411 protein-coding genes, 7 tRNA genes, 2 pseudogenes and 1 riboswitch (2 of these 421 cut by a window edge) are annotated in these 453573 nt (G+C 66.4%); of the genes and pseudogenes, 174 read left to right on the top strand and 246 right to left on the bottom strand.

All coding sequences use genetic code 11. The features are described 5' to 3' along the window. The 3 genes from F9K07_RS22230 to F9K07_RS22240 all read right to left on the bottom strand — a co-directional run. Window positions 1-464, bottom strand: partial view of a Bug family tripartite tricarboxylate transporter substrate binding protein gene (locus tag F9K07_RS22230; protein ID WP_159595493.1) — the start only. The gene continues 529 nt to the left of window position 1, outside the view; 464 of the gene's 993 nt are visible here — the first part of the coding sequence; it begins with the start codon at window positions 462-464; its stop codon lies off the left edge, out of view. 185 nt (window positions 465-649) lie between these two features. Beyond that, entirely contained in the window at window positions 650-1639 is a 990-nt protein-coding gene (locus tag F9K07_RS22235; protein WP_236581439.1) for a Bug family tripartite tricarboxylate transporter substrate binding protein, read from the bottom strand. A gap of 27 nt (window positions 1640-1666) precedes the next feature. Further along, a complete protein-coding gene (locus F9K07_RS22240; RefSeq protein WP_159595494.1) occupies window positions 1667-2761 on the bottom strand; it encodes a porin in 1095 nt (364 codons plus the stop codon). Window positions 2762-2908: 147 nt separating this feature from the next. On the opposite strand from F9K07_RS22240, the gene F9K07_RS22245 reads away from it, so the two are divergent. Further along, window positions 2909-3232, top strand: coding sequence for a hypothetical protein (locus F9K07_RS22245; RefSeq protein ID WP_159595495.1), 324 nt, complete (start codon window positions 2909-2911; stop codon window positions 3230-3232). 664 nt (window positions 3233-3896) lie between these two features. Here F9K07_RS22245 and F9K07_RS22250 read toward each other — a convergent pair. From F9K07_RS22250 to F9K07_RS22295, 10 genes are read right to left on the bottom strand one after another with little or no spacing between them, the layout of a single operon-like run. Beyond that, a complete protein-coding gene (locus tag F9K07_RS22250) occupies window positions 3897-4691 on the bottom strand; it encodes an SDR family oxidoreductase (protein WP_159595496.1) in 795 nt (264 codons plus the stop codon). Window positions 4692-4727: 36 nt separating this feature from the next. Then, window positions 4728-6524: an acyl-CoA dehydrogenase gene (locus F9K07_RS22255; RefSeq protein ID WP_159595497.1), complete on the bottom strand. Its 1797-nt coding sequence runs from the start codon at window positions 6522-6524 to the stop codon at window positions 4728-4730. Continuing rightward, window positions 6524-7735, bottom strand: a complete 1212-nt coding sequence (locus F9K07_RS22260) for an acetyl-CoA C-acyltransferase (protein WP_159595498.1) — start codon at window positions 7733-7735, stop codon at window positions 6524-6526. The genes F9K07_RS22255 and F9K07_RS22260 overlap by 1 nt, the downstream gene beginning before the upstream one ends. A gap of 32 nt (window positions 7736-7767) precedes the next feature. Further along, on the bottom strand, window positions 7768-9861 hold the full coding sequence (locus tag F9K07_RS22265; RefSeq protein WP_159595499.1) for a 3-hydroxyacyl-CoA dehydrogenase NAD-binding domain-containing protein: 2094 nt from the start codon (window positions 9859-9861) through the stop codon (window positions 7768-7770). A gap of 29 nt (window positions 9862-9890) precedes the next feature. After that, entirely contained in the window at window positions 9891-11327 is a 1437-nt protein-coding gene (locus F9K07_RS22270) for an NAD(P)(+) transhydrogenase (Re/Si-specific) subunit beta (protein WP_159595500.1), read from the bottom strand. Continuing rightward, entirely contained in the window at window positions 11324-11647 is a 324-nt protein-coding gene (locus F9K07_RS22275) for an NAD(P) transhydrogenase subunit alpha (protein WP_159595501.1), read from the bottom strand. The genes F9K07_RS22270 and F9K07_RS22275 overlap by 4 nt, the downstream gene beginning before the upstream one ends. Window positions 11648-11695: 48 nt before the next feature. Further along, window positions 11696-12832 carry a Re/Si-specific NAD(P)(+) transhydrogenase subunit alpha gene (locus F9K07_RS22280; protein ID WP_159595502.1) on the bottom strand — a complete coding sequence of 379 codons (1137 nt, stop codon included), beginning with the start codon at window positions 12830-12832 and terminating at the stop codon, window positions 11696-11698. Between the two features lie 11 nt (window positions 12833-12843). Then, window positions 12844-13848: an NADPH:quinone reductase gene (locus F9K07_RS22285; protein ID WP_159595503.1), complete on the bottom strand. Its 1005-nt coding sequence runs from the start codon at window positions 13846-13848 to the stop codon at window positions 12844-12846. A gap of 4 nt (window positions 13849-13852) precedes the next feature. Beyond that, window positions 13853-14863, bottom strand: coding sequence for an NADP-dependent oxidoreductase (locus tag F9K07_RS22290; protein WP_159595504.1), 1011 nt, complete (start codon window positions 14861-14863; stop codon window positions 13853-13855). Beyond that, window positions 14860-15795, bottom strand: a complete 936-nt coding sequence (locus tag F9K07_RS22295) for an amidohydrolase family protein (protein WP_159595505.1) — start codon at window positions 15793-15795, stop codon at window positions 14860-14862. Before F9K07_RS22295 ends, F9K07_RS22290 begins: the two co-directional genes overlap by 4 nt. A gap of 139 nt (window positions 15796-15934) precedes the next feature. Between F9K07_RS22295 and F9K07_RS22300 the strand changes: the two genes are divergently transcribed. Beyond that, a complete protein-coding gene (locus F9K07_RS22300) occupies window positions 15935-16714 on the top strand; it encodes an SDR family NAD(P)-dependent oxidoreductase (RefSeq protein ID WP_159595506.1) in 780 nt (259 codons plus the stop codon). 174 nt (window positions 16715-16888) lie between these two features. On the opposite strand, the gene F9K07_RS22305 is transcribed toward F9K07_RS22300, so the two are convergent. Continuing rightward, complete coding sequence (locus F9K07_RS22305) at window positions 16889-17692, bottom strand: TauD/TfdA dioxygenase family protein (protein WP_159595507.1); 804 nt, start codon at window positions 17690-17692, stop codon at window positions 16889-16891. A gap of 118 nt (window positions 17693-17810) precedes the next feature. Here F9K07_RS22305 and F9K07_RS22310 point away from each other — a divergent pair, with 118 nt between their 5' ends. After that, complete coding sequence (locus tag F9K07_RS22310) at window positions 17811-18638, top strand: GntR family transcriptional regulator (protein WP_159595508.1); 828 nt, start codon at window positions 17811-17813, stop codon at window positions 18636-18638. Here the strand turns inward: F9K07_RS22310 and F9K07_RS22315 are convergent. From F9K07_RS22315 to F9K07_RS22325, 3 genes are read right to left on the bottom strand one after another with little or no spacing between them, the layout of a single operon-like run. After that, on the bottom strand, window positions 18635-19333 hold the full coding sequence (locus tag F9K07_RS22315; protein WP_159595509.1) for a histidine phosphatase family protein: 699 nt from the start codon (window positions 19331-19333) through the stop codon (window positions 18635-18637). The two genes, F9K07_RS22310 and F9K07_RS22315, sit on opposite strands and share 4 nt — an antisense overlap. Before the next feature lie 27 nt (window positions 19334-19360). Then, entirely contained in the window at window positions 19361-20464 is a 1104-nt protein-coding gene (locus F9K07_RS22320; RefSeq protein ID WP_159595510.1) for a phosphotransferase, read from the bottom strand. After that, entirely contained in the window at window positions 20464-21306 is an 843-nt protein-coding gene (locus F9K07_RS22325) for a TauD/TfdA dioxygenase family protein (protein WP_159595511.1), read from the bottom strand. Before F9K07_RS22325 ends, F9K07_RS22320 begins: the two co-directional genes overlap by 1 nt. A gap of 113 nt (window positions 21307-21419) precedes the next feature. Between F9K07_RS22325 and F9K07_RS22330 the strand changes: the two genes are divergently transcribed. The 6 genes from F9K07_RS22330 (at window position 21420) to F9K07_RS22355 (ending at window position 26804) form a co-directional block, all read left to right on the top strand. Continuing rightward, a complete protein-coding gene (locus tag F9K07_RS22330; RefSeq protein ID WP_159595512.1) occupies window positions 21420-22217 on the top strand; it encodes a GntR family transcriptional regulator in 798 nt (265 codons plus the stop codon). A 73-nt stretch (window positions 22218-22290) separates the two neighbouring features. Further along, window positions 22291-23310: a zinc-binding dehydrogenase gene (locus tag F9K07_RS22335; protein WP_159595513.1), complete on the top strand. Its 1020-nt coding sequence runs from the start codon at window positions 22291-22293 to the stop codon at window positions 23308-23310. Between the two features lies 1 nt (window position 23311). Continuing rightward, window positions 23312-23767, top strand: coding sequence for a hypothetical protein (locus tag F9K07_RS22340; RefSeq protein ID WP_159595514.1), 456 nt, complete (start codon window positions 23312-23314; stop codon window positions 23765-23767). Beyond that, the gene (locus F9K07_RS22345) at window positions 23764-24141 is read left to right on the top strand and encodes a hypothetical protein (protein WP_159595515.1); all 378 of its coding nucleotides are present in this window, start codon (window positions 23764-23766) and stop codon (window positions 24139-24141) included. Before F9K07_RS22340 ends, F9K07_RS22345 begins: the two co-directional genes overlap by 4 nt. A 10-nt stretch (window positions 24142-24151) precedes the next feature. Then, complete coding sequence (locus F9K07_RS22350; protein WP_159595516.1) at window positions 24152-25780, top strand: 3-(methylthio)propionyl-CoA ligase; 1629 nt, start codon at window positions 24152-24154, stop codon at window positions 25778-25780. Between the two features lie 10 nt (window positions 25781-25790). Continuing rightward, window positions 25791-26804, top strand: a complete 1014-nt coding sequence (locus tag F9K07_RS22355) for a YeiH family protein (RefSeq protein ID WP_159595517.1) — start codon at window positions 25791-25793, stop codon at window positions 26802-26804. On the opposite strand, the gene F9K07_RS22360 is transcribed toward F9K07_RS22355, so the two are convergent. The 3 genes and pseudogenes from F9K07_RS22360 to F9K07_RS22370 all read right to left on the bottom strand — a co-directional run bounded on the left by F9K07_RS22360 (window position 26725) and on the right by F9K07_RS22370 (window position 29217). Beyond that, entirely contained in the window at window positions 26725-27711 is a 987-nt protein-coding gene (locus F9K07_RS22360) for a GntR family transcriptional regulator (protein WP_328793995.1), read from the bottom strand. The two genes, F9K07_RS22355 and F9K07_RS22360, sit on opposite strands and share 80 nt — an antisense overlap. A gap of 34 nt (window positions 27712-27745) precedes the next feature. Continuing rightward, a pseudogene (locus tag F9K07_RS22365) lies at window positions 27746-27943 on the bottom strand (hypothetical protein); the annotation flags it as partial. Window positions 27944-27957: 14 nt separating this feature from the next. Continuing rightward, window positions 27958-29217 carry an acyl-CoA dehydrogenase family protein gene (locus F9K07_RS22370; RefSeq protein ID WP_159595519.1) on the bottom strand — a complete coding sequence of 420 codons (1260 nt, stop codon included), beginning with the start codon at window positions 29215-29217 and terminating at the stop codon, window positions 27958-27960. A gap of 357 nt (window positions 29218-29574) precedes the next feature. On the opposite strand from F9K07_RS22370, the pseudogene F9K07_RS22375 reads away from it, so the two are divergent. Continuing rightward, window positions 29575-29661 (top strand): annotated as a pseudogene (locus F9K07_RS22375) (integrase core domain-containing protein); the annotation flags it as partial. A 126-nt stretch (window positions 29662-29787) separates the two neighbouring features. Here the strand turns inward: F9K07_RS22375 and F9K07_RS22380 are convergent. From F9K07_RS22380 to folC, 9 genes are all read right to left on the bottom strand, one after another. Next, window positions 29788-29864 (bottom strand) — tRNA-Asp (locus F9K07_RS22380). A gap of 69 nt (window positions 29865-29933) precedes the next feature. Next, a tRNA-Glu gene (locus F9K07_RS22385) sits at window positions 29934-30009 on the bottom strand. A gap of 96 nt (window positions 30010-30105) precedes the next feature. Then, a tRNA-Ala gene (locus tag F9K07_RS22390) sits at window positions 30106-30181 on the bottom strand. A 75-nt stretch (window positions 30182-30256) separates the two neighbouring features. Continuing rightward, window positions 30257-31645: a glutamate--tRNA ligase gene (gltX, locus tag F9K07_RS22395; protein ID WP_159595520.1), complete on the bottom strand. Its 1389-nt coding sequence runs from the start codon at window positions 31643-31645 to the stop codon at window positions 30257-30259. A 1-nt stretch (window position 31646) separates the two neighbouring features. After that, window positions 31647-32855 (bottom strand): O-succinylhomoserine sulfhydrylase, encoded by a 1209-nt coding sequence (locus tag F9K07_RS22400; RefSeq protein ID WP_159595521.1) that lies wholly within the window; start codon window positions 32853-32855, stop codon window positions 31647-31649. 13 nt (window positions 32856-32868) lie between these two features. Beyond that, window positions 32869-34374 (bottom strand): amidophosphoribosyltransferase, encoded by a 1506-nt coding sequence (gene purF / locus F9K07_RS22405; RefSeq protein ID WP_159595522.1) that lies wholly within the window; start codon window positions 34372-34374, stop codon window positions 32869-32871. 18 nt (window positions 34375-34392) lie between these two features. Beyond that, window positions 34393-34878: a CvpA family protein gene (locus F9K07_RS22410; protein WP_159595523.1), complete on the bottom strand. Its 486-nt coding sequence runs from the start codon at window positions 34876-34878 to the stop codon at window positions 34393-34395. Between the two features lie 22 nt (window positions 34879-34900). Next, entirely contained in the window at window positions 34901-35644 is a 744-nt protein-coding gene (locus F9K07_RS22415; protein WP_159595524.1) for an SPOR domain-containing protein, read from the bottom strand. Between the two features lie 59 nt (window positions 35645-35703). Beyond that, window positions 35704-37068: a bifunctional tetrahydrofolate synthase/dihydrofolate synthase gene (gene folC, locus F9K07_RS22420; protein WP_159595525.1), complete on the bottom strand. Its 1365-nt coding sequence runs from the start codon at window positions 37066-37068 to the stop codon at window positions 35704-35706. A gap of 34 nt (window positions 37069-37102) precedes the next feature. Here folC and F9K07_RS22425 point away from each other — a divergent pair, with 34 nt between their 5' ends. From F9K07_RS22425 to argG, 3 genes are all read left to right on the top strand, one after another. Further along, window positions 37103-37447, top strand: a complete 345-nt coding sequence (locus F9K07_RS22425) for an ArsC family reductase (RefSeq protein ID WP_159595526.1) — start codon at window positions 37103-37105, stop codon at window positions 37445-37447. A gap of 64 nt (window positions 37448-37511) precedes the next feature. Further along, complete coding sequence (gene ppnP, locus F9K07_RS22430; protein WP_159595527.1) at window positions 37512-37829, top strand: pyrimidine/purine nucleoside phosphorylase; 318 nt, start codon at window positions 37512-37514, stop codon at window positions 37827-37829. A gap of 34 nt (window positions 37830-37863) precedes the next feature. Further along, window positions 37864-39195: an argininosuccinate synthase gene (gene argG, locus F9K07_RS22435; RefSeq protein ID WP_159595528.1), complete on the top strand. Its 1332-nt coding sequence runs from the start codon at window positions 37864-37866 to the stop codon at window positions 39193-39195. 241 nt (window positions 39196-39436) lie between these two features. On the opposite strand, the gene F9K07_RS22440 is transcribed toward argG, so the two are convergent. The 3 genes from F9K07_RS22440 to F9K07_RS22450 all read right to left on the bottom strand — a co-directional run bounded on the left by F9K07_RS22440 (window position 39437) and on the right by F9K07_RS22450 (window position 42583). Then, entirely contained in the window at window positions 39437-40423 is a 987-nt protein-coding gene (locus tag F9K07_RS22440; RefSeq protein WP_159595529.1) for a transposase, read from the bottom strand. A 312-nt stretch (window positions 40424-40735) separates the two neighbouring features. Further along, entirely contained in the window at window positions 40736-41476 is a 741-nt protein-coding gene (locus F9K07_RS22445; protein WP_159595530.1) for a LytR/AlgR family response regulator transcription factor, read from the bottom strand. A gap of 45 nt (window positions 41477-41521) precedes the next feature. Then, on the bottom strand, window positions 41522-42583 hold the full coding sequence (locus F9K07_RS22450) for a sensor histidine kinase (protein ID WP_159595531.1): 1062 nt from the start codon (window positions 42581-42583) through the stop codon (window positions 41522-41524). Window positions 42584-42725: 142 nt separating this feature from the next. Between F9K07_RS22450 and argH the strand changes: the two genes are divergently transcribed. Beyond that, window positions 42726-44177, top strand: coding sequence for an argininosuccinate lyase (gene argH, locus F9K07_RS22455; RefSeq protein ID WP_159595532.1), 1452 nt, complete (start codon window positions 42726-42728; stop codon window positions 44175-44177). 67 nt (window positions 44178-44244) lie between these two features. Here argH and F9K07_RS22460 read toward each other — a convergent pair whose 3' ends face one another. Further along, window positions 44245-44568 (bottom strand): DUF4124 domain-containing protein, encoded by a 324-nt coding sequence (locus F9K07_RS22460; protein WP_159595533.1) that lies wholly within the window; start codon window positions 44566-44568, stop codon window positions 44245-44247. Window positions 44569-44647: 79 nt separating this feature from the next. On the opposite strand from F9K07_RS22460, the gene F9K07_RS22465 reads away from it, so the two are divergent. The 7 genes from F9K07_RS22465 (at window position 44648) to F9K07_RS22495 (ending at window position 62627) form a co-directional block, all read left to right on the top strand. Next, window positions 44648-50593 carry an alpha-2-macroglobulin family protein gene (locus F9K07_RS22465; protein WP_159595534.1) on the top strand — a complete coding sequence of 1982 codons (5946 nt, stop codon included), beginning with the start codon at window positions 44648-44650 and terminating at the stop codon, window positions 50591-50593. 2 nt (window positions 50594-50595) lie between these two features. Next, a complete protein-coding gene (gene pbpC, locus F9K07_RS22470; protein ID WP_159597050.1) occupies window positions 50596-52740 on the top strand; it encodes a penicillin-binding protein 1C in 2145 nt (714 codons plus the stop codon). A gap of 133 nt (window positions 52741-52873) precedes the next feature. Continuing rightward, window positions 52874-54010 carry an alpha-hydroxy acid oxidase gene (locus tag F9K07_RS22475; protein WP_159595535.1) on the top strand — a complete coding sequence of 379 codons (1137 nt, stop codon included), beginning with the start codon at window positions 52874-52876 and terminating at the stop codon, window positions 54008-54010. Window positions 54011-54433: 423 nt separating this feature from the next. After that, on the top strand, window positions 54434-56653 hold the full coding sequence (locus tag F9K07_RS22480) for a filamentous hemagglutinin N-terminal domain-containing protein (protein WP_159595536.1): 2220 nt from the start codon (window positions 54434-54436) through the stop codon (window positions 56651-56653). Between the two features lie 128 nt (window positions 56654-56781). Beyond that, a complete protein-coding gene (locus tag F9K07_RS22485; protein ID WP_159590777.1) occupies window positions 56782-57951 on the top strand; it encodes an IS4 family transposase in 1170 nt (389 codons plus the stop codon). A 42-nt stretch (window positions 57952-57993) separates the two neighbouring features. After that, complete coding sequence (locus F9K07_RS22490; protein WP_159595537.1) at window positions 57994-62181, top strand: hemagglutinin repeat-containing protein; 4188 nt, start codon at window positions 57994-57996, stop codon at window positions 62179-62181. A 71-nt stretch (window positions 62182-62252) separates the two neighbouring features. Beyond that, the gene (locus F9K07_RS22495) at window positions 62253-62627 is read left to right on the top strand and encodes a hypothetical protein (protein ID WP_159595538.1); all 375 of its coding nucleotides are present in this window, start codon (window positions 62253-62255) and stop codon (window positions 62625-62627) included. Window positions 62628-62733: 106 nt separating this feature from the next. Here F9K07_RS22495 and F9K07_RS22500 read toward each other — a convergent pair whose 3' ends face one another. Then, window positions 62734-63057, bottom strand: a complete 324-nt coding sequence (locus F9K07_RS22500; RefSeq protein WP_159595539.1) for a hypothetical protein — start codon at window positions 63055-63057, stop codon at window positions 62734-62736. A gap of 4 nt (window positions 63058-63061) precedes the next feature. Between F9K07_RS22500 and F9K07_RS22505 the strand changes: the two genes are divergently transcribed. Further along, window positions 63062-63652: a pre-toxin TG domain-containing protein gene (locus F9K07_RS22505; protein ID WP_159595540.1), complete on the top strand. Its 591-nt coding sequence runs from the start codon at window positions 63062-63064 to the stop codon at window positions 63650-63652. A gap of 555 nt (window positions 63653-64207) precedes the next feature. Here F9K07_RS22505 and lolD read toward each other — a convergent pair. Both lolD and F9K07_RS22515 read right to left on the bottom strand, forming a co-directional pair. Next, window positions 64208-64882 carry a lipoprotein-releasing ABC transporter ATP-binding protein LolD gene (gene lolD, locus F9K07_RS22510; RefSeq protein ID WP_159595541.1) on the bottom strand — a complete coding sequence of 225 codons (675 nt, stop codon included), beginning with the start codon at window positions 64880-64882 and terminating at the stop codon, window positions 64208-64210. Further along, on the bottom strand, window positions 64875-66131 hold the full coding sequence (locus tag F9K07_RS22515; RefSeq protein ID WP_159595542.1) for a lipoprotein-releasing ABC transporter permease subunit: 1257 nt from the start codon (window positions 66129-66131) through the stop codon (window positions 64875-64877). Before F9K07_RS22515 ends, lolD begins: the two co-directional genes overlap by 8 nt. A gap of 45 nt (window positions 66132-66176) precedes the next feature. On the opposite strand from F9K07_RS22515, the gene F9K07_RS22520 reads away from it, so the two are divergent. Together F9K07_RS22520 and recJ are read left to right on the top strand one after the other, a co-directional pair. Continuing rightward, on the top strand, window positions 66177-67175 hold the full coding sequence (locus F9K07_RS22520; protein WP_159595543.1) for a phosphoglycerate mutase: 999 nt from the start codon (window positions 66177-66179) through the stop codon (window positions 67173-67175). Continuing rightward, window positions 67172-68896: a single-stranded-DNA-specific exonuclease RecJ gene (recJ, locus tag F9K07_RS22525; RefSeq protein WP_159595544.1), complete on the top strand. Its 1725-nt coding sequence runs from the start codon at window positions 67172-67174 to the stop codon at window positions 68894-68896. The genes F9K07_RS22520 and recJ overlap by 4 nt, the downstream gene beginning before the upstream one ends. Window positions 68897-69150: 254 nt before the next feature. Here the strand turns inward: recJ and murB are convergent, their stop codons facing one another. Then, window positions 69151-70203: a UDP-N-acetylmuramate dehydrogenase gene (gene murB, locus F9K07_RS22530; RefSeq protein ID WP_159595545.1), complete on the bottom strand. Its 1053-nt coding sequence runs from the start codon at window positions 70201-70203 to the stop codon at window positions 69151-69153. Between the two features lie 38 nt (window positions 70204-70241). On the opposite strand from murB, the gene F9K07_RS22535 reads away from it, so the two are divergent. After that, the gene (locus F9K07_RS22535; protein WP_159595546.1) at window positions 70242-70733 is read left to right on the top strand and encodes a YajQ family cyclic di-GMP-binding protein; all 492 of its coding nucleotides are present in this window, start codon (window positions 70242-70244) and stop codon (window positions 70731-70733) included. A gap of 48 nt (window positions 70734-70781) precedes the next feature. After that, window positions 70782-71417, top strand: coding sequence for a retropepsin-like aspartic protease family protein (locus F9K07_RS22540; protein ID WP_442907449.1), 636 nt, complete (start codon window positions 70782-70784; stop codon window positions 71415-71417). On the opposite strand, the gene F9K07_RS22545 is transcribed toward F9K07_RS22540, so the two are convergent. From F9K07_RS22545 to F9K07_RS22560, 4 genes are read right to left on the bottom strand one after another with little or no spacing between them, the layout of a single operon-like run. After that, window positions 71418-71780 (bottom strand): RidA family protein, encoded by a 363-nt coding sequence (locus tag F9K07_RS22545; RefSeq protein WP_236581443.1) that lies wholly within the window; start codon window positions 71778-71780, stop codon window positions 71418-71420. Next, window positions 71777-72400 (bottom strand): glycerol-3-phosphate 1-O-acyltransferase PlsY, encoded by a 624-nt coding sequence (plsY, locus tag F9K07_RS22550; RefSeq protein ID WP_159595547.1) that lies wholly within the window; start codon window positions 72398-72400, stop codon window positions 71777-71779. The genes F9K07_RS22545 and plsY overlap by 4 nt, the downstream gene beginning before the upstream one ends. A 55-nt stretch (window positions 72401-72455) precedes the next feature. Continuing rightward, complete coding sequence (locus F9K07_RS22555; RefSeq protein WP_159595548.1) at window positions 72456-72947, bottom strand: aminoacyl-tRNA deacylase; 492 nt, start codon at window positions 72945-72947, stop codon at window positions 72456-72458. Between the two features lie 8 nt (window positions 72948-72955). Beyond that, window positions 72956-73999, bottom strand: coding sequence for an aldo/keto reductase (locus F9K07_RS22560; protein ID WP_159595549.1), 1044 nt, complete (start codon window positions 73997-73999; stop codon window positions 72956-72958). Between the two features lie 176 nt (window positions 74000-74175). On the opposite strand from F9K07_RS22560, the gene F9K07_RS22565 reads away from it, so the two are divergent. The 7 genes from F9K07_RS22565 to F9K07_RS22595 all read left to right on the top strand — a co-directional run bounded on the left by F9K07_RS22565 (window position 74176) and on the right by F9K07_RS22595 (window position 81568). Then, entirely contained in the window at window positions 74176-74850 is a 675-nt protein-coding gene (locus F9K07_RS22565; RefSeq protein ID WP_159595550.1) for an OmpA family protein, read from the top strand. A gap of 127 nt (window positions 74851-74977) precedes the next feature. Continuing rightward, on the top strand, window positions 74978-75895 hold the full coding sequence (locus tag F9K07_RS22570) for an alpha/beta fold hydrolase (RefSeq protein WP_159595551.1): 918 nt from the start codon (window positions 74978-74980) through the stop codon (window positions 75893-75895). Between the two features lie 85 nt (window positions 75896-75980). After that, window positions 75981-76514, top strand: a complete 534-nt coding sequence (locus F9K07_RS22575; protein ID WP_159595552.1) for a hypothetical protein — start codon at window positions 75981-75983, stop codon at window positions 76512-76514. A 75-nt stretch (window positions 76515-76589) separates the two neighbouring features. Further along, a protein-coding gene (gene prfB / locus F9K07_RS22580) for a peptide chain release factor 2 (RefSeq protein WP_159595553.1) occupies window positions 76590-77694 on the top strand; the annotation gives its coding sequence in 2 pieces (ribosomal slippage) (window positions 76590-76670 and window positions 76672-77694; 1104 coding nt in all). A 3-nt stretch (window positions 77695-77697) separates the two neighbouring features. After that, window positions 77698-80397: an aminopeptidase N gene (gene pepN, locus F9K07_RS22585; protein ID WP_201451467.1), complete on the top strand. Its 2700-nt coding sequence runs from the start codon at window positions 77698-77700 to the stop codon at window positions 80395-80397. Between the two features lie 59 nt (window positions 80398-80456). Beyond that, window positions 80457-81464 carry a class 1 fructose-bisphosphatase gene (locus F9K07_RS22590; protein ID WP_159595554.1) on the top strand — a complete coding sequence of 336 codons (1008 nt, stop codon included), beginning with the start codon at window positions 80457-80459 and terminating at the stop codon, window positions 81462-81464. A 28-nt stretch (window positions 81465-81492) separates the two neighbouring features. After that, a tRNA-Thr gene (locus tag F9K07_RS22595) sits at window positions 81493-81568 on the top strand. 82 nt (window positions 81569-81650) lie between these two features. On the opposite strand, the gene F9K07_RS22600 is transcribed toward F9K07_RS22595, so the two are convergent. Together F9K07_RS22600 and F9K07_RS22605 are read right to left on the bottom strand one after the other, a co-directional pair. After that, a complete protein-coding gene (locus F9K07_RS22600; protein ID WP_159595555.1) occupies window positions 81651-83129 on the bottom strand; it encodes an FAD-dependent oxidoreductase in 1479 nt (492 codons plus the stop codon). A gap of 26 nt (window positions 83130-83155) precedes the next feature. Next, window positions 83156-83740, bottom strand: coding sequence for a cysteine hydrolase family protein (locus F9K07_RS22605; RefSeq protein ID WP_159595556.1), 585 nt, complete (start codon window positions 83738-83740; stop codon window positions 83156-83158). A gap of 98 nt (window positions 83741-83838) precedes the next feature. Here F9K07_RS22605 and F9K07_RS22610 point away from each other — a divergent pair, with 98 nt between their 5' ends. After that, on the top strand, window positions 83839-84726 hold the full coding sequence (locus tag F9K07_RS22610) for a LysR family transcriptional regulator (RefSeq protein WP_268894727.1): 888 nt from the start codon (window positions 83839-83841) through the stop codon (window positions 84724-84726). 3 nt (window positions 84727-84729) lie between these two features. Here F9K07_RS22610 and F9K07_RS22615 read toward each other — a convergent pair whose 3' ends face one another. From F9K07_RS22615 to F9K07_RS22665, 11 genes are all read right to left on the bottom strand, one after another. Then, window positions 84730-86385: a 3-(methylthio)propionyl-CoA ligase gene (locus tag F9K07_RS22615; protein ID WP_159597054.1), complete on the bottom strand. Its 1656-nt coding sequence runs from the start codon at window positions 86383-86385 to the stop codon at window positions 84730-84732. Window positions 86386-86404: 19 nt separating this feature from the next. After that, entirely contained in the window at window positions 86405-87841 is a 1437-nt protein-coding gene (locus F9K07_RS22620; RefSeq protein WP_159595558.1) for an MmgE/PrpD family protein, read from the bottom strand. A 35-nt stretch (window positions 87842-87876) separates the two neighbouring features. Further along, a complete protein-coding gene (gene leuD / locus F9K07_RS22625) occupies window positions 87877-88506 on the bottom strand; it encodes a 3-isopropylmalate dehydratase small subunit (protein WP_159597055.1) in 630 nt (209 codons plus the stop codon). Window positions 88507-88508: 2 nt separating this feature from the next. Beyond that, window positions 88509-89924, bottom strand: coding sequence for a 3-isopropylmalate dehydratase large subunit (gene leuC, locus F9K07_RS22630; RefSeq protein ID WP_159595559.1), 1416 nt, complete (start codon window positions 89922-89924; stop codon window positions 88509-88511). 8 nt (window positions 89925-89932) lie between these two features. After that, window positions 89933-90802: an isocitrate lyase/PEP mutase family protein gene (locus F9K07_RS22635; RefSeq protein WP_159595560.1), complete on the bottom strand. Its 870-nt coding sequence runs from the start codon at window positions 90800-90802 to the stop codon at window positions 89933-89935. A 47-nt stretch (window positions 90803-90849) separates the two neighbouring features. After that, window positions 90850-91644 carry an SDR family NAD(P)-dependent oxidoreductase gene (locus F9K07_RS22640; protein ID WP_159595561.1) on the bottom strand — a complete coding sequence of 265 codons (795 nt, stop codon included), beginning with the start codon at window positions 91642-91644 and terminating at the stop codon, window positions 90850-90852. A gap of 118 nt (window positions 91645-91762) precedes the next feature. Next, window positions 91763-92752 carry a Bug family tripartite tricarboxylate transporter substrate binding protein gene (locus F9K07_RS22645; RefSeq protein ID WP_159595562.1) on the bottom strand — a complete coding sequence of 330 codons (990 nt, stop codon included), beginning with the start codon at window positions 92750-92752 and terminating at the stop codon, window positions 91763-91765. Window positions 92753-92975: 223 nt separating this feature from the next. Continuing rightward, window positions 92976-93173: a hypothetical protein gene (locus F9K07_RS22650; protein ID WP_159595563.1), complete on the bottom strand. Its 198-nt coding sequence runs from the start codon at window positions 93171-93173 to the stop codon at window positions 92976-92978. Between the two features lie 52 nt (window positions 93174-93225). Beyond that, on the bottom strand, window positions 93226-94188 hold the full coding sequence (locus tag F9K07_RS22655; RefSeq protein ID WP_159595564.1) for a tripartite tricarboxylate transporter substrate-binding protein: 963 nt from the start codon (window positions 94186-94188) through the stop codon (window positions 93226-93228). Window positions 94189-94209: 21 nt separating this feature from the next. Continuing rightward, window positions 94210-95109, bottom strand: a complete 900-nt coding sequence (locus tag F9K07_RS22660; protein WP_159595565.1) for an ABC transporter substrate-binding protein — start codon at window positions 95107-95109, stop codon at window positions 94210-94212. Then, on the bottom strand, window positions 95109-95987 hold the full coding sequence (locus tag F9K07_RS22665; RefSeq protein ID WP_159595566.1) for an amidohydrolase family protein: 879 nt from the start codon (window positions 95985-95987) through the stop codon (window positions 95109-95111). The genes F9K07_RS22660 and F9K07_RS22665 overlap by 1 nt, the downstream gene beginning before the upstream one ends. Window positions 95988-96124: 137 nt before the next feature. Here F9K07_RS22665 and F9K07_RS22670 point away from each other — a divergent pair, with 137 nt between their 5' ends. Then, on the top strand, window positions 96125-97165 hold the full coding sequence (locus tag F9K07_RS22670; protein ID WP_159595567.1) for a LysR substrate-binding domain-containing protein: 1041 nt from the start codon (window positions 96125-96127) through the stop codon (window positions 97163-97165). Here the strand turns inward: F9K07_RS22670 and F9K07_RS22675 are convergent. Continuing rightward, window positions 97077-98324 (bottom strand): NAD(P)/FAD-dependent oxidoreductase, encoded by a 1248-nt coding sequence (locus F9K07_RS22675; RefSeq protein WP_159595568.1) that lies wholly within the window; start codon window positions 98322-98324, stop codon window positions 97077-97079. The genes F9K07_RS22670 and F9K07_RS22675 overlap by 89 nt on opposite strands. A gap of 242 nt (window positions 98325-98566) precedes the next feature. On the opposite strand from F9K07_RS22675, the gene F9K07_RS22680 reads away from it, so the two are divergent. Further along, window positions 98567-99553: a porin gene (locus F9K07_RS22680; protein WP_159595569.1), complete on the top strand. Its 987-nt coding sequence runs from the start codon at window positions 98567-98569 to the stop codon at window positions 99551-99553. 126 nt (window positions 99554-99679) lie between these two features. Here the strand turns inward: F9K07_RS22680 and soxB are convergent, their stop codons facing one another. From soxB to norR, 9 genes are all read right to left on the bottom strand, one after another. Further along, entirely contained in the window at window positions 99680-101401 is a 1722-nt protein-coding gene (gene soxB, locus F9K07_RS22685; RefSeq protein ID WP_159595570.1) for a thiosulfohydrolase SoxB, read from the bottom strand. A 103-nt stretch (window positions 101402-101504) separates the two neighbouring features. Beyond that, window positions 101505-102155: a sulfur oxidation c-type cytochrome SoxX gene (gene soxX, locus F9K07_RS22690; protein ID WP_159595571.1), complete on the bottom strand. Its 651-nt coding sequence runs from the start codon at window positions 102153-102155 to the stop codon at window positions 101505-101507. Between the two features lie 16 nt (window positions 102156-102171). After that, window positions 102172-102975 carry a sulfur oxidation c-type cytochrome SoxA gene (soxA, locus tag F9K07_RS22695; RefSeq protein ID WP_159595572.1) on the bottom strand — a complete coding sequence of 268 codons (804 nt, stop codon included), beginning with the start codon at window positions 102973-102975 and terminating at the stop codon, window positions 102172-102174. 150 nt (window positions 102976-103125) lie between these two features. Next, the gene (gene soxZ, locus F9K07_RS22700) at window positions 103126-103437 is read right to left on the bottom strand and encodes a thiosulfate oxidation carrier complex protein SoxZ (protein ID WP_201451468.1); all 312 of its coding nucleotides are present in this window, start codon (window positions 103435-103437) and stop codon (window positions 103126-103128) included. Between the two features lie 58 nt (window positions 103438-103495). After that, window positions 103496-103951, bottom strand: coding sequence for a thiosulfate oxidation carrier protein SoxY (gene soxY, locus F9K07_RS22705; RefSeq protein ID WP_159595573.1), 456 nt, complete (start codon window positions 103949-103951; stop codon window positions 103496-103498). A gap of 55 nt (window positions 103952-104006) precedes the next feature. Continuing rightward, on the bottom strand, window positions 104007-104339 hold the full coding sequence (locus F9K07_RS22710; RefSeq protein ID WP_159595574.1) for a c-type cytochrome: 333 nt from the start codon (window positions 104337-104339) through the stop codon (window positions 104007-104009). Between the two features lie 132 nt (window positions 104340-104471). Next, a complete protein-coding gene (locus tag F9K07_RS22715; protein WP_159595575.1) occupies window positions 104472-105533 on the bottom strand; it encodes a c-type cytochrome in 1062 nt (353 codons plus the stop codon). 8 nt (window positions 105534-105541) lie between these two features. Beyond that, window positions 105542-106885, bottom strand: a complete 1344-nt coding sequence (gene soxC / locus F9K07_RS22720; protein ID WP_236581444.1) for a sulfite dehydrogenase — start codon at window positions 106883-106885, stop codon at window positions 105542-105544. Between the two features lie 123 nt (window positions 106886-107008). Continuing rightward, window positions 107009-108514 (bottom strand): nitric oxide reductase transcriptional regulator NorR, encoded by a 1506-nt coding sequence (norR, locus tag F9K07_RS22725; RefSeq protein WP_159595576.1) that lies wholly within the window; start codon window positions 108512-108514, stop codon window positions 107009-107011. A gap of 153 nt (window positions 108515-108667) precedes the next feature. Between norR and hmpA the strand changes: the two genes are divergently transcribed. Beyond that, a complete protein-coding gene (hmpA, locus tag F9K07_RS22730) occupies window positions 108668-109861 on the top strand; it encodes an NO-inducible flavohemoprotein (RefSeq protein WP_159595577.1) in 1194 nt (397 codons plus the stop codon). Here hmpA and pgaD read toward each other — a convergent pair. From pgaD to F9K07_RS22755, 5 genes are all read right to left on the bottom strand, one after another. After that, window positions 109816-110283 carry a poly-beta-1,6-N-acetyl-D-glucosamine biosynthesis protein PgaD gene (gene pgaD, locus F9K07_RS22735; protein WP_159595578.1) on the bottom strand — a complete coding sequence of 156 codons (468 nt, stop codon included), beginning with the start codon at window positions 110281-110283 and terminating at the stop codon, window positions 109816-109818. The two genes, hmpA and pgaD, sit on opposite strands and share 46 nt — an antisense overlap. Beyond that, complete coding sequence (gene pgaC, locus F9K07_RS22740) at window positions 110280-111620, bottom strand: poly-beta-1,6-N-acetyl-D-glucosamine synthase (RefSeq protein ID WP_159595579.1); 1341 nt, start codon at window positions 111618-111620, stop codon at window positions 110280-110282. Before pgaC ends, pgaD begins: the two co-directional genes overlap by 4 nt. Continuing rightward, the gene (pgaB, locus tag F9K07_RS22745; RefSeq protein ID WP_442907450.1) at window positions 111613-113586 is read right to left on the bottom strand and encodes a poly-beta-1,6-N-acetyl-D-glucosamine N-deacetylase PgaB; all 1974 of its coding nucleotides are present in this window, start codon (window positions 113584-113586) and stop codon (window positions 111613-111615) included. The genes pgaC and pgaB overlap by 8 nt, the downstream gene beginning before the upstream one ends. Window positions 113587-113652: 66 nt before the next feature. Continuing rightward, window positions 113653-116115, bottom strand: coding sequence for a poly-beta-1,6 N-acetyl-D-glucosamine export porin PgaA (gene pgaA / locus F9K07_RS22750; protein ID WP_236581446.1), 2463 nt, complete (start codon window positions 116113-116115; stop codon window positions 113653-113655). Between the two features lie 297 nt (window positions 116116-116412). Continuing rightward, window positions 116413-117693 (bottom strand): MFS transporter, encoded by a 1281-nt coding sequence (locus F9K07_RS22755; RefSeq protein ID WP_159595582.1) that lies wholly within the window; start codon window positions 117691-117693, stop codon window positions 116413-116415. 215 nt (window positions 117694-117908) lie between these two features. Here F9K07_RS22755 and F9K07_RS22760 point away from each other — a divergent pair, with 215 nt between their 5' ends. The 3 genes from F9K07_RS22760 to F9K07_RS22770 all read left to right on the top strand — a co-directional run bounded on the left by F9K07_RS22760 (window position 117909) and on the right by F9K07_RS22770 (window position 120286). Continuing rightward, window positions 117909-118214 (top strand): c-type cytochrome, encoded by a 306-nt coding sequence (locus F9K07_RS22760; protein WP_159595583.1) that lies wholly within the window; start codon window positions 117909-117911, stop codon window positions 118212-118214. Between the two features lie 17 nt (window positions 118215-118231). After that, on the top strand, window positions 118232-119512 hold the full coding sequence (locus tag F9K07_RS22765; RefSeq protein ID WP_159597058.1) for an NAD(P)/FAD-dependent oxidoreductase: 1281 nt from the start codon (window positions 118232-118234) through the stop codon (window positions 119510-119512). A gap of 219 nt (window positions 119513-119731) precedes the next feature. Further along, a complete protein-coding gene (locus F9K07_RS22770; RefSeq protein WP_159595584.1) occupies window positions 119732-120286 on the top strand; it encodes a DUF6622 family protein in 555 nt (184 codons plus the stop codon). 14 nt (window positions 120287-120300) lie between these two features. On the opposite strand, the gene F9K07_RS22775 is transcribed toward F9K07_RS22770, so the two are convergent. Genes F9K07_RS22775 through F9K07_RS22785 form a run of 3 tightly spaced genes read right to left on the bottom strand, consistent with a single transcriptional unit; the run spans window position 120301 to window position 123368 of the window. Next, complete coding sequence (locus F9K07_RS22775; RefSeq protein WP_159595585.1) at window positions 120301-121104, bottom strand: enoyl-CoA hydratase-related protein; 804 nt, start codon at window positions 121102-121104, stop codon at window positions 120301-120303. Window positions 121105-121117: 13 nt separating this feature from the next. Continuing rightward, window positions 121118-122101, bottom strand: a complete 984-nt coding sequence (locus tag F9K07_RS22780; RefSeq protein WP_159595586.1) for a Bug family tripartite tricarboxylate transporter substrate binding protein — start codon at window positions 122099-122101, stop codon at window positions 121118-121120. Between the two features lie 46 nt (window positions 122102-122147). Next, complete coding sequence (locus F9K07_RS22785; protein ID WP_159595587.1) at window positions 122148-123368, bottom strand: CaiB/BaiF CoA transferase family protein; 1221 nt, start codon at window positions 123366-123368, stop codon at window positions 122148-122150. An 85-nt stretch (window positions 123369-123453) separates the two neighbouring features. On the opposite strand from F9K07_RS22785, the gene F9K07_RS22790 reads away from it, so the two are divergent. Further along, entirely contained in the window at window positions 123454-124266 is an 813-nt protein-coding gene (locus tag F9K07_RS22790; RefSeq protein ID WP_159595588.1) for an IclR family transcriptional regulator, read from the top strand. A 39-nt stretch (window positions 124267-124305) separates the two neighbouring features. On the opposite strand, the gene F9K07_RS22795 is transcribed toward F9K07_RS22790, so the two are convergent. The 4 genes from F9K07_RS22795 to F9K07_RS22810 all read right to left on the bottom strand — a co-directional run bounded on the left by F9K07_RS22795 (window position 124306) and on the right by F9K07_RS22810 (window position 128684). Next, window positions 124306-125280: a Bug family tripartite tricarboxylate transporter substrate binding protein gene (locus F9K07_RS22795; protein ID WP_159595589.1), complete on the bottom strand. Its 975-nt coding sequence runs from the start codon at window positions 125278-125280 to the stop codon at window positions 124306-124308. Window positions 125281-125303: 23 nt separating this feature from the next. Continuing rightward, on the bottom strand, window positions 125304-127118 hold the full coding sequence (locus F9K07_RS22800; RefSeq protein WP_159595590.1) for an acyclic terpene utilization AtuA family protein: 1815 nt from the start codon (window positions 127116-127118) through the stop codon (window positions 125304-125306). Between the two features lie 35 nt (window positions 127119-127153). After that, on the bottom strand, window positions 127154-127912 hold the full coding sequence (locus F9K07_RS22805; RefSeq protein WP_159595591.1) for an enoyl-CoA hydratase-related protein: 759 nt from the start codon (window positions 127910-127912) through the stop codon (window positions 127154-127156). A gap of 310 nt (window positions 127913-128222) precedes the next feature. Further along, the gene (locus F9K07_RS22810; RefSeq protein WP_159595592.1) at window positions 128223-128684 is read right to left on the bottom strand and encodes a YybH family protein; all 462 of its coding nucleotides are present in this window, start codon (window positions 128682-128684) and stop codon (window positions 128223-128225) included. Window positions 128685-129095: 411 nt separating this feature from the next. Here F9K07_RS22810 and F9K07_RS22815 point away from each other — a divergent pair, with 411 nt between their 5' ends. After that, window positions 129096-130466 (top strand): Fic family protein, encoded by a 1371-nt coding sequence (locus F9K07_RS22815; RefSeq protein ID WP_236581449.1) that lies wholly within the window; start codon window positions 129096-129098, stop codon window positions 130464-130466. A gap of 30 nt (window positions 130467-130496) precedes the next feature. Here the strand turns inward: F9K07_RS22815 and F9K07_RS22820 are convergent, their stop codons facing one another. The 10 genes from F9K07_RS22820 to F9K07_RS22865 form a co-directional block, all read right to left on the bottom strand. Further along, window positions 130497-131084, bottom strand: a complete 588-nt coding sequence (locus F9K07_RS22820; RefSeq protein ID WP_159595594.1) for a c-type cytochrome — start codon at window positions 131082-131084, stop codon at window positions 130497-130499. Continuing rightward, a complete protein-coding gene (soxC, locus tag F9K07_RS22825; RefSeq protein ID WP_159595595.1) occupies window positions 131071-132345 on the bottom strand; it encodes a sulfite dehydrogenase in 1275 nt (424 codons plus the stop codon). The genes F9K07_RS22820 and soxC (F9K07_RS22825) overlap by 14 nt, the downstream gene beginning before the upstream one ends. 108 nt (window positions 132346-132453) lie before the next feature. Beyond that, window positions 132454-134574, bottom strand: coding sequence for an acetate--CoA ligase family protein (locus F9K07_RS22830; protein WP_159595596.1), 2121 nt, complete (start codon window positions 134572-134574; stop codon window positions 132454-132456). A 21-nt stretch (window positions 134575-134595) separates the two neighbouring features. After that, window positions 134596-135792, bottom strand: a complete 1197-nt coding sequence (locus F9K07_RS22835) for an acyl-CoA dehydrogenase family protein (protein ID WP_159595597.1) — start codon at window positions 135790-135792, stop codon at window positions 134596-134598. Continuing rightward, window positions 135789-136946, bottom strand: a complete 1158-nt coding sequence (locus tag F9K07_RS22840; RefSeq protein ID WP_159595598.1) for an acyl-CoA dehydrogenase family protein — start codon at window positions 136944-136946, stop codon at window positions 135789-135791. The genes F9K07_RS22835 and F9K07_RS22840 overlap by 4 nt, the downstream gene beginning before the upstream one ends. 6 nt (window positions 136947-136952) lie before the next feature. Next, complete coding sequence (locus tag F9K07_RS22845) at window positions 136953-137804, bottom strand: enoyl-CoA hydratase (protein WP_159595599.1); 852 nt, start codon at window positions 137802-137804, stop codon at window positions 136953-136955. A gap of 3 nt (window positions 137805-137807) precedes the next feature. After that, on the bottom strand, window positions 137808-138770 hold the full coding sequence (locus F9K07_RS22850; protein WP_159595600.1) for a Bug family tripartite tricarboxylate transporter substrate binding protein: 963 nt from the start codon (window positions 138768-138770) through the stop codon (window positions 137808-137810). A gap of 18 nt (window positions 138771-138788) precedes the next feature. Continuing rightward, on the bottom strand, window positions 138789-139655 hold the full coding sequence (locus F9K07_RS22855) for an enoyl-CoA hydratase/isomerase family protein (RefSeq protein WP_159595601.1): 867 nt from the start codon (window positions 139653-139655) through the stop codon (window positions 138789-138791). A 129-nt stretch (window positions 139656-139784) separates the two neighbouring features. Then, a complete protein-coding gene (locus F9K07_RS22860; protein WP_159595602.1) occupies window positions 139785-142403 on the bottom strand; it encodes a LuxR C-terminal-related transcriptional regulator in 2619 nt (872 codons plus the stop codon). 111 nt (window positions 142404-142514) lie between these two features. Continuing rightward, the gene (locus F9K07_RS22865) at window positions 142515-143486 is read right to left on the bottom strand and encodes a Bug family tripartite tricarboxylate transporter substrate binding protein (protein ID WP_159595603.1); all 972 of its coding nucleotides are present in this window, start codon (window positions 143484-143486) and stop codon (window positions 142515-142517) included. A gap of 206 nt (window positions 143487-143692) precedes the next feature. Here F9K07_RS22865 and F9K07_RS22870 point away from each other — a divergent pair, with 206 nt between their 5' ends. Next, window positions 143693-144625 carry a LysR family transcriptional regulator gene (locus F9K07_RS22870; protein ID WP_159595604.1) on the top strand — a complete coding sequence of 311 codons (933 nt, stop codon included), beginning with the start codon at window positions 143693-143695 and terminating at the stop codon, window positions 144623-144625. A 56-nt stretch (window positions 144626-144681) separates the two neighbouring features. Here F9K07_RS22870 and F9K07_RS22875 read toward each other — a convergent pair whose 3' ends face one another. The 10 genes from F9K07_RS22875 to F9K07_RS22920 form a co-directional block, all read right to left on the bottom strand. Beyond that, window positions 144682-145650, bottom strand: coding sequence for a PDR/VanB family oxidoreductase (locus tag F9K07_RS22875; RefSeq protein ID WP_159595605.1), 969 nt, complete (start codon window positions 145648-145650; stop codon window positions 144682-144684). A 5-nt stretch (window positions 145651-145655) separates the two neighbouring features. Beyond that, entirely contained in the window at window positions 145656-146354 is a 699-nt protein-coding gene (locus tag F9K07_RS22880; protein WP_159595606.1) for a fumarylacetoacetate hydrolase family protein, read from the bottom strand. Continuing rightward, entirely contained in the window at window positions 146354-147133 is a 780-nt protein-coding gene (locus F9K07_RS22885) for an SDR family oxidoreductase (protein WP_159595607.1), read from the bottom strand. The genes F9K07_RS22880 and F9K07_RS22885 overlap by 1 nt, the downstream gene beginning before the upstream one ends. A gap of 27 nt (window positions 147134-147160) precedes the next feature. Further along, on the bottom strand, window positions 147161-148024 hold the full coding sequence (locus tag F9K07_RS22890) for an HpcH/HpaI aldolase family protein (protein ID WP_159595608.1): 864 nt from the start codon (window positions 148022-148024) through the stop codon (window positions 147161-147163). Then, window positions 148021-149070: an amidohydrolase family protein gene (locus tag F9K07_RS22895; protein ID WP_159595609.1), complete on the bottom strand. Its 1050-nt coding sequence runs from the start codon at window positions 149068-149070 to the stop codon at window positions 148021-148023. The genes F9K07_RS22890 and F9K07_RS22895 overlap by 4 nt, the downstream gene beginning before the upstream one ends. Before the next feature lie 24 nt (window positions 149071-149094). Next, window positions 149095-149496, bottom strand: a complete 402-nt coding sequence (locus F9K07_RS22900; RefSeq protein ID WP_236581450.1) for a RidA family protein — start codon at window positions 149494-149496, stop codon at window positions 149095-149097. Between the two features lie 31 nt (window positions 149497-149527). Next, entirely contained in the window at window positions 149528-150535 is a 1008-nt protein-coding gene (locus F9K07_RS22905) for an extradiol ring-cleavage dioxygenase (protein WP_159595610.1), read from the bottom strand. A gap of 36 nt (window positions 150536-150571) precedes the next feature. Continuing rightward, on the bottom strand, window positions 150572-151858 hold the full coding sequence (locus tag F9K07_RS22910) for a Rieske 2Fe-2S domain-containing protein (protein WP_159595611.1): 1287 nt from the start codon (window positions 151856-151858) through the stop codon (window positions 150572-150574). A gap of 120 nt (window positions 151859-151978) precedes the next feature. Beyond that, entirely contained in the window at window positions 151979-152896 is a 918-nt protein-coding gene (locus F9K07_RS22915) for a LysR family transcriptional regulator (RefSeq protein ID WP_159595612.1), read from the bottom strand. A gap of 85 nt (window positions 152897-152981) precedes the next feature. Next, on the bottom strand, window positions 152982-154901 hold the full coding sequence (locus tag F9K07_RS22920; RefSeq protein ID WP_159595613.1) for an FAD-binding monooxygenase: 1920 nt from the start codon (window positions 154899-154901) through the stop codon (window positions 152982-152984). A 112-nt stretch (window positions 154902-155013) separates the two neighbouring features. On the opposite strand from F9K07_RS22920, the gene F9K07_RS22925 reads away from it, so the two are divergent. Continuing rightward, window positions 155014-155937, top strand: coding sequence for a LysR family transcriptional regulator (locus F9K07_RS22925; RefSeq protein WP_159595614.1), 924 nt, complete (start codon window positions 155014-155016; stop codon window positions 155935-155937). Between the two features lie 49 nt (window positions 155938-155986). Then, window positions 155987-156087: riboswitch (TPP riboswitch) on the top strand. 69 nt (window positions 156088-156156) lie between these two features. Then, window positions 156157-157464 (top strand): purine-cytosine permease family protein, encoded by a 1308-nt coding sequence (locus tag F9K07_RS22930; RefSeq protein ID WP_159595615.1) that lies wholly within the window; start codon window positions 156157-156159, stop codon window positions 157462-157464. Window positions 157465-157478: 14 nt separating this feature from the next. Here the strand turns inward: F9K07_RS22930 and thiD (F9K07_RS22935) are convergent, their stop codons facing one another. Continuing rightward, a complete protein-coding gene (gene thiD / locus F9K07_RS22935; RefSeq protein ID WP_159595616.1) occupies window positions 157479-158318 on the bottom strand; it encodes a bifunctional hydroxymethylpyrimidine kinase/phosphomethylpyrimidine kinase in 840 nt (279 codons plus the stop codon). A 65-nt stretch (window positions 158319-158383) separates the two neighbouring features. Here thiD (F9K07_RS22935) and F9K07_RS22940 point away from each other — a divergent pair, with 65 nt between their 5' ends. Genes F9K07_RS22940 through F9K07_RS22955 form a run of 4 tightly spaced genes read left to right on the top strand, consistent with a single transcriptional unit; the run spans window position 158384 to window position 161453 of the window. Then, window positions 158384-159451, top strand: a complete 1068-nt coding sequence (locus F9K07_RS22940) for an FAD-dependent oxidoreductase (RefSeq protein ID WP_159595617.1) — start codon at window positions 158384-158386, stop codon at window positions 159449-159451. Window positions 159452-159469: 18 nt separating this feature from the next. Next, window positions 159470-159667: a sulfur carrier protein ThiS gene (thiS, locus tag F9K07_RS22945; RefSeq protein WP_159595618.1), complete on the top strand. Its 198-nt coding sequence runs from the start codon at window positions 159470-159472 to the stop codon at window positions 159665-159667. 12 nt (window positions 159668-159679) lie between these two features. Beyond that, complete coding sequence (locus F9K07_RS22950) at window positions 159680-160486, top strand: thiazole synthase (protein ID WP_159597060.1); 807 nt, start codon at window positions 159680-159682, stop codon at window positions 160484-160486. Window positions 160487-160532: 46 nt separating this feature from the next. Then, complete coding sequence (locus F9K07_RS22955; RefSeq protein ID WP_159595619.1) at window positions 160533-161453, top strand: thiamine phosphate synthase; 921 nt, start codon at window positions 160533-160535, stop codon at window positions 161451-161453. Window positions 161454-161475: 22 nt separating this feature from the next. Here the strand turns inward: F9K07_RS22955 and F9K07_RS22960 are convergent, their stop codons facing one another. From F9K07_RS22960 to F9K07_RS22980, 5 genes are all read right to left on the bottom strand, one after another. Then, a complete protein-coding gene (locus tag F9K07_RS22960; RefSeq protein ID WP_159595620.1) occupies window positions 161476-162918 on the bottom strand; it encodes an MmgE/PrpD family protein in 1443 nt (480 codons plus the stop codon). 63 nt (window positions 162919-162981) lie between these two features. Next, window positions 162982-164331: an FAD-dependent oxidoreductase gene (locus tag F9K07_RS22965; protein WP_159595621.1), complete on the bottom strand. Its 1350-nt coding sequence runs from the start codon at window positions 164329-164331 to the stop codon at window positions 162982-162984. Between the two features lie 22 nt (window positions 164332-164353). After that, entirely contained in the window at window positions 164354-165955 is a 1602-nt protein-coding gene (locus F9K07_RS22970; RefSeq protein WP_159595622.1) for a class I adenylate-forming enzyme family protein, read from the bottom strand. Between the two features lie 28 nt (window positions 165956-165983). Next, complete coding sequence (locus F9K07_RS22975; protein WP_159595623.1) at window positions 165984-166892, bottom strand: SMP-30/gluconolactonase/LRE family protein; 909 nt, start codon at window positions 166890-166892, stop codon at window positions 165984-165986. A gap of 42 nt (window positions 166893-166934) precedes the next feature. Continuing rightward, window positions 166935-168305 (bottom strand): MmgE/PrpD family protein, encoded by a 1371-nt coding sequence (locus F9K07_RS22980; RefSeq protein ID WP_159595624.1) that lies wholly within the window; start codon window positions 168303-168305, stop codon window positions 166935-166937. Between the two features lie 197 nt (window positions 168306-168502). Between F9K07_RS22980 and F9K07_RS22985 the strand changes: the two genes are divergently transcribed. Continuing rightward, complete coding sequence (locus F9K07_RS22985) at window positions 168503-169279, top strand: IclR family transcriptional regulator (protein ID WP_159595625.1); 777 nt, start codon at window positions 168503-168505, stop codon at window positions 169277-169279. Between the two features lie 22 nt (window positions 169280-169301). Here the strand turns inward: F9K07_RS22985 and F9K07_RS22990 are convergent, their stop codons facing one another. The 13 genes from F9K07_RS22990 to F9K07_RS23050 form a co-directional block, all read right to left on the bottom strand. Continuing rightward, a complete protein-coding gene (locus F9K07_RS22990; RefSeq protein ID WP_159595626.1) occupies window positions 169302-170456 on the bottom strand; it encodes an acetyl-CoA acetyltransferase in 1155 nt (384 codons plus the stop codon). Next, on the bottom strand, window positions 170453-170839 hold the full coding sequence (locus tag F9K07_RS22995; protein ID WP_236581451.1) for a Zn-ribbon domain-containing OB-fold protein: 387 nt from the start codon (window positions 170837-170839) through the stop codon (window positions 170453-170455). Before F9K07_RS22995 ends, F9K07_RS22990 begins: the two co-directional genes overlap by 4 nt. 8 nt (window positions 170840-170847) lie before the next feature. After that, window positions 170848-171843: a Bug family tripartite tricarboxylate transporter substrate binding protein gene (locus F9K07_RS23000; protein ID WP_159595628.1), complete on the bottom strand. Its 996-nt coding sequence runs from the start codon at window positions 171841-171843 to the stop codon at window positions 170848-170850. A gap of 171 nt (window positions 171844-172014) precedes the next feature. After that, a complete protein-coding gene (locus F9K07_RS23005; protein ID WP_236582049.1) occupies window positions 172015-172776 on the bottom strand; it encodes an IclR family transcriptional regulator in 762 nt (253 codons plus the stop codon). Further along, entirely contained in the window at window positions 172760-173929 is a 1170-nt protein-coding gene (locus tag F9K07_RS23010) for an IS4 family transposase (RefSeq protein ID WP_159590777.1), read from the bottom strand. The genes F9K07_RS23005 and F9K07_RS23010 overlap by 17 nt, the downstream gene beginning before the upstream one ends. A gap of 351 nt (window positions 173930-174280) precedes the next feature. Beyond that, window positions 174281-175606 (bottom strand): MmgE/PrpD family protein, encoded by a 1326-nt coding sequence (locus tag F9K07_RS23015; protein ID WP_159595630.1) that lies wholly within the window; start codon window positions 175604-175606, stop codon window positions 174281-174283. 50 nt (window positions 175607-175656) lie between these two features. Further along, window positions 175657-177753, bottom strand: coding sequence for an acetate--CoA ligase family protein (locus tag F9K07_RS23020; RefSeq protein ID WP_159595631.1), 2097 nt, complete (start codon window positions 177751-177753; stop codon window positions 175657-175659). A gap of 5 nt (window positions 177754-177758) precedes the next feature. Continuing rightward, window positions 177759-178550: an enoyl-CoA hydratase/isomerase family protein gene (locus F9K07_RS23025; protein WP_159595632.1), complete on the bottom strand. Its 792-nt coding sequence runs from the start codon at window positions 178548-178550 to the stop codon at window positions 177759-177761. Window positions 178551-178564: 14 nt separating this feature from the next. After that, window positions 178565-179545 (bottom strand): tripartite tricarboxylate transporter substrate binding protein, encoded by a 981-nt coding sequence (locus tag F9K07_RS23030; RefSeq protein ID WP_159595633.1) that lies wholly within the window; start codon window positions 179543-179545, stop codon window positions 178565-178567. Window positions 179546-179754: 209 nt separating this feature from the next. Beyond that, window positions 179755-180534 (bottom strand): FadR/GntR family transcriptional regulator, encoded by a 780-nt coding sequence (locus F9K07_RS23035; RefSeq protein ID WP_159595634.1) that lies wholly within the window; start codon window positions 180532-180534, stop codon window positions 179755-179757. Further along, complete coding sequence (locus F9K07_RS23040) at window positions 180509-182149, bottom strand: acyl-CoA synthetase (protein WP_201451469.1); 1641 nt, start codon at window positions 182147-182149, stop codon at window positions 180509-180511. The genes F9K07_RS23035 and F9K07_RS23040 overlap by 26 nt, the downstream gene beginning before the upstream one ends. A 25-nt stretch (window positions 182150-182174) precedes the next feature. Further along, a complete protein-coding gene (locus tag F9K07_RS23045) occupies window positions 182175-183392 on the bottom strand; it encodes a CaiB/BaiF CoA transferase family protein (RefSeq protein WP_159595635.1) in 1218 nt (405 codons plus the stop codon). Continuing rightward, window positions 183389-184300, bottom strand: a complete 912-nt coding sequence (locus F9K07_RS23050; protein ID WP_159595636.1) for a TRAP transporter substrate-binding protein — start codon at window positions 184298-184300, stop codon at window positions 183389-183391. The genes F9K07_RS23045 and F9K07_RS23050 overlap by 4 nt, the downstream gene beginning before the upstream one ends. Window positions 184301-184466: 166 nt before the next feature. Here F9K07_RS23050 and F9K07_RS23055 point away from each other — a divergent pair, with 166 nt between their 5' ends. From F9K07_RS23055 to F9K07_RS23090, 7 genes are all read left to right on the top strand, one after another. Then, window positions 184467-185459 (top strand): Bug family tripartite tricarboxylate transporter substrate binding protein, encoded by a 993-nt coding sequence (locus tag F9K07_RS23055; protein ID WP_159595637.1) that lies wholly within the window; start codon window positions 184467-184469, stop codon window positions 185457-185459. A 447-nt stretch (window positions 185460-185906) separates the two neighbouring features. Then, window positions 185907-186512 (top strand): glycine zipper 2TM domain-containing protein, encoded by a 606-nt coding sequence (locus F9K07_RS32200; RefSeq protein WP_328793997.1) that lies wholly within the window; start codon window positions 185907-185909, stop codon window positions 186510-186512. A gap of 77 nt (window positions 186513-186589) precedes the next feature. Beyond that, window positions 186590-186826 carry a SlyX family protein gene (locus F9K07_RS23070; RefSeq protein WP_442907343.1) on the top strand — a complete coding sequence of 79 codons (237 nt, stop codon included), beginning with the start codon at window positions 186590-186592 and terminating at the stop codon, window positions 186824-186826. 48 nt (window positions 186827-186874) lie between these two features. Beyond that, window positions 186875-187852, top strand: a complete 978-nt coding sequence (locus F9K07_RS23075; RefSeq protein ID WP_159595638.1) for a diacylglycerol/lipid kinase family protein — start codon at window positions 186875-186877, stop codon at window positions 187850-187852. Window positions 187853-187878: 26 nt separating this feature from the next. Continuing rightward, window positions 187879-188673 carry a metallophosphoesterase family protein gene (locus F9K07_RS23080; protein WP_159597065.1) on the top strand — a complete coding sequence of 265 codons (795 nt, stop codon included), beginning with the start codon at window positions 187879-187881 and terminating at the stop codon, window positions 188671-188673. Window positions 188674-188767: 94 nt separating this feature from the next. Next, a complete protein-coding gene (locus F9K07_RS23085; RefSeq protein WP_159595639.1) occupies window positions 188768-191830 on the top strand; it encodes a transglycosylase domain-containing protein in 3063 nt (1020 codons plus the stop codon). 93 nt (window positions 191831-191923) lie between these two features. Beyond that, a complete protein-coding gene (locus F9K07_RS23090; RefSeq protein WP_159595640.1) occupies window positions 191924-192937 on the top strand; it encodes a bestrophin family protein in 1014 nt (337 codons plus the stop codon). A gap of 29 nt (window positions 192938-192966) precedes the next feature. Here the strand turns inward: F9K07_RS23090 and F9K07_RS23095 are convergent, their stop codons facing one another. The 7 genes from F9K07_RS23095 to F9K07_RS23125 all read right to left on the bottom strand — a co-directional run bounded on the left by F9K07_RS23095 (window position 192967) and on the right by F9K07_RS23125 (window position 197818). Beyond that, window positions 192967-193428: a carboxymuconolactone decarboxylase family protein gene (locus tag F9K07_RS23095; protein ID WP_159595641.1), complete on the bottom strand. Its 462-nt coding sequence runs from the start codon at window positions 193426-193428 to the stop codon at window positions 192967-192969. An 83-nt stretch (window positions 193429-193511) separates the two neighbouring features. Beyond that, the gene (locus F9K07_RS23100) at window positions 193512-194423 is read right to left on the bottom strand and encodes an RNA polymerase sigma-70 factor (protein WP_236581452.1); all 912 of its coding nucleotides are present in this window, start codon (window positions 194421-194423) and stop codon (window positions 193512-193514) included. A gap of 88 nt (window positions 194424-194511) precedes the next feature. Next, a complete protein-coding gene (locus F9K07_RS23105) occupies window positions 194512-194856 on the bottom strand; it encodes a hypothetical protein (RefSeq protein WP_159595642.1) in 345 nt (114 codons plus the stop codon). Between the two features lie 64 nt (window positions 194857-194920). Continuing rightward, window positions 194921-195862: an NAD(P)/FAD-dependent oxidoreductase gene (locus F9K07_RS23110; protein WP_159595643.1), complete on the bottom strand. Its 942-nt coding sequence runs from the start codon at window positions 195860-195862 to the stop codon at window positions 194921-194923. Then, a complete protein-coding gene (locus F9K07_RS23115) occupies window positions 195837-196313 on the bottom strand; it encodes an Rrf2 family transcriptional regulator (protein WP_159595644.1) in 477 nt (158 codons plus the stop codon). The genes F9K07_RS23110 and F9K07_RS23115 overlap by 26 nt, the downstream gene beginning before the upstream one ends. 109 nt (window positions 196314-196422) lie before the next feature. Beyond that, a complete protein-coding gene (locus F9K07_RS23120) occupies window positions 196423-196944 on the bottom strand; it encodes an Mpo1 family 2-hydroxy fatty acid dioxygenase (protein ID WP_159595645.1) in 522 nt (173 codons plus the stop codon). A 79-nt stretch (window positions 196945-197023) separates the two neighbouring features. Next, window positions 197024-197818: a hypothetical protein gene (locus F9K07_RS23125; RefSeq protein ID WP_159595646.1), complete on the bottom strand. Its 795-nt coding sequence runs from the start codon at window positions 197816-197818 to the stop codon at window positions 197024-197026. Window positions 197819-197851: 33 nt separating this feature from the next. Here F9K07_RS23125 and F9K07_RS23130 point away from each other — a divergent pair, with 33 nt between their 5' ends. Further along, the gene (locus F9K07_RS23130) at window positions 197852-200134 is read left to right on the top strand and encodes an ATP-dependent DNA helicase (protein ID WP_159595647.1); all 2283 of its coding nucleotides are present in this window, start codon (window positions 197852-197854) and stop codon (window positions 200132-200134) included. A 413-nt stretch (window positions 200135-200547) separates the two neighbouring features. Here the strand turns inward: F9K07_RS23130 and F9K07_RS23135 are convergent, their stop codons facing one another. Next, window positions 200548-201870 (bottom strand): hemolysin family protein, encoded by a 1323-nt coding sequence (locus F9K07_RS23135; RefSeq protein ID WP_159595648.1) that lies wholly within the window; start codon window positions 201868-201870, stop codon window positions 200548-200550. A 9-nt stretch (window positions 201871-201879) separates the two neighbouring features. On the opposite strand from F9K07_RS23135, the gene F9K07_RS23140 reads away from it, so the two are divergent. Then, the gene (locus tag F9K07_RS23140) at window positions 201880-202716 is read left to right on the top strand and encodes a symmetrical bis(5'-nucleosyl)-tetraphosphatase (RefSeq protein WP_159595649.1); all 837 of its coding nucleotides are present in this window, start codon (window positions 201880-201882) and stop codon (window positions 202714-202716) included. Window positions 202717-202774: 58 nt separating this feature from the next. Here the strand turns inward: F9K07_RS23140 and F9K07_RS23145 are convergent, their stop codons facing one another. The 3 genes from F9K07_RS23145 to dcd all read right to left on the bottom strand — a co-directional run bounded on the left by F9K07_RS23145 (window position 202775) and on the right by dcd (window position 206035). Next, window positions 202775-204250, bottom strand: a complete 1476-nt coding sequence (locus tag F9K07_RS23145) for a DEAD/DEAH box helicase (protein ID WP_159595650.1) — start codon at window positions 204248-204250, stop codon at window positions 202775-202777. Window positions 204251-204497: 247 nt separating this feature from the next. Then, window positions 204498-205403, bottom strand: coding sequence for a KPN_02809 family neutral zinc metallopeptidase (gene ypfJ / locus F9K07_RS23150; RefSeq protein ID WP_159595651.1), 906 nt, complete (start codon window positions 205401-205403; stop codon window positions 204498-204500). Between the two features lie 59 nt (window positions 205404-205462). After that, window positions 205463-206035 (bottom strand): dCTP deaminase, encoded by a 573-nt coding sequence (gene dcd / locus F9K07_RS23155; RefSeq protein WP_159595652.1) that lies wholly within the window; start codon window positions 206033-206035, stop codon window positions 205463-205465. 115 nt (window positions 206036-206150) lie between these two features. Here dcd and F9K07_RS23160 point away from each other — a divergent pair, with 115 nt between their 5' ends. The 3 genes from F9K07_RS23160 to F9K07_RS23170 are packed head-to-tail and all read left to right on the top strand — an operon-like array spanning window position 206151 to window position 209146. Continuing rightward, window positions 206151-206768: a GbsR/MarR family transcriptional regulator gene (locus F9K07_RS23160; RefSeq protein ID WP_159595653.1), complete on the top strand. Its 618-nt coding sequence runs from the start codon at window positions 206151-206153 to the stop codon at window positions 206766-206768. A 15-nt stretch (window positions 206769-206783) separates the two neighbouring features. Continuing rightward, a complete protein-coding gene (locus tag F9K07_RS23165) occupies window positions 206784-208145 on the top strand; it encodes a cytochrome ubiquinol oxidase subunit I (protein WP_159595654.1) in 1362 nt (453 codons plus the stop codon). A gap of 2 nt (window positions 208146-208147) precedes the next feature. Then, entirely contained in the window at window positions 208148-209146 is a 999-nt protein-coding gene (locus F9K07_RS23170; RefSeq protein ID WP_159595655.1) for a cytochrome d ubiquinol oxidase subunit II, read from the top strand. Between the two features lie 115 nt (window positions 209147-209261). Here the strand turns inward: F9K07_RS23170 and F9K07_RS23175 are convergent, their stop codons facing one another. The 4 genes from F9K07_RS23175 to F9K07_RS23190 form a co-directional block, all read right to left on the bottom strand. Beyond that, the gene (locus tag F9K07_RS23175) at window positions 209262-209954 is read right to left on the bottom strand and encodes an N-acyl amino acid synthase FeeM domain-containing protein (protein WP_159595656.1); all 693 of its coding nucleotides are present in this window, start codon (window positions 209952-209954) and stop codon (window positions 209262-209264) included. 120 nt (window positions 209955-210074) lie between these two features. After that, window positions 210075-210638, bottom strand: a complete 564-nt coding sequence (locus tag F9K07_RS23180; protein WP_236581453.1) for an N-acyl amino acid synthase FeeM domain-containing protein — start codon at window positions 210636-210638, stop codon at window positions 210075-210077. Between the two features lie 260 nt (window positions 210639-210898). After that, a complete protein-coding gene (guaD, locus tag F9K07_RS23185; RefSeq protein WP_159595658.1) occupies window positions 210899-212188 on the bottom strand; it encodes a guanine deaminase in 1290 nt (429 codons plus the stop codon). Window positions 212189-212265: 77 nt separating this feature from the next. Continuing rightward, the gene (locus F9K07_RS23190) at window positions 212266-213348 is read right to left on the bottom strand and encodes a BMP family ABC transporter substrate-binding protein (RefSeq protein ID WP_159595659.1); all 1083 of its coding nucleotides are present in this window, start codon (window positions 213346-213348) and stop codon (window positions 212266-212268) included. 264 nt (window positions 213349-213612) lie between these two features. On the opposite strand from F9K07_RS23190, the gene F9K07_RS23195 reads away from it, so the two are divergent. After that, complete coding sequence (locus tag F9K07_RS23195; protein ID WP_159595660.1) at window positions 213613-214089, top strand: CesT family type III secretion system chaperone; 477 nt, start codon at window positions 213613-213615, stop codon at window positions 214087-214089. Between the two features lie 7 nt (window positions 214090-214096). Continuing rightward, entirely contained in the window at window positions 214097-216439 is a 2343-nt protein-coding gene (locus F9K07_RS23200) for a hypothetical protein (protein ID WP_159595661.1), read from the top strand. 65 nt (window positions 216440-216504) lie between these two features. On the opposite strand, the gene F9K07_RS23205 is transcribed toward F9K07_RS23200, so the two are convergent. The 7 genes from F9K07_RS23205 to F9K07_RS23235 form a co-directional block, all read right to left on the bottom strand. Next, window positions 216505-217536: an adenosine deaminase gene (locus F9K07_RS23205; RefSeq protein ID WP_159595662.1), complete on the bottom strand. Its 1032-nt coding sequence runs from the start codon at window positions 217534-217536 to the stop codon at window positions 216505-216507. 14 nt (window positions 217537-217550) lie between these two features. Continuing rightward, a complete protein-coding gene (locus tag F9K07_RS23210) occupies window positions 217551-218576 on the bottom strand; it encodes an aromatic ring-hydroxylating oxygenase subunit alpha (RefSeq protein WP_159595663.1) in 1026 nt (341 codons plus the stop codon). 133 nt (window positions 218577-218709) lie between these two features. Continuing rightward, the gene (locus F9K07_RS23215; RefSeq protein ID WP_159595664.1) at window positions 218710-219855 is read right to left on the bottom strand and encodes a BMP family ABC transporter substrate-binding protein; all 1146 of its coding nucleotides are present in this window, start codon (window positions 219853-219855) and stop codon (window positions 218710-218712) included. Between the two features lie 52 nt (window positions 219856-219907). After that, window positions 219908-220828, bottom strand: coding sequence for an ABC transporter permease (locus F9K07_RS23220; protein ID WP_159595665.1), 921 nt, complete (start codon window positions 220826-220828; stop codon window positions 219908-219910). Further along, window positions 220828-221997 carry an ABC transporter permease gene (locus F9K07_RS23225; protein ID WP_159595666.1) on the bottom strand — a complete coding sequence of 390 codons (1170 nt, stop codon included), beginning with the start codon at window positions 221995-221997 and terminating at the stop codon, window positions 220828-220830. The genes F9K07_RS23220 and F9K07_RS23225 overlap by 1 nt, the downstream gene beginning before the upstream one ends. Next, complete coding sequence (locus F9K07_RS23230; protein WP_159595667.1) at window positions 221984-223528, bottom strand: ABC transporter ATP-binding protein; 1545 nt, start codon at window positions 223526-223528, stop codon at window positions 221984-221986. The genes F9K07_RS23225 and F9K07_RS23230 overlap by 14 nt, the downstream gene beginning before the upstream one ends. 27 nt (window positions 223529-223555) lie before the next feature. Further along, a complete protein-coding gene (locus F9K07_RS23235) occupies window positions 223556-224500 on the bottom strand; it encodes a LysR family transcriptional regulator (RefSeq protein ID WP_159595668.1) in 945 nt (314 codons plus the stop codon). Between the two features lie 94 nt (window positions 224501-224594). On the opposite strand from F9K07_RS23235, the gene xdhA reads away from it, so the two are divergent. From xdhA to F9K07_RS23285, 10 genes are all read left to right on the top strand, one after another. Beyond that, window positions 224595-226196 carry a xanthine dehydrogenase small subunit gene (xdhA, locus tag F9K07_RS23240; protein ID WP_159595669.1) on the top strand — a complete coding sequence of 534 codons (1602 nt, stop codon included), beginning with the start codon at window positions 224595-224597 and terminating at the stop codon, window positions 226194-226196. Further along, on the top strand, window positions 226193-228664 hold the full coding sequence (gene xdhB, locus F9K07_RS23245) for a xanthine dehydrogenase molybdopterin binding subunit (protein ID WP_236581454.1): 2472 nt from the start codon (window positions 226193-226195) through the stop codon (window positions 228662-228664). The genes xdhA and xdhB overlap by 4 nt, the downstream gene beginning before the upstream one ends. 187 nt (window positions 228665-228851) lie before the next feature. After that, entirely contained in the window at window positions 228852-229529 is a 678-nt protein-coding gene (locus F9K07_RS23250) for a hypothetical protein (RefSeq protein WP_159595670.1), read from the top strand. A gap of 77 nt (window positions 229530-229606) precedes the next feature. Further along, window positions 229607-230164, top strand: a complete 558-nt coding sequence (locus F9K07_RS23255; protein WP_159595671.1) for a hypothetical protein — start codon at window positions 229607-229609, stop codon at window positions 230162-230164. 140 nt (window positions 230165-230304) lie between these two features. Next, window positions 230305-230856 carry a tetratricopeptide repeat protein gene (locus F9K07_RS23260; RefSeq protein WP_159595672.1) on the top strand — a complete coding sequence of 184 codons (552 nt, stop codon included), beginning with the start codon at window positions 230305-230307 and terminating at the stop codon, window positions 230854-230856. Beyond that, entirely contained in the window at window positions 230846-231337 is a 492-nt protein-coding gene (locus F9K07_RS23265; RefSeq protein WP_159595673.1) for a hypothetical protein, read from the top strand. The genes F9K07_RS23260 and F9K07_RS23265 overlap by 11 nt, the downstream gene beginning before the upstream one ends. A gap of 166 nt (window positions 231338-231503) precedes the next feature. Continuing rightward, window positions 231504-231971: a tetratricopeptide repeat protein gene (locus tag F9K07_RS23270; RefSeq protein WP_159595674.1), complete on the top strand. Its 468-nt coding sequence runs from the start codon at window positions 231504-231506 to the stop codon at window positions 231969-231971. Window positions 231972-231993: 22 nt separating this feature from the next. Next, on the top strand, window positions 231994-232311 hold the full coding sequence (locus F9K07_RS23275) for a hypothetical protein (protein ID WP_159595675.1): 318 nt from the start codon (window positions 231994-231996) through the stop codon (window positions 232309-232311). 149 nt (window positions 232312-232460) lie between these two features. Beyond that, entirely contained in the window at window positions 232461-233408 is a 948-nt protein-coding gene (locus tag F9K07_RS23280; RefSeq protein WP_159595676.1) for a hypothetical protein, read from the top strand. A 14-nt stretch (window positions 233409-233422) separates the two neighbouring features. Beyond that, entirely contained in the window at window positions 233423-233764 is a 342-nt protein-coding gene (locus F9K07_RS23285; RefSeq protein ID WP_159595677.1) for a Pepco domain-containing protein, read from the top strand. 17 nt (window positions 233765-233781) lie between these two features. Here F9K07_RS23285 and prpR read toward each other — a convergent pair whose 3' ends face one another. Next, a complete protein-coding gene (gene prpR / locus F9K07_RS23290) occupies window positions 233782-235695 on the bottom strand; it encodes a propionate catabolism operon regulatory protein PrpR (RefSeq protein WP_159595678.1) in 1914 nt (637 codons plus the stop codon). A 130-nt stretch (window positions 235696-235825) separates the two neighbouring features. Between prpR and F9K07_RS23295 the strand changes: the two genes are divergently transcribed. The 3 genes from F9K07_RS23295 to F9K07_RS23305 are packed head-to-tail and all read left to right on the top strand — an operon-like array spanning window position 235826 to window position 239058. Continuing rightward, window positions 235826-237025 (top strand): CaiB/BaiF CoA transferase family protein, encoded by a 1200-nt coding sequence (locus tag F9K07_RS23295; RefSeq protein WP_159595679.1) that lies wholly within the window; start codon window positions 235826-235828, stop codon window positions 237023-237025. Between the two features lie 39 nt (window positions 237026-237064). Further along, entirely contained in the window at window positions 237065-238033 is a 969-nt protein-coding gene (locus F9K07_RS23300) for a TAXI family TRAP transporter solute-binding subunit (RefSeq protein WP_159595680.1), read from the top strand. Between the two features lie 32 nt (window positions 238034-238065). Next, a complete protein-coding gene (locus F9K07_RS23305; protein ID WP_159595681.1) occupies window positions 238066-239058 on the top strand; it encodes a Bug family tripartite tricarboxylate transporter substrate binding protein in 993 nt (330 codons plus the stop codon). Window positions 239059-239074: 16 nt separating this feature from the next. On the opposite strand, the gene F9K07_RS23310 is transcribed toward F9K07_RS23305, so the two are convergent. The 4 genes from F9K07_RS23310 to F9K07_RS23325 all read right to left on the bottom strand — a co-directional run bounded on the left by F9K07_RS23310 (window position 239075) and on the right by F9K07_RS23325 (window position 243925). After that, entirely contained in the window at window positions 239075-240235 is a 1161-nt protein-coding gene (locus F9K07_RS23310; protein ID WP_159595682.1) for a beta-propeller fold lactonase family protein, read from the bottom strand. Between the two features lie 61 nt (window positions 240236-240296). Next, window positions 240297-241484 (bottom strand): YncE family protein, encoded by a 1188-nt coding sequence (locus tag F9K07_RS23315; RefSeq protein WP_159595683.1) that lies wholly within the window; start codon window positions 241482-241484, stop codon window positions 240297-240299. Window positions 241485-241536: 52 nt separating this feature from the next. After that, the gene (locus F9K07_RS23320) at window positions 241537-242601 is read right to left on the bottom strand and encodes a hypothetical protein (RefSeq protein ID WP_159595684.1); all 1065 of its coding nucleotides are present in this window, start codon (window positions 242599-242601) and stop codon (window positions 241537-241539) included. 250 nt (window positions 242602-242851) lie between these two features. Then, complete coding sequence (locus tag F9K07_RS23325; protein ID WP_159595685.1) at window positions 242852-243925, bottom strand: substrate-binding domain-containing protein; 1074 nt, start codon at window positions 243923-243925, stop codon at window positions 242852-242854. A gap of 149 nt (window positions 243926-244074) precedes the next feature. Here F9K07_RS23325 and F9K07_RS23330 point away from each other — a divergent pair, with 149 nt between their 5' ends. From F9K07_RS23330 to F9K07_RS23365, 8 genes are all read left to right on the top strand, one after another. After that, window positions 244075-246366 (top strand): FdhF/YdeP family oxidoreductase, encoded by a 2292-nt coding sequence (locus tag F9K07_RS23330; protein WP_159595686.1) that lies wholly within the window; start codon window positions 244075-244077, stop codon window positions 246364-246366. Window positions 246367-246425: 59 nt separating this feature from the next. After that, window positions 246426-247469 carry a formate dehydrogenase accessory sulfurtransferase FdhD gene (fdhD, locus tag F9K07_RS23335; RefSeq protein ID WP_236581455.1) on the top strand — a complete coding sequence of 348 codons (1044 nt, stop codon included), beginning with the start codon at window positions 246426-246428 and terminating at the stop codon, window positions 247467-247469. A 242-nt stretch (window positions 247470-247711) separates the two neighbouring features. Next, complete coding sequence (locus F9K07_RS23340; protein ID WP_159597069.1) at window positions 247712-248842, top strand: ROK family protein; 1131 nt, start codon at window positions 247712-247714, stop codon at window positions 248840-248842. Then, the gene (locus F9K07_RS23345) at window positions 248842-250377 is read left to right on the top strand and encodes a sugar ABC transporter ATP-binding protein (RefSeq protein ID WP_236581456.1); all 1536 of its coding nucleotides are present in this window, start codon (window positions 248842-248844) and stop codon (window positions 250375-250377) included. The genes F9K07_RS23340 and F9K07_RS23345 overlap by 1 nt, the downstream gene beginning before the upstream one ends. After that, window positions 250358-251359: an ABC transporter permease gene (locus F9K07_RS23350; protein ID WP_159595687.1), complete on the top strand. Its 1002-nt coding sequence runs from the start codon at window positions 250358-250360 to the stop codon at window positions 251357-251359. Before F9K07_RS23345 ends, F9K07_RS23350 begins: the two co-directional genes overlap by 20 nt. Window positions 251360-251411: 52 nt before the next feature. Then, window positions 251412-252374: a substrate-binding domain-containing protein gene (locus F9K07_RS23355; RefSeq protein WP_159595688.1), complete on the top strand. Its 963-nt coding sequence runs from the start codon at window positions 251412-251414 to the stop codon at window positions 252372-252374. Between the two features lie 26 nt (window positions 252375-252400). Next, window positions 252401-253459: a sugar phosphate isomerase/epimerase family protein gene (locus F9K07_RS23360; RefSeq protein ID WP_159595689.1), complete on the top strand. Its 1059-nt coding sequence runs from the start codon at window positions 252401-252403 to the stop codon at window positions 253457-253459. Further along, a complete protein-coding gene (locus tag F9K07_RS23365; RefSeq protein ID WP_159595690.1) occupies window positions 253456-254601 on the top strand; it encodes a Gfo/Idh/MocA family protein in 1146 nt (381 codons plus the stop codon). The genes F9K07_RS23360 and F9K07_RS23365 overlap by 4 nt, the downstream gene beginning before the upstream one ends. Window positions 254602-254750: 149 nt before the next feature. On the opposite strand, the gene F9K07_RS23370 is transcribed toward F9K07_RS23365, so the two are convergent. The 4 genes from F9K07_RS23370 to F9K07_RS23385 form a co-directional block, all read right to left on the bottom strand. Further along, the gene (locus F9K07_RS23370) at window positions 254751-255575 is read right to left on the bottom strand and encodes a DUF72 domain-containing protein (RefSeq protein ID WP_159595691.1); all 825 of its coding nucleotides are present in this window, start codon (window positions 255573-255575) and stop codon (window positions 254751-254753) included. A 101-nt stretch (window positions 255576-255676) separates the two neighbouring features. Then, window positions 255677-257101: an FAD-binding oxidoreductase gene (locus tag F9K07_RS23375; protein WP_159595692.1), complete on the bottom strand. Its 1425-nt coding sequence runs from the start codon at window positions 257099-257101 to the stop codon at window positions 255677-255679. 19 nt (window positions 257102-257120) lie between these two features. Next, on the bottom strand, window positions 257121-258095 hold the full coding sequence (locus F9K07_RS23380) for a Bug family tripartite tricarboxylate transporter substrate binding protein (RefSeq protein WP_201451470.1): 975 nt from the start codon (window positions 258093-258095) through the stop codon (window positions 257121-257123). 43 nt (window positions 258096-258138) lie between these two features. Then, window positions 258139-259593 (bottom strand): sulfatase-like hydrolase/transferase, encoded by a 1455-nt coding sequence (locus F9K07_RS23385; protein WP_159595693.1) that lies wholly within the window; start codon window positions 259591-259593, stop codon window positions 258139-258141. A gap of 151 nt (window positions 259594-259744) precedes the next feature. Between F9K07_RS23385 and F9K07_RS23390 the strand changes: the two genes are divergently transcribed. After that, window positions 259745-260665 (top strand): LysR substrate-binding domain-containing protein, encoded by a 921-nt coding sequence (locus tag F9K07_RS23390; protein WP_159595694.1) that lies wholly within the window; start codon window positions 259745-259747, stop codon window positions 260663-260665. 19 nt (window positions 260666-260684) lie between these two features. Here the strand turns inward: F9K07_RS23390 and F9K07_RS23395 are convergent, their stop codons facing one another. Both F9K07_RS23395 and F9K07_RS23400 read right to left on the bottom strand, forming a co-directional pair. Further along, the gene (locus F9K07_RS23395) at window positions 260685-261524 is read right to left on the bottom strand and encodes an SAM-dependent methyltransferase (RefSeq protein WP_159595695.1); all 840 of its coding nucleotides are present in this window, start codon (window positions 261522-261524) and stop codon (window positions 260685-260687) included. Then, the gene (locus F9K07_RS23400) at window positions 261521-262921 is read right to left on the bottom strand and encodes an APC family permease (protein WP_159595696.1); all 1401 of its coding nucleotides are present in this window, start codon (window positions 262919-262921) and stop codon (window positions 261521-261523) included. The genes F9K07_RS23395 and F9K07_RS23400 overlap by 4 nt, the downstream gene beginning before the upstream one ends. 217 nt (window positions 262922-263138) lie before the next feature. Here F9K07_RS23400 and F9K07_RS23405 point away from each other — a divergent pair, with 217 nt between their 5' ends. Beyond that, window positions 263139-263714, top strand: a complete 576-nt coding sequence (locus F9K07_RS23405) for a mechanosensitive ion channel family protein (RefSeq protein WP_159595697.1) — start codon at window positions 263139-263141, stop codon at window positions 263712-263714. A gap of 6 nt (window positions 263715-263720) precedes the next feature. Here F9K07_RS23405 and F9K07_RS23410 read toward each other — a convergent pair whose 3' ends face one another. Then, complete coding sequence (locus tag F9K07_RS23410) at window positions 263721-264848, bottom strand: MBL fold metallo-hydrolase (protein ID WP_159595698.1); 1128 nt, start codon at window positions 264846-264848, stop codon at window positions 263721-263723. Between the two features lie 110 nt (window positions 264849-264958). Here F9K07_RS23410 and F9K07_RS23415 point away from each other — a divergent pair, with 110 nt between their 5' ends. After that, window positions 264959-265258 carry a hypothetical protein gene (locus tag F9K07_RS23415; protein WP_159595699.1) on the top strand — a complete coding sequence of 100 codons (300 nt, stop codon included), beginning with the start codon at window positions 264959-264961 and terminating at the stop codon, window positions 265256-265258. A gap of 10 nt (window positions 265259-265268) precedes the next feature. On the opposite strand, the gene F9K07_RS23420 is transcribed toward F9K07_RS23415, so the two are convergent. The 4 genes from F9K07_RS23420 to F9K07_RS23435 form a co-directional block, all read right to left on the bottom strand. Then, on the bottom strand, window positions 265269-265817 hold the full coding sequence (locus F9K07_RS23420; RefSeq protein ID WP_159595700.1) for a glycine zipper 2TM domain-containing protein: 549 nt from the start codon (window positions 265815-265817) through the stop codon (window positions 265269-265271). Window positions 265818-266017: 200 nt separating this feature from the next. Beyond that, complete coding sequence (locus tag F9K07_RS23425; protein WP_159595701.1) at window positions 266018-267004, bottom strand: IS110 family transposase; 987 nt, start codon at window positions 267002-267004, stop codon at window positions 266018-266020. Between the two features lie 381 nt (window positions 267005-267385). After that, entirely contained in the window at window positions 267386-267949 is a 564-nt protein-coding gene (locus F9K07_RS23430; RefSeq protein WP_159595702.1) for a DNA-deoxyinosine glycosylase, read from the bottom strand. Continuing rightward, window positions 267946-268788: a TatD family hydrolase gene (locus F9K07_RS23435; protein WP_159595703.1), complete on the bottom strand. Its 843-nt coding sequence runs from the start codon at window positions 268786-268788 to the stop codon at window positions 267946-267948. The genes F9K07_RS23430 and F9K07_RS23435 overlap by 4 nt, the downstream gene beginning before the upstream one ends. A gap of 94 nt (window positions 268789-268882) precedes the next feature. Between F9K07_RS23435 and F9K07_RS23440 the strand changes: the two genes are divergently transcribed. The 5 genes from F9K07_RS23440 to F9K07_RS23460 all read left to right on the top strand — a co-directional run bounded on the left by F9K07_RS23440 (window position 268883) and on the right by F9K07_RS23460 (window position 274243). Further along, on the top strand, window positions 268883-269308 hold the full coding sequence (locus F9K07_RS23440) for an META domain-containing protein (RefSeq protein ID WP_159595704.1): 426 nt from the start codon (window positions 268883-268885) through the stop codon (window positions 269306-269308). A gap of 12 nt (window positions 269309-269320) precedes the next feature. Further along, entirely contained in the window at window positions 269321-271501 is a 2181-nt protein-coding gene (locus F9K07_RS23445; RefSeq protein ID WP_159595705.1) for a hypothetical protein, read from the top strand. A 68-nt stretch (window positions 271502-271569) separates the two neighbouring features. Then, entirely contained in the window at window positions 271570-272754 is a 1185-nt protein-coding gene (locus F9K07_RS23450; RefSeq protein ID WP_159597072.1) for a Y-family DNA polymerase, read from the top strand. 95 nt (window positions 272755-272849) lie between these two features. Next, window positions 272850-273122 carry a hypothetical protein gene (locus F9K07_RS23455; protein ID WP_159595706.1) on the top strand — a complete coding sequence of 91 codons (273 nt, stop codon included), beginning with the start codon at window positions 272850-272852 and terminating at the stop codon, window positions 273120-273122. Between the two features lie 278 nt (window positions 273123-273400). After that, the gene (locus F9K07_RS23460) at window positions 273401-274243 is read left to right on the top strand and encodes an enoyl-CoA hydratase-related protein (RefSeq protein ID WP_159595707.1); all 843 of its coding nucleotides are present in this window, start codon (window positions 273401-273403) and stop codon (window positions 274241-274243) included. 4 nt (window positions 274244-274247) lie between these two features. Here the strand turns inward: F9K07_RS23460 and F9K07_RS23465 are convergent, their stop codons facing one another. After that, on the bottom strand, window positions 274248-274673 hold the full coding sequence (locus F9K07_RS23465; RefSeq protein ID WP_159595708.1) for an Lrp/AsnC family transcriptional regulator: 426 nt from the start codon (window positions 274671-274673) through the stop codon (window positions 274248-274250). Window positions 274674-274794: 121 nt separating this feature from the next. Here F9K07_RS23465 and F9K07_RS23470 point away from each other — a divergent pair, with 121 nt between their 5' ends. Further along, window positions 274795-275859 carry an ornithine cyclodeaminase gene (locus F9K07_RS23470; RefSeq protein WP_159595709.1) on the top strand — a complete coding sequence of 355 codons (1065 nt, stop codon included), beginning with the start codon at window positions 274795-274797 and terminating at the stop codon, window positions 275857-275859. Between the two features lie 24 nt (window positions 275860-275883). On the opposite strand, the gene ltaE is transcribed toward F9K07_RS23470, so the two are convergent. From ltaE to F9K07_RS23490, 4 genes are all read right to left on the bottom strand, one after another. Further along, window positions 275884-276930, bottom strand: coding sequence for a low-specificity L-threonine aldolase (gene ltaE / locus F9K07_RS23475; protein WP_159595710.1), 1047 nt, complete (start codon window positions 276928-276930; stop codon window positions 275884-275886). After that, window positions 276927-278129, bottom strand: coding sequence for a M20 aminoacylase family protein (locus F9K07_RS23480; protein ID WP_159595711.1), 1203 nt, complete (start codon window positions 278127-278129; stop codon window positions 276927-276929). The genes ltaE and F9K07_RS23480 overlap by 4 nt, the downstream gene beginning before the upstream one ends. Before the next feature lie 10 nt (window positions 278130-278139). Then, the gene (locus F9K07_RS23485; protein ID WP_159595712.1) at window positions 278140-279120 is read right to left on the bottom strand and encodes a tripartite tricarboxylate transporter substrate binding protein; all 981 of its coding nucleotides are present in this window, start codon (window positions 279118-279120) and stop codon (window positions 278140-278142) included. A 122-nt stretch (window positions 279121-279242) separates the two neighbouring features. Continuing rightward, window positions 279243-280187 carry a LysR family transcriptional regulator gene (locus F9K07_RS23490; protein WP_159595713.1) on the bottom strand — a complete coding sequence of 315 codons (945 nt, stop codon included), beginning with the start codon at window positions 280185-280187 and terminating at the stop codon, window positions 279243-279245. 124 nt (window positions 280188-280311) lie between these two features. Here F9K07_RS23490 and F9K07_RS23495 point away from each other — a divergent pair, with 124 nt between their 5' ends. The 3 genes from F9K07_RS23495 to F9K07_RS23505 all read left to right on the top strand — a co-directional run bounded on the left by F9K07_RS23495 (window position 280312) and on the right by F9K07_RS23505 (window position 282895). Further along, window positions 280312-281337, top strand: a complete 1026-nt coding sequence (locus F9K07_RS23495; protein ID WP_159595714.1) for a porin — start codon at window positions 280312-280314, stop codon at window positions 281335-281337. Between the two features lie 192 nt (window positions 281338-281529). Beyond that, window positions 281530-282102 (top strand): RNA polymerase sigma factor, encoded by a 573-nt coding sequence (locus tag F9K07_RS23500; RefSeq protein WP_159595715.1) that lies wholly within the window; start codon window positions 281530-281532, stop codon window positions 282100-282102. A gap of 13 nt (window positions 282103-282115) precedes the next feature. Next, window positions 282116-282895 (top strand): anti-sigma factor, encoded by a 780-nt coding sequence (locus F9K07_RS23505; RefSeq protein WP_159595716.1) that lies wholly within the window; start codon window positions 282116-282118, stop codon window positions 282893-282895. Window positions 282896-282921: 26 nt separating this feature from the next. On the opposite strand, the gene queF is transcribed toward F9K07_RS23505, so the two are convergent. Genes queF through yaaA form a run of 3 tightly spaced genes read right to left on the bottom strand, consistent with a single transcriptional unit; the run spans window position 282922 to window position 285442 of the window. Beyond that, window positions 282922-283773 (bottom strand): NADPH-dependent 7-cyano-7-deazaguanine reductase QueF, encoded by an 852-nt coding sequence (queF, locus tag F9K07_RS23510; RefSeq protein ID WP_159595717.1) that lies wholly within the window; start codon window positions 283771-283773, stop codon window positions 282922-282924. Further along, window positions 283773-284657 (bottom strand): 2OG-Fe(II) oxygenase, encoded by an 885-nt coding sequence (locus F9K07_RS23515; RefSeq protein ID WP_159595718.1) that lies wholly within the window; start codon window positions 284655-284657, stop codon window positions 283773-283775. Before F9K07_RS23515 ends, queF begins: the two co-directional genes overlap by 1 nt. Next, window positions 284654-285442, bottom strand: coding sequence for a peroxide stress protein YaaA (gene yaaA, locus F9K07_RS23520; RefSeq protein ID WP_159595719.1), 789 nt, complete (start codon window positions 285440-285442; stop codon window positions 284654-284656). The genes F9K07_RS23515 and yaaA overlap by 4 nt, the downstream gene beginning before the upstream one ends. Before the next feature lie 208 nt (window positions 285443-285650). On the opposite strand from yaaA, the gene F9K07_RS23525 reads away from it, so the two are divergent. The 4 genes from F9K07_RS23525 (at window position 285651) to F9K07_RS23540 (ending at window position 291412) form a co-directional block, all read left to right on the top strand. Continuing rightward, complete coding sequence (locus F9K07_RS23525; protein WP_159595720.1) at window positions 285651-286259, top strand: VOC family protein; 609 nt, start codon at window positions 285651-285653, stop codon at window positions 286257-286259. Between the two features lie 270 nt (window positions 286260-286529). Next, a complete protein-coding gene (locus F9K07_RS23530) occupies window positions 286530-288260 on the top strand; it encodes an FAD-dependent oxidoreductase (RefSeq protein ID WP_159595721.1) in 1731 nt (576 codons plus the stop codon). After that, window positions 288257-288445 (top strand): DUF2783 domain-containing protein, encoded by a 189-nt coding sequence (locus F9K07_RS23535; protein WP_159595722.1) that lies wholly within the window; start codon window positions 288257-288259, stop codon window positions 288443-288445. Before F9K07_RS23530 ends, F9K07_RS23535 begins: the two co-directional genes overlap by 4 nt. Window positions 288446-288511: 66 nt before the next feature. Next, on the top strand, window positions 288512-291412 hold the full coding sequence (locus F9K07_RS23540; RefSeq protein WP_159595723.1) for a valine--tRNA ligase: 2901 nt from the start codon (window positions 288512-288514) through the stop codon (window positions 291410-291412). A gap of 136 nt (window positions 291413-291548) precedes the next feature. Here the strand turns inward: F9K07_RS23540 and F9K07_RS23545 are convergent, their stop codons facing one another. The 4 genes from F9K07_RS23545 to cysM all read right to left on the bottom strand — a co-directional run bounded on the left by F9K07_RS23545 (window position 291549) and on the right by cysM (window position 294384). Further along, window positions 291549-292592 (bottom strand): NAD(P)-dependent oxidoreductase, encoded by a 1044-nt coding sequence (locus tag F9K07_RS23545; RefSeq protein WP_159595724.1) that lies wholly within the window; start codon window positions 292590-292592, stop codon window positions 291549-291551. 49 nt (window positions 292593-292641) lie between these two features. Beyond that, on the bottom strand, window positions 292642-292869 hold the full coding sequence (locus F9K07_RS23550; RefSeq protein ID WP_159595725.1) for a sulfurtransferase TusA family protein: 228 nt from the start codon (window positions 292867-292869) through the stop codon (window positions 292642-292644). A gap of 65 nt (window positions 292870-292934) precedes the next feature. Beyond that, window positions 292935-293462 carry an NUDIX domain-containing protein gene (locus F9K07_RS23555; protein ID WP_159595726.1) on the bottom strand — a complete coding sequence of 176 codons (528 nt, stop codon included), beginning with the start codon at window positions 293460-293462 and terminating at the stop codon, window positions 292935-292937. A gap of 19 nt (window positions 293463-293481) precedes the next feature. Then, the gene (gene cysM, locus F9K07_RS23560) at window positions 293482-294384 is read right to left on the bottom strand and encodes a cysteine synthase CysM (RefSeq protein ID WP_159595727.1); all 903 of its coding nucleotides are present in this window, start codon (window positions 294382-294384) and stop codon (window positions 293482-293484) included. Between the two features lie 39 nt (window positions 294385-294423). Between cysM and F9K07_RS23565 the strand changes: the two genes are divergently transcribed. The 3 genes from F9K07_RS23565 to F9K07_RS23575 all read left to right on the top strand — a co-directional run bounded on the left by F9K07_RS23565 (window position 294424) and on the right by F9K07_RS23575 (window position 296658). After that, a tRNA-Leu gene (locus F9K07_RS23565) sits at window positions 294424-294508 on the top strand. Between the two features lie 255 nt (window positions 294509-294763). Next, window positions 294764-295687 (top strand): 3-keto-5-aminohexanoate cleavage protein, encoded by a 924-nt coding sequence (locus F9K07_RS23570; protein WP_159595728.1) that lies wholly within the window; start codon window positions 294764-294766, stop codon window positions 295685-295687. Then, window positions 295684-296658 carry a Bug family tripartite tricarboxylate transporter substrate binding protein gene (locus F9K07_RS23575; RefSeq protein WP_159595729.1) on the top strand — a complete coding sequence of 325 codons (975 nt, stop codon included), beginning with the start codon at window positions 295684-295686 and terminating at the stop codon, window positions 296656-296658. Before F9K07_RS23570 ends, F9K07_RS23575 begins: the two co-directional genes overlap by 4 nt. Before the next feature lie 179 nt (window positions 296659-296837). Here the strand turns inward: F9K07_RS23575 and F9K07_RS23580 are convergent, their stop codons facing one another. The 5 genes from F9K07_RS23580 to F9K07_RS23600 form a co-directional block, all read right to left on the bottom strand. Beyond that, window positions 296838-297791: an IS110 family transposase gene (locus F9K07_RS23580; protein ID WP_159593437.1), complete on the bottom strand. Its 954-nt coding sequence runs from the start codon at window positions 297789-297791 to the stop codon at window positions 296838-296840. A gap of 265 nt (window positions 297792-298056) precedes the next feature. Next, window positions 298057-299055, bottom strand: a complete 999-nt coding sequence (locus F9K07_RS23585) for a Bug family tripartite tricarboxylate transporter substrate binding protein (protein WP_159595730.1) — start codon at window positions 299053-299055, stop codon at window positions 298057-298059. 197 nt (window positions 299056-299252) lie between these two features. Further along, window positions 299253-300113, bottom strand: coding sequence for a 3-keto-5-aminohexanoate cleavage protein (locus tag F9K07_RS23590; RefSeq protein ID WP_159595731.1), 861 nt, complete (start codon window positions 300111-300113; stop codon window positions 299253-299255). A gap of 25 nt (window positions 300114-300138) precedes the next feature. Then, a complete protein-coding gene (locus F9K07_RS23595; RefSeq protein WP_159595732.1) occupies window positions 300139-300282 on the bottom strand; it encodes a hypothetical protein in 144 nt (47 codons plus the stop codon). Window positions 300283-300357: 75 nt separating this feature from the next. Further along, window positions 300358-301290: an SDR family oxidoreductase gene (locus F9K07_RS23600; RefSeq protein WP_159595733.1), complete on the bottom strand. Its 933-nt coding sequence runs from the start codon at window positions 301288-301290 to the stop codon at window positions 300358-300360. Window positions 301291-301372: 82 nt separating this feature from the next. Between F9K07_RS23600 and F9K07_RS23605 the strand changes: the two genes are divergently transcribed. Together F9K07_RS23605 and F9K07_RS23610 are read left to right on the top strand one after the other, a co-directional pair. Next, window positions 301373-302407 carry a CDP-6-deoxy-delta-3,4-glucoseen reductase gene (locus F9K07_RS23605; protein WP_159595734.1) on the top strand — a complete coding sequence of 345 codons (1035 nt, stop codon included), beginning with the start codon at window positions 301373-301375 and terminating at the stop codon, window positions 302405-302407. A gap of 123 nt (window positions 302408-302530) precedes the next feature. After that, entirely contained in the window at window positions 302531-303511 is a 981-nt protein-coding gene (locus F9K07_RS23610) for a Bug family tripartite tricarboxylate transporter substrate binding protein (RefSeq protein WP_159595735.1), read from the top strand. A 73-nt stretch (window positions 303512-303584) separates the two neighbouring features. On the opposite strand, the gene F9K07_RS23615 is transcribed toward F9K07_RS23610, so the two are convergent. From F9K07_RS23615 to F9K07_RS23650, 8 genes are all read right to left on the bottom strand, one after another. Further along, window positions 303585-305066 (bottom strand): Do family serine endopeptidase, encoded by a 1482-nt coding sequence (locus F9K07_RS23615; RefSeq protein ID WP_159595736.1) that lies wholly within the window; start codon window positions 305064-305066, stop codon window positions 303585-303587. A 67-nt stretch (window positions 305067-305133) separates the two neighbouring features. Continuing rightward, a complete protein-coding gene (locus F9K07_RS23620) occupies window positions 305134-306489 on the bottom strand; it encodes an ATP-binding protein (RefSeq protein ID WP_159595737.1) in 1356 nt (451 codons plus the stop codon). Beyond that, the gene (locus tag F9K07_RS23625) at window positions 306486-307145 is read right to left on the bottom strand and encodes a response regulator transcription factor (protein ID WP_159595738.1); all 660 of its coding nucleotides are present in this window, start codon (window positions 307143-307145) and stop codon (window positions 306486-306488) included. Before F9K07_RS23625 ends, F9K07_RS23620 begins: the two co-directional genes overlap by 4 nt. Window positions 307146-307604: 459 nt before the next feature. After that, entirely contained in the window at window positions 307605-308201 is a 597-nt protein-coding gene (locus F9K07_RS23630) for an SCO family protein (RefSeq protein ID WP_236581458.1), read from the bottom strand. A 7-nt stretch (window positions 308202-308208) separates the two neighbouring features. Further along, window positions 308209-309114 carry a heme o synthase gene (gene cyoE / locus F9K07_RS23635; protein ID WP_159595740.1) on the bottom strand — a complete coding sequence of 302 codons (906 nt, stop codon included), beginning with the start codon at window positions 309112-309114 and terminating at the stop codon, window positions 308209-308211. After that, window positions 309111-310274 (bottom strand): COX15/CtaA family protein, encoded by a 1164-nt coding sequence (locus F9K07_RS23640; RefSeq protein WP_159595741.1) that lies wholly within the window; start codon window positions 310272-310274, stop codon window positions 309111-309113. Before F9K07_RS23640 ends, cyoE begins: the two co-directional genes overlap by 4 nt. Window position 310275: 1 nt before the next feature. Then, window positions 310276-310956: an SCO family protein gene (locus F9K07_RS23645; RefSeq protein ID WP_159595742.1), complete on the bottom strand. Its 681-nt coding sequence runs from the start codon at window positions 310954-310956 to the stop codon at window positions 310276-310278. Beyond that, window positions 310937-311728, bottom strand: a complete 792-nt coding sequence (locus tag F9K07_RS23650; RefSeq protein ID WP_159595743.1) for an SURF1 family protein — start codon at window positions 311726-311728, stop codon at window positions 310937-310939. Before F9K07_RS23650 ends, F9K07_RS23645 begins: the two co-directional genes overlap by 20 nt. A 42-nt stretch (window positions 311729-311770) precedes the next feature. Between F9K07_RS23650 and F9K07_RS23655 the strand changes: the two genes are divergently transcribed. Continuing rightward, entirely contained in the window at window positions 311771-312004 is a 234-nt protein-coding gene (locus tag F9K07_RS23655; RefSeq protein WP_159595744.1) for a twin transmembrane helix small protein, read from the top strand. Window positions 312005-312092: 88 nt separating this feature from the next. Here F9K07_RS23655 and F9K07_RS23660 read toward each other — a convergent pair whose 3' ends face one another. The 7 genes from F9K07_RS23660 to F9K07_RS23685 form a co-directional block, all read right to left on the bottom strand. Next, window positions 312093-312974, bottom strand: coding sequence for a cytochrome c oxidase subunit 3 (locus F9K07_RS23660; protein ID WP_159595745.1), 882 nt, complete (start codon window positions 312972-312974; stop codon window positions 312093-312095). A gap of 70 nt (window positions 312975-313044) precedes the next feature. Next, window positions 313045-313257, bottom strand: a complete 213-nt coding sequence (locus F9K07_RS23665) for a DUF2970 domain-containing protein (RefSeq protein WP_159595746.1) — start codon at window positions 313255-313257, stop codon at window positions 313045-313047. Then, window positions 313254-313865, bottom strand: a complete 612-nt coding sequence (locus F9K07_RS23670; RefSeq protein ID WP_159595747.1) for a cytochrome c oxidase assembly protein — start codon at window positions 313863-313865, stop codon at window positions 313254-313256. Before F9K07_RS23670 ends, F9K07_RS23665 begins: the two co-directional genes overlap by 4 nt. A gap of 32 nt (window positions 313866-313897) precedes the next feature. After that, window positions 313898-314011, bottom strand: coding sequence for a cytochrome oxidase small assembly protein (locus F9K07_RS31955; RefSeq protein WP_236581459.1), 114 nt, complete (start codon window positions 314009-314011; stop codon window positions 313898-313900). A 28-nt stretch (window positions 314012-314039) separates the two neighbouring features. Next, window positions 314040-315674: a cytochrome c oxidase subunit I gene (gene ctaD / locus F9K07_RS23675; RefSeq protein WP_159595748.1), complete on the bottom strand. Its 1635-nt coding sequence runs from the start codon at window positions 315672-315674 to the stop codon at window positions 314040-314042. A gap of 40 nt (window positions 315675-315714) precedes the next feature. Beyond that, window positions 315715-316869 (bottom strand): cytochrome c oxidase subunit II, encoded by a 1155-nt coding sequence (gene coxB / locus F9K07_RS23680; RefSeq protein ID WP_159597073.1) that lies wholly within the window; start codon window positions 316867-316869, stop codon window positions 315715-315717. Between the two features lie 424 nt (window positions 316870-317293). After that, complete coding sequence (locus tag F9K07_RS23685; protein ID WP_159597074.1) at window positions 317294-318163, bottom strand: biotin synthase; 870 nt, start codon at window positions 318161-318163, stop codon at window positions 317294-317296. 91 nt (window positions 318164-318254) lie between these two features. Between F9K07_RS23685 and F9K07_RS23690 the strand changes: the two genes are divergently transcribed. From F9K07_RS23690 to F9K07_RS23700, 3 genes are all read left to right on the top strand, one after another. Further along, window positions 318255-318983, top strand: coding sequence for a ComF family protein (locus F9K07_RS23690; RefSeq protein ID WP_159595749.1), 729 nt, complete (start codon window positions 318255-318257; stop codon window positions 318981-318983). Between the two features lie 29 nt (window positions 318984-319012). Continuing rightward, a complete protein-coding gene (trmL, locus tag F9K07_RS23695) occupies window positions 319013-319486 on the top strand; it encodes a tRNA (uridine(34)/cytosine(34)/5-carboxymethylaminomethyluridine(34)-2'-O)-methyltransferase TrmL (protein ID WP_159595750.1) in 474 nt (157 codons plus the stop codon). Between the two features lie 107 nt (window positions 319487-319593). Continuing rightward, window positions 319594-319917, top strand: a complete 324-nt coding sequence (locus F9K07_RS23700; RefSeq protein WP_159595751.1) for a hypothetical protein — start codon at window positions 319594-319596, stop codon at window positions 319915-319917. An 8-nt stretch (window positions 319918-319925) separates the two neighbouring features. Here F9K07_RS23700 and F9K07_RS23705 read toward each other — a convergent pair whose 3' ends face one another. Both F9K07_RS23705 and F9K07_RS23710 read right to left on the bottom strand, forming a co-directional pair. Then, window positions 319926-320381 (bottom strand): MaoC family dehydratase, encoded by a 456-nt coding sequence (locus F9K07_RS23705; RefSeq protein ID WP_159595752.1) that lies wholly within the window; start codon window positions 320379-320381, stop codon window positions 319926-319928. 63 nt (window positions 320382-320444) lie between these two features. Next, complete coding sequence (locus tag F9K07_RS23710; protein WP_159595753.1) at window positions 320445-321062, bottom strand: ParA family protein; 618 nt, start codon at window positions 321060-321062, stop codon at window positions 320445-320447. A gap of 135 nt (window positions 321063-321197) precedes the next feature. Between F9K07_RS23710 and F9K07_RS23715 the strand changes: the two genes are divergently transcribed. Together F9K07_RS23715 and F9K07_RS23720 are read left to right on the top strand one after the other, a co-directional pair. Next, the gene (locus F9K07_RS23715; RefSeq protein WP_159595754.1) at window positions 321198-321836 is read left to right on the top strand and encodes a trimeric intracellular cation channel family protein; all 639 of its coding nucleotides are present in this window, start codon (window positions 321198-321200) and stop codon (window positions 321834-321836) included. A 37-nt stretch (window positions 321837-321873) separates the two neighbouring features. Further along, window positions 321874-322308 (top strand): DUF1841 family protein, encoded by a 435-nt coding sequence (locus tag F9K07_RS23720; protein WP_159595755.1) that lies wholly within the window; start codon window positions 321874-321876, stop codon window positions 322306-322308. A 241-nt stretch (window positions 322309-322549) separates the two neighbouring features. Here the strand turns inward: F9K07_RS23720 and F9K07_RS23725 are convergent, their stop codons facing one another. After that, window positions 322550-323218, bottom strand: a complete 669-nt coding sequence (locus F9K07_RS23725) for a c-type cytochrome (RefSeq protein ID WP_159595756.1) — start codon at window positions 323216-323218, stop codon at window positions 322550-322552. A gap of 163 nt (window positions 323219-323381) precedes the next feature. Between F9K07_RS23725 and F9K07_RS23730 the strand changes: the two genes are divergently transcribed. From F9K07_RS23730 to F9K07_RS23770, 9 genes are all read left to right on the top strand, one after another. After that, the gene (locus tag F9K07_RS23730) at window positions 323382-324224 is read left to right on the top strand and encodes an AAA family ATPase (RefSeq protein WP_159595757.1); all 843 of its coding nucleotides are present in this window, start codon (window positions 323382-323384) and stop codon (window positions 324222-324224) included. A 7-nt stretch (window positions 324225-324231) separates the two neighbouring features. Next, the gene (locus F9K07_RS23735; RefSeq protein WP_159595758.1) at window positions 324232-324462 is read left to right on the top strand and encodes a hypothetical protein; all 231 of its coding nucleotides are present in this window, start codon (window positions 324232-324234) and stop codon (window positions 324460-324462) included. A 14-nt stretch (window positions 324463-324476) separates the two neighbouring features. Continuing rightward, on the top strand, window positions 324477-325070 hold the full coding sequence (locus F9K07_RS23740; protein ID WP_159597075.1) for a GNAT family N-acetyltransferase: 594 nt from the start codon (window positions 324477-324479) through the stop codon (window positions 325068-325070). Window positions 325071-325079: 9 nt separating this feature from the next. Further along, window positions 325080-326267, top strand: a complete 1188-nt coding sequence (locus F9K07_RS23745) for a vWA domain-containing protein (RefSeq protein WP_159595759.1) — start codon at window positions 325080-325082, stop codon at window positions 326265-326267. A gap of 7 nt (window positions 326268-326274) precedes the next feature. Further along, a complete protein-coding gene (locus F9K07_RS23750) occupies window positions 326275-328314 on the top strand; it encodes an autotransporter assembly complex protein TamA (RefSeq protein ID WP_159595760.1) in 2040 nt (679 codons plus the stop codon). Window positions 328315-328327: 13 nt separating this feature from the next. Next, window positions 328328-332464 carry a translocation/assembly module TamB domain-containing protein gene (locus tag F9K07_RS23755; RefSeq protein WP_159595761.1) on the top strand — a complete coding sequence of 1379 codons (4137 nt, stop codon included), beginning with the start codon at window positions 328328-328330 and terminating at the stop codon, window positions 332462-332464. Window positions 332465-332491: 27 nt separating this feature from the next. After that, complete coding sequence (locus tag F9K07_RS23760; protein ID WP_159595762.1) at window positions 332492-332866, top strand: hypothetical protein; 375 nt, start codon at window positions 332492-332494, stop codon at window positions 332864-332866. 110 nt (window positions 332867-332976) lie between these two features. Beyond that, complete coding sequence (locus tag F9K07_RS23765; protein ID WP_159595763.1) at window positions 332977-333402, top strand: disulfide bond formation protein B; 426 nt, start codon at window positions 332977-332979, stop codon at window positions 333400-333402. After that, entirely contained in the window at window positions 333399-334061 is a 663-nt protein-coding gene (locus F9K07_RS23770) for a DsbA family protein (RefSeq protein ID WP_159595764.1), read from the top strand. The genes F9K07_RS23765 and F9K07_RS23770 overlap by 4 nt, the downstream gene beginning before the upstream one ends. Before the next feature lie 15 nt (window positions 334062-334076). Here the strand turns inward: F9K07_RS23770 and F9K07_RS23775 are convergent, their stop codons facing one another. Next, window positions 334077-334721 (bottom strand): FMN-dependent NADH-azoreductase, encoded by a 645-nt coding sequence (locus F9K07_RS23775; RefSeq protein ID WP_159595765.1) that lies wholly within the window; start codon window positions 334719-334721, stop codon window positions 334077-334079. Window positions 334722-334850: 129 nt separating this feature from the next. On the opposite strand from F9K07_RS23775, the gene F9K07_RS23780 reads away from it, so the two are divergent. The 14 genes from F9K07_RS23780 to F9K07_RS23845 all read left to right on the top strand — a co-directional run bounded on the left by F9K07_RS23780 (window position 334851) and on the right by F9K07_RS23845 (window position 351598). Beyond that, a complete protein-coding gene (locus F9K07_RS23780; protein WP_159595766.1) occupies window positions 334851-335813 on the top strand; it encodes a LysR family transcriptional regulator in 963 nt (320 codons plus the stop codon). Between the two features lie 144 nt (window positions 335814-335957). After that, a tRNA-Arg gene (locus tag F9K07_RS23785) sits at window positions 335958-336032 on the top strand. Between the two features lie 318 nt (window positions 336033-336350). Beyond that, window positions 336351-337784, top strand: coding sequence for a YncE family protein (locus F9K07_RS23790; RefSeq protein WP_159595767.1), 1434 nt, complete (start codon window positions 336351-336353; stop codon window positions 337782-337784). 86 nt (window positions 337785-337870) lie between these two features. Continuing rightward, window positions 337871-338863 carry a heme/hemin ABC transporter substrate-binding protein gene (locus F9K07_RS23795; protein WP_159595768.1) on the top strand — a complete coding sequence of 331 codons (993 nt, stop codon included), beginning with the start codon at window positions 337871-337873 and terminating at the stop codon, window positions 338861-338863. After that, a complete protein-coding gene (locus F9K07_RS23800) occupies window positions 338860-339927 on the top strand; it encodes a FecCD family ABC transporter permease (RefSeq protein WP_201451472.1) in 1068 nt (355 codons plus the stop codon). The genes F9K07_RS23795 and F9K07_RS23800 overlap by 4 nt, the downstream gene beginning before the upstream one ends. Then, window positions 339924-340697: a heme ABC transporter ATP-binding protein gene (locus F9K07_RS23805; protein ID WP_159595769.1), complete on the top strand. Its 774-nt coding sequence runs from the start codon at window positions 339924-339926 to the stop codon at window positions 340695-340697. The genes F9K07_RS23800 and F9K07_RS23805 overlap by 4 nt, the downstream gene beginning before the upstream one ends. Next, complete coding sequence (locus F9K07_RS23810; RefSeq protein WP_159595770.1) at window positions 340694-341749, top strand: alpha/beta hydrolase; 1056 nt, start codon at window positions 340694-340696, stop codon at window positions 341747-341749. Before F9K07_RS23805 ends, F9K07_RS23810 begins: the two co-directional genes overlap by 4 nt. Continuing rightward, on the top strand, window positions 341746-342990 hold the full coding sequence (locus F9K07_RS23815; protein ID WP_159595771.1) for an MFS transporter: 1245 nt from the start codon (window positions 341746-341748) through the stop codon (window positions 342988-342990). Before F9K07_RS23810 ends, F9K07_RS23815 begins: the two co-directional genes overlap by 4 nt. A gap of 4 nt (window positions 342991-342994) precedes the next feature. After that, complete coding sequence (locus F9K07_RS23820) at window positions 342995-344233, top strand: isochorismate synthase (RefSeq protein ID WP_159595772.1); 1239 nt, start codon at window positions 342995-342997, stop codon at window positions 344231-344233. Between the two features lie 29 nt (window positions 344234-344262). Beyond that, window positions 344263-344907, top strand: coding sequence for an isochorismatase family protein (locus F9K07_RS23825; RefSeq protein WP_159595773.1), 645 nt, complete (start codon window positions 344263-344265; stop codon window positions 344905-344907). Further along, window positions 344904-345695, top strand: coding sequence for a 2,3-dihydro-2,3-dihydroxybenzoate dehydrogenase (locus F9K07_RS23830; protein ID WP_159595774.1), 792 nt, complete (start codon window positions 344904-344906; stop codon window positions 345693-345695). The genes F9K07_RS23825 and F9K07_RS23830 overlap by 4 nt, the downstream gene beginning before the upstream one ends. 20 nt (window positions 345696-345715) lie before the next feature. Beyond that, the gene (locus F9K07_RS23835; RefSeq protein ID WP_159595775.1) at window positions 345716-347380 is read left to right on the top strand and encodes a (2,3-dihydroxybenzoyl)adenylate synthase; all 1665 of its coding nucleotides are present in this window, start codon (window positions 345716-345718) and stop codon (window positions 347378-347380) included. Continuing rightward, window positions 347377-347631, top strand: a complete 255-nt coding sequence (locus F9K07_RS23840) for a phosphopantetheine-binding protein (RefSeq protein WP_159595776.1) — start codon at window positions 347377-347379, stop codon at window positions 347629-347631. The genes F9K07_RS23835 and F9K07_RS23840 overlap by 4 nt, the downstream gene beginning before the upstream one ends. 4 nt (window positions 347632-347635) lie before the next feature. After that, window positions 347636-351598 carry a non-ribosomal peptide synthetase gene (locus F9K07_RS23845; RefSeq protein WP_201451473.1) on the top strand — a complete coding sequence of 1321 codons (3963 nt, stop codon included), beginning with the start codon at window positions 347636-347638 and terminating at the stop codon, window positions 351596-351598. Window positions 351599-351610: 12 nt separating this feature from the next. Here F9K07_RS23845 and F9K07_RS23850 read toward each other — a convergent pair whose 3' ends face one another. Further along, the gene (locus tag F9K07_RS23850; RefSeq protein ID WP_159595777.1) at window positions 351611-352801 is read right to left on the bottom strand and encodes a M20 aminoacylase family protein; all 1191 of its coding nucleotides are present in this window, start codon (window positions 352799-352801) and stop codon (window positions 351611-351613) included. A 106-nt stretch (window positions 352802-352907) separates the two neighbouring features. Here F9K07_RS23850 and F9K07_RS23855 point away from each other — a divergent pair, with 106 nt between their 5' ends. Beyond that, window positions 352908-353432, top strand: coding sequence for a DUF2271 domain-containing protein (locus F9K07_RS23855; RefSeq protein ID WP_159595778.1), 525 nt, complete (start codon window positions 352908-352910; stop codon window positions 353430-353432). A gap of 3 nt (window positions 353433-353435) precedes the next feature. On the opposite strand, the gene F9K07_RS23860 is transcribed toward F9K07_RS23855, so the two are convergent. Beyond that, window positions 353436-354689, bottom strand: coding sequence for a nucleoside recognition domain-containing protein (locus F9K07_RS23860; protein ID WP_159595779.1), 1254 nt, complete (start codon window positions 354687-354689; stop codon window positions 353436-353438). A gap of 137 nt (window positions 354690-354826) precedes the next feature. Here F9K07_RS23860 and F9K07_RS23865 point away from each other — a divergent pair, with 137 nt between their 5' ends. Next, window positions 354827-355258: a VOC family protein gene (locus tag F9K07_RS23865; RefSeq protein WP_159595780.1), complete on the top strand. Its 432-nt coding sequence runs from the start codon at window positions 354827-354829 to the stop codon at window positions 355256-355258. Here F9K07_RS23865 and F9K07_RS23870 read toward each other — a convergent pair. Next, window positions 355255-355716, bottom strand: a complete 462-nt coding sequence (locus tag F9K07_RS23870; protein ID WP_159595781.1) for a hypothetical protein — start codon at window positions 355714-355716, stop codon at window positions 355255-355257. The two genes, F9K07_RS23865 and F9K07_RS23870, sit on opposite strands and share 4 nt — an antisense overlap. 60 nt (window positions 355717-355776) lie before the next feature. Further along, window positions 355777-357384 carry an ABC transporter permease gene (locus tag F9K07_RS23875; protein ID WP_159595782.1) on the bottom strand — a complete coding sequence of 536 codons (1608 nt, stop codon included), beginning with the start codon at window positions 357382-357384 and terminating at the stop codon, window positions 355777-355779. A gap of 96 nt (window positions 357385-357480) precedes the next feature. Between F9K07_RS23875 and F9K07_RS23880 the strand changes: the two genes are divergently transcribed. After that, on the top strand, window positions 357481-358599 hold the full coding sequence (locus tag F9K07_RS23880; protein ID WP_159595783.1) for an ABC transporter ATP-binding protein: 1119 nt from the start codon (window positions 357481-357483) through the stop codon (window positions 358597-358599). A gap of 289 nt (window positions 358600-358888) precedes the next feature. Here F9K07_RS23880 and F9K07_RS23885 read toward each other — a convergent pair whose 3' ends face one another. From F9K07_RS23885 to F9K07_RS23895, 3 genes are all read right to left on the bottom strand, one after another. Next, window positions 358889-360301 carry a PepSY-associated TM helix domain-containing protein gene (locus F9K07_RS23885; protein WP_159595784.1) on the bottom strand — a complete coding sequence of 471 codons (1413 nt, stop codon included), beginning with the start codon at window positions 360299-360301 and terminating at the stop codon, window positions 358889-358891. Window positions 360302-360308: 7 nt separating this feature from the next. Next, on the bottom strand, window positions 360309-360803 hold the full coding sequence (locus F9K07_RS23890; RefSeq protein ID WP_159595785.1) for a copper chaperone PCu(A)C: 495 nt from the start codon (window positions 360801-360803) through the stop codon (window positions 360309-360311). 109 nt (window positions 360804-360912) lie between these two features. After that, entirely contained in the window at window positions 360913-361314 is a 402-nt protein-coding gene (locus F9K07_RS23895; RefSeq protein ID WP_159595786.1) for a DUF2946 family protein, read from the bottom strand. 100 nt (window positions 361315-361414) lie between these two features. On the opposite strand from F9K07_RS23895, the gene F9K07_RS23900 reads away from it, so the two are divergent. Next, a complete protein-coding gene (locus F9K07_RS23900; RefSeq protein WP_159595787.1) occupies window positions 361415-362059 on the top strand; it encodes a glutathione S-transferase in 645 nt (214 codons plus the stop codon). Window positions 362060-362067: 8 nt separating this feature from the next. On the opposite strand, the gene F9K07_RS23905 is transcribed toward F9K07_RS23900, so the two are convergent. Both F9K07_RS23905 and F9K07_RS23910 read right to left on the bottom strand, forming a co-directional pair. Continuing rightward, window positions 362068-364164 (bottom strand): TonB-dependent receptor family protein, encoded by a 2097-nt coding sequence (locus tag F9K07_RS23905; protein ID WP_236581475.1) that lies wholly within the window; start codon window positions 364162-364164, stop codon window positions 362068-362070. A 31-nt stretch (window positions 364165-364195) separates the two neighbouring features. After that, window positions 364196-366328 carry a PQQ-dependent dehydrogenase, methanol/ethanol family gene (locus F9K07_RS23910; RefSeq protein WP_159595789.1) on the bottom strand — a complete coding sequence of 711 codons (2133 nt, stop codon included), beginning with the start codon at window positions 366326-366328 and terminating at the stop codon, window positions 364196-364198. 266 nt (window positions 366329-366594) lie between these two features. On the opposite strand from F9K07_RS23910, the gene F9K07_RS23915 reads away from it, so the two are divergent. Then, on the top strand, window positions 366595-367815 hold the full coding sequence (locus F9K07_RS23915) for a helix-turn-helix domain-containing protein (RefSeq protein ID WP_159595790.1): 1221 nt from the start codon (window positions 366595-366597) through the stop codon (window positions 367813-367815). A gap of 7 nt (window positions 367816-367822) precedes the next feature. Here F9K07_RS23915 and F9K07_RS23920 read toward each other — a convergent pair whose 3' ends face one another. From F9K07_RS23920 to F9K07_RS23950, 7 genes are read right to left on the bottom strand one after another with little or no spacing between them, the layout of a single operon-like run. After that, on the bottom strand, window positions 367823-368569 hold the full coding sequence (locus tag F9K07_RS23920; RefSeq protein ID WP_159595791.1) for a lysophospholipid acyltransferase family protein: 747 nt from the start codon (window positions 368567-368569) through the stop codon (window positions 367823-367825). Further along, window positions 368566-369894, bottom strand: a complete 1329-nt coding sequence (locus F9K07_RS23925; RefSeq protein WP_159595792.1) for a dihydroorotase — start codon at window positions 369892-369894, stop codon at window positions 368566-368568. The genes F9K07_RS23920 and F9K07_RS23925 overlap by 4 nt, the downstream gene beginning before the upstream one ends. Then, on the bottom strand, window positions 369891-370994 hold the full coding sequence (hisC, locus tag F9K07_RS23930; RefSeq protein ID WP_159595793.1) for a histidinol-phosphate transaminase: 1104 nt from the start codon (window positions 370992-370994) through the stop codon (window positions 369891-369893). Before hisC ends, F9K07_RS23925 begins: the two co-directional genes overlap by 4 nt. Beyond that, window positions 370991-371950, bottom strand: a complete 960-nt coding sequence (locus F9K07_RS23935; protein ID WP_159595794.1) for an aspartate carbamoyltransferase catalytic subunit — start codon at window positions 371948-371950, stop codon at window positions 370991-370993. The genes hisC and F9K07_RS23935 overlap by 4 nt, the downstream gene beginning before the upstream one ends. 2 nt (window positions 371951-371952) lie before the next feature. Continuing rightward, window positions 371953-372477, bottom strand: coding sequence for a bifunctional pyr operon transcriptional regulator/uracil phosphoribosyltransferase PyrR (gene pyrR, locus F9K07_RS23940; RefSeq protein WP_442907344.1), 525 nt, complete (start codon window positions 372475-372477; stop codon window positions 371953-371955). Further along, a complete protein-coding gene (gene ruvX, locus F9K07_RS23945) occupies window positions 372474-372902 on the bottom strand; it encodes a Holliday junction resolvase RuvX (RefSeq protein WP_159595795.1) in 429 nt (142 codons plus the stop codon). The genes pyrR and ruvX overlap by 4 nt, the downstream gene beginning before the upstream one ends. Continuing rightward, complete coding sequence (locus F9K07_RS23950) at window positions 372899-373489, bottom strand: YqgE/AlgH family protein (RefSeq protein WP_159595796.1); 591 nt, start codon at window positions 373487-373489, stop codon at window positions 372899-372901. Before F9K07_RS23950 ends, ruvX begins: the two co-directional genes overlap by 4 nt. Before the next feature lie 67 nt (window positions 373490-373556). On the opposite strand from F9K07_RS23950, the gene F9K07_RS23955 reads away from it, so the two are divergent. After that, the gene (locus tag F9K07_RS23955; RefSeq protein WP_159595797.1) at window positions 373557-375050 is read left to right on the top strand and encodes a cryptochrome/photolyase family protein; all 1494 of its coding nucleotides are present in this window, start codon (window positions 373557-373559) and stop codon (window positions 375048-375050) included. Between the two features lie 50 nt (window positions 375051-375100). Here the strand turns inward: F9K07_RS23955 and F9K07_RS23960 are convergent, their stop codons facing one another. The 6 genes from F9K07_RS23960 to F9K07_RS23985 all read right to left on the bottom strand — a co-directional run bounded on the left by F9K07_RS23960 (window position 375101) and on the right by F9K07_RS23985 (window position 384897). After that, a complete protein-coding gene (locus F9K07_RS23960) occupies window positions 375101-380920 on the bottom strand; it encodes a hybrid sensor histidine kinase/response regulator (RefSeq protein ID WP_159595798.1) in 5820 nt (1939 codons plus the stop codon). A 44-nt stretch (window positions 380921-380964) separates the two neighbouring features. Further along, window positions 380965-383217, bottom strand: coding sequence for a methyl-accepting chemotaxis protein (locus tag F9K07_RS23965; RefSeq protein ID WP_159595799.1), 2253 nt, complete (start codon window positions 383215-383217; stop codon window positions 380965-380967). A 78-nt stretch (window positions 383218-383295) separates the two neighbouring features. Next, complete coding sequence (locus tag F9K07_RS23970; RefSeq protein WP_159595800.1) at window positions 383296-383829, bottom strand: chemotaxis protein CheW; 534 nt, start codon at window positions 383827-383829, stop codon at window positions 383296-383298. A gap of 29 nt (window positions 383830-383858) precedes the next feature. Beyond that, window positions 383859-384224, bottom strand: coding sequence for a response regulator (locus F9K07_RS23975; protein WP_159595801.1), 366 nt, complete (start codon window positions 384222-384224; stop codon window positions 383859-383861). Then, window positions 384224-384619: a response regulator gene (locus F9K07_RS23980; protein ID WP_442907345.1), complete on the bottom strand. Its 396-nt coding sequence runs from the start codon at window positions 384617-384619 to the stop codon at window positions 384224-384226. The genes F9K07_RS23975 and F9K07_RS23980 overlap by 1 nt, the downstream gene beginning before the upstream one ends. Before the next feature lie 104 nt (window positions 384620-384723). Further along, the gene (locus tag F9K07_RS23985) at window positions 384724-384897 is read right to left on the bottom strand and encodes a rubredoxin (protein WP_159595802.1); all 174 of its coding nucleotides are present in this window, start codon (window positions 384895-384897) and stop codon (window positions 384724-384726) included. Window positions 384898-385060: 163 nt separating this feature from the next. Between F9K07_RS23985 and thiD (F9K07_RS23990) the strand changes: the two genes are divergently transcribed. Beyond that, a complete protein-coding gene (gene thiD / locus F9K07_RS23990; RefSeq protein WP_159595803.1) occupies window positions 385061-386005 on the top strand; it encodes a bifunctional hydroxymethylpyrimidine kinase/phosphomethylpyrimidine kinase in 945 nt (314 codons plus the stop codon). Between the two features lie 17 nt (window positions 386006-386022). Further along, on the top strand, window positions 386023-387324 hold the full coding sequence (hemL, locus tag F9K07_RS23995; protein WP_159595804.1) for a glutamate-1-semialdehyde 2,1-aminomutase: 1302 nt from the start codon (window positions 386023-386025) through the stop codon (window positions 387322-387324). 162 nt (window positions 387325-387486) lie between these two features. Here hemL and purH read toward each other — a convergent pair whose 3' ends face one another. The 3 genes from purH to dusB form a co-directional block, all read right to left on the bottom strand. Continuing rightward, window positions 387487-389073 carry a bifunctional phosphoribosylaminoimidazolecarboxamide formyltransferase/IMP cyclohydrolase gene (purH, locus tag F9K07_RS24000; protein WP_159595805.1) on the bottom strand — a complete coding sequence of 529 codons (1587 nt, stop codon included), beginning with the start codon at window positions 389071-389073 and terminating at the stop codon, window positions 387487-387489. A gap of 68 nt (window positions 389074-389141) precedes the next feature. Next, on the bottom strand, window positions 389142-389378 hold the full coding sequence (locus F9K07_RS24005) for a helix-turn-helix domain-containing protein (protein WP_159595806.1): 237 nt from the start codon (window positions 389376-389378) through the stop codon (window positions 389142-389144). Further along, complete coding sequence (gene dusB / locus F9K07_RS24010; protein WP_159595807.1) at window positions 389375-390412, bottom strand: tRNA dihydrouridine synthase DusB; 1038 nt, start codon at window positions 390410-390412, stop codon at window positions 389375-389377. The genes F9K07_RS24005 and dusB overlap by 4 nt, the downstream gene beginning before the upstream one ends. Window positions 390413-390587: 175 nt before the next feature. Between dusB and F9K07_RS24015 the strand changes: the two genes are divergently transcribed. Further along, window positions 390588-391070 (top strand): YqaA family protein, encoded by a 483-nt coding sequence (locus F9K07_RS24015; RefSeq protein ID WP_159595808.1) that lies wholly within the window; start codon window positions 390588-390590, stop codon window positions 391068-391070. After that, on the top strand, window positions 391067-392245 hold the full coding sequence (locus F9K07_RS24020) for an MFS transporter (protein ID WP_328794001.1): 1179 nt from the start codon (window positions 391067-391069) through the stop codon (window positions 392243-392245). Before F9K07_RS24015 ends, F9K07_RS24020 begins: the two co-directional genes overlap by 4 nt. On the opposite strand, the gene F9K07_RS24025 is transcribed toward F9K07_RS24020, so the two are convergent. After that, a complete protein-coding gene (locus F9K07_RS24025) occupies window positions 392218-392991 on the bottom strand; it encodes an RNA pseudouridine synthase (RefSeq protein ID WP_159595809.1) in 774 nt (257 codons plus the stop codon). The two genes, F9K07_RS24020 and F9K07_RS24025, sit on opposite strands and share 28 nt — an antisense overlap. 10 nt (window positions 392992-393001) lie before the next feature. Then, window positions 393002-394093, bottom strand: coding sequence for a redox-regulated ATPase YchF (ychF, locus tag F9K07_RS24030; protein ID WP_159595810.1), 1092 nt, complete (start codon window positions 394091-394093; stop codon window positions 393002-393004). Window positions 394094-394168: 75 nt separating this feature from the next. On the opposite strand from ychF, the gene F9K07_RS24035 reads away from it, so the two are divergent. Continuing rightward, window positions 394169-394441, top strand: a complete 273-nt coding sequence (locus tag F9K07_RS24035) for a hypothetical protein (protein WP_159595811.1) — start codon at window positions 394169-394171, stop codon at window positions 394439-394441. A gap of 160 nt (window positions 394442-394601) precedes the next feature. Here the strand turns inward: F9K07_RS24035 and F9K07_RS24040 are convergent, their stop codons facing one another. The 5 genes from F9K07_RS24040 to F9K07_RS24060 form a co-directional block, all read right to left on the bottom strand. Continuing rightward, a complete protein-coding gene (locus F9K07_RS24040; RefSeq protein WP_159595812.1) occupies window positions 394602-394952 on the bottom strand; it encodes an RNA recognition motif domain-containing protein in 351 nt (116 codons plus the stop codon). A 111-nt stretch (window positions 394953-395063) separates the two neighbouring features. Further along, complete coding sequence (locus tag F9K07_RS32325) at window positions 395064-395273, bottom strand: hypothetical protein (protein WP_159595813.1); 210 nt, start codon at window positions 395271-395273, stop codon at window positions 395064-395066. 231 nt (window positions 395274-395504) lie between these two features. Further along, on the bottom strand, window positions 395505-395798 hold the full coding sequence (locus F9K07_RS24050) for an RNA recognition motif domain-containing protein (protein ID WP_159595814.1): 294 nt from the start codon (window positions 395796-395798) through the stop codon (window positions 395505-395507). A gap of 354 nt (window positions 395799-396152) precedes the next feature. Beyond that, window positions 396153-396893, bottom strand: a complete 741-nt coding sequence (locus F9K07_RS24055) for an aspartate/glutamate racemase family protein (protein ID WP_159597081.1) — start codon at window positions 396891-396893, stop codon at window positions 396153-396155. 5 nt (window positions 396894-396898) lie between these two features. Continuing rightward, the gene (locus F9K07_RS24060) at window positions 396899-398392 is read right to left on the bottom strand and encodes a M81 family metallopeptidase (RefSeq protein ID WP_159595815.1); all 1494 of its coding nucleotides are present in this window, start codon (window positions 398390-398392) and stop codon (window positions 396899-396901) included. A 184-nt stretch (window positions 398393-398576) separates the two neighbouring features. Here F9K07_RS24060 and F9K07_RS24065 point away from each other — a divergent pair, with 184 nt between their 5' ends. Next, on the top strand, window positions 398577-399506 hold the full coding sequence (locus F9K07_RS24065) for a LysR family transcriptional regulator (protein ID WP_159595816.1): 930 nt from the start codon (window positions 398577-398579) through the stop codon (window positions 399504-399506). 13 nt (window positions 399507-399519) lie between these two features. Here F9K07_RS24065 and F9K07_RS24070 read toward each other — a convergent pair whose 3' ends face one another. After that, on the bottom strand, window positions 399520-400425 hold the full coding sequence (locus F9K07_RS24070; protein WP_236581477.1) for an MOSC domain-containing protein: 906 nt from the start codon (window positions 400423-400425) through the stop codon (window positions 399520-399522). Between the two features lie 81 nt (window positions 400426-400506). Between F9K07_RS24070 and F9K07_RS24075 the strand changes: the two genes are divergently transcribed. The 3 genes from F9K07_RS24075 to F9K07_RS24085 are packed head-to-tail and all read left to right on the top strand — an operon-like array spanning window position 400507 to window position 404252. Then, on the top strand, window positions 400507-401676 hold the full coding sequence (locus F9K07_RS24075; protein ID WP_159595818.1) for an FAD-dependent monooxygenase: 1170 nt from the start codon (window positions 400507-400509) through the stop codon (window positions 401674-401676). 36 nt (window positions 401677-401712) lie between these two features. Continuing rightward, window positions 401713-402426 (top strand): DsbC family protein, encoded by a 714-nt coding sequence (locus F9K07_RS24080; protein WP_159595819.1) that lies wholly within the window; start codon window positions 401713-401715, stop codon window positions 402424-402426. Beyond that, window positions 402423-404252 carry a M61 family metallopeptidase gene (locus tag F9K07_RS24085; protein ID WP_442907346.1) on the top strand — a complete coding sequence of 610 codons (1830 nt, stop codon included), beginning with the start codon at window positions 402423-402425 and terminating at the stop codon, window positions 404250-404252. The genes F9K07_RS24080 and F9K07_RS24085 overlap by 4 nt, the downstream gene beginning before the upstream one ends. Window positions 404253-404259: 7 nt before the next feature. On the opposite strand, the gene paaK is transcribed toward F9K07_RS24085, so the two are convergent. From paaK to F9K07_RS24100, 3 genes are read right to left on the bottom strand one after another with little or no spacing between them, the layout of a single operon-like run. Continuing rightward, entirely contained in the window at window positions 404260-405549 is a 1290-nt protein-coding gene (paaK, locus tag F9K07_RS24090) for a phenylacetate--CoA ligase PaaK (RefSeq protein WP_159595820.1), read from the bottom strand. Further along, on the bottom strand, window positions 405546-405986 hold the full coding sequence (paaI, locus tag F9K07_RS24095; protein WP_159595821.1) for a hydroxyphenylacetyl-CoA thioesterase PaaI: 441 nt from the start codon (window positions 405984-405986) through the stop codon (window positions 405546-405548). Before paaI ends, paaK begins: the two co-directional genes overlap by 4 nt. After that, window positions 405986-406780 (bottom strand): enoyl-CoA hydratase-related protein, encoded by a 795-nt coding sequence (locus tag F9K07_RS24100; protein ID WP_159595822.1) that lies wholly within the window; start codon window positions 406778-406780, stop codon window positions 405986-405988. Before F9K07_RS24100 ends, paaI begins: the two co-directional genes overlap by 1 nt. Window positions 406781-406926: 146 nt before the next feature. Here F9K07_RS24100 and F9K07_RS24105 point away from each other — a divergent pair, with 146 nt between their 5' ends. From F9K07_RS24105 to F9K07_RS24160, 12 genes are all read left to right on the top strand, one after another. After that, complete coding sequence (locus F9K07_RS24105) at window positions 406927-407715, top strand: enoyl-CoA hydratase (protein ID WP_159595823.1); 789 nt, start codon at window positions 406927-406929, stop codon at window positions 407713-407715. A gap of 37 nt (window positions 407716-407752) precedes the next feature. Next, window positions 407753-407829 (top strand) — tRNA-Met (locus F9K07_RS24110). Between the two features lie 56 nt (window positions 407830-407885). After that, window positions 407886-408446, top strand: a complete 561-nt coding sequence (locus F9K07_RS24115; RefSeq protein ID WP_159595824.1) for a YaeQ family protein — start codon at window positions 407886-407888, stop codon at window positions 408444-408446. Between the two features lie 22 nt (window positions 408447-408468). Beyond that, window positions 408469-409107, top strand: coding sequence for a class I SAM-dependent methyltransferase (locus tag F9K07_RS24120; protein ID WP_159595825.1), 639 nt, complete (start codon window positions 408469-408471; stop codon window positions 409105-409107). 64 nt (window positions 409108-409171) lie between these two features. Further along, window positions 409172-409588, top strand: a complete 417-nt coding sequence (locus F9K07_RS24125) for a hypothetical protein (RefSeq protein WP_201451475.1) — start codon at window positions 409172-409174, stop codon at window positions 409586-409588. A gap of 98 nt (window positions 409589-409686) precedes the next feature. Further along, the gene (gene miaB / locus F9K07_RS24130) at window positions 409687-411045 is read left to right on the top strand and encodes a tRNA (N6-isopentenyl adenosine(37)-C2)-methylthiotransferase MiaB (RefSeq protein ID WP_159595826.1); all 1359 of its coding nucleotides are present in this window, start codon (window positions 409687-409689) and stop codon (window positions 411043-411045) included. After that, window positions 411042-412460 carry a sensor histidine kinase gene (locus F9K07_RS24135; RefSeq protein WP_159595827.1) on the top strand — a complete coding sequence of 473 codons (1419 nt, stop codon included), beginning with the start codon at window positions 411042-411044 and terminating at the stop codon, window positions 412458-412460. The genes miaB and F9K07_RS24135 overlap by 4 nt, the downstream gene beginning before the upstream one ends. After that, window positions 412450-413136, top strand: a complete 687-nt coding sequence (locus tag F9K07_RS24140; RefSeq protein WP_159595828.1) for a hypothetical protein — start codon at window positions 412450-412452, stop codon at window positions 413134-413136. The genes F9K07_RS24135 and F9K07_RS24140 overlap by 11 nt, the downstream gene beginning before the upstream one ends. Then, window positions 413133-414512 (top strand): sigma 54-interacting transcriptional regulator, encoded by a 1380-nt coding sequence (locus tag F9K07_RS24145; RefSeq protein WP_159595829.1) that lies wholly within the window; start codon window positions 413133-413135, stop codon window positions 414510-414512. The genes F9K07_RS24140 and F9K07_RS24145 overlap by 4 nt, the downstream gene beginning before the upstream one ends. Before the next feature lie 189 nt (window positions 414513-414701). Beyond that, window positions 414702-416273, top strand: coding sequence for a glucan biosynthesis protein G (locus F9K07_RS24150; protein WP_159595830.1), 1572 nt, complete (start codon window positions 414702-414704; stop codon window positions 416271-416273). Continuing rightward, window positions 416270-418279, top strand: coding sequence for a glucans biosynthesis glucosyltransferase MdoH (gene mdoH, locus F9K07_RS24155; RefSeq protein WP_442907451.1), 2010 nt, complete (start codon window positions 416270-416272; stop codon window positions 418277-418279). The genes F9K07_RS24150 and mdoH overlap by 4 nt, the downstream gene beginning before the upstream one ends. Window positions 418280-418444: 165 nt before the next feature. Further along, window positions 418445-419047 carry a hypothetical protein gene (locus F9K07_RS24160; RefSeq protein ID WP_159595832.1) on the top strand — a complete coding sequence of 201 codons (603 nt, stop codon included), beginning with the start codon at window positions 418445-418447 and terminating at the stop codon, window positions 419045-419047. 13 nt (window positions 419048-419060) lie between these two features. Here F9K07_RS24160 and F9K07_RS24165 read toward each other — a convergent pair whose 3' ends face one another. The 8 genes from F9K07_RS24165 to F9K07_RS24200 all read right to left on the bottom strand — a co-directional run bounded on the left by F9K07_RS24165 (window position 419061) and on the right by F9K07_RS24200 (window position 427339). Next, window positions 419061-419390 (bottom strand): hypothetical protein, encoded by a 330-nt coding sequence (locus F9K07_RS24165; protein ID WP_159595833.1) that lies wholly within the window; start codon window positions 419388-419390, stop codon window positions 419061-419063. Between the two features lie 127 nt (window positions 419391-419517). After that, complete coding sequence (locus tag F9K07_RS24170) at window positions 419518-421263, bottom strand: ATP-binding response regulator (RefSeq protein ID WP_159595834.1); 1746 nt, start codon at window positions 421261-421263, stop codon at window positions 419518-419520. An 11-nt stretch (window positions 421264-421274) separates the two neighbouring features. Then, window positions 421275-421898 carry a response regulator transcription factor gene (locus F9K07_RS24175; RefSeq protein ID WP_159595835.1) on the bottom strand — a complete coding sequence of 208 codons (624 nt, stop codon included), beginning with the start codon at window positions 421896-421898 and terminating at the stop codon, window positions 421275-421277. A 443-nt stretch (window positions 421899-422341) separates the two neighbouring features. After that, window positions 422342-423250, bottom strand: coding sequence for an EamA family transporter (locus tag F9K07_RS24180; RefSeq protein ID WP_159595836.1), 909 nt, complete (start codon window positions 423248-423250; stop codon window positions 422342-422344). After that, entirely contained in the window at window positions 423247-424263 is a 1017-nt protein-coding gene (locus F9K07_RS24185; RefSeq protein ID WP_159595837.1) for an SDR family oxidoreductase, read from the bottom strand. Before F9K07_RS24185 ends, F9K07_RS24180 begins: the two co-directional genes overlap by 4 nt. Further along, window positions 424260-425195 carry a bile acid:sodium symporter family protein gene (locus F9K07_RS24190; RefSeq protein ID WP_159595838.1) on the bottom strand — a complete coding sequence of 312 codons (936 nt, stop codon included), beginning with the start codon at window positions 425193-425195 and terminating at the stop codon, window positions 424260-424262. The genes F9K07_RS24185 and F9K07_RS24190 overlap by 4 nt, the downstream gene beginning before the upstream one ends. A gap of 12 nt (window positions 425196-425207) precedes the next feature. Further along, window positions 425208-426521: a flavin-containing monooxygenase gene (locus tag F9K07_RS24195; protein ID WP_159595839.1), complete on the bottom strand. Its 1314-nt coding sequence runs from the start codon at window positions 426519-426521 to the stop codon at window positions 425208-425210. Continuing rightward, a complete protein-coding gene (locus F9K07_RS24200; RefSeq protein ID WP_159595840.1) occupies window positions 426518-427339 on the bottom strand; it encodes an SDR family oxidoreductase in 822 nt (273 codons plus the stop codon). Before F9K07_RS24200 ends, F9K07_RS24195 begins: the two co-directional genes overlap by 4 nt. Window positions 427340-427429: 90 nt before the next feature. On the opposite strand from F9K07_RS24200, the gene F9K07_RS24205 reads away from it, so the two are divergent. After that, window positions 427430-428191, top strand: a complete 762-nt coding sequence (locus tag F9K07_RS24205; RefSeq protein ID WP_159595841.1) for an IclR family transcriptional regulator — start codon at window positions 427430-427432, stop codon at window positions 428189-428191. Between the two features lie 15 nt (window positions 428192-428206). Here the strand turns inward: F9K07_RS24205 and F9K07_RS24210 are convergent, their stop codons facing one another. From F9K07_RS24210 to F9K07_RS24220, 3 genes are all read right to left on the bottom strand, one after another. Beyond that, window positions 428207-429007 carry an amidohydrolase family protein gene (locus F9K07_RS24210; RefSeq protein ID WP_236581479.1) on the bottom strand — a complete coding sequence of 267 codons (801 nt, stop codon included), beginning with the start codon at window positions 429005-429007 and terminating at the stop codon, window positions 428207-428209. 28 nt (window positions 429008-429035) lie between these two features. After that, window positions 429036-430025, bottom strand: a complete 990-nt coding sequence (locus F9K07_RS24215) for a Bug family tripartite tricarboxylate transporter substrate binding protein (RefSeq protein WP_159595842.1) — start codon at window positions 430023-430025, stop codon at window positions 429036-429038. A 108-nt stretch (window positions 430026-430133) separates the two neighbouring features. Further along, window positions 430134-431039 carry a LysR family transcriptional regulator gene (locus F9K07_RS24220; protein ID WP_159595843.1) on the bottom strand — a complete coding sequence of 302 codons (906 nt, stop codon included), beginning with the start codon at window positions 431037-431039 and terminating at the stop codon, window positions 430134-430136. 111 nt (window positions 431040-431150) lie between these two features. On the opposite strand from F9K07_RS24220, the gene F9K07_RS24225 reads away from it, so the two are divergent. Both F9K07_RS24225 and F9K07_RS24230 read left to right on the top strand, forming a co-directional pair. After that, entirely contained in the window at window positions 431151-432137 is a 987-nt protein-coding gene (locus F9K07_RS24225) for a Bug family tripartite tricarboxylate transporter substrate binding protein (RefSeq protein WP_236581480.1), read from the top strand. Further along, a complete protein-coding gene (locus F9K07_RS24230; RefSeq protein ID WP_236581481.1) occupies window positions 432137-433033 on the top strand; it encodes an amidohydrolase family protein in 897 nt (298 codons plus the stop codon). Before F9K07_RS24225 ends, F9K07_RS24230 begins: the two co-directional genes overlap by 1 nt. 7 nt (window positions 433034-433040) lie before the next feature. Here F9K07_RS24230 and F9K07_RS24235 read toward each other — a convergent pair whose 3' ends face one another. Together F9K07_RS24235 and ffh are read right to left on the bottom strand one after the other, a co-directional pair. Further along, a complete protein-coding gene (locus F9K07_RS24235; RefSeq protein ID WP_159595844.1) occupies window positions 433041-433679 on the bottom strand; it encodes a pyridoxamine 5'-phosphate oxidase family protein in 639 nt (212 codons plus the stop codon). Window positions 433680-433683: 4 nt separating this feature from the next. Next, entirely contained in the window at window positions 433684-435060 is a 1377-nt protein-coding gene (gene ffh, locus F9K07_RS24240; RefSeq protein ID WP_159595845.1) for a signal recognition particle protein, read from the bottom strand. Between the two features lie 192 nt (window positions 435061-435252). Between ffh and F9K07_RS24245 the strand changes: the two genes are divergently transcribed. From F9K07_RS24245 to F9K07_RS24280, 8 genes are all read left to right on the top strand, one after another. Beyond that, window positions 435253-436056 carry a cytochrome C assembly family protein gene (locus F9K07_RS24245; RefSeq protein WP_159595846.1) on the top strand — a complete coding sequence of 268 codons (804 nt, stop codon included), beginning with the start codon at window positions 435253-435255 and terminating at the stop codon, window positions 436054-436056. A 6-nt stretch (window positions 436057-436062) separates the two neighbouring features. Continuing rightward, entirely contained in the window at window positions 436063-436299 is a 237-nt protein-coding gene (locus tag F9K07_RS24250; RefSeq protein ID WP_159595847.1) for a PP0621 family protein, read from the top strand. A gap of 1 nt (window position 436300) precedes the next feature. Next, window positions 436301-438103, top strand: a complete 1803-nt coding sequence (locus tag F9K07_RS24255; protein ID WP_159595848.1) for a sensor histidine kinase — start codon at window positions 436301-436303, stop codon at window positions 438101-438103. Window positions 438104-438115: 12 nt separating this feature from the next. Further along, a complete protein-coding gene (locus F9K07_RS24260; RefSeq protein ID WP_159595849.1) occupies window positions 438116-439651 on the top strand; it encodes a sigma-54-dependent transcriptional regulator in 1536 nt (511 codons plus the stop codon). Continuing rightward, a complete protein-coding gene (ampD, locus tag F9K07_RS24265; protein WP_159595850.1) occupies window positions 439635-440255 on the top strand; it encodes a 1,6-anhydro-N-acetylmuramyl-L-alanine amidase AmpD in 621 nt (206 codons plus the stop codon). The genes F9K07_RS24260 and ampD overlap by 17 nt, the downstream gene beginning before the upstream one ends. A gap of 433 nt (window positions 440256-440688) precedes the next feature. Beyond that, window positions 440689-443586, top strand: coding sequence for a ribonucleoside-diphosphate reductase subunit alpha (locus tag F9K07_RS24270; RefSeq protein ID WP_159595851.1), 2898 nt, complete (start codon window positions 440689-440691; stop codon window positions 443584-443586). 141 nt (window positions 443587-443727) lie between these two features. Continuing rightward, entirely contained in the window at window positions 443728-444924 is a 1197-nt protein-coding gene (locus tag F9K07_RS24275; RefSeq protein WP_159595852.1) for a ribonucleotide-diphosphate reductase subunit beta, read from the top strand. Between the two features lie 237 nt (window positions 444925-445161). Beyond that, complete coding sequence (locus tag F9K07_RS24280; protein WP_159595853.1) at window positions 445162-445713, top strand: histone H1-like DNA-binding protein; 552 nt, start codon at window positions 445162-445164, stop codon at window positions 445711-445713. A 54-nt stretch (window positions 445714-445767) separates the two neighbouring features. Here the strand turns inward: F9K07_RS24280 and F9K07_RS24285 are convergent, their stop codons facing one another. The 8 genes from F9K07_RS24285 to F9K07_RS24320 form a co-directional block, all read right to left on the bottom strand. Then, window positions 445768-446661 (bottom strand): carbohydrate kinase family protein, encoded by an 894-nt coding sequence (locus F9K07_RS24285; protein ID WP_159595854.1) that lies wholly within the window; start codon window positions 446659-446661, stop codon window positions 445768-445770. Window positions 446662-446676: 15 nt separating this feature from the next. After that, window positions 446677-447804: a DUF3426 domain-containing protein gene (locus F9K07_RS24290; RefSeq protein WP_159597086.1), complete on the bottom strand. Its 1128-nt coding sequence runs from the start codon at window positions 447802-447804 to the stop codon at window positions 446677-446679. Between the two features lie 36 nt (window positions 447805-447840). After that, the gene (gene prmA / locus F9K07_RS24295; protein WP_236581484.1) at window positions 447841-448770 is read right to left on the bottom strand and encodes a 50S ribosomal protein L11 methyltransferase; all 930 of its coding nucleotides are present in this window, start codon (window positions 448768-448770) and stop codon (window positions 447841-447843) included. Then, window positions 448760-450109, bottom strand: a complete 1350-nt coding sequence (accC, locus tag F9K07_RS24300) for an acetyl-CoA carboxylase biotin carboxylase subunit (RefSeq protein WP_159595856.1) — start codon at window positions 450107-450109, stop codon at window positions 448760-448762. Before accC ends, prmA begins: the two co-directional genes overlap by 11 nt. Before the next feature lie 19 nt (window positions 450110-450128). After that, on the bottom strand, window positions 450129-450584 hold the full coding sequence (gene accB / locus F9K07_RS24305) for an acetyl-CoA carboxylase biotin carboxyl carrier protein (RefSeq protein WP_159595857.1): 456 nt from the start codon (window positions 450582-450584) through the stop codon (window positions 450129-450131). Between the two features lie 240 nt (window positions 450585-450824). Continuing rightward, complete coding sequence (locus F9K07_RS24310) at window positions 450825-451352, bottom strand: TlpA family protein disulfide reductase (RefSeq protein WP_159595858.1); 528 nt, start codon at window positions 451350-451352, stop codon at window positions 450825-450827. Continuing rightward, on the bottom strand, window positions 451349-451957 hold the full coding sequence (locus F9K07_RS24315) for a hypothetical protein (protein ID WP_159595859.1): 609 nt from the start codon (window positions 451955-451957) through the stop codon (window positions 451349-451351). Before F9K07_RS24315 ends, F9K07_RS24310 begins: the two co-directional genes overlap by 4 nt. Before the next feature lie 64 nt (window positions 451958-452021). Further along, on the bottom strand, window positions 452022-452954 hold the full coding sequence (locus tag F9K07_RS24320; protein ID WP_159595860.1) for a LysR substrate-binding domain-containing protein: 933 nt from the start codon (window positions 452952-452954) through the stop codon (window positions 452022-452024). A 97-nt stretch (window positions 452955-453051) separates the two neighbouring features. Between F9K07_RS24320 and F9K07_RS24325 the strand changes: the two genes are divergently transcribed. After that, on the top strand, window positions 453052-453573 hold the beginning of the coding sequence (locus tag F9K07_RS24325; protein WP_159595861.1) for a zinc-dependent alcohol dehydrogenase. Its footprint extends 534 nt past the window's final position; only the first 522 of its 1056 coding nucleotides appear in the window; it begins with the start codon at window positions 453052-453054; the stop codon falls past the right edge of the window.

Raw genomic sequence — 453573 nt, forward strand, 5'->3', positions numbered from 1 at the left:
TCGCGCCGAATCAACTCCACCAGTTCGGGCAAGGTCTTGGCGGGGACCGAGGAATGCACCGCCAGAAGAACCCCGCCCGTCGCCGTCAGCGCGACGGGCGCGAGGTCGCGCAAGGTCTTGACGGGCAGGTCCGGGTTGAGGGCTTCGTTCATCACGCTGGCAGACGCCGACGTATGGACGATGGTGTAGCCGTCGGGGGCCGCATTCTTGACCGCCGTCAATCCGAGCAAGCCGTTCGCACCGGGACGGTTGTCGATGACGAACGGCTGACCGAAGACTTTCTGCAGCCGGTCGTACAACTGGCGGGCCAGCACATCGACCACGCCACCCGCGCCGCTGGGCACGATGACCTTGACCGGGCGAGTGGGCCAGCCCGCGCCAGCCTGGGCCCAGGACGCGCCGGGGAGCACAAGAGAAGCAGCGCTACCCAACATGAGGTGCCTGCGTGTGAGCGTTGCTTTCATGATTTCATTCCTTGATCAGATGGAGGTGCCCCCTTGATGTCTCCGATGGGGCACACCGTTATTTTATTTAATGTCGACATAAGTAACAAGAAAAAAAGGCCGATCCTGACCAGCGGTCAGATCGGCAAGGGAGAGAGGGTGAGCGCGCTGCAAGAGGACTTCCTCTCGCAGGCGCCAATGTGCTTCTAGTTCTCGAGCGTGATGCCGGTTTCGGTCACGATCTTCTTCCAGACCGCTGTGTCTTCCACGACCAGGGACCGGAATTGCTCCGGTGTCTTGTTGGGCGGCACGGCAATGTTCATCGACTTGACCCGCGTGCTCATCTCCGGCAGCGCCTGGATCTTGAGGATTTCGTCGTTCAACCGCTGCACGATGGCCTTGGGCGTTGCGGCGGGCGCGAACACGCCGAACCAGCCCACCGTGTCGAATGCATGGCCCTGCTCGCCCATCGTTGGCACGTTCGGCGTGCGCGACAGGCGCGTCTTGCCGGTGACCGCGATCGCGCGCATCTTGCCGGTCTCGACGAAGGGGATCGGGGCGGCCGGATCGGCCCATCCGATCTTGATGTTGCCCGCCATCAAGTCCGTCAGCAGTTGGGGCGTGGTCTTGTACCCCACATGCGTCATGTCCAGGCCGGTTTGCCGCTTGAGCCACTCCATCGTCAGGTGGCCCGATGAGCCCACGGCCCAGCTGCCATAGGTGAACTTGCCCGGCTGGGCCTTCACCACCTGGATCAGTTCCTGGAGATTCCTGGCCGGGAAATCGTTGCTCACAAGCAGCATGACGCCGCCCTCCGCGGTCTGCGCCACCGGCGCCAGGTCGCGCACGACGTCATAGGGCAAGGTCTTGACCAGCGCCGGCGCCATCACGCTGTTCGTGCCGTTGGTATAGAGGATGGTGTAGCCGTCGGGCGCCGCGCGCACCACCGTGTTGGTGCCCAACGACCCACTCGCCCCTGGCTTGTTGTCCACGACGACGGCTTGCTTGAGCGCTGTGGCGAGCCGGGTGGCCAACTCACGGGCCATCAGGTCGGTGCCGGAACCCGCGCCCGCGGGCACGACCATGGTGATCGGGCGGCTGGGCCAGACGTCCGTGTGTTGCGCGGATGCCGTTGCGAAAGTCGCCAGGGCCGCGAGGCCCACGGCTGTGCGCTGGATTGCTTTGCGTCTGTTCACGATGAATGCTCCGCGTGGTGGATGGAATCAGAAGGCATGGCGGATGCCGATGTCAATACCGGACGAGGTGCCGCCGCGGATGGGGATCGGGCCGGCGTCGGCGCCCGAGTTCACGGGCAACTGCAAGCTGCCGTTGTTCTTGATGCGTGCGTACGTGGTGTAGACGGCCGTGCGCTTGGACAGGTTGTGCACGTAGCCCACCGCGAACTTGCTGGCACTGCTGCCCAGGGCATCGTTGCGCGTCATGCGCGTGAAGGCCACCGGGATGTAGCCGGCCCCGACCGGGACCCAGGCACTGACCTGCCAGAACGGCGCCTTGTTCCCGCCACCGAGGGCCGCGACGGGCAGACCCGTCTTGTGCTGGCCCCACAGCAACATCACCTTGGCCACATCGAAGTTGTACGAACCCCCGACGCTTGTTTGCGTGTAGCCGTCCGCCGCTGCGTTTTTTGTCACGCCGTGCGAGACCGCGACGTCCCATTTCCCACCACCGTAGCCCAAACGCCCGCCGACATAACGTCCATCTTTGGAGTTCGCGGCGCCGGGCGCGTTTTCGCCCAGGGCGTAGGCGACCTGGCCGAAGAAACCCGGGCATACGAAGGCGGAACAACCCGGCGTGAAATAGCCCATGCTGTTGGACGCACGGAACACCGTGGAGGTACTGCCCTGCGTCGTGATCCCACCCAGGCCGACGCCGGTGCGGAACGCGTCGTACGCGAACAGGTTCCAGAAGCCCGGCGTGTAGTCGCGCCCCAGGCGAAGCTCGCCCAGGCGCTTGCTGCCCAGCGCGACGAACGACTTGCGGGCAAAGCTGAAGCCGCCGGCGGATGCGCCCGAAGGCTGGTTGTTGGTGTTGGTGGCCAGGGTGGTGCCCGTGTCGTTGAACAGGCCCGCTTCGAGTTCGAAGCTGGCGTACGCGCCATCGCCCAGGTCTTCACGACCCCGAAAACCCAGCCGGCTGCTCTGGTTGCCACCCGCGAGCACTTGCGTGCGGCTGGGCGCGCCCGTGGCGTGGTAGCTGCTGACCGAGGCGTCGACCACGCCGTAGAGCGTGACGGAGGATTGCGCGCTCGCGGCGCTGGCCGCGGCGAGTGCCGACAGGAAGAGGATGGAATGTCTCATGGGCAACCTTCTGGGTGAATGAACGGATGGATGTGGGCCGCGCCCGAAGGAAAACCCCCTGGACGACGTTGCGATTATTGGATAATATAATTTTTGTCGACATTAGGACAACTACCAATCCAGCCCACCGTCTGTCAGAGGACCGCCATGCAGATCTCACTCTTGCTCGACCGCTTCCAAGTGCAGCTGACCGCTCGCGCGCAACTGCATCCGCTCGACGACTTCAGTGCCTGGATCGAGACCACCCACGCCGCGGCCATCACGGCAGCGGGGGCCATCGAGGCGCTGGCTTCTCTGGACGGGGATGTGCAGCACCTGCCCGTCAAGCGGTCCGTGGCCGCGTTGGAAGTGCTGCGCGCCACCTGCACCCGGCCCGACCTGCTGCCACACGTCGCCGTCAGGCATTGCGAAGACGCCTTCGACGACGTTCACACGGAGCTGCGCGCGAGCTGCGATCACGCTTTAAGGTGAGGTAGAAAGCACCCCCCTGCGCCGCTGACGCGGCTTGCAACAACGCCCCCTCAGCCCACTGGCTGTGAATTGTCAATTCGCGGGATTCCTGAAGACACACACATCCGCCACTGGCCGAGGGCTTGGGGCACTGGGCCGAGGGCGCCTATGCGCAGGCGAGGAGCGCAGCACGCACAGGTTGCCGCGCGCAGCGCGGTCAAGTTCGCGTGTTAGGGCCTGTTCAGCCCATTTTTCCAAATGCGAATGGGTTGAAAACAGCGCCCATCTAGGCGCGCGACGACGGCCAGGCTGGACGCCTGGCCTAGGAGTGCAACGACGAGGGGCGCTGTTTTCAACCCATTCCCTTCGGGTTGCGGCCCAAAAGGCCATGCGCTGCGTTGCGAAGCCTCGCCGGGCCACAGGCCCGTCTGCGTTTCGCGCCTTGCGCATGGCCTTTTGGTTCCGCAACGCACCTTGGAAAAATAGGCTGAACAGGCCCTAGCGCAGCGAGTTTGCGAACTTGCCTGTGTGTGCGAGCACCGCAGCGAACCCCGAAGGGGCTGCGCATCGGCGCCCTCGGCCCAGTGCCCCAAACCCTTGGCGCGCCGACCAGGCAGGCTTGAAGTGAGAAGGTTGGCGCGCCTGCCCCCATCCCAGCCATCCCCCAGCGGGGGAAGGAGCCAAGTCAACCTCCGACGACGCAGCTCACGCCACCGTCCACGGCCAACACCTGACCGGTGATGTGCCGCCCCGCCGCCGTCGCGAACAGCAGCGTCGCGCCCTTGAGGTCTTCGTCATTGCCCAGACGGCCCAGGGGTGCGGCCTTGGTGACGTTCTCCTCACCCCAGGCCGCCAGCAGACCCACGGTCATTTTGGTGGGGAAGAAGCCGGGCGCAAGCGCATTCACGTTGATGCCGTACTTGCCCCACTCCGCCGCCAGCGCGCGCGTGAAGTTGATCGCCGCCGCCTTGCTGGTGTTGTAGGCGATGGTGGTCATCTCCGTCGGGTTGCCGCCGAGCCCGGCGACCGAAGCCACGTTGATGATGCGGCCCCTGCGGTTGGGGATCATGCTGGCGCGCGCCGCTGCCTGGCTGAAGGTGAAAAGACTGCGGGCGTTGAGGTTCATCACCTTGTCCCACGCATCCAGCGGGTGGTCTTCGGCCGGCGCGCCCCAGGTGGCACCCGCGTTGTTCACGAGGATGTCGATGCGCTTGAAGTGCTTCATCGTCGCATCCACCACCTTCTGTGCCGCACCGTCTTCGCTCGCATCGGCTGCCACGGTCTGGGCCTCGATGCCGCGCGAGCGCAATTCGCCCGCTGCATCTTCCAGGTCAACGGCCTTGCGCGACGTGAGCATGATCTTCGCGCCCGCTTCGCCGAGCGCGATCGCGATCTGCAGCCCAAGGCCACGCGATCCACCCGTGACGAGGGCCACTTGACCTTCGAGGTTGAAGAGTTTGGAAAGGGCGTCGTTGTTCATGAGGGTCCTCGTTGTGACAGGAAAAATCGATCGGCGTCAAAAGCAGTCGGCGCTCACCTGCAGGCAGGTCGGGTCGTTCGACGCCACCACGGAAAACCAGGCGTCGACCTTGGGCAACTCGTGCGCGAAGAAATAGCGCATGGCGAATTGTTTGCCTCGGGCGAGCGCATCGGTGCGGCCGTCGAGCCGCACGGCGATGTCGAGCCACAGCCAGGCCAGCACCACGTGGCCGAAGCCCTGCAGGTAAGGCACGGCGTTGGACAGCGCGGCCTCCGGTGGTGAGCAGGCCGCGCAGGCTTGCGTGGCCTGCTCCAGCCGCGCCACGGCGGCGGCAAGACGGGTCGCAGGTTCGCGCAACGCTTCTTGCGTGCACGCCTTCTCGACCGTGTCCTCGATGCGGGCCAGCAGCAGGCGCAGCGCGGCACCGCCCTCCATTGGCACCTTGCGGCCCAGCAGATCCAACGCCTGCACGCCGTGCGTGCCTTCGTGGATCATGTTGAGCCGGTTGTCGCGCCAGTGCTGCTCCACCGCGAAGTCGCGCGTGTAGCCGTAGCCGCCGTGCACCTGGATCGCCAGGCTGTTCGCTTCCAAGCACCATTCGCTCGGCCAACTCTTGGCAATGGGTGTGAGCAGTTCCAGCAAGCGTTCCGCGTCCTTCGCGGCAGCAGAATCGCCGGTGTGTTGCTCGTCGACCAAGCGCGCGCTGTAGAGCGCCAGCGCCAGGGCACCTTCACCGTAGGCCTTCTGCGCCAGCAGCATGCGGCGCACGTCCGCGTGCCCGACGATGGCGATCGGCGGTGCGCCCGCGTCCTTGCCCGAGGTGCCCACGCGGCGCCCCTGGCTGCGGGTGTTGGCGTACTCCACGCTCGCCTCATAGCCGGCCATGCCCAACGCCGTCGCGCCCAAGCCGATGCGGATGCGTGCCTCGTTCATCATGTGGAACATGCAGCGCAGCCCTTCACCGGGCGCACCCACGCGGTAGCCGATGGCGCCACCGTGTTCGCCAAAATTCAGCAGGCAATTGGTGGTACCCCGGTTGCCCAGCTTGTGGTTCAGGCCCGCGAGCGTCACGTCGTTGCGCTCACCGGTCAGCGCACCCTCGGCGTCCACGCGCATCTTCGGCACGATGAACAGCGAAATGCCGCGCGTGCCGGGCACCAGCTTGCCATCGGGCCCCGGGATCTTCGCCAACACGAGGTGCACGATGTTCTCGGTGATCTCGTGGTCGCCGCCGGAGATCCACATCTTGTTGCCGCTGAGGCGGTAGCGGGGCCCCAACGCGTCGTCCTCGAAGCCGCCGCCATCGGGCACCGCACGCGTGGCGATGTCGGACAGCGACGAGCCCGCCTGCGGCTCCGACAGGCACATGGTGCCGAACCAGCGGCCCGACAACTGCGGGGCCGCGAACACCTGCTTCTGCCGCTCGGTACCGTGCACCATCAGCAGGTTCGCGTTCGCGGTGGTCAGCACCGCGTAGCTCGAAATGCCGATGCTCGCCTTGTAGAAAAACGCACTGGCCGCCATCTCGACGACAAAGGGAAGTTGCATGCCACCCATGTCTTCGTCCTGCGTCGCGGCGAGCATGCCGGATTCCGCGTACTTCGCCAGCGCCTCGTGCGTCTCGCGCGGCAGGTTCACGCGTTCGCCGTCGAAATGCGGCTCCTGGGTGTCCACCAGGCGGTTCAGCGGAGCGAACTCGGTGGCCGCTAGGCGTTCGCTCATGTCGAGCACGGAGGCAAAGGTTTCCGAAGAGTGGTCGGCAAAGCGCGGGCGCCGCGTCAGCGCGGCCACGTCCAGCCATTCGTTGAGAAGGAAGTCCAGCGTGGCTCTCATCACGACGCCTTCGTTTTCTTCGCAGAAGCCGACGACGGAAACACCTCGAAGACGCCGGCCGCGCCCATGCCGCCGCCCACGCACATGGTCACGCACACGTGCTTCACGCCGCGTCGGCGGCCTTCGATCAAGGCGTGTCCGGTCAGCCGCTGGCCACTCACGCCGTAGGGATGGCCCACCGCGATCGCGCCGCCATTGACGTTGAGGCGCTCCATCGGAATGCCCAGGCGGTCGACGCAATAGAGCACCTGCACCGCAAAGGCTTCGTTGAGCTCCCACAGGCCGATGTCGTCGACCGTGAGGCCCAGCCGCTTGAGCAGCTTGGGGATGGCGAACACCGGCCCGATGCCCATTTCGTCGGGCTCGCAGCCGGCCACCGAGAAGCCGAGAAAGCGGCCCAGCGGTTCCAGGTTCTTCTGTTGTGCGTAGCGGTCGCTGGTGACCACGCAAGCGCCAGCGCCGTCGCTGAACTGGCTCGCATTGCCTGCGGTGATGAGGCCACCGGGAATTGCAGAGCGCAGACCCTTGATGCCGTCGTAGGTGGTGCCGGCGCGTGGGCCTTCGTCGGCGCTCACGGTCACTTCGCGGGTGCGAATGCCCAGCGCAGGGTCGGTGTAAGCCATGGTCGTGGTGACGCTGATCATCTCCTCGTCGAACAGGCCGGCGGCCTGCGCCGCACAGGCCTTCTGCTGGCTCGCCGCACCGTATTCGTCCATGCGCTCGCGCGAGATGCCATAACGGCTGGCCACCATCTCCGCGGTCCTGAGCATGGGCCAGTAGATCTCGGGCTTGTTCTCGTTGAGCCAGCCGTCGGTGAACATGTGCATGTTCATCTCGTTCTGCACGCACGAGATGCTCTCGACGCCACCGGCCACGAAGACATCGGCCTCGCCGGTCATCACGCGCTGCGAGGCCAGCGCAATGGTCTGCAGACCGCTCGAACAGAAGCGGTTGACGGTGGTGCCGGCTACGCTCACCGGCAGGCCGGCGCGCAGGCCGATCTGCCGCGCCACGTTCCAGCCGGTGGCGCCTTCGGGGTTGGAACAGCCCATGAGCACGTCGTCGACGGCACTGGGTTCGACACCGGCGCGCTCGACCGCGGCCTTGACCGCCAGCCCGCCCAGCGTGGCGCCATGGGTCATGTTGAAAGCGCCCTTCCAGCTCTTGGTGAGCGGCGTGCGGGCGGTGGAGACGATCACGGCATCGGTCATGGGATTCTTTCTGTGAAGGGCTGAAGTGCGGTTCAACTGAAGGACCGGCCTTCGGCGGCCAGGCGGGCGAGAAGCGGCGCGGGCTGCCAGAAAGCCCCGTCGTCGTTAGGGTTGCGGGCGAAGCGGCTCATCGTCTGCACCACGTTGAACAGGCCCTGGGATGCGGCGTAGTGCATCGGGCCACCGCGCAGCGCGGGAAAGCCGTAGCCACTGAGGTAGACCATGTCGACATCGCTGGCGCGGCTGGCGATGCCTTCGTCCACGATCTTCGCGCCCTCGTTCACCAGCGCGTACACGAGGCGTTGCACGATCTCTTCGTCACCGACGCGGCGCTTCTCGATGCCCAGCACCTGGCGGTGCGCATCGATCATCGCGTTCACGTCCGCGCTGGGGATGGCATCGCGCTTGCCGCTCGCGTAGTCGTACCAGCCCGCGCCGGTCTTCTGGCCGAAGCGGCCTTGCTCACACAGCAGGTCCGCGGTCTTGCTGTAGCGCATGTCGGGCTGCTCGACATACCGGCGCTTGCGGATCGCCCAACCGATGTCGTTGCCCGCGAGGTCGCTCATGCGAAACGGCCCCATCGCGAAACCGAAGCGCTCGACCGCCTTGTCCACCTGCTCCGGCGTGCAGCCCTCTTCCAGCAGAAAGCCGGCCTGGCGGAAGTACTGCTCCACCATGCGGTTGCCGATGAAGCCGTCGCACACGCCCGACACCACCGCCGTCTTGCGGATCTTCTTCGCCAACGCCATCACAGTCGCCAGCACGTCGGCCGAGGTCTTCGCGCCGCGCACCACTTCCAGCAGCTTCATCACGTTGGCGGGGCTGAAGAAGTGCATGCCCACCACGTCTTGCGGACGCTGCGTGAACGAGGCGATCTGGTCGAGGTTCAGCGTCGAGGTGTTCGACGCGAGGATCGCGCCTTGCTTCATGACCTGGTCAAGCCGGCCGAACACCTGCTGCTTCACACCCGTGTCTTCGAACACCGCTTCGATCACGAGGTCGGCGTCGCCGATGTCGTCGTAGGACAGCGTGCTGCCCAACAAGGCCATGCGCTGTTCGAGCGCACTCTGGCTGAGCTTGCGCTTGGCCACCTGGGCTTCGTAGTTCTTGCGGATGGTGGCGAGGCCGCGGTCGAGCGCGTCCTGCTTCGTTTCGAGCAGCGTCACTGGCATGCCGGCGTTCAGGAAGTTCATGGCAATGCCACCACCCATGGTGCCTGCGCCAATCACAGCCACCGTCTCGATGCGGCGCGTCGGCGTGTCGGCCGGCACATCGGGGATGCGGGCCGCCGCGCGTTCGGCGAAGAAGGCGTGGCGCAAGGCCTTGCCCTCCGGGGTCGCCATCAGGCCATTGAACAGCGCGTGCTCGCGCGCCAGGCCGTCGTCGAAGCGCGGTGTCAACGCGGCCGCGACCGCGTCCACGCATGCCAAGGGCGCGGGCTGGCCCTTCGCCGCCGCCTTCACCGCCGTGCGGGCGAACGCCAGGTAACCGTCGGGGTTGGCGTGCGTGACCTTGAGATCGCGCAGGCGCGGCAATGGCCGTTGGGCCGCGACCTTCTGCGCGAAGCCCACGGCTTTGTCCAGCAAGTCGCCTTCGGTCAGCAGGTCGATGAGCCCCTGCCCCGGCAATGCCGCGAGCGTTTCGCTGACCACCGGCTGGCCACTCACGACCATGTTCAAGGCCGCTTCCAGGCCGATGGCGCGCGGCAGGCGCTGCGTGCCACCGCCGCCGGGCAACAGACCGATCTTCACCTCGGGCAAGCCCATTCTCGCCCCCGCGGTCGCCACGCGGTAGTGGCAGCCCAGCGCCAGCTCCAGACCGCCGCCCAGGCACACGCCGTGGATCGCGGCGATCACCGGCTTGGATGCGTTCTCCAGCGTGCGGATCAATGTGAGCAGGTTGGGCTCGGCCAGGTCATCGGGCGTGCCGAACTCACGGATGTCGGCGCCACCGGAGAAGCCTTTGCCTTCGCCGGTCAATACGATCGCGGCGATGGCCGGATCGGCCAGGGCCTGGTCGAACGCCCGGGCCAGATCGCGCCGCGCCTGCAGGCCGAGGCTGTTGACGGGTGGGTTTTTCAAGGTCAGCACAGCGATGCTGCTGCGCGTGTCGAGGTGCACGGTCATGGGGGTTCGCTTGAAAGGTGGAAAGGGATTTACTCGATGGCCTTGGTCATGTCCTCGACGACCTTCTTCGCATCGCCGAAGACCATCATTGTCTTGTCCATGTAGAACAGCTCGTTGTCCAGGCCCGCATAACCCGCGGCCATCGAGCGCTTGTTCACGATCACCGTCTTGGCTTTGTAGGCCTCCAGGATCGGCATGCCGAAGATCGGGCTGCCCTTTTGCAGCGCGGCCGGGTTCACCACGTCGTTGGCCCCCAGAATGATCGCCACGTCGGCCTGCCCGAACTCGCCGTTGATGTCTTCCATCTCGAACACCTGGTCGTACGGCACCTCGGCCTCGGCCAGCAACACGTTCATGTGCCCCGGCATGCGCCCGGCCACCGGGTGGATCGCGTACTTCACCGTGATGCCCTTCTCAGTGAGCTTGTGCGCCAGTTCCTTCACCGCGTGCTGCGCGCGCGCCACCGCCAGGCCGTAGCCCGGCACGATCACCACCGTCTCGGCGTTGCCGAGCACGAAGGCCGCGTCGTCCGCGCTGCCGCTCTTGACCGGGCGCGCCTCGGCCTTGGCACCGCCCGCAGCAGCGGTGTCGCCGCCGAAGCCGCCCAGGATCACGTTGAAGAACGAGCGGTTCATGGCCTTGCACATGATGTAGCTCAGGATCGCGCCCGAGGAGCCCACCAGCGAGCCGGCAATGATCAGCATGCTGTTGTTCAGGCTGAAGCCGATGCCCGCTGCCGCCCAGCCCGAGTAGCTGTTGAGCATGGAGACCACCACCGGCATGTCCGCGCCACCGATCGGGATGATGATGAGCACGCCCAGGATGAAGCCCAGCGCGATCACCAGCACGATGTCGATCCAGCTCTGCGAGTGCCAGAAGCCGAAGCAGAAGAACACCACCGCCAGGCCCAGCAGCAGGTTGAGCTTGTGCTGGCCGGGGAAGGTCACCGGTGCGCCCTGGAACAGGCGGAACTTGTACTTGCCCGAGAGCTTGCCGAAAGCGATGACCGAGCCCGAGAAGGTGACCGCGCCGATGAAGGCGCCCAAGGCGAGTTCGATGCGGTTGCCACCGGGAATCGGCGCACCTTCGGCAACGATGCCAAAGGCCCAGGGTTCGGCCACCACGGCCACCGCGATGCAGACAGCGGCCAGGCCGATCATGCTGTGCATGAAGGCGACCAGCTCAGGCATCTTGGTCATCTCCACCCGCTTGGCCATGACGGCGCCCACACCGCCACCGACCACCAGGCCACCGAGCACCCAGGAGAGGCCTTGCGCGGCGTTGACCTGCATCTGCTCGGCCAGGGTGAAGATCAGGCCGCCCGTGGTGAGCACGGCAATCGCCATGCCGGTCATTCCGAAGACGTTGCCCCGGATCGAGGTGGTGGGGTGCGACAGGCCCTTCAAGGCCTGGATGAAGCAGACGCTGGCGATGAGGTACAGCAGCGTGACGAGGTTCATGCTCATTTCGCAGCCCCTTCAGCGGCCGGTGCCTTGCGTTCTTTCTTCTTGAACATCTCCAGCATGCGCCGGGTGACGAGGAAGCCACCGAAGACGTTGACGGCAGCCAGCGCCACGGCGAGCACGCCCATGGTCTTGCCCAGGTTCGTTTCGGTGAGCGCAGCGGCCAGCATGGCGCCCACGATCACGATGGCGGAGATGGCGTTGGTCACCGCCATCAGCGGCGTGTGCAGCGCGGGCGTGACGTTCCACACCACGTGGTAACCCACGTAGATCGCCAGCACGAAGATGATGAGGTTGAGGATGGTGGGGGATACGGCTTCCATGGGGTCCTTGATCGGTTGGGGACAGAGCTGAAGATCTGTCCCGCAAATTCATTGGCTTCTTTTCACTTCGCCGTTTTGGGTCATCAGGCAGGCGGCGACGATGTCGTCGTCCATCGGCACCTGCACCGCCGTCGCATCTTTGGGCAGCACGAGCTTGAGGAAATCGAGCACGTTGCGCGCATACAGCGCCGACGCATCGGCACCCACCATCGCCGCCAGGTTGGTCTCGCCCACGATGGTCACGCCGTGTTTCACCACGGTCCTGTCGGCCTCGCTCAGCGGGCAGTTGCCGCCCACACCGTCGGCACCCTTGCCCGCTGCGATGTCCACGATCACGCTGCCCGGCTTCATGGACTTGACCATGTCTTCGGTGATCAGCACCGGCGCGGCGCGCCCAGGGATCAGCGCGGTGGAGATCACCACGTCGGCCTGCGCCACGCGCTTGGCCACTTCCACCTTCTGGCGCTCCAGCCAGCTCGGCGGCATCGGGCGCGCGTAGCCACCCACGCCTTCGGCCGCTTCCTTCTCTTCGGCGGTCTCGTACGGCACGTCGATGAACTTGCCGCCCAAGGACTCAACCTGCTCCTTCACGCTGGGGCGCACGTCGGAGGCTTCGATCACCGCGCCCAGGCGCTTGGCCGTGGCAATCGCTTGAAGACCGGCCACGCCCACGCCGAGGATGACCACGCGCGCGGCCTTGACCGTGCCCGCCGCCGTCATGAGCATGGGAAAGAAGCGCTGGTAGTGGTGCGCGGCCAGCATCACGGCCTTGTAGCCGGCGATGTTGGCTTGCGAGGAGAGCACGTCCATGCTTTGTGCGCGCGTGGTGCGCGGCGCGGCCTCGAGTGCGAAGGCGGTGAGGCCCGCGCTGGCCAGGCGTTGCAGGCCGGCGGCATCGAAGGGGTTGAGCATGCCGACCACGGTCGCGCCCGGCTTCATCAAAGCCAGCTCGCCATCGCTGGGCGCGCGCACCTTGAGCACCAGGTCACAACCCAGCGCGCCGGCCGCATCGGTGATCTCGGCACCGGCGGCCACAAAGGCCTCGTCGGTCACGCTGGCGGCCACGCCCGCGCCCGTTTGCACGCGCACGCTGTGGCCTTGCGCCACGACTTTCTTCACCGTCTCCGGGGTCACGGCCACCCGGGTCTCGCCCGCTGCCGTTTCGGCGGGAACGCCAATCTTCATACAAGCCTCGTTCAGTTCGGGTTGGCGGACGCGTCGCAGAGCACCACCACGGTGCCCATCTTTTTCTTCGCTTCGACAGCGAGGTGGGCCTGTGCCGTTTCCTGCAACGGGAAACGCTGGTCCACGCTGTGGATCGCGCCGGGTGTTTCCTGCGCCCAGCGCTGGACCCCGAGCTGCGCCTCGCGACGCACGGGCGCTGACAGGCCGGACAGGTACAAACCGCGCAAGCGCAGGTTCTTGCGGATGACGCTGGACAGGGGCAAGGCCGTCACGGCCTTCGGTCCGATCGCGTACGACACCCAGGTCGCGCCGTCACTGGCGACGTTCATCACCAGATCGCTGTTGGCCACCGCGTCGACATCGACGATGCGCTGAACCCCTTGCGGACCGGCCGCGTCCCGCACCTGCTGCAGGGCATCGGCGTCCGTGTAGAGCACCACGGCATCGGCCCCGGCGAGGCGCGCGTGTGCGGCTTTCTCGGCGCCGCTCACGGTGGCGATGACCTTGGCGCCACCCCACTTGGCCAGTTGCACCGCGTAGTGGCCCACCGCGCCCGCACCACCGGTGACCAGCACCACGCGGCCTTGGATAGGGCTCTCGTCAAACAGGGCGAGGTAGGCTGTCATGCCGGGGATGCCCAGGCAGGCGCCCTCCTCGTCGCTCAGGTGGTCCGGCAATGTGCACGCCAGCTCTTCGGGCAGGCAGATGTATTGCGCGGCCGTGCCAAAGGCCCGGCCGCGTTGACCGAAGTAGACCCACACACGCTCGCCGATACGTTGCGCATCCACGCCCTCGCCGACCGCGTCGATCACGCCGGCACCATCGCTGTTGGGAATGATCTGCGCAAACTCCATCCCATGAAGGCGGCCAGCACGCCGGTTCGCATCCGCCGGATTGACGGCCGATGCGCGCAAGCGCACACGGACTTCACCCCGCCCGGGTGTGGGCGTGGGGATCTCGCCGTAAACGAGAACCTCGGGCGCCGAACCCTGCTTTTCGTACCAGACCGCCTTCATGTGCTTACCCCACCTTGACGAGTTGCTTGCCGAAGTTCTTGCCCGTCAGCATCCGGATGAATGCGTCCGGCGCGTTGAGCAGGTCCTCGGCGACGTCTTCCTTGAACTTGATCTTTCCTTCTTTCAGCCAGACCGACAGGTCGGCCAGGGCCTTGGGCCAGTACTCGCGGTGGTCCGCGATCACGAAGGCGTAAGCCGTCACACGGTGCATCAGCAAGTGGCGCAGGCCCTTGACGCCATAGGGTTCCTTGGCGTTGTACTGGCTGACGTTACCGCACAGGGCGATGCGCGCATGGTCGGCAATGCGGTTCAGCACCGCATCGAGAATCGGACCGCCGACGTTTTCGAACAGCACGTCCACGTAGTTCGGCGTGGCGGCGGCCAGTTGTTCTTCGAAGTCGGGTGCACGGTAGTCCACGCACACGTCAAAGCCCAGCTCCTCGACCACGTAGCGGCACTTCTCGGCGCCGCCGGCAATGCCGACGACACGGCAACCCTTGAGCTTGGCGATCTGTCCGACCACACCACCCACGGCGCCCGAGGCGGCGGTCACCACGACGGTTTCGCCGGCTTTCGGCTTGGCCAGTTCCAGCAGGCCGTAGTGCGCCGTCACACCGGTCATGCCCAGCACGCCGAGCGCGGCCGAGGGCACGCCCATGGCGGGATCGAGCACGCGCGCTGTCGTCTTGTTGATGACGCCATAGGTTTGCCAGCCCAGGCCGGCGGCCACCAGCGTGCCCTTGGGCAGCAAAGGGTCGCGGCTGTCGATCACCTCGCCCACCGTGCCCCCCGGCATCAGTTCACCGGGCTTGAGCGGCTCGGCATACGAGCGGATCGGGTCCATGCGGGGGCGCATGTACGGGTCCAGCGAGAGGTATTGGTTGCGCACCAGCGCCTCGCCATCCTTGAGTTCGGGCAAGTCGGACTTCGTGATCTCGAAGTCCTCGGGCGTCACCATTCCCTTGGGGTGGCGCTTCATGCGGATCTGGGTGTTCTGGGCGGTCTGGGTGCTCATGCCAATGCTCCTGGGACTTTGCGAAGAATTTCCTCTGCGTTGCGGTACATGTAGTCGTCCAGGGCCGAGTCCTTGATGGGCAGGTTCAGCGTGTCGCGCACGGAGTCGTCCACACCGAAGAAGGAATACGCCGAGGCGTAGATGAAGCGCTTGGGCAACCAGTTGATGCCGTCCACATAGGCCTGGCCACCGGGGGCGAAGGCGTACACGTCTGGCGAGACGAACACGTTCATCAAACCGGTCACGTCGCTCTTGAACGCCAGCGCCACCGCCTCGTTCACATACGGGTAGCAGCCGTGGCCCAGGATCACCGGCATGGTGGAGTAGCGCCGCGCCACGCGGTCAAAGCGCACCGGGTCGGTGTGGCTGATGTCGGGGCCTGCCAGCGGACCGGTCATGAACAGCAGCGGCACATTCAACTCGGCCACGCGCTCGTACAACGGGAACAGTTTCTCGTCATCGGCGTACATCGGCGTGCGCGCCAGCCCTGGTTCCAGGCAGATGCCCACCAGGCCCATCTCTTTCACCGCCACGTCGATACCGGCCAGGATGTCCGCCATCGGCTTGTCGAAGTCGATGCCGGCCAGGCCCAGCAAGCGCCGGTTGGTGCGCTCGGTCAACGCCTGCAGGTCGGTGTCCTCGATGTGCACCGGCACGGGGCGGTTGACGTTGTGGCGTCCGTTCATGAGCCCCAAGCGCACGCCCACGGAGTCCATCTCGGAGACCAGCGCGGCCAGGGCGCGGTCTTCCGAATGCGGCCAGGGTTCGGTGGAGATGGCGTACGAACGGGGCACGGCGTGACCCATGATGCGGTTGACGTTGCCCACCACGTTGGGGGTGAAGAAGGTGCGGTACGGACCGGTGGGGGGGCGCAGGCGGAAGTCGATGATCTTGCCGGCCAGGCGGTCGAAGCGGGCTTGGAAGTCGCTCATGGGTTTGTCTCCTGAAGAGCTGGGTTGGGGAGGTGGAAAACGTGCGGTGTGAAGTCACTATACACGATTAATGTCGACATGCAACATGTCGCGTGATAAATTGAGACTTCGTCAACACTCCAGAAAGAAGCGCTCTCCCATGACCTCATCCCCCATCGCGAATCCCTTCTCCCTTGAAGGCCGGACCGTGCTCGTCACCGGTGCGGGCCGTGGCATCGGCGGCAGTTGCGCCCGCACGCTGGCGCGTGCCGGTGCGGAGGTGTGGCTGATGGCGCGCAGCGCGGCCGAGATCGAAGAAGTCGCCGACCGGATCCGTGCCGAGGGTGGTCGCGCCCACGCCGCGCCCTGTGATGTGACGGACACGGCGGCGGTGCGTGCCGTGATCGCCCGCATCCCCACGCTCGACGTGCTGGTGAACAACGCGGGCACCAACACCCCGGAACCCTTTCTCGACGTGAGAGAGGAACGGCTGGACTTTCTGCTCAACCTGAATGTGCGGGCGATGTTCCTGGCGGCGCAGGCGGCCGCGCGCAAGATGCTCGAGCACCCGGAGCGTGCCGCGCGCGGTGGCGCAATCGTCAACATGACGTCACAGATGGGCCATGTGGGGCAGAGCTTGCGCAGCGTCTACGTCATGGCCAAGCACGCGCTGGAAGGGCTGACCAAGGCCACCGCGCTGGAACTGGCACCGCAAGGGATTCGTGTGGTCTCGATCGCACCCACGATGATCGAGACACCCATGATCGCCGAGCGCATGGCCAGCCCCGACTTCGCCGAGCGTGTTGTCGCGCGCATCCCCATCGGCCGTGTCGGACAGCCCGACGAGGTCGCCAACGCCGTGCTGTTCGCGGCCTCCCCGGCCGCATCGCTGGTGACCGGCAGCACCATCTTCGTCGATGGCGGCTGGACGGCGCAGTGAGTGTCCGCGTGGCAAGAACTACCGTGTCAAACCACGCCACGCAGATGAGGGGGAGCTAATGCAGGGATGCCGAGGGTCCGGCTCCGCCGGCCCAAGGCATCGTCCCACCTCGAAGCGCCGAAGGCGCGCAACAGAGGGGGGAAGCCGCGTCAGCGGCGCAGGAGGGAGTGCCGGTTACACCGGCACTTCGCCTTTGAGCGTGACGCGGTTGAGCACGCGCTCCTGTTCGCCGTAGTCATGCACCGCGTAGTGCATGGTGCAGCGGTTGTCCCACATCACCACATCGCCCACGCGCCACATGTGGCGGTAGATGTTGTCCGGCTGGGTGCAGTGCGCGTACAGGTAGTCCAGCAAGGGCCTGGTTTCCTCCGGCGTCATGCCATCGAAGCTCTCGATGTTGTCGCTTTGCGCGATGTAGAGCACCTTGCCGCCGGTTTCGGGGTGGGTGCGCACCAGCGGGTGGACGGCGCAGGCGATGTCCTTGTCCGCAATGCCCTGCATGCGCGCCAGCCGCACGCCACGAAAGCGCACCCGCACGCCCGCGAGCATGCGCTTCATGCCTTCGGAGAGGCGGTCGTACGCGACGTACTGGTTGGTCCACATCGTGTCGCCCCCGTTGGGCACCACCTGCGCCGAAAGGATCGAGAGCTTGGGCGGTACGGCCGTGAACGGGCTGTCGTAGTGCCACGCTTCGGTGGACGACGTGGCCTTCGGGATCTTCGTGATCTGCACCACTTCCGGGGTCGCGGCCAACTGGAGCTTGCTGAGCCCTGCCGTGACCACCGGCTCGCCCCACTGGCGCGCGAAGGCGATCTGCGCTTCAGGGCCGACGAACTGGTCCCGAAACACCAGCGTGCAGTACCTCAGGAACGCGGCGTTCAATTCGCGGAACACCTCGGGCGCCATGGGTTCGTTGAGGTTGATGCCTTCGACCGAGGCACCGACGTTTCCCGTGAGGGGCGTGATACGCAAGCTCATGTTTGTCTCCTTCGTTGTAGCGAAGAATACCATCCAATTTTATTTTTGTCGCCATTAATACATTTTGCAGCCAAGTGCGCAACCGGGAACAACATGGCGCGGCGATAATGTTTCACCCATGCCCGCCAAAACCCCTTCCTCGTCCATCGCCAAACCGCAACCCGATGACACGGCCGAGGGCCGTTCGCATGCGCTGTCGGCTTTGCTGATGCCCAAAAACGGTCTGATGATGGCCGTCGAACAGGCCCTTCTGCGGGGCGATGGCGCACATGCCTCTCCGCCGATTGCCGAGCAGATCGCCGCGCGCCTGGCCGGCTTGATCGCGCTGGATCTGCTCCAGCCGGGCCAGCGCCTGTTCGAAACCGACATCAGCGAGATCTTGCACGTCAGCCGCAGCCCGGTGCGCGAGGCGATCCGCATCCTTGAGCGCGACCGTCTGGTGGAAATGAGCGCCCGCCGAGGTGCCACGGTGACCGCACCTGAAGAGCGCGGCCTCCAGGACATCTTCGAGGTGCGAACCGCCCTGTATGCGATTCTTCTGGAACAGGTGATCGCAGAACGGCCCAAAGACCTCGACACGGTGTTCGAGCAGTTCCTGCCACGTCTCGTGCAGGCCTCGTCCGAAACGCCCGAGGCTTATGCCGTGCAGAGCTTTCTGTTCAACCTGGCCATCGCCGATCTGTGCAGCAACCACCTGGTCGTCGATCAGCTCAAGGCCATCTCGCTGCGCACCTTGCGCTATGTCCGCCTGGGTCTGGTGAGCTCACCCGAGCTGGTGCCGCGTTCGGTCAAGAGCTGGCGCGCGCTTCACGCCGCGGTATTGAAACGGGACGTGCCGCTCAGCATCGAAAGGTCCACCCAGCGCATCGGTGCGGTCCTCGATCTCACGGTCAGGGCGATCCGGCAGTCGCAGCCCGCGGCCAACAAGGGCCGCGCACGCGCTTAAGCCGGTTCGCGCGTCCGCGCGTACTGCGCGAAGAGGCGCTCCATCGAGGTGTGGCGCTCGTCGGCATACACCCATTGCGTGGGTGCGAGGTTGGTGGCCCGCACGATCATGTCCTGGGTGCCCACATCCACGATGTTGATGCAGGCCGGTGATTGCTCCAGACGGCCGAAGAAGGCCCGCCCCCCGGCCAGCGCGCGCGATAACAGGGCGCGGTTCACGCCGCCGTGCAGCACCAGCAGCATGCAGTCCCAACCCTCGCGGGCCAGCAGCGCGTCGAAAGCGGGCAACACGCGGTCCAGCATTTCACCGACCGACTCGCCGCCCAGAAAACGCTGGGCCTCCACATCGCGGGTCACCGTGAAGGGATGGGTGAACGCCGCCCTGAGCTGATCGTCCAGGAGAGCGGCCAGCGAGCCACCCCGGATTTCCGCCAGCGCGGGCGCCACCTCCAGTGCCAGGTGGCTCTGCTGGGCTGCGGCCAGCACGCGCTGCGCCGTTTCCTCGGTGCGCGGCAGTCCGCTGACCACGACGCGGTCGAACACCACGCCCTCTTTCGCGAACAGGGCACCGGCCGCATCGGCCTGCAGGCGGCCCTGTGCATTGAGCGGCACGCCATGGCTCTCCACCGGCGTGCCATCGGGCTTGAAGTAGTCCACGGCGCCGTGGCGCATCAGAACAATCCGGCGTCGCATCATGGCTGTTTCCTTGTTTGTGGGTTCATTTCAAGCTCCGATGGGTAGAGCGGGCGGGTGGTGCCGCGCCGCGAATGTCCAGGCCAGCTCGGCCAGCGGCCGCGCCAGCGCGCCGGCTTCGCGCGCCTGCGCGTTCGCAGCCACGCCATCCTCGGCCCGGCGGGCCACACCCTGCAGGATCGCGGCCAGGCGGAACAGGTTGTAGGCCAGGTAGAAATTCCAGTCGGCGGCGACGGCCTGCACATCGGTGCGGCCGGTGCGTTCGCCATAGCGTCGCAGGTAGTCGGCTTCGTCGGGTATGCCCAGCGCCGCCAGGTCCAGCCCGCCGATGCCACGCTCGGTCCGGTGCGGAATGTGCCAGTACATGCACAGGTAGCTGAAGTCGGCGAGGGGATGCCCCAGCGTGGACAGCTCCCAGTCGAGCACCGCCAGAACGCGCGGCTCGGTGGGGTGGAACATCAGGTTGTCGAGGCGGTAGTCGCCATGCACGATCGCGGGCCGCGTGTGTTCGCGCGCGCTGGGCGGAATGTTCTTCGGCAGCCAGGCGATCAACGCGTCCATCTCGCGGATCGGCGCCATCGCGCTGGTCTGGTATTGGCGTGTCCAGCGCGCGATCTGGCGCTCGAAGTAGTTGCCCGGGCGACCGTAGTCGGCCAGGCCAATCGCGGCCGGATCGACACGGTGCAGCGCAGCGATCACCCGATGCATCTCATCGTAGATGGCGCTGCGTTCCTCGGGTGCCATGCCCGCCAGCGACTGGTCCCACAGCACCCGGCCTTCGACAAAGGCCATGACGTAAAACGCACGGCCGATCACCGACTCGTCTTCGCACAGCAGGTGCACAGCGGCCACGGGCACATCGGTGCCGGCCAGCGCCTCCATGACCCGGTACTCGCGCTCGATCGCGTGCGCGGACGGCAGCAACATCGCGGCGGGCGCTGGCTTGGTCCGCATGACGTAGCGGGCGCCGTCGGTCACCAGCAGGTAGGTGGGATTGGATTGGCCGCCGCTGAAACGCTCCACGCGCAGCGGTCCCTGAAACCCCACGATCCGGTCGCTCAGATAGCGTTCGAGAGCGGCGGCATCAATGTCTTGCTGGACCGCGGCAGGACGGGTTTGCGTGGACGCATCCATCAGTACGGCACGTCGCCCACGATGCCGGCCCGCTCCATTTTGCGCGGCTGCGGCCAGTAGTCCATGACGGCGTAGTGGTGCGTGGCGCGGTTGTCCCAGATCGCCACGCTGTTCGGGCGCCACCGGAAACGCACCTGGTATTCCGGGATCGTCGCCTGGCTGTGCAGGTACTGCAGCAACTGGCCCGCGCCGGGGTTCTTGTCGATGCCGTAACGCACGTTCTCCGGCGTATGGAAGTTGACGAAGTGCGTCGTGAAGCTGCCCACGTACAGGATCTTCTCGCCGGTCTCGGGGTGCGTGCGCACGACCGGGTGTTCAACGGGCGGGTTCTCCCGGCCGAGTTTTTGGCGCGCCTGCACGTCCATCACGGAGCCAAACGAGTGCTCGATGCTCGAGATCGCACGCAGGTTCGCGATCTTCTTCTTCACGTCTTCGGGCAGCATGGCGTAAGCCTGGACCATGTTCACCCAGATCGTGTCGCCACCCACCGGCGGGCACTCGATACAGCGCAGCACCGCGCCCATCGGCGGGTTCGGCCGCCACAGGCCGTCGGTGTGCCAGTTGTTCTCGTAGGGGTTCTTTTCTTCGCTGCGGTAGACCTGCACGAGGCCGGGATGGTCGGGGTCGCTGCCGGCCACGGGATGGTCTTCCAGATCGCCGAAGCGGCGCGCGAACGCCACGTGTTCGGCGCGCGTGATGTCCTGGTCCCGAAGAAACAGAACGCGGTGCTTCAGCAGCAACGCTCTCATTTCGGCAAACAGGCCGTCGTCGCGCGACACATCGCCCAGGTTCACGCCAGAAACTTCGGCCCCGATACAGGCCGTCAGTTGTTCGACTTTCATGTCATGTCTCCTTCTCGCCCCAGAAAAGGGGCAGGTGTCGGTTGCAGTTGGTGCGAGAATATCAGAACATTTTATTTTTGTCGACATGAGAAACAATTGAAAAGTGGATGCACATGATCGCTGAAAAGCTTCGGGAGCCAGACCCAAAGATGAACAGGTTCCACCTCGCCGATGTCCGCGCGCTGATCGCCCCGGGTGAACCCATGGTGATGGCGGTCGAACAGACGCTCGCGCACGGCCACGGATGGTCGCGCTCGGCCGCGCCGGTGGCCGAGCGGATCGCGATTTCCATCGCCGGCGCCATCGTCTGCGACCATCTGTCGCCCGGGCAACGCCTGCCCGAGAAGGAACTCTCGGCCGCCCTGGGGGTGAGCCGCGCGCCGACCCGCGAGGCGATGCGCATTCTGGAGCGCGAGCGCCTGGTCGACTTCCAGGCGCGCCGCGGCTGCGTCGTCGCCGAGTTGGACGAAAAGGAGGTGATGGAACTCTTTGCGGTGCGCAGCACCCTGCACGAGATCCTGTTCGCGCAGCTGATGGCCGAGCAACGACCCGCCCTGGCCAGCTTGATCGCGCAGCGGCTCGCACGGCTCGATGCGTTGCAGCATGGCCCGACGGACCACTACGCGGTGGGCAGCTACTTGCTGAACCTGTCGATCGTCCACCTGTGCGGCAACCGGCTCGTGGCCGACCTGCTCACCTCGATCGCGCTGCGCACGCTGCGGCACCTGCGGCGCGGCCATGCCACCTTCCCGGCGTCGGTGGCGCGCTCCCTCCACAGCTGGCGCGCGATCCACCGCGCCGTGATGCTGGGCGACACGGCGCGTGTGCTGACCCTGATTCAGGAACGCACGGACGACGCCCGGACCGCATCGCTCAACGCGGTGCGGGCGAAGGACCAGAAAAATCACTAAACACAATTAATGTCGACATACCACATGTCGAGTGATACACTGTAAAACACCCCATTCAACAGAGGAGCACACCATGAAAGCAATGCGAATCGTCCCCGGCCCACAAGGCGGCCACCTGGAATATCTGGAAGTTCCCATGCCCACGGCGGGCCCCGGCCAGGTGGTCGTGCGCGTGATGGCATCGGGCCTGAACCGCGGCGAGATCAAGATGGTTCGCGAAGCCAAGGCCGGTGCACACCGCGCGGCGGGCGTGGAATTCGCCGGGGTGGTCCACAGCGTCGGCCCCGACGTCACCCAGGTGCGCGTGGGCGACCACGTCGCGGGCCACGGCGGTGGTGGCCAGGCCGAATACGTGCTGGCCGCCGCGCGCGCGCTGATGCCGGTGCCACGCACGCTGGGATGGGCCGAAGCTGCCGCCTTCCCCAACGTGTTCATCACGGCCCACGATGCGCTCATCGTGAACGGCGAATTGCGCAAGGGCGAAACCGTGCTGGTCAACGCCGCGGCGAGTGGCGTGGGCCTGGCCGTGATCCAGCTCGCCGCCCTGATGGGCGCGAGCAAGATCTTCGCGACCTCGCGCTCGGCCGAGAAAGCGGCGCGCCTGAAGGCCTATGGGGTGACGCACCCCATCGATGTTTCGACGCAGGACCAGACCGCGGCGGTGATGGCCGCCACCGATGGCCGTGGCGTGGACATCGTCATCGACATGGTGGGCGCCCCGGTGTTCGAAGCCAACATCCAGTCGCTCGCCGTGAAGGGCCGGCTCGTCAACCTCGCCCGCATGGGTGGCAACGTAGCGACCTTCGACATGACCGAGCTGTGGATGAAAAGGCTCAAGCTGATCGGCGCCACCTTCCGCACGCGCAGCGAGGAAGAGCGCCTGCGCTGCATCGAAGACTGCGCGCGCGACACGCTCCCCTTGCTCGAAGCGGGCCGCCTCCAGTTGCCCGTGGACCGGGTCTACCGGCTCGAAGACATGGCCGAGGCCCACGCCTACATGGAGACCGACCAGCACGTCGGAAAGATCGTGCTGGCCGTGGACCCGAGCGTCGCGGCCGATGCGCCCCTGGCTGCGTCGGTAGCGGGAGGCTGACATGCAGATCGCCTCCCACGTGGACAAGGTGCGCCGCCTCACCGCCCTGCGCGCCCGCTTCGACCCGCTGCGCGACTTCGAACTCTGGTACTGGAGCGGTCTGACGGCGGGCACCAACATGTGGAACGCCACGCTCCACGCCGCCGGCATTACCAGCGAAGAGCGCGTGTTCTCCACCATCCCGGGCGTGCACGTCGTGCCGCAGCCCGACGGCAGCTTCCGGCGCGAACTGCGCGGCCCCGGCGACGTGAGCCACGTTGGCTGGCCGGCGATTCCGGGCGTGATGCCCGAGCACATCCAGCAGCTCGAGGCCGCGCTGCACGCCCTGGAAGAGCACCGCGACCCCTGCCTGCGCGGCGACCGCCAGCCGACGCAAGCCATCGTCGACGAATGCGAACAGGCCTTCTCGAAAGCCGCATCCATCTTCGCCCAAGCCATTTCCCTGAGGACGCCATGAAAGCCGAAGACCACCGCCTCAAGGCCGAGCGCATCGAGCGCTCGGCGGCCTTGCTGACAGACGACGACTGGGAGATGAAGCTCGAAGCCGCGATGCTCGCCGGCACCCACTGGGCTAACTACGCCCTGCACCGCCAGGGGGTGAGCCGCGAGAATGAGGACATCGTCCACACGTCGATGTGCGTCGTGAACACGCTGCGCAAATACGCCCTGGTCGAAAAGGAACTGCTCGCGCAACTCGACGACATCGAAGAGCTTCGCCCGATCCATGTGCGCGGCGACGCCGAAGGCGGGCGCGAAGCCGGTGCGCGCGCGCTCGTGCTGCTGGCCGCCATTGGCGATCGCGCCCGCAGCATCCTTCCGCACAACGCCTGAGGAGCCCGCGATGCAAGGACTCATGATGGACCAGCCGCTGCTGGTCTCTTCGCTGCTCCGGCACGCGGAGCGCCACCACGGCAGCCAGGAAATCGTGTCGCGCCGGGTCGAGGGTGACATCCACCGATACGCATACCGCGACATGGCGGCGCGCAGCCGCTGCCTGGCCAACGCGCTGGGCTCGCTGAACGTCGCGCCCGGCACGGTGGTGGGCACGCTGGCCTGGAACGGCTACCGGCATCTGGAGCTCTACTTCGCGGTCTCCGGCACCGGCGCGGTGCTGCACACGCTCAATCCCCGGCTGCACCCGGACCAGCTCGCGTGGATCGCGAACCACGCCGAAGACCAGGTGCTGTTCTTCGACCTCACGTTCCTGCCCATCCTGGAGTCGATCGCACCGCGACTGAAGACGGTCACCACCTTCGTGGCCATGACGGACCGCGCGCACATGCCCGCGTCCACCACCCTGCCGAATGTCGTCTGCTACGAGGACCTGGTCGACGCCCATGACGACCGCTACGAGTGGCCTGTGTTCGACGAGAACACCGCGTCATCGCTGTGCTACACGAGCGGCACCACGGGCGACCCCAAGGGCGTGCTCTACAGCCACCGGTCGACCCTCCTCCACACCTACGGCGCGGCGCTGCCCGACTTCCACAACCTCAGCGCGCGCGACGTGGTGCTGCCGGTCGTGCCGATGTTCCACGTCAACGCCTGGGGCCTGCCCTACACCGCCAGCATGGTCGGTGCCAAGCTGGTGTTTCCGGGCGCCGCGCTCGACGGCAAGTCGCTCTACGAACTCTTCGAAGCCGAGCGCGCGACGTTCACCTGTGGCGTGCCCACCGTCTGGCAGGCGCTGCTGGCGCATGTCGAGCAACACGGCTTGAAGTTCCACCACCTCAAGCGCGTAGGCATTGGTGGCTCGGCGTGTCCACCCGCCATGCTCGCGTCGTTCGAGCGGGGTCACGGCATTGACGTGATGCACGGTTGGGGAATGACGGAGACCAGCCCGCTGTGCTCGGCCTCCACGCTCAAGTTGCAGCACGACGGCATGGACCTCGACCAGCAGTTGCATGTCAAGGCCAAGCAGGGCCGCGTGCTGTTTGGCGTCGACATGAAGATCACGGACGACGCCGGTGCCGATCTGCCCTGGGATGGCCAGACCTCCGGCAACCTGGTCGTGCGCGGCCCCTGGGTGCTGAACCGTTACTTCAAGAACACCGAAAACTCGCCGCTGCAGGACGGCTGGTTCCCCACCGGCGACGTGGCGTCGATCGACCCCGAGGGCTACATGCAGATCACCGACCGCAGCAAGGACGTGATCAAGTCGGGCGGCGAATGGATCGGCTCGATCGACCTGGAGAACGTGGCGATGTCCCATCCCGCGGTCGACATGGCCGCGTGCATCGGTGTGCCGCACCCCAAGTGGGACGAGCGCCCGCTGCTGGTGGTGCAGTGCAAACCCGGCAAGGCCGTGAGCCGCGACGAGTTGCTGGCGTTCTACGCCGGCAAGATCGCCAAGTGGTGGACGCCGGACGACGTGGTCTTCGTCGAGCGCATCCCACTCGGCACGACCGGAAAGATGCTCAAGTCTCAACTGCGCGATCAGTTCCGCAGCCACCGCCTGCCCACCGTTTGAAGGTGTTGCCATGATCACACTCTCCCCCGCCGCTCCCTGGGCCCGCGCTCAGGCCCTCTTCCCCGGCGTGATCGCGTGTTGCGTGATCGCCTCGGCCGCCGCTTTTCTGGCGGGGCAATACCACGCCCCCATGATGCTGTTCGCGTTGCTGCTCGGTGTGGCCATGAACTTCCTGGCCACCGAAAACAGCTGCGCGGCCGGCGTCGCCTTCACGGCCCGCACGGTGCTGCGCTGGGGCGTGGCGCTGCTCGGCCTGCGCATCACCTTCGGCGACATCTCCGCGCTGGGCTGGCAGCCGGTGGCGGGCGTGGTGGTCTCGGTGGCGCTCACCATCGTGATCTCGATCGGCGTGGCGCGCCTGGTGGGCTTTCGCACCACCTTCGGCCTGCTCTCGGGCGGCGCCACCGCGATCTGCGGCGCCTCGGCGGCGCTCGCGCTGGCCGCGGCGATGCCGCCGCACCCCCAGCGCGAGAAAGCGCTGAGCTTCACCGTGATCGGTGTGAGCGCGCTGTCCACGCTGGCCATGGTGGTCTACCCGATCATCGCGCGCTGGCTCCACCTGGATCCCTTGCAAGCCGGCATCTTCCTCGGTGGCACGATCCACGACGTGGCGCAGGTGGTCGGTGCGGGCTACAGCATGTCCAAAGAAACCGGCGACACCGCCACCGTGGTCAAGCTCATGCGCGTGGCGATGTTGCTCCCGGTCATCACCTTGACCGTGGCGCTGATGCGGGCGCGCACCGGCACGGTAGAGGGTGGCCAGAAGCCGCCGTTGCTGCCCTGGTTCGCGGCGGTGTTCGCGCTGCTGGTGGTCGTCAACAGCCTGGGCTGGATTCCGAAACCGGTGGCCACCGCGGGTGCCTCGCTCTCGGGCTGGTTCCTGGTGGCCTCCATCGCCGCCATCGGCGTGAAGACGCAGATCCGGCAACTGATGAGCGTGGGCCTCAAGCCCGTGGCGCTGATGTTTTTCGAGACGGTTTTGATGGCTGCAATCGTGCTGGGGCTGATGCACTTTTACGGCTGACGGGCGCGGGCGGCGGGGTCTCGATGGCACGAACTGCTGCATCGCGCGATGCATCGATCCGCTTGACAGCGGTCAGCAGCACCTCGTCGATATTGCGCTTGGCCACCGAGCGTTGCAGCGCGCGCCAGGACTTGATCGCCGTGTCGATACGGTCCGGGTCTGCGGCCAGACCCAGGCGCACGTAGCGCAGCGTGCGCAAGGAAATCGACGCGAGCAGGTCCGAGATGAGCCGGTTCTCGGACAGATCCAGCAGCGCGATATTCAACAGGAAGCTCTCGAGCGCGTACACGTCGACGGACCGTTCCTCGGCGGCCTTGGCGATGCGCGGCATGTGCTTTTCGAACACCGCGTCGATGTCGGCCGGACGGTGCTCCATCAACTGGCGCAAGAAAATCGTGTAGAGCGCGCTGCGCACCACGTAGATGTCTTTCAGGTCCTTGGCATCGGGGGCGGTGACGATGGCACCGCGCCGCGCCTGGAACTCGACCAGGCGTTCGCGTTCGAGAATGCGCAGCGCCTCGCGCACGGGTGCTCGGCTCACGTGCAGGACCTCGCTGATGTCCTTCTCCAGCAAGCGTTGCCCGGCGTGGATGAGGTCCATCGTGATCACGCCGGCCAGCCGCACGGCAATCTGCTCGGCGACCGGCGCGGCCGCGTGGGACCATTCGTGCCCGCGCAGGATGGCGTGCTCGACGGCCACCATGATCGGGGTTTGCGGTGTGAGCAGTGCGCTCAGGTCAGGGGTGTTGGTGGTTTTTTGCCTGGCCATTGAGAGTGTGTCTTCCTGCACGCGGCATGGCGCGCTTGATCGGTTGCGGGGATATTCGCCTCGGTCGCGATTTTCGCCCAATCTTCGGCATGTCCATGCACATATGGCGACATTAACAAACGAAAGGTTGGCCGGCATGCCGGCGAATGGAGTCCTCCGAGTTCGTCGGCATTCAGTCCCAGCCTTCCAGCACCCCCTTGCCGCGCACCGTACCCGGCTCGATCAGCGCGTGGGCGCGCTGGAGGTTGGCGGCGTTGACCGGGCAGAACTTCCCCTGCGGCGCGATGGCCTCGACGATCTGATCGAAGTGCGCATCGGTCCGCGTCAGGCCCGCGACGAGGTCCACACTCGAAATGCCGATGCGCCGGAGCAAATGGCCTGGGATCAGCTGCCACGCGTAACCGGCATCTCGACGTCGTTCTTCACCAGCATGTGCTTGGCCAGCTCCAGCTTGGCGATGGCCACGCGGTGCACCTCGTCGGGGCCATCGGCAAAGCGCAGCGTGCGCTGCATCGCGTAGGCATAGGCCAACGGGAAATCGTCGCTCACGCCGCCACCGCCGTGCGCCTGGATGGCCATGTCGATGATGTCGCAGGCCATGTTGGGCGCGATCACCTTGATCATCGCGATCTCGGCCTTGGCCACCTTGTTGCCCACCGTGTCCATCATGTAGGCGGCCTTGAGCGTGAGCAGGCGCGCCATCTCGATGCGGCAGCGCGCGTCGGCAATGCGTTCGTGCCACACCGATTGCGCCGAGATCGGTTTGCCGAAGGCGACGCGGCTGTTGAGCCGCTTGCACATCAGCTCCAGCGCGCGCTCGGCGATGCCGATGGAGCGCATGCAGTGGTGGATGCGGCCCGGGCCCAGGCGGCCTTGCGCGATCTCGAAACCGCGGCCTTCGCCCAGCAGGATGTTGCCCACCGGCACGCGCACGTTCTTGAGCACCACTTCCATGTGGCCATGCGGGGCATCGTCGTAGCCGAACACCGAGAGCGCCCGCACCACGGTGATGCCCTGGCTGTTGGCGGGCACGATCACCATCGACTGCTGCGAGTGCCGCGGCGCGTCGGGGTTGGTCTTGCCCATGAGGATGTAGACCGCGCAGCGCGGGTCACCCGCGCCGGAGGACCACCATTTGCGGCCGTTGATCACGTAGTGGTCACCATCGCGCTCGATGGTGCACTGGATGTTGGTGGCGTCGCTGGAGGCCACGTCCGGCTCGGTCATCAGGAAGGTGGAGCGGATCTCGCCGCGCAGCAGCGGCTCCAGCCATTGGTCTTTGAGCTCTTCGCTGGCGTAGCGCTCGAAGGTTTCCATGTTGCCGGTGTCGGGCGCGGAGCAGTTGAACACCTCGGCGGCGAAGGGCACGCGCCCCATGATCTCGCACAGCGTGGCGTACTCCAGGTTGGACAGGCCCTGGGGCGCGCGCGGGCTGCGCGGCAGGAAGAGGTTCCACAGGCCGGCCTCGCGTGCCTTGGGTTTGAGCTCCTCGACGATGCGTGTGGGAATCCAGGCGTTGCCCTGGGCGCGGTTGGCCGCGATCTCCTCGAAGAAACGCGCTTCGTTGGGGTAGATGTGCTCGTCCATGAACGCGAGCAGTTGCTCGCGCATGGCCTTGACCTTGTCGGTGTAGTCGAAGTTCATCGTGTCTCCAGTGGGGAATACGGGTCTAGCGGGAAAGGAGGGGGAGCCGCAGGGCTCCTGGTCGGTGGGGTTGAAAGGCCAAAACCTGCTGCAGCGACACCGCCACGTTCAGGCGTCGACGATGCACATGAGCGCATCGTCTCCTTCCATTGTCAGAATCGGTGCGCCCACGAGCTGTCTTTTGAGCGACATTATTATATTATTGTCGACATTGAAGCCAGACAATCACCTAGAACTAGATGAATCAGGTTGGTGGACAGGGTGTACTTCTTCGCCGCATCGCGCCGGTCGATGGCACCGCTGCGAAGGGTCAGAGATCCGTGAAATTCAACACAGCGGGCTCAGAGCAAGGGCATTGCCCTCCATCACATTCAGCCCGGCAAGCCCACGCCGAACGCCTATGTCGAGCGATTCAACAAGACCTACCGCACCGAGGTGCTCGACTGCGCCCCTCTGCTTCTGACTGGCTCAGGAAATCGAGGGGACTTCCTTCATATTCCAAAAACAATTCCAAACTCCAAAAAGCAAACGGGGCAATCACTGTTAAGCGATTGCCCCGTTTGGGATTTTTGGCGGAGTGGACGGGACTCGAACCCGCGACCCCCGGCGTGACAGGCCGGTATTCTAACCAACTGAACTACCACTCCTGGTAGATGGCGTTCGTTCTTTCGAACCAAGTGCCAACCACTTGTTGCCTACTTGCCTTGCGGCTTGTTTGGCGACCCTACGGGGATTCGAACCCCGGTACTCACCGTGAAAGGGTGATGTCCTAGGCCTCTAGACGATAGGGTCATAACCTGGACTCAAAGAGCCTCACATTGTAGCAGCAGAAGAACTTGTTTTTTTCTTCCGTTGCCGCGCTGAGCGACTCATTGCGACTTCAATCCGTGGTGGAGGTAAGCGGGATCGAACCGCTGACCTCTTGCATGCCATGCAAGCGCTCTCCCAGCTGAGCTATACCCCCACAGGGCTTGTTGATCTGCGCCTTTGACTTCGTCGCCAGTGCATTTCAGCAAGCCTCAAATTATAGCGGTTTTTTTCAGGTGTTCCGCAATCGGCTCAAGACCGTCTCGCGATTCTGCAGTTCGAGCACCGCATCGAGCGAAGGCGTCTGGGCCGTGCCCATCACCAGCACGCGCACAGGCATGGCAAGTTGCGGCATCTTCAGGCCGTGCGCGCCCAACACTTCCTTGATGGCCGCAGAGATGGCCGGCTTCTCCCAGACACAGGCCGACAGCTTGTCCGCCAGGGCCGCGAGCGCCGGGCGCACGGCATCCGTCACGTGCTGCGCGCGCTCTTCCATGTTGGGGGTGATATCGACGTAGAAGGCCTTGGCCCAGTTGGCCAATGCCACCGTCGTGTCGCAGCGGTCCTTGAACAGGCCACAGATGCGCGAAAGACGCGCGTCGGCGGCAATGCCCTCGGCTTCAAGATGCCCGGCCACCAAGGGCGCCAGCGCATCGTCGGCCATCGCCTTGAGGTGTTGCGCATTGACCCAGCGCAGCTTGGTTTCGTCGAACTGCGCGGCGCTGCGGCCCAGGTGGTCGAGGTTGAACCACTCCAGGAACTGCGCGCGGCTGAAGATCTCGTCGTCGCCGTGGCTCCAGCCCAGGCGCGCGAGGTAGTTCACCATCGCATCGGGCAGGTAGCCTTCGTCGCGGTACTGCGTGACGGGCTTGGCGCCGTTGCGCTTGCTCATCTTCTCGCCCTGCTCGTTGAGCACGGTGGGCAGGTGCGCGTACACCGGCGGCTCCTTGCCGAGTGCGCGGAAGATGTTGATCTGGCGTGGCGTGTTGTTCACGTGGTCATCGCCACGGATCACGTGGGTGATGGCCATGTCGATGTCGTCCACCACGACGCAGAAATTGTAGGTGGGGGTGCCGTCCGGGCGCGCAATCACCAAATCGTCGAGTTCGTCGTTGGCGATCTCGATGCGGCCCTTGACCTTGTCGTCCCACGCGACCACGCCGCCTTGCGGGTTCTTGAAACGCAGCACGGGCTTCACGCCTTCGGGCACGGGCGGCAGCGTCTTGCCGGTCTCAGGACGCCAGGTGCCGTCGTAGCGCGGCTTCTCTTTCGCGGCCATCTGCTTCTCGCGCAGCGCATCGAGTTCGGCCACGCTCATGTAGCAGGGGTACACCAGGCCTTTGTCGACCATCTCGGCGAGCACGGCCTTGTAGCGGTCCATGCGCTGCATTTGGTAGAACGGCCCTTCGTCGTGGTCGAGGCCGAGCCATTTCATGCCTTCGATGATCACGTCCACCGCGGCCTGGGAAGAACGCTCCAGGTCGGTGTCTTCGATGCGCAGGATGAACGCGCCGCCGGTGGAGCGGGCGAAAGCCCAGGGATACAGAGCGGAGCGGATGTTGCCCAGATGGATGAAGCCGGTGGGCGACGGGGCGAAGCGGGTGCGGATGGGTGTGGTCATGTCAGAAGGAAGAAAGGCCACGGTCGAGGTCGGCCTGGATGTCGCCCAGATGTTCGAGCCCCACCGCCACGCGGATCAGGCCTTGCACCACGCCCGCGGACTGGCGCTGTTCTTCGGTGAGGCGGCCGTGCGAAGTGCTGGCGGGATGGGCGACCAGGGTCTTGGTGTCGCCCAGGTTGGTCGACAAGGACAAGACCTGCAGCGAATCGAGCACGTGGAAGGCGCGCGAGCGAGCCTCTTCGGGGTTGGCGCCCTTCACCGCGAACGACAGCACCGCTCCACCGCAGCCATTGAGCTGCGCCATGGCCAGCGCGTGTTGCGGATGGCTTTGCAGGCCCGGGTAGAACACGCGCGCCACGGAAGCATGACTTTCCAGCCACTGCGCCAGGGCCAGCGCACGCGCCGACTGCGCCTGCATGCGAATGTCCAGCGTTTCCAGGCCCTTCAACACGATCCAGGCGTTGAACGGCGCCAGCGTCATGCCCGCGCTCTTGAGCACCGGCAGGAACGACTTGGTCACCATCTCCTGGCTGGCGCACAGCGCGCCGGCCATCACGCGGCCCTGTCCGTCGAGAAACTTGGTGCCCGAGTGCATGACGATGTCGGCACCCAAGGCGAGCGGGCGCTGCAACGCGGGTGTGGCGAAGCAGTTGTCCACGCAGAGCAGTGCGCCGGCGTTGTGCGCAAGATCGGCGAGCGCGCGGATGTCGCACACCTCGGTCAGCGGGTTGGTCGGCGTTTCAGCGAACAACAGCTTGGTGTTGGGCCTGATCGCCGCCTTCCAGGCCGCGATGTCGGTCTGCGGCACGAAGCTGGATTCGACGCCGAACTTGGCCATGTCGGTGCCAATCAGCTTGATGGTCGAGCCGAACATGGACTGCGAGCAGATCACGTGGTCACCGGCCTTGAGCAGGCCCATGCACATCATGAGGATGGCGGACATGCCCGAGGCGGTGGACATGCAGGCCTCGGCGCCTTCGAGCGCGGCCAGGCGCTTCTCGAAGCTGGCCACGGTCGGGTTGCCGTAGCGGCCATAGGTGAAGCCGTCTTCCTCGCCCGCGAAGCGACGCGCACCGGACTCGGCGTTCGGTTGTATGTAGCCGCTGGTGAGGTACAGGGCCTCGGAGTTTTCGCCGTACTGGCTGCGCTCGACGGCTTCGCGCACGGCGAGGGTGTCGCGGTGCAGATCGGTGGATGTCTTCTGTGTCATAAGCGGGTGTTGCTCAGGCCACCTGGGCGTTGGGCAAGGCCAGGCGCGAGGTGTCTTCTTCGCCTTCTTCGCCTTGGTCACGGCCGGCGTTGAGGCGCGCAATTTCTTCTGCCGTGATGTCGCCGGTGACGTACACACCATCGAAGCACGAGGCGTCGAAGCCGTTCAGGCTGGGGTTGAGCGACCCGATGGTTAGCTTCATCGCATCCACGTCCTGGTAGATCAACGCGTCGCAGCCGATGATCTCGCGCACCTCTTCCACGGTGCGGTCGTGGGCCACGAGTTCGCCCGGCGTGGGCATGTCGATGCCATACACGTTGGGATAGCGCACGGGCGGCGCGGCGCTGGCCAGGTACACCTTGCGCGCGCCGGCATCGCGCGCCATCTGCACGATTTCGCGGCTGGTGGTGCCGCGCACGATGGAGTCGTCCACCAGCAGCACGTTGCGGCCCTTGAATTCGCTGCCGATCACGTTGAGCTTCTGGCGCACCGACTTCTTGCGCACGCCCTGCCCGGGCATGATGAAGGTGCGGCCCACATAGCGGTTCTTCACGAAGCCTTCGCGGTACGGCAGCCCGAGCAGTTGCGCGAGCTCCATGGCACTGGGGCGCGAAGACTCGGGGATCGGAATGACGACGTCGATCTCATTGGGCGGCACGGTGGAAATGACGCGCTTGGCCAGCGTCACGCCCAGGTTCAGGCGCGCCTGGTACACCGAGATGCCGTCCATGACCGAGTCGGGACGCGCCAGGTACACGTATTCGAAGATGCAGGGGTTGTGGCTGAACGTCTCGGCGCACTGCTCGAACTGCATCTGCCCGTCGAGGTCGACGAACACCGCTTCGCCGGGCACGAGGTCGCGGTCAAGTTCGAAGCCCGTGCCTTCCAGGGCCACGGACTCGCTGGCGACCATGACGCCACCATCCTTTTTACGCCCGATGCACAACGGCCGAATGCCATGCGGGTCGCGAAACGCCAGCAGACCGTGCCCGGCGATCAGCGCCACCACGGCGTAGGAGCCTTTGACACGCTGGTGCACGCCACGCACGGCCGCGAACACGTCGGCCGGCTTCAGGGTGACGCCGCGCGTGACCTTCTCCAGCTCGTGCGCGAGCACGTTGAGCAGCACCTCGGAATCGCTCTCGGTGTTGACGTGGCGGTGGTCGGTCTGGAACAGCTCCTGCGCCAGCACCTTGGCGTTGGTCAGGTTGCCGTTGTGCACCAGCACGAGGCCGAAGGGTGCGTTCACGTAGAAGGGCTGCGCCTCTTCCTCGCTATAGGCGTTGCCCGCCGTGGGGTAGCGCACCTGACCCAGGCCACACATGCCGGGCAGCGCGCGCATGTTGCGGGTGCGGAAGATGTCGCGCACCATGCCCTTGGCCTTGTGCATGAAGAACTTGCGGCCTTGCTGGGTGACGATGCCTGCCGCGTCCTGCCCGCGGTGCTGCAGCAACAGCAACGCGTCGTAGATGAGCTGATTGACCGGCGCCTTGCTGACCACGCCCACGATTCCACACATGATTGAATCCTCAAAAAACTAACGGATATATCGGGCCACCGGCTCGGGCAACAAGGGCCTCACTTCGTGCAGCGTGGCGGACGACACCTGAGCCACTTTGGACTCGGCCCACCAGGCAGCGTTCTGCGTCTGGGTCATGCCCACCACCAGCGCCAGCGCCAGCAGGATCACCACCCCGCGCAACAGGCCAAATGCACCGCCCAGAACGCGGTCCACGGGCCTCAGCCCCACCGACGCCACCAGCTTCTGCACCAGCCAGGCCCCCAGCCCGGCCACGAACGCCACTGCCACGAACACCACGACGAAACCCAGCGCCACGCGCAGCGGCGCCGACAAACCACCGATGGGCAGCCAGGCCCCCACCTCGTCCGCAAAGGCCTGGGCCAGCACAAAGGCGGCGATCCAACCCAGCACGGACAGTACTTCGTAGACCAGCCCGCGCCACAGTCCGAGCAACACAGACAACAGCAGGCCCAGCAGCAGCACCCAATCGGTCAGGAGCATCGGCGCAACGTCCGTCCTCGGTTCACAGCGTCAAAACCGCCGCGGACAGGCCCAGTGCTTTCACGCGGGCGGCGGCCTTGTCGGCGTCGGCACGGCTGTCGAACGGTCCGACCCGCACCCGGATGCGCGTGCCGTCGGCGGTCTTGGCCACCTGGGTATACGTTTTGAGCCCGGCGCTTTCGAGTTTCTGGCGCACGGTACGCGCGCCCGCCTCTTCGGAGAACGCGCCCACCTGCACGACCAGGCGTTCGGCAGCGGCGATCGGGGTACTCGGCGCAGTGGGAGCGGGCTTGCCTTCGAGCAAGGCGCGCGCCCGCGCGGCATCGGGGGCCGCCGTGGCGGGCGCCGCGGGCTTGGCCGGCGCGGGCGCAGGAGCGGCCGCCGGTGCAGGGCTTGGCGCAGCCGCCACCGCAGGTGCGGGCTTGGGTGTGGGCTCCACCACTTCTTCGCGGGCGCTCAAGCCATCGCGGTGCGACACCGGCTCGGACGCGGGTTTTGCCGCCGGCGTGGCAGCGGGTGCCGCCGCTGCAGCGGTGGCTGGCTTGGCCGCAGCCGCGGGCGAGGTCTTGGCGGGAATCTCGATCGGAATGTCGACCGCGATCGGGCGCGGTTGCGTATCGAACAGCAGGGGAAAACCGATCACACCGACCAGCACCAGCACGCTGGCGCCGATCAAGCGGTGGCGTGCGCGCCGGCGCACGGCCTCGATGCTCTGTGGCGGGGGGGTCGAGGCGTTGCCCTGGGAGCCTGAACGGGATTTGAACATTCGGGATAGGAGCGCGGCGCCGCAAAAAAGTTTGGCCGGAAGAACGCTCGGTGTGAAGGCTAGGCGGACAGGTGTTTCGCCGACATTCGGGGTACGCCGTCCTGCAAAACGCCACCCACGGTGTAGAACGATCCGAAGACCACGATTCTATCAGCGGGGTCTGCGGCGGACACCGCAGCGCGCAAGGCATCCATCGGTGTTGCGTGGACACCGGCCACCCGGCTCTTGCCCCCGGGCGCGGTGGCCGGGTGGCTGTCCAGCAGGGCTCGCAGCGCCTCGGCCTTGCTCGCGCGCGGCAAGGGCAGATCGGTGAGGTGCCAGTGGTCGATCAGGGGCGCAATGCGCTCGAGCATGGTGCCCAAGTCCTTGTCGGCCATGGCACCGAACACCGCGTGCGTGCCGGGGTAGAACCCCATGGCGTCCAGGTTCTCCGCGAGTGCCGCCACCGAATGGGGGTTGTGCGCTACGTCGAGCACCAGTGTGGGCGTGCCGGGCACGATCTGGAAGCGCCCAGGCAACTCCACCAGCGCCAGGCCGTTGCGCACCGCCTGCGCCGTCACGGGCAACCGCCCGCGCAGGGCCTCTACCGCCGCCAGCACGCCCGCGGCGTTGACCAACTGGTTAGCGCCGCGCAGCGCCGGGTACGCCAGCCCGGCGTAGCGCCGCCCGCCGTGCGAAGGGTGCATGGCCCAGCCCCACTGCTGCTGATCGCCCGCGAAATGGAAGTCCTTGCCCAAGCGCCAGAGGTCGGCACCGATTTCCAGCGCACGGTCGAGGATGCTCTGCGGCGGCACCGGGTCGCTCACCACCACCGGGCGCCCGGTGCGCATGATGCCGGCCTTCTCGAAGCCAATGGCTTCGCGGTGATTGCCCAGCAAGGCCATGTGGTCCAGCGCGATGCTGGTGATGACCGCGCAGTCGGTGTCGATGATGTTCACCGCGTCCAGCCGCCCTCCCAGGCCCACTTCCAGGATCGCCACGTCCAGCCCGCTGCGCGCGAGCGTGCGCAAAATGGCCAGGGTGGTGAATTCAAAATAGCTCAGGCTGATCTCGCCGCCATCGTCGCCAGGCTGCCCTTTGCGCGCCACTTCGACCTCGGCAAAGGTCGGCGCGAGGTCGTTGGCCGCCACGGACTCGCCTGCAATGCGGCAACGCTCTTCGAAATGCACCAGGTGCGGCGAGGTGTAGACGCCGGTGCGGTAGCCCGACTGGGTGTAGATGGCTTCCAGCATGGCGCAGGTGGAGCCCTTGCCATTGGTGCCGGCCACCGTGATCACGGGGCAATCGAGCTTCAGACCCATGCGCTGCGCCACGCGCTGCACACGGTCCAGCCCCATATCGATGGTGACTGGATGCAGGCGCTCGGCATGGTCCAGCCAGTCGGCCAGCGTGGTGGGGTGGGAGGGCACGGGAATATCAAGCATGGGCGCGATTGTCCCATCGCGGACAATGCGGTCCATGATCACCCTCTATGGCATCCCCAATTGCGACACCGTGAAGAAGGCGCGCGCCTGGCTCACCGAGCATGGCGTCGACGTCACCTTTCACGACTTCAAGAAACAAGGCGTGCCCGAGGCGGCGCTGGACCGCTGGTTGGCCGCGGCGGGCTGGGAAACCGTGCTCAACCGCAAAGGCACCACTTGGCGCCAGCTCGACGAGGCGACGCGCTCGGCCGTGGCCGATGCCGCCAGCGCCCGCGCGGTGGCACTGGCCAACCCCAGCGTGATCAAGCGCCCGGTGGTCGAGTGGGCCGACGGCATTACCGTGGGCTTCAACGCCGCGGACTGGCAGCGCCGCATCTGAGCCCCGGACCGCGACCTAAAATCGCAGCTTCGCCTTTCGTTTCCGCATCACATCTCCCATCACCATGAGCACCACCCAATTCGACGGCGTGACCGTCAACACCCAGGCCAGCGTGTACTTCGACGGCAAATGCGTCAGCCACGGCATCACCTTTGCCGATGGCACGAAAAAGTCGGTCGGTGTGGTGCTGCCCGCCACGCTCACCTTCAACACCGGCGCGCCCGAAATCATGGAATGCGTGGCTGGCGGCTGCGAATACCAACTGGCCGGCACCAGCGAGTGGAAGAAGTCCGGCCCCGGCGAGAAGTTCAGCGTGCCCGGCAACAGCAGCTTCCAGATCCGCGTGACCGAGCCCTACCACTACATCTGCCACTTCGGCTGATCGATCCGCCGCCATCGACACCGAAAGACACCCCATGGCCACCATTCTTCAGAACCTCCCCCTGCAACAGAAAGTCGGCATCGCCTTCTCCGGCGGGCTGGACACGTCCGCCGCGCTGCTGTGGATGAAGCAAAAAGGCGCGATCCCCTACGCCTACACCGCCAACCTGGGCCAGCCCGACGAGCCGGACTACGACGAGATCCCGCGCAAGGCCATGGCCTACGGTGCCGAGAAGGCGCGCCTGATCGACTGCCGCACGCAACTGGCCCACGAAGGCATTGCCGCCCTGCAAAGCGGCGCCTTCCACATCAGCACCGCCGGCATCACCTATTTCAACACCACGCCGCTGGGCCGCGCCGTCACCGGCACCATGCTGGTGGCCGCGATGAAGGAAGACGACGTCCACATCTGGGGCGACGGCTCGACCTTCAAGGGCAACGACATCGAGCGCTTCTACCGCTACGGCCTGTTGACCAACCCCAGCCTGAAGATCTACAAGCCCTGGCTCGACCAGAAGTTCATCGACGAACTGGGCGGCCGTGCCGAGATGAGCGCCTTCATGACGGCCAACGGCTTTGGCTACAAGATGAGCGCCGAGAAGGCCTACAGCACCGACAGCAACATGCTCGGCGCCACGCACGAGGCGAAAGACCTGGAGCACCTGAACAGCGGCATCCGCATCGTCAACCCGATCATGGGCGTGCCGTTCTGGCGCGAGGATTGCGCGGTCAAGGCCGAAGAGGTCACCGTGCGTTTCGAGGAAGGCCAGCCGGTGGCCCTCAACGGCCAGACCTTCGCCAACCCGGTCGACCTGTTCCTCAAGGCCAACGAGATCGGCGGGCGCCACGGTCTGGGCATGAGCGACCAGATCGAGAACCGCATCATCGAAGCCAAGAGCCGCGGCATCTACGAAGCCCCGGGGCTGGCGCTGCTGTTCATTGCTTACGAGCGCCTGGTGACGGGCATTCACAACGAGGACACGATCGAGCAGTACCGCATCAACGGCCTGCGCCTGGGCCGGCTGCTGTACCAGGGCCGCTGGTTCGATCCGCAGGCCATCATGCTGCGCGAAACCGCGCAGCGCTGGGTGGCGCGCGCGATCACGGGCGAGGTCACGGTGGAGCTGCGCCGTGGCAACGACTACTCCATCCTCAACACCGAGAGCGCCAACCTCACCTACGCGCCCGAGCGCCTGAGCATGGAGAAGGTGGAAGACGCGCCGTTCTCGCCGCTGGACCGCATTGGCCAGCTGACCATGCGCAACCTCGACATCACCGACACACGGGCGAAGCTGAGCACGTACGCCAAGTCCGGCCTGCTGTCGTTGGGCGAGGGTTCGCAGATGTTGAAGCTCGAAGGCGAGTGATCGTTTTTTCCGTAGCGTCTTCACGCTGAGACCTCGCGGGCTTGGGCGCACAGGGCGCTCTGCTCCGCGGGTGTCCCCCGCCGCCGGGAGGGCGGCTCCTCCTTTACCCCGCTGCGCAGAACGCCCTGCACGCCCAAGCCATAAGCGATAAGCGATACACGCGCGACCACGCTTCGCACGCAGGGAGGTCGCCGGTGGCTGGGGTGATCGCCGCAGCGGGGTAAAGACACCGTTGTGCCTGTCAAGTGTTTGCATCGCAGAAACGAGTGGCATCGAAAGGTGTTCTGGATTTGAGCACGCCATAAACGATGGCCAACAGCTTGTGCATACATGCCACGACGATCACTTTGCCCGGTTTGTTCTGAGCCTTCAAACGTTGCCAGAACGCGGCCACAGCCGGGTTGTGCCGGCCCGCGACCATGGCCGGGAAGTACAGCGCATGCTTGAGCTGACGGTGGCCCTGCGCGTGCGTGCCGCCCCGCTTGTTCAGCGATGTGCCGGACTGACGGATCGCGGGCGACAGACTCGCGTAGGCAATCAACGCCTTGACGCTCTTGAACCGTTCGGGTCGGCCAATGTAGGCCAGCAACTGAGGGATGGTCCGATCGCCCAGTCCGGGGATGCTGTGCAACAGCTGGGCACGTCCTCGCAGATGCGGATCGTCATCAATGGTTTGGCGGATTTGCGCCTTGACCTGGGCGATCGTCTTGTCCAGGGTCGCCAGCATCTCGTGCAGCGAGGCTTGCACAACGCCATGGGCCACCTCCAGGCGGTTGGCCTCGCACTGGCGCATTTCCTGCAGGGCATCCAGTCTGGCGACCAAGGCCTGCAGCGCACGCACACCAGGCGCTGGCGCCTCCCACAGCTCGGGCGAGGCCATGCGGCAGAACCGCGCCAGGCTCTTCGAATCCCCCTGGTCGGTCTTGTTGCGCGTGCCCTCGAGTTCGATGAACCGCTTGACCCTCAAGGGGTTGACCACCGAGACCCGCACACCCAGGTCGTGCAGGTGCAGTGCCAGCGGTTCGTGGTACGAGCCTGTGGCTTCCATGCAAACATGCAGCGCAGCGAGCTCCTGGCCTTGCGGCAGGTGGGTCTGCAGCCATTGATGCAAGGCTGCGAAGCCCATGCCTGAATTGGCAAACACCTTGCAGCGGTACTTGCCTTCGTCGTTGAGCAAGGCCACATCGAGCTTGGCCTTGCTGACATCCACGCCCAGCGATGAAGTCATGCCGTTCTCCTGTCAACAACAGCGCCATATCCGACTTGCGCATCCTGATATGCGAGGTCGCCGCTGGCCACAGACCGGCGGCGCCCCAAGACACCGTTCGAGCTACAGCGTCGAATCCGAGAGCGTGCCCCACTCTTTACCGCGGGAGGCAATTCCAAAGGAGGAGATCGGGGTCACACTACGGGCTCTCTTCGGCGCGAGGAGAGCAGTTTGAACAATATCAGGAGGAGACCAGGGCGAAGCCCTGGGCGGGGGACACCCGCGGAGGCGATCACCCCAGCCACCGACGACCGGAGCAACGCCAAAGAAACCTCAACTCATCAAAGCTTCGCGCACCGCCGCCAATTGGCGCCGAGAAACCGCAAGGCGTTCGTCCACGCCATCCAGGCGCACCGTCCAGCCCTCGCCATCGACCGGGTCGTTGTACTTCTCCACCGCTCGAACCGCCCTGCGCGAGACCAGCGCGTTGCGGTGCACACGCACGAACAGGTGCGAATAGCGCTGCTCCAGATCGCTCAGCGCGCCATCGAAGATGTGCTCCTTGTCCGCCGTGCGCACGGTGATGTACTTCAGTTCGGCCTTGAGGTAGATCACGTCCGACAACGCCACCCGTTCGCTGCGACCCCGCTCCTGGATGATCAGGCTCTCGGGCAAACCGTTGTCCTGCACTGTATCGGCGGCGCTGCGCATGCGCACCACCTTTTGCAAAGCCTGTTGCAGCCGCTCACGCCGCACCGGCTTGGTGAGGTAGTCCACCGCTTCGAGTTCGAAGGCGTGCACCGCGTGTTCGGCGTACGCGGTCACGAACACAATGGCCGGCGGCGCAGGCATGCCCCGAAGCGTGGAAGCCAGGGCCATGCCGTCCACGCCGGGCATGTGGATGTCGAGCATGACCAGATCGCAACCGGTGCGCTGGATCTGGTCCATGGCCTGAACCGCATTGGAGCCCTCGCCCACCACGTCGACCCTGGGATCCGTGCATTCGCCCAGCAGCGTGCGCATGCGGGAGCGCGCCAGCGCTTCGTCGTCAACGATCAATACCTTCAGTGTCATGTCACGCTCCGTTGCCTGGGCCGGTCGTTGGGTTCATACCCCCGCTTATACCGGTATTTCGAGCCTCACCTGAAACACCCCATTCACCAATGCAGCCTGGAAGTGGCTCTGCATGTCGTGCAACAGCGTCAGCCGCTGCCGCACGTTGTCCAGCGCCAGCCCATTGCCGCGCCGCCCGCTGCCCGCCGGTACCGTGTTGGTGACCTTGATCACCACCACGCTACCCCGGCGCTGGGTGCTGATGCGCACCACCGCGCCAGTAGCACTCGGTTCCACGCCGTGTTTCACCGCATTCTCCACCAGTGGCTGCAGGATGAGGGGCGGCAACTTGGCCTTGGACGCCGTGTCGTCCACGCTCCACTCCACCCGCAGGCGTTCACCGAAACGCACCTGCTCGATCGCCAGGTAGTGCTCGGCCAGCGCCAGTTCCTGGCGCAAAGGAACCGCTTCCTTGCTGTCGGCCAGAGCGTGGCGAAACAGCTCGCTCAAGTCTTCCAGCAGGCTTTCGGCCTTGGCCGGCTCCTCGCGCACCAGGGCAATGGCGCTGTTGAGCGTGTTGAACAGAAAATGCGGGCGGATGCGGGCCTGCAGCTCGGCCAGGCGCGCCGTGGCGCCCGCCGGACCACGCGCCCGCGCGCGCCACATGAGCGCGGCCACCATTACCGCTGCCACCAAGGCCCCCGCTGCGCCGCTGGCCAACCACGGCGCTTCCTCGGCCAGGGCCATCCACACCAGCAAGCCACAACCGTACAAACCCGACAACGCCCCCAACCCCACGGACGCAGCCCACTGCCCGCCCACGGGCAACAGCCCGAGTTGCCGCTTGAGCCCGCAGACGGTGAGCAGCCAGGCCAGCACGGCCGGCAGCGCCGCACCGGTGAAGATCGCCATCTGCGTGATCCAGCCCAGCAGGCTCGGCGCCACGAACAAGGCCGCCACCGCCACGATGGCCTCCACGAACAGCACCGCGCGCAGCACCGTGCCGACCTGGCAGGTGTCGAACACCTGGATGCGAGCACGCACGTGCTCGGGCATCTCCGCGATCGGGCGCGCACCGGCCGCATGGGCCAAGTCCTGGAAGGTCGATAAAATTCTGGAGTCTTTCATGGGGTGCTCGTCCGTCTTCGGGTCAGTCCCCTGAGGGTCTGTGCAGATCTTGCGCCAAAAACCGGCCCGGGCCCCGTTGGCCCCAGCCCCATCCCGCGCGGTCCTCCGCTCCTTTCATTTCCCATCCGCCGCTGGCAACACCATGTCTACCAACCAACTCGACAAGAAATCCGAAGCCTGGTCTGCCCTATTCTCAGAGCCGATGAGCGAGTTGGTCAAGCGCTACACCGCCAGCGTCTTTTTCGACAAACGCCTCTGGCAGGCCGACATCGCCGGCAGCCTCGCCCACGCCGAAATGCTCGCGCACCAGTCCATCATCGCCACAGCCGACTTGGAGGCCATCCAGCGCGGCATGGCGCAGATCACGGCCGAGATCGAACGCGGCGAGTTCGAGTGGAAGCTCGACCTGGAAGACGTGCACCTCAACATCGAAGCGCGCCTGACCCAGCTCGTGGGCGATGCGGGCAAACGCCTGCACACCGGGCGCAGCCGCAACGACCAGGTCGCCACCGACGTGCGCCTGTGGCTGCGCGGCGAGATCGACCTCATCACCTCCCTGCTCGGCGAGCTGCAGACCGCGCTGGTGGAGGTGGCCGAGAAGAACGTGGACGTGATCCTGCCCGGCTTCACCCACCTGCAGGTCGCGCAACCGGTGAGCTTCGCGCACCACCTGCTGGCCTATGTGGAGATGTTCTCGCGCGACGCCGAGCGCCTGGGCGATGTGCGCCGCCGCACCAACCGCCTGCCCCTGGGCAGCGCCGCGCTGGCCGGCACCACCTACCCACTGGACCGTGAACGCGTGGCCCGCACCCTGGGCATGGTGAACGAGCGTGGCGAGCCGCAGGTGTGCATGAACAGCCTGGACGGCGTGAGCGACCGCGACTTCGCGATCGAATTCACCGCCGCCGCCTCGTTGTGCATGGTGCACATCAGCCGCTTCAGCGAAGAACTCATTCTGTGGATGAGCCAGAACTTCGGCTTCGTGAAGATCGCCGACCGCTTCACCACCGGCTCGTCGATCATGCCGCAGAAGAAAAACCCGGACGTGCCCGAACTCGCGCGCGGCAAGACCGGCCGCGTGGTGGGCCACCTCATGGGCCTGATCACGCTCATGAAAGGCCAGCCCCTGGCCTACAACAAGGACAACCAGGAAGACAAGGAGCCGCTGTTCGATACGGTCGACACGCTCAAGGACACGCTGCGCATCTTCAGCGAAATGGTGGGCGGGCAGGTGAACCCGGCCTCCGGCCAGAAGGAAGGCGGCATCACGGTGAACGCATTGGCGATGGAAGAAGCGGCCAAGAAGGGCTACGCCACCGCCACCGACCTGGCCGACTACCTGGTGAAGAAGGGCCTGCCGTTTCGCGACGCCCACGAAACCGTCGCGCACGCGGTCAAGGCGGCTGTGTCGCACAACTGCGACCTCTCCGAACTGCCGCTGGCAGTGCTGCAGGGTTTCCACGCGTCGATCGAGAAGGACGTGTACGAATGCCTGAGCCTGCGGGGCAGCCTGGAAGCGCGCAACACCTTGGGCGGCACGGCGCCGGCACAGGTGCGCGCGCAGATTGCGCGGCACCGCAAGCGCCTGGGCTAAGGCTGCCGCGCAGGCGACGCGTCGATGGTCGACTGCGCGTTGACCGTTGACGGGCTCGGTTTCCTCCTCAGGTACAAGGATCAGGCCGCGGCACCTCGGTGCAATACTGGTAGGCCTCGGGCTTGAGGCCACCGCCGACCACGCGGTACTGGTCGAAGCAGGCAGCGCTGGCCAGGTAGCGGTGCCATTTCGCCTCGCAGGCGCTGGTGCCGCGCGGCAGGGGCGCGTTGGCGGGCACAGCGTTGGCCCGGTAGCGCTCGGGAACCCAGGTGCCATACACCACCTGGCCATATTCGTCCGTCCACCGGAACACCTCGGCCGGCTGCGCCCAACCCGGCATGGCCAGCATCAGGGCGAGCGCGAGAACGGGAGCAAGGAACGGGCGGCTCATGGGGATTGGGATGGTGCCACGGTCTCACGGTTCCCGCCATTCGTCCACCCGTCTTTTCAAGCTACGCTTGGCGCTTGTCATGGAGGAAGCCTTGAACAAGATCCTGTCTCGTTTTGTCGCCATCGCCCTGCTCGCCGCTGCCCTGCCGGCGTCCGCGTTGCAGATCGTCAGCACCTCTCCCAAGGGCGAGGTCTCCCGGGTCCGCCAGGTCGTCGTGAAGTTCGACGAGGCCGCCGTCACGTTCGGCGACCCGAAAGCCCCCGCACCCGTCTCGCTCAGCTGCAGCGACGCACAGGCCACGCAAGGCAACGGCCGCTGGGTCAACGAACGCGAATGGGCCTTTGAATTCGAGAACGACCTGCCTCCAGGCGTGCGCTGCACGGTGCAGGTCAGGAGCGGCTTCAAGTCGCCCAAGGGCGCAGAGCTGGCGGTGTCGCGCTTCGCCTTCAACACCGGCGGGCCTTTCGTGCAGCAGGTGCGCCCCGGTGCTTCCTCGCGCATCGACGAGGAACAGTACTTCGTATTGCGGCTCAACGGCGCGGCGACACCGGCCAGCGTGCAATCGAACGTCTGGTGCGCAGTGGAAGGACTGGGCGAGCGCGTGCCGGTGCGGCTCATCGACGGCGACGAGCGCGCCGCGCTGCTCAAGGCCAACGGCTGGGACAAGGCCGCCACCCAGGAGCCGCAACGCCACCTGACGCTGGCGTGCAACCGACGCCTCACGCCGGACACCAAGATGTCCCTCGTGTTCGGCAAGGGCGTGGCCACACCCTCGGGCGTCGCGAATTCGGTCGAAAGGCGCTTCAACTTCCAGGTGCGCGAAGCCTTCACCGTGGGCTTCAACTGCGAGCGTGAAAATGCGCAGGCCGCGTGCCTGCCGATCCGGCCGATGTCGCTGAACTTCAACGCGCCGGTGCCGCGCAAGCTGGCAGAGGGCATCCGACTGAAGTCGCAGCGGCAGACGCACAAGCCGGCGTTCGAGGACGACAACGCCGACGGCGACAGCGTGGTCTCTTCGGTGTCTTTCAAGCCGCCGTTCGGCGAGAGCGCCGCGTTCACCGTGGAACTGCAGAAAGACTTCCAGGACGCCGCCGGGCGCAACGCGGTCAACGCCGACAGCTTCCCACTGGCCGTGTCCACCGGCCCCATGCCGCCCCTGGCCAAGTTCGCCGCCGCACCCTTCGGCATTGTCGAGCGCTTCGCCGAGCCCGGCGGCACGCCCCTGCTGCCGGTGACCCTGCGCAAAGTGGAAGCCGCGCTGAAGGTGCAAGGGCTCGCGCCGGGCCAGGTGAACGCGCTGCAGCCCAGGAGCGACGCGGAGATCATCGCCTGGTTCCGCAAGCTGCGGCGCTACGACCAGTTCAACGTCACGCGCGAACAGGCGCGCGCCGACACCGTCGGCCCGCTGCCCAAGGCACTGGAAGAGCGGGACGAACGCTGGGTGGAGTCGCGCGCGGTCTCGCTGCTCAAAGGCAAGCCCGGCGTCAAGGCGATGGACCTGCCCCAACCCGCCAGCAACGATCCGCGCCCCTTCGAGGTGGTGGGCATTCCGCTCACGCCCGGCTTCCATGTGGTGGAGATCGCTTCGCCCGCGCTCGGCGGCTCGCTGCTGGATCCGCGCTATGGCGCGCAACGCACGATGTATGTGCGCACCTCGGCCCTGGTGACCAACCTGGGCGTGCACTTCAAGCTCGGCCGCGAGAACGCGCTGGCCTGGGTGACCACGCTGGACAAGGGCAAGCCCGCAGCGGGTGCGCTCGTGCGCGTGTCTGACTGCACCGGCAAGGAGATCGCCACCGGCACCACCAACGCGCAAGGCGTGGTGGACTTGAAGGGCGTGCCTCCGCAGGCGCCCTACTGCGACAGCGAGGACGGCGCGAGCACCCAGGCCTATTTCGTGAGCGCGCGCCTGAAAGACGGCGCGGTGGACGACATGGCCTTCACCTGGAGCGACTGGTACCGCGGCATCGAACCCTGGCGCTTCAACCACCCCACCAGCCGCGAAGCCCGCCCCGACGAGCGCGCCCACACGGTGTTCGACCGCACGCTGCTGCGCGCCGGCGAGACGGTGTCGATGAAGCACCTCATCCGCACCGAAACCAGCCAGGGCTTCGGCCTGCCGCAAACCTTGCCCGATACCCTGATGGTCACGCACACCGGCAGTGGTCAGCAATACACGCAGGCCGTGGCCTGGCGCAAGACGGCCACCGGCGGCCAGAGCGCGGACAGCACGTTTGCCGTGCCCGCCAGCGCCAAGCTGGGCCGCTACGAGGTGATGCTCAAGAGCCAGGACGACAACGAACGCCAGTACGGCACGGGGGAATTCCGCGTCGAAGAGTTCCGCCTGCCGGTGTTAGAAGGCCGCATCGCGCCTGAAGAAAAACAGGCGCTGGTCAATGTGAAGGCGGTGCCGACGCAGTTGCAGGTCAACTACGTCTCGGGCGGCGGCGCGGCCAACCTGCCGGTGCGCGTGTCGGCCCTGGTGCGCAACAAGTTCCTGAGCTTCAACGACTTCGAAGGTTTCAGCTTCCAGCCGCCCCGCGCCGACGGCAGCGCGGGCGATGAGGAAGGTGAAGAAGAGGCCAGCGCTTCGCAGGACCAGCGCGTGATCGCGGACAAGCTGCCCCTCACGCTGGACCGCAATGGCGCGGGCAAGCTCACCATCGACCAGGTGCCCACCGCGCCGCAACCGCAGGAGCTGCTGCTCGAAGCCACTTACGCCGACCCCAATGGCGAGGTGCAGACGCTGCGCAGCGTCTCCACCGTGTGGCCCGCTCAAGTGGTGGCGGGCATCAAGACCGAGGGTTGGGTGTCGGCCAGCCAGAAGATCCAGTTCCAGGCCCTGGCGCTGGACCTCGCGGGCAAGCCCGCGGCCGGCGTGGCGCTGGACGTGAAGGCGCTGGCGCACATCACCACCACCAGCCGCAAGCGCATGGTGGGCGGCTTCTACACCTACGACAACAAGACCGAAACCAAGGACCTCGGCTCGGTCTGCAGCGGCAAGAGCGATGCGCGCGGCCTGCTGTTGTGCGAGACCCGGCTGGGCGAACCGGGCGAGGTGGAACTGATCGTGACCGCCAAGGACGCCTCGGGCCGCAGCATCCAGGCCGCCAGTGCCGTCTACGTGACGCGCCAGGGCGAGCTCTGGTTCGGCGGCGAGAACCACGACCGAATCGACCTGCTGCCCGAGAAGAAAACCTACCAACCCGGCGAGACCGCGAAGTTCCAGGTGCGCATGCCGTTCCGCTTCGCCACCGCGCTGCTCACGGTGGAGCGCGAAGGCATCATCGAATCGCAGGTAGTGCAACTCAACGGGCAGGACCCGACCGTGCAGCTCAAGATCCAGGAGAGCTGGGGACCGAACGTGTACGTGAGCGTGCTGGCCCTGCGCGGCCGGCTGCGCGAGGTGCCGTGGTACTCGTTCTTCACCTGGGGCTACAAGGCGCCGCGCGAATGGTGGACTGCGTTCTGGCATGAAGGCCGCGAATACGTGGCGCCGACCACCCTGGTCGACCTGAGCAAACCCGCTTTCCGCCTCGGCGTGGCCGAGATCCGCGTGGGCACCCAGGCGCACCAACTCGCCGTGAGCGTGAAGGCCGACCAGGAAAGTTACCCCGTGCGCGGGCAAGCAAAGGTCACCATCAGCGCGAAGCTGCCCAATGGCCAGCCCGCCGCGCACGCGGAGGTGGCGCTGGCCGCCGTGGACCAGGCCCTGCTCGAACTCATGCCCAACCGCAGCTGGAACCTGCTGGATGCGATGCTGCAGCAACGCGCCTGGGGCGTGGAGACGTCGACCGCGCAAATGGAAATCATCGGCCGGCGGCACTACGGCCGCAAAGCCGTGCCCGCGGGCGGCGGTGGCGGCAAGAGCGGCACGCGCGAACTGCTCGACACCTTGCTGCTCTGGAACCCCAAGGTGGCGCTGGACGCGAAGGGCCAGGCGGTCGTGACGGTGCCGCTCAACGACGCGCTCACCACCTTCCAGATCGTCGCCGTGGTGGACATGGGCACGGGCCTCTTCGGCACCGGCCAGACCAGCGTGCGCGCCACGCAGGACCTGCAAATCATCAGCGGCCTGCCGCCGCTGGTGCGCGAAGACGACCAGTTCCGCGCGCAACTCACCTTGCGCAACACGACGCAGAAGGCCATGAAGGTCGAGGTGTCGCCACGCGCCACCTTGCTCACGCTGGCACCGCAGACGCTGGACATTCCCGCGGGCGAAGCCCGTGAAGTGGCCTGGAACGTGACCGCCCCCGCGCAGTTGGCGCTCGCGCGGGCCGAAGCCATCCTGTGGGAAATCGAAGCCAAGGACACCCTGGGCGGTGCCAGGGACGCGCTCAAGGCGAGCCAGCGCATCGTGCCGGCCGTGCCGCTCTCGGTGCAGCAGGCCACGCTGGTGCAGGTCGATGGCGCGTTCCAGCTCGGCGCCAGTGCGCCGGCAGGCGCACTGGCCGGCCGGGGCGGCTTGAAGCTCGCGCTGCAGCCCAAGCTGGGGGAAGGCCTGCCCGGCGTGCGCGACTGGTTCGCCAACTACCCCTTCGTCTGCCTGGAGCAAAAAACCAGCAAGGCCATCGGCCTGCGCGATGCCCAACTGTGGCAAGGCGTGGTGACGCAACTGCCCAGCTACCTGGATGCCGACGGCCTGGCCACCTACTTCCCGCCGCGCGAAGGCGATGGCAGCCGGGGCAGCGACATCCTGACCGCCTACCTGCTCGCGGCCACGCACGAGGCCTCGGCCATCGACCCGGCCTTCGGCCTGCCCGACGACGCCCGCGCGCCGATGGAGCGCGGCCTGATCGCCTTCGTCGAAGGCCGCATCACGCGCGAGTTCTGGAGCCCGCGCAAGGACCTGGACGTGCGCAAACTGGCGGCCCTCGAAGCGCTGTCGCGGTACGGCAAGGCGCAGGGCCGCATGGCCGGCAGCATCACGATCGCGCCCAACCAATGGCCCACCAGCGCGGTGATCGACTGGATCAACATCTTGAAGCGCGTGGCCGACGTGCCCCAGCGCGAACAGCGCCTGGGCGAGGCCATGCAGGTGCTGCGCGCGCGCCTGAGCCACCAGGGCACCAAGCTCGTGTTCAGCACCGAGCGCGACGACTACTGGTGGTGGCTCATGGCCAACGGCGACGTGAACACCGCGCGCCTGCTGCTCACCGTGATGGACGACCCGGCCTGGCAGGACGACATGGGCCGCCTGGCCAGCGGCTTCATCGGCCGCCAGCAGAACGGCGCCTGGCACACCACCACCGCCAACCTGTGGGGTGGCTTGGCGCTGGAGAAGTTCTCCGCCAAGTTCGAGGCCACGCCGGTGGCCGGCGTGACGCGCGCCACCCTGGGCACCTCGTCAGCGAACATCGACTGGGCCAAGGTCGAGCGGGTGAAGAGCAGCGACGCCAGCGGCGCTGCGCACCAGACCACCGGGTTCGGCGCGCCGGCCAGTCCTGGCCAACTGAGGAACAACACCGGCTTCCTGCCCTGGAAGGCCGATGGCGGTGCCGACACGCTGCAGGTGGTGCACCAGGGCGCGGGCAAGCCCTGGCTCACGCTGCAGTCGCTCGCCGCCGTGCCGCTCAAGGCGCCGTTCAGCGCGGGCTACACGATCAAGAAGAGCATCACGCCGGTGGAGCAGGCGGTCAGCGGCCAGTACACGCGCGGCGACGTGCTGCGCGTGTCGCTGGAAGTCAATGCCTCGGCCGACATGACCTGGGTCGCGGTGACCGACCCGATCCCCGGCGGCGCGACCATTCTGGGCGGCGGCCTGGGGCGCGATTCGCAGATCGCCACCTCGGGCGAAAAACGGGCGTCGGGCAACGCCTGGCCGGCCTTCGAAGAACGCAGCTTCGAGGCCTACCGCGGCTACTACGAGTACGTGCCCAAGGGCGTGTTGAAGATGGAATACACCGTGCGCCTGAACAACGTGGGCGACTTCGCGCTGCCGCCCAGCCGCGTGGAAGCGCTGTACGCGCCCGAGATGTTCGGCGAGGCCCCGAACGCGCGCGTGAAAGTGGAGGCCGCACGGTGAAACTGCGCCGAGCGCTCGCGGCCCTGGCCCTGGGCCTGTGCGTGGCGCTGCCCGCGCAAGCCCTGCCCAGCTACGCCGAGGTGCATGCCGATTGGCGCTCGTCCGAAGCGCTGGTGCTCGACCGCCACGGCGAGCTGCTGCAGCGCGTGCGGGTCGACCCCCAGGTGCGGCGGGGCGCGTGGATGGCCTTGGGCGATGTGTCGCCCGCCTTGCGCACGGCCCTGGTGCTCAGCGAAGACAAACGCTTCCACGAGCACAGCGGCGTGGACTGGCGCGCGGTCTCGGCTGCGGCCTGGGCCAACCTCTGGAACACCCGCACGCGCGGGGCCTCCACCATCACCATGCAGCTCGCCGCCCTGCTCGACGAGCCCGATGGCGACTTGCAACGCGGCGCGGGCGGGCGCCGCCTGACGCAGAAGCTCGGCCAGGCGCTCGCCGCGCAACGGCTGGAGCGGCAATGGCGCAAGGACCAGATCCTGGAGGCCTACTTGAACCTCGTGCCGTTCCGCGGCGAGCTCGTCGGCATCGACGCGCTCTCGCGCACCCTGTTCAGCAAAGCCCCGCACGGCCTGGACGAGCGCGAAGCCGCGGTGGCCGCGGCGCTGGTGCGCGCGCCCAACGCCCGACCCCGCCAGGTGGGCCAACGCGCCTGCGGCGTGCTGCGGCTCATGCAGCCGGGCCACCCCGTCGATTGCGAAGCGGTGCAGATCACCACCGCACTGGCCTTGCAGAGCCGCGACTTCGCCGCCAGCGAAGGCATCGCGCCGCACCACGCGCGGCGTCTGCTGGCCGAGGCCGGCCCCGACGCGCGCAGCGTGCGCTCCACCGTGTCCGCGCCGCTGCAACGCTTCGCGCTGCAAACCTTGCAACGCCACCTGCGCGAACTGCGCGGGCGCAATGTGCAGGACGGCGCACTGGTGGTGCTGGACAACGCCAGCGGCGAGGTGCTGGCCTGGGTGGGCTCGTCCGGCCCGCTCAGCGCAGCCTCGCAAGTCGACGGCGTGCTGGCGCTTCGCCAACCGGGCTCCACGCTCAAGCCCTTCCTGTATGCGCAAGCCATCGCCGAGCGGCGCATGACGGCCGCGTCGCTGCTGGACGATTCGCCGGCCGCCATCCCCACCGCCAGCGGCCTCTACATCCCGCAGAACTACGACCGCCGCTTCAAGGGCTGGGTGTCCGCGCGCACCGCGCTGGCGGCCTCGCTCAACGTGCCGGCCGTGCGCACGCTGGTGATGGTCTCGCCCGAAGCCTTCCACCGCCAGCTGGGCCGGGTCGGCCTGCCGCTGCGCGAGAGCGCGGGCTTCTACGGCTACAGCCTGGCCCTGGGCAGCGCCGAGGTGCCGCTGCTCGCGCTCACCAACGCCTTCCGCAGCCTGGCCAATGGTGGACGCCATGGGCCGGTGGGCTCACCGCCGCAGGGCGCGCCCGCGATCGACCCGCGCGCGGCCTTCATCGTCGGCGACATCCTGAGCGACAGCAACGCGCGCGCGCGCACCTTCGGCACCGACAGCCTGTTGGCCACACGTTTCTGGTCCGCCGTGAAGACCGGCACCAGCAAGGACATGCGCGACAACTGGGCCGTGGGCTGGTCCGAGCGCTACACCGTTGGTGTGTGGGTGGGCAATGCCAGTGGCGCGCCCATGTGGGACGTGAGCGGCACCAGCGGCGCGGCGCCGGTCTGGGCCACGGTCATGCAACACCTGCACGCCCACACGCCGAGCCGCGCGCCCCAGCCACCTCCCGGCCTGGTGCAAGCCAGCGCCACCTTCGAAGGCCCCGAGAGCGATCGGCCCCTGGAGGCGGCGCGCAGCGAATGGTTTCTGAAGGGCACCGAGCAGACCCGCTTCGCGATGGAGCGTGCGTCCCCGGCAGAACGGAGCCGCGCTCCGCTGCACATCCGCTCGCCGGCGCCGGGCACCATCGTCGCTCTGGACCCGGACATTCCGCCCCGGCACCAGCGCCTGACCTTCACCGCCTCGGGCGCGGGCGGACGCTGGCGCCTGGACGGCAAACCGGTGGCACAGGGCGCACAATTCCAATGGCTGCCCTGGCCCGGCCGGCACGTGATGCAGCTCACCGACGCGCGCGGCACGGTGCTGGACGAAGTGCGTTTCGAAGTGCGTGGCGCCGGGGTGAAGGCACGCTGAGCCAGCCTCCCCTCAAAAATTTCAAACCGCGCCGGCGCGCTTTCACGCGGCTTTTCCGGGCCCGCCGCTAACATGCGTGCCAACCAGCGCTTGCGGCCGCAGGCCGGACCCACCCCCCAACGGAGACCCTCGCATGACCGTGATCACCACCGTGGAAGACCTGCGCGTCCTGGCCCAGCGCCGCGTGCCGCGCATGTTCTACGACTACGCCGATTCCGGCTCCTGGACCGAGAGCACCTACCGGGCCAACAGCGAAGACTTCCAGAAAATCAAACTGCGCCAGCGCGTGGCGGTGAACTTGGAGAACCGCAGCACGCGCAGCACCATGATCGGGCAGGACGTGGCCATGCCCGTGGCCATCGCGCCCACCGGCCTCACCGGCATGCAGCACGCCGACGGGGAGATCCTCGCGGCGCGCGCCGCGCGCAAGTTCGGCATTCCGTTCACGCTCTCCACCATGAGCATCTGCTCGATCGAAGACGTGGCGCAGCACGCCGGCGAAGGCTTCTGGTTCCAGCTGTACGTGATGCGCGACCGGTCCTTCATCGAACGCCTGATCGACCGCGCCAAGGCCGCGCGCTGCAGCGCCCTGGTGCTCACGCTGGACCTGCAGATCCTCGGCCAGCGCCACAAGGACCTGAAGAACGGCCTGACCGCGCCGCCCAAGATGACGCTGGCCAACATCCTCAACATCGCCAGCAAGCCGCGCTGGGCGCTGGGCATGCTGGGCACGCCGCGCCGCCAGTTCGGCAACATCGTGGGCCACGTGCAGGGCGTGACCGACATGGCCAACCTCGGCGCCTGGACCGCGCAGCAGTTCGACCCCAAACTCAACTGGGGCGACGTGGAATGGATCAAGCAGCGCTGGGGCGGCCCGCTGATCCTCAAAGGCATCCAGGACGTGGAAGACGCGAAGCTGGCCGTGGCCTCGGGTGCGGACGCGCTGATCGTGAGCAACCACGGTGGGCGCCAGCTCGATGGCGCGCAAAGCAGCATCGAAGCGCTGCCGACGATCGTGGACGCCGTGGGGCGCCAGATCGAAGTGCACATGGACGGCGGCATCCGCAGCGGGCAGGACGTGCTCAAGGCGCGAGCGCTGGGCGCGCGCGGTGTCTACATCGGCCGGTCCATGCTCTATGGGCTGGGCGCGATGGGCGAGGAAGGCGTGAGCAAGTGCCTGGACATCATCCACCGCGAACTCGACCTCACCATGGCCTTCTGCGGCCATACGCAGATCGAGACCGTGGACAAGGGCATTCTGCTGAAGTGAAGAACACCCCCCTGCGCCGGAGCATTCGTAGCTCCCCCCTGCGCCGCTGACGCGGCTTCCCCCCTCTCTGGCGCGCCTTCGGCGCTTGGAGGGGGGGGACGGCATCTTGGGCCGGCGAAGCCGTCCCTCGATGCCTCTGGAAGAGACACTGCTCTCCGAAGACCGTGCCTCAACTCCCTCGCCCCTCTGGGGAGAGGGCTGGGGTGAGGGGCACGCGTGAAGTAGCCCCTGCGCCACTCCGCGGATTCAAAACCCCACCCGGTACACGATGCAAGAACGCGTGCCAGGTGGAAAGGTCTGGCGGGTCTGGGTCTGGTCCGAGATGGACCGGCCATCAACCAGCCTTTTGAGCGATGTCCTTTGGGTTGAAGCTTTGATGTGATCTGCGCCGATCACAACCAGTTTCATCTCAGGGAGTCCTCCATGAACAAGCACCACCGGCGCGTGGCCGTTGCCACGGCCACGGGTTTTTGCGGCCTGCTGGTCATCGTCTGTACCCATGTCGAGGTGCGTGCCCAGATCGTGGCAGACCCCAACGCCCCGGGCCGCCAGCGCCCCACGGTGTTGAGCGCCCCCAACGGCGTGCCCTTGGTCAACATCCAGACCCCGAGCGCCGCCGGCGTCTCGCGCAACACCTACCGCCAGTTCGACGTGAACGGCCCAGGCGCCATCCTCAACAACAGCCGCACCGCCACACCCACCCAACTCGGCGGCCATGTTCCTGGCAACCCCTGGCTGGCCACGGGGTCCGCGCGGGTCATCCTCAACGAAGTCAACAGCACGAACCCCTCGTACCTCAAAGGCCCGATCGAAGTCGCTGGCCAGCGCGCCGAAGTGATTGTTGCCAACCCCGCGGGCATTCAAGTGAACGGCGCCAGCTTCATCAACGCCTCGGGCATCACCATCACCACCGGCGCCCCGGTGATGAACGAAGGCTCGCTGGAGAGCTACCGTGTGCGTGGCGGTCAGGTGCAGATCAACGGCCTGGGCCTGGACACCCGGGGCGCGGACTACGCCGCCATCATGGCGCGCGCCATCGAAGTCAACGCCGCCATCTGGGCCAACTACCTCACCGCCGTGGCCGGTGCGGCAGAAACCCAGGCCCGCCACAACGCCGACGGCAGCCCCATCACCACACCCATCGCACCCGACCTCAACGCGCCCCCACCACCCAAGCCCACCGTGCGCCTGGACGTGGCCGCCATCGGCGGCATGTACGCCGGCCACATCTTCCTGGTGGGCACCGAAGACGGCCTGGGCGTCAAAAACAACGGCACCATCGCCAGCCAGGGCCAGCTCACCCTGCTGCCCAACGGCCAGCTCATCAACAGCGGCCGGGTCTATGGGCAGAACATCCAGATTCAAAGCGCCAGCGAGGTGCGCAACCAGGACGGCGGTGTCATCGCCGCGCGCGAGAGCCTGAACATCGAGGCCGCTCAGATCCACAACACCGAAGGCGCCGAGCTCCTGAGCCTGGGCAAGATGGCGCTCACCGCCACCGAGCGCATCGAGAACCGCTCAGCGCGCATCGAAGCACAAGGTGATCTGGCCATCACCACCCCCACCCTGCTCAACGCCAACGACCACTTCCAGACCGAACTCGTGGCCCAGCCCGGCCAGCGCTACCTGCGCCTGCGCCACCAGGGGGTGGACTACAAGGCCGAAGAACTGGGGATGAACTTCGATCGGCTGGACCGGTACGAGGACAAGGCCGAATGGCAGGTGCTGCTGCCCTCGGGCGATTACCCCTTCAGCCAATACCCGGCACTGGCCGCGCAGTGGGCCGTGCCCCTGGGGGGCTGGAGCGGCAGCTTCCAGCTCGAAGCCAGCCGCACCGAAGAGCCCTGCCCGGGCTCGGACTGCAACCCGACCACTCGGGACACCTACGCGCCCGAGCACCCGATCTGGCAACGCCTGGGTGTTGCGCCCTTCGGTTCGCCGCCCGAGCCACCACCTCAGGGCGGCTCCGAAGACCCGGCCTGGCAGCAGCAGATGGCGCAGTACAACGCGCACAAGCGCGCGCAGCAAGACGCGCTGGACCAGAAGATCGGCGCCTACAACGCCAGCGTGGCCGCGCGCACGCTTGAAGACTGGGTGGTGATCGATGCCACGGCCACGGCGTACAACCCCAAGGTCCTGAGCAGCGCGCCGGGGCAGATCGTCTCGGGTGGGGACATGGCGATCAACGCGCGGGACCAGCTGCTCAACCACAACAGCGAGATCGTCGCCGGCGGGGCATTGAAGGTGCAGGGCGCCAGTTTGGAGAACCGGGGCAGCGAGGTACTCGCGCGCACCGAGCTCAGCGGGCAGGCGGTCTACAGCTGGCGGCGCGAAGAAGGCCTGTTCAAGAACGACGACCGGCTCTACGAACACAGCCCGTACCAGGCGGTGCAGGAGCGGGGAGCGCCCATCAACGTGGCGCGCAGCCAGGGCGGACAGGCCATCCCGCCGGTGATGCACAGCGGCTTGTTCAAGGCCAACCCCGATTCCCAAGGCAACACCCTGATCGAGACCGATCCACGCTTCACCGATCAACGCCAGTGGCTCGGCTCGGACTACCTGCTCAAGGCGCTCTCCAGCGACCCCGACAGCGTCCAGAAACGCCTCGGTGATGGCTTCTACGAACCACTACTGTCCGGTTAAATGGTCCGCGCCGAGCCTGAGATCAAGCATTGGCGCGGGTTGCAGACCGATTTCGTTTGGTGCCGATTTGAACTTCGCTCTTCCAAAACCGCGTACTTTCCCGGGCTTGACTGTCTCTGGGGAAGCGCGTGCACATCGGCAAGACCTTGTTTTCTCAGATCATGGAGTTCGTCCCATGGACCAGCTTCGCGCGCATCGTGCAGCGCCATGGAGGCAACTCGGGTGTGCGAGCGCTGTCGTGCGCCGAGCAGTTCCGGGCGATGGCCTTCGCGCAGCTGACTTGGCGAGAGAGTCTGCGCGACATCGAGGCCAGCTTGTCGGCCAATGCCGGCAAGCTGTATGCGATGGGGTTTCGCTCGGCGGTCAAGCGCTCCACGCTGGCCGACGCCAACGAATCGCGCGACTGGCGCATCTGGTCGGACCTGGCTGCCTTGCTGATCCGGCGCGCACGCAAGCTGTACGCGAACGATGCGCTCGGCGTCGACTTGGACAACACGGTCTATGCGCTGGACTCCAGCACCATCGATCTGTGCTTGAGCCTGTTCGACTGGGCACCGTTTCGATCGACCAAGGCGGCCATCAAGCTGCACACGCTGCTGGATCTGCGCGGCGCTATCCCGGCCTTCATCCACATCAGCGATGGCAAGCTGCACGACGTGAACGTGCTGGACATGCTGAGTTTCGAGGCCGGTGCGTTCTACGTGATGGATCGCGGCTATGTGGACTTCGCACGGCTGTATGCGCTGCACCAGGCTGGCGCCTTCTTCGTTACGCGCGCGAAGTCGCCGATGGATGCCAGACGTGTCTACTCGGCACCCACCGACCGCAGCACTGGCGTCATCAGCGACCAGCAGGTCATGCTCAACGGTCACTACTCGGCCAAGAAGTATCCCGAGCATTTGCGGCGTGTGCGATTCAAGGATCCCGAGTCCGGCAAAACACTGATCTTCCTGACCAACAACACGGCGCTGCCGGCGCTGACGATCGCCGCGCTGTACAAGAGCCGCTGGCGAGTCGAGCTGTTCTTCAAATGGATCAAGCAGCATCTGCGCATCAAGAAGTTTCTCGGCAACAGCGAGAACGCCGTGAAGACGCAGGTGTGGTGTGCCGTGGCCACCTACGTGCTCATTGCCATCGTCAAGAAGGAGCTTCAACTCGATGTCTCGCTTTACACATGTCTACAGATCTTGTCGGTGTCGGTCTTCGAGAAAACCGAGATTTCATGCGCCTTGCAGGCCGACGCGTCCCAGACCGATATGCCCGACGCCGTTAACCAATTGAATTTGTTCGACTTTTAACCGGACAGTAGTGTCTACGAACAAAGGCTCATCCGCGAGCAGGTGGGCCAGCTCACCGGGCAACGCTTCCTGGGCGACCACCGGGACGACGAAGCCCAATTCCTCGCGCTCATGAACGCGGGGCTGACCTTTGCGCAGGAGCACCAACTGCGCCCGGGCATCACGCTCTCAGCCGAACAAATGGCTGCGCTCACCAGCGACATCGTCTGGCTGGTGGCCGAGGACGTGACCTTGTCCGACGGACGCAAAGAGAAAGCGCTCGTGCCCCGGGTCTACCTGGCACCTCGCTCGGGTGATCTGAGCCCCAGTGGTGCGCTGATCGCGGGCAACACGGTGAAGATTCACATGAGCGGCGATGTGCTCAACAGCGGCACCGTGGCGGGTCGGCAACTCGTGCAAGTCAGCGCGGGCCGCGACATCAGGCACAGCGGACAGATTGCCGGTGACGTTGTGGCGCTCAACGCAGAGCGCGACATTCACATCCGGGGTGGCGAAGTCAGAGCCAAGGATGCAATCGTGCTCGATGCCGGGCGCGATCTGACCGTCGCCAGCACCACCCGCACGACCACCACGCAGGCCGGGAACAACACCTTCGAGCGCACCGGCATCGACCGGCAAGCGCGCCTGTACGTGAGCGACGAAGCCGCCGTGCTGCTCGCCCAGGCCGGGCGCGACGTGACCCTCACCGGTGCCGACATCCGCAACGATGGCAACGGTGCCACCCTCATCAGCGCCGGGCGCGATCTGAACCTCGACACCGCCCGCACCAGTGCCAGCGACGATCTGCACTGGGGCCCCGACCACCGCCAGCGCACCACGCGCACCCAGGAGCTGGGCACGCGCATAGAAGCCGCAGGCGATGTGGAGCTGAGCGCCGGGCACGACCTGCACGCCCGCGCGGCCAACGTGCAAGCCCAGGGCGATCTGAGCGCCCAGGCCGCGCGCGACGTGAAAATCGAAGCCGGCACCCAGACCCTGGACTACGCCGACGCGCACCACAAGAAGAGCAGCGACTTCCTCGCCAGTGGCAGCCTCACCACGCGCAGCACCGTGAACACGAGCGAGGCCGTCTCCAGCCAGATCGGCGGGCGCACGGTAGACATCCAGGCCGGGCACGACCTGGCCGTGGTCGGCTCCAGCGTTATCAGCGACCAGGGCACGGCGCTGCGGGCCGGGCGCGACGTGAGCATCACGGCCGCGCAGACCCGTTCGGACAGCACCCATTACCGCGAAGAGAAACACAGCGGCCTGATCGACAGTGGGGGTGGCCCCATGCTGGGCAGCCAGGCCCAGAGCCGGGACGAACAGCGCACATCCACAGGCGCTGCCGCCTCGACCATCGGCGCCATCGCAGGCGACGTGAACATCGTCGCCGGGCGGCACTACCGGCAAGTCGGCTCCGACGTAATCGCTGCGGGCTCTCGCACGCCTCCTACGCCTCCTACGCCACCCCCGCTCGTTGAAACACCGCCGGTGGAAACCCTCACCACCCAACCCTCGGTTCTTGGACCCCGAGGCGGCGACATCACCATCACCGCGCAGGACCTCCAGATCGTTGAAGCGCGCACCGGCGAACACCGCCGCGTGGAAGAGAGGTTCCGCCAAAGCGGCCTGAGCGTGGGCGCGGGTGGCAGCCTGGTCGAAGCCACGCAGAACATCGGCAACACCCTGGAGGCCACCGAGAAGACCGAAGACCGCCGCATGCAAGCCCTGGGGGCGGCAGCAGCGGGCTTGCAGGCGTACAACGCCGCATCCAGTGCGGCCACCAGTGCCGCAGCCGATCCTCAGTCCGGCGTGGGCATCACCTTCACCCTGGGATCGAGCAGCAGCCAAAGCCTGCACGAGCAAAGCTCCGATGAAGCCCGCGGCTCCCGCGTGCGCGCCGCTGGTGACGTGCGCCTGATCGCCCGTGGGGCTGGCCAGGACTCCGACATCCTCGTGCGTGGCAGCCAGATCCAGGCCGGAGAGAGCGCCGCGCTCAGCGCACAAGGCGACATCCACCTGCACGCCGCCCAGAACACCGCGGCAGAACACAGCCGCACGCAAAGCAGCAGCGCCAGCGTGAGCGCCACCTACAACGGCAGCTGGTCCTTCAGCGCCAGCGCCAGTTCAGGTCAAGGATCGGGCGACGGTGAAGAACGCCTGCACAGCAACACCCGCATCGAAGCTGGGCGGCAGGTCACGCTCCAGTCCGGGGGCGACACCGAACTTCAGGGTGCAGTGATCGCGGCCAACACCGTGCAGGCCCAGGTGAGCAAAGACCTGCGCATCCACAGCCCGCAAGACAGCAGCGTGTGGCGGGAACAAAGCTCCACGAAGGGCGGCTCGGCCAGCAGCGCGGGGGGCGCCAGTGCCAGCGCGAGCCGAACCCAGATCAACGCCGACTTCGCCTCGGTGGGCGAACAAAGCGCCATCCGCGCAGGCGATGGTGGCTTCCAGGTGGAGGTGCAAGGCAAGACCACCCTCATCGGCGGAGCCATCACCAGCACGCAGGCGGCGCTGGAGCAGGAACGCAACCGATTCGAGGGCCAAGGCGGCATTGAACTCAGCGACGTGCACAACCGCGCCCGCTTCGAGGCCAGCAGCGTGGGCGGGAGCGTGGGGGTGGGTAGCCAACTGGGCAACAGCGGGGCGGGCGTCGGATCGGCCTCGGGCTCGGCCAGCAGCACCACCACGGCAGCCATCTCCGGCATCGCGGGCGACAAGGGAGCGCGCACGGGCGACGCCCAGAGCGGCCTTGTGCCCATCTTCGAAAAGGACAAGGCCCGAGACGACGTCGAAGCCCAGGTGGTCATCACCAAGGCGTTTGCGCAGCAAGCCGCCAAAGCCATCGGCAGTTACGCCAATGGGCAATTGGCCCAAGCGCAGCGCTTGAAAGAAGCTGCCGCCTCCGAAGTCGACTCCGTGAAGCGCCAAGCCATGATGGACGAGGCCAACGCGTTGGAGGACACCTGGAAGGAAGGAGGTGCTGCCCGTGTGGCCCTGCACGCGCTGGCAGGCTTGGCCGGCGGTGGTGTGGCCGGCGCGGCCGGTGCTGGTGTGAGCCAGATCGCCGTGCCCGCCTTGGGCGAGCATATTGCCGCGTTGGACCTGCCGGTGGAGATCAAGCAAGCCTTGGTGCAGGCGGCAGGCGCCACGGTGGGTGCAGCGGTCGGAGGCAGCGCCGGTATGGCCAGCGGCCTGACGGCCACCGCCCAGAACTACCTCAGCGCGGCCGATCTGCGCAGCAAGCACCAGAAACTGAGCGCCTGCCGCAGCGCAGGCGACGCGGCCTGCGAGATCCGCGTGCTCAAGGAATACGAGCTCAAGAACGCCAGGAACAGCGGGACCATCGACTACGCCAGTGTGCTCAGCGAGAGCGCGCTGCAGGCCGAGAAAACCCAACTGGAGCAGTTGTTGCGCGATCCGGCGCTCAGCGAGGCGGCCAAGGCCGAAGCGCGGCGCAGCATCCAGGAACTCGACCTCGCCATCGGCGCGATCCAGCGCGCGCCGGCCATGCGCGATGTGGCCGAGCTGGGCTTGATCGCGATGGACGTAGCGCTGCTGGGCAAGCTCGCCGTGGCCAAGGCGCTGACGACGACCGTGGTGCGCCAGATGGTTCTGGCCCGCACGGGCAAGGAGATTGGCGAGATCGAGGCCGCGAGAATCGTCAACGGGATCTACCGAGACGGCTCGCTGGCCGACCCGGCGCGGGCGATGTCACCCATGGGAGGCTGGAAGTCGGCGGTGGAGATCACGGGGGCCGAGGCCGATGTGTTGATCGGGCAGCGCTTGCCGCAGGGGGCGAAGGTGGTATCTGTGGATGAAGCAAACGCCATCAACCTTGCAGTCACCAAATCGAACCCGGGTTTCGTGGCCCCCTTTGTGTCGGACACTCGAGTGGTCACGCTTCAAACGGACCAGACCGAGCAATTCGTTCGCGTGTACGTGGTTGAGGCGAACAAGTCCGACATGGCGGGTTCGTGGATGATGCGAGCCGATGACATCAAAGGCCTGACCCCCGAGCAGATCGCGAGCAAGTACGCTTTACCTCAGGTGCCGACGCATGTGGCCGACGTGACGGTCCCGGCCGGCAATACCATGCGGGTGTCGGTGGCCAACGACGTGCAGATCAAGCAAGGTCTTGGCGGCAATGGCGGGGGTGGTGGGGTGCAGTTTGAGGTGACTTCGCGCCCTGCGATCGATGCGGATTTTGAGCGCTGGTTCACCAATCCAAGGAGTCTGAAATGAGAGGTGAGGTATTGAGTGCTTTGGGTTCACAAGTGTCGTACGAAGTTGCCTTGGGTCGTGGGCAGAGGCTCGTGTCGATCAATCCGATCGAGCCACGCTGGAGCGATATCGAACTAGCCAATCACAACGTCTTTCGTCTAAACGCAAAGAACGAGGTGGTCTGGCAGGTGCGCAGGGTTGAGAACCCCGGAAGTCCAAGTTGGCCTGACAAGCACGCGATGGCTAGGCAATGGCACCAGCAAGGTTTGATCGATGGTGCATATACGGAAGACGGCTATCTCGACCCGTTCACCCGCTTGGCCATGGACGAACGCGCCGCGACTGATGCTGAGCCCCAAGGCATCTGGCGCCCTGGCTGTGTGGTCTACCTGCTCACGCGTTGGTGGAGTTACGTGCTCGACCCGCAGACCGGCATTGCAACCTGCACTGGCGATCAAATGAAGTAGGAAATGGCCGATGCGAGGGTCCCGGCGGGCAACACCGTGCGCGCGTCTGTTGCCAACGATGTGCAGATCTCGAGACCTCCCATCGACGGTGACTTCAAAAGTTGGTTTACGAATCCGAGGAGGCTGAGACACCAAGGCCATGGAGCTGCGCCGCCAAGGCAACGAGGCCGAAGCGCGCAAGTGGGACGAAGGCGGCGAATACCGCGTGGCGATGCACACCGCCATTGGCCTGCTCGGTGGTGGGGTAGGCGGTGCCGTGGGCGCAGCAGCCGGCGCCACGCTGGTGCCTGTGCTGGGCGAGGAGATCGCCGGCCTGAACCTGTCCGAGCCGGTGCGCCAAGGGCTCACGCAGGTGGTGGGGGCGGTGGTCGGTGGTGCGGCGGGGGGGCGCGGCGGGCGCGAGCACCTCGTTCAACCAGGCTGCGCACAACTACGTGAGCCACAGCCCGTTCGCCAATGTGCGGCGCACGGTGAGCCAGGAGAACGCGCGCTTGGTCAACGTGTGCGGTGCGAACTGCACGGCAGAAGACCTGCAGCGCATCGACCGGCAGATGGTGGCCTTGGAGCAGGCGGGCAACTTGGCCGAGATCGCACAGCGCGGGGTGATGACATCGCAGCAGGCGCAGCAGATGGCGCAATTGGTGTTCGAGCTCTACCCGGGTTACGGCAACGCCGAATCGTTCGCCCAGCTCATCACGGGGCAGAGCAGCCTCACGGGGGAAGCGGTCAGCCGCTTCTGGGCTGCGGTCGGGGTGATTCCCATAGCCGGGGGCGTCTTGAAGAAGGTGGGCGAGCCTTCGGTGGAGGCGTTGAATGCCTTGCTGAAAAAGGGCGAGGCTGCTCATAGTGCGGGCAGTGTCTTAAAGGATTTCAATCAAGCCCACAATGCGGCAGTTCAGTGGCTGGAAGTTCGTGGATTCAAGGCTGAGCAGGCTACCGTAGGGAAATTCGGCGACAACGCCGGTATGCCGATTGGTATGAAGTCCGCAGACGGGGAAATCAGGCTTTCGTGTGGAATTCGATGAAAGGCATGGCGCTCACATCAATGTATGGTCTGAAAAGGAAAAAGACACTTTTAGCTTTGACGGCAACCAGTCCCTGATCAATCAGGTCGTAAAGCAGTACATCAAGGAAAGACCATGAGCACATATGAGGATGACGTTCGATCGACGCTAAAAGCACTGTTCGACGTCGGAGAGCTTCTTGATGCTGGAGACGCGGTCGTATGTCGGTGACGGTGCGACCGACTTTGCATTAACGGGTGCCGTAGACGTGATTCGTAGGGTGTTGCCTGTTCTGTTGGAGGTTTCACAACACCACTACTTTTTGGGGCCAGAGTGCTCTTGGTGCATGTGTCTCACGATGGAGGGAGACATTGGATTCGGACGCAGTGAAAACACCAGTCGCCTTTCGTGCCCTTGAACGCTGGTTGGCCAACAATCCGGATGCGTCGAACTATCACGAGCTGGTTTTTGAAAGCGTGTTCTTCAAGCAAATGCCATCACAAGATTGGTTCACACAAAGAAATCCAACCTTGTAAAGCAGTTCGACTCGCCACCAAAAGTGCACACAGTTGACGCTCAGCCCAACACCCCCGCCGTCAACCGCAACACCCGCGCACAACGCGCCGCCAAGGTCTCGTCGTGCGTCACCACGACAAACGCCGTTCCCTGGTCGCGCGCCAATTCCATCATGAGCTCGAACACGCTGTCGGCGGTGCAGCGGTCCAGATTGCCCGTGGGTTCATCGGCCAGCACGCAGGCCGGTTGCGCGACCAGCGCGCGCGCGATCGCCACGCGCTGGCGTTCACCACCCGAGAGCTCGGCGGGACGGTGGTGCAGGCGCTCCGACAAGCCCACGCGTGCCAGGATCTTTTCGGCTTGCGCGGCCGCCTCGGCGCGCGGCAAACGGCGGATCCACAGGGGCATGGCCACGTTGTCGCGCGCGCTGAACTCGGGCAGCAGGTGGTGGAACTGGTAAACAAAGCCCAGGTGGCGGTTGCGCAAATCGCCTTGCTGCGAAGGACTCAGGCCCGAGAGCCCCTGCCCCATCAGTTGCACGCTGCCGCTGCTGGGAGCGTCCAATCCACCGAGCAGGTGGAGCAAGGTGCTCTTGCCGGAACCAGAGGCACCGACGATGGCCACCGTTTCGCCCGCGCGCACGGCAAGGTTCACGCCTTGCAGCACCGTAACGTCGAGCCGGCCTTCTTGAAAGCGCTTGGTCAGGCCCTGGGCCTGCAGAACGGTCTCACTCATAGCGCAGCGCCTCGGCAGGGTTCACGCGGCTGGCGCGCCAACTGGGATAAATGGTGGCCAGAAAGGCCAGCACCAGGGAGATCACCGCCACCGGCACGATGTCGGTCTGCTGTGGGTCGCTGGGCATGCGGCTGATGAGGTACACGTCCTGCGGCAGGAAGCTCGCGCCCAGCAGGCGTTCGAGCGCGGGCACCAGGGTGTCGATGTTGAAGGCCACGCCCAGGCCGAGCAGCAGGCCCAGGCCGGTACCGATCACGCCCACCATCGCGCCCTGCACCATGAACACGCCCATGATGCTGCGCGGGCTCGCGCCCAAGGTTCGCAGGATGGCAATGTCGGCGCGCTTGTCGGTCACGGTCATCACCAGTGTGGACACGAGGTTGAACGCCGCCACCGCCACGATCAACGTGAGGATGATGAACATCATGCGTTTCTCCAGCTGCACGGCGGCGAACCAGGTGCGGTTCTGCCGCGTCCAGTCGCGCACCAGCAGGCCCGGGTCGAGGCTGGCGGCAATGGAGATGGCCACCTCGCGCGCTTCATGCAGATTCTTGATCTTCACGCGCACGCCGGTCGGGCCTTCCACGCGGAAGATGCGCGCGGCATCGTCCTGGTGCAGCAGCGCCAGCGCCGAGTCGTATTCGAAGTGGCCGGAATCGAAGGTGCCCACCACGGTCATCTGGCGGATGCGCGGCACCACGCCGGCGGGCGTCACCTGCCCGCTGGGCGCGATCAGCGTGACCGTGTCCCCGGCGATCACGCCCAGGCTGCGCGCCAGCTCGCCGCCCAGAATGACACCGAACTGGCCCGGCACCAGGCGCGGCAGCAGCGTGTCGGACAGGTCGGCCACGAGATCGGTCACCTTGGGTTCGAGCGCCGGGTCGATGCCGCGCACCAACGCGCCCTTCATGTCCTCGCCGCGCGCGATCAGGGCCTGCGCGCCCACGTACGGCGCGGCACCCACCACCTCCGGGTGGCGCTCGATGCGCGCCAGCGTGTCGGCCAGGTTGGGAATCGCCTGGCCGTTGGGCTCGAACACCTCGATGTGCGAGAGCACGCCGAGCATGCGGTCGCGCACCTCTTTCTGGAATCCGTTCATGACCGAGAGCACGATGATGAGCGCGGCCACCCCGAGCGCGATGCCCAGCATGGACACGCCCGAGATGAAGGAGATGAAGCCGTTGCGCCGGGTGGCGCGGCCGGCACGCGTGTAGCGCCAGCCGAGAATGAGTTCGTAGGGTGTTTGCATGCGGTGGTATCCAGCGGGCATTGTGGCATCACCGACAATCGCGTCATGCCCGCCCCTTCCCCGGCTTCCGAGCCTTCTTCGCACCTGCTGGTTCCCTTTGCCAGCGCCAGCGACCCCGGCGCACGCGCGGCACTGCCCCAGTTGCACCTGCCCCAGCTGACCGCGCTGCTGGCGGAATGGAACCTCGTGTACACCGACACTGGCGACGACCACACGCTGAGCCCACCCCATGAGCGCGCGCTGGCGCAGGCCAGCGGTGTGGTGCGCGGCGACGGCTGCCCGTTCGACGACGGCCAGATCCCCTGGGCTGCGGCAGAGAGCACCAGGCCCACCGAACCGCAGGCCTGGTTCACGCCCTGCCATTTCCAGGTCGGCATGGAGCAGGTCACGCTGCTGCCCGGCGAGCAACTGGACCTGTCGGAGGCACATTCGCGCGCGCTGTTCGAAGCCCTGGCGCCGTATTGCGCGGAAGACGGCATCACCCTCACCTTCGTCTCGCCCACGCGCTGGCACGCCCAGGGCGAACCGCTGCGGGGCCTGGCCTGCGCCAGTCTGGACCGCGTGGCCGGCCGCTCGGTGGAGGCCTGGATGGCCGAGAGCACGGCCAACCCCGCGGGCGCCCAGTTGCTCAAGCGGCTGCAGAGCGAAGCGCAAATGCTGTTCTACACACACCCGGTGCACGATGCGCGCGAAGCCGCGCGCCTGCTGCCGGTGAATGGCTTCTGGGTCAGCGGCGCGGGCGCGTTCCTGAAGGCACCCGCGCTGCCAGCCGCTCCCACCGTGTCCGACGCGCTGCGCCGCCCCGCCCTGCAGGCCGACTGGGCCGCGTGGTCGCTGGCCTGGACCACACTCGACCAACACGACATCGCGGCATGGCGCGCGCGCGCCAAGCGCGGCGAACCGCTCACGCTCACGCTCTGCGGCGAACGCACGGCCCAGCGCTGGACCAACACCCACGCGGGCAGCGCGCTGGCGCGTCTGGGCCGCCGCATCTCACACCTGCTGGGCACGCCGCCGGCCTGGAAAACACTGGAAACTCTATGAAGATCATCGTTCGAGACGTGCCCCCACGCGCTGCCTGGGCACTTGAGCAGAGCGGCATGCACCCGCTGCTCGCACGCCTGTTCGCCGCGCGCGGCATCACCACCCCCGACGAGCTGGACGACGCGCTGGCGCGCCTGCTGCCACCCTCCACCATGCTCGGCGCGCAAGAAGCGGCGCGCGCTCTGGCCGATGCCCGGGCGGCCGGCAAATCCATCTGCATCGTGGCCGACTACGACTGCGACGGCGCCACGGCCTGCGCGGTCGGCCTGCGTGGCCTGCGGTTGCTGGGTTTCGAACGGGTGAACTACCTCGTGCCCGACCGCGTGACCGACGGTTACGGCCTCACGCCCTCGATCGCAAAACGTGTGAAGGCGCAGGGCGCGGACGTGCTGGTGACGGTGGACAACGGCATCGCCAGCGTCGAGGGCGTGCGCGCCGCGCGCGAGCTGGGCCTGGACGTGATCGTGACCGACCACCACCTGCCCGCCTTGAAGAACGGCGAGGTCACGCTCCCGCAGGACTGCATCATCGTCAACCCCAACCAGCCCGGCTGCGGCTTCGAGAGCAAGTCGATCGCCGGCGTGGGCGTGATGTTCTATGTGCTGCTGGCGCTGCGCGCTGAGTTGCGCGAGCGCGGCGTGTACACGGCACAGACCCAGCCCAAGATCGACACCTTGCTGCCGCTCGTGGCCATGGGCACCGTGGCCGACGTGGTCCGCCTGGACGCCAACAACCGCCGCCTCGTGTCACAAGGCTTGAAGCGCGTGCGCATGGGCGCGATGCCCGCCGGCATGACGGCGCTGTTCAACGCCGCCGCGCGCAAGCCGGCGGCGGCCACCGGGTTCGACTTCGGTTTTGCCCTCGGCCCGCGCCTGAACGCAGCCGGCCGCCTGGCCGACATGACGTTGGGCATCGAATGCCTTACCACCGACGATGGGTTGCGCGCCGACGAACTCGCGCGCACGCTCGATGGCATCAACCGCGAGCGCAAGGCGATCGAGGGCGACATGCGCGAGCAGGCCTTGATGATGGCCGAGGAGATGTTCGACGAGTCCGAAGAGCCGCCGCCCGCGCTGGTGGTGTTCGACCCGGACTTCCACGAAGGCGTGGTCGGCATCGTGGCCTCGCGTCTGAAGGACAAACTGCACCGGCCCACTTTCGTGTTCGCCGCCAGCGGTGCCGAAGGCAAGGAGCACGAACTCAAGGGCTCGGGGCGCTCGATCGCGGGCTTCCATCTGCGCGACGCGCTCGATCTTGTGGCCAAGCGCCACCCGGGCGTGTTGCTGCGCTTTGGCGGCCACGCCATGGCCGCAGGCTGCACGGTGGACGAGGAACACCTGGAAACTTTCGAAGCCGCTCTGCAGCAGGTGGCGCACGAATGGCTGGACGCCGCCACGTTGCAGCGCCGCCTGGAGGCCGATGGCCCGCTCGACCCGAAGTACCGCCGCACCGACGTGGTGGACACTTTGCACAAGGAGGTGTGGGGCCAGGGCTTCGCGCCGCCGGTGTTCAGCGAAGAAGTGCAGGTGGTGTCGCAGCGTCTGGTGGGGGAGAAGCACCTGGCACTCAAGCTCAAGCACCAGGGCGAGCCGGTCGACGGCATCTGGTTCGGCCATACCGACCCCTTGCCCTCGCGCGTGAAGATCGCGTTTCGGCTGGATGCGGATGAGTGGCAGGGGCAGCGGCGGGTGCGGTTTCTGGTGGAGGCTGCGGAGGTTTGATTCTTGCGCTCTTCGCTCCTGGACCTCGCGGAATCGGGGCGCCCCGGCGCTCTGCTCCGCGGGTGTCCCCCGCCGCCGGGAGGGCGGCTCCTCCTTTACCCCGCTGCGCAGAACGCCGGGTCGCCCCGATCCAGAAGGGCACAGGCGCACACATGGCTGCGTCTACTATGTGCGCGGCACGCCGATGCCGGGTGGCCTTGAGGTAACGCTGGCGCGAAACCGAAGTGAGAAGAAACGCCACGAGCGCAGAACGCTCAGACCACCACAGGCTCAGGCTCCAGCAAGATCCCGAAGCGCTCGTACACACTGGTCTGGATGGCCTTGGCCAAGGTCATCACCTCGCCACCGGTGGCCCCGCCGCGGTTCACCAGCACCAGGGCCTGCTTTTCATAGACCCCCGCATTGCCCACGCCCCGCCCCTTCCAGCCGCAGGCGTCGATCAACCACCCCGCCGCCAGCTTGATGCTGCCATCGGCCATCGGGTAGTGCACCACCTTCGGGTCGCGCGCGATGATGTCGGCGCACTGATCCTCGCTCACGGTGGGGTTCTTGAAGAAGCTGCCGGCATTGCCGATCACCGCCGGGTCGGGCAGCTTGGCGCTGCGGATCGCGCAGATCCAGTCGAAGATCTGTCGCGCGTCCGGCCGTGCGATGCCGGTCTCGGCGATCTTGCGCTCCAAGTCCGCGTAGCCCAGCACCGGCTTCCAGGGCTTGGGCAGCCAGAAGCGCACGCGCGTGATGGCGGCGCGCCCGGCGAGGCCAAAACCCTTGTCGCCCGCCGGCGTGTGCTTGAACACCGAGTCGCGGTACCCGAACCCGCACTGCGCGGCGTTCAGCGTGAACGGTTGACCGGTCTGCAGATCCACCGCGTCGAGTTCGTGAAAGCGGTCCTGCAGTTCGACGCCGTACGCGCCGATGTTCTGCACCGGAGACGCGCCCACGCAACCCGGAATCAGCGCCAGGTTCTCCAGGCCCGGCCAGCCCTGCTCCAGCGTCCAGCGCACGGTGTCGTGCCAGCTCTCACCGGCGCCCGCCTCCACCAGCCAGCCCTTGGCGGTTTCGTCCACCAGGCGCCGCCCGCGGATCTCCATCTTGAGCACCAGCGGCTTCACATCGCCCGTGATCACCAGGTTGCTGCCACCACCGAGCACGAAGGGCGCGGCCTCGCGCGTGAGTGCCGGCCAATCGGCGCTGGCCATGAGTTCAAGAAGATCGGCCTGCTGGCGCACACGCACCAGCCGCTGCGCGCGCGCAACGATGCCAAAACTGTTGTATGGCTGGAGTGCCACGTTGTTCTCGACTACCATCCCCGGATTGTCTCACCCACCCCCAGGATCCATTCGCCATGCCTTCTTTTGATACCGTCCTCGAAGCCGATTTCGTCGAAGTGAAAAACGCGGTCGACCAGGTCACGCGCGAGATCGGCACCCGCTTCGATTTCAAAGGCACCAGCGCGGCCATCGAACTCAAGGAAAAGGAGAAGGAAATCATCCTGCACGGCGATGCCGACTTCCAGCTGCAGCAGATCGACGACGTGCTGCGCGGCAAACTCACCAAGCGCGGCGTGGACGCGCGTTTTCTCGACGTCGGCAAGGTGGAGAAAGCCGGCGGCGACAAGGTCAAGCAAGTGGTCAAGGTGCGCAACGGCATCAGCACCGAAGACGGCAAGAAGATCCAGCAGGTCATCAAGGGCAGCAAGCTGAAGGTGCAAGGCGCGATCCAGGGCGATGCGGTGCGCGTGACCGGCGCCAAGCGCGACGACCTGCAGGCCGCCATGGCGCTGATCCGCAGCGAGCTCAAGGACCTGCCGCTGTCGTTCAACAACTTCAGGGATTGAGTGGACAGTATTCCTGGAGCAGGCCACCTCGCTCGTTGCGCCTTGGCGTTGACCGCGCTGGGCCTGGCCGCCCAGCTCGCCCTCGCCCAGCAGGTCGCGCTCTCCGGCATGGCCGGTGGCAAGGCGCTGGTGAACATCGATGGCGCGTCGCCACGCTTCATGGCGCCCGGGCAGTCGCACCAGGGCGTCAAGCTGCTGAGCCTGCAAGGCGAGGCGGCCGTGTTCGACATCAACGGCCAGCGCCAGACGCTGCGCGTGGGCGACGCGCCGGTGAGTGTGGGCAGCCGAGGCACGCCGGGCACCGACACGGGAGGCCGACAGCGCATCGTGCTCACGGCCGATTCGCGCGGCCATTTTTTTCCGTCCGGCCAGATCAATGGCCGAGCGGTGCAGTTTCTGGTGGACACAGGGGCGTCCTCGGTCATCCTGAGCGAGTCCGACGCCAAACGCATCAACCTCGACTACACGAAGGGGCGCCGCGTGATAGTGAACACGGCCAATGGCAACGTCTCGGGGCACCAGGTGAGACTGGACTCCGTGCGTGTCGGCGACGCACAGGTCTATGGCGTGGACGCCATCGTGCTGCCCCAGCCGATGCTCTTCGTGCTGCTGGGCAACACCTTCCTCACGCGCTTCCAGATGCAGCGCCACAACGACCAGCTGGTGCTGGAAAAGCGGTTCTGATCAAGCCGCCCTGACGGCGGCTGTCACCACGATCTCGATGCGCCAGGCCGGATTGGCCAAGGCCGCCTGCACCGTGGCGCGCGGCGGCGCGGTGCCAGGCACCACCCAGGCGTCCCACACCGCGTTCATGGCGCCAATGTCCGCGATGTCGGCCAGAAAGATCTGCGTGCGCAGGATGCGCGACTTGTCGCTGCCCGCTTCCTCCAGGCGCTGCTGCACCTGTTGCAGCACGTCCTCGGTCTGGCCGGTGATGTCGGTGTCGCCGCGCTCGGGGACCATGCCGGCGAGGTAGACCACGCCGTTGAACACGGCGGCTTCGCTGTAGCGCGCGGCCATGCCAACGCGTTGGATATCGGTGCTCACTTCTTCTTGGCTCCCAGTTTGCTTTCTTTGCCAGCGATCAGGCGGTTGATGTTTTCCGAATGGCGCCAGATCAAGAGCAAGGCCATCACGGCGAGCGCCAGCACCATCACGCCCGGGGCGTCCCAGACCACGCGGTTGCCCAGCAGGAAAAACGCCGGCGCGAACACCGCCGTGACGATGGAGGCGAGCGACGAATAGCGGAAGAACACGGCGATGATCACCCAGGTGGCCAGCGCCGCCAGCCCCAGCCAGGGCTCGAATCCGATGATGACGCCGGCCGCCGTGGCCACGCCCTTGCCGCCCTGGAAGCGGAAGAACACTGGGTAGAGATGGCCCAGGAAGGCCGCCAACCCGACCAGCGCCACCGTGCCGTCGCCCAGGCCGTAGGGCTCGCCCCACCACTTCACCGCCACCACCGGCAGCCAGCCTTTGAGCGCGTCGAGCAGCAGCGTGATGACGGCCGCCGCCTTGTTGCCCGAGCGCAGCACGTTGGTGGCGCCAGGGTTCTTGCTGCCATAGGTGCGCGGGTCGTTCAGGCCCATGAGGCGGCTCACCAACACGGCGAACGACAAGGAGCCGATCAGGTAGGCGGCCACCGTGGCCAGCAGGGAATAGGTCATACAGGAATCTCCTCGATCTCGTCGAAAGCCGCGTCTGTGCGCGGTCAGGGGTGGGCTATTCTGCCAGCGCGCAGTTCACCGCCCGCGCACCCAAGGGAGCGGACAACACCGCCGGGTCGAGCCCCACGAGAAAACCGCGCCGCCCGCCATTGATCCAGATCCTGGGCAGCGCGAGCACCGTCTCTTCCACCCACACGGGCATGTCCCGCTTGAGGCCGAAGGGCGAGGTGCCGCCCACCAGAAACCCACTGTGCCGGTTCGCCACCTCGGGCTTGCACGGCTCGACCGACTTGGCACCGATCTGGCGCGCGAGGTTCTTGGTCGACACGGTGCGGTTGCCGTGCATGAGCACCGCCAGAGGCCTGGCCGCCTCGTCCTGCATGATCAGCGTCTTGACCACCGCGAAAGGGTCGAAGCCCAGCACCTGCGCACTGTGCTGAGCGCCACCGTGTTCGAGGTATTCATAGGGGTGTTCGGTGTACACCACGCCATGCGCCTTCAGCCAGGCCGTGGCGGGCGTTTCGCTCACATGGGTCTTTTTGGCCATGCGTCCGTTTATTGAGCGGGATCCCTATGCGCCCAACGAATCTCGTCGATCGCGGCGCAAACCTCCTTGGACAACGCCGTGCCCCAGGCGTCCAGGCATTCGTCCAGCTGGGCCTCGGTGGTCACCCCGATGATCGTGCTGGCCACGCGCCAGTTGGTGTAGCAAAAGCCCAAGGCCATCTGCGTGGGCGTCAGGCCGTGTTCGCGTGCCAGTGCGTTGTAGCGCCGCGCGGCCTGCAGGGCTTCGGGCCGGCCCCAGCGCTGCTTGCGCACCGACTCGTAGAGGGCTATGCGGCCATGGTCGCCCACGAAGCCCGATGCGTCGTACTTGCCGCTCAAGAGCCCGAAGCCCAAGGGCGAATAGGCCAGCAGCGACACACCCAGGTGGTGGCAGGTTTCGTCCAGGCCGTTCTCGTAGCTGCGGTTGATCAGGCAGTACGGGTTCTGCACCGTGGCCACGCGCGGCAGGCCATGCTGCTCGGCCAGGCGCACGAACTCGTGCGTGCCATAAGGGGTTTCGTTGGACAAACCCACCGCCCTGACCTTGCCCGCCTGGACCAGCTCGGCCAGGGCCTCGAGCTGCTCCAGCACGGAAGGCGCGGGCTTGTCCTTGGCCGGGTCGAAATAGATCGAGCCGAATGCCGGCACGTTGCGCGCGGGCCAGTGGATCTGGTAGAGATCGATCACATCGGTCTTCAGGCGGCGCAGGCTGCCTTCGCACGCCTCGATGATGCCGGCCTTCGACATCTCCGGGCGCATCCACGGCATGCCGCGCGCCGGTCCCGCGACCTTGGTGGCCAGTACCAGCTTCGCGCGCGCGCCTGGCCTCTGCGCAAACCAGTTGCCGATGATGGTCTCGGTCGCGCCACTGGTTTCGGCGCGCGCCGGCACGGCATACATCTCCGCCGTGTCGAGGAAGTTGATACCGCGCTCCACGGCACGGTCCAGGATGCGGTGGGCCGTGGCTTCGCTCACCTGCTCGCCAAATGTCATCGTGCCCAGACAGATGGGCGTTACCTTCAGCGCGCTTGCGCCCAATGAAACCAATTTCATGCAAGTATTTGTAAATGGGAAAAAGGGAAATTGCCTGATGCACGACGCAGGGTATAAGTTTAGAGTGCATCGGTGAAACACATGGCACGGCCGGCGAGATGCCCAGGCTCTGCCTCGGTTTCATGGCACGACAACTTGTCCCAACCCATCCCATCAATAACGCAGTGGAGAAACACATGACACAACTCAAGACCTCATTGACCCGCGGCCTCACCGTGACCACCCTGGCCGCCGCGCTCGCGCTTGCCGGCTGCGCCAACATGACGGAGACACAAAGTGGCACGGCCAAGGGCGCCGGGATCGGCGCCGTGGCGGGCGCGTTGCTGGGCGCGGCCACCGGCGGTTCCAAGGGCGCGGCCACCGGCGCGGTGCTGGGTGCCGGCGCGGGCGCGGTGGGGGGTTATGTGTGGTCCAACAAGATGCAGGAACAGAAGAAGCAAATGGAAGCCGCCACGGCCGGCACCGGCATCGGCGTCAGCCAGACCACCGACAACCGCCTGAAGCTGGACGTGCCGGCCGATGCCGGCTTCGCCACTGGCCGCTCCACGGTGAGCCCGACGCTGCAGCGCGTGCTGGGCCAGTTCGCCGGCACGCTCAACGCCAACCCGGTGACGGCCGTGGCCATCGTGGGCCACACCGACAGCACCGGCAGCGATGCGGTGAACAACCCGCTGTCGTTCGACCGCGCCAATGCCACGCGCGACTACCTGGTGGGCCGCGGCGTCGCGGCCACCCGCATCGCCACCGATGGGCGTGGTTCGAGCCAGCCTGTAGCCGACAACGCCACGGCCCAAGGACGCGCTGCCAACCGCCGCGTCGAGATCTACGTGGCCGAGCCCAGCGCGCGCTGATCCACGCGCGCGCTCTCAACACCAACCCGGCGACGCCGGGTTTTTTCATGCCGCTGCAACGTGGACTTGTCGCAGGTTTGACCGCACCGCGCAACCGGAGGCAACCCCGTTCTCTATGATCGGGCGGATGTACCAAGAGCAGAAACCCTCGCGCACCGAATTCGTCCCGGTGCGCCACCTCTCCTACCACGTGCGCCAATGGGGCCAGCCCGATGCCGCGCAGCCGCCCCTGGTGCTGGTGCACGGCTGGATGGACGTCTCTGCCTCCTGGCAGTTCGTGGTCGACGCCTCGCGCAACGACCGCTGGATCATCGCACCCGACTGGCGCGGCTTCGGCCACACGCGCGCGCCCGGCCCGGCACCGGACAACTACTGGTTTCCCGACTACCTCGCCGACCTCGACCTTCTGCTGGACCACTACGTCGGCGAACGCGCGATCGATCTGGTGGGCCACAGCATGGGAGGCCACATTTCCATGCTCTACAGCGGCGTGCGGCCCGAGCGCATCCGCCGGCTCGTCAACCTCGAGGGCTTCGGCATGGCCGAAACCCAGCCATCGCAGGCGCCCAGGCGTCTCGCGCAATGGATCGACCAGCTCAAGTCGTTGCACCGGGGCGAGATGGCGCTCAAGGCCTACGACACGGTCGACGGCGTGGCCCAACGTCTGATGAAAACCAACCCCCGGCTGCAGCAGGACAAGGCCGACTGGCTGGCCCGCCACTGGGCGGCGCCCAACGCGCAAGGCCAATGGGAGATCCTGGGCGACCCTGGCCACAAGATCATCAACGCCCAATTGTTCAAGCTGGACGAAACGCTGGAGGTGTACCGCTGCATCCGTGCGCCCGTGCTGTCGGTGACCGCCGCCGAAGACAGCCTGGGCGGGTGGTGGAAGGGCTCGTACACGCTGGCGCAATTCCAGGAACGCCTGAAGGCCGTGCCCAACGCGCGCAGTACCGAGGTGCTGGATGCCGGGCACATGATGCACCACGATCAACCGCGGGAAGTCGCGCGGCTGATCGAAGACTTTCTGGACACGCGGAACTGAACCGCCGTCACAGCGTCGGACCAGGGGCAGGCGCAAGCGCCGCTTGTCCTACACGCCACTGGGCCCCATCGTCTTACGCTTGTTCATGTTCCGAGTTTTCTCCCCGCGCGCGCTGAGCGCGCTTGCCCTGCTGGCCACACTGTCATCGCCCACACTCGCTGCCGACTGGTCGCTGTGCCCCGGCCTGAACGAGCCAGGGGCCCCGGATTCCACCACGCCGCGCTACGAGGCGTTCTTCTCCCCCTATACCCACCACTGGCAGCACGACGACGAGCACCGGCCGGTGTTCGCCGCCAGCATGAGCCGCTTGCTGCCGAACGACCGCAGCTGCGGCGTCAGCCTGTTCAGGAACTCGTTCGGCCAACCGTCCGCCTACGCCTTCGTGGGCAAAACGTGGCCCGGCTTCATGCCCCGCTACCCCAAGGTCTACGCCTCGGTGACGGCGGGCATCCTCTATGGCTATGTGGGCCGGTACAAGAACAAGGTGCCGCTCAACATGGGTGGTTTCTCCCCGGCCATCATTCCCGCCGTCGGGTACCAGCTGACGCCCCGCAACCGCCTGGAAGTCCAGATCATCGGCACCGCCGCGATCATGCTGGGCACGTCCTGGCGGTTCTGACGCCCGACCACGGCCAAGCAACCCGGCCCATGAGAAAATCCCCGTCTTTGAACACAAGACCGCAGGAAACGTCCCATGGAAGCCGAACGCAGCAACGCCATCCGAAGCCAGCTTGAAGACCTGACCACCCGCGTGGTCGAGCTCCGGAGGTATCTTTGACTACGATGCCAAGGCATCGAAGCTGAAGGAAGTCGAGTCCGCTCTCGAAGACCCGACGGTCTGGAACGACCCCAAGCGCGCCCAGGACCTGGGCCGTGAAAAAAAATCGCTCGAAGACGTGGTGATCGTGCTCGACCGCCTGAGCTCCGAACTCGCCGACAACACCGAGCTCTTCGAGATGTCGAGCGAGGACGGCGACACCGCCGGGCTCATCACCATCGAAGGCGAGGCCGCCAAGGTCGCGGCCGAGGTCGAGAAGCTCGAGTTCCGCCGCATGTTCAACAACCCGGCCGATCCGCTGAACTGCTTCGTGGACATCCAGGCCGGCGCGGGCGGCACGGAGGCTTGCGACTGGGCCAGCATGCTGCTGCGCCAGTACCTGAAATACGCCGAGCGCAAGGGTTTCAAGACCACGGTGGAAGACGAAACCGAAGGCGACACCGCCGGCATCAAGAGCGCGACCATCAAGGTCGAGGGCGAATACGCCTTTGGCCTGTTCCGCACCGAAACCGGCGTACACCGACTGGTGCGCAAGAGCCCGTTCGATTCGTCGGGTGGTCGCCACACCTCGTTCGCGTCCATCTTCGTCTACCCCGAAGTGGACGACTCGATCGAGATCGACATCAACCCCGCCGACGTGCGCACCGACACCTACCGCGCCTCGGGCGCGGGCGGCCAGCACATCAACAAGACCGACTCGGCCGTGCGCCTCACGCACATTCCCACCGGCATCGTGGTGCAGTGCCAGGACGGCCGCAGCCAGCACAGCAACCGCGACGTGGCGTGGAAGCGCCTGCGCTCGCGCCTGTACGACCACGAACTGCGCAAGCGCCAGGAAGAACAGCAGAAACTCGAAGACACCAAGACCGACGTGGGCTGGGGCCACCAGATCCGCTCATACGTGCTGGACAACAGCCGCATCAAGGACCTGCGCACCAACGTCGAAATCTCCGCCACGCAAAAGGTGCTGGACGGCGATCTCGATCCCTTCATCGAAGCGTCACTCAAACAGGGAGTGTGATCCATGACTTCATTGCGTGAAGGCCCCACCACCGTGGTGCGCCGCGAAGACTACGCCGCCCCTGCGTTCTGGATCGACACCGTCGACCTCAGCTTCGACCTGGACCCGGCCAAGACCCGCGTGCTCAACAAGATGCGCCTGCGCCGCAACCCCGAGGTGCCGGCCCAGGCGCTGCGCCTGGACGGTGAGGACCTGAACCTCGCGCGCGTGCTGGTCAACGGCGCGGGCTGCTCGTTCAAGATCGACGGCAACCAGCTCGTGCTCGAATCCCTCCCCGAGGGTCACGAGCCGTTCGACCTGGAGATCTTCACGATCTGCGTGCCCGAGAAGAACACGCAGCTCATGGGCCTCTACGTGAGCCAGGGCACCTTCTTCACGCAATGCGAGGCCGAGGGCTTTCGCCGCATCACCTACTTCCTCGACCGCCCCGACGTGATGGCCAGCTACTCGGTGACGCTGCGCGCCGACAAGGCGAAGTACCCGGTGCTGCTGTCCAACGGCAACCTGGTGGAAGAAGGCGCCTTGCCCGATGGCCGCCACTTCGCCCGGTGGGTCGACCCGCACAAGAAGCCCTGCTATCTGTTCGCGCTGGTGGCGGGCCAACTGGTGGCACGCGAGCAGCACATCACCTCGCGCAGCGGCCACCCGCACCTGCTGCAGGTCTACGTGCGCCCCGGCGACATGGACAAGACCGAGCACGCCATGAACTCGCTGATCCACAGCGTGGTGTGGGACGAAGCGCGCTTTGGCCTGCCGCTCGATCTGGAGCGCTTCATGATCGTCGCCACCAGCGACTTCAACATGGGCGCGATGGAGAACAAGGGCCTGAACATCTTCAACACCAAGTACGTGCTGGCCAACGCAGCCACCGCGACCGACACCGACTTCGCCAACATCGAATCGGTCGTGGGCCACGAGTACTTCCACAACTGGACCGGCAACCGCGTCACCTGCCGCGACTGGTTCCAGCTGAGCCTGAAGGAAGGCCTCACCGTCTTCCGCGACCAGGAGTTCAGCATGGACCTGTGCGCCGAGCCTTCGGCGCGCGCGGTCAAGCGCATCGAAGACGTGCGCGTGCTGCGCACCGCCCAGTTCCCCGAAGACGCCGGCCCCATGGCGCACCCGGTGCGGCCCGACAGCTACGCCGAGATCAACAACTTCTACACCGTCACGGTCTACGAAAAAGGCGCCGAAGTCGTGCGCATGATGCAGACCCTGGTCGGGCGCGACGGCTTTGCCAAGGGCATGAAGCTCTACTTCGAGCGCCACGACGGCCAGGCCGTCACCTGCGACGATTTCGCCCAGGCCATCGCCGACGCCAACCCCGAGAGCGACCTCGCCCGCCTGCTGCCGCAGTTCAAACGCTGGTACAGCCAGGCCGGCACGCCGCACGTGCAGGCCGAGGGCGTGTACGACGAGACCGCGCACACCTACACCCTCACGCTGTCGCAAAGCTGCCTGCCCACGCCGGGCCAGGCCGCCAAGGAACCGTTCGTGATTCCGGTCTCGCTCGGTCTGCTGAGCGCCGACGGCCAGCCACTGCCCCTGCAACTGGCGCACTGGACGCAGGCCGAAACCGGCAGCCGCACCTTCGTGCTGACCCAGGCCAGCGAGACCCTTACCTTCGTGGGCCTGGACAGCGCGCCCGTGCCCTCGCTGCTGCGCGGCTTCTCCGCGCCGGTGGTGCTCGAATGCCACTACACCGACGCGCAATTGCTCACGCTGCTGGCGTCCGACCCCGACCCGTTCAACCGCTGGGAAGCCGGTCAGCGCCTGGCCCTGCGCCGCGCGCTCAAGGCCATCCTGGACGAAGGCGCGGTGCCCGCGGCGCCACTGGACGGCGCCTTCCTCGGGGCCATGCGCGAGGTGCTGCGCCACCACCAGTTGGATGCTGCATTCAAGGAACTCGTGCTCACGCTGCCGAGCGAAACCTACATCGCCGAGCAATTGGCCGAAGTCGACCCGCAGCGCGTGCACGCGGTGCGCGAAGCCATGCGCCTGCAACTCGCCACCGCCTTGCAGGACGAATGGGCCTGGGCCTTCGAGCACCACAAGGACAACGGTTCCTACCGGCCCGACCCGCTGAGCGCGGGCCGCCGCGCGCTCGCGGGCCTGTCGCTGTCCATGCTGTGCCTGGCCTCGCGCCACACCGGTGACAGCGTGTGGCCCGGCAAGGCCTACCAGCATTTCAAGGACGCGGGCAACATGACCGACCGCTTCAACGCGCTCTCGGCCCTGGTGGTCAGCGGACATGCGCTGGCGCGCGACGCCCTCGCCCGCTTCCACGCCCTCTTCCGCGACGAAGCCCTGGTGCTGGACAAATGGTTCGCCCTGCAGGCCAGCGCACCCGACCGCCATGGCGACGTGCTGCCCGCGGTCAAGTCGCTCATGAAGCACCCGGACTTCAACCTCAAGAACCCCAACCGCGCGCGCAGCGTCATCTTCAGCTACTGCAACGCCAACCCGGGCGCCTTCCACCGTGCCGACGCGGCGGGCTATCTGTTCTGGAGCGAACGCGTGGTCGAACTCGATGCGTTCAACCCGCAGGTGGCCGCGCGCCTGGCGCGCGCGCTGGACCGCTGGAAAAAGCTGGCGCAGCCGTACCGCGACGCCGCGCGCGAAGCCATCGCCCGCGTGGCCGCCCGCCCCAACCTCAGCAACGACGTGCGCGAAGTGATCACGCGCGCCCTGGCGGAAGACTGAGCCAACCACCACACACCGTTCGGGCTGAGCCTGTCGAAGCCCTCTCCCATCTGCTCAACATGACCCAACGCATCTCCCTCACCCGCTACCTCGTCGAGCAGCAACGCGTCGACGGCCACATCCCCTCCCAACTGCGCCTGTTGCTCGAAGTGGTGGCACGCGCCTGCAAGAGCATCAGCCAGGCCGTCAACAAGGGCGACCTGGGCGGCGTGCTCGGTGCCGCCACCTCGGAAAACGTGCAGGGCGAGATGCAGAAGAAGCTCGACATCATCGCCAACGAGGTGCTGATCGAGGCCAACGAATGGGGCGGCCACCTCGCGGCCATGGCCAGCGAAGAGATGGACAGCATCTACGTCGTGCCCAACCGCTACCCGCAGGGCGAATACCTGCTGCTGTTCGACCCGCTCGATGGCTCCAGCAACATCGACGTGAACGTGAGCATCGGCACCATCTTCAGCGTGCTCAAGAAGCCCGAAGGCAGCGCCGGCGTGAGCGAGCAGGACTTCCTGCAGCCCGGCTCGCACCAGGTGGCCGCGGGCTACTGCGTGTACGGCCCGCAGACCACGCTGGTGCTCACCGTGGGCGACGGCGTGGCCATGTTCACGCTCGACCGCGAACAGGGCTCCTTCGTGCTGACCCAGGAACACGTGAAGATCCCGGCCGACACCAAGGAATTCGCCATCAACATGAGCAACATGCGTCACTGGGACGCGCCGGTGAAGCGCTATGTGGACGAATGTCTGGCCGGCAAGGAGGGCGTGCGCGAGAAGGACTTCAACATGCGCTGGATCGCCAGCATGGTGGCCGACGTGCACCGCATCCTCACGCGCGGCGGTATCTTCATGTACCCCTGGGACAAACGCGAGCCGAACAAGCCCGGCAAGTTGCGCCTGATGTACGAAGCCAATCCGATGGGCTGGCTGGTGGAGCAGGCTGGCGGTGCGGCCACCAACGGCCACCAGCGCATCCTCGACATCCAGCCGACCAAGCTGCACGAACGCGTGAGCGTGATTCTGGGTTCGAAGAACGAAGTGGAGCGGGTCACCCGTTACCACCAGGCGACCTGATTTCCACCGCGCTATAATCGCGGGCGTTGCCGGTGTAGCTCAGTCGGTAGAGCAGCTCATTCGTAATGAGAAGGTCGGGTGTTCGATTCATCTCTCCGGCACCAACAAACGCTAAAAAGCCCGCCATGAAATTCATGGCGGGCTTTTTGTTGGGCGTTGCTTGCAGGGCTTCTGGCTGATGAAAGCCTACAGGCCCGCGTGGATCTTGGCAGCGGCAGCGATCCCCGCAATTCGGCCGAAGGTGGCACCGCGCATGACGGAGGTGCCGCCAACGTACTTGCGGTAATAGATCCCTACCATGGCGCCTGCGGCAAAGAGCCCCGGAATGCGGTCGCCTTCCGTATTCAAGACATGGGCGCCAGCGTCTGTCTTGATGCCTCCGTAAGTGATGATGCCGGACGGCACCACTGGATAGCAATAGAACGGACCTTGATCGATGGGCCTTGCCCAGTGCGACTTTGGTGGCAATACGCCTGTTGTCGAGAGATGGTCCCCTTTTCGCGGATCAAATTCTCCCTGACCACAGCCGGCGTTAAAACCATTCACGGTGTTGACCAAGGTCTCCACCGGTACGTCAATTCTTCGGGCGAGCTCTTCCAGGGTAGACGCTTCGATCGGTTGCTTGTCTGTGTAGACCAGCTTCTTCCAATCCGGCACATCCTGGATCTTCGAGTCCACCACCACGTACGCTGTGCCGTCGCGTTGCGCCTGGATGCCGTAGCACAACCGGTCGTAGTTGTCATAGGTGGCTGTCGACGCTTCGTCAATGAAACGCGTGCCCTGCTTGTTGAGCACAATGCCATACGGAAAGATAAGGATCTTGGCTTCGAAGCGACCCGATCGTTCATCGACGGGCGTGGCGTGGTACGCGTTGTAGTCGCCGCTCGGCGTGGCGCCGACGTCGAGCGCCATCCGAATGCCGTCGCCGCGGTTGAAGTGGCACCCCAGTGCCACCGGGCGGATGTTGGTCGAGCCCAGACCGACATACCGCGCCAACATTTCCGCGCTGCCCTCAAAACCGCCACTGGCCAGCACAACAGCGCGAGCGCTGAAATCCACGCGCCGGTTTCCCTTGGACATGGCGCTCACGCCCACGATGGAGCCCGACGCATCCTCCAACAACTTTCGGGCGGCAGTCTCGTAGAAGAACGCCACACCGCCCGCCTGCGCTTTGGCCATCAACGCGTCCATCATCGCCATGCCGCCTCCACTGGGTGCGATGAGTGCTGTTTCACCGCGCGTGGACAACTGTGGTGTCACGGCCGGGATGAAACGCACCCCCATGTCGCGAAGCCAATGCACGGCAGGGACAGCTTCCCTGGCGAAGGTCGCCAAAAACTCCGGGTCGTGGACCGGCGCGGTGCGCACGATGGCCGACCATTGATCGGGGGCCGCGTCGAGTGCCCTCACGATGTTCTGGTCCAGGTTGCCGCTGGCGCAGTCGGCCAGTTGAGCTTCAAAGTCGTCCGACACCGCATCCTCGCTCTTCATGCGCAGGAAGGCTTCTGTGTACCGCGTGCATCCGCCGCTCTCGTCTTGCGGTGCTCGTTCGAGCACCGCCACTTTTGCGCCGCCTTCCATGGCAGCCACGGCTGCACAGAGGCCGGCAATGCCGTGGCCGACAACCACCACATCGAATTCATTTTTCATGGGATCAACGTTCATACCTTCGTCTCCTTTTGTTGGGGGGTTCAATTCGCGCCGAACTGCACCTCGTCGCTGGAGGTCACCCGGCAAAAACGCGCAATGCTTCCCATGGAGTTCGCATGTTCCTCCGCCGAATGGGCGGCGCAGCAATCGTCCAGGACTGTGACCTCGTAGTCCCTATCGTGTGCTTCGCGCACGGTAGCCTGCACCACCGCTTGCGTCGTCACGCCGCAGCAATAGATGTGGTTGATGCCTGCGGTCCTGAGCTGCAAGTCGAGGTTCGTTTGATGAAACGGACTCACACGGTGCTTCACCACTTGAAGGTCCCCGGCCTGTGGCGCCAGATCCGGATGGACTTCCGAACCCCATTCGCCCAGCTTCAGAATGCCTGCCTTCGGCAAACCTCCGAACACAGGCGAACCCGGTGGGCATTCGCGGTAATCCGGAGAAAACCCGACGCGCACGTACCCAATGCGAACGCCAGCAGCGCGGGCCTTTTGAATCGCTTTTGCCGTGTTCGCGAGCACCTTTCGCGCGACCACCTGTGCGCCGAGCGGCGACTTGCCGCTGGGTCCATCGGCGTGGACAAAATCGTTCTGCATGTCCAGAACCAGAAGTACTTTTTTCATCAATTCATTGCTCCAAGTGAAGGTTCAATGAATGTAGAACGATGCACTGAAGCCAGTAAGATGGGCGCCGTGAAGTCAATCTTTCCCTGCGCGCAACAATGAACTTGCTCGAATGCGCACGAAGCTTTGTGACGGTGTCCGAGTTGGGCTCGTTCGCGCGCGCCGCAGACCGGCTTGATCTATCCGCCGCCGCCGTATCGCGCCACATCCAATACCTCGAAGAGTCCCTGGGCGAAAGGTTGCTACAGCGCACGACGCGCAGGGTGCACCTGACCGAGACTGGGCGGCTTTGCCTCGAACGCTATCAGAGGGTCTTTGACGAGCTCGATGAGCTCACGCAAATGGTGCAAGGTCGCCGCGCGGAGCCACAAGGGCTTCTTCGCGTGGCATCGACAACCTTGTTCTGGATGAAGCAGGTGGCACCGGTGCTGCCCGATTTTCTGAAGCGCTATCCCAAGATGAGCATTCAGGTCAATCTCACGGAAGACGTGGTCGATCTCATCGGCAACGGTTACGACCTGTCCCTGCATTTCCAGCGCCCCACCGGACAGACGCTGGTTGCGCGCTCTTTGCGGGTCTTGCGCCGTGTGCTCTACGCGTCCCCCGACTACCTGCGTGACCACGGAACACCTCGGTCCCTCAATGATCTGGCGGACCACAACTGCCTGGTCTACGCGCACTCGGGCGAACAAGTCGAATGGCAGTTCTGGGACAAGGACGGCTCCGACCTGAGGGTGCCCGTCAAGGGTAGCCTCAGGTCGAACGACGCGAGCACCTTGCGCCTGGCCGCGCTCGCGGGTTTGGGTATCGGCTGGGGCCCTCGTTTCATCCTGACGGAAGACCTGGATGAGGGGCGTCTCGTCGAACTTCTCCCCCAGTACCGGTGCGACGCGCGCGACCTTTGGATGGTCTATCCAAGCCGGCGCCAGTTGGCGCCCAAGGTGCGCTTCTTCATCGACTTCCTGGAAGAGCGCTGCCAGGACTGATGCTCATCGTGGCGTCTGCAAGCCCGGAATGCGGTAGTCCTTGAGCTGTTCGCGGATGCTTGCTTTGAGCATCTTCCCGGTTGCGCCGATGGGAATGGTCTCCACAAAAAGCACATCATCCGGGGTCTGCCAGTTGGCAATCTTCCCTTCGTAAAACTTCAGCAACTCGTCTCGGCTGACCGCAGCGCCTGGTTTCTTCACCGCGACGAGGATGGGCCGCTCGTCCCACTTGGGATGAAAGACACCGATGCAAGCCGCCATCGCGATGCCGGGATGGGCGATCGCGATGTTCTCGATCTCGATCGAACTGATCCATTCGCCTCCGGACTTGATCACGTCCTTGCTGCGATCGGTGATTTGCAAATAGCCGTCGGCATCGATGGTGGCCACATCGCCGGTGGGGAACCAGGCATTGCCGGCGGCATCCCTCACCAACAGATCGCCACCCTGCGCCTTGAAGTACTCGCGGATGACCCAAGGTCCCCTGACGAAAAGGTCGCCTGCGGCTATGCCATCCCAGGGCAATTCGCTCTCGTCGCCACCAACGATCTTCATGTCTACGCCAAAGAGAGCCCGCCCCTGCTTCGTTCGAACGGACATCCGCGCTTCATCGTCCAGGGCATCGTGGCGGTTCTTGAGCGCGCACACAGTGCCCAGCGGGCTGATCTCCGTCATGCCCCATGCGTGCAACACCTCGACGCCGTACTGCTCCTGAAACGCGCGGATCATGGCTGGCGGGCAGGCGGAGCCTCCGATGACGGTGCGCGTGAGTGTCTTGAACCGCAACCCGTTCGACTGCATGTGACCCAGCAACATCTGCCATACCGTCGGCACGCCCGCAGCAAACGTCACGCCCTCGGCTTCGATCAGTCCGTGCACCGACTTCCCATCGAGCGCGGGGCCGGGCAGCACCAACTTGCAGCCGGCCAACGCCGCCGAATAGGGAATGCCCCAGGCGTTCACATGGAACATGGGCACCACCGGCAGCACAGCGTCACGGGCCGACAGCCCCATCGCATCGGGCAACGCGGCCGCATAGGCATGCAACACCGTGGAACGGTGGCTGTACAACGCGGCCTTGGGATGACCCGTGGTGCCGCTCGTGTAGCACATGCTAGACGCAGCGTTTTCGTCGAACACGGGCCAGGCATAAACGTCGGCATGGCCTGCGATCCATTCCTCGTAGCTCACCAACCCCGGAATGCCGCAGTCGGCAGGCAACGCATCCGAGTCGCACAGAGCGATCCATTTTTTGACCTTGGTGCAGCTCGCATGCACCGCCTGGACCAGCGGGAGGAAGCTGAGATCGAAGCACAGGATCTGGTCTTCCGCGTGGTTGGCGATCCAGGCAATCTGATCCGCGTGCAACCGGGGATTGATGGTGTGCAGGACTCGGCCTGAAGCGGAGACGCCGTAATACAGCTCCAGGTGGCGGTACCCATTCCAGGCGAGTGTGGCCACACGGTCGGAAAACTCCAGGCCCTCGGCGTCCAATGCGTTGCCGACGCGGCGCGAACGCCTGGCGCATTGGGACCAGGTATATCGGTGAATGTCGCCCTCCACGCGCCGTGAAACGATCTCGGTGGTGCCGTGGTGGCGGTCGGCGAACTGAATCAATTGAGAGATGAGCAGAGGATGGTCCTGCATCAAGCCGTTCATGCTATTGACCAATCGCATGTCATTCGAACGCAGTGCCCACGGGCGGCGCGAGCAGGGCCAGCAGCTCGCGCACGTCGTCCAGTGCCTCGATGTCGAGCACCATCTCCTGGATCTTCCGCTGCCGCTCGGGATCAATGAGACCATCGGTGAGGCTGCAGTATTTCTCGGCCACCTCCTCGATGCTCTGGCGGGCCTCGATCGTGCGCGAGGTATGGCGTTCCACCTCAATGCGCTCACCATCTGTGAAGGTGACGGCCACGCGGCTGCGAAAGCGCATCTCAGCGCCGCCTTCGTCAAACTCGGGATCGTTGCGCACCTCGACCTTGGGTATCAGATTCCACACATCTTCGGCTTCGATGCGCGCAGGCGTGAACTGCCGGACCACCGCTTCACCGTCGAGGATGGCAACCGCCATGCAGTAGCCAATGTTCATCTGCGCACCGATCGAGGTGAGCGGGCGAACCGGTGGCCACCAGCCGTGGTGGTAGATGGGGTGCGACACATCTACTTCTACCCTGGCGATCTCGTTCGCCTTCAGCGCGCGCTGCCGGCCGATGTCGAACAAGGCGTCCAGCGGCGAATGAATGCCGCCCATCGCGGCATAGGGTTTGATCACGATGTGCTCGACCTCCCACAAGCTGCCCAGGTCCTTGCAGACCTGAGAAGGGTCGGGGTTGTGGCCTTCGCCGAAGACCGCAAGAAAGCCACCGTATTCGCGTTCGAACACGCGCTTGATGCCCGTGTAGCCACCCTGCGCGAGTACGGCCGAATAGAGCCCATTGCGCGACGAGAACCCGTGGTGCATGCGCTTGCACATTGCTTCGTACTGTGCCGCCATCAGGCCGGCGGACTGCGTGCCCGCCAGTCCCAGTGCGTCTTCAAAGCGCGCCGCGTCCAGCTGCATCAGTTTGCCCACGGCCGCCGCTGCGGCAAATGTGCCGAACACGGCACCAGAGTGCCAGCCGCGCGACAGCATCGCAATGCCACCCAGTGCCTTGCCCACGCGCGGCCCCACTTCGTAACCTGCGATCGCGGCCTCGAGGAACTGACGGCCGCTCACCTTCTCGGCGCCCTCCGACGCAGCCCACAGCGCCGGCAGCACCAGCGACGCGCTATGCAGCGGAGCCTTCGCATGGAAGTCGTCCAGCTCGAAGCCCTGAATGAAGGTGCCGTTCAAGAGCGCTGCCCCCGGTGCGCTCGTGCGGGCGCCCCAGCCGACGATGGTGCGGTCTCCCGCGCCTTCGAACTTCTGCACGATCTCGGCCGCCGTGTTCGACCAGGGCAGTTTCGCACCCACGATGGCGCAACCAATGCCGTCCAGCGTAAGTGCCTTGGCGCGGTCTCGAGCTTGTTGCGGCGCTTGCTGCAGGCTGAACGCGGCTAGCCAGTTGCACAGCACGCCGGTGGGGCCCTGTGGATCGGTGGCGGCGGTTGAAGTCGATGTCGTCGGTTGCATGTTGGAACTCAATGAAGGACTCAGGTTGAAAAAATTCATTGCGGCGGAACTGCGCCAGCGGTGGACCAGACCCACGGCCGCCGCTGGCGGTCGGTCCGCTGCCAGGCACAAATCGACGCGTCGTGGCGCAAGGTCAGGCCCACGTCGTCGAGACCGTGTAGCAGGCCATCGCGGCGCATCGGGTCGACCTCGAACGCAATGGCTTGTCCGCTCGGCGCCAACAGGTCGCAGCGGTGCAGGTCGACCGACAAAGGGGCGCCTTGCGCGCACGCCCTCGCGAGCATCTGCACCGTTTCTGCTGCGAGTCGAATGGGCAACACGCCGTTCTGGAAACAATTGCTGAAGAAGATGTCGCCAAAGCTCGGGGCGATCACGCAGCGCAGCGAGATGCCCTGCAATGCCCACACGGCAGCTTCTCTCGATGAGCCGCAACCAAAGTTGTCGCCCGCCAACAGGATCGGGGCGTTCCGAAACACCGGTTGGTTCAGGATGAAGTCGGGGTTTTCGGCGCCGTCTGGCACATACCGAAGTGTTTCGAAGGCGCAGGGGCCCAGCTCATGCCGTGGCAACGCGGCCAGGCGCTCGATGCGGATGATGATGTCCGTGTCCAGGTTGTCCTGGGGCAGATACGGGGCGGCGCCGGTGACGACCGTGAAAGGTTGCAGCTTCATGCGTTCACCTCGGGCAGATCGGCCACGTCAATGATGACCCCCGCCACAGCCGCCGCAGCGGCCATGGCTGGGCTGGCCAAGTGGGTCCGTGCGCCGGGGCCTTGACGGCCCACGAAGTTGCGGTTCGATGTCGAGACCGAGCGCCGCCCGCTTTGCACCTGCTCGCCGTTGGCCGCCACGCACATGCTGCAGCCCGGTTCACGCCACGAAAAACCAGCGTCTGCAAACACGGTGTGCAGCCCCTCGGCTTCGGCCGCGCGTTTGACCAGTTCGGAGCCCGGCACGACCCAGGCGGTCACATGCGCGGCCACCTTGCGACCCCGCACGACGTCAGCGGCGGCGCGCAGATCGGAGATGCGCGCATTGGCGCAGGAGCCAATGAACACGTAGTCCACCGGTGTTCCAGCAAGCGGCTTTCCGGCGGTCAGCCCCATGTACGCGATGGCAGCCGAATAAGCGGCCTTTTGCGAAGCGTCGGTAATGCTGTTGGGATCGGGCACCAGGCCATCGACCGCAACCGCGTGCTCCGGGCTGGTTCCCCACGTCAAGGTTGGCCGCACCGCAGACGCGTCGATGCATTCCTCGTGATCGAACACCGCGCCTTCGTCGCTGAACAGCGTGCGCCAATGGGCAATGGCGGCCTCCAGCGCCGCTCCCTGAGGCGCAAAGGGCCTGCCTTTGACGTACGCGAAAGTGCGCTCATCGGGCGCCACGAGGCCACAGCGGGCACCGAGTTCCACAGACAGGTTGCACAACGTGAGGCGGGCTTCCACGTCCAGGGTCTCGACCGCCGGCCCGCAGAATTCGATCACCGAGCCCACCCCAGCGGCGGTCCCCAGCTGGCCGATGATATGCAGCACCAGGTCCTTGGCGGTGACGCCTGACCGGAGCGCGCCTTCGCAGCGAATCCGCATTTGTCTCGGCTTCTGCATCCGCAAGGTCTGGGTGGCGAGCGCGTGTGAGCTCTCCGAGGAACCAACGCCGAAAGCGAGCGCACCCAGACCGCCATTGGTGCACGTATGGCTGTCGCCGCAAATCACTGTCGTGCCCGGCAATACGAGACCCAGCTCGGGCCCCATCACATGAACGATCCCTTGTCCGGGTTCACCCAGATCGAACATGCGCACCCCCATGCGGGCACTGGCCTGCTGGAGAGCGGCATGCAATCGTCCGCCGAGTGCAAACGTGGTTGCGATGCGCCCGGGTTGGCTGGACACGGCGTGATCAGGCGTCGAAAACACCAGGCCAGGATCGTGCAACGGGAGCCCGCGTTCTTCGACATCGGCCAACGCCGGAGGCCCGGACAGCTCGTGGAGAAAATGCCGGTCAATGTGCAGCAGCGCCCAGCCATTGCCCAAGTCGCTGATCACGTGGGCATCCCACAGTTTGTCGATCACGGTTCTTGCTTCCATGGGGTGGCCTATGCAGACTCGCGGTTCGGTTCGATGAACTGGTGGCGCAGGGCATCCCAGCGGTCGGCATCGAAGCGCCTGAACAAGTCGCCAATGCTCATGCGGGCGGGCGCCAGGCACATCGAAGCCTGCAGCGACGCAAGCGCCGCGTCGGCCGCGTCGATCGTTGTCATCAGCATGAAGCCGGGCAGGATCGCCAGCTTGTAGCCCATCGATTCCGCATCGTGCAGATCCGACACCGGCGTCTTGCCGCCAGGCACGATGTTGATCAGGCAAGGCCCATGCACTTTCCCAGGGACGCGGGCGGCCTCTTCTACCGACTGCGGTGCTTCCACAAAGGCCATGTCAGCACCCGCGTCGAGCGCGGCGTTCGCGCGCCACACCGCCTCATCGAAGCCGAGCACCGCACGGGCATCCGTACGCGCAATCAACAAGAAGTCGGCGCTGCGCCGAGCCGCCACAGCGGCGCGGATCTTGGCGATGAACTCCTGCCGAGAAACCACCTCCTTGCCCTCGGTATGGCCGCATCGCTTGGGCATGACCTGGTCTTCCAGGTGGATCGCGGCGACCCCGCGCTCTTCGTACTCTCTCACCGTGCGCGTCACGTTGAGCTCGTTTCCAAAGCCTGTGTCGGCGTCGGCGATCAGCGGCACCGAGGCCGAACGCACCATGCCCGCTGCGTTTTCCACCATCTCGCTCATGGTCAGAAGACCGAGGTCGGGATACCCCCGTGCAAGCGAGGTGCCTGCGCCGGTCATGTACGCCGCAGAGAAGCCCGCCTGTTCGATCAGGCGCACACCAATCGCGTCATAGGCGCCGGGCACCACCAGAAGGCCGGGGGCAGTGATCAGCTGTTTCAATACACCTTGTAGGTTCACGTCTTGGGTCCTCAGGTTGCGAGCTGTCGGATGGGTCACGCTCGGCCTCACCTGCGCGAACGCTGCACCGTGGCCAAGTCCACGCCGGGGATCAAGGCCGCCATGGAAAACCCTCCATCGACAGGCAGCGTCACGCCACTGATGAACTTCCCTTGGCTGCTCGCGAGAAACATGACGGCATCGGACACGTTTTCAGGCGTGCCGATCACAGCCATGGGCGTGCGCCGCCTCCGCTCTTCCCACCCGGATGCGTCCATCGTCCGCCTCGACATCTCGGAGGGGATCGCACTGGGCGCGATGGAATTAACGCGGATACCATCGCTGCCCAATTCAGAGGCCAGCGCACGGGTGAGCGCGTCGGTACCACCCTTGAGCGCGGCATAGGCACTGCTGTAGGCCACGCCCGCCAGACTCACCACGGACGAGAGGTTGAGGATCACGCCATGCTTGCGGCGGCGCATGCCCGGAACCACTGCCTGGCACATGAGCAGAATGCCCTTGAGACCTACCGCGAGCATGCGGTCGACCACTTCGGCCTCGATCTCTTCGATCGGTCCGTAACGCGCAAACATCGCGTTGTTGACCAGCACCGAGACGAAGCCGAACTCTTCGGAAGCTGCCGCCACGGAGGCATTGACGCTATCGGCGTTGGCCACATCCAAGGACAGCGCAAGTGCGCGGCCACCGCCCCGCTGGATGTCGGCAACTACTTTTCGCGCGCCCTCCTCGTTGATGTCGGCAACGACGACCGCCGCACCGGCCCGCGCGCAGGCTATCGCCATGGCTTCACCGAGGCCTTGTGCAGCACCGGTGATCAAGATGACTTCTTCACTGAGATTCATGGCAAAGCTTTCCCCTGGACGCCGCACTGCCGCGGGCGCCTCAAGAACAGGATGAATGGTTGGAACCGCGCGCAGAACGCACGCAGCGTGAAAGGCGCGAAGGCCTGTGCGCCGTGGGCTATTCCGTCGGAACTTTCGCCGACTTGATCAACCCGCCCCAGCGCTGCACCTCGTCCTCCATGAACTTCTGGAACTGCGATGGCGTCATGGCGGGATGGGGAAACAATCCAAGCTGGAGCAGCGCCTCGCCAAAGCTTGGTTTCTGCAGGAGCGCCACGATCTCCACCGAGAGCCTCTGCACGATCTCGGGAGAAGTTTTCGCTGGCACGCCGACGCCGATCCAGTTGACCACGTTGACGTTGTAACCCTGTTCGTTGAGCGTGGGCACATCCGCGATGAAGCTCACACGTTCCTTGGTCGTCACGCCGAGCACCTTCACCTTACCTTCCTTGCGCAAAATCTCGGCGCGGATCGCGGGCAACACCATCAGGTCCACGTGCCCACCCATGAGCGCGGACACCGCAGGCGCCTCACCTTGAAAGGGTACGTGCAGCACGTCGATACCAGCCTGTGACTTGATGACCTCCAACGCCAGATGCGACGTACTGCCCACGCCCCAGCTCGCCGCCGTCAACTTGCCCGGTGCTGCTTTCGCGGCGGCGACGAGCTCACGCATGTTGGCGGCGTTGATGTTTGCCCGGGCCACCACGGCGAATGGGTTGATCGCATAGGGCGCGACCATCGCGAAGTCGCGAACCGGGTTGTAAGGCAACGTCGAATACAGCGCCGGGTTGATGGCATGCGTCTCCGCACCGGCCAGTACCAGTGTGTAGCCATCCGCCGGCGCTTTGGCGGCCAGGTCCGCACCGAGACGGCCATTGGCGCCGGGCCGGTTGTCCACAACGATGGTCTGGTGCAGCCGCTCGCCGAGCTGCTGCGCCAGGATGCGACCCGCGGCGTCCGCCGAGCCACCGGCGGTCCACGGAACGATGTACTTGATCGGACGGTCGGGGTAGCTCTGGCCGAAGGCGGGAGCGCACGCCCATGCCGCCACCGCCACACATACACCGACGACCACACTGAATGCTGCTGGCGTTTTGAACTGCATGATGTCTCCTAATATCCTTCGGATGGTTGCTGGTTTTGTGAAGGCGATTCTTATATCGTGGGCTGCCGCGCGCAACGCTGCGCCCGTCAACTGACTATTGCGCACCACGAGATAATGCCGCGCGCGTGGGCCGTCACAGATCATTTGCCGTCAATGGCCCGTTCCGGACCACAAAACTTCTGGGTCTCTGACAACCCCACCACCCAGCTCGCGGTGGCGAACCTCACGAAAGACCACGATGGGCAAATGTGTGAGTCACAAAAATCGTCCGCACGATACCGACCAACACCACGAATTTGGTCTGGAGCGCCAGCAAGGCGACACCGAGCAGGAACATCCACACGCTGGTGATGTAGAACCCGCGTCGTGGCACAGCGCGACACCGCGCACAACCATGCAAAAAGCCCGCCATGCAGTTCATGGCGGGCTTTTTGTTGGGCTCTATCGGCAACGCCGAGGCCCGGGCGACACCTTCACTCCGCTTTCATCCCCGAACTCTTCACGACACGGGCCATCAACTCGCGATCGGCAATGAAGACCTTGCCGAACTCGGCCGTGGACATCGCATCGGTCTGCACGCCTTGTGTGGCCAGGCGCTGCTTGACCACGTCCAGCGCCAGCACCTTGTTCACCGCCGCGTTGATCTTCTCCACCTCGGCCTTGGGCGTCTTGGCCGGCGCGAGCAGACCGAACCACGATTCGAAGGCGTAGGACGGCAGGCCGGCTTCGGCGATCGTGGGCACGTTGGGCAGCAGCGGCGCGCGCTTGGTCGCGGTCACGCCGATGATGCGCAGTTTCGGGTCCTGTACGTAGGGGCCAATGCCGGCATTGGGCACGATCACCGCCTGGATCCGACCGGCACTGACCTCGTTGGCGGCTTCCTGGGTCGACTTGAACGGCACGTGCACCACGTCCACGCCAGCCACGTTGGTCAGATAAGCCATCGCCAGGTGGGTGGAGCTGCCGATGCCGGCCGAGCCGTAGTTGAATTCGCCCGGCTTGGATTTGGCCAGCGCCACGAATTCCTTGAGGTTCTTCGCCGGCAAGGCCGCGCTGATCATGAGCACGTAGCTCTGCGTGCCGATGTTGGCCACCGGCACGAAGTCCTGCACCGGCTCGTAGGCGGGTTTGGCGGCAATCTGCGCGGTCACGAAATGGCTGGAGGCAGCCATGAGCAGCGTGCGGCCATCGGGCTCGGCGCGCGCCACGTAGGTGGTGCCAATCGCACCGCCCGCGCCGCCCTTGCTCTCCACGATGAAGGTGCGCCCGAGTTCGGTGCCCAGCTCGGTGTAGAAGGTGCGTGCCAGGGTCTCGCGCGCGCCGCCGGCCGCGAACGGCACGACGATGCGCGAGACGTTGGCCTGCGCGATAGCGGCGCTGGACAGGACGCTGGCCGCGACGGCCAGCGAGAGGGTGATGAAGTTGCGCTTGTTCATGTGCGTGTCTCCTGGGTTCGTTTACAAGGCCGCGGCTTCGAGCGCGCGGGTGGTGTCGTCAAAGAGGTCGTCGACCGACAGCGGTCGGGCGAGCAGGTTCTGCTGTTGCGCGTACTTCAACAGCATGGCGAGCGAGGCGCGGTTGGCTTCGAGCCCGAAGGGCGTGAGATCGAAACCATCGACACGCGGTTCGGCCGCGATGCGCTTGCCTTCGCACAGCAGGCGCCAGACTTCGCGCACCACGTCGGGCCGCTCGCGTGCGAGGTCCGCATCCAGCGCGACCATGTGGTTGATGGACACCGCGCCATGCCGGCGCGACCACTCGCGCGCGGCCTGCAGCGGCTGCGGTATCACGGGCTGCAGGCGCGGATCGTCGGGCAGGCCGGTGCCGATGATGGCCGCGTCCAGTTCGCCGTCGTACAGGCGGTCCAGCAAGGGCTTGTCGCCCTGCGCGCGTTCCACCCCCGGCGGGTCGGTGAAGCCGTTGAGGTGTGCGTTCTCGAAGCTCACCCAGCGCACGCTCTCCAGGTCCACGCCATGGTCGTTCTGCAGGATGCCGCGCACCCAGGCCACGGTGGTCTGGCCGATGGAGCGGATGCCCACGCGCTTGCCCGCCAGGCTCTGCGGCGTGATCGGGCCGCTGCGTTCGGCGTTGTAGACCAGGCACTGGTGCTGGTGCCGCCCGGCGCCGATGACGGCGGGCATGAGCACCAGCGGACGGCCGGCCGCGCGCGCCTGGAAGAAGGTGATCAGCGCGAGTTCGGCGACCGCGAACTCGCGCGTGTTGACCACGCGTGGGAACACGCGGTTGGAGACCTTGGCGTCGCAGATGTCGAGCTCGAACAAGGGCGAGGTCACCAACTGGCTGCGCACCGCGCGCGTGCCTGGGTAGTCGCCCAGAAGGGTGGGAAGGCGGAGCATCACGACACGCTTTCCGCGGCCCCGGTGCGCGCGAGCGAGGTGTACAGGCGCTGCGCCGTGCCGCCGAAGATCGCCGCCTGCTCGGCCGGCGCGAGTTGCGCCGCAGCCTGGCGCGCGTCACGGAGCAGGGAAGGCAGGGAACCCGCGGAGGCCGGGAAGTTGGAGCCCCAGGCAATGCGCTCGGCACCGAAGGCGTCCACCGCGCGGCGCAGAAAAGCCTGCGGCGTGGAAGCACCGGCGGCCGACTCGCGCACGTTGTGCGTCGTGTATTTGAAGAACAGGTTCGAAAAGCGCGCCAGGTCGAACAGCGCCTGGGCCTTCGCGTACGGCGCGCCATCGTCCAGTTCGGGGCGCGCGAAATGGTCCAGCACCACGCGGGCCTGGGGGAAGCGCTCCAGCAGGGCCACCAGCTGCGGCAAGCCGTGGGCGCGCAGTTGCACCGCCACCGGCAAGCCGCGCGAAACGGCGTATTCCCAGGCGGGGAAGGCACGCGGGTCGTCCAGGCGCGCGCCGTCGTGGCTGGTGGTGTGGCCGGCAATGAACACGCGCAAACCTTCCAGGCCGGCGTCCACCCAGCGCGCGATGTTCTGCGCCGCGTCGGGCGCGAGCATGTCCACCGAGAACACGCCGCGAAAGCGGTCGGGGTGCGCGGCCACGGCTTCGGCCACGTAGCGGTTGTCGTGGCCGTAGCAGGTGGATGCCTGCACCAGCACGGCGCGTGCAATGCCCGCTTCGTCCATGGCACGCAGCAGTTGTGGATAGGTCGCGGGGCGTTCGCGCGACCAGGTGGACTGCTCGCCCGTGAGCGGTGCGAGCGGGTGGCGCGCGGGATCGTCGCTGATCACGTGCGGGTGGATGTCGGTGATGTCCTGTGCCATGGGGGCGCGTCCTTGTCTCCGTGAAAGGGTGGATCGGTGTGAATCCGTGCCGCCATCATGCGATGGACACCATAAGCAAACAAGACAGAAAATTCGCCCTTAACATCAGCATATCCTTATGACAACGGGGGCGCTCCATGTCCGAAATCGACCGCTTCTTCCGCGCGCAACTCAAGCCGCGCCACCTGCAACTGCTGGTGGCGCTGGACGAGATGCGCAACCTCGGCAAGGTGGCCTTGAGCCTGCACGTCTCGCAACCCGCGGTGTCGCTCACGCTGGGCGAGCTGGAGCGCGGCCTGGGCGTGCGCCTGTTCGAGCGCACCGCGCGCGGCGTGCACCCCACGGTCTATGGCGAATGCATGATCCGCCAGGCGCGCAGCATGCTCAGCGGACTGGCGCAGACGCGCGACGAAATGCGTGCACTCATCTCCGGTGCATCGGGCCGTTGCAGCGTGGGCGCGTTACCGGCCATGACACCGGCGCTGGTCCCGCAAGCGCTGAACCTGCTCAAGCAGCAGGCGCCCACCACCACGGTGGCCCTGCACGAAGGGCCGATGGACGTGCTGCTGCCCGCGCTGCGGCGCGGCGGCCTGGACTTCATCGTCGGCCGCCTGCGCAGCGAAGCCCTGGTCGACGACGGCTTGTCGGAAAAGCCCCTGTTCGACGGCGCCAGCGCGCTCGTGGTGCGCCCTGGTCATCCGCTGGCGCGCAAGCGGCGCCTGGACTGGTCCACGCTGGCGGACTTCGCCTGGATCCTGCCCCCGGTCGGCTCACTGCCGCGCGAACCGCTGGAGGTTGCGTTCCACCAGCACGGCGTGGGCATGCCGAGCAACACGGTGGAGACGCTGTCGACCCATGTGATCCTGGCTTACCTGCAATCGACCGACGCCATCGGCCTGCTCTCGCGCATCGCCGCCCTGCACTACCGCGAACTCGGTTTGCTGAGCGTGCTGCCCCTCGAACTGCCCCACCTGCTGCGGCCCATTGGCCTCACCTGGCGGCGCGGGGCCGCGCTGTCCCCGGCGGCACAGCAGTTCATGCGCGCCATCGAAGAGGTGAGCGCACGTCTGGTGCAAGGCAGCCGGCGGGCTACGCCGCAAACCGCGCCGGCGAAAAGGGCTGCACATCCACCCGGGGTGGTGCGCCCGCCACCATCGCCGCCAGCAGCTCGCCGGTGATGGGGCCGAGCGTGAAGCCCTGGTGGCCATGGCCGAAGGCGCACCACATGCCCGGCACACCGGGCACCGCCCCGAACACCGGCTTCATGTCGGGCATGCAGGGGCGCGTGCCCATCCAGGGCTCCCGCTCCACACGCTGCCCCAGCGGATAGACGCGCCGGGCGATCTTCTCGGCCGCCTCGATCTGCCCGGGTGTGCGCGGGGCGTCGGGCATGGCGAGTTCGGCGCCGGTGGTCAAGCGCAGGCCGTCTTTCATGGGGGCCACCACGAAGCCATGGTCGCCATCGATCACGGTGCTGTTGAGCGGCTTGAGCGGCTGCGGCGCGTAGTGCACGTGGTAGCCGCGCTTGGGGATCATGGGCACGGTGTAGCCGTAGCGCTGGGTCAGGTCGGTGGTCCAGGGGCCGAGCGCCACCACCACTTGCGGCGCTTGCAGCACATCGTCCGCCGCGTCCACCTGCCAATGGCCTGCATCCGTCTGGCGCAACGCGATCGCGTCGCCCAGGTGCAGCGTGCCGCGCCGCTGCGCGAACAGGCGCGCATACGCCTGCACCAGATCGCCGGGGCTGCGGATGGCCAGGGGATCGGTCCAGCGCACCGCGCCCGCGAACCTGCCCACGAGCGAGGGCTCGGCCTGCGCCACATCGACACCACTGAGCTTGACGTGGTTCACACCCTGGCGCGCGCGTTCATCGGCCACCTTGAACAGCTCGTGCAGATCGCGCTCGGAGCGGTAGAGCGTGAGATAGCCGCGCCTGGCCACGAGGTGACGGGCGTTAGCGTCGTGCATGAGTTGCTCATGGGTTTCGAGCGAGCACGCAATGAGGGTCTCGTACTCGGCGGCAATCTTCTGGTACGCCTCGGGCGCGGAGTTCTGGTAGTAGGACCACAGCGGGCCCAGGAGCCGGGCGGCATCGCCCAGGTGGTAGCGCACGTCGGTGCGCCGGTTGGTCATGCCCGAGAGCAGGAAGCCCAGGTCGCGGTCCAGGGCGTAGGGCGCAATGGCTTCGCGCTGGATGATGCCGGCGTTGCCGTACGAGGTTTCCATGCCGGGCGCACGCCGGTCCACCAACGCCACCGACAAGCCTCTGGCCTGCAGGTGCAACGCGCAACAGACGCCGACCATGCCGGCGCCGAGAACGATCGCATCGTGTTTCATGGTGTGGCGTTTCTTCGTTGTGCGCTGCTGGCACTGTATCTGACACAGACTTTCGTGGCACGGTGATGACAGACCTTGCGGGCAGCTGCGCCATGTGTTGTATCTCGGTGATAACCCCATTGCATCGGCTGTGTGTCACAGACTTGTCGCCGTGGTTCGATGAAATCAACCGGACTTCCTGCATGGTGCAAGAAGCACTGGACTCACCACAAGTCCTAAGACCATTTCATCGGAGCATTCACATGAAGAAGAGCCTCATCGCTCTCGCCGTTCTGGCATCCACCGGCGCCGCGATGGCCCAGTCCAACGTCACGCTGTATGGCCGCATCGATACCTCGATCGGCTCCAACAAGGTCAACGGCGTGAGCAACACGCAGATGTTCAGCGGCAACCTGTCCTCCACCCGCTGGGGCTTGCGTGGCAGCGAAGACCTGGGTGGTGGCCTCAAGGCCAACTTCAACCTGGAACAAGGCTTTGACAGCAGCGACGGCACCCAGAACGCCGGCAGCGCGTTCGATCGCCAGTCTTGGGTGGGTCTGAGCGGCGGTTTCGGCGCGGTCAAGATCGGCCGTTCTGACACCTCGTTCGACGACATCCGTGACCTCGCGGTGAGCAGCAACCTGTGGGACTCGGAATTCACGCCCACGAAGATCGCGTACACCGCCGGCGTACCCGACTACTCCAGCCGCGCCAGCAACCAGATCCGCTACGAGTCGCCCTCCTTCGCCGGCTTCAGCTTCGGCGTGGGCTACGGCCTGGACGAACAGGCTTCGCCGATCAAGCGCGACGTGCTGTCCTACAACCTGCGCTACCGCGCCGGCAACCTGGACGTGGGCGTGGGCCGCCAGGAGCAGAAGCACGAGTCCGCTCCAGCCACCGACCGCGAATACACCGCGATCTCAGGCGCCTACAACTTCGGCGTGGCCCGCGTCTCGGCCGGCTTCAACCGCGCCGAGAACGGCGCCAACCTGCGCGACAACGAACTGTCGGTGGGTGTGAACGTGCCGCTGGGCGCGTTCGAGGTGTCGGTGGGCTATGCGCGCAGCAAGTCCGAAGCCGCTGGCGTGACCACGGCCAAGGGCTCGGCCTTCGGCCTGGGCGCAACCTACGCCCTGTCCAAGCGCACCCGCCTGTACGGTGCGTACCTGGATGGCGACGTGGAGAACGGCGCTGGCGTGACGATCACCGATCGCCGCATGTACTCCTTCGGCGTGCGCCACGACTTCTGATCTTTGGATCCGGCGACCGTTCTGACACACGGTCGCCGTTATCTCGCGTTTGTTACTTCCTGACCTTCTCCAAGGTTTTTGTGCCCCATCGGTCTTCGCGGCCGGTGGGGCTTTTTGCCATGGGCATCAGGCCATGCCGGGGTTGCCTTCCATGCCCACGATGCGCGGCGTGTTGATCTTCACGCCCTTGATCACCTTCTTCTCACGCAGGTAACCCGAGACCACATCCCAGATCGGCTCACCCGTGGCACCTTCCTGCACCGAGGCCCAGCCCGCGACCTTGTAGGTCTTGCCGGCTTCGATCGGCTTGCCTTTAAGCGTCATGTTGTTGATGCGCTGGCCCATGGCCGCCTTGGGCGCCACGGTGTACTGCATGCCCCCCACGCGCACCATGTCGCCGCCCTGCTGGTAGTAGGGGTCGGGGTTGAAGATGTTGTCGGCCACGTCTTCCAGAATGGTCTTGATCTGCTCGCCGGTGAAGGTGTTGAGCGTGGTGGCCGGGTAGGTCATGGCCATCTGGTCCATCATGCGTTCGTAGGTGATGGTGTCGCCCGGCAGCAGCGAGGTGCCCCAGCGCACGCCGGGCGAGAACGCCATGTCGGCCCCCTTGTTCTGCATCAGCGCGTCGCAGATGAGCTGGTCCCACGAGCCGTTGAAGTTGCCCCGGCGGTACAGCAGGTCTTCGGTGATGGCGAGTTTTTCTTCCAGCTTGTCCTTGTAGGGCGCGCGCACCTTGTCGATGTGCGCCTGCATCGCTGCGTCGGCCGCCAGCAGGTTGGAGAAGATGGGCAGCAGCTTGTAGCGAAAGTCCTGCACCTTGCCGCCGCGCACGTCGAAATCGAGCACGCCGAGGAACTTGCTGTTGGAGCCGGCGTTGGTCACCAGCGTCTGGCCGCCACCGTTCTTCACGATGGTGGGCGCGGGCATGCCGTCGTGCGTGTGGCCGCCCAGGATGGCGTCGATGCCGCGCACGCGCGAGGCCATCTTGATGTCCACGTCCATGCCGTTGTGCGAGAGCACCACCACGACCTGCGCGCCCTTGCCGCGCGCTTCGTCGACCATCTTCTGCATGTGCTCGTCCTGGATGCCGAAGGTCCAGTCGGGCACCATGTAGCGCGGGTTGGCGATGGGGGTGTAGGGGAAGGCCTGGCCGATCACCGCAACCTGCACGCCATTCATCTCGCGCAGCGCGTAGGGCTTGAACACCAGGTCCTCGAAGTCCGTGGTCTTGACGTTCTGCGCCAGGAATTCGATATGGCCGTTGAGATCCTTCTCCACGATCTCCTTCACGCGCTGGGCGCCGAAGGTGAACTCCCAGTGCGGCGTCATCATGTTCACGCCGAGCAGCTTGCAGGCGTCCACCATGTCCTGCGCGTTGGTCCACAACGAGGTGGCCGAACCCTGCCAGGTGTCGCCGCCATCGAGCAGCAGCGCGTGCGGACGGCTGGCCTTGAGCTGCTGGATCAGCGTGGCCATGTGCGCGAAGCCGCCGACTTTGCCGTAGGTCTTCGCGGCCTGGCTGAAGTTGAGGGACGAGAACGCGTGCGCCTGCGCGGTGCCGGGTTTGATGCCGAAGTGCCGCAGCAGCTTCTCGCCCACGATGTGTGGTGGCTTGCCCACGGCATCGGCCACGCCCAGGTTCACGCTGGGCTCGCGGAAGTAAATCGGCTGCAGCTGCGCGTGGCAATCGGTGAAGTGCAGGAAGCTCACGTTGCCGAACTTGGGCACGTCGTACAGGCGCTCGCCCGCACCGGGCGCGGCGGCCAACACGTCGCGGTGGTTCAAGGCCATGCCGGTGGCGCTCGCCACGGCCAGCACCTGCATGAATTCACGGCGGCTGAAGCTCATGTCTCGTCCCTGTCTTTCAATAATTGATCGCTGATATTTGCGCGAAATTTTTTTGAACAAAAGCCCCGGCCGCCGCATTGGCGAAAACCGGGGCTCGGTGCTGTTATTTATTGACCGGAGAAGCCGGGTCGAGCAACAGCGCCATCACGTCCTTGAGCTGCTTCTCGTTGAGGATGGCGTGTTGGCCCACGCGCGGCATCTGCGAGCACGCGTTGTAGGCGCGCGAGTTCCACAGCTTGCCCCAGGTGTACTCCACGATGGCCTTGCCCGCCGGGCTGTTGGGGTCGGTCACGCCGCGCAGCTTGCCGTAGTTGTAGAGGCTGGGGCCGAGTGTGCCGAAGGAGATCTCTTCCTTGCTGATCTGGTGGCAGTTGTAGCAGTTGCCGCCGTTGACCGTGGTCGCGGTGTCGGTCCAGGTCATGCCACGGCCGCTTTGCGCGATGGCCTCGCCGGCTTTCCAGTCGCCGATGAACTTGCCGTCGCTCGGCCACTTCACGGTCTTCATGTTGGCCGCTTCGATGGCCTTGGCCACGGCCGGGTCGATGGGTTTGCCGGCCACGTCGGCGGCCGCGCATTCGCGGTTGGCATCGTCCTGCACAAGGCGGTCCACCTTGGCGATGCCGCGGTCCTGGAAGGAATTCTTGAGGATGTCGGCCGTGGCCTTGTCGTAGTCGGCGGACGATGGCGACACGGTGCAGGCGGAGAGCGCAAGCGCTGCCACGGGCAGCAGGACGAAGGTGATGTTCTTGTTCATGTTCGTGGTCTCCGGTTCAGCGCTTGATGGCGGGCACGATGGACTCGGCGGTCTTGGCGTTCACGCCCATGTAGACGCCGAGTGCAATGGTGGCGTCGCTGCCGAACTTGGGTTCGGGAAAGCGCTGCTGGCGGAAACAGTCGTTCAGGCGCAGTTGCATGCCCCACATCTGCGCGTTGGACACGCGGTAGGCGGGCCACGCGGCAAAGCCGATGCCGTCGCCCGGGTTCTTGGTGAGGTTGGGCAGGTCTTGCAGTCGGATGCGCTTGTCGCTCTCGCCGTGGCACGAGGCGCACGAGAAGTCGTGCGTGCCGCCGCGCGTGAAGAAGATGCGCTTGCCGGCTTCGTACATCAGTTTTTCCTGCGCATGCGATTGCGGCAGGTTGAAGCGCATGCCTTTGGAGGCCGTGGCCACGTAGGTTGCCAGCGCCGTCACGTTGGCCATTTCGCCACGGCCAAACGGCGTCTTGGCGATCTCGGCGGCGTTGAAGCCTTGCAGCGTTTCCATGCAGGTGATGAGACGCGTCTCCAGATCCTGCACGCGGCCGGTGTCCTTGAAGAAGCGCGGCATTTCCACGAAGACGCCTTTGATCACGCCCGGGCCCTTGCCGAGGTCGCACTGTTCGAGCGACACGTTCTTGGGGCCGCGTTTCTGTTTCCAGAGCTCTTCCCCCTTCATCTCGAACAGCTCGGCGGGGTTGCCGTCCTGCAGCATCTCGCGGTACTTGGCGATGCCTTCGGCGGTGGCGTCCTGCGCATGGGCCGTGCCCAGCGCCAAGGCCGTGAACGCCAGCGCGGCGACGGAGGGGAAAAGTTTCATGGGGGAGCTCCTCTTGTTATCAAAAAAACCGAATCACCACGGCACCGTCGCCGCGACACACCTCAAATCCAGGCCGCCGCGGAACCGGCTTCGCCGGGCCGCCAGCGACGCCCCCCTGGAGGGGGTCGCGCGCAGCGCGGCGGGGGTGGGTCAAGCTATTACAGCCTCATCCGTACGCGTGTCGTTCTTCGTGTCGGTCCACTTCACGACCACTTTGTCGCCCTTGGCGGCGCCCTTGAACTTGAACGACAGAAAGGGGTTCTGCGCCACAGAGCCGGTGAACAGCGCGCTCAGCACGACCTTGCCGTTGTGCGTGGCTTGCACGTCCTTGATGAAGTGGGCGGGAATGAGCGCGCCTGCAGCGTCGCGGCGCGTGCCGGGCTCCATGACGTGGGACATGAGAATGCGGACGGTGGTTTCGTCACCGGCGAGGGCGGCGCGGATGCGCATCGGATCGGCCATGTTGGACTCCTGAAATTCTGTGAGCGTTGGGCGTGGAAGGGCGTTGGACTCGGGGCGATCAGCCGCCGCAACCGCCCAGCGTGACCTTGGTTTCCTTGGTGGCCGAGTACAGCTTGCCATCGGCCTTGGCGATGGCGATCACGTTGCTGCTCTGACCCATCTTCAGGCGCGTCTGCACCTCCGGCGCGGTGCCCGCGGGAATGATGAAACCGCAGGACAAGGGCATCGGGTTTTTCTCGACGATCAGGTAGATCTCGGTGGTGTTGGGCAGCTTGCTGGAAGCGCCCACCGGCACCACGGCACCGTTCTCGGCGATGTCCGGCGCGACCACGGTCACCTGGTCGCTGTTGGCGGGCGTACCGCCCACGGCCTTGAGCGCGTCGGCCAGCGTCTTCACTTCGAAGCCGGCGCGGTCCACGGCGGCCTGTGCCTGGCTTTGGGTGATGATGCCCAGCGACACCAGCGTGGCGAACGCTCCAGTGGTCTTGAGGGTGGCTCGGCGGGTGTGGTTCATGGGGAACTCCTGAGGGATATGAATCAAAACGGTGCGAAGTTTACTGGGCGTGCGCTCACTTGTCGGGCGCACCGGCGAGGACCCAGCTTGCGAGCAGGGTGAGTTCGTCGTCTTTCAGCGTGGGCTGCGGCGGCATGGGCACGGGACCGTAGGTGCCCGAACCGCCGGACTTGATGCGCGCGGCCACCGCCGCCAGCGCACCCGCCTGGCCCTTGTGCTTGGCGGCCACGTCCTTGAATGCGGGGCCGACCAATTTCTTGTCCACCGCGTGGCAGGCCATGCAGGCGCTCTTGGCGGCCAGGGCTTTGGCGGCAGCGGCATCCTGGGCGTGGGCGCCTGCGCTCAGCAGCGCTCCAGCAGCGGCCAGGCACAACAGGATCGGTTTCATGGGCATAGGGTACGGTCTCCTTTTTTGAGGGGAAATGGGGTTTACGAGTAAATGCGCATATTTAAAAACATTGTGGCTTGAGGCGCCGATGCGCCTCGGGCCACTGCGGCATGCGCGCCACAGTCTTCCGTGTTACTTCGCGCCACTGGCAATCCAGCGGGCGATGGAGCGGGCGTCCGCGTCGCTGAGCTGGGGTTGCGGCGGCATCGGCACCGCGCCGTACACGCCCGATCCGCCTTCGCGGATACGGCCCAGCAGGTACGCCTCAAGATCGGCCTTGCCCTTGTGCTTGGCGGCGATCTCATTGAACCCGGGGCCGACGATCTTGTTCGTCATGCCGTGGCAGGCGGTGCAGCTGTTGGCGGCCAGCAGGGCCTTGGTGTCGGGCGCGCCGGCAGCGGGCTTGGCCGCCGCGACAACCACCGTGGGCGGCGGCGCGCTGCCCACGGGTGCAGTCGGTGGCGGCTTGGTGGTGTCGGCCCCGCGCACCGGGCCGATGACGCGGTTCTGCTCCTGGATGTTGCCGTGCGCATCGCGCGCGAAATCGGGCAGCGAGGAGCGGATGGTCGACTCCACCGGGCAGTCTTTCATGCAGGCCACGTTCTTCACGTCGCCCTTGCCGTCCACCTTCCACAGCGGCTCGTGGAACACCATGCCGTTGCGGTTGGGCATGCGCTTTTGCACCTCGGCGATGTTCTGGTCGCTCAGCGTGAAGTCCGCCGGCACCACATCGGCCAGGCTCAGGATGTAAGCGGTCACGCTGTAGACCTCGTCGGCCGTGAGCGACTTGGGCGCGTTCCAGGGCATGGCGCGGTTGATGTAGTCCCACAGCGTGGAGAGCGTGGCCACCTTCATCATGGTGGTCTTCTGCGGGAAGGTGCTGCCTGGCTCCAGGTTCTTCACACGGCCGCGTTCGATGTCGGCCTTGGTGGTGCCGCCGACGATGGGCGTGAACACCTCGTTCGATTCGCCGAAGCTGCCGTGGCAGGACGCGCACTGCGCCTCCCACACGGTCTCGCCCCGCGACACCGTGCCCGAGCCCTTGGGCAGGCCTTTGAAGTCGGGACGCACGTCGATGTCCCAGGCTTTGACTTCGGCCTTGGTCGCGTCGCGACCAATCTCGTGCCAGGGCTGGGTTTGTGCAAAGGCCGGAGCGGTGACGAAGGCAGCGGCCAACAGGATCAGGGTTCTCATGGGGCGCTTCAATAGACTTGCACGTTGGAGACTTCGCCGTTTTCAGCGACCCGCCACGACTGGATGGCGTTCTGGTGGTAGATCGAGCGCGTGCCACGCACGGCGCGCAGCTGGTTGATCTTGGGTTGCACGTAACCCGTGCTGTCGATGGCGCGACTCTGCAGCACGGCGGGCTTGCCGTCCCACACCCAGTCGATGTTGAAGCGCGTGAGCGCCTTGGGCAGCACCGGGCCTTCGAGGCGCGCCGTGCGCCAGCTGCGCCCGCCGTCCACGCTCACGTCCACCCGCTTGATGGCGCCACGACCCGACCACGCCAGGCCGGTGACGTTGTAGTAACCCTTGTCCAGCAGCGTCTGGCTGCCCGAGGGCGTGGTGATCACGCTCTTGCATTCCTGGATGCCGGTGTACTGGCGGTGCGTTCCATCGGGCATGTGGTCGATGTAGTGGACCGACTCGTCCTTGGTGGCCCACTTCTGGTCGCCCACTTCCAGTCGGCGCAGGTATTTGACCCAGCTCACGCCCTGCACGCCGGGCACCACCAGGCGCAACGGGTAGCCGTTCTCCGGGCGCAGCATTTCGCCGTTCATGGCCCAGGCAACGATGCAGTCGTCCATGGCGCGCTCAATGTCGATGGTGCGCGTCATCGAAGAGCCGTCCGCGCCTTCGGCCAGCACGTATTTGCCATTCTTCTTGTCGTACCCGCACATCTCCAGCAGCGTGGAGAGCAGCACGCCGGTGTATTCGCAGCAGCTCAGCATGCCGTGCGTGTACTGCACCGAAGGCAGCGCCACGTTGCCCCACTCCGGCGCGGAGTTGGCGCCGCATTCGATGAAGTGGATGCGCGAGACACTGGGCAGGCGCATCAGGTCGTCCATGGTGAACACGCGCTCGCGTTTCACCAGGCCGTTGACCATCAAACGGTGTTGGGAGGGATCGATGTCCCACCAGCCCTGGTGGTGGCGCTCGAAATGCAGGCCGTTGGGCGTGATGATGCCGAACAGGCCCTGCAGCGGCGCGAAGCTGACGGAGGCCTGCGGCACGCGTGTGAGCCCCGGGCTCTGGCGGCGCTGCAGATTGCCTTCCCACTTGCTGGGCGCGCCGTAGCCCAACGTCGCCACGGGCTGGCCCAAGCCGGTGGTGTGGGCAGGGAGTTTCAGAATGGCGTCTTCGCCTTCGGCCGCCAGTGCACGGGTGCTGGCCGTAGCACCGGTCACGGCACCCGCGCCCATGGCCAGGGCCTTGCCCATGAAGCTGCGCCGTGCCTTGCGGGCCTGCTCCAGTTTGTCGGTGTTCAGGTGGTTTTCGGGGGCGGGCAGAACGCGCCCGATGACGTCGCTCAAATCTTTGGACACAGGGGCTTCCTTCGCGGGTACAGAACGCTTTTGGCGTTGTTTCCGGGCAATATATTAGTTATTGCTGATATTCGGATTGGTAGAAACCCGTAACACACCCAATCCCCTTTCCTTTCTTCTTCTCTACTTGGAGGTCAGCCCCAGACGCCGCGCCAGGCGGTGGAAGTTGCTGCGGTCCATGCCGGCCTCCTCGGCCGCGCGCACCAGAGAGCCTTCGTGGCGCGCGATCGCCGCCTCCACCCAGCGGCGCTGGAACGCCTCGGTGGCCGCGCGCAGACCACCGGGCGCGCTGATCAAACCCTCCGCCACCGTGCGCGGCTCGGCCGATGCCCCCACGACCTGCAACGCCAGATGCCGTGGCTCGATCCCGATCCAGCGCCCGCCACGCCCCTGTTCCGACAAGGCCCGCAGCGCCGCGCGGCTCAGCAGGTGCTCCAGTTCGCGCACGTTGCCCGGCCAACCGTGCGCGAGCAGCGCGGCGTTGGCTTCGGGCGTCAGGCGCAGGTTGCGCGCCCCCAGCCGGTGCTGGTTTTCTTCCAGGAAACTGCCCGCCAGCGTGAGCACATCGCGGCCCCGTTCGCGCAGCGGCGGCACCTGCAGCGGATAGACCGAGAGGCGGTGGTACAGGTCGGCGCGGAAACGCCCGGACGCCACTTCGCCGCGCAGGTCGCGGTTGGTGGCCGCGAGCACCCGCACGTCCACGCGCAACTGCCTGTCGCTGCCGGGACGCTGTAGCTCACCGCTTTGCAACACGCGCAACAGCTTGGCCTGCACCGGGAGCGAGAGCTCACCCACCTCGTCCAGGAACAGCGTGCCGCCATCGGCCAGTTCGAACTTGCCCACGCGGTCCTGCACCGCACTGGTGAACGCGCCCTTCTTGTGCCCGAACAGTTCGCTGTCTGCCAGGCCCTCGGGCAGCGCGGCGCAGTTGATCTGCACCAACGCTTGTTCGGCGCGAGCGGAACGCAGGTGAAGGCGCTGCGCCACCAGTTCCTTGCCCACACCGGTCTCGCCCAGGATCAGCACCGTGAGGTCGGAAGCGGCCACGGTATCAATCTCGCGCTTGAGCTGCTGCATCGCGGCGCTCTTGCCCAGCAACTCGCGCGGTGCCGCCACGCCAGCGCGGCGCTCGCGCGCCAGCGCCTGCTCGCGCTCGGCACGGGCATGGGCCGCGTGCAAGGCCTCGCTGGCTTCGATGCCGGCTTCCAGCAGCGCCACCACCGCCTGCATCCGAGCCGGGGGCACCGCGTCAAACGTGTGCGGGTTCAGCGCATCCAGCGTCACCAGGCCCCAAAGCTGTCCGGCGTGGCGCAGCGGTGCGCCCATGCAGTCGTGCACCGCCAGCAGTTCGCGCTGCCCGGCCACCAGGCCGTCGTAGGGATCGGGCAAGCCGCAGTCCGCGGCGAAGCGCAGGCTCTGCGAACTGCCCAGCAACTGCGCCAGGCGCGGATGGGCGCCAACCGGGAAGCGGCGGCCCATGGCTTCCTCGATGAGGCCATCCACCGCGACGGGCACCAGGGCACCGTCACGCAGCCGCAACAGCACGGCGGCATCGCACGCCACCATGCCGCGCACGGCAGCGAGCAAGGATTTGAAGTGCCGGTCGTCGGTGGCGGCCGTCGTAGTCATACAGACAACATGTGGTCAAAAATACACGCATGAAACGTTGTCATCTTAACCACAACTAAAAAATCATCTTTGTGAATCAAGCACTTGCGAGTGGCACCGTCTTGGCACGCTTATTGATTGAAGAGAGGCATCTTCACTCCCCAGGGATTTTTCATGCCTTCGTTCTCACCCCAGACCATCGCCCTCGTCAAAGCCACCGTGCCCCTGCTCAAGGAACAGGGCGAGGCGATCACCCAGCATTTCTACCAACGGATGTTTCGCGACCACCCCGAGGTCAAGGCCTTCTTCAACGAAGCCCATCAGGCCCGGGGCAGCCAGGCGCGCGCACTGGCGGGCGCGGTGCTGGCGTATGCCACGCACATCGACAACCTGGAGGCCATCGCGCCCGCATTGCCGCGCATCGTGCAGAAGCACGCGGCTCTGGGCGTGCTGCCCGAGCACTACCCCATCGTGGGTGCCTGCCTGCTGAAAGCCATTCGCGAGGTGTTGGGCGAGGTCGCAAGCGATGAGATCCTGGCCGCCTGGGGCGAGGCCTACGGCGCGCTCGCACAACTGCTGATCGACGCCGAGGAGCAGGTGTACGCCGCCAACGCGGCGCGCGAAGGCGGCTGGCGTGGCGCGCGCACGCTGCGCCTGGCGCGCAAGGTGGTCGAAAGCGAACTCATCACCTCGTTCTACCTGGAGCCCGTCGATGGCCAGCCGCTGCTGTCGTTTACGCCAGGGCAGTACCTCACGCTCGTGCTGGAGATCGAAGGCCAGACCGTGCGGCGCAACTACTCGCTGTCGGACGCGCCGGGCAAGCCGTGGTACCGCATCAGCGTCAAGCGTGAGGCGGGTGGTCACGCGTCCAACTGGTTGCACGACAACCTGCAGGTGGGCATGGAGGTACAGGCCCAGGCGCCGTGCGGTGACTTCCTGTTGGACACGCAAGCGCGCCGGCCGCTGGTGCTGGTGACGGGGGGCGTGGGCATCACGCCGGCCATGAGCATGCTGGAAGCGAGCGCCGCGAGCGGCCGCCCCATCCAGTTCATCCACGCGGCACGGCACAGTGGCGTTCATGCCTTCCGTGAGCGTGTCGAGCGCCTCGCGGCGGCGCACAGCAACGTGCAGCCGTTCTATGTGTACGACGAACCGCGCGACACCGACCAGCCGCATGCGCAGGGTTTCGTGACCGAAGAGCTGCTGGCCGAACAGCTGCCCGCCGACCGCGATGTGGACCTGTACTTCCTGGGCCCCAAGCCCTTCATGCAATCGGTCTATGCCAGCGGGCGCAAGCTGGGGATTCCCGACGCGCAGTTGCGCTACGAGTTCTTCGGGCCGCTGGAGTCGCTGAGCGCGGCGGCTTGATCCGGATGGATGTCGATGCCCCGGATGTGCCCGTCCTTGCAATGGTGGATCGTCATCGATCGGGCTCCCGCGGCGCTCAGCCGCCGCTTCAGCGACAGGCCGAAACGGTCCGCCAGCTGTGCATCGTTCAGCGGCAGTGACGCTTGGCGGCGGTCCACGCCCCGGAAACGGTAGGCGTTGTAACGGGCCCAGGTCAGCAGGATGGCGGCGTTGATCAACGCCACGACGACGTAGATGCTGAGCGTGCCCATGGTCGGCAGCAGGCGCGTGAGGGCCGTCATGTCGGGCCCACCCTCGCGCTGGCCGCTCAGGACGTTGAGCAGGCTCGCGCCAAAGAGATAGCTGAAGGCGATCCACGCGATCGCGGTGAGCACGGCATCGATGAAGGAAGCGAGACGGGAACGGCTGGTCTTGATGATCATGACGAAGAACTCCGGGACTTGATGCCACGATCGGGGCTGGTCCAGCGCGCGCGCTTGCGGCGGACCTTGATCATGACTTTGGGGTAGCTCACGAGCGTGGTGGCCAGGCTGAGCATCCAGTAGATGACGGGGTACCAGATGACCCAGTACAACGCGCGCCACAGGCCCGGCTCGTAGCGCCGCTCGATCAGGATGCTCACGCCGAACTGCATCAGGCACATGAAGGCCAGCACCAGGCCGGTGAAGTCGGGCGGCGCCAGGTTGTCCACCCGGATGTGCGGCGGCAGGTCCACCACATGGCCCAGGGCCCACAGCAGGATGGACACGGCGAACGCGAACGCCCAGATGGTGGAGAGACAGAACTCCGCCACCATCGGCCACAGGCGGCGGTGGCGCCAGCTCCAGATGCTGAAGATGTTCTTCAGGAACACCTCCGCCCCACCCTGCGCCCAGCGCAGGCGTTGCTTCCAGAGTCCGCGCAGGGTCTCGGGCATGAGGATCCAGCACAGAGCGCGCGGCTCGTAGAAGACCGACCAGTGGTCGCGCTGCAGTTTCCAGCTGATGTCGATGTCCTCGGTGATCATGTCCAGGCTCCAGTAGCCCACGCGGTCCAGCGCGCTGCGCCGGAACGCCGAGATCACGCCGGAGACGGTGAACACCTGTCCGTAGACGCGCTGCGTGCGCTTGATCAGACCCACGATCGAGGAGAACTCGCCGACCTGGATGTGCCCCACCTGCGTGGAGCGCGTGCGCACCCGGGGGTTGCCGGTCACCGCGCCCACGCGCGGATGCTCGACCAGGGGCGCCACCATGTAAGCGGCGGCGTCGCGGTCCAGCAGGGCGTCACCATCGATGCACACCAGGTATTCGCTGCGCGCGGCCATCGCGCCCATGCGCAACACCATGGCCTTGCCCTGGTTGTGCGCGAGGTGGATCACGCGCAGCTTCTCGTGCTGCTGCACCAGGCGATCGAGCATGGCGCCCGTGCCATCGGTCGAGCCGTCGTTGATCGCGATCACTTCGATGTTGCCGTAGCGCTGGTTCAGGGCGGCCAGGATGGTGGACTCGCCATGCGCCACTTCGTTGAAGCACGGGATCAGAATGCTGATCAGGGGCTGGCCCTTCAGTTCGGGAGGCGGCACGTCTTCGCCCACGGGCCAGCGGCGCTCGCGCACCAGCCAGAAATACACGCCGCCCGTGATCCACAGTGCCGACATGAACAGCGGCCAGAAGAACACGAAGGCCAGGATGAATTCGCCCGAGACGACCACGGCCGCGGCGAAGGGTGCGCCCAACACCAGGCACAGCAGGAGGAAGGCAAGCAGTCGGTCAATCATGGTGCGGGTACCAGGCACTGGAGAGCGCGGGGCGGATCACGTCCAGCCGGGGCTCATTGCGGATGAAGTCGTCCGGGTAATGGCCGAAGTTGCGCGCGCCGCGCAATTGCAGGCGCTGCATCCAGCCGGCCAAGGTCTCGCCGGGCACGGCCGGCGCGCCGGGCTGACGCCAGTCTTTGGCCTGCAGCTCGAACACGGTGCGCTCCAGTGCGCCCGGACGGCGGGCCACGGCGTCGACAAGGGCATCGAGCCAGGCGTTGGCCCGTGCGGGTTCCACGCCTTCCATCCAGGGCATGGCCATGGGCGCGGTCCAGTCGTAGGCGGTGAGGAAATCGTCCAGGTTCTGCGCGAACCAGGCCTCGCTCTCGGGTTGCAGGATGGGCAGCGCGAAGAGGTTGCGCGCCGTCGCCACCTGCGGGCCGCGCACCGCGCGCACGCGCTCGGTGAGCTCATGCGTGAAGTCGATCAGCGCGCGGCTCTTGAAGCGGGTCCACCGCTGCAGGGTCTGCGGGTCCGCGCGCAACGCGGCGATGGAGCCCGGCAGGCCCGCCGCCTGGTAGGCCGCCAGCGCTTGCGGGCCGGCGTCCTCGAAGTCGCTCAGCACCGCATCGTCGTGGAACAGGATGCCCTGGAACGCGCTGTGCCGCGCGAGGTCTTCGTACAGATCACCGATGCGCTGGCGCACGCGGGGATCGAAAGGCGACAGGCGCCGGTAGGCTTTGGAGTCGACGTGGCTCTCGCCGCCAGCCTCGGCCGCGCGCGTGACGCGCGGCAGCTCTGCCGCCAGCTCGAAGCTGAGCACCGGCATCCAGGCATAGATCTCCACATCCGTTCGCGTGCGCAGCTGCCATGCCGCGCGGTTGAACAGATCGGCGCGCATGGGCAGCCAGCGGTTGGGGAAGTACACCTCACGGACCAGACCATCGCCATCGGGGTCCGCGAAGGCCTGCAGGAACACGGTGGTGATGCCAAGGTCCGCGATGCGCTGCACCAGCTGGCCCAGGTTGCGGTCCATCTGCGCCGGGTCCGCGTCGTACACATGGTCCAGGTCCACGTGGGCCACCCGCATGGTCTTGCGCGCCTCGGTGCCGACGACCGAAGCGGCAAAGTTGCGCGTCTGCGGGTCGGCAGAGAGCAGGAGACGCGGCGCGGACATCAGCCGGTCGACCGTGGCGAGGCCGTCTTCCAGCGTCAACGCCAGCGCGTACCCGTGCTCCTGCACGATCTTCAAGGCCGGTCCGCTGGCCGCGCCGTAAGGCCACACCCACACGCGCGGCGACTTGCCCGAAGCCTGGCTCACCTTGTCGGTGATGGCCTTGACGTCGGCGCGCAGCCGCGCCTCGAACACAGGGCCGGATTCGTACGCGCCCGATGCGGCGTCGTACCGGTGCGTCGCAGCCGCGGGTTGCTCGTTGCCCTGCGGGTTGGCGCGCAGGCCGTAGTGCAGGTTGTCCGTGTGCGCACCCACCTCCACCAGCGGCGAGCGGGCCATCTCGCGCACCTCGTCCCAGTGCAGGAAGCGGTCGCGCGCGGTCATCTTTCCGCCGAAGTCGACCTGCTGGTCCGCCGGCGTGTCCAGCCAGACGCCCACCGGCGCGAACACGAAAGGCCAGTGGTAGGCCTTGAGGATCGGAAACACGCGCGTGTAGAAGCTGCGGTAGCCGTCATCGAAACTCAGCAGCACCGCGCGCTTGGGCAAAGGCGCGCCACCGCTGCGGGCGGCGAGCACCTGATCGACGGAGACCGCCTGGTAGCCGTTCAAGCGCAGCCAGTTGAGTTGCTCCACCAGGTGGTCGGTGCGCACGCTGAGGTAGGACTGGTCGGGGTCGCGGTCCTCGACATCGTGGTAGGCCAGGGTCAACAGGCCGTCGGCCCAGGGCTTCTCGACCGTGGCCACCGTGCGCGCCGAAGGCGGCGCGAACACCGGAATGTCTTTCGCGCAGCCACCGATCACGGCGCAGGCCATGACCAGCCAGACACAGGCCAGGCGGCCTCGCGAACGCAATGCATGGAAGAAGGTTTTCATACGGACTCAGAAGCGGTAGGTCAGGTCGAAGGCGATGCGCAGATCGCGCTCGCGCTGGCCGTCGTAAGGGCGCGAGAGGCCGCCGATGCTGGCTCCCACTTCGAACACGTCGTGGGTGCGCCAGCGATGGCCGTATTCCCACTGGACCACGCCGCCACCGCCAAAGCCGCGCTGCGTGTAGCGTCCCGCGCCCACGGTCAGGTGGTGTTCCCAGACCGTCTCGTAGCGGCGGTACAGGATGTGGGTGAGCCGCAGCGCGGGCAGCAAGCTGGCGTCGGCACTGGGGTTGAAGTACGGCGCGCCGGCGCGGCTGTTGTGCGAAGCGCTCACGTCCACGAGCGCATCGAGCCAGTAGCGCGGCTGGGTGTAGAGGCGCTCACGGCCTTGCAGCAACAGCTCCTGGCGCTGGTTGCCATCGGAAAAGCGCGATGGGCTGTACCCCAGGCGCCACTCGCGGCGTTCGTCGGCGCGCCAGCGCACGTAGGTGTCCACGCGGTTCGCATGGATGCCGCTCTGCAGCGCCTGCAGCGGCGTTTCGCGCGAGCGGTGGGCCAGGCCCACGCCGATCTGCCAGTGGTCGTTCAGGTCGTAGTCCACCGTGAGCCCGGCGCCCGACCGGGTGCCCGAGCCGTAGCGGTTGGCCGACACTTCGCCCTGCACCGTCAGGTCGCGGCCGCGCCACTGCACGCCGCCGCGCAGCCAGCGGTAACGCACCGCCCCGTCCTCGAAACGGCTGGACGCCTGCCCTACGCCTGCAAAGGCGCGCCAGTGGTCGGCCATGGGCCGCGAATACAGCACGGCTTCCAGGCCCCGATCCCGGCTGCCGGTCACCGGGTTGTTCGATTTCAGGCCCTGGTAGCCGTTGACCTGGAGCTCGGCCTTGAGGTGCACCTGCCATTCGCGGTCGAGCCGCAGCACGCCGAGGTCTTCGGGGAAGCGCTGCACCATGTCGTCGCGCAGCAGTTGCGCCTGGCGCCACTCCTGCAACTCCAGCGCGGTGAAGCCCTGGCCCGTCATCACCGAGCGGTCGCGCGGCTCCAGCGTTTCCGCCATCTTGAGCACACGCTCGGATGCGCGCGGCAGTTCGCGCGCCCGCAGAACCTGCGCTTGCGCGCTCAGCAGGCCGGTGTTGTTCGGTGCCTTGGCCACCATGCCATCGAAGGCGGCCTGGGCCGTGCGCGTGTCGTTGGCGTACAGGCGCTCCAGGGCGGCCAGGCGCTCTACCGTGAGCCGGCGGTCGCTCGGCGTGCGCGTCTGCACGCCCTCGGCGTAATACCAGATCGGTTGCCGCTCGAGCGCCTCGCCGCTCACACGCGATGCCTCGCCGAAGACCTCGGACTCCATCAGCGCGTAAGTCAGGCCGACCTCATCCTCGGCCCGCGCATCCTCATCGCCGCCCGCAGCGTTCGCCTGCAGCGACTGCGCGTAGAGCTCGCGCGCCCGCTCGGGCTCACGCAGGTAGAGATAGGCGGCGGCCACATCGCTGAGCGCATAGGTAGGCACCGGGCCTTCGGCCGCCAAGGCGGTGTATTCCTCGACCACCTCGCGCATGCGGACACGCGCGTGCAGCGCGGCCAGGCGGTCGGTGCGCGCACGCCGGATGTCCGCATCGGGGCGTGGGACCTGGGCGCGCCACGCAGCCAGCAGCTGCTCGTAGCGTTCAAGCGCACGGTCGGCCACCGCGAAGCGCTCGGCCTCGCCCCGGCTGGGCAGATCGGCCATGCGCGCCATTTCCGCCGCCGCCTGGTTTTCCAGGCGGCGCATCAGCGCAGCGTCCACCGCCTGCGCATGTTGCCGGGCCACGCGCAGCGCGGGCTCGGCCATGCGCGCCTGCGACAGCGCGTCAACGTAGGCCAGCACCACGTCCTTGCGCGAAGGAGCCCGTTGGAAAGCGCGGTCCGCCTCGGCCAGTGCCGCAAAGGGCTGGCCCCGGCGTTCGTGCACGTAGGCCAGGGCCAGGTAGGCGTCTGGCTCATCGGCGCGCTGCCGAATGCGCTCGCGCGCGCGCCGCTCGGCTTCGTCCAGCCGCGAGGCATCGGCCAAGGTCGTCACGGCGCCACGCGAAAACGCGCCGTCGCCGGGAAACCGCCGCGCGCCGTCCTCGAACAAGGCCAGCGCCGCGTCCCAACGCCCCGCATCGCGGTACGCGCGCGCCACCTCGATCAGCGCGTAGTCCCGCAGGAGCGGCGTCGGCGCCTGTTCTTCGTAGACGCGCAACAACGCCGCCTGCCGACCGGCCCAGCCCGCCACCGCCAGGTAATCGTTGAGCTCGCGTTCACCGCGCGCCGCCTGGGACACGGCTGCCAGAAACGGGCCGTGATCGCCGGCACGTGCGCGCTGCAGGAGTCCTTCGTAATCGGACGCCGGGTTGGCTTTCGCCATCGACGCCACGAGGATGAGCGCGCACAACGGCAGTTGCCTCAAGGGCCCTGCAATGGCGCTCACGCCGCCTGAAATGAACTCGGACACGCTTCCCACTCCTTCGTCTTGCAACTTGCGAATGCCAACGTACTGGCCTCGCATGCCCCCAACGACCACCGCTAGGAGCATTTGGTTACAACCGAACTTTAAAAGGAGATTCGGGCGTCGAACGAAAAGTGGCTTCGAATTACGCCAAAAAAGTCATGGGCAGTATGGCATTGAGATATGCCATTTCTTCACATAATTCAAAACATCGTTGTTTTTAATGAATTTTTAACACGCACATACAATAACCATTTGCTATCAATGCTCTTAAATTAAGAGCTATTACATTAATTTTTGTATTTAATCGGATTTTTCAAGCGCCGCTGCCTTCGACCAATCGGCATACAGACTCTTGCGACGCGCCAGTTCCGGAAAGAACTTCGGCCAGGCCGCTGCGATCAGGCAGGTGGCCGAGCCACCCACCACCACCGCCGCCACCGGCCCGATGAGGGACGCGACCGAGCCCGACTGGAACTCGCCGAGCTGGTTGCTCGCGCCGATGAACACCGAGTTCACCGCGCTCACCCGCCCGCGCATCTCGTCCGGCGTTTCCAGCTGCACCAGGGTCTGGCGGATCACCACGCTGACCATGTCGGCCGCGCCGTTGACGAACAAGGCCAGCATGGACAGCCAGAAGCTCTTGGACAGGCCGAAGGTGATGGTGGCCAGGCCGAACACCGCCACCGACAGCAGCAGCTTGAAGCCCACACGCGTCGACGGCGGATGGCTCATCAAATAGAGCGACATGGCCAGCGCGCCCATGGCGGGCGCCGCCCTCAGCCAGCCGAGCATGCTCGGTCCACCCTCCAGGATCTCGCTCGCGAAGATGGGCAGCAGCGCGATGGCGCCGCCAAAGAGCACGGCGAACAGGTCGAGCATGACCGCGCCCAGGACGACCGGACGCCGCGCCACAAAGCGAAGGCCGGCAAACAGGTCCTGGGCCGAAGCTCCGCGGGCGGCCGTGTTGTGGCGGGCGATGCGCAGCCGGCTGGCCAGCGCCATGGCGATCACGAGCAGCGCGGTGGCCACCGCGTAGAGCACGTCGTTGCCCAGGATGAGCAGCATGCCGCCTGCCGCAGGGCCGGCGATCACGCTGCCTTGCGTAGCGGTGGACGACGCGGCCATGGCCCGGCTCAACAGGTTCGGCGGCACGGTGTTCGGGGTGGTGGCCTGCACCGCCGGCATCTGAAAAGCACGCGCCGCGCCGAGCAGCACCGAGGCGAACAGCAAGTGTTCGCGCGTCACCGCTCCACGCCATGAGTCCCAGGCCAGAACAGCGGCGACCACCGCTTGCAAGACCAGACACACCACCATGATGCGCGGGCGACTCCAATGGTCGGCCGCATGGCCGGCCGGCAAGGTGAAGATCAGCACCGGCACGAACTGGTAGAGCCCGACGAGCGCCAACGCCCAGGGGTCGCGCGTGATCTCGTACATCTGCCAGCCGATGGCCACCAGCACCATCTGGATGCCCAGCGTCCAGGCCACGCGCGCGGTCAGCAGTTGTCGAAAGGGGACGGTGCGAAAGAGTGCGGCGAGGTCGGAGGGCGCGCGGGCCGCCGCGGGAGCAGGAGATGTCATGGCCGGGCGATTGTGCCCGCAGCCCCGCAGACACACGGTTGCACGCCGTTTAGCCATGCCACCGCCCTAGGGTTTTCACGCACCGGTGGGCGCGGGGTGCTGGCTAGGATGCACGAAGCCGGCACCCGCATCGGCGATGACTCAGAGCCCACAGAGACCATCTGCTACATTTTTTGCAGACTTCGTCCCACAACACCCCCACAGGAGAGACCACGATGGTGACAACAACGAACAAATGGCTGGCCGCCGGTGTGCTGTGCCTGGCAGCGGCCGGGGCACAAGCCCAGGTGAACCAGATCAAGGTATGGGCCGCAGCCTGCGCCAACTGCCACGGCACCGACGGCCGGGCCGCGGCCGGCGCCGTCTCCCTGGCCGGCCAGAGCAAGAACGACCTGGTGCAAAAGCTGCAGGACTTCAAGACCGGCAAGCGGCCCGCGACCATCATGCACCAGCTCGCCAAGGGCTACACCGACGAGCAACTGGCCGACATTGCCGGCTATTTCGCCGCCCAGAAAAAATAAGAGGAGCCCACACCATGTTGCAACGTCGTCAATTCGTTCAAACGCTGGGCGCCGGCTCGGCTGTCGCCGGCCTGGGTCTCATGAGTGGCTGCGCCACCTCCGCCGGCCGAGGTGCCAAAGTCGTGGTCGTCGGTGGCGGCTACGGTGGCGCCACCGCCGCCAAGTACGTGCGCCTTTTTTCTGACCACAACATCGAGGTCACCCTCGTCGAGCCCAATGCGGCCTTCGTGTCCTGCCCCATCTCCAACATGGTCCTGGGCGGGCACAAGACCATGGCCGACATCACCGTGCCGTACGACAACCTGAGCAAGCGCCATGGCGTCAAAGTGGTACGCGACACGGTCGCCAGCATCGACGCGACCAAGCGCACCGTGAAGCTGGCCAGCGGCGGCGAACTGCCCTACGACCGCCTCATCCTCTCGCCCGGCATCGACTTCATGTGGGACACGCTGCCCGGCATGGCCAAGGCCGGCGCGGCCGACAAGGTGCTGCACGCCTGGAAAGCCGGCCCGCAGACCGTGGCACTGCGCCGCCAGCTCGAAGCGCTGCCCGACGGCGGCGTGTACGCCCTGTCCATTCCCCTCGCCCCGTACCGCTGCCCGCCCGGCCCCTACGAGCGCGCCTGCATGGTGGCCAGCTACTTCAAGAAGGCCAAGCCCAAGAGCAAGGTGGTGATCTTCGATGCGAACGACGACATCACCTCGAAGAAGGGCCTGTTCATGAAGGCCTGGGACGAGCATTACAAGGGCCTCATCGAGTACCGCCCCAAGCACAAGGTGGTGGACGTGGACGCCGCCACCAACACCTTGAAGTTCGAATTCAACGACGACTTCAAAGCCGGCGTGCTCAACGTCATCCCCACGCAACGCGCGGGCGAGATTGCGGTGAAGACCGGCCTGGCCACCGCCAACGCGCGCTGGTGCGAGGTGGACTTCCTCACCTTCGAGGCCAAGGCAGCGAAGAACATCCATGTGCTGGGCGACGCGATCCAGATCGCGCCGGCCATGCCCAAGTCGGGCCACATGGCCAACCAGCACGGCAAGACCTGTGCGGCCGCCGTGGTCTCGCTGCTGCAGGGCAAGGAGCCGCCTTCGTTGCCGCTGTATGCCAACACCTGCTACAGCTTCGTGACCGCCACCGACGTGGTGCACGTGGCCAGCGTGCACAAGTACGACGCGGCCCAGAAGACCATGTTGGCCGTGCCGGGCTCGGGGGGGTTGTCCAGCGCGGCGAGCGCGCTGGAGGGTGAGTACGCGATGGCCTGGGCGCGCAATATCTGGGCGGACTCGCTGGCCTGATTCGGCGCGCTGCTTAGCGACAGAAGCCCCGCATGCGGGGCTTTTTTTCGCCTGGCTGCGATCAGCAACTCGACGAGCGCCTCCAATCACCCTCGCCAAATCGCATTTCACGGCACGTCCGCCAGGTTTCGTCGCAATCCGGTCGCCATTCGCACGCGCGCCCCGCACAGTGCGTTCCCGGCCTTCCTGCCTCAAACCTTTTATCTTCGCGGAGCTACCATGTTGCTGCCACTGCTCGCCCACCACCCCGAAGCCATCGTGCCCGTGTTGCGCAACACGCCAACCTGGGTATGGGGACTGCTCGCTGCGCTCATGGTGCTGGGTCTGAGCCAGGTGCGGGACCGCACGGCCAGCCTGGCGCGCGTGTCGCTGATGCCACTGGCCATGACCGTCTTCTCCGTATCAGGCACCTACACCGCCTTGGCTGCAACCCTTCATCAGGCGCTGGCCTTGGGCGCCTGGCTCCTCACCGCAGCGCTCGCATTTGCTCTCGTCGCACGCGGCTGCGCCGATGCGCAATACGACCCGTCGCGGCGCCTGTACCGGTTGCCGGGCAGCACCGTGCCGCTGTTGTTGATGTTGGGCATCTTCCTGACCAAGTACGTCGTGGGCGTGGATCTCACCATGTCACCGCAGTTGGTCCAGGACGCGGCCTACGTGACATGCATCGCGACGCTCTACGGCGCATTCACCGGCGTCTTTATCGGCCGGGCCTCGCAGCTGTGGCGCTTGCCACTGCGTGCGGCCCGGCAACGCGAGATCAGGCCGGTTTGAGTTCGGCACAGTCCTCAACGTGTCCAGGTGGGCTCGCGCCGTTCGGCGAACGCGCGAAAGCCCTCTTGCGCATCCTTGCTGGCGGCCAGCAGGGGCAGTAGCGCTTGCGTCTGGTTCAATGCATCGCTCAGCGACAGGTCGGCGACGGTGTTGATGGAGCGCCGACCGAAAGCGAGAGCGGTGGGGGAATTTTTCGCCAGTTTTTTGAGCACATCCTGGATAGCCGCATCGAGTTCGTTCGCGGGCACCACGCGGTTCAACAAGCCCAAGGCCTTGGCCTCGCTCGCGGGGAACCGCTCCGCATACAGGCACATCTCCACGAGTTGCCGGTGAGGGACGACGCGCATCAACAAGGGCAGGATCATCAGCGGAAACACGCCGACCCGGGCCTCGGTGGTGCCGTAGGAAGCACCGTCCACGCCGATGGCAATGTCGCACGCCGCCACGAGCCCTACGCCGCCACCATAGGCGCTGCCATTGATGCGTCCGATGATCGGCACGTTGCAACGATCCATCGCGCGAAACAGAAGTGCCACCGGGTTGTCGAACTGTTCAGGGTTCAGGCTGAAAGGATTGCCGTCTTTGCTACTGGTCAGCTGCCCGCCTGCACAGAAAGTCTTGCTCCCCTTTCCTGACAACACCACGGCACGCGCCGCGCTTCCCCGTCCGATGGCGTCGAATGCGGCCGCCAGGTCGAGCAACATCTCTGCCGTCATGGTGTTGTGGTGGTCGGGCCGGTTCAGCCAGATGTGGGCCACGCCGTCCAGGTGATGGACCAGCACTCGCGCTTCTTCGCCACTCGAAGTTGTAGACGTCATGTTCAATCCCCACTCATTCGGCAACGATGCCGGCTTCGCGGATCTTCTTTCCCCACACGCCGTATTGCTCGCCCAGGAAGGTCTTGAAATCCGCCGCCTTGCCTGGCGTGGGCTCCATGTTGCCGCGCAGCAGGCGAACGCGCACGTCGGGCTTGTTCAGGATTCTGATCAAGGCATCGCTGAGCTTCTGCGTGATCGTTGGTGGCATGCCGGCGGGTCCGAACATACCGGTCCAGGCTCGCAGGTCATAGCCTTGCAGGCCCAGTGTCTCCACGATGGTGGGCAACTCGGGTGCCAAGGCACTTCGCGTTGATGTGGTCACGGCAATGGCCCGCAATCTGCCGGAACCCACGAAGGCCTGGCTGGAGGCGAGGTCGACCACCATCCAAGGCACGAGACCGGCTGCCACATCGGCGATGGCGGGCGGACTGCTCTTGTAAGGCACGGCGACGGCGTCAAGGTTCGTGAGTTTGACCAGGGACGCGCCCGCCACCTGCCCTGGCGTGTTGCCATAGGCATAGCTCGACGTGTCTGCGTTGGCACGCATGTGCTGCACCAGCTCATGCGGCGTGCGCACGGGCAATTGGGGATTGACCACAAGGACGAACGGGAAGTCGGCCAACCGTCCGATGGGCGTGAAGTCCTTGTTGGGGTCGTAGCGCAAAGTCTTGTAGATGTGTGGGTTGACCGAGTGCGACGAGTTTGAAGTGATGAAGAGCGTGTATCCGTCGGGCGCTGCGTTGGCAACGGCTTCGGCCGCGATGGCCGCCGTGGCACCGGGACGGTTGACGACGAGGAAGGGCTGGCCCAGTTCAGCGCGCAGCTCCTCGGCCACGATGCGAGCCAGAATATCGGTTCCGCTGCCAGGTCCGAAACCGACCATCACGCTCACGGGACGATTGGGATAGTCGGCAACCTGTGCCGGAGCGGGTTGAATGACGAAAGCCGATATGGCCATCGCGGTGAACCATGTGGCGATGCCTTTGAATCTTGTCATGGTGGTGTCTCCTCGTTGGTGGTTGAGCGAAGGCAGGGCGGCTACTTCAAGCGGCGGTGTGCTGGGTCACCACGCCCCGCGCGATGAGGTCGGCGATCTCCTCAGGACCAAAGCCATAGCTTCGGAGCACGGCCTGCGTGTGTTCGCCCAACAGCGGAGGCGCGCATGCGGGTTGCTGAACATCCACGGACGCCATGCGAATGGGAATAGCCATGTGCGGCACTTGCCCGATGACCGGGTGGTGCGCGTGGCGCACCAGTTGGCAGTGCTGGACCTGGGCATCCTCGAACACCTGCCTGACGTCGTTGATCACGCCTGCCGGAATGCCCGCATTCACAAAGCGCCTCACCCACTCGGCGCGCGGTCGCTGTCGCATCCGCTCCTCCAGAACCCGATGCAAGCGATCGCGGTGCCGCACACGGTCCACGTTGGTGGCGTAGTCCGGGTCGTCGCACAGGGCATCGAGATCCAGTTCGTGACACAAGCTGTGCCACATGGCCTCGGTCGCGGGTGCAAGATTGATCGGGCCGTCGGCCGTTTCAAAGGTACCGTAGGGTGCAATCACAGGGTTGGCATTGCCAGTGCGTTTCGGAACGTCCCCCACGCTTAGATACCGCTGTCCCTGCACTCCCAGCATGCTGACCATGCTGGCCAGCAGCGAGGTCTCGACCCGCTCGCCCACGCCCGTTGCCTCGGCCTGGCGAAGCGCAGCCACGATACCCAACGCCGTCCAAAGGCCGGCCGTCATATCCGCAATGGCCACGCCCACGCGCGTCGGCGTTTCAGCACCGGTCAACGCCATCAGGCCACCATGTCCTTGCGCGATCTGGTCGAACCCCGGGGCATCGCGTGCCGGTCCTTCGCTGCCAAAGCCGGAGATGCTGGCGTAGATCAGACGCGGGTTCAATTGGCGCAGCACATCAACACCCAATCCCATCGCTTCAGCCACGCCGGGCTTGAAGTTTTCAATGACGACATCGCTATCGAGCGCAAGACGGCGCAACAAGGGCATCGCGTCGGCATGCCGAAAGTCGAGCGACAGGCTCTGCTTGCTTCGGTTGGCGCTGAGGTAATACACGCTCTGGCCGCCGGAGAACGGCCCCCAGAGGCGCGTCATATCGCCGTTTTCGGAAGGCTCCACCTTGATGACGGTCGCGCCCAGATCGCCCAGCGTCATCGTGCAAAAGGGGCCCGAAAGTGCGCGGGACAAGTCAAGAATCCGGATGCCCGTCAACGGACGCGAGGTTTGCGTTTCTTCAATGGACATGAGAGTCTTCCCGTAAGATCCGTGAGCACATTTCTCCTTGCGAGAGATGCTTGATGTCAGATGATCGGCTCATCGCCGTTGAACCATGCCACCCAGAAATCCGGAAAGCACCACTCGCAGCTTCACCCCTCCACGTGCCATCGCGCGTGTTCTTCAAGTCGTACGAGTCCTCGCGCTTGGCGGCCGTTCCATGGGCCTGGCAGAGCTTGTCGCCGAATTCGGCATGCCGCGCACCAGCCTCTTCGCCATCATGAAAGGGCTGGAGCGCGAGGGTTATGTGGTGTTCGAGAACGAGCGCTATTCCCTGGGCCCCGAGTCGGTCAAGCTCGGTCATGCGATTCTTCAAGCTCGCAGATTTCCAGATTCGGTCAAACCTGCCCTTGAGAAACTGGGGGGTATCAGTGGTGAGACCGTGATCCTCTCGGCACTTACAGACGACCGCCAGCATGTCGTCTACATCGACGTTCTGGAGGCGCAGAGCTCGCTGCGGTTCACGGTGAAGGTGGGTACACAGACGCCGCTCAACGCGTCTGCAACGGGGCAGGCCACGTTGGCGTTCATGCCCAAGTCGGAGCGGGATGCCTATCTCAAAGCTGGGAATTTCACACGCTTCACACCCCACACCGTGGCGACCACGGCAGACCTGCGAAAAGCCTTGGTCCAGGCGCGCGAGGCATGTTGCGCCGTGACCGTCGATGGCACCGTGCTGGCCGCCGTCGGCATTGCGGCCCCCTACTTCAATCAGCAGGGCCAAGTCATGGGAGCGGTGAATGTCGCCGGCCCCACAGCGCGGCTCGTTGAGCACATTCCTCGCTTGAAACAGGCCGTGATCGAATGTGGGGAAGCCGTCTCTCATATATTGGGGTACACCGGTGCGTACCCTCCACGGGACGTTTAGCAGCCGTTCGCAGCAGGAGAGCCTGGTCATTCGGATGTGTCACTCGAATTTGATGTTCGATGTGCGAATCAGATCCGAGTAGCCCTTGGTCTCACGCACCCAGCGCGACTTGAATTCCGACGCACCCAGGTCGGTTGTGACGGTGGCCGACTTGGCCAGCAATTCCACAAACGACGGCTCGTTCATCACCTTTCGAACATCGGCATTGATCTTCTGAATGAGACCGACGGGTGTGCCGTGGCGTACGAAGACACCCAGGCCAACCGGATACTCGAAGCCCGCGAAGCCAGACTCGGCGATCGTGGGCGCTCCCGGGAACTGAGCGAGGCGTTCCCCGCTGGTGACAGCCAACACGCGCACACGGCCGGCCTGCACGTTGGGCAAGGCGAGTTGCGTGGTCGCGATCATCGCGTCGATCCGTCCTGCGGTGAGATCGGTCAAAGCCGCCGCCGCGCCCTTGTATGGCACGTGTGTGATCTGCGTCTTCGACAACAACTTGAGTTGCTCAAGGGCCAGATGGAAGGAACTGCCCTGACCCTGACTTCCGAAATTCAGAGTGCCAGGTTGCTGGGCAGCGTGCTCCATGAAGGCCTTGAAGCTGCCATGCGGTGAGTTCGCAGGCACGATCAACACCGTGGTGCTCAACGCCACCAGCGCCACCGGCTCCAAGTCTGCCGCCGGGTCGAAGCCCACCTTCACGCCGGAGGCCTTGGTGATCGACAAGGCCTCTGGAATGGTGAACAGCAACGTGTAGCCATCGGCCGGCGCGTTGATCACCGCCTGCGCCGCGAGATTGCCAGCGGCTCCCGGCTTGGTGTCCACGACGACGGACTGCCCCCATACCGTGGACAGACGTTGGGCCAGTTGCCGGGCCGTCGAGTCCGCCAGTCCTCCGGGTGGATAGGGATTGACCAGCGTGACGGGTTTTCGGGGAAAGTCGCTTTGCGCCAGAGCGGACATGGACAGCATGGACATCGCAGCCCATGACAGCAGGATTCTTCGAATTCGGTTCATCTTTGTCTCCTTCGTGGTTCCGGTTATTGACGTTGTACCGACCAACTGGCAGGCACATGGAGGGGAAACTCCAACAGCATCTGAGCGTGCGATTTGCCCTGAGGGTCGAAGCGAAGGGATGCCACACCGCCACCGCCCAATGCCTCTTCCATGAGGAAGTTGAATCCGTGCAGGCCGGGCCAATCGAAGCGCTGCACACGACCTTGAACCACGTGTGCCAAATGAGATGCCACGGCTTCAGCAGTGAGTTGTGCGGCGAGCACAGGCAGGTACTTTGGATCGCGGGCGATCACGGCAATGTTGGACGTGTCACCCTTGTCTCCACTGCGCGCATAGGCCAGGTCGATGAGGCGAACGGGTTGTGTGCCTCCGGAGGCGTTGGTGGGTTCATCGCCTCGGACATGCGAAGGGCAGTGGTCGGTGGTTGCGGTCGATACCACATCGATCGTTGCGGGCTGTTCCAGCGGGATTACCCGACCCTCGAATTCCACCTGTTGCTGGACGCGCCGCTTGTCGAGCAGGAAGGAGTAGAGACGCATGACGGGTTGAATCTTGGGTCGACCACCAAAGATGCCGCCAATGCCTTGCGCCATCGCCGTAGCAGCCGGAAAAATCTCGCGGCTGAAATATTCCAATGCTTCCTTGCGCGTGTGCCGCACCGCGATCTTGAGGACAACTTCTCGCCACTCGCGCTGCGTTGCGGCTGCTCCGTATCCCTCTTCAGAGCCGAGGACCTCGATGGAGGTGTGCGTGTAGTCTTCCACGCCCTCTTCCTTCATCAACCTCCGTGTGCGTACCAGGATCGCCTCGCCCATCGCACGCGCCTTGACAGAAGCTTCCATGCCGCGCACGAACAGGGTTGCCAGACTGCGGAAGCCATCGGGCACCGTGGCAGAGACCTTGTATGTGGGGGTTGCGGGCTTGCCGCGCACCTGGCTCACCCGAACCGCGTCGGGGCCGATCTCTTCTACGCGTACCTGAGACAGGTCGCAGACCACGTCTGGCAGGATGTACGCGGTGGGGTCTCCAGTTTCGTAGGTGACCTGCTCTGCCACTGTTCCGAAGTTCACCATGCCACCTGTCCCGGGTGGTTTGGTGATCGTGAAAGAACCATCGGCCTCGCAGACCGCGATCGGGAAACCCATGTCAGCCCAGTCCTTGGCCACCAACTTCCAATCGGTGGCGTAGCCGCCGGTGGCCTGCACACCGCATTCGATGACATGCCCCGCGAGCGAGCCGGCCGCTAGACGGTCCCAGTCGTCGGGTTTCCAGCCAAACGTGTGTATCAGCGGCCCGAGCGCCAGCGCGCTGTCCGCACACCGGCCAGTCACCACGATGTCCGCGCCTTCGTCGAGGGCGCGGGCAATGCTGAACGCACCGGTGTAGGCATTCGCGGTGAGCACGTCGTCGGGCAAAGGCTCGCCAGTCCAGATCTCTCGCGTGCTGCCTTCGGCACGCAAAGCCTCCATGAGGTGCGACACATCGTCGCCGATCACAGCAGCCACACGCAGCTTGACACCGCGTCGGGCCAGTTCCTTTTGCAGCGCTTCGCAGCATGCACTCGGGTTACAGCCACCCGCGTTGGCGATCACCTTGATGCCCTTTCGCGCCAGTTCACTGGCCAACGGCCCTACCACGGTGGAGACAAAATCCGTGGCATAGCCGAGACCGGGTTTCTGCGCTTTGGCTCGCGCCAGAATGGACATGGTGATTTCCGCGAGGTAGTCGAGGACCAAGTAGTCGATATCACCGTGCCGCACGAGTTGTAGCGGGCCCGCGGGGGAGTCTCCCCAAAAGCCGGAACCGCCTCCAATGCGAACAGATTGCTTGGGTTTCATAGAAGTCCTTGTGGTAAGTGCATGGCCAATAGCCCTCAACGGCCATTCCAGCTAGGTGCTCGCTTTTCACGAAATGCGCGGACGCCTTCTTCCGCGTCTTCGCTGAGGTAGACGTGTTCAAACATGGTCTCCACGGCAGACCGAGATTGCGGCTCGTTGTCAGGGTCTCCAGCCATGCGAACCATCTTTCGGCATGCGCGCACCGAGAGCGGCGCGTTTGCCGCGATGGCTAGGGCCATGGACGTGGCGGCGTCCATCAGATCGGAGCCATTTGTCACCGCGTTGACGAACCCCAGCTCGCGCAGACGACTCGAACTCATGGGACGCCCGGTCAACAGCAACTCCGTGACCGCACGCGGGGGCAACATCTTCAGCAAGGGCGCTGCCCACGCTGCGCCTCGTCCCAGTCGCGCCTCGGGGATCGAGAAGATCGCATGCTCGGCTGCGACGATCAGGTCACACATTTGCGCCAACAGAAAGCCGCCGCCCAATGCGAGGCCGTTGACGGCGGCAATGACGGGCTTCGTCACCGTGACGCTCACGTCCAGGATCGGCAGGGATTCCAGCGTGAAGGGGCCTTCGGCTGGTTCATTCAGATCACGACCCACGCAGAACGACTTGTTGCCTGCGCCCGTCAGGATAGCCACCTGCGCAGCGGGATCTCCCTCAAATCGCTTCCACGCGTCAAACAGCGCCTCCACGGTTGCCCTGCTCAGTGCGTTGAGCTTTTCCGGGCGATTGAGTGTGATGGTGACAACGGCACCTTGTTGTGAATATAGAAGTGGCGAACTCATGCTTTTTTTGCTTCAAATTCCGTATTCGGATTGTCATTCCGATTTTTTGAAATGTCAAACTCGGCTTATGAAGGCCGTCTCAAGCTATGAGGGGAGTGGATTGATCGGAGACGCAGGCGGCGAAAGACGAGTTAGGTGGCTACGCGTCGAAGACGCATCGGTACCCACCTTGTCATGGCACCGCAGTTGCTCCAAGAAGCGCGCTACGCGGTCAGCCTCGCGGCGCTCTACGGCGCGTTCATCGGCATTTCATCGCAGTGCCCGCGTATATGGCACCTGCTACTGGGTGCGACCCCGGCGCCACGCGAGATCACGCCGGCTTGAGTTCGGTGAGCGCCTTGCCAGACCCATCCATCGCCATCGGCACCGAGTTGTGCATGTGGGTGATGCGCCAACCATCCTCACGGCGGGACAGGATGAAGGTCGCCCGGTACCACATGGACAGATCGCCGTCGTTCTTCTTGCGCCCATGCAGACGCTGCAGCCCATGGACTACCGCCAGACTGCCCATGACCATCACCTTGGCCGAACCGATTTCGGTGCTGATAGGGCCCACCCATGTCTCGAACCATTCTTCGAGGGCGCTGGGGTCGCTCAACGAATTGAAGTGGTTCTCCAGCGGCGGGGCGAAATCGAAGGTGACGGCTTCTTCCGCGAACATGCGGATCGCGGCGTCCGGGTCCTTTCGCTCGATCGCTTCCAGGTAGGTGCGCAGGGCGTCGAGCACGGCTTCGCGGTCGGCGGCGGCGGCGGATGGTGAGGTCGGTGTCATGCGGTCCTCCAATCGGTTTCCATGTTGGGCAACAAGCCGCCCGCCGCGTGTAGGACGACGGCTCTTTTGTCCGCAATGATCGTGCAGACACCACGGCCGTGATGCAGGCGCAGACCCTCGTTGACCAGGCGCAAGCACGATAGCCAAAATACTGTTTAAATATCCAGTATGATGACATCCAATCGCGCGGCACCATAGGTTTGGTCCCGATCGGTTGCCATTGTTTTCCTTGTCCATCAAGGGTCATTGCCCGCTCGCTTACCGGTGAGCGGGCATTTTTTTGTCGCAAAAATCCACTTTGCGCCAGTTTATTTGGCGCATAAAATGCTTTGCGCCACTTTATTTGGCGCAATCTTGCAACCTTCTCCACCACGGGCCGCATCCATGCCACGCACAACCTCACAACGGGAGTTGGACCGACTCGTCGACGAGGTCGGGGCTGAATCTCTGGGCATGGGCATCGAGGCCATCGCAAAACAACTCGGCGACCGCTATTCCCGACGAACGCTGCAGCGACGGCTGGCCTTGCTCGTGGCCCAGCAACGCATCGAGATGATCGGCGAGCGGCGCACGGCCCGCTACCGCCGTCGGCCCGAAGCGGCCGGCCACTACAAGATCGCTGAACCAGCCCCGCAGCCTGCCCCCCGGCAAGACGACATACCCGTCTCTGCAGAGGGCGCAGAGATCCGCGCCTATGTCTCGCAGCCACGGCACCTGCGCAAGCCGGTGGGTTATCAAACGGCCTTTCTGGAGCAATACCACCCCAACCACACGCCGTACCTGCCACCGGCCTTGCGCGATCAGTTGCATGCCATGGGCCGCTCGCCCGCCGCGCAGACGCCAGCCGGCACCTTCGCCAAAGACATCCTCAACCGGTTGCTGATCGACTTGTCGTGGGCGTCGTCCCACTTGGAGGGCAATACCTACAGCCGCCTGGACACCGAGCGGCTGATCGAGCACGGGCAGGCAGCGGAAGGCAAGAATGCGCTGGAAACGCAGATGATCCTGAACCACAAGCAGGCGATCGAGTATCTGGTGCTCGCCCCGGACCAGGCGCGCGTGCAAACCGACGCTCTGATCGCACTGCATGCGCTCCTGTCGGACGGCTTGATGGCAGACCCCGCAGCCGTTGGCCGCATCCGCCGCCGCGCTGTGGAAATCGGCGGCAGCGTCTATCTACCCCTTGCCTTTCCTCAGCGGCTGGAGGAACTGTTTGGCATCGTGGTGCAGATGGCATCGGAGATCACGGACCCGTTCGAACAGGCGTTCTTCCTGATGGTCCACCTGCCCTACCTGCAGCCGTTCGAGGACGTCAACAAGCGCGTGTCGCGGCTGGCCGCCAACATTCCGTTCATACGCCACAACCTCTGCCCGCTGTCCTTCATCGACGTGCCGCAGAAGGCCTATGTGGACGCCTTGTTGGGCGTGTACGAACTGAACCGCGTGGCGCTTTTGCGCGATGTGTTCGTGCGGGCCTACGAACGCTCATGCCAGCAATACGTCGCGGTCCAGCAGAACCTGGTGCTCCCCGACATGTTTCGCCTGCGCCACCGGCAGGCATTGGCGCTGGTGATCGCAGCGATCGTGAAACAAGGCGAAGCGGCCACGGCACAGGCGGTGCAAAGCCGCATGCCTCCTTCGGTACCGCTGGCCGAGCAGGCGCACTTCACCGCCTTGGTGTTGGGCGAGTTTTCGACGCTGCATGCGGGCAATGCGGTGCGGTTCGGCATCCGACCGCTGGAATTTTCAGCCTGGCAGGGCCGCCATCGAGATGAACGGTAACCCTGCCAGTCGGCGCGTTCGGAAGGCTTCTCAACAGTCCCGCATGCAGCGGTTCCCGCTCAGTCTCGCTCGGTCGTCCGACGGCTTGAAGCCCGCACGGTTCGGCATGCGCACGGCCGCCAAGGACTTTGCGTCGAGCACGGCGTTGTCGGGCACCACCTTGTCGCGGCTCAGCAGGTAGGCGGTCACGCCGTACACCTCATCCGAGGTGAGCGACATGGGCTTGTCCCACGGCATGGCGCGGTAGATGTAGTCATACACCGTGGTGGCGTAAGGCCAGAAGCTGCCGATGGTGCGCACCGGTTTGCCACTGCCCAGCGAACCGACGCCGCCCGCCAGCGCGGGCGCCGTCGCGCCTTTGCCATCCGCACCGTGGCATGCCGCGCATTTGGCGTCGTACACCGTTTTGCCCAACGCGACGCTGCCCGACCCTGCCGGCAAACCAGTGCCGTCGGGCCTGACGTCGATGTTCCAGCCGCGCATTTCCTGCGCCGTGGGGGCGCGTCCGATGCCCAGCGGCTGGCCGCTGTTGGCCTCCACGCCGGGTGCCCGCACGGCGCACCCCGCGGCCAACGTTGCAGCGGCGCAAGCGATCCACAGAACGTTAAGCGTGCGCATTGGACACCTCCCCGGAAGCCGCAACCCGCCAGCTTTGAATGGCGTTGTAGTGGTAGACGTAGCTCGATCCACGGGCCGCGACCAGCGCCTTGCGCGTCGGCTGCACATACCCGCTCTCGTCCATGGCGCGGCTTTGCAGCACGACGGGCGAACCGTCCCAGCGCCACGGCAACCTGAAGCGCGTCAGCGCCTTGCTGAGCACCGGGCCTTCCAACGCGGCCTCCTGCCATGTGCGCCCGCCGTCCACCGACACATCCACTGCCTTGATGCGCCCTCGCCCGGACCAGGCGATGCCGCTGATTTCGTGGAAGGTTCCTTTTTGAACGCGCTGCGTGCCCGACGGCGACAGGATGACGGACTTGGCATCCATGAGAAAGCTGAACTCCAGCGCGCTGCCGTCCGGCAAAAGATCGGTGTACTTCGACGTTTCTTCGCGTGTGTAGAACGGTTGATCGCCGACCTTCAAGCGGCGCAGCCACTTGATGCTCATGTTGCCTTCGATACCCGGCAGAAAGAGGCGCAGCGGATAGCCCTGCTCCGGCCGCAACTTCTCGCCGTTCTGCGCGTAGACCAGCATGCCCTCGGCCATGGCCAGTTCCATGGGAATGGAGCGCGTCATCGCGGCCGCGTCTGCGCCCTCGGCGAGGATCCACTTGCCTTGCGGCTTCACGCCAGCCTCGGCCAGCACGGTGGCCAGCCGCACGCCCGTCCACTGCGCGCAGCTCACCAGACCATGGATCTCCTGCGCGGTGCGTCCCGACGGACCAACATACTGCGACGAGCTGTTGCCCGAACACTCCAGGAAGTGGATGCGCGTGACGGAAGGAAAGCGAACCAGATCGTTCATGTCGAGCAGCAGCGGCCGGTCGACCAGCCCATGCACCATCAGGCGGTGCTGATCCGGATCGATGGCCGGCACCCCCGCGTGGTGGCGCTCGAAGAACAGGCCATTGGGCGTGATGGTGCCATGCAGTTTTTCCAGGGGCGTACGGGTCCCCGTGGGAAACGGGTTGGGGGCGCTGGGGAGCACGCGGACCACGCCCTTTTCAAAGGGAGAGGGTTGGCCATACGGTGGATTGAGGAACGGACCCCCGGGCCGCGTGGTCCATTCCGCATTGTTCGGCGGCAGATTGCCCGTTGTCCCCTGCGCGTTCACCTGCGACGCAAACCCGCCTGTGGCGGCCGTGAGCGCCGCGGATCGCCAGAGGACACTGCGTCTCGAAAGACGTTCGACCTGTTTAGCGGAACCGTCGTGAGCCATGAAAAACCTCCTGGCGTTGAGAACCGAAAAATGGGCAGTATCGCGAGGGTCGCTGGCGAGCGCTTCGCCATCACATGCGGCCCACTATAGACGGCATGGACCCGATGATCAACCAGGTTGATGATCTGGCAGAAGGCGCACCAAAGCGTCCACCGCCACCACCCCGCCAGGCGCTGGCAGCACCATGACCGGATTCAGCTCCACCTCGGCAAGCGCGTCCCCATGGATCTCCAGGAAATCCGACAACGAGACCATCAGTTCAACGAGCGCTTGCTCGTCCACCTTCGGCGCGCCCCGAAAGCCATCCAGCAGCGGATGGCAACGCAGTTCGCGCAACATGGCGCGGGCCATGGACGCGTCCACGGGAAGAATGCGATGCGACACGTCGCGGTAGATCTCGGTCAACACGCCACCCAGGCCCGCCGTCAGCATCCAGCCAAACACTGGGTCGCGCGTCGCGCCCAACAACACCGCCTGGCCGCCGGTGACCATGGGTTGCACCACCACACCTTCAACCCGTGCCTGCGGACACCGCTGGCGCGCGTTGGCCATCACCGTCTCGAACGCCGCCCGTGCGGCATCGGCATCTTTCACTTGCAGCACCACACCGCCAACGTCCGACTTGTGCGGGATGTCCGGACTCAACACCTTCACAGCGACAGGCCCTGCGAAGTCGGCCTGCGCCTGAGCAGCCTCTTGCGGCGTGCGCGCCATGCGCTCGCTCACCACGGGCAGGCCTGCGGCCGCCAACAGCTGCTTGCTCTCGGCTTCGTCCAGCAGCGCTCGTGCGTCAGCCCTGGCCCTCAGGATCACCGGGTGGTCCGGCGTTTCGCCGCCCTCGCGCCACCGAGGTGTCCAGGCATCGCCAGCGTCCAGAACACACCACCGCAAGAAGGCTGCGGTGGACGCGACCGCACGGCTCAAGTCACCGAACACCGCAATGCCCGCAGCGCGCAGGTCCTGCTCGCACGCCGCCGGCGCGGTGTTCACGACGATCAGCAGCTTGCGCGTGCGCTGCGCCAGCGCGACCAGTTGGGCGGCCATCTGGTCCAGGTAGTGGCCCATCACGTAGAACACCACGGCGTCGACATCGTCATACGACACCAGGGCATCGAGCACACGCCCCAGGTTGTGGGTGTCGTTGGTCACCTGCCCGGTCAAGTCCACCGGGTTCGACACCATGCCGTAGGCAGGAATGACCGCACGCATCTCGCGTTGTGCTTCGAGTCCGAACGAGGGAATGGAGACACCTTCCATGGCGAAGGCATCGGCCATCAAGGCGCACACCGCGCCCGACAGCGACACCACGCAAACCCTGGACCGCGAGGGTCGCCGGCCCAGCTTCCACAAAGACGCCAGGTCCACCAGACGGGCGGGATCCGATGACACGCCGATGCCGAGTTGTTGGAAGGCCGCTGCATACGCCGCCGCACTGCCTGCCATAGCGGCGGTGTGGGACGCTGTGGCTTCAGCGCCCTTCTCGGAGGAGCCGGCCTTGATCAGGAACAAGGCCTTGCCGAGCTCTCGCAACCGCCGCGCCGCCCGGGCGAAGCGCGGCCAGTCACGAACCTGCTCCACATAACCCAGGACCAGCTCGGTCGCCGGGTCTTCGGCGAAGTACTCAAGGTACTCCGCCAGGCCGGTGCTGGCCTCGTTGCCGGTGTTCACCATGTAAGACATGCCCAAGCCGGCCTGGTGCACCGAGCGCATGAGCACCGCCGCCATGTTTCCGCTCTGCGTGACGATCGCCACGGGCCCCGGTTGGTACGCATCGAGCTTGCGCAGGAAGCTGGGGAAGACGCGGCTCTTGAAATTGGCGTGGCCCAGGCAGTTGGGACCTTCCAGGCGCATGCCGGAGTCGCGCGCAAACTGTTCGATGCGGCGCTGGCGTTCTTCTGCCTGCGGCGTGCGCTCCTCGGCAAAACCCGAGGCAAAGATCACCGCGGCGGGAATGCCCCGCTGATGGCACTGCTGCAAGGTCGGCAGCACCTCTTCGGCACGAATGGCCAGGACGGCGAGGTCCGGCGCCACGGGGAGTTCGGCCACAGAGGGATAGCAGCGTATGCCGCCAATGTCCGAATGCTTGGGATTCACGAGGAAGAAGGGAATGGCCGGGTTGCCGCCCGAGAGGTAAGTCTCGACGGGAATACCGCCCGTGCGTGTCATCACCGGGCTTGCGCCCACGAGCACGACGGATCGCGGCGCCAGGAGGAGGTCAATGGAGTGCATGGTGCGAGCAAAGGTCGGCGTTCAAGCACCACACACCGCGCGGGCGATGATCTCGTGCTGGATTTCCGCGGATCCGCCAAAGATCGTGTACGCGCGGGTGTTGAGGTATCTGGAGACCAGCGGAACCACTGCCAGGTTCGTCGCCGGTTCGTGGTCCAGCGGGTGCAGCGGTCGCTGGGCCTCCCATGGCAAGGCGTCGTCGCCCAACACCATGACGCCGATCCTTGCCACCTGCTGGTGCAGCTGGCTCACGCGCAGCTTGAGCAAGGACGACATCGGCCCCGGATTCTGGCCCGCCTGAAGCGCCGTCATGAGGCGCAACTCCGTCATGTTCAGCGCCTCGATGTCGATCGACGCCTCCGTGATGGCCGCGGCGATGGCAGGGTCCTGCAGGGCCTCGCCACCGTGCGCTTCTCGCGCCTCGCGCACGATCTGGCGCAGCGCATAAAGGATCTTGCTTGCGGCCGGTCCGCCACCGCGTTCGAACTCCAGCAGGTACTTCCCCGTTCGCCAGCCCTCGCCTTCGGCGCCCACCCGATGGGACTGTGGCACCCGGACATCGTCGAAGAACACCTGGTTGACCTCGTGGTCCCCGCCAATCGTCTGGATCGGGCGCACCGTGATCCCGGGCGTGTCCATGTCGATCAGCAGAAAGCTGATGCCCTCCTGCTTGCGTCCCGCGTCATCGGTTCTAACCAGGGCGAACATCCGGTTGGCCTTGTGCGCCAACGTGGTCCATATCTTGGTGCCATTCACGATGTAGTGGTCGCCCGAGCGCACCGCCCGCGTCTTGAGCGAGGCCAGGTCCGAACCTGCACCGGGCTCCGAATAGCCTTGGCACCACGTGTCCTCGCCAGACAGGATGCGGGGCAGGTAGAAGCGCTTCTGTTCCTCGGATCCGAAGCCCATCAGCACGGGCCCCACCATCTTCAGCCCTGAGGGTGAGAGCACGGGCGCGCCGGCAATGGCACTTTCGTTCTCGAAGATGTAGCGTTGGGTGGGCGTCCAGCCCGTGCCGCCATATTCCCTCGGCCACGCAGGTGCCACCCATCCCTGGCGAAACAGGATGCGGTGCCAAGGCAGGTTCACCTCGGGCTCGGTGATCACGGTCGTCGTGGTGCGTTGACCGGCCCGCATGTCCTCGGTGAGGTGGGCGTCCAGAAATGCGCGCACCTCGTCCCGGAAGGCCAACTCGTCAGCAGAATATTCGAGGTTCATGCGGCGGCTCCTTGAAGAGCCCAATCGCTCAGACGCGCGTGGCGCTGGGCATGGTAGGAGAGCGTCCCATGCTGCGACTCGTAGGCCAGCAAGCGCTTGAGCCAGGCGCCCACCGTCACCTCGTCAGTCACACCCATGGCACCGTGAAGTTGCACCGCCTGCTCGGCGACAAAGCGTGCGCAGCGCACCACCTTGTGCATCGCGGCCGACACCGCGCGAGCGCGGTCGGGTGGCGAAGCCGCTGCCATCAGCAAGGCGTGCAGCAGCATCGAGCGCGCTTCCTCACAGGCAACGGACATGTCCGCCATGCGATGGCGAAGCACCTGGTACGACGCCAACGGCTGGCCAAACTGCACGCGCGTGCGGGTGTACGCCACGGTCGCGGCCAACAACGCGTCCATGCAGCCGACGGCATCGGCCGTGCAGACGATGCGGGCCTGGTCGCAACACGTGTCGATGGCCATCCCGGCGTCACTCGCACCGCGCAGACGGGCGTTGTCGTCCACGACAACGCCTTCCAGGCTCAGGTGGCAAGCGCGGCGCCCTTCGACCGTGATGAAGGCTTTCTCCACCAGCCCCTGCTGCGGTCTCGGCACCACAAACACGCCGATGCCCTGGGCATCGTCCGCAGCTCCGTCGATCCGCGCGGACACCAGCAGCGCATGGGCTGCCATGGCATCCAGGACGGTCTTCTTGGCACCGTGCAGGCGCCATCCGCCATCGACCCGCGTCGCACGGGCTTCCACGCAATGCATCTGGTGCCGGGTGTTCGGTTCCGCGTGTGCGAACGCCAGCCGGAGTTCACCGCCCGCGATCCGAGGCAACCATGTCCGACGCTGCGTCGGATCACCGAGGGTTGCCAGCAGACCACCCCCCAGGATCACGGTCGACACGTACGGCTCCAACACCAGCGTGCGGCCGAACTGCTCGGTCAAGACCGCGACATCGACCAGGCTTCCACCGAGCCCGCCCTCCTCTGCCGGCAGTGGCAGCGCGAGCCAGCCGAAGTCGGCGAAGTCCGTCCAGACCTCCTGGCTCCAGCCGCTCGGCGAGGCTTCGATCTGTCGTCTGCGATCGAAGGTATAGCGTGTGTCCACATACCGCCGAACGCTGTCCTGCAGCAGCCGCTGCTCCTCATCCAGTGCGAAGTCCATGCTGCCTCAGTACACGCTTTTCTTGATGGCCGAAGGCATGCCGCTGGGATCGATGATCGAGCCGAACTTCAGCATGTTGTTGGCGTGACCCAGTTGGTGCAGCACGAACGCCTGGTCGATGGCCTGCTGCTGCCCCATCTGGTCCACGGCGCTATTGACCGCCTGCTTGGTGATCTGCAGTGAGAAAGCCGGCTTGCGCGCGATCTGCTGCGCCAGCGCCAGCACATGGTCTTGCAGCTCGGCGCGCGGCACCACGCGGTTGACCATGCCCAGACGGTGAGCCTCCTCGGCGGTCCAGCTGTCGGCCGTGAACAGGAATTCCTTGGCCTTGCGCGGTCCGAGTTCCCATGGATGGGCGAACCATTCGACGCCGCACACCCCCATGGCGACCGTCGGGTCGGAGAACACGGCATCGTCGCTGGCCACGATCAGATCGCAGATCCACGCCAGCATCAGGCCACCGGCGATGCACTTGCCCTGAACGGCCGCGATGGTCGGCTTCGAAAGGTTGCGCCAACGGCGGGTGTTCTGCAGAAAGATCTCCTGCTCACGCGCATAGCGGCCTTCTACACCGGGCTTCTTGAACCCGCCCCAGGTGCCGATCGCGGGCTGCGTCTCGCCCAGGCGAACGGCACCGTCGCCGCTCAGGTCGTGCCCTGCGGAGAAGTGCGGGTCGCTCGCGGCCAGAACGATGACTTTCACCTCATCGTCCTGCACCGCACGGTCGAATGCCTCGCTGAGTTCGTACGACATCTGCACGTTCTGCGCATTGCGGTGGCTGGGCCGGTCCATCACCACGCGGGCGACACCTGGCGCCGCGAGTTCGTAACGGAGCGTGGAAAAGTTTTCGGTGCTCATGGTTCAGGGCAACTTGATGTTGCGGGCCTTCACGATGTCGGCATAGCGCTTGCGGTCGGCTTCGATGGTGGCGGCAAAGACCTCGGCCGGCTCGGCGTCCGACTGAACGCCCAACTCCACGAGCCGCTTGGCGACAGCAGGGTCGCGGATCGCCTTGGCCAGGTCGGCATGCAGGCGATCCACCACGGCCTTGGGCACCTTCTTCGACACGAAGATGCCGCCCCAGCCTTGCACGTCCACGCCGGGATATTTCGTCGCGATGGGGAACGCATCGGGGACCTCGGCTGCGGGCATCTTTTGCGTGACACCAAGGGCACGCAAGTCTCCTGAGCGCACATAGTTCGTGAGCGACAGCGGAGGCTCGATGCTGCAGTCGATACGTCCGGTGCGCAAGTCGGGGTAGGCCAGCGCGAAGCCTCGGTAGGGCACGTGCACGATATCGATGTTCGCCTCTTTCAACAGCAACTCCAATGCAAGGTGCGGTGCCGAGCCGACTCCGATGGTGGAGCAGTTGAGCTTGCCCGGACGGCTCTTCGCATACGCCACGAACTCATCGAAATTCTTGGCCGGGAAGTTCGACGCGACCACGATGGCGTAGGGTGAACTGCCCGTGCGGATCACCGGGACCAGTTCCTCCGGGTCGAAGGGCAACTTCGTCAACGACGGCAGGATCGCCATGGTGGTGGTTTGGTACACAGCGGCGTAGCCATCGGGCGGTGAAGCGAGCAGCGCCTGAGTGGCCACGGAGCCTGCCGCGCCGCCGGTGCGGTTTTCGATCACGATGGGCTGTCCCAGGAACTGCTGCGCTTTTTCAGCAATCGCGCGGATGACCAGGTCGGCCCCGCCACCGGCGGCCGTGGCGACATAGATGCGCAGCGGCCGCTCGGGATACTCCGCGTGCGCCAGCGATGCAGCCATTGCCACAGCGGCGCCGGCAATGGCCATCTTGAATTTCAAAGCTCTCATGGTTGTCTCCTCAGACGTTCAGCGATCTACAGACTTCTCGACACCGGCTCCCCAGTCCTTCTTGTAGCGTTCGTAGTTCTCCGCGTGGTCCGACTTGTGCACGGCCGCGGCGAAGCATTCGTGGGCGAAGTGCATGGCGAAGTCGTCGGTCATCAGGCGCTTCCACGGACGGCGCACGATCTCCACCGTCATGCGGCGCACGATGCGGTCCTGCTGCAGGATGAGATGCGCCAACTCCCATGCACGGGGCAACAGCTTCTCGCGCGGATGGACCTCGTTGATCAGGCCCCACTCCAGCGCTTCATTGGCGGGAATGCCCTGGTAACGCGTGTACATCGCATGCGCGGCGCGCTTGGTCCCAAGCAGCTGCTGGTACACCAGAAACTGTCCATCGCCAGGCGCCATGCCTCCACAGTAGTGCCGTTCCCAGAACAGCGTATCGTCGGCGGCGATCGTGAGGTCGCACAGCAGGCCGAATTCGGTGTGGAATCCCGGCCCGTTGATCACGGAGATGATGGGGAAGTTGCGCCCCCAAAGCACGTTCTCGACCAGGCGGGTGCCGTCGACATACCAGAGGTCGTAGATCGAGTTGACCCGTGTCTCCGGATCGTCCTCGACGGCTTTGAAGCTGGCGCCATCGCCCGTCTTGATCCAGTGGTCGCCGGTCCCCGTTAGGATCATGCATTCGTTCTCCGGGTCCTGGCCTACGTACTGGAACATCTGAGGCAGGGCACGGTGCAGTTCGAAACCCCAGAGCGCCTCCTTGCCCAGGGTATGGAAGCGGACTTCCAGGATGCCGTTCTCGCGGCGCATCACAAAGTGCTCTTTCAACCTCTCGCTGTATTCCTCCAAAGGAATGTGAGGAACAAAACTCGTCAATGACATGGCCGGAACTCCTGGATGGACGTTGCGGCGTCTGGGTTCGCGCCGCATCACGGCCCGAAATATAGGTAGAGGGCGCCGGGCCCGCCCCTCCCATGGCGGGAGGGGTGAGGGAGGGCACGCGGGGTTCGCTTACTCGATCAACCCCAGCCGCCTGGCGCGCCCCACCGCCGTGCGGCGATCGCCCGCCTCCAGTTTGGTGAACAGGTTCTTGACGTGCCATTTCACCGTCCCGTCCCCCAGCTCAAGGCAATTCGCAATCTCCTTGTTGCTCATGCCCTTTGCCAGGAGCGTGAGGACCTCCTGCTCACGTTGCGTCAGCAGCGTGGCGGCCTGCCTGGGGAGCGCTTGCGCCATCGGTGTCTGGGCCGACGCAGCAGGTGCTGGTGAGGTCTGAGCGGACAGGAATGGCTCCAGCACCGGGTCCACCTCCAGCAACAACCGCTGCAGTTTCAAGGACACCGCAGAGCTGGCCGCGTCGGCGAGATCGGCCTCGACCGTGCCCGATTCGTGCCAGGCGATCGCCGCCCGCACAAGGCGCGCCTCCAGTTCGACACGGCGCCTGCCCATGTGCTGGGCGCGTTCCGTGGCCTGCTGCGCCGAGCGGTGCGCGGACTTCCAATGCCTACGCAGCATCGCCCCGCGCGCTTGCGCAAGGTGCAACTGCAACACGACATCGCCCTCGCACAGACCACGCGCCGCCGGCCGTTCGCTCACCTGCAGCAACTCGTTCAACAGGGCTTCGACGGTGGTGGAACGCCCTGCAACCGCGTGCAACCGGATCAGTTCACCCAGGGCCACGGCTTCGTTGCGCGTGAGCGCTCGGGCCGCGGCACGCTTGCGAAAGGTTTCCAGGATGCTGAGTGCGCGATGTTCCTGTCCATCGACCCGCGCCAGGGTGGCGGCAGCGACCGTGGCCAACGCGCAGCCCCCCGGCAGCAGCCCGGGATCGATCAGGTCATGCCGGTCGGCCAGGAGCAAGCGGGCGCGCGCGGCATCGCCGAGTTCGCACGCGGCGAACGCCATCGTCCCGCCCAGCAGCACCGCCGGGCCGCTTCGGCGACCCAGCAGTTCCTCCACCCATGCGAGCACCGGCGACAACAGTTCCAGCGCGAGAACGGGCTGTCCCTCGTTCAGGTAGCCCACCGCCTTGAGTTGGTGCGCCAAGGCCTCGGTCAAGGCGGCCTCGCCCGTCCCGGTGAAGGACACAGGCCACGTGGCAGCACTGCCCAGCGGCCCATGACGGCCGGAGGTCTCGTCCAGCCAGTGGCGCATGCTGAAGAACGGCAGGCGCCAGGCCACGTCGTCGGTGGGTGGCTCCAGAGGCCACGGCGCGATGCAGTGCTGCGCCGCATCGGGATCGTCGGCATGGACAGCGGCACTGCCACAGACGAGCGCGGCCTTGTACCGGATCGATTCGCAGCCATGCGACAACAGGTCCGCCACCAGGCACCTGGCCCGCTCGCCGCCCCCCGCCACGGCCCAACTGCGGGCGACCGACAAGCGCAGGTCGACCGATTGCATCACCTCGGATTCGGGAAGCCGTTCCAGCCAGTCGGAGACAAGCTCCAACTTGCCTGCGCGGTGGGTGGCAAGAATGCCGTTCTTCACGCACTCGATCGCCAGTGCCTGGTCGGGGGCCGCGAACGCGTGATGGGCTGCCGCATCCCAGTACCCGCGGTCGGCGAACCACCGCGCCGCCCTCGCGTGCCAGTGGCGCAACCGGACGGCCGGCAGTCCATGCGCCTCCTTGCGCAGCGGCTCCAACGCCAACTGGTGCAGCCGGAACCACTCACTTCCCTCACCCTCTATCAGGAGGCCGGAGCCCGCGCGCAATTCGTCGATCACGGTCGCCACGTCGGGTTGATCGTCGATGGCCGCGCACAGGGAAACGCAGAAGTGATCCAGCAAGGACACCTCCAGCAGAAACTGCCGCGCACGTGGAGACAGATTGGCCGTGGCCTTCTTGAGGAGAAACGCACTGGCACCTTGTGCCTGCGTCTGCGCATCCATCAGGGCGGCCTCGTGCGGTGGGGCCACCTTCAGACGCGCGGCCGCGATCTCCAATCCGACGGGCCAGCCTTCCGTGAGCCGGTGAAGCCGGGCGAACAGATTGGAGTCGACATATTGCGGGCACTGGGCGCAAAGGAATTCGAAGGATTCCTCCAGCGTGAAGGCAAGGTCCTTCTGCGTGAGCTGAGCCAGATGGCCATAGGACTGCAGGTCTGCCACCCAATCGCGTTCCTGCAGAGGGCGGGTGCCGACCAGCAACCTGCAATGGTCTGGGAGTTGCCGGACCAACTGGAGCAAGACCGCCTGGGCGCGCGCGTCTGTGACGCGCTCGAAGTCGTCCAGCACGAGCAAGGGAGGATTCGCGAGAGCCGCCCACTCGGCCGCGAGGTGGGACACAGCGCCATCGGCATGCTCGAGGGCTTCGCTCGAGGCCAGCGCGTCAAACGCAAAACGGTGGCGCCCCGTCGCCTGTTGGATGGCCAGGGCAATGGCCTCGACCACATCCAGGGCGGTGTCCCGTTCGGCCAGCGTCACCCAAGCGACCGGCGCACCTGCGGCCATGGCCGCGCGCCGCCATTGCGCCAACAACACGGTCTTGCCAAACCCGGCAGGGGCTTCCACGAGCAGCACCCGGGTCTCGTCGTGAAGCCTAAAGAACTTCTCCAACCGCAAGCGAAAGACGAACCCTCTTCGGATCTTGGGTGCAATGACCTTCAGCGCGAGAGACGGCTTGTGCACACACGCTCCTTGATTCGACACGCCTCGCTGAGCGCCGGAGCATTCTAGTTCCCGTGGTGCTTCATGGCCTCAAGATGGTTCGCCATGCCCTCCCGCGTTCAGCCAGCCCCCTCACGGAGCTTCGATCTTGGCCTCTTTGATGATCTTGGCGAAGGTCTCGGTGTCCTTCTTGATCAGGGCGGCAAACTCGGCCGGGCTGCTGATCAGGGGCTCGGCTTCGATGGCTTCGAAGCGCTTCTTCACATCGGGCGTTTTCAGGATCTCCTGGATCGCCGTGCTGAGCTTGTCGATGATCGGGCGGGGGGTGCCGGCAGGCGCCATCAGGCCGTACCAGCTCTGCACGTTGAAGTCGGCCATGCCGGCTTCGGCGAAGGTGGGCACGTCGGGCAGGGAGGCCAGACGCTGCGGGCCGGTGACGGCCAGCGCGCGCACCTTGCCCGCCTTGATGTGCGGGATGTACACGGCCGGAATCTCAATCGCGTACTTCACCTGGCCACCCATCAGGTCCGTGGCGAGCTGGCTCGTGCCCTTGTAGGGGATGTTGACCGGACGCACGCCGATCTTGGCGTTGAACATTTCACTGGCCAGCCGGCCGATGCCGGCCGCGCCCACGGTCGGATACGGGTAGTCGTCCGGCTTGGCCTTGATCGTCTGGATCAGCTCCGCCAGATTGCGCGCGGGCATGCTGGGGTGCGCCAGCATCACGAAGTTGTTGACCAGCAGCGTGGCCACGGGTGTGAAGTCGCGCGTGGAGTCGTAGGGCAGCTTGGGCATGAGCCCCGGGTTGATGGCGAAGCTGCTGTTGGCGAAGAACAGCGTGTACCCATCGGCCGGCGACTTCGCCACGTGGTCCGCACCGATCACGGTGTTGCCACCGGGGCGGTTGTCGATGACCACCGGTTGGCCCCAACGCTCGGTGAGCTTCTCGCCGATCAGCCGCGCGGCGTTGCTCGTGCCGCCCCCCGTCGCAAATGGCACGACGATGCGGATGGGTTTGTTGGGGTAGTCGTTCGCGGCTGCCGCGCTCGACAACATCAGTCCTGCGGCCGCCAGTGACAGCGCGCCCAGCATCGTTTTCTTCATGAGGTTCATCTCCAGGTTTGGTTATGTCTTCGAGGTGTGGATACCGACGAGAAGTGGTGGGATCCACACCTCCATGCCGGCAGTTTAGGAAGCTCGTTATTTCACGACAAGCAACGTTTTTCTATCGATTGATATAGTTTTGGTGTAAAAACAGTCCGCGGTCCAAATTTGGCCATCACGCTCCATTACGCTTTCAAACTGTGTAAATGCAAGTCAACTTCAAACATCTCCGCGCATTTGTCACGATTGCAAACCTGGGCAGCTTTGTCGAAGCGTCGAAGGCGCTCCATGTGACACAGGCAGCGCTGAGCAACGCGATGCGCGAGCTGGAGTCCATCGTCGATTTGCGCTTGCTGGACCGCACGACACGCAAGGTCACGCTTTCGGCGGCCGGGGCGCAATACATCCGATACGCGGAAAAAGTCCTCCTTGCGCTGCAGGAAGCCGAGCGCTGCACCCGCGAACTGCGCAACCACAGGGCGGGCGTGGTGCGCATCGCCACGTCGCGCCTGGTGGGCTGGTCTTTGATGGCACCGGTGTTCGCTCAGTTTCACCGCCTGCACCCGGACATCCGCGTGTTGCCGGTCGATGCCCTGATCCAGGACATCCGCGCGACGGTCGAGACAGGCCAGGCCGACATGGCGATCTCCACCTTCGCGGACTCGGTGAAGCACGACCAGATCGAGACCACGCCGCTTTTCAAATCGCGGGTGCACGCCGTCTGCCATTGCGAACACCCCTTGGCCGAACGTCGCAGCGTGACCTGGTCCGATCTGGAACGCGAGCCGCTGATCTTTGTCGGGAGCTACCCGCTGTTGCGCCTGCGGCTGGAACTGGGCAAACCCTTCGAGCCGGCCAACATCTATGAAGTGGGTGACATGACCGCCGCCTTGGGCATGGTGGCGGCGGGCATCGGCCTGTCGATCTGCCCGGGGCTGGTGCGCTCGGCCACTGGCGTTCACCAGTTGCGCATGATCGAGTGCGAGTCGCCGTCCATCGTCCGTCAATACAACCTCTTCACCAACCGCATGCGCACCGCCTTGCCCGTGGCCGACGTGCTCAAGAATTTTCTGATCGACTATTTCGCCAAGACCGGCGGCTTGTGCGTGGAAGATCCGTCGCTGGGCATGGTGGCCTGAGCACGGCAAACGCGTGTACGCCCTGTCGCGGGTCTTCAGGAATCGCAAGACTGGCCTCACAGGTCCAGCACCAGGCGCGCCGAGCAAGAACGCGAGCAGCAGGGCGTGAACTGGTCGTTCTTCGCGCGCTCGTCATCGGTGAAATACATGTCCCGGTGTTCCGGCGTGCCTTCGAGCACCCGCACGACGCAAGTGCCGCACACCCCTTGCTCGCACGAGGTGCCCACTTCGATGCCGTGCCGGGCGAGGGCCATGGTCACGGGCTCGTCGGCGGGCACGGGAACGACCTCACCGGTAGACGCAATCTGGACCTCGAAGGCGCCGTCGCCACCCGTGTCGATGACCGCTCCTGCGAAGTACTCGCGGTGCAGGCGGTCCTCGCTCCAGCCCGCCGAGCGTCCGGCGGTCAGCACCCAGTCCATGAAGCCGCCCGGTCCGCATACGTACAGGTGCGCATCCCTGGCCCTCGGCGACTGGAGCAGGGCTGCGGCATCGAGCTTTTGGGACGGCTCGCCATCGTCGTGGTGCCAGGCCACGCGCTGCGCAAACGCACTCGCTGCAATGCGCTCTGCAAACGCGGTGGCGGCGCGCAAGCGCGTGCAGTAGTGCAATTCGAACGAAGCGCCCTGCTCGGCCAACGTGTGCGCCATCGCCAGGATGGGCGTGATACCGATGCCGCCGGCCAATAGCACGTGGTGCGGCACGCCTTCGGCCAAGGGAAAGTGGTTGCGCGGTGCGCTGATGGAGAGCTCCTCGCCCTCCTCCAACGCGTGCATGCCCGTGGAGCCACCCCGCGATTGCGCGTCTCGCAGCACGGCAATTTCGTAGCGTTGCGTCTCGCCTGGCGGGTTGCACAACGAATACTGCCGCACCAACCCGCAGGGCAAATGCACGTCGATGTGCGCCCCCGCCTTGAAGGCTGGAAGGCTTGCGCCGTCGAGCGAACGCAGCTCGAAGAGCGCAATGTCGGGCGTCTCGGCATGTTTGCGCGCCAAGCGCACCCGCAGGGTGTTCGCCGTGTTCATGGCCGTCAGATGACTTTGACGCGCAGCTCGCCCACGCCTTCGACGCCACCGGTCATGAGGTCGCCCTTCACCACCGGGCCGACACCTTCGGGCGTGCCGGTCATGATGAGGTCGCCGGGTTGCAGCTCCCAGGCGGCGGAGATGTGCTCGATGACCTCGGCCATGTTCCAGATCAGCGAAGCCACCGTGCTCTTCTGCCGTACCTGGTCGTTCACCCGAAGCCAGATCGGGGCCGTTTCGATACCAGGCACCTGCGCTGCCGGGGTGATGGGGCTGATCGGCGCGGAGTGGTCGAAGCCCTTGCCGATGTCCCACGGGCGGCCGATGTCGCGTTGCGCCAGTTGCAGGTCGCGGCGGGTCATGTCCAGGCCGACGGCGTAGCCATAGATGTGCGCCATGGCATCGGCGGCGGCAATGTTCTTGCCGCCCTTGCCGATGGCCGCCACGAGTTCGATTTCGTGGTGCAGGTTCTGCGTGAGCGGTGGGTACGGCATCTCGCCGGTGGCGCCGGTGGGCACGACCACGATCGCATCGGCCGGCTTGAGAAAGAAGAACGGCGGCTCGCGGCCGGTGAAGCCCATTTCCTTGGCGTGTTCGGCGTAGTTGCGGCCCACGCAGTACACGCGGCGTGCCGGAAAGAGCGCCGACTGGCCCACGACGGGGATGCCGACGGGCGCGGGCGCAGCGAAGGTGAACGTGCCCATCACATCAGTCCGCCGAAAGAGCCACCGTCGACTTGCAGGTTCTGGCCCGAAATGAAGCTGGCCTGCACCGAGCACAGGAACGCGCAGGCACTGGCCAACTCTTCCGGTTTTCCAAAGCGCTTGGCCGCGATGCTGTCGGCAAAGACCTTGCGCGCCTCCTCCATCGTGATGCCCTTTTGCTTCATCAGCCGCTCGGCCATGAAACGCTGGCGCGGCGTGTCGATGCGCTCGGGGAGCACGTTGTTGATGGTCACGTTGTCCACCGCCACTTCGCGCGAGAGGGCCTTGGAGAAGGCGGTCAACGCGGTGCGCGCAGCGGCCGAGAGCGACTGGTGGGCGCGCGGTTCTTTCACCATCGCCGAGGTGATGTTGACGATGCGGCCGAACTGGCGCGCGCGCATGCCGGGCACGTAGTGGCGAATGAACAGCGCGTGCGGGATCATGTTCTTCTCGAACGCACCCACCCACGCGCCGTGGTCCCACTCATCGAGGCTGCCGGGCTTGGGGCCTTCGTTGTTGGTCACCAGGATGTCCACGTCCTTCACCTTGGACAGGATGGTCTGGCGGCCTGCGTCGGTCGTGACGTCGGCGCTGACGGTGTAGACATTGCCCTTGGCGGTCTTGCGCAGTTCGGCGGCAGCGGCTTCCAGGCGTGTGCTCTCGCGCGCGTTGAGCCAGACGTTCACGCCCTCTTCGGCCAGCACCTTGGCGCAGGCCAGGCCCAGGCCGCTCGACGAGGCCATGACGAGCGCGGTGCGCCCGGTGATTCCCAGATCCATAGTGACTCCTTGTATTCGTGTGTGACGTTATTTGCCGCGGCCGGCCAGTTGGCGGGCTTTGTCCAGCGTGGGGTAGGTCTTGCTCGCGCCGCAGACGAGGATGCGGTAGCCCTCCTCGTAAGCGCGTTCGACGTTGTCCATGCCCACGTGCGGGTGCGCCACCGGCACGTTGAACTCGTTGCCGATCGAGCGGATTTGCGCCATGGCGTCGAGCAGGTCGGGGTGGTTGTACTGGCGTGGCACGCCGAGTTCCTGCGACAGGTCGCCCTCTCCGATCATGATGGCGCCGATGCCCTGGACCTCGCGCAGCATCTCGCGCAGGTTGCCGATGCCTTCGACGTCTTCGATCATCAGGATGGCGAGGATTTCCCCATCCGGATTGAGCGGCCACACATCGGCCTTCTTGTAGTACTCGTCGCGCGACAGGCCCCAGTAACGCGAAGCGGCCATGCCACCATCGCCGCGCTGACCGAAAGGTTCGTGCAGCGGATGGCTCTTGAGCGTGGGGTAGCGGCAAGCGGAAATGGCGGCGTAGGCCTGCTCCACCGTGCTCACGTGCGGCCACACGATGCCGTAGGCGCCCAGGTCCAGCGCCTGCTTGGCCATCCACTGGTTCATCTCCGCGCCGTTGGCCGGAATGCGCACGATCGGCGTGACCGCGGGTGCGATCGAGCCCGAGTTCGCGATCTGCTTGCGGTTGAGCAGGTACTGGAAGGTGTCGCGCAGCGCGAGCGCGTCCCAGGGGTTGTGCTCGCACTCGATCATGATGCCGTCGTAAGCTGTGGTGCTGAAACCGATGGCGCTCTCTACCGTGGGCGGACAGAACGACATGGTCGCCACTTCGCCGCGTTCGAGACAGCGGATCAGGCCGTTGAGGCGTGTCTTGCTCATGCTGCGACGGCCTCCAGATGCTTTTCACGGCGTTCCAACGCGGCCTTCAGGCGCGGGAACACCTTGAGCGCGTTGGTCTCGTAGATCTTCTTGCGCGATGCTTCGCTGAGCGCCTTCGCTTCATCCACATAGCGGCGCGTGTCGTCGAAGTAGTAGCCGGTGTTGGGGTCGATGCCTTTCACCGCGCCGACCATTTCGGAGGCGAACAACAGGTTGTCGTGAGGGATCACGTCGGTCAACAGGTCGATGCCGCGCTGGTCGTACACGCAGGTGTCGAAGAACACGTTCTGGAACAGGTGCTCTTCCAGCGACGCGCGCTTGAGGTTGAGAGCGAGGCCCCGGTAGCGGCCGAAGTGGTAGGGCACCGCGCCGCCGCCGTGCGGAACGATCACGCGCAGGTTCGGGAAGTCCTTGAACAGATCGCCCTGGATCAGCTGCATCACGGCCGTGGTGTCGGCGTTGATGTAGTGCGCGCCGGTGGCGTGGAAGCAGGCGTTGCACGAGGAAGACACGTGCACCATCATCGGCACGTCCAGCTCCACCAGCTTCTCGTACAGCGGGTACCAGTGGCGGTCGGTCAGCGGTGGGTCTTTCCACCAGCCCCCTGACGGATCGGGGTTGACGTTGACCCCGACAAAGCCGAGTTCGTTGACGCAACGCTCCAGCTCCGGGATGCAGTTCCTGGGCGAGACGCCCGGCTCTTGCGGCAACTGGCAGGTGGCGGCGAAGTTGGCCGGGTACAGCTGCGTGAGGCGGTAGATCAGGTCGTTGCAGACCTGTGCCCACTGGGCCGAAACGCGCTCGTCGCCATAGTGGTGCTGCATGCCGGCCGCTTTGGGCGAGAAGATGGTGAGGTCGGTGCCGCGTTCGCGCTGGAACTTCAGCTGGGCTTTCTCGACCGACTCGCGCAGCATCTCGTCGGTGATGCCGAGATCCTCCACCTTGGGCCGCAGGGCCGGGTCGATCATGCCCGCGAGTTGGCGGGCGCGAAAATTCTCCAGCGCCTTGGGCGCGGTGGTGTAGTGACCGTGGCAGTCAATGATCATGGGAGCTCCAACTCAAGAAAAAAATCAACCGTTGTCGGGAACGGCTGCAATAGCCATCAGTTGCAACAAGGCACCGCCCCGCAGGGCTTGCACGGTGGTGTGCCGCGCGGGGCGGTCGTGTGGATCGGGGAAGTGGCGCAGCCACTCGGCATTGACCGCGTCGCGCAAGGACTCGTCCACGGTCAGCACCGTGACCTGCCCCACGTCGGCCATCGTGGCGCCACCGTTTTCCAGCAGCTGGCGCAGGTTCTCGAAGGCGTGAAAGGCCTGTGCGGTTGCGCCTTCGGCCAGCTTGCCGGTCCTCGGGTCCTTGCCGGCAATGCCCGACGTGAAGATCATGTTGCCCACGCGGGCGCCCATGGGGATGGGGGCGGATCCGTGGCCCAGGCCTTCGACGTCGAGGGAACGGGGGCGGCGCATGCTCATGTGTGGGTCTCCTTGTTGCGTATGACAGCCATCAATTCGAAAGGGGTTCGGCGGCCCAATAGCAGAAGCCGGCCCCCACGCCCGTGCCCGCTTCGCTGCGGTAGAGCGGTTGGTACTCGGCCATCTGCAACGGCAAGTGGTCGACCGCACCGGCGGTGAGGATCCAGTTCAGGATTTCCGAAGAGCCCGAGCGCAGCGCCTCGCGCGGCACCGAGCGCAACCCCTGCTCGTTGCCCTCGCGCAAGGCGTCGATGACGCGCAGATCGAGCTGTTCGTCCACCACGAAGTGCGACAGGCCACCCGAGGCCACGACCGCCACTTTCAGGTCCGACGGCATGGCCTCGATCGCCGCGCGCAGCTTGCGACCCACGTCGTAGCAGCGGCTGGCGCTGGGCACGTTGGGCGCGAAATAGGTGTTGAGCATCACCGGCACCACCGGCATGCTGCGGCGGAACAGGCGCTTGACGATGAAGCCGTAGGCGTGGCCGAAACCAGCCTTGCTCGGGTCTTTCACGCCGCCCACGGAGGCCACGTCGACCTCCATGTCGATCAGGCGTTCGATCAACTCCCAACCAAACTTACCGGCGGCGGGCAGGCGGTAGATGTCGTCCATCAGGAAACCCTTGCCGACCTGTTGCATCCAGTCGGGCGAGCTCTTGGTGTACTTGCCGGTGGTGGTGACGATCTCATCGCCGTGGTAGATCGCGAACGCGGGCTGGTTGTCGGATGAGAACAGCTCGGCTTGGTCATCGCCCACGATCACCACCACGTCGGGTGCGGCGCGCTCCAGCACATCACCCAGGCGATCCAGCGCCGCGTGGGCGGCTTTCTCGCGTTGTTCCATCAGGCCGATCTCGACCTGATCGCGGAACTTCGGGCCGCGCTCGGCCAGCAGCTCGGGGTAGTTGACCGTGCGGCCATCGGACAGCGTGAGCTTCGGGTTTTTGAAGTCGACCTCGGCGCGGTGTTGCCACTGGCTCGCCGACAGGTTGAGCATGGGGCTGTGGCTCGTGCCAATGCCCAGGGTGATCTGTGCCATGGTGTTCTGAAGGTGGGTGGGCGGAGGTGCGCGTGCTTACTCGGGCAGGATGCCCAGCGTCTGCCACTCGGCGCCCTTGGGGATCACGCCCTCGAACGAGCGGATGCGGCGGTGCGGCGTACGGGGCTCGACCGTGCCGATCGGGGGTTCACCACGGGCGAATGCTTTGACGGCTTCGACCATCACGCGGCGGAACTGCGCCACGGCCGCGTCGCTGGTGCCCAGGCGCTCTTTGCTGCGGTCGCTGATGGCGCCCATGCTCACCCACATCATGCTGTCCTGGTTGGCGATGCCGCGCACACCCGTGAAGCTGCCGTTGCGCATGGCAGTGCGGTCCTGCAGGAAGCGGTTGGCCGGCGTGCGCAGAGGCCAGTAGTCCTCGTCCACATCCACACCGACGGTGGCGCCCATGCGCGCACGCCACACGTCCTGCGCCACACCCTCGCCCTCGGTCTGGTCATCGGTCCAGCCCACAAAGTAGAAGCTGGTGCTGACGTCGTCCCGCGGGACGACGAACTGGATGGTGCTGTAGGTGCCGTTCGGTGGCGAGAGCACGATGCAAGGCGCAATAAAGGTTGCGATGCGGGCGTACTCTTCCGTCTCCGGGTTGGTGATGGGCGTGCGCAGCGCGACGTAACGCATGCCGTATTCGGTGCGGTGCACGTGCAGGCGCGGCGCCTTGTCCACCGAAGGACGCGTCAGCGTGTGCGTTTCGGCCAGGCCGGCGCGTGTGGTATTGCCCGTGGGGCGGATCTCGCTGGAGTGCAGCAGGGATGCGTGCGCCGAGTCGATGCCGCCTTCCACGATCTGCGCCCAGTTGCAAGGCAGGTTGATCTTCGCGATGCTGATGCGCGGGTTGGTGCCATTGGCGAAGGCCGGTGGCTCGAACTCGGGCATGGTGGCTTCGTCGCCCATATAGATCCAAACGAAGCCATGGCTCTCGCGCACCGGATAAGCCTTGTGCTGGATCTTCTTGGGCTCGGCGCCCTCACGGCGAACCTCGGCCGGCGTCTCCACGACCTGGCCTTTGACGTTCATCTTCCAACCGTGGTACAGGCAGCGCAGGCCACCTTCTTCGTTGCGGCCGTAGTAGAGCGAAGCGCGGCGGTGCGGGCACAGCTCGTCCATGACGCCCACGCGGCCCTCGGTGTCGCGGAAGGCGACGAGGTTTTCGCCCAGCACGCGCACCTTGATCGGGTCGCCGTCGGGCTCGGGCAGCTCCTGCGACATGCATGCCGGCAGCCAGTATTGGCGCATCAGCTTGCCCAGGGGGGCATCGTTTTCGACTTGGGTGAGAAGGTCGTTGTCCGCTTTGGTCAGCATCGGGTTACCGCTCCATGGCTCTGTGGTTGAGAGCTAGTGTGGGTTTGCCGACCTCCTCGGTTATCAAGAATTTTTTTGATTGATATCAAAAAATTCTTGATAGGAACTGCACGATTTCGGTCACATCGCCGACTGCTCGCTTTCGGTCTTGGCCAGCTTCATGAGCATGTGAACGATGGGCGAGAGATGGGCCTCTCGCCACACAAAGTAATAGTCCGAGTCCCCGATCACGGGGAGTCCGGGTACCTCGACCAAGACCCCGGAAGCCAGACGCTCCTTGATCAACACGTGCTGCGCATAGCCCAGGCCGCTGCTGTTCTGGATCATGTCGCCCAACACGCGGGAATCGTCGCAGGTGTTGACGTTGCGCATATGGCCGCCATGCTCGCGCAGGATGTCGCTCTGTTCGGTGTACAGGCGCGACGTCAGCGGTGGGGTCCATACCGGACCGCAATTGATGAGATCGTCCAGACGGGGCGGCTCGGTTGAGCGCGGGTAGGGCGCGTAGCGCTCCCACCGATCGGGTGTGGTCACCCAGATGCCCATGGAACGGCGTCCCAGACGCTCGGTGTGCAGGCCGGGGTAGTCGATCTTGCCGGCGGTGACGGCGATGTCCAGCTTGTCCTGATCGAGCAAAGGAATGAGCACGGTGGAGATGCCGATGGAGATGTGAAACCGCAGCTGTGTGTTGGCCGACTGCATGCGACCGATGACCTTGCCCAGCCAGGCCGACATGGCGATCTGCCCGCAGCCCACGCGGATGCTGGCGGGAACAGGCGCCTCGCGCTCGTTCAGGATCTCCTGCAGACGAAAGAACAAGGGCTCGACCTGCTCCAGAAGTTGGCGGCCCTTGGTGGTGAGCTCCATGCGCTGCCCACGGCGCGTGAACAGCCGATAGCCCAGCACCGCTTCGAGCTCGCGCACGCGGGCCGAAATGGCCGGCTGGGTGGCGTCCAGCTTGCGCGCAGCGCCACTGAAGGAGCCGATATGGGCCACGGAAAGCGCGGTTTCCAGATGCAGCAAAGTGGGTCGTGACACGTGGGCGGATTCCGTCAAGGAGGGAGAGGGCGATGCCCTCGGCAGGCACCGAGTTTAGAACCCCGATCGGCCATCCCGATCGCCGTCAGCGCATGAAGCGCGCGAAGAAGCCCGCAAGCTCCTCGTGGGCCTCCAACGGCAACACATGCGCGATGTACTGGTCCGGCCTCACCACGACCAGTGCCCCCTGCGTCCGGTGAATCCCGCGCAGCGCGAAGATGTCCCGGCCCGCGCGCGGGTCGGCGCAGAACAGCTTCTCGTGGTCCCGCAACCCGTAGCGGCCCTTGGGCGGGCAGAGCAGCATCGGCACGGCCTCCAGGTTCATCTCGGTATGGCGGCACGGGAAGATGGCGCGCAGATCGAACACGGCGTCCACGTCCTGCCCGGCGGGCGTGAAGCGGCGCAACGGTGAATCGTCGGCCATTTCCAGAAAGCGGCACAGCGCGCCGACGCCACCGTCTGCCACGCCCGGCCGCTCCGATGCGGCGGCGAAGGCGTACAGGCGCCAACGCCCATCGGCCTTGGCCACGTGTCCCAGCTCCAGCGGCCGCGCATCGAAGGCGCGCAGCACCGGCGCGGAATGAAAGCGCGTGCCCACCACGAAGCCGGTCGCCAGGGGCTGGTGGGTGGCCTCGCCGCAGATGAGAGACGGCCGGTAGTGCGTGCCCATGCCGGCGGTGAAACGGCCGTGCTGCTCGAAGTAGGTCTGGAATTCCTTGGGGTCCACGCCGCGGGATTGTCCGTTGGCGTCCTGTTGCAGGCGGTCGCTGAACATGGCGGCCCACTCGCGGTCGAAGTCGATCAGCTGCTGGGCCACGACCTGGCGTTCCTGTGTGTAGGTGCGCAGCAGTTCCGGGCCGCTCTGCCCCGCCAGCACGGCGGCCAGCTTCCAGCCCAGGTTGAAGGTGTCCTGCATGGAGAAGTTCATGCCCTGCCCGGCTTTGGGACTGTGCGTGTGGCACGCGTCGCCCGCAATGAACACGCGCGGATGCGCCCGGGGATCGTCCACGTCGTCCACGTTGTCGTACTGGTCGCAGATGCGCTGGCCGATTTCGTAGACCGACCACCAGGGCACTTCCTTCACGTCGAGCTTGTACGGATGAAGAATGCGCTGCGCGGCGGCGATGAGCTGTTCGAGCGAGATGCCCCGGCTGGCCACGCGTTCTTCTTCGCCCAGCTTGTCCATCTCCACGTAGAAGCGCACCAGGTAGCCGCCTTCGCGCGGGATGATGAGCAGGTTGCCTTGCGCCGACTGCACGGCCACCTTGTGGCGGATGTCGGGGAAGTCGGTCACGCAGAGCATGTCCATCACGCCCCAGGCGTGGTTGGCCGAATCGCCCACGAGCTGGCGGCCGATGGCCTTGCGCACTGCACTGCGCGCGCCATCGCAGCCGACCACATAACGCGCCTTGAGGGTTTCGATCTGGCCGGCGTGGGCTGCATCGGTGCGCTCCAGGCGCACGGTGACCGGGAAGTCCTGCGCCCGGTCGTCGATCGTCAGGCCCGCGAAGCTGCGCGCGTAGTGGGGCTGCAGGCGCGTGGGCGAATGGCGCATGAAGTCCAGATAGAAGTCGTGCACGCGCGCCTGGTTGAGCACCACGTGCGGGAACTCCGACAAGCCGTCTTCTGTGTCCTGCACCCGCCCGTGGCGCACGATACGCGCGGGGTGCTGTTCATCGGGCTTCCAGAACGTCACCTCGTTGATCCAGCAGGCTTCCTTGAGCACGCGCTCGCTGAAGTTGAAGGCCTCGAACATTTCCATGGTGCGGCAGGCGATGCCGTCTGCCTGGCCCATCTGCAAGGGGCCGTCCTTCTGGTCCACGATGCAGGTGCGGATGTGCGGAAATACCGAGAGCTGCGCGGCCAGGGTCAGGCCGGCCGGGCCGCAGCCGACGATGAGCACGTCTACCTCGGGTGGCACTGAATCGGTGTGGGCCAGGGCCAAGGGCGAGGCATCGGCCACTTCGGGGCTGCCGGGTGTGAAACCGTTGAGATGGAATTGCATGGCGCGCATTTTTCGTTCGACGCTCTATCTCGGCAACCATGTAAGCCGATAATACGTATTCGATTTTTAGATATTGGTGCAACGACGAAGCGCAAAGGCGGAGAAAAAGACCATGGCCAAACTCGACCTCGAATGGTTGACCGTGTTCGATGAGATCTACCGCACGGCGAGCGTGTCCAAGGCGGCGGAGCGGCTGGGCATTTCGCAAGCGGCGGCCAGCACCGCGCTGATCAAGCTGCGCGCGCACTACGGCGACACCCTGTTCAGCCGCACGGCGCGCGGCATGCAGCCCACGCCTTACGCGCAGGCCATACAGCCCTCGCTGCGCGCGGTACTCGACCACCTGGAGCAAACGCACCGCAGCCGCGGCGGCTTCGAGCCGAGCGAGGCGCGGCGCACGTTTCGCATTGGCATGACCGACATCAGCGAGATCGTGATCCTGCCCACCCTGCTCAACCACCTGCGCCAGATGGCGCCGGGCGTACAGGTCGACATCGAAAAGATCTCCACCGACAGCGTGCGCCGACTGCAGGATGGCGAGGTGGACCTGGCCGTGGGCTTCATGCCGCAGCTGGACGCGGGCTTCTACCAGCAAGTGCTGTTCGCGCAGAACTTCGTGTGCCTGGTGGCGGTGGGGCATCCGCGCATTGCCGCTCGCCTGAGCAAGGCGGCGTTCAGCCGCGAGGGACATGTGCTGGTCAGCTCATCGGGGACGGGGCACGCCATCGTCGACAAGGTGCTGGAGCGGGCTGGCGTTGAGCGCTCCGTGGTGTTGCGTGTGCCGAGCTTTCTGGGGGTGGCGCGGATTGTGGCGGAGACCGAACTCATCGCTACGGTGCCGCAGCGCTATGGGGAAGTGATGGCGACGCGCGAGCGGATCCGCTTGCTGCCGGTGCCGCATGCCTTGCCACAGTACGACGTGAAGCAGCATTGGCATGAGCGGTTTCATACCGATCCGGGGAATGCGTGGCTGAGGCGGACGATTTTTGATTTGCTGGGGGATACCGGCAACGAGGTAAGGGCAAGCTTGAAATAGGGGCGCACGCGCCAACACCAAACGTATACTCCCAACCCGTGCCGCAAGGCATATCCGCTAGGGGTGTTGCGACTGACAAGCCGCGACTGAGAAAGTCCCTTTGAACCTGACTGAGGTAATCCTCGCGCAGGGAAGCAGGCCGATACCGCTCCTCGCCAAACACCACACGCGGGGGCTTTGGCCCAGCCCACCTGCCTCAACTTTGCACGGAGCAAATTGATGGCATCCGCCCATTCCCCATCGTCCCCGGCCAACCAGGCCCTCACTCCCGTGCCGCAAGGCAACAGGGTCTTCCATTTCCACGAACACGCCGCGCTCTGGTTCAGCCTGGGCACGGGCTTGCTGGTCATGCAGATCGGCGCTTACCTCGTGCCCGCGGTGGGCACGCGCGATGCGGTCATCGCGATCCTGCTGGGCTCGCTCATCGGTGCCGGCCTGCTGGCCTGGACCGCGCGCCTGGGTTGCCAGACGGGCCTGTCCAGCGCGGGCCTGATGCACGCCACCTATGGCAGCGCGTTCGCGCGGTTGCCGGTGCTGCTCAACATCGCCCAGTTGCTGGGTTGGACCACGTTCGAGCTGGTGATCATGCAAGAGGGCACTGTCGCCATCGCCACGCAGACGCTGGGGCTGGAGGTGGGCGGATTCACCGGCAAGCTGCTGGCCACGCTGCTGTGGGGGGCCGTGCTCACCGCGCTCATGGCCGGCTCCATGCTGACGCTGGTGCGCCGCTTCGTGAGCCGCTTCGCGCTGCCCCTGGTGATCGCCTCGCTGGCCTGGCTCACCTGGCAGTTCGGCATGCGCCTGCATGCGCAGGGCTTCGATGCGTTCTGGAATCGCCCGGGCGCGGGCGGCATGGGCCTGTTCTCCGCGATGGACCTGGTGATCGCCATGCCCGTGTCCTGGCTGCCGCTGGTGGCCGACTACGCGCGCCACGGCAAACGCGCCGCGTCCACGTTCGGTGGCACCTGGCTGGGCTACGCGCTGGCCAATATCTGGTGCTATGCGTTGGGTGTACTGGTGGTGAGCACGGTGGAGCCGGGCACGAACCTGGTGGGCGCCCTGTTGCTCGCCCAAGGTGGCTTGATCGCCCTGGGCCTGATCCTGCTCGACGAGATGGACAACGCTTATGGCGACGCGCACTCGGGCGCGGTCTCGCTGCACAGCCTGCGCCCGCGCTGGAGCATCCGCGCCGCGGGCCTGGGCTTCGCCGTGGTGTGCACGGCGCTCGCGCTGGTGCTGCCCATCCACACGCTCGAGCCGTTCCTGCTGCTGCTGAGCTCCGTGTTCGTGCCGCTCTACGGCGTGATCCTGGGCCGCCTGGGCACGGGGGCGCAGGTGGTCGGCGCGCAACGCGCGGTGGACTGGAGTGCCGCCGGCCTGTGGGTGCTGGGCATCGCCTTCTACCACCTGCTCAAGGCCTACGCGCCCGATTGGGGTTCGGCGCTGCCGACCCTGGCGCTCACCTTTGTGCTGGCTGCGCTATCGCGGCCACGCGGTGCCGCCGGGCTCACACCGGCGCAGGCCTGATGCGCAAAGCCATCTCAGCCTCGCGTGACCTTGGCCGTGGCCACGGGCGCGTGCCCATGGTTGAGCGGGCCGTGCCCGGCACCGGTGTACACGTCGGCCCCCTGGGCGATGGCCTGCAGGATGTAGGCGCGCGCCTGTGCCACGGCCTGCTCGAGCGGCTGGCCCAGCGCCAGGTAGGACGCGATCGCCGAAGACAAGGTGCAGCCCGTGCCGTGCGTGTTGCGGCTCGCGATGCGCGGCGAACTCAGGCGCCGGGGTTCGCCCGAGCGGCTGAGCAGCAGGTCGGTCACCGTGTCGCCCGGCAGATGGCCACCCTTGAGCAGCACGGCCTGCGTGCCCATGGCGAGCAGATCGCGCGCGGCGGCTTCGAGCTCGTGTGCACCGCCAATAGGCCGGCCGAGCAGGAGCGCGGCCTCGTCCAGGTTGGGGGTGACCACGGTGGCCAGCGGGAACAATTCCGCCACCAGCACCTGCACCGTGTCGGCCGCAATGAGCCGGTCGCCGCTGGTGGCCACCATCACCGGGTCGAGCACGACCTGTTTCACGCCATAGTGTTTCAAGGCCCAGGCCACCGTGCGCACAATGTCCGGTGCGTGCAGCATGCCGATCTTCACCGCGTCCACGCCGATGTCGTCGAGCACCGCGCTCAGCTGGGCTTTCAGCATCTCGGGTGGCACGCCGTGGATGCCGCTCACGCCCAGCGTGTTCTGCGCCGTCAAGGCGGTGATGGCCGTCATGCCGTAGCAGCCCAGGGCCGCAAAGGTTTTCAGATCGGCCTGGATGCCGGCGCCGCCGCCGCTGTCGGAACCGGCGATGGACAGCACGCGGATGTAGCGTTGGGGTTCGTTGCTCATGGCGCGATTCTAGAGAGGCTCCCCCCGCGCGGCTTCGCCGCTCCCAGACCTCAAAATAAACCGACATGACCGTCACCACCACCATCCTCGGCGCAGGCCTCATGGGCCGCCTGCTCGCCTGCGCCCTCGCGCAACGCGGCCACACCGTGGAGGTCTACGACGCCGGTGGCCCCGAGGCGAAACACGCCGCCGCCCACGTGGCCGCCGCCATGCTCGCGCCGCTGGCCGAATCGGCCGTGACCGAACTCAACGTGGTGCGCATGGGCCAGCACGCGCTCACGCGCTGGCCGCAAATGCTGGCCCAGTTGGACCAGCCCGTGTTCTTCCAGCAGCAAGGCACGCTGGTGCTGTGGCACCGGCAGGACGCGGCCGAGGCCGAGCGCTTCGCGGGCCAGCTCGCGCGCACCAGCGCCGCCCTGCCCTCGCTGCCGCAGGCGCAACGCCTGGACGGTGCGGCCCTCACCGCCCTCGAACCCGCCCTCGCCCACCGCTTCGCGCAAGGCCTGTACCTGCCCGACGAAGGCCAGCTCGACAACCGCGAACTGCTCGCCGCGCTCGCGCACCAGATGCAGGTGCTGGGCGTCCAGGTGCACTGGCACACACCGCGCACCCCCGAGGACATCGACCCGGGTCCCGACGCCTGGCTGTTCGACTGCCGTGGCCTGGGCGCGCAGCCGCAATGGCCCGCGCTGCGCGGCGTGCGCGGCGAGGTGGCGCGTGTGCTCGCGCCCGACGTAAGCCTCTCGCGCCCCACGCGCCTGGTGCACCCGCGCTACCCGCTCTACATCGCACCCAAGCAGAGCGGGCTCTTCGTGATCGGCGCCACCGAGATCGAGTCCGACGACCTCTCGCCCGCCAGCGTGCGCTCCACACTCGAACTGCTGAGCGCCGCTTACACCGTGCACCCGGGGTTTGGCGAGGCGCGCATCGTCGAGCTGGGCGTGCAGCTGCGCCCCACCCTGCCCGACAATCTCCCTGCCCTGCGCCTCACCGCGCCGCGCAGAATGTCGATCAACGGCCTGTACCGCCACGGCTTCATGATCGCGCCCGCCGTGCTCGACGCGGCGCTCGAACTCATGGAACAGGACCACTCGCCCCTGGCCGAATCGCTCGGCCTGGCAGTGCTCCGCTGAAGAAAATTGGAACCCTGCATGAACGTGCTCATCAACCAGGAACCCCGCGAATTGCCCGACCACGCCACGCTGGCCGACGCCCTGAAGGTGTGGGAACCACCGGCGGTGTTCGCCGCAGCGGTCAACCTGCAGTTCGTGCCGCGCACCGCGTATGCGCAGCACCGCCTGAACGACGGCGATCGCATCGAGATCATCGCCCCCATCACCGGAGGTTGAAACGACATGGACATGACCACTCCCGCCACCCACGAAGACCCCTTGCTGCTGTACGGCGAAAGCTTCGCCAGCCGGCTGCTGCTGGGCACCTCGCGCTACCCCTCGCCGGCCACGCTCGAAGCGGCGGTGCGGCGCGCGCAACCCGCCATGCTGACCGCCTCGCTGCGGCGCCAGGGCGCCGCGCAACCCGAGGCCGGCAACGCCTTCTGGAAGCTGCTGCAAGACCTGGCCGTGCCGGTGCTGCCCAACACCGCCGGCTGCCACACGGCACAAGAGGTGATCACCACCGCGCAGATGGCGCGCGAGGTGTTCAACACGCCGTGGATCAAACTCGAACTCATCGGCGACGACTACAGCCTGCAACCTGACACGCTCAACCTGGTCGACTGCGCGCGCCAGCTCATCAACGACGGTTTCAAGGTGCTGCCCTACTGCACCGAAGACCTGGTGCTGTGCCAGCGGCTGGTGGACGTGGGCTGCCAGGCCGTGATGCCCTGGGCCGCGCCCATCGGCACCGGCCGTGGCCCCGTCAACCCGTATGCGATGCGCCTGCTGCGCGAGCGCCTGAACGTGCCGCTGATCGTCGATGCCGGCCTGGGCCTGCCGTCCCACGCCTGCACCGTGATGGAGTGGGGCTTTGATGCCGTCCTGCTCAACACCGCGGTGGCGCTGGCGCAGTCGCCTGTAGACATGGCCGGTGCGTTTGCCGACGCCGTGCGCGCCGGCCGCGCCGCCTTTCGCTCGGGCGCGATGCAGCCGCAGGACAGCGCCCAGCCCAGCACGCCGGTGATGGGCACGCCGTTCTGGCACCACAACTGAACGCCGTCGCCAATCCCCGCCGTTCGCAGAAGCACAGAGGCCCTTGATGAGCACCACGATCACTTCCACCGAGGCGATGGCGCAGGCCATCGTGGACGCGCACCGCGCCACGCTGGCACTGCCGCTGAAGCCCAACGCGGTCGCGCCCGCACCCGCGTCCGACGACCCGGTGTTCATCGCCGCCTTGCAGGCCTGCCACGCGCTGGGCTTCATCGACGCCGATGCGCTTTGCGTGGCGCGCGCGTGGTCCCACCGTTCGCGGCGCACCGGCCACTTCGACCCGCTGCAATGGCCCGACGAACCGGCCGACTTCGACATCGCACCGCACCCGCGCGGCAACGCGTATGCGCGCGTGCCCCAGCCCATCGGCCTCTACGCGGTCATGCCCGATGCGGCCTGGACCATCCGCATGGCACGCGCGGGTGTGCCCACGGTGCAGTTGCGCTTCAAGTCGGGCGACGCGCAGGCCATTCGCCACGAAGTGCGCGCGGCGGTCGAAGGCGTGAAAGGCACAGACGCTTGCCTGTACATCAACGACCACTGGCAGGAAGCGATTGACGCCGGGGCCCACGGCGTGCACCTGGGCCAGGAAGACCTGGAAGCCATGCCTGCCGAAGGCCTGGCCGCGATCCGCCAGGCCGGCCTGCGCCTGGGGCTGAGCACGCACGGCTATGCGGAAATGCTCATCGCCGAGCGCCACAGCCCGAGCTACATCGCCATGGGCGCGGTGTTCCCGACCACGCTCAAGCAGATGGCCACCGCGCCGCAAGGCACGGGCCGCTTGCGCGTGTACGCGCCGCTGCTGCGCGACGTGGAGCACATGGCGATTGGCGGCATCGACTTGAACAATGTCGCCTCAGTGGTCGCCACCGGCGTGCGCAATGTGGGGGTGGTGCGGGCCTTGATGGCGGCCGACGATCTGGACGCGGCCGTGGCCGAGTGGAAGGCCGCGCTCGGCTCCCGCTGAACCACCGGGCCGAGACGCAGCCTCACTGGGCGGCGGCCAGCTCGGCTGCCTTGCCCGCGTCCCGGCTCGCAGGCGCGGCCACCAGGAGATCGGCGATCTCCTTGATGTCGGCGCAGGTCTCCAGCGACTGCAGCAACGCACAGGCGGCCTCGGCCTTGGCCACCGGGAAATGCGCGAACCGCGCGCAGTCCATGAACTTGGCGTGCAGTTCGTCCCAACCCAATGGCCGGGCCGGGTGCCCGGGTGCAACGCTGAGCCGACAGGTTTCGACGGCGCCAGACGCAAGCGTCACGCTCACCTGCACGAACCCCTTGGCGCCTTCCAGCGCGCCGCCGATGGCCTGCGGGTCGGTGGTGCCACACACGTCCATTTCACAAGCCTCGATCTTCTTCAACAGTGCCTGAATCGCCGGCCGGTTCACCGCCTCATCGGTAAATGTCTGCAGTGAATAGGCGCCATCGAGCACACCGGCAGCCAGGACGTATTGCAAGCTGAATTTGCCTTCGAAGCCGGTCGTGGGACGGGGATAGATCGCGCCCTGCATGCCACCCGGATGCATCCAGCACGACAGGTGTTGCAGCGACGCCGGGGTGAGATCAACGCGGCTCTTCAGATCGAGCACGGCGTGCATCGGGCGTTGCAGCGCGTTGTAGCAGGCGAAGTTGCGCAAGCCGACGCCGGGCGAGCGGATCGCCCACGGTTCACCCCACGCGCGCAGCACCGCCTCGGTGTCGGAGGCAGCGTCGCCATAGGTTTCGAAGTAGCCCGCGTTCGCCTCCAGCGCTGTGGTGCAAGCCGTGACGCCGCTTTGCGCCAGGTTGACGGCATGGACCGACCACTGCGCCGCCCACCCCGTGTGCAAGGCCTTGGTCATGGTGCCGAAGTTGCAACGCAATCCGCTGGACATGGAACTCGCCATGCCAAGCGCGGCGGCAATGGTCTGCTCGTCGAGCCTGCGCAAGCAGGCCAGCACGGCGACACCGACAAAAACACCTAACGCACAGGTGCCGTGAAAGCCTCGGTCGTAGTAGCCCTTGGTGAGGCCCACGCCCAGTTTGGAACTCACTTCCAGGCCCACGATGTGCGCTTCGATCAGGTCTCGCCCGCTGATGGTTCGAAGATCCAGCTCGGCGGCCACCACCGCCATCACGATCGCGCTGGGGTGTCCGGGCATGGTGGACACCACATCGTCGAAGTCCAGTGCAGCGCCGAAGGTGCCGTTCACCAGAGCCGAAAGTTCGGGGGGCAGCCGCCAGTCCGTTCCCAACACGCGCGACGGGCCCTTCTGCGGCGACATGCCGAGGTAGTTCAATATGGGCTCGCGCAATTCGGACATGGCGCCGCCGACCATCACGGCGAGCGTGTCCATCACCACCTTGGCCGATTGCTCGCGCTCCCATTCGCTGAAGTGCTCGATCCGAGCGGTGTGGATGCGCCGCGCGAGGCCCTGGGTCAATGAGGTCATGGATGAAAGTGTCCGTTTGAGAAGAGGCAAAAAAGGGCAGGCACGGGCCGCGTGTGGCTGCGCTCAGCGCAGGCCAGCCGCGTCGCGCCCAGCCACACGGCCCATCGACAGGCAGTTGGAGAGCGAGCCACCGCCCAGGTAGTCGTGGTGGAACAGGCAGCCCGCCATCTCGCCGACGGCGTACAACCCGGGAATAGCTTGACCCGACCCAGCCAGCACCCTGGCCTTTTCATCGATCACCAGCCCGCCGAACGTGAGCGTGATCGCGGGGCGGCACGGATAGAGCGCATGGAACGGCGGCACTTGCAGAGGCGTGGCCCACGCCGTTTTGGCGGGTTGTGCGGCCATGGCCTTGCCATCTTCGATCGACGCATTGAAGGCGGCGACTGTTTCTTCCAGCCGCTCGGGTGGGACCTGTATCGCGGCCGCCAAGGTGGCCAGGTCGGGTGCCTCCAGCACGGTAAGCCCCATGTTCCTGTAGGTGGTCATGGCGGTCTGCACGCCCGGCATCGACCGGATCTGCGCATCGAACACGATGGCCACGGTCTGTCCGGGCTGCTTCAGCGCGGCCTTGCCGTTGGCCACGTAGCCTCTGGACTCGTCCACGTAACGCTCGCCGTCGGCGTTGATGGCAATGCTGTACGGAATAGCACGCGACGGGTTTCCGCCTTTTGGGTTGGACGGATCGACCGCGGCCACGTGCAGCGACTCGATGCCTTCCATGTTGCCGACCTGCGCGCCCACCCGCTGCGCCATCTCGATGCCTTCCCCCATCAACCAGTCGACCCCGCGCAGCGAAAGCCCCGCCGCCTCGGGTCCGACGAACTTCATCAACGTTTCCTTGTTGCCCGAGTAGCCCCCGGTGGCCAGCACGACTGCGTCGGCCTCAAACGCCACCTCCGCGCCGCCGCGCGTGGCCTTCACGCCCGACACAGCGCCCGTGGACGACAGCATCAGATCCGTGACGCGCGCGCCGTAGTGCACCTGCACACCCTGCGCATCGAGCGCCTCGTAGAGCGAGCGCATCAAGCGCGGCGTTCCGACGAACTGGCCAGGCTCCAACGGGTGCACGCTGCACCGGTGGGGCGGCGCGCAGGCATAAGCGGGCAGGAAGTCTGCGCCGCGTTGGGACAGCCACTGCAGGTCGCCCAGGACCCGGTCTGCGATGGCGCGAAACAGCACGCGGTTGCCGCGACCCAGCGTGCTGGCGTCCAGCGATTCCACGAATGCCTGGCGGGCCGCTTCGGTGTCGGCGCTGGGGGCGAGAAACGCACCGCCCGACACGGCGGTATTGCCGCCACGGCGCTCTTCGGTCTGCATTTCCAGCATCAACACCTCAGCACCTTGTGCACGCGCTTCCAACGCGGCGCAAATGCCCGCGAGGCCCGATCCGACAACAACAATTCTTTTCATGGGAGTCCGTGGTGACGTGCTGCTATGCGGGGTTGAAGTCGTGCGCGCGGCGCTGGAGCGACACGGCGGAATCCTTGAGGACCTGCTTGGCGACCTTGTGGGTCGGCGTGTGCGGCAGGTCGTCCACGAACAGGATGAAGCGCGGCACTTTGATGGCCGTCATGCGCTGCTGGCACCAGCGGTGCAGCTCGGCCTCGCTCAAGCTGTGGTCGGGCCGTTTGACCACACAGGCCAGCACCTCGTCTTCGCCCAGCTCGGAGGGCACCGGCACGGTCGCCACCTCGACAATGGCCGGGTGCTCCGCGAGCAGGCGGTCCAGCTCGGCGCCCGAGATGTTCTCGCCACGGCGGCGGATGATGTCCTTCTTGCGCGTGACGAACCAGTACACGCCATCGGCGTCCCGGCGCACCAGGTCCCCGGTCTTGAACCAGCCATCGTGGAACGCGTCGGCCGTTTGCGCCGGGTCGCCCAGATAGCCTTGCATGATGATCGGGTGGCGCACCCAGAACTCGCCGGTCTGCCCGTCGGGCAGGTCGACACCGTTGTCGTCGACGATGCGCGCCTGCGCCCACTGCCGGTCGGGATCGGGGTGCTGCCCGAGCTTGCCCATGCTCCCGCTCAACGCGGGCCCGCCGAACGGCACGCAGCAAACACCGGGAATTTCCGTCATGCCAAACCCGCTGATGAGGTAGCGGATGTGGAACTCGTCGCGGAAACAGTCCTGGATATCGGCACGCGCGCCGTACACGCTTTCGATGCGGTGATCGGGCCGGAACTCGCTGCGGGGCCGCGCCTTCAGGATGCGGCCGATGGCTTCGATGAAATTCACGGTGGTCGCGCCGGTGTCGACCGCGGTGTTCCAGAACGTGGAGGCCGAGAACCGCTCCAGAAGGATCATGCAGGCACCGGCCGCACACGAGCCGGCGAGCGAGTAGAACAGCGCATTGGTGTGAAAGAGCGGCATCACCGTCAACACACGGTCTTCAGGTTGCAACCACAGGCGCGACACATTGGCCTCGCCGCCCACCACGAAGTTCTTCTGGCTGTGCATCACACCCTTGGGGAATCCCGTGGTGCCCGAGGTGAAGATCACGAGACAGGTGGCTTCGGCATCCGGTTGGGGCAAAGGCGCGTCGATCGCCTGCGCCATCAGTTCGGCCAGCGAGGTGAGGCCGGACAGTTCGCGCGTGATGTCCAGCAGACGGGGTTGATCGGCAAGTCCGTCGATGGCTTCGCGTGTCACGGCCAGCGTTGCAGGCGATACCGCCACGGCGCTCACCTGGGACTTCTCCAGCACGTACCGCATTTCGGCGGCGGTGGCGGCTGGGTTGAGCGGCACCATGGCCGCGTTCAGATGCGCCAGCGCAAACAGCAGCAGCACATGCGCTTCGTGGTTCGTGGCGGTAATGGCCACGCGGCTGCCCGGGGACACGCCCCACGCGGCCAGGCCGGTGGCCAACTGGCGCGAGGCAGTCAGGAACTGTTGTCTCGTCCAGGTCTTTCCGGCAAACAGCAGGAACGGGGCCTCAGGGTTCTGCTGTTCGCGCGAGGCCAGCAGGCCAGGCAAGGTGGCACCATGGTCCGGGTACAGACGGGTGACTTCGAGGGGAGTGCGTCGTTGCATATCGATCTTCAAGACAGGAGAACCCGGATCACGGATACATCGCCCAGCCCTTGCGGTGGGTCTTGACCTGGAAGAAATGGCCCTGGAGCGACGTCACGAACAAGGTCGTCATGTCCGGCCCGCCGAAGCACAGGTTGGTGGGCATGGGCGCCGGCACCGGATGGGACTCCAGCGGGCGCCCGTGGGGGGAGATCACCTGGATCAAGGGACCCGGACCAGACACTTCCCAGCCGGTGCACGCCAGGATGTTGCCTTCCACGTCGAGGCACATGCCGTCAATGCCGCGGTGCACGCCCCGGTGGTCGCAGCCCCAGGTGGTGAGCGTGATGAACGGCCCCAGGGATCCATCGGCCAGGATCGGATACGCCCGCAGTTCGCGCACCTTGTCGCGCTCGAAGCCGCTTTCGGCCACGTACAGCGTGCGCTGGTCTTGCGAGAGCAGGACGCCATTGGGCTTGACCGTGTCGAACGTGACGCGGTGCACGGTGTAGCTGCCATCGGCTTGCGGATCGGCGCGCAGGATGGACCGGTGCCCCAGCTCTTCCTGCGCACCGGCTGGGAGGTTGCCGTCGGCGTTCCAGGGGTCTGAAAACCAGATGCGCCCCTGGCGGTCGATCGCCAGATCGTTGGGCGTGTTCAACCGCTTTCCATCCAGATGGCTGACCACCGTGGTCTGCGCCGATCCATCGGCTTCAAAGCGCACGATCGATCGACCACCGGAGCAGCAACCGAAGAGCACACCTTGTGCGTCGTAGGCCATGCCGTTGGTGTTCTGCGTGCCGCTGCGCCATTGCGTCAACGATCCACTCTTGGGGTCGTAGCGGTAGATCAGGCTCGCACGGATGTGGGTGAAGAGCACCACCTCACCATTCCACACCGGGCCTTCGGTGAGCGGGATGCCGCACGGTCTGCGAATCAGTTCAAAGTCCCAGCGCATGTCATTCGTCTCCAGAGATTGCGGAATGGCCTGTGGCCCGTTTCAAGCGCCGGACCGGACCACCAGGGCGTCCATCAGCGGGTCCAGCGTGGCCGCTTCGTCCAGCGACCGAAGCGCCTGCAGCACCTGCTCGGCTTGCGCAGGTTGGAAAACGCGTTGCGCCAGGATGCGGAACTTGTCGTTCACCTCGTCGCCGGACAACGGCGCCATGGTGTGGCCCTTGGGATACCTCGCCTCTTCCGAGAACGTCGCGCCGCTGTTCGTGGTGACCTCGATGCGGCACGGCGACATCTCGGGTGGCTCGGCGGCAAATGCAGGGTCCACGTCCATCGCGAGGCGGTCGAGGATGGCGTGAATGCGCGTGTCCTGAAGCCTCTCTGGGTCAAACAGCGCGTCGCTGAACACGCCATCGAGCAACACGCCCGCCACGATGTACGGGATGCTGTGGTCGGCCGTCTCGCGCGTGGTTGGCCGCCACTTCGCCGGGGTGTTCTCGATCATCCCTTTGACTTCGTAGACAAACACCTTCACGCTGGCAATGGACTCGCCGTTCAGCCGCGCGTGGAGCCGCAGCGCGAGCTCGATGGCGGTTTGCGCGTGGTAGTAGCACAGGAAGCATTTGAGGTGCGACTGACTCACGGCGAACGGGTGGTCGCGGTCGCCGAGTGCCGGAAACTTCAGGTCGCCGAACCGCTCCGCCAGGCCCGACTTGCCACGGACCGGTTGCTCCGGTCCCTCGATGCCTTCGGCCGCCAGCAGCGCACACATCACGCCGTCCCTCGCCGCGTACGGTGCCGCGCAACCCTTCCACATCGACAGATTGCCTTGGCGCGAGACCAGCAGCGCGTGGTTGGCCGTCATGGCAATGGCCAGGGCATGGGCGGTTTGTGCCTCGGACAGGCGCAGCAGTTTTGCAGCACCAGCGCTGGCGGCCACCGCCGTGTAGAAAGAATGGTCCCAACCCTTCTCGCGCACCAGCGTGCCGCGAAAGATCCAGTGGTAGGCCTCGTACGCCGCGACGACCGCCGTGAGCACCTCGGCACCGCTGCGTCGCAGCGCGTCGCCCATGGCCATGACGGCTGGAATCAGGTCGCTTGGGTGGCCACCGCCGCTCAGGTAGGTGTCGTTGCCATCGAGGTAGCGCACCATGAAGCCGTTGGCCAAGGCAGCGTACTCGGGCAACACACGGAGCTCGGTTCCGAGCACACGCGCACCATCGGGCACCTGAGCCCGGGCGGCCATGCGCCGGCCCACTTCGCCCGGCATGGACGGGAATCCGGCGATGCCGCAGCCGATGGCGTCCACGATCCGGTCTATGGCGTCGCGCCTGACCGACAGGGGAGTATCGCTTTCGACAAGACCCACCACATAAGAGGCCAGGCGCTGCAAGTCGGCGTCGGCGGCTGTTTTCATAGGGCTCCTTTGCACAATGAAAAAATTGTAGGCAGCGAATGCGGCTGTGATGGTCCATATGGTGGACGCGCATCCTCAGGCTGGTTCGATCATGCAAGGGGGCAACAGAGTCCACTTTATGGACGCATAATTTCTGCCGCTCTCACACAATGGCACCACCACCCGCCGTCCTGGGGGTCGGTGCAGCAAGGAGACTTATGGAAAACGCAAGCGGAGGCACCCAGAGCATCCAGCGCGCCGCGATGATCCTGCGCCACATTGGCAATGGGCACGACGAAGGTGTCAGGCTGGTGGACCTGTCCAACGAGCTCTACCTCGAGCGGCCCACGGTGCACCGCATCGTGAAGTCGTTGATGGCTGAGAACCTGGTCACCCAGGACGTCACCACCCGGCGCTACCACCTCGGCCAGGGCATCGTGGCCTTGAGCCTGATCGTCAACCGCAAGCTCAATTTCCAGCAGCTCGCACAGCCCCTGCTGGAAGACATGGCCCGCCAGACGGGCGACACCTTCTACCTCAACCAGCGCATCGGCAACGAAGCGCTTTGCCTGATCCGAACGGATGGGCATTGCCCGATCAAGATCTATTCCGTGGGGGTCGGCGACCGTCGGCCGCTGGGCGTGGGCGCTGGCGGTCTGGCCATGCTGAGCGAGATGCCGGTTGCCGAACGCAATGCCTGTATCGCGGCCAATGAGCAGGCGCTCTCGAAATACAAGGGTTTGAACAAGCGCGCGCTGCTCCGGCTGATCGAGAAGACGAAGACACTGGGATACGCCCACCTGGATGTGTACGGGCTCGCGGGCGTTCATGCGGTGGGCGTCCCGATCATGAGTCCACAGGGAGCCCCGGTCGCCGCTCTCAGCATCGCATCGATCTCCAACCGCCTGGGCACGAAGCGGGTCGAGGAATTGGTCGTGCTTCTGCGAAAGAACGCCCGCCAGCTGGAGCAGTTGATCAGCGACTACCACTGGTGATCGCCGCCCCATTTGCTTTCCGTCAGAGGGTGTCGGCGTCGCCCAGGATCACGGTCACGCCGGCGGAATACACCATGCCGTTGGCATGCACCAACCCCAGCTTGTGGTTGCGGGCCTGTGCGTCCCCGCGCTCGCCGCGGATTTGCCGCACGGCCTCGATCAACAGGAAGATGCCGTACATGCCCGGGTGGCAATAGGACAGACCACCACCGTTCGTGTTGACGCTGAGAGCGCCGCCGGGCGCGATCCTGCCGCCTTCGACAAACGCACCGCCCTCCCCTTTCTTGCAGTAGCCCAGGTCCTCCAGGAACATGATCGGGTTCAGCGTGAACGCGTCGTACAGCTGCAGGACATCGATGTCCTTGGGGGCCAACCCTGCCATGCGGAATGCCGCAGGACCGGAAAAGGCGGCCGGCGATACGGTCAGATCGGGCATGGCGGAGATGCTGGCGTGGCTCATGTGTTCGCCCACGCCCAACACATACGCCGGGGTCTTGCGCATGCTCCTGGCGCGAGTGGCGGAGGTGACGACGATGGCGCCCCCTCCGTCCGACAGCAGACAGATGTCGCGCACGGAAAACGGGTGGCTCACCATCCTGGCGTTGAGCACATCGTCGATCGACAGGCTCTCCTTTTCCCAGGCCAGCGGATTGAGCAAGGCCCATTGGCGCGCCGCAACCGCGACCTCCGCGAGTTGCCTGCGCGTGGTGCCGAACTGGTGCATGTGCCGCGATGCTGACAGCGCGTAGGCAGACGATGGCAGGAACGGCCGGTAAGGCGTTTCGTAGGGATTGAACTCGCGCTGGTTCACCTTGCTGCGGCCCATGAGCCGCTGCGTGCTGCCGTAAGCGATCAACGCCACCTCGCACAAGCCCGCCTGGATGGCCGCTTGCGCATGCCCGAGATGCGATTCGAACGAACAGCCTCCGATGTTCGTTCCGTCCTGGTACTTCGGCGTCACCCCCAGGTAGTCGCACAACTGCAGGGTCGGGTTTCGCAGCTGGCTGGTGGCGGCAAAGATGCCATCCACATCCTTCAAGGAAAGTCCACAGTCGTCCAGCGCTCGAATGCTGGCCTGTGCCATCAGGTCCACCGGGGTGGTGCCGGCCGCGACCGCGCCCAGATCGGATTCGGCCACGCCCACCACGGCGGCGCTGCCGCGTTCAAGTCCTGTCATGCCGCCTCGCCCAAAGGAACAAACACGGGATACGGCGGCTGACCATCGCCGCTCGGCGCAAAGCGGACCTGCACCCGCAGCCCAATGGCCACGTCGAGCGGCGGCACGCCCTCCACACGGCTCATCATTCGGTAGCCCTCATCAAGGTCCACCAGGCACACGTTGTGCGAAGGCTGGCCCTTCTCAAACACCACGGTGGTGGCGTGCACGGTGCCCCGACCACCGCTGATCTTCCAGTCCAGGCCCGTGCTGCCCGAGCCGGGCGCGACCACCCTTGGATGGAAGATGGCCTTGCCGGTATCGACCTCCACCTGGTAGGCCAGCAAGCCCTTTTCGCAATGCTCGGCGTAGATCTGGTGCGGGGACTTTTGCAGGGCGGGCATGGGCAGCATTACTGGATCTTGATGTTCAGGTCTTTCACGAACCGGGTCCATTTCGTGGTTTCGTCTCTGACAAACTTTTCGGACTCGGCCTGCGTGTGCGACTGCACCGTCACCCCGATGTTGGCGAACGCAGTGGCAACGGCGGGGTCTTTCGTGATATCGCTGGTGGTCTTGTGCAGGATGTCGACGATGCGGCGGTCGGTGGCCGAGGGCACCAGGAAGGCGTACCACGTGCCGACCGTGTTGGCCTTCAAGCCCGCCTCGGCGAGCGTGGGCACATCGGGCAGCGCGGGATCGCGCTTGGCCGTCGTGACCGCCAAGGCCTTGAACTTGCCGTTGCGCAGGTACGGCAGAACGCCTGAAGGGCTCGGGCAGTAGAGCTGCACCAGACCGGCCAGCATGTCGGTGACCGGTTGCGCCGTGCCTTTGTAGGGCACATGCACCATGGATATCTTCGCGGCCGCCATGATGCTTTCCACAGCGAGGTGCCCAGGCGCGCCATTGCCGGACGATGCGAATGTGAAGTTCTTCGGGTTCTTCTTCACGGCCTCGATGAACGACTTCAGATCGTTGATGCCGAGCGTGGCGGGCACCACGCACACGATCGGTGCTTCGGCAAATACCGAGACCGTGGTGAAGTCCTTGACGGAGTCGTACGGCAACTTGCCCACCAACCCGGGGTTGATGGCGTGAACGATGCCGCCCATGAGAATGGTCTCGCCATTGGGTTCCGAGCGCGCCACCAGCTCGGTGCCGATGACCTGGCCCGCGCCGGGCCGGTTCTCGACGACGAACGCTTGCTTCAACCGCTCCGACAACTCCTTGGCCATCAGGCGGCCAATGGTGTCGTTCGCGCCGCCCGCCGCGTAAGGGACGATGATGCGCACCGGCCTGGAGGGGTACGGGTCTTGTGCCTGTACCGCTTGTGGAATGCCTGCAATGCCTGCGACCACGAGGGTGGCAGCGCATGCGCCGAGAAGCGTTTTTGTGATGCGGGTGTTCATGTGTCGTCTCCTGCAAAAGATTCGGGGTTTTGTGATCTGCACAGCAAGATCACATGCACCGATTCTTTTGCCGAACGAGCGTCTTGTGAGTCCATATTGCGGAACAGTCAACCCAGTGCCGCGGCAGTCTTCTGCGGGTCGGCCAATGGACAAACCATGCCGCGGTACCGCTCAGGGCTCGGGGATCCGCGCCAGCGAAGAACGGATGCCGCTGGCCAGCGCAATGAGCGGAGGACCCAGCAAGCGCTCCACGCGGGATATCGGCTCTTCGGTAGACACGCTGACATTCAAGACGTAGACCCCTTCGGAAGTGGTGAGGGGAGTTGCCAGTGCCACCACCTCTGGCTGCCAGGAAGCCGCGCAATAGCCATGCGCTCGCACCTGTCGGATCGCTGCATTGATCTCAAGCGAAACCGCGCGCCAGTTCGCACCAGATCGCCGCTCGAACGACGCCTGTAGCAACCGTCGCTTTGGAATCGCCAGGGTGGACAGGTATGCCCGTCCCAGTGAGGTCAATTCCATTGGGACACGCTGCCCCGACACCACTTTGCGCAAGGCGACACGGCGGTTGTAGCGGATGGACTCGAGATACACCATCTCATCCTTGTCTGGCGCGGCGAGCCCGACATTGATGCGTTCACGTTCTGCCAGCTCGCGCATCAGGGGCGCAGCGATGCCCAGCACGGTCGACCCCGTCCTCATGGAGTGCGCGAAGCTCAACACCGGCGGAGCGAGACAATAGGCCCGGCGCTGCTGTTCGTACTGAAGCATGCCGGTCAAGACCAGTGTCTGCGTCAGACGGCTCACGGTGGAAGGAGAAAGACCCGTGCGTTCCGCGAGTTCGCCATTGCCCAGCCAGTTCGAGCCGGGCCGGAAGGCTCTGAGGATTTCAATGCCTCTGACCACTACTGTCCGGTTAAAAGTCGAACAAATTCAATTGGTTAACGGCGTCGGGCATATCGGTCTGGGACGCGTCGGCCTGCAAGGCGCATGAAATCTCGGTTTTCTCGAAGACCGACACCGACAAGATCTGTAGACATGTGTAAAGCGAGACATCGAGTTGAAGCTCCTTCTTGACGATGGCAATGAGCACGTAGGTGGCCACGGCACACCACACCTGCGTCTTCACGGCGTTCTCGCTGTTGCCGAGAAACTTCTTGATGCGCAGATGCTGCTTGATCCATTTGAAGAACAGCTCGACTCGCCAGCGGCTCTTGTACAGCGCGGCGATCGTCAGCGCCGGCAGCGCCGTGTTGTTGGTCAGGAAGATCAGTGTTTTGCCGGACTCGGGATCCTTGAATCGCACACGCCGCAAATGCTCGGGATACTTCTTGGCCGAGTAGTGACCGTTGAGCATGACCTGCTGGTCGCTGATGACGCCAGTGCTGCGGTCGGTGGGTGCCGAGTAGACACGTCTGGCATCCATCGGCGACTTCGCGCGCGTAACGAAGAAGGCGCCAGCCTGGTGCAGCGCATACAGCCGTGCGAAGTCCACATAGCCGCGATCCATCACGTAGAACGCACCGGCCTCGAAACTCAGCATGTCCAGCACGTTCACGTCGTGCAGCTTGCCATCGCTGATGTGGATGAAGGCCGGGATAGCGCCGCGCAGATCCAGCAGCGTGTGCAGCTTGATGGCCGCCTTGGTCGATCGAAACGGTGCCCAGTCGAACAGGCTCAAGCACAGATCGATGGTGCTGGAGTCCAGCGCATAGACCGTGTTGTCCAAGTCGACGCCGAGCGCATCGTTCGCGTACAGCTTGCGTGCGCGCCGGATCAGCAAGGCAGCCAGGTCCGACCAGATGCGCCAGTCGCGCGATTCGTTGGCGTCGGCCAGCGTGGAGCGCTTGACCGCCGAGCGAAACCCCATCGCATACAGCTTGCCGGCATTGGCCGACAAGCTGGCCTCGATGTCGCGCAGACTCTCTCGCCAAGTCAGCTGCGCGAAGGCCATCGCCCGGAACTGCTCGGCGCACGACAGCGCTCGCACACCCGAGTTGCCTCCATGGCGCTGCACGATGCGCGCGAAGCTGGTCCATGGGACGAACTCCATGATCTGAGAAAACAAGGTCTTGCCGATGTGCACGCGCTTCCCCAGAGACAGTCAAGCCCGGGAAAGTACGCGGTTTTGGAAGAGCGAAGTTCAAATCGGCACCAAACGAAATCGGTCTGCAACCCGCGCCAATGCTTGATCTCAGGCTCGGCGCGGACCATTTAACCGGACAGTAGTGGCCTCTGACCAACGATCGATTGGTCGGTGAGCGCCCCAGCCGATCACCCATCTCCTCATCTTTGACGATCTGCATGAAGACAATCCTTGAAAGATCGGACGCTATGTTCGACATTTCCATTCTATGGAATGGCGCTTCAACGACTGAGCAACGGTGCCGTGACCATCTTGAGCTGGCTGAAACCCAGGCGAAGGCTACGGTCTCGCTCAAGTTGGGTTGACGCTCCTGTCCAAGCGCCAGATGCGCGCGAGCAGCGCGGTGGATTCGGCGTCCCCGATCACAGGTGAGGCCAGTTCCAGCAACTTGCCCTCCAAGTCCTTGTCGGACAAGGGCAACTCGGGGTCGCCCTTGCGGTCGGTCTGCAAGTGCGAGAGGCGCCGGCCATCGCGCAACGCGATCTCCACGCGCGCACCACGGCGACCGGGGAAGGCGGCATCCACCTCCGGGTCCAGGGCCTTGTGAATGCGTTGCATCAGCGCGCGTGTGGCCGGATCTTGCAGACGCGCAGGCTCGAAGGCCGACAGCCGCACGCTGCCATGCACCAGGGCGCTGGCCACCATGTAGTGCAGGCTGAAACGGGCCTGGTCTGCGTTCTGCGGATCGACGTGCGGCGCGATGTCCAGCGTCGACTGGTACACGCCCAGCGCCACACGTTCGATGTCTTCGTGGGTGAAACCATGCAACTGCTGCAGCTCGAGCGCGCCATCGATGGCGGGAAAGGTGTGGCCGCAACCGATGTGGTTCTTGAAGGTGAGCCGCGTGATGTGGAAATCGCTGCCCAGCGTGGCCCCCACGGTGGACCAGTCCGGCCCGGTGCTCATCGCCTGGCCCAGACCCGCCTCGCCCTCCAGCACATCGAGCGAGCTGCGCATGCCGCCCGCCGCCAGTTGTGCCGCCAACACCCCGGCCTCCGCGGCTCGGCCCGCATGCAAGGGCTTGGCCATGGCTTCCAGGCGGAAGGCCTGCTGCAGGCCTGCGGTGAAAGTGGCGGCGATGGCCAGGGCGTGCGCGAACGCATCCTCGTCCAGTTGGAGCAGGCTCGCCGCTGCCGCAGCGGCACCGAAGCTGCCGATGGTGCCGGTGTTGTGCCAGTACTTGTAATGCGGGCGGCCCATCACCACGCCGATGCGGGTGGAGACTTCGTAACCCAGCACCACCGCGCGCAGCAGGTCCGGGCCCGAGGCCTTCACTGCCTGGGCCACCGCCAACGCGGCGGCAATGGTGGCCGCACCCGGGTGGAGCATCGCGTCGCGGAAACTGTCGTCCACCTCGGCGGCGTGTGCGGCCGTTCCCTGGATCAGTGCGGCGGCACGCGCCGTGGCCCTGCGCCCTCCCACGAGTTGCGATGTCCCGCGGTCCAGATCGTCCGCCAGGGTGCGCGTGAGGACTTGCACGGCAGGTGTGTCCAGCCCAGGGTAATAAGACGCGTACCAGTCGACGACCGCGCGCTTGGCGTGGTGGACCACCTCGGGTGGCAGCGGTGTGGTGGCGAAGTCGGCCGCAAAGCGGGCAAATACTTGAGAGGCGTACATCGTTCCGTTCTCCATGACCGAGCAGTGTTCGGCGTTGTCGCAAGGCACCCTCAGGCGAGCACCACGACACCGTCGGCGGCACGCACGCCCTCGCCCCTTGCCCGCACAAACACCGGGTTGATCTCGGCCTCGACCAGTCGATCACCCAACTGCGCCGCCATGCGCGAGAAGGCGACGATGGCATCCACCAGCGCGTCCACGTCCGCCATGGGACGGCCACGGAAACCGTCCAGCAGCGGCCAGGTCTTGAGATCCTTCGCCATGGCCAGCGCATCGGCGCGGCTCAGGCCGGTGAGGCCGTTCGCATCTTCGGGCAGCAGGCGCAAGGTCGTGTCCTTGAGCAGTTCGGCGGTCACGCCACCCATACCCAGCAAAACGGCCGTTCCCAACGCATCTCTGTGCATGCCCAGGATCAGCTCGGTCCCGCCGCCCACCATTTCCTGCACGAGGAAACGTTCCGGGCGCACCCCCGCCTTGTTGTGCACATCGGTCGTCATGGCTGTCAATCGCGCACCCACGGTATCGGGGGTGAGGCCGATCGCCACGCCACCCACGTCACTCTTGTGCGTGATCTGCGAAGACAGGATCTTGAGCACCACGCGTCCACCGAGCTCGCGCGAAGCCGCTTCTGCTTCTGCGGGCGTGGTCACGGTGCGTTCGGCCGCACAGGGAACGCCAAAGCGCGCGAACAGTTGCTTGGCCTGCGCTTCATCGAGCGAACCTGAAGGCAGATCGCCAACCGTGACCGCTGCGCACACCGAAGGCGCGTCGACCGGTGCCACAAATGCACGCACCGAGTGCATCGCGTCCAGGGCCGCCGTGCAGCTTTCGGCCGCGGAGAAGGCGGGGACGCCGTGCCGCGTCAGCAAGGCACCCACTTCGGGTGCATGCGGGCTGACGTAGGCCATGATGGGTTTGTCGGAATCCGGCAGGCAATCGCGGATGGCACCGGCCATCAACTCGGGCATGGCCAGGCTGGACGAGCCCACGATGATCACCAGGGCGTCATAGCTCGGGCTGGCCAGCAGCGCACGAATGGCGCCGCGCAGCAGGTCCGGCCTCAGGCCAGCCAGCGTCACGTCGATGGGATTGCGGTCCAGCACGGCTTCGCTGCCGGTCTGCAATGCACGCAGTGCCTCGGCTGTGGCGGCGTCGGGCGCGGGCGTCTCGAAGCCGGCCACACCGAGATCGTCGGACACCAGCGTACCCGCGCCACCCGTGCTGGTAAGGATGGCCACGCGCTTGCCACGCAAGATGCGGCCAGTGGCCAGGCCCACGGGAATGTCCAGCAGATCGTTGAAGCTTTTGGCGCGGATCACACCGACCTGCTTGAACAGCGCGTCGTACATGCGATCGGCGCCGGCCATGGCACCGGTGTGCGACACGGCGGCTTGCGCGCCGGCTTCGGAGCGACCGATCTTGAACGCGACCACCGGCTTGCCCGCGCGCGCCGCCTTGAGGCAGGCGGCGCGAAACTTCGCGGGATTGCGCACGGTCTCCACGTACAGCGCAATCACCTTGGTGGCCGGATCGTCCGCCAGGTGGTCGATGAAGTCGGCCAGCTCCAGGTCCACCTCGTTGCTGGTGGAAATGAGCTTGCTCAGGCCAATGCCGCGTGCAGCGGCGCGCGAGAGCAGCGAGCCCAGAATGCCGCCACTTTGCGACACGACACCGATGCCACCCACCGGAAACTCGTCCATCTCCAACGCACCCGTGGCCGAGAGCACGATCCTGTCGGTCAGGTTGACCAGACCGATCGTGTTCGGGCCGAGGATGCGCATCGGGCCGGCCGCATCGAGCAGTTGCTTCTGACGGCGTGCGCCGTCTTCACCCGTTTCCGTGTAGCCGCTGGCCAGCACCACGGCGGCTGCGCAACCGCGCGCAGACAGCTCTTTCACCGCAAGGTGGGCACGCTCCGCGCCCAGCAGCACGATGGCGACATCGGGCGTTTCTGGCAGCGACGCGATGTCGGCATAGCAGGGCAGATCGCCAATGCGATCGGCCTTGGGGTTCACCGGCATGATGCGACCGGAGAAGCCGTGCTTCTGGAGATAGGCCACCGGGCGACCTGCGGTTTTCGACGGATCCGCCGAGGCGCCGATGATGGCCACGCTGCGAGGGGCGAGGAGTCTGGAAATGGCGTTCATCGGATTCACTCTTTGCCGGTGGTCTTTGCCAGGAAGGCTTCCACCGACGCGCGGTGTTCGCTGCTGGTGTAGCAAATGCCCTGGGCCTGGCTGCCTTGTGCAAACACGTCGTGCGAGCTGAGTTCGAAGCTCTGGTTGAGAATGGTTTTGGTCAAGGCCAGCGCAGTGCCCGATGCCTGGCTCAACTCGGAGGCCCAGGCCTGTGCATCGGCCAGCAGCATGTCGGCGCTGGTCTTGCGGTCCACGATGCCCAGCGATACGGCTTCGTCGATCTTGACCTGGCGGCCGGTGAAGATGAGTTCCTTGGCCTTGGCCAGGCCCACGCGGCGCGGCAGGAAATACATGCCACCGCCATCCGGGACGATGCCGCGCAGCACATACGACCAGGTGAAGCTGGCCCACTCGCTGGCGATGACGAAGTCGCACGCCAATGCAGTGTCGGCACCCAGGCCGGAAGCTGCACCGTTCACGGCTGCGATCACCGGCTTGGGGCAGGTGTGCAGCAGGGCTTGTGTGTGGTGCACGCGCTGCTGGCGGTGCCAGCCATTGAAGCCCACTTCGCCGCCTGGCGCGTTCATGCGTTTCTGCATGCCGGCGATGTCGCCACCGGCACAAAAGCCCTTGCCCGCACCCGTGAGCACCAGTGCGCGGATGGCCTGGTCGGCTGCAACGGATTCCAACGCGTCGATGAATTCCGAACGCATCGCATCGCTCATGGCGTTGCGCTTGTCAGGACGGTTGAGCGTGAGCGTCGCCACGCGGTCGCTCACTTGCAGTTCGATCAGGGTGTAGTCCATGGTGTGGTACCGATTCAGTCCGACTTGATGTTGTTTTCCTTGACGACCTTGCGCCAGCGCGCCTCTTCGGCCTTCACATAGCGGTCAAACTCGGCCGGCTCGGAAGCGGAAACCACCAACCCTTCCTGCTCGACCTTCTGCACGAACTCCGGCGTGTGCGCGGCCTTCTTGACGGCGGCGTTGAGCTTTGCGATCACCGGCGCAGGGGTGCCGGCAGGCACGAAGAAGCCATACCAGCTTTCCACCGAGTAGCCGGGCACGGTGGCGGCAATGGTCGGCACGCCCTTGAACGCGGGCGATGGTTCCGGCGAGGTCACCGCGATCGCGCGCAGCGTGCCTTGGGACACGAACGAGGAGACGGCCGCAGCGGTGCCGAAGAACATGTCGACCTGGCCACCGCGCAGATCGGTCATGGCGGGACCGGCACCGCGGTAAGGAATGTGCAGCAACTCCACCTTGCTCAGGTTCGTGAACAGTTCGCCCGCGAGATGGGCCGAAGTGCCATTGCCTTGCGACGCGTAGGTCAGGCGCTTGCCGGCTTTCGCCGCGTCCAGAATGTCCTTCACCGTCTTGTAGGGGCTGTCCGGGCGCACCACGAGCACATTGGGGCCGCGACCGATCAGGCTCACGGCCGCGAAAGCCGTGTCGTTCGAGTAGGGCAGCTTGTTCAGAAGGCTGGGGTTGACCGCGTGAGCCAACGTGGCGATCACCATGGTGTAGCCATCCGGCGGGCTCTTGGCCGCCTGATCCGTCCCGATCACCGTGCCGCCACCCGGCTTGTTGTCGATGATCACCGACTGGCCCAACTCCTTGGCCATGCCTTGGCCCAGGGTTCGCGCGATCAAATCGGTGCCGCCACCCGGTGCGAAGGGCACGATGATGCGAACGGGTCGATCGGGGAACTGTGCCTGTGCATGCGCGTTGCCAACAAGGCCCGCCAGGCTGAGGACAACGCCGCTGGCGAGCGCACGAATGGGGGATAAAGCGAGTTTCATTGAATGTCTCCGTGAATGGAATGTGCGGTCGGCAGACGTCGGTGAGCGCTTGGTTCGTCCCGACTTCAGCTCCGAGGCGCAAGCTTAGGACGCAAGGCGCTGCTTGGCACCTGTCCTATTCCACTCTTTGGAATTGCCAAGGCGTCCACGGCGAACGCAGGTGGCTGGAGCGCGGCGCGCTCCGGGCAATGAAACTGTCTCGGAAGACCCTATTCGTTCCAGGTCGCCGAACGCTCCGAAATCGCGTTGCTCTGGAAGTCCAGCGAGGCCAGTTCGAAGCCGACGCGGAAATCCTTGATGTGCTTCTCCATCCACTGGGCGGCTTCTTCGGAGCGTCCGGCGCGCAGCGCGGTGAAGATGGCCTGGTGCGCCTTGTACAGCCGAGGACCCGCTTCGCCCACGCGTGACAGCACCGCTTCGAACGCCGGGTAGAACATGCGCGCCATCGGCTCGCGGCTCATGAGCAGCACGCGGTTGTGCACGCCGCGCGCCACCAGGTTGTGGAAGTCCACGTCCAGCGCGGCCAGCGTCTCGGGGTCGTCCAGGCTCTGCGCGGTCTTCTCCAGGTTGAGCTCCAGCGCTTCCAGGTCCTGGGCGTTCAACTGGTGCGCGGCCAGGGCGGCCATCTTGGGTTCGAGCACCATGGCGGTTTCCCACAGCTCGAAGAAGGTCACTTCGTGCAGGCGCATCGCGCGCTCGAGCTGCTGCGCCATCTCGCTGGTGCTGGGCCGGCTGATCACCAGGCGCTTGGCGTTGACCCGCCGCAGCATGCCGGTTTCTTCCAGCAGGCGCACGCCCTCGCGCACCGTGGAACGGTTGACGCCGAACTGCTCGCACAAGGCGGCCTCGGTCGGCAAGGCGTCGCCCGGCTTCAAATGCCCGCGCAGGATCTGGTCGATGATGCTTTGCGACAGCACCTTGTAGGTGGGCGCCGCCCCGGCTTTCTGCGTTTTCGTGTCCTGGCTATCCGCCACTGATGTGTCCTTCATGTTGCCGGCGATTTTGCGCTTCGCCGTCGCGCAACACCCGACGCAGCAGTTTGCCCGCGGCGCTTTTCGGCAAGCTGTCGCAGAAAGCGATCTCGCGCGGGTATTTGTACGGGGCGGTCACGCGCTTCACATGGTCCTGCAGCGCTTGTACCAAGGTCGCGCTGGCGGTCTCGCCCGCCCGCAGCACCACGAAGGCTTTGACGATGGCACCACGCTCTGCGTCGGGCACGCCGATCACGGCGGTTTCGACCACCGCCGGGTGTTCCATGAGGGCATTTTCCACTTCCATGGGGCCGATGCGGTAGCCCGAAGACTTGATGATGTCGTCGTCGCGGCCGCTGTAGAAGTAGTAGCCCTCTTCGTCGCGGTAACCCAGATCCCCGGTGATCCAATAAGACCCGTGCGGCGTCTGGGCAATGCCCTCCTGGGTGCGAACCGGGTCGCTCCAGTAGCCGAGCATGAACTGCGGATTGGGCAGTTGCATCGCGATGCGCCCCACCACGCCGGCGCCGGCAGGCTCCCCCTGTTCGTCCAATACATCGAAAGACGTGCCCGGAATGGGCTTGCCCATGGAGCCCGGCTTGACCGGCAGGCAGCCGTAGTTCAGGACGGTCATCAGGGTCTCGGTCTGCCCATAGCCGTCAAGCAGGGCGACGCCGGTACCGGCTTTCCAGCGTTGCACCACCTCCGGGTTGACCGACTCGCCAGCCGACACGCACAAGCGCAGGCGCGAGAGGTCGTAGGCCGAGAGATCGCATTGCAGGAAGTGGCGGAATTCGGTGGCTGCGGCGCAGAACACGGTAACCCCTAACTCGGCCATGCGTTGCAAGCGCTGCGCCGGGTCGAAGGGCCCGTCGTGGACGACGACCGTCGCACCCTGACCCCAGGGGGCGTAGAGCACGCCCGTGCCAGACTTGGCCCAGCCGGTGTCGGCGGTACACCAGTGGATATCGCCCGGCCCCACCTGCTGCCAGTAGGCGGCCGACAGACGCCAGGCGTACAAGCCGCGCGCCGCATGGGTCACGCCCTTGGGCATGCCGCTGGAGCCGGACGTGTAGTAGATGATGGCCGGCGCTTCGATGGGCGTGTCGTGGCAGGCGAAATCGGTCGCTTCGCGCGCCATTTCCGCGCCCATGTCCAGCCAGCCCGGCGCCGCCCCCGTGCAAAGGCGCAAGCGCAAGCCGTCGCAGCCCGCGTACTTGTGCACGTTGCCGGGCGTCGTCACCACAGCCACGGCACCGCTGTGCTGGATGCGGTAGGCCACGTCCTTGTCGGTCAGCATCTCCACGCAGGGCACGGGCACGGCGCCGAGCTTGGCGCATGCGGTCATCACCATGTGCCACTGGGCAATGCGGGGCAACTGCACCAGCACGCGATCACCCACGCCCACACCCTGGCGTTGCAGGAGCGCCGCGATCTGCGAACTTGCGCGCGCGATGTCGGAGAAACGGTACCGGGTCGACGAGCCGTCGGCGCGTGACGCAATCAGCGCCCATCGGTCGTCGCCAGCAGCAAAGCGGTCCACCACGTCGCGCCCGAAATTGAAATGGGTGGGCAATTCCCAGCGGAATTGCGCCACCGTGCGGTCGTAGTCGTGCATGGGCGGGATCTGCATGGTGTGTCCTGTGTGAAAAACGGATTCAGACGGCGCCGTCGCGCTCCAGCGTGGCGATCGCTTCGGCGCCATAGCCCAGCGAAGACAACACGTCGTGGGTGTGCTGACCCAGAAGCGGCGGCGGCATGCGGTGTTCGGCCGGTGTGCCCGAAAATTTCACGGGGAAGCCCAGCTGCGGAATGCGGCCTTCCACTGGGTGTTCACACGCGTACAACAAGTCGCGCGCGCGCGATTGGGGATGGTCGAAGGCTTCGGCGATGCCGTTGACGGGCGCGGCGGGAATGTCGGCGGCCAGCAGACGCTCGACCCAATGGGCCAAGGGCTGCGTGGCGAACAGCGCCGACAGCTCGCGGAACTGGACAGCGGCCGCCGCGCCCTGCGGCCATTGGTTGGCCTTCCACGCGGGCTGCTCCACCAGGTCGCACAGACGTTCCCAGAAGTGCGCCTCGATGATGCCCAGCGAGAGATGGCGTCCGTCGCCACAGCGGTAGACGTTGTAGCAGGGCGCCGAACCGATGAAGGCGCGTTCGCCGCCACGCGGCTCGACACCCGCGAACAGCGTGTCCGCGCCGTGATAGGCCAGCCAGGTGACCAGGCCATCGAACATCGACACATCGATGTACTGGCCTTCACCGGTGCGCTGGCGTGCCAGCAGCGCCGCGAGGATGCCGTAGACCGCCATCAGCGATCCCCCACCGACATCGGCGATGGACAGCCCCGGCACGATCGGTCCGGTCTCGGGCGTGCCAAAGAGTTGCAGCGCGCCGGCCAAGGCCATGTAGTTCAGGTCATGCCCCGAAGCCTCGCGCAGCGGCCCGGTCTGCCCGAAGCCCGAGATGGCGCACACCACCAGCGCGGGATTGGCCTCGCGCAGCGTGTCGTAGTCCAGACCCAGACGGTCCATGACGCCAGGGCGAAACCCCTCCACCACCACGTCGGCCTCGCGCACCAGGCGCAGGAACACGTCGCGACCCGCAGGCGATTTGAGGTTGAGCGTCATGCTGCGCTTGTTGCGGTTCAACAGCAGGAAAGAGCCCGATTCCTGGCGTGCGATGGGTTCGAAGCTGCGGTTGTAATCGCCCACGCCCGGCTGCTCGATCTTGAGTACGTCGGCCCCCAGGTCGCCCAGGAGCATGGTGCAAGTCGCACCCGGCAACAAGCGCGTGAGATCGAGCACGCGAAGGCCCTGCAGCGCATGGGTCTTGGCAGCGGCAGGCGCACCCCGGCGTTCGGGAGCCGTCATGCCGCAGGTCCTCCATGGGCGATGGCCTCCAACTGCGCATGCGCTTGCGGATGGCGCGCCTTCAGCGCCTCCCGCAACGCGTGCGTGCGTTCGCGCCAGGGCCCTGTGTCGTCGATCGTGCGCACCTCGGCACCGTGCTCCTGGGCTGTGGCCAGAGCACGTGCGTCGTCGTCCCGCATCTGCCCCCAGGCTTCGGTGACCGCCTGACGCGCTTCGCGTTCCAGACCCGCGCGCACTGGCGCGGGCAGCGCCGCCAGCCCATCGGCACGGCACACCAGAAAGTAGGTGATGAACATCAAACCGGGCACCCGGGTGGCAAAGCGCGCCTGATCGCCCAATTGCGTCTGCCAGCCGCCGGGCGAGGTGAACACCTGATCGAGCCGGGCTTCGGTGAAAGCCCTGGGGATGTCCGGAATCGGCATCACGACGGGCTCGGCCCCCAGTTGCCGCATCAGGGCCTGGTACGTGCCCGACCCGGCGACCCGCACGCGCTGATCCTGCAACTGCGCCAGATCGGCCAGTGTTGCCCGGGCCGAGGCGAAAAGCTGGTCGGCGCCGCGCATCACGGCCAGGGTTCGAAGACCTGCGCACGCCGTATGGCCGTCGACCCATTCCACCAAGGCCTGCGCCCGCCCTGGAACTTGCCACTGGGCGTCACCGGGCCCGAAAGGCTGGTGCAACACCGACAGCGGCGCCGCCAGCATCTCCAGGTGAGAGGCATTGACCCACACGCCGTCGACCTCGCCACGTTGCAGTGCGGCCATGCTGCGCTCGCCCGCAAAACGATCGCCGTCCAGCAGCAACTCGCAGGCGATGCCCGCCTCGGTCAAGCGGCGCGCCAGATGGCGAAAGTGAACCACCCGGGGATGCGCAGGCGGTATGTCCGCCGCCAGGGAAAGGGACGCCATGGTTTTCCTTTTAATGTCTGACATTAATTTCAGTTTACAGCATTCTTCGTGACGATGCAGCTTCTCATGACGCTCGAAATCCGGAGAATTACAGGGTAATTACCTATTTGACATCGCGGTCGAGGCCGATTTCATAATGTCGGACATTTTTTAAAAAGGAATCAACATGCGCATCCTGGCGTTGGGCAAGTGGGTGGTATCGCTGGCCGCCGCGTTGGTCGGACTTCAAGGCCACGCAAACGAGGCCGCGTGGCCGACCAAACCGGTGCGTCTGGTCGTGCCCTACAGCGCAGGCAGCACGGCCGACATGGTCGGCCGCATCCTCGTCGACCGGCTCGGCGCGCGGTTCAAGCAGCCGTTCGTGATCGACAACCGGCCGGGCGGTGGTGGCGAGGTTGGCACGCAGCACGTGGCGCGTTCCGCGCCCGATGGGTACACCTTGCTGCTCACGACGGGCGGGCCGCTGGTCATCAGTCCTTCGCTCAAGAAGGACCTGGGCTACGACCTCGTCAAGGACTTCACCCCGATCGCCGATCTGGCCTGGATCCCGGTCATCCTGGTGAGCCACCCGTCGTTTCCCGCCCGCACGCTGCCGGAATTGATTGCGGAGTTGCGCAAGCGTCCAGGTCATTACGCCTATGCGTCCAGCGGCGTGGGCAGCTATGCGCACATCGCCATGGAGATGTTCAAGCAGGCCTTGGGGGTGTCGGTGAACCATGTGCCCTATCGAGGGCCGAGCCAGGCGGAAAGCGATCTGGTGGGCGGTCAGGTGTCGTTGATGCTGACCGGTATCTCCACCGCCAGCGTCTTTCTGCAGAACAACCGGCTGCGCGCCTATGGGGTGAGCTCTCGCGAACGTTCACGCTTCGTGCCCGACGTCCCCACACTCATGGAGCAAGGCGTAAAGGAACTGGTGGACTACGAGGTGACGTCGCGCACCGTGCTGCTGGCGCCGGCCGGTACGCCGAAGAACATCGTGGCCGACATCAATGCGGAGATCAACCGCGCGCTGGCCTCGCCGGAGTTCCAGGAACAACTGCACACGAAGAATTTGCTGTCGCATGCGTCCACACAACCCGCCAAGGTGAGCGAGACGCTGGTGAACGAGCGCACGACCTGGGCCAAGGTCATCAAGGCGGCGGGCATTCAGATGGAGTGACGCGGCAGTGCCGTGCGCGCCGCTCCACTAGGGCTTTGGCGATGGCGGCACGTAGAACGCGGGCAACATTTCCTTCACGTTTTCCCCGTCCTCGGCCCACGCCTTGCACCGGTTCAGGAAGAAAGGCCGTTTGGGTGCCGCAGTGGCATCCGCTCTGGCCTCGCGCAAGGCGCGGTGCCCTCCGCTGATGGTCTGCATGGCGACGGTGGCGATGGGCCCCAGCAGTTCCTTGAGGTGGGTGCAGCTCTTGTTGCCGCCCAGTTTCTCGTTCCGCGTCCACGGTCAAGCGCAACTCCATGTCATGGATCGGCGTGCCGGGTGGCAGGTTGCCGCGCTTCATGTGGCGAAATTCGATCGACCTCATGGGTGCAGCAACGCACAGACTCGCCGCGGCAGGAAGCGCAGATTGGTGGCCCGGTTGTTGTCACACGACCTCAAGGAGCGACCATGAAAACCCCTAACACCCCCTTCATCGTCCGGCACCGCACCGCGCTGCTGACGGCCCTCGCCTCCGCGGCTCTCCTCGGTTGCGGCACCCCAGAGTCGCAGCGCTACCCGCCCCCACCCTCATCGACCGTCTACCAGTCCCCCCCGGTCTACCAGACGGCGCCCCCAGCCCCGCGCGACTACCGCCGCCGCGACAACGAGCCCCTGTACGAAGTGCCGGTCACCTCGTCACGCGCCATGTATGGAGCGACGGGGCAGCGCTGCTGGATGGAACGCGAAGAAGTGGAGCGCCGCCGCAGCGTGCCGGGCGCCATCGTCGGCGGCGTGATCGGCGGCATCCTGGGCCACCAGATCGGTGGAGGGACCGGCCGTGACATCGCCACCGTGGGCGGTGCCGTCGCGGGTGCTGCGGTCGGCTCCAACGTCGGCCGCAACAACCAGCCGCAGACGCGGGAGGTGCAGCGCTGCACCACCGTCAGCGACAACACCATGCCCGAGTACTGGGACGTCACCTACACCTTCAGAGGCGTTCAGCACGCGGTGCAGATGACATCACCACCGGGGCGCACCATCCTGGTCAACGGCAACGGCGAGCCGCGCATCTGAGCGTCGGTTCGAGCGTCGGTGTCGTCGGTGCGCAGGCGCGCGTGGGAGCCGCGCGCAAGATGTCGTCCAATAGCACCATGACACCGATGCCCCACACCCACGGCGAGGACACCGAGCAGCGCCTCGTGGACCTCGAAATCAAGGCCAGCTACGCCGAAGACCTTCTGGACAGTCTGAACCAGCTGGTGGCGCGCCAGCAGGAACAGATCGACCTGCTCCTGCGCGAGGTGCGCCACCTGCGTCAGCGCGGCGAACCCGAAGCCGCGCCCGGCGTGGCTCGCGACCCACGCGACGAGCTGCCGCCGCACTATTGAGAAGGTGTGAATGCACCCGCCATGGCTGCTCATCCCGCCCAAGCGCCCATGCACACGAACACGACCACGTCGCTGGCGTACGACGCCACCGCCCCCCTGCACTTCATCGTCAACGACGCCTCGGGTAACCAGGAACTGGACGGCCTGGCCGACAGCATCGCCTGCGCCCTGCGCGCGGCGGGCCGCCATGGCGAGGTGCACGTCTGCCCTCCAGCGCAGTTGGCGCGCATGAGTGCCGAGCGCGCGCAGCAAGCCAGGGCCACGCGCTCGGCCATCGTGGCCGTGGGTGGCGACGGCACCCTCAACACCGTCGCACAAGCGGCCCACGCCGCGGGCTGCGCCATGGGCGTGGTCCCGCGCGGCACCTTCAACTACTTCGCCCGCACGCACGGCATCGCCAGCGAACTGCCACAAGCCCTGGCCCAGTTGCTGGCGGCGCAACCCGCGCCGGTGCAGATCGCGGCCGTCAACCAGCAGGTGTTCCTTGTGAATGCCAGCGTGGGCCTGTACCCCGACCTGCTAGAAGACCGCGAAGCCTGGAAAGCACGCTTTGGGCGCAGCCGCCCCGTGGCGCTGTGGGCCGCGGCCGCCACCTTGCTGCGCGCGCAGCGCCGCCTGCGCTTGGAGATCGCGCTGGACGGACAGGTGCGCCGCGTGCGCACCCTCACGCTGTTCGTGGGCAACAACCGGCTGCAACTCGAGCAGCTGGGCGCACAGGTGAATCCGCTCACTGGTGCTGAGAACGGCCACATCACCGCGGTGATGCTCAAGCCCATCGGCATCCTTGGAATGCTGCGCCTGATGGCGCGCGGCGCCATGGGCTCGCTCGGCGATGACGACAGCGTCGAGCGGTTCGAATTCCAGGACATGGCGATCAAGCCCGCCCGCCTGCTGCGCAAACGGACCATGAAGGTGGCGTTCGACGGCGAGGTCACGCGCATGGCACCACCGCTGAATTTCCGTGTGCTGCCACAGCCTCTTTTTCTGCTCAAACCCGCGGCCGGCAACACCGCAGCGGCGGCATGAGCGTCAGTCACCAGAAGGGCAGCCCCGTGAACTGCATCCTGCACCTGTCGGATCCGCACTTCGGTACCGAAGTGACGGAAGTGGCACAGGCCGTCACGCGCCTGGCCCACCAGTTGCGGCCCGATCTGGTCGTGCTCTCCGGCGACATCACCCAACGTGCACGCACGGCGCAGTTTGCCGCCGCGCGCGCCTTCATGGACGGCCTTGAAGCGCCGCGACTGGTGGTACCGGGCAACCACGACATTGCGCTGTTCAACCTGTGGGGCCGGTGGAGGCGGCCCTACGCGGGTCACCGCGCTGCGTTCGGCGACGAGCTCGAGCCGGTGTTCCGCAGCCCCGCGCTGCTGGTGTTGGGCGTGAACACCACACGCGCGCACCGGCACAAGAACGGCGAGGTTTCCACCGATCAGATTCACCGTGTGGCCCAGCAACTCCACACCGCCACACCGCAACAGCTGCGCGTGGTGGTGGTGCACCAGCCGATCGAGGTGATGCACGAACAGGACGCGCCCGACCGGTTGATCGGACACGCGCAAGCCCAGGCCCGATGGGCCGAGGCAGGCGCCGACATGGTGTTGGGCGGGCACATCCACCTCCCCTACGTCATGCCCTTGCCCGGGCTGGCACGCCCAATGTGGGTCGTTCAGGCAGGCACCGCGGTTTCCAGGCGTGTGCGCCCCGAGGCGCCGAACTCGGTCAACCTGGTGCGCTGGCACGCCGCCGACGGCACCTGCGTGGTGGAGCAGTGGGACTACGACGCCACTCGGCACCTGTTCGAGCCGGTGCGCGTCACGAATATCACGCCGCAGCGACCTCGCTAACGAGAGAGGTGGGGCTCACACCACAACGCACACACATCCTGCGTGACATCCCCGCCCGACAAGACGAAGATCGCTGTCACAAGGGGGTTTTTGAATGTCCGAAGCACGCGTCGGGAACGAACTGCACACGCCACACGCCGGCGATCCGCCGGGTGTCGAGCGCCCGCGCCGCCAGCGTCGGCGTTGGTGGCTCTGGGCCTTGCTGGCCCTGCTGCTGCTGGGAGCGGTGGCGGCCCTGCTGTTGCGGCGCGAACTGCACACATCCCATTGGCAGGCGCGCGAAATCCACCGCTACGCCGCGACCTTGCGCCACCATGTGGCCCCCGGCGCGGCCGAGGCCATCCAGTTTCCGCTGCACGGGCCGTTCGACGAGCGTCTGGGCTATACCGAGATTCCCGGTTTCCTCACCCGTCTGCGGGAACGCGGCTTCGAAGTCACGGCGCAATCGCGCCAGAGCGAGGCCCTGCGCGAGCACATGGAGCGCGGCTGGTTTGCACCCTACGCGGAAAAGACCCGCGCCGGCCTGACCGTGCTCGACTGCAACCGCGAGCCCATGCACGCGTTTCGCTACCCCTTCCGGCACTTTGAGGATTTCGAGAGCGTGCCACCGGTGCTCGTGCAGACCTTGCTCTTCATCGAAAACCGCGACCTGCTCGACCCCACGCGCCCCGAGATGAACCCGGCGGTGGACTGGTTGCGCTTCACCCGTGCCGTGATCGCGCAGGTGGGCAGCCGCATCAACCCCGACATCGACGCGCACGGCAGCAGCACCCTGGCCACGCAGATCGAGAAATACCGCCACTCGCCCGACGGCATCACCCACGATGTGCGCGAGAAACTGCGCCAGATGGCCTCGGCCTCGGTGCGCGCCTACCAGCAGGGCACCGACACCCTGCCGCCGCGACGCCAGCTGGTGCTGGACTACCTGAACACCGTGCCGCTGTCGGCCGCGCCGCGCCATGGCGAAGTGCATGGCCTGGGCGATGGCTTGTGGGTGTGGTTCGGCACCGATTTCGAGCGCGCCCGCGCGGCTCTCTCGTCCACCGACGACAGCCCGGCCCTTGCGACCGAACGCGCTGTGGTGCTGCGCCAGGCGGTGGCCTTGATGATCGCCCACCGCCGGCCTTCGTGGTACCTGGCACAGGGCCGCGCCGAGCTCGACAGCGCCACCGACGCCCACCTGCGCCTGCTGGCCGACGCCGGCCTCATCGATTCCCAGTGGCGCGACGACGCGCTGCGCCAGCGGCTGGTGTTCCGCGACATGGTGCGCGACCCGCCCCTGCTGCCCACCACCGCCAGCAAAGGCACCAGCGCCGTGCGCACGCGGCTCGCCAGCCTGCTGGGCAGCTCGCTCTACAGCCTGGACCGGCTCGACGCCGACGCCGGCGCCACCCTCGACGGCAAACTGCAGGAAGCCGTGAGCACCTACCTCGGCCGCCTGGACGACCCGGCCTTCGCGCGCTCGCAAGGGCTGATGGGCGAGCGCCTGCTGCAACCCGGCAACCTGGGCGAGGTGCACTACAGCTTCACGCTGCTGGAGCGCACCCCACAAGGCAACCTGTTGCGGACACAGACCGACACCACCCAGCAGCCGCTGGACATCAACGAAGGCAGCAAGCTCGAACTCGGCTCCACCGCCAAGCTGCGCGTGCTCGCCACCTACCTCGAACGGGTGGCCGAACTGCATGCCCGTCTTGCCCCGCTCCCCCCCGAACAGCTGCGCGCCACCGAAACCCACCCGCAAGACAGCCTGTCGCGCTGGGCCGTGCAGCACCTGCTGGCCGCCAACGACCGCAGCCTGGACGCAATGCTTGACGCCGCGATGGAGCGGCGCTTCTCCGCCAGTCCGAACCAGGCCTTCTTCACCGGCGGCGGCCTGCACACCTTCCACAACTTCAACCGCAGCGACGATGCGCGCTCGCCCAGCCTGCGCGAGGCCATGCAGGCCTCCATCAACCTGCCTTTCGTGCGCCTGCTGCGCGAGATCGTGCAGCACACCCTGCACCAGGACCCCGACGGCACCGCGCGGCTGCTGAGCGACCGCCTCGACCCGCGCCGCGAAGCCTACCTGGCACGCTTTGCCGACCGGGAAGGCAAGGTTTTCCTGCGCCGCTTCTGGCGCAAGACCGACCAGCGCAGCCCCGACGAACTGCGCGCCCTGCTGTTCGATGGCTTGCGCCCCGGCGCCGAGCGCCTCGCGGCCGTGTTCCGCTACCTCGACCCCGAGGCGTCCCCCGAAGCACTGGCCAGCTTTCTGGCGCTGCGGCTGGGCGAACAAGCACCCGACGCGGCCCGCGTCGCCCTCTTGCACCAGCGCTACGCGCCCGAGGCCATGGACCTGCCCGACCGGGGCTACGTGGCGCGCGTACACCCGCTCGAACTCTGGCTCGTGGCCTACCGCCTGCGCCATCCCGAGGCCACGCTCGAGCAGGCCAACGCCGCCAGTGCTGCTGAGCGCCAGGCGGTCTACCGCTGGCTCTTTCGCACCCGTGCCAAGGACGCGCAGGACAACCGCATCTACACCATGCTGGAAGTCGAGGCCTTCCTCGACATCCACCGCCGCTGGGCGCGCCTGGGCTATCCCTTCGGGCACCTGGTGCCCTCGCTGGCCACGGCGCTGGGCAGTTCGGGCGACCGGCCAGCCGCGCTGGCCGAACTCATGGGCATCATCGTCAACGGCGGCGTGCGCCTGCCCACGCACCGCATCGCCGACCTGCGCCTGGCATCGGGCACCCCCTGGGAAACCGCGCTGCGCCCCCAGGGTCCGACGGGCGAGCAGGTGATGGCGCCCGAGGTTGCAAGGGCGCTGCGCAAGGCCCTGTCCGAGGTCGTCGAAGCCGGCACCGCAAGGCGTTTGGCGGGCAGCTTTCGCACGCGTTCTGGCGAGGACCTGTCACCCGGCGGCAAGACCGGCACCGGTGACAACCGCGTGGTGGTGGGGGGGCGCGGTGGCACGGCGCTCAACCGCACCGCCACCTTCGTGTTCTTCCTCGGGCCGCGGCACTTCGGCACCATCACGGCCTATGTGGTCGGGCCGCATGCGGCCGATCATCGCTTTACCTCTGGCCTGCCCGTGCAGATCCTGCGTTCGATGGGGCCGGTGCTGCTGGCCCATCTGGATGGCGGTCCGGGCAGCGGCTGCCGGCGCGAGCCTTGACGAATCGCCCATTCACCGCGTCCTGCTGTCACAAAGCCGTGTGCCCATCCGTCTTGAAGGCGTTCCTCCCGCCAACCACAAGACGCCACACGCATGAAGATCACGCGCTCCTACACCCTCGCCGAATTCCTCGACTGGACGCGGCGCAAGACCTACATCCTCCTGGTTCTGGCCGCTATACCCGCCACGCTGTACCAGGTCTTCGGTCTCACATGGATCGCCGCGCCCTGGTCGGTCGCTGTGCTCTTGGGTACAGCCACCTCGTTCATCGTCGGTTTCAAGAATTCGCAAACCTACCAGCGCACGGTTGAAGCCCAGCAGGTGTGGTCGTCGATCGTGGGCACCAGTCGGTACTGGGGGCTCATCTGCCGCATGTTCCCCACCCAAACCGCCCTGTCTGCCACGCTCATCCACCGCCATCTCGCCTGGTTGGCGGTATTGCGCCACCAGTTGCGCCAGCCGCGCATTTGGGAATCCGCGAACAGCCGCGCCAATGCCGAATACCGCCGGAAGAACTTCACCGTGCACGAGCACAGCATGTCGCTCGAAGACGAGTTGCAAAGCCTGCTGAACGAGTCGGAATTGCACCAGGTTCTGGGCACGCAGAACAAGGCCAGCCTGTTGCTCGCATTGCAGAGCGAGGACCTGCGCGCGCTGTACGCCCGGCAAGAGCTCGCCGTGCTGCACCACACCGAACTGCAGAAGACCATCAAGGAACTTCTGGACCAGCACAGCCGGGTGGAACGCATCAAGAACTTTCCCTATCCGCGTCAGTACGCGACCATCAATACCCTCTTCGTCTGGTGCTTCGCCCTGCTGCTGCCGTTCTGTCTGGTGCGCGAATTCGACCGCCTCAACGACAGCGTGACGGGCCTGATGGCAGGCCATATGGTGTGGCTCTCCATCCCATTCAGCGTGTTGATTGCATGGATGTACTTGTCGCTCGACCAGGTGGGCGAGAGCACCGAGAACCCGTTCGAAGGTGGTGCCAATGACGTGCCCATCACCCACCTGAGCCGCGTGATCGAGCACGAACTGAAGGAGATGTTGGGGGAAGACGCGGGTTTGGCGCCCGCGCCTGCACCGCATCAGAAAATCCTGCTCTGATGCGGGTGACGTTCAAGGACGAAGCGACATCATGCGATCTCCTTTTCCACCACCGGTGCGCACATGCCGATGGCCATGCGGTTCCAGGCGTTGATCTGGGCAATGACCCAGTTGAGTTCGACGATTTCCTGATCGCTGAACTGGTCCTTGAGTGCCTCGAACTCGGCATCGCGCGCGCCATGGTGTTCCACCAGGCGCGTGAGGGTCTCGGCCCAGCCGAAAGCGGCGCGTTCGCGCGCGCTGTACAGACCGGTTTCACGCCAGGTGCACAGGCTGTTGATGCGCTGCCAGGTCTCGCCGTGCTTGCGCAGGTCGCGCACGTGCATGTCGACGCAGAAGGCGCAGCCGTTGAGCTGCGACACGCGCGTCTTCACGAGCTCCATGAGGGCCGTGCCGAGTGAGGAATTGGCGGTGGTGGCGCCCACGGCAGCCATGGCCTGGTAGGCCTTGGGAGAAATCTGGGTCCAGGGAAGTCGGGGAGCATGGTGCATGGTGTCGTCTCGATGAGAGTGGTTGGGAATACACACCCAAGACGACCCAGCGTCGCGGTTTGTGACAGCGCCCAGGATTTTTTTCAAGGAGGCGGCACTGCGCCCGTGTCGCGGCCCAGCGCGGCGGCAATGCGCGCCAGCTTGTCCGGGTTGCGCTGCACGTGCAGCGTGAGGATGTGCTGGCCATCGGTCTCGAACGATTGCGCCGATTCCAGCGTATTCCCGATGAAGCGCAGCAACCCCCACTGCCCATTGAGCACCACCACTTCGAAGCGCACCGCATCGCCAAAGCGCCGGTGCGTGGCGTAGAAGAGTTGCGCGATGCGCCGGTTGCCCACGATCGGCACGCCGAAACTGGGCACCTTGCCGCCGCCATCGCCGATGAGTTGTGCATCTTGCGCCAACAAGTCGGTGAGCGCGGCGAACCGGCCGCTGGCGGCCGCGTCGGCAAAGCCGCGCAGCAGGCGCAATTGCGCGTCGCGCGGCACGGCGTAGCGAGGCCGTGCGTCCTGCAGTTGCGCCTTGGCGCGGTGCACGATCTGGCGGCATGCGCTCTCGCTCTTGCCCAAGGCCTCGGCCACTTCGCCGTAGTCCGCGTCGAACACTTCGCGCATCAGGTACGCGGCGCGCGCCTCGGGCGAGAGGCGCTCCAGCAGGGTGAGAAAGGCCACCGACACATCGTCGGCGCGTTCCAGCATCTGCTCGGGCGAAGGCGACGATGTCTCGGCCATCAACGGCTCGGGCAGCCAGGTGCCCACGTAATGTTCGCGCTGCACCTTGGCGCTGCGTAAGCGGTCGATGGCCAGCCGCGTGGTGATGGTGACCAACCAGGCCTCGGCGCTCTCCAGGCCGTCGTGCGCACTCTCGTGCCAGCGCAGCCAGGCGTCCTGCACGACTTCTTCGGCCTCGGCCGACGAACCCAGCATGCGGTAAGCAATGCCCTGCAAGCGCGGGCGCAGACGGTGAAACGTGTTCAGGGTGGTGTTCTTCATCATGGGTAGACGCAGCGCGCCGCGGTGTTGTGACACCGCGGCGCAAAGAACACACTCTACGCCCACCCACCGGTGGGCGGGTCACCACACTCTAGCGGTGCATGGCGGTTTCGGCTTCGTTGACCGCGTGGGTCTTGTCGTGGATGGCTGTGTGAAGCATGTTCACCAGATCCTTCACCGGCTGGATTTTCTTGCGTGAGATGCTGCTACCTGCTTGCTGGAGCCCCAGCAGTTCCTGGCACACCGCGTCCAGCTCGGCTTTCATCGCGTGGATTTCACACACGGCCTGGGCGATCGCTTGCTCGTCGGCCTTGATCTTCTGCGCCTCTACCACCAGGCGCACGAGTTCCTGGCCCGTCTCACCTGGACCGTTGGGTCTGGAGACGCGCGATGGTCTGGGATGGAACAGGGGAGCGTTGTGGATATCCAGGGCCATGACTTCCTCCTTTGCGAGCGCAGCGCTTGTGTGTAAACGGCTCGCGGTGCACCGGGAGCCAATCCTACGTAACGCCCAAATTTCGTTGGTTCCTGCCCGTACGGGGCCCATCGAACATGAGCGAACGGTGCGCCGACGCGCCGGCCATGGCACCCGCGCCCACGGAGATGGCCACGTTGCCGGCCGCGCGCGCGGCATCGCCGCACGCAAACACACCGGGCACACTCGTGGCCTGCAGGGCATCGGTGCGGATGAAAGCACCGGTCGGCCCCTCGTCCAACGCACAACCCAACTGCTGCGCCACGGTGCCTCCCAGATGGGTGCGGGTCACCGTGAACAGACCGTCCATCTCGAAGCGCCGGCCGTCGTGCAGCACCACGGTGGCCGCATCTGCCAAGCGCGCAATGGCACCGGCCACCACGGCGGCACCGCGCGCAGCCAGGGCCGCGCGCTGCGCCTCGTCCGGTTCGAAAGCGTCGTTGAGAAAGAAGGTGGTCGCTCCCCAATCCGGCAGCATCAAGGCGTGGTGCATGGACAGCGCACTCGACGCGAGCACGCCGATGCGCCCTTCGTCGAGTTCGTAGCCGTGGCAGTAAGGACAATGGAACACGCTCGTGCCCCACCGCTGCGCCAGGCCGTCGATGGCGGGCAACTCGTCCACCACGCCGGTGGCGATCACCAGCTTGCGCGCCTGCACGGGCGCGCCATCGGCCATGGCGACGCGAAATCCCCCGTCGAAAGATTCGGCATGGACCGCGCTGCCATCGCGCCAGACCACGTTGGGATAGGCCAGCAACTGCGCCCTGGCCTCGGCAGCGATGGTGCCGGGGTCGCGACCATCCTGGCCGATGAAGCCGTGCGATGCACGTGCGAATCGGTTGCGGCGCATGCCCTCGTCGATCACCATCACTCGCCGGCGGGCGCGCGCCAATTGCATCGCGGCCGAGAGTCCGGCATAGCTGCCACCGATCACGATGGCGTCATTCAGGTCGGTGGTGGTCTGCATTCGTGTGACTCCTGTCATGGGGGCGCTTGGCAAAGCGCTGGTTGAAATCGACCGACAGCGCGGCCAGCGTGACGCTGCCCAGGCGTTTGACCAACAGGTCTTCGGCCTCGCGCAGGGCGCTGTCGAGCGCGGCGTTCACAGCCTGCTCGACCAGACACTGCGGGTTGTCGGAGCGGTGGCCCATGGCAAATACCGCGGGCGCTCCAACGGCGTCGTACACGTCGCGCAGCGTCACATGGCGCAGATCGCAGGCCAGCATCCAGCCACCGCCGTGGCCCCGCTCGGCACCCACGAAGCCGGCTTCGCGCAGACCTGCGAGTGTGCGGCGCACGACCACCGGGTGGCTGCCCGGCATGCAGGCCGCCAGTGCGTCGGAGGTCATGGGCCGCTCGCTGTGCGCCATGTGCAGCAGCAAGTGAAGAACGGAAGAAAGTTTGCTGTCTATTTTCATGTAACTTCAATAGTTACATGAAATGAAAGGATCGACACCAGGCGGCCATTCAACCCTCGACGCCGGAGGGGTTTTCGCCCAGTTCAGATCACCGGCGGTGCGCCACGCATCACTTCGCCAGCGCGCGGCCCGAATGCACCGGCCCCGCGCGCGACTCGACCACGGCCTCCACTTCGCGGCGCAGGCCCATCAGAAAGGCCAGTTCGGCCACCACGAACAGCGGGCCGATGATCAGGCCCATGACGTCGTCGACGAAGGCTGGCTTGCGGCCTTCGAAGATGTGGCCCACGAACTGGATCACCCAACCCACCACGAACAGGCCGATGCCGAACGTGGCCCAGGCCCAGGTCGACAGGCTGGCGGTGGCATGGGCCACCGCGAGGCACAGTGCGAGCAACACGCCCATCACCGCGCCAAAACGCAGATCGAGCCGCAGGTAGTAGAGCGTGGCCGCGATCACGGCCAAAGTGGCGGCGGACACTGCCAGGCCTCCCACGTCGAACACCGGGCGCGCCAGCAACACCACGACCGCGAGCACGATCATGGGAATGCCGACGAAATGGGTCAGGATGTTGCGGCGATCGCGGTGGTAGGCCGCGTACTGGCTCAAGTGGTCGTTGAGGGTTTTCATCGGGGTCTCCTGTCGGACGCAGAGAAAAACATCATCGCCATTGAGGCGCCCGTGCGCCAGTGGGATTTCTCGCACGCGGTCACAACAGCGACTGCGCGTCGTCGTCCGGCCGCACCGCCGGCCCGCTGCGCGCCAGCGCCATCCACACGTGGAACGGCAGCTGCGCCACCGCACGGCGCGGTGCTTCGCGCGCGACCACCAGCCGCTCCCCCTCCAGTTGCATCACACCGCACGCGGGCGGCACTTCGTGCGGGGCGGCGATCGGCCGGCCCTTGGCATCCTGCCCGAGCACATACCAGCACGCGCCCGCCATGGCCAGATAGGCGGCCCGCTTGGCCGGCCGCTTGAGGTCGCCCAGCAGGTCGGCGCGGCTGACCTTGATCTCGTGCACCACGGGCTGCAGATAGGCCTCGACCGAGGTATGGCGCACCGAGAACACATCGGGGCAAGCCGTGCACCAGCCGTGCCCTGGCGCCAATGCCGCGGCTTCGCTTTCGAAAGCATCCAACTGCACCACCGGTGCGCCCACCTCGGGCTCGCCGCCAAGCAGGTCGCGCGGCAAGGGCACGCGCAACGCCAGGCCGCGCCAGGCAATGCGCCCGGCCTGTGCCAGCGCAATGGCCACGCGTTCCACCAGCGCCTCGTGCGGCGTGCGTGCGGCCTTGTTGCTCGCGAACACCTCGGCCAGTCGGCGCACACCCGCATCGGTCACGCGCAAGGTCTCGAAGCCGTCGGCCGAAAAGCGCCGTTCCAGCAGGCCGGCAGCCAGCAATTCCACCTCCAGCATGTCGTGGCAGGGCCAACCGGCCGAGCGGTAGATCTCGCGCAAACGCTGGTGGTGGCGGCGCGTCAGCGAAGGGGCACCCGGATGCATTTACTGACTATATATCCAGTACCATGCCGGTTGATGCGCACCGCCCCCCTGTCTGACGAATTGACGGCCACGGCCACCGCCACGGTGGCCGTGCGCGTGTTGTGCGCGTTCGCGGCCAAGACGGGCGATCTGGACCTGCGCTTCACACCCTCGCCAAGCGCGCAGGACGGCATCGCCGGCCATGCCACGGTCACATCGCGGCGCGCGCCGGGCTACCAGCGCGAGGTCTCGCTGAGCGCGCAGCACGATGGGCTGCGCGTGCAAGGCCGTGCCGACGGCTTCGACCCAGCCACGCCACGGCTCGAAGAGATCAAGACCCATCGGGGCGACGCGGCGCTGATTCCCGAAAACCACCGCGCGCTGCACTGGGCGCAGGCGCGGGTGTATGGCTGGATGTTGTGCCAGCAACTGGGGTTGGAGCGCATCGAACTCGCGCTCGTCTACTTCAACATCGACACCGGGCAGGAAACCGCGTTGCCGGTGTGGCACAGCGCCATCGAGCTCAAGGCCTTTTTCGAGTCGCTGTGCACGCGTTACGCCAGTTGGGCACGCGCCGAGCAGGCGCACCGGGCCGCGCGCAATGCCGCGCTGCAGACGCTTGCTTTTCCCTTCGACGGCTTTCGCCCCGGGCAACGCGAACTGGCCGCCGCGGTGTACCGCGCTCACGGTGCGGGCCGCCATCTGCTGGCCCAGGCGCCCACGGGCATCGGCAAGACCATGGCCACACTGTTCGCCGCCTTGCGCGCGGCACCGGCGCAAGGCACCGACAAGCTGCTGTACCTCACCGCCAAGACACCGGGTCGCCAGCTCGCACTGCAGGCCTTGCAGCGCATGCAGACACGGCCCCTGCGCGTGCTCGAACTCGTTGCGCGCGAGAAGGCCTGCGAGCACCCCGACAAGGCCTGCCACGGCGATTCGTGTCCTCTGGCGCGTGGCTTCTACGACCGCTTGCCACCCGCGCGCGAAGCCGCGGTGCAAGCGGCCTGGCTCGACAAGGCCGCCTTGCGCAATATCGCATCGCAGCACGAGGTCTGCCCCTACTACCTCAGCCAGGAGCTGCTGCGCTGGTCCGATGTGGTCGTGGGCGACTTCAACCATTTCTTCGACGTCAGCGCGCAAGCCTGGTCGCTCGCCGTCAACGACGACCTGCGCGTGGGTCTGTTGGTGGACGAGGCCCACAACCTCATCGAGCGCGCGCGGCTGATGTACAGCGCCGATCTGAACCCCGCCGCCTTCCACGCCGCGCGCCGCGGCGCGACGGGCACCTTGAAGAAGGCCATGGACCGGCTACACCGCCAGTGGAGCGCCCTGGCCCGCATCCACGTGCAACCCCACCAGTTGCTGCCCGAATTGCCGCAGGGCTTCATCGACGCCTTGCAGCAGCACAGCGCCGCGTTGTCCGAGCACCTGGCGCTCGAACCCAGCGCCGCACAAAACGAACTGCCGAACTGGCTTTTCGAGGTGCTGCACTTCGTGCGCATCGCCGAGTTGTTCGACACGCATTCGCTCGCGGACCTCACGCACCCAGCGCGTCCAGTGGGCCGCTCGCGCCACCCGGTACTCACCATCCGCAACCTGGACCCGGGCCCCCTGCTCCAACCGCGCTGGCAGAGCGCGCACAGCGCCACGCTGTTCTCGGCCACGCTCAGCCCCATGGACTACGCACACGACCTGCTCGGCCTGCCCGACAACACGCTGCGGCTGGATGTGCCTTCGCCGTTCCAGTCCACTCAACTGAGCGCGCGCATCACGCCACAGATCTCCACGCGCTACGCCGACCGCGCCGCTTCGCTGGACGACGTGGTCGCCGTGATGGCCCAGCAGTACGCCCTGCGCCCCGGCAACTACCTCGCTTTCTTCAGCAGCTTCGACTATCTGCAACAGGCGCTGCAACGCTTGCAGGCACTGCACCCCGAGCTGCCCGTGTGGGCGCAGTCGCGCGGCATGGGTGAAGCCGAGCGCGATGCGTTCGTGGCGCGTTTCACCGACGATGGCCAGGGTATTGGCTTTGCCGTGCTGGGCGGCGCGTTCGGCGAAGGCATCGACCTGCCGGGGCGCCGTCTCATCGGCGCCTTCATCGCCACGCTGGGCCTGCCCCAGGTCAACCCGGTGAACGAGCAATTGCGCGCGCGGCTGCAGACGCGTTTTGGCCAGGGCTATAACTACGCCTACCTGTTCCCCGGTGTGCAGAAGGTCGTGCAAGCCGCGGGGCGCGTGATCCGCGGGCCGCAGGACGAAGGGGTGCTGGTGCTGATGGACGAGCGCTTCGGCCGTGCCGAGGTGCGCCGCCTGCTGCCCACTTGGTGGTGTGTTTAGGGGCTCCCCCCTGCGCCGCTTACGCGGCTTCCCCCCTCTCTAGCGCGCCTTCGGCGCTTGGAGGGGGGACAACACCTTGGGCCGGCGGAGCCGGACCCTCGGTGTTTCTGGAATGAGGCACTTCGCGCCGGAAGGGGTGTCCGCTCCCGCTCCCGTTTTCCGCCGTTGGGCCGGGCTGAGCAGCGCAGGGGTGCGGGGAAAAAGAAGTTCGCGTGTTTGAGCGAAGCGAGTTTGCGAACTTCTCCCCGCACACCGAGCAGCGCAAGGAACCCCGAAGGGGCCCGGTCTTCGGCTCGCCTTTCTTTTGCTTACTTTTCTTTGGCGAAGCAAAGAAAAGTAAGTCGGCCGCCGGGCCGAGACCCGGCCAGCCACGAAAGGAAAGGCGGTACTTCAAGAAAAAGGGAGCAGAGACGTTAGCCGCCGGCGTCAGCCGCAACGCCATCGTCGACGACCTCGTCGGCCAGGCGCGAAATCACCACCTGATCGATGCGACGACCTTCGAGCACCAGTACCTCGAAACGCCAGCCCGCGCAATCCACGCTGTCGCCTTGCGCGAGCAGATCGCCCGCGACCGTCTGCATCAGACCCGCCACGGTGTTGTAGCGGCCCTTGTCCTCATCGGGCAGATCGTCGATGGACAGGCGCGACTTGAGCTCGGCCACCGGCATGGCCCCGTCGACCAGCCAGGTGCCGTCTTCGCGCTGCGTGGCCCAGGCGTCCACGGCCTTGCGCGGCGAGAGCTCGCCGGTGATGGCTTCGAGCATGTCCAGCGGCGTGAGCAGGCCCTGCACCACGCCGTATTCATCGACCACGAACACCATGCGCGTGGCGCGCTCGCGGAATTGTTCGAGCAGCTCCATGCCGCTGAGCGTTTCCGGCACGAACACGGCCGGTTGCACGTGGCGCAGCAGCGGCTCGTTGTTGCCCTCGGCCTGCAGCGCGAGTATGCGCGAGACCTGGATGACGCCCACCACGTCCTCCAACCCGCCCCGGCACACCGGGTACCAGGAGTGACCGGCAGTCCAGGCCTTCTGCACTGCGGCATCGATAGCGTCGTCCGCTTCGAGCCACTTGATCTCCGAGTGCGGCACCATGATCGAGGTGAGCTGGCGATCGTCGAGCAGGAACACGTTGCGCACCATCTGATGCTCGTGCTCCTCGATGATGCCGGCGTCCACACCCTCCTCCAGGCTGGCGTTGATTTCCTCTTCGGTCACGTGCTGTGCGGCATTGCTGTCGATGCGCAGCAGCTTGAGCACCCATTGCGTGGTGTGGGTGAGCAGCCACACGAAAGGTTTGGCCGCCTTGGCCACGAATGCCATGGGCCGCGAGACCCAGCGCGACACCGCTTCCGGGTATAGCTGACCGATGCGCTTGGGCACCAATTCGCCGAAGACGATGGTGATGAAGGTGATGACCGCCACGACCAGCGCGGTGGAAAGGACGCTGGCTGTGCCTTGCGCCAGGCCCTTGGATTCCAGCCAGAGCCCCAGATCGCCACTGAAGGCCGCCTCGCCCACGATGCCGTTGAGCATGCCGATGGAGGTGATGCCGACCTGCACCGACGAGAGAAATTGCGTCGGATTCTCCAACAGCTTCAGCGCCATGACCGAACCCTTGTCCCCGGCCTCTGCCATGGCCGCCAGGCGCGCCTTGCGGCTGGACGCCAGCGCCAGCTCCGACATGGCAAAAGCGCCATTGAGCAGGGTGAGGAAAACGATGAGGAGGGTGTCCATAATCCGTGGATGTCAATTTACATGATCGGTGATGTGCAGGGCTGCGATGCCGCCCTGGGCCGGCTGCTCGAGCACATCGATTTCTCGCCCAGCCGAGACACGCTGTACCTGCTGGGCGACCTCGTCAACCGCGGGCCGGCGTCGCTGGCGGTGCTGCGCCGGCTCATTGCGCTCGAAGGGGCCGCACACGCGCTGCTGGGCAACCACGACCTGCACCTGCTGGCTGCCGCGAATGGCGTGCGCAAATCGCACCGCCACGACACCGTCCACGACATCCTCGACGCGCGCGACCGCGATGCCCTGCTCGACTGGCTGCGCACGCGGCCCATGGCTGTATACGCGCACGGCTGGCTGATGGTGCACGCAGGTGTTCTGCCACAGTGGGACGTGGCCGATACGATGGCCCGCGCGGGCGAACTCGAGGCAGTGTTGCGCGGAGCTCACTGGAAGGCATTTCTGAAGACCATGTATGGCAACGATCCCGTGCAGTGGAACGACGCGCTACGCGGCACGGACCGCCTGCGCGTGATCGTCAATGCTTTCACGCGTCTGCGTTTCTGCAGCGCGCAGGGCGAGATGGAGTTCGAAAGCAAGGACAGCGCCAACGACGCGCCCAAGGGCTTCATGCCCTGGTACGAAGTGCCCGGGCGGCGCACCGAAGGCGTGCCAGTGGCCTTTGGCCATTGGTCCACGCTGGGCGCCCTGAACCGCAAGGACCTGCAAGCGCTGGACACCGGCTGCGTATGGGGCGGTTGCCTCACGGCGGCGCGCATCACCGGCACGCCCGGGCAGGTGGAGCGTCTGATGGTGCGCTGCGAACAAGCGCGCCAGCCCGGCAAGGATTGAAGAGGGGCGGTGGCGGCCAAGTGCCGCCTGGAAGACTCAGGGTCGGGCAACTTTGCCCTCAGCTTTCCTGAACCGGTGCGGGCGCGCTCTTGAACAGCGCGGGCACCTTGTTGCGGCGCGACTTGATGTTGGGCGAGACCGGGCTGCGCGCCGCGGGGCGCTGCGAAGCCTCCCACGAAGGCGGCGTGTCAGCCGGGGTGCTCGGCTCGTAGGGCTTGTCGAACAAGGGGTCGGCCGGTACACGCGGCGCGCGGGGAACGGGCCGATGATCGCCCCGACCGTCGCGAGATAGCCGGCTGTCGCGGCTCTCGCGGATCGCGCGCCGCTCGCCATCTTCGGGCTGCTGCCAGGCCCGCTGCCCGTCGTTAAAGCGGCCGGCCGGGCGGCGGTCGGCCTCGAATTCCAGCGCTTCGAGTTCGAGCTTCTTGCCCAGCAGTTTTTCCAGATCCCCCATCAGGCGCGTGTCGCGCCCGCTCACGAACGACACCGCCAAGCCCGACGCGCCCGCGCGGCCGGTACGCCCGATGCGGTGCACGTAGTCTTCGGCATTGAACGGAATGTCGAAGTTGAACACCGCAGGCACGTCCTTGATGTCCAGGCCGCGTGCGGCCACGTCGGTGCAGACCAGCAGATCCACTTCGCCAGCCTTGAAGGCGGCGAGTGCCTTCAGGCGCTCGTCCTGGCTCTTGTCGCCGTGCAGCGCGGCCGTGTTCAGGCCCTCGCGCTCCAGCGAGCGCGCCAGGCGCGCGCAACCGAGCTTGCTGTTGACGAACACGAAGGCTTGCTTGAGGCCACGCTCGCGCAGGACCTGCTTGAGAATGCCACGCTTGTCGTCGTCTTCCACGCGGTAGAAATGCTGTTCGACGGTGGAGGCCGTGGCGTTGGAGCGCGCCACCTCGATCGTCACCGGGTCCTGCAGGTAGCTGTTGGCCAAGCGCTTGATTTCGGGCGAGAACGTGGCCGAGAACAGCAGCGTGGTGCGCTGTTTGGGCAGGTAGGAGAGGATGCGCTGGAGGTCGGGAAGGAAACCGATGTCGAGCATGCGGTCGGCTTCGTCGAGCACCACGTACTCCACCTGGTTGAGCACGCAGTTCTTGGCCTCGATGTGGTCCAGCAGACGGCCGGGCGTCGCCACCAGCACCTCGACGCCCTTCTTGAGCTCGAGCGTCTGCGGCTTCATGTCGATCCCGCCGAACACCACCGTGCTGCGCAGGTTGGTGTACTTCGCGTACAGCTTGACCTGCTCGGCCACTTGGTCGGCCAGTTCGCGCGTGGGCAGCAGCACCAGGGCGCGCACCGGGTGGCGCGCGGGCGAGGTGGAGGCGTTTTCGTGCTTGAGCATGCGCTGCAGCAGCGGCAGCGTGAAGGCTGCGGTCTTGCCGGTGCCGGTCTGGGCTGCGCCCATCACGTCACGGCCTTGCAGCACCACCGGAATCGCCTGCGCCTGGATCGGCGTCATGGTCGCGTAGCCCATTTCGGCCACGGCCCGCTCGATGGCGGGCGAAAGAGAAAGTTCGGAGAAAGATTGGGTCATTGCGGTACGGGTGAGGGCCCTCGACTCGCTGGGCCAGGCGCCCCTCAGCAGGGGAGCAGCCGGCCCCGGGAACGCCCGACGAACGGCTAGAAAGCCTCGTATTGTCTCACTTCGACCTTATTGGGCTCAAAAAGCCGCCCGGGAGCGCCAAGTGCGTCGATCCAGGAGTGCCGAGGATCCGGCTCCGCCGGTCCCAGGCACTGCCCCCTGGGGGTGACGACGCAGGCGGCGCGGGGGGTGGGGCCGTTCAAAGCGTACCCGCTTTGAACGTGTCGCAACTCTGGACATTTCCGCTCTGCAAACCGGCATTGAACCAGCGCTGGCGCTGCGCGCTGGTGCCATGGGTGAAGCTGTCCGGCACCACCTGGCCCTGGCTCTTTCGCTGCAAGGCGTCGTCGCCGATGGCGGCAGCGGCGTTGAGCGCCTCTTCCACGTCACCCGGCTCCAGGATGGCTTTGTTCTTGTGGTTGTGGTGTGCCCAGATGCCGGCGAAACAATCGGCCTGCAGCTCCAGCTTCACCGACATGGCGTTGTACTCCCGCTCGCTCACGCGGCCGCGCGCCTTCTCCATCTGCTCGGTCAGGCCCAGCAGGTTCTGCACGTGGTGGCCGACCTCGTGCGCGATCACGTAGGCCTGGGCGAAATCGCCCGGGGCGCCGAGCTGGCGGCGCAAGGTGTCGTAGAAGCTCAGGTCGATGTAGACCTTCTGATCGCCCGGGCAGTAGAACGGCCCCATGGCCGCCTGTCCCGTGCCGCAAGCGGTGGGCGTGGCGCCCCGGAACAGCACCAGGCGCGGCTTCTGGTATTGCGCGCCCGCCTGCTGGAACACCTGGCCCCACACGTCTTCGGTGCCACCGAGCACGGCGGCCACGAAGCGGCCCATGTCGTCGGTCGGCGCCTGCGTCGGGCCTTGCGTGGTTTCCACCTGCGCGGTGGGGGACGAGCCATCGCCCACGCCACCGAGCACGCCCAGGATGGTCATGGGGTTGATGCCGAAGATCCAGCCCGCCACCAAGGCGATGGCGATGGTGCCCAGGCCAAGGCCTTTGCCACCGACGCGCCTGCCGCCCCCCAGGCCGCCAAAACCGCCACCACTGGGGTCAGAGCGGCGGTCTTCGACCTGGTCGGACTGGCGGTTGTTTTCCCATTTCATGGCATGCCTCCTGCGCAACGCAAGCCGTTGCAGGCGCCATTATCCGGCGCGACGCGAAGTCAGGCCTTCGGCAGCGTCACGCCAGTTTGACCTTGGTATTTGCCACCGCGGTCCTTGTAGCTGACCTCGCACACGTCGTCCTTGTCGCTTTCGAAGAACAGCACCTGGGCGCAGCCCTCGCCCGCGTAGATCTTGGCCGGCAGCGGCGTGGTGTTGCTGAACTCCAGCGTCACATAGCCTTCCCACTCCGGCTCGAAGGGCGTGACGTTGACGATGATGCCGCAGCGGGCATAAGTGCTCTTGCCCAGGCAGATGGTGAGCACGTTGCGCGGGATGCGGAAGTACTCCAGCGTGCGCGCCAGCGCGAAGCTGTTGGGCGGGATCACGCAGACGTCCTTGTTCACATCGACAAAGGAGTTCTCATCGAAGTTCTTCGGGTCCACCACCGTGCTGTGGATGTTGGTGAACACCTTGAATTCCGGCGCGCAGCGGATGTCGTAGCCGTAGCTCGAGGTACCGTAGCTGATCACCTTCTTGCCGTCCACCTGCCGCACCTGGCCCGGTTCGAACGGCTCGATCAGGCCGTGTTGTTCGGCCATGCGGCGGATCCATTTGTCGCTTTTGATGCTCATGGGCCGCGATTGTAGGTGCCGTCTCCAAACCTGCCGCTTCGTCAATCCCCTCATCAACTTACCGTAATTTCAGTAATTACTGAAAATTCAATCCAAAGCAGTTACAGTCCATGCCATGCCGCTGCAAGATCACCTTCCGCCGCTCAACCGCGAGTTCGTCGCCCATTTCGGTGAAATGGGCAGCCGTTGGGGCATCAACCGCACCGTGGGGCAGATCTATGCCCTGCTGTTCATTTCACCGAACGCGCTCAACGCAGACGACATCGCCGAAACCCTGGAGTTCTCCCGTTCGAACGTGAGCATGGGGCTGAAGGAATTGCAGGCTTGGCGCCTGGTGCGCCTGCGCCACCAGCCGGGCGATCGGCGCGAGTATTTCGAGGCTCCGGCCGATGTGTGGGAGATCTTCCGCGTGCTGGCCGAGGAGCGCCGCCGCCGCGAAGTCGAGCCCACGCTCTCCATGCTGCGCACCGCCTTGCTCGAAACCCCCAAGACCGAGGCCGAGCGCCACGCCCAGACCCGCATGCGCGAGATGCACGACCTGATCGACCGGCTCATGACCTGGTTCGACGACGTGCAGAAGCTCGCGCCCGAAACCGCCTTGCAACTAATGGGCATGGGCGCTACCGTCACGCGTGTGCTCGAACTCAAGGACCGGCTCACCGGCAAGGCCCCCGCCGCACGCGCCAGCAAACCCCACAAGACAGACCACAAGACCGACCGCAAGGCCACCTGATCCCGGGAGACCGCCATGGACCTCGACACACTGCTGCTCTCGCGCATCCAGTTCGCCACGAACATCAGCTTCCACATCCTCTTTCCCACGATCACCATCGGCCTGGGCTGGTTTCTGGTTTTCTTTCGCGTGCGCTACCTGCAGACGCGCGAGCACGCCTGGGAAGAGGCTTACTACTTCTGGACCAAGGTGTTCGCGCTGAGCTTCGCGCTGGGGGTGGTCTCGGGCATCACCATGAGCTTTCAGTTCGGCACCAATTGGCCGGGCTTCATGGAAAAGACGGGCAACATCTCCGGACCGCTGCTGGGCTACGAGGTGCTCACCGCCTTCTTCCTGGAGGCCGGCTTCCTCGGCATCATGCTCTTCGGCCGTGGCCGAGTGAGCGAGCGCGTGCACCTCATCGCCACCTTGCTCGTGGCCAGCGGCACCACCCTCTCGGCCTTCTGGATCCTCAGCCTGAACTCCTGGCTGCAGACCCCCGCAGGCTACGAGATCGTCAACGGAGAGTTCTTCGCCGCCGACTGGTTCGCCATCGTCTTCAACCCCTCATTCCCGTACCGCCTCGCGCACAAGCTGCTGGCGGCCACGCTGACCGCGTCCTTCCTGGTCGCAGGCCTGAGCGCCTGGCAGTTGCTCAAGGGCTGTGCCACGGATGGCACGCACAAGGCCCTGCGCGCCGCCGTGTTCGCCGCGGCCATTGCGATCCCGCTGCAGTTCTTCGTGGGCGACCTGCATGGCCTGAACACGCTGAAGCACCAGCCCGCCAAGATCGCCGCCATGGAAGCCGTGTGGGAGACCGAGAAAGGCGCCGCGCTCACCCTGTTCGGCATTCCCGACGAGAAGACGGGCACCACGCACTATGCGGTGAAAGTACCCAAGCTGGGCAGCCTGATCCTCACGCACGAATGGGACGGCGAACTCCAGGGCATCGCCGAATTCCCCAACGCGCACCCGCCGGTGGCACCGGTGTTCTTTGCCTTCCGGGTCATGGTGGGCGTGGCCTCGCTCATGCTGCTGGTGGCGCTGTGGGGCGTCTGGAAGCTGTGGCCGCAGCGCCGCAACGCCCAGCTGGCACTGCCGCGCCCGCTGCTGTGGGCGCTCGCGGGCATGACCTTCTCGGGCTGGCTGGCCACGCTGGCGGGCTGGTACGTCACCGAAATCGGCCGCCAGCCCTTCATGGTCTATGGCCTGCTGCGCACGGCCGACCTGGCCACCACGGTCGCACCGCCCTATGTGGCGCTCACCCTCGCGGCCTACCTCATGGTCTACGGCCTGCTGCTCGTCACCTATGTGGGCGTGCTCAAGTACATGGCCGAACACCCGGTGCATCCCGCGCCGGAAGCACCGCACGGTGAACTCGGCAAGGCAGGAGTCTGAACATGAGCTGGTCCGAATTCCTCCCCCTGTTCTTCATGGCCGTGATGGGCCTGACCCTGCTGGCTTACGTGGTGCTCGACGGCTACGACCTCGGCGTGGGCCTGCTGTTGCCGCTGGGCACCGACGAGCAGAAGGACACCATGATCGCCAGCATCGGCCCGTTCTGGGACGCCAACGAAACCTGGCTGGTGCTGGGCGTGGGTGTGCTGCTGATCGCCTTCCCCAAGGCGCATGGCCTGGTGCTGCAGGCCCTGTACCTGCCCGCGGCCCTCATGCTCATCGGCCTGATCCTGCGCGGCGTCGCCTTCGACTTCCGCGCCAAGGCCCCGGCCCCCTACAAGCCGTTCTGGAACCGCGCCTTCTTCACCGGCTCGCTGATGGCCAGCGCGGCCCAGGGCTGGATGCTGGGCAGCTACATCACCGGCTTCGACCACGGCGGCCTGGGCTGGCTGTTCAGCATGGGCATCGCCATCACGCTGCCGGCCTCCTACTTGCTGCTGGGCGCGGGCTGGCTGATCATGAAGGCCGAAGGCGATCTGCAACAGCGGGCGGTGCGCTGGGCGCGGCGCGGGCTGTGGCCCATGGGCGTGGCCCTGCTCGCGATCTCGGCGGCCACGCCGCTGGTGAACGCCTCCGTATTCGACAAGTGGTTCGGCATGCCGCAGCTCTTCGCGCTGTTGCCGGTGCCGCTGGTGTGCGCCGCGGCCTTCTTCGCGGTGCGCTGGGTGGTCATGCGGCCCGCGCTGATCGGCGCGGGCTACGGCTGGCTGGTGTTCGGGAACACGGTGCTCATCTTCGTGCTGGCCTTCTTCGGTCTGGCCTACAGCATCTTCCCGCACATCGTCATCGGCAAGCTCACGCTCTGGGAGGCCGCGGCCGCGACCCACTCGCTCACGGTGAATTTCATCGGCGTGGCGATCACGCTGCCGGTGATCATCGGCTACACGGTCTTCATGTACCGGGTGTTCTGGGGCAAGGCGCACCCGCTCACGTACAACTGACCCCCCCCCCCGCCGCACTGCGCGCGTCCCCCTCAAGGCGGCACACCCTCGGACCGGCAAAGCCGGATCCTCGGGTGCTCTGGCTCGCGGTACGTCGCGCCGGACCAGGGCCTGGTTACGCTGTGACCATCTCGCTCCTGCGACGAACGCGCTGCGCCGGCGCGAAGCCGAGCACGCGCGCCATATCGGCCACCAGCGCGTGGATCAGGACATGCTGCATGCCAGACCCGCTCTGGAAGACTTTGTCGGTCACGAAGCCGAAACACCGGTACAGCCTGGCCAGCAGCGGTGAGCAGGAGGCGTGCAGGTACTGCACATCGTTCGTCTTGAGCAACTCCTGCACGGAGAGCGCCACGCAGGCCTGCAGCGTGGCCATGCTGCGGTGCTCGGGTGCCACGATCAGCCGGCCCACTTCCCAACTGCTCGCGCCGAACGCGGCCTTCGACCGGGTCTCACCGGCCCAGGCCTTCTCCGCCAGGGTGACGCCGTGGCCACAGGGAATGAAGCGGATCGTGGCGATCAATGTCTCGTCTCGCCAGATGGCCATGACCATGCCCAAGCGGTCCTTCTGACGTTCCAGCGCCTGGGCGCCGGGATCCAGGTCGTGTTCCGCGTCGATCGGGGCGTGCTCGCGCAAGCCCATGATGAGCGGGCCTTCCCGGTCCATGTCGAGCACACGGACGGACAAGCGGGGCTCGGTGGGCGGCGCGGCGGCGCGCGCGCGATGGCCCTCTCGAAGGCCGGCGGCGGACCGCCCATGGAATGCGCGGTGTGCGCGGGCATGCGGTGTGCGTGCGATGGTTTGCATGAGATTTCCTCTGGGATGGACCCAACGACGCGCCGGATCGGCGCAGAGGAATGGTGGGGCGCGTTCATGGCACGGGAAACACCCGCCCCCGTACTTTCTGCAAACCAGAGGCCAGGGACGTCAGGCCGTGGCGGGCTGGGCCAGCGCAAGGCCGAGCGCGCGCGCCACGTCGTCCACCGGCGCATGGATCAGGACATGGGGCGCGCCGGTCTCGCCGCACACCGTGCTCTCGGTGGCAAAGCCAAACCAGCGGTACAGCCGGGCCAGCAAGGGCGAGCAGGAGGCGTGCAGGTAGCGCGCATCGGTGTGCTGCAGCAAGGTCTGCAGCGACAGCGCCAGACAGGTCCGCAGCAGGTCCATGCTGCGGTGCTCCGGCGCCACGATCAGGCGACCCACCTCCCAGCTGCGCACGCCAAACGCGCGCCTCGCCCGCGTCACATCGGCCCAGCGCTTTTCGGCCAGGGTGACGCCGTGGCCAGACGGCATCAGGCGGATGGTGGCGATCAAGGCATCGCCGTGCCAGAACGCCATCACCATGCCCAGGCGGTCCTTCACGCCCTCCAGCGCATCCGCGCCGGGGTCCAGATCGCGCTCGGCCTCCATGGGCGCGTGGGCGCGCAAGCCCGCGACGAGCGAGCGCTCCCTGGTCATGTCCAACACGCGGACGCGCAGCCCGGACGCCACGGGCTCATGGGGTGAGGCACAACGAAACCTCGCCTGGGAAGCGCGGCAGGAAACACGGTGAAAAGCCGGTGCGGCTGTAGGCATGAGAATCCTCCTTGGGTTGAATCAACAAGGCGCCTTTCGAGCGCGAAGGAATACTGGACAAGTTCAAACCGAACGCCAGATTCCCACCGTCAATTCATGCAAAAGGATTCGTTCTCAAAGAAAACCATCTAAGAAAACCATCTGATGCCCGGCCTTCGCCAGACCAGGCATCGGCGCTACCGGAGCGCGCCGCCCGCCGCCACCGTGCGCGCCACCACCCGGTCATCGCCCAGCACGATCAGCGCGAACAGCAGCTCGTCCAGGCTGTCGGCCTGCTGGGTCTTGCGCGCGAGCAAGGGCGTGGCCCGCGGATCGAGCACGATGAAATCGGCCTCGTTTCCTGGCTGCAGGTTGCCCACCACCCCATCGAGCCCCAGCGCGCGCGCCGCACCCGACGTGTGCTGCCACCACAGCTGGCCGGGCGTGAGGCTCAGGCCCGACTTGGTCTGGCCTTCGCGGCCCACGCAGTAGGCCGCGAGCATGGTGCGAAACGGCGAGAAGCTGGTGCCGCCGCCCACGTCGCTCGCCAGGCCATAACCCATGCCGGCCGCGTCGGCCGCGAGGTAGTCGAAGAAGCCGCTGCCCAGGAACTGGTTGCTGGTCGGGCTCACGGCAGCCGTGGTGCCGGTGCGTGCCATGAGCTCGCGGTCGGCCGTGTCGAGGTGGATGCAGTGCGCGTACACCGCGCGCTGGCGCAACAAGCCGAAGTCGCCGTACACACCCAGGTAGCTGCGCGAATCGGGAAAGAGCTCGGTGGCCCAGCGCACCTCGTCCCGGTTTTCCGCCACGTGCGACTGGATCCACACGTCGCCGTACTTCGCGGCCAATGCGCCCGCGCCGCGCAACTGCTCGGGCGTGCTGGTGGGCGCGAAACGCGGCGTGATGGCGTAGCCCAGCCGGTCCACGCCGTGCCAGCGCTGGATCAGGGCTTCGGTGTCGATCAGGCTCTGCTCGGTCTCGTCGCGCACGCCGTCGGGGCTGTGGCGGTCCTGCAGCACCTTGCCGGTGATGAAGCGCAGGCCGCGCTCGCGCGCTTCCTCGAACGCCGCGTCCACCGAGGCGGGGTGCGAGGTGGCGAAGGTGAGGGCCGTGGTGACACCGTTGCGCGCGAGCTCGTCGAAGAAAAACGCGGCCACTTCGCGGGCGTGCTCGCGCTCGTGGAAGCGCGATTCGTGCGGAAAGGTGTAGTTCTCCAGCCAGGGCAACAGCCCCGCCGCGGGCGCGCCGATCACGTCGGTCTGCGGGTAGTGGATGTGCATGTCGATGAAACCCGGCGCGATCAGCTTGCCGCTCAGGTCTTCCACCGCCACGCCCGGGTAATGGCCGATCAGCGATGCGTGGTCGCCCACGGCGCGCACCACGCGCCGGCCCTGCGCATCGGGCCCGACCACCAGAAGCCCATCGGCATCGAACACGGGAGACTGGTCGTCGGCAAAACGAAGGAGCGAGGCACGGTAGGCTTTCATGGCGCGCAGCTTAACGTTTTGCGCGTGCCGGCTCATACGGCACGGCCGATAGATGCCATGGCGGCACCGTATGCCGTTCAGCGCTCCAGCGAACCTTGAACGCCTTCGGCCAGCCACTTCATGTTGAGGATGTCGGCATCGGTGAGCGACTGGCCTGCCTTCAGCACGGTGCGCCCGGTGTTGTCGCGCAGGTCGGCGTGAGCGCTGAACACCCGGAGCTTGCCCTTGGCCATGTCGGACTGGCGCGCCTGCACTTCCTTGCGCACCTTCTCAGGCACTTTGCTGCCGAAGCTGTCGACGCGGATCATGCCCTCCTTCACACCGCCCCAGAGGCTTTCGCTCTTCCAGGTGCCGTCGATCACGGCCTGCACACGCCGCGTGTAGTAGTCGCCCCAGAGGTGGGTGACGGCGGCGATCTGCGCGTCGGGCGCGACCGAGCGCATGTCGGAGTGGTAGGCCACCGCGAGCTTGCCGCGCTCCTGCGCGGCGACCATCACGGCAGTGGAACCGGTGTGAAAAGCGAGGACCTCGGCGCCCTGGTTCATGAGCGTCATCGCGGCGTCGCGCTCGCGTGGCGGGTTGAACCACTCGCCGAGCCACACCACCTTCACCGTGGCGCGCGGATTCACCGAGCGCATGCCCAGCGTGAAGGCGTTGACGCCCTGCACCACCTCGGGAATGGGGAAACCCGCGATGTAGCCGGCCTGCGTGGCCATGCGTCCTGCGGCCACGCCCGCGAGGTAACGGCCTTCGTAATAACGCGCGTTGGCGGTGGCCACGTTGGGCGCGGTCTTGTAGCCGGTGATGGACTCGAACTTCACGTCTGGAAACTCGCGCGCCACCTTGAGCGTGGGCTCCATGTAACCGAAGCTGGGCGTGAAGATGATGCGGTGGCCTTGCCGCGCCAGATCGCGGATCACGCGCTCGGCGTCCGCACCCTCGGGCACGTTCTCGACGAAATGCGTCTCGACCTTGTGGCCCAGCGCGGCCTGCACGGCCTGGCGGCCCAGTTCGTGCTGGCGCACCCAGCCCGCAGGCGTGAGCGGCGTGACATAGACGAACGCGGCCTTGAGCGGTGCTTGCGCCTGGGTGGACGGGGGGAATAAAAAGCTGGCGGCCGCCAGTGCGCAGGCGCACTGGGCCACGAGGTTTTTGTACATGGTGTTCCTCTACATGGCCCCAAGGAAGAGAAGACACACCGGCCCGGGGGCACGGGACAGCGTGGCGCGGCAACGGCAGACGCCACCGCACGGCAAGCCCGGGATTGTCACCGATGGGACGCTCGGTCGCGCTCAGAGCACCTGTGCGCCCCGGCGCGTGCCACCGATCTGTCACAAAACTTCGGGGAACCCGACATTTTTTCCGGTTACGGATCGCGAACGTGCTGCAACGTTGGCGCGCATCGTTTTTCGACAAGGAGCGTCATGCCCGAATATTCCAGCCACGAACTTTTTTTTCGACTGATGAGCGATCTGGGTCATGAACTGGGCCGCGACGACATCGCCACCGTCGAACCCAGCCGGTTCGACCCGACCGTCATCGAGTTCGAGGTCGAATCCGTTGCCTTTCTGCTCGTTCATGCGCCCGACGACCGCCCGGATCGGTTGACGCTGATCTGCCGCTTTGGAACGCTGCCCGGGCACGAACGGGTCACCATCCTCGAACGCCTGCTTCAGGTGAACTTTTTGCTGGCGGGCTCCGAGATTCATCTGGCAATGGACCCGATGAACGAGGAAGTGGTGCTTATCAGTGGCCACCCCCTGATCGGCGTCACTGCGCACTCCCTGACCAACGCGATGACCATGCTCTCGCAACTGGCCCAACGCTGGCGCCAGGACTTCATGCTGGACACCACGCAACTCTCGACACCGGTCGCCGCGGGGCTGGCCCAACACGTGTGAGAAACATATGAAATCCCTCAGCGACTCACTGACAAGTTTCTTCCAACCCGCTCTGCCCCACGGGCAGACCGCCCCTGGCGGTCAGACTGGCGCGAGTTCCACCGACCCCGACACGAAAACCGGTGGCTTTTTCACCTGGGTCGACGGCGCCAGCGCGAGCGTCACGGGCTTTGCCAATGGCATCTTGGCCGCCGTCACCACGTTCGTCGAAGCGCCGGTGAAAAGCACCACGACCATCCTCTCCAACGGCGACGTCGCCGACGAGGACTCCGTTTCGGTCTCAGAAGAGGAGGTGGTGGTGGTGGCGGAGGAAAAGGGGAAGGGAAATGCAGACCATCCTGGCACCCCAGGGCGCCCGGCGCTCGGCAACGCGCCAGAGAAAGGCACCACGACCACCGTCCCGAACTTCGACTTCGAGGAGAGCGCTTCGGCATCCGGAGACGAGGAGGTGGAGGAAGCGCATGAAAGCGCACCGCCCAAGACCCCGCGTCCATCCCACAGTCCCCTGAGGCACAGCCAACTGCTCGCGGATGTCTACACACCGGACGCCATCGACACCCTGCTGGCGAACTCCAGGGCCCGGAGGAAGGAAGCCGAGCAACGGGAAGCCACCCAGCGTCGTATCGATGCGATCGTCCGTTGGTGGAAGCACGACACATCCCCGCCGCAGGAGATGTTGAAGCGCCTTGAAATAGAGATGGTCGACTTGCGATCGGTCGCCGTGTTGCTCAAGAAGCTGTGCGGTGAAGGATTCATGAGCCCGACCTACGAACCAGCCGTGGCGCTGGTGATCGCAGCCACGAACAGGGAAGATCGATCGCTGCACAGCCTCATCAACGACCACACGCAGGCGTCGCGACAAAACGCGACCAAGGGGGATCTCGAGTCAGACTTGAGACACGTCAGAGCAATGCTGGACGCCTGCGTTCCCAAGTTGAACTTCCAGAACTGGACGGTCCAGGAAGCGTTCAGCGCCATGCGTGTGGCCTGCCCGTGCCCACCCTCCCGGTTGCGCTCTGCGCTGGCTGTCCTGCAGAACGCGAGCACCGGACCCGCCGAGCGGACGCGGCTGGCCAGGGAGTTTCTGGCCGAGATTCGCTACTCGAATCGCGATACCCATGGATCGCCGCAACCCATGACCTTGGCCCAGTACCTGCTGTCCGGCATGAGGAGCACAGCCAATGGGCTGCGCGAGGGCAAGTGCCATTACGCCGCACGCATCGTGGTACAGGGTGGCGCCCTGTATCTGCTGTCGGGCGCCAGTCTCCCGTTGAGGATCGGGTTTGCAGTGCTCGGCACAGGTCTGCCGCAGCTCTATGCGTGCTGGCGCCTCTACGACGTCGAAAGCAGCGAATACAAGGCGGACCCATCCAAGGCCTTCACTTTGGCAAAAATCGTTTCCGTCGCCGGCCCCTTGCTCTTCACGCTCGGGCCTATTGCCGCGGGTGGCGCCATAGGCAGCCCTGCCTTGATGAGTGCGGGCCTCAGCCTCGGCGAGGGGTCCAGCATCAATGCCATCGGTCGGGTGCTTCGACAGGCCGTGCAGTCATGGAGCATGTCCTCCTGGACCGCAGGCATCAGCCTCGTTCATACCGATGGCATCGGGCTGAGCGCCGATGAACAAAGGAGCCTCAATTGCGTGCGAGATGCGTTGTACACCGCCACCAGCATCTTGCTGCTGGTCGTCGGCCCGACCGTTACGCAGGAATGGCTGAAACAGAGCATCGCCGCTTTGAAGGGAACGAACCTGGCACAGAACGCGTTCCTGGATGCCGTGCAGCGCAGCCTGTACGGCGGCTTGAACGAAATGTGCGACGGCTGGAACCCTGACGTGGCGAAGGTGGCTTGCAAGCTGCTTTGGGGAAGGGAATACATCATCCAACCCGGCACGCAACGCAACCCGGGCAAAGATCCTCAGCATTTCTTCAACCAGACCGCTTCGCGCCAGATCACGACCGCGCCCTCGGACATCCTCTCGGCAGCCGCTCATCTCGCCGATGAGTTTGGCGCGCCGCCAGCAGTCGGTATCGCGCTGCGATCGACATCCGCTTTGTTCACCGGCCTGTGGGGAAGCCTGCGGGGCAGGGTGGTCGGCATCGTCAACACCACGGTACCGATCGATCAGGAAGGCTCGCGCAATCCCAGCGGGCTCCTGTCAACGGCCACCAAGACCGTGCAGTCCCTATGGCGCCGTTCCCCGGCGGAGAATCGATCGTGGATGTACAAACGCCCCGCCCCGCCCCCCACACAAAGCGCCCCGCAGGCAACAGGCGAAGACGAAAGCGCCCGTGAGAACAGATTCGACATCTCGGACAGCGCTGACAACGACAACGATGCAGACAACCGGTAGACGCTGCCATCGGGTGGCGGATCGGCATGGCCAACGCCGACCCCAACGCAATTTCGAGGCGGGGATCACAGACCTTTCTGTGCGAAAGCCTCGACCGTCTGTTCAAGCTGTTCGATCCATCGGGCCTTGTCGGCCGCGTCGGCGAAACTGGCCTCCACGCTGTTGCGCGCCAGCGCGATGACGTCCTCACGTGTCAGGTTCAAGGCCTCGACGGTCTGCACGAAGTTGGCGTTCATGTAGCCGCCGAAGTAGGCCGGATCGTCGGAGTTGACGGTGGCGCACAGGCCTGCGTCGAGCAGGCGCTTCATCGGGTGGTCCTTCAGGTCGCGCACCACGCAAAGCTTGAGGTTGGAGAGCGGACACACGGTGAGCGGCACGCGCCTGCGCGCGAGTTCGGCCACCAGTGCCGGGTCTTCGAGCGAGCGCACGCCATGGTCGATGCGCTCGGCCTTCAGGTCGTTCAGGGCTTCCCAGATGTATGCCGGCGGCCCCTCTTCGCCCGCGTGCGCGACGATGCGCAGGTCCAGCTCGCGGCAGCGTGCGAACACACGCGAGAACTTCGAGGGTGGGTGGCCGACTTCGCTCGAATCGAGCCCCACACCAATGAAACGTGGGCGGTAGGGCAGCGCCGCTTCCAAGGTGGCGAAGGCGTTTTCTTCGCTCAGATGGCGCAGGAAGCACAGGATCAACGCGCTGCCGATGCCCAGCTCGGTTCGCGCGCGGTCGCAGGCGCTGGCCAGCCCGTTGACCACCGTGGCAATCGGCACGCCACGCGCGGTATGGGTCTGCGGGTCGAAGAAGATTTCGGCGTGCACCACGTTGTCGGCCTTGGCGCGCAGGAAATAGGCCCAGGCCATGTCGTGGAAGTCGGCCTCGTGCAGCAGCACGCTGGCGCCGGCGTAATAGATGTCCAGAAAGCTCTGCAGGTCGGTGAAGGCATAGGCCGCGCGCAAGGCCTCCACGCTCGGGTACGGCAGGCTCAGGCCGTTGCGCTGGGCCAGCGCGAAGATCAGTTCGGGTTCGAGCGAGCCTTCGATGTGGATGTGCAGCTCGGCCTTGGGAATGGCCGCCGCGAGTTGGGCAGGGGTGGTGCTCATGTCATGTCTTTCGATCAGCAGGTGCCCAGCGCAATGCCGAGACGGTTGAGATAACGGCGGTACGCGCTCGACACCCGGTCGGCCGGCCCGTGCACCTCGGTGATGGGGGCCGTGCGGCCCACAGGCAGCGCACGCGGCAATTGCGATTCGACCACGGGGCGGTCCTGCGCGAACACCGCGTCCTGGAATTCGATCAGCTCCTGGTCGGTCACGGGGTCGCCTTGCGTGGCCATCGCGAACCACGCCGTGCACAGCTCGTGGCCATCGGGCCGAATGAAGAGCGCGATCGCGTTGCTCACCGGGTCGCCGTGCGTGGCGTCCTTGCGCAGGATGGCGGCGAACGGGTGCGGCACGTCGTAGCGGTAGGCGATCCAGGCGCCCTCTTCCACGCCGGCATAGGCGCGCGGCTGCCAGGCGCGTGCCTCGCGCACCACCAGGCCGGCCAGGCCCGTGCCCTCGTCCACCGCGCCGGTCTGCACCTGCGCGTGGCTGCGTTCGCCCAGCCAGCCTTCGTGCACGAAGCCGAAGTGGCTCAGATCCAGAAAGTTTTCCACCAGACGCGGCGCGCTGGTGTTGAGTTCGTACGGGCCACAGAGCACGGTGCGCCAGGTGGTGTCCTCGCTCTGGGCGAACGCGGGCGGATCGGCGAACTCGGCGCTCAGGGCATGCGAGGGGGCTTGCAGACGCACCCAGATCAGACCGTGCTGTTCGCGTGCTTCGAACACGGTGGTTCGGTGCGCGGGCGGCGGCACGAAATCGGGCGCGGCGGGAATGTGCTGGCATCGGCCATCGCCCGCCCCGAACTGCCAGCCGTGGTACGGACATTCGAGGCGCGCGCCGTGCACGCCGATCAACACGCGGCCCAAGGAGAGCCGCGCACCGCGGTGCGGGCAGCGGTCGGCCCAGGCGTGCACACGCGCGCCGTCGTGCGTGTGCTCGCGCCAGAGCACCAGCGGCTGGCCCAGCAGGGAACAGGCCACGGGCTCGTGACGCACCTGGTGGGACGCGGTCACGGGGTGCCAGAGTTGCTGTTCGATCATGGCATTCACCTCGCCCAAACAAGAAAAGCCGCCCGGAGGCGGCTTTTCTTTCCAGTGGCACCGCGGAACCGGCTCCGCCGGGCCGCTGGTGCCGCCCCCTTGAGGGGGTCGCGCGAAGCGCGGCAGGGGTGGGTCAATTCGGGACCTTGCCCTCGACACCCTTGACGTAGAACTTGATGCCACCCAGGAACTTGTCGTCCGCGACCGTGTCCTTGGCCAGCACTTCCTTGCCGTCCGAACCCATGATGGGGCCCTTCCAGATCGAGAAGCTGCCGTCCTTCAAACCGGCGCGCACGGTGTCGACCTTGGCCTTCACCTCGGCCGGCACGTCTTCGGCCACGGAGACCATGTCGATTGCGCCTTCCTTCACGCCCCACCACACACCGCCGGTGGACCAGGTGCCTTCCAGCACATCCTTGGTGGCCCTGATGTAGTACGGCGCCCAGTTGATCACGGCCGAACCCAGGTGGGCCTTCGGGCCGTAGGCGGTCATGTCCGAGTCCCAGCCGAAGGCGCGCTTGCCCATCTTCTCGGCGGTCTGCAGCACGGCCGAGGAGTCGGTGTTCTGGAACAGGATGTCGGCACCGCCGTTGATCAGCGACGTGGCGGCTTCGGTTTCCTTCGGCGGGTCGAACCAGCCGTTGACCCACACCACCTTGGTCTTGACCTTGGGGTTGACCGACTGCGCGCCCAGCGTGAAGCTGTTGATGTTGCGGATCACTTCAGGGATTGGGATGGAAGCGACCACACCCAGCGTGTTGGACTTGGTCATGCTGCCAGCGATCACGCCTGCCATGTACGCACCTTCGTAGGTGCGGCTGTCGTAGGTGCGCAGGTTCTCGGCGGTCTTGTAGCCGGTGGCGTGCTCGAACTTCACGTCCTTGAAGTCGGGCGCGATCTTGAGCATGGGCTCCATGTAACCGAAGGTGGTACCGAAGACCAGCTTGTTGCCCTGACCGGCCAGATCGCGGATCACGCGCTCGGCATCGGCGCTCTCGGGCACGTTCTCGACGAAGCTGGTGACGATCTTGTCACCGAACTCTTTCTCCAGCGCCTTGCGGCCGTTGTCGTGCGCGAAAGTCCAGCCGCCGTCGCCCACCGGGCCGACATAGGCAAACGCAATCTTCAATGGTTCGGCCTTGGGCGCCTCGGCGGCGGCCGGCGCCGGCGCAGCGGGTGCGGCAGCCTCTTCCTTCTTGCCGCAGCCGATCAGCACGGCGCTGGTCAGCGCGGTGACCGCAGCGACCTTCATCAGAGAACGTTTGCTCAAATCTGTCATGGATAACCTCTTGGTTGGGGGGTGCAGAAACGCTAGCGAAAACCAAAAATCATTATGCCCCTGGGTAGAAGGGTTTTCCGATCGACGACGGCATGTTGATGCGGATCCACGTCGGGTTGCGCGAGATCAGCACCAGCACGACGATGGTGGCCACGTAGGGCATCATGGTCAGGAACTGGCTGGGCACATTGACGCCGACGCCTTGCAGGTGGAACTGCAGCATGGTCACGCCACCGAACAGGTACGCACCAAGCAACACGCGTGCCGGCCGCCAAGTGGCGAAGGTGGTGAGGGCGAGCGCGATCCAGCCCTTGCCGGCGATCATGCCCTCGACCCACAGGGGCGTGTAGACGGTGGACACATAGGCACCGGCCAGACCGCAGAGCGCGCCACCGGCCATGACCGCGACAAGCCGGATGCGGCGCACCGGGTAGCCCAGCGCATGCGAGGACTCGGGGCTCTCGCCCACGCTGCGCAGCACCAGGCCGGCGCGCGTGCGGTAGAGGAACCAGATCAGGAAGACCACCAGCGCCACGCACACGTAGACCATCGGATGGTGGCGGAACAGCGCCGGGCCGATCAGGGGAATGTCGCCCAGCAGCGGGACCACGTGGCGCGTCTGCTCGGGCAGTTTTTCCTGCACATAGCTGGTGCCGGCGAACGCCGAGAAGCCTGCGCCGAACAGGCTGAGGGCCAGGCCCGTGGCGTACTGGTTGGTGTTGAGCCAGATCACCAACCCACCGAAGATGGCCGCGAGCAAAGCCCCCGCCGCCATGCCGGCCGCGAAACCCAGCACTGTGCTGCCGGTGTGCACCACGGTGGCGAAGCCCGCGAGCGCGGCGCACAGCATCATGCCCTCGGCACCGAGGTTGACGATACCGGCCTTCTCGTTGATGAGCAGGCCGAGCGAAGCAATGGCGAGCACCGTGCCCGCGTTGAGCGAGGAGGCGATCAGGAGTGCAATCGATTCCATCAGTGGTCTCCGTTGGCGGTGCGGGATGTTGGAGCGGTTGCGTCCAGAGGCACCGCAGAACCGGCTCCGCCGCGCTGCAGGTGCGGCCCCCTTGAGGGGGTCGCGCGAAGCGCGGCGGGGATGAATCTCAACCTATATGCAATCAGGGTGTCGCAGGCCAGCAGCGCAAACAGCAGCAGCCCCTGGAACACACCGGTGATCGACTTGGGCAGCCCCAGGCGCGACTGCGCCAGTTCGCCGCCGATGTAGAACATGCTCATGAGGATGGCCGAGAACACGATGCCCACCGGATGCAGCCGCCCGACGAAGGCGACGATGATGGCGGCGAAGCCGTAACCCGCCGGCACATACGGCGTGAGCTGCCCGATCGGGCCCGCCACTTCCAGGCCACCGGCCAAGCCGGCCGCGCCGCCGGAGATGAGCAACGCGGTCCACAGCGCCTTGCGCGAGGAGAAACCCGCATAGCGCGCCGCGGCCGGCGCAAGGCCGCCCACGAGCTGCGCGTAGCCCGAGTAGGTGCGAAAGAGGAAGATCCACACCGCCACCACGCCGCCCAAGGCCAGCAACAGGCCGATGTTCACGCGCGAACCCTGCATGAGACGCGGGATCTGCGTGACCGCCTCGAAGGTCTTGGTCTGCGGGAAGTTGTAGCCACCCGGGTCTTTCCACGGGCCGTAGACCAGGAAGTTCAGCACCTGCACGGCCACGTAGACCAGCATCAGGCTCACCAGGATTTCGTTGGCGTTGAAGCGGTCGCGCAGCAACGCGGTGATGCCCGCCCACAACATGCCGCCCAGCACACCCGCCGCGAGCACGGCGGGCACGATCCAGGGGCCGGTGGTCTTGTCGGCGGTGAGTGCCACGCCAGCGGCGAAGATCGCGCCGATGATGTACTGGCCCTCCGCGCCGATGTTCCACACGTTGGAGCGAAAACACACCGCCAGGCCCAGCGCGATGATGAGCAGCGGGGTGGCTTTCACCATCAGTTCGGACAAGGCATAGGTGCTCTTGATCGGCTCCCAGAAAAACACCTGCAGGCCGCGCACCGGGTCCTTGCCCAGCACAGCGAACAGGATGACGCCGATCACCACCGTGATCAACAAGGCCAGCAAAGGCGAGGCATAGCCCCAGCGCGCCGAGGGCTGGGGACGGACTTCAAGCCGCAACATGGGCACTCTCCTTCTTGTGGTGGTTGTGCGGTGCCGTGTCCCACAGGCCGGACATCCACACGCCAATGCGTTCGATGCTCGCGTCCGCCCGGTCCAGGCTGGGCGACAGGCGGCCCTTGGCGATCACGTGCAGGCGGTCGCTGATTTCGAACAATTCGTCCAGCTCTTCGCTCACCACCAGCACCGCGCAACCCGCGTCGCGCAGTTTCAGGATCTCGCCACGGATCTGCGCGGCCGCGCCCACGTCCACGCCCCAGGTGGGCTGGCTCACGATGAGCAACTTCGGCCTGGCCTCGATCTCGCGGCCGACGATGAACTTCTGCAGGTTGCCGCCCGAGAGCGACTTGGCCGCCGCGTCCGGCCCGTTGGCCTTGACCTTGTAGCGCGCGATGATGTCGGCCGCCTGCGTCTTGAGCGCGCCCACGCGGATCCAGCCACCCGCACCCAGCGCGTCCTTGCGCGAGAGCAGCAGGTTGTGCGCCAGCGACAGCGTGGGCACGGCACCCCGGCCCAGGCGCTCCTCGGGCACGAAATGCAGGCCAAGCGCGCGCCGCCGCGCGGGGCCCTGGCGCGAGGCGTCCTGCCCGCCCATGCGGATGCTGCCGGCCGGTGCGCGCTTGTCTTCGCCCGAGAGGCTGTAGAGCAGTTCACTCTGCCCGTTGCCCGAGACGCCGGCAATGCCCACCACCTCGCCCGCGCGCACCGTGAGCGCAATGTCGCTCAGGTGGGTACCGAAAGGGTCGTCGCTCTGCAGGCTGAGGCCGCTGACCTCCAGCACGGGCGCACCGGCGTGCAGTTCGCGCACCTCCAGCGCCGGCGGCTCGGCGCCGATCATCAGACGCGAGAGCGAGGCATTGCTTTCCTGGCGCGGGTCGCACACGCCCGTCACCTGCCCGCCGCGCAGCACCGTGCAGGCGGTGCACAGCTCGCGGATCTCGTGCAGCTTGTGGCTGATGTAGAGGATGCTGCAGCCTTCCGAGGCCAGCTTGCGCAGCACCACGAACAGTTTCTCCACCGCCTGCGGCGTGAGCACCGAGGTCGGCTCGTCAAGGATGAGCAGTTGCGGGTTGGTCAGCAGCGCGCGGATGATCTCCACACGCTGCATCTCGCCCACCGAGAGGGTGTGCACCGGGCGCGAGGGGTCGACGTCCAGCCCGTACTCCGTCGCCTTGGCTGTGATGCTCGCGCTCACCTGCGGCAGCGTGAGCGACTTGTCCAGGCCCAGCCACACGTTCTCGGCCACGGTGAGCGTGTCGAACAGGCTGAAGTGCTGGAACACCATGCTGATGCCCAGCGCGCGCGCCTCCTGCGGGTTGCGGATGTGCACCGGCTTGCCGTTGAACATCACCGAGCCCTCGTCGGGTTTGACCGATCCGTAGATGATCTTCATCAGCGTGGACTTGCCCGCGCCGTTCTCGCCCAGCACCGCGTGCACCTCGCCGGGCAATACGGTGAGCGAGACACCGCTGTTGGCCACCACGCCCGGATAGCGCTTGGTGATGCCGCTGAGTTGCAACCGTGTCGTGGTCATGTGTCTCCTTCTCGTGGTTCTTGAGGTTCAGTTGTCTGCATCGGGCCGCTTGAGCGAAGCGGCCACGCTCTTGATCTGTTCGCGCAGCCAACGCCCGGCCTTGGAGGCGTGGGTGCGCTCGTGCCACAGCTGGTAGTACATCATTCGCGGAAACGCCACCGGACAGGGCAGCACCTGCACGGGCAAGACGCTGGTGAAGCGGTCGCAGTACTGGCGGCCGGTGGTCAGCACCAGCAGGCTGCCGGCCACCATGGCCGGGATCAACCCGAAATGAGGGCAGCGCGCGGTGATGTTGCGCACCATGTCCAGCGTGGCCAGGTGCTCGTCGATGAAGCCGCGTGCACCCGGGTGGGTCGGCATGGGCGCGATGTGCTCGGCGCCCAGCCAGGCTTCCACGTCCCAGCCCCGGCGCACCGCCGGGTGCTGGTTCGACACCAGGCACACCACCTCGTCGCCGAACAGGCGGCCCAGGTGCAGGTCTTCGGGTGGCTGCGACCAGTTGCCGATCACCACGTCCACGTCGCCCTGCGCCAGGTGGTTGCGGTAGTCGGAATCGCGCGACAGCGGGTGGATGTCGATCGGGCAGTTGGGCGCCTGGCTCTTGATCTGGCTCACCAGCTGCGGCAGGAACAACGGGTCCATGTAGTCGCTGGCGGCCAGGCTGAAGCTGTGGTGGGCGGTGGCGGGCTCGAAGCTGCGCGCGTCGGAGAACAGCACCTCGGCGCTGCGCAGGATGTCGGCCGCCGGCTCGATCATGCGCAGGCCGGCCACCGTGGGCACCATGCCGGCGCCCGAGCGCACCAGAAGGGGGTCGCCGGCCAGTTCGCGCAGGCGTTTGAGCGCCGCGCTGACCGCGGGCTGGTACATACCCAGCCGCAGCGCCGCGCGCGAGACACTGCGCTCGGTGAGCACGGTGTGCAGCACGCGGATCAGGTGCAGGTCAATCTTGTCGAACATGGAGACGTATTTCATACCCAGCCTGTATGCGTCTGAATGGTGATTTGGGCATTCTGGACATATGGTCGAGCATATGTTGTGCCACGAGGCCGACGCTATGCTGGCACGCATGAGCACCGAAATATCCGCACAAACCCTGACCTTCCTGCGCCGCGGCGAGGCCGTGACCCTGCACCACGTGGCGCCCGACCGCACCCTGCTGGAGGTGCTGCGCGAAGACCTGCACTGCAGCGGCACCAAGGAGGGCTGCGGCGAAGGCGACTGCGGTGCCTGTACCGTGGTGCTGGGCGAGGCGGTGGACGGGAAACTCGAATACAAGGCGATCAACAGCTGCATCCGGCTGGCGCATTCGGTGCAGGGCCTGGCGGTGTGGACCGTCGAGGACATCAGTGCATCGGAGCACCTCGGCGCGGGACACGATCCCGCCGCCGGGCCGCCCCAAGGCGGGATCAGCCCCCTTGGGGGGCAGCGACCCGCGTCAGCGGCGCAGCGTGGGGGCCATCTCCACCCGGCGCAAGAAGCCATGGTCCAGTGCCACGGCAGCCAGTGCGGCTTCTGCACCCCGGGCTTCGTCATGAGCCTCTTCGGCATGTACCAGAACACGGGTGGCGGCAAAGGCATTGACCGCGCGCAGGCACAGGCCGACCTGTCAGGCAACCTGTGCCGCTGCACCGGCTACCGCCCCATCCTGGACGCGGCCCAGCAGATGGGCTCGCTGCCCCTGCCCACGGGCTGCGCGGTGAACGAAGCCGAGACGGTAGCGGCGCTGGAGAACCTGAACCAGAAGCATCCTGCGGCCGATGCGACCTACCTGCGCCCGGCCACGCTGGCCGAGCTGCTGCAGCAACGCGCCGCCCACCCCAAGGCCCAGGTTGTGGCCGGCTGCACCGACGTCGGCCTGTGGGTGACCAAGATGCACAAGCGTTTTGCCACCGTTCTGGACGTGACGGCCGCGCGCGAGTTGAGACGGGTGGAACGCTACCCCAACCACATCGCCATCGGCGCGGGCGTGAGCTTGACCGAGGCCTACGCCGCGCTGGTGCAGGACCGGCCCCAGCTCAAGACCTTCTCCCAGCGCTTCGCGGGCCTGCCCGTGCGCAACTCGGGCACGCTGGGCGGCAACGTGGCCAACGGCTCGCCGATTGGCGACTCGATGCCGCTGTTGATCGCGCTCGGCGCCAGCGTGGTGCTGATGCGCTGGGATCCGAAGAAGGGCCAGATCGCTCACCGCGAGTTGCGGCTGGAGGACCTGTACACCGGCTACCGCACGAACGTGATGAAGGCCGACGAGTTGCTGTGCTGGATCAAGGTGCCCTTGCCGACCACGCCGCCCGGGTTCATGCGCGTCTACAAGATCAGCAAGCGCTTCGACGACGACATCTCTGCCGTCTGCCTGGCCCTGGACATCACCGTGCGCAATGGCGTGGTGCGGCATGCCTCCATCGGCGCCGGTGGCGTGGCCGCCACCCCGGTGCGCGCGCGCCGCACCGAGGCCGCGCTGGTCGGCCAGGACTGGAACCCGGACACCGTGAAGCGGGCCACCGAGGCCCTGCGCGCCGAGTTCCAACCCATCTCCGACATGCGCGCCAGCGCCGCCTACCGGCACACCGTGCTCGGCAACCTGCTGCAACGCTTCTGGCTGGAGAGCCAGGGGCTGCAGCGCATCAACCTGGAAACCCTCGACGCGGCAACGCTGGAGGCACTGGCATGAACGCGCGCGACAAAAACAACCCCACCGAGGCGCCCATGGTGATTTCATCCCGTGCCGACGCGGTCGCGGAACCAGCCGACGAAGCCCTGGCGCGATCCCATCCTTCCGTTCGCCCTGAGCCAGTCGAAGGGCTCACCCAGACCTTGGCGAAGGTTTCGACAGGCTCAGCCCGAACGGAGGTGGTCCGCACGCGTCAAGCGAATCCCGCCGCCGGTGTCTCCCGCTTCCACGAAAGCGCCCGCGCCCAGGTGGCCGGCGCGGCCACCTACATCGACGACATCCCCGAAGTGCGCGGCACGCTGCACGCCGCACCCGTGTGCTCCCACGTGCCGCACGGCACGCTGCGCGGCTTCGACGCCTCAGCCGCTTTGGCGGTGCCCGGCGTGCGTGGCGTCTTCGGCGCAAACGACATCCCGGGCGATCCCACGCTGGCCGCGTTCGCGCACGACGAACCGGTGTTCGCCCACGAGACCGTGCAGTTCACCGGCCAGGTGGTGGCCCTCGTCGTCGCCGACGACGTGATGACCGCGCGCCGCGCGGCACGCCTCGTCAAACTGGACATCGCGCCCCTGCCCGCCGTGCTGTCGGTGCAGGAAGCGCATGCCCAGGCCAGCTACGTGCTGCCGCCGGTGCACGTGAAACGCGGCGATGCGGCCGCGGCCTTGAAGCGCGCGCCCCACGTGCTCGAAGGCCGCTTCGACGTGGGCGGCCAGGAACACTTCTACCTCGAAGGCCAGATCGCCTACGTGCTGCCGCTGGAGCAGAACCAATGGTGGGTCTATTCGAGCACCCAGCACCCGGGCGAGGTGCAGCACTGGGTCTCGCACGCGCTGGGCATCCACAACCACGCCGTCACGGTCGAGTGCCGGCGCATGGGCGGCGGCTTCGGCGGCAAGGAAACGCAGGCCGGCCACCTCGCGGTGTGGGCCGCCGTCGCCGCGCACCGCCTGCAGCGCCCGGTGAAGCTGCGGCTGGACCGCGACGACGACTTCATGATCACCGGCAAGCGCCACCCCTTCGCCTACCACTACCGCGTGGGCTTCGACGACAGCGGCCTGCTCTGCGGCCTCGACCTGGAGATGCTGGCCAACTGCGGCTTTTCCGCCGACCTCTCCGGCCCGGTGGCCGACCGCGCCATCTTCCACGCCGACAATGCCTACTTCCTGGAAGACGTGTCGATCTCCAGCTACCGCTGCAAGACCAACACCCAGAGCCACACGGCGTTCCGGGGCTTCGGTGGACCGCAGGGCGTGATCGTGATCGAGCGCATCCTGAGCGACATCGCCCAGGCGCTCGGCATGGACCCGCTGGACGTGCGGCTGCGCAACCTCTATGGCATCGACAGCCGCAACGTCACCCACTACCAGATGAAGGTCGAGGACAACATCCTCGAGCCTCTCATGACCGCGCTGGCCAACACCAGCCGCTACCGCGAACGCCGCGCGCAGATCGCGGCCTGGAACGCGAAGAGCCCGGTGATCAAGAAAGGCATCGCGCTCACGCCGGTGAAGTTCGGCATCAGCTTCACGGCCACGCTGTTCAACCAGGCCGGTGCGCTGGTGCACGTGTACACCGATGGCAGCGTGCAGGTGAACCACGGCGGCACGGAAATGGGCCAGGGCCTGAACACCAAGGTGGCCGCCATCGTGGCCGATGAACTGGGCGTGCCCTTCGAGCGCGTGCTCAGCACGGCTTCAGACACCAGCAAGGTGCCCAACGCGAGCGCCACCGCAGCCAGCAGCGGCACCGACCTGAACGGGCGCGCCGCGCAATTCGCTGCGCGCCACGTGCGCGACAACCTCGCGGCCTTCGTCGCCGGGCTCGATGGCTGCGGCGCGGGCGCGGTGCGCTTCGAAGGTGGACAGGTCATCACGCCCACCGCCACGCGCTCGTTTGAAGAAGTCGTGCACGCCGCCTACGCCAACCGCATCCAGCTCTGGAGCGACGGCTTTTACCGCACACCCAAGATCCACTACGACAAGCACACGCTCACCGGCCGGCCGTTCTACTACTTCGCCTACGGCGCGGCGGTCGCCGAGGTCGCGATCGACACGCTCACCGGCGAGAGCCGCGTGCTCAAGGTCGACATCCTCCACGACGTGGGCCGCAGCATCAACCCGGCCATCGACGTCGGCCAGATCGAGGGCGGCTTCGTGCAGGGCATGGGCTGGCTCACCACCGAACAACTGGTGTGGAACGACAAGGGTTACTTGCAGACCCACGCACCCAGCACCTACAAGATCCCGGCCACCGGAGACGTGCCCGAACACTTCAAGGTCGAGCTCTGGCCCGAGGCCAACCGCGAAGACAACGTGCACGGCAGCAAGGCCGTGGGCGAGCCGCCATTCATGCTGGCCATCAGCGTGTTCGAGGCATTGCGCGATGCCGTGGCGCAGGCAGGCGGCAAGCCGTTGGCGATGAACGCGCCGGCCACGGCAGAAGAGGTGCTCAGGGCGATGGACCGTTGAAGGGCGCACCACAGGAACCGCTCCCCCCCGCCTGTTCCTGAGGGGCTTCTGCTACCACAGGAGCCACCCTTGTCTGCCGCTCAATCCCCTTCCCGCGAAACACAGATTCGAGCCGTGACGCCAGCCCTCACGGCGGCCATGAACAAGATCGCCCCAGCGCTGCGGGCCGCCCTTGGGGAGGCCCACGATGGACGGTAGCACGGGCAGCAGTTCCGAATCGCCGCGCTCCGTCGATCCGACGCCACGCGTGACCAGGAGCAACCAGGTGAGCGCGCACAATCCCGCGCACAACGGCCAAGGCCCGTGGAACGCCCTCGAGTCGATCAACGACATGTACCTTGGTCCCGACCCCGAGCCTGAGCCCGAGACCAACGCCATCGCCCAGACCCCATTCGAGACGCGGATCGAGACCACCACCGACATCGATTCAAGCGTCTCGCCCCCCCGATTCGTCCCCCCGCATTCCAGCAGCGCAGAAGGCCTGGACACGTCCGCACCGGCTCTTCCCCAAGTGACACCGCCCCTGGCCAGCACACCGCCACCGGTCGACCTCTTCGCCCAGTTGAAGAGTATCCGGGTGCAAGTTCCACAGCTCCCCGCAAACTCGGCCCTGGCGCCACGGGCCTCTGCATTGCAGCAGCACCTCGACCATCTGGCGACCGTGAGGCCGCCGTTCTGCTGTCCGAACCGGTACCTGGCCCTTATCGGCGTGGCATTGGGGGCCATGTCTGTGGCCGTGTATTTCGGCATCCAACCGGGTAGCAACGAGAGGTATGCGGCAATAGCGCCCCTCCTCCTGGCTCTTGCGTTCATAACCCAGGCCGCCATGCGGCACTACCTTGCGCGTCTGCTGCCCACGGAATGACCTGACCCATCTGCGGATGGGAACCATGCCCTGGTCCGTCCACTCAGTGGCTTTCATCGCACCCCAGGAGAAACCCCTTGTCCGCCAGTCACACCCCACCCCGTAGCACCGAACTCAGAGCCGTGATGGAAGCCGTCACCGCCGAACTGAACGAGCTCGCGCCCGCACTCCAGCAACTGGACCCCAACACGGTACCGGCCGGCGTTTCTCTGGGCCAGTTGCGGGGCTTGACGGCGTCGACCTACCTGCCCGTCTACGACGCCGCCCGTGAGCTGTGCGATCAAGGCCGTTTCCAGGAAGCCTTGCCATTGGCGATCTATCTCGTGGGCCACGAGCCGAGGTACCAGCCCTTCGTCTTCATCGCCGCCTCGTGCCTGCAACGCACGGGTGAGTTTGCAGCGGCAGCCGAGCTGTACGCAGCGGCCGCCAACGACGGCGCCAACGATGCGCTCGCCGTGTTCCGCATGGGCGAGTGCCTGGAGGCGTTGAAGCTTCGCAAGGAGGCGGGCGAAGCGTTCGACGAGGCCCTCGATCTGGGCCGGCGCAATCCGGCCCTGTGGCAACTTCAGGATTGGGCCATGAGCCGCGCCCAAGCCCTGAACGCCCAGCCGGCTTCGGAGGCCGGCCAAGGCTGACAAGCCGCTTTCCCCGGCCATGTTCGCGCCCATGCCGATGCGCCCAACGAGGCGAGCAGCCCCTCTCTCTCCAAGAGGAACCCTTCCAAAAGAGGCGTCACACAAGCTCTCCAACCTCTATCCGTGGAGACCTTGCACACATGCCCACCCACCGCAGCCCACCCGACGAAGCACAGCTCATGGCCGTGCGAGACGCTGTCCGCGCTGAACTCCAAGACCTGAGCGCCTTTCTGGAGCGCTCCACCCTTCTGACCTTGCCAAAGGCGTCGCTCGGCAAATTGCGGGGTCTGGACGCGGCCACCTACTTTCCCGTGCACGAAGCGGCCGAAGCCCTGTGCGACCAGGCCCGGTTCGAAGAAGCGCTCCCGCTGGCGCTCTATCTGATGGTGCACGAGCCAGGACACCAGCCGTTCAACTTTCTCGCGGCCTCCTGCCTTCATCGTCTGGGCCATCTCCATGAAGCCGCCGAGCTCTATGCCTCGGCGGTCAACGGCGGGCCCGACGATGCCATTGCCCTGTTCCGCCTGGGCGAATGCCTCGAAACGTCACAACGGCGCAAGCAAGCCCGCGAAGCCTATGAAGCCGCTCTGGACGTGAGCCGGGACAACGCCGATCTTTGGCAACTTCAAGATTGGGCCATGGCCCGATCGCACGCACTGAACCACACCCAGGAGAGCCAACATGAGCGCTAAATCCACCCAGCCATACAGTTCACCCAACCCCATTCCCCAAACCACCCCGGTTGAAACGAAGGCCGATGACGCGCACGCCAACAACACGGGCTCTGCGCAAGGCCGGTGGAACGACCACACCACGCGCGCCAAGGAAGTTCGAATCGACTCGGGCGTGCCCACCGACGCAGAGATCCCGCAAGCCCGTTCAGAGCAGAAACCAAAAGGAGCCGTGGAGAACCTCGTGAGGAGCTCCATCACGGATGGCAATGACGCAGACAACGGCCCCTTCAGAGCAGGCCTGCAGAATGTCGCCAGACGGATCCCTCCCTCAGCCCCAGACTCTGCAGGGGTCATGAGCATGCAGCAGCGGATCGATGATGCGTCCCCAAACCCGCGGGTGGCCCGTGCGACTCTTTCCCTGGGCATGAGCCTGACCCAGGTCGGCACAGTACGTTTGATACAGCTCTGCGTGACCCCACCAACAGCACCTTCAACATAGGGTGATGGACCGGCGCAGACGGCATGGAGTCCATCGCGCCTTGAGGCCTCACATCAAAGGAATCTATTCCTTCGGGTTGTTACTGAGCGGCGTCTCGTCACAACCCTAGGAGATTTCTTTGTCAGACTGTCACACCCCACCCTGTACAACGCAACTCAGAACCGTGATGGAGGCGGTCACGGCCGAACTCAACGGGCTTGCTCCCGAACTCGATCGCTTGGATACCAACACCTTGCCGCCCGGCGTTTCCCTGGGGCAGCTCCGGGGCCTCACGGCGTCGACCTACCTGCCCGTTTACGACGCCGCGCGGGCCCTGTGCGACCAAGGCCAGTTCCAGGAGGCCTTGCCGCTGGCGATCTATCTCGTCGGCCACGAACCGAGATACCAGCCTTTCGTCTTCATCGCCGCCTCGTGCCTGCAACGCATGGGTGAGTTTGCGGCGGCCGCCGAGTTGTACGCTGCGGCGGTCAACGACGGTGCCAACGATGCCCTCGCCGTGTTCCGCATGGGCGAATGCCTGGAGACATTGAAGCCTCGCAAGGAGGCGGGTGAAGCGTTTTTCCGATCGGGACCAAGCCCGCGCCCATCACCGCCGGCGCCACCTCGAAGTCTCAACCAGTCCCCCACCAACTGAGGGTGACTGGAAAGACCTCGTGTTGGACGAGGTCGTCGATGGGGCGCCCAATACCGGAGCGCGGACCGAAGGAGCCGATCCGTCGACCACCGTCTCCAACGATCTGGGCAACCCAGCCGAGGTCAACGACCGCGCCCCGCAGCTGACCGTTGCGGTGCAGGTGCCGCAGGACACGTCGCCGCAAGCCACCGCACTGCAGCAGCGCATCGACGCTGTGGTGGCGGAAAACCGTCCCCTCTGTTGCTCGAACAACGCCTTGCTCGCTTTTGGGATGGGGGCGTGGGTGATGGCCATACCTGCGCTGCGGATGCTTCTCGCGCAATGTCCCGCGCCGGGTTGAAGGGCGCATTCGCGTAACCCGAGCGCACACGAAAGACAAGCCAAACGCATGCGCTTGGGCTAAGCTGCAAGCCCATCAGGGTGGCCCGGCGCATTCAGAAATGACCTAGGTACAGACGACATGCGCCCCTCGAAACGGAGGTCATGCCCATGGTGTTTCCCCCCGAGCTTCTGCCCTACCTGCTGCCCGAAGAAGCACCGCCCGAGCAGTACGCCATCGGCCGCACGCGAGGGCGGGCCGAAGACATCCGCGATCCGTTGCTGCGGCGCTCGTACCTCTGGGCCAACGCGCTGACGCTTGCGGCGCTCGAAGCCACCACACGCTTCAGCGGCAAGTTCTCCGGTCTCTCGGCGGGCATCGTCTCTCTCAATCCAAACCAGCGGCCTGCGTCCATTCAGGCCGTCGAGGGTTTTGCGTTCGGCATCGGCGTGCACTTCGCGGCCGACGAAGCGCGGCCGGGCGAGGTGATCACCGTGGAAGTCGGCGGCCGCGCGTTTCCCTTGGCCATCGCGCTCGGCCCCTACGAACCCCATGGCCTGCCACCGCACCCCGCGGGCGGCACTGGCACTTGCTGGATCACCAGCACGAACCGCTCGAAGTGGCACCACGGCATCCTCACCTGCCGCCATACGCTGGCCGCGCTGTCCCTGGGCGCATCGGTCGGCTTCCAGACCAACGGGGTCCATGTGCAACCCACGCGGGGTCATCTGGCCGACATCGACGCCTGCACCATCGACGCGGCCATCGTGGAAATCGCGCCGGGCGACTGGCCTGCCGGACTTTCTCGCCTGCCCATCTGCCACACGGTGGCACCGGGCCAGTCCGTGTCGTTCCAGGGGCGGTTCGGCTCGGGCAAGGGCACGGTGTTGCGGGTGTTCCAGGACCCGATCTATCTGGGCAATCTGTTCGGGCAACGTGTGATCACCGATTGTTCGGGCGGCCCGGGCGACAGCGGCAGCCTGCTGGTGGACAACACCAGCGGTGCGGGCGTCGGCATCTACATGGGCGAGATTCCCGACGGCCAGGGCGGACACGAGGGCATGTTCCAGCACCTGGCCCAGGCGGCCACGTATTTCGGTTTTTCCACCCACCTGTGATTGAGGAGAACACCATGGCCAGTCGCGCGACACCGAGCAAAACAAAGATCCCGCTGATCACGCTGGCCCCAACCAGCGCGGCCCCCGCCGACCGGCTCGGCGGCAAAACACATGGACTGGTGGACCGGCTGGCCAACACCGTCGAGGTGGACGCGGAAAAGCTGCGCAAGAACCTCGAAGAGGCGATCACGAAACTCGATGGCGCCCTGGCCAAGCTGCCGCAGGCCGTATCGAAGAACTGGAAGATCGAGAACATCTCGGTCGGCCTGAGCGTGAGCGCCGAAGGCTCGGTGGGCATCGCCACGGCGGGCGTGGAGGCCTCGATCGAGGTGACGTTCTCGCCGAAGACGCCCTAACCGGGATCGCCCAACCCCTACCCCAATCCCAAGGCCCGCATCTTGCGCCACAAGGTGGCGCGGCTGATGCCCAGTGCCTGCGCGGCACGGCCTCGGTGGCCATCCCATTGCGCCAGGACCGCGCGCAGCGTGGCTGCGTCGTCCACCGCACGGGCGGCCATGGGCGGCTGCGCGGGCGCGAGTTCCGGGCAGTCGTACAGCAGGTCCTGCAGCGACACCGCCTCCACGCTGGGCGCCTGCGCGTGCAACACCGCGATGCGGTCACACACGTTCTCCAGTTCGCGCACGTTGCCCGGCCAGCCGTGGGCCTGCAGCCTGGGCAACAGGCGCTGCACGATGGCCCGCGGGTCGTGCCCGCATTGCAACTGCGCCAGCCGCCGGTGCAGCGCAGCGATGGCCAGCGTTTCGATGTCGCCCGTGCGCTCGCGCAAGGGTGGCACCCACAGGCGCAGCAGGTTCAGGCGGTAGTACAGATCCCCGCGAAAGCGCCGCTCAGCCACCATGGCTTCCAACGGCTGGTGGGTGGCCGCGACGATGCGCACATCCACCGGAATCGGCGCGTGGCCGCCCAGGCGCGTGACCTCACGCTCCTGCAACACGCGCAGCAGCCGCGTTTGCAGGGGCAGCGGCATGTCGCCGATTTCGTCGAGAAACACCGTGCCCCGGTGCGCGGTCTCGAACAGGCCCGGCTTGCCGCCGCGCCGCGAACCGGTGAAGGCCCCTTCTTCGTAGCCGAACAACTCGCTCTCGAGCAAGGACTCGGGCAAGGCCGAACAGTTCAGCGCCAGAAACGGCCCGTTGGCGCGCGGGCTGGCGTTGTGCATGGCCTGGGCCAACAACTCCTTGCCGGTGCCGCTCTCGCCGGTGATCAGCACCCCGAGCTCGGTGACGGCGTAGCGGCGCGCCGCGCGCACAGCCTGCCGGAAGGACGGGCTCTGGCCCAGCAGGTCGTGGAAGCGGTGTCGCGCTGCCGGCATGCGCCGTCCCTTGCGTCGTGAGCGCAAGCTGGCATCGGCCTCGGCAATGCGCCGGGCGTCGTAGAGCGCGAGCACCGCGGCGGTGATGCGGTCGGCCTCGCGCAGGGGCGTGCGCACCGCCAGCCAGTCGCGACCGGCGAATTGCAGCACCAGGCCGGGTTCGTCGGGAAGGCCCTGCAAGGTCTCGCCCAGGGCGAGCTCGGGCGCAACGTCGCGCAGATCGCGCCCGTGCAGCGCCGCGGCGGGAGCGCCCAGCACCGCCTGCATGGCCGAGTTCACCGCCACGATGCGGTGTGTGGCGTCCACCGCCAGCACCGCTTCCTGCAGGCTGTGCAGCACCGCCGACACCTGTTGGCTGCGCGCGCTCTCCAGGCGGGCGACGCGCGCCATCTCGATGCCGTTCTCCAGGCCGGCGCGCACCGAGGCCTGCGAATACGCCAGCACACCGCGCAGCCCGATCGCACGCGCCGCCTCGACCACGAGACTGGGGCCGACGATCACCTGACAGCCGGCGCCGTTGAGTTCGGCCACCCGGTCGCGCGCCTGTTCGGGCGTGGCGTAGGCACGCTGCATCACCTCCACGTTCAGCAGCTCCTTCACCCGTTCGAGCGGCTCGATGGTCTCGCCATAGGTGACGACACCGACGCCGGCCACGCCATGGGCGCGCGCCTGGCGCAGCGCCAGCAGGATGTCGTAGCCGTTGATGTCGATCGTGGCCACGGGCAAGGCCACGGACTGGCGCAGCAAGGCCGCGTTGGAGCCGGCGCTCACGAACGCGTCCACCTCGCCGGACTTTTCACGCGCCCGCGCGGCCAGCAGGGCGGGCTGGAAATGCGCGTCGACCACCTCGATCTCGACACGATCGGCGTATTCCGCGAACACCGGCGCGGCCAAGGTGCTCAGGTGGCGGTGGCTGAGAAAGCACAGGCGCAGGGGGCGGTGGATTTGTTTCATGAATGTCTCAAGATCGTTGCACGAAACAATTCCAGGTCCTACAGGACAAACCAGAAGAGGAAAAATTCTTTTCAAATCAAGCACTTGAAAGAGTCCGCAGGATGGGCATGCCGCTTGCAGATGAGGAGACATGGCACCGCTCTCCGGCATCACCGTCCTCGACCTGACCCACATGCTCTCCGGCCCTTACGGCACCATGCTGCTGGCCGACCTCGGCGCACGCACCATCAAGGTGGAGCCGCCCGGCCGCGGCGAAGGCACCCGCCAACTGCTGCGCGACGATCCGCAGTACGCCCGCGATGGCGAGGGGGCCTATTTCCTCACGCTCAACCGGAACAAGCACAGCGTGGCGATCGACCTCAAACAGCCCGAGGGTCTGGCGGTGTTCCACGACCTCGTGCGCCACGCCGACGTGGTGTTCGACAACTTCGCCGCGGGCGTGACCACGCGCCTGGGCATCGACCATGCCGCGCTGTCGGCGGTGAACCCGCGCATCGTCACCTGTTCGGTCACCGGCTTCGGTGGCGACGGACCGGATGCGCACCGGCCCGCGTTCGACCAGGTGGTGCAAGGCATGGGCGGCGGCATGTCCATCACCGGCCAGCCCGACGGCCCGCCCACGCGCGCGGGCATCCCCATCGGCGACCTGGGTGGCGGCCTGTTCGGCGCCATCGGTGTGCTCGCGGCGCTGCAGGCGCGCCACAGCACGGGGCGCGGCCAGCATGTGGACATCTCCATGCTCGACGCGCAGATCTCGCTGCTGAACTACATGGCTACCATGCACCTCATGTCGGGCGTGGTGCCCGAGCGCATCGGCAACGGCCACTTCGTGCACGTGCCCTACAACACCTACCGCACCGCCGACGGCCACATCATCATCGCCTGCCTGGGCGATGCCTTCTTCCAGCGCCTGCTCGACGTGCTGCACAGCGAGGTGCTGTGCGAACCGGCCTTCGCCCACCAGCCCGCGCGCCTGGCCGCCAAGGACCGCATCGACGCCGCCATCAACGCCGAGCTGGCTGGCGCCGATACCGCCACCTGGCTGGCGCGGCTGAACGCCGCGCGCATTCCCTGCGCGCCGGTGAACGACTTTGCACAGGCCTTGAGCGACCCGCAGGTGCTGGCGCGCCAGATGGTGGTGGACGTGCCGCTGCCCAGCGGAGAACGCCTGCGCATGCCGGGCAACCCGGTGAAGCTGTCGGCGGCGGGCACCCCGGCCTACACCGCACCGCCTGCCCTGGGCGCGCACACCGATGCCGTGCTCGGCGAGCTGCTGGGCTTCGCCCCCGAGCGGCTGGCCGCGCTGCGCGCGCAAGGCGCGATCGCCTGAAGACTTTTCCCCAGCCCCCAGAAAGAAGGAGACCTTTCCATGACAAGACCGAAGGACCCCCGCATCGACCTCACCATGGTCGGCGACTGGGGCACCGCCAATTTCCACACCATCTGGGGCTGGGTCTCGGCGCATCTGCGCTGGCGCTCGGCGCCGCTCTCGCGCTTCACCATCCGCACCGGCAGCGCCTACCGCGACAGCGTGGAGCTGGTGGGCATGGGCGAGGCCGACCTGGCCATCACCACGCCCACGCACATCGGCGTGCGCTGGGCGCGCGAAGGCGTGCACTTCTACAAGAACCGGGCCTTTCCCAACCTGCGCACGCTCGGCCACCTGCCGCAGGACGACCGGCTCACGCTGGCCGTGCGCGCCGACACCGGCATCACCTCGTTCGCCGACATCCGTGAGAAAAAGCCGGTGCTGCACATCGCCATGCCACCGCGCGCGGACGACTGCCTGTGCAGCTATGTGATCGACCTCATCTTCCGCGCGCACGGCATCGACCCCGAGGACATCGTGCGCTGGGGCGGCTCCTACTACGAACACGAGAACCCGCGCGCCTGCCTGAAGGCAGCGCAAAACGGTGACTGCAACGCGGTGTTCAACGAGGCCATCATGGTCTCGAACTGGACCGAGCTGGTCACGCAGTACCCGATGAACTTCATCCCGATCGAACCCGACGCCATGCGCACGCTGGTCGATCAATATGGCCTGCGCCCAGCCGCCATCGAAAAAGGCCGCCTGCTCAACGAGCAAGACATTCCCTGCCTGGACTGGTCGAACTGGGGCATTCTGTGTCGCGACGACATGCCCGAGGACGTGGCCTACCGCGTGACCGCCGTCATGGTGGAGGAACGCGCGGAGTTCGAGGGGCGCTTTCGCCACATGCCGGTGCACCAGAGCCCGCTGACCTACCCCATCGAACCCAAGCGCATGCCCACGCGCGTGGACCTGCCGCTGCACCCTGGCGCCGAGCGCTACTACCGCGAACACGGTTTGCTCGACTGAACCGGCAGCAACCCCACAACAGGAGACACCCCATGACCGACACCCGTCGCACCACCACCACGCGCCGCACCGTCCTGCAGACCGCGGCCGCGGCCTGCCTCGCGCCGCTGACCTTCGGCGCGCACGCCGACACCTACCCCTCTCGCGTGGTCACCATCGTCGTGCCCTTCGGCCCGGGCAACGCCTACGACATGATGGCGCGTTACCTCGCCGATCGATTGCGCGAATCGATGGGCCAGCCCTTCATCGTCGAAGCGCGGCAAGGCGCACTGGGCGGCGTGGCCGCCTCTTTCGTGGCGCGCGCGCCGGCCGACGGCTACACGCTGCTGTTCGGTGCGAACTCCACCCACGCGGCCAACCAGCATCTGTTCAAGACCATCCCTTACGACCCGGTGGCCGACTTCGCGCCTGTGACCACGCTGGCCACCATCCCGCAGGTGCTGGTGGTGCCGCCTTCGCTGGGCGTGAACAACCTGAAAGAACTGATTGCCCTCGCGAAAAGCCGACCCGGCAAACTCAACTACGGCAGCTCCAGCGCAACAGGCCGCATCGCCTCGGAAGCCTTGCGGCAGATGGCCGGCATCGACGCCGTGCATGTGCCGTACAAAACCTCGGGCCAGGCCCTCACGGACCTCGCCGTGGGCCAACTGCACTTCCTCGTGACCGACGCTGGCCTGGGCATGGCGCAGGCGCAGGGCGGCCGCGTGAAGGTGCTGGGCGTGAGCTCCGCGCAGCGCGTGCCGGCGATCCCCGACATCCCGACCATCGCCGAAGCCGGTCTGCCCGGCTACGAGTTCACCGCCTGGCTCGCGATCTTCGCGCCCAAGCGCACACCGGCCGATGTGGTGAACCGCCTGGCCGACACCATCAACGGCATCGTGCGCAGCCCGGGCATGCAGGAGAGCCTGGCGCGCATGTACGCATTGCCCTATCCGGGCACGCCCGAGTCGTTGCGCGAGCTGGTGGCGCGCGACGGCAAACGCTGGGGCGAACTGGTGAAGGCAGCCGGTATCGAGCCGGAGTGACGGCGGCGGAAATCCTTCAGCGCAGCGCAATCCCGCGAGGGGAGGCAATGCCTGCGGTGGCCGTGCAGGCGCCCAGACTGCCATCGCCGTTGACTGGGCAAAACGACACCGCGTTGCTCCCGCCTTCTGCCACATACGCCTTGGTCCCGGTGGGGCTCAAGGCCATGTCGTAGGGGGCGCTCAAACCCGTCGCGACCGCGGTGCACGGTGCAAGACTGCCATCCGCCTGCACGCTGCACGAGGACACGGTTCCATTGCCGCCGTTGACCACATAGGCCCGCGTGCCAGCTGGGTTCAGGGACACGCCCGTGGGCAGGGAGAAGCCCGCGTTGGCGACGCATTCTGTCAAGCCACCAGCCGCTACCTTGCAGTGGGTGACGGTGTGGGTGTTGAAATTGGTGACGTACGCGATCGTCCCGCCCGGATGGAGTGCAATGCCCGTGGGACTGCTGAATCCGCTACCGGTCGGCGCACATGGACCCAGGCTGGCGTCGCTGGCGATGGGACAGGCCATCACGCTCCCGTTGCCATTACCGACATTGGTGACATAGGCCGTCAACCCCGCAGGGTCCATGGCGATGCGGCCGGGAACACTGAACGAGGCAGCGCCTGTCACGCAGGCGTCGAGTTCGCCGTCACTTTGCAGCGCGCAACGGCTGATGGTGTTCCCGCCCGAATTGACCACGTAGACCCATGTGCCGGCAGGATGTACCGCCACGCCATACGGCTGGTCGAACATGGGTGCACTGGTGTTGCAATGGCCCAGTTGGCCGCTCGCCGTGATGGCACATACCGACACGGTGTTGGCGGACATGTTCGCCACATACACCTTGCTGCGAACCACCAACGTGGCCGAGTTGCTGTGGACGGCGCCCACCGTTGCCTGGATGTTCGCCGAACCGCTGGCCACTGCGGTGGCCACACCCGATGCCGACACAGTGGCCGACGGGTCTGACGAGGTCCAGGTCAGCGCGGGGTCGGCGCTGATGTCGGCCGTCGAGCCGTCCCGATAAGTTGCCGTGGCGGTGTAGGCCTGCGTGGTCTCGATGCCGATGTGGGCGGCGGTCGGCGCGACGGCAATGGAGACCAGCGCATGGCCCGGCGACGCACCGCCGTTGCCACCGCCACAAGCCGCCAGCAAAAGGGCAAGAAACAACACGTGCCATGTAGGTTTCATTCACATCACCTTTTCGTTTGAATACCCGAAAATTCCGGGCCGTTGAAATACGCGCCGTTGCTCATGGCACCGCGATGCCGTAGGGGAAGCTGAAGCCTGCGGTGGATGTGCAAGCGCCCAAGCTGCCATCGGGGTTGACCGGGCAAAACGACACCTCATCGCCGTGGGTCAAGTACAACTTGGTGCCGGTCGGGTTGAAGGCAATGTGAGTCAGAAAACGGATGCCACTGGCAGCCGTGGTGCACGGCCCGAGACTCCCATTCACTTGCACGCTGCATGAGGATACGGTTTCAACGTTATTGGCCCGATAGGCCAAAGTGCCTGCGGGGTTGATGGCGACACCGATAGGGATGAGACCGGTTCCCACGGTAACAACGCATGCGGTCAAGCTGCCATCCGACACCGTGCAGTGGGTGAAGGTATCGTTGGCCTGATTGGTGACATAGGCCATCGTCCCACTCGGGTTCAGCGCAATGCCTTCGGGACGGCTGAACCCGCTCCTGGTAGAAACGCAGTTACCCAGACTGCCGTCGACCTGGATGGGACACGCCTGCACGGCATCGCCGACAGCTTCCGTCACGTAGGCGGTGGTTCCCGCCGGGTTGATAACAATGCTGGCGGGACTGCGAAATAGGGCCGCGCCCTCGACGCAAGCCTCCAATTCCCCATCGTTCTGCAGCGCGCAATGGATGATGTTTTGTCCCGCCTTGTTGGCGACATAGGCAAACGTCCCGTCGGGGTGGATCGCCACGCCAGTGGGGGAGTTGAACAATCGGTCACTCGTGTTGCACGTACCGAGGTTCCCGCTGGCCGTGATTGCACACACCGACAGGGTGCCTGAGTTAGCGTCAGTCACGTAGACGCGACTGCGAACCCGCAGCGTCGCCATGTTGCTGTTGACAGCGCCCAACGTGGCCTGGATGTTCGCCGCGCCGCTGGCCACCGCAGTGGCCACGCCCGATGCCGCCACGATGGCCGCCGGGTCTGAGGAGCTCCAGGTCAGCATGGGGTCGGCGCTGATGTCGGCCGTCGAACCGTCCCGATAAGTTGCCGTGGCGGTGTAGGCCTGCGTGGTCTCGATGCCGATGCGCGCGTTGGCCGGTGTGACCACAATGGACACCAGCGGATTCGCTGGCGGCGCCCCGCCACCGATGCTTCCACCGGCGCTGCCCACGTTGCTACCGCCACAAGCTGTCAGTGCCATCAAAAGACAAAGCCGCCAGAACAACCCATGCCACGCCTGTTTCATCACGTATCTCCTTCTCAATGAGCACATCAAAATCTGATCCAGATTCGTCACATCAGGGCAGCGCGACGCTGTAGGGGGAACGGAAGCCTGTCGTGAATGTGCAAGCGCCAAAACTGCCATCGGCGTTGACCGGGCAGAACGACATGGCGTCGTGGGCGCTGTTGGTCACATAGGCCTTGGTACCCGTTGGGTTCAAGGCCACGTCGTACGCGAGGTTGAAACCGCTGGCGGCCGGGGTGCACGGCGCGAGGCTGCCATCCATCTGAACGTCGCACTTGGAAACCGCCGCGTCATTGGCCACATAAGCCCGAGTGCCAGCGGAGTTGAAAACCACACCCCTTGGGTTGGAAAAGCCCCCGGCGCTCACGGCGCATTCCGTCAGGCTGCCTGCCGACACCTTGCAATGGGTCACAGTGCCAAGCGATGGATTGGTGATGTAGGCCCTCGTTCCGCCCGGATTGAGCGCGATGCCGGTCGGTCGGTCGAACCCGCTGCCGGCCTCCCGACACCCACCCAAGCTTCCGTTGCGGAGGATGAGGCATGCCTGCACGGTGCCGCTGACGAGGGCCGTTGCATAGAGGGTGGTGCCGGTAGGGTCAATGGCGACGCGGATGGGCCCCCAGAGGGTGACAGCGCTCGTGTTGCAACCGCCCACCAGCTCACCGTCACTTCGCAACTCGCAATAACTGATGTTGCGACCCCTTTGGTTAGCCACATAGGCAAATGTGCCCGCCGGGTGGATGGCCACGCCAGTCGGCCCATCGAACACGGCGGCGCTCGTGTTGCACGTACCGAGATCCCCGCTCGCCGTGATCGCACACACCGACACGGTATTGCCATTCAGGTTCGCCACGTACACCCGGCTGCGGACCCGCAACACCGCCACGCTGCTGCTGACGGCACCCAACGAAGCCTGGATGTGGGCCGCCCCGCTGGCCACCGCAGTGGCCACGCCCGATGCCGACACGGTGACCGACGCGTCTGAAGAAGTCCAGGTCAGCCCGGGGTCGGCGCTGATGTCGGCCGTCGAGCCGTTCTGGTAGGTAGCAACAGCGGTGAAGGCCTGCGTGGTCTCGATGCCGATGCGCGCGTTGGCCGGTGCGAGGGCGATGGACACCAGTGGGCCCGCCGGCGGCGCAGTCCCGCCTCCCCCACTGTCGCCGCCTCCCACGCTGCTCCCACCGCACGCTGTCAGCGACATTGCGAGAAACCACCACCAGAACACCCTGCACCCTGCATCGCTCATCGCGCACCTCCCCTGTGTTGGAACCACGAAGCCGGCCACGCGCCGCGGCTGCGCGGGGGGGTGGTCGGGCTCCCTGACGCGCCGTTGGGAACCGGTAGCGATGCCCGGTTCCCCGCCGGCCTCAGGCCAACGCCGGGTACAGCTCGCGCAACGGCAGTGCAGTCCCCGCCGCCGCCGGGTCGTAGCCCGGCAAGGCCTCCAGCGCCACGCGGAACACCGGGTCGCGCAGCGCGGCCAACACCGTCTGCAGGGCCGGCGTGGCCATCACAGCGTCGCGGCACAACAGGAAGTAGCGCTCGGTGGCAATGGGCACGAAGTCGAGCTTGAAGTGGCGCGCCGGTGGCTCCAGGCCAAAGCCCACGTCGGCCATGCCACTGGCCACGTAGGCCGCCACCGCCGCATGGGTGTACTCGCCTTGTTCAAAGCCGGCGATGCGCGTGGGCGCGATGTCTTGCGACTTCAACAAGCCTTCGAGCAACAAGCGCGTGCCCGAGCCGGGCTGGCGGTTGATGAAGCGCACGCCGTCGCGCACGAGATCGGCCAACGCGAACACCTCCTTGGGGTTACCGGGGCGCACCATCAGGCCCTGGCGGCGCGTGGCGATGTCTACCAGCGTGAGGTCCAACCCCTGCAGCCAGGGCCGGTAGTGCGCCACGGCCATCGCCTCCATCGGCCCGATGGGAATGTGGAACCCGGCGATGTCGCACGCGCCTTCGCGCAACGCGGCGGCAGCGGCCGAGCTGCTGGCATACGAGAAGCTGAGTTTCAGACCGTCCTGCGCCAGCCGCTCGATCAGGCGTTCGACCGCAAAGCCATGGCTGGCCTGGATGCGCAAGGCCGAAGGCGCCTCGCTCAGCGCGCCGCGCAGTTCCTCGGCCAACTCCGAGGACAGGGTTTCCAGCGAAGGCCGCAGGCGGGCATGGATGCGTTTGTCCGCCCAGACGATGCGCGCGCCCAGATCGGTGAGCGTCGAACCCTTGCCGCGCGCCATCACCAGCAACGGCGTGCGAAAGTGCTGCTCGCCCAGGCGCACCAGGTCCCAGGCGCGGCGGTACGACATGCCCAGCGCCCTGGCAGCGTGCAGCAGGCTGCCGGTTTCGGCCACCAGCACCAGCAGTTCGATCAGCCGCGCGGGCAGCGGCGCGCCATCGGGGTCCTGGATGGTCCAGACGGGGCGGATGGAAACCTGGGTCATGGGATCGTTGAAGGGGAGACTTTATGCAGCGCGCTGCCGATGCATTGGGCCCAAGGCTTCATATTGCGCGCGGCTGGAAATCGGGAGAGCATGGACGAAGGTGAGCATTCTCCCCGCAATGCTGGCGCCACCGCTGGCACCGAAAGACCATGAGCGAACAGAAGATCGAGTTTTATAAAGGCCCCGCGGGCGGCTGGGGCGCGTTGAACAGCGTCACGCACACCCTGCTGCGGCAAGACATTCCGATCAAGGGCGCCAAAACCCTGCTCTCGGCCAACCAGCCCGACGGCTTCGACTGCCCCGGCTGCGCCTGGCCCGACCGCCACCACGCCTCCACCTTCGAGTTCTGCGAAAACGGCGTGAAGGCCGTGGCCGCGGAAGCCACCGCACGCCGCACCGGACCCGAGCTGTTCGCGCAATACACCGTCACCGAACTCGCCGCGCAAAGCGATTTCTGGCTCGAAGACCAGGGCCGGCTCACGCACCCGATGGTGTACGACGCGGCCAGCGACAAGTACCAGCCCATCGAATGGGACGCGGCCTTCGCGCTGATCGCGCGCCACCTCAACGCCCTGCCCGACCCGAACCAGGCGATGTTCTACACCTCGGGCCGTGCGAGCAACGAGGCGGCGTTCCTGTACCAGCTGTTCGTGCGCGAATACGGCACCAACAATTTCCCCGACTGCTCGAACATGTGCCACGAGCCCAGCGGCAGCGGCATGCGCCCGCAGATCGGCGTGGGCAAGGGCACGGTCACGCTGGACGACTTCGAGCTCGCCGACGCGATCTTCATCTTCGGCCAGAACCCCGGCACCAACCACCCGCGCATGCTCGGCGAACTGCGTGCGGCCGCCAAACGCGGCGCGCGCATCGTGAGCTTCAACCCGCTGCGCGAACGGGGGCTCGAGCGCTTCCAGGACCCGCAGAGCAAGCTGGACATGGCCACGCTAGGTTCCACACCGATCAGCTCGCACTACTTCCAGCTCAAAGGCGGCGGCGACCTCGCGGCGGTCAAGGGCATCATGAAGCGCGTGCTGGAACGCCACGATGCGGGCGAAGCGGTGCTCGACATGGGCTTCATCGCCGAACACACGGCAGGCTTCGACGCCCTGGCCGAAGACCTGCGGAGGGAGCCGTGGAATGTCATCGTCGAGGAATGCGGGCTTACGCTGGAGCAGATCCACACCGCCGCCGACATCTACGCCACGGCGAAGAACACCATCCTCTGCTGGGGCATGGGCATCACCCAGCACCAACATGCGGTGGCCACCATCCAGATGCTGGTGAACCTGCTGCTGCTGCGCGGCAACATCGGACGGCCCGGCGCGGGCCCCTGCCCGGTGCGCGGCCACAGCAACGTGCAGGGTGACCGCACCATGGGCATCTGGGAAAAGCCACCGGCCGCGCTGCTGGACCGGCTGCAACAGGTGTTCGGTTTCGAGCCGCCGCGCGCGCCTGGCGTGGACACGGTGGAGGCGATCCAGCTCATGCTCGACGGCAAGGGCAAGGTGTTCTTCGCGCTCGGTGGCAATTTCGCCGCCGCCACGCCCGACACCTACGCCACCTGGAAGGCACTGCGCCAGTGCGACCTGACGGTGCACGTGGCCACCAAGCTCAACCGCAGCCACGTGGTGCACGGCCGCGAAGCGCTCATCCTGCCCTGTCTGGGCCGCACAGAGATCGATGTGCAGGCCCAGGGGCCACAGGGCGTGACGGTGGAGGATTCGATGAGCATGGTGCACATCTCCATGGGCATCAACCCGCCGGCGTCGGAACACCTGCTGTCCGAGCCCGCCATCGTGGCGCGTCTGGCCGAGGCCACACTGAAGGCACGCAGCCGCACGCCCTGGTTGTGGCTGGTGGAAGACTACGCGCGCATCCGCGACCAGATCGAAGCCGTGTTCGACGACGACTTCAAGGACTTCAACGCGCGCGTGGCCGTGCCCGGTGGCTTCCGGCTGCGCAACACCGCCAGCGAACGCGTGTGGGACACGCCCACACGCCAGGCCACGTTCTTCCCGCACCCTGTGCCGCGCGACACGCCGGTGCACCGCGCGCGCCGCGCGGCCAAAGGCGACACCATCGTGTTCTCGCTGCTCACCACACGCTCGCACGACCAGTACAACACCACCATCTACGGCATGGACGACCGCTACCGCGGCGTGTTCGGACAACGCCGTGTGGTCTTCATCCACGCCGAGGACCTGCGCGCGCTGGGCATGGCCGATGGCGACTGGGTGGACCTGCACACCGTGTGGGACGACGGGCAGGAGCGCCGCGCCGACCGCTTCCGCCTGGTGGCCTACGACATCCCGCGCGGCTGCCTGGCCGCCTACTACCCCGAGACCAACCCGCTGGTGCCGTTGTCTGCCACCGCCATCGTGGCGGGCACGCCGACGTCCAAGTCCATTCCGGTGGTGTTGCGGCCGCACACGGCATGAGCGCCGCGCCGGGCCGCCCCAAGCAAGCTCGCACCGCAGGCGGAGCCGAAGGTACACCAGTGAACAACGCCCCCCTGGCAGAAGCCATCCTGCGCGAACTCGCGGGCGAAGCCGGCGGCATGTCCCTGCCGCGCCTGGGCAAACGCCTGAGCCAGGGTGTGAGCGTGCTGATGCGGCAGCTGAGCCTGATGGGCGATGCTTCCATCGGCGGTGTACCGGGCCCGGGCTGGGTGCGGGTGGAACAGATCGACGACCGCTGGGTGGCCCACGTCACACCCGCGGGCAGCGCGGTCCTGTCCACGCCTGACGCGGCTCCCTCGGGTGCCCGCGCCTTCGAGGTGCGCACCTTCCGGCAAGGCGAAGCCAGCACAGGCACCGATTGGCTGGCCGACGAGGTGCCCGTGGCGCTGGTGTTCAACGGCCTCTCGCACGCGGTGATGATGGCCACGCCGGCCGACCTCGACGACTTTGCGCTCGGCTTCTCGATCACGGAAGGCCTGCTGCGCGTGCCGAGCGAACTGCGCGGCGTCGACGTGGTGCCCACGCGCGAGGGCATCGAAGTGCGCCTGGAGGTGTCGAGCGAATGCGAATGGCGCCTGCGCGAGCGCCGGCGCAACCTGGCTGGGCGCACGGGTTGCGGGCTCTGCGGCACGGACTCGTTGTCGGCCGTTCGGCAGGCGCTGCCCAGCTTGCCCGCCGTGACCGTCGACGCCTCGGCCGTCGCCAGCGCCTTGTGCGCCCTGCCCTCGCTCCAGCCCTTGCAGCAACGCACCGGCGCCACGCATGCGGCGGCGCTGTGCCGAAGGGACGGCAGCATCGCCCTCGTGCGCGAAGACGTGGGCCGGCACAACGCGCTGGACAAACTCATCGGCGCGGCCTTGCGCGAAGGCATCGACCTGCCACAACACTTCGTGGCCATCACCAGCCGCGCCAGCTTCGAGATGGTGCAGAAGACGGCGCTCGCCGGCGTGTCGGTGTTGGCCGCCGTCTCCGCGCCGACCAGCATGGCGGTAGACCTGGCGCGTGCCAGCAACCTGCTGTTGCTCGGCTTCGTGCGCGACGGCGACAGGGTGGCGTATACGTTTCCAGAGCGGGTGGGCTGAGCGCTGTCCGCCATGCTTTTCTGTTTTCCGGGAACAGAAAATGGATCTGTTGCCTACGGCCGAGCGGCGAAATAAACCCATTTCAGGTCAAAGTTAGATCTTGCCGGGTCTAATTCGACCCCCTACGATGCCCCTCCAGTGCCACACCACGATGGCACCCGAACGGAGACAAGCACGTGAACTGGAAAGGCCTGAAAACCGGCGAGCGCAAGGTGCTGGACCACGTGTTCTGGGCCAGCGGCATGTCGCGCGACGCGCTCGCGGCGGCTTCCTCCTTCTCCAAAACGCGCGCCAACGCGGCCGTGGCCGAGCTGCTCGAACAAGGCCTGCTGGAGCAGACCGGTGAGCAAGTGCCCACCGGCGGGCGGCGCGCCGAAACCTTGCGCCTGAGCCGCAGCCTGGGCGTGCTGATCGGCGTGGCCGTGGGTGCCACCGGCCTGGAAGTGGGCATCCTCAGCCCCGATCTCACGGTGCTCGCGCACCACAGCGAACCCGCCGACGTGCGCGACGGCCCCGGCCCGGTGCTCTCGCGCATCCGCAGCCTCATGCACGAACTGCTGGCGCAATGCGGGGTGCCCGCGCGCCAGGTCATCGGCATCGGCATCGGTCTGCCCGGCCCGGTGGATTTCGACAGCGGCCAATTGGTGAGCCCGCCGCTCATGCCGCTGTGGGACGGCTATTCGATCCGCGACGACCTCGCCGTGGACTTCAGCGCGCCGGTGTTCGTCGACAACGACGTGAACGTGATGGCCCTGGGCGAACTCTGGCGCATGCAGCGCAGCCTGCAGAACTTCCTGGTGGTGAAGGTGGGTACCGGCGTGGGCTGCGGCATCGTCAGCCACGGGCAGGTCTACCGCGGCGCCAACGGCTCGGCCGGCGACGTGGGCCACATCTGCGTGGTGCCCGACGGCCCGCGCTGCCATTGCGGCAACCTGGGCTGCGTGGAAGCCATGGCCGCCGGCCCGGCCATCGCACGCATGGCGACCGAGGCCGCCGAAGCGGGCCAGAGCCCGCTGCTCGCGCGCCTGCTCGCCGAGCGCGGCACATTGCGGTTGCAAGACGTGGCCGAGGCCAGCCGCGCCGGCGACATGGCGGCCAACCAGGTGATCCAGCGCTCCGGCGCGCTGGTGGGGCAGATGCTGGCCTCGGTGGTGAACTTCTTCAACCCTTCGCATGTGTTCATCGGCGGTGGCGTCACGCGCGTGGGGCCGCTGTTCCTGGCCGCCGTGCGCCAGAGCGTGTACCACCGCTCGCTGGCGCTCTCCACGCGGCACTTGGAGATTCAGTACACGCCATTGGGCGAACGCGCAGGGTTGATTGGCGCGGGCGTGCTGGCCATGCAGGAAAGCCTGCTGCAGATGGAGGCGGCCTGATGGCGACGCCCCCGGTCACCACCATCGAGACCGCACCGGGTGTGCGCGTATCGATGCGCGGCATCGTCAAGCGCTTCGGCCCGGTGCAGGTGCTGAATGGCGTCGATCTGGCTTTCGAACCCGGCCGCGTGGTCGGCTTGCTGGGCGAGAACGGCGCGGGCAAGTCCACGCTGATGAAGATCCTCGCCGGCTACGAAGCGCCCAGCGACGGCACGCTGCAGGTGAACGGCCGCACCGTGCGCTTCGACGGACCACGCGCCGCCGAGGCCGAAGGCATCGTGCTGATCCACCAGGAGTTCAACCTGGCCGAAGACCTCACGGTGGCGCAGAACATTTTTCTGGGCCACGAGAGGCGGCGCGGCCCCTTGGGACTTTGGCTCGACGACGCGGCCATGCGCGCCACCGCGCGCGGTGTGCTCGACGAGGTGGGCCTGCACAAAGTGCACCCCGATACGCGCGTGCGCGAGCTCATCGTGGCCGAACGCCAACTGGTGGAAATCGCCAAGGCCTTGTCGCGTCAGGCGCGCGTGCTGGTGATGGACGAGCCCACCGCCACGCTCACCCCCAGCGAAACCGGGCGGCTGTTCGAACTGGTGGCGCGCCTGAAGGCCGAGGGTGTGACCATCGTCTTCATCTCGCACAAACTGGACGAGGTCGAGCGCATCACCGACGAAGTGGTGGTGATGCGCGATGGCCGCGTGGTGGCGCAGCAAGCCACGGCCTCGCTCACGCGCGCGCAGATGGCGAACCTGATGGTGGGCCGCGAGCTGGCCGATCTCTACCCGCCACGCCATCCCGTACCCAACGACGCACCCGTGATGCTGGCGGTACAAGACCTGCAAGTGCCCGGCTGGGCGCAAGGCGTGAGCTTCGAGGTGCGCGCGGGCGAAATCTTCGGTTTCGCCGGCCTCGTGGGGTCCGGCCGCACCGAGCTGTTCGAAGGCCTGCTCGGGCTGCGCGCGCGCACGGCCCAGTCGGTACACATCGCCGGCAGCGCCGTGCTGCCGCGCTCGCCGCGCGAAGCCGCCAGCGCCGGCCTCACCTACCTCAGCGAAGACCGCAAGGGCAAGGGCCTGCACGTGCACTTCGGGCTGCGCGAGAACCTCACGCTGATGGCGCTGGACCGCTACGCGAAGCCCTGGCTCAATCCCGCCAGCGAAGCCGCTGCGCTGCAGGACGCTGTGCGCGAGTTCGGCATCCGCGCCGGCTCGCTCGATGTGCAGGCCGGCTCGCTCTCCGGCGGCAACCAGCAGAAAGTGGCGCTGGCCAAGGTGCTGCACCCGGGCCCGCGCGTGGTGGTGCTCGACGAGCCCACGCGCGGCGTGGACATCGGCGCCAAGCGCGAGATCTATGCGCTCATCCGTCGCCTGGCCGACGAAGGCCGCGCGGTGGTCGTGGTCTCGTCCGAACTCATGGAACTCATCGGCCTGTGCCACCGCGTCGCGGTGATGCGCGCGGGCCAGCTGCAGGCCACGCTGTCGGCCGAACACCTCAACGAACAGGAGTTGATCGCCCATGCAACCGGAACACACTGACAACACGGGCAAAGCCCCGGCGGCGCGGCGCGCGTTGCGGCTGCCCGCCGTGGGTCCGCTGCTGGGCCTGGCCCTGCTGTGCATCGTGGGCACGATGCTCAATGGCGAGTTCGCCACGGTCGACAACGGCCTGAACGTGCTCACGCGCACCGCCTTCATCGGCATCATCGCCGTGGGCATGTGCTTCGTGATCATCTCCGGCGGCATCGACCTGTCGGTGGGTTCGATGGCCGCGTTGATCGCGGGCGTGACCATTCTGCTGATGAACAGAATAGCGCCGCTGGGTTGGCCCCCGGTGGCGGTGGTGATGGTGGGCATGGCCGCTGCCGTGTTGCTGGGCGCGCTGTTCGGCCTGGCGCACGGCCTGCTCATCACGCGCGGGCGCATCGAGCCCTTCATCGTCACGCTGGGCACGTTGGGCATCTTCCGCGCCTACCTCACCTATTTCGCCGACGGCGGCGCGCTCACGCTCGACAACACCCTGGCCGACGTGTACGGCCCGGTCTACTACGGCAGCTTGCTGGGCGTGCCCATTCCGGTGTGGGTGTTCATTGCCGTAGCCCTGGGCGGTGCGCTGCTGCTCAACCGCACCGCCTACGGCCGCTATGTGCAGGCCATCGGCTCGAACGAACAGGTGGCGCGCTATGCCGCCGTGGACGTGGACCGCACCAAGGTGCTCACCTACGCGCTGCTCGGCGTGTGCGTGGGCATTGCCACGCTGCTCTACGTGCCGCGCCTGGGATCGGCATCGCCCACCACCGGCCTGCTGTGGGAACTCGAAGCCATCGCGGCGGTGATCGTCGGCGGCACCGCCTTGCGCGGCGGCGCGGGCAGCATCGGCGGCACCGTGGTCGGCGCGATCCTCCTCTCGGTCATCAGCAACATCCTCAACCTCACCAGCATCATCAGCGTGTACCTCAACGCGGCGGTGCAGGGTTTCGTGATCATCGCCGTCGCATTCATGCAGCGGCGGCGTCCTTGAAGGCCATGGCCTTCTGTTTCTCTGTCAGCAACACCATCCCAAGGAGACAAGCATGAAGAACCGCATCCGTCTGCACGCGCTGGCCGCCGTGGCCACCATCGGCCTGGCCAGCCCGCTGCTGGCACAGGCCCAGAACAAGGTGAACCTGGGCGTGGCCATTCCGGCCGCCACCCACAGCTTCGCTGCCGGCCTGGTGTACTGGGCCGGTGAGGCCAAGAAGGAACTGGAAAAAGATCCCAACATCAAGGTCACGATCAAGACCGCCAGCGGCGCGCCGGAGCAGGCCAACCAGCTGCAGGACTTGCTCACGGCCACCAAGATCGACTCGCTGGTGATCCTGCCGTTCGAGTCCGCCGCCCTCACGCGCCCGGTGGCACAGGCCAAGGCCAAGGGCGTGTACGTGACCGTGGTCGACCGCGGCCTCACCGACACCGCCGCGCAGGACGCCTATGTCTCCGGCGACAACACCGCCTTCGGCAAGGTGCCGGCCGAGTACCTGGCCAAGGCCCTGAATGGCAAAGGCAACATCGTGGCGCTGCGCGGCATTCCCACCACCATCGACAACGAGCGCATGGACGCGTTCAACGCGGTGATGAAGAACCACCCCGGCATCAAGGTGCTCGACGCCAAGCACGGCAACTGGAACCGCGACGATGCGTTCAAGGTCATGCAGGACTACTTGACGCGCTTCAAGCAGATCGACGCCGTGTGGGCGGCCGACGACGACATGGCGTTCGGCGTGCTGCGCGCGATCGAACAGGCCAAGCGCAAGGACATCAGAATAGTCTTCGGCGGCGCGGGCGCGAAGGCGATGGTGAAGACGCTCATGGACGGCAGCAACCCGCTGATCCAGGCCAACGTGTCGTACTCGCCCAAGTTCCTCTACGACGCGATCAAGATGACCGCGCTCGCGCGTGCCAAGGGCGAGAAGCTGCCGGCCAACACCATCGTGCCGTCGGTGCTCATCACCAAGCAGAACGCCAAGGATTTCTACTTCCCCAATTCGCCGTTCTGATCCCGCGCGCACCAGGAGGACCCCACATGAAAACGATTCAAGGCCCTGGGATCTTCCTGGCCCAGTTCATCGGCGACGCCACGCCCTTCAACTCGCTCGACGGCCTGGCGGGCTGGGCCGCGTCGCTGGGCTACAAGGGTTTGCAGATCCCCACGTCGGACGCGTCGATCTTCGACCTCGCACTTGCCGCTGAAAGCGACGCGTATTGCGACGAGGTGAAAGGAAAGCTCGCCGATCACGGCCTGTCGATCACCGAGCTCTCGACCCACCTGCAAGGCCAACTGCTGTGTGTGCACCCCGCGTACGACCTGCAGTTCGACGCCTTCGCCGCGCCGCATGTGCGCGGCTACCCGGCCGCGCGCACCGCGTGGGCACACGAACAACTGCTGATGGCCGCGAAGGCCTCCAAGCGCCTGGGCCTCCAGGCCCACGCGTCGTTCTCCGGCGCGTTGGCCTGGCCCTATCTCTACCCTTGGCCGCAGCGACCGCCCGGCCTGGTGGAGGCCGCGTTCGCCGAACTCGCGAAACGCTGGCGTCCGGTGCTCGACGCCTTCGACGAAGCGGGTGTGGACGTGTGCTACGAACTGCACCCCGGCGAAGACCTGCACGATGGCATCACCTTCGAGCGCTTCCTGGACGCGGTGGACCAGCACCCGCGCGCCCACATCCTCTACGACCCCAGCCACTTTGTGCTGCAGCAGCTCGACTACCTTGCCTTCATCGACCACTACCACGAGCGCATCCGCGCCTTCCACGTGAAGGACGCCGAGTTCCGCCCGAACGGCAAGCAGGGTGTGTACGGCGGTTTCGCGAACTGGATTCACCGCGCCGGGCGCTTCCGCTCGCTGGGCGACGGGCAGATCGACTTCAAAGGCATCTTCTCGAAGATGGCGCAATACGGCTTCGCGGGCTGGGCCGTGCTGGAGTGGGAGTGCTGCCTCAAACACCCGGAGGACGGCGCGCGCGAAGGCGCGGCCTTCATCCGCGACCACATCATCCGCGTGGCCGACCGCGCCTTCGACGACTTCGCCGCCAGCGCGGGCGATGCCGCCACGCTCAACCACCTGCTGGGGCTTGACCGATGACCGACGACCGCCGCACGCGCCGCATCCGCCTGGGCATGGTGGGTGGCGGCGAAGGCAGCTTCATCGGCAGCGCCCACCGCATCGCCGCGCGCCTGGACGACCAGTTCACACTCGTGGCCGGCGCACTGTCGTCCCAGCCCGAGCGCGCGCACGCGAGCGCGCTGAAGTTGCACATCGCGCCCGAGCGCAGCTACGCCGACTACGCCGAGATGGCGCGCGCCGAAGCGCGGCGCGAAGACGGCATCGACGCGGTCGTCATCGTCACGCCCAACCATTTGCATGTGCCGGTGGCGCGCGCCTTTGTCGAGCAGGGCATCCACGTGATCTGCGACAAGCCCCTGGCCACCTCGATGGCCGAGGCACAGGCGCTGGCACAGGCCGTGCGGGAACGCGGCCTGCAGTTCATGCTCACGCACACCTACGCCGGCTACCCCATGGTGCGCCAGGCGCACGAGCTGGTCGCCGCAGGTGAACTGGGCGAGATCCGCATCGTGCAGGTGGAGTACGCGCAGGACTGGCTGGGCACGCCACTCGAACAGCACGGCAACAAGCAGGCCGAGTGGCGCGCCGACCCGCAGCGCGCGGGCCCAGCCGGTGCGCTGGGTGACATCGGCACGCACGCCTACCACCTGGCGCGGTATGTCAGCGGTCTGGCGGTGCAGGAACTTTCGGCCGAACTCAGCACCTTCGTGCCGGGCCGCGCGCTCGACGACCACGTGCAAGCCCTGCTGCGTTTCGAGGGCGGCGCGCGCGGCATGTTGTGGGCCAGCCAGGTGGCCAGCGGCGCGTGCAACGCGTTGCGCTTGCGCGTGTACGGCACCAAGGCCTCGCTGCATTTCGACCAGGAGCAACCCGAGTTCCTGGGCTTCGCGCCGCAGGGCGAACCGGTGCGGCAGCTGCGCCGGGGTATGTCACCGCAGACACCTGCGCTGGCGGCGGCGAGCCGCATTCCCGCAGGGCACCCCGAGGGTTACCTGGAAGCTTTCGCGGCGCTGTACCGCGATTTCGCACAGGCCTGGCGCAGCGGCATAGCACCGACCGAGATGCCCGGCCTGCCAGACGGGCTGCAGGGCATGGCTTTCATCGAGGCTGTGCTGAGCAGCCACCGGCAGAACGCGCGCTGGGTAACGTTGGGGTCGTGAAGAACTGGGTGAAGTTGGCTGCCTGACGACACAGACGCGGCAGGCGGCATGGCGCCCCCCCTCGCTCACATGTGTAGATACCCATGCCCGGAGGGGGAAGGAGCCAAGTCAAGCGGCCTCTCCCGCTCCCTCGCCTTCTGGGGAAGGCGTCAGGCGGACGGGGCGCGCAAGCGCTCGATCAGCGCCATGGCAGCCGCTGGCGCGCGCTCTTTCGCGCCGCTGATGAAAAACATGAACACGTCGCGCGCAGTGGCCTTCTTGCCGGGACTGTCAAGCAAGGGCACATCGGCCGGCACGCCGCCAGCAGCCCAGGTCTTCGCCGCCTCGGCCCACCGGTCCAGCGCCTTGGCAGCGTAGCCGGTCTTCACACTCGACTGGGTGCGCATCAAACGCGCATAGACGAAGTCACCCGTGAGGTCGGCAAAGGAAGGGTAGTCGTCCGAATCGGTGAACACCGTGGCGCACTGGTACCGCCGGGCGAGCGCGAGATAGGCCGGATCCATGAAGCTGTTGTGCCGCACATCGAGCGCATGGCGCAGCGGCAGGCCGTTCACCTCGCGCGGCAGCAGCTTCAGGAAGGCCTCGAAATCCACCGGATCGAACAGCTTGGTGGGCGCGAACTGCCACACCAGCGGCCCGAGCTTGGGGCCGAGTTCGCTCAAACCGCTGCCGATGAACCGTTCGATGGAATCGCCCGCTTCGGCCAGAACCCGGCGGTTGGTGGTGAAGCGGTTGGCCTTGAGCGAGAACACAAAGTCCTCGGGCGTTTCGTCGCGCCACTTGGCGAAGGTGGGCGGCTTGAAGGTGCTGTAGTAGGTACCGTTGACCTCGATGGCGGTGAGCTGGGAACTGGCATACGCCAGTTCCTTGCTGTGCGCGAGGCCCTTGGGGTAGAAGTTGTCGCGCCAGGGCTCGTAGGTCCAACCGCCCACGCCGGAACGGATCGCGCCAGACGACGCCTTTTTCGTTGCCATGCCCGTCTCCTTGGAAGCACGTCAGGAAACCGCATCCTGACGCTTCGCATCCCAATGTACCCGCGGTGTTCGCAAAAAAGCACAGGAGATCAAGCCCACGCCTACAGCTGCGCAAATATCTTGCCCGGGTTCATGATGTTGCGCGGATCGAGCGCCTGCTTGATGGCGCGCATGACGGCAATGGCCGCACTGCCCGCCTCCTGTTCCAGGAAGCCGATCTTGTGCAAACCGACGCCATGTTCACCCGTGCAGGTTCCACCCAGCCGCAGCGCCCGCTCCACCAGGCGCCGGTTCAGCGCTTCGGCCGTGTCGCGCTCTGCGCTCACACCCGGGTCGATGAGGTAGCCAAAATGGAAGTTTCCATCTCCGACGTGGCCTACCAGAAAATACGGTATCCCGCTGGCGTTGGCCTCGTCGATGGATTCCAGCAGGCAATCGGCCAACCGGGAAATGGGCACGCAGACATCGGTCGTCACCGCCCTGCAACCGGGTTTGGACTGAATGGCTGCAAAGTAGGCGTTGTGCCGCGCCGTCCACAAGCGGGTACGGTCTTCGGGGGTGGCGGACCATGCAAAGGCGTTGCCGCCATTGTCAGCCGCGATGTCCTGGACCAGTTCCGCCTGCTCCTTGACGCTGGCAGGCGAACCATGAAACTCCATCAACAGCATCGGCTCTTCGCGCAAGGCCAGTTTGCTGTGAACGTTGACCATGCGCACCGTATTTGCATCGAGCAATTCGACACGTGCAATCGGTATCCCCATCTGGATGATCTGAATCACGGTCTCGGTCGCCTGCGAGATCGAAACAAAGGAGCAGACTGCCGCCGAAATGGCTTCGGGGGTGGGATACAGCCGCACAGTGATCTCGGTCATGACGCCCAGCGTGCCTTCGCTGCCGACGAAAAGACGGGTCAAGTCGTAGCCGGCCGATGACTTCTTGGCTCGGGTACCTGTGCGCACACGCTCCCCGTTGGCCGTGACAACCTCCAATGCCAGCACGTTCTCGCGCATCGTGCCGTAGCGAACCGCATTGGTCCCGGAAGCACGGGTGGCCGTCATGCCGCCAATGGATGCGTCCGCGCCCGGATCGATCGGAAAGAACAGGCCAGAATCCTTGATGGCTTCGTTCAGTTGCTTGCGGGTCACGCCCGGCTGGACCGTGACGGTCATGTCCTCTGCATTCAGCGAGACGATCTGGTCCATGCGGCTCACATCGATGCAAATGCCGCCCTTGACGGCCAGCAAGTGCCCCTCGATCGATGAGCCGGCGCCATAGGCGATCACGGGAGTTTCGAACTGCGCGCAGAGACGCACCGCGTCCTCGACATCGGTTGTCCGCTCCGCGAACACGACCGCGCTGGGTGGCGGTACGTCGAACGGCGACTCGTCGCGACCGTGCTGTTCGCGCACGGCCATCGACGTGGAAAGCTGACTGCCGAAGCGCTCTCGCAATTGTCCGATGAGGGACTGCGGTGCGTCGGCATGGGCGATGACGGGCCAGTGAGTGGGGAAGGCGATGGGGTTCATGTTTGCGCGTCCCATCCGGTCATTCCGCCTTGATCGCAAATCGCTTGATGGTTTCCTCGTGCCGTTTGAGTTCGGTCTTCATGCGCTCACCGAACTGGGCGCCCGGGAGAGCGACCACTTCCGTGCCCATCTCGGCCAGCTTGGCGCGGATGTCTGGTCGCGCCAGGACATCGGCAATGGACTTCCGCAGCGTGTCGACGATCGCCGGCGATGTGTGGGCGGGAGCCAACAGGCCGTACCACGTCGTGTAGATGTCCACGCCCTTCACGCCCGAGGCTTCCTCCACTGTCGGGATGTCCGGTGCCAGCCGGCTCCGATGGGCCTGCGTGACGGCCAACGCACGCAGCTTGCCCGAACGGATCAGAGGCATGAGGGGCGGTGAGCCTGCGAGCACCAATTTCGTCTGCCCGCCAAGCGCGTCTGCGACCGCCGGCCCCGCGCCTTTGTAGGGCACGTGAACCAGTTCGCTCTTCGTCGAAGCCTTGATGATTTCAAGGGCCAGATGCTGCGCCGAGCCCTGACCGGGCGTGCCGACGGCCACCGGGCCGTCCACGCCTCGGCCGGAGAGGATGTCGCCCAGCGAACCCTTCACGCCAGGATGCGCGGCGAGGATGTTGGGTGACTCCGCCACCAGCATGATCGGAATGAAGTCGCGCGTCACGTTGTAGCGCATCGCAGGGCTCAGCGCGGGGTTGATCACCAACTCCGGGTTGCCTGCCATGAGCAAGGTATAGCCGTCCGGTGCCGACCTCGCCACGTGCTCCGCGCCGATCATGCCGCCGCCACCGGCGCGGTTGTCCACGATGAGGCTTTGGCCCAGGCTTTCGCTCATGGCCTGGCTCACAAGCCGGGCAATCGCGTCGAGACCGCCGCCTGAGGCATAGGGCACCACCATGCGAATGGGCTTGGTGGGGTAAGCCGGTTGCGCCTGCGCGATGGCGCTCAGACCCATGCTCACCAAGAGGGCGGCTACGCCCAGAATGCGTCGTTTCATGTTTTGTCTCCTGTGGGTTCGCGGTCTTGGCCAATCGGCATCGTCAGTAAAAGCGGGCACCTTCTCCGGGCGCCGGCGTGTTGCCAAAGTCACCCCGCTGGACGATGGCCTCGCGCCCGCCGTGCCGTTCAATCAGCTCGGCCTGACGGCCTTTGGCCCGGCGTTCGACGTCTTCAGGGTTGCAGATCGCGCGCAATGTGCGCTCGCAATCGGCCAGTTGGACCGCATAAGCAGGGTCCTGGGCGACGTTGGTCAACTCTTCCGGATCTGCTTCCAGGTCGTAGAGTTCGGCAGGCAGGTTGATGTAGTAAACGTACTTCATCTTGCCTTTGCGCAGCGCGAACGCACCCGCCGCCGACCCTGTGGCGTGGTATTCAACGAGCAGGCCCCGATCGGGCTTCGCGCCCTCGGCAAAGGCCTTGAGCGAAATGCCGGGCCGCTCACCCATGAGCGGCGTCGCGTCCTCACCGGTGCTCTCGAAGATGAACGGAAAGACATCGATGTGGCCTACAGGCTCGGTGACCACTTTGCCCTGCGGCAACCCTTCTCCCGCAATGATCAGCGGGCAGCCTGCCGACTCTTCGTACATGGTGGACTTTCCCCAGAGCCCACGTGAGCCGAGGTTGTCGCCATGGTCGCTGGTGTAAACGACGCGCGTGTTCTGCTCCAGGCCGGCATCGCGCAAGGCTCCCAGGACCTTGCCGATCTGCTCGTCCAGAAACGTGCATAGCCCGTAGTAGGAGGCCAAGGCTTTGTGGACATGTGCATCGTCTTCGAAGTAGGCGCCGTAGTCGATGCACGACGCATAGCCGCGCACATAGGGATGAAGCTGGTCATCGGGCCGCTGGTGCAGCTTGGGCATCGGCAGCTTCTGATCGGCGTAGCGGTAGTAGTGCTCGGGCGGTGCCGTGAGAGGGAAATGGGGAGCAACGAATGAGACGAACAGCACCCAGGGCTTTTCCTGGTACTGCTGCGCCTTCTCGCGCAACCACACCTGGGCCTGCGCTGCAATGGCGCGGTCATAGGTGGTGTAGGTCGACTCGCCGGGGCCGGCGGTCGCCGCCAACTTCCGAGCGTGGCCACGGGCAGCCAGTGGGTCTCGCAACAGGCCGATCAGATCGCCCTTGCCTTCCACCACATGCATGGGCAGGATCTCCTCGGAGAAGCCGTTGTCTTCATCGGTGCTGCGAAAGTGGAGCTTTCCGATGGACGTCACCTGATGCCCGCGCTCGCGCAACAGGTGATGCCAGCTCTTGATCGAGCCGTCGTACGGGTCGGCGTTGTCCCAGAAGCCAATCTGGTGAACGTACTGGCCCACCGCGAAGGCAGCCCGCGCCGGCACGCAGATGGGGCTCGTGGTGTAAGCATCGGAGAAGCGGGTACCGCGTTGCGCCAGTGCGTCCAGGTGGGGGGTGTGCACGATGGGATTGCCATAGCAACCCAAGGTCTTGCGGCTGTGCTCATCGGACATGATGACGAGCAAATTCTGTGGTGTCATGTGGTCTCCTTGACGCATCGCGGGATGCGTCAGGGCAGTTTAGGCAGCACCACAAAAAGCACACCGCCGTTTTCTAATGTGACATATGATTTTTCTTATGTCTAAACCCCGATTCGAAGCCGTTGGCGAGGCCGCTGCGGCACTGCGGCGCATGACCATGGCCGAACTCCGTGCGCTGTCAGCCATCAAGTCGGCTGGCAACATCTCGCGCGCCGCCATGCAGATGGGCGTCAGTCAACCGGCGCTCAGTCAGCACGTCCGCGAGCTGGAAGACAAGTTGGGCGTTTCATTGTTCGTGCGCCACCGCCGTGGGCTCGACCCCACGCCATTCGGCAGCACACTGCTGCGGCTTGCCGATGCGATGCGCGTGGATTTCGGCATCGCCGCCGAGGAGTTGGTGCGTGCCTCTCGCGAGGATCAGGTCCCCTTGCGCGTGGGCAGCATGCCCGTGACGTCCGCGGGCTTGTTGGCAGTCGCCATCGGCCGCTTTGTGGGCGAACCTTCCCATCCCGACGCGGTCATCGTGGAAGGGCCACGCGAACTCCTGATGGAACACCTGCGCCACGGCCGGATCGATCTCTTCGTGGGTCGACTACCCTCTGCCGATGCAACGTCGGGCCTGAACAGCGAAACCTTGTTTTTGGACGGTGCGGTGGTCATTGCCTCATCGCGACATCCACTGGCGCGCAAGTCGAGGGTTCTCCTGCCGTCCCTGCTTTCACACCCTTGGATCCTGCCGGCGGAAGACACTTCGTTTCGCCAGCAGATCGAGGAATCCATCCGCAACGCAGGTCATCCCTTGCCCCCTGCACGCATCGCGACCTATTCCATGCTGTCTTTTCCAGCCGTCGTCGCAACATCGGATCTGCTGGGTTTCCTGCCGACCTCGCTGTTCGCGTCAGGCACCTTGTCCAGCTCTCTACAAAGACTGCCCGTCGAGATGAGCTGGATCCCGTCGCCGCTGGGCGTCCTGACGCGCAAGAACATGGCGGACCCTCAACGGGTTGAAAAGCTTCTCGCCATCCTCCGTTCGGTGGCCGCCAGTGCCAATGGCGCCTTGACCCTGAACTGACCCCAGGCCAGCGGCCTGCTCAGCGCGCCACGCGCGTCGCACTCCAGCGCTCACCCTTGTCGGTCGTGCCCTTCATCGTGCGGCCATCGAACTCGCCGCTGTAGGCAATGTGGTCCACCGAGAAGCGGATGCGCGTGCCCTCCATCTGCGCGCTGCTGATCTGCGTGGCCTTGCCGGCTTCGCGCAGCGTGCCCTCGAGCATCTGGAAGTTCTGCGCCACCACCAGCTCCTGGCCACCCCCCAGGCGCCAGATGCCTTCGACGCGCGCCGGGACGGTCCATTGGTAGGCCTCGCAATAGGTGCGGCAGCCTTCGGTGGCGCGCTGGGTCTGGTCGGGCTTCCATTCGCCCATGTCGAACGAGTTGGAGACGATGCGCGTGCCCGGTTTCATGTTGAGCAGGATCGGGCGCAGGCGCGCGTTGAGTTCGGGCAGCAGGAACATCGTGACCACCGTGGCCTTGGAAAAGTCGGACACGAAGATGTCGGCCTTCTCGAAGGTGGCACGCGCGCTCACGCCCGCTTCGCTGGCGGCGCGCTTGGACAACTCCACGAGCTGCGGGTTGTATTCAATCCCGTGTCCGGTAGCCCCCCGCTGGGCGGCGGTGATCACCAGGCGGCCATCGCCCGAGCCGAGGTCGACCAGATGGTCCTGGGGCGTGAGCTGCGCCATGGCCAGCATGCGGTCCACCAGCACCTGCGAGGTCGGCACCCACATCACGTCCTTGCCCATCTGCCCTTCCTTGGGCGTGTACTCGGCAGCGGCCGGCGCGGGCGCGGTCTGCGACCAGGCCGGCGCGCTCACCGCGGCGAGCATCGAAGCGCAAGCGGCGGCGCACAGGGCAAAACGAAGGTTTTTCATGGACGGTCTCCAGAGGGATGGGGATTCTTGATCAACACGAGCGGGGCCTCGGTGTCGGCGGGCAACGGGTCGATCAGGCGACGTCCCGATTTGAACAAAAGAAGGGGCGCACCCGCCAACAGCACGCCCACGCCGACCCAGGCTGCAGCGCCGGTGTAGACCACGCTGGCATAGAGCATGTAAAGGCTGGTGAGGCAGAACACGATGGGCGTGAGCGGGTACAGCGGCACCTTGTACGGCAACACGCGCTGCGGCTGCCGCCAGCGCAGCACGAACAGCGCCAGACCCACCAGCAACAGGAACAGCCAGAACACCGGCGCGGTGTAGTCGACCATGGCCTTGAAGCCGTCGTGCGTGACCGTGCCCAGGCCGATCAAGGCCAGCGCCATCGCGGCCTGCAGCAACTGCGCGTTGACCGGCGTGCGGCGGCGGTGGTCCCACTCGCCCATCCAGCGCATCACGGTCATGTCGCGCCCGATGGCGTAGAAGGCCCGCGCGCCCGTGAAGATGGTGGCGTTGAGGGTGGAGATCGCGGCCACCACAATGGCCAGCGTCACGATGGTCTCGCCCACCGGCCCGGCCGCCAGGTGCATCATGTCGGCCGCCACCGCGTCGGAATTGCGAAGGCCCTCCAGGCCCAGCACGGACAACAAAGCGAAATTGGCCAGCAGGTACAGCACCACCAGGATGGCGGTGCCCAGCGTCAACACCTTGGCGATGTTGCGCGGCGCGTCCTTGAGCTCACCGCTCAGGTACGCGGCCTCGTTCCAGCCCCCGTAGGTGAGCAGCACGAAGATCATGGCCATACCCAGCGCGGCGGTCTGCGGCGGCACCACCGGCTCGCTCAGGGGCTGCGGCGGCGCCGAGCCGAACAACCCGAAGACGATGATGGCCAGCATGGCCCCGATCTGCAGCGCGGTGACAACGATCTGCAGCTTCTTGCCCTGGGCCGTGCCCACCACGTTCACCGCGGTCAACACGACCACCGACAGCGCCGCGTACAGCGCTGGGCCCTGCGGGCCGATGGGCACCACGCGCGCGGCGTAGTCGCCCAGCAGAAAGGCCACGGCGGCGATGGAGCCGGTCTGGATCACGGTGCAGCGCGCCCAGCCGAACAGCATGGCCACCGAGGTGCCGTAGGCGCGCGAGAGAAAGTGGTACTCCCCGCCCGCATGCGGGTGCGCGGCGGCCAGCTCGGCATAACACAGCGCCCCCACCCAGGTAATGAGGCCGCCCACGAGCCAGACCAGCATGAACATCCATTCGGAACTCACGCCCGCGGCCACGAAGGACGGCGCGCGGAAGATGCCGATGCCGATGACCAGGCCCACCACGATGGCCACGGCATCCCACACCGACAGGTGTGCTTGCGGCTCAGGCCGATCGCGATCGGCCATGTGGCACCTTGGGTTCTTGTTCTTGTCTCAACAGGTGTCTCCAGATTTTTCTATCTGCTCATGGAATGCGCTTGGCTGGCGGAGTTCCCGGCAAGACCCCGGTTTCTCAAGGCCGGACCGACGCGGATGGTATCGCAGCCCGCGCAGGCCACGGCGGGGGCATGCCATCCCAGGGGGATAAGCTAGGGCGTTTTCCAAACCCGCTCGCGCCTGCGCCATGAAAGACTTCCTCCCCGACTCCGCCCACCCCTTCATCGACGTCATCACCATCGCGCTGCAGGTCGCGCTGATCGTTTTCGTCGCACTGTTGCTGCGCTCGGTGCTGCATCGCCTGATCGGACGCCTCGGCACCGAGAAGCAGTTGCCGTTGGAGATGGTGGTGGGCGCCCGCCGCATCGTCACGTTCTTGCTGATGGGTGCGGCGCTGTTGCTGGTGCTGGACCGCGTCGGCATTTCGGGCACGGTGATCTGGACCGGCTTCACCGGCTTCGTCGCGGTCGGCGCGATAGCCTTCTTCGCCGCCTGGAGCGTGCTGTCCAACATCTTCTGCGCGCTGCTGATCTTCACCTCGCGGCCCTTTGGCCTGCACGACCAGATCGAGGTGCTGGAAGGTGGCGACAAGCCCGGGCTGGCGGGCGAGGTGATGGACATCAACCTGATCTACACCACGCTCAGGGAAACCGTCGCGGAAGGCGAAACGCCCTCCTACCTGCGCGTGCCCAACAGCCTGTTCTTCCAGCGCACCACGCGCCTGCGCACGCATGCGTCGGCGGTGCGGTCGTTGTTGGGTTGAAGCCGCTCAGTCCAACGGCCAGGGCAGCTCGCGCGTCGGCGTCGACACCGGTGTGGGTGCGGCGCGCTCCGGTGCCGATGACCCCAGCCCCGTGGCGCGCCACCACGGTGCTACCGGCCTTTGCAGCGCGGGCTCCACGGCTTCGCCCAGACGCGGCAGCAGCAGCGCCGTGTCCTGCGCGCCCGCCAGTTGCAGCAAGGTCTCCACCGGCTCGTCCCAATCGTGCATGGCCAGGCCGAAGGTGCCCCAGTGCACCGGCAGGAAGGCACCGCCGCCCAGCAAGGCATGGGCCTTCAGGGCATTGGCCGGTCCCAGGTGAATGTCGCCCCACGACGGGTGGAAGGCACCGACTTCCAGCATGACGAGATCGAAAGGGCCGAGCCGTTCGCGGATCAGCCCGTACTCGGTGGTCAGGCCCGTGTCGCCGCTGAAGAACACGCGGTGGCGATCGGTGTTCACCACCATCGACGACCACAAGGTGGCGTTGCGGTCCTTCAAGCCGCGCCCGGAAAAATGCTGCGAAGGCGCTGCGGTGATGGTCAACCCGGTGCCGGGCACGCGGTGGCTTTCCCACCAGTCGAGTTCGGTGATGCGCTCGGGCGCGACACCCCAGGCCTCCAGGTGCGCGCCCACGCCGAGCGAGGTCACGAACGGCACCGCGCTGTGCCGCGCGAGCGTGTGAATGGTGGGGTAGTCCAGGTGGTCGTAATGGTCGTGCGAGATCATCACCACGTCGACCTCGGGCATGTGCCGCAAGCGCAGCGGCATAGGCTGGAAGCGCTTGGGACCGACCAGCCGGAAGGGGGAGGCGCGCGCGCCCCAAACAGGGTCTGTCAACACGCGGTGGCCGTCGATTTCGACCAGCACCGTGGAGTGGCCCAGCCAGGTCGCGCGCAGGCCGCTGGCGATCGGCCGGCGCCAGGCCTCGCGCGGGTCCACCAAGGGCAGCGGGCCAGCGGGTGTTCGACGACCGCCCGAGCTGAAAAAGTCCTTGAGCGTGGGCTTGGCCGCCGTGGGGTCGCGCAGCCCCGGCAGCACCGGGTGCAGATTGCGAAAACCCATGCCGTCCCAGCGCGGGGACGCCTGCATGCGTTCCAGGCGCAGGCCTTGAGCGCGTTTGCCAAAACTGTTCATGGAATGCCTCCGCAGGGTGTCCAATGACGACCGAGACAGGCACTCTAACAGCGCCACAACAGCCCGCGCGCCGTCAGTACAATCGCCGACCCACCGCCTTTTTGAACCCCATGCAGTACTCCCTCTCGCACCACAAACTCAAGCTCATCCTGGCCGCCCAAGGCCTCAAGACCGGCGATGCCGGCGGCATCGACCAGCTCTTCGGCGGCAAGGACGGGTACTACTGGTACGGCACCCTGCGCGACCTGTGCCCCGAAGGCAAGACGCTGTCCTGGGAGAACCAGTACGCCATGGTGGCGGCCATCCAGGCGCACGAGAACGCGACCGCGGAAGAAGACGAGATGAAGCCGCAGGTCCCCAGCGCGGCCAACATCGCCGCCATCTCCAAGCTGCTGGCCGACCCGATCTGAGCGGGCGAACTCAGCCGCCCGGCGTGGGCGGCGTGGTCACCACCTGGCCGTCCTTCACGGGCAAGGTCGGCCCCGGTTTGAACGAGGTGCGCACCGTCTCTTCCCGCCCATCGAGCCGATACGTGACCTGGTAGCCATTTAACTTTTGTGACTTCTGGTTCACGGTTCTGCAACGCCGTTCGGTCGTGGTGATCACGTCCTTCTGCTGCATGTTCTTCTGCACCTGGTTGCCCGCATAGCCCCCGGCTGCTGCGCCCGCCACGGTGGCCAGCGTCTTGCCGTTGCCGCCGCCAATGGTGCTGCCCAGCAGCCCACCGGCCACGCCACCGATTACCGAACCCGCGATGCGGTGCTGGTCTTTCACCGGCGCCTGGCGGTTGACGGCCACGTTCTCACAGTGCTCGACCGGCGTCACCACGGTCTGCATCACGTCCTTCACGGCGACCACCTCGGCCTCCTTGGGTTTCATGAGCGCCTGGTAACCCGTGACGCCACTCGCGCCAATCACCACCGTGGCGAGACCGCCGACGACCAAGCCTTTCATCATGGATTTGTCCATGGTTCTATCCATCCTTTCTTGTTGAAACATCACGCTGGCAATCTAGACCCCCGCAAGCCGTCGCTTGTGACAAGACGTGACAGGCACCCCGCACGCGAAACCCACCACATCCAAGGCACGCAACCGTCGAAAACCGCCATGCAACTGGGCGCGGACATCCGGGCGTTCTGCGCAGCGGGGTAAAGACACCGTTGTGCCTGTCAAGTGTTTGCATCGCAGAAACGAGTGGCATCGAAAGGTGTTCTGGATTTGAGCACGCCATAAACGATGGCCAACAGCTTGTGCATACATGCCACGACGATCACTTTGCCCGGTTTGTTCTGAGCCTTCAAACGTTGCCAGAACGCGGCCACAGCCGGGTTGTGCCGGCCCGCGACCATGGCCGGGAAGTACAGCGCATGCTTGAGCTGACGGTGGCCCTGCGCGTGCGTGCCGCCCCGCTTGTTCAGCGATGTGCCGGACTGACGGATCGCGGGCGACAGACTCGCGTAGGCAATCAACGCCTTGACGCTCTTGAACCGTTCGGGTCGGCCAATGTAGGCCAGCAACTGAGGGATGGTCCGATCGCCCAGTCCGGGGATGCTGTGCAACAGCTGGGCACGTCCTCGCAGATGCGGATCGTCATCAATGGTTTGGCGGATTTGCGCCTTGACCTGGGCGATCGTCTTGTCCAGGGTCGCCAGCATCTCGTGCAGCGAGGCTTGCACAACGCCATGGGCCACCTCCAGGCGGTTGGCCTCGCTCTGGCGCATTTCCTGCAGGGCATCCAGTCTGGCGACCAAGGCCTGCAGCGCACGCACACCAGGCGCTGGCGCCTCCCACAGCTCGGGCGAGGCCATGCGGCAGAACCGCGCCAGGCTCTTCGAATCCCCCTGGTCGGTCTTGTTGCCCGTGCCCTCGAGTTCGATGAACCGCTTGACCCTCAAGGGGTTGACCACCGAGACCCGCACACCCAGGTCGTGCAGGTGCAGTGCCAGCGGTTCGTGGTACGAGCCTGTGGCTTCCATGCAAACATGCAGCGCAGCGAGCTCCTGGCCTTGCGGCAGGTGGGTCTGCAGCCATTGATGCAAGGCTGCGAAGCCCATGCCTGAATTGGCAAACACCTTGCAGCGGTACTTGCCTTCGTCGTTGAGCAAGGCCACATCGAGCTTGGCCTTGCTGACATCCACGCCCAGCGATGAAGTCATGCCGTTCTCCTGTCAACAACAGCGCCATATCCGACTTGCGCATCCTGATATGCGAGGTCGCCGCTGGCCACAGACCGGCGGCGCCCCAAGACACCGTTCGAGCTACAGCGTCGAATCCGAGAGCGTGCCCCACTCTTTACCGCGGGAGGCAATTCCAAAGGAGGAGATCGGGGTCACACTACGGGCTCTCTTCGGCGCGAGGAGAGCAGTTTGAACAATATCAGGAGGAGATCGGGGTCACACTACGGGCTCTCTTCGGCGCGAGGAGAGCAGTTTGAACAATATCAGGAGGAGCCGCCCTCCCGGCGGCGGGGGACACCCGCGGAGCAGAGCGCCCAGCGTCCGCGAACCCGCGCGGTCTCTGCCAGAAACAAACAAGCCCTAATCCGCCACCCCATGCTGGCGCAGGATCTCGCCCCACGCTGCGAGCTTCCGATCAAAACTCCAGCTCGCGTTCGCCGGACTGGTCGACGGCAGCTTGTACACCGGCACACCGAGCATCTCGGTGTGGTGCGCGTGCCGGAAACTCTCGCTGCCGTTGTGCACGATGGCACCGAGCTTGGGGCACTGCCAGCGCACCACGGAAAAGTCGTTGAGCGCCGCGTTCCGGATGTCCGCGTCCAGACTGCCCTCGCGCTCGCACGCGCCATACACGTCCCACACGCCCAGCCCATGCGTCTGCAGGGCGTTCACGCGGTCCTCGTAGCCCATCGTCGACAAGGGCAGGTTCCACAACGCGCCGAGGATTTTCCAGAAGTGGTTTTGCGGGTGCCCGTAATACTGCTGCGAACGCAGCGATGCAACCCCTGGGAAGCTACCCAGCACCAACACCCGCGTGTCCGCGCTCAACACGGGCGCCAGGCCCTGCAGCCGGCTCACGAGGCAACCCTCCGCGCTGCGCGCTGCGGTGCGAGCTTGCTTGGGGCGGCCCGGCGCGGCACTCATGACACGGCCTCCAACGCCGCCAGCCTGGGCAGCGCGGCCAAGGCATTCGAGGTGGTCGCTCTCATCAGTTCCTCCACAGGACTCCCACGCAGATCCGCCACCACCGCGCCAATGCGTGGCAACTCCGCCGGGGTGTTGATGCCTTGCGCACGGCCACCCGCGCGCGCCTGCACCGTCACGTACAGCCATTGCGGCGCCATGTCGGGCGCATCGGTCTCCAGCACCAAGGCCGACAACGGCAGCCCGGCCGCGAGCCGGCGCAGTTGCCGCGCGGCATCGAAGGTGCAGGCACCGCCGAATCCCAGTTTGAAGCCCATGTCCAGAAAGCTGCGCGCCTGCTGCTCGCTGCCATTGAAGGCGTGGGCAATGCCGGCCACGGGCAACTCGCGCAGGTGCTTGAGCAGGTGGTCGGCGCTGCGGCGCACGTGCACGATCACCGGCAGGCCATGCCGGCGCGCCAGGCGCAATTGCGCGCGGTAGAAAAACGCCTGCCGCTCGCGCATCTCGGGCGTGCACAGCGCCGGCACGAAAAAGTCCAGGCCGATCTCGCCCACGGCGACCAGGCGGGGGTCGTCCCGGTGCGCCGTCAACGCGGCGTCCAGAGCCGCCAGGTCGTCGTCACCGGCTTGCGGCACGCACAGCGGATGGATGCCCAGCGCATAGGCGTCACCCAGGCGGTGGGCGAGCGTGCGCACGGTGTCAAAGTTGGCGCGCATCACGGCGGGTATCACGCACAAGCCCACGCCACGTTCGCTCGCGCGTTGGCGCGCCTCGAACGTGAGCGCGTGGTCCGCGCCGAACTCGGGCGCATCCAGATGGCAGTGAGTGTCGATCCACATGGCGGTATAACGGCCATTGTGCCGGCAAGGCCTGCCCCCGTTGGCTGGCCCATGCAGAACCCCCCAAGCCAAAATCGAGAAAGGATCTCCCCTCATGTCACACACCACCCGTCTTGCCTGGATCGTCGCGCCTGCCCTGTTGGTCTTGAACGCCTGCGCCCTGCCCGGGGCATCGGCCCCTGCGCCGCTGGTGGGCAGCGAATGGTTGCTGGAAGACCTGGGTGGACGCGGCGTGCTCGACCGGGTGCAGGCCACCCTCGCGTTCCCCGAGGCCGGGCGCGTCGCGGGCAACAGCTCGTGCAACCGCTTCTTCGGCTCCTACACGCTGATGCAGGACAAGGTGGCGTTCGGCCAATTGGGCGGCACGCGCATGGCCTGCCCGCCCGCCGTGGGCGACCAAGAAGCGCGCTACCTCGACGCGCTGCAGAAGGCGCAGCGCCTGGAAGTGCAGGGCAAGACGATGCTGATGCACGTACAAGGCCTGGACAAGCCGCTGCGGTTCACGCGCACCCAACCCTGAGCGCCCTTCGCCATGCTGGGCTCGCTCCAACAATTCGCCGTGGCCCTGGTCGGTGCCGTCGGCGTCTTCCTGCTCGGCAAACTCCTGATCGCAGGAGGGCATCGCGCATTCGAGCCAGCTCTGGCGTGGATTCGACCGGTGCTGCTGCGCATCGATCACGCGCTCGCCATGCCGCTCGCCCGGTGGATTGGGCTCGATGAAAACAGGGCCTGGCGGCGATGGAGCCGCCTGCTCGGTACCTTGTGCGCACTCGGTTTCGTCGGCGCCGTGGCGCCCTGGCCGCTGGGCGTCATCGCGTTGTCGCTGGGCTTGCTAGCGGTGCTGGCCGTGTTCCGGCGCTGGGCGTGGGACGAGAACGACCGCGAGCTGGGTCTTCCCAGCGAGGATCGGCGCTTTCGGAACGGCGAAGACTATGGCGATGAGGCGCTGGCCGCGCTGGCCGCCGTGGTCATGTTGAGCAGCCTGCTGGTGTGGCGCCTGACCGGGGTCCACGCCTTCGAAGGCCCTGTGGCAGAAGGCGAACCCGGTTATCTCCTGCACATCCTTTCGGAGACGTTGGCGGCCTTGCCCATCATCGGCAACGTGGACGTGTTGGGCTACGAAGACCCCTCCGGCGTGCGCGTGCTGCAGCCCAACGGAGGCCCGGTCGCGTTTGCCCTGCGCATGGCGATCGACCTGGTGGTGATCGGCGGACTGCTCAAGGCGGTCGACATCGCTCGCCGCATGGCCCGGGGGCAGGACTTGCGCCGCGAGGAAGAGGCACTTGCCAGCCGCGATCTGGCGCGCGTGCTGCCCTCCATCCACCGCCTGCGCCGCCTGGCCGTGGGCGGCGACGCCAATGCCATGAACCTGCTCGCCTCGGCGGCCGCGAGCCCGGCGGCCGGACAGGCGCCGCGTGCACGCCTGTGCGCCGTCCATGCGTTGCGAAGCGCCGCGGAGCAACACCCCGAATGGGCCGGCACCATCCTGCTGGACAACCGGCTGGCCTGCGCGGCCGTGCTGGCCGATCCGGCCACGGCCGATGCCGACCTGCTGGGCGCCGCGCATCTGGAAAACGCGGAGAACGCATTGGCAGAGGCACGAATGAGCCAGGACCACGTCGCCGCCAAACTCATCGGCAGCGCGATTGCCGGGCTCTCGCAGGCCGTGATGGCCCAGGGCCTCACACCGCTGCCCGAAGCATTCCTGCTCGACCGGCCCCCGCAGACCTCCATGCCGGCGCGCAGCGCGCTCGTGCTGCGACTGGCCGAGCTGAAACTCAGGCTCACGGAACACGTGCACACGGACAGTGCCGCCGAGATCCTGCAGGAAGCCTTGGGCCACGTCCAGACCGTTCTCGCCCACCTGCCCGCCGAGGCAACCCCCGATGCCCGGTTGCGTGTCCACCAATGCCACGCGCAGATCCTGGCCAGACTCGGCGAACGGGACCCGAGTTACGAAGGCAGTGTGCTGCTGACCGACGCGCTGGATGCGTTTGCCCATGCACAGACGCTGGTGGACGACGGCGATGCGCTCGCGCGCATCGGCCTCTGGACCGGCCGCGGGGTCGTGCACGAGATCCTCGGCCACCGAACCGAGGGCCCGCCATCGGTGGCCCATTTCGCCGAGGCGGCCCAGCTGTTCGATGCCGCCGCTACGCTCATGGTCGACGCACAGGTGGGCACGGCCGATGCCGCGCAGTGCTTCATCAACCTGGGCAACGCCTGCGGTGCCGCTGCTCAAGCCACGGAAAGCGTCGCCATCGACGACGACCAGGCCACACCCGTACAAGCCTGGCTCGACCGGGCCGTGCAGGCCTATTCCAACGGCTTGCGGCTGGTCGGCGCTGGCCACTGGCCCGGCCTGGCCCACAACGCCTTTCACGGGCTGGCCGCGGCGCACGAGCATCGGTTCTCGCGGATGGGCGAGCGGCACGACATCGAAGCCGCGATCGGTGCGCGCCTGAGCATCCTCGACGAGATCGACCCTCGACAGGCCCCGGCCGAGTGGGCCCGCGCGGCCATCGAGCTGAGCCAGGCCGAGCACCTGGCCTTGCCCTCGTCCGCATCGACCTCGATCGGCCACAGCGCGGTCGACCGGCTGCGGCAAGCACGCGAACGGCTCGCGCAAGCCGGCGATGAGGAAGCCCTGCAGCGGTGCGACGCGCTGATGGAGGCGATCCGCGCCGACGTGGCCGCGCGCGACCGCGGGTGAGCCGCTATCCTCCTGCGGTGCCCGCCCTTTCACCGTCAGCCCCACTGCGCCGCATCGCCCACCTCGACATGGACGCCTTCTTCGCGTCGGTCGAGCTGCTGCGTTACCCACAACTCAAGGGGCTGCCAGTGGTGATCGGCGGCGGTCGGCGGCGTGAAGACGCGATGCTCGCGCGGCTGCGCGAGGTCTACCCCGAACGCGCCTGGACCGACGAAGACAGCGCCCACATCCCGGTGGAATTCTTCCCGCGTCTGGAGAGCTACGTCGGCCGGGGTGTGGCCACCACGGCCACCTACCCCGCGCGCCAGTTCGGCGTGGGCTCGGCCATGGGCTTGATGAAGGCCGCCAAGCTCTGTCCGCAGGCCATCCTGCTGCCGGTGGACTTCGACGAGGTGCGCCGCATCTCGCGCCTGTTCAAGAGCACCATCCGCGAGATCGCGCCGGTGGTGGAAGACCGGGGCGTGGACGAGGTTTACATCGACTTCACCGACGTGGCCGGCGGCCAGCGCGAAGGCGGGCGCGTGCTGGCGCGGCTGATCCAGAAGAGCATCCACCAGGCCACGGGCCTGACCTGCTCGATCGGCGTCGCGCCCAACAAGCTCATCGCCAAGATGGCCAGCGAATTCCAGAAACCCAACGGCATCAGCATCGTCCACATCGAAGATCTGGAACGGCTCATCTGGCCGCTGCCCTGCCGCAAGATCAACGGTGTGGGGCCCAAGGCGGACGCGAAGCTGCAGGGCCATGGCATCCACACCATCGGCGAACTCGCGCAGCGCGAGCGGCACTGGCTGGTCGAACACTTCGGCAAGAGCTACGGTGCCTGGTTGCACGACGTGGCCCGGGGCCGCGATGACCGTCCCGTGCAGACCGAGAGCGAGCCGGTGAGCATGAGCCGCGAAACCACCTTCGAGCGCGACCTGCACGCCGTGCGCGACCGCGCCGAGCTCGGCGCCATCCTCACGCAACTCTGCGAACAGGTGGCCGATGACCTGCAGCGCAAGGGCTACGTGGGCAAGACCATCGGCGTGAAGCTGCGCTACGACAACTTCCAGATCGTCACGCGCGACACCACGATCGACCACTACACCCACGACCCGGCCAGCGTGCGCCGCCAGGCCGGCCTGTGCCTCAAGCGGGTCGACCTCACGCGGCGCATCCGCCTGCTCGGCGTGCGCGTGGGAACGCTCGCCAAGGTCGGCGAAGTACCCCTCGAACCCGAACGCCTGCCCGACACCGCGCCGCTGTTCTGATCTCCGCCCAGCGGTCGTTGACGGAGCCTGACGCGAAACTTACATTGACACAGACCGACTGTCAGCCGTCAGCCGCATTCGCTCGGGGGCCTGCCATGTTCTTCTGTCTCAATCTGGCCGAGTTGGAGCGCATCAAGCGCTGGCACGTGGCGCACCGCCAGGAGCATCCCCTGGAATACCAGCTGTGGGACGCGGTGCTCACCGTCTGGGTGATGGGCTGGGTGGGCTGGGTGCCTGCGTTCTATTCGCACGCGCTGTGGCTGGTGCCACTGTGCGTGTTCGGCATCAACATGCCCGGGCTCTATGTGCGGTGGCGGCGCAAGGTGCATGCCGCGCACCGGCTGCGCTGTGACTGGCTTGATGAGTAAGAACACCCCCCTGCGCCGCTGCGCGGCTTCCCTCCTCCGTTGCGCGCCTTCGGCGCTTCGAGGGGGGACGGCATCTTGGGCCGGCGCAGCCGTCCCTCGATGCCTCTGGATGCAGTCACGCGCGCCGGAGAGAGCTGGTGCCTCGGGCCGGCGGCCGTCCCTCGATGCCTCAGGATGGAGTCACGCGCGCCGGATAGGGGTCGGATGGAGTCACGCGGGCGGAAAGGCGACTACAGTGGCCGCACCGTCCGCCAACGACGCCACGCACACGAGGCCCCATGACCGCACCGACCTGCTTTTCCCTCACCACCACCGACCACATTGCGCACCTGGTGTTGAACCGCCCCGCCGAACTCAACACCATGCACCCGACCTTCTGGCGCGAGCTCGACGAACTGCTCACGCAGCTCCACCACGAAGGCAGCGCGCGGGCACTCGTGATCAGCAGCACCGGCAAGCACTTCAGCGCCGGCATGGCGCTGGAGACCTTCGCGGGCGCGATCAGCATGGACGACCAGAGCCCCGAAGGCCGCGCGGCCATCTTCGACCTGCTCACCGACATGCAGGCCACCTTCACCAAGATCGAAAACTTGCGCATCCCGGTGATCTGCGCCATCCAGGGTGGCTGCATCGGCGGTGCGGTCGACATGGTCACGGCCGCCTGCATCCGCTATGCCAGCGCCGACGCCTTCTTCTGCATCCAGGAAATCAACATCGGCATGGTGGCCGACGTGGGCACCTTGCAGCGCCTGCCCAAGCTGGTGCCGTTCGCGGTGGTGAAAGAGCTGGCCTATACAGGGCGCCGACTGCCTGCCGCCCGCGCGATGGCGTATGGCCTGGTGAACGAGGTGTTCGACAACGCCGAGGCCACGCTCGCCGCCGCGCTGCAATGCGCCCAGGAGATCGCCAGCAAACCCCCGGTGGCGATCTGGGGCACCAAGCAGGCCGTGACCTATGCGCGCGACCACACGGTGGAAGACAGCCTGCGCCAGATGGGTTGGCTGCAAGGGGCGATCTGGAGCAACGCCCACGTGCGGGAATCGATCGCGGCGATGAAGGAGAAGCGGGCCGGTGACTTCACACCGCTGTCGGCGCTCAAGCCGTTCACGGCGCTGGGTTGATCGCTCAGGAAAGCCGGTACGTCGCCAGATGCAGGCTCGTCTCGGTGCTGCTGATGCCGCGGATCAGGCGGATGCGCTCGAGCACCTGTGAGAGTTCCGAAAGGCTGGAGGCGCGCAGCTCGGCCAACAGGTCCCAGCGGCCGTTGGTGTCGTGCAGCGCAGCCACGCCCGGCTCGCCCAGCAAGCTGGCGATGACCGCGCGCGTCTGGTTGCCTTCCACTGCCACGCTCATCCAGGCGCCGATCTCGTGAGGCTGTGCGTCTGGCCGCAGGCGCACGGTATAGCCCACGATCATGCCCTCGTCTTCCAGCCGCGCGATGCGGTTGTTGACGGTACCGCGCGACAAGCCCAAGGCCTTGGCCAAAGCCGCGACGTTGGTGCGCGCATCCTTGCGCAGCAGGGCGATCAGTCGTTGGTCCAGCGCGTCCATAGGAGCATTGTGCGATTCGCTGCTGCCAATATGTCAATCTTCTGTCGAAATTCATACAAAGTTGGCGATTGTTTTTGACAGCAGGGGTTGGGAGACTGGGTGCCAGCCCCAAGGACTTCCCATGAACACCCCCGCCCTGCCCACCCTGTTCCTGAGCGCCCAGGACGTCGCCACCCTCGTCCACCGCATCGGACTGCCCACAGTCCTCGAACGCATGGCCGACACGGTCCACGCCGACTATCTGCGCTGGCCCGCCTTCGACAAGTCGGCCCGCGTGGCCCACCACTCGTCCGACGGCGTGATCGAGCTGATGCCGATCGCTGATGACACCACCTACGCCTTCAAGTACGTCAACGGCCATCCCAGGAACACGCGCGCGGGCCTGCCCACCGTGATGGCCTTCGGTGTGCTGGCCGACGTGGCCACCGGTGCGCCGGTGCTGCTGAGCGAGCTTACGCTCACCACGGCGTTGCGCACGGCGGCGATGTCGGTCGTGGCCGCGCGCGCGCTGGCGCGGCCGGACAGCCTCCGCATGGCCCTGATCGGCAACGGCGCGCAGAGCGAGTTCCAGGCCCTGGCCTTCCACCACCTCATGGGCATCGACGAGATCCGCCTCTTCGACACCGATGCCGCCGCCACGCGCAAGCTGATGGCCAACCTCGGGCACGAACCCGGCCTGCGCCTGATCGCTTGCGACAGCGTGGCACAGGCCGTGTGCGGTGCCGACGTGGTGACCACCGTCACCGCCGACAAGACCAACGCCACCATCCTCACACCCGAGATGATCGAGCCCGGCATGCACATCAATGGCGTGGGCGGCGACTGCCCCGGCAAGACGGAGCTGCATCCGGACGTGCTGCGCAAGGCGTCGGTGTTCGTCGAGTACGAGCCGCAGACCCGCATCGAAGGCGACTTGCAGCACCTGCCGGCCGACTTCGCCGTGACCGAACTCTGGCAGGTGCTCGCGGGCCAGGCCGCCGGCCGCACCGGCGCGGCCCAGGTCACGCTGTTCGACTCGGTCGGCTTCGCCTTGGAGGACTATTCGGCGCTGCGCTTCCTGCGCGAAGCGGCGAGCGAACTGGGGCTGGGCCACGCGCTGCCCTTGATCCCCGCCCTGGCCGACCCGAAGGATTTGTTCGGCCTGCTGCGCCAACGCACGCCGCGTAAGCTCGCCCTGGCCGCCTGATACGGCGAGACAGCGCGCTCCGCCTTACGCGTCGAGAAACTCGCGAAACGCCCCGACGACGCGCTCCGCGCTCGATGCATCGACATCCATATGCGTCACGAGCCGCAGGCGGTATTGCCCACTGACCCACACGCTGCGCTGACGCAAATGGTCGATCAGTTGCGGCGTTTTGTCCGCATGTCCCCCACGCAGCTCCAGGAAGAGCACATTGGTCATCGGTGCTTCAACGTGCAAACCGTCCAAGCCCGCCAGCCCGGCGTGCAGACGCTGCGCCAGCCGATGGTCTTCGGCCAACCGTGAAACGTGGTGGTCGAGCGCAAAGAGAGCCGCAGCAGCCAGGACGCCGGTCTGGCGCATCGTCCCGCCCAAGGTACGTCGAAGGCGGCGCGCACGGGCGATGAACGCAGCGCTGCCGCAGAGCGCACTGCCCGCGGGCGCACCCAGCCCCTTGCTGAAGCAGACGGCCACGGAATCAAAGTGGCCTGCGATGCGGCGCGCCTGAGCCAGTGGTGTCAGTCCCAGCGTTTGTGCCTCGTACACCGCCGCATTGAACAGACGGGCGCCGTCCAGGTGGGTCGACAGGCCTTGTTGCGCAGCGAGCGCGCACGCGGCGTCCAGGTACGGCTCGGGCAGCACCTTGCCACCCAGTGTGTTTTCCAGCGCCAGCAACCGGGACGTGGGGCAATGGTCGCCCGGTGGCTTGACCGCGTCGGCGATGCCGGCCAACCCGATACGCCCATCGGCCTCGTGCTCCAGCGGCTGGGGCTGCACGCCGCCCAGCATGGCCGCGCCACCGCCTTCCCACCGATAGCAATGCGCCTGCTGGCCGACGATGTATTCGTCGCCTCGGCCGCAATGTGCCAGGATGGCGCAGAGGTTGGCCTGCGTGCCGGTCGGCATGAACAGCGCCGCCTCGAAACCCAGGAGCGCCGCCACCTTGTCCTGCAGGGCATTGACAGTGGGGTCCTCCCCGTAGCCGTCGTCGCCCAGTGGCGCGCGCGCCATGGCATCGCGCATGGCGGGTGTGGGCTGGGTCAACGTGTCGCTGCGGAGGTCGATGATGGGGTTCATGCGCGCCCCAACCTTCCGCCGAGTTCCTGGTTCACCAGGGACAGCCAGTACGCGATGCCATAGGGCAGAACCTTGTCGTTGAAGTCGTAGTGCGGCGAGTGCACGTTGCCCCCGCCGTCGCCGTCGTGGCGGCCATTGCCGATGAGCATGTAGGCACCGGGGCGTTGGTGCAGCATGTAGGCGAAGTCGTCGCCGGCCGTGATGCGCGGCAAGTCGTCCTGCACCGCCTGTGGTCCCACCACGTCGGTGGCGGCCGACACGGCCGTCAGCGTGGCATCGGGGGTGTTGAACAGCGGAACACACAACCACCAGCAGGTCACCTCTGCGGTCGCGCCTTCGCTCTGTGCGTAGGTTTCGGCGTGTGCGCGGATGCGCGTCTCCAGCAGCGTTTGCGTCTGCGGATTGAAGGCGCGCATGGTGCCCGCAATGGTGAGTTCGGCAGGCATCACGCTCAAGGCCTTCGCATCGCCGGCCCCGAGGTGTCCCACGCTCACGACGGCGGACTCCGTCGGCGCCAGGTTGCGGCTGACGATGGACTGCAGACCGAGGATGAAATGCGCGGCGACGACGCTCAGGTCGTTGCTGCGGTGAGGGCCTTCGCCGCCGTGTCCTCCGGAGCCCTTGAAGACCACGCGAAAGCGCCCAGAAGCGGCCATCATCTCCTTGGGGCGGGTGCCGAAGCTGCCCACCGGCAGGGCCGGGTAACTGTGCATGCCGAAGATTCGGTCGCAGGGGAAGCGTTCGAACAGTTGCTCCTGCAGCATGGCCGGCGCACCGCCCAGGGCTTCTTCCGCGGGCTGGAAGATCAGGTGCACCGTACCTTCGAAATCCGGGTTTTCGGCGAGTGCGCGCGCCGCGCCCAGGAGCATGGCGGTATGGCCGTCGTGGCCGCAGGCGTGCATGCGGCCTGGCACCTTCGAGGCGTGGGCCAGCGCATTGCTTTCGCCGATGGACAGAGCGTCCATGTCGGCGCGCAAGCCGATCGACCGCGCACCCGCACGGCGTCCACGCACCGTGCCGACGACCCCGGTGGTGGCAATCCCCTCGGTCACCTCGACTCCCCACGAACGCAACTTCTCCGCGATCACCGCGGCGGTGCGCGTTTCTTCGAAACCCAGCTCGGGGTGCGCGTGGATATCGCGCCGGATCGCAATGATTTCGTCAAGGCCTTGCTGGGCCACATTCAACAGCGTGCTCATCGTGTGGCTCTCAGTCCTTGCTCAACTTCATCTTCGACACCGTCTCGCGCATCTGCGCGCGGTCCTCCGCCACCTTGGCGGAGAAACCGGCTTGCTCGGCGCGCGCGGCGGGCGACAGGCTCGCGCGCTGGAGCTGGCTGCGCACGCCCTCGTCGGCCAGCAGCGCCGTCAACGCGGCGTTCAGCCGGGTGGCCACGTCCGAGGGGGTGTTCACGGGCACAAAGAGCCCGATCCAGACGTTTTGCTGAAGGTCTTTCAGGTACTGGCCTTCGTTCAAGGTCGGGACCCGCTTGAGGCTTTCATCGCGCCGCAGACTCGTGGTGCCGAAAGCCCGCAAACGGCCTGCCTCGATGTGGTCGGCCGCGGCCGCGGGCGTCACGATGGCGAGGTCGACCTGACCGCCCAGCACGTCGCTGATCAGCGAGGAGCCACCCCGGTAGGGCACGTGCAGCATCGATGCGCCGGTCCTGGCCTGGACCATCTCCATGATGACGTGCTGCATGGAGCCGATGCCGGAGGTGGCGTAGGTGAGCTTGCCCGGGTTGCTGCGCGCGTACTCGACCAGCTCGTCGGTGTTGCGCGCGGGAATGTCCTTGCGCCCCACCAGCACCAGCGACGACTCGCCCACCTTGCCCACCGGCACCAGGTCGTCCACCTTGTAGGGCACGGTGCGGTTCACCAGCGGCACGACCACGACTTCGTTCACCGTGCCCAGCAGCACCGTATAGCCGTCCGCCGGCGCGCGCGCCAGGCGCGCCGCGCCAAGACCGCCACCGGCGCCGCCCACGTTTTCCACGACCACGGGCTGTCCGAGCTGGTTGCCCAACGGCACGTTGATCACACGGGCGATCACATCGGCCGAACCGCCCGCGGGAAAGGGCACGATCAGCGTCACGGGCTTGCTCGGATAGGGCGCGGGCGTGGCGGCCTGGCTGCTCGCCGCGGCCAGGCCCAGCAGCGCGAGAAAAATGGCGAGTCGGACTCGGTTCATGAAGAAGGCACTCCAGATGTTTGCGAGGAGCCGATTCTTTGGCCGCGACCGATGAAGAACAAATGAAAACGCGCCATCAGCTATGTGCTTCTCTTATGGCACATGCAACGGCGCCGCACGCGCTACGCGTGCTGTTTGGCGTAGCGGCGCAGAAACTCCAGAAAGGTACGGGCGGCCGGGCCCAGGTCTTCGCCGGCATGGAGAACACCCAGCGGCGCATAGGGCATGGGCTCCTGCACCGGCAGGATCACAAGCAGACCGAGGTCCACCTGCTGGCGCACCACGCTGTAGGGCGCCAGCATCAGCAGGTGTTCGCTGCGCAGCTGTGTCAGTGTCATGCTCGGCGAGCGCGTGCGCAGCCTGGCGAATCGCGCCACGATGCCGTGCGCCACCATCATCTCCTCCAGCACGCGAATGGCATTGGTGGACGACGGCAGGAGCAGCCAGGTCTCCTGGAGCACCTTGGGCAGGCGCAGGCCGCGCCGCCCCACCAGCGGATGCGCGGGTCCCGCGACCACCACCAACCGGTCCTGCATCAGTTCGGCGTAGTCCCAGCCCTCGGGAATGACGTCTGGTTGTCGGCACAGCAACATGTCCACTTCGCGGTGGGCCATGAGCGCGCTCTGGCCACCCGTGCCGTCTACTTCCTGCAGGTCGATCAGGATGTCCGGCTTGGCGCGGCTGAAGACCGGAGAGGCGCGCACGAGCAAGCCGCTGATGGCGCCATGGATGGCGCCCACACGCACCACGCTGTGCGCATTCAAGTGGCGGTGCGCCACGAACTCGGCGCCCCCTTCCAGCGCCGTCAGGGCACGCCTGACGAAAGGCAGCAGCTCGCGCGCCATGTCGGTGGTACGCATGCCACGCGCGTGGCGGTGGAACAGATCGCACTCCAGCAACTGCTCCAGGTCGGCGATGAGGTGCGTGACCGCGGGCTGCGTCATGCCGATGGCCGTGGCAGCGCGGCTTGCGCTGCTGAACTCCGCCACCGCGGCGAACGCCTGCAGATGACGGAACCGGGCGCCGGCCATGAGGCGCGCAAAAAGAACAGAAGGAGAGGAAACCATTGGTGGATTGTGGACAGAGCCATAAACAGGAGCAATAGCTCACGTCTCAATCTTATTTGTTCTCAATAGGTCTGTTGCCGAAGATGACCAGCGTTCGTCCACCCACAAACCCATGGCACTTCTCATGAAAAAGACCCTGTCCACATTCGCTGTATCGGCCACCTTCTGCGCGGCGGCCGCCGCGCAATCTTCCGTCACCCTGTTCGGCGTTGTCGACCTGAACCTGCGAGCGGTCGACAACGCAAGGGCAGGCAGTCTGACCACGGTCAGCTCCAGCGGCATGGGCAGCAGCGTGCTCGGCTTTCGCGGCACGGAGGACCTCGGTGGTGGCCTGCAAGCCAGTTTCTGGATCGAGACCGGGTTCTTCCCGGACACCGGGGCGTCCGCATCGGCAACCAAGTTCTGGAACCGCCGCACCACCCTGGGACTGAAAAGCACGCGCTGGGGCGAACTCCGAATGGGCCGGGACTACACCGCCACCTTCTGGAACATGCCGACCTACGACCCGTTCTCCACCAACGGGGTGGGCGCCAGCTTCAACATCTTGCCAACGCCCAACATCGTGCCGGTGGCTACCCTTACCCGCGCCGACAACATGCTCGCCTACTACCTGCCCGGCAACCTGGGCGGCGTCGACGGCATGTTGCAGTACGCGTTCGGTGAGGGCGACGATGACAACAAGTACGCTGGCGGGCGCCTGGGCTACGCCGCAGGGCCGTTGAGCACGGCCATTGCCTACGGCAAGACCTGGACCAGGACAAGCACACATGTGCACCTGACCGACTGGGGCGCGTCGTGGAAGTTCAGCGCCGCGACCCTGATGGGGCAGATCATCCACGTCCGGTATGGCCGCTACGCACGCACCAACTACCTCGTCGGCGCCACCATCCCGGTGGGCGCGAACGCCATTCGCGTGTCCTACCTCACGAGCCGGTTCAAAGGGCCGACCGCGATCGCGGACGACGCCCAGCAATTCGCGATCGGCTATGTCCACAACCTGTCCAGGCGCACGGTGCTCTACACCACCGCCTCGGTCCTGAGCAATGGCCGCAATGGCCGCTTCGTATTGCCCAGCGGCCCGGCGGTGACTGCGGCCCACAATGGGCTGCAGTCGAAGGGAGTGGAGTTCGGGATGCGCCACACGTTCTGATGTGAACAGACCCCAACAGGCGATCGGTTGAATCCAGCGGCGCGCTGGGTGCGTATCCAGTTCGCCATGACACGGCCCCGACCTCCCAGCCGCCCCTGCGCACCCAGCCCGGCGCACCCGCGTCCACGGCCCACCCTGGTCTGGAGCCGAGCGGATAACCCCACGCCAGCTCGGGCACGTCACAATGCGCGCATGAGTGACCACCCCGACGATGCCCTCATCGCCCTGATCGACCGCGTGGCCCTGCGCGACGAGAAAGCCCTGAAAGCCCTCTACGACGCGGTGTCGTCCAAGCTCTACGGCTTGTCGCTGCGCGTGGTGGGCAAGCCCGAATGGGCCGAAGACGTGCTCCAGGAAACCTTTCTGCAGATCTGGCGCTCGGCCGGCGACTACCGCGCCAGCCTGAGCCCGCCAATGGCCTGGCTGGGCTTGATCGTGCGCAGCCGTTCGCTGGACTTTCTGCGCCGGCGCAGCGCCGAGCGCACCCACCTCACCGACGAGATCGACGAGGCGATGGCCGACACGATGGCCGGCGACGCGCCCAACCCCATGGACGTGAGCTTGGCCAGCCAGCAAGCCTGGGCGCTGCACCAGTGCCTGGGGCGGCTGGAGAGCCGCCAGCGCGAGGTGGTCAGCCTGGCCTACCTGCGCGACCTGAGCCATGGCGAACTGGCCTCGCAGCTCAAGCTGCCGCTGGGTACCGTCAAGACCTGGATCCGCCGCGGGCTGGACCAGCTTCGCACCTGCATGGCGCACTTTGCGTGAGGACGGCCGCGCCATGAACCTCATCCAACACCCCGAACTGCTCGATCGACTCGCCGCCGCCCACGCGCTGGGCACGCTGCGCGGTGGCGCGCGCCGCCGCTTCGAAGCCATGGCGCGCGAACAGGCGCCCGTGCGCGCCGCTGCCCTGGTGTGGCAAAGCCGCGTTGCCAGCATGAACGAATTGCAGGCACCCGCCGAGCCGGCCCCTGCGGTCTGGACACGCATTGAAAACCTGGTGCACGCCGACCAACAGCAACAGGCCATGGCCAGCGCGCGCTCGCGGCCGGCTCCGCCGCGCAGCGGTGGCTGGTTGCGCAGCCTGGCGCTGTGGCGCGGCGCCACCGCGGCCGGTGCCCTGGCCACGGTGCTGGCGGTGGTCACCGCCGTGGGCCTGCGCGACAACCTGGGCGCGCGGATCGGCGAGCTGCAGGCCCAGCTGGACACGGCGCCGCAAGTGCAATACGTTGCCGTGCTGCACGACGACAATGCCCGCGCGTCCATGCTGGTCACCTTCGACCCGAAACACAACCAGCTGACATTGCAGCGCGTGAGCGGCTTTCAGGAAGCGAGCGACAAGTCGCTGCAGCTCTGGGCGCTGCCCCCTTCGGGCGGCCCGCGTTCACTGGGCGTGCTGAGCCACGAACGGCTGCTGCAGCTCACGGCGGGCGAAGGCGATGTGCACGAAGTGCCCACGCTCGCCGTCACCCTGGAACCCAAGGGCGGCGTACCGGTCGGCAGCGGCCCCACCGGGCCTGTGCTGTTCAAGGGCGCACTGATTCAGAAAATGCTCTGACGCCCCCAGCCCGTGCGGCGTGGCGGCTACTGCCGCGCCGTGCGCACGTTGGCCGGTGGCGATTGCGGGTGGCTGCTGCGCCAGGGGTTGATGTCGAGCCCGCCACGGCGCGTGTAGCGCGCATACACGGTGAGCTTGGCGGGCTTGCAGCGCTGCCAGATGTCCATGTAGATGCGTTCGACGCATTGCTCGTGGAATTCGTTGTGGTTGCGAAAACTCACGATGTACCGCAGCAGGCCGGCCTGGTCGATCTGCGGGCCGCTGTACGCGATCTGCACGCTGCCCCAGTCGGGCTGGCCGGTCACCAGGCAGTTGCTCTTGAGCAGGTGGCTCACCAAGGTCTCGGTCACCGGCTTCTCGTTCAGCGCGGCGCCCAGCAGCTCGGGCGCGGGCTGGTATTGCGAGCACTCCACATCGAGCCGGTCCAGCAGGAGGCCGCTGAGTTCGTGCATTGGCTCGCGGTCGAACTGCTCGGGCAGCAACAGCTTCACGCCCGCACCGGCCTGCACCGGGCCACCGTGCCAGATGGCGGCGCTCACGTCGTGGCGGATGGCGTCGCGCACCGCGTCGGCGCTGGAGAAACGGGTGTTGTTGAAGCTGTTGAGGTAGAGCTTGAACGACTTGCTCTCCACGATGTGCGTGCTCTCGCAGGGCACGGTGATGTGGGCCAGCGCCACCATCGGCTTGCCGCGCGTGTTGAGCCAGCTCAGTTCGAACGCGGTCCAGAGATCGGCACCGAGAAAGGGCACGCTGCCCTGGATGCCGATCTCGCGCCGCTTGGTCTCTCGCGGCAGTGGGAAGAGCAGCGAAGCGTCGTACTGATCGACGTAGGCCGAGGTCTTGCCGAGCTGCGATTGTTCGGGCGTGTGGGCATCCATCAGACGAACTCTCTTTCGCGCAGCCACTTGGTCGCGATCCATTTTTCACCCTCGATCACGGGCGCCCCGCCATGCAAGGTTCTGGTGGAGGGATAGGGCCGGTCGTAGCTGAAGAACACCGCGTTGCCGCGCACCGGCGCCACTTCCAGGCCCACGTCGGGGAAGGTGGTGCCGCCACCGCGCGTGGGTTCGTTGAGGTACATCACCAGGGTGGCCACGCGTTGTCCGCCACGGCGCAGGATGGTGGGCGTGCCCGGCTCGCTGGGATCGAAGTAGTCGTAGTGCGGTTTGTACTCCGCGCCCGGCTTGTAGTTGAGCACCTGGAAGCCTTCGCCGTTTTCCAGCGGCCAGTTGAGCAGCCGTGCGATGCGCGCTTCCACGAGCGCTACCTCGGGCGTTTCGCCGCGCGCGAAAAACATGCCGCTGCTGGTGCGGTCCTCGTTCTCCTCTTCGCCGCCGGTCTTGGTCTGCACCGTGAGCGAGCGCGCCAGGCGCGGGCGCGCGGATTCGATCAAGGCCTCGCACTCTTCGACGCTCAACAGGTTGCCCAGCACGACCACACGCGGATTGTTCAACGTGACGACCACGTCGACCATGCGGTCGCCCGCGTCGAGCTGGCGCGGTGATTCGCTCAGCGCGAAATCGGGCACCGGCACACCGACCGATGGGTCCTGGGTCTGCGCCTGCGCCACGGCTTGCGCCTGCGCCATGGCGGCCGGGTTGTCGCGCAGGTGTTCGCGCAAGGTGGATTCCATCGCGTTCACCGCCACGGCCTCGTTCCATCCCGAGGCCACCATGGACGCGAGCACCGCCTCGGGTTGGAAGCCGGCCGAGGCCTGCTCGATGATCCAGCGGCGCAGTTCGGGGGTGATCTTCTGGCTCATGGCGATGTCGGGTCCTGCTGTTCACGGCGAAACACCAGCCGGTCGGGCGACGACGCGGCGGGCACGTAGCGGTAGCCCTCCAGGTCAAAGCCCTTGAGCTGTTCGGGCGTGCTGGCGCGCTGCATGACAGCGTAGCGCACCATGAGGCCGCGCGCCCGTTTTGCCATGAAGCTGATGATCTTGTAGCCATCGCCCTTGCGCTCTTCAAACGCGCAGGTCACCACGCGCGGCAGCAGGGCTTTGCGGTCCACCACCTTGAAGTACTCCTCGCTGGCCAGGTTGATCACCACCGGGCTGAGATCGGCCTTGGCGCGCCGGTTGAGGTAGTCGGCCACTTGCGTGCCCCAGAACTGGTAGAGATTCTTGCCTTTGGGCGTCTGCAGGCGCGTGCCCATTTCCAGACGGTAGGGCTGCATCCGGTCCAGCGGACGCAGCACACCATACAGCCCGCTCAGGATGCACAGGTGCTGCTGCAGCCAGTCCAGCTCGGGCTCGCCCAGGCTTTTGGCGTCCAGGCCGCCGTACACGTCGCCATCGAAGGCGAGCACGGCCTGCTTGGCGTTTTTCGCGGTGAACCTGGGCCGCCAGGCCTGGTAACGCGCCACGTTCAGCCCCGAGAGCGCGTCGGACAGGTCCATGAGTTCGGCGATCTGCTGGGGCGATTTTTCGCGCAGGACGTCGATGAGCTCGGTCGCCTGCTTGACGAACAGCGGCTGGGTGTGGGTGGGGACGTGCGGCGGGGTCTCGTAGTCGAGGGCCTTGGCGGGCGAGATCAGGAAGAGCATCTTGGAGTGAAAGCGCGGGGTGGACACCCAGGGGAGTTCTGGCGAAAAGCTTCGATTATGACCATCGGTGCGGGGTGCTTCGGGGGCATCGACACCCGTTGCGCAAAGCCGCAAACTGGGGTCGACCTCAAAGCCCCAGAATTACGATAAGAGAAATGCGTTGCATAATGGTGAATCGTAAAGTCGCCCTTCCGACCAGGAGAACGCCATGCCGAATCCCGCCGCCCTGCCCCCGCCCGCGCCCATCCAGCAGTTGCACCACTACGCTTACCGCGCCAAGGATGCCGAGGAAACGCGCCGCTTCTATGAGGACATCCTGGGCCTGCCGCTGTACCACATCATCCAGAGCGACCACGTGCCCAGCACGGGCGAGTACTGCCCGTACACGCACTTCTTCTTCCGCCTGCAGGACGGTTCGTTCATCGCCTTCTTCGACCTGGGCGACGACATCGCGGCCGAGCCGTCGCCCAACACGCCCAAGTGGGTCAACCACATCAGCTTTCGCGTGAACACGGTGCAGGAGCTGGAGAACACCAAGGCACGGCTGGAGGCCGCCGGCATCGAGGTGCTGGGCGTGACCGACCACCACATCTTCAAGAGCATCTACTTCTTCGATCCCAACGGCATCCGCCTGGAGTTGACCGCGCAACTGGCCGACGAATTCCAGATGCTGCAGGAAAGCAAGACCACGCACGCACGGCTGGCCGAGTGGACGGCGCGCAAGGAACAGTGGCGGCGGGAACGCTCTGAAGGGAAGTCTTCGGCACCGCTCAAGCCGCAGCAGAACGATCGGCCTGAGGTGGTGGGGCGGTCTTAAAGGTTGTTGGTGTTGGCGTGGGTCCGGTCGGCACGCAACCACTAGAGAAGAAACAACGAACGACACACGACAAACGCGACGTACCTTGGTTCGATGTCGTAGGGCGTTCTGCGCAGCGGGGTAAAGGAGGAGCCGCCCTCCCGGCGGCGGGGGACACCCGCGGAGCAGAGCGCCCTGCGGCATCGAGCCCGCGAGGTAGAGGAGAGCAAAAGAGAGAGAGAGAGAGAGAGAGACAACGTGAACACCAGCGAACACGAAGAGGAACAACGCATGTCACGAACCGCGTACCAGGAAACCACCCACACCAACAGCTACGAGTTCACCAGCGGCAAGGGCTACGTGCTGCCCGAATACCCGTTCGTGCCACCCCCTGAATTGCAAAAGGGACCACGTGCAAGGCATCCGATCGTCATCGTGGGCGGAGGCATCACCGGCCTCACGCTGGCTTGCTCGCTGGCGCGCCTGGGCACACGCGCAGTGCTGATCGACGAGGACAACACCGTGGGCGTCAAGGGTGCTTCGTCGCGCGGCATCTGCTACACGCAGAAATCGCTGGAGATTTTCGACCGCCTGGGCATCTACGAGCGCATCGCCGCCAAAGGCACGCAATGGAGCGTGGGCCGCACCTTCGCGGGCGACGACGAGGTCTACAACTTCGACCTGCGCCAGCAAGGCGCCTTCCACCTCTCCACCCAACCGCCCTTCATCAACATCCAGCAGTTCTACATCGAGGCCTTCCTGGTCGAGCGCATCCAGCAACTGGGCCACGTCGAACTGCGCTGGCAAAACCGCCTCACTGCCTTCGAGCAGAACGCCGAGTGCGCGACCCTCACCATCGACACGCCGGCCGGTCCGTACCGCATCGAAGCCGAACACGTGATCGACGCCACCGGCTCCAACAGCCCCCTGCGCAAGTGGCTCCACGTGCCCTTCGACTCGCGCCGCGGCGACGACCGCTGGTGCATCGCCGACGTGCGCTTCACCACCCACCCGCCGGTGGAGCGCCACACCTGGATCGAAGCGCCCTTCAACGAAAACCGCGCCGTGTGGCAACACCTCATGGCCGACGGCGTCTGGCGCATCGACTACCAGATGGCACCCAACGCCGACCCCGCCGCCGTGAGCCGCGAGGACGTGGTGCGCGAGCGCCTGGCACGCCAGTTCGGACCCGACGTGGGCGTGGACATCGTCTGGGTCGGCCCCTACGCCTACCGCAGCGAATGCGTGCATGCCCTGCGCCACGGCCGCGTGTTCCTCATGGGCGATTCGGCCAAGGTCGTCAGCCCCTTTGGCGCGCGTGGTGGCAACACCGGCGTCGCTGATGCCGACAACCTGGCCTGGAAGCTGGCCGCCGTGCGAAGTGGCAAAGCCCCTGCCACGCTGCTGAAGAGCTACGAAGACGAACGCCTGGAAGCGGCGCAGCAGAACGTGAACGTCACAAACCGCACAGCGCGCTTCTTGCGGCCGGCCGACGGCAGCGAACGGCTGTTCCGTTGCGCGGCCATCGGCCTGGCCCGGCAGTACCCGTTCGCCCGCGCGCTTATCAATACCGGGCGCATGGCCGTGGCCAACCCCTACAGCCGCTCCACCGTCTGCACCTACGGGCCGGGCAGCGCGGCGGGCCAGTCGGTGCAGAACGTGCCCTTCACCTGGGCCGATGGCACAACCGGCCGAGTCAACGATCTACTGAACTGGGCCGATGGCGACTTGCTGGTGCTGACCTTCGGCCCGCTCGCGCCCACCGACGCGCCGCGCCTGCGCCGGCTGTGCGCACACGCGCCGGTGCGCGCGCTGCAAGTGCTGGAGAGCGGCGCCCCAGCGCAAGCGGTGGAGCACGTGCGCGATCCCCAGGGGCAATTGCGTGGCGCATGCCAGGTCGAGGGCCCTGCCTGGGCGCTGCTGCGACCCGATGGCTATCTGGCCGCCACGGGGAGCGCCATCGACGCCACCCTCGTCGTCGCCCTCGAACGCGCGCTCGGATTGCAGGAGGACACGCCATGAACACGACCTTGAATTTCCAGGATGCCGACACCTTCTACGAACAGCTGCTCGACGCCCACGCCGGTCTCAGCCGCGAAGATGCCGAACTGCTCAATGCGCGACTGATCCTGCTGCTGGCCAACCAGATCGGTGACGCGCAGGTGCTCAAAGACTGCATCGCAGCGGCCCAACGCCTGCCTCGCTAAAATCGACCGCTTCCCTGCTTTCCCAGACGGCATCCTGCGGGATGCCGTTTTTACTTTGGCGCGCCCATGACCGACACCCTGAACCAGCCTGGCCTGCAATCCCTGGCCAAATCGTTCGAACCCGCTCCGCTCGAAGCCCGTTGGGGCCCCGAATGGGAACAGCGCGGTCTGGGCGTCGCGGGCTACCGCGGCACGGGCCAGCCCCAGGCGGACGCGCCCTCGTTCGCGATCCAGCTGCCGCCCCCGAACGTGACCGGCACCTTGCACATGGGCCACGCGTTCAACCAGACCATCATGGACAGCCTCACGCGCTACCACCGCATGGCCGGCGCGAACACGGTGTGGGTGCCGGGCACGGACCACGCCGGCATCGCCACCCAGATCGTGGTGGAACGCCAGCTGCAGGCCCAGGGCATCAGCCGCCACGACATGGGCCCCACGCCCGTCGAGGCGCGCAAGAACTTCGTCGCCAAGGTCTGGGAATGGAAGGAACAGAGCGGCAACACCATCACCACGCAGATGCGCCGCATGGGCGACAGCGTGGACTGGAGCCGCGAGTACTTCACCATGGACGACAAGTTGTCGACCATCGTCACCGAAACCTTCGTGCGCCTGTACGAGCAGGGCCTGATCTACCGCGGCAAGCGCCTGGTGAACTGGGACCCGGTGCTCAAGACCGCGGTGTCCGACCTCGAAGTGGAGAGCGAAGAGGAAGAAGGCTCCCTCTGGCACATCGCCTACCCCTTGAGCGACTGCAGCGGCTCGCTCACCGTCGCCACCACCCGACCTGAGACCATGCTGGGCGACGTGGCGGTGATGGTGCACCCGCAAGACGAGCGCTACACCGAGCTCATCGGCAAGACCGTGCGCCTGCCGCTGTGCGATCGCGACATCCCGGTGATCGCCGACGCGTACGTGGACCGCGAATTCGGCACCGGCGTGGTCAAGGTCACGCCCGCGCACGACAACAACGACTACGCCGTGGGCCAGCGCCACGGGCTGCCCCTGATCGGCGTGCTCACGCTGGACGCGGCCATCAACGAGAACGCGCCGCCCAAGTACCAGGGCATGGACCGTTTCGTGGCGCGCAAGGCCATCGTGGCCGACCTCGAAGCCGCCGGCCTGCTGGTGGAGACCAAGAAGCACAAGCTCATGGTGCCGCGCTGCGCGCGCACCGGGCAAGTCATTGAGCCGATGCTCACGGACCAGTGGTTCGTGGCCATGAGCAAGGTGAGCGAGCAGGACCCTACGGGCAAGTCGATCGCGCAAAAGGCCATCGACGCCGTCGCCTCTGGCCAGGTCAGCTTCGTGCCCGAGAACTGGGTCAACACCTACAACCAGTGGATGAACAACATCCAGGACTGGTGCATTTCGCGCCAGCTCTGGTGGGGGCATCAGATCCCGGCCTGGTACGACGAAGCGGGCAACGTGATCGTGGCACGCAACGAAGCCGAGGCCCAGGCCAAGGCGCCGGGAAAGACGCTCACGCGCGACCCGGACGTGCTCGACACCTGGTACTCGTCCGCGCTCGTCCCCTTCAGCACCATGGGCTGGCCGAACCAGACAGACAGCGCCACCGACGACTACAACCTCTACCTGCCCAGCACCGTGCTGGTGACGGGCTACGACATCATTTTCTTCTGGGTCGCCCGGATGATCATGATGACGACCCACTTCACCGGCCGCGTGCCGTTCAAGCACGTCTACATCCACGGCCTGGTGCGCGACGCGCAGGGCCAGAAGATGAGCAAGAGCGAAGGCAACGTGCTCGACCCGGTGGACCTGATCGACGGCATTTCGCTCGCGCCGCTGCTGGAGAAACGCACCACCGGCCTGCGCAAGCCCGAGACCGCGCCCAAGGTGCGCAAGCAGACCGAGAAGGAATTCCCCGAAGGCATTCCCGCCTACGGTGCCGACGCGCTGCGCTTCACCTTCGCCGCGCTGGCCTCGCTGGGCCGCAGCATCAACTTCGACAGCAAGCGCTGCGAGGGCTACCGCAATTTCTGCAACAAGCTCTGGAACGCCACGCGCTTCACGCTGATGAACTGCGAAGGCCACGACTGCGGCCTGAAAGAGCACACCAAGGCCGAATGCGCGCCGGGCCAGCCCTTCCACAACTACATGTCCTTCAGCCAGGCCGACCGCTGGATCAGCTCGGTGCTGCAGAAAGTGGAAGCCGAAGTCGCCAAGGGCTTCGCCGAGTACCGCCTGGACAACGTGGCCAACGCGATCTACGACTTCGTCTGGAACGAGTTCTGCGACTGGTACCTGGAAATCGCCAAGGTGCAGATCCAGACCGGCAACGAGTCGCAACAGCGCGCCACGCGGCGCACGCTGATCCGCACGCTCGAAGCCATCCTGCGTCTGGCGCACCCGATCATCCCGTTCATCACCGAAGAGCTGTGGCAGAAGGTCGCACCCGTGGCGGGCCTGCCGGGCGAATCGGTGAGCGTGGCGCGCTACCCCGAAGCGCAGCCGAACAAGATCGACGAAGCCGCCATCGCCCACGTGGTCAAGCTCAAGTCCCTGGTCGATGCCTGCCGCACGCTGCGCGGCGAGATGAATGTCTCGCCGGCCACCCGCCTGCCACTGTACGTGGTCGGCGACACCGACTTCATGCGCGCCGCCGGCCCGGTGCTGCAAGCGCTGGCCAAGCTGGGCGAAGTGCGCGTGTTCGACGACGAAGCCGCCTGGGCTGCTGCCGCGCAGGCCGCGCCGGTGGCTGTGGTGGGGGAAGCCCGCCTGTGCCTGTTCATGGAGATCGACGTGGCCGCGGAAAGGGCCCGCCTGGGCAAGGAAGCCGCGCGCCTGGAAGGAGAGATCACCAAGGCCCACGGCAAACTCTCCAACGAAGCCTTCGTGGCCAAGGCACCGCCGGCGGTGATCGACCAGGAAAAGAAACGCGTGGCCGATTTCAGCGCGACGCTGGGCAAGGTGCGCGAGCAGTTGCAGCGGCTGGGCGCGTAAGGCCAAAGAAGGCGGCGAAGAAGCCCACAAACGCTCCGGCGCGAGAAGCCCCGTCCAGAAATGCCGCGGGACTGGCTTTGCCAGACCGCAGGCATTGCCCCCTTTCAAGGGGGGACGCGCGCAGCGCGGCGGGGGGTTAACTCCTGTGCAACGCGATGGAACTCCACTGCGACGGCGTCACCGCCTGCGGGTCACCCATCGTGTCCTGGAACTCCGGGTTGTCGAACACCGAAAAGTCGCTCGTACGAGCCTCGATCTTCGCGCTCTCTGGCGAGAGCGTCTCGTGGATGCGGTGCGCCAGGTACCAGCTCGCTCGCAGTTTGGCTTCCCGGGTGTGCGAGCCCAGCCGCGGCGTGAGGTGCAGGTTGGGGATGCCATAAAGCGGCGTGCCCTCGGCGGCGAACTTCGGATTGGCGCCGTCGAGCATGCAGGCGTCGATGCGGCCGTCGCACAGCGCCAATGCCAGCGCCTCGGCGTCGAACAACGCACTGCGGCTCACGCCGACCCACAACTGGCCCGGCTTGCAGTGGTTGAGGGTGCGCTCGTTGATCCAGCCACGGTAGCGCGAGGCGTACACCATCTGCAGCGAAATGGCGTCCGAATGCGTCAGCAGCTCCTGCATGGTGACGGGTTCGACCTTGAGCTTGTCCCAGACGTCCGCCGCGTAGTGCACCGCCGGGTCGTAACCCAACAGGCGCACGCCCAGGCTGCGCAGCATGGGCGCCAGGGCGTGGGCGACGGGGGCCAGGCCCAGCAGGCCTACCGTGCTGCCCGAGAGCTCGCGGCCCATGCGCACCTGGGAGAGCGTGCGCCCCAGCAGGGCACTGACCATGCCGCGCCGGTACAGCATCAGCAGGCCATACAGGATGTACTCGGCATTGGAGCGCACGGTGGCGCTGCGGGCCTGCAGCACGCGCACGTTGCGGCGGGCGCAGGCGTCCAGGTCGGTGTTGTCGCTGGAGATCTGCATGCGCGCCACGATCTCCAGCTTGGGCGCGAAATCCAGGAACTCGGCCGTCACCACCACGTGCGGCGGCAACACGAGCGCGCGGCTCTTGGAGATGTGCTTGCGCAGTTCCAGCGGGTCGTCGGCCAGCTCCGGCCGGAAGGTGACCTCATGGCGCTCCTGCAACCAGGCCAGGGCCTCGGGCACGAGCGGATCGAGCAACAGGATTTCCATGGTGGCAGGGCTTCGAAGAGGAGTGTTTTCGGAATGCGCCTGCCGGAAATCAGCGGCGCTTGAGCAGGCTGATGTGATCCCCGCCCACGGTCTCCTGTTGCAGCAGCACGTTGCCGGTTTGCTTGGCAAAGGCCTGGAAATCGCGCACGGAGCCGGCGTCGGTCGAAATCACCTTCAGCGTCTGGCCGCTGAGCATGTCGGCCAGCGCCTTCTTGGCCTTGAGGATCGGCAACGGGCAGTTCAGGCCGCGGGCATCGAGTTCTTTGTCGGCAGTCATGGGTATGGGATAGGTCGGAGGAACGCTGGATTTTAAGCCGTGCCACGCACGAAGGGTCGATCGGTTCAGCGCGCCATGTCTTCCATGAACACCGGCTCATGCCCCTGCGAGCGCAGCCACTGCGCCAGCGCCATGCCGGTGCCGGCGCGCCAGCAGCGCACCTGTTCGGGCCTCATGAGCTTGTAATCCACCAACTCGGGAGACAGCCGCACCTCGCCATGCGCACGCGCGTGGTAGGTGATGATGACTTGGTTCATGCGCTGGAAATCGTGCACGCCCACGAGCGAGAGCGCGTCCACCGACAGCGCCGTCTCCTCGGCAATCTCGCGCCGGATGCCCTCTTCGGGCGTTTCGCCGGCCTCCATGAAACCCGTGATCAGGCCGTACATCTTGTTCATCCACGCGGCATTGCGCGCGAGCAGGATCTGGCCCTCGACTTCCACAATGGCCGCCAGCACCGGCGTGGGATTGTTCCAGTGCGTGAAGCCGCAGGCCGGGCAGCGCAGGCGTTGCACCAGCCCGCCGTCTTCCTCCTGGGCGATCAGGGTAAGCGGCGTCGCGCATTGGGGACAGAAGCGGAATTCGGCGCTCATGCGGGTCGTCGCCCCGGCCTCAGGCCGGGAACACACCGGTGGAGAGGTAACGGTCGCCGCGGTCGCACACCACGAAGACGATGGTGGCGTTCTCCACCGTTCGGGCCAGCTGCTGCGCGACCCAGCAGGCGCCGGCCGCCGAAATGCCGCCGAAGATGCCCTCTTCGCGCGCCAACTGGCGGCACATGGCCTCGGCGTCGTTCTGGCTCACGTACACCAGTTCGTCGACCGAGCTCGGGTCGTAGATCTTGGGCAGGTACTCGGTGGGCCACTTGCGGATGCCCGGGATGCGCGAGCCCTCGCTGGGCTGCGCGCCGATGATGCGGATGGCCGGGTTCTTTTCCTTGAGGAAACGCGAAACACCGGTGATGGTGCCGGTGGTGCCCATGGCGCTCACGAAGTGGGTGATGCGCCCTTGCGTCTGCGCCCAGAGCTCCGGGCCGGTGGTCTCGTAGTGGATGCGCGGGTTGTCGGCGTTGGCGAACTGGTCGAGCACGCGGCCCTTGCCCTCGGCCTGCATCTTCTCGGCCAGATCGCGCGCGGACTCCATGCCCCCGCTCTTGGAGGTGAGGATGAGTTCGGCGCCGAAGGCCTTCATGGTCTGCGCACGTTCGATGGACAGGTCCTCCGGCATGATCAGCACCATGCGGTAGCCCTTGATAGCCGCGGCCATCGCCAGCGCGATGCCGGTGTTGCCCGAGGTGGCTTCGATCAGGGTGTCGCCGGGCTTGATGTCGCCGCGCTCCTCGGCGCGCCGGATCATGGAGACTGCGGGCCTGTCCTTCACCGAGCCGGCCGGGTTGTTGCCCTCCAGCTTGCCCAGGATCACGTTGCCTCGTTTTGCGTTGTCGGCAGCGCCGATGCGCTGCAGGGCCACCAGGGGTGTGTTTCCGATGGCGTCTTCAATCGTCGGGTAGTTCATGCCAGCACTGTGCCATAATTTCCGCTTCCGCTCAGAGCTGCCCGGGTGGTGAAATTGGTAGACGCGCCGGACTCAAAATCCGGTTCCGAAAGGAGTGTCGGTTCGATTCCGACCCCGGGCACCACGTGATCGCTGCCTAGCGATCCTCATCGACGTATCGCTCTCGGCGCTCCCCCTATTTGCATTTGCGATTGAACGGTTCTGCCCTTGAGCCGTTTCCGAGCGCCTCTACAGGCTGCTCAAAATCGGGGCGATTCATTTGCGGCATGCTGCCATAAAACAATCGTCTGGCGAAAGACGCCCAGGCGGGCTATGGTGCCCCTGCGCACCGGGACAAGGGCCCACATGAGGCACCGACGGGCGTGGAGACCACACCCGGATGAGCCCTAAAACCGTCATCACATGCGCCATCGTCGGCGCCAGCACCAGCCGTTCCCAGTCGCCCCACCTGCCCATCACGCCGGCCGAAATCGCCCAATCGGCGCTGGACGCCGCGCGTGCCGGTGCTGCCGCCGTGCACATCCACGTGCGCGATCCGCAGACCGAGAAGGCCAGCATGGACGTGGCGCTGTACGCCGAAGTCGTGCAGCGTATCCGCGACGCGGGATCGCCCATCATCATCAACCTGACCACCGGCGCCGGCGCGCGCTTCGTGCCCAGCGCACACGACCCGAAGGTCGCCGGACCGGGCACCACCCTGGTAGCGCCCGAGCACCGCGTGCAACACATCCTGGCGCTCAAGCCCGACGTCGCCACGCTAGACCTCAACACCATGACCTCGCGCAACCAGGTCGTGATGAACACGCCGGACATGGCCCGTGAGATGGCGCGCCACATCCAGGCGGTCGGCGCCGTGCCCGAGATGGAGTTGTTCGACTCGGGCGACATCCAGTTGGCCAACGCGCTGATTGACGAAGGCACCGTGAAAGGGCCGTACCTCTTTTCCTTCGTGCTCGGCGTGAAATACGGCTTTGTGTCGACCCCCGAAACCGTGCAATACGCGCGCAACCAGTTGCCTGCGGGGGCGCACTGGACCGCCATCGGAATTGGCAAGCAGTCGTTCCCCATGGTGGCGCAAAGCTGGCTGATGGGTGGACACGCCCGGGTAGGCATGGAGGACAACGTGTACCTCGGCAAAGGCAGACTCGCCCGAACGAACGCGGAACTCGTCGAACAGGCGGTCAACCTCCTCCATCTGCTGGGCGGTGAGGTCGCGTCGCCGGCCGAAGCCCGCGCCCTCTGGGGCCTACGCACCTCGCCTGGCGTGCCGGCCTCCGACCCGCTGGAGAGGAGGGCCGCATGAGACGCGAATTCCTCAAAAGGTCCGCGGCCCTGTCGGCGTCGCTCGCCACCTTCCCATGGGCCTTCGCGCAGTCCGACTGGCCCAGCCGCCCAATCACCTTGCTCGTGCCATATCCGCCGGGCGGAGCGCTGGATCCCATCGCCCGCGCACTGGCCGCGCAACTGCCACCTCTGCTGGGACAACCGGTGGTGGTCGTGAACCGCCCGGGCGGCAACACCTCTATCGCCTCGACCGCCGTCCACCGGGCCGAGCCCGATGGCTACCTCCTCGTGATCAACTCGCCGACGACACAGGTCCTGCACACCATGCAGGCGCCACGCGGCTACGACCCCATCAAAGGGTTCACACCCGTGGCGACGGTGTCGCATGGCGACTGGGTGCTGGCGGTGCATGCGTCCGTGCCTGCCGAGACCTTGCCCGCGTTCTTGGCCTACGCGCGCGCCAACCCGCAGAAGGTCAGCGCCGGCGTCACGGGCGCGGGCACGGCGGATCACATGGGCACGGAGCTGTTCAAGCACGCCGCCGGCCTGAACATCATGTCCGTACCGTTCAAAGGCTCGGGTCCCGCGCTCGTCGATCTCATTGCGGGGCGTGTGCAGATGATGATCAGCACCAAGACCGTGCTGCAGCCGCAGATCGACGCGGGCAAACTGCGTTTGTTGGCCTACACCAGCCAGCCACCGGGCGAGACGTCCGTGCCCACCTTCGCGCAGCATGGTCTCGCAGGCTTCGAAGTGTTTGGCACCACCCTCATGGTGCTGGGCCCGCCCGACATGCCCGCCGCCATCGTGGACAAGCTGAGCAGCACGATCAAGCGTGCCATCCAGATGCCCGAGACCAAGGCGATGCTCGCGAAGGTCAACCAACGTCCGCTGTACGACGCTCCAGAAGGCACGCACAAACGCCTGGTGACCGCACAGGCGACCTTCTCCGATATCGTGCGCAAGACTGGCATCAAGTTCGAGGAGTGAACTGGAACACCCCCCTGCGCCGCTAACGCGGCTTCCCCCCTCTCTGGCGCGCCTTCGGCGCTTGGAGGGGGGACGGCATCTCGGGCCGGCGCAGCCGTCCCTCGATGCCTCTGGATTCAGGCACGCGCGCCGGAAAGGGGGGCGGTATCTCGGACCGACGGAGGTTCTATGGATAGAAGTCAAGCGCTGGGTGCATATCGCTGAGGCTCGAATGGTTTGCCAGAGCGCCAGACGGCAAAGGCGATACGCAGGAGCTTGCGAGCCAGTACAACGAGGGCTTCGGTGGTCTTCAGGCCGCGCTGGCGCAAAGCCTTGTACGTGGCTTCAAATGTCTTGGTGTGGCAGGCCGACATGGCGGCGAGGTACATCTGGCGTCGTAGAGCCGGTTGTCCGCGTTTTGAGAGCCTTCGGTGGCCTCGACTGCGGCCCGAATCACAGGCACGCGGGTCCAGCCCACTGTAGGCCACCAAGGCATCGGCGCTGGCAAAGTCCAGCTGGGCCAGCACGCTGGCCAGCAATGCACTGCTTTGCGCGCCCACGCCCACGATGCTTTGCAGTAAAGCCCGTTGCTCTGCCAAGCGGGCATCCTTTGCGAACAGTGCTGCGATGCGCGCATCCATGGCCTTGAGCAGCGTGGCGAAGGCCGCATCCAGGGCCCCTAGCTCGGCAGCGATGGCTGCATCACAGCCCTGTAGCGACTGGTGCAGCGCGGTGCGTTTGGTCACTACCGTCCAACGCTGCGCGAGCAGGGTGTTGACCTGAGCGAGCGCGGGGCAGCAAGCCTGCCAGGGGTGCAGGTGCTCATGATGTTCAAGAAGGTAACGGGCGATCACATGGGCATCGAGCCGATCGGTCTTGGCCCGAGCGCCCAGGGCGCGGGCGTAGAAGAACACATCGCGGGCGTTGAGCACGAACACCTGCAGACCCGCTGCGTGTGCCAGGGTGGCGAGCAGTTGGTGGTAGCGCCCGGTGGACTCCATGGCCACAAGGGTGTTGTCTGGTAGCTCACGCAGCCAGGCGCTGATGGCGCCGACCTCGTTGGCGATGCTGCGGCATCCTGGTTGGGAGGCCGTGGCGACGACGAGTTCGGCCTTGGCCACATCTACCCCGATGAACACATGGACTTCTTGCATGGCAACCTCCTGCGAGAAAGAATGGCAAGTGTTGGGGTGGAAATTCCCGCCAGCCGCGTTAGCTTGCTTCAAGATCGGCGCTACTGGGTGCCGCTCAGTTCCTTATCGACGCTGAAAGGCGGGGTGGGGGCAATCTCCGCCAGTCGGTCCAAGCCGATAGCCGTACTTCCAGGCCCTCCACCCCAACACCTCAACCATACAAGCCGGACCCTTGATGCCTCTGGATTCAGGCACGCGCCGGAAAGGACACAGCGCTTGGTCGGCATCAACCGTCGATCTTGACGGTCTTGCCCACTTCCTTCCATTTCATCAGGTCCTTTTCCAGGTACTCGCGAAAGGCGGCAGGTGTGGTCGTCACCGGCTCGACGGAAAACCGGTCACGCATGTGTTCGACCACTTCGGGCATCGCCCCCACCTTGTTGAACGCCTGGTTGATCTTCTGGATGACCGCTGACGGCATGTTCGCCGGACCGACCAAGGCGTAGTAGCTGAAGCCGTCCATGCTTTTCAGGGCAGCGTTGGAGCCGGCCTCGGCCATGGTGGGCACATTGGGCAAGGCCGGCAGCCGGCGGGTGTTGGTCACGGCAATGGCGCGCACGCGCCCGTCGTTGGCCAGTGGAATGGCGGTCTGCGCAGGCGCCAAGCCAAACTGGACTTCGCCCGAGACCACCGACTGCGCAGCTTCGGGTGACGACTTGTACGGGATGTGGGTCATCTTGATGCCTGCGCCCTGCATGAAGTACTCGACTTGCAAGTGGCTGCCGGACCCCACGCCGGACGACGAGAAGTTGACCTTGCCTGGGTTCGCTTGGGCGTAGGCCACGAAGTCGCTGACGGATCGCACCGGCAGTGCAGGGTTCACGTAGAACACACCCGGTGCCGTGGCGACCATGGCCACGTGGCTCAGACTCGTCAGTGGCTCATAGGGCAGGTCCTTGCGTATGCCAGGGCCGATCGAGAGCGCCCCGCCCGCGGCCAGCCACAGCGTGTAGCCGTCGGGTGGCGACGCGATCAATGCGCGCACCGCTTGCAGCTCCGAGGCACCCGCCTTGTTCTCCACGATCACAGGCGTATTGAGTTCCTGGCGAAGGTGTTGTGCGTAGAGGCGAGCGATCAGATCCGAACCGCCGCCGGGGGCAAATCCGATCAGGATCTTGATGGGTCGGCTGGGAAAGTCCTGGGCATGCGCCTGCCCCATCCACAGGGCGACCATGCCCAGCAGCGCGCAAGCCGCAACACGGCCGCAAATTGAATTCCACGACACGGAGGTCTCCTTGTTGAAGGCTCTGCCCATGGCTGCATCGAATGCCAGCACGTTCTGATGTCCCCTTGCAATGGCGCGCGGGCCATCGTAACGAGATCGCCTCGACAAGACCAAGACCGATGCGTTATCCAGCTATTCGGTTTTTCCATACTGAGCAAACGGCTCGACCACCGCGTGCCCTGCCTCGAGGTTGCGGCTTAAAGGTGCAGTAGCTGGCGGGCCTCGTCCGCATTGGCGACCTGTCGGCCCGCATCGCGTGCGTACAGGGCCAACTGGGCGATCAGTTGGCCGTTCGACGTTGCCTTTGCGCCATCGGGCAAATAGAAAGTGTCTTCCAGTCCCGAGCGCAGATGGCCACCCATCTCCGCGCATCGACGATGCAGGGGCCAGATCTCCTGGCGCCCGATGGCCGTGACCTGCCAGTTCGCGTCAGCCACGGCGAGCCTGGTCAGGATGGGCAGCAGGTCGGGATCGGCCGGCATGCCCGAAGACACGCCCATCACGAAGTTGTATTCCAGTGGCCCGTCGTACATGCCCACCTGGCGGTACATGTCGACACATCGGACGATGCCCACATCGAAGCACTCGAACTCGGGCAAGCATCCCACGGAGGCCATCGCGTCGATGAAGTCCTTCACCTTCGCGGGGGCGTTGTCGAACATCATCGGGGGCCAGGCCCAGGTGCCATCCGATTTGACCTTGAGGTAGTTCAACGACCCCGCATTGCACGCAGCCATCTCCGGACGGGTCTGTCGGATGCACGCCAACGCGCCACCATAGTCCGGGCCCACCACGCCAGTCGTGTGGTTGATGATGACCCCGGGGCAAGCCTCGCGAATCGCGTCTTGGATGTCCTTCGATACCACGGGGTCCCAACTCGGCAGGTGGCCCTTGCCCGGCGCTTGCTGCCGGATATGGATGTGCATCACCGTGGCGCCCTCGTTCCAGGCGGCCTTGGCTTCTGCGGCCATTTGCGCTGGCGTGACGGGCACGCCATGTTGATGTGGATCGGTGAGCACGCCGGTGAGGGCGCAGGTAAGGACGACTTTGTCGGACATGGAAACAGCCCTTCGTTTCTGGAGATCAACGACCGGCGAAGACAGGTCGTCGCTTGTTGTTGAATGCGTCAAACCCTTCTTTGGCGTCTTCCGACAGCGCGAGCAAAGGGACCTGCCCCTCGACACACGATAGACCTTGATCGACCGTCATGCCAACCATCTGGCGCATGAAATTCTTCCCGCGTCGCATCGCGGTGGGCGACACGCGCGAAAGCACCGGCACGAGCTCCAGGGCACTTGCCCTTCAAGCCCCGCCCGACGCCACCAGGCCCTGCGCCACCGTCGGATAGCGCAAACGCAAGCGCAGTTCGTCTTTCATGCGTTGGTTACTCAAGCGCCGCGACTCGCTCATGAAACTCAGCAGCACCAGCGGCAACTGGTCACCCGCGGCATCGCGTGCCACGCGCTGCGGACGGGGCAGGCCATAGAGATCGGCCGCGAGGTCGAAGTAGTCGCCCATCTTGAGCTCGGTGTCGTCCACCACGTTCACATTGCGCTGCGGCCGCCCCCGCCAGAGCGCGAGCACACAGGCGCGCGCCAGGTCGTCGGCGTGGATGTGGTTGGTGTACACGTCGTCCTCGGCGCGCAGCACGGGTGTGCCGCGCTCCAGCCGCGCGCGCGGCGTGCCACCCTCGCGATCGGGCGCGTAGATACCCGGGATGCGCAGGGCCGTGGTGCGCACGCCGGTGGCGCGGCCCACCCAGTGCACCGCCGCCTCGGCATCAACCCGGCGCCAGGCGCGGGGCGTGAGCGGCTGCGCGGGCGTGGCTTCGCTGGTCCAGCGGCCTTGGCGATCGCCATAGACCCCCGTGGTGGAGCCATACACCAGCGCGCTGGGCAAGGACCGCTGCAACAGCGCCTGTCCCAGCGCACGGGTGCGCGGGTCGAGCCGCCAGTCGGCCTGTTCGCCCGAGGGGGGCGGCGCCAGATGCAACACGCGGGTGGCCAGGCCGGCCAGGCGGCGCAGGCTGCGCGCGTCGTCCAGGTCGCCTTGCAACGGGGTGATGCCCAGCGCGCGCATGGCGGGCACGCGCGCGGGGCTGGAGGTCAGCGCCAGCAGGCGCACGCGCCGACCACCCCCCAGGACATGGGCGGCGCGCTGGCCGACATCACCACAACCCACGATCAGGACCCGTTCACGCCGGAAGCGCGCAGGCAAAGCGCCGAGAAGGCTCATGAGAAATCCGAATTTGAGACAATGGCCGGTTGCTGCGAGCGCCTCGCCGCCGCCGGCCTTTCCATTTTTTCAGCCCGCCAGTATGACATTCACGATCACCGTCGAGCCCAGTGGGCGCACCTTCACCACCGAACCCGAAGAGTCCATGCTCGCAGCCGGCATCCGCCAGGGCATCGGCCTGCCCTATGGCTGCAAGGACGGGGCCTGCGGTTCCTGCAAATGCAAGTTGGTGTCGGGCAGCGTCACGCACGGCCACCACCAACCCAAGGCGCTGAGCGCCGAGGAAGAAGCCGCCGGCTATGTGCTGACCTGCTGCGGCGTCGCGCACAGCGACGTGGTGCTCGAATCGCGCCAGGTCACCGAGGCCGGCGCATTCCCGATCAAGAAGATGCCGGTGCGCGTGAATACGCTGGAGCGCGCGTCGCACGACGTGATCGTGCTGCGCCTGCAACTGCCCGCCAGCGACGCCTTCCAGTACCACGCCGGCCAGTACGTCGAATTCCTGCTGCGCGATGGCGACCGCCGCAGCTACTCCATGGCGAATGCGCCGCACACGCAAGCCGTGCAACCGGGCCTGGAGCTGCACCTGCGCCACATGCCCGGTGGCAAGTTCACCGACCACGTGTTCGGTGCGATGAAGGAGCGCGACATCCTTCGCATCGAAGGGCCTTACGGCAGCTTCTTCCTGCGCGAGGACAGCGACAAGCCCATCATCTTCCTGGCCTCGGGCACCGGCTTTGCGCCGATCAAGGCGGTGATCGAGCACATGCAGCACAAAGGCATCACGCGCCCCGCCACCGTCTACTGGGGCGGCCGCCGCCCGGCAGACCTGTACCAGAGCGCCTGGATCGAGGCCCGCCTGGCCGAGATGCCGAGCCTGCGCTACGTGCCGGTGGTCTCCGACGCGCTGCCCGAAGACGCCTGGACCGGTCGCACCGGCTTCGTGCACAAGGCCGTGCTGCAGGACTTCCCCGACCTCTCGGGCCACGAGGTGTACGCCTGTGGCGCGCCCATCGTGGTCGAGTCGGCGCACCGCGACTACGTGGCCCAGGCCGGACTGCCCGACGAAGCCTTCTTCGCCGATTCGTTCACCAGCGCCGCCGATAAACTGGACTGACACCCCCGCCGCGCTGCGCGCGTCCCCCTCAAGGGGGGCAGCGCCTGCGGCCCGTCCTGAGCTTGTCGAAGGGCGGTGCCGCGGCACTTCTGGTTTTGATTTCACCCCATCGGAGACAACGACATGCTGAACCGCCGCCAACTCATCACCCGCACCGCGCTCGCTTCCGCCAGCGTCGCCCTGCCCGGCCTCGCCCTGGCGCAAGCGAACAACACCACGCGCATCGTGGTGCCCTTCGCCGCGGGTGGCCCGATCGACGTGACCGCGCGCATCCTCGCCGATGCGGTCAAGGGATCGCTGGGCACGGTGATCGTGGAGAACCGGCCCGGCGCGGGCGGCAACATCGGCATGAGCGCGGTGGCCAAGGCACCCGCCGACGGGCTCACGCTGGGTGTGGCTACCACCGCCTCGCACGGCATCAACCCCTGGCTGTTCAAGCAGTTGCCCTACGACCCGGCGAAGGATTTCGCCGGCATCACGCAGATGCTCAGCGTGCCCAACGTGCTGGTGATGAACGCCGAGACCGCCGCGCGCCTGAAGATCCAATCCGTGGCCGACCTGATCGCCTACGGCAAGGCCAACCCCGGCAAGCTGAACTACGGCTCGGGCGGCAACGGCAGCGCGGGCCATCTCGCGGGCGAGCTGCTGAAGAACCAGGCCGGCATCTTCGCCGTGCACATCCCCTACAACGGCGGCAACCCCGCGCAGCTGGGCCTGCTCTCGGGCCAGGTCGACTTCAACATCGACAACCTCGCCACCGCCGCGACCAACATCCGCTCGGGCAAGCTCAAGGCCCTGGCGGTCACCACCGCGCAGCGCAGCAGCGCGATGCCCGACGTGCCCACCGTGGCCGCCACCCTGCCCGGCTTCGAGATCGACACCTGGTGGGGCCTGGTCGCGCCGGCCGGCACGCCGGCCGACGTGGTGCGCAAGCTCAACACCGCGTTCGCCGATGCGCTGAAGTCGGCCGAGGTGAAGACGCGCTTTGCCGCGTTGTTCGCCGAGCCCGCGCCGAACACCCCGGAGCAGTTCGACGCGTTCATGAAGCGCGAGCGCGCGAAGTACGAGCGCCTGGTGAAACTGAGTGGTGCGAAGGTCGACTGAGTCCACCTGCCACGCCCGCTCCATGCAAAAGCCCCGCTGAGCGGGGCTTTTGTGTATCTGGCGGGGTACGGCCTCAACCCAGGCGCACCGGCACGAAGATGCGGTCGCCATCGCGCTGGATCAGCAGCGCCAGCGATTGCCGGTCCTTGCCCAGCATCGCGCGCACCTGCTCGACGCTCTGCACCTTCTGGCCATTGACGGCGAGCAGCACGTCGCCCTGCTGCACGCCCGCCAGCGCGGCCGGGCCCTGCGCGTCCTCGACCAGCAGACCGCCCTCCACGCCGACCGCGCGCTGCTCCTGCGGCGCAAGCGGTCGCAACGCCAAGCCAAGGCGGCCTTGATCGGCGCCCTTCTGGCCCTTGGCCGCCACCGGGGTCTTGGCGCTGGCATCGCCCAGTTGCGCGTTCAGGGTCACGTCCTTGCCTTGGCGCCACACGGTCAGCTTGACCTTGTCGCCGGGCAAGGACTGGCCGATGTACGCGGGCAGATCGCCCGAGCCCACGATGGCCTGGTCGTTCACTTCGCGAATCACGTCACCCACTTTCAAGCCCGCCTTGTCGGCGGGGCCACCGGGCTCCACGCTGGAGACCAGGGCACCCGCGGCTTTGTCGAGCTTGAACGATTCGGCCAAGGTCTGGTTCACCTCCTGCACGGACACGCCCAGGCGCGCATGGCTGGCCTTGCCGGTGGCGACGATCTGGTCCTTCACCTTCAACACCGTTTCCATCGGGATCGCGAACGACAGGCCCTGGTAGCCGCCGGTATGGCTGTAGATCTGCGAGTTGATGCCCACCACTTCGCCGCGCGCATTGAACAGCGGGCCACCGGAGTTGCCGGGGTTCACCGCCACGTCGGTCTGGATGAAGGGCACGAAGCTGTCGTCCGGCAAGGAGCGCCCCTTGGCGCTGACCACGCCGGCGGTCACGCTGTTCTCGAAACCGAAGGGCGAGCCGATGGCCAGCACCCATTCGCCCACCTTGAGGTCCTTGGTGTTGCCCAGCGGTACCACGGGCAGGTCCTTGGCGTCGATGCGCAGCACCGCCACGTCGGTCTTCGGGTCCGAGCCCAGCACCTTGGCCACGAACTCGCGCCGGTCGGTGAGCTTGACGGTGACGCGCTGCGCGTTGCGCACCACGTGGGCGTTGGTCAGCACCAGACCGTCGGCGCTGATGATGAAGCCCGAGCCCTGGCCACGCGTGGGCGCTTGGCGACCACCTTGTGCGCCCGGTCCCTGGAAACGTTTGAAGAACTCGAAGAACGGGTCGTTCGGGTCGATGCCCGGGATCTGGTTGGAGGCTTGTTGCTGTTCGTCGTCGCCGGCTTTGCCGATGACGCTGATGTTGACCACGGCCGCGCCGTGGCGCTGCGCGATCTGGGAGAAGTCGGGCAAGCCCGCAGCGTACAGGGGCGTGGACTGCGTGGCCACCGGCGCGTTCGCATTGGCCGCCGCGTTGGCGTGGGTCCCGCTCACCAGCCCGACGCTGGCGCCACCGACGATGCCTGCGGCCGCCAGGGACAGCACCAGGCGCGTCGCGGTTAGAGACAAGGTTTTCATGAGAGCTCCTTCAGCAAGGACAGGTTGAACATGTCCTCGAATATGGGCCCTCAGAGTTAGAGGATTCTTAGGCTGCGGGCCGATCGAGCGGCAGGCGCAGCCCGATGCGCAGGCCACCCAGGCGCGGTGAGCGGTCCAGTTCGAGCCGGCTTCCGTGCAGCTGCGCGATGGCGTTGGCAATGGCCAGGCCCAGTCCGCTGCCGTTGGCGGGTGATCCGGGCAGGCGGTAGAAGCGGTCGAGCACGCGGGCACGGTCGGCGTCGGGAATGCCGGGCCCGCTGTCTTCCACGCAGAGCAGGAGCCGATCGGCTTCGCGCCGCACCGACACGTCCACCGTGCCGCCTTCGGGCGTGTACTTGAGCGCGTTGTCCACCAGGTTGCCGAGCAGGATGCGCAGGGGTTCGGCGTGGCCCAGCACCTGTCCCGCATCGGCTTGGCCCAGGCCGAGGTCGATGTGGCGCGCGTTGGCGCGCGGCACCGCGTCGGCGATCACCTGCGCCGCGAGTTCGGCCAGCGAGACGGCCTGCGCGGGCTCGCCGCTGGAGGGTTGCGCCTGCTGGCGGGCGAGCATGAGCAACTGCTCCACCAGGTGCGTGGCCCGGTCGATGCCGGCGAGCAGGCGCTCCACCGCCACCTGGCGCGTGTCGTCGTCGCGCGCGCGCTGCAGCCCTTGCGCCTGCAGACGCAACGCGGCCAAGGGTGTGCGCAGTTCGTGCGCGGCTTCGGCCACGAAGTTCTTCTGCGCATCGAAGGCCTGGCGCACGCGTGCGAACAGCAAGTTGAGTTCGTGCACGAGTGGCTGGATCTCGTCGGGCAAGCCCGCCTCGCTCACCTCGCCGAGTTCGTCGGCCTCGCGCGCGGCCACCTGGCGCCGCACGCGCGCCACCGGCGCCAGCGACATGCTCACCACCGCCCAGGCCACCAGCATGAGCAAGGGCGCCATCCAGGCGATCGGCAGCACGGTGCGCCAGGCAAGCGCGCGCGCCATGATCTGGCGCGGACGCATGTCCTGCGCCACCTGAACCACTTGCGTGCGCGATTGCATCGAGAACACGCGGTAGGGTCTGCCGTCGACTTCGATGTTGGAGAAGCCCAGCACCGCACGCTGCGGCAGGTCGGCGCGCGTGCCGGACTGGAACACACGCAGGCCGTCGCTGGTCCAGACCTGTACGAAGAAATCGAACGCATCGGCAGGCAGGCCCGGTTCGTCCAGGGGCGAAGGCCTGCCCGGCGGCACGACGCCCGCGCGCAGGGCTTGTGCCATCTGCTCCATGTGGTAGTCGAAGATGCCGTCGGCCTCCGCCCTCGCCTGCCGGTACACCACAGCCGCCTGCAGACCGGCCGCGAGCACGATGGCCAGCAGCAGCAGGCCGATCAGGCGTGCGCGCAGCGAATGGATGGCGAACACGCGCACAAGCCTCATGCCTTGGGGATCATGTAACCGACGCCGCGCACGTTCTGGATCAGTCCGGCGCCCAGCTTCTTGCGCACGCCGTGGATGTACACCTCCACCGCGTTGCTGCTCACGTCGTCTTTCCAGCCATAAAGCTTTTCTTCGAGTTGTGCGCGTGAGAGCACGCGCCCCGGGCGCGCGATCAGCGGCTCGAGCACGGCCCACTCGCGCGCCGAGAGCACCACGGGTTCGCCCTGCAGGGTCACCTCGCGCGTGGCGGTGTTGATGCTCACGCCCATGTGTTCGTACACCGGCTCGGCACGGCCAGCGGCGCGGCGCAACAGGGCACGGATGCGCGCGAGCAGTTCGTCGAGGTCGTAGGGTTTGAGGATGTAGTCGTCCGCGCCCGCGTCCAGGCCTTGCACGCGCTGCTGTACCGAGTCGCGGGCGGTGGCAATGAGCACAGGCACGCGGTTCTTGCGGGCGCGCAGTTCGCGCAACACCTCCAGCCCGTCGCGGCGCGGCAGGCCCAGATCGAGCAGGATGAGGTCGTAGCTTTCCGCTTGTGCGGCGGTCGCGGCCATCTCGCCGTCGCGCACCCAGTCAACCGCGTAGTGCTCGGCGCGCAGCAGGTCCAGCACGGCCTCGCCGATCATGGTGTCGTCTTCGACCAGCAGCAGTCTCATGGATGCGCGTTCTCCAGATCCGTGGTTGTCGAATGCCCCGACGGGGCACCCCGTCTGCATGATGCGGGATTTCGCTTAGAGCGGCCTTATTTTTACCGCGCAACGCGGGGGGCAAATGCAATCCACCCGGAGCACGTGCCTGTATCCAGAGACACCAAGGGACGGCGCCGGCCCAAGATGCCGTCCCCCCTCCAAGCGCCGAAGGTGCGCTACGGAGAAAAGAAGCTGGGCCATGCGCGCAGCGGCATGGCAGCTTTGCATGTCTCCGGCGAGCGTGCCCCTCACCCCAACCCTCTCCCCAGAGGGGCGAGGGAGCAAGACACGCAACGCGAGAAGTATCTTCGTCCAGAGGCAACGAGGGACGGCTGCGCCGGCCCAAGATGCTGTCCCCCCTCCAAGCGCCGAAGGCGCGCCAGAGAGGGGGGAAGCCGCGTCAGCGGCGCAGGGGGGTGTTTCAAATCACGCGCCGTCGAGCAGTTTCTTCACGTCCCCAGCCAGCGCCGCCGCGCCACTGCCGTAGCGGTGGTACAGACGGATGCGGCCTTGCGGGTCGTAGACGTAGCTGCCGGCCGAGTGGTCCATGGTGTAGCTGGTGGGCGTAGGACCGTCGACCTTCTTGTAGTACATCTTGTAGCTCTTGGCCAGCGCGGGCAGCGCGTCGGGTGCCGCGTACAAGGCGAGGAAGCTGGGGTCGAAATTGCCCACGTATTGCTTCATCACCTCGGGGGTGTCGCGCTCGGGATCGACACTGACGAACAGGCCTTGCAGGCGCTCGCCGTCGGGGCCGAGCAGGCGCTTGGCTTCGGCCAGTTCGCTCATGGACGTGGGGCACACGTCCGGGCACTGCGTGAAGCCGAAGAACATCACGACCGCCTTGCCCTTGAAGTCGGCCAGGGTGCGGGGCTGGCCGTTGTGGTCGGTGAGCGAGAAGCCGGTGGCGTAGTCGGCACCGGTGATGTCGATGCCGGCGAACGCGGCCGGCGCATCGGCCTTGTCGGTACAGGCGGCCAGGCCCAGCGTGCCCAGGCCCAGGGCGAGAAGTTGTCGGCGGTTCATGAGGTCTTCAGACATAGTGGTCGACCAGCAGGGCGGCAAACAGGGCCGCGAGGTGGATCAGGGAAAAACGGAAGGTCTTGCGCGCGAGCGCATCGGAGTAGTTGCGCCACAGCGCGAAGGCATAGGCGCAGAAGCCGATGCTCAACACGACAGCCACCACCAGGTAGATCCAGCCGCTCATGCGCATCACGAAAGGCATGAGGCAGGCCGCGAACAGCACGAAGGTGTAGAGCAGGATCTGCAGGCGCGTGAACTCGGAGCCGTGCGTGACCGGCAGCATCGGCAGGCCCGATTTGCGGTAGTCCTCGACGCGGTAGAGCGCCAGTGCCCAGAAGTGCGGCGGTGTCCAGAGGAAGATGATGAGGAACAGGATCAGCGCTTCCGGGGCGACCGTACCGGTCATGGCGGCCCAGCCCAGCACCGGCGGCATGGCGCCCGACGCACCGCCGATCACGATGTTCTGCGGCGTGAGCGGCTTGAGGATCACGGTGTAGACCACCGCATAACCGACGAAGGTGGCGAAGGTCAGCCACATGGTCAGGGGGTTGACGAGGAAGTACAGCACGGCCGACCCGCCCGCGCACAGCGCGGCGGAGAACGTGAGCGTGTGGGCGTTGGTGAGTTCGCCCTTGGCGGTCGGCCGCCAGGCGGTGCGCTTCATCTTGGCGTCGATGCGCTGCTCGACCACGCAGTTGAACGCCGCCGCCGCACCGGCCACGAGCCAGATGCCGAAGCAGGCGATGGCCGCCAGCCTCACCTGCTCCCAGGTGGGCAGGCCGGGCACGGCCAGCACCATGCCGATCAGCGCGCAGAACACGATGAGCTGGATCACGCGCGGCTTGGTGAGCGCGTGGTACTGGCGCCAGACCGAAGGCAGGGCCACGGCAACAGATGGGGTGGGTGCGGAACTCATCGAAGGGGCGTGGAGAAGGGCGTAGGAGAAAGTGTCGATGCGGGGTGGTGCGCGCTCGCGCGGCGCGTGCCGGCGAGCGCGCCGGTAAGCACGATCACCAGCGCGGCGGCACCACCCGTGTGGCCCACGGCGGCGAGCAGCGGCCAGTCGAGCACCACATTGGTCAGGCCGCTGGCGAACTGCCACACGGCCAGCAGCAGCAGCCCGCGCGCGGTGGCGCGCATGCCGTCCACCCGCCACAGCCGCCAGGCCAGCCACAACAGGGCGGCCAGCACGCCATAGGCCGCAAGCCGGTGCACGTAGTGGATCGCGGTGAGCGCGGGAAAGGCGATGGCTTCGCCCAGGTGGTTCAAGCCCAGCTCGCGCCAGAGGGTGAAACCTTCGCGCAGATGCATCTCGGGCCACCAGCTGCCCTGGCAGGTCGGGAACTCGCTGCAGGCCAACACCGCGTAGTTGGTGCTGACCCAGCCGCCGAGCGCGATCTGCAGCCACAGCAATACATACACGCCCAGCAGCGCCCAGCGCAACCGGCCGGGCAGGCCCACCGGGGCGCAGTGGCCGGGCTCGGCCAGCGCATAGGCCGTGGCTTGCGCGCGCAGCAGCGCCAACAACACCAGGCCACCGAGCAGGTGCAGGGTGACGATGGCCGGGAACAGCTTCATGGTCACAGTGAGCGCGCCGAAAGCGCCCTGCAGACACACCCACACCAGCGTGAACAAGGGCCACACGTACGACACGCTCAAGCGCTTGCGCTCGACCAAGCTCACGAGGGAGAGCACCAGAATCAGCACGCCCACCGCCGTGGCCAGGTAGCGGTGGATCATTTCGATCCAGGCCTTGGAGAAGGTCACGGGGCCGTGCGGCATGGATTCCTGCGCGGCCGCGATCGCACTGCTCGCACCCACCGGGCTCACACTGCCATAACAGCCCGGCCAATCGGGGCAGCCCAGGCCGGAATCGGTCAGGCGGGTGAAGGCGCCGAACAGCACCAGGTCGAAGGTCAGGAACAGCGTGACCAGGGTCAGCACCCGAAGGCGCTGCGCGGGCGGCGCATGGCGGTTGCGCACCCACACCCACGCCAGTGGGCCGAGCGCGATCACCACGCCCAGAAACATCATGCGCGCGATGGGGGTGAGGTCGTAGAGCGGCTGCGTGTCCATGTCAGTTCGCGTCCCTGCCCTCTTTGTCCCAGGAGGACGAGGCGCGCAGCAAGCGGTCCAGATCGCGCTTGGCCTGCGCCGGATCGAGGTTGGCGGGGAAACGCATCATCCAGTTGCCCAAGGGATCGACCACATACAAGTGGTCTTCGATGTTCTGACCCGGCGCGGGCTGCAGCCAGGTGGCCAGCGCCGGCGCGTCGACTTTGAGCACCTGCGCGGCCACCGTGGCCTGCTGCAAGGACGCGGGCAGGGCCGCATCGCCCGTGCGCAGCCAGACCCAGTCCAACCGGTCCTTTTCGCGCCCCAGCATCTCGCGCAGCTGGCGTTGCAGGTACAGGCGCTGCACGCAGGCCTCGTTGCAGGCACCGTCGGACACGCTCACGAGCAACCATTGTTTCTTCAACGCGTCCAACGGCACGGCGCGGCCCTGGGTGTCGATGCCCGTCCAGTTCGGCAACGGGCGCTGTGGGTCGATCAACTCGCCATAGTTGGTGCGACCCTGTGGGCGCACCACGTAATACATGAAGTACGACGCAATGACCGGCGCGGCGCACACCAGCATCAGGCCCAGCATCTTCCAGCGACCCTTGCGCGTGGCGGCGGCCGCATCGGCGCTGGCGCGATCGAGCTGCGGCAGGCTGTGCACGGTCAGTGTCAGGGGTTCATCGGGCGTCTGTGCCATGGAGTCTGCGCTTTCGGCGGGGAGAGAGGATTTGGAACCAGAGATAGAGCGCGCCCGCAAGGGCACAGAGCGCAAACCACTGGAAGGCGTAACCGTGGTGCTTGCTCACGTCGACCGCGAAGCGGGGCCATTCGCGCAACAGGCCATCAGGGGCCGTCCCACCTGTCTGCAGGACGGACACGCCCAGCAGGGACAGGCCGGTTTCCTGAGCGTAGGCCGCGAGGTCGACATTTTGCCGGATCGGTCCCGTCGCATCGTCGCCCAGTTGGTATAGCTTGGCGGGCGGGGGGGCCAATCGCCCTTCGAGCTCGACGCGGCCGTTGGAGGTGGGCACATCGGGCACCCGCGAGCGGTCATTGAAATCGCGCGGCACCCAACCGCGCTGCACCAGCACCACGCGCTCGCTGCCTTCCAGCCGCAGCGGGGTCAGCACGAAAAAGCCCACCCGGGCGCTCATCTGGCGGTTGTCGAGAAAGACGTTGTGGCCGGGCATCCACGTGCCCACCAGGCGCACCGGACGGTACACGCCGGTCTGCGGATCGGCCGCAGCCAGCAGTTGCTGGGTGCTCCAGGCCGGCAAGGCCGCCCGCTCGTCGATCTGCGCCTGCAGCGCCAGCTTCTGCTTCGCGCGATCGAGTTGCCACAGACCCAGGGAAGCGGTGGCCGCCATCGTCACCACGGTGGCCACCGTGACGACCCAGAAACGCCAGGCGCTGCGCTGCGGATTCACTGGACGCCCCTCCTCGCTGCCATGCCCCTGCCACAGGCCCATGCCCGTCCTGGGGCCTTGCCCTGGAAGCGGATAATTGCGCGCATGAAGTACTTGGTCATCGCGGCATTCATTGCCATCCTTGGAAGCCTCGCCACCGCCCTGGTGTACATGATGCGCGGGGGCAGCGAAACCAACGAAGACGGCACGCCGCGCAAAAACCACATGGCGCGGGCGTTGGCGTTTCGAGTGGGGTTTTCCATCCTGCTCTTCGTGGTGGTGCTCGTCAGCTACCGCATGGGCTGGATCCAGCCCACGGGGTTGCCGCTGCGCGGTTAGCCTGCCCGGTTCCCGTCAACAAAAAAGCGCCTCTCGGCGCTTTTTCTTTGTGAGGGGCCGAGCAAGGTGGATCGACCACCATGACCCATTACATCCAGTAGACCAGGATGTACAGACCCAGCCACACCACGTCCACGAAGTGCCAGTACCAGGCAGCGCCTTCGAAGCCGAAGTGGCGCTCGGCGGTGAAGTGGCCTTTCTGCAGCCGCAGCGTGATGAACAGCAGCATCAGCATGCCCACCAGCACGTGAAAACCGTGGAAGCCGGTCAGCATGAAGAAGGTGGAGCCGAACACGCCCGACGAGAGCTTGAGGTTCAGATCGGCGTAGGCGTGGGCGTATTCATAGCCCTGCACGCACAGGAAGATGATGCCCAGCAGCACCGTCATCCACATGAAGGCGATGGTCTTGCCGCGGTTACCGACCTGCAGCGCATGGTGCGCGATGGTCAGCGTCACACCCGAGGTGAGCAGCAGCGCGGTGTTGATCGTGGGCAGCCAGAACGGGCCCATGGTCTGGAAGGGATCGACAATGCCGCCCGGCGAAGCCGTGGCGCCAGCCTGCACGCTGGGCCATACGGCAGAGAAGTTCGGCCAGATCAGCGAGTTGTCCAGACTGCCCAGCGCCGGCACCGAGTGCGTGCGCGTCCACCACAGCGCGGTGAAGAAGGCGCCGAAGAACATCACTTCCGAGAAGATGAACCAGCTCATGCTCCAACGGAACGAGAGGTCGATCTTGCGGCCGTACATGCCGGTTTCGCTTTCGTGCACCGCGTCGCTGAACCATTGGAACAGCACGAACAGCCAGAACACCAGGCCGAAGGCCAGCGAGTACGCACCCCAGCCGTGGCCGTTGACCCACTGACCCGCGCCCAGAATGACGAAGAAGAGGCCAATGGCCGCCATCACCGGGTGGCGCGAGGGACCGGGAACGAAGTAGTAGGGCGTCGTGCCGTGGGTTGCTGCTGACATGCTCACTCCAGTTGTGCTTTCGCTTGTATCTAATGTCTAAAAATCAAAAATCGTCCTGCGCCGCCGTGTCTCAGCCGGCAACCCAGTTCACCAGCAGTATCAATACCAGCACGAACAGGAACGCCATCCCCACGCCGACGGCCATCAGGTGCAGCGGGTTGAGTTTGGAGATGTCCTTCTGGTAGTCGGCGTTGCGGCGAATGCCCAGGAAGCCCCAAGCCACGGCCTTGACCGTGTCCATGAAGGTGCCCTTGCGTCGGTTCTCTGTGGGTGTGGAAGTCATACGTCCCCCGTGGTCTTGGATGGCACGGCGCTGGCCTGCGGCGCGGCGTCGGTGTCCGGCGCTGCAGGCACTTTGCCGCCGACTTCGAAGAAGGTGTAGGACAGGGTGATGGTGGTCACGTCCTTGGACAGGCGAGGGTCGATCACGAACGCCACCGGCCATTCCTTCTTTTCGCCCGGCTGCAGTGTGTACTGCGTGAAGCAGAAACACTCCAGCTTGTTGAAATGCGCCGCGGCCTGCTTGGGCGCGTAGCTCGGCACCGCCTGTGCCGCCATGGTGCGGTTCTGGATGTTCTGGAACTCGTACATCACCGTGGTGAGTTCGCCCGGGTGCACCTGCAACGAGCGCACGGCCGGTTTGAAGTGCCAGGGTCCGCGCGCATTCGTGTCGAACTCCACGCTGATGGTGCGCGTGCGGTCCACCTGCGTGTTCGCGGGCAGGCTCGCGGCACCCGGCACACGCAACTCGGACACCGCCAGCACGTTGATGCCCAGGGCCTCGCAGATGTGGCGGTAGATCGGCACCAGCGCATACCCGAACGCGAACATGCCCAGCGCGATCACGCAGAGCTTGCCCACCATGTTGAGGTTTTCGCGTCGGAGTGCCAAGGTATGAAGTCCCGTGCGGGGTTGCGCCGGCCTCAGAGGCCGAACAGGAACCGCTTGCCGATGAAGCCCAGGAAGAACACGAGCGCCACTGACGCCAGGATCAGCCCCAGGCGGCGGTTGCTCTTCTTCTGTTCAGGCGTGGTCATGGCGTTGCCCATCGGTGTTCGCGCTGGCTCAGCCAATCACCTTGGTAGCGGTGGCGTCGAGCTTGGGCGGGTTCTCGAAGGTGTGGAACGGTGCCGGCGAAGCCACTTCCCACTCCAGGCCCACAGCGCCTTCCCAGGGGTTCTGCGGCGCCTTCTCACCCTTGCCACGCATGGCGGGAACGATCACGGCCAGGAAGAAGTACACCTGTGCCAGACCGAAACCGAAGGCGCCGATCGAGGCGATGGCGTTGAAGTCGGCGAACTGCATCGGGTAGTCGGCGTAGCGGCGGGGCATGCCGGCCAGACCCAGGAAGTGCATCGGGAAGAAGGTGATGTTGAACGAGATCATCGACCACCAGAAGTGGATCTTGCCGCGGGTTTCGCTGTACATCACACCGGTCCACTTGGGCAGCCAGTAATAGATGCCGGAGAACATGGCGAACAGCGAACCGGCCACCAGCACGTAGTGGAAGTGGGCCACCACGTAGTAGGTGTCCTGCATCTGGATGTCGATCGGCGCGACCGACAGGATCAGGCCGGTGAACCCGCCGACGGTGAAGACGAAAATGAAGCCGACGGCCCACAACATGGGGGTCTCAAACGTCATCGAGCCCTTCCACATGGTCGCAACCCAGTTGAAGATCTTCACGCCCGTGGGCACGGCGATCAACATGGTCGAGTACATGAAGAACAACTGGCCCGTCACCGGCATGCCGGTGGTGAACATGTGGTGGGCCCACACGACGAAGGACAGGATGGCGATGGAGCCGGTGGCGTAGACCATGGAGGCGTAGCCGAACAGCTTCTTGCGCGCGAAGGCGGGCACGACCTGGCTCACGATGCCGAAGGCCGGCAAGATCATGATGTACACCTCGGGGTGGCCGAAGAACCAGAAGATGTGCTGGTACATCACCGGGTCACCGCCGCCGGCGGGGTTGAAGAAGCTGGTGCCGAAGTGGCGATCGGTCAGCGTCATGGTGATCGCGCCGGCCAGCACGGGCATCACGGCGATCAGCAGGTAGGCGGTGATGAGCCAGGTCCAGCAGAACATCGGCATCTTCATCAGCGTCATGCCGGGCGCGCGCATGTTCAGGATGGTCACGATGATGTTGATCGAGCCCATGATCGACGAGGCGCCCAGGATGTGCATGGCGAAGATGCCGGCGTCCATCGAAGGGCCCATCTGCAGCGTCAGCGGCGCGTACAGCGTCCAGCCGGCAGCGGGTGCGCCACCGGGCATGAAGAACGAGGCCACGAGCATGATGGCGGCGGGGATCATCAGCCAGAAGCTGAAGTTGTTCATCCGCGCGAAGGCCATGTCCGAAGCGCCGATCTGCAGCGGGATCATCCAGTTCGCGAAACCCACGAAGGCCGGCATGATGGCGCCGAACACCATGATCAGACCGTGCATGGTGGTGAGCTGGTTGAACAGCTCGGGGTTCACCAGTTGCAGGCCGGGCTGGAACAACTCGGCACGAATGCCCAGGGCCAGCAGGCCACCGATCATCAACATGGTGAACGAGAACAGCAGGTACAGCGTGCCGATGTCTTTGTGGTTGGTGGCGTAGACCCAGCGGCGCCAGCCCGTGGGGGCGTGGTGGTCGTGGTGGTCGTGGTGGTCGTCGTGGCCGTGTGCACCGTGGTGGTCAAGAACTGCACTCATGGTCGATTCCTTTGAGACTCAATATTTTTCTATGAACAGATCACTTGCGGGCGGCCAGTACTTCGGCCGGTTGCACGATCTGCTCCGTCTTGTTCGACCAATTGTTCTTGGCGTAGGTCATCACGGCGGCCAGCTCGGTGTCGGAGAGCTGTTTCCACGCAGGCATGGCACCGCCAGCCGCGCCTTGGAGCACGACGTTGATCATCTTGCCGTGGTCCTTGTCGTTCACGATGGCCGAACCATCGAGCGGCTTGATTGGGCCCGCACCCTTGCCGTTGGCCTGGTGGCAGGCCGCGCAGTTGGCGGCATAGACGGATTCGCCACGCTTGACCAGATCGGCCAGCGTCCAGACCTTGTTCGGGTCATCGGCGGCGGCGGCCATGGCTTTCTGGCGCTCGGTAACCCAGGCGGTGTAGTCCTCGGCGCTCACCACCTTCACGTGGATCGGCATGTAGGCGTGCTCCTTGCCGCACAGCTCGGCGCACTGGCCATAGAAGTCGCCGGTTTTTTCGGCGCGGAACCAGGTGTCGCGCACGAAGCCGGGAATGGCATCCTGCTTCACGCCGAAGGCGGGCACCATCCAGGCGTGGATCACGTCGTTGGCGGTGGTGATGATGCGGACCTTCTTGTTCACCGGCACGACCAGGGGGTTGTCCACCTTCAGGAGGTAGTCGTCGGTGGCTTCGGGCTTGCCGCTGTTGGACATGACGCGCTGGTTGTTGTCCAGCGTGGAGAGGAAGCCGATGCCTTCGCCTTCGCCCTTGAGGTAGTCATAGCCCCATTTCCACTGCATGCCCGTGGCCTTGATGGTCAGGTCGCTGTTGGTGGTGTCTTTCTGGGCCACGAGCACTTTGGTGGCGGGCAGCGCCATACCGATGACGATCAACAGGGGAACGATGGTCCATCCGAGCTCCACCCAGATCGGCTCTGGCAGCACCTCGGCCTTGTGCCCCACCGACTTGCGGTGCTTGAGGATGGAATAGAACATCACGCCGAAGACGATGACGAAGATGACGGCGCACAAGATCATCATGAACCAGTGCAGCCAGTGCTGTTCCTCGGCGATGCGGGTCACCGGCGGATGAAAGTTCAGCTGGTTGACGGCCGGGCCACCGGCAAGGTCATTGACCGTCTGAGCAGCGACCGTGGTCCAGGCGCCTGCGCCCAACGCCAGCGTGGTACCCACAGCGCGGATTGCGGCCCACCGGTTTCGTAGGGAATGCACCTTTTTATTCGTCGTACTCACTTTAAGCGCCTCAAATATAAGTATTGATTTATATCAATGCCGATTAGAACAAATTTCCCGGGCTCACCCACCCATCACCCACCGCCACGTACCACGCAACGAGCGAACAGACACACAGGGAGGCACAGGGCCATTCCAATGGCGCGGGCGTCTCAAACACATGTGTTTTCAGCGACGGCCCCGGGCCTTGGCAGACGTACAAGGCTCACCACCCATCGCCGGCTCAGGCTGAGCGCGGCCATGAGGCGCGCGCGTTGACGCAGGGAAACCACCCTTGAAATCTGGATCGCCGCCAATTGTAGCGGCGAGACCATGGCAACCTCCCGATAAAGCCGGTACATCGGTCCCGGGCTTCGCGCGTGGCGCCAAGAGCTTAAGTCTTTCTGCCGCGCAACATCGCGCGCATGTCCTCCATGGGCACGGTGGTGGATGGTCCCATCGCCACCCGCGGCACCGGCTTGAAGGCATGGCCGTAGATGATCTCGAAGGTCAACAGCAGACGGCCATCGGGCGCGCGGGGCAGGCTGGCCTCGATCGCATCAAGAAGCCTGGCGCGCCAATGGCGCGAACGGCAACCGGTAAAGCGATCGGCGAACAGGTTGCGCCCCAGGCCCCGCAGCTCGGCCAGCAGCGGCTCGGCACCGCTGTACGACAAGGTGATGCGTTCCATGTCCATCACCGGTTCGGCAAAACCGCTGTGCACGAGCATGTCACCCCAATCGTGCATGTCGGTGAACGCATGGGACGGCGCGGGCCACCCTTGTTCTGCGTAGACCGCGCGCAACTCGCGCAGGCTGTCCGGCCCCAGGCACGAGAACATCAGGAAGCCGTCGGTTTCGATGTGGGCATTCCAGCGTTTGAGCAGGGTTTGGGGCTTCGGCTCCATGTGCAACGCCATGTTGGCCCACAGCATGCGCACGCGTGTGGCCTCGCTCGCGGCCTGCGGGCTTTTGCCACGTCCCCACTTCAGGGGGTTCCAGGCCGACGCAGGAGATTCGCGCGTGGCGTCCAGCGCCTGCGGCAGGCGCTGCGCCGCGACATGGCACGGCGCATCGGGAAGCTGCGATCGGATCCGCCGGTGCGCCTCCAACCCGCCGCTCACGGGCTCCCAATGCATCCAGCTCGAGGGCGGTTCGCGAAACCACTTCAACCGCTCGACCATGCGCGAGGCCACTTCCTCGTGCAACCAAGGGGTGGCGGACACGTCACGCCTCTGCCAGCGCAAGGCGGCCACAGGGTCCATGCCGGGCACCGGCGTTTCGGAAGGGGTGGGAGCGTTCAAAGGAAAAGCGGACGGGGCAGGACGCGGTGGGGCGTCCCAGTATATTGGCCCCATGTTCACGCTTTGGCGCACCTTGTGGAATTCCCTGCCCAGCATCTGCCATGTGTGCGGTGCCTGGCCGGCCAGCGCGGTGTGCGATGCGTGCGCCCAGCGGTTCCGGGGCGCTCCGCGGCGCTGCGGCGGATGTGCCGCACCCTTGGTGGCCGACGCCACGCGGTGCGGCACCTGCTTGACACAGCCCACACCCGCGCCGCTGCACACCTGCGTGGCGGCGGTCGACTACGCCTACCCCTGGAACGGTTTGATCGCGCGTTTCAAGTTCCGCAACGAGCCCGGCTGGGCCGGCCCGTTTGCGCACCAGATGGCGGCCGCACCGCTGGCCGCCGATCTGCTCTCGCAATGCGACCTGATGGTGCCGGTGCCGCTGACCCGCTCCCGGTTGGCCCATCGGGGCTACAACCAGGCCTGGGAGCTGGTGAAATCCTTGCGCCGCCTATCCCCGGGCCAGCACGCGGCGCGACCCGATGCACTGGTGCGTTTGCTGGAAACGCCCGACCAGCACAGCCTCGCGCGCGAACAACGCCTGCGCAATCTGCGGGGGGCTTTCGCAGTCCATCCCCAAGGCATTCGCCAGATCGAACAGGCGCACGTCTTGCTGGTGGACGACGTGATGACCACCGGCGCGACCCTGCAGGCAGCCGCGCAAGCACTTCAGCAGGCTGGCGCGGCGCGGGTCAGCGCAATGGTATTTGCGCGCACGGCGGCGCCCTCCACCGAATAAAACCTCTCCGCTCAAACTGCTCTACCGCCATGTTCCATATCGTCCTCGTCGAGCCCGAGATCCCACCCAACACGGGCAACGTGATCCGGCTCAGCGCCAACACCGGCTGCACGCTGCACCTCGTCGAACCGCTCGGGTTCTCGATGGAGGACAAGCACATGCGCCGGGCGGGCCTGGACTACCACGAGTACGCGGACCTGCGCCGCCACGCCGACTGGAGCAGCTTCCTGCGGACCGAAATGCCCGACGCGCAACGCATGTTCGCGTTCACCACGCGCGGCAGCCACAGCGTGTTCGCCAACACCTTCCAGGCCGGCGACTGGCTGGTGTTCGGCTCGGAAACGCGGGGCCTGTCGCCCGAACTGCGCGACGCGTTTCCCGAGCCACAGCGGCTGCGCCTGCCGATGGTGGCCGGGCAACGCAGCCTCAACCTGTCCAACGCCGTTGCCGTCACGGTGTTCGAGGCCTGGCGCCAACTGGCGTTTTGCCATGCAATTTCGTGATGCAGGTCACAAAGGCGATCTGCAGGGAAATGCGGTGGCCGAGGGAAGCGCGCAACATGGGGCCGATTCCGAGCGGGCTTTGTCCCGTCACGCACATGGAGGGCCTCTTGATCCACGTTCTCACACGGATGTTCCGCGTGAAGGTCGCGCCCCGACCACGCACTGGCCGCAGCGCCAGTCTGCGAGACCTGGCGCGTATCCGGCGCCAGCTGGAGCGCAGCATCGAGGATTGCCCGAGCGAGTCCGCGCAGCGTCTGCGCCAAATGATCCATGAAGCCCGAACGCCTCTGGAACTCTGGCTGTTGCGCAACGACGCCTACCAGCTGATCTCTCAACGGCACGATCAAACGATCGCCGCACGCCGCATCAACGCCCTGATCCACTGCTTCGAAGGCTGGCTCGAGCCCAAGCAGCTCGTGCCGATCAAATAACGCCGGCCTCAGGGATACAAGCGCACCACCGACTCAGCGAAGCACACCGGCTTGTCGACGCCTTCGCGCCGCACCACCACGGCCCAGGTCAGCTGCTGCCCATCCTGCTCAACGACCTCGACCGCCTGCAAGGTCAGGTGCGCGCGCAGCCGGCTGCCCACCGGCACCGGTGCGGTGAAACGCACCCGGTTCAAACCGTAGTTCACACCCATGCGCACACCGCGCACGCTGAACGCCGAAGCCAGAAAAGCGGGGAGCAGGGACAGCGTCAAAAAACCATGCGCAATGGGCGCACCGAACGGACCGCTGCGGGCGCGCTCCACATCGACGTGGATCCACTGCTGATCGCCAGTGGCCTGGGCAAAGAGGTTGACGCGCTCCTGCGTGATGTCGACCCAGTCGCTGATGGCCACTTCCTGGCCCACACAGGCCGCCAGCGCCGCCAGGGATTCAAAGGTTTTCATGCGGCGCACTGTATCGCGCGTGCGCAGGCAGGTGCTGTCGGTCCGGTGACAGGTGGCGTTCGTTCACCGGTCGAGCCAGTCGCAGATGCCCTGCCACTGCGCAAGATCTTTTTCCACCCGGCTGGGCGCCACGTCGAACAGCGTCAGCCCACGCGCGGCCAGATGCACATAGTTCTGGGTGTCGCGCAGCGCGCCCAGCACCGGCAGCCCCAGGCCATTCACGAACTCCCCCAGCTTGTCGGCGGCAATGGTGCGCATGTCCACCCGCATGCCAACGATGCCCACCTGTATCTTGCCGGCGCGGCGCGACTCGGCGAGTTCGTCGAGAAACGCGCGCGTCGCATAGATGTCGAAGATGCTGGGCTGCAAGGGCACCAGCACCTTGTCGGCGACCTTGAGCACGTCCTTCAGCCGCTGGCCATGCAAGCCGGCAGGGGTGTCGAGCACGACATGGGTCACATCCTTGGGCGGGCGCGCAACCAGTTCGTCGGACACGTCCCAGGTCTGGATCGGCCTGGCCTCGGCCGGCCTCAGCTTGAGCCACAGCGCCGACGACTGCTGCCGGTCGGCATCGCCCAGCATGACGGAGCGACCCTTGCGGGCAAAGTACCCGGCGACGTTGGTCGACAGCGTGGACTTGCCCACGCCTCCTTTGGGATTGGCCACCAACACGACGGGCATACGGAGCTCCTTTTGGGGTCGGACGCCGCTCGCGCGATGCGCGGCGGGGCATGAAGGATCGGGCCCCTATGTTATCGCCACCGCCTCCTGCACCTGCTGGACCGGCGCTCAGGGACATGGAACGACAATCCGGCGATGCAAAACGTTCAATTCTGGGGCGAGTCGGTGCGCCTGCTGGTGGAGCTGGCGGCCACGGCCGCTTTCGCGCTATCGGGCATTCTGATGGGCGCGCGCACGCGGCTCGATGCGGTGGGCGTGACCGTGGTCGGCTTTCTGGCCGCGTTTGGCGGTGGCACGCTGCGCGATCTGCTGCTGGACCAGCGGCCCTTCTTCTGGGTGCAGCATGTGGAGATGTTGTGGGGCGTGCTCGCGCTCTGCGTGCTGGCCATGGTGTTCCTGCGCCAGCAACACGTGGGGCTGACCGAGCAGGCCATCCAGTGGCCCGACGCGCTGGGCCTGGGCCTGTTCACCGCCACGGGCGTGCACCAGGCGCTGCTGCTGGAAATGCCCGCGCTGGTGGCGGTGCTCATGGGCTTGATCACGGGCGTGTTCGGCGGCGTGCTGCGCGACGTGGTGTGCAACCAGATACCCACCGCGTTTCGCGATCACCGGCCGTACGCGCTGTGCGCCTTCGCCGGTGGATGGCTCTACGTGGGCCTGTGGCACCTGGAGGCACCGGGTTGGCTGGCGCTGGTGGCATGCGTTCTGGTCACCGCCGGGCTGCGCGCCCTGGCGTTGTGGCGCAACTGGCAGTTGCCCATGTGGAAGTTCTGAAGGCGAAACCGTATGAGGCATGCGGGACAATCGCCCCATGTTCAATCCGACCCAGGCCGACGTGCGTCGGTTTTTCTGCGCCGTGCACGCCAAGCGCCTGCAACAGCAACCCATGGAAGCCATCGAGACGCTGGCGGGCCAGTGGATCGCGGAGCATCCCGAGCACCACGCCGAGCTGGCCGATGTGGATGCCGCGCTGGCGCGCCTGGGCGAACCCGATACCGGGCGGGACAACCCTTTCCTGCACCTGTCCATGCACCTGTCGATCAGCGAGCAATGCAGCATCGACCAGCCACCGGGCATCCGCCAGGCCGTGGAGTTGCTCGCCGCGCGGCGCGGTGATCTGCACGCCGCCCACCACGAAGTGATGGAGTGCCTGGGCACGATGCTGTGGGAGAGCCAGCGCGCAGGCCGCCCGCCCGATGGCCAGGCGTACATCGACGCGGTGCGCCGGCGTGCGACGCGGGACTAGGATGAAACACCCCCCTGCGCCGCTGCGCGGCTTCCCCCCTCCGTGGCGCGCCTTCGGCGCTTCGAGGGGGGACGGCGCCTTGGGCCGGCTGAGCCGGACCCTTGTCGCCCCTGGTCTGCATGGTTTCATGCGTTGCGGGGTCGCGCTTCGGCATGGTGGAAACCGATACGGTTGAAGGCGAAACCGCATGAAAGCAAAAGGCCGCTCTTGGAGCGGCCTTTTGCAGAGACAGTGCGCCCGATCAGCGGAAGCGCGATTGCGGCACGGTTTTCAGCTCGCCTTCGACGGTCGACAGGTACTTGGCCATCTCGCGCATTTCGGCGTGCGTGAATTGCTTGGCGATGCCGGCCATGATGCCGTTGGAGCGGCCGACCATGGCGTTGCCTTCGACCGTGTAAGCCTTGAGCGCGACGTACAGATAGTCGGCGTGCTGGCCGCCGATCTTGGGATAGCTGGGGTCGATGGGCTTGCTGAAATTGGCGCCATGGCAAGAGGCGCACGCGCCCTTTTCAATCAGCGCGGCGGCTGCGGTGCTGGCGCTGCGCGGTGCTTCGGCGGCGGTCTTGCCGCCTTGCGACGCGTAGAAGGCGCCCAGGTCGGCCATGTCCTGCTCGCTCAGCGAGCCGGCGATGCCGCGCATGGTGGGGTGCTTGCGGTCGCCCTTCTTGTAGGCCGTCAATGCCGACACGATGTACTTGTCGGACTGGCCCGAGATCATCGGCACCTTGTGGATTTCGGGGAAACTGTTCTGATAAGCCGGAATGCCATGACAGCCAATGCACATCTCGGCCTTCTTGTGGCCAGCCTGCACATCACCCGTCACACCTTGGGCCTGAGCGGCCACGGCAACCGCTGAAAACGTCGCGGCAGCGACAAGGGAACGGACGATCGTGGGCAACGTTTGAATCATTTTGCAAGCACAATGAATGGATCGGCGGGGAAAAATCAACCGCCGATTATATAGACTGGGCAAACGGCGCCCCTCTCCCAGGCCCCGCCCGCGCGTGTACCTGCCGAGTCGCAAAGGCCCCTCTGCCGCGCGACATCCTGTCAACCTCTCCTGCCAAGCGACCATGAAATTCCAAGGCTCCGAAAACTATGTGGCCACGCAAGACCTGATGCTGGCGGTCAACGCGGCCATCACGCTCAAGCGTCCCCTGCTCGTCAAGGGCGAACCCGGCACCGGCAAGACCATGCTGGCCGAGGAAGTGGCCGGCGCGCTCAAGCTCCCGTTGCTGCAATGGCACATCAAAAGCACCACCAAGGCGCAGCAGGGCCTGTACGAGTACGACGCGGTCAGCCGCCTGCGCGATTCGCAGCTCGGCGACGAGCGCGTCAAGGACATCCACAACTACATCGTCAAAGGCGTGCTGTGGCAGGCATTCACGGCCGACGAACCGGTCGCGCTGCTGATCGACGAGATCGACAAGGCCGACATCGAATTCCCCAACGACCTGCTGCGCGAACTCGACCGCATGGAGTTCTATTGCTACGAGACGCACGAAATGATCCGTGCCAAGCACCGCCCGCTGGTGTTCATCACCTCGAACAACGAAAAGGAATTGCCCGACGCCTTCTTGCGCCGCTGCTTCTTCCACTACATCCGGTTCCCCGAAGCCGAGACCATGCAGCGCATCGTCGACGTGCATTTCCCCAAGCTCAAGAAGGAGCTGCTGACCGCGGCCATGAAGACCTTCTACGACGTGCGCAACCTGCCCGGCCTGAAGAAAAAACCCAGCACCTCCGAGCTGCTGGACTGGCTCAAGCTGCTGATGGCCGAAGACATTCCGGTGGAAGCGCTGCAGAGCGCCGACAGCAAGGTCAGCGTGCCGCCGCTGGTGGGAGCGCTGCTGAAGAACGAGCAGGACACCACGCTGTTTGAAAAGCTGGTGTTCATGAACCAGAGAAATCGCTGAGGCCGCCATGGACCCGCAGATCCGCAACGCACTGAAGGAGGGCTTGGCCGACGCGTCGGGGTTTGTCATCGGCTCGCTGGCCGGCTGGGCCTTGGGACGGCAGCTCGGCTGGGACTTCTTCGCCGCACCCGATGCGTTCGGTTGGCGCGAGATGGCCGGACTGGCATTGATCGCGCTGGGCTGCGGCGTGGGCAAGATCGTGGCGCGCCGCCTGATCGCGCCTCGGCCTTCCCACTGATGGACCTGCGCACCATGGCCTTCGTCGAACCCGTCACCCTTCGCGACCGCGGCATCGCCCTGGTGCCGCTGTCGCTCGACCACGAGGCCGGCCTGCGCGCGGCGGCGGCAGACGGCGCGCTCTGGACCCTGCGCATCACTTCCGTGCCCGAACCGCAGCAGACGCGCGCCTACATCGAATCGGCCCTGCAGATGCGCGCCGAAGGCACGCGCTTCGCCTTCGCCGTGACCGACGAGGCCAGCGGCGATGTGCTGGGCAGCACCAGCTACCACGACATCATTCCCAGCGTGAAACGCGTGGAAATCGGCTACACCTGGTACGCCCGCCGCGTGCAGCGCACGCATGTGAACACCACCTGCAAACTGCTCATGATGGGCCACGCCTTCGACACGCTGGGCTGCCACGTGGTGGGCTGGCGCACCGACAACTACAACTTCGCCTCGCAAAAGGCCATCGAGCGGCTGGGCGCGAAAAAGGACGGCGTGATCCGCGGCCACTTCCTGCGCCGCGACGGCACCATCCGTGACACGGTGATGTACAGCATGCGCGCGGGAGAGTGGCCTGAGGCCAAGGCCCAGTTGCTCTACCTGCGCGGTAGACACGAATAGGAGATCACCATGCTGATCGATTTTTTCTACACCCTGCGATCGGCCAAGCTGCCGGTCTCGGTCAAGGAATACCTCACGCTGCTCGAAGCGCTGCAGGCCGACGTGGTCGGCCCGCGCAATCCCGAGGCGTGCTCCATGGACGACTTCTACTTCCTCGCGCGCACCGCGCTGGTGAAGGACGAGAAGCACTACGACAAGTTCGACCGTGCCTTCGCCGCCTACTTCAAGGGCGTGGAGATGGTCGCGGACTTCACCAAGCCGATTCCCGCCGACTGGCTGCGCCAGGAGCTCGAACGCATCCTCTCCGAAGAGCAGAAGGCCAATGCGCCCAAGATGGATTGGGACGAGCTCATGGAGACGCTCAAGAAGCGCCTGGAAGAGCAGAAGGAGCGCCACGAAGGCGGCAGCAAGTGGATCGGCACCGGGGGCACATCGCCTTTCGGCAACGGCGGACAGAACCCGCAGGGTATCCGCATCGGCGGCAAGGGCGGTGGCAAGACCGCCGTGAAGGTGTGGGAGCAGCGCAGCTACCGCGACTACGACGACACACAGGAACTGGGCACGCGCAACATCAAGGTGGCCCTGCGCCGCCTGCGCAAGTTCGCGCGCGAAGGCCACGACCTCGAACTCGACCTGCCCGATACGATCCGCGCGACCGCCGCCAACGCCGGCTACCTGGACATCAAGATGATCCCGGAGCGGCACAACAACGTGAAGGTGCTGCTGCTGATGGACGTGGGCGGTACGATGGACGAGCACATCCAGCGCGTGGAAGAGCTGTTCTCGGCGGTCAAGAGCGAGTTCAAGCACCTGGAGTTCTATTACTTCCACAACTGCGTCTACGACTTCATGTGGAAGAACAACCGGCGCCGCTACGCCGAGAAGTTCCCGACATGGGACATCATCCGCAAGTACAACAAGGACTACAAGCTGATCTTCGTCGGCGACGCGACGATGAGTCCTTATGAGATCCTGCAGCCGGGCGGCAGCGTCGAATACAACAACGAAGAAGCGGGTGCGGAATGGTTACAGCGCCTGACACATGCGTTTCCGAAGTTCGCGTGGATCAATCCGGAACCTCAAGGGGTGTGGCAGTATCGACAGAGCATCAGCGTGATCCAGCAGTTGATGGGCCAGCGCATGTACCCGCTGACCCTGAAGGGGCTGGAAGACACGATGCGCATGCTGTCGAAATAGCCGCCGAATGAAATTCCCCTTCCCGGGCCATGCCCCATGGGCGTGGTCGATCCTGTTGTGCGCCAGCTTGTCGACCTGGGTGTGGCCGATCGCCGCACAGGCCCAGGCGGCTTCTGCCGCACCGGTGCGGGTCGAGGAACCCTCCGACACGGACGATGACGACACCCCTGCCGAGCGCGAGCGCGCCCGCACGCAACGGGCCGCCGCCGCGGCGACGCCCCGCTTCGAGATCGACATGCAGGCCCCCGAGGCCATCGGCAACTTTCTGCTGCGCCACATGGAGGTGCAGCGCTACCGCGAATTGCGCAACCTCGACGCCAACGAACTCGGCCGCCTGCTCGTGCTGGCGCCGGCCAATGTGCGCGAACTGCTGGCCACGCTGGGGCATTTCTCACCCCAGGTGGAAGTGATCCCGCCCGCGGGTCTGGGCGAGGCGGCCACCGATGCCGACGATGCCGAGCGCGCACCGCGCACGCCGTTCCTGGGCACCGTGGTCGTGAAGATCGCTCCCGGACCGGTGACCCAGATCGAGCTGGTCAACATCTCCTTCGTGGGCGACATCGCCACCGCACCCGAGGCCGCCGAGCAACGCGCCGACATCCAGCGCGAGGCCGGCCTGATCGCCGGGTTGCCCTTTTCCCAGGCCGACTGGAACAGCACCAAGACCGCCGCCTTGCGCGCCCTGACCGCCAAGCGCTATCCGCTGGGCCGGGTGCAGAACAGCCTGGCCGACATCGATGCCGAGGCCCACCAGGCCCGGCTCTACATCGAACTCGACTCCGGCCGCGCCATGCGCATGGGCGATGTGGTCGTGCAGGGCGCCGAACGCTACGACGCCATCACCGCCCAGCGCCTGGTGCGGCTCGCCGGGCTCACCGAAGGCAGCGACTACGACCTGGCCAAGCTGCAGGACGCGCAGCGCCGGCTGGCCGAGACCGGCTACTACGACTCGGCCTTCGTCTACGTCGAGCCCACCGCCGATGGCGAAACGCTGCCCGTGCAGGTGCAACTGCGCGAGGCCAAGCGGCAGAAGGTGGTGATCGGCATCGGCGGCAGCACCGACAACGGCGCGCGCCTGTCCTTCGAGCACATCCACAACCAGGTGCCCGGCATCGGCTGGCGCGCGGTGAGCAAGATACAGCTCGAACGCGAAGACCAGCTCGCCAGCACCGACTGGAGCTCCATTCCCAACAACGATGGCTGGCGCAAGATCGTCGGCGGGCAGCTCGCCAAGCAGACCGACGATTTCACCACCACCACCAGCCAGCGCCTGCGCGCGGGGCAAACGCAGCTCGGGGTCGAATTCGACCGCAGTTTCTACCTGCAGTACGACCGGGCACGCGTCAAGAGCAGCCTGCTGGCACCGGCCGCGCAAGACGATGCGAAGTCTTCCATCACCGCCAACTACGCCTGGACGCGGCGCCGCTTCGACGACATGGTGTTCCCCAACCGCGGCTACGGCCTCGCGGTGGAGGTGGGCGCGGGCTACACCCTGGGCAGCGACCGCCAGCCCTTCGCCCGCACACAGGCCCGCTGGCTCACCTATTGGCCGCTGGGCGCGATCCGCCAGGCGGCCGATCCGGTGCCCGGCCAGGCCCGCGATGTGGGCGCCCCCGGGCGGCGCACGCAGCTGGGCCGCCTCGCGCTGCGCGTCGAAGGCGGCGCCGTGGTCGCGCGCGATTCGGCCCCCATCCCCGACACCCAGCTCTTCATCACCGGGGGCGACAACACGGTGCGCGGCTATGGCCTGCGCGACATCGGCGTGCCGCGCGCCGACGGCACCATCGGCCCAGGCCGCTACAAGGGCGTGGTGAGCCTGGAATGGCAGCGCCCGATCTTCAACGCCGACCAGCGCTCCAACTGGGAGAACGTGCTCTTCATCGACGGCGGCGCGATCGCCAACAAGGCCGGCGACCTCAAGCCGGTGTGGGGCGTGGGCACCGGCATCCGCTACAACAGCCCGGTGGGCCCGCTGCAGCTGGACCTGGCCTACGGCCTGGAAACCAGGCGCTTTCGCATCCACCTGAACGTGGGCTTCACGTTCTGACGGCCCCGCGCGCATGAGCAGCACCGACGCCGACACCCTCGCCCCGCCACCCTCGCGCATCGGCCGCGTGGTGCGCTGGGTTCTCGGTGGCCTGGTCACCCTGGTGTTGCTGGTGCTGCTGGGCTTTGGCGTGTGGGCCGCGTCGGCAGGCTCTCTGGCGCAGGCGATCGGCTGGGGCCAAGCCTTCATGGCCCGACAGGGGCCGGACGCAGGCACGCTGGAGGTGGCCGACGTGCAAGGCAGCCTGCTGCGCGGCGGACAGATCGCGCGGCTGCAGTGGCAGCGCGATGGGCTCACCGTGGTCGCGACCGACACGCGCATCGGCCTGAACCCCTGGTTCTGGGCCGACGCCTTGCTGGGCCGCGGCGTGCGCCTCTCGCAGCTGGACATCGCACGCCTGCAGATTCACGACCAACGCCCGCCCGGACCCGACGAGCCGCCCGAGCCGCTGCAGCCCATCACGCTGCCCCTGCCGGTCACCCTGCCCTGGTCCATCGGCGAACTCGTGCTGGAGGGCGGGTCGCCGCTGCGCTTCAGCGGCATGAAAGGCCTGTACCGCTACCGCTCGGCCGAGCGGGGGTGGAACCTGGGCGTGGACGACGCGCACCAGTTCGATCTGGACAGCGTGCAAGTCGCCGGCGGCCGCTACCAGCTCAAGGCCATCCTGGGGGCCCAAGCGCCCATGCCCTTGCGTGTGGAGGCCGGCGGCGAGGTGGACACCACTGTGCCCGGTGGCAGCGAGCGCCTCGCGCTGCAGGCCATCGCGAAGATCACCGGCACCCTGGCCACCACCGATGCCGCGCTGGATGCCACCGCCAGCGTGAAGACCGCAGGCAACGCGACCGCGTCACCAGACGCCCCTTCGCTGGAGGCCAGGGCCCGGCTGCGGCCCTGGGGCGCGCAACCGCTGGAGTCCGCCGACGCCACCCTGGCGCGCATCGACCTGCACGCCTTCTGGCCCCAGGCGCCGGTCACCTTGCTCAGCGGCACGGTCCAGGCGCAACCCGAAGGCGACGCCTGGCGTGCCCAGGTGAATTTGGCCAATGCGGGCAGCGGTCCGGCCGACCAGCAGCGGCTGCCGCTGGATGCCCTGCGCGTCGACCTGGAACACCGCGGCATGCGCTGGACGCTCTCGCGGCTCGATGCGCAACTGGGCGGTGGCGCGGTCAAAGGCCAGGGCTGGTGGGAGCCGGCCACCGGCGCTCAGGCCTCGCCGCTGGGCCAGTGGCAGGGCGACATCCAGGCCACTCGCATCAACCCGGCCCGGCTCTGGAGCAGCATCGTGCCCTCCGCACTCGATGGCAGCGTGACCGCGCGCACGGTGGACGCGGCCATCGATCTCAGCGCGCGCGTGCAGCCGTCCGACACGCAACCGCGCGGCAGCACCTTGTCGGGTGTGCGCCTGCGCGAACTCGATCTCAAGGGACGTTGGCGGCCCCAGGCGAACGATGCGGCGCAAGGCGTGTTCGAACTGCGCGAAGCCCGCCTGGACGCGGCCGGCCTCCAGCTCGACGGCAAGGGCGCGTTCGACACCGTGGCGCGCAGTTTCGATGGCCAACTGGCGCTGCAACTGCCCGGGGCCGAGGCTCGATGGAAGGGCAAGACCGCGCACGCCCAGGGCGAAGGCGAACTGGACCTGAACCTTGCCGATGCCAACCGCGTGCTCGCCTGGGTGCGCAGCTTGCAGACCCTGCCAGTGGTCGGTCCGCAGATCCGCACCGCGCTGGACAGCCAACCGGGCCTGCAGGCCGAAGGCAGTGCCCAGCTCGACGCCCACTGGCAAGGCGGCCTCGGCGTGTTCGGCTATCCGCCCCCGATCACCGACGCCCGCACCGCCGCACCGCCGCGCCTGCGCATCGGCCTGAACGCGCCCAGCCTGCGCATCGCGCGCGAAGTAACCGAAGGGGCCACTGGCCAGAGCGACAACCCGACCACCACCCAGAACGTCCTGGTCCGAGCGCTCCAACTCTCGGCCGACGGACCGCCCGAACGCCTCGCCATCGAACTCGCCGGACAAGCCGAACAAGGCCCTTGGCGTGCCGTGCTCGATACGCAGGGCGTCTTGGCGCTCGGCCATCCGCGCCAGCCCGACTTCGACACCGGCCGCCTGGCCCTCAGCCGCTTGAAACTGCAAGCCACCGACAGCGCGCGTCCCGACCGCACCGTCGAATGGACGCTGGAGAGCGCGGCCGCGCTGGCGGTGCAGTGGCAAGGCGCGCGCAGCGTGCTGCAGGTCCAGGTCGACCCGGGCCAGCTCCACCTGCAACCGGTGTTCCGCCGGCGCGCGGCGCCCACGCCCAACACCACCGTCTCGCCCACCGCGGTGGCGGCCGCAGCTGCCACCCCCACCGTCACCAGCCCGCTGACACTCGCCTGGGAGCGCATCACCTGGCGTGCCGGCGCGCTGGACACGCGTGGACGGCTCACCGGCCTGCCGCTGTCGTGGGTGGACGCGCTGGCCACCGCCGAAGGCGCGCGCCATGGACCGTTGAGCCAAGCCGGCCTGGGGGGCGACGTGGTGTTCGACGGCGCGTGGGACCTGTCCCTGCCGGCCGACGCCAACGCGCCGCCACGCCTGAGCGCCCAACTGCAGCGGCGCAGCGGCGACCTCTCGGTGCAGACCGACGGCAATTTCGACGAGAACACGCCGTCCGCCCAACGCCTGCAGACCGGCATCCGCGCCGCGCAGCTGGATGTGGAAACCCAAGGCAGCCAAGTGGTCGCGCGCCTGCGCTGGGACAGCGAACGCCTGGGCCAGGCCAGCGCCGACGTCAGCACCACACTCAGCCCGCCCAACGCAGAACAGAACGCCTGGCACTGGGCCGAGCAGGCGCCCTTGCGCGGCACGCTCAAGGCCAGCCTGCCGCAAATGGGCGTGTGGTCGGCCCTGGCCCCACCCGGTTGGCGCGTGCGCGGCTCGCTCGGCGCCGACCTCACGCTCAGTGGCACGCGCGACAAGCCGCTGTTCAACGGCGCGCTCAATGCCGACGACCTCGCCTTGCGCTCGCTGGTCAATGGCATTTCGTTCTCGCGCGGCCAGTTGCGCGCCACCCTTGCGGGCGAGCGCATCACCATCGAGCGCTTCTACCTGCAAGGGCGCGGCGGCGCCGAGAACGGCGGCACCTTGCTGGCCACGGGCAGCACCGAGTGGCGCATGGTCACGGTCGATGGGCAGGTACGCCGCCAGCCCTACATCAACCTGCAGGCCACCGCCACCCGGCTGCGCGTGTCCAACCGCGCCGACCGCCTGCTCACGCTCTCCGGCCAGTTGCAGGCGGAGTTGGCCGGCACCGCGCTGCAGCTGCGCGGCCAGCTCAACGCGGACGAAGCCCTGTTCGTGCTGCCCGACGAGTCCACGCCCAGCCTGGGCGCCGACGTGGTGGTGCGCGGCACGCAGCGGCCGCTGGAAGACCCCGACGCCTTTCGCGTGCAGCCCGATGTGCTGGTGGACCTGAACCTGGGCGAGAACTTCGAGGTGCGCGGCCTGGGCCTGCAGACGCGCCTGAGCGGACAGCTCAACGTGCGCAGCACGCCGGCCTCGCCCGAACCGCGCGTGATCGGTGAAGTGCGCACGGTGCGCGGCACCTACCGCGCCTACGGCCAACGCATGAACATCGAAACCGGCGTGCTGCGCTTCAGCGGCGCCTACGACAACCCCACGCTGGACATCACCGCGATACGCCCCAACACCTCGCAACGCGTGGGTGTGGTCATCAGCGGCAGCGCGCAACTGCCGCGCGTGCGGCTGTTCTCCGACCCCGAGTTGCCCGACAGCGAAAAGCTCGCCTGGCTGGTGCTGGGCCGCCCGGCCAGCGGCGCGGGTGCCGAAGCCGCCGTGCTGCAGCAGGCCGCGCTGGCGCTGCTGTCGCGCAATGGCGGCGGGTTCGAGGGTGGCCTGGCCGGCGCGTTCGGCCTGGACGAGCTGTCCTTCGCCGGCAGCGCGACCAATGCCGACGGCAGCACCACGGCAGCGGCCGTCACGCTGGGCAAGCGGCTGTCCAACAAGCTCTACATCACCTACGAAAGCAGCCTGGCCGGCGCCATGGGCACGGTATCGATGTTCTACGACCTCTCGCGCCGCGTCACCGTGCGCGCCCGGGCGGGCGATGAGAACGCGATCGATCTGATCTTCACCACGGCGTTCGATTGACGCGCCCATCGCTGCAATAACGCTGCCATGCCCACTGCGCGCGCCCTCCTCCTTCTGATGCTTCTGCTGGGGCTGTCAGGGCTGCTCGCGCCGCCCTTCGCGATGGCGGCCGTGGCGCCACATGGCGCACCGCAGGCCTCCACCGTTGCGGCACCCCACGGCGCTGGCGCGCGCGACGCAAGCCACTTGGGCAACCACTGCAACGGGTACGCCAAGGTCTGTGTCGAAACCGACTGCAGCACCTGCCACGCACACGGCGCGGCCATGGCCCTCGGCGGCACCCTGCCGCCCTGGCGGCTGCAGGGCAGCGCGCCGCGCTCAGCCGCCGAGCACGCGCGCACACCACCGTGGCGCGAGCGCCCCGACCGGCCTCAGTGGGCCGCCCCGTCCGACCGGGGCTGATCCGTCCGCACAGGCCCGCGACCTCACGGGCCTCATCCCCGATCGGCACATGTCGACGGCTTCGCCTCATGCGAAGCCGCGCGGTTCTCGTTCGCTGAAAGGAATCCTTCATGCCTGCTCACTCAGCCGCCTGGCGCTGGCTCGCCGCGGCCTGGCTCGTCGCGATGGCCGCGACCCTGGGCGCACTCTTCATCGGCGAGGTCATGGGCATGACGCCCTGCCTGCTGTGCTGGTACCAACGCATCTACATGTTCCCGCTGGCCGCCATTCTGGGCATGGCCGCCTTCATGGACGACCGGCGTGGCGCGCTCTATGCCTTGCCCCTGGCGCTCGTGGGCGTGGGCTTCGCGGCGTACCACAGCGCGTTGGTGCTGCAGTGGGTGCCCGTGTGGTGGGTGCCTTGTGGTGCCGGCCCGTCGTGCAGCAACCAGGCCCTCACCCAACTCCACGGCGTGCAACTGCCTTTTCTCTCCCTGGCGGCCTTCCTCGCGATCGCCGCCAGCTTGTGCATCCATCTTCGAAAGACCCGGCCATGAACGCCAAGAAAATTTCCATCGTCCTGATCCTGGCCGTGTTGGCCGTCGCCTTCTTCATCGGCATGAGCACCTTCCGCCAGCAGGAACAGGCCGCGCAGGAAACCACCGTGCGCGCCGAAGCCACGCGGCTGGCGCGCATGCACTCACCCGTGGTGGGTCCGCAGAACGCGCCGGTCACGGTGGTGGAGTTCTTCGACCCGGCGTGCGAGGCCTGCCGGGCATTCCACCCGTTCGTCAAACAGCTGATGGCGCAGTACCCCACGCAGCTCAAGGTGGTGGTGCGCTACGCCCCGTTCCACGAGGGTTCTGACCTGGTGGTGGGCATGCTCGAAGCAGCGCGCCGCCAAGGCCAATACGAAGCGGCGCTGGAGGCGGTACTGACCAGCCAGCCGCAGTGGGCCGACCACCACCAGCCCCAGCCGGCGCTGGCGTGGAATGCCCTGGCGGGGCTCGGCCTGGACCTCGCACAAGCCAGGAGCGATGCGCAGCGCCCCGAAATCGCAGCGGCGCTGGCGCAAGACGTGGAAGACCTGCGCGCGCTGCAAGTGAACAAGACGCCCACCTTCTTCGTCAACGGCCGCAGCCTGCCCGGCTTCGGCCCGGAGCAGCTCGCAGCGCTGGTGGCCGACGAGGTCAAGCGCGCGGCGAACGCGCCCTGAAGCGCCCGGACCCGGTCAGGCCGTCTTCGCGACCTTGGCTTCGTTGGCGGCTTCCGCCACGTGCGCGCGGATCTCGCCTTCGGCAGTTTCCAGGGCCTTGGCCTTGGCGTCCGGGCCCATGCCCACCCCTTCGGCGCGCACGAAGCGCACATCGGTGATGCCGAAGAAGCCGAAGATGGTCTGCAGGTAGGTTTCCTGGTGTTCCATCGCGCGGCCGCCTTCGCTGGTCGAGTACACGCCGCCACGGCTCAGCACCACGATCACCGTCTTGCCACCGGCCAGGCCCACGGGGCCCTTCTCGGTGTACTTGAAGGTGCGGCCGGCTTGCGCCAGGCGGTCGATCCAGGCCTTGAGCTGGGTCGGGATAGTGAAGTTGTAGAACGGGGCGCCGATCACGACCACGTCGGCGGCCAGGAACTGGCTCACCAGCGCCTCGGACAAGGCGTTTTCACGGCGCTCGGCTTCGGTGGACGCGGCCTGGCCGGTGCGAAAACCCAGCGACTCAGCGCTCAGGTGCGAAGGCGCGTCCTTGGCCACGTCCAGGTACTGCACTTGCGTGCCGGGGTGGGCGGCCACCCAGGACGCCACCGTGCGGGCCGTCAACTGGCGGGAAACGGACTGGTCGCCGGTGATGGCGGAATCGATGTGAAGCAATGGCATGGTGAAGTCCTTATGGATGGGGCCATACGACTGGTATGGCGTTGGTGTTATTGTCTTTTCAGCACCAATCTTTGATAAGTCGGCAAAATTGCGACATATCGTTCCATCAATAGAACAGTCAATCGACCCATGCAAGACTTGAACGACATGCTGTTGTTCGCCGAGGTGGTCGAGCGCGGCGGCTTCGCGGCCGCGGGCCGAGCGCTGGGCATGCCCAAATCCCGCGTCTCGCGCCGCGTGGCGGGGCTGGAGGCGCAGCTCGGCGTGCGGTTGCTGCAGCGCACCACTCGCAAGCTCTCGCTTACCGACGTGGGCGAAACCTACCTGCGCCACTGCCAGGCCCTGCGCGAATCGGCGCAGGCCGCGGCCGACGCGGTGGCCAACGCCCAGACCGAGCCGCGCGGCACGATCCGCGTGGTGTGCCCGGTCACCTTGGCGCAAACCGTGCTCGGCGGCGTCATGTCGATCTATCTCGCGCGTTACCCCCAGGTGCGCATCGAGATGGAAGTGAACAACCGCGTGGTGGATCTGGTGCAGGAAGGCGTGGACGTGGCGCTGCGCGTGCGTCTCACGCTGGAGACCAGCGGCAGCCTGATCGTCAAGCGGCTGGACGACGCACATTCCGTGCTGGTGGCCAGCCCGGCGCTGCTCGAGCGCCAGGGCACGCCCACCACGCTGGAAGAGGTGGCCCGGCTCGACAGCGTGGCCATGTCCGCCACCGACGGCGTGGCCAGCATCCGCCTCACCAGCCCACAGGGACGCGAGACCTTGCTGCAATACCACCCGCGCTACATCGCCGACGACCTGCTCACGCTCAAGTTCGCGGTATTGGGCGGCAGCGGCATGTGCTGGCTGCCCGACTACATGTGCGAAGCGGAATTGCGCAACGGCCAGTTGGTGCGCCTGCTGCCCGACTGGACCACGCCCGTGGGCGTGGTGCACGCGGTGTTTCCGTCGCGCCGGGGCATGTCGCCGGCGGTGCGCAGTTTCCTGGATTTCCTGGGCGAATACATGCCGATGTGCAGCGAGGCGCAGCGCAACGCAAGTGAGGAACACCCCCCTGCGCCGCTGCGCGGCTTCCCCCCTCTGTAGCGCGCCTTCGGCGCTTCGAGGGGGGGACGGCATCTCGGGCCGGTAGAGCCGGACCCTTGATGGTTCAAGGCACGCTCGCCGGAAAGAGCACGACTGCGGCAGATAACGCTGCATGAGCGCCTCGTACAATGCGGGCTCTTTTTTGCCGCCATAGTTCAATGGATAGAACGAGCGCCTCCTAAGCGCTAGATACAGGTTCGATTCCTGTTGGTGGTACCAGTCGAGCGCGGACCCTGCCGCGATGCCCGGCGCTCTTGGGGCCGCCGCCACAACTCGACAAACTTTCGGCCGTAGACCTGCCTACGCTGCCCTCCCCCGAAGACGCCCGCCCGGCGCAAAGCCGGTGCCCGAAGTTCCGCGGCCGCGGCGCCATGCCAGCCGCCGCTATTCCCCTGGCTTTCACAGTTTTTTCAACGTTATTGATAATAATACTCATTTAGAATCGTGATGTTAACCAGAGGCAGCCACCAGCCACCCACGGAACTCTTGCGCGCAGCGCTATCACTTTTTCCTCCTCCCCCTATTGCTAAGGAAACCATGAGCCAAGCCAACCGCTTCGTTCTGACCAAGTCCGCCACCGTCCTCGCGCTGGCATTGGGCTTGGCAGCCTGCGCCACTTCGACCTTCCAGGCGCCCGACGCCAGCTTCAAGGGCAGCGTCAGCGTGGTGGAAACGCCGCTGATCGTGGCCGGCACCGAAGTGAAGTTGGCGGGTCGTGACTTCAAACCGGGCCAGCAGGTCAACCTGATGATCGGTGGCACCTCGTTGTCCTCCACCCCGGCCACCGTGGGCGCCGACGGTACCTTCCGCACCCAGTTCAAGGTTCCCGCGACCGCCGAAGTGGGCAGCCACTCGCTGGTGGTCAACGCGACCCAGCCCGCCGCCGCCTTGGTGGTGCCGGTCAAGGTGTCGCCCAACCTGCCGCTGTCGGGCCAAGCCGCCTTCGAACTCAAGTCGGCCAAGCTGCCCAACGGGCTCTACCAGGCCGCCTACAGCGCCAAGAGCGACCGCCTCTTCGTCACGTCCGCCTCGGGCCGGCCCCCGATCACGCAAACCACGCTGATCAAAGTCCACCCGCAAACGCTGGCGGTCGAAGCCCAAGTCAAGCCCGTGGCCGCGCCGGCCCAGCCTGCGCGTCCTGGCGCACCCGCCGCCGCGCCCCGCGATCCGGGCCTGTATGCCGTGTATGGCGTCGGCGTGGACGACGCCAACGGCACGGTGTGGGTCACCAACACCCGGCAGAACACGGTCGCCGTCTACAACCAGGCCGATCTGAAGCTGATCAAGCAGTTCGAACCCGGCACGGCGCCACATGCGCGCGACGTGTACGTCGACACCCGCAACGGCAAGGCCTATGTGTCCACCGTGAGCAAGGACATCGCGGTGTTCGACACCAAGACGCTGACCCCGCTCAAGAACATCACCATCGAAACCAGCGTGGTCCCCGCCCGCGGCCAGGCCAACAACGACCGCGGCTTCGCCACCATGAGCCTGTCGCTCGATGCCGCGAACAGCAAGCTGTTCACGGTGAGCATGGCAACCAACGAAGTGGCCGTCATCGACACCCGCACCGACAAGGTGGAGAAGGTGTTCGTGCTGGAAGGCGCCAAGTCCGCCATCGGCGTGGACTACGACCCCAAGAGCCAGCGACTGCTGGTCGCCGCGCAAGGCAGCGACAACCTGCTGATCGTCGACGCCAACAGCGGCAAGGTGCTGCACGACGTGAAGGTGGGTGCCGGCGCGCTCAACGTGGCCTTCGACCCGGTGAAGAGCCTGGCCTACGTGAACAACCGTGGGGCCGACACCATCACCGTGGTGAACCTCAACGGCAAGATCGTGGCCAACCTGCCTGCCGGCAGCTTCCCCAACCACGCCACCATCGATGGCAAGGGCGGTGTGTATTCGGTCAACAAGGCGCGCGGCTCCGACGACCCCAAGGGCGACCACATCGCGTACATCAAGCCACGCTGATCGTTTGAATCCCTGATGTCCATGTCGCGCTGTGAAGGTCAGGGGGCCCACGGCGCGACAACGCATTTTCAGAATCGAAGAATGCCATGCCCACCTTCACACGCATCTCCTCGGCCTTGAGCCTGGCCGTGCTCGCCGCGGTCTTCTCCCCGCTGGCCTCATCGCAGGCGCTGCCGGCCGGCTGGCAGTCCGTCGCCGGTGCGCAGACCATCAAGGCGATCAAGGCCGCGCCGCGCCTGCCCGTCTCCGCCGCATCGGACGATGGCGCCACCGTGCGGGTGACCGACGCCGCGCGGGTCATCGCCGGGGGTGACGACGTGATCGACATCATGGAAACGCTGGGCCTGGGCGATCGCGTGTTTGCCGCGCCCGAGAGCGCGGTGACCGAAGCGGGGCGCAAGGCGCCACGCCACTTCCTCTTCAACCGCACCACCGGCGCCGAAGGCGTGCTCAGCCTGGACGGCACGCTGTTCCTGGGCAACAGCCTGCGCCGCCACGCCAAGCTGTCCGAGACCCTGCGCGCCACCGCGCTGCCCGCCGTCGTGGTCGACGACTTGCAGCCCGCGCCGCAGAAGATCCGCAAGGTGGCCGCCGTGTTCGGCCTGGCCACCGAAGGCGAGGCCCTGGCCAAGGCCGTGCAACAACAACTCGACGAGGCCGCCGCCATCGGCAAGCCTTTGACCAAGCGCGCGCGCGTCATCCATGTCTCCGCCACCGGCGGCGGCGGCAAGCCCACCGTGGGCGGCAAGGACACGGCCGCGGCACAACTCATCCGCCTCGCGGGCGGCATCAACATCGGCGACGCCGCCAACACCGGCGACTACACCGCCTTGAGCAACGAAGGCGTGGTCGCGGCCATGCCCGAGGTGGTGCTGATCACCCGCAGCGACCTCGCCCTGATGGGCGGAGAAGCCGGCCTGTGGCGCAACTACCCCACGCTCAAGCAGACGCCAGCCGGCCAGGCCAACCGCGTGTGGGTCATGCCCGACGTGCAACTCAAGATCGTGGGCAGCCAATCGGGCGCGGGCGCCATCGCCCTGGCCCAGGCCTTCAAAGCCTTCGCCACCAAAACCCCGTGAGCACGGCCGCCGTTCAACCTGCCCTGCGCGCCGGGGTGCGTCGGCCCAGCGGCCCTTTGCTGCTGCTGGTGCTCACGGCCTGTCTGCTCATCGCCATCGTGCTGTCGTTCGGCATCGGGCCGCTCAAGGTGGCGCCAGGCGACGTGCTGCGCATCGTGTTCGCGCGCTTCGGCCTGGTCGATGCCGAGGGCCTGAACGCGCGCGACATGGCCGTGGTGTGGAACCTGCGCATTCCGCGCGCGCTCATGGGCGCGCTGGTGGGCGCAGCGCTGGCGCTGGCCGGCGCGGGCTTGCAAGGCTTGTTCGGCAACCCGCTCGCCGACCCGGGCGTGGTCGGCGTGAGCCAGGGCGCGGCCCTGGGCGCGGTGGCGGCCATCGTGCTCGGCGCAACCGCGCTTGGTGACTGGACCGTGCCGGTCGCGGCCTTCGTCGGCGGCATCGTCTCCACCACCTTGATCTATCTGCTGGCACGGCCCGGACACGGCAGCGGCACCGTCACGCTGCTGCTGGTGGGCATCGCGGTCGGCGCGGCCTGTTCTGCCGCGATCGGCTTCTTCACCTACCGCGCCAGCGCCACACAACTGCAGTCGCTGGTGTTCTGGCAGATGGGCTCGCTCGGCTCGGCGGACTGGTCCGACCTGGGCGCCGCGCTGCCGGTGTTCCTGATCGGCCTGGCCGGCATGCTGATGCTGGCCACCCCGCTGGACATGCTGGCACTCGGCGAACGCCAGGCACAACACATCGGCCTGGACGTGAAGCGCACACGCGCACTCCTGGTGATGTTCTCGGCGCTGCTGGTCGGCGCGGCCGTGGCCTTCGCCGGCACCATCGGCTTCGTTGGCCTGGTGGTTCCACACATCGTGCGCCTGCTCGCCGGCCCGCGCCACCGCTGGCTGCTGCCGCTGTCGGCGCTGGCGGGCGCCGCACTGATCGTGGTGGCCGACACCGCCGCGCGCACGCTCGATCCGCCGTCGGAAATTCCGCTGGGCCTGTTCTCGGCCGCCATCGGTGCGCCGTTCTTCCTGTGGCTCGTGTTGCGCCAGCGCGTAGGAGGCGCACGATGAGCGCCGCGCCTTTGCTGGCCCTGCGCGAGGCCAGCTTCGCCGTCAATGGCCAGACCCTGGTCGACCGCATCTCGCTGGACTTTCACCCTGGCACGCTCACCGCGCTGGTCGGTCCCAACGGGGCCGGCAAGTCGACCCTGCTCTCGCTGATCGCGGCCGACCACGCGCCCACCAGCGGCAGCGTGAGCCTGCACGACCGGCCCATGGGCAGCTGGCGCGTGCGCGACCTGGCGCGCGAGCGCGCGGTGCTGCCGCAAGACCATGCCGTGCGCTTTGCCTTCAGCGTGCGCGAGGTGGTGTCCATGGGCCGCCTGCCGCACCCGCCGGACCCGGCGCGCGACGAAGCCATCGTCCACACCGCCCTGGCCGACGCCGACGTGACGCACCTCGCGCAGCGCGACGTGCAATCGCTCTCCGGTGGCGAGGCTGCGCGCTCCGGTTTCGCGCGCGTGCTCACGCAGCAGACGCCGCTGGTGCTGCTGGACGAGCCCACCGCCGCGCTGGACCTCAAGCACCAGGAAGCGCTGATGCGCAGCGCGCTCGCGCTCAAGCAATCGGGCACCTGTGTGATTGCCGTGCTGCACGACCTCAACCTCGCCGCGGCGTATGCGGACCGCATCGTCATGCTCAGCGGCGGCCGCGTGGCCGGCGACGGCACCCCGCGCGACGTGCTCACGCGCGAGCGCATCGAACAGATCTACGGCCAGAGCGTCACCGTCATCGAACACCCGACGCGGCCCATCCCTTTGATCGTCACCACCGACCCATGATGCCGACCTCTCCCCCCCATCACCTGCCTCGCCGCCGCCTGCTGCTCGCGCTTGCAGCGGGCACGGCGCTCACCGGCTGCGCCAGCGCCTCCAAGACCATGACCAAGCCCATGACCTCGGACCTCACCGCCTTGCCGCTGCCGCCGATCAACCAGGACCTCTCGGCCTACTCCTTGTCCCGCCCCGTGGGGCCCACCGTCGCGGACCGGGGCTCGTCCCACTACCGCTTCGAGCGTTTCAGCCTGGACTCGGCCGATGGCCAGCGCCACTACCGCGTGCAGCTGGCCATTCCCAAGGCGCCCGCGCCCCGCCCCGGCTACCCGTTGCTGGTGATGCTCGACGGCAACGCCGCCTTCGGCTCGCTCACCGACGAACAGCTCACGCTGCTGGCCACCCACGGCCAGCCACTGGCCATCGCGACGCTGGGCTACGAGACCCACCTGGGTGTCGACGTCGACGCCCGCTCGTTCGACTACACGCCTGCCGTGCCCGGCGAGAACCCGACCTGGGACGACCAGGCGCGCAACCGACTGGGTGGCGGCGCCGATCTGTTCCTCGATCTGCTGGAGCAGAAGATGCTGCCCGAGATCCGCCGCCGCGTGCCCAGCGACCCCGCGCGCACGACGCTCTGGGGCCACTCCTATGGAGGCCTGCTCGGGCTGTACACCTTGTTCACGCGCCCGCAGCTGTTCCCGCGCTACGCCGTTGCCGACCCCTCGCTGTGGTGGCACGACGGCTACATCCTCGACGTGGAAGCCCACGCCAAGTCGCTGCCCTGGGGCCACCGCACCGAGCTGCTGGTGATGGCCGGCAGCGCGGGCCTCGAAGTGCAGAACGAGACCCGCGCGCTGCGCCCGGGCCTGGACCCGGCCCTGGTGCTGGCCGCGCGCGAGCGCCGCCGCGCCGTGCCGCCCGACGCCACCCCGCGCCTGGCCGAACGCCAGGGCGCACGGCGCGGCCTGGACATGATCTGGAAGCCCTTCCCCGGCATCGGCCACGGCCCGATGCGGCCGACCTCGATTCCGCCCACGTTGGAGTTCGCCGCCCGATGACCGACACCCCTTCTGCGCATCCGCAGCCGTTTCGCCTGATGCCGCTGGCGTTTGCCGCGCTCGCCGGCACGATGGCGATGATGGCCTACGTGGCCGTCATCGGTCCGGTGGTGCGCCGCCTGGGCCTGCCCGAGTGGGTCGCGGGCCTGTCGGTCACCGCCGGCGGTGTGTTCTGGATGCTGTTGGCGCGCTGGTGGGGCGGCGTGAGCGACCGGCACGGCCGCAAGCCAGTGCTGCTGATCGGCCTGGGCGCCTTCGCGCTCACCTATGGCGCTTTGGCCCTGGGCGTTGATCTCGCCCTGCGCGGACTCGTCGCCCCGTTGGGCGTGATCGCGCTGCTGATCGTCACGCGCTCGCTCGTCGGCGCGTTCTACGCCGCCGTGCCGCCCACGGCGGCCGCGACGATCGCGGACCATACGCTACCCCAGTGGCGCGCAGCGAGCATGGCCAAGCTCGGCACGGCCAACGCACTGGGCATGGTGGTGGGGCCGGCAGCGGCCGGCTGGCTGGCCACGCACGACCTGGGGCTCGCGCTGTATGCCGCGGCCATGCTGCCGTTGCTGGCGCTGCTGGTGGTGAGCCTGGGCGTGCACCACCGCGTGCCCCCCCGCGTGCCCCATGCAGCGGCCCCTGCCGGCGGCAAGAAGCCCGGCCCCGCGCTGGGCCTGTTCGACCCGCGTTTGCGACAAGCCTGCACCACCGCCTTCCTGGCCATGGTGTCGGTGGCCATCGCGCAAGTGCTGGTGGGTTTCCTCGCCATCGACCGGCTGGGCCTGAGCGAACAGGCCGGCGCGCGCGTGGCCGGCCTCTCTCTCACCGCCGTGGGCGTTTCGCTGGTCGTGTCGCAGCAATTCGTGATGCGCCTCAAAGGCGTGCCGCCCACGCGCTGGATCTGGCTGGGCGCCTTGATCGCCGGCCTGGGTTTCGGTGGCGTGCTGTTCGCCTTCAGCCAGAGCGCGATCCTGCTGTGCTACGGCATCGCGGCCTTCGGCATGGGCCTGATCTTTCCGACCTTCCAGGCGATGGCCGCGAACGCGGTGGAATCGCACGAACAAGGCGCCGCCGCCGGCGTGCTCTCCGCCGCCCAGGGACTGGGCATGGTGCTGGGTCCGCTGGGCGGCACCCTGCTCTACCACGTTGCGCCCGCGCTGCCGTACCTGGTGGTGGGCGCCGCGCTGCTCGCCCTCAGTCTCTTCACCGCTGTGCGCGGCGGGGTGCGCCCCGCTTCCCGCGCCCATTGATGCCATGGCCACCTTGAACGCCTCTGCCACCCAAGCCAGCCCGCTGCTGGCTTGCGACGCCCTGCTCGCCCGCTACCAGGCCGGCGACAGCCTGTTCCTCTCGCCCGCCGGTGCCCTGCTGGGCCAGGGCATGGTGTGCGCTCTGCCCGCGAATCCGGCGCGCCCGACGACGCGCGCAGCCGCCGGGCGCGCGCTCAACGAACAGGTGCGCGCCTTGCTGGACCAGGCGCGCAGCGAACACGGCATTCACAACCCCGTGGCCATGGGCGCGGTGCCCTTCGATGTGCGCCGCCCGGCGCGCCTGAGCGTTGCGCGCCACCTGCACCGGGGTCAGGCGCCACGGGTCGGGGATGCGCCCGGTGCGCCGCTGCGGCTGCGTGCCGAGCGTTCCACGCCCAGCCCCGAGCCGGCGGTCTACGAAGCGGCGGTGGTCGATGCGCTGGCGCGCTTTCAACGCGGAGAACTCGACAAGGTGGTACTCGCACGCGCGCTGGACCTGTCGCTCGACCACGCCCCCAACCTCCATGCCTTGCTGAGTCGGCTGGCGCAGAACAACCTCAACGGCTACACCTTCGCCATGCCGCTGCCCGGCGAGAGCGCCGACGCCCCCGGCAACGCGGCCTTCGTGGGCGCCACGCCCGAGCTGCTGGTGCGGCGCATCGGCCGGCGCCTGATCGTCAACCCGCTGGCGGGCTCTGCGGCAAGGCATTCCTCGCCCGGCGACGATGCGCGCGCGGGCCAGGCCCTGCTGGTCTCGCTCAAGGACCAGCGCGAACACGCTGTGGTGATCGACGATGTGGTGCAGGCCCTTCGCCCGCTGTGCCGCACGCTGGACGTGCCCGCCGGTCCCTCGCTGCTGGCCACCGATGCCCTCTGGCATCTCTCCACCGTGCTCACGGGTGAACTGGCCGACCCCGACACCACCTCGCTCGACCTCGCGCTCACGCTGCATCCCACGCCCGCGGTCTGCGGCCGCCCGCTGGACCGCGCCTTCTCGGTCATCGAAGCGCTCGAGCCCGTGGACCGCGGCCTGTTCGCCGGTTTCGTCGGCTGGTGCGATGCGCGTGGCGACGGCGAATGGGCCCTGAGCCTGCGCTGCGCGGAACTGCGCGGGCGCTCCGTGCGGCTGCACGCAGGCGCGGGCATCGTGCCCGGCTCCGACCCGCGCAGTGAGAGCCTGGAGACCGGCACCAAATTCCGCACCATGCTCAGCGCGCTGGGCTTGGCGACTTCGGTCGATTGAACGACCCCCACACCGCTTCGAAGATTGACATGAGCATTCCCGCCATCACGCCCTATCCCATGCCCACCGAGACCGCCAGCAACCGCGTGGCCTGGCGGCCCGACGCCCGCCGCGCGGCCTTGCTGGTGCACGACATGCAGGCCTACTTCCTCAACAAGTTTGACCGCGCGCAAAGCCCGGCGCCCGAACTGGTGGCCAACGCGTTCGCGCTGCGCGAGGCCTGCTCCGCCGCCGGCGTGCCGGTGTTCTACACCGCGCAGCCGGTGGAACAACCGGCCCACGACCGAGCCCTGCTCAACGACTTCTGGGGCCCCGGCCTGACCGATGCGCGCTTCCACGCCGAGCAGCCCATCATCGACGAGCTCGCACCGCGCGCGAACGACGTGGTGCTGACCAAGTGGCGCTACAGCGCCTTCCAGCGCTCCGACCTCGCCGAGCAGCTTCGCGCGCTGGGACGCGACCAACTCATCGTCTGCGGCATCTATGCGCACATCGGCTGCATGGCCACCGCGCTCGAAGCCTTCATGCGCGACATCCAGGCCTTCCTGGTCATCGACGCGGTGGCCGACTTCTCGCTCGCCGAGCACCGCATGGCGGTGGACTACGTCTCGCGCCGCTGCGGCGCCAGCCTGACGCTGGCCCAGGTCAACGACGCGTTGAAGGACCGAGCATGACCATCGCCGGATCGGAGTTCAAAGGCTGCCACGTGCTGATCACCGGCGCGGCCGGTGGCATCGGCCTGGCGCTGGCGCAGCAGTTGCTGGACGAAGGCGCGAACGTCACCGCGCTCGACGTGGACGCCCGTGGCCTGGAGGCTTTGCGAGCCGAACGCGGCGACATCGCACCCCGGCTGTTGACGCGCGTCGTCGACGTGAGCGATGCGAACGCGGTGAACGCCGCCGTCGAAGCCGCCGAACAAGACCTCGGCCCGATCGACCACCTTGCCTGCGTGGCCGGCGTGCTGCAGATGGGCCGCGTCACCGAATTGAGCGACGCGCAATGGTCGCGCACCATGGCCATCAACATGGGTGGCGTGTTCAACACCTGCCGCGCCGTGGCGCGCGGCATGACCGAGCGCCGTCGCGGCAGCATCGTCAACGTCAGCTCCAACGCGGCCACCGCGCCGCGCGCGGCCATGAGCGCCTATGCCGCGTCCAAGGCCGCGGTCACCCAGTTCAGCCGCTGTCTGGCACTGGAGCTGGCCGAGCACGGCGTGCGTTGCAACACGGTCTCGCCGGGTTCGACCGACACCGAAATGCAGCGCGCCATGTGGCGCCAGGGCTCCTCGCGCGAGACCGTGATCCAGGGCGATGCGAAGGCCTTCCGCCTGGGCATTCCGCTGCGCAAGATCGCCACGCCCGAGGACATCGTCGAGTCCATCCTGTTCCTGCTCTCGGACCGCGCGGGCCACATCACGCTGCACGACCTGCGCGTGGATGGCGGCGCCACGCTCGACCAGTGACACCGCCCGAGAACCACAAGATGAATACCCCACCTCTGCTGCCCCTGCACCAGACCTGGCCCGACGATTTCGTGGCGCGCTACCGCGCCGCCGGCTACTGGCGCGGCGAAACCTTCCCCGCCTTCCTGCGCGAGCGCGCCGCGCGCCTCGGTGAGCGCACCGCCATCGTCGACATCGATCAGCGCTGGACCTACGCACAACTGCTCGAACGCGCCGAGACCATCGCCGCCGGCCTGCTCGCGCTCGGCCTGCAGCGCGGGGACCGCGTGGTGATCCAGATCGGCAACGTGCCCGAGTTCTATGGCGTGGCCTTCGGCCTGTTCCTCGCCGGCCTGGTGCCGGTGTACGCGCTGCCCGCGCACCGCATCACCGAAATCGGCCACTTCGTGCGCAAGTCTCAGGCGGCGGGCTACATCGCACTGCAGCACTACGACAACTTCGACTACCGCACACTCGCGCGCGAGTTGCAGGCGCAAGAGCCGGCGCTGCGGCACGTGGTGATCGCGGGTGAAGACGCGGCCGAGTTCACGCCCTTGCACAGCTTCCAGCCCAACCCGGCGCTGCTGCCCACGGAGAACCCAGACCCGCAGTCGGTCGCCTTCCTGCAGATCTCCGGCGGCAGCACCGGCCTGTCCAAGCTGATCCCGCGCACGCACGACGACTACATCTACAGCTTTCGCGCGAGCAATGAGATCTGCGGCATCACCGAAGACAGCCGCTACCTGATCGCGCTGCCCGCCGCGCACAACTTCCCCATGAGTTCGCCCGGCGCCATGGGTGTGCTCTACGCCGGCGGCACCGTCGTTCTGTCGCGTTCGACGCTGCCCGAGAAGGCCTTCGAGCTGATCGAACGCGAGCGCGTCACCGACCTCGGCCTGGTGCCTCCGCTGGCCCTGCTGTGGGCGCAGGCCGCGCCGCAGACCGCGCGCAATCTCTCCAGCCTGCGCGTGCTGCAGGTGGGCGGCGCCAAGCTCACCACCGAAGCCGCGCGCCGCGTCATCGCCGGCTTCCGCTGCCAGTTGCAACAGGTGTTCGGCATGGCCGAAGGCCTGGTGAACTACACCCGGCTGGACGACGGCGAAGACACGGTGCTCAACACCCAGGGCCGCCCCATCAGCCCCGACGACGAGGTGCTGGTGGTGGACGACCACGGCAACCCCGTTGCGCAGGGCCAGAGCGGCTACCTGCTCACGCGCGGCCCGTACACCATTCGCGGTTACCACAACGACGACACCGCCAACGCGCGCTCCTTCACCGACGACGGTTTCTACCGCACCGGCGACGTGGTGCAACGCTCGGCCCAGGGCTACCTCACGGTGCAGGGCCGTGCCACCGACCACATCAACCGCGCCGGCGAAAAGATCTCGGCCGAAGAAGTGGAAGACCACCTGCTGGCGCATCCGCAGGTGTTCGACGTGGCCGTGGTCTCCATCCCCGACGACTTCCTGGGCGAGCGCATCTGCGCCTTCATCATTCCGCGCGGCGAGAAGCCCAAGCCGCCCGCGCTCAAGGGCTGGATGCGCGAACGTGGCCTGGCCGCGTTCAAGATCCCCGACCAGATCGTGTTCGTCGACGCCTTCGAGACCACAGCCGTCGGCAAAACCAGCCGCAAGGAACTGCGCGCGCGCCTGCGCACCGAGTTCCTGCGCGAGCAATCCCAGAGCTCCAAGACCGCCACCCCATGAGTACCCACCCCACCACCCCCTTCACCCTGGAGCGCATGCGCGCCGACGTGGCGCGCGTGATCGGCGAGCCCGCCGAGGACATCGGCCTGGACGACAACCTGATGGACTGGGGCCTGGACTCCATGCGCCTGCTCAGCCTGGTGATCGACTGGAACCAGGCCGGCCTCGCGCTGGACATCTCCGAACTGGGGCAGCACACCTCGCTCAACGGCTGGTGGACGCTGGTCCAGAAGCGCCAAGGCCAAGCCTGACCCCATGACCGTTTCCGTTGCCGCTGCCTCAGCCCCTGTCCTCCCGGCACCGACCACCCCACCCACGGCCACCATGCCCTGGCCACTGACCGAAGGCCAGGAGGGCCTGTGGTACGCGCAGCGCATGGCCCCGGACAACCCGAGCTTCAACACCGGCCACGTGACATGGATCGTCGGGCCGCTGGACGTCGCGGCCTTCACCACCGCGGCCGAGCAGGCGGCGCGGGAAGCCCAGTCGCTCTCCCTGGTCCTTCGCGACGGCCCGCAAGGTCCGGTGCAATGGCTGGACGCGGCACGCAGCCCGCGCCTGGAACACATCGACCTGAGCCACCACGCCGATCCGCGCGCACAAGCCCGCGCCCTGATCGAGCGGGACATGCAGGCGCCGATCGACCCGCGCCAGGACCCGCTGGCGCGGCAGTGCCTGTACCAACTCGGGCCACGCCACTTCGCCTGGCACCAGCGCGCGCACCACCTCACCAACGACGGCTACGGCATGGCGCTGTGGAGCACGCGCCTGGGCGAGCTCTACAGCACGCTGGTCGCAGCAGCCCCCGGCCACGAAGCGCTGGCGCCGCTGCAAGGGGTCATCGAAGAGGACGCGGGCTATCGGCACAGCGAGCGCCGCGCCAAAGATGCCGCCTACTGGCGCGAGACTTTCAAGGAGATGCCCGAGGTCGTCGGCATGGCCAGTGGGCGCGCCGTCGCCGCACACACCTGCCACCGCCTGACCACCTCGATCGAGCCCGGGCTGCTGCAGCGCCTGGTGGCCTGCGCACAGTCGCTCCAACTGCCCTGGCCCGACGTGCTCACGGCCCTCACCGCTCTCTACGTGCTGCGCATGAGCGGCACCACGCACAACGTGGTCGGCGTGCCCACCATGGGCCGGCTCGGCAGCGCCAGCGCGCGCGCCACCGCCACCGTGATGAACGTGCTGCCGCTGCGCGTGAGCGCGCACGACGACATGCCCCTGGCCGAGTTCGTGCAGGGCATCGCGCGCGACCAGTTGCGCGCGCGCCGCCACGGCCGCTACCGCAGCGAACAACTGCGCCGCGACCTCGGCCTGCTCGGCGGCCAGCGCCGGCTGCACGGCCCACTCATCAACGTGCAGCCGTTCTACCGCGCCTTGACCCTGCCCGGTGTGCAGCTCGATCTGGAGATCCTGAGCACCGGGCCGATCGACGACATCACCATCGGCTATCGCGGCGATGGCGCGCAACACCTGGACCTGGAGATCGAGGCCAACCCGGACCTCTACAGCCGGCCCAACGCGCAAGCGCACCAGGAACGCCTGCTGGCCTTCCTGCGCCACGCGCTGGACGCACAGAACGTGGGCGACATCGCGCTCGCCAGCCCCGCCGAATCGCAGCGCTACCTGTTCGACGTCAACGCCACCGACCACCCGGTGCCCGACACCACGCTGAGCGCGCTGATCGAAGCGCGCATGGCGCAGACGCCCGAGGCTATCGCGCTCGAATACGAAGGCGAGACCCTCAGCTATGGCGAACTCGACGCGCGCACGCGCAGCCTCGCATCCGCGTTGCAGGCGCGGGGTGCCTGGCACCATCGGTTGGTGGCCGTGGCCCTGCCGCGCTCGCTGGAGCTGCTGGTGGGTCTGGTGGCGGTGCTGCGCGCGGGCGCGGCCTACCTGCCGCTGGACCTGAGCCACCCACCCGAGCGCCTGGCGCGCATCCTCGCGCTGGCCCAGCCGGTCTGCGTGCTGGTGCGCGACGAAGACGCCGCCGCGCTGCCCGCCGACACCGCGCGCTTCGACCCCCGCGCCTGGCCCACCCCCTCGAAGGACGCGCTGCTGGGCATCGGCCTGCGTCCGCACGATGCGGCCTATGTCATCTACACCTCGGGCTCCACCGGCGAACCCAAGGGCGTGGTCGTGGAACACCGCGCGATCGTCAACCGCCTGGAGTGGATGCGCCAGCACTACGGCTTCGACGCGTCGGACCGCATCCTGCAGAAAACACCGGCCACCTTCGACGTCTCGGTGTGGGAATTCTTCCTGCCCCTGATCACCGGTTGCACGCTGGTGATCGCGCCGCCCGAGGCGCACCGCGACCCGGTCTGGCTGGCGCGTCTGATCCGCCAACGCGCCGTGGGCACCTGCCACTTCGTGCCCTCGATGCTCGCGGCCTTTCTCGGCGCATCCGGCGCGCGCGGCCTGCGCATGCGCCGCATCTTCTGCAGCGGCGAAGAGCTCAGCGCGCCCTTGCGCGACCAGTTGCACGCCACCCTGCAGAGCGAACTGCACAACCTGTACGGCCCGACCGAAGCGGCGGTGGACGTGAGCTACTGGCCCGCCGACGCGCAAGACCGCAGCAGCCCGCTGCCGATCGGCTTTCCGGTGTGGAACACGCGGCTGTACGTGCTCGACGCGCGCATGCGCACCCAGCCGCCCGGTGTGAGCGGCGACCTGTACCTGGGCGGCGTGCAACTCGCGCGCGGTTATCTCGGGCGTGACGATCTGACCGCCGAGCGCTTCCTGCCCGACCCGCACCGCCCCGGCGAGCGCCTCTACAAGACCGGTGACCTCGCGCGCTGGCGCGAGGACGGCGCGGTGGTCTACCTGGGCCGCAGCGACCACCAGATCAAGTTGCGCGGCCTGCGCATCGAACTGGGCGACATCGAGGCCGCCATGGCCTCATCGAGCCTGGTCGAGCGCGCGGCCGTGATCGTGCGCGAAGACCACCCCGGCGACAAACGCCTGGTGGCCTACGTGCAGGCCGGTGCTCCGTACAGTGAAAAAGCCTTGCGCGCTCACGTGGCCGCACAAGTGCCCGACTACATGGTGCCGGCGGCCTTCGTCGCGCTCGACGACTGGCCTGTGACGAGCAACGGCAAGCTCGACCGGGGCCGCCTGCCCGCGCCGCAGATCACCGCCGCGCTGGGCGAAGCCCCGCAAAGCCCGACCGAGATCGCGCTGGCGCAGATGTTTTTGCAAGTGCTGGAGCTCGCACCCGACACGGTGCTCAGCGTCGACACCGACTTCTTCGCCATCGGCGGTGACTCGCTCTCGGCCGTGGAGCTGTTGCTGCAGATCCAGAACCGCTGGCGGCGCGACCCTGGCCTGGGCGGGCTGTTCGCCACGCCCACACTGGGCGCGCTCGCGACCGCGATCGATTCGGAAGAAGTGCGCTTCGACAGCGGCCTGGCGCCCGTGCTGCAACTGGTGGCCGGAGAACCCCAGCGGCCCATGCTGTTCGTGGTGCACCCGGCCGGCGGCATCGCCTGGGGTTACCGCCACCTGGCGCGTGCCTTGGCCGACGCAGGCGACGGGCGCAAACGCAGTGTCTACGGCCTGCAGTCGCCCGCGCTCGACCCCGACGCGCCGCTGCCGCACAGCATCGACGAACTCGCGCAGCAGTACGTGCAACGCATCCTGGACCTGCAGCCGCAGGGGCCGATCCATCTGCTCGGCTGGTCGGTCGGCGGCATCATCGCGCAGGCCATGGCGGTCGAGCTGCGCGCACGGCAACGCCCGGTGGGCCTGGTGGCGCTGCTCGACGCCTATCCGGCCGATGTGTGGCGCAGCGAGCCCGAGCCGACCCCGCTGCAAGCCCTGCGTGCGCTGCTCGCCATTGCCGGACACGACCCGCAAGGCCATCCCGAACTCACCACGCGCGAGGCGGTGATTCGCTTCCTGCACGAGGGGGACACCGCGCTCGGCCACCTGCCGGCGCGCGCGCTCGAAGGTGTGGTGCGCGTGGTTACCGACACCAACCGGCTGATCCGCCAGCACCACCACCGCCGCTTCGACGGCGCGGTCACCCACGTGCGCGCGGCAAACGACCACGCGACCAAGCCTCAATTGCAAGCCGAACGCTGGGGCCCGTACGCCGCCGACGTCGACACGCTGGCCTTGCCGCTGCTGCACGCCGAGATGACCAGCGAGCACGCGACGCGCCGGATGGCGCCGCTGCTGCTGCAGCTCATGGCCAGCGCATCGGACCGCTGACGCGCCGAGATGTCAAGCTGGCCCCAGCCACCGCTGCACCAGGCGCACGAAGAAGCTCGCGCCCAATGGCAGCAGGTCGTCGTTGAAGTCGTAGCTCGTGTTGTGCACCACGCACGGCCCTGCGCCGTGGCCCAGGTCGCGGTGGTCGCCGTCGCCATTGCCGATGAAGGCATAACAACCCGGCACCTGCTCCAGCATGAACGCGAAGTCTTCGGCCGCCATGATGGGCGTCTGCACCACCACCTGCGAAGGCGGCAACATCTCGCCCAGCACCTCGCGCACAAAAGCGGTCTCGGCCTCGTGGTTGATGGTGGAAGGGTAGTTGCGCTGGAACACGAAATCGTGCTCGGCGCCGAACATGGCGCAGGCGTGCGCCACGATCTCGCCCATGCGGCGTTCGATCAGGTCCAGCGTCTCGGCGGTGTACGCACGCACCGAACCCTGGATCGTGCAGGTGTCGGGAATCACGTTGGGCACCTCGCCCGCGTGGACCATGGTGATGGACACCACCGCCGTCTCCAGCGGCTTCTTGCTGCGCGTCACGATGGTCTGCAAGGCCGGCAGGATCTGGCTGGCCACGGCGATCGGGTCGACCGACAAATGCGGGAACGCGGCGTGGCCGCCCTTGCCGCGCACCGTGATGCGGAACTCGTTGTTCGAGGCCAGCACCGGCCCGGGCGAAGCGGCGATGGAGCCCACCGGAATGCCCGGCATGTTGTGCATGCCGAACACCGCGTCCATCGGAAAGCGTTCGAACAGGCCGTCGCGCATCATCTCGCGCGCGCCGCCGCCGTGCTCTTCGGCGGGCTGGAAGATCAGGTAGACCGTGCCGTCGAAGTCGCGCTGCTGCGCCAGGTACTGGGCCGCGCCCAGCAGCATCGTGGTGTGGCCATCGTGGCCGCAGGCGTGCATCTTGCCGGCGTGCCGGCTGGCGTGCGCGAACTGGTTGGACTCCTGCATGGGCAGGGCGTCCATGTCGGCGCGCAGGCCGATGGCGCGCTTCGAACTGCCTTGCTGAAGGATACCCACCACGCCCGTGCGCCCGAAACCGCGGTGGATCGGGATGCCCCACTGCGTCAGCAGATCGGCCACCAGGTCCGAGGTGCGGGTTTCCTCGAACGCCAGTTCGGGATGGGCGTGGATGTCGCGCCGCACCGTCCGCAGGTAGGCGGACTGGGTCACGATGTCATCGATGAGCTTCATGGGAGATTCATTCGGTTTGCGTTTTTCGCCGTGCCAAGGAACGTGAAGGGCTGGACAAGGGCCAGTCTAGCGACAAGTTTTTTGATGTGAACAGGAAGGTCTTTTCATGCGACTGAAATACCCAAGCACCCTCGCCGCAGCCCTCGTCGGCCTGCCACCACTGGGCCTGGCCGCGGGCCTGGACGTGCAGATCCAGCTGCCACGGCTCAACGTCTCCGAGTACCACAGGCCCTACGTCGCCGCCTGGATCGAGCACGCCAGCGGCGAAGTCGGGGCCAACCTGGTGGTGTGGCACGACCAGAACATGGGCATCGAGGAAGGCGGCAAATGGCTGCGCGAATTGCGCCAATGGTGGCGGCGCAGCGGCCGCGAGATGCGCATGCCGGCAGACGGTGTGAGCGGCGCGACCCGCCCGCCGGGCAGCCACCGGTTGCAGTTCAGCGAAGGCAAAGCGCCTCTGCCCCAGCAGCTCAAGCCCGGCAGCTACCGGCTGGTGGTGGAAGCGGCGCGCGAACAGGGCGAGCGCGAAGTGGTGCAACTGCCGTTCGAATGGCCACCGGGCAAGGCCTCGCAGGCGACGTCGCGCGGCATCACGGAGCTGGGCGAGGTCACGCTGGAGCTGAAACCGTAGGCTTCACCGGAACATCGCGTACCCCACCCCGATCGCCGCCGCCAGCCCCACCACGTCGGCGAACAGCGCGCACGCCAATGCGTGCCGCGCTTGCTTCACGCCGACGCTGCCGAAGTACACCGCGAGCACATAGAACGTGGTCTCGGTCGAGCCCTGCACGATGGCGGCCAGCCGTCCGGCAAACGAATCCACGCCATGGGTCTGCATGACGTCGATCATCAAACCACGCGCGCCGGAGCCCGAGAGGATCTTCATCAGACCCACGGGCAGCGCCGGCAGGAAGTCGGTGTTCCAGCCCATCGCCGCCACGGCCGCGCCAATACCCGCCATCAGGAAATCCATGCAGCCCGCCGCGCGGAACACGCCGATGGCGATCAGGATGGCGATGAGGTAGGGCACGATCTGCACCGCCACGGCAAAGCCTTCCTTCGCGCCGTCGATGAAGGCGTCGTACACGTTCACGCGCCGCCACGCACCCGCGATCAGAAACAGCGCCACCACGCCGAGGATCACGCCCGCACCGGTCGCCCCCGCAATGCGCGCGGCTTGCTCGGCGGGCAGGCCGGCCAATGCCGTCACCGCCCAGGCCAGCAAGCCGCCAGCGAGCAGCACCGGCAGCAGGAAACGCGGGCGCCACAGCGGCAGGCGCTGGCACACCGCCACGGCCAGCACACCCGCCAGCAGCGAGATGAAGGTGACCAGCAGCACCGGCAGAAAGATGTCGGCCGCATTGAAGCCCGCGCCCAGGCCCTGCTTGAGCGCGATGCTCTGGCGGATGGCGATCACCGAGGTCGGGATCAAGGTGAGGCCCGCGGTGTTCATCACCACGAACATGATCTGCGCGTTGCTCGCCGCGCCCGCCTTCTCGGTGTTGAGGGTCTGCAGCTCGCGCATGGCGGTGAGGCCCAGCGGCGTGGCCGCGTTGTCCAGCCCGAGCAGGTTGGCCGAGATGTTCATGGTCATCGCGCCCTGCGCCGGGTGGCCCTGGGGCACACCCGGGAACAGGCGCCGCAGCAAGGGACCGGCAACGCGCGCGAGCAGTTCGATCATGCCGGCGCGCTCGCCCACCTTCATGAGACCGAGCCACAGCGCCATCACGCCTGCCAGGCCCAGCGAGATCTCGAAGCCCGAGCGCGCACCGTCGAACATGGCCGACAACAGCGCCTGCGGCAGGCTGTCCTCGCCCAGCACCCAGCGCACCAGCGCGGTGGCAAACGCCACAGTGAACAAACCGATCCAGACCCAGTTCAACGCCATGGAGAGCGATGGTAGCGGTTGACCGCCCATCGGCGCGCCCTGCACCGGGTGTCGAAAGCGCGCCGCCCGGATCGTCGTCAGGGTGGCAGCGGGTGGACACCACCCGGCCTCATCCACATTCCCTTCAGGAGATCCTCATGCCCGCCCAACTCTGTGCCTACCTGTCCTACAACGGCAACTGCGCCGAAGCCATGCAGTTCTATGCGAAGGTGCTCAACGCCAAACTGGAAGCCTTGATCACCTACGACCAGATGCCCGGTGACGAACCCGTACCGCCCGGCATGGGCAACAAGGTCATGCACGCCTACCTGGTGCACCCCGACTTCGCGCTCATGGCCGGTGACGCCATGCCCGACACGCCGTTCGACGGCATCAAGGGCGCGATGATGGCCTTGACCTATCCCGACGTCGCACAGGCCGAGCGCGTGTTCAAGGCCCTGTCCGAGGGCGGCAAGGTGAGCATGCCGATGGAAGAAACCTTCTGGGCCAAGACCTTCGGCATGGTCACCGACCGCTTCGGCACACCCTGGGCGGTCAACGGCGGACCCAAGGACATGCCCAAGGGCTAAAGCTGGCCTTCGGTCAGCGTGTCGAGCTGGAAGCGGCCGCTGCGGTCCCACAGCCAGGTGTCGACGTACTGCACCCGGCCCAGGCCAGGCGGTGACGGAAACGGCGCGGCCGCGCGCACCAGGCGCTCGATCTCCACCATGACCTCGGGTGCGTGGCTCGGCCCGCGCAACCAGCGCGTGGAGCCCACGCGCCCGCCCAGGTGGATCTCCACCTCGAGCACGCCGATGGCATACAGCATCGGCGGCAGCTGGCCCCGGTAGATGCGATCGGGGTACTTGAGGTAGACGTGGGAGGCGGCCTCGCGCCGGTAGGCGGGGCTTGCGGGGGCCTGGCCCGGCAGGGGTGCGCCTATCGGTCCGATGGAGCAACCTGCGGCGAGAGCGGAAGCCGCAGAAGCAGCGGCCAGGGCCATGAAGTGGCGGCGGTCGTCGTGTGAGGCGGGGTGTCGTGAATGCATCGCGGCATTAAAGCAGTGCGCCACGCCGGGCACAAGCGCGGCAACAAGCACTTACGGACGTCAGCGCTGCCGCAAGGCCCGGCTGAGCAGAATCACCGGCACGAGGCCTACCAGCACCAGCGTCAACGCGGGCAAGGCCGCCTCGCCCAGGCGCTCGTCGCGCGCCAGCTGGTAGGCCACCACCGCCAGGGTGTCGCTGTTGAACGGACGCAGCACCAGGGTGGCGGGCAATTCCTTCATCACGTCCACGAACACCAGCAGCAAGGCAGCGGCGGTGGACCGTTTCAACAAGGGCCAGTGCACACGCGCGACCAGGCCCAGACCGGTCGCGCCCAGCATGCGCGCCGAATCGTCCAGGCTGGCTGGCACGCGGGCATAACCACTCTGCATCGACTGCAAGGCCACGGCGGTGAAGCGCACCAGGTAGGCCCAGACAATGCCCAGCGCCGTGGCCGTCACCCAGTAGCCCACGCTCGACTCGGGGTGCACCGACTGCACCCAGCCCACGGGCAAGAGAATGCCCACCACGATCACCGCCCCCGGCACGGCATAACCCAGGCTGGTGAGTTGTGCCACGCCCCGTGTGACACGGCCCGGGCGCGTGCGCACCGCAAATGCCAGCACGAGTGCGATGGCCGTGGCCATCGCAGCGGCCAGGCCGGCCAGCCAGATGCTGTTGCGCGCCCATTGCAGGAACGCGGTCCAGGGCAGCTCGTCCCAGCCACCAACCAGGGGGCGCAGCATGAACAGGACCGGCAACACGAAACCGAAGGCGATCGGCAAGGCGCACACCAGGATGGCCGCTGCCGCGCGGCCCGCGCGCAGGCGCGTGGGCAAGGCTTCGGCGCTGTTGGCCCGCTGGCCACGCAAGGTCGAAAAGCGCATGCGGCGCTGTGCGCGGTGTTCGAGCCAGAGCAGCAGCGACACCGTGGCCAGCAGGATCGTCGCCAGTTGGGCCGCTGCCATGCGGTTGTCCATCGACAGCCAAGCTTTGTACACGCCCGCGGTGAAGGTCTGAATGCCGAAATAGCTGGACACCCCGAAGTCGGCGAGCGTCTCCATGAGCGCCAGTGCCACACCCGCCGCCACGGCTGGGCGCGCCAGCGGCAATGCGATCTCGCGGATGCGCCGCGCCAACGGGGCACCGAGCAGGCGCGCCGCCTCCATCAGTTGGCCGGCACGTTCGGTCAGCGCCGTGCGGGCGAGCAGATACACATAGGGATAGAGCGAGAACGTGAACACCCAGACCGCGCCAGGCGTGTTGCGCACCTCCGGAAACACGCGGCCGGTGAGGCCGAAGGTCTCGCGCAGCCCCACCTGCAGCGGCCCACTGAACTGCAGGAAGTCGGTGTAGGCGTAGGCCACCACATAGGCCGGCATGGCCAGCGGCAGCAGCAGCGCCCATTCGAAGAAGCGGCGGCCGGGAAAGTCGAACAGCGTGACCGCGCTCGCCGTGCCCATGCCCACCACCGACACGCCCAGCGCCACACTCACGCACAGCACCAGCGTGGTGAGCGTGTAGTCGGGCAGCACGGTTTGCGCCATCTGCGCGAGCACGTCCTGCGCCACCGCGTCGAACTGGAACCACGACGCGCCCAGCGACAGCACCGGCAGCGTGAGCAGCAGGGCAAGCAGGATCAAGAGGGCCGGAGCCAGCCAAGGTCGCATGGGCAAGGGTTTCGGGAGCTGGGGCGCGGAGCCTGTTCAGGGTCCAGACCCACGTCAATACAAATGAGAATTGTAGACATCTACAATCGAGCGACTATGTTCCTGCAAGTCTCTCAGCTCAGCGTGCGGTATGCCGGCCTCTCGCACGCGGCGGTCGACGGCGTGTCGCTGGGGCTGCGCGCGGGTGACATCGGTGTGCTGATCGGCCCGTCGGGTTGCGGCAAGACCACCTTGCTGCGTGCGGTGGCGGGTCTGGAGCGTGCCAGTGGTGGCAGCATCCAACTCGATGGCGAGACCGTGAGCCAGGAGCGCTTTCACATGCCGGCCGAGCAGCGCCGCATCGGCATGGTGTTCCAGGACTACGCGCTCTTTCCGCACCTGGACGTGGGCCGCAACATCGCCTTTGGCATCCACCGCCTGCCGCACGCCGAGCGCGATGCGCGCGTGGCCGAGGTGCTGGCCCTGGTCGGACTCGCGGGCATGCAGTCGCGCTTCCCGCACGAACTCTCCGGCGGGCAGCAGCAACGCGTGGCATTGGCCCGTGCGCTGGCGCCGCGACCGCGGCTGCTGTTGCTGGACGAGCCCTTCTCCAATCTCGACGTCGACCTGCGCGAGCGATTGGCGCACGAAGTGCGCGGCATCCTGAAAGCCGCGGGTGCAACGGCGCTGTTCGTCACGCACGACCAGCTGGAAGCTTTTGCCATCGGCGATGTGATCGGCGTGATGCACGAAGGCCATCTGCACCAGTGGGAAGACGCCTACGCGCTGTACCACCGCCCGGCCACGCGCTTCGTGGCCGAGTTCATCGGCCATGGTGTTTTCGCGCCGGCGCAGATCCACCTGGATGGCGAATACGGCGTGACGGTGCAGACCCCGCTGGGCGTGCTGCGCGACGTGGAGGAATGTCCGTTGCCCACGGCCTACGAGGCGGGCCTGTGCGACGTGCTGCTGCGCGCCGACGACATCGTGCACGACGACAACGCACCGGTAAAAGCGCAGATCGTGCGCAAGGCATTTCGCGGTTCGGAGTTTCTCTACACCTTGCGCCTGGCCAGTGGAGAAGTGCTGATGACCCATGTGCCCTCGCACCACAACCACGCGGTGGGCGAGTGGATCGGCATCCGCGCCGAAGTCGACCACGTGGTGACCTTCGAGCGCGGCGCGGGCGCAAGCGCCCCGCCCGCGCCCGGTGTGGCCAGGGCACCCTCCTTCTGAGGGGAAGCCCGCTCCCGATCCCGCTCCCGCATTCCGCCGTCAGGCCGGGCTGAGCAGCGCAGGGGTGCGGGGAAAAAGAAGTTCGCGGGTTTGAGCGAAGCGAGTTTGCGAACTTCTCCCCGCACACCGAGCAGCGCAAGGAACCCCGAAGGGGCCCGGTCTTCGGCTCGCCTTTCTTTGGGTCACCTTTCTTTGGCGAAGCAAAGAAAGGTGACTCGGCCGCCGGGCCGAGACCCGGCTTGCCACGAAAGCAGAAAAGCCACAAAAGAAGAAGAAGAAGAAGACGTTGTCAGAGGACCCCCTCCCTCAAGCGGGAGAGGGAGTAAGACACGAGGCCATCGAGCAACAGCACCGCCACCAACACCAGCCCCGTCAGCGGAAACGCCAACGCCACGAGGCACATGACCACCGCCCCACCCTTCCAAAGCGGCAAGTCCCGAGGCAGCGGCGGCGCACCGAGGCGCCAACGAGCACCCGAAGGCCGACGCCTCCACCACACGACCACACCGCTGACACACAGGAACACGATGGCCAGACAGAACAGCACATTGAGCCAGGCATTCCACAGCCCAAGGTCTCCCTGGTGCAGCGCCACGCCCACCGCCATGGCCTTGGCCAGCCAGGGATAGTCCGCGAACCCGACCTCGGCCAGCACCCGGCCGCTGTAGCGGTCCACGTGCACCGTGCGGTCCTGTGTGGGAAGGCCCAGGTCGCCGCTCATGGTGTCGGCGGAAATCGTGAACACGCCCGTCTCGCCTTGGGGCAGCTGAATGTGGTGCTGCCCCGCGAAGCCCAGCCGCTTCGCCAGCGCGGCCACGGTGTCGAGGTTCACCGGCTCACCCAAAGGTACGCCCACCGCACCGACCGCCGAACCCGAAGACGGCAAGGGCGTCTGCTCCAGCCCCCATGGCACCTCGTGCAGGCCCGCCGGATTGAGTTCTGCATGCGTCGCATCGGACGGCGGCACCGCGTCCCACTTCGCGGCGGGAAAGGTGCCCCAGGGTTGCACGAGCTTCGCGCCCCAGACCCCGGTCCACGACAGACCAGTGAGCAGGAACATCAACAGCAACGCGCTCAACCAGAACCCCATGCTCGCGTGCAGCGAGCGCCACCACAGCCGGCCCTTCAGGCGCAGATTCGGCAGCAGCACCTGTACCCAACGCGTGCCGCCCCGCGGCCACCACAGGTACAACCCGGTCACGATCATCACGATGCCCAAGCCCGCTGCAATTTCGATCAGCCGGTCGCCCACGTCGCCGAGCAGCAAGGTGCCATGGATCTTCTGAGCCCAGGCGAACACGGTGTGGTCCTTGTCCACCAGTTGCAGCACCTGCGCGGTGTAGGGGTTCACCGCCACGGCTTCGGTGACGCCGTCACGCGCCACCACAAACCAACTCGCCTGGTCCACGGCGCGCGGCGCGATGTACTCGCGCAGCACCGCCTGCGAGCGCAGTTCGAGCACCGCCTGCGCTTGTGCGCTCACAGGCAAAGGCCCTTGCTCGGTCACGCCCACCGTCACCACCGGCCCGAGGCGGGTCTGGAAGCCGGTGAAGAACACCATGACCAGGCCCGTGAGCGCGAGCATGAGCAGAAAGGGCACGACGTACAGGCCGGCGTAGAAATGCCAGCGCCAGGCGACGGCGTGAAACCGGGACGGCTTCGTCCCCGCGCCCGGTGTGGGCACGCGTTGCGCAGCAGTCATGGCCGCCTCAGTGCTTGTGCTGGCTGTGTGCGTCCGGCACGGCCGCAGCGGGCGCGGCCGTGCCGCCGCCCAGCGCCCGCACCGGCGCCTTCACCGCGAGCGTGGAGCGCTTGCCGTCCGGGCCTTCGAGCACGAAGGTCAGGGGTACCACGTCGCCGGCCTTCACCTGGCCCTTGAGGTCCATCAGCATCACGTGGTAGCCACCAGGCTTGAGCTCGACCGGCTGGCCCGCGGGCAATGGCAGTCCGGCCTTGAGTTCGCGCATGCGCATCACATCTTTTTCCATCGCCATTTCGTGGATTTGCGCCACGCCTGCGATGGGTGACTGGACACCGACCACGCGCGTGTCGGCCCTGGCGGTGAGTTGCATGAAGGCGCCTGTGGCCTTCTGCTGCGCGACGGTGGCGCGCACCCAGGCGTCCTTCACGTCGACAAGTGCGGGCGCTTGCGCCCAGGCGTTGGCAGTGATCGCCAAGAGGGTGGAGATGAGCAGTTGTTTCATGGAAACATCCCTTGCAAAAAGGCATTGATGATCGGAATCGCACGAGCGCACCGGGCGTCGGGGTCGTGAACAAGCGCGTGCCAGGACGGGGCACGCGAACCGCGGCGGATCAGGCCTGCGGTGGTGGCGCGCGCGAAAGCGCGGTCGGCCAGGGCGAGGCCGGCGTGGCCGAGCGGATCGGCGCCTGGGGTGCTTCGGCATGGGTCCCAAACGCATGGGGAGATGCCGGTGGTGCGGGCGGCAATCCGAGCGCGCCGTTCAATGCAGGGCAATGGCGCTGGGCCTCGGCGAAGCTCGCACCCATATCGCCTGAAGTGTCGCCCGAGGTATCGCCATCCACCGCGTCGACCTGCCGCCAGACCATGCCGCTGGCGCTGCACACCTGCACCCAGCCCGCATGGCCTTGCGACGACACCACCGCCTGCGCCACCGTGGGCGCGAGCGCGCCCAGCAACCAGGCCAGCATGGCAAGCCAGGCGGCGAATCGGCGGGTGGCGCGGGTGAACGGCATGGCGGGCGATTTTACCCACCGCGTGGCGCGTCAACTGTGCGACCCCGGCACCCCCCCTTCACCGCTACCATGCCGCCCAGACCCCACAACGGAGACACCCATGCTCAAACTCTGCGGCTTCTCGGCCAGCAACTACTACAACGTCGTCAAGCTCGCCATGCTCGAAAAGGGCGTCGCGTTCGACGAAGAACTGGCCTGGATCGGCGAGACCGACAAGGCCAGCAGCCCGCTGGGCAAGGTGCCCTATCTGAAGACCGGCGCGGGCGCGATGTCGGAGTCGACGGTGATCCTGGACTACCTCGAATCGGCCTACCCGCAACACCCGCTGGTGCCCACCGACCCGTTCGCCGCCGCCAAGGTGCGTGAGCTGGTGCGCTACACCGAGCTGCACCTGGAACTCGTGGCGCGCAACCTCTACCCCGAGGCCTTCTTCGGCGGCAAGGTGAGCGACGCCGCGAAGGAGAAGATCGGCGAGCAGCTGGAGAAGAACGTGGCGGCGTTCGCCAAGCTGGCGGTGTTCTCGCCCTACCTCGCGGGCGACACGTTCACACTGGCCGATTGCGCCGGCATCGTGCACCTGCCGATCGTGAGCGGTGCGACCAAGATCATCTATGGCCGCGACTTCCTGGCCGACCTGCCGCTGCGCGACTACATCAAGAAGATGGGCGAGCGGCCTGCCGTGCAAAAGGTCAACGCCGATCGCAAAGCGAACACCGAAGAGATGTTGAAGCGCACGAAGGGGTGAACGCCCCCTCAGCGGAACTTGCGCACCAGTTCCACACCGACCGCCCACGCGCGTCCCGCGCCCGGTTCGAAGAAGCGGTTGTTGCCTTCGTTGACGATGACCGAGCCCGCGTAGGTGCGGTCGGTCACGTTGTCCACGCGCAGGAACTCGCGCCAGGTCCAGTCACCCCGCTGCTGCTCGAAGCGCACACCGAGGTTGAAGACGGTGCTGGCGGCGGTGAAGTCGGTGTTGCGGTCGTTCACGGCCATGCGCCCGGTGTGCAGCGCTTCCAGCGTGAACACGCTGTTGGCCCAGCCCGGCTCCCACGCCACCTGCAAGTAGGCCTGCTGGCGCGCCAGCCCCGGCAGGCGGCTGCCCGCGGGCACCGACACGGTGGGCACGGCGCAGGGTGAGGCGGTGCAGGTGAGGAAACCATCTCGGTAGCGCGCGTCCATCCAGGTGAGTGCCGGGGTGATGGTGAACGGGCCCCACTGCATCAGGCCCGCGAGTTCCAGGCCATGGCGGCGCGTGCGCCCCGCGTTCTGGAAGGTCGACCGCCCGCCGGTGTTGGAGAGCACCACGATCTCGTCCTGCGTGCGGGTCTCGAACAGCGTGGCGCTCCAGCTGCCCCAGCCTTGCCGCCCACGCAAGCCGGCTTCGGCGCTCAGGCTGCGCGAAGCGTTCACCGCGCTGTTGAGGCCGGTGAGGCCCGAGGGGCGGTAGGCCACTTCGTTGAGCGTGGGCGTCTCCAATCCCCGGCCCAGGCTGGCGAAGGCCTGCAGCTGTGGCGTGAGTTCGCGCCGCACGCCCAGCACCGGGCTCCAGCCGTCGAACTTCACCGCGCCGCTGTCGTCCGGGTTGCCCGGCGCGATGTAGTGGTCGGCGGACTTGAAACGCACGCTCGAATGCCGCAGGCCGGCCATGTAGGTCGTGGCCGAGGTGCGCCACTCGGCTTGCACATAGGGGTCGAAGGTGCTGGCGCGGTTGGTCTCGTCGCGGCGCAGGCGGCCTTGCACGCCGAGCGTGGTGCCGACGAAGTTCTCGTAGCCCAGGCGGTCCTCGCTCTGCTGGTCGGACGCGATGCCGGCCGCCACGGTGAGGCGGCCGCTGTCGTAGGTGCGGTCGAGCCGCCAGCGCGCGTTCCAGCCCCAGTAGTCGCGGTCCAGATCGATCACGCCGCCTGCGCTGCCAGCGGGAATTTGTGCACCGCTGGGAATGGCCTGGAACTGGCGCACCGCGCGCTGCCCCCCATAGCCCATGAGCTCGAGGCGGTGACCGCCGCCCAGGGCCTGCTCCCACGCCAGGCCGACCTGGGTCTGCGACACGCTCTTGCGTGTGTTGAACTGCGTGGCGGCACCGGTGGTCTGGCGCGGGTTGGCGTCGAACTCGGCGCGCGTGAGGCCTAGCGGGTCCAGTGCCTGGCTGCTCTGGCGGTTGAGCACGAGCACGGTGCGCCCTCCCTCGTGCGCGCGGCTGAGCTTGAGGTTGCCGGTGCTGCGCGACGCGGCCGACTGCGGGCGTTCGCCATCGGTGGCGAACTTGCCCGCGTCCAGCGTGTACGACCAGCCGGGTTGTTCGGCCGTGCCGGTCTGCCCGCTGACTTGGGTGGAAAAGCGCCACAGGCCGTTGGCGCCGGCGACCAGGCCGCTGCGCCATTCGGTGGGGCGCTGCCCGTCCTGCGTGTAGAGCGCGATCACGCCCCCGGCCGATGCGCCGTAGAGCGCGGAGAACGGCCCACGGATCACTTCGATGCGGTCGGCGCTGCCGAGGGGAAAGTTCGCCGCCTGGCCTTGCCCGTCGGGCGCGCTGGCGGGAATGCCGTCCACATACAGCCGCACGCCGCGCACACCGAAGGGCGCGCGCGCGCCGTAGCCGCGCATGGAAATCTGCAGGTCTTGCGCGTAGTTCTGCCGGTTGCGCACCACCAGGCCCGGCACGCGACCCAGGCCTTCGGAGAGGTTGATCTGCAACTGGCCCGCGCGCAGTTCTTCGCCATCGACCACGTCGAGCGAGCCGGGCGCGAGCCAGCGGTCCTGCCAGGCCGAGCTGCCGGTGATCACGACCGGGGCGAGCGCGCCAGCCACGTCGCGCTCGCCTGTCGTTTGTGCGTGGACCGTACCCGCCATCGCGAGGCTGGCGAGCGCGCCAAGCGCAACGCTAGTTCTTCGGCCGAATGGCATCGGCCGTACCTTGGATGAAAGCCTTGATTTTCTGGACATCGTCGTTGGAGAGTTTGCCGGTGAAGTCCGGCATGCCGCGCGCCTGGGCCGGGCCATTGAAGACAAACTTGTCCAGATTCTCGATGAAGGCGCTATCCATGTACGCGAGGTTGGGTATGTTGCCGCCGCGGTCCACACCCGGCACACCGTGGCAGAACACGCAGTTGCTCACGTACAGCGCGGTGCCGGCCTGCACGTGCGCGGGGTCGTACTTCACGCCGGCCACGAGCTTGCCGAGCTGGTAGTTGACGAAGGCCGGTGGCTGCGCCTTGCCGCCCACGGCAAAGGTGTAGACCGTGCCCGGGCCCTTGCGGTCGGTGGCGCGCTGCGCCAGACCGTACACGCCGCCCCAGCCCACGGCGATCGACACGTATTGCTTGCCGTCCACGAGGTAGGTCGATGGCGCGGCGATCACGCCGGTGCCGGTGGGCGTTTCCCACAGCTTCTCGCCGCTGGTGGCGTTGTAGGCGATGAAGCGGCCATCGGCCGTGCCCTGGAACACCAGATTGCCGGCGGTGGTGAGCGTGCCGCCGTTCCAGGGCGAAATCTGCTCCTGCGTCCAGCGCGCTTCCTGCTTCACCGGGTCCCAGGCCACGAGGCGGCCGAAGGGTTTGCTGCTGGGCGGCTCCACGTTGGCGAAGGTGGCCAGGTTCCAGCCCATGTTGGCGTGCGGTTCGCCCGGTCGGTCGGCGTTGAACTTCCAGTCCTTGTTGTCCATCAGCGTGAGCGGCACGCCCTGCACCGGCATGTAGACCAGGCCGGTGGCCGGGTTGTACGACATGGAGTGCCAGTTGCGCGCACCGAACGCGCTGGGGATGATTTCGCGCGGGCGGTCGGCCGTGCGCGCAGCGGGCGTTTCGATCGGGCGGCCCTTCTTGTCGTAGCCGGTGGCCCAGTTCACGTCGACGAAATTCTTCGCCGAGATGAACTGGCCGGTCTTGCGGTCGATCACGAAGAAGAAGCCGTTCTTCGGCGCGTGCAGGATCACCTTGCGCGGCTTGTTGTTGACGGGGATGTCGGCCAGGATCATCGGCTGCGTGGAGGTGAAGTCCCAGTTGTCGCCGGGCGTCTCCTGGTAGTGCCACACGTACTTGCCGGTGTCGGGGTTGAGCGCGACGATGGAGGCGAGGTAGAGGTTGTCGCCACCGGCCGGGCTGCGCTTGCTGCGCGCCCAGGGCGAGCCGTTGCCGGTGCCGATGTACATGAGGTTGAGCTCGGGGTCGAAGGCCATGGTGTCCCACGCGGTGCCACCACCACCGGCTTCCCACCACTTGCCTGCCGGGTCCCAGGTCTTGGCGGCCTTGGCCATGGAGGCATCCTCGAACGGCTTGCCTGGGTCACCCGGCACGGTGAACCAGCGCCACTTCTGGTCGCCGGTCTTCGCGTCGTACGCAGTGATGTAGCCGCGCACGCCGTACTCCGCGCCGCCATTGCCGATGATCACCTTGCCCTTGAACACGCGTGGCGCGCCGGTGATGGTGTAGCTGAACTTGCGGTCGACGATGGTGTCCTTCTCCCACACCTTCTGCCCGGTGGCCGCGTCCAGCGCGATCAGGCGGCCGTCGTACGCGGCCACGAACACCTTGCCTTCGAACAGCGCCACGCCGCGGTTGACCACGTCGCAGCAGCCCTTGTAGCCGGCCTCGCGCGCGACCTGCGGGTCGAAGGTCCACAGGCGCTTGCCGGTGCGCACGTCCACCGCGTGCACCACGCTCCAAGACGCGGTGACGTACATGATGCCGTCGACCACCAGCGGCGTTGCCTCCACGCCGCGCGAGGACTCCAGGTTGTACGACCAGACCAGGCCCAGGTCCTTCACGTTCGCGGTGGTGATCTGGTTGAGCTTGGAGTGGCGCGTCTCGGCGTAGTCCAGGCCGTAGCTGGGCCAGTCGGCGGTCTGTTGCTGGTTGTTTTTCATGAAGGCCGCGTTGACCTTGCCGACGGCGGCCTTGATGTGCTCGGGCGAGCCCTTGGCCGGCGCCTGCGCGAACGCAGCGCCGCAGAACACCAGTGCGGTGACCAGACCAGCCGCCGCGCGGCGCCAGTTTGAAGCGTGGGGTGACGGTTTCATGTTGTCTCCTTGTGCGGCCTGCCCAGTGTGGGGAGTGGCAGGGCTGTGGTGGGGCTGCCGGGACGGGCATGCGCGGCCCGGCGTCGCCATCTTCCGCGTCCGCGGTGCGCGATTCATCCTCGGGATTTCCCTGTGCCCGAAGTGTTCCGGCGTGGAACACATGGGTCCCGGCCCGACATGGCCGCCGGTCGGAAGCGCCCGGGAAAAGGGCTTTCCCGCATGCCTCTGGCCCTGCGCCGTCGGATACTGCGGGCGGAGACAAGAACATGCCCCACGCACTTCACGGGCAGGCGAGCACGCCGCACCCGCTCTTCTTCCAGACCGCCGAGCAGCGCACCGCGCTGGCGCGGCAATTGTTCTTCGACGAAGGCACGCGCCCCTCGGGCCTGGTCGGCGAAGCGGTCATCCAGTCCTGGCTGCGCTGCGCTTCGGCACACCACCGCCCCTCGGAGGTGGTGGCCTTCGAGCAGGTCACGCGCAGCCGCGCCCACGCCAGCCTCAACCGCAACCGGCAACTGCTCGAAGCCGGCAACCTCGAACTGCACAACATGGAAGCGGCATTGGCCGGCACCGACTGCCGCGTGTTGCTCACCGACGCGCAGGGTGTGGTGATCCACGCCACAGAGCTGCCGCAGACGAGCCACCAGCCGCTGCTCAAGACCGCCTCGCGCGTGGGCGTGAACATCGCCGAGAGCCACATCGGCACCAACGCCCCAGGCGTGGTGGTGCGCACCGGCGAGGCCTGCACCGTCACCGGCGCCGAACATTTCTTTCAGTGCCTGCAGACCATCCACTGCGCGGCCGCGCCCATCCGCGACATCCATGGCCACCTCGCGGGCGTGCTGGACGTGTCGATCGAAGCCGGGCGCTTCCAGTTCGACGCCGCGTCGGTCGTCGGCATGTACGCCACCACGATCGAAAACCGCTTGCTGCTGCTGCAATCGGCCGAGCACCTGGTGCTGCACTTCCAGGCCAGCCCCACCTTGCTGGGCACGCCGATGGAAGCGCTCGCCGGCATCGACAGCCATGGCCGCGTGCTCTGGCTCAACGGCGTGGGCCGCCGCCTCACGGGTTGCACCATGGAAGGTCGCCCCCTGGTGGACGAGGTGTTCGGCGCACCGCTGCAGCGCCTGCTGGCCTTGCCGCGCCAGGCGCATGCGCACACGCTGCACCTGCCCAATGGGCTGGGGGTGTGGATGAAGGGCACGCTCACGGCCAGCGATGGCGCGGACTTCCAGCACGCGGTGGCCATGCCACTCGTGCCACAAGCCAGCGAAGCGATCGCGAGCCCACCGGCCGAGATCGAACCGCCAGCGCCCCGCGCCCACACGACTGACACGCTGCTCGACCACAAACAGCGGCTGATCGAAAACACGCTGGCCGCGTGTGGCGGCAACATCGCCAAAGCGGCGCGCGCGCTGGGCGTCTCGCGCGGCCTGTTGTACCGGCGGCTGCAGAAAACCGCGGCGCCCGAACCTGGCGCCTGAGGTTTCTTCAACGGTCCTCGGATCGGCGCAGCCGGTCGATGTCGGTTCGCAAGTCCTGGGACCAGACGCGCCGATCGCGGCCCTGCGCCTCTTGCGGAGTGCCATACGTGACCACCGCGCGCAGGTGGTCGGCACTCAAGACGGCCCAGACCGAGCCGACCAAGGTCGTCTCGCCCACGAACACCGGCGCGGGATGCGGCTCGCCCATCCGGTTGTTCACGAAACGCAAGCCCACGGGCAACACCGGCGCCTTGGCCGCGATCGCCGCCTGCAACAAGTTCGCATGGAAGGGCAGCAGCTCGCGGCCATCGCCCGTGGTGCCCTCGGGAAACACCGTGAGGATGTCCCCCAGCGTGAGGCGCTCGGCCATGTGGTGCACCATGCGCATGGCATCGCGCCGGCTCGAACGCTCGATGTAGAGCGTGCCCGCGCCGGTGATGAGCGCACCCAGCAAGGGCCAGCGTTGTGCGTCGGCCTTGGAGACGAAACGGCTCGGCCGCGCCGCGTTCATCACCAGGATATCCAGCCAGGAAATGTGGTTGGCGACCTGCAGCAAGGGACCTTGCTCGGGTGGCGTTCCCCGCACTTCCAGCTCCACACCCATGATGTGCAGCATGCGCCGCGTCCATTCGCGCACCAGCCATTGGGTCTGGGCGGGCGTCAGGCGGCCGAAGTCGGTGCGGATGGTCCACAGGCCGCGCACCACGTGCACGGTGGCGCGCACGGCGCGCAACAGCGTGCGCAGCAGCTTCACGCGTGCGCGAGCCGTTCGGTGGCGGTTTCGGCCTGGTAGGCCACTTGCCCCGCCACCAGCGTCGCGCGCACGCGCGTGGGCAGTTCGTGGCCACCGAATGGCGTGTGCTTGCCCTGGCTGCGCAGGGCGTCGGGGTGCACCGTCCAACTGGCGTTGGGATCGAAGACACACAGGTCGGCCACGCCGCCCACGGCCAGGCGCCCCACGCTGGCTTCCAGGGTGCCCAGGCTCGCGCCCAACACGCTCTGAGGTCCACAGGTGAGCACCTGCAGGGCCTGCACCAGGCCCAGGCCGTCCTGCTGCGCCCAGTTGCAGGCCAGGCCCAGCAGCAGTTCGACGGCGGTGGCGCCGGGTTCGGCTTCGGCGAAAGGCAGGGTCTTGGCGTCGCTGTCGACCGGGTTGTGGTCGGACACGAGGGCGTCGATGGTGCCGTCGGCCAGGCCCGCGCGCAGGGCGTCCCGGTCGCGCTGCTGGCGCACTGGCGGCTGCAGGCGCAGGCGGCTGTCGTAGAAGCCGATGTCGACATCGGTCAGGTGCAGGTTGTGCACGCTCACGTCGCAAGTCACCGGCAGGCCTTCGGCCTTGGCCTGGCGCACCAGCGCGAGGCCGGCCGCGCTGCTGATGCGGCACAGGTGCACGCGCGCCTTGCTCGCCGTGCCGCGCATGAGCTCGAACAGGGTGTGCAGCGCAATCGTTTCGGCAGCCACTGGAATGCCGGAGAGGCCCAGGCGTGTGGCCAGCGGGCCGCTGGCGGCCACGCCTTGGCCGAGATGGAAGTCCTGCGGCCGCAGCCACACCGTGTAGCCGAAAGTGGCGGCGTACTGCAGCGCGCGTTGCAACACCTGCGTATTGACGATGGGCACCTCGGCCTGACCGAAGCCAATGCAGCCGGACTCGGTGAGTTCGGCCATCTCGGTCAACACCTCGCCTTGCAACCCCCGCGTGAGCGCGCCGAGCGGAAACACGCGCGCGCGGTGCAGTTTTTCAGCGCGAAACTTGAGCATGTCGACCAGGCCGGGTTCGTCGAGCACCGGGTCGGTGTCGGGCGGGCAGACCAGCGAGGTGACGCCGCCAGCGACCGCCGCGGCCATCTCGCTTTCGAGCATGCCGGCGTGTTCCTGGCCCGGCTCGCGCAGGCGCACGGCCAGGTCCACCAGGCCGGGCGCCACCACGCAGCCGCTGGCGTCGAGCGTGCGGCTGGCGTGGAAATCCGCGGCGACGTTGCCGATGGCAATGATGCGGCCGGCGGCGATCGCCACATCGGCGATGTCGTCGCGGCCGGTGGCCGGGTCCATCACACGGCCGTTCTGGATCAGGATCTTCATGCGGATGCCACCTTGATGTGATTCTGGAGAGGCGCGAGCAACTCGCTCAGTGCGTGCACCAGGGCCTCGCACTCGGCCTGCGAGCCGATGGTGATGCGCAAGTGGTCGGCGATGCGCGCCTGGTTGAAATGGCGCACCAGAATCTTGCGTTCGCGCAAGGCCTGCTGCAATGGGGCGCCCCGGTGCTGCGGATGCCGCGCCAGCACGAAGTTGGCGCTGGAAGGCAGGCACTCGAAACCCAGCGCGGCCAGTTGCGCCACCAGCCACGTGCGGCTGTCGACGATGCGCCGGGTGATCTCGGCGAAATGCGCCTGGTCGTCGAGCGCGGCCTGCGCCCCCGCGAGCGCCACACGGTCGAGTGGGTAGGAATTGAAACTGTCCTTCACCGTCGTCAGTGCCTGGATCAGGTCGGCATGGCCGAGTGCGAAGCCCACGCGAAGTCCCGCCAACGCGCGCGACTTGGACAGCGTCTGGATCACCAGCAGTTGCGGGAATTCGCCGATCAAGGTGGCGGCGCTCTCAGCACCGAAGTCCACATAGGCTTCGTCGACCACCACCACGGATGCGCTGTTGCGCTCCAGCAGCCAGCGCAGCTCGCTCAAGGGCAGCGCGATGCCGGTGGGCGCGTTCGGGTTGGGCAGCACGATGCCGCTGTTGGGCTGCAGGTAGTCGGCCACGCGCACGCGGTAGCCATCGTCCAGCGGCACGGGCTGGCAAGTGATGCCGTAGAGCCCGCAGTACACCGGGTAGAACGAGTAGCTGATGTCGGGCACCAGCAGCGGCAGGCCGTGGCGCAACAGGCCCATGAAGGCGTGTGCGAGCACTTCGTCGGAACCGTTGCCCACGAACACCTGGTCGATTTGCAAGCCGTGCTGGGCCGCGATGGTCTGGCGCAGCGCGATGGCTTGTGGGTCGGGGTACAGGCGCAGCCGGTCGTCCACGGCGTCGGCCATGCGTTGCAGTGCGAGCGGCGACGGGGGATACGGGTTTTCGTTGGTGTTGAGCTTGATCCAGCCACCACCCTGCGGCTGCTCGCCCGGCGTGTAGGCGTGCAAGCCGCGCACCGCCGGGCTCCAGAAACGCGTGCGGTCACCGCTCATGCTTCGTTGCCCGCCACGATGCCCATCACCGCCATGCGCACGGCGATGCCGTAGGTGACCTGCGGCAGGATCACGCTCTGCGGCCCATCGACCACGGCCGATTCGATCTCCACGCCGCGGTTGATGGGGCCGGGATGCATCACGATGGCGTCCGGCTTGGCCCAGCGCAGGCGCTCGGCGGTGAGGCCGAAGCTCTTGAAGTACTCCTGGCTGGAGGGCAGCAGCGCGCCGCTCATGCGTTCGTTCTGCAAGCGCAATGTGATCACCACGTCGCAGTCCTTGATGCCCTCTTCCAGCGTGTGGCACACCCGCACGCCCATGTGAGACATGTCGCCGGGCACCAGCGTGCGCGGGCCGACCACGCGCACATCGGGGCAGCCCAGCGTGGTGAGCGCATGGATGTCGGAGCGCGCCACGCGCGAGTGCAGCACGTCGCCCACGATGGCCACCGACAGGTTGGTGAAGTCCTTCTTGTAGTGGCGGATGGTGTACATGTCGAGCAAGCCCTGCGTGGGGTGCGCGTGGCGCCCGTCGCCGGCGTTGACCACGTGCACGTGCGGCGCGACGTGCTGCGAGATCAGGTACGGCGCGCCCGACTCGCTGTGGCGCACCACGAAGATGTCGGCCGCCATGGCACTCAGGTTGGCGATGGTGTCGAGCAGCGACTCGCCCTTGGCGGTGGAGCTGCGCGCGATGTCGAGATTGATCACGTCGGCCGACAGGCGCGTGGCCGCAATCTCGAAGGTGGTGCGCGTGCGCGTGCTGTTCTCGAAGAACAGGTTGAACACGCTCTTGCCACGCAGCAGCGGCACCTTCTTCACTTCGCGGTTGCTCACGCTGGTGAAGTTGGCGGCGGTGTCCAGGATCTGCGTGAGGATCTCGCGCGAAAGGCCTTCGGTGGAGAGCAGGTGGATCAGCTCGCCGTTCTTGTTGAGCTGGGGGTTCTTGCGTTGCACGTTCAGGCTTCCTTGGTTTCCAGCACGAAGCTCAGGCGGCCGTCGTTGTCCCGCGCGAGCTCGAGCGTTCGGTGGGCCGGCAGGTCCAGGCGCGCGGCGCACACATTGGCTTCAATGGGCAACTCGCGCCCGCCCCGGTCCACCAGCACCGCCAGGCGCACGCTGGCCGGGCGGCCGTAGTCGAACAGTTCGTTGATCACCGCGCGCAGTGTGCGGCCGGTGTAGAGCACGTCGTCGATCAGCAGCACGTGGGCGCCGTTCACATCGAAGGGCAAGATGGTTTGTGCGCTGGCGGCGAGACCGCGTTGCGCGAAGTCGTCGCGGTGCATGCTGGACGAGATCACGCCCTCCACGCCGCTCAGTCCCAGGTCGCGCTGCAGGCGCTCGGCCAGCCAGGCCCCCCCGGAGATGATGCCGGCCAGCAGCACGGGCTGCGGGGACGATGCCAGCAGTTGCTTCACGCCGCGCAACAGCTCCCCATACAGCGCCTCGGCATCGGGCAGATCGGACGGTGACAAAGGCGTCAAGGCAGGCTCCTCAAGAACTGTTCCAGGATGATGCAGGCCGATGCGGCATCGGCGTCTTTCGCGCCGAGGCTGTGAGCCTCGGTGGTGCTGTAGCGTTCGTCCACCTCGAACACCGGCAGGCCGTGACGGCCGCGCAGCTGGCGCGCGAACTTCAGCGCGCGCGCGGTGTTCTCGTGCGGGGTGCCATCGGGGTGGCAAGGCACGCCGACGACCAGGGCATCGGGCTGCCATTCCTTCAAGCGCTGCGCGATCTGCAAGAAACGCGCATCGCCCTCAGCGGCAATGGTGGCCTGCGGGGTCGCGGTGCGTGTGAGCCGGTTTCCAATGGCCACGCCAGTGCGCTTCAGACCGTAGTCGAAGGCCAGAAACATCTGGCAATGCGCGGGCACCTCGGGAGCAGTAGGCGCGGGCGTCTGCACGCTCATGCGTGCCCCGCGTCAGGGGAGAGCATCCAAGGCTGCAGGCCGCCCAACAGACTCATCGCCCGCTCATACCGCTCTTCCACGGGTGCGTCGAAGATGAGATTGGGGTCTGCCTCCACGGTAAGCCAGCTGTTCTCGGTGATTTCCGATTCCAGCTGACCTTGTCCCCAGGAGGCATAACCGAGCGAGACGAAGACCCGGCGCGGGCCGGCGCCCGACGCCATGGCCTCCAGCACGTCCTTGGACGTGGTCATCTCCAGGCCACCGGGGATGGAGAGGGTCGACGCGTACACCGATTCGCCCTCGCCCGAGACCGCTTCGTGCAGCACGAAGCCCCGTTCGGTCTGCACCGGACCACCCTGGAACACGGGCAATTGGGTGAGGTCGTCCCGGCCCATGCGCAGGTCGACCTTTTCGAAGAGACGGGGCAGGAGAATGTCGCTGGGCTTGTTGATCACCAACCCCAGCGCGCCGCGCTCGCTGTGCTCGCACATGAACACCACACTGCGGCCGAAAAGCGCGTCGCTGAGGCCGGGCATCGCAATCAGAAAGTGATTGGTCAGATTGATGGGGGCAAAATCAGCGGACATGGCGCGATTTTAAGCCGCCTACCCTGCCGGGCCGTTCCCGGGCGGGGGCCACCACACCGCCGCGACCATGAACAACTACGACAAAGGCCTTATGTGGTTCCGCCGCGATCTGCGCGCAGAGGACAACGCGGCGCTGTACCACGCCCTCAAGTCATGCCGCCAGGTCTGGTGTGTGTTCGTGTTCGACACCGACATCCTCGACGATCTCCTGGAGCGCGGCCTGCGGGCAGATCGCCGCGTGGAGTTCATCCGCGAGTCGCTGGTGGAACTGGACGGGCAATTGCGCGCACTGGGACGCGAGCACGGCAGGCAAGGTGTCGGCTTGATCGTTCTGCACGGCCCGGCGCGCCAGGCCGTGCCCTCCCTGGCGCAGAAGCTGGGCGTGCAGGTGGTGTTCGCCAACCACGACGATGAACCCGCCGCGCTGGCGCGCGATGCCCAGGTGCTGGGCGAGCTGGCTCACGCCGGCATCCTCCTGCACAGCCACAAGGACCACGTGATCTTCGAGCGGCGCGAAGTGCTCACGCAGGCCGGCCATGCGTTTGGCGTGTTCACACCCTACAAGAACGCCTGGCTCAAGGCGCTCACGCCCTTTCATCTCAAGGCGTATCCCGTGGCCACCTATGCAGGCGTGCTCGCCGACGTGCCCGCTGCGCAGGCCAGGCCCATCCCCGCTCTGCGCGAGCTGGGCTTCGAGGCCACCAACCTGGCGCGGCTTGCCCTGCCCACGGGTGCCCGCGGGGCGCACCAATTGTTCGAGGATTTCGTCGAGCGCATCGAGCGCTACGGCGAGGCGCGCGACTTTCCCGCCGTGAAAGGCCCCAGCTACCTGAGCGCGCACCTGCGCTTTGGCACCATCTCGATCCGCCACATCGCCTCGGTGGCCTACCAGATGCATCTGCAAGGCATTTCGGGCGCCAGCACTTGGTTGTCCGAGCTGGTGTGGCGCGACTTCTACCACCAGGTGCTCGCCAACTTTCCGCACGTGACGGACAAAGCCTTCAGGCAAGAGTACGACGCGATCAAGTTCGAACACGGCAAACACGCCAAAACCCTGTTTGCCGCCTGGTGCGAGGGCCGCACCGGCTACCCGCTGGTGGACGCGGCGATGGCGCAGATCCATCAGACCGGCTACATGCACAACCGCCTGCGCATGGTGGTGGCCAGCTTCCTGGTGAAGGACCTCGGCATCCACTGGCAATGGGGCGAGCGCTACTTTGCCGACCACCTGATCGACTTCGACCTCGCCGCCAACAACGGTGGATGGCAATGGGCCAGCTCCAGTGGATGCGATGCACAACCCTGGTTCCGCATCTTCAACCCCGTGACCCAGAGCGAAAAGTTCGATCCACAAGGCAAGTTCATCCGGCGCTACCTGCCCCAGTTGGCGGGTTTGCCGGATGCCGCGATCCACGCGCCCTGGAAGGCCAACGACATCGAACTGGCCGCCGCCGGGGTGGTGCTGGGCGAGACGTACCCGCATCCCATCGTCGACCACGCGGTGGCGCGTGAGCGCACCTTGCAGCGCTATGCGGTGGTGAAAAACCCGGGCAGGCTTTAAACGGCGCACGCGGCGGGGCAGGCCCCGCTCGCCCATGCCCACCGCGAAGATCAGGCCTCCAGACCGGCCTTGGCGTAGTGCCCGATCAGCGCCAGCAATTCGTCTTCCGAATACGGCTTGCCCAGATAGTGGTCCACGCCCAGCTCGCGTGCGTGCTCGCGGTGCTTCTCCGCGATGCGCGAGGTGATCATGATCACCGGCAAGTCGGACAAGCGCGCGTCGTTGCGGATGTTGCGCACCAGATCGAAGCCGTCCATGCGCGGCATTTCGATGTCGGACAGCACCACGGTCGGACGTTCCGATTGCAGCTTCTCCAGCGCCTGCAAGCCATCGGCCGCCAGCGTCACACGGTAGCCTTCTCGCTGCAGCAGGCGCTGCGTCACGCGGCGCACCGTGATCGAATCGTCGACCACCAACACCAGCGGCACCGCGTTGACTTCAATGACGGGTTGGGCGACAGGGGGCGCATCGCCCGCCACCGCCTGGACCGGCGCGGCACCCTGCTGACGGGCGAGCCATTCGGGCACCAGCGCACCGTACACCGCCGACAAGGCCACCGGGTTGTAGATCAGGGCCACGGCACCCGAGGCCAATATCGACATGCCTGCCAGGCCGGGCAAGCGCGAGAGCTGCGGCCCCAGGTTCTTCACCACGACTTCCTGGTTGCCCAGCACTTCGTCCACGTGCATGGCCACACGCTGCGCCGCGCTTCGGAAAATCACCACCGGATGCGTGCGGCCCTGACCCTCTGTCGAGTGCGCGGAAGATTGCAGCAGCGCACCGGCCCAGTGGAACGGCACATCCTCACCGGCCACATTGAGGTGACCACTGGCGTACGCCTTGGCGAGGTCGTCGTGGCTCAGGCGCCGTACCACCTCCACGAGGTTGGAGGGTACGCCCATCGTGAGCGATCCAGCCCGCAGCATCACCACTTGCGTGACCGCCGTGGTCAGCGGCAGCACCAGCTTGAAGCTCGTGCCTTTCCCGGCCTCTGTGGCGGTCTCGATCCGACCACCCAATGCCACCACGTCGTTGCGCACCACGTCCATGCCAATGCCACGGCCCGCCAGCTCCGACACCTCCTGCGCGGTGCTCAAGCCAGCTTCGAAGATCAACTGCGAGGCCTCTTCGTCGCTCAGTTGCGCGCCGGTCGGCGTCAATCCTTGGGCCTGTGCCTTCTCCCGCAAGCGCGCCAGGTCCAGGCCACCACCGTCGTCGGCGAACACGATGGACACGTCGTTGAGCTCGTGGCCGAGCACGATTTCGATCTGCCCTTCCGCGGGCTTGCCCAGTGCCACGCGTCTTTCGGGCGTTTCGATGCCATGCACCACGCTGTTGCGCAGCAAATGCTCGAAGGCGCCGGTCATGCGGTCCAGCACGCCGCGGTCCATGTCGATATGGCCGGTGATATCCAGGCGCACCTGTTTGCCGGTTTCCTTGGACGCCTGCCGCACCACACGGTACAGGCGCTCGGAGATGCCTTCGAATTCGACCATGCGCGTGCGCAGCAGATCGCGCTGCAATTCGCGCGTCTGGCGCGCTTGTGCCACCAGACTGTCTTCGGTGGATTCCACCGCGCGCTGCAGGTTGCGCTGCACCGTGGCCACGTCGTTGACCGACTCGGCCATCATGCGCGTGAGTTCCTGCACCCGCGTGAAACGGTCGAACTCCAGCGGATCAAAGGACTGATCGGCGTCCCGGGCCTGGGCCAGACGCGATTGCATCTGGGTTTCGGCCTGCAGTTCGATATCGCGCAACTGACCGCGCAAACGGTCCAGGTTGCCCGTGAGGTCCTTGAGCGAACCGCGCAAGGTCACCAGTTCGGATTCCATGCGCGCGCGCGTGGTCATGACCTCGCCGGCCTGGTTGACCAGGCGGTCCAGCAACTCGGGACGCACACGCACGGCAGCGCCCGCACGCGCGGCCACCACCGAGGGCGCCACCGGCATGGGCAAGCCCGACAAACCACCCTCGGCTGGGTCCGGGGCGGCTCCAGGCTGCACCGGCGTGGCCGCGTCCACGGAAGTCGGCGGGGGCGCAGCATCGGCTGCCGCCGGTACGAGCTCGGGTGCGACTTGCACCATGTCTTCCTCGCGACCATCGGCATTTCGCAGCTGTTCAAAACGCGCGGCGATCGCATCGAACTCGGCCTGCAGCGGTTCGATGTCCGCACTGCGCTGCACGTCGGTACCCAGCCGCTCGGCCGTCGTCTCCATGCGGTGCGCCAACTCGCCGAGCCGCAAGGCGCCTGCGAGGCGCGCGCTGCCTTTGAGCGTGTGCAGGTTGCGCAGCACTTCCGCGCGGGCGCTGCTGTTCTCCGGGCGCGCGACCCATTGGCGCAATGCACTGCCCAACTGCGGCATCAGTTCCTGCGCCTCTTCCGCGAAGATGGGGAACAGGTCCACGTCAATCGTGTCGTACACGTCGATGTCGTCGTCGATGTCCTGCACCCGTTCGTGCACACGGGCGGTGTCGGCGTGTGGCGCGGTGAAGGTGGGCGCATGCTCGACGGGGGCCGGTGCCTCGAAGCCGGTCAGCGGCAGAACCGGCGATGGCACGGCTTCGGGCTCGGGCTCGTGCACCACGCTGTACAGCGCAGCCACCAGATCGGGGCGGGCCTCTTTCAGGAAGCCGGCCGCAAACTGGTGCAGCAAGCGGCGAATGTCTTCGGACGCATCGACAAACAGCTGCGCCTGGTCAGCGGTGGCAGGCCGGCCCCCGCGCTGACGCGAGGCCACCGACGCCAGCGCATGCTCCAGCCCACGGGACACGTTCGACAGCGATTCGAAACCCACCGTGGCAGAACTCCCTGCCAGCGAGTGCGCCAATGCCTCGGCTTGATCGGGCATTGGCTCGTGGCGTTCGAGCGACCATTCCGTCAGCACCGTGTTCAACCGGCGCGACCACTCGTCTGCCTCGTTGAGGTAGACGTTGTAGAGCTTCAAACCGATGCGCAGCGGGCCGATGACACGGGTCTGCTCATCGTGAGAGGTGTCGAACACCGGATCGGCCATGGGCTCTGGCTCTGGCTCTGGCTCTGGCTCTGGCAAGAGAATCTCATCGACCTGAACGACCTCGGGCGCCGGTGGCACCACTTCGTCGACGTCCAAGGACACGCTGGCATCGAACGGCGCAGCGCTCTCGGCGATCGGTTCGCTCGGCGCCGCCACCGGCACCTCCAGGCTGCCAAAATCGATGTCTGCCAACAGGACTGCGGGCTCCGCGCCCGCCACGCCCTCCGGCGGCGGCATGTCCCATTCGCTCTCAGCCTTGGGAGCAAACTCGACCACATCTTGCGCCGCCACGTCTTCGGCAGCCAATGCTTCGGTTGAAGCCTCGGGAACTGGCGCTTGCGACGGTTCGGCCAGGGCGGCGTCCGCCACCAGCGCGGACGGCACCAAGGGCAGGTAGTGCCCCTGGTCGCGCAACGCTTCGGCACTGGCACGGAAAGGCTGCGAGCGCTTCGACGAGGGACCACGCGCCGAGATCTCGTCCACCCAGAGCGCGAACTCGTTCATCGCCTCCGCCGCCAGCGCCAGCAAGGGCGGACTGGCGGGACGCTGCTCGGCCAGCACGGTGTTGAGCAACTGCTCCATGGCCCAGGCGGCATCGCCAAACTCGTCCAGGCCCACCATGCGCGAACTGCCCTTGAGCGTGTGGAACGCACGCCGCAGGGTGGTGAGATGCTCCAGGTCGCTGGGTTGCGCCTGCAGATGCGACACCGCCTCCAGCCCGTTGCCCACGACCTCGCGGGCTTCCTCCAGGAAGATGTCGAGCAGGTCGTCCTCGTCGTTGTCTTCTTCGGCGGCAGCCACCGGCTCCTCGACCTGCAGGATGCTGGACGTTTCCGAAAGCCCCACAAGCGCCTGTGCGCCGACCGAGGCATGGTCCTTGACCACGGCCTCTGCGGCCTCTCGAGCGGCACGGGCCACGCCGGATTGCTCGGCCAGGGAGGCCTGATCGGCCAGAGAGTCCAATTGCTCGCTCAGATCGACCAGGCTGAGGCCGTCCTGCGCGCCTTCGACCACACGCTGCACACCATCGCTGATGGCTTGCGCCTCGTCTCGGGAAGCCGGGTGCAACATGCCTGCGCTCGCAACGCGCCCCATCACCGGCAGCAGTTCGCCCTTCTCTTCGTCAAAAACGAACAGCTTCTTCGCCAATGCAGGCTGGTAGTTGAGCATGTCCACCAGAAAGCTCATCGCACTGAGGTTGTTGCCCAGCTGTTGGAACGTGCCCGCCTCGCGCGCCATCGCCTCGTCGACTTCCGTGTCGAGGATTTGCTCCACCGCGGCGCGCATGCGCACGACCGTCTGTACCGCCTGATCGAGCCCCAACACCGAAAGCACACCGCGCATCTGCGCCAATTGCGACACCGCCAAGTGCAAGCCGGCCTTTTCCTGCGGATGGCGGAAGAACTGATCGAGCGTTTTTTCGACTTCGCTCAGAGAGACCTTGATCTCTCCCACCACGCTGCCCATGGTCTGGCGATCGCTCACCCGCCGATAGAGTTGCTCCATCCAGGCATCCAGCGGCTGCGCGGGCTGCCCGGCCAGCACGGACTCCAGCCGCTCGGCCAGGGCTTGCGTGCGCTGCGCGAACTCGGGTGCACTGGGATCGAAATCTTCGAAGGAGGCCTCCAGGAACAAGGTCGTGGTCGCCACTTCCATGGCGAGCTCGGGGCGCACGCCCCCGCTCGCCTCCTGCACCGCCTGATCGGAGGCCTTGATCAAGGCCTGCGCCAGCACCGTGCTCGCCGGATGCAGCTTGAGAAGCGAATCTCCAATCAAGCTGAACTGTTCCACCACTTGCCTGGCACGGCTGTTGTCGCCACCGGAATACAGCGACCAGGCCTCCTTGGCCGTATGAATCCGCTTGCGGGCCTGCGCGAGTACCGCGGGGTCATAGCGCCCCAACGTGGACTTCTGGTAATCCACCGGAGGCAGTTTGCCCAGGCCAAAAGCCTCGCGCACGGCGGCAAGGTGCGGCGTTGTCGCGGCCGACACGTTGGCAGGTTGCGCACAGAAGAACAGCAGATCGTGCAGCAAGGTCCCCGAGACCTGCGGCTTGCCCTGCGCGAGATTGACGAACTGCAACAGAATGCGCGACGTGGCGCGTTTGACATACACGTCTGCCGGCAACAGCGAATGCGCCACACCCTCGAAATAGCCGGCAGACACGCGCCAGAAGGTGCGCGCGCGCGGGTCGTCCGTTCCCGCCGAAAGACCTGCGCTGAGTTTGGCCAGCTGGCCGGCCGCAGCCACGCTTTGGGTCTTGACCACCAGCAACACCAGGCGATCGAACAGCGAGCGGATGGCGGCGTTGCACTGCAGAGGCGTCACACCCGCCGCCGCAGCGAGATCCACACCGCGGTGTTCGAAGGTCCAGAGATCGGCGGGATGGATGCGCTCGGCTCCAGCGACTTCCTGCACGTCGCGGTACTGCGAAAACAACGCCACGGGCTGCATCGGCTTGTTGCTCAGCACCGCTTCAAGGTATTCGATCAGCGCGAAGCTGGCACGCTCCACCTTGCCGACGGCTTCTTCCGTGCACGTCTGAGGGCGCTGAACGAAACGCTGGACCGCGGCCTCCATGGCGCGCAGCACCTGGGCAGGAGCACCCAGGCCCACCATTTCCAGCGCGCCCACCGCCTGGTGCAGCTGTTGGCGTGCCAGGCGCAACGACCCCGGATCGACCGCTTCGAGATCGTTGTTGCGCGACTGCTCGGTCTCCCGGACAAATCGCTTGATGGCCTTGTTCGCGCCGTCCAGCGACTTGCGCAACTCTTCGAAGACCCACGCCAGCGGGCCCAGGTCGGCGACCGGCATATCCACATTCAGGCTGTCGGAGTCGGTGGCAGTGTCGAACATGTTCTTCCAGTGGGTTTACACAGACGGACAGGCGCTGACCTGCGCTACGCGATCTTGAATCGGGCCACCGACTGACGGAGCTCCTCGGCCATGGCGGAAAGCTCCCGCACCTGCTGGGCAGTCGACCGCGTACCTTCGCCGGTCTGCTCGGTCACCGCAAAAATGTGCTGGATGTTGCCCGCCACCTCGTTGGCCGAATCGGCCTCGCGCGAAGCGGCACTGGAAATCTGTTCGATCAGCTCGGCCAGTCGGCGCGACACACGGTCGATCTCCGACAGCGCCGTACCGGCGTTGTCCGACAGCTTGGCCCCCTCGACCACACCCTGCGTGGAGCGCTCCATGGCGGCCACCGCATCCTGCGTATCGGTTTGAATGGCCTTCACGAGCGCCGAGATCTGCCGCGTGGCATCGGCGGAGCGTTCGGCCAGCCGCTGGACTTCTTCAGCCACCACCGAGAAGCCTCGACCGGCTTCACCTGCGGACGCCGCCTGGATGGCCGCGTTGAGTGCCAGCACGTTGGTCTGCTCGGTAATGTCGGAAATCAGCTCCGTGATTTCACCAATTTCCTGAGACGATTCACCCAGCCGCTTGATGCGCTTGGACGTTTCCTGGATCTGGTCGCGAATGGCGTTCATACCGCCGATGGTGTCTTGCACCGCCTGCAGGCCCGACTCGGCGGCCTGCAGCGAGGCCCGCGCCACCGTGGCGGATTCCTGTGCTTGACCGGACACCTCGTTGATGCGCTGCGCCATGTCCAGCACCGATTGGCCGGTTTCGCGAATCTCGCGCAATTGCTCGGTGGATGCAGCCAGCAGTTCGGTGGACGTGTTTTCCACCGCCGACGTCGTCTGCGCCACACGCGTTGCCGTGGCCTGCACGTTGCCCACCAGCGAGCGCAACTCTTCCACCGTGTAGTTCACCGAGTCGGCGATGGCACCGGTGATGTCTTCCGTCACCGTCGCCTCCTGCGTCAGGTCGCCTTCGGCCACGGTCTGCAGTTCGTTCATCAGGCGAAGAATGGCGGCCTGGTTGGCGTCGTTGACGCGCTTGGCATCCTGCTCCTGGGCTTCGGCGTTGACGCGCTGGGACTCGGCGGTCCGTTGGCGCTGGCGGCTGTCTTGCAATTGCACATAGGCCAGGCCCGCAGCACACAGCAGGGCAAATACCGCTGTCAGAAGGAGCGCCAGGAACTCACCGCCACCGAGTCCCGAACGCGACGACAGGCTGCTCTGCAGTTGCTCCAAGCCCAGCCGAAGCGGCTCGCTGTCCGAGATGATGGCGGATTGCGCCTCGCGCGCAGACACCAGGCCCTGCAGGTTGCCCAGAATCGCGCCCGCTTCGACCCGGGTGGCCTCGTACAGCTTGAGCAGGGCCTCCAGTCGGTCGCGGATCTGAGGGTCGCGTGCGGGAGCCAGGCGCAGTTCCTCGCTGCCCTTGAGCAAGCCTTCGGAAATTTCCTTGAATGTGTTCAGGTCCCTGCCCAGCAGGAACACCGCTTCCGGGCTCACGCCTTCCATGGTCAGGAACTCATTGGCCGATTTGCCGATGCGCTGCGTCAACATGACGAGCTGACCTGCAGCGGATACTTCGGTGGCCGGCGCGTTCTGCTGGAGCTTCAGCGAAGAAATGGTTTCCGCGACTTCGAGCAGATCGGACGACTGGCGGTTGATCGAGCGCAAGGCGTTGCCCACCTGGGTCAGGATGCTTTGCTGGGCCAACACCGCCGCAGCGCTGCGTTCGGCCAGTTCCACCTTGGGCATCAACGCGTCCAGCTGGCCGGCGTAGTCGGCGCCCAGGGCGCTGAGCGACATCTCATCGTCGCCCTGCTGGAGGCCGCGCACGGTCCGGGCCATTACGTCCGAACTCTCCTTGACCTCGGGAAAAGCCGCGGTGCTGCCTATCAGCGCCTGCGACACGCTCTTGGCCAAGCGTTGCGACTGCATCAGCGCCTGGCCACTGGCCGCCACCTGCTGACCGACCTTCTCGGTTTGGCTCAGCACAAAAAAGGTCACCGCGCCCAACACCACCAGGCCCGCGGCCAACAACACCGCCAAGGTGCGTTGGTGCTGATCTGCACGACGCCGCCCCAGCAGCGGCAGCGACACAAACCCGGCCTCCTCGACGCTGCCATCGTTGTCATCCTGCATCGGGGTGGCCATACCACCGTCCGCGATCGCATGGGGCTGCAACCTTGCGGCGGCCAGTTCGGCCACGTCCTGGTCGGTTGCGTTGGAAAGATCGGGTTCGTCGCTGGCAGACTTCTTGAAGAGTCCCTGAAATCGATCAAGCATGGCCATGTAATAACCTTCCAACTGAAAACAGAATGACAACAGAACGACAAGAGAGCGGGCCACAGGCGGCCCGCAGATCAACCGTCAAGCGGCAATGGCGAGGAACTCGGGTTCGACCACAAGCGCCTGCAAATCCAACTCTTGCCACACCTGGCCCTGCAGGTCGACCAGCGTGCGGGTGAAATAGGACGGTGCCCCGTCAGGATTGCTCCCCGCGGAGGCAAACATCGAAAGGTTGCGCAAGCCCAGCAGGCGATCGATCCAGATCACGGCATTGACGCTGAAGGCCGCGTGCAGGCTGACCAGGCGCGACTCGGAGGTGACCCGTTCGGCAGGCGGCGGGGTGGAGGCGGCAGATCCCACCAGACACGCGAGATCGATCACGCCGTACAGCCCCCCACGCAAACCGGCAACGCCTGCATACCAAGGCTTGGTATACGGCACGCGCTGCACCGCAGACCAGGGAAAGATTTCACCCGACTGCACCAGCGGGAGAAGGTAGCGGCAACCATTGGCCTCTATCGCGAGCCAGGTCGCCGTGACGGCCTCGGTTTTAGCGGCCGTCAAGCGCTGCGCCAATCGTTCCTGGAGCTCCTTGAGTGATTGACGTTTTGCCATGCTCGGTGGATCCGCTTAATGGACGGCGGTTATCCCAGTGCCCGAATCTTCGACAACAGCTCCTGGGCGTCCACGGGTTTGGTGACGTAGTCGCGGGCCCCTTGGCGCATCCCCCAAACGCGGTCGGTCTCCAGATTCTTGCTGGTGCACATGATGATCGGGATGCTGGAGAACTGAGGGTCTTTCGTGATGGCCCGTGTGAGCTGAAAACCATTCTGGCCGGGCATCACGACATCCATGAGGATCAAGTCCGGCTTTTCCCCGGCAAGGCGACGAAAGGCCTCGTCCGCATTCTCTGCGGTGTCGACGATGTAGCCGTTTTTGCCCAAAAGATCGGACAAAACCATCAGCTCGGTTTTCGAGTCGTCAACGACGAGAATCTTTCGGATGGCCATCACACGGCTCCAGTTAGGTTGGCGCCAAACTGTTGCACGGCTTGCAGCAGCTGGTCTTTGGTGAAAGGTTTGGTGAGGTAGTCCTGCGAGCCCACCATGCGGCCACGCGCCTTGTCAAAAACGCCGTCCTTCGACGAGAGCATCACCACGGGAATATTGGCAAAGCGCGCATTGCGCTTGATGATCGCGCAGGTCTGGTAGCCATCGAGCCTTGGCATGAGGATGTCGCAGAACACCAGGTCGGGCTGGTAATCGTTGATCTTCGCAAGCGCGTCGAACCCGTCGTCGGCCAGAAGCACTTCGTGCCCACCCTGCTTGAGAAAGATCTCGGCACTGCGGCGTATGGTGTTGCTGTCGTCGACCACCAGGACTTTGAGTGCAGGCGTTGTGCTCACGATTCACTAACTCCAGAACGTTGACGGGCCAGGGGCAGCGAAAATGGGGAACAGGAAAAACGGGAGGCGGACTCGCAATGCGATCAGGCGCAATCCGAACGGACTCAGATCTGCACCATCTCGAAGTCCTCCTTGCGAGCCCCGCATTCCGGACAGGTCCAGTTCATGGGCACTTCGGCCCAGGGGGTTCCCGGCGCGACACCGTGATCGGGAGCACCCTCGGCTTCGTCGTAAATCCAGCCGCAAATCAGGCACATCCAAGTCTTCGGTTCGCTCATACTTATAGGGGGCATTGTCTTAGAATGCAACCATTGTATCGACCCATCTACGCCACACTGCGCCGCTCCGCAAGCCAGCGGCACCGGCTGTCGATACCGTCGCGCACCGCGCTTCGACTCTGTCCCAAGGACTGTTGCGCAACCCCCATCCCCATCGACTTTCATGCCCGACACACCCGAATCTTCCGCGCGCACCTCGGTCGAGAGTCCCGGCGAGGACGCGCTGCCCTGCGTATTGACTTTCAACGCCAACGATCCGAGTGGCGCCGGGGGCTTGAGCGCGGACATCGCCGCCATGTCGAGCGCTTCGGCCCATGTGCTCGCGGTCGTCACCGGGGCCTATGTGCGCGACACCTCCAACATCCACGACCACATCGCATTCGATGAAGAGGCGGTGGCCGATCAGGCCCGTTGCGCGCTGGAAGACATTCCCGTGCAGGCCTTCAAGGTCGGCTTCGTGGGCAGCCCCGAGAACCTGAGCGCCATTGCCGAGATCACCACCGACTACACCGAGGTGCCCGTGATCCTGTACATGCCGGATTTGTCCTGGTGGGACGAGCTGGCGATCGAGAGCTACCTGGATGCGTGCACCGAACTGCTGCTGCCGCAAACCACCGTTCTGGTCGGCAACCACAGCACCCTGTCCCGCTGGCTGTTGCCCGAGTGGGAGGGCGACCGCCCCCCCAGCCCCCGCGAAGTGGCCCGCGCCGCTTCCGTGCATGGCGTGCCGTACACACTGGTCACCGGCTTCAATGCGTCCGACCAATTCCTGGAGAGCCATCTGACCACACCGGAGACGGTGCTGGCCACGGCCCGCTACGAACGCTTCGAAGCCACCTTCGCCGGTGCCGGCGATACGCTCTCGGCCGCGCTGTGTGCCTTGATCGCAGGCGGCAGCGACTTGCAGTCGGCGTGCGCCGAAGCGCTGACGTACCTGGACCAGTGCCTGAACGCGGGCTTCCAGCCCGGCATGGGCCATGCGGTGCCCGATCGCCTCTTCTGGGCGCACGAGGATGACGACGAAGGCGAAGACGCAGCGTCGAGCGAGTCCGCCACCGACAGCATGCTCGACGCAGACGACTTTCCCCTGGACACCACACGACACTGACCGACGCTCTGCGCCCCATGACCTCCCTCGACCGCAACCAACTCCTGTTCGACCGCGCCAAGGCGCTGATTCCCGGCGGCGTGAACTCGCCCGTTCGCGCCTTCCGCGCCGTCGGTGGCACGCCCCGTTTCGTGCAGCGCGCGCAAGGCGCGTACTTCTGGGATGCGAACGGCCAGCGTTACATCGACTACATCGGCTCCTGGGGTCCCATGATCCTGGGCCATGGGCATCCGGCTGTGGTCGAAGCGGTGCAGCAGGCGGTGCTGGAAGGCTTTTCCTACGGGGCACCCACCGAGCGCGAAGTGGAGCTGGCCGAGGCGATCATCGAACTGGTGCCCAGCATCGACATGGTGCGGCTGGTCAGTTCCGGCACCGAAGCGGGCATGAGCACGATCCGTCTGGCGCGCGGCGCCACGGGTCGCAAGAAGATCATCAAGTTCGAGGGCTGTTACCACGGCCACGCAGATGCGCTGTTGGTGAAGGCGGGCTCGGGCCTGGCGACGTTCGGCAATCCGACCAGCGCTGGCGTGCCGCCCGAGGTGGTTCAGCACACGCTCGTGCTCGAGTACAACCACATCGCACAGCTGGAGGCGGCATTCGCCGAGCACGGCGCGGACGTGGCCTGCCTGATCATCGAACCGATCGCGGGCAACATGAACTTCGTGCGCGCCAGCGCGCCCTTCATGAAGCGCTGCCGTGAGCTGTGCACACAGCACGGCGCCTTGCTCGCCTTCGATGAGGTGATGACCGGTTTCCGCGTGGCGCTGGGCAGCGCGCAAAGCGTTTACGCGAAGCTGATCCCCGGCTTCGAGCCCGACATGACGGTGATGGGCAAGGTGATCGGTGGCGGCATGCCATTGGCCGCGTTCGGCGCCAAGCGCGCGGTGATGGAGCAGCTCGCCCCGCTGGGCAGCGTGTACCAGGCGGGCACCTTGTCGGGCAACCCGGTGGCCACGGCCTGCGGCCTGGCGACCTTGCGCGAAATCCGCAAGCCCGGTTTTTACGAGGCGCTGTCGGCCACCACACGCTCGCTGGTCGACGGCCTGAAGTCCGCCGCCGCGGCCGAAGGTGTTGCGCTGTGTGGTGACAGCGAAGGTGGCATGTTCGGCTTCTTCCTGTTCGACGAGCTGCCGCAGAACTACGCCAAGGTGATGACCACCGATGGCCCGCGCTTCAACAAGCTGTTCCACGGCCTGCTCGACCGCGGCGTCTACATCGCGCCGGCCTTGTACGAAGCCGGTTTCGTGAGCGCGGCGCACACGGCGCAAGACATCGAAGAAACCGTGGCGGCAGCACGCGACGTGTTCAAGCAGCTCTAACGAAACCAGAGGGCAGGTCACCAGCGAAGCGCCCCATCTGCGCAAAGCCAAGCCACGAGCGAAGTGCCTCTTCCAGTGCCGACGCGGAACCGGCTCCGCCGGGCCGCAGTGGCGCCCCCTTGAGGGGGTGACGGCGCGCAGCGCCGGCGCGGGGGTGCTCAATCAGTGCCTGAAGTGGCGAACGCCCGAATAGACCATCACCACGCCACGCTCATCGGCCGCGTCGATCACCTCCTGGTCGCGCATCGAACCACCGGGCTGGATCACGCAGGTCGCGCCCGCGTCTACCACCACATCGAGGCCGTCGCGGAACGGGAAGAATGCGTCGCTGGCAACCGCTGTGCCTTGCAGGCTGAGCTGGGCATGTCCGGCCTTGATGCTGGCGATGCGCGCCGAATCCAGGCGGCTCATCTGGCCCGCCCCCACACCCATGGTCATGCCGCCTTTGCAGAACACGATGGCGTTGGACTTGACGTACTTGGCCACCTTCCAGGCGAACAACAGGTCTTCGATCTGCTGTTCGGTCGGCTGGAGCTTGGTGACGACTTTGAGGTCAGAGCGCTGCAGCACATGGTTGTCGGCGGTCTGCATCAACAAGCCGGAACCGACGCGCTTGACGTCCATGAAGTTGAGGCCCTGGTCCCACGGCGTGGGGCCACCGGGCGGCAGATCGATCTGCAGCACGCGCACGTTGGCCTTGGCCTTGAACACCTCCAGCGCCTCGGCGGTGTAACCCGGCGCCATGAGCACTTCGACGAACTGTTTGCTGATGGCTTGCGCGCCCGCACCATCGAGCGTGCGGTTGAGCGCGATGATGCCGCCGAAGGCGCTGGTGGGATCGGTCTGGAAGGCCTTGCTGTAGGCCTCGAGCGCGTCCTTGCCCACAGCCACGCCGCAAGGGTTGGCGTGCTTGACGATCACGCAGGCGGGCGCGTCGAAGCTCTTGACGCATTCCCACGCCGCGTCGGCGTCGGCGATGTTGTTGTAGCTCAGTTCCTTGCCTTGCAACTGCTTCGCGCTCACCAGCGAGCCCGGCGCAGGATACAGATCGCGGTAGAAGGCCGCACTCTGATGCGGGTTCTCTCCGTAGCGCAGGTCCTGCAGCTTGACGAAACGGCCGTTGCTCTGCGCCGCGAACATCGTGCGCTGTGGCACGCTCGCGCCTTCTTCGAAGGCGATGCTGGAGAGGTAGTCGCTGATGGCCGCATCGTAGTTGCTGATGCGGTTGAACGCGGCGACCGACAGCGCAAAACGTGTCTTGTCGCTGAGCTTGCCGCTGGCCTTGAGCTCGTCGATCACACCGGCGTACTGGGCGGCATCGGTGAGCACGGCCACGTCTTTCCAGTTCTTGGCGGCGCTGCGCACCATGGCGGGGCCGCCGATGTCGATGTTTTCGATCGCGTCTTCCAAGGTGCAGCCGGCCTTGGCGACGGTGGCTTCGAAGGGGTACAGGTTGACGATCAGCAGGTCGATGGTGTCGATGCCGTGGGCCTTGAGCGCGGCCATGTGTTCGGGCAGATCGCGGCGCGCCAGCAAGCCGCCGTGCACCTTGGGGTGCAGCGTTTTCACGCGGCCATCGAGCATTTCGGGGAAGCCCGTGACTTCGGCCACTTCGGTGACGGGAAGGCCTTTGTCCGCCAGCAGCTTGGCGGTGCCGCCCGTGGAGATGAGGGCCACACCCAGGTTGTGCAGAGCCTGGGCGAGTTCGACGATGCCGGTCTTGTCGGATACGGAGATGAGTGCGCGCATATCAAGTCAAGGGAAGAAAAGATTGAAGGGGTTCTGAATCAAGTCGGGGCGCGGCGGGGGGAGCCATATCAATCGACGAGCTTGTGTTCGAGCAGCTTTTTTCGCAACGTGTTGCGGTTCAGGCCCAGCCATTGCGCAGCGCGCGACTGGTTGTTCTGTGCCTGCTCCATCACGACCTCGAGCAACGGCCTTTCCACCGCCTTGACGAGCATGTCGTGCAGGTTGGCGGGGTCGGTGCCATCGAGGTCGCGGAAGAAGTCTTCCATGCTGGAACGCACGCAGTCGTGCAGGTTGTTGTGTTTCATGCGGCCAGTTCCCAGGGTTCGCTTGTTGTTGTTGCGTTTGTCATCTCGGTGCTCCACGCGTCCAGGCTGTCGCTCACGCAGCGCAGTTGCGCTTCGACCGTGGTGATGGCGTTCACGCGCGATCGAAACAGCGCCGCGGAGCCGGCAGGCAACGGGAGGGACTGCGCGTACCAGCCCAGGTGCTTGCGCGCGCTGCGCACGCCGGTGCCCTCGCCGTACAGGTCGTAGTGGTCGTGCAGGTGGTCGAGCAACCAGACCCGCACCTCGCTCAAGGAGGGCGGCGGCAGGTGTTCGCCCGTCGCCAGGAAATGGGCGATCTCGCGGAAGATCCAGGGGCGGCCCTGCGCGGCGCGGCCGATCATGATGGCGTCGGCACCCGTGGCCTTGAGCACATCGCGCGCCTGCTCGGGGCTGTCGATGTCGCCGTTGGCCACCACCGGGATGCGCACGCGGCTCTTGATGTGGGCCACGGTGTCGTGTTCGGCCTGGCCTTTGTAGCCTTGTTCGCGCGTGCGGCCGTGCACGGTGAGCATCTGCACGCCGGCCGCTTCCGCGGCGAGCGCCAATGTGGGCGCGTTGCGCACCTGGGCGCACCAGCCGGTGCGCATCTTGAGGGTGACGGGCACGCGGTGCGGCTCGCACGCCGCCACCACGGCCTGCACGATCTCGATGGCCAGCGCTTCGTCCTGCATCAGCGCCGAGCCGGCCCATTTGTTGCAAACCTTCTTGGCCGGGCAACCCATGTTGATGTCGATGATCTGCGCGCCGCGGTCGATGTTGTAGCGCGCGGCATCGGCCATCATCTGCGCGTCGGTGCCGGCGATCTGCACCGATATCGGTGCGGCTTCGCCATCGTGGTTGGCACGGCGCGAGGTCTTGAGGCTGTCGCGCAGGTCGGGGCGCGAGGTCACCATCTCGCTCACCGCATAGCCCGCCCCGAGCCGCTTGCAGAGCTTGCGGAAAGGCCGGTCCGTCACCCCCGCCATGGGCGCGACGAACAGGGCATTGGGCAGGGTGAAAGCCCCGAGTTGCATGGCGGTGGGAGAATGGGTGTCGAGCGGTTGGTTGCCGCGCCACCGGTTGCGGTGGAGGCGAAGGAAGGCGATTGTATCTGCCTGTTTTTTCAGCAGGCAATATGCCCGGCTCTTTTTTTCAACGGTCTGTCCATCGCCTGGCGCCATCGCGCAAGGCGACCCTGCTTCATCTCACATGCACGCTTGGCTCAACCACCTGATGCAATTGCTGGCCTTGCCCGAGTTCGGGCTGAGCACGGTTTTCGTGGTGGCCTTCCTCTCGGCCACGCTGCTGCCGCTGGGGTCGGAGCCCGCGGTGTTCGGTCTCATCAAACTGAGCCCGGCGCTGTTCTGGCCGGCCATTCTCGTGGCGACGACGGGCAATACCTTGGGCGGCGCAGTGAGCTGGCTGATGGGCCTGGGCACGCACAAGGCGGTGGACCGCGCACGCGGCAGCCATGTGGATGTGCGCGCCTTGCGCTGGCTGGAACGTTTCGGGCCCAAGGCCTGCCTCATGTCGTGGTTGCCCGTGGTGGGCGACCCGCTCTGTGCGGTCGCGGGTTGGCTCAAGTTCCCTTTCTGGCCTTGCCTCTTCTACATGGCGATCGGCAAATTTGCCCGCTATCTCACCATGACGGCCGCTCTGTTGTGGTTTTTCCCCGGCGCCCTGCATCCATGAAGATGTCCAACCGTGGCCTGCCGCGCTCGCTCTGGGCGCTCATGGTCGGCAATTTCGTGATCGGCACCGGCGTGATGGTGGTGCCCGGCACGCTCAACGACATCAGCCAGGCCTTGGACGTGTCGATCCCGCAGGCGGGCCAGCTGATCACCGCCGCAGCGATCCTGATGGGTGTGGGCGCGCCGGTGCTGGCCAGCCTGGTCGCGGGCTGGGACCGCCGGCGTTTGCTGGCGCTCTCGCTGCTCTGGTACGGCTTGTTGACCGCCGCCTGCGCGCTGGCGCCGAACTACGCGGTCTTGCTGCCGCTGCGGGTGCTGGCGGTGATCTCGCCGGCGGTCTTTACGCCACAGGCGGCGGCCAGCGTGGGCTTGCTAGTCGGTGCGGCGCAGCGGGGCCGTGGCATCACGTTCGTCTTCCTCGGATGGTCGGTGGCCTCGGTGTTGGGCATGCCGATGTCGGCGTGGATCAGCGGCGAGCTCGGGTGGCGATGGGCATTCGCTCTGGTGGCCTTGATGGCGTTCGCCAGCAGCGCCTGGGTGTGGCGCGCGATGCCCAACGGGATTCGACCCGCGGCACTGTCTCGGGAATCGTGGGGCCGCACACTGGGTTCGGCGGCGCTGATGACGGCGGTCAGCGTGACGCTGCTGTCGTCGTTCGGGCAGTTCGTGCTGATGGCCTATTTCGCGCCCTACATCGCACAGGTGTTCGGCGGTGGCGGCGTCCTGCTGTCGCTGATGCTGCTGTGGTTCGGCGTGTTTGCGCTGGCGGGCAACATGGCCGCGACGCACTACATCGACCGCATCGGCGCCGCGCGCACGGTGCTGATTTCCGTGGGTTGCATGGCGCTGACCATGTTGCTGTGGCCCCTGGGACGCCACGGCGCGTGGACCCAGGCGCTCGTGTTCATTCCCTGGGCCCTGGGCTGTTTTGCCGCCAACTCGGCCCAGCAGGCGCGCCTGGTGCACATGTCGCCCGAGCTGGCGCCGGCCACGGTGGCGCTCAATTCGTCGGCCATCTACGGCGGGCAGGCCATGGGCGCGGCATTGGGTGGGGTGATGATTGCGCAGGGCGGCATGCTGCGCCTGCACGAGGTGGGTCTGGTGGTCCTGCTGGCCGCGATGGCCACGAGCGTGTGGGCGGGGTGGCTTCAGAAGCGTTCGTTGGCGCTCAGGTAACGCCACTGGCCCACGGGCAGCCCGCTCAGGGAAATGCGGCCCAGCCGCTGGCGGCGCAAGGCCGTGAGCTGCAGGCCGGCGCGCTCGCACAGGTGTGCCACCTGGCCCGGCTGGTTGCCCTTGATGGCCAGGCGCAAGCGCAGCTCGCTCTGCCAGCTGGCGCGCGCCGACGGCAGGGACCAGCCGTCGAAGAACAGTGCCTTGCCCAGGGACTGGACCACGGCTTCGCGCCGGGCGGCGTCCCGCAGCGCGGGGTCGTCCGCCACATCGGCCAGCCATTCGTGCTCGATCAGGCCGGCGTCCTCGGTCAGCTTGCGCGCCACCGCCGGGTTCTGGGAGAACGCCATGAGTCCGCTGGACTTGTGGCCCAGGGGGGCCAGCGGTTGCAGCTTGTGCAGATGCGCCTTGAGCGGGCGCACACCCGAGCGGTCGCCTTCGAAGCGGTGCGCGCTTGCGAACCATTTGCCGGCCAGGGCGTCCGGCAGCAGCGGCTCATCGGGCAGCACGCGGTTGGCCGGCTTGTGCCAGATCAAGGTCATCGACGCCAGGGGTTCGAGCCTGGCTTTCGGATCCAGCAACACGGTTTGCTCGTCGCGCACGCGCACCATGGGTTCTTCGACGACCACACCATCCACCCGCACCCAGCCGCCGGCAATGTAGTTTTCGGCGTCGCTGCGCGAGCACGGCAGTTGCGCGGCCAGGCGCTTGGCCAGGCGTTGGGGTTCGGGCCGGCCGGGTTCGTTCATGGGGCCGGGCTCAGCTGCTGAACAGGAAGTTCATCACGTCGCCGTCCTTGACCACGTAGTCCTTGCCTTCGGCGCGCATCTTGCCCGCGTCCTTCGCGCCCTGCTCGCCCTTGTAGGTGAGGTAGTCGTCGAAGCCGATGGTCTGGGCGCGGATGTAACCCTTTTCGAAATCGGTGTGGATCACGCCCGCCGCTTGCGGGCCGGTGTCGCCGACGTGGATGGTCCAGGCGCGCACCTCCTTCACGCCGGCGGTGAAGTAGGTCTGCAAGCCGAGCAACTGGTAGGCCGCGCGGATCAGGCGGTTGAGGCCCGGCTCGTCCTGCCCCAGCTCCTTCAGGAATTCGAGCCGGTCGGCATCGTCCATCTCGGAGAGCTCGGCCTCGATCTTGGCGCAGATGGCGACCACGGGCGCGTTCTGCCTGGCGGCGAATTCCTTCAGGCGATCGAGCAAGGGGTTGTTCTCGAAACCGTCTTCCGACACGTTGGCCACGAACATCGCCGGCTTGGCGGTGATCAGGAAGAACTGCTTGAGCTGGGCCTGTTCTTCCTTGCTGAAGTCGATGGTGCGCACCGGCTGGGTGTCGTTGAGCGCGGCCTGGCATTTCTCCAGAATCGCCACTTGCTTGATCGATTCCTTGTCGCCCGAGCGCGCGGTCTTGCTCACGCGGTGCAGGGCTTTTTCCACCGCTGCCAGGTCGGCCAGGCAGAGTTCGGTCTGGATCACTTCGATGTCGGCGATCGGGTCGACCTTGTTGGCGACGTGGATCACATTGGGGTCTTCGAAGCAGCGCACCACGTTGACGATGGCGTCGGTCTCGCGGATGTGCGCGAGAAACTTGTTGCCCAGGCCTTCACCCGTGCTGGCGCCGGCCACCAGGCCCGCGATGTCCACGAACTCCACGATGGCCGGCACGATGCGCTCGGGCTTGACGATCTCGGCGAGCTTGTGCAGGCGCGGATCGGGCACCTCCACCACGCCGGTGTTGGGCTCAATGGTGCAGAAGGGGTAGTTCTCGGCCGCGATGCCGGCCTTGGTCAGCGCGTTGAAAAGGGTGGACTTGCCGACGTTGGGCAGGCCCACGATGCCGCATTGGAGGCTCATGGAATTTCCTTGTAAATCAACCCCTCTTGCACTATCGAGCCCCGCACCGGCGTGGTGGAGGTGCCCGATCCGCGTTTGCAGTCGCTGGCCGAAGATCGCTTCGATCCGGGTGTCGGCAAGTCTGTTTTCAGAGGACGTTGTCCTCGTTTTGCCAAGGGGAAACTGGTGCCGATTGTACTGATCAGCGAATCTTTGCTTCGCCGCAGCTCGGTGACTGATGGGCGCATTCTGCGTGACCGCGTGTTGAGCGGCTTGCGGTCATCGATAGCGAATTCGCCCGCTGGAGTCTGTGGTGAAAAAAGCGGACCTCAAGGTGGACTGACACCGGTGCGTTGCTTTCCGACCTGACGGATGCAAGGAAAGGGCAACGAGAAGCGATGAAAGAAATGGATAGCGCACTCCTTGCTCGGTCGGCACGCCGACAATATGAACCAATGATCTGCCCACCGGCGAGGACAATAAAAAAACCGGCTGAGCCGGTTCTTTTATTCGGTGAATTTAGTCGAATTCAGTAACGGCCACCACCATGACCGCCATTGCCGTAGCCGACATCAGCGCGCGAGGTCGCCTTGAAACCGTCGGCGCTATAGCCCCCTGAATCACGGCTCTCTTCGCGAGGACGGGCCATGTTCACGACGATCGAGCGCCCATCCACGGACATGCCGTTCAACTCTTTGATCGCGGCCTGGGCAACATCCGCAGACACCATTTCTACAAAACCGAAGCCTTTGGACCGGCCGGTTTCGCGGTCCATCATGACCTTGGCGGAGAGAACGCCGCCGTACTCGGCGAAGTTGCGCTCCAGGCTGGGACCGGTCACAGAATAGGGCAGGTTGCCCACGTAGATTTTGCTGCTCATGGAAGAGCCTTTCTCAAGGATGGTGCGCAACGATGGCCGCACCGAAGGAACTGGATGGAATGGCATCCCGACAAACGGGAAGGCCTGCATGAATCTGCGTCAAGCAGACCATCAAATAGCAGGGGGATGCACCATGCTCGTTTGCAGCCAACCCTGGGTGACTGCAAACATCCGCGCGGCCTCGCGCGAGTCGAACAACTTGTCCAAGCGGAATATGCGGCAGTAGCTGCCGTTACCCCGGGACCGAAGGAGCGAGAACGAGGCGCGGAAGCGGCCGCAGTCGGACGGGTGTGTCGCGGGCGAAACGACGTACTGGCCCATGGAAATAGAGGACGGTGTAATTTAGAGCATTCAGAGTCACAGGCTCGAAAAGGCCTGCGTGAGCATCAGGGACTTGGTCGGCTGCAGCTCGGCAGACCAACTGGGCGACCAAGGTCGCGAAAAGTGCATCAATCGGACAGCTGCCGCAGAGCATCCGTCGGATATAGCGACCAACAGAAGCTTTTACGGCACAGAGCATGCGAAGCACGCCCTGGATTGCGCTGCAGATGATTAGTAACGACTGCCGCCGTAGCCGCCAGCACGGGGCGAGCGCGCCTCCATTGGCTTGGCAATGTTCACGACCATGTCACGACCGCCGAAGTCCTGACCATGCAGCGCCTCGACGGCGGCATTGGCTTCGGCAACGCTGGACATCTCGACAAAACCGAAGCCCTTTGAGCGGCCACTGTCGCGGTCCATGATGACCTTGGCGCTATTGACAGACCCGAACTCACCGAAGGTGCGCTGCATGTCGCTGTCGTTGAAAGCATAGGGCAGGTTGCCCACGTAGAGTTTGTTTTCCATGATGTCTCCATTGAGGAAGTGCCGCGCAGCGGCATGCCACGCGGTGCGTAACGCAGAGAGCATCGAGGGGAATTCAGACGACGACGCGGCGGATGTCAAATACGCCGGAGGGAGAAAGCAAGACCTGAAGAGCGATGAACTGTATAACGTTCAGCGACGCGCAGACTAACACTTCGTGAGCATTTGCGCAATGCGGCTGCACTTTCATCGCGACTGGGGCCGCGAATCGACCCGCGATGGCACCTCGCCGAGCTCGCACCCGGCCGTTACGTGCCGGGATGGACCGATCTGATTCGTGAGGACGCGGCCCCGTTTCAGCCTCAGGGGAAACAGCCGGCCATTGCACCGACCGGGTCACACGACACCGGGAGCCTCGCTCCCGTGGAGCGCGCTGCGCGACCATTCGACCGCACGCCTGGCCAGCGCGGCGGTGGCGTCGATCGTGGGCAGGGGCGCGTTCTGGTCGTTGAGGACCACCGGAATCTCGGTACAGCCCAGGACAACCGCCGCTGCGCCGCGCTGGTGCAGCGCGCAGGCCGCCCGCAGCAACAGATCGCGACCTTCATCGAGTCGACCGGCCTTGACGGCGGCGATGCCGGGCGACACGCACTGGCGGATGTCCCACCCCGTCGGAAGGATCCACTCCACCACCCGGCCATCGGGCGCGCAAGCGTGCTTGCCGTAAAGGCCCGATGCCAGGGTGGCTTGCGTCGCCAGCAGCCCGATCCGCAGACGAGCGCCGCAGGTCGCCAAAGCCTCCTCCATCACGGCCTCAACCATGTGCAGCATGGGAATTCCCATCGCCGTCTGGAGGTCCTCGAACCAGATGTGGGCCGTGTTGCAAGGGATGACGATGACCCCCGCGCCTGCCGCCTCCAAGCGTTTCGCGCAGGCAAGCATCGCCGGCAAAGGCGATGCCCCTCTTCCCTGGAACGCCTGTGTGCGGTCGGGGATCTGGGGGATGGCGCTGATGAGCGCGGGCACATGCTCCTGGTCCCGTGTCGCAGGCGTTGCCGCCAGCAACTTCTGCATGAAGTCGACGGTGGCCAGCGGCCCCATGCCGCCCAGCACACCGATCAAGCCCGGCAACACCATGGCGTTCAAGGCGCGAAGCGCTCGCGGCCGAAGGGATAGAAATCGGCCAGCCGCAGGTGCTGGTAGGGCAGTGCCTCCAGGCGCGTGGTGCCCAGGAACGGCTGTTCAGGCTGCACCAGCAGAATGCAGGGAGAGAACCCGCTGTCGTGAAAGCCTCGGCGAAAATGGACGCGGGACTTGATGACGAAGACGTCGAAGTCGCTCAGTTGAAAACCCATCTTCTCGAGCTGCGAGGGTTCGACAATCTGCATCAGGAAAGCACTCACGACCAGCACGTTGCCCTCGCCAAACCCCACCGCCACCCATGTCCCGAGGCCGCGGCCGTCACCGCCGGGCAGCCCTTCGCCGACCGCCAGCACGGTGCCCGAGATGCGCACGGGCTCCCCCGAGGAGGCATCGGCCATGCCGCCCACGGCTTCGTCGAACCGATCGCCCGGCTGCACGCCTTCGGCAACGAGCCTGCCCACCAGCTTGCCGTCGGCCACCGACGCGATGAGCACACGCTTCATCGACCGCTCCAGCAGGCGCTTCAACACCCAGGTCGCGTGTCCCGAGCGGTCGCTGTGATCGGCGATGACGATCGGCACGGCCCCTTGCTCCACTGCTGCGCCGGCCATGGCCACGCCCTCGTCGATGCCGTGCACCTGGGCGGCCGACACCAGCGCCTCGCGCTGGCGCCACACGAACGATGCCATGTCCCGGGCGATGCACTGGGCCAGCGCCAGATCGCCATCGGTGGTCACCTGCACCGCCATGCCGGCGTCGGGCGTGTCCGCCCAGGGAAAGCCGAAGAACACATTCACGAAACTGTCCGGTTGGCGGGCCTCCCAGACCAAGGCGCGCTGGACCACATCCATCCACGGCGGCGCGCCCGTCCACTGCACCACCGTGGGCGAGAGGATGGGCACCTTGATGCATGCCACCTGCGGGACGTAAGTGCCACGGATGGCGCGCACCAGGGTGCGCGCGGCGCGCTCACCTTGCAGGTGCATGTCGTAATGCGGGTAGTACTTCGCGCAGAATCCGAGGTCGGCCGACGCGAAGAAGGCCTCGTCCTCGTTGCCGTGCGGATCGAACGTGGCGGCGATGGTGGCCGCCCGGCCCACCGCGTGGCGCACGCGCGCCGCGAGTTCTGCCTCGGGCCGGGCAACGCCGCGCACGGCCATGGCACCGTGGAGCGCCATGTAGACGCCGTCGAACGGACCTTGTGCGGTCAACGCCCGCACCATGATGCCGGCGAAGTGTTCGAACGCCTCGCGGGCGATCCAGCCGGAACCGGTGCCGGTCTTGGGGAACAAGGGCGACTCGATGCCCACCAGCTCGACGTCCGCGAACTCCCGCGCGCAGCGCACGAACCCCGCCATGCTCGCGTTGGACCTCGTGGACAGCAGCGCTTCCCCCTTGCAAGGCGAGCCGGGGTAGAGGAAGTCGTCGGTGGTGGTGTCGTTGGAGAGAAAGGTGACCGTCTCGTGCATGAAGGTCAGTACGGCGATTCTCATGCTTCGGTCATTCGATGGCCGCGCCACTCTTCTGGATGAACGCCCACACCGAATTCACGTCGTTTCATCGAACACTCCAATGAAAAAAAATCGTTCCGGCCATGCCGCCGCTGAAACAGAATGCTAGGCCGACACCTCGCCGATTTCCAACGACTTCCACGCATGGAATGCATACCCGATCGTCATGAAACGTAGCCTGCACGCCGCACTGCCGTCGCTCGACACCCTCATCGTCTTTGAACACGCGGCGGCGGAGCTGAGCTTCACCAAGGCGGGCGAACACCTCGGCCTGACACAGAGCGCGGTCAGCCGCCAGATCCTTGATCTGGAAGCCTTGCTGGGCATCGAGCTGTTCTCTCGGCAGAAGCGGGCCCTGTCCCTGACGCCCGCCGGCACCGAGTTCCGCGAACTCGTCAGGCCTTCCGTGCAAGGGCTACAGGAAGCCGTGCTGGCCATGCGCATGCGCATGTCCCCCAGCAACGTGGTGAACATCTCGGTGGCCGCGAGCTTCTGCAACCTCTGGTTCATTCCCAACCTGCCGCGCTACTACCAGGAAGCCGTGGGCGCGCAGGTCAACGTGGTGCCCCACGTGGGCCAGGTGTCGTTCAAGAACCGGGGCAGCGATGCGGCCGTCGTGAGTTCCATCGGGCCGCCGCCCCACTGCTGCAGCATGAAGCTCATCGATCTGGCCTTGATTCCCTACGCCTCCGCGGCCTTGATGAAGAAGCTCGGCGTGCAGCGGTTCGAGGACTTCGACACCATTCCAGCGCTTCAGTTGATCGAGAGCAGCGGCCTCTGGTCACAGTACTTCGCGCACGTGGGCTGGCCTCAATCGCGCGTGAACTATTCGGGCACGAACGGCCTGCATCTGTTGAACTACGAAGCCGCCGTGGCCGGCCTGGGCGTGGCCCTGCTGCCCCCGGAATTCGTCGTGCCCGGCGAGCAGCACAGCGGGCTGCTTCCGCTGCACGATGCGATGCTGACCATCTCGAGGTCGTACTACTACTGCTGGCCCGAAGGCAGCGAGAAGCAGGAAGCGGTGGCGTCGCTGGGGGCCTGGCTCCAGCGCGAAGTCCACCTCGCAAGGCAGCGCCGCAGCCGCCTGCCAGGGTGAAGGGCAACAGGCCCTAATCGAACTTCCAGTCCGCGCTCACGGCCTGTCCCACGCGCAGCATCTGCGCATCGCCTTCGACCACGATCGCGTTCATGCCGAAGGTAATGCCGCCGTTGACCCGCGGGTCCTGGCGGTAGGTCTGCAGGGTGTCGTTCACCTCGGGGCTGGAGCGCGCAGTGGCCGGGTCAATGTTGGGAATGGGGCAGCGCGCGCACGGCTTCACCGGCTCGATCACGGCCCGCGCGCCCTCGCCGGTGGCGATGTGCAGCGCGCCGATGCGGTCTTCGTCGTGCGCCTCCACCCCCGCCAGCACGAGGTTGGGCCGGAAGCGCTCCATCACCACCGGCGCGTGGCCGCTGGCCGCCAGGCGCGCATTGAGATCGCCGAGGGACGCGGTGCTGGTCACCAGCAGGCTGAAGCCGTCGGCAAACTGCGTGATGGCCTCGCGCCCGCCGGTCCATCGGAGGCTGCTCACGCGCCGCACCTCGGGATCGAAGCGCGCCAGGCGCAGCCGCTTCAGGTTCGGCGGCGCATCCGGCCCCAGAAAGTCGCTGAACCATTGCGCGGCCACGTCGCCCATGTCGCAGGCCATCACCTCGTCGTCCCACACGCGCACCTTCAACGGCCCCTCGGCCGCGTCCAGCTCCAGATGCAGCGCCAGCATGCCGGGCGCGCGCACCACCAGTTGCCCCATCTTGAACGCGGTCTGGATCAGCGCCATGCGCGGCAGTTCGCGTTGCGACACAAAATCGCCATGCGCATCGACCACCATCCAGGCCCGGTCGTAGAGCAGGCCGGTCTCGGTGAGCTCGGCCTCGCGCAGGCGGATGCCGGCGCACGACTTGATGGGATACACCCACAGCTCGGCGATAGTGGCCTGAACGTCGGTGGGCGCGTTGGAGCGGCTGTCTGTGCTCATGGAAACGGGCATCGGTCGGGAATGAGGGCCGGGGATCGCCCCGCGAAGGCCCGGATTGTGCCCTGCTCCTAGAATCCCCGCATGAACTTCCCCGCACCCCGCCCCGGCTCCGGCCGGCGTTTTGACGTCGCCATCCGCGGGGCCGGCGTGGTGGGCCAGGCCCTGGCCCTGCTGCTGGCCAAAGACCGGCTGCGCGTGGCCCTCGTGGGCACCCCCCGCAGCCCCCAGGACACCCCCGACGTGCGCGCCTACGCGCTCAACGCCGCCTCGCGCGACCTGCTGCGTACGGTGCGCGCCTGGCCCGATACCGATCCGGCCGACAGCCGCACGCCGCCGATCACACCGGTGAGCGCCATGCAGGTCTGGGGCGACGACGGTGGCGAGCTGCAATTTTCGGCCGACGAACAAGGCGCCGATGCGCTCACCTGGATCGTCGACGTGCCCGCGCTCGAACAGCGGCTGAACGACGCGATCGGCTTCCAGAGCGGCATCGAACGCATGGCCGAAGCCCCGCCCGCCGCGCTCACCGTGGTGTGCGAAGGCAAGCGCAGCCGCACGCGCGAGGAACTCGGCCTGGAGTTCGAGGTGCGGCCCTATCCGCACAAGGCCGTGGCGGCCCGCCTGCACTGCGAGCAACCGCACGGCGGCATCGCCCGCCAGTGGTTTTCGAAGGGCGAGGTGATGGCCCTGCTGCCGCTGGGCGGCCCGTTCGGGAACTCCGTGGCGCTGGTGTGGTCTGTTCCTGCAGAACAGGCCGACGCCTGGCTGCAAGCCGACCCCACCACCTTCACCCAGGCCGTACAGGCGCGATGCGCCCAGGCCCTGGGCCACATGCACATGGAAAGCCCCGCCCAGGCCTGGCCTCTCGAACTCGCCCGCGCGCAGCGCTGGATCGCGCGCACCGCCCAAGGTGGCGTGGCCTTGGCGGGCGATGCGGCACACACCATGCACCCGCTGGCCGGCCAGGGCCTCAATGTGGGACTGGCCGACGCGGCCGAACTCGCGCGCGTGCTGCAGGCGCGCGAGTACTGGCGCGAGCTGGGCGACCTCAAGTTGCTGCGCCGATACGAACGCGCGCGCGCCGCCGAAGTGAGCGCCATGGGCTGGGTGACCGATGGCCTCTTCGGCCTGTTCTCGCACGGCGATGCGCGCGTGCAAGCCTTGCGCAATTGGGGCCTCTCTGGCTTCGACCGCAGCGGCCCGCTCAAACACTGGATCGCGCGGCAGGCCATGGGCCAGCCGCGTGTCTGAAACCTTGTCCCTGTCACACACCACGAAGACCCCACGATGAAACTCCTCAAGCCCTTTCTGATCGCCGCGCTGGCCCTTGTGTCGGTGGCCGCCCTGGCACAGGAAGCCACCATCCGCAAGAACCTCGCCGAGCGCCTGCCCAACCTGCCGGCGATCGACGAGGTCAACAAGACGCCCATGCCCGGTGTCTACGAAGTGCTCGTCAACAAGAGCGACATCTTCTACACCGACGCCGAAGGCAACTACCTGATCCAGGGCTCGATGATCGACACCAAGGCGCGCGTCGACCTGACCGAGAAGCGCGTCGAAAAACTCACCGCCATCGCCTTCAAGGACCTGCCGCTCAAGGACAGCTTCACCATCGTGCGCGGCAACGGCAGGCGCAAGATGGCCATGTTCACCGACCCCAATTGCGGCTACTGCAAACGCATCGAGCGCGAGCTGATGAAGGTCGACAACGTGACGGTGCACATGTTCCTGTATCCGATCCTGAGCGAGGACTCGGCCGACAAATCGCGCAACATCTGGTGCGCGAAAGACAAGGCGAAGACCTATGCCAACTGGATGCAGCGCGAAATCGCGCCGCCGGAGGCGAAATGCGATGCCGCAGCGGTGGCGCGCAACTTCGAGTTCGGCAAGAAGGCACGCATCACCGGCACCCCGACGCTGATCTTCGCCAACGGCACGCGCGTGCCCGGCGCCATCGGTGTCGAGCAGATCGAAAAGCAACTCGCGGAAGCCAAGCCTTGAGCGCCAAGGCCCCACGCGCGAACCGGCGGCCAGCGCGCCCGGGGGTGCGCTACACCGTGGCCGTGTCGAGCGCACAAGCCCACTTGTTCGCGGTCACGCTGCAGATCGACGCACCGGCAAAGAACCAGCGCCTGGGCCTGCCGGTGTGGATCCCCGGCAGCTATCTGGTGCGCGAGTTCTCGCAGCATTTGCAGGGCCTGAGCGCCTGGCAGAACGGCGAACCGGTCGCGCTCAGGCAACTCGACAAGCACCGCTGGCAGGCGCAGGCCGAAGCCGGCCAGCCGCTGGAGTTGAGCTACGAGGTCTATGCCTTCGATGCGTCCGTGCGCACCGCCTTTCTCGATACCGAGCGTGGCTTCTTCAACGCCACCAGCCTGTGCCTGCAAGTGCTCGGCCAGGAGGACCAGCCGCATGGGCTGGAGATCGTGGCGGGTGCATCCACACGCGGCTGGGCATTGGCCACCGGACTCACCCCGAGCGACACCGATGCCCAAGGCTTCGGCCACTACCTCGCGCAGAACTACGACGAACTCGCTGATTGCCCCGTGGAAATGGGGCGTTTCTGGAGCGCCAGCTTCACCGCGGGTGGCGTGGAACACCGCTTCGTGGTCGCCGGTGCAGGTGCATGGCTGGATGGCGAGCGCCTGATCGAAGACACGCGCAAGATCTGCGAAACGCAGATCGCCTTCTGGCACGGCACCCAGCCGCCGCCCTTCTCGCGCTACGTGTTCATGCTCTGGGCCACGGCCGACGGTTATGGCGGCCTGGAGCACCGCAACTCCACCGCGCTGATCTGCCAACGCGCCGACCTGCCCCGCCCCAGCGCACCGGGCGAGAAACCCGCCGCCCTCAAGGCCACCGACGGCTACACCACGCTGCTGGGCCTGATCAGCCACGAGTACTTCCACACCTGGAACGTCAAACGCCTGCGCCCGGCCGAATTCGCGCGCTACGACTACGGCGGCGAGAACTACACCGAGCTGCTCTGGTTCTTCGAAGGCTTCACCAGCTACTACGACGACCTGATGCTGCGCCGCGCCGGCCTGATCGACGACGCCACCTACCTCAAGCTCGTGGCCAAGACCATCAACCAGGTGCAGCAGACGCCAGGCCGCCTGGTGCAGACCGTGGCGCAGGCCAGCTTCGATGCGTGGGTGAAGTACTACCGCATGAACGAGAACACGCCCAACGCCACGGTGAGCTACTACACCAAGGGTTCGCTGGTGGCGTTGTGCCTGGACCTGACTTTGCGCGCCGAAGGCCACAGCTCGCTGGACGCCGTGATGCGCGAACTCTGGCAACGCACCGACGGCGGTCCGATGCGCGAGGCCGATCTGCTGCGCGCGCTCAAGCGCCTGGGCCGGCGCAGCTACGAAGGCGAGATTGCCGCCTGGGTGCACAGCACCGACGAGCTGCCGCTGTCCACCTTGTTGCTGGGCCAGGGCGTCAAGCCCTCGCACGAGAAGGCGCCGCTGGCACAGCAACTGGGCCTGCGCGTGAGCGAAGCCGGGGGCGCGCTGGTGCTCAAGACGGTGTTGCGCGGCGGTGCCGCTGAGGCTGCGGGCATGGCGGCGAACGACGAATGGCTGGGCGTGGAGTTCGCGCCGCCCCAGCGCGGTGACGCGCCCGAAGCGTGGCGCATCCACAAGCTCGACGAGCTGACCGGCTTGCGGGCGCGGCGCGCCGAACTCACGGCCGTGATCGCGCGCGACAAGCGCCTGCTGCGACTGCCCTTGAAATGGCCGACGGCATCGCACGCGGTGCTGCTGGCCATCGCCGATGCACCCAAGCTGCAGGCCTGGCTGGGCGAGCAGCCCCACGCCTGAACGAACGCTACCGCTTGTCGAGGACCCGCTTGGCCTTGCCCTGGCTGCGCTCCACGCCACCTTCGGGCTTGAGCTCCACCGCCACGCTGCAGCCCACATACGCCTTGATGTCGTGCTGCAGCAAGCGCGCCGCGCCTTGCGCAGCCTCGCTCTGCGGCAACAGACCGGCACGCGTTTCCACCACCACCGTGAGATCGTCCATCGGGCCCTGGCGCGTCAGCACACACTGGTAGTGCGCGCTCAATTCGGCGCGTTTCAAGATCAGCTCTTCGATCTGCGTGGGAAACACGTTGACGCCGCGCAGGATCATCATGTCGTCGCTGCGGCCCGTGATCTTCTCCATGCGGCGCATGGTGCGCGCCGTGCCCGGCAGGAGCCGCGTGAGGTCGCGCGTGCGGTAGCGGATGATCGGCAGCGCTTCCTTGGTCAGGCTGGTGAACACCAGCTCGCCCAGCTCGCCATCGGCCACGGGTTCGCCAGTGTCGGGGTGGACGATCTCGGGGTAGAAATGGTCTTCCCAGATGGTCGGCCCGTCCTTGGTTTCGATGCACTCGTTGGCCACGCCCGGACCCATCACCTCGGACAGGCCGTAGATGTCCACCGCGTCGATGCCCATGCGCTGCTCGATCGCCCCGCGCATGTCGTTGGTCCAGGGTTCGGCGCCGAAGATGCCCAGGCGCAGGCTGCTCTCGCGCGGGTCCAGGCCCACACGCTGGAACTCGTCGGCGATCGCCAGCATGTAGCTCGGCGTGACCATGATGATGTCGGGCCGGAAGTCGTGGATGAGCTGCACCTGGCGCTCGGTCTGCCCGCCGCCGAAGGGCACCACCGTGAGGCCCAGCTTCTCCGCGCCGTAGTGCGCACCCAGGCCGCCGGTGAACAGGCCATAGCCGTAGCTCACGTGCACCAGATCGCCCGGGCGCGCGCCGCTGGCGCGGATGCTGCGCGCCATCACGCTCGACCAGGTGTCGATGTCCTTGAGCGTATAGCCCACCACCGTCGGCTTGCCAGTGGTGCCGCTGCTGGCGTGGATGCGCGCGCAACGCTCGCGCGGCACCGCGAACATGCCAAACGGATAGCTCTCGCGCAGATCCTGCTTGGTGGTGAACGGGAACTTCGCCAGGTCGGTGAGGCTGCGGCAATCGTCCGGATGCACGCCGGCGGCGTCGAACTTCGCGCGGTAGACCGGCGAGTTCTGGTACGCGTGGCGCAGCGTGCCCTGCAGGCGCTTGAGTTGCAGCGCGCGCAACTCGTCGGTGCTGGCTTTCTCGATCGGCTCCAGGGCAAAGGCGGTCATCTCGGATCCTCCTCGGGAAACACCGTGCCAGCGATCACCGCGCTCTTGCCACGGAACATCGCCACCACCTCACCGCGCTGGTTGCTCACGCGCATGTCGTAGATGCCATGGCGGCCCGACAGCGCCTGTTCCACACCCTCGCAGGTAAGCACGTCGCCTGCGTGCGCGGGCCGCAGAAACTCGATGCCGCAGCCCGCGGCCACGGCATTGCGGTTGTGGCTGTTGCAGGCAAAGGCGAAGGTCGAATCGGCCAGGGTGAAGATGAAGCCGCCATGGCAGATCTGGTGCCCGTTGAGGTGCAGCGCCCGCACCACCATGCGCATCACCGCGCGGCCGGGCTCGCAGGCCAGCAGCTCCATGCCCATGGTGTCCTTGCTCGCGGTGTCCACCGCGAACATCGTGTCGCCGACCTTGCGCGCGCGGTCGTGCGGTGACATCACTCGCCCTTGAAGTTCGCCGGGCGCTTCTGCAGGAAAGCCGTCACGCCTTCGATGTAGTCGTGCGTGCGGCCCAGCGCCATCTGGGTGTCGCGCTCCACGTCCAGCTGTTCGTCCAGCGTGCGCTTGCTGGCATCGCGCAACAAGGCGCGCGTGGCCACCAGCGCCTTCGTGGGCATGCTGGCCAGGCGTTGCGCCAGCGCCAGCGACGCACCGACGCAGTTGTCGGACACGTCCCAGATCAGGCCCCACTCCTTGGCCTTGTCGGCGCCCAGCTTGTCGCCCGTCATGGCCAGCGCCATGGCGCGTGCCAGGCCCAGGCGCTCGACCAGGAACCAACTGCCGCCGGCATCGGGAATCAGGCCAATCTTGCTGAAGGCCTGGATGAAGCTCGCGCCGGTGGCGGCGATGGCGATGTCGCAGGTCATCGCCAAGGATGCGCCCGCGCCGGCCGCCACGCCATTGACCGCCGCGATGGTGGGCATGCGCAGGCTCTGCAGGCGGCGCGCCGTGGGGTTGAACGCCTGGTCGATGATGGGGCCGGGGTTGGCACGCTCCACCAGGTTCGGACCGGGCTCGAAATCGAACTCGGCCAGATCGGCACCCGCGCAGAAGCCGCGCCCCGCGCCGGTGATGACCAGGGCCCGAACCGAAGAGTTGGCCTCGGCGCGGTCCAGCGCGGCCCACAGCTCGGTGTGCATCTGGCGCGTGAAGCTGTTCAAGGCGTCGGGGCGGTTGAGCGTGAGCAGGACCACGGCCCCGCGCTCTTCGTACACAACGGTGGCGGTGCTCATGACAGGTTGGACTCCTCGTTGTTCAGGGGTAAGGGCGAAATTTAGGCAATTTACCATTCACCAACCACCCGGTCGGCCCAAATTTTTCCGGGGTGGCGGGCCGATATAGTGGTGGGTTTGATCCAACCACTGCCGCAGGAGACCCCATGTCCGTCCCGACCTCCCCCGAATGCATCACCGTGCGCACCGAAGGCCGCGTGGGCATCGTCACGCTCAACCGCCCCAAGCAGCTCAACGCGCTCAACAACCAGCTGATGGACGAACTGGGCGCCACGCTCAAGGCCTTCGACGCGGACGACGGGATCGGCTGCATGATCATCACCGGCAGCGAAAAGGCCTTTGCCGCGGGCGCGGACATCGGTGCCATGGCCACCTACACCTTCGCCGACGTCTACAAGGGCGACTACATCACGCGCAACTGGGAAACCATCCGCTCCATCCGCAAGCCGGTGATCGCGGCGGTGAGCGGCTTTGCGCTGGGTGGCGGTTGTGAGCTGGCCATGATGTGCGACTTCATCATCGCCGCCGACAACGCCAAGTTCGGCCAGCCCGAGATCAAGCTAGGCATCATTCCCGGCGCCGGTGGCACGCAGCGCCTGCCGCGCGCGGTGGGCAAGGCCAAGACCATGGACATGGTGCTCACCAGCCGCATGATGGACGCCACCGAGGCCGAACGCTCGGGCCTGGTGAGCCGCGTGGTACCGCTGGACAAGCTGATGGACGAAGCCCTGGGCGCGGCGCTCACCATCTGCGGCCTGTCGCTGCCCAGCGTGATGGCGGCCAAGGAAGCGGTGAACCGCTCGTTCGAAGGCTCGCTGTCCGACGGCGTGATGTTCGAGCGCCGCATGTTCCATGCGCTGTTCGCCACCGCCGACCAGAAGGAAGGCATGGACGCCTTCGTCAACAAGCGCAAGCCCGAGTTCAAGCACAACTGAGTGCCCTCAAAAAGCTGCGTATAATGCGCGCTTCGTCGGCGATATAGCTCAGTTGGTTAGAGCGCAGCATTCATAATGCTGATGTCGGTGGTTCAAGTCCACCTATCGCCACCAGATTCAAGAAAGCGGGTTCCGGAAACGGGTCCCGCTTTTTTTCTTTGCCGGTCCATATGGCACTCAAATCCACGATCTTCAAGGCGAATCTGCAGATCGCCGATATCGACCACGGCTACTACGCCGACCACGCGCTCACCCTGGCCCGCCACCCCAGCGAGACCGACGAGCGCATGATGGTCCGGCTGGTGGCGCTGGCGCTGAACGCCCACGAACTGCAGGACACCTGCCACGGCGACGGCACGCTCGCCTTCGGCGCGGGCCTGTCGGACCCGGACGATCCGGACGCCTCCCTCACCGATTTCACCGGCCGCAAGCGGCTGTGGATCGAGGTCGGCCAGCCCGACGACAAGCCGCTGTCCAAGGCCTGCAGCAAGTCAGACGCCGTGATCGTCTACGCGTTCGGCAGCGCCGCCGACGTCTGGTGGCGCGGCATCGAGAACAAGCTCACCCGGCTCGACCGCCTGCAGGTCTGGCGCCTGCCCACCGAGGTCGCACCCGCCCTGGCCGCACTCGCCGAGCGCAGCATGCAGTTGCAGGCCACGGTGCAGGAAGGCGCGCTCACGCTCTCCAGCGAACGCGGCAGCGTGCACATCGAGCCGGTGCGCTGGAAGTAAGCCCAACCCCGGCCCTTGCGTCATGCGTTGCCCCGTCTGCGAAGGCCTTGAAGGCCGGGCTTTCCAAACCGTGGGCCAGCTCGCCTACGGACGCTGCGAGCGTTGCGAAGCCACCTTTCTGTTGCCCGCGCATTGGCCCTCGCCCGAGGCCGAGCGGGCCGAGTACGCCTTGCACCAGAACACCACCGAGGACCCGGGCTACCGCCGCTTTCTGCAACAGGTCGCCGCACCGCTGCTGCAGCGCTTGCCGCCGCGCCAGCGCGGGCTGGACTTCGGCTGCGGTCCCGGCCCGGTGCTCGCATCGATGCTGCGCGAAGCCGGCCACTCGGTGGCGCTGTTCGACCCCTTCTTCCACCCCGATCCTTCGGTCCTGGCCGCGTCCTACGACTTCATCACCTGCACCGAGGTGGCCGAGCATTTTCACGACCCGGCCGCCGAGTTCCGCCGCCTGCAGGGCCTGCTGCGTCCAGGAGGCTGGTTGGCGCTGATGACGTGTTTCCAGACCGACGATGCGCGCTTTGCCCAATGGCATTACCGGCGCGACCCGACCCACGTGGTGTTCTACCGCGAGAGCACGCTGCGGTGGCTGGCCCGCCGGCACGGCTGGCAGGCCGAGGTGCCGTGCGCCAACGTGGTCCTGATGCACAAGCAGGTCGCGTGAGACAATCGCCCCTCGCCGCGCGATCGCGCCGAACCCCGTTCTCCACAGCCTCTGGACACATACCATGAACCGCTGCACATCCCTCACCTCGGCCCTCGCCACCGCGCTGTGCGCGGGCCTGCTCACCGCCAGCGCCGCGCACGCGCAGGCGGTGCAACGCAACTTCCCGGCCAAGGCGCTGCGCGGCACCATGGTCGTGGCGCAACCGCCGCTGGTGGCCATGGACGACCGGCCCAACCGGTTCGCACCCGGCGCGCGCATTCTGGACACCGAAAACCGGGTGCTCCGATCGGCGTCGCTGATCGGCCAGGAGCACGTGGTGAACTACACCACCGACCTGCGCGGGCAGATCCACCAGGTGTGGATCCTCACCGCCGCCGAGGCCAAGGAGAAGCGCCCCGGCTACGGCACCGAACGCAACTTCACCTTCGAATCGCTGCAGCCCGTGCCCGCGGGCGCAGCCGAAAACAAACGCAACTGAGCGGCACCGCACCGCACCGCCCGCGACCTGCGTGAGGGTCGCGGCCGCGCATGGGGAGGCACCCATGCAGGCAACGCCCTTTCCCCACTGGAATTCCCATGAGCCCCAAAAAAGTCTTCATCAAAACCTTCGGCTGCCAGATGAACGAGTACGACTCGGACAAGATGGCCGACGTGATGGGCGCCGCGCAAGGCTACGTGCCCACGCAGGACGTGGAAGAAGCCGACCTGATTCTCTTCAACACCTGCTCGGTGCGCGAGAAAGCGCAGGAGAAGGTGTTCAGCGACCTCGGCCGTGTCAAGCACCTCAAGCAAAAGGGCGTGCTGATCGGCGTGGGCGGTTGCGTGGCGAGCCAGGAAGGCGCCGAGATCATCAAGCGCGCGCCGTTCGTGGACGTGGTCTTCGGCCCGCAGACCCTGCACCGCCTGCCCGAGTTGCTGAACCAGCGCAGAAGCCAGGCCATGCCGCAGGTGGACATCAGCTTTCCCGAGATCGAGAAGTTCGACCACCTGCCGCCGGCCAAGGTGGAAGGCGCGTCGGCCTTCGTGTCGATCATGGAAGGCTGCTCGAAGTACTGCAGCTACTGCGTGGTGCCCTACACGCGCGGTGAGGAAGTGAGCCGCCCGTTCGACGACGTGCTGGTGGAAGTGGCCGGCCTGGCCGACCAGGGCGTGAAGGAAGTGACCCTGCTGGGCCAGAACGTCAACGCCTACCGCGGCGCGATGGGCGACACGACCGAGATCGCCGACTTCGCGCTGCTGCTGGAGTACGTGGCCGAAATTCCCGGCATCGAGCGCATCCGTTTCACCACCAGCCACCCCAACGAGTTCACGCCGCGCCTGATCGAGGCCTACGGCAAGATCCCGCAACTGGTGAACCACCTGCACCTGCCGGTGCAGCACGGCAGCGACCGCATTCTCATGGCCATGAAGCGCGGCTACACCGCCATGGAATACAAGAGCACCATCCGCAAACTGCGCGCGATCCGCCCCGAGCTCTCCATGAGCAGCGACTTCATCGTCGGTTTTCCCGGTGAGACCGAAGACGACTTCCAGAAGATGATGAAGCTCATCCACGACGTCGGCTTCGACGCCAGCTTCAGCTTCATCTTCAGCCCGCGCCCCGGCACGCCCGCGGCCAACCTGGCCGACGACACGCCGCACGCGCTCAAGCTGCAGCGCCTGCAGCACCTGCAGGCGGTGATCGAGGACAACGTCAAGCGCATCAGCGCGAGCCGCGAAGGCACGGTGCAGCGCATTCTGGTGGAAGGCCGTTCGCGCCGCCCCGGGCAGGACGGCGCGGTCGAACTCATGGGCCGCACCGAGTGCAACCGCATCGTCAATTTCGAGGGCGGCCCACAGGCCGACCGCCTGATCGGCCAGATGCTCGACGTGCGCATCACCGAAGCAAGGCCGCACTCGCTGCGCGCGGCCATTCTGGTGCGCGAAGCCGCGTGAAACCCCTGCGCTTTTCGTTCCAGCAACTGCTGCTGGTCGCGTTCCTGTTGATCGGGGCGCTGCTCGGCTTGGCCGCCGTGCGCACGCTGTTCTCGCTCGAAACCCTGATGGGGCAGAGCCGCGAGAGCGCGGCGCAGGCCATCGCGCTGTCCACCGCGGCGCAATCGCTGTCCGAGCGCAGCCTGACCATGGAACGCGCGGCACGCCAATCGCTCGTGCTGCGCGACAGCCAGTTGCGCCGGCGCTTCGACGAAGCGGCCGGCAATGCGCGCGACATCCTGCGCCGCCTGGAAGACAACGAACTGCCGCCCGAGTACGCCACCAATTGGCGCGACCGGCTCGATGCCATCACCCTCTTGCTCGACGGCCCGCCCGAGACCGCGCTGGAACGCGAGCGCGAAGTGGCGCAGGCATTCCGCGAAATCGACGGCCACAGCGCCTCGATCGCGCAGAAGGTGCAGTCCATCATCAGCACGCGCAACGAAGCCCTGCAGGCGCGCTTCGAAACCAGCCGCCAGGAACTCACCGAGCAGGTGGTGGGCTCGATCGGCATCGCCGCGGTGCTGGCCCTGGCCTTTGGCGTCTGGCTGGCGCGCCCTTTCAAGCGGCTGGAGAAGGCCATCCAGAGCCTGGGCGAGAACCGGCTCGACGTGCCGATCGACATCCACGGTCCCTCGGACGTGCGCCGCGTGAGCCAGCAGCTCGATTGGCTGCGCCTGCGCCTGACCGAGCTCGACGCCGACAAGGCGCGCTTCCTGCGCCACGTGTCGCACGAACTCAAGACGCCGCTGGCCTCGCTGCACGAAGGCGTGGCCGTGCTGGGCGACGGTGTGGCCGGCCCACTCAACACCAGCCAGGCCGAGGTGGTGACCATCCTGCAACACAACACCCAGGTGTTGCAGCACCAGATCGAAGCGCTGCTGCGCTTCAACGCCGCGGCCTTCGAGGCGCGCCAGCTCAGGCGCGAGCGCACCGATCTCTTCGCCCTGCTCGAAGACCAGGTCGACACGCAACGCCTGCAGTGGCAGGCCCATGCCCTCACGGTGCGGGTGGAAGGCGATCGCGTGGCGATGCCGCTGGACCGCGAGAAAATCGCCTCGGCCATCGGCAACCTGCTGTCCAACGCGATCCGGTTCTCGCCCCATGGCGGGCACATCCGGATCGTGCTGCGCGACATGGCCGGACTGGCCTGCATCGACATCGCCGACCAGGGCCCCGGCGTGGCCGAGCCCGACCGCGAGCGCATCTTCGAACCCTTCTTCCGCGGTGAACGCCAGCCCAGCGGCGCTGTGCGCGGCACCGGCATCGGCCTGTCCATCGTGCACGAGTACATTCTGGCCCACGGCGGTCGCATCGCGTTGCTGCCCCAGCGCCAGGGCGCCCACTTCCGTATCGAGTTGCCCCATGCCCAATGACCTGTCACCCACGCCGAACCGCCTGACGCGCGCCGGCTACTGCGGTTTCGCCGCCGTCCTCGCTTTCTGGCTGGGCGCCTGCAGCACCGCGCCGGCCGCGCCCGAATCCGCGCAGCCGCGCGGGGACACGCCGGCCACCGTCCAGCCGCCACCGGCCCCGGCCACCCCACCCACCAAGCCCACCGTCACGCCGCTGCAGGCTTCGCCGGCAGCGCCGCCCGTGGTACTCAACGCCGAAACGCCATCCGCGCCCGACCTGGTCAGTGCCCTGCTGAGCTATGCCGATCGCCTGCAGGCGCTCAGCCCGAGCGACCTCGCCGCGGAGATCGTCGTGCAGGGCGACCCCGGCACGGTGCCGCTGCGCCAGATGCAGCTGGCACTGGCGCTCACCCACCTGCGCCAGCCGGCCGAAACCGCGCGCGCGCTGGGCCTGCTGCAGCGCGTGATCGGCCACACCGGCCCGGAGAGCCTGCCGCTCAAGCCGCTGGCACGCGTGCTGGCCAACCGCCTGATGGACCAGCGCAAGCTGGAAGAGAACGTGGACCGCCAGGCCCAGCAGCTGCGCGAGAGCCAGCGCCGCATCGACCAGCTCAACGAACGCCTGGAGGCCATGCGCGCCATCGAACGCAGCCTCACCACCCGCCCACCGGCCACGCCGCGCCCGAACGCACCATGAGCGAACGCACCGCCACGCCACGCGCGCGCCTGCTGGTCGTCGACGACGACGCCGACATGCTGCGCCTGCTGGCCATGCGGCTGGGCTCGGCGGGCTACCAGGTCACATCGGTGGGCTCGGCCGAAGCCGCGCTGGCGCAGCTCGACATCGAACGCCCGCAACTCGTGCTCTCCGACGTGCGCCTGCCCGGGCGCGACGGCCTGGCCCTGTTCGACGAGATCCGCGCGCGCCACCCCTCGCTGCCCGTCATCCTGCTGACCGCGCACGGCACCATTCCCGACGCGGTCGAGGCCACGGCGCGCGGCGTTTTCACCTACCTCACCAAGCCCTACGACGCCAAGGAACTGCTCGAGAAAATCGCCCAGGCCCTGGCGCTGAGCGCGCCCGCGCACCCGAACACCCAGGTCGACGAAGCCTGGCGAAGCGAGATCGTGAGCCGCTCCAACCGCATGGCCGATCTGCTGGCCGAGGCCCGCATGGTGGCGCAGTCCGACGCCAGCGTGCTGCTGCGCGGCGACTCGGGCACCGGCAAGGAAATGCTGGCGCGCGCGATCCACAAGGCCAGCGCGCGCGCCAGCCGCCCCTTCATTGCGGTGAACTGCGGCGCGATTCCGGAAGCCCTGCTCGAATCCGAACTGTTCGGCCATATGAAAGGCGCCTTCACAGACGCCGTGGCCAACCACAAGGGCCTGTTCCAGGCGGCCGATGGCGGCACGCTGCTGCTCGACGAAATCGGGGACATGCCGCCGGCCCTGCAGGTCAAGTTGCTGCGCGTGCTTCAGGAACGGGCGGTGCGCCCGCTGGGGTCGAGCCAGTCGGTGCCGGTGGACGTGCGCATCGTCTCGGCCACCCACCGCGACCTGGAAGACGCCATGGCCGCCGCGCAGTTCCGCGAAGACCTGTACTACCGCCTCAACGTCGTCACGCTCACCCTGCCCACCCTCGCGGAGCGGCGCGAGGACATCGCCCTGCTGGCCAACCATTTCCTGGCCAAGCTGGCCGCCAAATACGGCAAGCGCAGCTCGGGCTTTGCGCCCGAGGCGCTCAAGGCGCTGACCATGGCGCCCTGGCCGGGCAACGTGCGACAGCTCTACAACGTGGTCGAACAGGTCTGCGCGCTCTCGACCACCCCCCTGGTCTCCCTGGCGCTGGTGCAGCGGGCCTTGCGCACGCCCTCGGTGGAAGTGCTGAGCTTTGCGGACGCCAAGCAGCGTTTCGAACGCGAGTACCTGGTCGACCTGCTCAAGATGACCGATGGCAACGTGGCCGACGCAGCCCGTCTGGCCCAGCGCAACCGCACCGAGTTCTACCGCCTGCTGCAGAAGCACGCGCTCACGCCCGGTCTGTTCAAAAGCGACGCTGTCGCCGATGAGTGACAGCCCCAAGTGCTTGTTTCTCCTAGGGTTTTCCAGAAGACACCGCAGGCCTGTCGCTGTTTGGCGACAAAAACCGCCGATTTCCGGCCATTCCACGACGGACACGGCCTCCCATACATCTTGAAACCGGAAAGATCGTTGATCTAGAAGGGTTTTTTTGGGTTGGCACAGGGTTTGCCCTAATAAGGCATGCCCATCAAGATCCGCCCATTTTTCAGCCGCCAGCGCCTGCGCGCCTGGACCGTGCTGGGCGCGCTGACGGGTGCCCTGTGCGGGGCGTCGGCGCAATCGCAGCGCATGGACTGGGACACGCTCACCCAGCAGGCGCGAACCCTCGCCCAGGCCCCTTACCGCGCAAACAGCGACAAGCTGCCCGACGCACTCGCCAAGATCACCTACGACCAGTTGCGCGACATCCGGTTCAACACCGACCTGTCGCTCTGGCGCTCGGCCCACCTGCCTTTTGAAGCCCAGTTCTTCCACCTCGGCCTGTACCAGACCGAGCCGGTGCGCCTGCACGAACTGCTGCCCGATGGCCGGGTGAACCACCTGCCCTACCGCAGCGCAGAGTTCAATTACGGCAAGAACACCTTCGACACCAGCAGCTGGGGCGACCTGGGCCATGCCGGTTTCCGCCTGCACTACCCCCTGAACGGCCAGGCCTACAAGGACGAGCTGGTGGTGTTCCAGGGCGCGAGCTACTTCCGCGCGCTGGGCGCGGGCCAGGGTTACGGCCTGTCGGCGCGCGGCCTGGCGATCGACACCGTGGGCGGCAGCGGCGAGGAATTCCCGCGCTTCAGCGAGTTCTGGCTGCAGCAGCCGGCCGCCGACGCCAAGGAAGTCACCGTGTTCGCGCTGCTCGAATCGCCGCGCGCCACGGGTGCCTACCGCTTCGTGATCCGCCCGGGCCAGCAGACCACCACCACCGTCAACGCGCGCGTGTTCCTGCGCGCCGGTGCCGGCCCGGTCAATACCCTGGGCATCGCACCGCTCACCAGCATGTTCCTCTCGGGCGAGAACCAACCCCTGAAGGGCGACTTCCGCCCCGAGGTGCACGACTCCGACGGCTTGATGATCGCCGGTGGCGATGGTGAATGGCTGTGGCGCCCGCTGCAAAGGCCCAAGGGCATCACCGTCAGCTCCTTCACGCTGCAGAACCCGCGCGGTTTCGGCCTGATGCAGCGCGACCGCAGCTTCGCCAACTACGAAGACGTGGAAGCGCGCTACGAGCGCCGCCCCAGCGCCTGGGTCAAACCCCTGGGCGATTGGGGCGCCGGCCGCGTGGAGCTGGTGCAACTCTCCACACCCGACGAGACGCACGACAACATCGTCGCCTACTGGGTCCCGGCGCAACTGCCCGCCGCCGGCCAGGCCCTCGAGCTGAGCTACGAACTGGCCTGGCAAGGCGACGCGCAACAACGCCCGCCCGCCAGCTGGGTCACCCAGACGCGCCGCGGCTACGGCTACTCCGAACTCTCGGCCGCCGAACAGGCCAGCCAACCCCAGTTCGTGCTGGACTTCGCCGGCCCCGCGCTGGACGCGCTGCCCGCCAACGCGCCGGTGAAAGCGGTGGTCACCGCCGACGCCAACGGCCGCGTGCTGCAAACCCTGGCCTATCCCAACCCCGCCACGCGCACCTGGCGCGTGACCGTGCGCGTGGCGCGCAACGACCCGGCACAACCGGTCGAGCTGCGCGCCTTTCTCCAACACAACAACGACACAGTGAGCGAAACATGGACACATCTGTTGCTACCCGAATGAGCGCCGAACCGGTCCTCACCGCCGAACCGCACGGCAGCCCGTCCACGCCGCCGTCCAGCCGGCCCTCGCTGCGCGAGGAACGCCACCCCAACGCGGTGACGGCCCCGCCGGTCAACCGCGGCTCGATGGTGCCGCGCCCCTGGCGCGGTTTCTGGAACAGCATCGGCACGGCCATCTTGAGCACGCTCGGCCGCGCCGTGCCGCCCTACACAGCGTCCACCGAGGTTCGCGAAGCGCCCGCCGCCTGGGTGAAAGCGGCCAATACCCGCCGCGCCGTGTTCGCGGTGCTCACGGTGCTCAGCACCGTCTTCGCCACCAGCCTGTTCGCCGACGCGCAACCGGTACACGAAAACCCCTGGCTGCAATACGGCCAGCTCGCGCTCTTCGGCCTGCTCTCGGCCTGGGTGGTCACCGGTTTCGTGACCGCGCTCATGGGCTTCTGGGTCTCGCTGTTCGGCGACAAGCACACGCTGCGCGCGGCCGATGTGAAAGACCACGACATGAACCCCGAGGCGCGCACGGCGATCATCATGCCGATCTGCAACGAGGACGTGGCCACCGTGTTCGCAGGCCTGCGCGCCACCTGCGAATCGCTCGCGGCCACCGGCCACGCCGGCCAGTTCGACGTGTTCGTGCTCTCCGACAGCTACGACCCCAAGATCGCCAAGGCCGAACGCGCGGCCTGGGAAGACCTGCGCGCCGCTCTGGCCGCGCAGTCCGACCTGCCGCCGATCGAGGTGTACTACCGCCTGCGCACCCGCCGCACGCACCGCAAGGCGGGCAACGTGTCCGACTTCTGCCGCCGCTGGGGCAAGGACTACCGCTACATGGTGGTGCTCGATGCCGACAGCGTCATGAGCGGCAGTTGCCTGGTCTCCATGGTCAAGCTGATGGAAGCCAACCCCAAGGCCGGCATCATCCAGACCGCCACGCAAGCCATCGGCCACGCCACCCTGCATGCGCGCGCGCAGCAGTTCGGCTCGCGCGTGACCGGCCGCCTGTTCACGCTGGGCATGCAGTTCTGGCAGTTGGGCGAGTCGCACTACTGGGGCCACAACGCGATCATCCGCGTCGAGCCCTTCATGCAGCACTGCGCGCTGGCCCCGATCAAGGGGTCGGGCGGCATGTCCGGCGGCATCATGTCGCACGACTTCGTCGAAGCCGCGCTGATGCGCCGCGCCGGCTACCACGTGTGGCTGGTGTCCGACCTCACCGGCAGCTACGAGCAGCAACCGCCGGATCTGCTGAGCGAGCTGCAGCGCGATCGCCGCTGGTGCCAGGGCAACCTGCAGAACTCGCGCCTGATGGCCGAGCCCGGCATCCACCGCGTGCACCGCACCATGTTCGCCATCGGCGCCATGTCCTACCTGTCGGCGCCGCTGTGGCTCGCGTTCATGAGCATCGGCACCGCGCTGTGGACCGCCCACACCGGCGAGATCCCGACCTGGCAGGCAGTGCCCGAAGAGCTGCGCGCCTTGTGGATGTGGACGCTGACCATGTTGTTCATGCCCCGCGTGCTGGGTCTGGTGGCCGTGTTCATGAAGGGTGAACAGAAGTCCTTCGGCGGCACCCTCGGCCTGCTCGGCAGCTCGGCGGTGGAAACCCTGCTGGCCGTGATGCAGGCGCCCATCCGCATGCTGGCGCACTCGCTGTTCGTGCTGGTGGCCATCACCGGTCTGAAGCTGGAATGGAAATCGCCTCCGCGCGAAGCGAACGGTGTGAGCTGGAACGATGCGATCTCGCGCCTGGCGCCGATGACGGTCGTGATCGGCCTGCTGGGTGTGATCGTGGCTGTGATCAACGCCAACGCGCTGATCTGGATGGCGCCGGTCGCCCTGCCCTTGCTGCTGGCCGTGCCGCTCACCGTGGCCACCAGCCACGTCGACCTGGGTGCCTGGATGCGTTCGCGCGGCGTGCTGCTGATCCCCGAGGAATCGTGGTCGCCGGCCGTGCTGCGCCGCGCCTGGCGCCACGCCAGCCGCTTCGGCTTGCCACAAGCGGCCTGACATTTCCCGCTGCCACACAGGAAGCCCGACGCGCCGCATTTGCGGCGCGTTTTTTTTGGCGCGCATGACCCGGGTCACTTCCAGGTCGACGGGGCAGTGCCGACACTGGGCCAAGGCCGCCGGACCGTCGCGCGGACCGCTTCATCCCGGAAGGATACCCGTCCCATGATGCCCGCCAGGCTCGCCCGACTGCCTTTGTACGGACTGCTCGCCCTCATTCCCTGGACCGTGTGCGCACAAGCGCCCACGCCTGACGGTTCCGGTCACACCGCCCAGGACACGTCGGACTGGGGGCCGCTCACAAGGCCCGCAACCCCCACCCGCGGTATTCGCAAGTTGGGCGACGGCGAACTGTCGTGCGCACAGATCTATGTGGAAACACAAGGGCTGGAGAAGGCCCTGCAGGACCAGCAAGCCCAGGCCGCGCAGGCGCAAGAGGCCATGGCGCTCGAGCAGAAGGAAATGATGCAGCAGGCCAGCGGCATGCGCGGCAGCGGCATCGGGTCTGCGATCGGCGGCAGCTTGCTCGGCATGATCCCCGGGGGTGCCCAGGTCCAGGGCTATGCGATGCAGGCGGCCGCCGAGGCGCGCAGAACCCAGATGCAGGAGAGCATGCAGAAGATGATGCAGGCACAACAGCAGCTGGTACAGCAGGAGCAGGACGCGGAGCAAGCACAGGCCCGCAGCGACCACCTGGCCGATCTGTTCATCCGCAAGGGCTGCAAGCTCTCGGAGGTGCGGGCCAGCTCGCCGATTGCCGCGCCCTGACGGGCGCGGCGCATCACTTGCACTGCTGTTGGTGCACGTCGCGCATGTTCTCCAGGATGGAGGGGCGCACCTGCAGCCAGGTCTCCGTGCTCATGCTGGCGGATTTTTCGCACTGGAGCCGGGCCGGCGCTGGCGGCTTGGCCGGCATCAGCCGCATCAGGCCGGCGAGCGCGGCGCAGTACTGCTGGACGTTCTTGGCACTCAGGGCCGTGTCTCTCTGCTGGCGCAGCATGTCGTATTCGCTGCATGGCGAATCGGTCGCGGCGAAGGCGGCGCTGGCAAGAAAAGACAGGGTCAGGCCGGCAAGGCGTTGGCACGTGGAAGAAAACGTGAAAGAGGACATGGCAGCAGTCGGGCTCGCTCGAAGGGTTGAAGAGGAATGGCGCAAGGCGAGCGCGAGTATCCGCATCGGGACCGCCGCGCGACAGTGACCGGGGTCACATGCCCGTGCGAAGAAGCGGCGTCGAAGGTCAGCGCGACAGCGCTTTGCGCAAGGCGTCCGCCTGCACCGGCTTGTGCAGAAAGGCCATGCCGCTGGCCTGGATCTCGGCTAAACGCTGCGGCGCGGTCTCGCCCGTGACCAGCAGGCAGCGCAGGTGCGGCGCGCTCTGTTGCAGTTCGAGCAGGTGGTCCAGGCCGTTGCGCTCGCCGGGCAGGCGGAAGTCGGACACGACCGCGTCCACCGGGTGCGTGCGCAGCAGTTGCCGGGCCTGCGCCAGATCGCCAGCGGCATGCACCGTGCAGCCCCAGGTGGACAGCAGCGAGCGCATGGCCTCGCGGCTCGTGGGTTCGTCGTCGATCACGAGCACCTGGCGCGGCAGGCGCAGGGTGTCGGGCAAGCCCGTGGCCGGAACGTCGAGCGGCGGCGTGGCCCGAGGGATACGCTCTCGCACCCACACCCGAAAACGCGTGCCCCGCCCTGGCCGGGAACACAGCGCCATCGGATGGTCCAGCAAGCGCGCGAGCCGCTGCACGATGGACAGGCCAATGCCCAGACCGGCCGCGCGGTCGCGCTGCGGATTGGCCAACTGGTAGAACTCGTCGAACACGCGGGCCTGGTGTTCGCGCGCGATCCCAATGCCGGTGTCGACCACCTCGAAGCACACCGCGCCACCGCGCCGCGCGGTTGCGCAGGACCGCGCAGCCACGAGCACACCACCGGTGCGCGTGTACTTGATGGCGTTGTCGATCAGGTTGCCGAGCAGGCGTGCGAGCAGCAGCGCATCGCTCGCCACCACGAGATCGCCCGGCGCGCGGAAACGGATCTGCAGTCCCTTGTCCTGCGCGCTGCCCGCATAGGTGTGGCTCAGCGACAGGAACAACTCGTGCACCCGCAAAGGTTCGATGCGCGGCTGCACCGCGCCCGCGTCGAGCCGGGAAATGTCGAGCATGGTGTCGAGCGACTGGTTGAGCATGCGCACCGAGTGGCCCAGACCTTGCACGGTCTGCGCCACGTCCTGACCGGGCCGCGCGTGCTCCAGCACCGAGGTGAACAACGAGATGGCGTGCAGGGGTTGGCGCAGATCGTGGCTGGCCGACGCGAGAAAGCGGCTCTTCTCGCGGTCGGCGTTCTCCACCAGTTCCACCTGCTGCGCGAGGCGGCGCGCAAGGTCTTCCTTTTCAAAGCGCACCGTGAGCGACTGGGCGAGCAGGTCGGCTTGCTGGAAGGTCCACTTGAGCGTCATCAGCAGAAAGAGCGCCATGCACACGCCGAGCACCCAGCCAATGCCACCGCCGTGCCACAGGCAGGCCGAGACCATGCCCAGCGCCGCCGGCACGCTGAACGCGGCAATGGTCTGGCGGTGGGTCGACACGATGGCCGAACCGAGCGAGATCGCGCCCATGATGAAGAGCGAGATCAGCAGCAAGTCTTCAACGCTGCCGTGCGCGCTGAGCAGCCAGGGCGCCGTGCCCCACATCGTGCCGAGCAGCAGGATGTCGCGCACACGGCCTTGCAGCACACCGGGCAGTTCATCGTCCTGCAAGGGGCCACGGGCCTCCAGCCGGCGGCGTCGCAGGTACGTGATGGCGACCACGGCATAGAACAGGCCGAGCCACACGAGGGGAAGGAACGATGCGCCATTCGCGTAGAACAGCAAGGCCAGCGGTGTGGCAAACGGAATGGGCGAGAGGATGCGCACCGGGCCCGTCTTCTCCAGCAGCAGTTCGAGCTGCACGCGCTGCACGGCCAGGGGCGCGGGCGTGGGCGGCGACATCGGCCTGGCCCTCAAGCAAACAGCCGCATCAACGCCGCGCGCGAGCGGACGTTGAAGGCCAGGAAGATCGACGACACGCCGTTCTTCACCGAACCCAGCGCGAGCCCGGTCTCCGCGGCGATCGCCTGGTTGTCCAGGCCGTTGAGCACCAGTTCCAGGAGCTGGATCTCGCGGTTGGTCAGACGCACGCCCGGTTTCACGGTCTGGCTGCGGGCCGTGGTGTTCTGCGCCATCGGGCCTTGGGGGGTCTGGTCTGCGGCATGGGTCCCTGTCGAAATGCGTTCGATCGTGTCCACCAGGCCCGACAAACCGCCCGCATCCCCCGTCTTGCAGAAGTAGCCCTGCGCGCCCAGGGCCAGGGCCTCCTCGCGCACGCGGCCATCGTGCGTGCCCGACACCACCACGATCGGCAAGTGCGGGTAGCGCTGCCGCAGCAGCTTGAGCCCGGCCAGGCCGCGCGTGTCGCCCAGGTGCAGATCGAGCAACAGCAGCAACACCGTGTTGGCGCGCGCCGACAGAAACTGCAAGGCCTCTTCCAGGCTGCGTGCCTCGGCCACCTCGAAGCGCTCGCCAAAGCGCTGGACGATCACCTGGCGCAAACCCAGGCGCACCAGTTCGTGGTCGTCGATGCTCAAGATGGTTCGAGAAAGCACGCCTTTAGACATCCAGAAATCGTAGCCAAGAACCCGAGGAGCGCCAGCGCGGCCTCACAGGATGGTGGCGGTGCCCGCATGCGCAGGCCCATTTCGCGATCGCCACAGAGGCCGAGCAGCAACACCGTATTGACGCAAAAGCGGTGGTGCGTCCGGGCAGACGCCCGCGACGGGGGCCGGAGACAGGCGGGTACCACCGCCGTCCTGGCGCGAGGTAGGGGCAAGCAAACTCACGCCACCAACACGTCCTCGCAGGATGGTGGTGGTACCCGCATGCGCAGGCCCATTTCGCGGTCGCCACAGAGGCGGAGCGCCGATACGGTGTTGACGCAAAAGCGGTGGTGCGCCCGGGCAGGCGCCCGCGACGGGGGCCGGAGACAGGCGGGTACCGCCGCCGTCCTGGCGCGAGGTGGAGGCCAGAAACCTCACGCCCGCCGGAGCCGGACAAAGAAGCCACCCAACTGGTTCACCACCAGGCCCATCAACACCGCCAACGCCCCCAGCCATTGCTGCGGCAGGGGCCATTCGCCGAAGAACATCCAGGCCGACCACAGGCCCACCACCGGCACCAGCAGCGAAAACGGCGTGACCCGTCCGGCCGGATGGCGCTTGAGCAGACGCGTCCACAGGCTGTAGGCCAGCAGCGTGGCGAAGAACGCCAGGAACAGCACCGAGAGCACCGCTGGCCAGCCCATGCCGCTCAGTTGCCGCGCCACCGATGAGGGCCCGTCCATCCACAGCGCCAGGCCGAAGAACGGCAGGATCGGAAACACGCAACTCCACACCAGGAACCCGAACGGGTCGTAGTCGCTCACCCGGTTCGCCAGCCGCACCACGATGTTGGACACCGCCCACATGAAGCCTGCGCCCAGCGTCAGCACGAAACCGGCGAGCGTCATCTGCCCCGGCCCTTCGCCATGCGCCGTCGCGATCAACAGCAGCCCGCACAGCGCCACCACCAGGCCGACCCACTGCGCCGCGCGTGCCCGCTCGCCCAACAGCGGCGCGGCCATCAGCAAGGTGAAGAAGGCCTGCGTCTGCATCACCACCGAGGCCATGCCCGCCGTCATGCCCAGGTGCAGGCCGAGGAACAGAAAGCCGAACTGGCCCAGTCCCTGCGCCAGGCCATAGGCCACCAGGTAGCGCCACGGCAGGTTCGGCACCTTCACGAACAGCAGGAACGGCAGCGCGGCCGCGGTGAAGCGCAGCGCGCCCAGCAGCATCGGGCTCAGGCCTTGCAAGCCCACCTTCATGACCACGAAGTTCAGACCCCAGATCACCACCACCGCCAGCGCGCGCAGAAAGTCGCCGCTCGACAAGGGCACCGCGTTCATGTGCGCGCCCTCACCGCTCGCCCCTGCGCATCCCGTGCGGCCACGAACGCATCGAACGCCTCGGCGCTGGTCTTGCGCGGGGTGTAGCCAAAGCGCGCCTTGAGCGCGGTGTTGAGCAACACCGGGCGGTAGCGCAGAAAGTCGAGTTGCTCCGGGCCATAGCGGCCGATGCCCAGTGCCGAGCCCACGCGCAGCAGGCCACGCAGCACACCGGCCGGCAGCACGCGTTCCTTCTTGTTCAGCCGCGCGGCAATCTCGTGGAGGGTGAGCGCGCCGTCGCCCGCGAGGTTGTAGCAACCCGTCATGCCCTGCCCACTCAGCGCGTGCAGGATGGCGCCGGTCACGTCCTCGTCCCACACGAACACGAACGGGCTGTCGCTGCCCGCGATGCTCAGGATGCGCGGTTTCTCGAACAGCGCGGTGATCTGGTTGTCCACCCGCTCGCCCAGGATGGTGCCGATGCGCAGCACGGTCTGCCGCAGCTCGGGGTGTCTCTCTCTCGCGCGCGCCAGCATCTCTTCCACCAGCCGCTTGTGGTGCGCGTAGGCGAACACCTCGTTGCCGCGCAGCGCATGGTCTTCCGTGAGCCAGGCCGGGTTGTCGGCGTGGTAACCGTACGCCGCGCCGCTGGAGGAGACCACCAGGTGCTGCACGCTGTGCGCCAGACAGGCGCGGATGACGTTGCGCGTGCCGCCCACGTCCACCGCGTATTCGAACGCGCGGTTGGAACCCTTGCCGGGCGTGACGATGGAAGCCAGGTGCACCACGGTGTCGATGGCATGCATGGCCACGGTGTCGGCCAGCGCCGTCGCGCGCACGTCCTGCTGCACATAGACCACGCGCGGCAGGCGGCGTTCGGGCGGGACTTCGCGCACGTCCACGGCCACCACGTGCAGCGGGCTTGTGGCGTCCCGCGCCAGGGCTTCGATCAGACCGCGGCCCAGAAAGCCGTCGGCACCCGTGACCAACACGCGCCGTGCGGCCGGCGCTTTCTCTTCAATCGCAGAACTCATGCGCGCGATTGTGCCGGCTCGGCGGGGCGGCCGCCCTGCAAGGGCCGGCGCGACCACCAGCCCGCCAGGATCAGGCCGGCGATGATGTCCCAGAAGCCCCAGACACCGGCCACCACCGCCATGCCGCCCAGACCGCCGAAGAAGCTGAAGATGATGACCAGGCCCAGGCCCGCGTTGCGGATGCCGACCTCGATGGACAAGGCGCGGCGGTCGTAGTCCGGCAGGCCTGCGGCGCGCGCGATGGCGTAGCCCGTGCTGAATGCCAGCGCGTCGTGGATCACCACGGCCAGCAACACCAGGCCCACGTAGTCGAGGAAGTAGCGCCAGTTGCCCGCGATCGCGCCGACGATGAAGGCGATGAGTGCCAGGAAGCTCAGGATGCGCAGCGGCTTCTTGAAGCGTGTGGTCCAGTTCGGAAAGCGGTGCGAGCACCACAGCCCGAGCACGAAGGGAATGCCGATGATCAGCAGGATGTGGCCGACCATTTCCAGCGGGTCCAGCGCAATCGTCTTGAGCAGCGGCGCGGCCGTGGGGTGCATGCCACCCCAGAACGCGAAGTTCAGCGGCATGGCGACGATGGCGATGGCGTTGGACACGGCCGTCATCGACACGCTGAGCGCCACATTGCCGTTGGCGCGGTGGGTGAGGATGTTGCTCACGTTGCCCGGTGGGCAGCAAGCCACCAGGATCATGCCCAGCGCGATGCTCGGGCCGGGCTGCAGCACGAGTGTGAGCCCATAGGTGATGGCGGGCAGTGCGATGAACTGCGCGACGATGCCGACCGTGAAAGCCAGCGGCATGCGCATGACGCGGCGGAAGTCTTCAAGGCGCGTGTCCAGCGCGATGCCGAACATCAGAAAGGCCAGCACCGCGTTGAGCACGGCCAATGAAGCCGGGTTGAAGTTGAGCCGGATTTCGTCGACGGGCAGCATCGGTTCTCCTCTTTAAGCCTGCGCAGCAGCGGCGGCGCGAACGGCCTTGCGGTACGCGTCCTTGTTCACGTAGTAGGCCATGCGTTCGAGTTGCAGGTACTGGTAGCCACCCGACAGGTCTGGCGGTGGGCCGGCCTTGGCGGCATTGAGCGCGGCCGCGCTGGCCTTGCCTTCGTCCAGTCCCTTGAAGTACCGCGCCACCAGCTCGGCCTGCTCGTACCGGCCTTGCCACCCCAGGCCGCTGGCCTCGACCATGCCCAGCACCGCCAGCCGGTCGAAGCGCGGCGCGAAGATGTTGAGGTAGAGCGAAGGCGCCATGCCCTTCCAGTTGAGCAGCGCGTGGTCGAGGAAGGGGTAGTGCAGCTTGTAGCCGGTGGCGGCGAGCACCAGGTCGTAGTCGCGCGCGCTGCCGTCCTTGAAGTGCACGGTGGGGCCGTCGAAGCGCGCGATGTCGGCGCGCACGCCCACGTCGCCGTGGCCGATGTGGTACAGGATGAGCGAGTTCACCACCGGGTGCGATTCGTACATCTTGTACGCCGGCTTCGGAAATCCAAAGCGCACCGGGTCGCCGGTGAACCACTTCAGAATGGTGCTGTCGATCCTTTGCTTGAGCCAGGGCGGCAGCGTGATCTTGCCGCCGATCGAGTCGGCCGGTTTGCCGAACACGTACTTGGGCACGAAGTAGTAGCCGCGCCGAACCGAGATGTCCACGCTGCGCGCCTGGTGCACCGCGTCGACCGCGATGTCGCAGCCCGAGTTGCCCGCGCCGACGATGAGCACGCGCTTGTTCTTGAACAGCTCCGCGCGCTTGTAGGCCGAGGTGTGCAGCAGCTCGCCGCTGAAGTGGCCTTCGAAGCGCGGCATGTTGGGCTCGGCCAAGGTGCCGTTGGCGATGAGCACGCCCTTGTAGTCGGCCGTGGTGGTGTGCCCCTGGGCATCCTCGGCGGTCACGCGCCACAGCGTGTCGGGCGCAGCGCTCACGGGTTCGACCTTCTGGACGCGCGTGCCGAAGCGGAAGTGTTCGCGCAGTTGGAAGTGATCGGCGAACGCGCTGAAGTAGTGAAGCAACTCGCGGTGGCTCGGGTAATCGGCGACGTGCTCGGGCATCGGGAATTCGCTGAACTCCGTCATGCGTTTGCTGGAGATCAGGTGCGCGGACTGGTAGACGGTGGAGCGCGGGTTGTGGATGTTCCACAGGCCGCCCACGTCGGAGTGGGCCTCAAAGCCCTGAAAGGCCACACCGTGCTTCTGCAGGCAGCGCGCACCCGCGAGACCGGAGGGGCCGGCGCCGATGAGGGCGATTTGTTGTTCGGTGCTTGTCGTCATCTCTTCAAACCTGGGATATCCGTGGAACCGGCTTCGCCCGCGCGCGGCTTGCGCGGTTGGCCAAGCAGGATGCGGTCGTGCAGCGGCGCGGGCAACAGGCTCAGCGCCCGCGACAGCCAGCCGATGCGCCGGGGCAGCACGATGTGTTCGGTGCCCTTGGCCACGCTGGCGAGCAGGCGGCGCGCGGCCTCGTCGGGTTCGAGCAGCCCCGGCATGGCGAAACGGTTGCCCGCCGTGAGCGCGGTGCGCAGATAGCCCGGGCTCACCGTGTGCACGGTCAGCGCGGTGCGGCGCAGCTCCGCGCGCAGGCTCTGCAGATAGGCGATCAGGCCGGCCTTGCTCGCGCAGTAGGCTCCATTGCCCGGCATGCCGCGCCAGCCCGCTACGCTGGCCACGCCGACCAGCGCGCCGCGTTGGCCCCGCTCGCCGCGCTCGCGCATGGCGTCGAGAAAGGGTTGGAAGGTGGTGGCCACGCCCAGCAGGTTGATCTCCAGCATGCGGCGCATCACCGCCAGGTCGCTCGCCTGCGCGGTGTCGAAGCCGCCGGCCACGCCCGCATTCGCGATCACCAGATCGGGCACGCCGAAGCGCTTCGTCCAGTCGGCGGCCATGGCCTGCACCGCGGCGGCGTCGGAGACGTCGGGTTGGTAGACCGCGCAGCGTTCGGGCGCGAGCGCGGCCAGCGCGTCCAGTGCCGGGCGCTGCAGGCCCACCAAGGCCACGCGCGCACCGCTGGCCACGAGCGCACGCGCCAGCGCCTGGCCCAGGCCGCCGCAGGCGCCGGTCACCACCGCGTTCTGAAAATTCGGCGTCGTCAAACCATCTGTCTCCTGATCTTGTGTCCGCAATGTAGAGGCGCCTAGAATTTGTCTCGGAAAAATTTGCAAATTCGTCTCATTTTTCGAGATATGAGCACTCCAACAGACGGCAGCCCAGGTCTTCGATTGCTGGAGCTGCTGGAGCTTTTCGCGCAACACACGCAAGCACTGGCCTTGCCCGAGGTGGTGGCCGCCAGCGGCTGGCCCAAACCCACCGTGCATCGCATGCTGGCACAACTGGAGCAAGGGGGCTGGCTGGTACGCGAGCCCGATGGCCGGCGCTACACCATGGCCTCGCGCCTGTTGCGCCTGGGCGAAAGCGCCTTGAGCAACAGCACCCGGCAAGGCGTGCGCCATGCCGTGCTGCGCCAGTTGGTGGCCGAGGTCGGCGAGAGCTGCAACCTCACCGCGATGTCGGGCGCGGACGTGGTGTACCTGGACCGCGTGGAATCGGCGTTTCCACTGCGCCTGGAGCTGCGCCCCGGCACGCGCGTGCCGGCGCATTGCTCGGCCAGCGGCAAGCTGTTCCTGGCCTGGATGGGCGCGCGCCAGCGCAAGTCCTTGCTCGATGGGCTCGCGCTCACCCGTTACACGGCGCACACACTCACGCAGCGCAGCGCGCTCGAAGCCGAGCTCAAAGCCATCCGCCGCGATGGCCATGCGGTGGACGCAGAGGAGTTCGTCGACGGTCTGGTGTGCGTGGCCGTGCCGGTGTTCGCGCCGGGCCAACGCACGGTGCGCTGCGCACTGGCCTTGCAGGCGCCGGCGGCGCGCATGCCGCTGGCGCAGGCGCGCGCGCAGTTGCCCAAGCTGCAAGCCGCGGCCCACGCGCTGGCGCGCACACTGGGCTGAGCGACGGGACGGGTCCTACTGCTTGAAATACAGCGCGAGTGGGTTCGCACCACCGATGCGCGCGCGCACCGCCGCATCGGGCACCACATCCACCAGCCAGTCGATGGTGCTCTGGTAGGTGGTGGACTCCGCGCCCACGAAGGGGCAGTCGCTGGCCCACACCATGCGCTCGTAGCCCACCTGGCGGCAGAGTTCGCGTGCCTGGTCGGCGGCCTGCGGACCCAGGCGGTAGGCGCCCGACAGCTTCACCCAGGTACGCCCTTTTTCCACCGAGCGCGCCACGGCCTTGAAGCCTTCGCTGTGGATGCCCTGCACCGGGTCGGGCCGGCCGATGTGGTCGATGACGATCTTCACACCCGAGCGTTCGAGCCAGGGCAGCACCTGGGGGATGCGCGGCCCGTCGAGATGGAGGTGCACATGCCAGTCCATCTCGCTCAGGCGGTACAGAAATTTCCGGTAGGCCCAGGTGTCGAGGTCGGGCATGTCCCGCAGGCCGATGAAGGGCAGGCGCACGCCCACGACACCGTCGCGCGCCATCTGTTCGAGTTGGTAGCGGTCGGTCTTCTCGGGGTCCAGAATCACGGTGCCGCGCCAGCCAGGGTAGGCGCGCAGCGACTCGATGACGTAGTCGTTGCAATCGCCCCAGGGGCTGGCAGCGGCGATCACACAGGTGCCGACGCCGTGCGCCTGCAACGTGTCCTGCAGTTGCTCGGCGGTGAATTCGTAGTCGGGACTGTGGCGCGGGTCGGGCATCAGCGGCATGTTGCGCCGGAACACGTGCACATGGGCGTCCACCCAGGGCGCATCGGAAAGCACGGCGGAAGTCAAAGCTGGGCCCTCGGCATCAAGACACTTTGATGTTGGCGCGGGCGATCACCTGGCCCCACTTGGCGGCGTCGCGCCGGAAGATGTCGGCCAGCTCACCGGGCGTGCTGGACTTGGCTTGCGTCCCGAGCTCGGTCAGCCGCTTGCGTACATCGGGCATGGCCATGACGGCCGTCACATGCGCGTTGAGCATGGCCACCACGCTGGCGGGCGTGCCGGCGGTGGCGTAGAGAGCATTCCAGCCCGTGACCTCGTAGCCGGCCAGGCCGCTCTCCTTGACCGTGGGCACGTTCGGCAACCAGGGCGCACGCGCCGCGTCGGTGCCGGCGATCACGCGCACCTGGCCCGCATCGACCGGGCCTTTCAACGCGGCGTACGACTCGAAAGCCACGTCGATATCGCCGCGCAACACGCCGGTCAGCACCTCGGGCGTGCTCTTGTACGGGACCACGGTCGCGTCGATTTTGGCCACCGACTTGAACAGCTCGGCCGAGAGGTTCTGGGTGCTGCCGGGGTTGATGCTGCCCAGCATCAGCTGGCGCTGGCGCGCGGCGTCCAGCACCGAGCGCACATCGGTCAGCGGGCCGTCCTTGCGGGTGACGAGGATCAGGTCGAACAGCGCGAGCGTGGAGATCGGCATGAAGTCGGTCTCGGGGTCGTAGTCGAGTTTGAACAGCGACTTGCCAATGGCCGTGCCGTTGGCAAACAGGATCAACGTGTGCCCGTCGCGGGGCGCGTTGAGTGCCGCCTGCGCCGCCACCACGCCGCCCGCACCCGGGCGGTTCTCGATCACCCAGGCGTGACCGCCCATGCGCTCGCTCATCTTCTGCGCGACCAGCCGCAGCGAGATGTCTGCGAGGCCACCCGGGCCGAAGGGCACGATGACGCGGATCGGCTGGCTGGGATAGGCTGGCTGGGCGTGCAGGCTGCCGACACGGGTGGTCAACGCGGTGGCGGCACAACCGAGCAGGAATTCGCGGCGGCGCGCAGGCAATGGGAAAGTCGTCATGGCTTGTCTCCTTGTGATCGGAGGCAGTCTAGGACGCGCCCTCGCCCGCCACAAATGAATTGTTCTTGGGCATCCATGCGCCAGATTCATCTGGCACGGCCGCTCCGCTCAGACTGCGTGGATGCGCTCGCGGATCGACGCGACGATGTGGTCGCGCACGAACATTTCCTGCTCGCTCAGCACGGCATCGCGCCGCATCACCAGCGCCAGCGTGCGCGTGACCGCCGGTTGCGCCAGCGGCACCGCGCGCACGCCGGGGCCGACGTTCGACGCGAGCAAGGGCACCACGGTCAGGCCCAACCCGCCACGCACCATCTCCACCGCCATCGCGGTGTGCTGGGCTTCCAGCCGCCAGCGCAATTGCTCGCGCAAGGGCCCGAGCGATTCGTCGATCGTCACGCTGTTGCCCGAGGTCATGCTGATGCGGATCAGCGCTTCGTCGCGCAGGTCGTTCCAGTGCACGGTCGCTTGCTGCGCCAACGCGTGTCCTTCGGGACAGAGCAGCACGAACGGTTCTTCGCCGATGCGCTCGGTGACGAAGTCACCACCGGCCATGTTGGGGCGCATCACGCTGACACCGAACGCCGCGATGCGCGACTCCACCAGCTCGAGGATTTCATGCACCGCGCTGTCGAACACGCGCACCGGCGTGTCGGGCCAGCGCGCCTGACAGATGCGCAAGACCTCCACCATCGCACCCGTGGCCAGCGTCGGCAGGCAGGCGAGCACCAGCCAGTTGTGGGCATGCTGGCCATGTTTGCGCACCGCTTCGCAGGACACGCCCAGCTCCTGCACAGCGCTGCGCGCGCGCGGCAGCAGCGCCCGCCCCGCGTCGGTCAGCGAGACCTCGCGCGTGGTCCGGGCGATGAGGCGCACACCGAGGGTTTCCTCCAGTTTGCGCAGGCGGTGGCTGACGGCCGTCTGCGACAGGTTGAGCTGCGCGGCCGCCAGATGAAAGCTGCCGGTTTCGATGATGGCCAGAAAGGCCTGGATGCCGAGGAAATCAATCTGCATGGAAAGACCAATGAATGGCGTACATCAGGGGATGCAAACAAATCATTTGTGGGTGGTGCGCGCCGATGGTGTACTGCGCTCCCTGACGATGCCCCCTGTGTTGGAGACCCTATGTTCCCCTCTTCCTTGCGCACCTCGCGCAACGCCTTGATGGCGCTGATCAGCCTCGCGACGTGGGCATTTGCCATGCCCGCGCAAGCGGCCTATCCGGACCGCCCGGTGCGGCTCATTGTGCCATTCTCTGCTGGCGGCACCGTGGACTTCGTGGCCCGCCTGGTGGCCACGCAACTCGGCCAGCAGCTCTCCGCAACGGTGGTGGTGGAGAACGTGCCCGGGGCCGGCGGCACCCTCGCGACCACACGCGTGGCCAAGTCGGCGGCCGACGGCTACACGCTGCTGTTCACCACGCCGAACCACACCATCAACCCGTCACTGATTCCGAAGCTGCCGTTCGACACCGAGAAAGACCTCGCACCCGTCTCGCTCGTGGCGGAGATCCCAGAACTGCTGGTGGCGCACACGGCACAGCCCTTCAACACCATGGCCGAATTCGTGGCCCACGCCAAGGCGAATCCCGGCAAGTTGAATTACGCCTCGGCCGGGAATGGCACGCTGCCCCACGTCACCATGGAACTCTTGCTGCAGCGTCTGGCGTTGAAGGTCGATCATGTGCCCTACCGCGGCGCTGCACCCGCGCTCAACGACTTGCTGAGCGGCGTGGTGGCGGTGAAGATGGACACCATCGCCACGTCGTCGCAACACATCAAGGGCGGGCGCATCAAACCGCTGGCGATCGCCAGCCTGAAGCGCTCACCGCTGATGCCCGACGTCCCGACCGTGGCCGAGTCCGGCGTGCCGGGCTACCAGGGCATTCTGTGGATGGGCATCCTCGCGCCGGCCGGCACCGACCCGGCGGTGATCGCGTCGCTGCACAAGGCCATCACCGCTTTCGCGAGGGTTCCCGCGTTCCAGCAGCAGCTGAAGGCCGATGGCGTGGACCTCGTCGCCAGCGACCCGCCGACCTTCGGCAAGCTGATCCACACCGAACTGACGCAGTGGGCCGAGGTGGTGCGCAAGTCCAACATCAAAGCCGATTGATGCCCGAACGCATGACGACGCCGCCGCCGTTGACCCAACCACCGGACCGGGCACCACGCAAACCCGCCACGGCCTGCCCACCGGGCGCAATCGATTGCCACATCCATCTGTTCGGCCCGGCGGCACAGTACCCGTTCCACCCGGACAGCAAGTACGTCTCCGAAGACGCCCTGCCCGAGATGCACATGCACCTGCAGGACACGCTGGGACTGGCGGGCGCGGTGGTGGTCAGCGGCGCCGGCTACGGCATGAACCCGAACCACCTGGCCGCGATGCTCGCGCTGCACCCCGGCCGCTTCAAGGGTGTGGCGCTGTTGCCCGAAGACGTGACGCCCGCCGAACTGCAACGCCTGGATGCGCTGGGCGTGCGCGGCGCGCGCTTCGTGAGCCCCGGCCACCGTGGCGCGTTGCCCCGTCTGTCCCCCCGCATCGCGGCCATGGTGGCCGAGCTGGGATGGCATGTTCAGTTCTATCCCGCCGCGGACGACCTGGTGGACTTTGCCGATGCCTTGCAGGCCTTGCCCAACGACGCGGTGGTGCTGGACCATTTCGCGGCCATCCCCGCGACGGGCGGCGTGGACCAACCGGCGTTCCAATGCTTGCTGCGGCTGCTGGACACCGGGAAGTTCTGGGTGAAGCTCTCGGGCCCGATGCGCTGCACGCCGGACGACATGCCCTATGCCGACGTCACGCCACTGGCGCGGGCCCTGGTGCGTGCCGCGCCCGAGCGCCTGGTCTGGGGCACCGATTGGCCCCACGTCAATATGAACGGGCGCGCCATGCCCAACGACGGCGATCTGTTCGATCTGCTGACCGAATGGGTGCCCGACGCAGCGGTGCGCCAGCGCGTTCTGGTGGACAACCCGCGCGCGCTGTACGGACCGTTTGGATCCTGATCCGACGTCAATACAGCGTGTTTCGCTGGCGCTCGGGCAGGGCCAGGTCGTAGGCCTTGCCGTCGATGCCGTCGTTCGTCAGCGTGGCGAGCATCTCGCCGGCGGTCGGCACCCTGGCCTGCGCCTGCGCCTGCGCCTGCGCCTGCGCCTCCCAGAGCTTGGACCGCTTCATGGCCCGCGCGCATTGGAAGAACACGGTCTCCACGTGGATCACGAGCACGCAACGCGGTGGCTTGCCGTCCATGGCCAGCCGCTGCAGCAAAGCGGGCTCGACCGAAATGCGCGCGCGGCCGTTCACGCGCAAGGTCTCGCCCACGCCGGGCACCAGGAACAGCAGCGCCACGCGCGGATCGCCCAGGATGTTCTTCAGGCTGTCGATGCGGTTGTTGCCCGCGCGCTCGGGCAGCAGCAGGGTGCGCTCATCTTGGATGGTCACGAGCCCGGGCGGATCGCCGCGCGGCGAGGCATCGAGCCCCTCGGGGCCAACCGTGGCGAGCACCGCGAACGGCGAGGCTTCAATCCAGCGCTGGTAGACCGGATGCAGGTGGTCCACCTCCTTGCGCACCGACGCTTCAACCACCGCACCGAAGAGCGACTGCAGCGACGCAAGATCGGTGATGGTGTGGTGGGTGTCGGCAGCGCTCATCCAGTCAGCGTCCCATGCCTGGCGGCAGCTTGGGCATGCCCTTCATGGCACCCATGCGCTTCATCATCTTCATCATGCCGCCGCCCTGCATCTTCTTCATCATGCCCTGCATCTGCTCGAACTCCTTGAGCAGGCGGTTGACTTCCTGCACGTGCACGCCCGCGCCGGCGGCGATGCGGCGCTTGCGCGTGGCCTTGATGATCTCGGGCTTGCTGCGCTCCTTGAGCGTCATGCTGCAGATGATGCCTTCCTTGCGCCGCACGTCCTTCTCGGCGCGGCCCATGTCGACCTCACCGGCCTTGGCGGCCATCGCGGCGGGCAGCTTGTCCATCAGGCTGGAGAGGCCGCCCATCTGCTTCATCTGGCGGATCTGCTCGAGGAAATCGTTGAGGTCGAAGCCGCCGCCGCTCTTGACCTTGGCCGCGAGCTTCTGCGCCGCCGCCATGTCCACACCAGCCGTGACCTGCTCGACCAGCGCGAGGATGTCGCCCATGCCAAGCACGCGCTGCGCGTGGCGCTCGGCGTCGAACACCTCCAGGCCATCGATCTTTTCGGAGACGCCGGCGAACTTGATCGGCGCGCCGGTGACCTGGCGCACCGAGAGCGCCGCGCCGCCACGCGAATCGCCGTCCAGCTTGGTGAGGACGATGCCGGTGAGCGGCAGCGCTTCCTTGAAGGCCTTGGCGGTGTTGATCGCGTCCTGGCCTTGCATCGCGTCCACCACGAACAGCGTCTCCACCGGATGGAGCACGGCGTGCAGTTCCTGGATCTCGCGCATCAGGGCTTCATCGATGGCCAGACGGCCGGCGGTGTCGACCAGCAGCACATCGAAGTGGTGGCGGCGCGCATGGTCGATCGCGGCACGCGCGATGTCCACCGGCTTCTGCTCCGGTGTGCTCGGGAACCACTCGGCACCGGCCTGTGCGGTCACGGTCTTGAGCTGTTCGATGGCCGCGGGGCGGTACACGTCCCCGGACACCGTGAGCACCTTCTTCTTGCGCTTCTCGATCAGGTGCTTGGCCAGCTTGGCGGTGGTCGTCGTCTTGCCCGCGCCCTGCAGGCCGGCCATGAGGATCACCGCTGGTGGCTGCGCGGCGAGGTTGATGTCGGCCACGCCATCGCCCATGGTGGCGGCCAGCTCGCGGTTGACGATGCCCACCAGGGCCTGCCCCGGCGTGAGCGAGCCCACCACCTCCTGGCCCAGGGCCTTTTCTTTCACGCGCGCCACGAAGTCGCGCACCACCGGTAGCGCCACGTCGGCCTCGAGCAGGGCCATGCGCACCTCGCGCAGCATGTCGGTGACGTTGCTCTCGGTGATGCGGGCCTGGCCGCGCATTTCCTTGACGATGCGTGAGAGTCGATCTGAAAGGGCTGAAGCCATGTTGCGCTCGGTAGGGGGAGAAGGCGGCGAAGGGGCCGCATCGGACGGGCGGGAGGGGCCGCTGGAGCGGCATTGCGCCGGACAAGGCCGTTAAACTGTGCGGATGATTTTAGCTGCGCCCTTCCTTTCCACGCTTGGCGCGCGCCAAGGGCCCGCTCGCCCTTGGAAAACCGGTGTGAACCGACCCTGTTGATGAGCCTGCTGCCCGCTCTCGCCTCCCCCCACCTGCCCGCTGCCGCGCTGTCCGCTGGCGCGGCGCTGGTCTATGCGCTGCTGGCCGTGGCGCACGCACGCATGTCGGCACCGCAAAGCCGTGGCCTGCTGGGCCTGGCCTGGCTGCTGCATCTGGCGGTGCTGGTGCTGGGCCTGTTCGAGCAGCCCGCGCGCTTCGGCTTCGCCCCCGCGCTGTCCGTCACGGGCTGGCTGGTGCTCACCGTCTACCTGATCGAAAGCCGCCTGTATCCGCAGATGCGCGCGCGTTGGACGCTCGCCATCCTGGGCATGTGGGTCGTGCTGCTGGCGCTGGCGTTTCCCGGCACACCGTACCCCGCCCTGCATTCCGCACTCATGCCACTGCACTGGGCCCTGGGCATCGCGTCCTATGGGCTGATCGCCGCCGCCGTCGTCCATGCCTGGTTGATGCAGCGCGCGGAAAAGGCCATTCGCCTGGGCAATGCCAATGAAGCCTCCATGCCCCTGCTCACGCTGGAGCGGCTCACCTTCCGCTTCGTGGCCGCCGGTTTCGCGCTGCTCAGCGCCACGCTGCTGGCGGGCTGGTATTTTTCCGAGTCGCTCAACCACCGCTGGGTCTGGGACCACAAGACCACCTTCTCGGTCCTGTCCTGGCTCACCATGGGCGTGCTGCTCTGGGGGCGCTGGCGACTGGGCTGGCGCGGCCGCATCGCCGTGCGCACACTCTATCTGGCCGCCGGCTTCCTGCTGCTGGGCTATGCCGGTTCGCGCTTCGTCCTCGAAGTCCTGCTGCAGCGCGCCTGAAACACCATGAAATACCTGCTCGTCCTTGCCGTGGTCGTCGTGGCCTTCTATATATGGCGCAACAACCGCCTGGAAGACCAGCGCTCCAACGCGGCACGCAAAGCCCCGCCGACGAAAAGCCGCGTGCCCACCGTCATGGTGGCCTGCCGCCAATGCGGCACCCACCTGCCGGAGAACGAGGCGGTGCAAGGCCAACAGGGTGTCTATTGCAGCGCCGAGCACCGGCGCCTGATCGAAGGCTGAGATGCCCAGCGACATCCACTCCCAGTTCGCCGCCTCCTGGTACGCCGGGTCCGAGGGCAGCTACCAGGAGCGCGAGCAGCGCACGCGCGCCTTCGTGCGGTTGTGGCGCGCCTTCATGCAGGCGCGGGTGCTCATCGCCGTGGTGCTGCTGGCCATGCAGGTGTTCGTGGCGACCACCGGCACGGGCGGCGTGCAGTGGCTGGTGCTGCTCTGCGCGCTCCACCTCTGTCTTACGCTGCTGGTGCTGTTCCTGTGGCGCCCGGTCGAACAGGGCCAGACCCTGCACCTGCAATGGCTGCTCACCATCGGCGTCGACGTGGTCGTGTTCGCCGTGCTGCAGTCGTTTCAGACCGGGAGCATCAACCACACCGCGTTGTTCGCGCTGCCCGTCCTGCTGGCCGCCATCCTCGGGCCGCTCACGATCGCGCTGGGCACGGCCGCCAGTGTCACGCTGTACCTGCTGGGCGAAGCCGCGCTGAACGGCCCGCTGTTCGGCGACGGCTCCACCGCGCGTTTCCTGCAAGCCAGCCTGACCGGTACCGGCTTCTTCATCGTGGCCGTGCTCGCCCATCAACTGGCCATCCGCCTCGCGCGAGAAGAGGTGCTGGCCGCCACCAGCCGGGCCGCGGCGCGCACGCAGGCCCAGGTGAACGAACTGGTGATCGACAACCTCACCATCGGCGTGCTGGTGGTCGATCCCCATGGCGTGGTGCGCAACGCCAACCCGGCTGCCAAGACCATGCTGCTTGGCCACGCGCCGCCCCAGGCCACCAAGCTGCTGCTCTCGGCGCGCGCCAGTTGGCATCACCTGTCCCATCTGGTGCAGGAGACCTTTGCCCGCGCCGAAGCGCTCGAGATGGAAACCACCATCGACAACGAAGACCGCCCCGTTCAGCGCCTGCACGCGCGCACCCGGCTGACGGCGCAGGACGGTCGGCGCGCCGGGCTGTGCGTGCTGTTCCTCGAAGACCTGCGCGAGGTCGAGGCGCGTGTGCGCACCGAGAAGCTGGCCTCGATGGGCCGCATGTCCGCCGCCGTGGCGCACGAAATCCGCAACCCGCTCTCGGCCATTTCACAGGCCAACGCCTTGCTCGACGAAGAAGTCCAGGCGCCCGCCCAGAAGCGCCTGACGCGCATGATCGACCAGAACGCGCAACGGCTCTCGCGCATCGTGGACGATATTCTCAATGTCGCGCGCGCACAGCCCAACCAGAGCCCGGGGGCTTTGGCCGCGCTGCCGATCGACCCCGTGGTGCGACAGATCACCCGCGAATGGGCGCGCCAGAAACAGGCCGAGCGCATCCTGGGCATTCACGTGCACGCACCCGACGCCCACATCGGCTTCGACCCCGAACATCTGCGCCGCCTCCTGATCAACCTGCTGGACAACGCGCTGCGCCACGCCAGCGGCAAACCCGGTTCGATCCGCATCATCACCCAGCCCAGCGGCAACGAACACGTCCGCCTTTCCGTGTGGAGCGATGGCGACGTGCTCGAAGCCAGCGTGATGCGCCACCTGTTCGAGCCCTTCTTCTCCTCCGAGAGCCGCTCCAGCGGCCTGGGCCTCTACATCTGCCGCGAGCTGTGCGAACGGTATGGCGCGCAGATGGCCTACCGCCGCACGCGCCTGGACCAGCGCGAAGGCAACGAGTTCTACGCCCTGATCGCGGCCACGCGCTCGGCGCCCGATCCCCACGGCGAACCCACACAGGAGAGCCTGCCCTACCCGGGCGACTCCATGGTGCCGCCGGGCGCACACCCCGACCACCTGCTCTCCGGTGGCGCGTCCCTGGCCTCTCGCTGACCGACCGCGCCAATGGCCAACCCGCCCCAAGCCGCCTCCATCCTCGTCGTCGACGACGAACCCGACCTGCGCACGCTGTACGAGCTGACCCTGCTGCGCGAAGGCCATGCGGTGGTCGCCGCACCCGACCTGGCCCAGGCGCGCGAGTGGCTCAGCCAGCAGCGCTTTGACGTCCTGATCTCGGACATGCGCCTGCCCGATGGCCTGGGCCTGGAGCTGCTGCGCGAACTGGCGGACACCCAGCGCAACGAAAAGTGCATCGTGATCACCGCCTACGGCTCGGCCGAGAACGCGGTCGAATCGCTCAAGGCCGGCGCCTTCGACTACCTCACCAAGCCGGTCGACCTCAAACAACTGCGCAGCGCGGTGGCAGCCGCCTTGCAAAGCCAGCGCGTGCCAGCGCAGGCCAGCGGCACCGGTGGAACCCATGGCAACGGCGGCACGCCGAATGGCCACAGCGCCGCCAACGGCTCGACCGAGGCGGCGCGCAGGTCCACCGCGCCCATGAGCGGCGCGCAGTCGCTGCGGCGCATCGTAGGCAACGCGCCCAGCATCGTGCAGATCAAGGCCCGCATCGGAAAGGTCGCTTCCAGCATGGCGCCGGTGCTGATCCTGGGCGAGTCCGGCACCGGCAAGGAGCTCGTGGCGCGCGCGGTGCACGATTGCAGCCACCGCAGCGCAGGCCCCTTCGTCGCGGTCAACTGCGGCGCCATTCCGGAGAACCTCATCGAAGCCGAGTTCTTCGGCGCGCGCAAGGGCGCCTACACCGGTGCCACCACCGACCGCGAAGGCTATTTCCAGGCCGCGCGCGGCGGCACCTTGTTCCTCGACGAAATCGGCGACCTGCCCCTGGCCATGCAGGCCAAGCTGCTGCGTGTGATCCAGGAACGCCGGGTACGCGCGCTCGGCGGCGTGCAGGAAGAAGCCGTCGACGTGCGCCTGGTGAGCGCGACCCACCGCGACCTCAATGCCCTGGTGCAATCGGGCCAGTTCCGCCAAGACCTGTTCTACCGGCTCAACGTGATCGGTCTGCGCACGCCGTCGCTGCGCGAACGGCGCGAAGACCTGCCCAGCCTGGTGAGCGCGCTGCTGGCCCGGCTGTGCGCCGAATCCGGGCAGAGCGTGCCCGACCTGTCGCCACACGCCTTGGCCTGGCTGCTCGCGCGCGACCTGCCGGGCAATGTGCGCGAGCTCGAAAACCTTTTGCAGCGCGCGCTCGCGTTGAGCAGCGGCGAAACCCTTGAACCCGACGACTTCGGCGACACCGATCACGCCGCCATCGAGATCCCGACGCAGCCCACGCCGCTGGCGCCGGCCGATCCCGCGCCGCGCCCGCCCGTCTCGCCGCCCCCCGCCGACATCCCCGCCGACCTGCAGGCCTATCTCGACGAACAGGAACGGCAGGTGCTGCTCAAGGCCCTGCGCGAAAGCGATTTCAACCGCACCGCAGCGGCCGCCCGCCTCGGCCTGAACCTGCGCCAGATGCGCTACCGCATCCAGCGCCTGGGTATCGTCATGCCCTCTTCGGACGATGACGAAACCCCTTGAGCCTTCGGACGCGCCGGCCACCTGGACCGCCGGCTGGCTGCAGAGCGCGCGCCCATGCCCTTCGCCCAACTTCGGTCCGCGACCCGAGGGTGCGCACATCGACCTCATCGTGGTCCACTCCATCAGCCTGCCGCCCGGCGTGTACGGCGGCCCGCAGGTGGAGCAACTCTTCACCAACCAGCTCGACTGGAACGCCCACCCCTACTTCGAGCAGATCCGGGGCATGGAAGTGTCGTCGCACTTTTTCGTGCGGCGCAACGGCAGCTTGCTGCAATTCGTCGACACCGATGACCGGGCCTGGCACGCGGGCGCATCGCAGTGGCGCGGTCGCGGCAACTGCAACGACGATTCGATCGGCATCGAGCTCGAAGGCCTCGAAGGCGAGCGCTTCGAAGACGCTCAGTACGCCACCCTCGCCCAGCTGTGCCTGCAACTCGCGCAGCGCTACCCGATCGCGCATATCGCAGGCCACGAGCACATCGCACCGGGCCGCAAACAGGACCCGGGCGCCGGTTTCGACTGGGGGCGGCTGCAAGACGAACTCGGTTGGCGCGACAACTGTTTCCCTCAGGAGACACTTCGCCGCAACGCGCCGCGCGATTGAGTCCGTCCAGCCTGTCGCACCGGGCCGTCTGCACCGCGCCCGCAGCGGCGCGGTCATCGCCGGCATATCGCGCTGCAGCGCCCAGCCACGCTGGGTTTCCCTGCACAGATGTAGGAAATTCGCCGACTACCCCGCCGTGCGCCCATACGGCAGTCACACTGGAAGCAGGCTATTTTTTGCTTGGCGAAAATGGTCTGCCATCCAGCCACGGAACAAATCCCAAAACACTACCCCTAGTGTCTTGAAGACAGCTTGCACACCAGATATAGTGTGCGCCTGGGTTCCGGATTCTGCCCTTGCCAGCACCACGCCCCCGACCCCTCGCGCCGGAGGCGTCCGCGGTGTCTGAGCACCTGGCCATGGCCGACACCCCATTCACCTGCACCGCTGGCGGACCATGCCCGGCGGGCCATACAACAAACGAAAGAGGACCATGCTGACCGCTTCCACCAACACCAACCCGTCCCCCGTTTCGCCCAAGCCCCTCGCAGGTTCACCCGCGGCGGCTGCGCTGAGCGCGAGCAGCTCGGTTTTCTCGAACTACCAGATCATCCGCCGCAACGGCGCCGTCGTGCCCTTCGAGCCGGGCAAGATCGCCGTCGCCCTGATGAAGGCCTTCCTCGCGGTGCACGGCACCCAGGGCGCGGCCTCGGCCAGCGTGCGCGAAACCGTGGACGCCTTGACGCAGAACGTGGCGCGCGCCCTGATGCGTTCGCGCCCCGGCGGTGGCACCTTCCATATTGAAGACGTGCAGGACCAGGTCGAACTCGGCCTGATGCGCAGCGGCCACCATGAAGTGGCCCGCGCCTATGTGCTCTACCGCGAGCGCCGCACCCAGGAACGCGCCCACCACGCCGAAGTCGCCCAGGCGTCCGAACCCGCCCTGCACGTGATCGACGGTGGCCAGCGCGTGCCGCTCGACCTGCAACGCCTGCAAGACCTGATCGCCAATGCCTGCAGCGGCCTGGGCAAGGACGTCAAGGCCGACCCGGTCGTGGCCGAGACCAAGCGCAACCTGTACGACGGCGTGCCCATGGAAGAGGTCTACAAAGCCTCCATCCTGGCCGCGCGCACGCTGATCGAAAAAGACCCCGACTACACCTACGCCACGGCACGCCTGCTGCTGCACACCATCATCAAGGAAGTGATGGGCGAGGAAGTGCCGTCCGCCGAGATGGGCGCGCGCTACGCCGAAACCTTCCCGCAATTCATCAAGAAGGGCGTGGACAACGACCTGCTCGACGAGAAGCTCCTGCAGTTCGACCTGGCCCGCCTGGGCGCCGCGCTCAAGCCCGAGCGCGACCTGCAGTTCGACTACCTCGGCCTGCAGACCCTGTACGACCGCTACTTCCTGCACGTGCGCAAGACGCGCATCGAACTGCCGCAATCCTTCTTCATGCGCGTGGCCATGGGCCTGTCGCTGGGCGAAGTCGACCGCGAAGCCCGCGCCATCGAGTTCTATGAAGTGCTCTCCAAGTTCGACTTCATGTCGTCCACGCCCACGCTGTTCAACGCCGGCACGCTGCGCTCGCAACTCTCCAGCTGCTACCTGACCACGGTGCCCGACGACCTCGACGGCATCTACGAGTCCATCAAGGAAAACGCGCTGCTCTCCAAATTCGCGGGTGGCCTGGGCAACGACTGGACGCGCGTGCGCGCCCTGGGATCCCACATCAAGGGCACCAACGGCGAATCGCAAGGCGTCGTGCCCTTCCTCAAGGTGGTCAACGACACCGCCGTGGCCGTGAACCAGGGCGGCAAGCGCAAGGGCGCAGTCTGCACCTACCTGGAAACCTGGCACCTGGACATCGAGGAGTTCCTGGAACTGCGCAAGAACACCGGCGACGACCGCCGCCGCACGCACGACATGAACACCGCGAACTGGATCCCCGATCTGTTCATGAAGCGCGTGATGGAAAAGGGCGAGTGGAGCCTGTTCTCGCCCAACAGCGTGCCCGACCTGCACGACCTGTTCGGCGCCGACTTCGAGAAGGCCTACGTGGCCTACGAAGAAAAGGCCGCGCGTGGCGAAATCAAACCGTACCGCAAGGTACCCGCCACCGATCTGTGGCGCAAGATGCTGTCGATGCTGTTCGAAACCGGCCATCCCTGGATCACCTTCAAGGACGCCTGCAACGTGCGCAGCCCGCAGCAACACGTCGGCGTGGTCCACAGCTCCAACCTGTGCACCGAGATCACGCTCAACACCAGCGACACCGAAACCGCGGTGTGCAACCTGGGCTCGGTCAACCTGCTCAACCACGTCAAGCGCGGCGACGACGGCACCAAGATGCTCGACCACGAGAAGCTGCAGGCGACCATCAAGACCGCCATGCGCATGCTCGACAACGTGATCGACATCAACTACTACGCGGTGAAGAAGGCGCGCGATTCCAACATGCGCCACCGCCCGGTGGGCCTGGGCCTCATGGGCTTCCAGGACGCGCTGTACGAACTGCGCATTCCCTACGCCTCCAACGAAGCGGTGGAATTCGCCGATCGTTCGATGGAAGCCATCTGCTACTACGCCTACTGGGCGTCGACCGAACTGGCCCGTGAGCGCGGCCGCTACACCAGCTACCGCGGCTCGCTGTGGGACCAGGGAGTGCTGCCCTCCGACACGCTGGACCTGCTGGCGCGCGAGCGCGGCGGTTATGTGGACGTGGACCGCTCCAGCACCCTGGACTGGGAAGCGCTGCGCAAGAAGATCGCCGCCGACGGCATGCGCAACTCCAACTGCATCGCCATCGCGCCCACCGCCACCATCTCCAACATCGTCGGCGTGGACGCTTCCATCGAGCCCTGCTTCGGCAACCTCTCGGTGAAGTCCAACCTGTCCGGTGAGTTCACCGTCATCAACGGCTACCTGGTGAAGGACCTCAAGCGCCTGGGCCTGTGGGACGACGTGATGGTCATGGACCTCAAGCACTTCGATGGTTCGCTGCGCCCGATCGACCGCGTGCCACAAGACGTGAAGGCGCTGTATGCCACCGCGTTCGAAGTGGAACCGCTGTGGCTGGTGGAGGCCGCCGCGCGCCGCCAGAAGTGGATCGATCAGGCACAGAGCCTCAACATCTACATGGCCGGAGCATCGGGGAAGAAGCTCGACGACACCTACAAGCTCGCGTGGCTGCGTGGTCTCAAGACCACGTATTACCTGCGCACCACCTCGGCCACGCAGGCAGAGAAGTCCACCGGTCGCACCGGCCAGCTCAATGCCGTCGCCATACAAAGCGAACCCGTCGCGACCGCCGCGCAAATCGAAACAGGACCTGCCACCGACGTGAAATTCACCGCCATCGATGACCAGGGTTGTGAAGCGTGTCAGTGATTTGATCGGCGTTGCGAATGCGTGTTGTGGGGTTCATCGAATGCAATTCGATGCAACACCGCAACACAAAACGTGCATATCGCGTCTGATCACTTTGCAATTCATGCGCACACTTTCATAATCCGAACATTGGAAACCTCTATGTTGACCTGGGACGATCACAGCATCCCTTCATCGAAGCCAGCGAACAGCCCACAGCCCTCCGGCGCGTCGGGTGTGCAAGCCTCACTGTCCCCATCGTTCGATGGGCGCACCGCACCCGCACCCTCTCTCGCTTCGATCCCTAACGCGACCTCTTCAAACGCCGCCGCGACACCGGCGCGTCGCGTCAACGCGGCCGACAAGCGCATCATCAACGGCCAGACCGACGTCAACCAGCTGGTGCCGTTCAAGTACAAGTGGGCCTGGGAAAAATACCTCGCCACCTGCGCCAACCACTGGATGCCGCAGGAAGTGAACATGAGCCGCGACATCGCGCTCTGGAAAGACCCGAACGGCCTGACCGAAGACGAACGCCGCATCGTCAAGCGCAACCTCGGCTTCTTCGTCACCGCCGACTCGCTGGCCGCGAACAACATCGTGCTGGGCACCTACCGCCACATCACCGCGCCCGAGTGCCGCCAGTTCCTGCTGCGCCAGGCCTTTGAAGAAGCGATCCACACGCACGCCTACCAGTACATCGTCGAGTCGTTGGGCCTGGACGAGTCCGAGATCTTCAACGCGTACAACGAAGTCCAGTCGATCCGCGACAAGGACGAGTTCCTGATCCCCTTCATCGAAGCGATCATGGACCCGAACTTCCACACCGGCACACCCGAAACCGATCAACGCCTGCTCAAGAGCCTGATCGTGTTCGCCTGCCTCATGGAAGGCCTGTTCTTCTACGTCGGCTTCACGCAGATCCTGGCCTTGGGTCGCCAGAACAAGATGACCGGTGCCGCCGAGCAATACCAGTACATCCTGCGCGACGAATCCATGCACTGCAACTTCGGGATCGATCTGATCAACGCGATCAAGATGGAGAACCCGCTGCTGTGGACGAGCGAATTCAAGGCCGAGATCAAGGAGCTGTTCCTCAAGGCGGTCGAACTCGAATACCGCTACGCCGAAGACACCATGCCGCGCGGCGTGCTCGGCATGAACGCCTCGATGTTCAAGGGCTATCTGCGCTACATCGCCAACCGCCGCGCCACGCAGATCGGCCTGGAGCCCCTGTTCCCGAACGAAGAGAATCCGTTCCCCTGGATGAGCGAGATGATCGACCTCAAGAAGGAACGCAATTTCTTCGAAACCCGCGTGATCGAATACCAGACCGGCGGCGCCCTTTCCTGGGACTGAGCCACTGCAGCCGGAGCCGCATTGCCCTCTCATCGACCCTCACACAACAACATGTGTTCCGTTCAATCAAGACCTCATGCACAACGGCGCGACGACGCTGCTGATGGGGTCTTGTCACCGAATTCAGCGCATTGGGGCCTACCGTGGATGCATCCACAGGACCCCAGAGCGTTGAATCACTTCGCCGGCGACAAGGCTGGTTGAAGTGCTCTTTGCAACTTGATCAAGGAGAAAACAATGGCAACTGCGAAAAAAGCCCCGGCCAAGAAGGCCGCTGCGAAGAAGGCCGCTCCGGCCAAAAAAGCTGCAGCTAAGAAAGCAGCACCTGCGAAGAAGGCCGCTCCGGCCAAGAAGAAGGCAGCGCCTGCTAAGAAGGTCGCCGTCAAGAAAGTAGCGGCGAAGAAGGCTCCGGCCAAGAAGGCTGCTGCGAAGAAGGCTCCTGCCAAAAAGGTCGCCGTCAAGAAGGTAGCCGCCAAGAAGGCGCCTGCGAAGAAGGTTGCTGCCAAGAAGGCGCCTGCGAAGAAGGCCGCCGTCAAGAAGGCTCCTGCGAAGAAGGCTGCCGTCAAGAAGGCGCCTGCGAAGAAGGCCGCTGCGAAAAAGGCGCCTGCCAAGAAGGCAGCTCCTGCGAAGAAGGCGGCTCCTGCGAAGAAGGCGGCTCCTGCGAAGAAGGCAGCCCCAGCAAAAAAAGCTGAGCCGGCCAAGAAGCCGGCAGCCCCAGCGGCACCTGCAGCGCAGACGAAGCTCAACCCTCAGGCTGCTTGGCCGTTCCCGACGTCCGCCAAGCCCTGATCTCCCCGTTGAGATGACCTGCAGCCCGGCGCGAAAGCGCCGGGCTTTTTTATTTCAGGGCGCGAACGTGTAGTTCTGGCCACCACGGCTGGCGATCTTGGTCGCGCCGATGCGGTTGCCGAGTTCGGCGCAACGGCGCAGTGGCCAACCCTGCTCCAGGCCATGCAACAGCGCAGCGCGGAAGGCGTCGCCACAACCGGTCGGGTCCACGATCTCGGCGGCCGCGACACCGGCGACGTGTTCCTTCTTCGCCGAACCGTCCCACACATCACAACCTTGCGCCCCCAGCGTGACGATGAGCCCGCGCACCTGCGCGGCGATCTCGTCCAGCGTGAGCCCGGTGCGCTCGCACAGCATCTGAGCTTCGTAGTCGTTGAGCGTGACCCAGCTGGCCAGCGCGATGAACTGGCGCAGTTCTTCGCCGTTGAACATGGGCAGGCCTTGGCCCGGATCGAACACGAAGGGCACGCCGGCGTCGTGCAGCTGGCGCGCGTGCGTGAGCATGGCATCACGGCCATCGGGCGAGATGATGGCCACGGCGATGTCCTTGCGCGAAGGCACCGGGTTCTGGTGCGCCAGCGACATCGCGCCCGGGTGGAACGCGGTGATCTGGTTGTTGTCGCGGTCGGTCATGATCATGGCCTGCGCGGTGTAGCTCTCGGCCGTGGTCGACACGTGGCCGACATCCACTCCCAGCGCGCGCATGCGATCGAGGTATTCCTGGCCATCCTCGTTGCCCAGCATGGCCAGCGGTACCGCTTGCGCGCCGAGTTGGCGCAAACCATAAACGATGTTGCCCGCGCATCCGCCGTATTCGCGGCGCAATCCCGGTACGAGAAACGACACATTGAGGATATGCAATTGGCTGGGCAGGATTTGCTCGGCGAATCGACCCTCGAAGGTCATGATGGTGTCAAAGGCCAGCGAACCACAAACAAGAATAGGCATGAAGAGTTTCCGTCGTCAGGGATAAAAAACCAGGGCGTTGTAGCCGGCCATGGGCGTGGATTCGCCCACCGCGAGCGCCAATCGAAATTGAACCGTAATGGATCCGTTGGCCGGCAACACGGCCGGCGCATCGGGCCACTCGTCGGGCAGGAAAACGCGGCGCGAGATCACATTCCCGCCCACATCCGTGATGCTGAGTTCAAGCGCGGGCATGGCCAACGCCAGCGACGCGGTGTTCTTGAGCACAAGATCGAATGCGTAGAAATTGCCGAGCCGGTTCACCAGCGAGGTGCTGTCGATGACGATCGCATCGATCTGGCGCACGGGCGCCAATGTGCAACCCAGATGGATGCAAGCCTGCTGCAGCACGGGTTGCCATTGCGGCTGCCATGCCGCGAGCCGGTCGCGCTCCCGCACGGCCCACTGCGCCGCCAGCAGCGCCACCAGCACCAGCGCCACCAGCGACAGCGCAATCCGCACGCCGGGCCTGCGCCAAAAAGCCTGGCGGCGCGCCTGGCGCACAAATCCGGGTTCGGGCGCAGCCGGGCTCTGCCCGTGGTCCGTCGCATCGGCAAGGTCCGCGTTCTTTTCCGGCTCGGGCTCCGGGTCCAGCTCGCGCGGCATGGGCGCTGCGGGCATGACCGCGGCGCCCGCCGATGGCGTGGGTTCTGCGAACGCTGCATCGGTGTCGCCGTGGCGGCCAACGCTCTGCGCCGCGCTCAGGCGGCCCAGACCCACCGCAAAGCGTTCCAGCTCACCATGAAAATCCGATTCGACTTCGTCATCGGGCTCGGCACGAGGCACTGCCTGCGCGGGCGCGGGCAGGGGCGCGGGCGCATCTTCTTCGCACGCGCCCTCCGGGTCTGGGCTTGGCTCACCCGGCCCGGCATCGATCGGGTCGACATGCGGCACATCGGGCTGGGAAACACGTTCAGGCTCAGGCGCGGGTTCGGCCACCACCTCCGCCCATGGCTCGGGCTCGGTGCCATCGGCTTCGGGTGCGGTCCACGGCTGCAAATACGCTGTGGCGTCGAACACATCCGCGCAATGACCGCAACGCACCCAACCTTCGGAGATCTTCAATTGGTCGGCAACGACCTTGAACATCGTTCCGCAAGCCGGGCAACGCGTGGTGAAACTCATGCGCCGATTATCGCGGGCGTTGCGTGGGGCACTTTCTCAGGGCTTGACGGCGGTCATCAGGATCCAGCCGTCTTCCTCGTCGCTGACCTGCAGGGCCACCCACGGTGCGTAGGCCTCCTTCAGCTCATCGGCCTGGCGCGCCAGGATGCCGGCCAACACCAGTTGGCCGCCCGGGCGCACGTGCGAACACAGCAAGGGCGCGAGCACCTTCAGCGGCGTGGCCAGGATGTTGGCCAGCACCAGATCGTGTTCGCCGCGGGCCAGGTCGGGCAAGCCTGCGGACAGCGCCGCGTGGTTGGCCTCGGCGTTGAGCCGGGTCGATTCCACGGCCGCCGGATCGATGTCCACCGCCACGATGTCGCTCGCACCGAACTTGGCCGCGCCAATGGCCAGGATGCCGGATCCGCAACCGTAGTCCAGCACACGCGGCCCCACGGGGGCATGGCGCGCCGTCCAGCGCAGACACATGCGGGTGGTGGGGTGAGTGCCGGTGCCAAAGGCCAGCCCGGGATCGAGGCGGATCACCTGTTGCGCGGCCGCGGGGGGCTCGTGCCAGGTCGGCACGATCCAGAAACTCGGCGTGATCTCGACCGGCTCGAACTGCGACTGCGTCAGGCGCACCCAGTCCTGGTCCGGCACGGCGCGCACGCCCTGCACCACGCAGCCTTCAAAAAAATCTTGCGCCTCCAGCAGATGCGCCGCTTCGCGCGCGGCCGCATCGGTGGGGAACAGGGCCACGACGCGGGAGCGTTGCCAGCCTTCTTTCGGTGGCGGCATGCCGGGTTCGCCGAACAGCGCCGTTTCGGCATCGGTCATGGCGTCGGCGTCTTCCACCGACACGCTGAGCGCATCCAAGGCCACCAGCGCATCGCCGATGTCGTCCACCGCCGCCTCGGGCGCCAGCAGCACCAACTCAAAAAGAGACCCAGCCGGGGGCTGGGTCAGTTGGAAGGCTTCAGCGCTCACGTTGCGACAGCCATTCTTCGAGGTAGTGGATGTTGGTACCGCCGGCCACGAAGCTCGCATCCACCATCAGCTCGCGGTGCAGCGGCACATTGGTCTGAATGCCTTCAATGACCGCCTCGGCCAACGCCGTGCGCATGCGCGCCAGTGCCTGCTCGCGCGTGTCGCCGTGCACGATGATCTTGCCGATCATCGAGTCGTAGTTCGGCGGCACGAAGTAGTTGGCATACACGTGCGAATCCACGCGCACGCCCGGCCCGCCCGGCATGTGCCAGGTGGTGATGCGACCCGGCGATGGGGTGAACTTGTAGGCGTGTTCGGCGTTGACGCGGCACTCGATCGCATGCCCGCGCAGCTGGATCTGGCGCTGCGTGAACGGCAGCTTTTCGCCCGCGGCCACCGCGATCTGGGTGCGCACGATGTCGATGCCGGTGATGGCTTCCGTCACCGGGTGCTCCACCTGCACGCGCGTGTTCATTTCAATGAAGTAGAACTCGCCGTTCTCGAACAGGAATTCGAAGGTGCCGGCACCGCGGTAGCCGATCTTCTTGCAGGCGCTGGCGCAGCGCTCGCCGATCTTCTCGATCAGGCGGCGTGGAATGCCCGGTGCCGGGGCTTCTTCGATCACCTTCTGGTGGCGGCGCTGCATGGAACAGTCGCGCTCGCCCAGGTACACCGCGTTGCGGTGCTGGTCGGCCAGGATCTGGATCTCGATGTGGCGCGGGTTCTGGAGAAACTTCTCCATGTACACCTCGGGATTGCCGAAGGCCGCGCCGGCTTCCGCCTTGGTGGTCTGCACCGCGTGCAGCAGCGCTGCCTCGGTGTGCACCACGCGCATGCCTCGCCCACCGCCGCCGCCGGCGGCCTTGATGATCACGGGGTAGCCGACGGCCTTGGCGGTGCGCTTGATCACCACCGGGTCGTCGGGCAACGCGCCCTCGGAACCCGGCACGCAGGGCACGCCCGCGCGGATCATCGCCTGCTTGGCCGACACCTTGTCGCCCATCATGCGGATCGAATCCGGCGTGGGGCCGATGAAGGTGAAGCCGCTCTTTTCAACGCGCTCGGCGAAGTCGGCGTTTTCGGAGAGGAAGCCGTAGCCCGGGTGGATGGCCTCGGCATCGGTCACCTCTGCGGCCGAGATGATGGCCGGCATGTTGAGGTAGCTTTGGCCGCTCGGCGCCGGGCCGATGCAGACGGCTTCGTCGGCCAAGCGCACATACTTGGCGTCGCGATCGGCCTCGGAATACACCATCACCGCCTTGATGCCCATTTCCCGGCAAGCGCGCTGAACACGCAGCGCGATCTCTCCCCGGTTGGCGATCAGGATTTTCTTGAACATGGGCTCGGGGCCTTTTTCTTTATTCGATCACGAACATGGGCTGGCCGTACTCGACCGCCTGGCCGTTCTCGACCAGCACCTGCGTCACGGTGCCGGACTTGTCGGCTTCGATTTCATTGAGGATCTTCATCGCCTCGACGATGCAGATGGTTTCGCCTTCCTTGATGGTGTCGCCCACTTCCACGAAAGGCTTGGCGCCGGGGCTGGACGCGCGGTAGAAGGTGCCCACCATGGGCGACTTCACCGTGTGGCCGGTGGGCGCAGCGGGGGCCGCTGCCGCAGGGGCGGCTTCCACCACAGCCGCCGCCGGAGCCGCCACGGGCGCCGGGGTCATGCTGTAGGTCACGGGCGCGGCGGCCATCACGGGCGCGCTCTTGACAATGCGCACCTTGCCCTCGGCTTCGGTGATTTCAAGCTCGGACACGTTCGACTCGGACACCAGGTCGATCAGCGTCTTTAGTTTTCTTAGATCCATGATTTCTCCAACGAAATGCGGTCAAGTTGATCTAAAAGCATCCAACTTCGTCGAAATGCAGCGACGTCAACCCGCCGGGGTGCCGCAGTGTACACGATCGGGTCGGGTCACCGAGGCACCAGGAACCGAGTCACGTGGTCGTCATGCGCGAGACCGTGACGGGGTCGTTTTTGAGAGAACGGGGAATTTACTCTTTTTTGCCAGCGTTTTCCGGTGGCTTGACGAAAGGCGCCAATGGCATCACGCCAAAGTCGCCCACTGCGCCAGATCCTCTTGCGACACTTTGCCGATCTTGCGGTGCAGCAAGGTGCCATCGCCGCCGAACACCACGCTGAACGGCAATGCCCCGCTGGGGTTGCCCAGGCTGCGGCTGAGATCGGTGCCCGCGAAGCCCGCCATGCCCACCGGGAAGTTCAAAGGCAGCTTCTGCATGAAAGAGCGCACCGCGCTGGGCTGGTCCACCGCCAGGCCGAGCACCTGCCAACCGCGCGCCTTGTGGGCCTCATGGAACGCGTTGAGCATGGGCAACTCTTCCACACAGGGCGGGCACCAGGTGGCCCAGAAGTTGACCAGCAAAGGACGGTCGCGGAAATCGGCGAGGCGCACGGCCCCGCCATTCGGGCCTTCGAACGCGGTGGCCCAGAACGCGACCTCGGCCTCGCTCATCACCGGCTGCAACTGCAGGCGCCGCGCCGAGAACAAGGCCCCGGCGCCACCCGCCACCACGGCCATGCCCGCCATCCAGAGGGTTCTGCGTTGCAGCTTCATGCCGAGACCTCCCCGGCCATCAAGCGGCGCAACGCGGCGGCATCGCCCCGGGGTTTGCGGCCTTGGGCGTCGGGCTTGAGCGCGCCACGCAGATCGTCCAGGTCGTGCACCATCAGATGCACCAGCACCCATTGCCCCAGCGCCTCGCAGCGCACGCGCAGCGTCAGCGCTTGCACGGGCTCGCCACGCCAGCCGTTGACGGTGCCGGGGTGGTATTCCACGCGGTGGTCGAGCAGCGCCCACTCGGGCGCCTTGGGATCGTCGCAGAAGAGTTGCAGATAGATATCGCTGTGCCGCGTGGCCATGCCATGCCAGACGGCCCCGCCCAAGTGAGGGCGAAACGCCTGCAGCCGGTCCATCCAGACCAAGGCCAGTTCGCGCAGGGTCTGCAACTCGGCGGCCTGGGTATCGGGGCAGAACACGGCGATGTCTTCGCGCACCGCCGCGTCCAGCAGCATGTTGTCCGGCAAAGCGGTGCGGGCCGGCAAGCCCAGCTGCTTGACCGCGCGGCGCTTGGCAGCGGCGTATTCCAGGCCTTCGTCGACCACCAGACGGGCGGCCACTGCGGCAATTTGATGGGGGATGTCGTCTCGGCTCGCGTCCATGGGGAGGGATTGTGCCCGCTGACGTCCAACCCTTGCCCCACCACGCCCATCCGCGGGTGCGGGCTCAACGCGCGGCCACCGAGGCCGCGCGCACCGACACCTCCAAGGCCCGCAGTTCCTGTTCCGCAATCTGGAGTACCGAACGGCCCCAGGCATCTTCGCGCAGCGCCTGGTTGGCGATGAGCACCAACTGGCTCTTGCGCGCGATGCCCGTGAGCCGGCGCATCGCCACCCCCGGTTGCGCCAGAATGGCGCAGGAGGCTGGAACGATGGCCACGCCCAGTCCGCTGCTGACCATGGCCAGCACGCTCATGAATTGGGTGGCGGTGTGCCGCACATCGGGCTTGAAGCCCGCGCCCTCGCACAGCGAGGCGGTCTGGTCGAAGAAGTCGCTCTCGGCGTAGCGCGAGAACGCGACGAACACCGCGTGTTCCAGCGCCTTCACGGCGATCGGCTTCGTGCTGCGGGCCAGCGCATGGCCATGGGGCAGCGCGACCCAGTAGGGATCGTCGATGGCGCAGACCCACTCGCTCTGCCCCACCACACTGGCGGGCCGGACAAAACCGAGATCGAGCTCGGCATTGCGCAAGGCCTGCAGCTGCCGGGCCGATGGCACGCGCTCCTGGGCCTCGATCTGAACCGACAGGTTCGATGCCACGAAGCGCCGCAGCAAACCCGGCAGCAAGGATTGCGTGGCCGATGGCACCAGACCGACGCGCAAGGTGCTGCGCTCGCCCGACTGGAATTCGCGCGCCCGTTGCGTGGCCTGTTCGGCGCGGGCGAGGATGGCGCGCGCATCGTCCAGAAAAGAACTGCCGGCAGGCGTCAGCCGCACGCCGCGCGACCAACGCACGAGCAGGGCTGCGCCCACCTCTTCTTCCAGCTGCCGGATCTGGGCCGACAAGGGCGGTTGGGCGATGTAGAGCTTGGCGGCCGCGCGGCTGATGCTGCCCAGCTCGGCCACGGTGACGAAATAGCGCAGGTGTCGAAGTTCCATGGAACATACATATCAGGTATGGGTGGGAGACTAAATGAGTATTTGACGTATATCAAGCGCGCGCCGAGACTGCAGGCCTCTGCTGACATCGACGCCCATGAAAACCTTGAGAAAAGTTCGTCCCGACCGCGGCCTGGAATTGCAGGACGCGCCCACGCCCATGCCCGGCCCGGGCGAGGTCTTGGTCCAGGTCCAGGCCACGGGGGTGTGCGGCACCGACCTGCACATCGACAAGTGGACGCCGAGCTACCACTTCATGGGCTCGGCCTTGCCCGTGACCATCGGCCACGAATTCGCCGGTGTGGTGGCCGCGCTCGGACAGGACGTCCACGGCTTGGCCGTGGGGCAGCGGGTCACCGTCAGACCGTCGGTGGTGTGCGGCGTGTGCGCCGCGTGCACCGAGGGCCGGGCCGACGACTGCGTCACCCGCAAAGGCATTGGCGTCTCGCGCGATGGTGCGTTTGCCGACTTCGTGCGCGTGCCGGTGCGCAATTGCGTTCCGGTGCCCCAGGGCCTGGAGCCGAAGATTGCGGCCCTGGCCGAACCCCTGTCGGTCAGTTGGGAAGCGGTGCGCGCCGCCGGCGTGACGGCGGGCGACAAGGTGCTGGTACTGGGCCCG

Origin of the sequence: Hydrogenophaga sp. BPS33, assembly GCF_009859475.1 — a bacterium.
GTDB lineage: Bacteria > Pseudomonadota > Gammaproteobacteria > Burkholderiales > Burkholderiaceae_C > Hydrogenophaga.

What these genes read in the sequence shown, in the direction of transcription:
- F9K07_RS24180 (WP_159595836.1), bottom strand. Translation starts at nt 423,250, where the DNA reads ATGAACGCGGTGCCCTTGTCGAGCGGCGACTTTCTGCGCGCGCTGGCG.
- F9K07_RS23705 (WP_159595752.1), bottom strand. Translation starts at nt 320,381, where the DNA reads ATGAAAACCTTTGAATCCCTGGCGGCGCTGGCGGCCTGTGTGGGCCAG.
- F9K07_RS24075 (WP_159595818.1), top strand. Translation starts at nt 400,507, where the DNA reads ATGAACTTCCCCGCACCCCGCCCCGGCTCCGGCCGGCGTTTTGACGTC.
- F9K07_RS22400 (WP_159595521.1), bottom strand. Translation starts at nt 32,855, where the DNA reads ATGACACAGAAGACATCCACCGATCTGCACCGCGACACCCTCGCCGTG.
- trmL (WP_159595750.1), top strand. Translation starts at nt 319,013, where the DNA reads ATGTTCCATATCGTCCTCGTCGAGCCCGAGATCCCACCCAACACGGGC.
- F9K07_RS22800 (WP_159595590.1), bottom strand. Translation starts at nt 127,118, where the DNA reads ATGAAACCCAAGCAATCTGTTCGCATTGGAGGCGGTTCCGGCTTTTGG.
- F9K07_RS22520 (WP_159595543.1), top strand. Translation starts at nt 66,177, where the DNA reads ATGCCCGCCCCTTCCCCGGCTTCCGAGCCTTCTTCGCACCTGCTGGTT.
- F9K07_RS24315 (WP_159595859.1), bottom strand. Translation starts at nt 451,957, where the DNA reads ATGGACGCGAGCCGAGACGACATCCCCCATCAAATTGCCGCAGTGGCC.
- F9K07_RS22280 (WP_159595502.1), bottom strand. Translation starts at nt 12,832, where the DNA reads ATGAAGATTGGCGTTCCCGCCGAAACGGCAGCGGGCGAGACCCGGGTG.
- F9K07_RS23315 (WP_159595683.1), bottom strand. Translation starts at nt 241,484, where the DNA reads ATGAAACAGGCGTGGCATGGGTTGTTCTGGCGGCTTTGTCTTTTGATG.
- F9K07_RS23435 (WP_159595703.1), bottom strand. Translation starts at nt 268,788, where the DNA reads ATGTGGATCGACACTCACTGCCATCTGGATGCGCCCGAGTTCGGCGCG.
- purF (WP_159595522.1), bottom strand. Translation starts at nt 34,374, where the DNA reads ATGTGTGGAATCGTGGGCGTGGTCAGCAAGGCGCCGGTCAATCAGCTC.
- F9K07_RS22950 (WP_159597060.1), top strand. Translation starts at nt 159,680, where the DNA reads ATGACCACTCCCGCCACCCACGAAGACCCCTTGCTGCTGTACGGCGAA.
- F9K07_RS23345 (WP_236581456.1), top strand. Translation starts at nt 248,842, where the DNA reads ATGGCGACGCCCCCGGTCACCACCATCGAGACCGCACCGGGTGTGCGC.
- F9K07_RS22535 (WP_159595546.1), top strand. Translation starts at nt 70,242, where the DNA reads ATGCCTTCTTTTGATACCGTCCTCGAAGCCGATTTCGTCGAAGTGAAA.
- F9K07_RS23855 (WP_159595778.1), top strand. Translation starts at nt 352,908, where the DNA reads ATGCGACTGAAATACCCAAGCACCCTCGCCGCAGCCCTCGTCGGCCTG.
- F9K07_RS23385 (WP_159595693.1), bottom strand. Translation starts at nt 259,593, where the DNA reads ATGACACCACAGAATTTGCTCGTCATCATGTCCGATGAGCACAGCCGC.
- F9K07_RS22785 (WP_159595587.1), bottom strand. Translation starts at nt 123,368, where the DNA reads ATGTCCATTGAAGAAACGCAAACCTCGCGTCCGTTGACGGGCATCCGG.
- norR (WP_159595576.1), bottom strand. Translation starts at nt 108,514, where the DNA reads ATGACTACGACGGCCGCCACCGACGACCGGCACTTCAAATCCTTGCTC.
- F9K07_RS23235 (WP_159595668.1), bottom strand. Translation starts at nt 224,500, where the DNA reads ATGAAATACGTCTCCATGTTCGACAAGATTGACCTGCACCTGATCCGC.
- F9K07_RS22285 (WP_159595503.1), bottom strand. Translation starts at nt 13,848, where the DNA reads ATGAAGGCGGTCTGGTACGAAAAGCAGGGTTCGGCGCCCGAGGTTCTC.
- F9K07_RS23450 (WP_159597072.1), top strand. Translation starts at nt 271,570, where the DNA reads ATGGACGCCTTCTTCGCGTCGGTCGAGCTGCTGCGTTACCCACAACTC.
- F9K07_RS22905 (WP_159595610.1), bottom strand. Translation starts at nt 150,535, where the DNA reads ATGGCACAGATCACCCTGGGCATTGGCACGAGCCACAGCCCCATGCTC.
- F9K07_RS22440 (WP_159595529.1), bottom strand. Translation starts at nt 40,423, where the DNA reads ATGACTTCATCGCTGGGCGTGGATGTCAGCAAGGCCAAGCTCGATGTG.
- soxB (WP_159595570.1), bottom strand. Translation starts at nt 101,401, where the DNA reads ATGAGCTTCAGCCGCCGTGAATTCATGCAGGTGCTGGCCGTGGCGAGC.
- F9K07_RS24220 (WP_159595843.1), bottom strand. Translation starts at nt 431,039, where the DNA reads ATGCAGATTGATTTCCTCGGCATCCAGGCCTTTCTGGCCATCATCGAA.
- F9K07_RS22985 (WP_159595625.1), top strand. Translation starts at nt 168,503, where the DNA reads ATGGAAAACGCAAGCGGAGGCACCCAGAGCATCCAGCGCGCCGCGATG.
- F9K07_RS24225 (WP_236581480.1), top strand. Translation starts at nt 431,151, where the DNA reads ATGTTCCCCTCTTCCTTGCGCACCTCGCGCAACGCCTTGATGGCGCTG.
- F9K07_RS23425 (WP_159595701.1), bottom strand. Translation starts at nt 267,004, where the DNA reads ATGACTTCATCGCTGGGCGTGGATGTCAGCAAGGCCAAGCTCGATGTG.
- F9K07_RS24230 (WP_236581481.1), top strand. Translation starts at nt 432,137, where the DNA reads ATGCCCGAACGCATGACGACGCCGCCGCCGTTGACCCAACCACCGGAC.
- F9K07_RS23040 (WP_201451469.1), bottom strand. Translation starts at nt 182,149, where the DNA reads ATGCAGATCCCGCCCATGCACGACTACGACCGCACGGTGGCGCAATTC.
- F9K07_RS23380 (WP_201451470.1), bottom strand. Translation starts at nt 258,095, where the DNA reads ATGAAACGACGCATTCTGGGCGTAGCCGCCCTCTTGGTGAGCATGGGT.
- F9K07_RS23170 (WP_159595655.1), top strand. Translation starts at nt 208,148, where the DNA reads ATGAGCTGGTCCGAATTCCTCCCCCTGTTCTTCATGGCCGTGATGGGC.
- F9K07_RS22290 (WP_159595504.1), bottom strand. Translation starts at nt 14,863, where the DNA reads ATGAGCACCCAGACCGCCCAGAACACCCAGATCCGCATGAAGCGCCAC.
- F9K07_RS22650 (WP_159595563.1), bottom strand. Translation starts at nt 93,173, where the DNA reads ATGAACTGCATGGCGGGCTTTTTGCATGGTTGTGCGCGGTGTCGCGCT.
- F9K07_RS24290 (WP_159597086.1), bottom strand. Translation starts at nt 447,804, where the DNA reads ATGAGTTTCACCACGCGTTGCCCGGCTTGCGGAACGATGTTCAAGGTC.
- F9K07_RS22775 (WP_159595585.1), bottom strand. Translation starts at nt 121,104, where the DNA reads ATGACGTCTACAACTTCGAGTGGCGAAGAAGCGCGAGTGCTGGTCCAT.
- F9K07_RS23135 (WP_159595648.1), bottom strand. Translation starts at nt 201,870, where the DNA reads ATGGACACCCTCCTCATCGTTTTCCTCACCCTGCTCAATGGCGCTTTT.
- xdhB (WP_236581454.1), top strand. Translation starts at nt 226,193, where the DNA reads ATGAACGCGCGCGACAAAAACAACCCCACCGAGGCGCCCATGGTGATT.
- F9K07_RS23090 (WP_159595640.1), top strand. Translation starts at nt 191,924, where the DNA reads ATGAAGATCACGCGCTCCTACACCCTCGCCGAATTCCTCGACTGGACG.
- F9K07_RS32200 (WP_328793997.1), top strand. Translation starts at nt 185,907, where the DNA reads ATGAAAACCCCTAACACCCCCTTCATCGTCCGGCACCGCACCGCGCTG.
- F9K07_RS22620 (WP_159595558.1), bottom strand. Translation starts at nt 87,841, where the DNA reads ATGCAACCGACGACATCGACTTCAACCGCCGCCACCGATCCACAGGGC.
- F9K07_RS23965 (WP_159595799.1), bottom strand. Translation starts at nt 383,217, where the DNA reads ATGGCCATGCTTGATCGATTTCAGGGACTCTTCAAGAAGTCTGCCAGC.
- F9K07_RS22920 (WP_159595613.1), bottom strand. Translation starts at nt 154,901, where the DNA reads ATGCAATTCCATCTCAACGGTTTCACACCCGGCAGCCCCGAAGTGGCC.
- F9K07_RS22330 (WP_159595512.1), top strand. Translation starts at nt 21,420, where the DNA reads ATGATCGCTGAAAAGCTTCGGGAGCCAGACCCAAAGATGAACAGGTTC.
- F9K07_RS23405 (WP_159595697.1), top strand. Translation starts at nt 263,139, where the DNA reads ATGAAAGACTTCCTCCCCGACTCCGCCCACCCCTTCATCGACGTCATC.
- F9K07_RS22840 (WP_159595598.1), bottom strand. Translation starts at nt 136,946, where the DNA reads ATGGACTTCGCACTGGATGAGGAGCAGCGGCTGCTGCAGGACAGCGTT.
- F9K07_RS23850 (WP_159595777.1), bottom strand. Translation starts at nt 352,801, where the DNA reads ATGAAGCTCATCGATGACATCGTGACCCAGTCCGCCTACCTGCGGACG.
- F9K07_RS22680 (WP_159595569.1), top strand. Translation starts at nt 98,567, where the DNA reads ATGAAGAAGAGCCTCATCGCTCTCGCCGTTCTGGCATCCACCGGCGCC.
- F9K07_RS24255 (WP_159595848.1), top strand. Translation starts at nt 436,301, where the DNA reads ATGCCCAGCGACATCCACTCCCAGTTCGCCGCCTCCTGGTACGCCGGG.
- F9K07_RS24025 (WP_159595809.1), bottom strand. Translation starts at nt 392,991, where the DNA reads ATGAACGAACCCGGCCGGCCCGAACCCCAACGCCTGGCCAAGCGCCTG.
- F9K07_RS24310 (WP_159595858.1), bottom strand. Translation starts at nt 451,352, where the DNA reads ATGAAGCTGCAACGCAGAACCCTCTGGATGGCGGGCATGGCCGTGGTG.
- F9K07_RS23330 (WP_159595686.1), top strand. Translation starts at nt 244,075, where the DNA reads ATGAGCGAACAGAAGATCGAGTTTTATAAAGGCCCCGCGGGCGGCTGG.
- F9K07_RS23570 (WP_159595728.1), top strand. Translation starts at nt 294,764, where the DNA reads ATGAGCCCTAAAACCGTCATCACATGCGCCATCGTCGGCGCCAGCACC.
- F9K07_RS23035 (WP_159595634.1), bottom strand. Translation starts at nt 180,534, where the DNA reads ATGAAGGACACATCAGTGGCGGATAGCCAGGACACGAAAACGCAGAAA.
- F9K07_RS22880 (WP_159595606.1), bottom strand. Translation starts at nt 146,354, where the DNA reads ATGGGCACGTTCACCTTCGCTGCGCCCGCGCCCGTCGGCATCCCCGTC.
- F9K07_RS23205 (WP_159595662.1), bottom strand. Translation starts at nt 217,536, where the DNA reads ATGAGCACCACCCCTGCCCAACTCGCGGCGGCCATTCCCAAGGCCGAG.
- F9K07_RS22325 (WP_159595511.1), bottom strand. Translation starts at nt 21,306, where the DNA reads ATGAAAGTCGAACAACTGACGGCCTGTATCGGGGCCGAAGTTTCTGGC.
- F9K07_RS23740 (WP_159597075.1), top strand. Translation starts at nt 324,477, where the DNA reads ATGGCCTTCGTCGAACCCGTCACCCTTCGCGACCGCGGCATCGCCCTG.
- F9K07_RS24245 (WP_159595846.1), top strand. Translation starts at nt 435,253, where the DNA reads ATGAGCCTGCTGCCCGCTCTCGCCTCCCCCCACCTGCCCGCTGCCGCG.
- F9K07_RS22845 (WP_159595599.1), bottom strand. Translation starts at nt 137,804, where the DNA reads ATGAGCACCGAAAACTTTTCCACGCTCCGTTACGAACTCGCGGCGCCA.
- F9K07_RS22855 (WP_159595601.1), bottom strand. Translation starts at nt 139,655, where the DNA reads ATGTCATTGACGAGTTTTGTTCCTCACATTCCTTTGGAGGAATACAGC.
- plsY (WP_159595547.1), bottom strand. Translation starts at nt 72,400, where the DNA reads ATGACCTATTCCCTGCTGGCCACGGTGGCCGCCTACCTGATCGGCTCC.
- F9K07_RS23605 (WP_159595734.1), top strand. Translation starts at nt 301,373, where the DNA reads ATGACATTCACGATCACCGTCGAGCCCAGTGGGCGCACCTTCACCACC.
- F9K07_RS23985 (WP_159595802.1), bottom strand. Translation starts at nt 384,897, where the DNA reads ATGAGCGAACCGAAGACTTGGATGTGCCTGATTTGCGGCTGGATTTAC.
- F9K07_RS23125 (WP_159595646.1), bottom strand. Translation starts at nt 197,818, where the DNA reads ATGCATCCGGGTGCCCCTTCGCTGACGCGCCGCCACCACCAGCGTTTG.
- F9K07_RS23550 (WP_159595725.1), bottom strand. Translation starts at nt 292,869, where the DNA reads ATGACTGCCGACAAAGAACTCGATGCCCGCGGCCTGAACTGCCCGTTG.
- F9K07_RS22955 (WP_159595619.1), top strand. Translation starts at nt 160,533, where the DNA reads ATGAGCACCACGATCACTTCCACCGAGGCGATGGCGCAGGCCATCGTG.
- F9K07_RS22260 (WP_159595498.1), bottom strand. Translation starts at nt 7,735, where the DNA reads ATGACCGATGCCGTGATCGTCTCCACCGCCCGCACGCCGCTCACCAAG.
- F9K07_RS23390 (WP_159595694.1), top strand. Translation starts at nt 259,745, where the DNA reads ATGACCATGGCCGAACTCCGTGCGCTGTCAGCCATCAAGTCGGCTGGC.
- pepN (WP_201451467.1), top strand. Translation starts at nt 77,698, where the DNA reads ATGACTTCATTGCGTGAAGGCCCCACCACCGTGGTGCGCCGCGAAGAC.
- F9K07_RS24150 (WP_159595830.1), top strand. Translation starts at nt 414,702, where the DNA reads ATGCCCATCAAGATCCGCCCATTTTTCAGCCGCCAGCGCCTGCGCGCC.
- F9K07_RS24055 (WP_159597081.1), bottom strand. Translation starts at nt 396,893, where the DNA reads ATGGTGTTGCCGGGCTTGATCGGTGTGCTGGGCGGCATGGGGCCGCTG.
- F9K07_RS23100 (WP_236581452.1), bottom strand. Translation starts at nt 194,423, where the DNA reads ATGATGAAGAACACCACCCTGAACACGTTTCACCGTCTGCGCCCGCGC.
- F9K07_RS24235 (WP_159595844.1), bottom strand. Translation starts at nt 433,679, where the DNA reads ATGAGCGCTGCCGACACCCACCACACCATCACCGATCTTGCGTCGCTG.
- hisC (WP_159595793.1), bottom strand. Translation starts at nt 370,994, where the DNA reads ATGAGCGGTGACCGCACGCGTTTCTGGAGCCCGGCGGTGCGCGGCTTG.
- F9K07_RS22250 (WP_159595496.1), bottom strand. Translation starts at nt 4,691, where the DNA reads ATGAACAACGACGCCCTTTCCAAACTCTTCAACCTCGAAGGTCAAGTG.
- F9K07_RS22980 (WP_159595624.1), bottom strand. Translation starts at nt 168,305, where the DNA reads ATGAAAACAGCCGCCGACGCCGACTTGCAGCGCCTGGCCTCTTATGTG.
- F9K07_RS22875 (WP_159595605.1), bottom strand. Translation starts at nt 145,650, where the DNA reads ATGAACACGGCGAACACCCTGCGGGTGCGCTTGGCGCGCAAACATGCC.
- F9K07_RS23305 (WP_159595681.1), top strand. Translation starts at nt 238,066, where the DNA reads ATGACCGACACCCGTCGCACCACCACCACGCGCCGCACCGTCCTGCAG.
- F9K07_RS23735 (WP_159595758.1), top strand. Translation starts at nt 324,232, where the DNA reads ATGGACCCGCAGATCCGCAACGCACTGAAGGAGGGCTTGGCCGACGCG.
- F9K07_RS23480 (WP_159595711.1), bottom strand. Translation starts at nt 278,129, where the DNA reads ATGAGCACGCTGTTGAATGTGGCCCAGCAAGGCCTTGACGAAATCATT.
- F9K07_RS22925 (WP_159595614.1), top strand. Translation starts at nt 155,014, where the DNA reads ATGGCCAAACTCGACCTCGAATGGTTGACCGTGTTCGATGAGATCTAC.
- F9K07_RS23830 (WP_159595774.1), top strand. Translation starts at nt 344,904, where the DNA reads ATGACCATCGCCGGATCGGAGTTCAAAGGCTGCCACGTGCTGATCACC.
- cyoE (WP_159595740.1), bottom strand. Translation starts at nt 309,114, where the DNA reads ATGAGTTCCGCACCCACCCCATCTGTTGCCGTGGCCCTGCCTTCGGTC.
- F9K07_RS23625 (WP_159595738.1), bottom strand. Translation starts at nt 307,145, where the DNA reads ATGAGACTGCTGCTGGTCGAAGACGACACCATGATCGGCGAGGCCGTG.
- F9K07_RS22970 (WP_159595622.1), bottom strand. Translation starts at nt 165,955, where the DNA reads ATGCAACGACGCACTCCCCTCGAAGTCACCCGTCTGTACCCGGACCAT.
- F9K07_RS22370 (WP_159595519.1), bottom strand. Translation starts at nt 29,217, where the DNA reads ATGAACTTCGACTACACCGACAAGGTCAAGGCCATGCGCGAGCAACTG.
- F9K07_RS23115 (WP_159595644.1), bottom strand. Translation starts at nt 196,313, where the DNA reads ATGAAAATAGACAGCAAACTTTCTTCCGTTCTTCACTTGCTGCTGCAC.
- F9K07_RS22895 (WP_159595609.1), bottom strand. Translation starts at nt 149,070, where the DNA reads ATGATCATTGACTGCCACGGTCACTACACCACCGCGCCCAAGGCGCTG.
- F9K07_RS24145 (WP_159595829.1), top strand. Translation starts at nt 413,133, where the DNA reads ATGAGCGAACGCACCGCCACGCCACGCGCGCGCCTGCTGGTCGTCGAC.
- F9K07_RS24275 (WP_159595852.1), top strand. Translation starts at nt 443,728, where the DNA reads ATGTTGACCTGGGACGATCACAGCATCCCTTCATCGAAGCCAGCGAAC.
- F9K07_RS23370 (WP_159595691.1), bottom strand. Translation starts at nt 255,575, where the DNA reads ATGGCAACGAAAAAGGCGTCGTCTGGCGCGATCCGTTCCGGCGTGGGC.
- F9K07_RS23175 (WP_159595656.1), bottom strand. Translation starts at nt 209,954, where the DNA reads ATGCAAACCATCGCACGCACACCGCATGCCCGCGCACACCGCGCATTC.
- F9K07_RS23775 (WP_159595765.1), bottom strand. Translation starts at nt 334,721, where the DNA reads ATGCCATTGCTTCACATCGATTCCGCCATCACCGGCGACCAGTCCGTT.
- F9K07_RS24015 (WP_159595808.1), top strand. Translation starts at nt 390,588, where the DNA reads ATGCACGCTTGGCTCAACCACCTGATGCAATTGCTGGCCTTGCCCGAG.
- F9K07_RS23190 (WP_159595659.1), bottom strand. Translation starts at nt 213,348, where the DNA reads ATGTACAAAAACCTCGTGGCCCAGTGCGCCTGCGCACTGGCGGCCGCC.
- F9K07_RS23225 (WP_159595666.1), bottom strand. Translation starts at nt 221,997, where the DNA reads ATGTTGCGGCTTGAAGTCCGTCCCCAGCCCTCGGCGCGCTGGGGCTAT.
- F9K07_RS23195 (WP_159595660.1), top strand. Translation starts at nt 213,613, where the DNA reads ATGCCCGAATATTCCAGCCACGAACTTTTTTTTCGACTGATGAGCGAT.
- F9K07_RS23540 (WP_159595723.1), top strand. Translation starts at nt 288,512, where the DNA reads ATGACCGACACCCTGAACCAGCCTGGCCTGCAATCCCTGGCCAAATCG.
- F9K07_RS24105 (WP_159595823.1), top strand. Translation starts at nt 406,927, where the DNA reads ATGTCCGTCCCGACCTCCCCCGAATGCATCACCGTGCGCACCGAAGGC.
- F9K07_RS22555 (WP_159595548.1), bottom strand. Translation starts at nt 72,947, where the DNA reads ATGGCCAAAAAGACCCATGTGAGCGAAACGCCCGCCACGGCCTGGCTG.
- F9K07_RS23750 (WP_159595760.1), top strand. Translation starts at nt 326,275, where the DNA reads ATGAAATTCCCCTTCCCGGGCCATGCCCCATGGGCGTGGTCGATCCTG.
- F9K07_RS24005 (WP_159595806.1), bottom strand. Translation starts at nt 389,378, where the DNA reads ATGAAACACAACAACCTGCACGACTGCGTGCGTTCCAGCATGGAAGAC.
- paaK (WP_159595820.1), bottom strand. Translation starts at nt 405,549, where the DNA reads ATGACCGCCTTTGCCCTGGAGCCGATCGAGAAAGCCAGCACCGACGAG.
- F9K07_RS23960 (WP_159595798.1), bottom strand. Translation starts at nt 380,920, where the DNA reads ATGTTCGACACTGCCACCGACTCCGACAGCCTGAATGTGGATATGCCG.
- leuC (WP_159595559.1), bottom strand. Translation starts at nt 89,924, where the DNA reads ATGGAAGCAAGAACCGTGATCGACAAACTGTGGGATGCCCACGTGATC.
- F9K07_RS23145 (WP_159595650.1), bottom strand. Translation starts at nt 204,250, where the DNA reads ATGACCCAATCTTTCTCCGAACTTTCTCTTTCGCCCGCCATCGAGCGG.
- F9K07_RS22445 (WP_159595530.1), bottom strand. Translation starts at nt 41,476, where the DNA reads ATGACACTGAAGGTATTGATCGTTGACGACGAAGCGCTGGCGCGCTCC.
- F9K07_RS23575 (WP_159595729.1), top strand. Translation starts at nt 295,684, where the DNA reads ATGAGACGCGAATTCCTCAAAAGGTCCGCGGCCCTGTCGGCGTCGCTC.
- F9K07_RS22590 (WP_159595554.1), top strand. Translation starts at nt 80,457, where the DNA reads ATGACCCAACGCATCTCCCTCACCCGCTACCTCGTCGAGCAGCAACGC.
- F9K07_RS23640 (WP_159595741.1), bottom strand. Translation starts at nt 310,274, where the DNA reads ATGGACACGCAGCCGCTCTACGACCTCACCCCCATCGCGCGCATGATG.
- F9K07_RS23415 (WP_159595699.1), top strand. Translation starts at nt 264,959, where the DNA reads ATGCAGTACTCCCTCTCGCACCACAAACTCAAGCTCATCCTGGCCGCC.
- F9K07_RS23545 (WP_159595724.1), bottom strand. Translation starts at nt 292,592, where the DNA reads ATGGAAATCCTGTTGCTCGATCCGCTCGTGCCCGAGGCCCTGGCCTGG.
- soxA (WP_159595572.1), bottom strand. Translation starts at nt 102,975, where the DNA reads ATGAAACTTTTCCCCTCCGTCGCCGCGCTGGCGTTCACGGCCTTGGCG.
- F9K07_RS22270 (WP_159595500.1), bottom strand. Translation starts at nt 11,327, where the DNA reads ATGAGCATGAACCTCGTCACGCTGCTGTACCTCATCGCCAGCGTCTGC.
- F9K07_RS23650 (WP_159595743.1), bottom strand. Translation starts at nt 311,728, where the DNA reads ATGGGCCTGTGGCAGGGGCATGGCAGCGAGGAGGGGCGTCCAGTGAAT.
- F9K07_RS22940 (WP_159595617.1), top strand. Translation starts at nt 158,384, where the DNA reads ATGACCGTCACCACCACCATCCTCGGCGCAGGCCTCATGGGCCGCCTG.
- soxC (WP_159595595.1), bottom strand. Translation starts at nt 132,345, where the DNA reads ATGGCTCACGACGGTTCCGCTAAACAGGTCGAACGTCTTTCGAGACGC.
- F9K07_RS23825 (WP_159595773.1), top strand. Translation starts at nt 344,263, where the DNA reads ATGAGCATTCCCGCCATCACGCCCTATCCCATGCCCACCGAGACCGCC.
- F9K07_RS23805 (WP_159595769.1), top strand. Translation starts at nt 339,924, where the DNA reads ATGAGCGCCGCGCCTTTGCTGGCCCTGCGCGAGGCCAGCTTCGCCGTC.
- F9K07_RS24050 (WP_159595814.1), bottom strand. Translation starts at nt 395,798, where the DNA reads ATGGAAAACAAACTCTACGTGGGCAACCTGCCCTATGCTTTCAACGAC.
- F9K07_RS24285 (WP_159595854.1), bottom strand. Translation starts at nt 446,661, where the DNA reads ATGCCTATTCTTGTTTGTGGTTCGCTGGCCTTTGACACCATCATGACC.
- F9K07_RS22810 (WP_159595592.1), bottom strand. Translation starts at nt 128,684, where the DNA reads ATGACACCGACCTCACCATCCGCCGCCGCCGCCGACCGCGAAGCCGTG.
- F9K07_RS22670 (WP_159595567.1), top strand. Translation starts at nt 96,125, where the DNA reads ATGTCCGAAATCGACCGCTTCTTCCGCGCGCAACTCAAGCCGCGCCAC.
- F9K07_RS22265 (WP_159595499.1), bottom strand. Translation starts at nt 9,861, where the DNA reads ATGACCGTGCACCTCGACACGCGCAGCAGCATCGCTGTGCTGACCTTG.
- F9K07_RS22355 (WP_159595517.1), top strand. Translation starts at nt 25,791, where the DNA reads ATGATCACACTCTCCCCCGCCGCTCCCTGGGCCCGCGCTCAGGCCCTC.
- F9K07_RS23410 (WP_159595698.1), bottom strand. Translation starts at nt 264,848, where the DNA reads ATGAACAGTTTTGGCAAACGCGCTCAAGGCCTGCGCCTGGAACGCATG.
- guaD (WP_159595658.1), bottom strand. Translation starts at nt 212,188, where the DNA reads ATGAAAGCCTACCGTGCCTCGCTCCTTCGTTTTGCCGACGACCAGTCT.
- F9K07_RS23755 (WP_159595761.1), top strand. Translation starts at nt 328,328, where the DNA reads ATGAGCAGCACCGACGCCGACACCCTCGCCCCGCCACCCTCGCGCATC.
- F9K07_RS23310 (WP_159595682.1), bottom strand. Translation starts at nt 240,235, where the DNA reads ATGAAACCTACATGGCACGTGTTGTTTCTTGCCCTTTTGCTGGCGGCT.
- F9K07_RS23765 (WP_159595763.1), top strand. Translation starts at nt 332,977, where the DNA reads ATGCCTGCTCACTCAGCCGCCTGGCGCTGGCTCGCCGCGGCCTGGCTC.
- F9K07_RS22305 (WP_159595507.1), bottom strand. Translation starts at nt 17,692, where the DNA reads ATGAGCTTGCGTATCACGCCCCTCACGGGAAACGTCGGTGCCTCGGTC.
- F9K07_RS22600 (WP_159595555.1), bottom strand. Translation starts at nt 83,129, where the DNA reads ATGAACGTTGATCCCATGAAAAATGAATTCGATGTGGTGGTTGTCGGC.
- F9K07_RS22300 (WP_159595506.1), top strand. Translation starts at nt 15,935, where the DNA reads ATGACCTCATCCCCCATCGCGAATCCCTTCTCCCTTGAAGGCCGGACC.
- paaI (WP_159595821.1), bottom strand. Translation starts at nt 405,986, where the DNA reads ATGTCACCGCACGACCGCGCGCGCAAGGTCGGCGACACGATGTTCGCG.
- F9K07_RS23350 (WP_159595687.1), top strand. Translation starts at nt 250,358, where the DNA reads ATGCAACCGGAACACACTGACAACACGGGCAAAGCCCCGGCGGCGCGG.
- accB (WP_159595857.1), bottom strand. Translation starts at nt 450,584, where the DNA reads ATGGATCTAAGAAAACTAAAGACGCTGATCGACCTGGTGTCCGAGTCG.
- F9K07_RS32325 (WP_159595813.1), bottom strand. Translation starts at nt 395,273, where the DNA reads ATGGGCCAGTACGTCGTTTCGCCCGCGACACACCCGTCCGACTGCGGC.
- F9K07_RS22425 (WP_159595526.1), top strand. Translation starts at nt 37,103, where the DNA reads ATGATCACCCTCTATGGCATCCCCAATTGCGACACCGTGAAGAAGGCG.
- F9K07_RS24115 (WP_159595824.1), top strand. Translation starts at nt 407,886, where the DNA reads ATGGCACTCAAATCCACGATCTTCAAGGCGAATCTGCAGATCGCCGAT.
- ypfJ (WP_159595651.1), bottom strand. Translation starts at nt 205,403, where the DNA reads ATGAAATGGGAAAACAACCGCCAGTCCGACCAGGTCGAAGACCGCCGC.
- F9K07_RS23030 (WP_159595633.1), bottom strand. Translation starts at nt 179,545, where the DNA reads ATGAAACTCGCTTTATCCCCCATTCGTGCGCTCGCCAGCGGCGTTGTC.
- F9K07_RS23280 (WP_159595676.1), top strand. Translation starts at nt 232,461, where the DNA reads ATGGTGTTTCCCCCCGAGCTTCTGCCCTACCTGCTGCCCGAAGAAGCA.
- dusB (WP_159595807.1), bottom strand. Translation starts at nt 390,412, where the DNA reads ATGCAACTCGGGGCTTTCACCCTGCCCAATGCCCTGTTCGTCGCGCCC.
- F9K07_RS22255 (WP_159595497.1), bottom strand. Translation starts at nt 6,524, where the DNA reads ATGAGAGCCACGCTGGACTTCCTTCTCAACGAATGGCTGGACGTGGCC.
- F9K07_RS22245 (WP_159595495.1), top strand. Translation starts at nt 2,909, where the DNA reads ATGCAGATCTCACTCTTGCTCGACCGCTTCCAAGTGCAGCTGACCGCT.
- F9K07_RS24280 (WP_159595853.1), top strand. Translation starts at nt 445,162, where the DNA reads ATGGCAACTGCGAAAAAAGCCCCGGCCAAGAAGGCCGCTGCGAAGAAG.
- F9K07_RS24270 (WP_159595851.1), top strand. Translation starts at nt 440,689, where the DNA reads ATGCTGACCGCTTCCACCAACACCAACCCGTCCCCCGTTTCGCCCAAG.
- F9K07_RS23950 (WP_159595796.1), bottom strand. Translation starts at nt 373,489, where the DNA reads ATGTCCGCTGATTTTGCCCCCATCAATCTGACCAATCACTTTCTGATT.
- F9K07_RS22460 (WP_159595533.1), bottom strand. Translation starts at nt 44,568, where the DNA reads ATGAGCCGCCCGTTCCTTGCTCCCGTTCTCGCGCTCGCCCTGATGCTG.
- F9K07_RS23130 (WP_159595647.1), top strand. Translation starts at nt 197,852, where the DNA reads ATGCGCACCGCCCCCCTGTCTGACGAATTGACGGCCACGGCCACCGCC.
- F9K07_RS22240 (WP_159595494.1), bottom strand. Translation starts at nt 2,761, where the DNA reads ATGAGACATTCCATCCTCTTCCTGTCGGCACTCGCCGCGGCCAGCGCC.
- F9K07_RS23885 (WP_159595784.1), bottom strand. Translation starts at nt 360,301, where the DNA reads ATGACTGCTGCGCAACGCGTGCCCACACCGGGCGCGGGGACGAAGCCG.
- ruvX (WP_159595795.1), bottom strand. Translation starts at nt 372,902, where the DNA reads ATGAGCGTGCAGACGCCCGCGCCTACTGCTCCCGAGGTGCCCGCGCAT.
- F9K07_RS22450 (WP_159595531.1), bottom strand. Translation starts at nt 42,583, where the DNA reads ATGAAAGACTCCAGAATTTTATCGACCTTCCAGGACTTGGCCCATGCG.
- F9K07_RS24100 (WP_159595822.1), bottom strand. Translation starts at nt 406,780, where the DNA reads ATGAGCACCGCCACCGTTGTGTACGAAGAGCGCGGGGCCGTGGTCCTG.
- mdoH (WP_442907451.1), top strand. Translation starts at nt 416,270, where the DNA reads ATGAGCGCCGAACCGGTCCTCACCGCCGAACCGCACGGCAGCCCGTCC.
- F9K07_RS22275 (WP_159595501.1), bottom strand. Translation starts at nt 11,647, where the DNA reads ATGGAAGCCGTATCCCCCACCATCCTCAACCTCATCATCTTCGTGCTG.
- ychF (WP_159595810.1), bottom strand. Translation starts at nt 394,093, where the DNA reads ATGAGCCTCCAATGCGGCATCGTGGGCCTGCCCAACGTCGGCAAGTCC.
- yaaA (WP_159595719.1), bottom strand. Translation starts at nt 285,442, where the DNA reads ATGCTCTTCCTGATCTCGCCCGCCAAGGCCCTCGACTACGAGACCCCG.
- F9K07_RS22295 (WP_159595505.1), bottom strand. Translation starts at nt 15,795, where the DNA reads ATGAGCGACTTCCAAGCCCGCTTCGACCGCCTGGCCGGCAAGATCATC.
- F9K07_RS23230 (WP_159595667.1), bottom strand. Translation starts at nt 223,528, where the DNA reads ATGACCACGACACGGTTGCAACTCAGCGGCATCACCAAGCGCTATCCG.
- F9K07_RS23295 (WP_159595679.1), top strand. Translation starts at nt 235,826, where the DNA reads ATGGCACCGCTCTCCGGCATCACCGTCCTCGACCTGACCCACATGCTC.
- F9K07_RS23490 (WP_159595713.1), bottom strand. Translation starts at nt 280,187, where the DNA reads ATGGTTTCCTCTCCTTCTGTTCTTTTTGCGCGCCTCATGGCCGGCGCC.
- F9K07_RS23105 (WP_159595642.1), bottom strand. Translation starts at nt 194,856, where the DNA reads ATGGCCCTGGATATCCACAACGCTCCCCTGTTCCATCCCAGACCATCG.
- F9K07_RS24185 (WP_159595837.1), bottom strand. Translation starts at nt 424,263, where the DNA reads ATGAGTTCTGCGATTGAAGAGAAAGCGCCGGCCGCACGGCGCGTGTTG.
- F9K07_RS23685 (WP_159597074.1), bottom strand. Translation starts at nt 318,163, where the DNA reads ATGGACCCTGTGGCCGCCTTGCGCTGGCAGAGGCGTGACGTGTCCGCC.
- F9K07_RS22850 (WP_159595600.1), bottom strand. Translation starts at nt 138,770, where the DNA reads ATGAGAGCTTTGAAATTCAAGATGGCCATTGCCGGCGCCGCTGTGGCA.
- F9K07_RS22560 (WP_159595549.1), bottom strand. Translation starts at nt 73,999, where the DNA reads ATGAAATTGGTTTCATTGGGCGCAAGCGCGCTGAAGGTAACGCCCATC.
- pgaB (WP_442907450.1), bottom strand. Translation starts at nt 113,586, where the DNA reads ATGGCCTGCGCCGTGATCGGTGGCTGCGCGAAAGACATTCCGGTGTTC.
- F9K07_RS24260 (WP_159595849.1), top strand. Translation starts at nt 438,116, where the DNA reads ATGGCCAACCCGCCCCAAGCCGCCTCCATCCTCGTCGTCGACGACGAA.
- F9K07_RS23975 (WP_159595801.1), bottom strand. Translation starts at nt 384,224, where the DNA reads ATGGCCATCCGAAAGATTCTCGTCGTTGACGACTCGAAAACCGAGCTG.
- F9K07_RS24160 (WP_159595832.1), top strand. Translation starts at nt 418,445, where the DNA reads ATGATGCCCGCCAGGCTCGCCCGACTGCCTTTGTACGGACTGCTCGCC.
- F9K07_RS22965 (WP_159595621.1), bottom strand. Translation starts at nt 164,331, where the DNA reads ATGAAAAGAATTGTTGTTGTCGGATCGGGCCTCGCGGGCATTTGCGCC.
- F9K07_RS24065 (WP_159595816.1), top strand. Translation starts at nt 398,577, where the DNA reads ATGAAACGTAGCCTGCACGCCGCACTGCCGTCGCTCGACACCCTCATC.
- F9K07_RS23590 (WP_159595731.1), bottom strand. Translation starts at nt 300,113, where the DNA reads ATGTCCGACAAAGTCGTCCTTACCTGCGCCCTCACCGGCGTGCTCACC.
- F9K07_RS23890 (WP_159595785.1), bottom strand. Translation starts at nt 360,803, where the DNA reads ATGAAACAACTGCTCATCTCCACCCTCTTGGCGATCACTGCCAACGCC.
- F9K07_RS24140 (WP_159595828.1), top strand. Translation starts at nt 412,450, where the DNA reads ATGCCCAATGACCTGTCACCCACGCCGAACCGCCTGACGCGCGCCGGC.
- F9K07_RS22515 (WP_159595542.1), bottom strand. Translation starts at nt 66,131, where the DNA reads ATGCAAACACCCTACGAACTCATTCTCGGCTGGCGCTACACGCGTGCC.
- F9K07_RS23905 (WP_236581475.1), bottom strand. Translation starts at nt 364,164, where the DNA reads ATGGCGGGTACGGTCCACGCACAAACGACAGGCGAGCGCGACGTGGCT.
- F9K07_RS22320 (WP_159595510.1), bottom strand. Translation starts at nt 20,464, where the DNA reads ATGGATGCGTCCACGCAAACCCGTCCTGCCGCGGTCCAGCAAGACATT.
- F9K07_RS23470 (WP_159595709.1), top strand. Translation starts at nt 274,795, where the DNA reads ATGAACACCCCCGCCCTGCCCACCCTGTTCCTGAGCGCCCAGGACGTC.
- F9K07_RS22900 (WP_236581450.1), bottom strand. Translation starts at nt 149,496, where the DNA reads ATGAGCATGCGCCGCCCCCGTTCCCTCGACGTCGAAGGCCTGGGCCAC.
- F9K07_RS23645 (WP_159595742.1), bottom strand. Translation starts at nt 310,956, where the DNA reads ATGGCACAGACGCCCGATGAACCCCTGACACTGACCGTGCACAGCCTG.
- F9K07_RS24195 (WP_159595839.1), bottom strand. Translation starts at nt 426,521, where the DNA reads ATGACGACAAGCACCGAACAACAAATCGCCCTCATCGGCGCCGGCCCC.
- F9K07_RS24125 (WP_201451475.1), top strand. Translation starts at nt 409,172, where the DNA reads ATGAACCGCTGCACATCCCTCACCTCGGCCCTCGCCACCGCGCTGTGC.
- F9K07_RS23900 (WP_159595787.1), top strand. Translation starts at nt 361,415, where the DNA reads ATGCTCAAACTCTGCGGCTTCTCGGCCAGCAACTACTACAACGTCGTC.
- F9K07_RS24320 (WP_159595860.1), bottom strand. Translation starts at nt 452,954, where the DNA reads ATGGAACTTCGACACCTGCGCTATTTCGTCACCGTGGCCGAGCTGGGC.
- F9K07_RS22885 (WP_159595607.1), bottom strand. Translation starts at nt 147,133, where the DNA reads ATGGATCTGGGAATCACCGGGCGCACCGCGCTCGTCATGGCCTCGTCG.
- accC (WP_159595856.1), bottom strand. Translation starts at nt 450,109, where the DNA reads ATGTTCAAGAAAATCCTGATCGCCAACCGGGGAGAGATCGCGCTGCGT.
- ppnP (WP_159595527.1), top strand. Translation starts at nt 37,512, where the DNA reads ATGAGCACCACCCAATTCGACGGCGTGACCGTCAACACCCAGGCCAGC.
- F9K07_RS23440 (WP_159595704.1), top strand. Translation starts at nt 268,883, where the DNA reads ATGTCACACACCACCCGTCTTGCCTGGATCGTCGCGCCTGCCCTGTTG.
- F9K07_RS22655 (WP_159595564.1), bottom strand. Translation starts at nt 94,188, where the DNA reads ATGAACAAGCGCAACTTCATCACCCTCTCGCTGGCCGTCGCGGCCAGC.
- F9K07_RS23445 (WP_159595705.1), top strand. Translation starts at nt 269,321, where the DNA reads ATGCTGGGCTCGCTCCAACAATTCGCCGTGGCCCTGGTCGGTGCCGTC.
- F9K07_RS23770 (WP_159595764.1), top strand. Translation starts at nt 333,399, where the DNA reads ATGAACGCCAAGAAAATTTCCATCGTCCTGATCCTGGCCGTGTTGGCC.
- soxZ (WP_201451468.1), bottom strand. Translation starts at nt 103,437, where the DNA reads ATGGCCGATCCGATGCGCATCCGCGCCGCCCTCGCCGGTGACGAAACC.
- F9K07_RS23730 (WP_159595757.1), top strand. Translation starts at nt 323,382, where the DNA reads ATGAAATTCCAAGGCTCCGAAAACTATGTGGCCACGCAAGACCTGATG.
- F9K07_RS22480 (WP_159595536.1), top strand. Translation starts at nt 54,434, where the DNA reads ATGAACAAGCACCACCGGCGCGTGGCCGTTGCCACGGCCACGGGTTTT.
- F9K07_RS22835 (WP_159595597.1), bottom strand. Translation starts at nt 135,792, where the DNA reads ATGAACCTCGAATATTCTGCTGACGAGTTGGCCTTCCGGGACGAGGTG.
- ctaD (WP_159595748.1), bottom strand. Translation starts at nt 315,674, where the DNA reads ATGAGTGCAGTTCTTGACCACCACGGTGCACACGGCCACGACGACCAC.
- F9K07_RS23865 (WP_159595780.1), top strand. Translation starts at nt 354,827, where the DNA reads ATGCCCGCCCAACTCTGTGCCTACCTGTCCTACAACGGCAACTGCGCC.
- F9K07_RS22645 (WP_159595562.1), bottom strand. Translation starts at nt 92,752, where the DNA reads ATGCAGTTCAAAACGCCAGCAGCATTCAGTGTGGTCGTCGGTGTATGT.
- F9K07_RS22770 (WP_159595584.1), top strand. Translation starts at nt 119,732, where the DNA reads ATGTTGCTGCCACTGCTCGCCCACCACCCCGAAGCCATCGTGCCCGTG.
- F9K07_RS23355 (WP_159595688.1), top strand. Translation starts at nt 251,412, where the DNA reads ATGAAGAACCGCATCCGTCTGCACGCGCTGGCCGCCGTGGCCACCATC.
- F9K07_RS22995 (WP_236581451.1), bottom strand. Translation starts at nt 170,839, where the DNA reads ATGCCCGCCCTGCAAAAGTCCCCGCACCAGATCTACGCCGAGCATTGC.
- F9K07_RS23140 (WP_159595649.1), top strand. Translation starts at nt 201,880, where the DNA reads ATGTCAATTTACATGATCGGTGATGTGCAGGGCTGCGATGCCGCCCTG.
- F9K07_RS23395 (WP_159595695.1), bottom strand. Translation starts at nt 261,524, where the DNA reads ATGAAAAACCTTCGTTTTGCCCTGTGCGCCGCCGCTTGCGCTTCGATG.
- F9K07_RS23745 (WP_159595759.1), top strand. Translation starts at nt 325,080, where the DNA reads ATGCTGATCGATTTTTTCTACACCCTGCGATCGGCCAAGCTGCCGGTC.
- F9K07_RS23220 (WP_159595665.1), bottom strand. Translation starts at nt 220,828, where the DNA reads ATGGAATCGATTGCACTCCTGATCGCCTCCTCGCTCAACGCGGGCACG.
- F9K07_RS22990 (WP_159595626.1), bottom strand. Translation starts at nt 170,456, where the DNA reads ATGACAGGACTTGAACGCGGCAGCGCCGCCGTGGTGGGCGTGGCCGAA.
- F9K07_RS22930 (WP_159595615.1), top strand. Translation starts at nt 156,157, where the DNA reads ATGGCATCCGCCCATTCCCCATCGTCCCCGGCCAACCAGGCCCTCACT.
- F9K07_RS23200 (WP_159595661.1), top strand. Translation starts at nt 214,097, where the DNA reads ATGAAATCCCTCAGCGACTCACTGACAAGTTTCTTCCAACCCGCTCTG.
- F9K07_RS23485 (WP_159595712.1), bottom strand. Translation starts at nt 279,120, where the DNA reads ATGAACCGAGTCCGACTCGCCATTTTTCTCGCGCTGCTGGGCCTGGCC.
- F9K07_RS22475 (WP_159595535.1), top strand. Translation starts at nt 52,874, where the DNA reads ATGACCGTGATCACCACCGTGGAAGACCTGCGCGTCCTGGCCCAGCGC.
- F9K07_RS23870 (WP_159595781.1), bottom strand. Translation starts at nt 355,716, where the DNA reads ATGCATTCACGACACCCCGCCTCACACGACGACCGCCGCCACTTCATG.
- recJ (WP_159595544.1), top strand. Translation starts at nt 67,172, where the DNA reads ATGAAGATCATCGTTCGAGACGTGCCCCCACGCGCTGCCTGGGCACTT.
- F9K07_RS22790 (WP_159595588.1), top strand. Translation starts at nt 123,454, where the DNA reads ATGCCACCCAGAAATCCGGAAAGCACCACTCGCAGCTTCACCCCTCCA.
- F9K07_RS23610 (WP_159595735.1), top strand. Translation starts at nt 302,531, where the DNA reads ATGCTGAACCGCCGCCAACTCATCACCCGCACCGCGCTCGCTTCCGCC.
- F9K07_RS23465 (WP_159595708.1), bottom strand. Translation starts at nt 274,673, where the DNA reads ATGGACGCGCTGGACCAACGACTGATCGCCCTGCTGCGCAAGGATGCG.
- F9K07_RS22615 (WP_159597054.1), bottom strand. Translation starts at nt 86,385, where the DNA reads ATGAACGGCTTGATGCAGGACCATCCTCTGCTCATCTCTCAATTGATT.
- F9K07_RS23300 (WP_159595680.1), top strand. Translation starts at nt 237,065, where the DNA reads ATGACAAGACCGAAGGACCCCCGCATCGACCTCACCATGGTCGGCGAC.
- F9K07_RS23780 (WP_159595766.1), top strand. Translation starts at nt 334,851, where the DNA reads ATGCAAGACTTGAACGACATGCTGTTGTTCGCCGAGGTGGTCGAGCGC.
- pgaC (WP_159595579.1), bottom strand. Translation starts at nt 111,620, where the DNA reads ATGATTGACCGACTGCTTGCCTTCCTCCTGCTGTGCCTGGTGTTGGGC.
- F9K07_RS23285 (WP_159595677.1), top strand. Translation starts at nt 233,423, where the DNA reads ATGGCCAGTCGCGCGACACCGAGCAAAACAAAGATCCCGCTGATCACG.
- soxY (WP_159595573.1), bottom strand. Translation starts at nt 103,951, where the DNA reads ATGAACCACACCCGCCGAGCCACCCTCAAGACCACTGGAGCGTTCGCC.
- F9K07_RS23015 (WP_159595630.1), bottom strand. Translation starts at nt 175,606, where the DNA reads ATGTACGCCTCTCAAGTATTTGCCCGCTTTGCGGCCGACTTCGCCACC.
- F9K07_RS23595 (WP_159595732.1), bottom strand. Translation starts at nt 300,282, where the DNA reads ATGCGCCAGATGGTTGGCATGACGGTCGATCAAGGTCTATCGTGTGTC.
- F9K07_RS23600 (WP_159595733.1), bottom strand. Translation starts at nt 301,290, where the DNA reads ATGAGCCTTCTCGGCGCTTTGCCTGCGCGCTTCCGGCGTGAACGGGTC.
- soxX (WP_159595571.1), bottom strand. Translation starts at nt 102,155, where the DNA reads ATGAACAAGAACATCACCTTCGTCCTGCTGCCCGTGGCAGCGCTTGCG.
- F9K07_RS23820 (WP_159595772.1), top strand. Translation starts at nt 342,995, where the DNA reads ATGGCCACCTTGAACGCCTCTGCCACCCAAGCCAGCCCGCTGCTGGCT.
- F9K07_RS23530 (WP_159595721.1), top strand. Translation starts at nt 286,530, where the DNA reads ATGTCACGAACCGCGTACCAGGAAACCACCCACACCAACAGCTACGAG.
- F9K07_RS23340 (WP_159597069.1), top strand. Translation starts at nt 247,712, where the DNA reads ATGTCGCGCGACGCGCTCGCGGCGGCTTCCTCCTTCTCCAAAACGCGC.
- prpR (WP_159595678.1), bottom strand. Translation starts at nt 235,695, where the DNA reads ATGAAACAAATCCACCGCCCCCTGCGCCTGTGCTTTCTCAGCCACCGC.
- F9K07_RS23265 (WP_159595673.1), top strand. Translation starts at nt 230,846, where the DNA reads ATGAGCGCTAAATCCACCCAGCCATACAGTTCACCCAACCCCATTCCC.
- F9K07_RS23020 (WP_159595631.1), bottom strand. Translation starts at nt 177,753, where the DNA reads ATGAACGCCATTTCCAGACTCCTCGCCCCTCGCAGCGTGGCCATCATC.
- F9K07_RS24250 (WP_159595847.1), top strand. Translation starts at nt 436,063, where the DNA reads ATGAAATACCTGCTCGTCCTTGCCGTGGTCGTCGTGGCCTTCTATATA.
- F9K07_RS23725 (WP_159595756.1), bottom strand. Translation starts at nt 323,218, where the DNA reads ATGATTCAAACGTTGCCCACGATCGTCCGTTCCCTTGTCGCTGCCGCG.
- murB (WP_159595545.1), bottom strand. Translation starts at nt 70,203, where the DNA reads ATGGTAGTCGAGAACAACGTGGCACTCCAGCCATACAACAGTTTTGGC.
- F9K07_RS23835 (WP_159595775.1), top strand. Translation starts at nt 345,716, where the DNA reads ATGAATACCCCACCTCTGCTGCCCCTGCACCAGACCTGGCCCGACGAT.
- F9K07_RS23160 (WP_159595653.1), top strand. Translation starts at nt 206,151, where the DNA reads ATGCCGCTGCAAGATCACCTTCCGCCGCTCAACCGCGAGTTCGTCGCC.
- F9K07_RS23620 (WP_159595737.1), bottom strand. Translation starts at nt 306,489, where the DNA reads ATGAGGCTTGTGCGCGTGTTCGCCATCCATTCGCTGCGCGCACGCCTG.
- F9K07_RS23375 (WP_159595692.1), bottom strand. Translation starts at nt 257,101, where the DNA reads ATGAACCCCATCGCCTTCCCCACTCACTGGCCCGTCATCGCCCATGCC.
- F9K07_RS23045 (WP_159595635.1), bottom strand. Translation starts at nt 183,392, where the DNA reads ATGACGGCTCCCGAACGCCGGGGTGCGCCTGCCGCTGCCAAGACCCAT.
- F9K07_RS22575 (WP_159595552.1), top strand. Translation starts at nt 75,981, where the DNA reads ATGTTCCGAGTTTTCTCCCCGCGCGCGCTGAGCGCGCTTGCCCTGCTG.
- F9K07_RS22755 (WP_159595582.1), bottom strand. Translation starts at nt 117,693, where the DNA reads ATGACATCTCCTGCTCCCGCGGCGGCCCGCGCGCCCTCCGACCTCGCC.
- F9K07_RS24040 (WP_159595812.1), bottom strand. Translation starts at nt 394,952, where the DNA reads ATGAGCAGCAAAATCTACGTGGGCAACCTGCCCTATTCTGTGACCGGT.
- F9K07_RS23430 (WP_159595702.1), bottom strand. Translation starts at nt 267,949, where the DNA reads ATGAGTGCCGCGCCGGGCCGCCCCAAGCAAGCTCGCACCGCAGCGCGC.
- F9K07_RS22340 (WP_159595514.1), top strand. Translation starts at nt 23,312, where the DNA reads ATGCAGATCGCCTCCCACGTGGACAAGGTGCGCCGCCTCACCGCCCTG.
- F9K07_RS23000 (WP_159595628.1), bottom strand. Translation starts at nt 171,843, where the DNA reads ATGAACACCCGCATCACAAAAACGCTTCTCGGCGCATGCGCTGCCACC.
- F9K07_RS23555 (WP_159595726.1), bottom strand. Translation starts at nt 293,462, where the DNA reads ATGAGCGCCGAATTCCGCTTCTGTCCCCAATGCGCGACGCCGCTTACC.
- F9K07_RS22345 (WP_159595515.1), top strand. Translation starts at nt 23,764, where the DNA reads ATGAAAGCCGAAGACCACCGCCTCAAGGCCGAGCGCATCGAGCGCTCG.
- F9K07_RS22870 (WP_159595604.1), top strand. Translation starts at nt 143,693, where the DNA reads ATGCAAGTCAACTTCAAACATCTCCGCGCATTTGTCACGATTGCAAAC.
- F9K07_RS23050 (WP_159595636.1), bottom strand. Translation starts at nt 184,300, where the DNA reads ATGGCGTCCCTTTCCCTGGCGGCGGACATACCGCCTGCGCATCCCCGG.
- F9K07_RS23420 (WP_159595700.1), bottom strand. Translation starts at nt 265,817, where the DNA reads ATGGACAAATCCATGATGAAAGGCTTGGTCGTCGGCGGTCTCGCCACG.
- F9K07_RS22960 (WP_159595620.1), bottom strand. Translation starts at nt 162,918, where the DNA reads ATGACCTCATTGACCCAGGGCCTCGCGCGGCGCATCCACACCGCTCGG.
- F9K07_RS24020 (WP_328794001.1), top strand. Translation starts at nt 391,067, where the DNA reads ATGAAGATGTCCAACCGTGGCCTGCCGCGCTCGCTCTGGGCGCTCATG.
- thiS (WP_159595618.1), top strand. Translation starts at nt 159,470, where the DNA reads ATGAACGTGCTCATCAACCAGGAACCCCGCGAATTGCCCGACCACGCC.
- F9K07_RS22315 (WP_159595509.1), bottom strand. Translation starts at nt 19,333, where the DNA reads ATGATGCGACGCCGGATTGTTCTGATGCGCCACGGCGCCGTGGACTAC.
- F9K07_RS23925 (WP_159595792.1), bottom strand. Translation starts at nt 369,894, where the DNA reads ATGAAGATCCTGATCCAGAACGGCCGTGTGATGGACCCGGCCACCGGC.
- F9K07_RS23860 (WP_159595779.1), bottom strand. Translation starts at nt 354,689, where the DNA reads ATGGCGTTGAACTGGGTCTGGATCGGTTTGTTCACTGTGGCGTTTGCC.
- F9K07_RS23840 (WP_159595776.1), top strand. Translation starts at nt 347,377, where the DNA reads ATGAGTACCCACCCCACCACCCCCTTCACCCTGGAGCGCATGCGCGCC.
- F9K07_RS23910 (WP_159595789.1), bottom strand. Translation starts at nt 366,328, where the DNA reads ATGAAACCGTCACCCCACGCTTCAAACTGGCGCCGCGCGGCGGCTGGT.
- F9K07_RS22660 (WP_159595565.1), bottom strand. Translation starts at nt 95,109, where the DNA reads ATGCTCCGCCTTCCCACCCTTCTGGGCGACTACCCAGGCACGCGCGCG.
- thiD (WP_159595803.1), top strand. Translation starts at nt 385,061, where the DNA reads ATGCCCGACACACCCGAATCTTCCGCGCGCACCTCGGTCGAGAGTCCC.
- F9K07_RS23270 (WP_159595674.1), top strand. Translation starts at nt 231,504, where the DNA reads ATGGAGGCGGTCACGGCCGAACTCAACGGGCTTGCTCCCGAACTCGAT.
- F9K07_RS22780 (WP_159595586.1), bottom strand. Translation starts at nt 122,101, where the DNA reads ATGACAAGATTCAAAGGCATCGCCACATGGTTCACCGCGATGGCCATA.
- F9K07_RS22865 (WP_159595603.1), bottom strand. Translation starts at nt 143,486, where the DNA reads ATGAAGAAAACGATGCTGGGCGCGCTGTCACTGGCGGCCGCAGGACTG.
- F9K07_RS23525 (WP_159595720.1), top strand. Translation starts at nt 285,651, where the DNA reads ATGCCGAATCCCGCCGCCCTGCCCCCGCCCGCGCCCATCCAGCAGTTG.
- dcd (WP_159595652.1), bottom strand. Translation starts at nt 206,035, where the DNA reads ATGAGCATCAAAAGCGACAAATGGATCCGCCGCATGGCCGAACAACAC.
- hmpA (WP_159595577.1), top strand. Translation starts at nt 108,668, where the DNA reads ATGCCTTCGTTCTCACCCCAGACCATCGCCCTCGTCAAAGCCACCGTG.
- F9K07_RS23495 (WP_159595714.1), top strand. Translation starts at nt 280,312, where the DNA reads ATGAAAAAGACCCTGTCCACATTCGCTGTATCGGCCACCTTCTGCGCG.
- F9K07_RS23325 (WP_159595685.1), bottom strand. Translation starts at nt 243,925, where the DNA reads ATGACCCAGGTTTCCATCCGCCCCGTCTGGACCATCCAGGACCCCGAT.
- miaB (WP_159595826.1), top strand. Translation starts at nt 409,687, where the DNA reads ATGAGCCCCAAAAAAGTCTTCATCAAAACCTTCGGCTGCCAGATGAAC.
- queF (WP_159595717.1), bottom strand. Translation starts at nt 283,773, where the DNA reads ATGGATGCCCACACGCCCGAACAATCGCAGCTCGGCAAGACCTCGGCC.
- F9K07_RS24070 (WP_236581477.1), bottom strand. Translation starts at nt 400,425, where the DNA reads ATGAGCACAGACAGCCGCTCCAACGCGCCCACCGACGTTCAGGCCACT.
- F9K07_RS22665 (WP_159595566.1), bottom strand. Translation starts at nt 95,987, where the DNA reads ATGGCACAGGACATCACCGACATCCACCCGCACGTGATCAGCGACGAT.
- F9K07_RS23895 (WP_159595786.1), bottom strand. Translation starts at nt 361,314, where the DNA reads ATGCCGTTCACCCGCGCCACCCGCCGATTCGCCGCCTGGCTTGCCATG.
- F9K07_RS23715 (WP_159595754.1), top strand. Translation starts at nt 321,198, where the DNA reads ATGCAAAACGTTCAATTCTGGGGCGAGTCGGTGCGCCTGCTGGTGGAG.
- F9K07_RS22570 (WP_159595551.1), top strand. Translation starts at nt 74,978, where the DNA reads ATGTACCAAGAGCAGAAACCCTCGCGCACCGAATTCGTCCCGGTGCGC.
- F9K07_RS23815 (WP_159595771.1), top strand. Translation starts at nt 341,746, where the DNA reads ATGACCGACACCCCTTCTGCGCATCCGCAGCCGTTTCGCCTGATGCCG.
- F9K07_RS22640 (WP_159595561.1), bottom strand. Translation starts at nt 91,644, where the DNA reads ATGAATCTCAGTGAAGAAGTCATCTTGATCACCGGTGCTGCACAAGGC.
- F9K07_RS23630 (WP_236581458.1), bottom strand. Translation starts at nt 308,201, where the DNA reads ATGAACCGCCGACAACTTCTCGCCCTGGGCCTGGGCACGCTGGGCCTG.
- F9K07_RS23580 (WP_159593437.1), bottom strand. Translation starts at nt 297,791, where the DNA reads ATGCAAGAAGTCCATGTGTTCATCGGGGTAGATGTGGCCAAGGCCGAA.
- F9K07_RS23810 (WP_159595770.1), top strand. Translation starts at nt 340,694, where the DNA reads ATGATGCCGACCTCTCCCCCCCATCACCTGCCTCGCCGCCGCCTGCTG.
- F9K07_RS22890 (WP_159595608.1), bottom strand. Translation starts at nt 148,024, where the DNA reads ATGAGCAAGACACGCCTCAACGGCCTGATCCGCTGTCTCGAACGCGGC.
- lolD (WP_159595541.1), bottom strand. Translation starts at nt 64,882, where the DNA reads ATGAGTGAGACCGTTCTGCAGGCCCAGGGCCTGACCAAGCGCTTTCAA.
- F9K07_RS22805 (WP_159595591.1), bottom strand. Translation starts at nt 127,912, where the DNA reads ATGAGTTCGCCACTTCTATATTCACAACAAGGTGCCGTTGTCACCATC.
- F9K07_RS22350 (WP_159595516.1), top strand. Translation starts at nt 24,152, where the DNA reads ATGCAAGGACTCATGATGGACCAGCCGCTGCTGGTCTCTTCGCTGCTC.
- F9K07_RS23720 (WP_159595755.1), top strand. Translation starts at nt 321,874, where the DNA reads ATGTTCAATCCGACCCAGGCCGACGTGCGTCGGTTTTTCTGCGCCGTG.
- F9K07_RS22975 (WP_159595623.1), bottom strand. Translation starts at nt 166,892, where the DNA reads ATGCGCTGGGACTTTGAACTGATTCGCAGACCGTGCGGCATCCCGCTC.
- F9K07_RS23070 (WP_442907343.1), top strand. Translation starts at nt 186,590, where the DNA reads ATGACACCGATGCCCCACACCCACGGCGAGGACACCGAGCAGCGCCTC.
- F9K07_RS24170 (WP_159595834.1), bottom strand. Translation starts at nt 421,263, where the DNA reads ATGTCGCCGCCCACGCCCGCGCCCCTGGCCGTGCAGCGCGTGCAGCTC.
- pgaD (WP_159595578.1), bottom strand. Translation starts at nt 110,283, where the DNA reads ATGATCATCAAGACCAGCCGTTCCCGTCTCGCTTCCTTCATCGATGCC.
- F9K07_RS23760 (WP_159595762.1), top strand. Translation starts at nt 332,492, where the DNA reads ATGCCCACTGCGCGCGCCCTCCTCCTTCTGATGCTTCTGCTGGGGCTG.
- hemL (WP_159595804.1), top strand. Translation starts at nt 386,023, where the DNA reads ATGACCTCCCTCGACCGCAACCAACTCCTGTTCGACCGCGCCAAGGCG.
- F9K07_RS22605 (WP_159595556.1), bottom strand. Translation starts at nt 83,740, where the DNA reads ATGAAAAAAGTACTTCTGGTTCTGGACATGCAGAACGATTTTGTCCAC.
- purH (WP_159595805.1), bottom strand. Translation starts at nt 389,073, where the DNA reads ATGCGCGCACTCATCTCCGTATCCGACAAGACCGGCATCGTCGAACTC.
- F9K07_RS23055 (WP_159595637.1), top strand. Translation starts at nt 184,467, where the DNA reads ATGCGCATCCTGGCGTTGGGCAAGTGGGTGGTATCGCTGGCCGCCGCG.
- F9K07_RS23110 (WP_159595643.1), bottom strand. Translation starts at nt 195,862, where the DNA reads ATGCAGACCACCACCGACCTGAATGACGCCATCGTGATCGGTGGCAGC.
- cysM (WP_159595727.1), bottom strand. Translation starts at nt 294,384, where the DNA reads ATGAACTACCCGACGATTGAAGACGCCATCGGAAACACACCCCTGGTG.
- ampD (WP_159595850.1), top strand. Translation starts at nt 439,635, where the DNA reads ATGACGAAACCCCTTGAGCCTTCGGACGCGCCGGCCACCTGGACCGCC.
- F9K07_RS22565 (WP_159595550.1), top strand. Translation starts at nt 74,176, where the DNA reads ATGACACAACTCAAGACCTCATTGACCCGCGGCCTCACCGTGACCACC.
- F9K07_RS22795 (WP_159595589.1), bottom strand. Translation starts at nt 125,280, where the DNA reads ATGAACCGAATTCGAAGAATCCTGCTGTCATGGGCTGCGATGTCCATG.
- F9K07_RS22710 (WP_159595574.1), bottom strand. Translation starts at nt 104,339, where the DNA reads ATGAAACCGATCCTGTTGTGCCTGGCCGCTGCTGGAGCGCTGCTGAGC.
- F9K07_RS22675 (WP_159595568.1), bottom strand. Translation starts at nt 98,324, where the DNA reads ATGAAACACGATGCGATCGTTCTCGGCGCCGGCATGGTCGGCGTCTGT.
- F9K07_RS23250 (WP_159595670.1), top strand. Translation starts at nt 228,852, where the DNA reads ATGGACGGTAGCACGGGCAGCAGTTCCGAATCGCCGCGCTCCGTCGAT.
- F9K07_RS23655 (WP_159595744.1), top strand. Translation starts at nt 311,771, where the DNA reads ATGAAGTACTTGGTCATCGCGGCATTCATTGCCATCCTTGGAAGCCTC.
- F9K07_RS22415 (WP_159595524.1), bottom strand. Translation starts at nt 35,644, where the DNA reads ATGTTCAAATCCCGTTCAGGCTCCCAGGGCAACGCCTCGACCCCCCCG.
- F9K07_RS23210 (WP_159595663.1), bottom strand. Translation starts at nt 218,576, where the DNA reads ATGATCGAACAGCAACTCTGGCACCCCGTGACCGCGTCCCACCAGGTG.
- F9K07_RS23460 (WP_159595707.1), top strand. Translation starts at nt 273,401, where the DNA reads ATGACCGCACCGACCTGCTTTTCCCTCACCACCACCGACCACATTGCG.
- F9K07_RS23085 (WP_159595639.1), top strand. Translation starts at nt 188,768, where the DNA reads ATGTCCGAAGCACGCGTCGGGAACGAACTGCACACGCCACACGCCGGC.
- F9K07_RS23535 (WP_159595722.1), top strand. Translation starts at nt 288,257, where the DNA reads ATGAACACGACCTTGAATTTCCAGGATGCCGACACCTTCTACGAACAG.
- F9K07_RS22335 (WP_159595513.1), top strand. Translation starts at nt 22,291, where the DNA reads ATGAAAGCAATGCGAATCGTCCCCGGCCCACAAGGCGGCCACCTGGAA.
- F9K07_RS23845 (WP_201451473.1), top strand. Translation starts at nt 347,636, where the DNA reads ATGACCGTTTCCGTTGCCGCTGCCTCAGCCCCTGTCCTCCCGGCACCG.
- F9K07_RS24190 (WP_159595838.1), bottom strand. Translation starts at nt 425,195, where the DNA reads ATGCTGCCCGTCGACGAAATCCGGCTCAACTTCAACCCGGCTTCATTG.
- F9K07_RS24165 (WP_159595833.1), bottom strand. Translation starts at nt 419,390, where the DNA reads ATGTCCTCTTTCACGTTTTCTTCCACGTGCCAACGCCTTGCCGGCCTG.
- F9K07_RS22360 (WP_328793995.1), bottom strand. Translation starts at nt 27,711, where the DNA reads ATGCCGGCCAACCTTTCGTTTGTTAATGTCGCCATATGTGCATGGACA.
- F9K07_RS24120 (WP_159595825.1), top strand. Translation starts at nt 408,469, where the DNA reads ATGCGTTGCCCCGTCTGCGAAGGCCTTGAAGGCCGGGCTTTCCAAACC.
- F9K07_RS23915 (WP_159595790.1), top strand. Translation starts at nt 366,595, where the DNA reads ATGCCCCACGCACTTCACGGGCAGGCGAGCACGCCGCACCCGCTCTTC.
- F9K07_RS23615 (WP_159595736.1), bottom strand. Translation starts at nt 305,066, where the DNA reads ATGAAAACCTTGTCTCTAACCGCGACGCGCCTGGTGCTGTCCCTGGCG.
- F9K07_RS22465 (WP_159595534.1), top strand. Translation starts at nt 44,648, where the DNA reads ATGGAGGAAGCCTTGAACAAGATCCTGTCTCGTTTTGTCGCCATCGCC.
- F9K07_RS24215 (WP_159595842.1), bottom strand. Translation starts at nt 430,025, where the DNA reads ATGACGACTTTCCCATTGCCTGCGCGCCGCCGCGAATTCCTGCTCGGT.
- F9K07_RS23710 (WP_159595753.1), bottom strand. Translation starts at nt 321,062, where the DNA reads ATGCCCGTCGTGTTGGTGGCCAATCCCAAAGGAGGCGTGGGCAAGTCC.
- F9K07_RS23665 (WP_159595746.1), bottom strand. Translation starts at nt 313,257, where the DNA reads ATGACTTCCACACCCACAGAGAACCGACGCAAGGGCACCTTCATGGAC.
- F9K07_RS23515 (WP_159595718.1), bottom strand. Translation starts at nt 284,657, where the DNA reads ATGAGCCAGAAGATCACCCCCGAACTGCGCCGCTGGATCATCGAGCAG.
- F9K07_RS23970 (WP_159595800.1), bottom strand. Translation starts at nt 383,829, where the DNA reads ATGGCAAAACGTCAATCACTCAAGGAGCTCCAGGAACGATTGGCGCAG.
- F9K07_RS23660 (WP_159595745.1), bottom strand. Translation starts at nt 312,974, where the DNA reads ATGTCAGCAGCAACCCACGGCACGACGCCCTACTACTTCGTTCCCGGT.
- F9K07_RS23875 (WP_159595782.1), bottom strand. Translation starts at nt 357,384, where the DNA reads ATGCGACCTTGGCTGGCTCCGGCCCTCTTGATCCTGCTTGCCCTGCTG.
- F9K07_RS23690 (WP_159595749.1), top strand. Translation starts at nt 318,255, where the DNA reads ATGTTCACGCTTTGGCGCACCTTGTGGAATTCCCTGCCCAGCATCTGC.
- F9K07_RS23120 (WP_159595645.1), bottom strand. Translation starts at nt 196,944, where the DNA reads ATGAAAACCCTCAACGACCACTTGAGCCAGTACGCGGCCTACCACCGC.
- F9K07_RS22820 (WP_159595594.1), bottom strand. Translation starts at nt 131,084, where the DNA reads ATGCGCACGCTTAACGTTCTGTGGATCGCTTGCGCCGCTGCAACGTTG.
- gltX (WP_159595520.1), bottom strand. Translation starts at nt 31,645, where the DNA reads ATGACCACACCCATCCGCACCCGCTTCGCCCCGTCGCCCACCGGCTTC.
- F9K07_RS22910 (WP_159595611.1), bottom strand. Translation starts at nt 151,858, where the DNA reads ATGCTGACCAAAGCGGACAACGACCTTCTCACCCAAGTCGAAAACGAT.
- F9K07_RS23165 (WP_159595654.1), top strand. Translation starts at nt 206,784, where the DNA reads ATGGACCTCGACACACTGCTGCTCTCGCGCATCCAGTTCGCCACGAAC.
- F9K07_RS22830 (WP_159595596.1), bottom strand. Translation starts at nt 134,574, where the DNA reads ATGCACTCCATTGACCTCCTCCTGGCGCCGCGATCCGTCGTGCTCGTG.
- F9K07_RS23790 (WP_159595767.1), top strand. Translation starts at nt 336,351, where the DNA reads ATGAGCCAAGCCAACCGCTTCGTTCTGACCAAGTCCGCCACCGTCCTC.
- F9K07_RS23500 (WP_159595715.1), top strand. Translation starts at nt 281,530, where the DNA reads ATGAGTGACCACCCCGACGATGCCCTCATCGCCCTGATCGACCGCGTG.
- F9K07_RS23400 (WP_159595696.1), bottom strand. Translation starts at nt 262,921, where the DNA reads ATGGCCGATCGCGATCGGCCTGAGCCGCAAGCACACCTGTCGGTGTGG.
- F9K07_RS23455 (WP_159595706.1), top strand. Translation starts at nt 272,850, where the DNA reads ATGTTCTTCTGTCTCAATCTGGCCGAGTTGGAGCGCATCAAGCGCTGG.
- xdhA (WP_159595669.1), top strand. Translation starts at nt 224,595, where the DNA reads ATGAGCACCGAAATATCCGCACAAACCCTGACCTTCCTGCGCCGCGGC.
- F9K07_RS23795 (WP_159595768.1), top strand. Translation starts at nt 337,871, where the DNA reads ATGCCCACCTTCACACGCATCTCCTCGGCCTTGAGCCTGGCCGTGCTC.
- F9K07_RS22760 (WP_159595583.1), top strand. Translation starts at nt 117,909, where the DNA reads ATGGTGACAACAACGAACAAATGGCTGGCCGCCGGTGTGCTGTGCCTG.
- F9K07_RS24080 (WP_159595819.1), top strand. Translation starts at nt 401,713, where the DNA reads ATGAAACTCCTCAAGCCCTTTCTGATCGCCGCGCTGGCCCTTGTGTCG.
- F9K07_RS23215 (WP_159595664.1), bottom strand. Translation starts at nt 219,855, where the DNA reads ATGACAGATTTGAGCAAACGTTCTCTGATGAAGGTCGCTGCGGTCACC.
- F9K07_RS23360 (WP_159595689.1), top strand. Translation starts at nt 252,401, where the DNA reads ATGAAAACGATTCAAGGCCCTGGGATCTTCCTGGCCCAGTTCATCGGC.
- F9K07_RS23880 (WP_159595783.1), top strand. Translation starts at nt 357,481, where the DNA reads ATGTTCCTGCAAGTCTCTCAGCTCAGCGTGCGGTATGCCGGCCTCTCG.
- F9K07_RS23505 (WP_159595716.1), top strand. Translation starts at nt 282,116, where the DNA reads ATGAACCTCATCCAACACCCCGAACTGCTCGATCGACTCGCCGCCGCC.
- F9K07_RS23955 (WP_159595797.1), top strand. Translation starts at nt 373,557, where the DNA reads ATGAACAACTACGACAAAGGCCTTATGTGGTTCCGCCGCGATCTGCGC.
- F9K07_RS22610 (WP_268894727.1), top strand. Translation starts at nt 83,839, where the DNA reads ATGAACTTGCTCGAATGCGCACGAAGCTTTGTGACGGTGTCCGAGTTG.
- F9K07_RS24205 (WP_159595841.1), top strand. Translation starts at nt 427,430, where the DNA reads ATGAGCACTCCAACAGACGGCAGCCCAGGTCTTCGATTGCTGGAGCTG.
- argG (WP_159595528.1), top strand. Translation starts at nt 37,864, where the DNA reads ATGGCCACCATTCTTCAGAACCTCCCCCTGCAACAGAAAGTCGGCATC.
- thiD (WP_159595616.1), bottom strand. Translation starts at nt 158,318, where the DNA reads ATGAGCAACGAACCCCAACGCTACATCCGCGTGCTGTCCATCGCCGGT.
- F9K07_RS24060 (WP_159595815.1), bottom strand. Translation starts at nt 398,392, where the DNA reads ATGAGAATCGCCGTACTGACCTTCATGCACGAGACGGTCACCTTTCTC.
- ffh (WP_159595845.1), bottom strand. Translation starts at nt 435,060, where the DNA reads ATGGCTTCAGCCCTTTCAGATCGACTCTCACGCATCGTCAAGGAAATG.
- ltaE (WP_159595710.1), bottom strand. Translation starts at nt 276,930, where the DNA reads ATGAACCCCATCATCGACCTCCGCAGCGACACGTTGACCCAGCCCACA.
- F9K07_RS22410 (WP_159595523.1), bottom strand. Translation starts at nt 34,878, where the DNA reads ATGCTCCTGACCGATTGGGTGCTGCTGCTGGGCCTGCTGTTGTCTGTG.
- F9K07_RS23025 (WP_159595632.1), bottom strand. Translation starts at nt 178,550, where the DNA reads ATGGACTACACCCTGATCGAACTGCAAGTGAGCGACCGCGTGGCGACG.
- folC (WP_159595525.1), bottom strand. Translation starts at nt 37,068, where the DNA reads ATGCTTGATATTCCCGTGCCCTCCCACCCCACCACGCTGGCCGACTGG.
- F9K07_RS23365 (WP_159595690.1), top strand. Translation starts at nt 253,456, where the DNA reads ATGACCGACGACCGCCGCACGCGCCGCATCCGCCTGGGCATGGTGGGT.
- F9K07_RS23075 (WP_159595638.1), top strand. Translation starts at nt 186,875, where the DNA reads ATGCACACGAACACGACCACGTCGCTGGCGTACGACGCCACCGCCCCC.
- F9K07_RS22715 (WP_159595575.1), bottom strand. Translation starts at nt 105,533, where the DNA reads ATGAGAACCCTGATCCTGTTGGCCGCTGCCTTCGTCACCGCTCCGGCC.
- F9K07_RS31955 (WP_236581459.1), bottom strand. Translation starts at nt 314,011, where the DNA reads ATGACCACGCCTGAACAGAAGAAGAGCAACCGCCGCCTGGGGCTGATC.
- argH (WP_159595532.1), top strand. Translation starts at nt 42,726, where the DNA reads ATGTCTACCAACCAACTCGACAAGAAATCCGAAGCCTGGTCTGCCCTA.
- F9K07_RS23095 (WP_159595641.1), bottom strand. Translation starts at nt 193,428, where the DNA reads ATGCACCATGCTCCCCGACTTCCCTGGACCCAGATTTCTCCCAAGGCC.
- F9K07_RS22310 (WP_159595508.1), top strand. Translation starts at nt 17,811, where the DNA reads ATGCCCGCCAAAACCCCTTCCTCGTCCATCGCCAAACCGCAACCCGAT.
- F9K07_RS23260 (WP_159595672.1), top strand. Translation starts at nt 230,305, where the DNA reads ATGCCCACCCACCGCAGCCCACCCGACGAAGCACAGCTCATGGCCGTG.